Genomic DNA, 450,213 nt, shown 5'->3' on the forward strand with positions numbered 1-450,213 from the left:
GTTCTGAGACTGACGCCGGTCTCCTCGGCGAGCCGCCGGCCGCTGACCGGCTGGCGATAACGCCTCAGCACCTGCATGAGATCGAGCAGGCGTTCCGATCGGGACATGGCACCTCAGCTGCGCTCGGGCCAGGCCAGCCAGTCGCGCATGAGCTGGTGCGCAATGGCGCCCTTCGGCGGCGGAATGTGCTCGTCTCCGGTGTCGGCGACGCCCGTGGCGCGCTCCAGCATCGCCTCGGTTTCCGCCCGCGTGAACCAGCGGACGTCTTCCAGTTCCTGTTCGTCGCGCTTGATGGCGGTCGACTTCGCTTCCGCATAGCAGCCGATCATCAGCGAATGGGGGAGCGGCCAGGGCTGCGACGCATGATAGCGCACGCGGCCGATCCGGATGCCGGACTCCTCGAGCGTTTCCCGGCGCACCGCGTTTTCGATCGTCTCGCCCGGCTCGACGAAACCGGCGAGGCAGGAATACATGCCCGGCGTAAAATGCGGGCTGCGGCCGAGCAGGCATTGATCGCGCTCGACATCGATCGTCAGCATGATAACGACCGGATCGGTACGCGGGAAGACCATGTGCCCGCAGGCCGTACAGATGCGCCTATAGCCGCCAGCCGCACCGTCCATCGGGCCGCCGCAGCGGCCGCAGAACCGGTTGCCGGCGTTCCAGACGATCAGGCTCGACGCCTGCGCAAACTGCCCCAGCAGGTTTTCCGGCAGCATCTGCTGGCGATAGAGCATGCGGGCATCGGCGATCTTGAAGGGCTCCGGCACCGTCTCCTCCGTCAGCCCCGAAGGCACGGCAAGACGCGGCTCGCCGTTCGGCAGAAAGCCGAGCAGGACCGCATCGTCCATGGTCGGCTCGAGCCCCGCCAGTTCATAGGGTGCGAAAAGCGGATCGATGACCTTCTCGTCGTGCTTGACGATCAGCTTCGCCCCGGAAAAAGCCAGGAAATGCGCGCCGGGATGCTTGAGCGCCGCCTCGATGCAGTTGTCGGGGCGGTGCTCGGACCGGCGGTCCAGGTGGTTCTCCGCGAAGGCGACGAGCGTGCTCGGCTCGGGGTGCGGGCTGTGAAGATCGAAGATCGTTTTCGTCATGCTCAGAGATTTTCCATGATGCGTGCTGCGAATGCCCTGTGCTCCTCCTCCGGCCATGGCTCGGCCTTGCCGAAGCCCCAGACCGGGCCCGGCCAATTCGGATCGCCTTCACGACGGGCGATGATATGCACGTGAAGCTGCCGGACGATGTTGCCGAGCGCGCCGATATTGATCTTTTCGGCGCCGGTCGCCTTCTTCAGGCCTGCCGCTACCAGATTGGTCTCGAAGGTGAGCATCGCCTGGTCGAGCGGCGTCAGTTCGAAGACCTCCGTTATGTCGGCGCGCTGGGGTACGAGGATCAGCCAGGGCCAGCGCCGATCGTTCATCAGCCGCATCTGGCACAGCCCGAGCGTGCCGATCGGTATGCCGTCGCGCTCAAGTCGCTCGTCAAGCGTGAAGGTCGTCAAGAAACTCTCCTCGGCATCAAACGGATTCGCTTTGTTTTGCATATCGATACCAGTTTTTTAAAGGCTTGGCTTGCATTTGCTGCGGATATTGCCGATATGAAAGCCGGGAGGTTGGTGGTGGACGAGCCACTCGCCAACCGGGTCAGGTCCGGAAGGAAGCAGCCCTAACGAGCCCCGGCACGGGTCATCGTGCCAGCCTCCCACCTTCTCCGTCCTGTCGGGACACCACCTTCTTCGTCCCTGTCGGGGCACCACTTTCTTTGTCCCTGTCGGGACAAGAGTTCGAACAGCGGCAGGGTCGATGAGCGACGAAGCGCCCACTTCATCCCCGATTTTACCCGTCGAGAAACCGGCCGCCTACCGTGTTCTGGCGCGCAAATACCGTCCCAAGGACTTCTCCGACCTGATGGTCGGCCAGGAGCCGATGGTGCGCACGCTCACCAACGCCTTCGAAACCGGCCGCATCGCCCAGGCCTATATGCTGACCGGCGTTCGCGGCGTCGGCAAGACGACGACGGCGCGAATCCTGGCACGGGCGCTGAACTACAAGGCCGCCGAGATCGACAAGCCCACCATCGACCTTCGCGTCCCCGGCGAACATTGCCAGGCGATCATGGACGGCCGCCATGTCGACGTGATCGAGATGGACGCCGCCTCGCATACCGGGATCGACGATATCCGCGAGATCATCGAGCAGGTACGCTATCGGCCGGTCTCCGCGCGCTACAAGGTCTATATCATCGACGAAGTGCACATGCTCTCGACGCAGGCCTTCAATGGCTTGCTGAAGACGCTCGAGGAGCCGCCGGAGCATGTGAAGTTCATTTTCGCGACGACCGAAATCCGCAAGGTTCCGATTACCGTCCTGTCGCGCTGCCAGCGCTTCGATCTCCGGCGCATCAGCGCTTCCGATCTGGTCGGCCTCTTCTCCACCATTCTGGGCAAGGAGGGAGTGCCCTTCGATCCGGAGGCGCTGGCGATGGTGGCGCGGGCAGCGGAAGGCTCGGCGCGCGACGGCCTGTCGCTGCTCGATCAGGCGATCGCCCATGGCGGCGGTTCGGTCGAGATTGAAACCGTGCGTTCGATGCTCGGCCTTGCCGATCGGGCGCGGATCGTCGATCTGTTCGAGCATGTCATCAAGGGCGACGTCGCCGCCGCGCTTGGCGAGTTCGCCGCGCAATACGAAGCCGGCGCCAATCCGACCGTGGTCCTCACCGACCTTGCCGACTTCACCCACCTCGTGACAAGGCTGAAATATGTGCCCGACGCGGTCAACGACCAGTCGCTGAGCGAGATCGAGCGCACGCGCGGGGCCGAATTCGCCGGCAGCGTTGCGGTGACGACGCTGTCGCGCGTCTGGCAGATGCTGCTCAAGGGCATTCCCGAGGCGGAGAGCTCGGCGCGCCCCGCAGGTGCTGCCGAGATGGTGCTGATCAGGCTCGCCCATGCCGCCCATCTGCCTTCGCCCGAAGAGGCCGCGCGGCGGCTTCTCGATCTTTCGGGTGGCGAAGGCGGCGGGCGCCCGGCCCCGAACGGCGGTGGTGGCGGCGGCGGTGCGCAGGCGCCTGCAGGCACCCCGGTCGAGGCTCGCGCCGTGGAGACGGCCGTTTCGCGTCCAAGCGGCAATGGCGCGACCATGCTGCGCGCCGTGCCGAGCTCCGCGGCCCAGCCGATCGGTATCGGCCGCATCGAAGAGCGCACGGTGGCGAGTGCCGCTCCTAAACCCGAACCGAAGGTTGCTGTCAATTCCATCGGCGACATCGCCGATCTCTGCGCCAAAAACCGCGACATCAAGCTGAAGACGATGGTGCGCGGTTTCCTGAGGCTCGTGCATATCGAACCCGGCCGGCTCGACGTCAATCTGCCCGACGACGCACCGAAGACGCTGCTGAACGAACTCGCCGTCAAGCTCAAGGAATGGACGGGTATCCATTGGGTCGTGAGCTACAGCCGGGAGCAGGGCGAACCGACGCTGGTCGAGGCCGAGCAGCGCGCGCAGGAGCAGCGCGTCAACGATGCGCGCCAGGACCCGGACGTCGCTGCCATTCTTGCGCGCTTTCCAGGGGCAAGGATCACCGACGTGCGCATCCGAGCGGCGGTAGAGGAGGTCGAGAGCCTCGCTCCGGCCGCGGCCGAATCCGAGGACGGCGACATCGTCCCGGGCGACGACATCGAGTAGCCGCGTCGCACAGGCGCGGCGCTTCAGAGTATTTCCAGGAAAAGCGTGTAACGGTTTTCGTCCGGAAGTGCGTAGGGCCAAAGAATACCAGAGAACAGGAGACGACGATGCGCGACATCATGGGCATGATGGGCAAGGTCAAGGAAATGCAGGCCAAGATGGAGAAGATGCAGGCGGAAATCGCCGCGCTCGAAATCGACGGCACCTCCGGCGGCGGGCTCGTCACCGTCCGTCTCGACGGCAAGGGCCACATGAAAAGCCTTAAAGTCGATCCCTCGCTCTTCAAGGAAGACGATGTCGAGATCCTCGAAGATCTGATCGTCGCGGCCCATAAGGATGCCAAGGACAAAGCCGAGGCGGTGCAGGCGGAAAAAACCCGCGAACTGACCGCCGGTCTGCCGATCCCCCCAGGCATGAAGCTGCCGTTCTGATCCTCGGCCCCGCAGAGGCTGGCGCCAGCCGAGATGCGTGCTATCTTGCGGACCGTTTTCCGGAGGAGGGAGTGACATGACCGTCGCAACGCTGCTCGTCTTTGCCGGGGCGCTGCTGATTGCCGCCGGGTCGCCGGGGCCGAGCATTGCCGCGCTCGTCGCCCGGGTGCTGTCCAAGGGCGCCCGCGACGTCTTGCCGTTCCTCGCGGCCATGTGGATCGGTGAGGCGATCTGGCTCTCCTTTGCGGTTGCCGGTCTCGCGGCGATCGCCGAGACGTTCCATTGGATGTTCGTCGCGATCAAATGGGCGGGCGTCGCCTATCTCCTCTTCCTCGCCTGGAAGATGTGGTCGGCCGAGCCGCAAACGCCCGGCGAAAGCCTGCCGGAGGCGCGATCGGCATCGAAGATGTTCTTCGCCGGGCTGACGATCACGCTCGGCAATCCCAAGATCATGATGTTCTATGTGGCGCTGCTGCCCTCGATCATCGATCTCGGCTCCGTCACCCTCTTCGGCTGGGCCGAACTGGTCGCGACCATGTTCGTAGTCCTCGTCGCGATCGATGTCACCTGGGTGCTTATGGCCGCAAAGGCGCGGCAGTTCCTCAAGAGCCGCCGGGCGGTAAGGATCGTGAACCGTGCTAGCGCAGGCACGATGGCCGGCGCGGCGGTGGCCATCGCCACGCGCTGAAGCGCTACGATTCCGATTGGCGGCGATAGACGGTTGGTCTAAAAGCCGGGCATGGCAAAGCGAGTCACCGGCCCCGAAATCGAAAAGCTGATCCAGCTCCTGGCGAAGGTCCCGGGCCTCGGGCCTCGTTCCGCCCGCCGCGCGGCGCTGCATCTCGTCAAGAAGAAGGAACAGTTGCTCGGCCCCCTTGCCGAGGCCATGGGCGAGGCCCATCGCAAGGTCAAGATCTGCTCCTGCTGCGGCAATGTCGACACTATCGACCCCTGCACCGTCTGCACCGACGAACAGCGCGACCAGGCGGTGATCATCGTGGTCGAAGACGTCGCCGATCTTTGGGCGCTGGAGCGCGCCGGCGCCATGAACGCCGCCTATCACGTGCTCGGCGGCACGCTGTCGCCGCTCGACGGCATCGGGCCGGAGGATCTGAACATCAGGGGCCTCATCGACCGCGTCGCCAAGGGCGACGTGCGCGAGCTGATCATCGCCGTCAACGCGACCGTCGAGGGCCAGACGACGGCGCATTACATCACCGATCGACTCGAGGGCATGCCGGTGAGGATCACGCGCCTCGCCCACGGCGTGCCCGTCGGCGGCGAGCTCGACTATCTCGACGAGGGAACGCTGGCCGCCGCGCTCCGGGCGAGAACGGCGATTTGAGCATTCGCCTCCGCAGCTTCAGTTTCAAGGAAAAGAAATGCTGAGATTCCTTTCCATTCTGCTCCTGGCCTGCCTGTCTTTCGCTACCTTCTCCTTCGCCGCTTCCAAGGCCGACGTCGAAGCGCAGTTCCGGCAGTGGCTTCGAAACGATCTCTGGCCGGAGGCGCAGAAGGCCGGCGTATCGAATGCGGCCTTCGAAGCAGCCTTCGAGGACGTCCGGCTCGACTGGGACCTGCCCGACCTCGCGCCGCCCGGCTTTCCCAAACCGAAGCAGCGCAAGCAGAGCCAGGCCGAATTTTCCTCTCCCGGATCCTATTTCTCGGAAAAGCGCCTGCAGGGTCTTGCTGCGACGGGCCGCAGCCTCGCCTCCGCCCACGCCTCGACCTTGAAGCGGATCGAGAGGACCTATGGTGTTCCCGGTCCGATCGTCCTTGCCATATGGGGCAAGGAATCCGGCTTCGGCCGGGCGAAGATCCCGCATCCGATCATGGATGTGCTGGCGACCAAGGCTTTCATGTCGACCCGGCCCGAGCTTTTCCGGCGCGAACTGATCGCGGCGCTGCATATTCTCGACAGCGGTGACGTCAAGGAGGCACAGATGCGCGGCTCCTGGGCAGGTGCCATGGGCCAGCCGCAGTTCCTGCCTTCGAGCTTTCTGAAATACGCCGTCGATTTCGACGGGGACGGACGCCGCGACATCTGGAATTCCGTGCCGGACAGCCTCGCTTCGATTGCCAATTATCTGGCGCAGAAGGGTTGGCAGAGCGGGCGCGACTGGGGTTTCGAGGTCGCGATCCCCTCGGGCGTCTCCTGCGCCCAGGAAGGCCCTGACCTTGCCCGCCCGATCGCCGAATGGGCCGGCATGGGGATCGGCCGCATTTCGGGAAAGGCCTTCCCGGCGGCAGAGCGTGCCGCGGCAGGCATGATGCTCGTGCCGGCGGGGACCCATGGACCGCAATTCATCGTCACGCCGAATTTCTACGTGATCAAGGAATACAATAATTCCGATCTCTACGCGCTGTATATCGGCAATCTGGCCGATCGCATCGCTTCCGGCGGCGGTGCCTTCCGCGGCAGATGGGGCGATGTCGGCGGCATGTTGCGATCCGATGTGCTCGGAATGCAGAAGGCGCTGGTCGCGAAAGGCTACGACGTCGGCAAGGCCGACGGGCTGCCGGGCTACAAGACGCGCCGCTCGCTCGGCGACTGGCAGGCGAAGAGCGGCCTCGAGCCGACATGCTTTCCGGATGTTTCGCTGAAAGCAAAGCTTCGGTGAGTGACGTGGCCGATGGGCGGTTCCGCCTTTCACGATCCCATCGATCGCCCCTCCCCAATCCCTCCTCATGAGCGGAGGGGGTGGGGGGAGTTTTTCAGGGAGCGATCACGCCCCGACTCTCCTCAATGCATCTCGACGGATCGCTTGTAGCGCTCGTAGTGATCGGGAACGATCGTCTGGCGCTCGATCATGCGATGGACACGCGGCGGGTTCGGGCCGCGATGGAACGCGGTCAGCTTGTCGCCGACGGCGGCGTCGGCCTGGGTGCGCCGCTGATTGTGGCGGACATATTCGACCCAGGTCGGCACGTGGTACGTCTCGGTCCAGGTGGTCGGGTTTTCGAGGTCGCGCATCAGCGCCCAGTGGCCGGCTCCGTCGCGGATGCGGATACGCCTCCGCTCCGCCATCGTTTTCAGGAACTCGGGGATGTCCTCATCGGCGATCTCGTAGTCGATCATGACGACGATGGGGCCGCTGCGCGGCTTCAGGTCGAGCTCGAGCAGCGGCTCGTTGAAGCGGTTGAGCGGGTCGAGATTGAGCGACTTGAACTCCGGCAGGGCGAAGCGCAGTCCGATTGCCGCTCCCGCGAGCATCAGAAGACAGGAGCCGATGAGTGCGTTGGCCGCGCCGTATTGTTCGGCAGTGACGCCCCAGAGCCAGCTGCCGCCGGCAATCCCGCCGAAGGTCATGGTCTGGTAGAGCGAAAGCGCCCGGCCGACGACCCAGCGCGGCGTGGAGAGTTGCACCGTCGTGTTGAAGAGCGACAGCGCCAGCACCCAGCAGGCACCGGACACGGCGAGCACGAGGCAGGTCAGCCAGGCCTGCGAGCTGATGGCCGTGACCAGGGCGCTGAAGGCGAAGCCGGCGAAGGCATAGCGCACGATTGCCTCGCTGGTGAGGAATTCCCTCAGCCTTGCACTCAGGAGCGCGCCGCCGATCGCGCCGACGCCGAAGGCGCCGAGCATGACGCCGTAGGTGAGCGGGCCGCCGCCGACGAGGTCGCGTGCCACCAGCGGCAGCAGTGCAAGTATGGCGCTCGCCGAAAGGCCGAAGGCGAAGCCGCGCACGAGCACTTTACCGATATTCGGCGACATCGCCACGTAGCGCAGCCCCGCAGAAACCGCGCGCCCGAGCGTCTCGCGCGGCAGCCGGTTTTCGGGAGCGACCGGTTTCCATCGCGCGAGCGCGAAAAGGATCGCGAAATAGCTGAGCGTGTTGGCGGCAAAGGCAGCCGCCGCACCCGCGGCCGCCACGATGGCGCCGCCGATCGCCGGACCGACGCTGCGGGTAAGATTGAATCCCATGCTGTTCAGCGCGACTGCAGCCGGCAGGTCGTCGCGCGGAACCATGTCGCCGACCGAGGCTTGCCAGGACGGGTTGTTGAGAGCGGTGCCGCAGCCGAGAAGAAAGGTGAAGATGAGCAGTAGCCACGGCGTAACGATACCGTAATAGGCGCAGACCGTGAGCAGCGCCGAGACGGCGAGCATGAAGCTCTGCGCGACGAGCATGATCCGCCGCCGGTCGAAATTGTCGGCAAGTGCGCCGGAAACCAGCGAGAAGAGCATGATCGGCAGCGAGGTCGACGCCTGCACCAGCGCCACCATGTTCACCGATTGCGAAATGGACGTCATGAGCCAGGCCGCACCCACGGCCTGGATCAGCCCGCCGAAATTGGAGGCAAGGCTCGCGATCCAGATGGTGCGGAAGATGTCGTGCCTGAAGGGCGCCAACGGCGATATGCGGTTCGTCACCTCTGATCTCTTTCGGTTGCTCGTCATGTGGATTGCTTCGTTATAAACCTCGGAACGCGATGCGCCAGACGCTGAAACTTGCGTTCGGGCCGAAAGGTCCGACCCGGCGCCTGCGCGACCCTTGCAATTTACGGCAATGAAGCGTATATGAGCCTCAAATTCTTGATCGGTTAGATGAAGAGTGGGGCCGTGAGGACCCGCTCTTTTTTATTAGCCGGTCCGACGAGGAGAGGATCGTTTGTCCGATACGACAACGGCTGAAAATACGAATGAACCCCGGCTGATTACCGAAACCGGCCTCGACCGGCGTGTTGCCGACATCATCGAGCCGGTGCTCGTGGATATGGGTTTCCGCCTGGTGCGCGTGCGTATGTCCGGTCAGAACGGCCTGACGCTGCAGGTCATGACCGAACGCAACGACGGCACCATGACCGTCGAGGATTGCGAGGAGGTCTCCAAAGCGATCTCGCCGGTTCTCGATGTGGAAGATCCGATCGACAAGGCGTATCATCTCGAAGTGTCGTCCCCGGGGATCGATCGCCCCATGGTGCGCAGGTCCGACTTCATCCGCTGGCAGGGCCATCTGGTGAAGTGCGAGACCTCGGTCATGGTCGACGGGCGCAAGCGCTTTCGCGGCAAGATCGTTTCGGTGGACGAGGATGGCTTCCGGCTCGAGCGCGACCAGCCCGCCTATGGTGAAGAGGCGGCAGTCGCGATCCCGTTCACGGCGCTTTCGGAGGCGCGACTGATCCTGACGGACGAGCTCATCCGCGACGCGCTGACGGCCGACAAGAAAGCCAAGGCCGCGCGCGCCGCCAACGAAAACTTCGAAGACGAAGACACAGACAACGAATAAGGCTGGGTGCGCTTTCGATGCGCCTGCAACAGACGGAGACAAGACATGGCAGTCAGTGCTAACCGGCTCGAACTTCTGCAGATCGCAGATGCTGTGGCACGCGAAAAGGTCATCGACCGTGAGATCGTTCTGGCCGCGATGGCGGACGCGATCCAGAAGGCGGCTCGTTCGCGCTACGGTTCGGAATCGAACATCCGCGCCGACATCAATCCGAAGACCGGTGAAATCCGTCTCCAGCGTCTCCTGGAAGTGGTCGAGAAGGCCGAGGACTATTCGACCCAGATCCCGATCGAGCTCGCCCGCGACCGCAATCCCGATGCAAAGCTCGGCGATTTCATCGCCGATCCGCTGCCGCCCATGGATTTCGGCCGCATCGCCGCCCAGTCCGCCAAGCAGGTGATCGTGCAGAAGGTGCGCGAAGCCGAGCGCGATCGTCAGTACGAGGAGTTCAAGGATCGTGTCGGCGAGATCGTCAACGGCACCGTCAAGCGCGTCGAATACGGCAACGTCATCGTCGATCTCGGCCGTGGCGAGGGCATCATCCGCCGCGACGAGATGATCCCGCGTGAGAACATGCGCTATGGCGACCGCGTCCGCGCCTTCGTCTACGACGTCCGCCGCGAGCAGCGCGGACCGCAGATCTTCCTGTCGCGCACGCATCCGCAGTTCATGGTGAAGCTCTTCACCATGGAGGTGCCGGAAATCTATGACGGTATCATTCACATCAAGTCGGTTGCCCGCGACCCGGGCTCGCGCGCCAAGATCGCCGTCGTCTCCAACGATTCGTCGATCGATCCGGTCGGCGCCTGCGTCGGTATGCGCGGCTCGCGCGTGCAGGCCGTGGTCGGCGAGCTCCAGGGCGAGAAGATCGATATCATTCCCTGGTCGCCGGATCCGGCTTCCTTCATCGTCAATGCGCTGCAGCCGGCGGAAGTGGCCAAGGTGGTTCTCGACGAGGACGCGGAACGCATCGAGGTCGTGGTTCCGGACGAGCAGCTTTCGCTCGCGATCGGCCGCCGCGGCCAGAACGTGCGCCTTGCCTCGCAGCTGACCGGCTGGGACATCGATATCCTCACCGAGCAGGAGGAAAGCGAGCGTCGCCAGAAGGAATTCAACGAGCGCACGCAGCTCTTCATGGATGCGCTGGACGTCGACGAGATGGTCGGTCAGGTGCTCGCCTCCGAGGGCTTCGCCCAGGTCGAAGAGCTCGCCTATGTCGAACTCGACGAAATCTCCTCCATCGAGGGCTTCGACGAGGATACGGCAAACGAGCTCCAGACCCGCGCCCGCGAATATCTCGAAAAGATCGAGGCGGAAATGGATGCCAAGCGCAAGGAGCTCGGCGTTTCCGACGAGCTGCGGACAATCGATGGCCTCACCAGCCAGATGCTGGTCGCTCTCGGCGAGGAAGGCATCAAGACGATCGAGGACTTTGCCGGCTGCGCCGCCGACGACCTCGTCGGCTGGACCGAGCGCAAGGATGGAGAGACCAAGCGCTTCGAGGGCATCTTCTCGAAGTTCGAAGTCACCCGGGAAGAGGCCGAAACCATGATCGTGCAGGCTCGCCTGGCCGCCGGCTGGATCACCGAAGAGGATCTGGTCAAGCAGCAGGAGGAGGAGCAGGAGCAGGATGAGACGATCGAGGTCGCCGAAGGCGCGGATCAGGACGCCTGATCGCGATGATCGTCGAGATCGATGCCGACAGCCTGCCTGCGGACAAGGGTCCGAAGGACCGGAACGGCAACAACCGGACCTGTATCGTCACGCGTGAGAGCGGCTCTCCTGAAGAGTTGATCCGCTTTGTCGCCGGCCCCGACGGCGTCGTCGTTGCGGATCTGAAGCGGCAGCTCCCGGGGCGCGGATGTTGGGTCAAGTCCGAGCGGCAGCTCGTGGAAAAAGCGGTGGCGAAGAAGCTCTTCGCCCGCGCTCTTCGCGCCGAAGTGAAGGCGAATGCCGGGCTCGCGGACGAGGTCGAGAGACTTCTCGCCGAGCAGCTCGCGGGCATGATGAACATGGCGCGCAAGGCGGGCCAGTTCATCTCCGGCGCGACGAAGACGGAGCAGGCGGTGCGCGGCCTTGCCGCGCTGGCCGTCTTTCATGCGATCGATGCGGCCGCGGATGGCGTCCGCAAGATCGATCAGGCCCGCAAGGCGATGAGCTTCGTCAGCGAGGACGAAACGGAAATACCCGCTTTCCGCCCCTTCACGGGGGCGGAAATGGAGGGACTTTTGGGAAGTAATGCCTTTATCCATGCCGCAGCGCTTGCAGGGCAGGCAGGTGAAGGTGTAGTGAAGCGCGCAATCATGCTCGAAAAGTACCGAGGATCCGTCCCGGTCCGGGCCGAAGGCGGCGCTGGCAAGCCACAGCAATGAAGCGCGTCACCGGCAGAGACCGGCATAGCGAGCATTGTTTGAGACAATTTGGAAGACAGGGTCAGGGGTTTCGTATCCGGCCCTGATCGCTAGGAACGGAACGGAATGACGGACAACAAAGACGACAAGACACTCAGCGTAGCGGGCAAGAAGACGCTGACCCTGAAGCCCTCCGGGGTGACGCAGGGCACGGTGCGTCAGGATATGGGTCGCGGTCGCACCAAGGCGGTCGTGGTCGAGACCAAGAGAACGCGCGGCCCGCTGAAGCACAAGGACGAGCGCCCGATCACGCCGGTTGCCGCCACGCCTGCCGCCCGCCCGGCTGAGCAGCGTCCGATGCCGCCGCAGCCCTCGGGTCGTCCGGCTCCTCAGCCGCAGCCGCACCAGCCGCGCCAGGAACAGAACCGCCCTCGCGGCGGTGTCGTCCTGAACGACCTCTCTGCCGGTGAGATGGAAGCCCGCCGCCGCGCCCTGGCGGAAGCCCAGATTCGCGACGCCGAGGAAGCCAAGCGTCGCGCCGAGGACGAAGTGCGCCGCCGGCGCGAGGAGGAAGAGCGCCTCGCCCGCGAGAAGGAAGAGGCTGCGCGCCGTGCCGCCGAAGAGGCTGCACGCCCCCCGGTAGAGGCTGAAAAGATCGAGGAGAAGGTCGAGGCTGCAAGTCCCGCCGTCGGCGAACGCCGTGTCGAGACGCGCCCGCAGCCGGGACGCCCGGCTCCGGCTGCAACGCCGGCGGGGCCGGACGGTGCAGCACTTCGCGGCCGCCGCGGGACCGAGAGCGAGGAAGACGAACGCCGCCGCAGCGGTGCCGGTGCTCCCCGCGGCAAGGTCGTGCGTCCGGAACCGGCCAAGCCCGCTCCCCGCGCAAAGGGTGACGAGGGCCGCCGCCAGGGCAAGCTGACGCTTACGACGGCTGCCGTGGACGAGGATGGCAGCCAGCGCGGCCGTTCGCTTTCGGCGATGCGCCGCCGCCAGGAGAAGTTCAAGCGCAGCCAGATGCAGGAAACGCGCGAGAAGATCTCCCGCGAAGTCGTCCTGCCGGAAACCATCACGATTCAGGAATTGTCGCAGCGCATGTCCGAGCGCGCGGTCGACGTCATCAAGTTCCTGATGAAGGAAGGCCAGATGATGAAGCCCGGCGACCTGATCGACGCCGATCTCGCGGAGCTCATCGCCGGCGAATTCGGCCACACGGTCAAGCGCGTTTCCGAATCGGACGTCGAGGAAGGCATCTTCAATATCTCCGACGTGGACGACGACATGCAGTCGCGGCCGCCGATCGTGACGATCATGGGTCACGTCGACCACGGCAAGACGTCGCTGCTCGACGCCATCCGCCACGCCAACGTGGTTGCCGGCGAGGCAGGCGGCATCACGCAGCACATCGGTGCCTACCAGGTCGAGCAGAACGGCCAGAAGATCACCTTCATCGACACGCCCGGCCACGCGGCCTTCACGGCCATGCGCGCCCGCGGCGCCCAGGCGACGGACATCGCCGTCCTCGTCGTCGCGGCCGACGACAGCGTGATGCCGCAGACGATCGAGTCGATCAACCATGCCAAGGCGGCCGGCGTTCCGATCATCGTGGCGATCAACAAGATCGACAAGCCGTCCGCGAATCCGCAGAAGGTCCGCACCGAGCTGCTGCAGCACGAAGTCTTCGTCGAATCCATGGGCGGTGAGGTTCTCGACGTCGAGGTTTCGGCCAAGAACCAGACCAACCTCGACAAGCTTCTCGAGGCGATCCTGCTGCAGTCCGAAATCCTCGACCTCAAGGCTAATCCGAACCGGACGGCCGAAGGCACGGTGGTGGAAGCCGAGCTCGACCGCGGCCGCGGTGCGGTTGCGACCGTCCTCGTGCAGAAGGGTACGCTCACTCCGGGCCAGATCATCGTCGCGGGCGATCAGTGGGGCCGTGTGCGCGCACTCGTCAACGACAAGGGCGAACATGTGAAGGCCGCCGGGCCGTCGACGCCGGTCGAGGTTCTCGGCCTCTCCGGAACGCCGGCGGCGGGCGATCGCTTCGCCGTCGTCGAGAGCGAGAGCCGGGCGCGCGAGATTTCGGAATATCGCCAGCGGCTCGCCCGCGAGAAGGCGGTTGCACGCCAGTCCGGTTCGCGCGGTTCGCTCGAGCAGATGATGACCCAGCTCCAGACCTCCGGCGTCAAGGAGTTCCCGCTGGTCATCAAGGGCGACGTGCAGGGCTCGATCGAAGCGATCTCCGGCGCTCTGGACAAGCTGGGCACAGACGAAGTGCGCGCCCGCATCGTTCACTCGGGTGCCGGCGGCATCACCGAGTCGGACGTCTCGCTTGCGGAAGCTTCGAACGCAGCCATCATCGGCTTCAACGTCCGTGCCAACAAGCAGGCGCGGGATGCGTCCGAGCGTGCCGGCATCGAGATCCGCTACTACAACATCATCTACGACCTGGTGGATGACGTGAAGGCGGCGATGTCCGGTCTCTTGTCGCCGGAGCGGCGCGAGACCTTCCTCGGCAATGCCGAGATCCTGGAGGTGTTCAACATCACCAAGGTCGGCAAGGTCGCGGGTTGCCGCGTCACCGAGGGCAAGGTCGAACGTGGCGTCGGCGTCCGTCTGGTACGCGACAACGTCGTCATCCACGAAGGCAAGCTCAAGACGCTCAAGCGCTTCAAGGACGAAGTCTCCGAGGTTCAGTCCGGCCAGGAATGCGGTATGGCCTTCGAGAACTACGAGGACATCCGTGCCGGCGACACGATCGAGTGCTTCCGCGTCGAACACGTCACGCGGACGCTCTGATCCGATCCGGCAGGGTATTGGCGAGCGCCGGATCGGCTCCGGCGCTCGCTTTTTTTTGAGTGAGAAGGCGCGCGACGCCGCCCGCCTCTCGCATGTTGGAACCGATCGCGTTTCGATGAGGGTTTGATACGCCCGATCGGCGCGGTCCAGGGTGAAACGATGGCCAAATCCACATCCTCCGCTCCGTCCCAGCGCATGCTGCGCGTCGGCGAACAGGTGCGCGCAGCGATCACGCAGGTGCTGCAACGCGGTGAAGTACTCGATCCGCTGATCGAAAACACGGTGATTTCCATTTCCGAGGTGCGCATGTCGCCCGATCTGAAGATCGCCACGGCCTATGTGACCCCACTCGGGGTCGCCGATCACGCGGCGGTTATCGAAGCGCTGAACAGGCATGCGAAATTCATTCGCGGGCGGCTCGGCCCGCAATTGCGGCAGATGAAATACATGCCGGACGTCCGGTTCCGGGACGATACCAGCTTCGACAACTATCAGAAGATCGACTCGCTGCTGCGCTCGCCGGAGGTCAGTCGCGACCTCGATCGCGACGCCGACGACGAAGAGTAAGCGACAGAACCGATGTCCAGACCCCGTAAACCAAAGGGCCGTCCGATTTCGGGATGGCTGATCCTCGACAAACCCCTCGATTTCGGTTCGACCGAGGCCGTATCCAAGATCAAGTGGCTGTTCAAGGCGCAGAAGGCGGGCCATGCCGGCACGCTCGATCCGCTCGCCTCCGGCATGCTGCCGATCGCGCTCGGCGACGCGACGAAAACCGTTCCCTACGTCATGGACGGCCGCAAGATCTACGAATTCACGGTGGCCTGGGGCGAGGAGCGCTCCACCGACGATCTCGAAGGCGAAGCCGTCCGCTCTTCCGCCGCGCGTCCGGAGGAAGAGGCGATCCGCGCCCTGCTGCCGAAATATACCGGCGTAATCGCGCAGGTGCCGCCGCAGTTCTCCGCGATCAAGATCGGCGGCGAGCGCGCCTACGATCTCGCCCGCGACGGCGAAACCGTCGAGATCCCGGCGCGGGAGGTGGAGGTCTTCCGCCTGTCGCTCATCGGTTCGGCTCCGAATCTCGCTCACTTCGAGATCGAGTGCGGCAAAGGCACCTATGTCCGTTCGCTTGCCCGAGACATGGGCCGCGATCTCGGCTGCTTCGGTCATATCGCGTCGCTGCGCCGCACCTTCGTCGCTCCTTTCGGCGAGGAGGACATGGTGCCGCTCGCCGACCTCGTGGCACTGGAAAAGATCGAGGACGAGGCGGAGCGTCTCGCCGCGCTCGACGCCTATCTGATCGACACGGGGGAGGCCCTGTCCGACCTGCCGCATATCGCGGTCAGCGACGACCAGGCGCACCGGCTCAAAATGGGCAATCCGATCATCCTGCGCGGGCGTGACGCACCGCTGCCCGCGCCCGAGGCCTATGCCACCGTTCAGGGCAAGCTCGTGGCGATCGGTGAGATCGCGCAGGGCGAGTTCCGGCCGAAGCGCGTTTTCGCCTCCCAATAATTCTGCTGGTCGAAAATCGATCTTGCGCGTTTAAAGTCGAGCGGCGCGGCACGCGCGGCGTATACTCGTTGTGCGCCGAAGCCCATATTGTCATTGTGGGCCTGCCGGCCGCGCTCGAATCATGGACGGGCGGCCCGGAAGCACACGGCACCCGCTCCGGTAATGCGGCAGGGAATCGGCAAGAGGCGTACATATGGTGGAAGCGTCAGAGAAGAGCCGGGAAGATGCTTCATCCGGCAGCCTGCAGGCCGCCGCCGGCTTCGTCCGCGATTATCTTCGCAGGCCCTTCAGCTTCTACCTGATCTCGCTGCTGCTGATCGCCATCATACCGCCTTTCATCTTTTCCTTCGTGATCCTGCAGCGCAATCTCGACGCGCAGAGGGAGGAAGTCACGTCTCTGCTGCGCGCCTCCACCGGCTCGGTCACGCGCATCGTCGAGCGCGAGGTCGACGGCATGCTGACGACGCTCCGGGTGCTGGCGAAATCCGGCGCCGTGGACCTCGCCGACATGCGAGGCTTATACGACCGTGCATCGGTCGCATTGGCCAACACCGATTCCCACCTGATCATCGTCGACGCCGACCATGATCTTCTCCTGAGCACCCGCGTTCCCTTCGGGACGCCGCTCGGGCAGGCGAAGGATCCGGAGGTCGATCTCGCCCTGCAGAGTACCGCACCGCTGGTTTCAGGGGCTTTCCCGGCCGAAATCGGAAAGGGCTGGGTCTTCACCGTGTATCTGCCGGTCACGACGCCCGACGGAAAGAAGTATCTGCTGGGTCTTAGGCAGGATGCCCAGCGCATGACGAAAGCCGTCAACCGCGACACGCTTTCGCCCGGGTGGAATGCCGCGCTCGTCGACGGAAAAGGCAAGGTGATCGTCTCCTCGGACTCGTCGGTGAAATCCGGCGACCCGTTCTTTCTCGACGAATTGCCGTTGCTCAGCATCGGCGTCAGCAATACCACCGCGAGGGGTGTGGACTATCGCGTCGCGTCCGAGTTTTCGGTGGTGACCGGGTGGCGTATCGTCGCTTGGGCGCCGAGCGCCATCGTCGATCAGCCGATGCTATGGTCCTTCCTCTGGCTCTCCTTCGGCGGGATCATTTTCGCAAGCATCGCGGTCGCCGGTTCACTAACCATCGCGCGGCTGCTCACACAGGGCGTCCGGTTGCTGGCCATGGATGCACGGCGATTGGGAGCGGGCGAGCCCGTCGAAGCGCGCCGCTACATGATCACCGAGGTCGAGGCGGTATCGACCGCGCTCGCAAGCGCAGCGACGGCCAGGGCCAAGGCCGAAGGCGAGATTCGCCTGCTGATGCGGGAGGTCGCGCATCGCGCGAAGAACCAGCTCACCGTCATCCAGTCGATGCTGGCGCAGTCGGCAAATTCGGCCGAGGAGCCGTCGGATTTCGTCGAGGCGTTTCGCAAGCGCCTTGCGGGCCTCGCGCGCTCGACCGACCTCATGGTGGCCAACGCCGCCTCCGGAGTCGACTTCCGCGAACTCGTGCGCAACCAGCTTCAGCCGTTCATGCCGGCCGAGTCCGACCGCGTCGTGCTCAGCGGACCTGCTCTGCGGCTGGACGCCCAGATGGCGCAGACCCTTGGCATGGCGCTGCATGAACTGGCTACCAATGCCATAAAGCATGGAGCGCTCGCCAACCAGACCGGCATGATCCAGGTCGAGTGGTCGGTGGCGGAGGGTGCGATCGACATTCGCTGGCGCGAGAGGGGTGCCGATATCGTCGCGCCTTCCGGAAAGAAGGCCCGCCGAGGCTTCGGCACGGTCGTGCTCGAGCGCATGCTCGGCCTTGCGCTTCGTGCGGAGCTCGAAAGGACGATGCATGCGGATGGCATCGAATGGCGGATACGCATCCCGCGCGGCGAGGAACTTTCCTCGCAGGAGCCAGGCGGTTGAGGGGCGGATCGTCCTGAGCAAACCACCGCAAATGGATGCCGGAGCATCCGTGCGCAACCGGAATTGACGGTGCGCGGGAGGCGGTGCCGCGCAGCGGTTTCATGACCCTTTCCTTTTGGAACGGATTCGGTTATAGGCACGCCAGCGAAAGGCGCCGCCTCTTCGTGCGAACGGCCGTAGCTGGACGACATCCCGGCTGCCGGCGACCCTCAAATCCTCGAACGAAAGGATCAAACGATGTCGGTTACTGCAGAGCGCAAAGCTCAGATCATCAAGGAATTCGCAACCGTAGAAGGCGACACCGGTTCTCCGGAAGTTCAGGTTGCCATCCTGACGGAACGGATCAACAACCTGACCGAACACTTCAAGGACCACAAGAAGGACAATCACTCCCGACGTGGCCTCCTCGCGCTGGTTTCCAGCCGGCGGTCGCTCCTCGACTATCTGAAGAAGAAGGACGAGGCGCGCTACACCAAGCTGATCGGTGCCCTGGGCATCCGTCGCTAAACGACTGGTCCGGCGGGTTGCCTCGGCAACCCGCCGGCTTTTTTCTACAGCCCGTGCGCTCTTCAAAAGGCCTAGGGTATTGTACAGGGCGCCACAGCGCCGCGCGTCCTATCGGACGCGCAACGTCCAGCGGACCGGATGGGCCGGGATCGCGGATCAACCAATGGCCCGTCATGGGGCAGGATTGCAGGATGCTTCGGCGCCTGCTTGCCGAAGCGGCTGCTATACGCAGCGCGGCAAAGCGGTATGCGGCCGGTTTTCTTTGAAGCCTCCCGTTGTCTTGCCCGTGATGCGCCACCATGCGGCTTTGAGATCGCCCGCGCTTTTTGAGCCGCGGAAGGTCTGTCGCACACGAAGGACAGAACATGTTCGAGACACACAAGGTAGAAATCGAATGGGCGGGGCGTCCGCTCAAGCTCGAAACCGGAAAAATCGCGCGGCAGGCCGATGGTGCCGTTCTCGCGACCTACGGCGAAACCGTCGTGCTCGCCACGGTGGTTTCGGCGAAGGCACCGAAGCCAGGCCAGGATTTCTTCCCGCTCACCGTCAACTATCAGGAAAAGACCTACGCTGCCGGCAAGATTCCCGGCGGCTATTTCAAGCGTGAGGGCCGCCCCAGCGAAAACGAGACGCTGGTGTCGCGTCTGATCGACCGGCCGATCCGCCCGCTCTTCCCGGAGGGCTACAAGAACGATACCCAGGTCATCGTCACGGTCATGCAGCATGACCTCGAGAACAACCCGGACGTCGTCGCGATGGTCGCGGCATCCGCTGCATTGACGCTTTCCGGCGTTCCCTTCATGGGCCCGGTCGGCGGTGCCCGCGTTGGCTACATCAACGGCGAATACGTTCTCAACCCGCATCTCGACGAAATGGACGAATCCACGCTCGACCTCGTCGTCGCCGGCACGCAGGAAGCCGTGCTGATGGTGGAGTCGGAAGCGAAAGAGCTGCCGGAAGATGTCATGCTCGGCGCCGTCGTTTTCGGCCAGAAGGGCTTCCAGCCGGTGATCGACGCTGTCATCAGGCTCGCAGAAGTTGCCGCCAAGGAGCCGCGCGAATTCAATCCGGAAGATCATTCCGCTCTCGAAAACGCGATGCTTTCGATCGCCGAAGACGAGCTGCGCAACGCCTATAAGGTCACCGAGAAGGCCGCACGCTATGCCGCCGTGGACGCGGTAAAGGCAAAGGTCAAAGAACATTTCCTGCCGGAAGGCGTCGAGAACCCGGCCCATACCGCCGAAGAGATCGCCGCTGTCTTCAAGCACCTGCAGGCCAAGATCGTTCGCTGGAACATCCTCGACACGAAGAGCCGCATCGATGGCCGCGACCTCGTCACGGTTCGCCCGATCGTCGCCGAAGTCGGCATCCTGCCGCGCACGCACGGTTCGGCGCTCTTTACCCGCGGTGAAACGCAGGCGATCGTCGTTGCCACGCTCGGCACCGGCGAAGACGAGCAGTATGTCGATTCCTTGACCGGCATGTACAAGGAGAACTTCATGCTGCATTACAACTTCCCGCCCTATTCGGTCGGTGAAACGGGCCGCATGGGTTCTCCGGGCCGCCGCGAGATCGGCCACGGCAAGCTCGCCTGGCGCGCCATCCATCCGATGCTGCCGACCACGGAACAGTTCCCATACACGCTGCGCGTCGTTTCCGAGATTACCGAGTCCAACGGTTCCTCCTCCATGGCAACCGTCTGCGGCACGTCGCTTGCACTGATGGATGCGGGCGTTCCGCTCGCCAAGCCGGTTGCCGGCATTGCCATGGGCCTCATCAAGGAAGACGACCGTTTCGCCGTCCTCTCCGACATTCTCGGCGATGAAGACCACCTCGGCGATATGGACTTCAAGGTCGCGGGCACGGACACCGGCATCACCTCGCTGCAGATGGACATCAAGATCGAAGGCATCACCGAGGAGATCATGGGTGTTGCCCTCAACCAGGCCAAGGGAGGCCGCCTGCATATTCTCGCCGAAATGGCCAAGGCCATCTCCGAGAGCCGCGGCCAGCTCGGCGAGTTCGCGCCGCGCATCGAAGTCATGAACATTCCGGTCGACAAGATCCGTGAAGTCATCGGCTCGGGCGGCAAGGTCATCCGCGAGATCGTCGAAAAGACCGGCGCCAAGATCAATATCGACGACGACGGCACCGTCAAGATCGCCTCGGCTTCCGCCAAGGAGATCGAGGCCGCCCGCAAGTGGATCCACTCGATCGTCGCCGAGCCGGAAGTCGGTCAGGTCTATGAAGGCACCGTCGTCAAGACGGCTGATTTCGGCGCCTTCGTCAACTTCTTCGGCGCCCGCGACGGTCTCGTTCACATCTCGCAGCTCGCTTCCGAGCGCGTTGCCAAGACAACCGACGTCGTCAAGGAAGGCGATAAGGTCTGGGTCAAGCTGATGGGCTTCGACGAGCGCGGCAAGGTTCGCCTCTCCATGAAGGTCGTCGATCAGGCGACCGGCAAGGAGATCGTTGCCGAGAAGGGCGAAAAGAAGGACGGCGGCGAAGCCGCCGAGTAAGCCGCCCTCGGCTGAAACCATTCAGGGCGCGGAGCGGATCGCTTCGCGCCCTTTCTCGTGACGAAAACGGAATCGAACCCATGAGCCGCGACGCGCTGAAAACACTGTTCCATCCCTTCGCAACGGGGATCATCGATCCGCCGGGAGAGGGCGAGCGGGTGCTCTTCCTCGGCGCCGAGGCGGGCTACCGCTTGCCGGAGGGCTTTGCTGCGGACGTCTCGGCCGTACAGCCGCTGAAGCCCCTCTACCGCGCGCTGACGGCAGCTCGCGCCGATGTGGTGCCGGTGGCGGCCGGCGACGGCTACGACGCCGCGCTCGTTCTGTGCGGCAGGCACAAGGGCGAGAACGAAGACCGCATTGCGCAGGCGTTGAAACGCACCCGCGCGGGCGCGCTGATCGTGGTCGCCGGTGGCAAGGAGGACGGCATTCAGTCGCTGCGCAAGCGGATCGACAAGTTCGGCTGGGATGGCGACTCGATGCCCAAATATCACGGTGTGGCCTTCTGGTTCACGCGCCCGGAGGAGGTTGCCGAGGCCATCTCGGCGCTCGCCAAGGTCCCGGTGCGCGTCGACGGCCTGTTCGTGGCATCGCCCGGCATGTTCTCGCATGACCGCGTCGATGCCGGCTCGGAACTGCTCGCGTCGCGGCTGCCGCGCGATTTCACCGGTCACGCGGCGGATTTCGGCGCCGGCTGGGGTTATCTCTCGGTCAAGCTTGCCGAGGCTTCGCCGAGCCTCAAGGGCATCGATCTGTTCGAAGCGGATTTCGAAGCACTGGAGGCGGCACGGGCAAACATGGCGGCAAATGCGCCTTCGACGGCGGCTCGCTTCTTTTGGCACGACCTGACGGCGGAAGAGACGCGCGACAAATACGACCTTATCGTCATGAACCCGCCCTTCCACGAGGGCCATGCTGCCGAGCCTGCGCTCGGCGCGGCAATGATCAAGGCGGCCGCCAAGGCGCTGAAGCATGGTGGCCGGCTGATGCTCGTCGCCAATCGCGGACTTCCCTATGAGCCGGTCCTGACGGAGAATTTCAAGGAAATCGGCGAGACCTGCCGCAATGCGCGCTTCAAGGTGCTCTGGGCGAAACGCTGACCCAGTGAACAGCTCCTCATCCGGTCTGCCGTCCACCTTCTCCCCGCAAGCGGGGCCAAGGGAGGTGCGGCGTCCGTTCTGACCCCATCGCCCGTCTCCGCAAGCGGGGAGAAGGTTAGGTAAGGGGCAATCCCTGCTTAATCCGCGTCTGCGACCCGCAAGGCTTCGAGCGTCGGCATCGACGTGATGTTGTAGCCGGAATCCACATAGTGAATTTCCCCGGTGACGCCGCGCGAGAGGTCCGAGAGCAGATAAAGTGCGGAACTGCCGACGTCTTCTATGGTGACGGTCCGGCGCAGGGGCGAGTTCTTCTGCTGCCAGGAGAGCATCGCGCGCGCGTCGGAAATGCCGGCGCCTGCAAGCGTCCGGATCGGACCGGCCGAGATCGCATTGACGCGGATGCCGCGCGCTCCGTAATCGGCGGCCAGGTAGCGTACCGAAGCTTCGAGCGCGGCTTTGGCGACGCCCATGACGTTGTAGTTGGGCATGACCCGCATCGAGCCGCCATAGGTGAGCGTCAGCATGGTGCCGCCCTCGCTCATCAGCTCCGCTGCACGCTTGGCAATCTCGGTAAAGGAGAAGCAGGAGATCACCATGGTGCGGCTGAAATTGTCCCGCGTCGTGTCGGCATAGAGACCCTTGAGCTCGTTCTTGTCCGAGAAGCCGATGGCGTGGACGACGAAATCGAGCTTGCCCCAGCGCTCCCTTATGGCGTCGACGACTGCGTCGACGGAGTCGAGGTCCTCGACGTCGCAGGGGAGCAGGAAGTCGGAATTGACCTCCGCAGCCAGCGGCTTGACGCGTTTGCCGAGAGCTTCGCCCTGATAGGTGAAGGCGAGCTCGGCGCCCTGAGCGGCGAGAGACTTGGCGATACCCCAGGCAATAGAATGGTTGTTGGCGACGCCCATGATGAGGCCGCGCTTTCCGTTCATCAGTCCGTTCATCGTGTTATCCGTTATAGCGCTGGAAGACGAGCGTCGCGTTCGTGCCGCCGAAGCCGAAGGAGTTCGAAAGAACCGTGTCGATCTTGGCATTGTCGATGCGCTTGCGGACGATCGGCACGCCTTCGAATTCGGGGTCGAGCTCGGTGATGTGAGCGCTTTCGCCGATGAAGCCGGCCTGCATCATCAGGAGACCGTAGATCGATTCCTGCACGCCGGCGGCGCCGAGCGAGTGGCCGGTCAGCGATTTCGTGGACTGCACATGCGGCATCTTTTCGCCGAAGACTTCGCGGATGGCGCCGATCTCCTTCTGATCGCCGACCGGCGTCGAGGTGCCGTGGGTATTGATGTAGTCGACCTCGCCCTTCACCGTGGCCAGCGCCTGGCGCATGCAGCGCACCGCGCCTTCGCCGGAAGGCGCGACCATGTCGTAGCCGTCCGAAGTGGCGCCGTAACCGACGATTTCCGCATAGATCTTGGCGCCGCGCGCCTTGGCGCGCTCCAGTTCTTCCAGAACGAGAACGCCGGCACCGCCGGCGATGACGAAGCCGTCGCGGTTCGCGTCATAGGCGCGTGAGGCGACGGATGGCGTGTCGTTGTACTTCGACGACATGGCGCCCATGGCGTCGAAGAGATTGGACATGGTCCAGTCGAGATCCTCGTGGCCGCCCGCGAACATGACGTCCTGCTTGCCCCACTGGATCATTTCCGCGGCATTGCCGATGCAATGCGCCGAAGTCGAGCAGGCCGACGAGATCGAGTAGTTGACGCCGTGGATCTGGAACCAGGTCGCAAGCGTCGCCGAAGCCGTAGACGACATCGCCTTCGGCACCACGAAGGGACCGATCCGCTTCGGGCTGTTGTTCTTGCGGGTGATCTCCGCCGCTTCGACGATCGCGCGGGTAGAAGGGCCGCCCGAACCCATGATGATGCCGGTGCGCTCATTGGTGATGTCGCCGGCCTCGAGCCCGGAATCGGCGATCGCCTGCTTCATCGCCACATGGTTCCAGGCGCCGCCCTGGGACAGGAAGCGCATGGCGCGGCGGTCGACGAGGTCGCTCGGATCGAGCGTCGGCGCTCCCCAGACCTGGCACTTGAAGCCGTGCTCGGCAAAATCCGGAGAAAACGTGATGCCCGACCGCGCATCGCGGAGCGACGCGGTGACTTCGTCGGCATCGCTGCCGATCGAGGAAACGATGCCGAGGCCCGTTACAACAACCCGTCTCATGTCAGATGACCTTTTCTTCGATTGGAACCGTGCGGGGATTGCCCGCAGTTCAGTCGGCCTTTTCCTGGAAGAGGCCGACCCTGAGATCGGTGGCCTTGTAGATCGTTTCGCCATCGGCCTTCATCCAGCCGTCGGCGATGCCGAGAACCAGACGGCCGCGCATGACGCGCTTGAAGTCGATGCCGTATTCTACCAGCTTGGTCTTCGGCGTCACCATGCCGGTGAACTTCACTTCCCCGGTCGAGATGGCGCGGCCCTTGCCGGCCTCGCCGAGCCAGCCGAGGAAGAAACCGGTCAATTGCCACATTGCGTCGAGACCGAGGCAGCCGGGCATGACCGGATCGCCCATGAAGTGGCAGGGAAAGAACCAGAGATCCGGCGTAATGTCGAATTCGGCGCGGACATAACCCTTGTCGTTTGGCCCGCCCGTTTCCGAAATGTCGGTAATGCGGTTGAACATCAGCATCGGCGGCAGCGGCAGCTGCGCATTGCCGGGGCCAAACATTTCGCCTCGGCCGCAGATCAGGATTTCCTCATAGCTGAAGCTGGATTGTCTGGTGGTCATGAATGGTTGCTTCCCGAGTCTATTATGTGTTCTCCGACCTGCTTTAGTGCAAGTTCGGTCTGATTTGAAGCGCAACCTGTCATCCGCGGCTGCGATGCGGGCTGCGGCTCGTGACGTTCCAAATAGGGCGGCATGCGGGTGTAGGAAAGCTCTCTCATCGTCGCCGAACCGCTCGGAATGGTGACATCATTCCGCCGTCGCTTACAGTATGAATGTGGCGGCGGCCAGAGTTAAATGCCCGCCTTCCCCCGCTTTGGGCCGATTTTCAGGCGTTTGCGGCCTTCGCACGTGCGGAATCTATTGAAAGCCGCGGCGCCAGAAGTTATATCGCAAATTGATAATCCACGGATCCCGCAGGTATATCGGAACGGCTGTCGATGACGAAAGCAACGCACATGTCCTCACAGGAGAGGCTGCGCAGTTCGGGTTTGCGCCCGACGCGCCAGCGCGTTGCGCTTGCCGATCTGATCTTCGCCAAGGGCGACCGTCACCTGACGGTGGAGGAACTCCATGAAGAGGCCGTCACGGCCGGCGTTCCCGTTTCGCTCGCGACCGTCTACAACACGCTCCACCAGTTCACCGAAGCCGGCATGATCCGCGTCCTCGCCGTCGAGAGCGCCAGGACCTATTTCGATACGAATGTCTCGGATCACCACCATTTCTTCATCGAGGGCGAAAACGAAGTCCTCGACATTCCGGTGAGCAATATTCAGATCGACAATCTCCCCGAACCGCCGGAAGGCATGGAAATCTCCCATGTCGACGTGGTCATCCGGCTGCGTCACAAGAGCGAGCGCTGAGCGTCGTCGCTCTCGCGCCACGAAGTTTCGTCACATCACGTCCTTCGGGTCGCGGCCGGGCCCGGCCTTGCCCGTCGGCAGCGTCCAGCCGTATCGAAGCGCGCCGCCCCGCACGGCGAAGGCCGTGACGACGCCGAGTGCGGACGCTGCGACGAGCGGCAATCCGACCAGGCTGGCCAGGACGAAGGCGCCGGCGCCGATGAGGGCGGCGCTGACGTAGATCTCCGGTCTCAGGAGGACAGAGGGCTCGCCGGCCAGAAGATCGCGCAGAACCCCGCCGAAGGTCGCCGTCAGGGCGCCCGTGACCAGGGCGACGATAGGCGAGCCGGTCGCCGCCAGCCCCTTTGCCGCGCCCATCACGCAATAGGCCGAGAGGCCGAGCGCGTCGAGCCATACGAGCATGCGGTAGCGCGATTCGAGCAGATGGGACGTGAGGAAGACGGCCACCGCCACCGCCGCGCAGACGATGATGAAATTAGGGTTCACCACCCAGAACACCGGCGTCGCGCCGAGAACGAGGTCGCGGATGGTGCCGCCGCCAATGCCCGTCGCGGAAGCGAGAAACAGATAGCCGATGATGTCGAGCTGCTTGCGGGAGGCCGACAGCGCGCCGGTCGCCGCAAAGATTGCGACGCCCGCATAGTCGAGGAATTCGAGGATCGGCATGGCTGCTCCGCTTGGCTGCAAGTCTCCTCTAATCGTAACCTATTAAAGAAAACATGCGGTAGGCTACCGCGGCAGCAGCGTCTCAGTCCGGCCGAGGAGATAATAGGCAACGAGCCCTGTCCACTCCTTGGCGGCCGTCGTCGCCAATTGGGCATTGAGCGAGGGCTGGGTGAAATCGAAGCCGAGCCGCACCTTGCCGCTCGTGCGATAATCCGTCGGCCAGGGCGTGACTTCCATGCCGTTTGCGCGAAAGAGGCCGATCGAGCGCGGCATGTGGTAGGCGGAGGTCACGAGCGCACAACGCTCGAGCCCGTTCTCGGCCAGCAAATCCCTTGTATAGCGTGCGTTTTCGAAGGTCGTCCGCGATTCTCCCTCGCCGATCAGCCGGTTGGAACCGATGCCGAAGGTCCCGAAGAATTTCTGCGAGGCATGCGCGTCGCCCTCGTAGATGCCGCTGAGCGACCCGTCTCCGCCCGAGACAAGGATGCGGGCCTGGGGATAGGCCCGCGCGAGCCTCAAGGTTTCGACGAAGCGCTCGGCCGCCTGGTTCAGCTCCATGCCGCCGCGGCTCGCCATCACCACATTCTCGAAGGCGCCCCCGAGTACGATGATGCAAGCAAGATCCGTGGGCTCCGTCGCGGAGCGGGGAAACCGGTCCTCGAGGATCTGCAGGAAATAGGAGCCGGCGGTGGTGAAGAGAGTGACGAAGAGGACGGCGAGCCCGAAGACGCTCAAAGTACCGCCGCTGCGGCGGAAACGGCCGAGCATAAGCAGCACGCCGGCGAAGAGGGCGAGGAAGGCGAGGGACAGCGGCTGGGCTACGAGCCAGAAGATTTTCGAGACGAGAAACATGGGCAGATCGTTCTTCGGCCTCGGCCGGTAAAGATTTCATGAATGACGGCGCCGCGTCTAGCGGCGTGCACAATACAGGACGATAGCCCGGTGCGCCTCGCCGGTTGCTGCACGGCAAGGTTTTTCTTTGCGAGCAGCGTTCAAGCGGCTGAATTCTTTACGTCGGGGATCGAGAAGATTTTGGTGGAGCTAAGCGGGATCGAACCGCTGACCTCTTGCATGCCATGCAAGCGCTCTCCCAGCTGAGCTATAGCCCCATCAGGGTCCGGCTTTGCCGGTCCGGGAAGATCGCGAGGCGCGTTGCGCCCGGCGAGTGGCGGCTTATTACTTCTGCTAGGTGCAGATGGCAAGCCGAAAAGTGAGGGCCGGGACGAATTATTTTTTGGCTCCGGCCGGATGCTTCGATGCCGATCGCGTTCGACGGATGGGGCGGCTTCGTGCGCCTTTCGAAACGCTTGCGGGCAGGCATGCGGGCGCTGATCCGCCCGCGCCGCCAGTCTGTTCAGACGTCGTCGTCCTCGTCGGAAACGCCGATGATGTCGCTCATGTCGTCGTCATCGTCTTCGTCGTCGGTCTGGAGGAAGGTGTCGTCGTCGTCACCCTCGATCTCGACATCGTCGTCGCCGAGATCCGGCAGATCGTCGCCGCCCGAGGCTTCGTCGTCCGCTTCCTCGAGCGAGACGAGTTCGACTTCCGTGTTCTCGGTATCGACTTCCTTGACGTCTTCCTCTTCTTCCTTCTCGAGCACCTTGGCGACGGAGGTTTCCTCGAAGAAGGACAGCGGATAGGACTTGCCCGTGTAGGGGGAGACGATCGGATCACGGTTCAGATCGTAGAATTTGCGCCCCGTTTCCGGGTCGATGCGCTTTGTTCCAAGTTCCGGTTTTGCCACAGTCAAAGCCTCTTGAATGGCCGGCGAGCCGGCTCTTGCCGGAAAGCCGGCGGTTAGAAACGTATCAAGCTTATGATGATTAGCCGGTCCCCATAATCATCTTGGCGAGTTCTGTCAAAGATAAACTTCCGCGAGCTCCGGTCGTCATTTTCTTCGCAGCAGGAGGATGACCCTTTTCGCGCATTGTGTTAGGGAGCCGGCGAGACCGGCGGTCCGCCACCAACGCGCCGGAAAGCACCACCTTCCGCGCCAGCCGTCAGCCGGATTGTCAGAGGAAAACCACGATGTCTCACGGCTCGAACCCGCGGCCCGCCACCGCACGCAAGTCTTCCGACCTCAAGGGCACTTTGCGCATTCCGGGCGACAAGTCGATCTCGCACCGCTCCTTCATGTTCGGCGGCCTTGCCGCGGGCGAGACGCGCATCACCGGTCTCCTCGAAGGCGAAGACGTGATCAATACCGGCAAGGCCATGCAGGCGATGGGCGCCAGGATCCGCAAGGAGGGCGACACCTGGATCATCGACGGTGTCGGGAACGGCGCGCTGCTCGCGCCGGAGGCACCGCTCGACTTCGGCAATGCCGGCACCGGCTGCCGGCTGACGATGGGCCTTGTCGGCGTCTATGATTTTGATTCCACTTTCATCGGCGATGCCTCGCTGACCAAGCGCCCGATGGGCCGCGTGCTCGATCCGCTCCGCGAAATGGGCGTTCAGGTGAAGTCGGCGGAGGGCGACCGGCTGCCGGTGACCCTGCGCGGGCCGAAGACGCCGAACCCGATCACCTATCGCGTGCCGATGGCGTCTGCCCAGGTGAAATCCGCCGTGCTGCTCGCCGGCCTCAACACGCCCGGCATCACGACCGTCGTCGAGCCGGTGATGACCCGCGACCATACGGAAAAGATGCTGCAGGGCTTCGGTGCCAAGCTGACAGTCGAGACCGATGCGGAGGGTGTGCGCACCATCCGCCTCGAGGGCCGCGGCAAGCTGACGGGCCAGGTGATCGACGTGCCGGGCGATCCGTCCTCCACGGCCTTTCCGCTGGTGGCGGCGCTCATCGTTCCGGGCTCGGACATCACCATCCTCAACGTGCTGATGAACCCGACCCGTACCGGCCTCATCCTGACGCTGCAGGAGATGGGCGCCAACATCGAGGTCATGAACAAGCGGCTTGCCGGCGGCGAGGATGTCGCCGATCTGCGCGTTTGCTATTCGGAGCTGAAGGGCGTCACCGTGCCGGAGGAGCGCGCCCCGTCGATGATCGACGAATATCCGGTGCTCGCGGTCGCCGCCGCCTTCGCCGAGGGCACAACCGTGATGAACGGGCTGGAAGAGCTCCGCGTCAAGGAGTCCGACCGCCTGTCCGCCGTTGCGGACGGCCTGAAGCTCAACGGGGTGGATTGCGACGAGGGCGAGGCCTCGCTGGTCGTGCGCGGCCGGCCCGGCGGCAAGGGCCTGGGCAATATCGCGGGCGGCCAGGTGAAGACCCATCTCGACCACCGCATCGCCATGAGCTTCCTTGTCATGGGACTTGCCTCGGAGCATCCGGTGACGGTCGACGATGCGACGATGATCGCGACGTCCTTCCCCGAATTCATGGGCCTGATGACCGGACTGGGCGCGAAAATCGAAGAGGCAGAGAACAAGGCAGCCTGATGACCTTCGTAATCGCCATCGATGGGCCTGCGGCCGCCGGCAAGGGAACGCTCTCGCGCCGGATCGCCGAGCAATACGGCTTCCACCATCTCGACACGGGGCTCACCTATCGCGCGACCGCCAAGGCGCTCATGGATGCCGGACTGCCGCTCGGCGACGAGGCGGTGGCCGAGACGATGGCGCGCGAGGTGGACCTTTCCGGGCTCGATCGCGCCGTGCTTTCGGAGCATTCGATCGGCGAGGCGGCGTCGAAGATCGCCGTCATGCCGGCCGTGCGCCGGGCACTGGTCGAGGCACAGCGGGCGTTCGCGCGCAAGGAGCCGGGTACCGTGCTCGACGGGCGCGACATCGGCACGGTCGTCTGCCCTGATGCGGCGGTGAAGCTCTATGTGACCGCTTCCCCCGAAGTGCGGGCGAAACGGCGCCATGACGAGATCATTGCCGGCGGCGGAAAGGCTGACTACGCCGCGGTTTTCGAGGACGTGAAGAAGCGCGACGAGCGCGACATGGGCCGTGCCGACAGTCCTTTGAGACCTGCCGAGGACGCGCACTTGCTTGATACTTCCGAAATGAGTATAGAGGCGGCATTCCAGGCGGCGAAGACGCTGGTCGACGCCGCCCTGAAAGAGAAGATTTGAAGAAGGCCTGATCCGGCCCAGCCGGTCTCCTTCTTGAAAATAGCCTGAAATTCCGTCCACGCGCCGGATTGCTCCATGACAGGAGCGGACTGGGTTCAGGCCTGTCTAACACCAACCCCCGGCGCACATGCGTTTCCGGCAGGAGACGCAGCAGGAGATTATATGTCTGCAACCAACCCCACCCGTGATGATTTCGCAGCGCTTCTGGAAGAGTCCTTCGCCAAGACGGACCTCGCCGAAGGCTATGTCGCCAAGGGCATCGTCACGGCGATCGAAAAAGACGTCGCAATCGTCGACGTCGGCCTCAAGGTCGAAGGCCGCGTACCGCTGAAGGAATTCGGCGCCAAGGCCAAGGACGGCACGCTGAAGGTCGGCGACGAAGTCGAAGTCTATGTCGAGCGCATTGAAAACGCACTCGGCGAAGCAGTCCTTTCGCGCGAGAAGGCCCGCCGCGAAGAGAGCTGGCAGCGCCTGGAAGTCAAGTTTGAAGCCGGCGAACGCGTCGAAGGCATCATATTCAACCAGGTCAAGGGCGGCTTCACCGTCGATCTCGACGGCGCCGTAGCCTTCCTGCCGCGTTCGCAGGTCGACATCCGTCCGATCCGCGACGTGACGCCGCTGATGCACAACCCGCAGCCCTTCGAAATCCTCAAGATGGACAAGCGCCGCGGCAACATCGTCGTTTCGCGCCGCACGGTTCTCGAAGAGTCCCGCGCCGAGCAGCGTTCTGAAATCGTTCAGAACCTCGAGGAAGGCCAGGTTGTCGAGGGTGTCGTCAAGAACATCACCGATTACGGTGCGTTCGTCGACCTCGGCGGCATCGATGGCCTGCTGCACGTCACCGACATGGCGTGGCGCCGCGTCAACCATCCGTCGGAAATCCTGAACATCGGCCAGCAGGTCAAGGTTCAGATCATCCGCATCAACCAGGAAACCCACCGCATCTCGCTCGGCATGAAGCAGCTCGAGTCCGATCCGTGGGACGGCATCGGTGCGAAGTATCCGGTCGGCAAGAAGATCTCCGGTACCGTCACGAACATCACCGACTACGGTGCCTTCGTCGAGCTGGAGCCGGGCATCGAAGGCCTGATACACATCTCCGAAATGTCCTGGACGAAGAAGAACGTTCACCCCGGCAAGATCCTGTCCACGAGCCAGGAAGTCGACGTGGTCGTTCTCGAAGTCGACCCGACCAAGCGCCGCATCTCGCTCGGCCTCAAGCAGACGCTCGAGAACCCGTGGCAGGCCTTCGCGCATAGCCATCCGGCTGGCACGGAAGTCGAAGGCGAAGTCAAGAACAAGACCGAATTCGGTCTGTTCATCGGCCTCGATGGCGATGTCGACGGCATGGTCCACCTCTCCGACCTCGACTGGAACCGTCCGGGCGAGCAGGTCATCGAAGAGTTCAACAAGGGCGACGTCGTTCGTGCTGTCGTTCTCGACGTGGACGTCGACAAGGAGCGTATCTCGCTCGGCATCAAGCAGCTCGGCCGCGATGCGGTCGGTGAAGCTGCCGCTTCCGGCGAACTGCGCAAGAACGCCGTCGTTTCGGCAGAAGTCATCGGCGTCAACGATGGCGGCATCGAAGTGCGGCTCGTCAACCACGAGGACGTCACCGCCTTCATCCGTCGCGCCGACCTCTCGCGCGATCGCGACGAACAGCGTCCGGAGCGTTTCTCGGTCGGCCAGACCGTCGACGCGCGGGTCACCAACTTCTCCAAGAAGGACCGCAAGATCCAGCTGTCGATCAAGGCTCTGGAAATCGCGGAAGAGAAGGAAGCCGTCGCTCAGTTCGGCTCTTCCGACTCGGGTGCTTCGCTCGGCGACATTCTGGGCGCTGCGCTCAAGAACCGCCAGAACAACGAGTAATCGTTGACGGACGTGAAATGATAAGCCCGCGGAGAGCGATCTCCGCGGGCTTTTTTGTGGGCTACCGCGACCTCTGCGCGTCTTATGAGACGCGCGGCGCAGTGGGAAAAACCGTTACACTTTGTGCTCTACGGCCTGTTGAGATTCGGGTCACCCGCCGCCGCTTGTTTGATTCCTCATTCCTGGCTCGTCACAGGAATCCAGCCAGACCAAGTCCTTGGGCTGGAAAGGCTCTCCCGCGCCGCAGACGCGGCGCTGCTCTCATCCCTGTGACGAGCACAGGAATGAGGGAATCAAACAAGCGGCGGCAGGTGCCCGAATTGCAACAGGCCTTAGGTCGACCCGACCTGAAGACATCTTGATCTAAGCCAGGCCGCCGAGCTTTCGGTAGAGGTCATAGGCGTCGGCTGCCGGTCGCTCTTCGGTCTGATCCCCTTCGCCGCCGGCGCCATGTCCCTGCTGCCGGTCGTCGCTTTCCGTTTCTCCCTCGTCGTCCCTTGCGTCTTTCTCCGGCTCGCTCTCGCTTTCCCGCTTGCGCCGGTTCACCTCGTCGGCATCGCTTTCTTCGGCCGGCGGGTAGGGAACCAGGGCGAAGGGAAACATTTCGCGCGGAAGTCCGCTTTCGGGGACCCGGGCGAAGCCCTGCGGCGCCATAGCGTCCTCGCCGGTCCGACGCTCTGCCTGAGGAGGAGGCTGGTCGCGAAGCGGTGCGCCCGTTTCGGCGTCGGGTGCGATATCCACCGGCGGTTCGCCGGCGGCTGCTGCGCTTCTGATCGCGCCGGTGGTCTCCCGCGGCCGCGCCGGCGCCTCATTCTTCGGCGCCAGGGGCACGGCCGGTCCTGTGTCTCCCGTATCCCGAGGCTGCCAGCTCTTGATCGTCCCCGGCAACGCAAGACTGTCGCGTATGATCGTTCTCAAGGCCTCCGCCGGCGGTTGCGCCATGCGCGCGGCACTTTGAATCCGCACGCGTGGCCTGTCGTCCTCCCTCGCGGAGCGCGGCGGGCCCTCGGTGTCCTCCGAGGCTTCCCCGCCAGGGAGTTTTTCAGCGCCGGCTTCTGCGGCTGCAGCCTTGTCCTCGGCTGCAACCTTGTTCTCGGCTGTCGCAGGTTTTGCATCTTTCAGCGCTGCGCGCGCACTCCCGTTCAGGTCCGCCGCCTGACTGGGGCGTGGCACCGATGGTTGCGCTGAATCCGCTTCGCTATCCGGGAGCTGCTTATCGGAGCCTTCCGGCGTCATGGCCGGCGTTTCCGCCATCTCGCTCTCAAGCGGGCTTGCCGAAGCATCTCTCGCTGCAACTTCCGCACCTCGCGGCGCTGCAGGAGCGTTCATGGGCGTCTTCGGCGAACGTTGCTGCCCGACCGGAGCCTCCTCGTGCGCCGCGTCGATAGCCGCGCCTGCGGATGGCGTCTCGATCCGGACGCTATCCGTATCGGCGCCGTAGGTCTTCCTGAGCATCGCTTGCAGGAGCGCGAGGTCGCCAGGGATCGGTGCCTTGGCGCCCGGAAGCGCCGGCGGGGCGTGTGCAGGCAGGGGCAGGCTGCGGAGCGGGGTCCGATCGGGCGGCATCGCGCCCCGGCGGTCGGCCGTTATCGCCGCCGCGACGGCGACGCGTTGCGCAAGGTTGCGCGCTGCCAGCTGCTTCTCCAGAAGCTGGCGTTCCGGCATTGGCAATGCCTCGATGAAGCCGGTCAACCGCCGAATGAAGGCGCGTCCGGTCTCCTGCGGCAGGGGTGGAAATTTGAGGATGAGCGCCAGGTCTTCGACCAACTTCACCAGCGCGTCTTTGGATAGGACCTCTCTGCCGGAGAGATGGCGGGTCAGCGCATCGACGATCTTCCGGATCGCCTCGCTACGCTCCGTCGCCGGCAGCGGGCGGCGCAGGCCCTGCGTCGTCTCCTCGGCAGTTCCGACGGCTGTCCTGATGGCGATGAAGGCGGGCAGTTCGGGCATGATCCGCAAGCCTAGAGCACTTCCGGGAAAAGTATCTAACGGTTTTCCGACCGGAAGTGCGTTGGACCAAAGGGTTAGAGCATTTCAGTGTTTCCATGAAACATTGAAATGCTTAGGCCAAACGAGTTTAGGGAGTGTTAACCATGACGATGACGTGGTGCCACGCCGCAGTCTTGCGCGGCGCCTTGCGGGAAGCTCATTCACGGCCCATCCTGGCATGAGCTTGATGGAGCCGCCGATGACATTTCGCCCGCCGCAATCGTTGCGCCATTTCGATCTCACCGGTAACGGGGTGAACGTTCTCGAATACGAGCTGATGGCCGAGCGCGCCGACGCTCTGGGGCGCAATGGCCTGAAGGTCGAGAAGGCAATGGCCGCCCTGAATGCCTATGACGGCAACAGGCACCCGCCTTCCGAACGCGAGCGACTGCTCGACGAGGCAGCCGATGCGGTTTGGGCCTTCCTCATCCAGCGCGAGACCTGCGGCCTTCGCGACAGCCGCGATGCCGTGCGCCGCTACGGCATTCCGAAGGAAGTCATGGCGCGCGTCGGGATCGTCAGAAAGCGCTGACCGACGGGAGCGCCGCGCGTCGGATCGAACGCGCAGAACTCGATAAAAAGGGTACGCTCCCCTACCGATAGGGCGAATAGCACACCCGATAAACCCCGCCATAGGTCAGGTACCGGTTTGTGGCCGGGTTATAGGACCGATAGCGCGACAGGCACCAGCCGACATGGCTGTTGCCGCCGCTCCGGACATAGCCGCCGCCATAGTAGCGTGGTCTATAGGAGCGATAACCGTAATATCCGGGCCCGGGATAGCTGTAATAGCCGGGGCCATAGTAGCGCGGTCCGTAGTAATAGCGGTTCCCGTAATAAGGCCGGTAGCGGTAGCTGGGTCCGAAATAGAAGCTGATCCCGGACCGTCGGTAATAGGGGCTCCAGCCCGGATAGAAGCCGGACCCTCCGTAATAACCGCGGCGAGAATAGCCGCCGCGCCACCCGTAACGGCCACGATGTGTGGCATTCTCGATGCCGGCCGGCGCTTTGATCGCAATGTCGAGCGCCGGGCGCGGCATGGCCTGAACGGACGTAACAGGGGGAACCGCGGAGACGGCGGCGAGTGCGCAGCTCACAACGAAATTCCGAAATTTCGTCATTTTCTCCTCACTTTCCGAAAGCCGTTGCTTTCCGGTTTTGTCCCTGCTCCTTTCAGCGCGGCGCGACTTATCAGACGCGCAAAGTTCGCTGTAACTCTTCAAGTTGCTGCATGCTTTGGCGTCGATCAGGTCGACCGACGAAACATGCAGTAGACGTTTGGCGCCGCATGTTTATTCGTGGGCGTGCGCTCCACGTGTCGACGCGGGCGCGTTCCGGATTCCGCTCCTTCGCCGTTGCTCTAGAATGCGCCTCTCCGGCCCCCATGTCACTGGAATTCTTGCCCTATCATCGAGGAGCCGGACGCGCTTTACCGCGCTTTTTCGCGATGCGAGACGAAAACTTCAAAATGCCTGTTGACACTTCGGTCACGGCCTTTTACATGCCGGTCCGTCGCCCAGATGGCGGAATTGGTAGACGCGCCAGCTTCAGGTGCTGGTACTCGAAAGGGTGTGGAGGTTCGAGTCCTCTTCTGGGCACCATTCCTTTTTCCAGTAACCGCTTTTGCGGTTCGGAAGTCAAAAAAAGCCCGGTTTCCGGGCTTTTTTGCTTTCAGAGTTTCGAGGCGAATTCGGCGGGGCCGCCGTTCGCCGCGGCATCTGCCTTTCCTCAGGCGGCCGTTCCGGCTTCGGTAGTGTCAACCGTGTGGACGACGCCCACGACTTCGTAAATGTCGAGCGCCGTCGAACGGCCCTTTGCCTTGGCGGTGCCGAGCGGGCGGAACTTCACCATGTCCCTGCATTGGGCGACCACCGCGCCGCTTGCAAGAACGCTCGTGCCGTAATCCTTGTTCATGCCCTCGAGCCGGGAGGCGACGTTCACCGTGTCGCCCATCGCCGTATATTGCAGCCGTTCCCTGGCGCCGACGCTGCCGACGACGGCCGTTCCGGTGTGGATGCCGAAGCGCGTGCGGAACTCCGGCAATCCCTTGGCGCGTTGCGCGGAATTGAAGGCCTGGAGCCTCTCCTCGACCGCGAGTGCGCAGCGACAGGCATGCTCGGCATGCCTGGTATCGGCGACCGGCGCGTTCCACATGGCGAAGACCGAGTCTCCATGGAACTGGATGATGGTTCCGTCGTGGGCGGCGACGACCTCGCTGAACAGGTCGAAATACTCCGAGAGCATCGCGACCACTTCTTCCGGCGAACGGCCCTCGCTGATGGTGGTGAAGTCGTAGATGTCGGTGAACATCGCCGTCACTTCCTGCCGCCATGCGGCGCGGCCGCCGAAGTGGCCGGATTCGATGCCCTTGCGCACCAGCTCCTTCGGGACATAGAGCGCGAAGGTGAAGATCGCGTCGCGAGCTCTGTTCATTGCGCCGTTGAGCGTCGAGATTTCCGCCACATGCGATGAAACGTCGATAGGAGTGGCGAAGTCCAGGTCCTGCAGGCGGTTGGCGCTGTCGGTGAGCTGGTTGAGCGACTTCGTGATCAGATGCGCAAGCACGAGGGCCAGGAGAACGGCGACCACCACCACGGCGCCGGAGACGGCAAGTCCCTGAACGAGGGTCTCGTTTGCGGCCGCCAGCAGCTCGTCGAGCGGGGCCGCGACGACCACCCGGTGCCCGGACAGAAGCAATGCCGATTCGAGCGGTGCCACCGTGACGAGATAGGTGCGGTTTCCGACTTCGACGAGAGTTGCCTTCCCGGCCGGTGGCGGGTTGCGCCGGATGCTCTCGATCAGTCCATCCTCCTGCGGCGTGGCCACCGGCCGGTCCCGGCCCTTCGATGCCATGATGCGTCGCATCATCACGGTGTCGGAATGGATGATCGGCCGTCCGACCGCATCGAGAATGAACGAGACGGATTCGTCCGTCAGCCGCTCGCGGGAGAGGAAGTCCGTGATCGTATCGAGCACCACATCGGCACCGATGACGATCTGCGGGTTGCCGCGGTGCGCTTGCGATATGGTCATCCCGAGATTGCCTGTCGTGGCCATCTCATAGGGACCGATCGCCACCGGTGCCTTGCCGTTGACGGCTGCGCGATACCAGGGCCGCGTCCTCGGGTCGAAGCCGTTGGAAGCAGCGCGGCGTTCGGCGAACTGCAGACCGCTCGCGTCGAGGAACAGGATCCGGTCGAACGGCTTGCCCCGGTCGTCTCTCTCCATCGAGCGCACGGCGATGGCCGCTCCCCGCGGTGCGTCGAGCGCCATGCGCCAGGCGGCCGAGTCCAGATCGACCACATGAAAGAACGCACCGCTCGGATAACCGACATAGACGCCGTCGATGTGCGGCGAGCGGGCGATGCCTTCGCGCAGCACCGCCACCTTGTCGTTCATGCGTTCGGGCGGCGGCACGAGAAAGGCATTGGCGACCGATGCGACGAGACTGACGAGCGCGGAGGTGTCCCCGGAAAGGGCGCCGAGCCGATCGACCAGGCGGCCGACGAAGGCGTCCATATTGCCTTCGGCATCGGCGATCGAAGCGCTGCGTGCGCGGCGGTAGTCAAGTCCCACCAGCGTCGCGGACACGACGATGAGCATAGCAACCATCACGAGACCGAGCAGCGACCGCAGAGAGCTGGTCCAGGTCCGGGAAGGCTTGTCCGCGTTGGAATCTTGCATGCTTTCGATGTCCTCGAATCCGGATTCCGATCTTTGCAGCATTGCAACGCATTTTCATAGCACCACCGGCCGCATACGGCCTGCGCTACAGCGCCGCGCGTCCGGTCGGACGCGCAAAGATCGCTGCAGCACTTCGATCTGCTGCGTGTTTTGTCGTTGGTCGGCTACGACAGTTTTGCGGCTCATCACTCTTCAGTTGACGGTGACGGGCTTCGAGCGCATTCGGGCCACCGTCTCCCGCTCCGCCCGCTTGCAGCGCATCGGCGGCAGGCTGCGGTCCATCAGTTCCATATCCTCGAGCACCATCTCGCCCATCCTCTTGAAGGCGATGTCGAGCGCACCGGCCCGGTGCGCCGAGCGCAGGAAGCCGGCTAGCCGGCGGACGGGATGTCCAGGGGGCAGGGGCTCCTCCGGGAAGACGTCGCTTGCCGCGCGGATATGGCCGCTTTCCACGGCTGCGATCAATGCATCGAAATCCACGACGCCGGCGCGGCTCAGGAGAATGAAGGCGGCGCCCGGACGCATGGCCGCGAAGGCCCTGGCGTCGAGGAAGCCCTCATTGTCACTGGTGACCGCTGCGACAACAAACAGGAAGTCGCTCTCGGCGAGGACCGTCTCGAGCGACGCCGGTTCGACGCCGGCGTCGAGAAGAACGGAGGCCGGCAGCCAGGGATCATGGACGCGGATCTTCGCACGAAATCCCGAAAGGACGCGGTTAAGCGCCTTGCCGAGATCGCCGAAGCCGATGATGCCGATCTCCGAACCCGAGAGGAGCCGGGCGGACTTGTTTCCCTCACCGCCCCAGCGTTCGCGGCCCTCGCGGAAATCGACATCCGCATCGACGATGCCGCGGGCGAGGTTCAGCGCCATGGCGAGCCCCATCTCCGCCACCGGTTCGGCGAAGACCTGGCCGGTGGTGAGCACGTGGATGCCGCGCTGGAAAACCACGTCGTAGGGCATGTTGTCGATGAGGTTGCTTTCGACGTTGAGAACGGCCCGCAGCTGCGGCATGCGTTCGAGCGTTTCTGCGGAAAGCGGCGGCTGTCCGACGATATAGCGGACCTCGGAGAGGACGGCGGAGCCGAGCCCGGCGATGTTCTCCGGATCGGCTTCGATCACGCGGTAGCGCCTGTGAAGACGCTCGAGCGCGTCGGGCGTGAAGATCAGATCGAGCGTACGCGGCGCGGGCGCGCTGATGACAAGTGGCCTGTCGCTTTGCGGCCTGTCGGTTTCGGGCATGGTTTCCTCCAGTCAGTGCCGTCCGGGACGCAGTTTCGCCTGTCCCGAGCGCGCAATGCAAGCGTGCCTTTGTCTGGTTCGAACTCAGTAGTTGAGGCCGCGCTTCTGCCGCTCGAGCGACGGCGGCAGCTCGCCGCTCTGGAAGATCGGGCCGCTGCCCTCGCGGCAGCGGTAGACCGTATCGTAACGGGGACGGCCGTGAGACGACTCGAAGGGGCCGTAGCGGTCGATGAAAACCTGCCGGCAAACGATGTTCTTATCGTCACCCAGCGGGTTTGCCGGCCGCACGCCCGGCAGGTCGTGAAAGGCCTGCGCCAGCTCGAATGTCGCCCCGGCGGCGAGGCCGATACCGGGCGAGAGGGTCGACATCAGGGCGACGAGGGGAGCCGCCAGGGCGAAACGGAACCAGGTCATATACGAACTTTCTCGGGGTGCCGGCAAACGGAACGTCTGCCGAAGGACAAGGTATCGCGGCCGGCCAACATGCGCTATAGGCCAGCTACGCTCCACAGCGCCGCGCGCCTGATCAGACTGGCCGGGTCGCTGCAGCACTTGTATCTCAGCAGGTTTCCTGAACCGTTCTCCGGGAATCATGCAAGTAACGATCTGGGGATTTTCGATGGCGAATACAATAAGGTTCCACGAGGGGGACATTTCCGAGACCGACGCCGCCCGTTATACGGGCGCGATCGCGATCGATACGGAAACGCTCGGCCTGGTCCCGCGTCGCGACCGCCTCTGCGTCGTGCAGCTCTCGTCGGGCGACGGGACTGCGGATGTGATCCGCATCGCCGCCGGCCAGAAGCAGGCGCCGAATCTCGTCTCGATGCTCGCCGATCCGACGCGCCAGAAGATCTTCCATTTCGGCCGCTTCGACATCGCCGTGCTGTTCCATACCTTCGGCGTCACCGCGTCGCCGGTCTTCTGTACCAAGATCGCCTCGCGCCTCGCCCGCACCTATACGGACCGGCACGGCCTCAAGGACAATCTCAAGGAACTGCTCGACATCGACATTTCCAAGCAGCAGCAGTCTTCCGATTGGGCCGCCGACATTCTTTCGCCGGCGCAGCTCGAATATGCCGCCTCCGATGTGCTCCACCTGCATGCGTTGCGCGACAAGCTGACGGCGCGGCTCCTGCGCGATGGCCGGATGGAACTCGCCGAGGCCTGCTTTTCGTTTCTCCCGACGCGTGCCAAGCTCGATCTGCTCGGCTGGGAGGAAACGGACATTTTCGCCCATAGCTGAGTTCTACGGCGCCACCGGTGCGGGAGCAGGCGCCGGTTGCGATAGCCTGGAGCATTTCAATGTTTCATAGAAACACTGAAATGCTCTAACCATTGCTCTAACGCATTTCCGGACGGAAAACCGTTACACACTTTTCCTGGAAGTGCTCTAGCTCCTGTCCGTGTGGCCGAGATCGCGCTCGGGCTCGATCACGTCGCGAATGCGTTGCTTCAGCTCCTTGGGCCCGGGAAAGCCGCCGTCGCGCTTGCGTTCCCAGATCAACGCGCCATCGACGCGAATCTCGAAATTGCCGCCGGTCCCGGGGATGAGCGCCACTTCCCCAAGCGTGTCGGCGAATGTCGACAGCAATTCCTGCGCCATCCATCCGGCGCGCAGCAGCCAGTTGCACTGGGTGCAATAGAGGATGGTGACGCGTGGCTTTTCGCTCATCTCGCATGTCCTGTTCACTTGGCTTTCGCGCCACAGGAAACATGGAGCAGCGTCGTCGCGCAAGCGCCGCAATCCACGCCTTCACGCATGTCTCACATAAATGTCAGCTTGAGCGGTCATGTTTTTGACGCTGAGCCCTTGTTTTCCAAAAGGCCTGAGGCAAGAGAAACCCCTGATTTGCAATGGATACGAAAGGGATTTCATGACCGATACCGCTGCCAACAATCGACCGCGCGCGATCCTGCCGGCGCTCGAAAAGATTTATCTGCCGCTCGATACTTTCGCCGAGACGTTGCTGCGCGTCGTGGCAGGCCTGCTGCTCGTCACCCACGGCTACGGCAAGATCCTCAATCCCTTCGGCGCGGCCGGCATGGTGGAGGGGCTTGGGTTCTATCCGGGCGTTTTCTGGTCGCCCCTGCTTTCGGCGACCGAGTTCTTCGGCGGCATCTTCATTGCCATCGGCTTCCTGACGCGGCCCGCTGCCTTCGCGGCGACGATCGTGCTGCTCGTCACCGTCTATTTCCACGGCATCGTCCAGGGGCAGGGCCTTGGCGGGGCGGAGAAGTCCATCCTCTGGGCGGCGATCACCCTCTTCTTTGCCATTCGCGGCGCCAACAGCCAGTCCGTCGATGCCAAGCTCGGCCGCCAATTCTGATCTCACTCTTTGAATTGGAGCGCTTCCGGGCGGCGACACATTTTGCCTGGAAGCGCTTTGAAAGCGGCCGGCTCGATCCGGCCGCTTCGAGCAATTGCACCGGCGGCACGCTCAGCCCGCCGCCGGCATCACGCTGCGGATCGTCATACGGTGTACCTTGCCGGCCCTGTCGACCCAGTCGATCGACTGTCCGACGGAAAGGCCGATAAGCGCCGCTCCGATCGGCGTCAGTACGGAAATCTTGCCGGCTTCGATGTCGGCCTCCCCCGGATAGACGAGCCTCACTTCCTTCGCAAAACCGTTGTCGGCGTCAAAGGCGACGGTCGAGCCCATCTGCACGCTGTCTTTGGGCAGCTTGCCGGGCGCGGCGATTCGCGCGCGGTCGAGTTCGGAAAGCAGCGCCTCCGCGACTTCCGGGACACGGTCGAGCGCGGAGGAGGCGATCGCCGTCAGACGTGCATGGTCTTCGGCATTGATGACGATCGAGGGAAGCTTCTTGCGGGTTGTCTTGTCCGCCATGATGATACCTGTGCCTGGGCGCACTGCTCTGCTTGCGCCGAAAGTGAAATGTCGAGGATGATTTACGCTCGCCGCTCGGGGGTGGAGGCTTGGCCATCCGCTCGCCGATGCGCAGGCCCCCTTACCCGGAGAGCGCACGCATCCGGGCCGGGGTCAGGTTCCTGCGATGGGGCAGACCCGGAAAGAACAGCGGAAATGGATCGCGAGCACTGGCATGGTCCGAAGGTCGGAAACTTCGCCAACGAAGTCAAGCCCGCGTCGCCACTTGAGACACCGCAGCGCCCGTGGCGATCATGGTGGATCGCGCAAGAAGATCGGAAGCCTTGAAACGCAAAGTCCGTGGCGGCGGCGCTTTCGTCACGCCGCCCGCAGGTCGATGACGCGCGTTTCGCCTTGCTTCAGGCCGATGCGCATATTCTATGCGCGTCGAACTGATTGGAAATCACTCGTCGCTCATCTTCAGCGCGGCGATGAAGGCTTCCTGCGGGATTTCCACCTTGCCGAACTGGCGCATCCGCTTCTTGCCGGCCTTCTGCTTCTCCAGCAGCTTGCGCTTTCGGGTGGCGTCGCCGCCGTAGCACTTTGCGGTCACGTCCTTGCGCAGCGCCGAGATGGTTTCGCGGGCGATCACGTTGCCGCCGATGGCGGCCTGGATCGGGATCTTGAACATGTGCTTCGGGATCAGTTCCTTGAGCTTTTCGCACATTTCGCGGCCGCGCTTTTCCGCCGCCATCCGGTGCACCATCATCGACAGCGCGTCCACCGGCTCGCCGTTGACGAGGATCGACATCTTCACGAGGTTGCCTTCCTTGTGCTCGGTGATCTGGTAGTCGAAGGAGGCGTATCCCTTGGAGATCGACTTCAGCCGGTCGTAGAAATCGAACACGACTTCGTTCAGCGGCAGGTCATAGGTGAGCATCGCGCGGGTGCCGACATAGGTCAGCTCGATCTGGATGCCGCGACGGTCCTGGCAGAGCTTCAGGATGCCGCCGAGATATTCGTCGGGCGTCAGGATCGTCGCGCGGATCCACGGCTCGTGGATTTCGGCGATCTTGACCACGTCCGGCATGTCGGCTGGGTTGTGAAGCTCGCGCTCCGAGCCATCGGTCATAAACAGCTTGTAGACGACCGAGGGTGCCGTCGCGATCAGATCGAGATCGAATTCGCGCTCCAGACGCTCCTGGATGATTTCGAGATGCAGGAGTCCGAGGAAGCCGCAGCGGAAACCGAAGCCGAGTGCGGCGGAGGATTCCATTTCGAAGGAGAAGGAGGCGTCGTTGAGGCGCAGCTTGCCCATGGCCGAGCGCAGGTCCTCGAAGTCGGCGGCGTCGACCGGGAAGAGGCCGCAGAACACGACCGGCTGGGCCGGCTTGAAGCCGGGCAGCGCCTTGGCCGTCGGCCGCTTGTCCTCGGTGATCGTATCGCCGACGCGGGTGTCCGCCACTTCCTTGATAGAAGCCGTGATGAACCCGATTTCGCCGGGGCCGAGCGCCTCCATGGCAACCATCTTCGGCGTCAGCACGCCGACGCGCTCCACCTGGTACTTCGCATCCGTCCCCATCATGCGGATGGTCATGCCCTTTTTCAGCGTTCCGTCGATGACGCGCACCAGAACCATGACGCCGAGATAAGCGTCGTACCAACTGTCGACGAGCAGCGCCTTCAAGGGCGCGGCGTCGCCGCCCTCGCTCTTCGGGGCGGGCAGCCTATGGACGATCGCCTCCAGCACATCCGGAATGCCGAGACCGGTCTTGGCGGAGATCAGCACGGCGTCGGAGGCGTCGATGCCGATCACTTCCTCGATCTGCTCCTTGATCCGCTCCGGCTCGGCCGCAGGCAGGTCGATCTTGTTCAGAACGGTGACGAGCTCGTGATTGTTGTCGATCGCCTGGTAGACATTGGCGAGCGTCTGGGCTTCGACGCCCTGGCTGGCGTCGACGACGAGCAGCGAACCTTCGCAGGCCGAAAGCGAGCGCGAGACCTCGTAGGCGAAGTCGACGTGGCCGGGCGTGTCGATGAGGTTCAGCACATAGGTCTCGCCGTCGTTCGCCTTGTAGTGCAGGCGCACGGTCTGGGCCTTGATGGTGATGCCGCGCTCGCGCTCGATGTCCATGCTGTCCAGGACCTGCTCGGACATTTCTCGTTCGGCGAGGCCGCCGGTCGACTGGATCAGCCGGTCGGCAAGCGTCGATTTGCCGTGATCGATATGCGCCACGATCGAGAAGTTGCGGATATGCGACAGGGGCGTCTTGGAAGATGGTGTGCTCATGGGCCGCATATAGCAGCGCGATCAGGCGGCGCAAAGCGGGAAATGAAGGCTTCGTTCACTATAAATCCGGGCGTCTGACCGGCCGTTCCGCTCGCGCTTCCGTCTCGGCGAGTGCCGCGGCATTCGGCACCTGGGCGCTTTTGAATTCGAAGCTGTCGCAGTGCTCGGGCGGGACGCGTTCGCGAGAGCGGAGGCGAACGAGCACGAAAAGGGCGTAGAGGAGCGCCACCGTCATCGTCGCATAGATGAAGGTCCGTTGGCCGAAGGCCGGCGTCAGCAAGGTCACGAGCATCGGAACGAGGGTCGCCGCTGCCGACCAGGCGACCAGCATGGTGCTGGCGAGCGGCACGAAATCTGCCGGATCGGTGCGATCGTTGGCATGCGCATTGGCGATCGAATAAACCGTCTCGACCGCCCCCGCGAACATCGCGAAAACCAGCATGAGCAGGAGCAGGTTGTCGAAGGAGACGGCGAGCGCAGCGATGCCCGCCGCGATGACGAGCATACAGGTGGCGATGAGGACAATCCGGCGGTCGGTGCGGTCTGAAAGGGCGCCCATCGGATACTGGATGAAGAGCAGGCCGAACTGCATGACGAACATCAATGCCGCTACGTCTTTCTGACTGACGGAATTGGCGGCGGCATAGATCGGCGTAAAGCCCTGCACCAGCATGGAGAGGCCGCCGGATGCAAGCACGCCGATGAAGGCGACCGGAGAAATCCGCCAGACCATGGGAATGTCGATGCTGACCCGGGCAGGGGCGGGCGGCGTGGGCAGGCGCGTGAGGCCGATCGGCAGGATGGCGACCGCGGTGAAGAAGATCGTGACGATCGGGGCGAGATTGCCCTCGACCGGGATTTGCCCGAAGAGCCAGGCGCCGGCGCCGAGCCCGATGACGTAGGCCATGTAGAAGAGCGCCATCGCCCGGCCGCGCCAGTGGTTCTCGCTGGCATGGTTGAGCCAGCTCTGCGTGATGATGAAATTCATGTTGGCGGCAATGCCGTAGAGGCCGCGTGCGACGACCCAAAGCAGCGGGTGGACGCCGAGGCTGATCGTCAGCGCCGCGAGAATGACCAGCGCCATCGAGCAGGAAAAGGCGCGGGCGTGGCCGACGCGGCGAATGAGGGAGCCGCCCATGAGGCAGCCGATCAGCCCGCCGAAGGCAATCGCCGTCACGGCGGCTCCCGGGACCCAATCCGGCGCCGCCGAGCGCGTCAGCACGAAGGGCACATAGGCGAGCATCATGCCGTTGCCGACCGCGACCGATGTCATGGAGGCGACTATGCTCGCGATCGACAGCAGCGACGAAGGAGATCGATGCATCTGCCTGTCCTTCTGCCGATCGTATGAAGATGATCTAAATTATTGAAGTTGGATGTTTTTTAAGAATCGGCGCAGAGTCCGGACGATAAAGCAGGACGCGGACCGGCGCTGTCGTCAAAGCGGCATGCGTGAATTTATTTCTCGCTTCGATCATCTTGACTCCATTATATGAGAAATGCACTCTCAGATAATGGAAAAGGTACTCGCCCCTCTCGAAGAGACCATCGGCATGCGGCTTCGCGAGCTGCGCATGGCGGGGGATCTGACGCTTGACGACCTGGCCGGCCGCTCCGGCGTCAGCCGCGCCATGATCTCGCGCATCGAGCGCGGCGAGGCGAGCCCGACGGCGCAGCTTCTGGCGAAGCTATGCAGCGCGTTGGGCACGACGCTTTCGGCGCTTTTTGCTTCCGAGAGGAGCGAAGCCTCGCCCTTGGCGCGGCGCGCGGAGCAGCGGCTGTGGCGCGATCCAGAAAGCGGCTACCTGCGCCGTTCCGTTTCACCCGAAGGCGTCGGTTCGCCGGTCGACATCGTCGAGGTCGAGTTTCCGCCCGGCGCCCGCGTCGTCTTCGAGCGACAGCCGATGGACCGCGGCATCACCCAGCACCTCTGGCTTTTTTCCGGCCGCCTCGAACTGACGATGGAAGGCGGACGGCAGCTCTTGGAGCCGGGCGATTGCCTCTTCATGGGACTTGAAGAGGCCCACATTTTTTACAATCCCCATGAGGAACCGGCGCATTACGCCGTCATCCTCTGCCGCAACAAGGTCTGACATGCCCGACGCCGATATACGCGTGCTCACCGCAGAAGAAACCCTGGCCGCCCTGCCGGCTCTGGCCGAAATCCTCTCCGATTGCGTCGAAGGCGGCGCTTCGGTCGGCTTCATGCATCCCTTTTCGCCGCACGCCGCCGTTCAATTCTGGGAGGGCGTCGCCGCCGCCGTCGGGCGCGGCGAAACGGTTCTCCTCGCGGCCGAAGTCGATGGCCGGATGGCGGGCACCGTGCAGCTCGGCGTCGGCACCATGCCGAACCAGCCGCATCGCGCCGATGTCAGGAAACTGCTCGTGCACCGCGACGCCCGCGGTCTCGGCCTGTCGCGTCGCCTGATGGACGCAGCCGAGGCGGAAGCCCTCAGGCGCGGCAGAAGAGTCCTGGTCCTCGACACGGCGACCGGAGAGCCGGCCGAAGCGATCTACGAGCGCTTCGGCTGGACGCGCGCCGGTGTCGTTCCCGACTACGCGCTGATGCCGGACGGCCGCTATTGCGCGACGACGTTCTTCTACAAGCACCTTGCCACATAGGGCGGCTCGGATGGACCCGTCCGGCTGCCGTCGCAATCACGAAACGAAGAAGTGCGAGAGCCCCTGGCCGGCGGCGAAAGCGGCATAGCCGAGAACTGCGAAATAGACGGTGGTCGCGAACAGGAAGAAATAGCCGCCGGCCACCATCAGCCCGTCGCGTTGGATGATGCCGAGCGACAGGAGCAGGATGGCGATGCCGGGCAGCGTGTTCGACAGCGGAATCAGCCCGAGCGGAAACATGAGAAGCACGCCACCGGCCATGATCATCAACCCGTTGAAACGGTTCATCAGGGCGCCTTCGGTCAAAAAATTGACCCGCGGGCGCACATAGCGGTCGAGCTTCGAGACCAGTGCCGCACCTTTGCGGAGCGTCGGCACGAGCTTTTCCGTGTCGATCTCCCGATCGAGGATGCGCTTCGGCAGCCAGGGCATGCGGTTGAGGGTGATCGCGAGCGAAATGAGAATGATGGCCGCCCCGAAGACGGTGCTGACGCCCGGAATGGAAACAGGGATCAGGAACGGCAGGGTCAGCAGCGCGCAAAGAAGGAGGAAGCCCTGCTCGCCGATCTCGATCATCAGCTCGCGCAGCGTGATCGTATTGCCTCTGATCGACGCGATCATGCCGGTGAGCGTGTCGCTGAGGCTGCGTTGCGAATCGCCGAACTCGACCGCCATGATTTTTTCCCTTCACGATTTGCGGGCGCTCCATGCGGCGCCCGCGGTTCGCATTTTTTACGCCGAACCGGGCCCGGCAGACCATAGCGCCAAGCGCGTGAACCTTCGGTTAGCGGGCCCTCTGGTCAGCAATATGGCGAGGTCCGGCAGAAATGGTGCACCGCAATACTCCCGATCGGGGAAAGTAGAAGGCCCCTTCATCTTCCTGCCGCAATCGATAGTATGAAGCGATCCTGAGCACCAATGGGGACAATTGATTCGATGATCAAGAAATGCGCCATCCTGGCTGTCGTGGCCGTCTATCTTTCCGGATGCACCACCACCGATCCCTATACGGGAGAACAGAAGATGTCGAACACGGCCGGAGGCGCTTTGATCGGCGCGGGTCTCGGCGCTGCGACCGGTCTTCTGGTGGGCGGCAGCGCAGCGGGCCGGCGTGATGCCGCTCTTGTCGGCGCAGGCATCGGCGCTCTCGGCGGCGGCCTGGTCGGAAACTACATGGATCAGCAGGAATCGGAACTGCGGGCGCAGTTGCAGGGCACCGGCGTTTCGGTCACCCGCGCCGGCGATCGCATCATCCTGAACATGCCGTCGAACATCACCTTCGCGACCGACCGCGACCAGGTGATTCCGGCCTTCTACCCGACCCTCGACTCGGTTGCGATCGTGCTGCGCAAGTTCAACAAGACGCTGATCGACGTCGACGGTCACACCGACTCCACCGGCAGCGCCTCCTATAACCAGGGACTTTCGGAGCGGCGCGCGGCCTCGGTCGCCAACTATCTCGCCAGCCGCGGCGTCGACCAGCGCCGCATGTCGGCAGTGGGCTACGGCCTGGAGCGGCCGATTGCGTCGAACGCCACCGAGGTCGGCCGCGCCCAGAACCGCCGCGTCGAAATCTCGATCGCGCCGATCAAACAGGGCTGAACGGCTTCAGCGTTATGGGGAAGGGCCGCACGGATCGTCCGGGCGGCCTTTTCACGTTCCGATACGGCCTCACCCCTTCGGCGGATAGTCGTGCCTGTTCCCGCGGAAGTCGGTGACCGTGTAGCAGCCGCCGCCTTCCGCCTCGATCGCGCTCGCGCTGACGATGGCCTTGCCGTGGCCGCCGGGAATGTCGAGGATGTAGGCGGGTTGGCAAAGGCCCGAGACGCGTCCACGCAGCGAGGCGACGAGCGCCTGGCCCTCCTCGATGGACAGCCGGAAATGGCTGGTGCCGGGCGCAAGATCCGGATGGTGCAGGTAATAGGGCTTGATCCGCGTCTCGACAAAGGCGCGCATCAGCGCGGCGAGCACGTCCGGGTCGTCGTTGACGCCCTTCAGCAGCACCGACTGGCTCACCATGACGATGCCCGCATCGATCAGCCGCGCGGCGGCGGCGCGCGCCTCGGCGGTGAGTTCCCGCGGATGGTTGGCATGAAGCGCCACATAGGTCGCCTTGCCGCTGCTCCTCAAAGCTGCGATCAGCCCCGCATCCACCCGTTCGGGCTCGACCACCGGCACGCGCGTGTGGAAGCGCACGACCTTGACGTGCTCGATTTCTGCGAGCCGCACCATGATTTCGCCAAGCCGCCGGGGCGAGAGCACCAGCGGATCGCCGCCGGTCAGGATCACCTCCCAGATTTCCGGGCGCCCGGCGATATAGGCGAGCGCCGCATCGAGTTCCGCGGGCGTGAGCGTGCCGAGACCCTCGGGGCCGACCATCTCGCGGCGGAAGCAGAAGCGGCAGTAGACCGGGCAGACATGAACCGCCTTCAGGAGCACCCGGTCCGGATAACGGTGGACGATGCCGGCAACCGGGCTGTGCGTGCCGTCGCCGATCGGATCGGCACGCTCTTCCGGCATGAGCGTGAGTTCGGCCATGTCGGGCACGAACTGCCGCGCAATCGGGTCGTTCGGATCGTCCCGGTTCACAAGGCGCGCGATAGCCGGGCTTATGGCTACGGCGTAGCGGGACGCGACACGGGAAATCGCCTCTTCCTGCTCTGGCCCGACGAGACCGGCGTCGGCGAGCTCACGCGCTGTTCTGATGGCGCGTTCCGCGGTCATGGCCTGGCCTCCGCGACCGGGGCCCAAAGAACCTGATCGATGCGGGATGCGCCCGTTGCCAGCATGACCAGACGGTCGAAGCCGAGCGCGATGCCGCTCGCCTCGGGCATGCCGGCGAGCGCCGCGAGGAAATCCTCGTCGATCGGGTAGGTCTCGCCGTAGACCCGCGCCTTTTCAGCCATTTCCAGCTCGAACCGGCGGCGCTGCTCGGCGGCATCGGTCAATTCGCCGAAGGCATTTGCGAGTTCGACGCCGCAGGCGTAGAGCTCGAAACGCTCTGCCACGCGAGGGTCGCCGGCTGCAGGCCGGGCAAGTGCGGCCTCGGCGACCGGATATTCGTCGAGGATCGTGGCGCGCCCGAAGCCGAGATTGGGCTCGACCCTTTCGACGAGCACGCGGCTGAAGAGATCGGCCCAGCCATCGTCTCCGGCGACACGCAAGCCCACCTCCCGCATGGCCGCCGCGAGGCTGTCGCGGTCGGTGGAGCCGTCTTCCAGGATCGAGGCGAGAAGGTCGATCCCCGCGAAGCGCGCGAAGGCCTCGGCGACCGAGAGCCGCTCCGGCTCGGCGAAAGGATCGCACGCTCTTCCCTGATAGACGAGGGACCGCGCGGCGACTGTCTCGGCGGCGAGCGCGAGAATTCCGGCGCAGTCATTCATCAGCGTCTCGTAGCTCTCCTCGGCGCGGTACCATTCGAGCATGGTGAATTCCGGATGATGCAGCGGGCCGCGCTCGCGGTTGCGGTAGACATGGGCGAAACAGGCGATGCGCCGTTCGCCGGCGGCAATGAGCTTCTTGCAGGCGAATTCCGGAGAGGTGTGGAGATAGAGCGGCTGGACGGAGCCGTCGAGCCCAAGCGCCTCGGTCGCAAAGGCATGCAGATGCGCCTCGTTGCCCGGCGACACCTGCAGCGCTGCCGTGTCGACCTCGACGAAGCTGCGTTCGTCGAAGAACCGGCGGAGCGCCGACTGGATACGATTGCGCCCGATCAGGAAGGGGCGCCGGTCGGCATGGACATCGGGTGTCCACCAGGGAGAAGCATGCGGCATGGTCGGTTCGGTCCAGGCTTTCTTCCGCGCGAATGCCCGCTCAGGCTGGCTATTTGCGCGAAATTAGGATAGTGGCGGCGCGAAAACTGAATTTTCGCGTCCCTTCCGGGCCGATCTCCGGCCCGCTCGTGTCGCTGATACCTCTGTTACAAGGAAGACTAATGGTCAAGGTCATCGCTTCTTCGGTCCGCAAGGGCAACGTTCTCGACGTCGACGGCAAGCTTTATGTCGTGCTCACCGCGCAGAACTTCCATCCGGGCAAGGGCACGCCGGTCACGCAGGTCGACATGCGCCGCATCTCCGACGGCGTGAAGGTCTCCGAGCGCTACCGCACGACCGAGCAGGTCGAGCGCGCCTTCGTCGAAGACCGCGAGCACACCTTCCTTTATGAAGATGGCGAAGGCTTCCACTTCATGAACCCGGAAAGCTACGACCAGCTCGTCATGAGCTCCGAAGACATCGGCGATTTGAAGGCCTATCTTCAGGAAGGCATGGCCGTGATGCTGTCGATCCACGAAGGCATTGCCATCGCCATCGACCTGCCGCGCCACGTCACTCTCGAAATCACCGAGACGGAGCCGGTCGTCAAGGGCCAGACAGCCTCCTCCTCCTACAAGCCGGCCGTGCTTTCGAACGGGGTTCGTACCCTGGTGCCGCCGCACATCCAGGCCGGCACCCGCGTCGTCATTGCGACGGAAGACGGGTCCTATGTCGAGCGCGCCAAGGACTGATCTGTCCTGACGGAGATCGAAACGGGGACGGTGGTCGATGACTGCCGTCCCCGTTCTCGTTCACCGTTCAATTGAAGCGGCGAAACGCTCGAAGCCTGTGAAGCCGAGCGCTTCCGCACGGAAAACCGTTACACATTTTTTCTTGAAGTGCTTAGGATGCCGCCCTCCGGATCGGGATGAGAGGCGCGGCACTGCATGTTTCCATTATCGCATATGATGAAGTCGTTCATTCGCAAAGGGACGCTCACGGTAATCGATGCCGACGGCAAGCGGCACGTCTTTGCCGGCGAGCCGGGGCCGAGCGTGACGATGCGGCTCACCGACAAGCGGCTCTATCGCAGCCTCGTCTTCAATGCCGAGCTCGCCGCCGGTGAAGCCTATATGGACGGGACCATGCGTTTCGAGGAAGGCTCGACGCTGCGGGACTTCCTGACGCTCTTTTCGATCAACCGCCTGTCGCTCGGCTCCTATCCGATCCAGAAGCTGCTACGGGCGGTGAAGATGCGCTTTCGCAAGCGCCAGCAGGCCAACCCCAAGGGCAAGGCGCAGCAGAACGTCGCGCATCATTACGATCTCGGCAATGATTTCTACAAGCTGTTCCTCGACGAGAACATGCTCTATTCCTGCGCCTATTTCCGCGAGCCGCACGAGACTTTGGAGGCTGCGCAGCGAAACAAGCTCAGACTGCTTGCGGCAAAGCTCTGTCTGAAGCCGGGCATGAGGGTACTCGACATCGGCTGCGGCTGGGGCGATCTCGCCCTCTATCTCGCCTCGCTCGAAGACGTCGAGGTGCTGGGTGTCACCCTTTCCAAGGAACAGCAGGCGCTCGCCTCCGAGCGGGCACGTGCGGCCGGAATGGCGGACCGCGTGCGCTTCGAACTCAAGGACTACCGCGACGTCGAGGGGCCGTTCGACCGGATCGTTTCGGTCGGCATGTTCGAGCATGTCGGCGTCCATCACTATGACGAGTTCTTCAAGAAACTGAATGCGTTGATGCCGGATGACGGGCTGGCCGTGCTCCATTCGATCGGTCATATGAGCCCGCCCGGCATGGCGAGCGCCTGGCTCCGCAAATACATCTTCCCCGGCGCCTATTCCCCGGCATTGTCGGAGGTCTTCGAGGTGGTCGAACGCAACAGCCTTTGGGTGACCGATCTCGAATTCCTGCGTGTGCACTATGCTACGACGCTCGCCCATTGGGGCGCGCGCTTCGACGAGAATCGCGACAAGGTGGTGGCGATGTACGACGAGCGCTTCGCCCGCATGTGGGAGTTCTACCTGATCAGCGCGGAAATGATGTTCCGCACCGGCAGCCAGCTCGTCTTCCATATGCAGCTGTCGCGATCACGCGACGCGGCGCCGATCGTTCGTGATTACATCACCGATCTGCAGCGCACCTATATCGAGAAGGAAAAGGCGCTCGATCTGGCGGTTTGACTCAATCTCAGGGTTGCCCCTTCCAATCCCTCCCCCCAAGGGGAGGGGGCGAGTGCGCGCCGCGAAGATGGACGCGTTGCCGCCGATCCACCGCCTTGACGCCTCACGCATCGGCGCTTATTTAGAATTATTCTAAAGAAGGTCTTGCGATGCTCTCCCGGCTTTTCTCCCGTTACAAACGTCCGTTCCTGTCCTTGAGCGAACAGGAAATCCTTGCCCTCGCCATATCCTCGGAAGAGGACGATGGACGCATCTATCTCGCCTATGCCGACGCTCTGCGCCAAAAATATCCCCATTCCGCAAGGGTCTTCGAGGAAATGGCGGAGGAGGAGAGCCACCACCGCCAGGCCTTGATCGACCTGCACGTCGCCCGTTTCGGCAACCGCATCCCGCTCGTTCGGCGCGAACACGTGCGCGATTTTCCGGAGCGCAAGCCCGATTGGCTGATCGCCGAGATGCCGATCGAAAAGGCGCGCGCCGAAGCCGAGGCGATGGAGGAGGCGGCGCACCGGTTTTACGTCGAGGCTGCGGCGCGCACGCGGGACGCGGCGACGCGCAAGCTCTTGGGCGATCTGGCGATCGCCGAGAAGTCGCATGAATCGCTCGCCCGCCGGCTCGGTGAGGAGCATACGCCGGTGGACGTGCGCGACGAGGAAGATGAGACCTCACGCCGCCAGTTCATACTCACCTATGTGCAGCCGGGCCTCGCGGGACTGATGGATGGCTCCGTTTCGACGCTCGCGCCGATCTTCGCCGCAGCCTTCGCCACGCAGGATACGTGGCAGACCTTTCTCGTCGGTCTCTCGGCCTCCGTCGGCGCAGGCATATCGATGGGTTTCACCGAGGCGGCGCATGATGACGGCAAGCTTTCCGGCCGCGGCTCGCCGGTCAAGCGCGGGCTTGCCTCGGGCATCATGACGGCACTCGGCGGTCTCGGCCACGCTCTGCCCTATCTCATTCCGCATTTCTGGACCGCGACAATGACGGCAGCGGCAATCGTCTTCTTCGAACTATGGGCAATCGCCTTCATCCAGAATCGCTATATGGAAACGCCCTTCCTGAGGGCCGCCTTCCAGGTGGTGCTCGGTGGCGGCCTGGTTCTTGCCGCCGGCATCGTCATCGGGAATGCTTAGAGCATTTCAATGTTTCGTAGAAACACTGAAGCGCTCTACCCATTTGAACCAACGCACTTCCGGACGGAAACCCGTTAGACACTTTCCTGGAAGTGTTCTGGAGTCGTGCTCGTTACAGCGAGCAGCAGCGCCGCGCCTGCGGCGCGGGGGGATGGGCTCTTTCAGCCCAAGGACCTGGTCTTGGTGGATTCCTGTGACGAGCACAGGCGGGAGGAGTTTTGACGACGCGTACGCGTTACTTCAACGCCCGCTTTGGTATCTGAGGATTTCACCGACACGCGTAAAAAAGGCCGCAGGATGCGGCCTTTTTGAAAGGAACCGTTCGACGGGATCAGTTTCCGACGGAACCGACGAGCACTTCCCCGCCATTGTCGATGGTGACCCAACGGCCGCTGTGGGTCGTCGCCTGCCGCTTGAGGAAGCGGTAGGGCGTGTGCGTCCACAGCTTCACCCCATCGTCGAGATTGTCGAGAACGAAGTCGCCCTGCGCTGTGCGTACCGTCAGCACCGCATGGCCCTCGCCATCCGGCTTGCGCACCACCGTCATCAGCAGGTTGCCGGCGGAGAAGCCCTTCTGCATGAGGCGTCTGCGCTTTTCGAGCGCGAAGTCCTCGCAATCGCCCTGTCTCCCCGGATAGGACCACACCTCGTCCCGGCCGGTAAGCTCGATGTCTGTTACCGGCGCGATCTGCCGGTTGACGGAAGCGTTGACCTGGCGAATGGCAGCCCAGCCGCCGGCGGTGACACGCGGCGGCACCGTCGCCTTCGAACGGACGCTGCACTCGCCCCTGTGCTTCTGACAGAACTCGTAATGCCCGATCGGCTGCGAGGTCACCGCGCCGGTCTGCATCCAGGGAGTAGCTCCCGCCTGTGCGGGAATTGCCGTGTTCGTGGAGATGAAAAGCGCACACAGCGCCGCGAAACTTGCCTTAACCCCGGTCCAAGACTGCATACAGATCCCCTGCAACGCGCCCGCATCCGTACCTTCCGGATCGATCCGCGCAATCAAAAGTTGTCGACAGCTTTATTAGGAATTTCCCCTGCGCTGCTCTAATCGTTAATAAAGAGTTAATATACTCCGCTTGTCGGAGTCAATCGCCTGATTCGGACTAGTCCGTTTTATGGTTAAGGCTCGCGGCAGACGGACGCAGAAGCCCGCCAGCGCAGGGGTTTGGCTGTGCCTTGCGAAGCAATTTCAGGGAATTTTGATTAGGCCGGATGGACTAGTCGTGCGCTCAGGCCTTGGTCAGCATGGCGTCGATCGCCTGTTTCAATTTGGCAATGTCCTCCTCGCGGGACAACCGGTGGTCGCCATCGCGGATCAGGGTCATGACGACGTCGTCAGCCGGCATGTGCTCCATCAGTTTGAGGGCATGCGTGTAGGGGACGTCCGGATCGCGCATGCCCTGGAGAATGTGCACCGGGCAGCCGGTTTCGATCGGCCCTTTCATGACGAGGTTGTTGCGGCCATCCTCGATCAGCGCGCGGGTGAAAACATTGGGTTCGGGGCTGTATTCCGATGGCTCTTCGAAATAACCCCGTTCGGCGAGCGAGGTCCTTTCGGCATCGGTAAGATTGGGCTCGATGAGCTCGGCGGTGAAGTCGGGGGCCGGGGCGATCAGCACGAGGCCGCAGAGGCGGCCGACCCCACCTTCCCCGAGGCGGGCGCGGCTTTTGAGCTTCTCGGCAAGGCGCAGCGCGACCCAGGCACCCATGGAGGAACCGATCAGGATCATGCGCGCCGTCGCGGCGTGATCGATCACGGCGAGACTCTCCTCGACCCAGCGCGAGATCGTACCGTCCCTGTAGTCGCCGTCCGACGCGCCGTGGCCCGAATAGTCGAAGCGAATGCAGTCGGTGCCGGCCTCGCGCGCGTGCCGCTCGACCTCCACCGCCTTCGTTCCGGTCATGTCGGATCGGTAGCCGCCGAGCCAGACGAGCGCCGGATGGCCTGGATGCTGCCGGTCTTTCAATTGGACATCCGACGGATTTCCGGCGCGGAAGATACGCATGGCGATGCTTCTGGCCGCATCTCCCGTTCCCACTTCGATCCGCGTGATCTCGGTTTCAGCCGGCGTGGTCGACATCGAGTAACTCCCTGAAGGCCTGATAATGACGGATTTCCTTCTAAAACAGATTCTTTCGGGCATCGACAGAGGATGATTTTCATTGCGGGCCATGCTATTGACTCTGGAGCCGCAATTCACACATTGCCGTCAGTGACTGTTTCAAGCGCTTCCTGTTTGAGATCGCGCTGACCGTTTGACCGAATATTTACTATCAATAGCTCGAGGAGAGTACGACCATTCGCAGACCCTTCAAAGCGGACGCTCCAGTCAAGGAAGGACCGCGCGCAAACAAGGAAATCCGGGTCCCCCGGGTTCAGCTTATCGATGCCGAAGGCCAGAACTTGGGCAGCATTCCGATCGACCAGGCGCTCCGCATGGCGGACGAGGCCGGTCTCGACCTCGTAGAGATCGCACCGAACTCCGATCCGCCGGTGTGCAAGATCCTCGACCTCGGCAAGCTGAAATACGCGAACCAGAAGAAAGCCGCCGAGGCGCGCAAGAAGCAGAAGATCGTCGAGATCAAGGAAATCAAGATGCGCCCCAACATCGACACCCATGATTATGAGGTGAAGATGAAGGCCATGAACCGCTTCTTCGAGGAAGGCGACAAGGTCAAGGTGACGCTGAAGTTCCGCGGCCGCGAAATGGCCCACCAGGAACTCGGCATGAAACTTCTGATGCAGGTCAAGGACGACACCCAGGAAATCGCCAAGGTGGAAGCCGAACCCAAGCTCGAAGGCCGCCAGATGATGATGGTTCTTGCGCCGAAGTGATCGGCGGAGCCTGACAGACCAGACACGCTTGGTGAAGCCGCCCCCGGGAGGAGTTCGTGGGGCGGCTTTCCTTTTTGGGAAAGCTTACGCGAGCGACCTCCGGACCGCTTGCCTTTTCCGGGATGTGCGGTTATAAGCCCCCGTCCGAACGGTCCGGCAGGGCATGCCGTGGCCGTTCTTAACGCTGGAAATGGGCTTCGTCTGCCTGTTTCGCATATCAAGAACAATGGAGTAGCAAAATGCCCAAGATGAAGACGAAATCGTCTGCCAAAAAGCGGTTCAAAATCACCGCAACCGGCAAAGTTCGAGCTGCTGCTGCTGGCAAGCGCCACGGCATGATCAAGCGGTCCAACAAGTTCATTCGCGACGCGCGCGGAACCATGGTTCTCGCTGAGCCCGATGGCAAGAAGGTCGTCAAGAACTACCTGCCTAACGGTCTTTAAGACGTCTGGCGATTTGGATTTTAAGGAGATCATGACATGGCACGTGTAAAACGCGGCGTAACCTCCCACGCCAAGCACAAGAAGACGCTCAAGGCAGCCAAGGGCTTCTACGGCCGCCGCAAGAACACCATCCGCGCCGCCAAGGCAGCGGTGGATCGTTCCAAGCAGTTTGCTTACCGCGACCGCAAGGTCAACAAGCGCAATTTCCGCGCGCTCTGGATCCAGCGCATCAACGCTGCCGTCCGCGAATTCGGCCTTACCTACGGCCGCTTCATCGACGGTCTGAACAAGGCCGGTATCGAAGTCGATCGCAAGGTCCTGTCCGACATGGCAATCCATGAGCCGGCAGCATTCGGCGCCCTGGTCGAAGCTTCCAAGAAGGCGCTCGCCTATCTCAAGGAAGCCGGCACGGCAAACGAGTTTGAAAGCGCTGTCCGTTAAGCCAGCGTTTTCCCAAGACCGTTTCTGAAATTGTTGGGAAACCCGCGCTGGCAGGGCTGGCGCGGGTTTTTCTTGTTCGGCTCGCGGCGCGATCCTACCGCCGAAGTGTCGAACCGATACACGAACCGCATCGAGGCAGGACAGAATGAGCGAACTGGAAACATTGGAACGGACCTTGCTGGCGGAAATCGCCGCCGCCGCCGACGAGGGGGCGATCGAGGCGGTGCGCGTCGGCGCGCTCGGCAAGAAGGGATCGATCTCGGAACTGCTGAAGACGCTCGGTTCGATGAGCCCGGAGGAGCGCCAGACCCGCGGCGCGCGCATCAATGCGCTGAAGAACACGGTGACGGAGGCGATCTCCGCCCGCAAGACGGCGCTCAAGGACGCGGCGATCGCCGAACGGCTGGCGCGCGAGACGGTGGACATCAGCCTGCCCGTCCGGTCCTCGCCGGCCGAGCGCGGCCGCATCCATCCGATCAGCCAGATCGTCGACGAGATCACCGCGATCTTCGGCGACATGGGTTTCTCGATTGCCGAGGGGCCGGATATCGAGACCGACTACTACAACTTCACGGCCCTGAACTTCCCCGAAGGTCATCCGGCCCGCGAGATGCACGACACCTTCTTCTTCGCGCCCGACGAGAAGGGTGAGCGCAAGGTGCTGCGCACGCACACCTCGCCGGTGCAGATACGCACGATGGAGGCCGGGCAGCCGCCGATTCGCATCATCATTCCGGGCAAGACCTACCGCCAGGATTCCGACGCGACCCACTCGCCGATGTTTCATCAGGTGGAAGGTCTCGTCATCGACAGGACGGCGAATGTCGCCAATATGCGTTGGGTGCTCGAGGAATTCTGCAAGGCCTTCTTCGAGGTCGATCAGGTGACGATGCGTTTCCGCCCGTCCTTCTTCCCGTTCACGGAACCCTCCTTCGAGGTCGACATCCAGTGCGACCGCTCCGGCCCGATCGTCAAGTTCGGCGAGGGCAAGGACTGGATGGAGATTCTCGGCTGCGGCATGGTGCATCCGAACGTGCTCAGGGCCGGCGGCCTCGATCCGGACGAATATCAAGGCTTCGCCTGGGGCATGGGGCTCGATCGCATCGCCATGCTGAAATACGGCATGCCCGACCTGCGCGACTTCTTCAATGCCGATGTCCGCTGGATGACCCATTACGGCTTCCGCCCGCTCGACATGCCGACGCTCTTCGGCGGCCTCTCGGCGTGACCCGCGCAGAAAATCAAGGACACAGGTGACATCATGAAGTTCACGCTCTCCTGGCTGAAGGACCATCTGGAAACCGACGCCTCGCTCGAGGAAATCTGCGCCCGCCTGACGATGATCGGGCTGGAAGTCGAGGATGTCGACGACAAGGCGGCGGTCAAGCCCTTCGTCATCGCCAGGGTGATCTCCGCCGAGCAGCACCCGAATGCCGACAAGCTCAGAGTGCTGATGGTCGACACCGGCTCCGGCGAGCCGGTGCAGGTCGTCTGCGGCGCGCCGAACGCGCGCAAGGGCCTCGTCGGTGCCTTTGCCGCGCCCGGCACCCATGTGCCCGGCATCGGCGTGACGCTCTCCGTCGGCAACATCCGTGGCGTCGAAAGCCGCGGCATGATGTGCTCGGAAAAGGAGCTGGAGATCTCCGACGACCACACCGGCATCATCGATCTGCCCGAGAACGCGCCGGTCGGCACCAGCTATGCGACCTATGCCGGCCTCGACGACCCGGTCATCGAGATAAACCTGACCCCGAACCGGCCGGATTGCACCAGCGTCCACGGCATTGCCCGCGATCTCGCGGCATCCGGTCTCGGCACCTTGAAGGCGCGGCCGGCGCCGTCCTTCGCGGTGGAAGGCGAGACGCCCGTCAAGGTCCGCCTCGATCTCGGTGAGGACAGGCATCTCTGCCCCGGCTTCGCGCTTCGCCTCGTGCGCGGCGTGAAGAACGGCCCGAGCCCCGCCTGGATGCGCCAGCGGCTGACTGCCATCGGCCTCCGCCCGATCAACGCGCTGGTCGATATCACCAATTACCTGACCTTCGACCAGGGCCGGCCGCTGCATGTCTTCGACGCGGCGAAGGTCGCGGGCAACCTGACGGTCCGCCGTGCCAGGGAAGGCGAAAAGGTGCTGGCGCTCGACACGCGCGAATACACGCTGTCGCCCGCCAATGTGGTGATCGCCGACGAAGAAGGCGTCGAGTCGATCGGCGGCATCATGGGCGGCGAGCATTCCGGCTGTGACGAGGCGACGACCGACGTGCTGATCGAATCGGCGCTCTGGGATCCGATGAACATCGCCAAGACCGGCCGCACGCTCGGCATCATCACCGATGCGCGCTACCGTTTCGAGCGCGGCGTCGATCCGGAATACATGGCGCCTGGCCTCGAACGGGCGACCGAACTGGTGCTGGAGCTCTGCGGTGGTACCGCGGCCAAGATGGACGTCGTCGGTTATGAGGGCCACGAGCCCAAGTCCCTCGATTTCCCGGTCTCAGAGGTCAAGCGCCTGACCGGCCTCGAGGTCTCCTCCGAGGAGAGCGTTTCCATCCTCAGGAAGCTCGGCTTCGGCGTCGAGGGCTCCGGCGAACGCCTGACGGTAACCGTCCCTTCCTGGCGGCCGGACATCGACGGCAAGGCGGACCTCGTAGAGGAGGTCATGCGCATCCATGGCGTCGACAACATCGTCGCCGCGCCGCTTGCAAGCCACAATGCCGTCAACGGCAAGATCCTGACGGTGCTGCAGATCCGCACGCGCCAGGCGCGGCGTGCGCTCGCAAGCCGCGGCATGCTCGAAGCCGTCACCTGGTCCTTCATCCCGGAAGAGCATGCAAAACTCTTCGGCGGCGGCCGGCCGGAACTGAAGCTGGCCAATCCGATCGCCGCCGACATGTCGGACATGCGGCCGTCGCTCCTGCCGGGCCTCCTGGCCGCGGCGCAGCGCAATGCCGACAAGGGCTACGGCGATGTCGCGATCTTCGAGGTTTCCGGCATCTATGAGGGCGACACGCCCGAGGCGCAGCGCCGCGTCGCCGGCGGCATCCGCCGCGGCACCGCATCGCTCAACGGCACCGGCCGGTCGTGGTCGAACGCCGTAAAGGGCGGCGGCAAGCCGGTCGATGTTTTCGACGCGAAGGCCGATGCCATCGCCGTGCTCGAGGCCTGCGGCGTGCCGATGGCCAATGTCCAGTTCGAAGCCGGCGGTCCCGCCTGGTATCATCCCGGCCGCTCGGCAACGATCAAGCTGGGCCCGAAGATCGTGCTCGGCGCTTTCGGGGAGTTCCACCCGAAGACCTTGGACGCCCTCGACGTCTCCGGGCCGCTTTCAGGCTTCGAGATCTATATCGATGCCATGCCGGAGCCGAAGAAGAAGGCGACCCGCACCAAGCCGGCACTGGAGCTTTCGCCCTTCCAGGCAGTCAAACGCGACTTCGCCTTCGTCGTAGACAAGGCGGTCGAGGCCGCTGCGATCGTCAGGGCGGCGTCCGGCGCCGACCGCAAACTGGTTACGGCCGTCAACGTCTTCGACGTCTTCGAAGGCGCATCTCTCGGCGAGGGCAGAAAGTCGGTAGCGATCGAGGTAACGATCCAGCCGATAGAGCGCACCCTGACCGACGAGGATTTCGAGGCGCTGACCTCGCGCATCGTCGCCAACGTGGCAAAGAGCACCGGGGGCGTGCTGCGCGCTTGATGAATAGGTGAGGGGGAGCCGGTTTGGTTTCCTCATTCCTGTGCTTGTCACAGGAATCCAGCCAGCCCAAGTCCTTGGGCTGAACGAACGCTTCCCGCGCCGCAGACGCGGCGCTGCTCTCATCCCTGTGACGGGCGCAGGGATGAGGAAAAAGCAGAGATTGCAATCCTCCGAAAGTCCTGCAGCGCCGCCGCGTCTTATGAGACGCGCAACTAACCATGCCGGTGCCAGACCTTGTTGACGATCAGCCATCGCCCGTCGACCTTCAGCAAGGACAGGTAATCGGAATAGCGCGCGCCGGCGAATTCATCGATCACCTTCACGCTGGCGACGTCGCCGGTGATGTGGACCATCTCCACTTCCATGAGCGGCTGCGTATCCGGGGACGCCGCGCCTTCCCTCACGATGGAGGCGATGAAGGCGTCGCGTGTCTGCCACTCGACGGCTCCTCCTGCGTTGCCGACGATCGATGCGCTCGGATGGAAGGCCTTGCGCAAAGCTCCCTCGTTGGCGAAGGCCATGCCGTCGACATAAAGATGGACGACCGCGCTGATGGCCTGCTCTTCGGACATGGTTTTTTCCTCCTTTCCGGAGCGGTGACAGACGCGGCTATCCGTCCCGCAGGCCGCTCCTGTTCCCACGAAGGCGGACATCTTCTCATAGGTAGGACATCGCAATGGAATTGCGATGCCCTCCAGGACTTCGACGCTGCCGGCCGGGTCTTCACCTGTTCGTCAGTGACAGCGACGCGTCGGAATAGCGTTTTCCAGCGACCAGCGTTGGCGAGAGCGCTTCGCCGAGTTCGGCGCGTTCCCTGTCGGTGAGGACGATTCCGGCGGCAGCCACGTTCTGCTCCAGATGCTCGATCCTGCGCGCGCCCGGGATCGGAACGATGTCATCTCCCTGGTTGACCACCCAGGCGAGTGCGAGTTGGGCGGCCGTCACGCCTCTTTCCGCGGCCAGCCTTTCGAGGGTTGCGACCAGCGCGGCGTTGGCCTCGAAGTTCTCCTGTTGGAAGCGCGGCAGCGACCGGCGAAAATCGTCGGCAGCGAGGTCTTCGACCTTGCGGATGGTGCCCGTCAGCATGCCACGCCCGAGCGGACTATAGGGCACGAAGCCGATCCCCAGTTCGCGGCAGGTATCGAGCACCTCCTGTTCCGGGTCGCGCGACCAGAGCGAATACTCGCTTTGTATCGCTGCGATCGGATGCACGGCATGGGCACGGCGTATGGTGGCGGCGCTTGCCTCGGAAAGCCCGAGTGCGCGCACCTTGCCCTCCTTCACCAGTTCCGCCATCGCGCCGACGGTTTCCTCGATCGGCACGGCGGGATCGATGCGGTGCTGGTAATAGAGGTCGATGACGTCCGTTCCGAGTCGCTTGAGGGAGGCCTCGGCGACGGCTTTCGCATTTTCCGGCCGGCCGTCGACGCCTTTGATCGCCTCGGCGGCGGGTTTGCCGGGGTCGATGCGGAAACCGAACTTGGTGGCGATCACCACCTGATCTCGCCGGTCCTTCAGCGCCTTGCCCAGGAGCTTCTCGTTCTCATAAGGCCCATAAACTTCCGCCGTATCGAAGAAGTCGACGCCGAGTTCGATGGCGCGGTGTAGCGTGCGGATCGATTGGCTCTCGTCGGCTTCGCCATAGGCGAAGCTCATGCCCATGCAGCCGAGGCCGACGGCCGAAACGGTGAGTTCATTGCCGAGCTTGCGGGTCTTCATTTGGATTTCCTTTCGGGCTGAACGCGCGGCCTGCGGGGTGGCATACGGCGTTCGCGAAGAAGATGGAGAAGCATATCGCTGGACTGAGCCTTTCGGCACTGGCCCGACGACAAGGCGAAGATAGGTGCCGCGCGGCCGGTTGAAAATCTCTGTCAATTCTCACGGGCTGTTCTATTATTTCGATCAATGAACCGCACACAGCTCTCCCAACTGGCCGTCCTTTCCGCCGTCGCCGCCCATGGCAGCTTCCGCGGAGCGGCGAAGGAACTCGGCATCGCGCCATCTGCCGTCAGCCACGCCGTAGGCAGTCTGGAGGCGAGCCTCGGCGTTCGTCTCCTCGCGCGCACGACGCGCAGCGTCGCGGCCACGGAGGAGGGAAAGCGCCTGCTGGAGCGGCTGCGGCCGGCGCTCGACGACATTGCCGAGGCGCTGCAGCGGGCGGCGGAGGCGCGCGATCGTCCGGCCGGAAAACTGCGCGTCACCGCTCCTCGTTTTGCAGCCGACCTCATTCTGGCGCCGCGCCTTGGCGACTTCCTCGGGCGCTATCCGGACATCGTCCTCGAAATCGCCAATGAGGACGGCTTCACCGATATTGTCGAGGAGGGCTATGACGCCGGCATCAGGCTCGGCGAGAGCCTGGAGGCCGACATGGTCGCGGTGAAGGTCGGGCCGGAGCTGAAAAGCGCGGTCGTCGCCGCACCGACCTATTTCGAGCGCTTCCAGCGGCCGCGGCACCCGCGCGATCTGGCGGGCCATCGCTGCATCCGCCGCCGCTTCTCCAACGGCACCCTATATCGCTGGGAGTTCGAGAAAGAGGGGGAGGAACTGACCGTTTCGGTGAACGGCCCGCTCATTATGGGCGAGGACCGGCCGATCATCGAGGCCGCGATCGGCGGTGCGGGGCTCGCCTATCTCTTCGAGCCGCGCGTCAGCGGATATGTAGGTGAGGGCAAATTGGTCCGGGTGCTCGAGGACTGGTGCGCGCCCTATGCGGGCACCTTCCTCTATTATCCGACCCGCCGGCTGATGCGTCCGGCGCTCCGGGCCTTCATCGATTTCTTCCGCCACAGCGGGTGACGGCCGGCGGGGAGCGCCGGCCGTCGTGACGGCTTACGCGGCCTTCTTGTTCACTTGGGCCATCGCGAGTTTCGTCAGGTCCTCGTCGGTGACGACTTCTTCCTTCAAAGTCGCGTCGAGCAGCGATACCGCATCCTTGAGACCGATGGTCTTTGCCCAGGTCTTCAGGGTGCCGTAGCGGGAGATTTCATAATGCTCGACCGCTTGCGCGGCAGAGATGAGGCCCGCATCGAGCGCGGCCGTGCCCTTGAATTCGTCCATGATCTCTTCGCCCTCGGCGACGATGCCCTCGATCGCCTCACAGGTCTTGCCCTGCGGGCGCTTGCCGATCATTTCGAATACCTGCTGCAGCCGCTCCACATGGGTCTCGGTCTGCTCCTTGTGCTTCTCGAACGCGGCCTTCAGCTCAGGGGCCTGGGCTGCGCGCGCCATCTTCGGCAAAGCCTTCAGGATTTTCCGCTCGGCATAATAGATGTCCTTGAGCGTATCGTGGAACAGGTCGTCCAGCGTTTTTTCTTTGGCCATTTCGGGTTTCCTTCCTCGTCTGCTTCGTGTTGCCTTCGACCCGCAATCAACAGCAAAGGGCGAAGATTTGTTCCTCGCGACTGCAAAAAGCGCGTGAGACGCGGGTCAAATTCGTCGCTTTCGCGAAGGGTGTCCGTTTCACTTCAGGCCGGAATCGGGTGGTTGCAGCGTGGCGCATCGGCAATGGTCCCGCCGTCAACGCAATCGGATGGAGAAGAATCATGTCGAGACTGGAAGGTAAGATCGCGATCGTCACCGGCGCAAGCTCGGGTATCGGCCGCGCCGCCGCGCTGCTCTTTGCGCGCGAGGCGGCAAAGGTCGTCGTCACCGCCCGCAACGAGAATGCGCTTGCGGAGCTTACCGACGAGATTGCCCGAGAGGGCGGCGAGGCGGCAGCGCTTGCCGGCGACGTGCGCGACGAAGCCCTGCATGAGGCGCTGGTCGAACTGGCGGTGCGCCGCTTCGGCGGGCTCGATACCGCCTTCAACAATGCCGGGGCGCTCGGTGCGATGGGAGAGATTTCGTCGCTCAGCGTCGAAGGCTGGCGCGAGACGCTCGATACCAATCTGACGAGCGCCTTCCTGGCGGTGAAGTATCAGGTTCCGGCAATCGCGGCGCGGGGCGGTGGTTCGCTCACCTTCACTTCGAGCTTCGTCGGCCACACGGCCGGCTTTGCCGGGGTCGCCCCCTATGCGGCGAGCAAGGCGGGACTGATCGGGCTGGTCCAGGCGCTGGCCGTCGAGCTTGGCGCGCGCGGCATCCGCGTGAACGCGCTGCTGCCCGGCGGCACCGACACGCCCGCCAATTTCGCGAACCTCCCGGGAGCGGCGCCCGAGACGCGCGGTTTCGTGGAAGGGCTGCACGCATTGAAGCGCATCGCGCGACCCGAGGAAATCGCCGAAGCGGCGCTTTATCTCGCCTCGGACGGTGCCAGCTTCGTGACCGGCGCGGCGCTGCTGGCCGACGGCGGCGCTTCGGTGGCGAAGGCGTGAGCGCAGAGCGTGAGCACAGCAACTGAAAGCGGGGAAGCATGAAGAAACCTGAGTCGATGAAATCGCTTGAAGACCTCGGGCGCGTACGCCTCTCGAAGAACTTTTTCCTGCGCGATTTCCTTCACTCCGAGATCGCGGAGTTCTACCGGATTCCGAATATCCCCGACGATCCGGAACTGGCGATCGAGGCCGGACGGAAACTGTGCGGCGAACTTCTGGAACCGCTCGAGGCGACTTTCGGTCGGCTGCACATCCGCTCGGGTTACCGAAACCGTGCCGTGAACGCCTTCGGCAACGCCAACAGGCTCAACTGCTCGACGAATGCGGCAACGGCCGCCGACCATATCTGGGACATGCGCGATGCGGAGGGCTGCATGGGGGCCACCGCCTGCATCGCCATTCCCTGGGTCTGGGACCGGGAACGTCACGAAGGCGGCTGGCAGAGCCTGGCCTGGTGGATTCACGACCACCTTCCCTACGCCTCGCTCTGCTTTTTTCCCAAGCTTTGGGCCTTCAACATCCAGTGGCACGAGAGGCCGCGCCGCAGGATCAGCAGCTACGCCAAGCCGCGCGGGCTGCTGACCAGGCCCGGCATGGCCAACCACGAGGGCAGCCATGCGCAACTTTACCCAGGGTTTCCGAAGCTTGCGGCCGGGGGCGGGTCTTCCTGACGAGGGCAAATCCCCTCTATTCGCTCACTTCGTTCAGCCGTCTTATCGCCTCTTCCGGCAACGTCAATTCCGCCGATCTCACCAGGCTTGCCAGCTGGTCGGCATTGGTGGCGCTGGCGATCGGTGCGGTGACGCCATCGCGGGCGATGATCCAGGCCAGCGCGATCTCCGCCTGTTTCGCGCCGGTCTCCTCGGCGATTTCATCCAAGACGCCGAGAATCCGCATGCCGCGTCCGTCGAGATATTTTTCGACGCCGCCGCCGCGAGCGGAGCCTTCCAGATCCTTGTGTGAGCGGTACTTGCCGGAAAGAAAGCCTCTCGCAAGGCTGAAATAGGTGATGACGCCGATCTCCTCGGCGATGCAGAGATTGCGCAGCGGACCGTCATAGGAAGCGCGGTCGTAGAGATTGTATTCGGGCTGCAGCACGTCGTAGCGGGGCAGGCCGTTCGCCGCCGCGACGTCGAGAGCGTCGCGCATCTGCTGCGCATCGAGATTCGAAGCGCCGATCGCCCGCAGCTTGCCCTGGGAGAGAAGCGTATCGTAGGCGGCAAGCGTCTCTTCATAGGGTGTGCCGGGGTCCGGCCAGTGGGAGAGATAGAGGTCGATATAGTCGGTCTGCAGGCGTTTCAGCGATTCCTCGACTGCCTGCATGATCCAGCGCCGCGAGAGGCCCTTGCGGTCGGGTCCGAACTCCGAACCGACCTTGGTGACGATGACGGCGCTGTCGCGCGAGCGTCCGGATTGCTTCAGCCATTTGCCGATGATCGTTTCCGACTCGCCGCCTCTGTTGCCCGGCGCCCAGGAGGAATAGACGTCGGCGGTGTCGACGGCGTTGAAACCTGCATCGAAAAAGGCATCGAGAAGCGAGAACGACGTTTTCTCATCCGCGGTCCAGCCGAAGACGTTGCCGCCGAAGACGAGCGGGGCAATCGAGAGGCCGGTACGGCCAAGTCTGCGCATTTTCATGGTTTCGCTCCATGTGGTTGGATGAAAACAAGCTGCGATGGGGAGGATTGCGGCAAAAACATAGGCCAGCTCGCCATCGAATGACACCGGCATTCGTGGTTTTTCTGACCTCGCCACGGCTTGCTAGGTACGTACCTCGGGGATAGTCTCGGCGCAGCGTTTGACCCAGGGGAATGTCGCGCGTCCTTCGCGGCGCGCAGGAAAAGGAGTCTGCCTCATGCTGCGTTTCGGAATTTTGTCGACGGCCAAGATCGGCCGCGAGCTCGTCGTACCCGCCATCCAGGACGCCGAGAACTGCGTCGTCACGGCGATCGCAAGCCGCGATCTCGCCAAGGCGAGGACCATGGCCGACCGTTTTTCCGTGCCGCATGCCTTCGGCTCCTATGAGGAGATGCTCGCCTCCGACACGATCGACGCCGTCTATATCCCGCTGCCGACGTCGCAACATGTCGAATGGGCGATCAAGGCGGCGGATGCCGGCAAGCATGTGCTCTGCGAGAAGCCGCTGGCGCTCAAGGCCGCAGAGATCGACGCCGTGATCGCGGCGCGCGAGCGCAACAAGGTACTGATCTCGGAAGCCTATATGGTGACCTACAGCCCCGTCTGGCGGAAGGTACGCTCGCTCATAGCGGAAGGTGCCATCGGGCGCCTCAGGCATGTCCAGGGCGCCTTCACCTATTACAATCGCGATCCCGGCAACATGCGCAACGTCCCCTCGCTCGGCGGCGGCGGTCTGCCGGATATCGGCGTCTATCCGGCAATCACGACCCGGTTTTCGACCGGCAAGGAGCCGCTGCGCGTCCAGGCCAGTACCGAGCGCGATCCGGAATTCGGCACCGACATCTATTCGAGCGTTCGTGCCGACTTCGGCGATTTCGAACTGAGCTTCTATATCTCGACACAGCTCGCCGCCCGCCAGGTCATGGTCTTCCACGGCGACAAGGGCTACATCGAGGTGAAATCGCCCTTCAATGCCGATCGCTACGGTCGGGAAGAGGTGGAATTGACCAACCAAAACCACGGCCAGTCGCAGCTCTTCCGCTTCCAGGATGCGCGTCAGTACAAGCTCGAGGCCGAGGCCTTCGCACGTGCTGCGAAAGGTGAAGCGGAGGACGTGGTGACGCTGGAAAACTCGCGCCTGAACCAGATGTTCATCGACGCGATCTACCGCGCCAGCGAAAAAGACGGCTGGGAGCCCGTCTGAAGCTAAAGGATAGGCCCGGCACCCATTGCGCCGGGCCGACCCCATTCATGCTGCCTGGAGCAGCCGTGCCTGAGAGGCGCCCCGCATCTTGAAGAAGAGAAAGTCGGCGACGCCCACCATGGCCACGACGATCAGCGCCAGTCCTGCGATCGTCAAGGCCGAATAGGCAGACGCAAGAATGGCCAGGCTTCCGACCTGCCAGAGTATGTCGCCGGCGATGCTGATCCGCGTTGCGAGGGCGCTCGGCCCTTCTTTTCTGGCCGCGGCAAGGTGGAAGGCGCCCCAGACGAGGAGCCCAGCGCCGAGCGCCACGATCACCGCAGGCGACAGGGCGGGACTGACGACCGCCGCAAGCGGTGGCGCTGCCGCGAGGAGAGCCGAGCCGGCGATCAGCGAAAAGATGCCGTCGGCGAGAAATGTCTTGTTGAGAAGAGAGCGGGTGGAAAGGTCGAACATATCTGTCTCCATCGGTTGTCGATGGGCAGATGCTGGACCAGAGCGGTCATTAAACCAATTACCTCCGAGGTAATGGATTTTGTGCCGCGTTCGGGCGACGCTGCCCCCGCAACAGGGAAGATAAAGATGGAATTCGGCAGCCGCCTGAAGGAATGGCGAGGACATCGCCGCATGAGCCAACTCGACCTCGCCATGGCGGCGGGCATTTCCGCGCGCCATCTCTCGTTTCTGGAGACGGGCCGCTCCAAGCCGTCCGAGGGAATGATCCTGCGGCTCGCCTCGGTTCTCGACGTCCCCGCGCGTGAACAGGGCACGCTCTTCACCGCGGCGGGCTACCGGCCGCGCGTTGCGGCGCGGCCTGCGACGGGTCTCGATGCAATGCCTCCGGCTGTCGCGCATGCCATCCGGCTGATGCTCGACCGGCACGATCCCTATCCGGGCCTCGTTTTCGACCATCAGTATACGGTGCTGCTGACCAACCCGGCTTTCGACGCGCTTGTCGGTGCCACGGGCGTTCCGTTCAAGCCGGGGGAGAACTTCCTCGACGGCTTTCTCGGTGCGGAGAAGGTCCGCGGTCTCGTGGTCAATTGGGAAGCCGCCGCAGCCGATCTCGTTCAGCGGGTTCGCATGGAGGCGTGGCTGCAGGGGCCGCGCAGCCCATTGCAGCGAAGGCTGGACAGGCTGGTTGCCGACCCGGCGGTGGCAATGGCGATCGAGAACTTCCCGGCGACGGACCGCTTGCCGGTGCTGCCCATCGAACTGCGCGTCGGCGAAGCGTCGCTTAGCTTCATCACGACGCTTTCGACCTTCGGCTCGACTCAGGACGCGCTCGTCGAGGGCGTTCTGATCGAATCCTTCTTTCCGGCCGACGACGCGACCCGGCGCTTCTTCGGGCAGGGCGGGCGCGACGTCCAATAGAGCAATATCGGGAGAGGCGCACACTCTTCCAGAATTGCTCCGGATCGTTTTCACCATTCCACACGGGACGGGAAACGATGTAGAAAAACGCGCCTTGCTGCTGATCTTCGCCGCGCTGTCGGCTACAAGTGACGTATGACTTCGTTCTTTGATTCCGAATCTCCCTCCAACGTCGCCGAATATTCGGTGTCGGAACTGTCCGGCTCGATCAAGCGCACGATCGAGCAGACCTTCGAGCATGTCCGGGTGCGGGGCGAGATTTCCGGCTATCGCGGTCCGCATTCGTCGGGCCACGCGTATTTTGCCTTGAAGGACGACCGCGCCCGCATCGACGCGGTCGTCTGGAAGGGCACCTTCGCGCGGCTGAAGTTCCGGCCGGAGGAGGGGATGGAGGTCATCGCGACCGGCCGGGTCACGACTTTCCCCGGCTCGTCCAAGTACCAGATCGTCATCGACTCGCTGGAGCCCGCGGGTGCAGGTGCGCTGATGGCGCTGATCGAGGAACGCAAGCGTAAGCTTGCCGCGGAAGGGCTTTTCGATGCGGGCCGCAAGCGGCCGCTGCCTTTCATGCCGAGGGTCATCGGCGTCGTGACCTCGCCGACCGGGGCTGTGATCCGCGACATCCTGCACCGCATTGCCGACCGTTTCCCGGTCCATGTCATCGTCTGGCCGGTGCGCGTGCAGGGCGACGGCGCCTGCGAGGAGATCGTGGCCGCGATCGAGGGTTTCAACGCGCTGCAGCCGAGCGGCGCCATTCCTCGGCCCGACGTGCTGATCGTCGCGCGCGGCGGCGGCAGCCTCGAGGATCTCTGGTGCTTCAACGACGAGGCGATGGTGCGCGCCGCGGCGGCTTCCGCCATCCCTCTGATCTCGGCCGTCGGTCACGAGACGGACTGGACGCTGATCGACCATGCGGCCGACCAGCGGGCGCCGACGCCGACCGGTGCGGCCGAGATGGCGGTACCGGTGAAGGCCGATCTCGAGGCCCAGCTCGCCGGTCTCGCAGCCCGGCTCAAGGGCGCCGCGGCGCGGCAGATGGACAATCGCCGCCAGACGCTGCGTTCGCTTGCACGGGCGCTGCCCTCGCTCGACCAATTGCTCGCCCTGCCGCGGCGTCGCTTCGACGAAGCGGCCGCCGGACTCGGCCGTGGCCTGCAGATGAACACGGCCAACAAGCGGCGAAGCTTCGAGCGCAATGCGGCCCATCTCCGGCCGGAGCTCCTGATGGCAAGGATCGTCGATCGGCGCCAGCGCGTCTTAGATGCCGTAAACCGGGCCGAGCGCATCGTCGAGCGTAAGCTTCAACGTGGCGCTCAGCGCATTTCGTCCGCCGATGCCTCGCTCCGTGTTCTGCCGTCACGGCTGATCGGCCAGATTCATCGCGCATCGGATCGCGTCTCCAGCCTGAGCAGGCGTGGGGATGCGGCAATCGCCGCCGATCTGCGCAGGATGAAAAGCGCGCTTTCGGCGCAGGATCGCGTGCTGCAGTCGCTCTCCTATCACAGCGTTCTGCAGCGCGGCTTCGCGCTGGTGCGCGATGCCGCGGGCGAGCCGGTGAAACAGGCGGCTGCCGTGCATCCCGGGATGGCGCTTTCGCTGGAATTCGCCGATGGCCGCGTGGCGGCGGTCGCCGGCGAGGACGGCACTCCGCCGCAGTCGCCGAAGAAGCGGCCTGCGCGCTCCGGCGAGCCGACGAAGCAGGGCAGCCTCTTCTGATGCATATCCTGATGGTGCTCGCCCATCCGCTAGAAGAGAGCTTCGCTGCGAGTGTCGCGCGCGTGGCCAGGGAGACGCTCGAGGCCAAAGGCCATACGGTCGACCTGCTCGACCTCTATCGCGAAGGCTTCGATCCGCGGCTGACCGTGGCCGAGCGGGGCAGCTATTTCGATAAAGGTTACGACGCCTCCGGGGTATCGCGCTGGATCGATCGGCTGCGGGCTGCGGACGGACTCGTGCTCGTCTTTCCGCAATGGTGGTTCAATTTTCCGGCGATCCTCAAAGGTTTCTTCGATCGCGTCTTTGCGCCCGGGGTCGCTTTCGACCATGATGCGGCGGGCGGCCGTATCATTCCTCGCCTCGGCAACATCAAGCTGTTCTGGGCGCTGACCAGTACCGGATCCCCCTGGTGGGTCGTGCATCTCTACATGGGAAATCCGGTGCGGCGGCTGCTGAAGCGCGGCATCGCCGCCTTCTGCGGCAAGGGGCTGGACTTCCGCATGCTCACTCTGCACGACATGGATCGGGTGACGGAGGCGAAGCGGAAACGCCATCTCCAGCGTGTGAGGGCTCTGGTGAGCCGGATCTGACCGGCGACCTATTCGAAGACCGCGAGGAATTTCCTGAGCAGCGCGTCCAGAGCCTCCCGTTCGTCGGGTTCTATGCCTGCAACGAGGCGCTGCTGGTTGGCGACATGATCAGTGACCGCCGTGTCCACGCGCTTGAGACCCTGCGGTGTCAGCGCGATGAGGACGCCGCGCCGGTCTTCCGGATTGTCCAGGCGTTCGACAAGCCCGGCTTTCTCGAGCTGGTCGATGCGATTGGTCATCGTGCCGGAGGTGACCATCGTCGTTCCCAACAGATCGCCCGGCGAGAGCCGGAAGGGCGGGCCGGAGCGCCGCAGCGTTGCGAGCACGTCGAAACTCGCCGAGTTCAGGCCGTGTTCGGCAAGGGTGCTTTCCACCTCACGAGCGAGATGGGCCCGGAGCCGCGATAGTCGGCCGAGCAGACCCATGGCCGTCACATCCAGCTCCGGCCGCTCTCTGCGCCACTGCGCCAGGATTTTGTCTACGTGATCCATATCCGTCTGCATTAGAGTACTTCCAGGAAAAGTGTGTAACGGTTTTCCGTCCGGAAGTGCGTTGGATCAAATGGTTAGAGCATTTCAGAGTTTCTATGAAACGTTGAAATGCTCTAGCGATCGGAGTGAACGCTTCATCCTTCATGAAGTCGTAGCCACCATGTATCTTGACGTCAAGATAAATTGGATTAGAGTTATCTTGACGTAGAGATTCTTGAGGTGAAGATATGGGCATCCGCAGCTCCGATATTCTGCTTACGGCCATAGCGCCGGCCATATGGGGCAGTACCTATCTGGTCACAACGGAATTTCTGCCGGCGGGTTACCCGGTCACGGTCGCAATGCTCAGGGCGCTTCCGGCAGGGCTGCTGCTGCTGCTTGTCGTCCGGCAAATGCCGACGGGTGTATGGCTGGCGCGTAGTTTCGTGCTCGGCGCGCTCAACTTCTCGTTCTTCCAGACGATGCTTTTCGTTTCCGCCTACCGGCTGCCCGGCGGTGTCGCCGCAACCGTCGGAGCCATTCAGCCGTTGATCGTGATCGTCCTGTCGCGCATCGTTCTCGGCTCGCCCGCCCGTGCCTTGAGCGTCGTTGCCGGCGTTGCCGGCATGGCGGGGGTCGCGCTCCTGGTGCTGACGCCGAAAGCGGCGCTGGATCCGGTGGGCGTCGCGGCTGGCTTGGCAGGCGCCGTCTCCATGGCATTCGGCACGGTGCTGAGCCGATACTGGACGCCGCCGGTCTCGCCGCTCACCTTTACCGCCTGGCAATTGGCGGCTGGCGGACTGCTTCTGGTGCCGGTCGCCTTCCTGCTGGAACCCTCTTTGCCATCGCTCACTGCAGCCAATATTCTGGGCTTTACCTATCTCGGCCTGATCGGCACGGCCTTCACCTACCTGCTCTGGTTCCGCGGCTTATCGCGGCTCGAACCCTCCCAGGTTTCGCCGCTCGGCTTCTTGAGCCCGGTCGTCGCGATCCTCATCGGCTGGATCGTACTCGATGAGCAGCTGACGGCGGTGCAGGTGCTCGGGATCGCAACCGTCTTCGCAAGCGTGTGGATGAGCCAGTATGCACAGGCGACGCGCCGCGCGGCATCCGCCCCCTCTCTTCGGGTTTAACCAGAGGACCGACCTTCTCCCCGCAAGCGGAGAGAGCGGATGTCCGCAATGATACGCCGGGTTTGCCGCGCGTCTGCTTCGCGCCGTCCGCAGGAAGAAGGTGCGGCAGGCGGATGAGGGGCACCGCCATGCCGCAAAACGATCAGGCCCACTCGCCCTTGCGCATCACGGGCACACGGGCGCCGTCCGCGCGAACCCCGTCGATGTCCACCTCGCCGGAACCGATCATCCAGTCGATATGGATGAGGCTCGAATTGCCGCCCTGGGCGCGGATCTGCTCCTGGCTGAGGCTTGCGCCGTCGAGGAAGCACTTCGAATAGCACTGGCCGAGCGCGATGTGGCAGGAGGCATTCTCGTCGAAGAGGGTGTTGTAGAAGAGGATGCCGCTGGCCGAAATCGGCGAGGAATGGGGCACCAGCGCCACTTCGCCGAGCCGCCGGGCGCCCTCGTCGGTATCGAGCACCTTGTTCAGCACCTCTTCGCCCCGCGAAGCCTTGGCCTCGACGATCCGGCCGGCTTCGAAACGCACCTGGATATTGTCGATCAGCGTGCCCTGGTGGGAGAGCGGTTTGGTGCTCGAAACATGGCCTTCGACGCGCAGCGCGTGCGGCGTCGTAAACACCTCCTCGGTCGGGATGTTCGGATTGCAGGTGATGCCGTTCTTGGCGACCGAGGCGCCGCCGTGCCACTCATGCCCATCGGCGAGTCCGACGGTGAGGTCGGTGCCGGGCCCGGTGAAATGCAGGGCGGCGAAGCGCTCTCCGTTCAGCCAGGCCGAGCGCCGGTGCAGCTCGGCATTATGGTCCTTCCATGCGGCGATCGGATCGTCGACGTCGACCCGCGACGCTGCGAAGATGGCGTTTGCGAGTTTTTCGACGGCGACCGCTTCCGGATCGTCCGGGAACATCTGCTTCGCCCAGGAGGGGTTCGGATAGGAGACGATGTTCCAGTTGATGTCGAAATTGGAGATCTTTTCGAGCGCCGGCTTGTAGGCGATCGAGTTCGCCTTGTTGGCGCGGGCGACCTTCGCCGGGTCCTGAGCCGAAAGCAGCATCGGGTTGTCGCCGGCGATGGCCAGGCGCGCTGCTCCTCCCGCATAGGCTTTGGCCATGCCTTCATAGAGCCAGTCGCTGGCGCGGTCGAAGCTCTCGTCGGGCGCATGGGCGTAGCGGGCGAGCGTCGCTTCCTCGTCGGCGTAGAAGGTCGTCACCAGTCCGGCGCCTGCCATATAGGCGTGCTTGGTGATGAGGCGCACGAGCGGCAGCGCCGCGATCGGCGCGGTCATCACCAGGTCCTGACCCTTCTGCAATTGCAGACCGATTTTGATGGCGACCTCGGCGAGCTTTTCGAGCTTGACGGGATCGATTGGATTCCTCGTGGATTGGAGGGGGGCGTTCATGGCGGCTCCTGCTCGTCTTCTTGCGGATGTCAGCGGTTTTAGACCGGTTCCGCGGAAAACAGAAGGGTTCTTCAGGCCGCCACTCTTCCGGTGTCGAGCAACGCCGCTTGGTGCTGCTCGAGGAACGCCATCAGCCGTTGCGGATAGTCCTCGCCGACTGCGGTTTTCACGCTCGGCCTCCCGGCCAGCGCCTCGCGCCAGGCGACGACCCGCGGCAGGCCCTTGAAGATGCCGCGGTCGGAGATCTGATCGAACACGTCGAAATAGCGGAAGATCGGCGCGAAAACCGCATCTACGAGGCTGAAGCGGCTGCCTGCAAAATACGGACCCTCGGCGAGCTCCGCCTCCACGGTCGCGAATTTCGCCTGGAGCACCTTGCGCTTGGCCTCCAGTGCCGCGGTGTCCTGCGTTGTTTCGTAGACCCAGAGATCGGCAAGGATGGAAGAGCCGAACTCCATCCAGCCGCGATGGCGGGCGCGCAGCAGCGGATCGGCGGGATGAAGCTTCGGTCCGGTCTGCGTCTCCTCCAGATACTCGCAGATGACGCTGCTCTCGAAGAGGATCGCTTCGCTCCCGCTTTGCGGAATGCGCAGGAGCGGCACCTTGCCGAGCGGTGAAATCCTCAGGAACCAGTCCGGCTTGTCGGCGAGATCGATATTGACGCGTTGGAAGGGCACGCCCTTTTCCGCAAGCGCGATCGCGGCGCGTTGCACATAGGGGCAGAGATGGTGGCTGATCAGGGTGAGTTGCGCGGTCATCGGTCGCTCCCGGTTCGATTTAGATGCATCTGCATATAACTTGTCTTGCCAGATGGGTCAAGATAGATGTAATTGCATCTATGAGCACGAAGAAGACGGAACGCAGCGAGCCGACCGAGGCCGCTACCCTTGCATGGATCGGTCTGATGCGGGCACAGCAGCGCCTGCTGTCGGCCATCGAAAAGGATTTCAAGGAGGCGGCCCTGCCGCCGCTGGCCTGGTACGACGTGCTATGGGAACTGGTGAAGGCGGATGGCGGGAGGCTGCGCCCCTTCGAGATCGAGGCGCGCACGCTGCTTGCCCAGTACAACCTTTCGCGCCTGATAGACCGGCTGGAGAGGGAAGGGCTCGTGCAACGGAAGGCCTTCGACGAGGACGCGCGCGGCTGCTGGGTCGTGGTGACCGAGAAGGGGCGGGACACCCGGAAGCGCATGTGGCAGACCTATGCGCCATCGATTGCGCGCCATGTCGGCGCGAAACTGAGCGAAGGAGAGGCACGCGAGCTCGCGACGCTGCTTTCGAGACTCGGCTGACGCGCGCCCTTCTTCTGCGCAGAGATCAGGCGATCAAAGGCGCGGCGACTGCCCGCAACACGGCCTGCGCGTCCTTCGGTGCAAGCCGTACCTGCAGACCTCTTTGCCCGCCATTGATGAACACCAGTTCTTCGGCAAGCGCCGCTTCCTCGATTGCGGCCGGAACGGTCTTCCTTTGCCCGAAGGGGCTGATGCCGCCGACGTGATAGCCGGTGAGCCGCTCGGCGTCCGCCGGCTTCATCATGCTTGCCGACTTGCCGCCGAAGGCTGCGGCGAGCTTCTTCATGCTCACCTCCCGGTCCGAGGGCACGATGCAGCAGACCGGCTTGCCGTCCACCTCGGCCATCAGCGTCTTCAGCACGCGGGAGGGGTCTTCGCCGAGCGCCTCCGCCGCCTGCAGTCCGACGCGTTCGGCACCGGGATCGTAGTCATAGCTGTGAACGGTGAAGATCACGCCGGCCTTTGCGAGAGCCTGCGTCGCCCGGGTCGTCTTCGACATGGTCTAAGCCCCGAACGCGGCTTCGTAGAGTTCCGGCTTGAAGCCGACGAGCAGCCTGCCCTGGGCCTCGAGCACCGGGCGCTTGATCATCGACGGCTGCTCGAGCATCAGCGCGATCGCCTTGTCGGCCGTCAGGTCCCGCTTGTCGGCCTCATCCAGCTTGCGGAAGGTGGTGCCCGAGCGGTTGAGCAGCGTCTCCCAACCGAGTTCGGCGCACCAGCGCTCGAGTCGCGCACGATCGATGCCTTCCGCCTTGTAGTCGTGGAAATCGTAGGAAGTGCCGCGGCTGTCGAGCCAGTTCCGCGCCTTCTTCATCGTGTCGCAGTTCTTGATGCCGTAGATCGTAACCGTCATGCCGAATCTCTCCGTACTTCCAGATGCGGGAGGACATAGCCGGGCGCCGCGCGTCGGAAAAGGCCCGGAGCAAAAGACAAGAGATCAGAGACTGGTGAACTTGCCGGCAACCTCGGCGGCTTCCGCCGTCTTGAGCCCGGCGATGTTGATGCGGCCGGATGCCGGCATATAGATGCCGTGCTCGGTCCTCAGCCGCATCACTTCCGCTTCGGAAAGCGGCAGCATGGAAAACATGCCCTCCTGATCGGCGACCGCGCCGAGGCTCTGCCAGCGGGTGCGGAGTCCCTCGGCAAGCGACCGCCGCAGGCCGGTCATCCTGAGCCGCATCGTCTCGAGCTCCTCCGCCCAGTCGCGCCTGAGTTCCGGGTCGTCAAGGATCGTCCGCACCACCGCTGCGCCGTGATCCGGCGGCATGGAATAGCTGGTGCGGGCGAGCCCCGCGAGGTTTGAGCGCACCCTGTCCGCCGACGCAGAAGAGCTGGTCCGCGCGAAGATCGCGCCCGTGCGCTCGCGATAAAGCCCGAAGGACTTCGAGCAGGAAACCGCGACGAGCGCTTCCGGGACGACGCCGAGAAGATGCCTGAGGCCCGCGACATCCTGGTCGAGCCCGCGGCCGAAGCCCTGATAGGCGAGGTCGACGAGCGGCAGCAGGCCGCGCTCGGCGATCAGGGCGGCGATTTCCATCCATTGCGCTTCGCTCAGGACGCCACCGGTCGGGTTGTGGCAGCTTGCATGCAGCAGCACGGCGCCGCCGGGTGCGGCACCTTCCAGCGCGCTCACGAGGTTATCGAAGATTACCGACTGCGACGGAATGTCGAAGAAGTCGTAGGTGGCGATATCGAGCCCGGCCGCCTTGAAGATCGGCGCGTGGTTCGGCCAGCTCGGCAGCCCGAGCCAGATGCCTCGGCCGCCCATGCGCGCAATGAGGTCAGCCGCCAGGCGGAGTGCGCCGGAGCCGCCGGGCGTCTGGACGCCCGCAACGTGGCTCCGCTCGACCGTGTCGCCGCCGACGAGTTCCCATAGCCGATCGAGGAAGACGAGGTCGCCTTCGGGGCCGATATAGGCCTTGCTGTCCTGTGTTTCGAGCAGCCGCCTTTCCGCCGCCTTGACGGCCCGGAAGATCGGCGTGCGTCCGGTCTCGTCGCGATAGACACCAACGCCGAGATCGACCTTTCCGGGGCGCTCATCCTTCCTGAACAGGCCGATCAGGGCCAGCAAGGGATCGTCGGCTTGGCGGGCGAGGGCGTCGAACATCCGGTATTCCTTGTGGAGCAGTGGATCGGATCATAGTCGTTTCCCACAGGCGGAAAGGCAAGCGGTTCCGCACCGCGACTGGTCGAAACGGCGGGTTCAGGCCTCCAGCGTCCCCGGCTTGCGCGCCGCACGCGAAGGCCCGGCGCAGGCGATCTTCATCAGGTCGGACCGGCGGCGGGCGAGACGGGTGGAGACGCGCGTGACGATGAGCCCATCCTGCGGCGCCCGAACCTCGACGGTGCCGCCCGGCACGCCGGGGCGGACCAGGATGGTCGCCAGCAGTTCTCCGGCCTCGACGCTGTCGCCGATATCGCGGTGGAAGAGGACCGCACCGGCCTCCGGTGCGCGGATCATCTCGATATTGTCGAGCGGCACGGCTTTGCCGGCAAAAGCCGGAAGGCCGACGCCGGTGCTCGCAACGACTCCGCGGCCGGCAAGAAAGCGAAACATGCTTTCGGCGTCCTTGCGCGCAATTTCCGGATAGACGTCGCGCGTGCCGCGCAATTCCACGGTCACCGACAGGCGGCCGGGCAGGGCGGTCCTGCGCTCGCCTTCGCTCTCGTGCTTCCATGCATGGGCGACCGCCTCCTCGAAGGCCGAGCTTTGCCCGTCGGAAAGGAACACCGCCTCCATGTCGAGGGCCGCTGCAAGGTCGGCGGCCTCCGGCCAGAATGCCTCGTCGATATAGGCATATTGCAGCCCCTCGTCGTCGCAATGGAGGTCGAGCACCAGATCCGCGCCGAGCGCCATATGAAGAAGGTGCCGCTTCAGCCGATCGACGGCCGAGTAACGGTCCGGCCCTTCAAGCAGACCGTCACGCTCGCCAAGGGAGATCAACGGGAAATCCCGGTTGAAATTGGTGCGGGAGCCCAGATCGAAGCGGCCCTGCAGTTCGCCGAAATGCGACTGCGCCGCGCCGATCGGATTTGCCTGAGGAACGATGGTGATATCCCCGAGAACGGCGCCGTCATTCTCCGCCTGGCGGAGCCGTTCGAGCAGGAAATGAAGAAGTGCCGTTCCCGGCAGCTCGTTGGCATGGAGCGCCGCCTGGATATAGGTCCGCGGCGCTGCGCCGTTTGCCCCCTTGAACTGGAACACCGGCAGCCGCCACTCGATGCCCGGCGTATCGCCGGCGAAGATGATTTCGGAAATGTCCACTCGTTTCGTCCTCAAACTCGAAAACCGGTTATGAGACTTGGCATTGCCGTATTGCAAGCCCGACGACGGCTGTAGACCCTAGCTGCCGCCGATCTCAATCCTCATCGACCGTCGGAAGGTCAAGAGCCGAGCGCAGCACGCCGACGCCGCGCTTGTAGAGCATCGCATATCGCGCCGGCGCCAGCAGATCGGCCCCGGGCGTGAACCCGGGAATGGTCTTGTTGAATGGAATCGCACCGCAACCGGGCGTAAGGCAATCGAGTTTGCCCTTGGGACACTCGTTGAAGCGGCAGAGGCGACCGAGATAGCGATCACTTCCCGGCTCGAACAGGAAGGTATCGACCTTGTTGCCCGGAACACTCATGCCGGCTCCGGATTCGAATGCCTCTCGCAAGGAGCGGGCGCATGCCTTGCTCAGTTCGGTGAGGCGCTCTTGCGTGTCGAGCCAGAGCGCCATGTCGAGATCACTGCATTCGTGCCAGACCTCGATGCCGCTGCTGCGGAAACCCCTGAAGCGAGGGACCTCCTTCCAGAGCGGCTTTGCAACCGAGCCGATGACGGCGATCGCCTGAACTTCAGAGAACCCGGCCCAGGAGCGGGCGACGATGTCCGCCGCCAGGCGGTAATCATGCTGCAGTTTGAGCAGATAGCGGTTTTGACTGTCGATCTCCGAGCGGCGCATGACATCCAGATTAAATTAAAGCCTCACGTGAACAAGGTGGAGGACGGTTTTGATTATTTTTCGCATCGCCGGATGGGCAAAATGACTCCCACTCGATTGTTGATCTCTGACTCAAGTCATTGTTTTTTCCTTGAAAAATTATTTTTTCGCTCTCCGAAATACCGTCATGTGGACCGTCAAAAAACGGCGCTTTTGAAATCATTGGATTTTGGGGCCATTTGCGAAAATCGTGCCTTCGCTTTCGCATAAAGTACCGTCAAGCAAGGCGTATTACACGATTAGCGACGATACCACTGTGCCGCGACCAGACCGTCCACCGACCGCGCGACCTTGCTATACGCCCGAATTCTGGCTATATTACTGGAAATATCGGAGCCAGTCATGGGAAGTTCACAGAAGCGCGCCATCCAGAATTATCGCTCTCGCCTTGGCAAGCGCGGCCTTGCTCGCTTCGAAGTGCTTGGCCGGGACGCTGATCGCGACCTTATCCGATCGCTAGCCAGGCGCCTGTCCGAAGACACGCCCGAGGCCTCAGAGCTTCGCGCCACCGTCAGCAGGTCGATCGCTGCCGATCCGCCAAAACCTGGCGGCATCCTCGCGGCGCTGCGGCGTTCGCCGCTGGTGAACGCGGAACTCGATCTTTCCCGCCCCCGTGAAAATGCGCGCAAGGTCGACCTGTGACGCGCTATCTGCTGGACACCAATATCATCAGCAATGTTGTTAAACCGCAGCCATCGGAGTCGCTTCTGGCGTGGATGTCGAGGCAGCGTGATGAGGACCTGTTCATCGCGTCGCTGACCGTTGCGGAAATTCGACAGGGGATTCTGGAGAAGCCACGAGGCAAGAAGCGCGCCGCTCTCGACAGGTGGTTTTCTGGGCCTGAAGGGCCTCAGGCTCTGTTTGCTGGCCGCATCCTGTCGTTCGACGACAAAGCGGGCCTGATCTGGGCGCAGCTAATGGCGGCGGGCAAAGCGGCCGGTAAGCCGCGCAGCGGGCTCGACATGATCATCGCTGCTGTCGCGGGCGCAAACGACTGCGTAGTAGTAACAGATAATGAAAGGGATTTTGCCGGAGTTGAGATCCTCAATCCTATGCGCGGAGCGATCTAATGCAGCGCCGGTCGGACGAATGCGTGGGGGATCTGATGGCTGAAACTCAAATAGAGTGGACGGATTCCACTTGGAACCCTGTGGCAGGAAGTTCGATCGTCACCGCCGGCTGCACGCACTGCTATGCAATCGAAATGGCCAAACGACCGAAACTCCATGATCAGCCGAACCTCTGATTTTCCCGCCTTTTCTACGATATTCCACGCTAAAGCCGCCGATCGCCGCCGTTTCCCCTACTCCCACTCGATCGTGCCGGGCGGCTTGGAGGTGACGTCGTAGACGACGCGGTTGATGCCGCGGACCTCGTTGATGATGCGGGTGGCGGCGCGGCCGAGGAATTCCATGTCATAGTGGTAGAAGTCGGCGGTCATGCCGTCGACGGAGGTGACCGCACGCAGCGCGCAGACGAATTCGTAGGTGCGCCCGTCGCCCATGACGCCGACCGTCTGCACGGGAAGCAGCACGGCGAAGGCCTGCCAGATGGCGTCATAGAGGCCCGCCTTGCGGATCTCGTCGAGATAGATCGCGTCCGCTTCGCGCAGGATTTCCAGCTTCTCGCGCGTGATGCCGCCGGGGCAGCGGATCGCGAGGCCGGGGCCGGGGAAGGGATGGCGGCCGATGAAGCTTTCGGGCAGGCCGAGTTCGCGGCCGAGCACGCGGACTTCGTCCTTGAAGAGCTCGCGCAGCGGCTCGACGAGCTGCATGTTCATGCGCTCCGGCAGGCCGCCGACATTGTGGTGCGACTTGATCGTCACCGAGGGGCCGCCGGTGAAGGAGACGCTTTCGATGACGTCAGGGTAGAGCGTGCCCTGGGCGAGGAAGTCGGCGCCGCCGAGCTTCTTGGCCTCTTCCTCGAAAACCTCGATGAAGAGACGTCCGATGATCTTGCGCTTCGTTTCCGGGTCGCTGACGCCTTCGAGTTCGCCGATGAAGCGATCGGAGGCGTCGATGTGGAGCAGATGAAGGTTGTAATGCTCCTGGAACATGGCGACGACGTTCGCCGCCTCGTCCTTTCGCATCAGACCATGATCGACGAGGATGCAGGTGAGCTGGTCGCCGACCGCTTCGTGGATAAGGAGGGCCGCAACCGACGAGTCGACGCCGCCGGAAAGGGCGCAGATGACCTTCTTGTCGCCGACCTGCTTGCGGATCGCCTCGACCGCCTTGGCGCGGTAGGCCGACATGGTCCAGTCCCCCGTAATGCCGGCGACCTTGTGGACGAAGTTGGCGATGAGCTTTGCGCCGTCGGGCGTATGCACGACTTCCGGATGGAACTGGACGGCATAGTATTTGCGCTTTTCGTCGGCGATGAAGGCAAAGGGTGCGTTGGAAGAGGTGGCGACGACTTCGAAGCCCTCGGGCAATGCGGTGACCCGGTCGCCATGCGACATCCACACCTGGTGGCGCGAGCCGAGCGACCAGAGCCCGTCGAAAAGTGCGCAGTCCTTCTCGACTTCCAGGAACGCCCTTCCGAATTCACGGTGATGGCCGCTCTCGACCTTCCCCCCGAGCTGGGCGCACATGGTCTGCTGGCCGTAGCAGATGCCGAAGACCGGCAGGCCGCTGTCGAAAATGACGGAAGGCGCGCGGGGCGAGCCGATGTCGAGGGTCGAAGCCGGGCTGCCGGACAGGATCACCGCCTTCGGCTTCAGCCGGTTGAAGCCTTCCTCGGCCGACTGGAACGGCACGATCTCGCAATAGACGCCGGATTCGCGTACGCGCCGGGCGATGAGCTGCGTCACCTGGCTGCCGAAGTCGACGATCAGGACGGTATCGGGATGGGCTGTCTGGGTCATAGCGGGCCTTCAAGCAAGCTTGATCATGGCGAGCCTTTAATGAAAGCCCGCCTTTGGCGCAACGATAACATTGCACCCGGACAATCAGGCGCCTGGGCGGAAGGCTCAGAGCCGGATTTCGCCCGCCTCCAGCGCCGCCTCGAGCCGGTCGATGGTGGCTGCGAGCTTCTCGTCTATCACGTTCAGGTATTCCGTCCAGTCGCCGACATGCTTCAGCTCCGCCTTCCCGTCCGAAATGCCGCGCAGCCCGATGAGCGGCACGCCATACGACTGGCAGGCGCGCAGGATCGCAAAGGTCTCCATCTCGACCATGTCGGCGTCGATGTCGTCATAGGTCCTGCCGGAGACGATGTTGGCGCCGGTCGAGAGCCGTGCCTTCTTCACGCCGGGAATGCTGAGCGGCAGTTTAACGACGGCTGGCAGATCCAGGAAGGGCGTCGCGCCCTTCTCGAAGCCGAGGGGCGAGGCGTCCATGTCGCGGTAGGCGACCGAGACCGCCTGGTAGATTTCGGTCTGTTCGAGCGTCGCGGACCCGGCCGAGCCGAGCGAGACGACGAGGTCCGGCAGGCTGCCTCCGGCGTGGAGCTCCGCAAGCGCCCTGGTCAGGCTGACGGCCGCCTCGACCGGACCGACGCCCGTCATCAGCGGTGCGATCCTGGCACGGAGGGAGGGACCGTACTCGGCGTCCACAGCCATGACATAGAGAATAGTGCGCCCCGCTACCGACTTGAGTTCGAAGCTCATCCTTCGATCCCCTCGCGTCCGCGCACCACCATCATCGTGCCTGTCATCGAGGCGATGAGCTTGGCCGGTCCGTCGGACCTGACCGCATAGGCCCGTCCGTCCGAGACGATGATCGTCGTGCCGGGCTTCGTCACCTCGCCGCGAAAGAGGAACCGCTCGCCCCGTCCGGGCGAAAGCAGATTGACCTTGAACTCGATCGTCAGCAGCGATGCGTCTGGATCGATCACCGAATAGCCGGCATAGGTACCCGCCGCATCGAGCGCGGCAGAAATTACGCCGGCATGCAGAAGGCCGTGCTGCTGCGTCAGCTTGGGATCAAAGGAAAGCTCGATCTCGACGGTTCCCGGTTCGACGCGCGTGAGCTCGGCTCCGATCGTGCGCATCGCGGCCTGCCGTCTGAAGCTTTCCCGGATGCGCTTCCTGAAGTCGTGAGGATCGCTTTCGTCCATGTGTCGGTTTGCCTTGATTCCGCGGACAACGCTGCCCGGATTTTCCCGGAGACTGGCACGCCGGCTGCGGCCCGGCAAGCTCAATTCATGAGGAAAATCGAACCGTTGAGCAGGGTCGCGAAGGCCACCCATGCAAGGTAGGGCACAAACAGCAGAGCCGAAATCCTGTCCTTGCGCAGGCTTGCGAGGATGAATGCCACGATGGACGCGAACAGGGCGAAGATGACGACCAGCGCGGCAGCGATCTGGTGCAGCCCGAAAAACAGCGGCGACCAGAGAAAGTTCAGGATCATCTGGGTGAGCCACAGCGGCCACAGGACGGAGTGGCCGCGATGATCGAGAAAGCTGCGGGCGCCGGCAATTCCGATCATCACGTAAAGGATCGACCAGGCGGGAGCGAAGACCCAGTTCGGCGGCGTGAAGCTCGGCTTTGCCAGCGACCGATACCATGCGTCGGGGATGTTGATGTAGCCGATGGCGAGGCCGAGGCCGAGAACGGCAACGACGAAAAGGACATGCACCACGGTTCTGTTCATGCGTGCTAAATGGAGCCGGGGGCGGCGATTTCCAGTCGCTGTACCGTTTGGCGGCGAAGCGGCGCCACCTATATGTGGTCTATGAAAAACTTCCGGCGCATCGAAATCCGCCCGGCCGTGCCCGACGACCTCATAACGATCGCGTCGGTCCTGGTCAGGACCTGGCGCGCGACGTTTCGCGGCATCATATCCGACGCCTATCTCGATGCCATGACCGTCGAGGACCAGGCGATACGGCATGCGCGGCGCATGCGTCTTCCGGGCAGCTTCATCATGGTCGCGGCCGACATGACCGACGACCGGGTGATCGGCTTTGCAAATTGCGGCAAGGCAAGGGGAATGCCGCCAGCATTCGACCGGGAGCTCTACGAGCTCTATCTTCTGCCGGAGTTCCATGGCGCAGGCCTCGGCTCCGCGCTGGTGCGCAGCGTCGCCGGCCATTGCCGCGACACAGGAGGATCGTCGCTTTTTGCCTGGGTGCTGAAGGGTAACCCCAACCGGGTATTCTATGAGCGGCTCGGTGCCCGCGCCGTCGGCGAGGGCCGGGTCAGCGTCGGCAGAGAAAGCCTGGATCAGGTGGCCTATCGCTGGGACGATCTCGCGGCGCTCTCCGACTTCGGAGACGCGTCCATCTGATCCGTCGCCAGCCGGATTATGTGCTGATCCCAGGCAACGGGGCTCCTTCGCTCCTTGAATAGGCCGCGGTAGGAGGAGACGGCGAAACCGTGCTTCGCGGCGGCAATGCCCGCTGCGTCCGCAACCGGTTCCTCCTTGAGGACGGCACCGGTTTTGGCGTTGAGGGTCACCGCGACGTTGCCCTTGGGAGAGGTGAGGCCGACGAGCCCTTCCTGGCGGCTGACCGCGATAGCGCCGACATAGTTTGCGAGCGCCGCGGTGGTTCGTTTCGGCAGGTCTACGAAGGTCAGGTCCTCGCCCTTGGCGAAGTGCCCGACCAGCGGCGGAAGGTCGTTGCGCGCACCTTCGTACTGGCAGGCGAACCAGACACGTCCGTCGGCGCCGATGTCGACATGTCGGGTCGAAAGGCGATTGAGATGAGGCGGCAGCACATGCTTCTCGATGAGCGCCCCCGTCGCGGCGTCCACGAGTGCCAGGCTCGGTTCCATGCGGTCGAGATTGAGCTTGGTGCGGCCGAAATCGGGGTGGGTCTCGATGCCGCCATTGGCTATTGCGAGCGTGCGTCCGTCGGCGGCAAGCGTCATGTCGTGTGGGCCGATGCCGTAAGTCGGGAACTCGCCGATACGGGTAAAATCCCGGCGGCCATCATAGATGCCGACCATGCCGCGATTGGCGGAGAAGTCGTTTTCGGTCGCATAGAGCAGCCGGCCGTCGGCCGAGAAGCAGCCATGGCCGAAGAAGTGCCGGCCCTCGGCGGAGGTGATGACGAGCGGCTCGGCGGTGCCGTCCGGCGCAAAGATCATGGCATAGGTGCCCGGCCGCCGGGCAAAGGCGACCGCGCGCCGGCTTACCGGGGAGAAGGTCATGCCATGCGCGCGCGCCGGCAGCAGCCTGCGCTCCACGATCTCGCCCGTTTCCGTGAGCGTCGCGACACCGTAGCTGCCGTCCTGCGCCATGAAGGCCGAGGCGAAGACGGCATCGGCCCTTTCGAGGGCGAAGGCGCCCCGGGGGGCAAGGGCGGCCACCCACGCGGCACCCGCCATTTTGACGAAGCTGCGGCGGTCGATGAGGGTATTGGTCTTCATGCGATTTCCTGCAGCGGGCGATTTCCTGCAACGGTCGAGGTCACTCCGCTGTCACAGCCAACCTCGCCGTTTGAAATAGACATACGGCAACAGGGCCGAGGCGACCATCAGCATCAGCGCATAGGGATAGCCGAAACGCCAGGTGAGTTCCGGCATCACCTCGAAGTTCATCCCGTAAATCGAGGCGACCAGGGTGGGCGGCAGAAACACGACGGCGGCGACCGAGAAGATCTTGATGATCTGGTTCTGTTCGAGGTTGATGAGCCCCAGCGTCGCGTCGAGCAGGAAATTGATCTTGTTCGACAGGAACAGCGCGTGGTCTCCGAGGGATGCCGCGTCGCGCTGAACGAGCTTTATCCGCTGCCGGCTCTCCTTGGCCGCCTTGCGGTGCGTGGTCCCCTCAATGGCGACGTGATAGGCGACGAGCCTGCCAATACTGACGAGGCTTTCGCGGATGACGGTCAGCAGGTCGCCCTTCTGGCCGATCTGCTCGATCAGCGACTGCAGGTCGCGCGTCTTCTTGGTGGCGCTGGCGTTCGACTTGCGGAAGACCTCCCGTGAGATCTGATCGACGTCGTTGCCTGCGCGCTCCAGAGCATCCGCCGTACGGTCGATCATCGCCTCGAGCAGGCCGAGCATTACGAGCTCTCCCGTCTCGCACGCCGCGCCGTTCGGCTTTATGATGCGGTTGGCATAGACCTGGAACGGCTTCGGCTCCGCATGGCGGACCGTCACGAGGGTCGCGCCTTTGAGGATGAAGGTGACGGGCACCTTGGCCGGGTAATCGCTGTCGAGTTTGGCGGTCGCCGTCATCGTCATGAACTCGGCGCCGTCCTCCTGGTAAAGCCGGTCGGAAAGCTCGATTTCCTGCATCTCGTCACGGGTCGGAATGGCAATGCCGAGGCGCTCCTCGACAAGGCGCGTTTCTTCGCTCGACGGATTGAAGAGATCGAACCAGATCACCGGTTCCTGGCATGCCAGGCCGTCGAGGAGGTCGACGTGCACAAGTCGGCTGTTCTGGCTTTTGTAGATGCGCAGCATTTCAGGCTCCATGGGGCCGAGTCATCCGACCGGCGGAGCCCTGATCAAATCAGGTCCGGACGGCCGTGAGCATGAAGGCTCGACTTCGACTGTCGGGGTTCATCTTGAGTTGATCCTTGTTGGTGAGACATGTCCGCGCAGGCGGCCATGGATGCGCTTTGCTCCGAAATGCCCTGCTTGTCAACCATCGGGTTCCGCAGCGTTTTCACGTTCCCGTGTCAGTCGCCGTCGGCGAAGGAGAATCCGGCGCCGAGGCCGATCGAACCGCCGAATTCGCGATTGAGCCGGTCGAGCAGATCGGCCGTGTTGAGCGCGATGAAATCCAGCTTGGCGCGCTGCCTCTCGTCGGCAAGCGCGTCCTCGATCGGCCCGTCGAGACCGTCCGTAGCGGCGATCAGAGCCTTGAAGAGGAAGTCGATGGAACCGGCGATCGAGCGGCTGTCGGCTGGCAGAAGGCTCTCCATGCCGGCCGTATCGAAGAGTCTCTGGAGACCACCGAGATTCGCCGAGATCGCCGGCATCGTGTTGGCCGAGCGCCAGTAGATGGCAAGTTTCGGACGGCCCCTGTCGGGCGTCCCGTGGACCGTTCCGGCGTAGAAGGGCCGCAGCCGCTGGTCCTTTATCATCTCGACGCTGTGGACGAGCACGCCCAGAAGCTCGGTCGCGGCTTCCCTGTTGTCCCGGAAGAGCGGATTGCCCGGGCCTGGCTCCTTCCAGGCCGCCTGGATCCCGTCCGGCTTTTCCCATGCGGCAAGGAGCTCGCCCGCGATGCTCCTCAAATTCTGCGAGACAGCAAGCCCATATCGGCAGCGAAAGTCCCCTTCCTTGCCGGAGAGAACCTCCGCGCCGGTACCGTAGAGCACGAATTCGAGTGCCCCGAGGCCCTGGACGGCGACGCTCTTCCCCTTGAGGGTCTCCGGGCTTGTGGCGCTCTCATCTTTCTTGGCGAGAATTGCCTGGACCTGCTTCAAGCCCGTGCTTTTCCGGTCGGGATAGAAGAGGAAGCGTTCGAAACGGTTCTGTTCGAGGGCCGGACCGAGGCGGATGATCTCGATCGCGGACCATCTCTCGACGACGCTCGAAAAGGCCGACCGCGCCGCTTCGAGGGTCGTCTCGGAAGGTGACTTGCAGAGCCCGGCGCTCGCTTCGGAGAGGGCGTTCGTCGCCTCTGCGAGGTCTCGATAGCCGGGGATGATGAAGCCGTCCACGGCCTGCGCCATCACCCTCGGCACGGCCGCCTCTTCGACGACACGCGGGGAAAGCGCACCGCCTTCCTGCGCCGCCGCGGGGGCAGCGAGGAATATCAGGCTAAAGGCGAGAGGAAGGCTCGCGAAGGGAAGGCGCATCAGAGGGACTCCAGGAATGTGATCAGGGCTTTGCGGTCGTCCTTCGGCATGGCGGCGAAGGCATTGCGTGCCTTCGCCGCTTCGCCGCCGTGCCAGAGAATGGCTTCGGCCAGATTTCGGGCGCGTCCGTCATGGAGAAGGAAGCTGTGCCCACTGACGGTCTTGGTCAAGCCTATGCCCCAAAGCGGGGGCGTGCGCCATTCGCGGCCATTGGCCTCGCCGACCTGCTGGCCGTCGGTGAGGCCTTCGCCCATGTCGTGCAGGAGGAAGTCGGAATAGGGCCAGATGAGCTGAAACGCCTGCGCCTTGTGGGTGGCGTCCCGGCGGGTCACGAATTTCGGCGCATGGCAGGCGGCGCAGCCGGCTTCATGGAAGAGCCGTTTGCCCTTCAAGGTTTCCGGAAAGCTCGCCTTGCGGCGAGCAGGCACGGCAAGATTGGAGGAATAGAACGTCACGAGGTCGAGCACCGGGTCGGGGGCCTCGACCGCTCCGAGCCGCGGCTGCACGCCGTCCGGCAGATCGAGGCAGCCCGTCTGGGCAGCCGTGCAATCGCCATGACTGCGGTCGAGATCGGAGGTGGAGATGCCGATATCGACGGCAAAGGCATCGGCGACCTGCTGGCGCACGGACGGGTTCTGCGCTTTCCAGCCGAAGCGGCCGAGGGTGACGCGGCCGGTCCGGCGCTCGCGCACGAGGGCCGGCCGTCCGCTGATGCCGTCGCCGTCGCGATCCTCCGGATCGGCACGCGCCAGAATGTCGGCCTCGTGGATGGCCTCGATGAGACCGATGCCGATCATCGGCGAGGCGACGCGCGGCGACAGCGTCGTCGCCGCATCGAGCGGTCCGTAACCGGGATCGGCGATCGCATAATGCGGCTTGCGGAGCGGGACCGTATCGCCGCCGGCAAGCGCCACCAGTTCTTCCGTATAGGTGATGTCGAGGCGGCCCTCGGCAGCAAGCCCCGGCACGGCGCTGTCCTGAAGCTGAGCACCATAGACCGGGTCGGGAAAGTTGAGCCGTGCATGGGAGGCGATCTCCGCGCGCTCGGCATCGTCGCGCGGGGCACGGGCGAGCCGAAGGAGCATCGACGTCGCATCGGCGGCCCCCTCGGGCGGACGGCCGCGTCCGTCGCGGACATGACAGCTCTCGCAGGCCCTCGCATTGTAGAGCGGCCCCAGCCCGTCCGAGGCCTGCGTTGAAGAGGGTGAGGAGACCCAGAGCTTTTCGAAGAGCGCCTTGCCGAGGTGGAAATCCTGTTCGTCCTCGAAGGGGAGGTTGTCCGATGCCTGGGAGAAGATCATCCGATCCGCCCGTGCAATTGTCGTCGCAGCACCGGCCGGCATTGCTTCGAAGGGCTCAGGCCTGGAAAAATCGGTGGTTGGGCGCGTGACCGACAGAACGCGCTCGAGGTCATCGGCGGAAAGGTCGTCGCGAACAGGTGCGCACCCGACATCCGCCTTTTCCGCGATGCCGCCATCGCGCGACGCCGCGGGGGCGACGCAAATGAGAGCGGCAACGGTCAGTGCGAAAAAGCGGGCGAAGACATTCATCGAGGGAGGCCGGGCCGCCACCTGTCCGTCGCGGCCCGCCTTTTCAGCTTATTGGAAGACGGCGCCAGGATTATCCAGGCTGTCGGAACCTTCAAGTTCCACCGTGCCGAGATCGAGTGCGGCGATGACGCGCTCGACGGTCTTCGCCTGGGCGATCAGCCCGTCGATCGCCGCCTGAACCGTCGCATTGCCCTCCGCATTGCCCTCGCCGATCATCTGGTCATAGGCCTCGCCCGCTTCTGCGCGCTTGGCCATCGCCTGCATCTTCTCGACCGTGGTGGCGAGACCATCCTTCATTTCCTTGTCGAGGGCCGCATCCTTGGCAGCGACGAGCTCGGAAAGCGAAGGGCCGGTGAGCTTGCTGCCGTCGACGCGGGTATACTCGCCGCTATAGGCGGACTGGATGCCGATCGCGTCGTGCAGGTGCGAGTTGTGGGTGTTGTCGGAGAAGCAGTCGTGCTCCTCTTCCGGGTCGTGGAGGAGCAGGCCGAGCTTCATGCGCTCGCCCGCAAGTTCGCCGTAGGAGAGCGATCCCATGCCGGTAAGGATCGCCACGAGGCCGGCTTTCGGGTCCGCCTCGACCGCCTTGGTCGCAGCGCCGTCCGGCGTCCAGTTTGCGACCATCTCCTTGAGGTCGGAGACGAGCAGGCTCGTCGCTGCCTTCAGATAGGCGGCGCGGCGATCGCAATTGCCGTTGGTGCAGGCCTTGGTGTCGAAATCCGTGTAGGGCCGGTTGCCGGCACCCCGGCCCGTTCCGTTCAGATCCTGCCCCCACAACAGGAATTCGATCGCGTGATAGCCGGTCGCGACATTTGCCTCGATGCCGCCTGCCTCCTGCAGCGTGCCGGAAAGGAGCTCCGGCGTGATCTCGGTGGCATCGACGTCCTGCCCGTCGATCTTGATCGCCTTGTTGGCGATGACATTGGCGGTGAAAAGGGCGTTCTCGTCGCTCTCGCTGCCGTAGCTTGCGTCGACATAGTCGATCAGGCCCTCGTCCAGCGGCCAGGCATTCACCTTGCCCTCCCATTCGTCGACGATCGTGTTGCCGAAGCGATAGACTTCCGTTTCCTGATAGGGGTTGCGCGCCTTCAGCCAGGCCTCCCGCGCGGCCTTCAAGGTCTCCTCGCTCGGGCTTGCAATCAGCGCATCCACGGCCTTTTCCAGCGCCTCTGCCGTGGCCAGGGCATCTTCGTATTTGGCGTGCGCAATGGTCGCGTAATGCTTGACGACCGCGGCTGCGTCCGTCGCCGCATTCGCCGGCTGCAACGCCAGCGCAGATGTCGCCGTCATGAGCGCCAGCGCCGCGGCGCGGATGAAATTCTTGGTCATGACCCTCTCCTTGTTGCTCGTCGATAGAGCGTACAGCTCCAACCCCGTGAAAAGCGCAAGAGTCATGGACCAAAAGCAAACTGGTGTCAAAGTGTATAGTTTAGAACGGCTTGAAGGTGCAGCCCTGCCTGGATGGCGGGAATCCGCGCCGGCCTAACTCTTCCTGCCCATGAGACAGAAGAAGAATCCGTCGGTTCCGGTCGATGCCGGCGTCAGCGTCACGGTCTTCATATCGGCGGACCAGGGCTGCGCCTTGTCGGTGCCGAAGAGCGCCGCCCAGTTGTCGGCGGCCGAGAGGACTTCGAATTCCGGATTGTCCTCGCAGAAGCCGTAGACCTGCGCCTCGTTCTCCTCCGGAAGGACGGAACAGGTGACGTATATCAGATGTCCGCCGGGGCGCACGAACTGGGCGGCACCGGCAAGCGCCTCCTCCTGCTGGGCCAATCGCTCCTCGAGGTTCTTCTGCGTCAGGCGCCATTTCGTATCGGGACGCCGCCGCCAGGTTCCGGTCCCGGTGCATGGCGCATCGACAAGCACGCGATCGACCCGCCCTATGAGCGATGCGAGCGACTCGGTCGACTCGTGCACCTGCACGTTGCGGGTGCCGGCACGCTTCAGCCGCTCGATAATGGGCGCCAGCCGTTTGCGGTCGGCGTCGTAAGCGTGGACCTGGCCCTTATTGTTCATCGCCGCCGACATGGCCAGCGTCTTGCCGCCGCCGCCGGCGCAATAATCGAGCACCTGCTCGCCCTCGCCGGGCAAGGCGAGGTCTGCGACAATCTGCGACCCCTCGTCCTGCACCTCGAACCAACCCTTCTGGAACGAGATTTCCGCCGTTACGTTCGGCAGGCGCGAAGCGCCCTCGCCGGCGGGAATGCGCACGCCATGCCGGGCAATCGCCGCGGGCTCGGCGCCGCTGCGCTCCAGCGCCTTGAGCACCTTTTCGCGCGTCGCCTTCAGCGTGTTGACGCGCAGATCGAGAGTCGGCCGGACGGCAAGAGCCTTCGCCTCGGCGAGCCAGTCGTCGGAGAAATTCTCTTCGAACGAGGCCTGCGTCCATTCCGGAATATCGCCCTGCACATGCAGGGGAGCATCTTCGAGCCGTCGCTGAGCGAAGGCCTTCATCATCGCTTCCGAAGGCGCTTCGGGCGCGAACCGGTCGTCGGCAAGTTCCGCTGCAAGCGTGTCGGCGCGATAGCCCCATTGCCGGTACATGACCGCATGGCCGAGGGCTACCGGGGTGTCGCTATCCATGAGAAAGGCGTGGGAGAGTTTCATCCGCAGGGCATCATAGACGATGTTGCCGATGGCGGCGCGGTCGCCGGAGCCGGCGAAGCGGTGGGACAGGCCCCAATCCTTGAGGGCATCGGCGACGGGTCGCCTGCGCTTTTCGATATCGTCAAGAACCTCGATGGCTCCGGAGAGCCTTCCGCCCAATCGCATCTTCGATGAACTCCTTTTTCGCCGTGGTAGCGGCGATGACATCGAAGAGCAAGACGGCGGCCGCATTATGTAAGGGGCGCGACCGGCCCTTGCAGTCTGGCTCGCCCGAGATGAATCGAGCGAAACCTGCGCATCGTCAGGAGTTGACGACGGTGTAACAGATGCTGGCGGTACCGGAGCGGATCATGCCGATCTTGGAGGCAGCCGCCTTGGAAAGATCGATCACCCGGCCGCGAATGAACGGACCGCGATCATTGATCCGGACGACGACGGACTTGCCGTTGCGCTTGTTGGTCACCTGGACCTTCGTGCCGAATTTGAGTTTGCGATGCGCGGCGGTCAGGTGCGCGGCATTCATTCTTTCGCCGGAGGCCGTTTTGGACGAAAGCGCGTACCAGGATGCTCCCCCGCAGCCAGCGCCTGCTGCCTGACTTTCCGATGCCGAGACCAAGCCCATCCCGACGGTGAATAGTGCTGCCGCGGCAGCAGTCTTGATTTTCGCTGGCGTCAAGCGATGCCCCCTTCGGTTTGAAAAATTCGTCAGTTCCCTTTGTTGATCGAGCTAATTGAGGTGAAACATGGCAAAAACGTGCTTCAACCGTTAAGTTTTCATTAGGAATGTCTGAAGTCTGATCGATTTTAAAAATAACCAACAGATTGAATTAGTTTAGAATGGCGAGGGAAGTTCTTTGGAATCAGCCACTAAGCGCTGCTGGCGGCGCTCCGGGCCGCGCAGCGACGCCTCTCGGAAATAAAATCATTAAAAATTTCGCTTTGCATGAAAAGTCGGGAATCGCGACCGTTGAATTCATGCTACTAGCGCCAGGGTTGTGGAAAATGGCGAAGTATAGACCGAATAATGACAGCATAATCGTGTCAAGGCGATTCGCGTGAAATCAATACTTTCAAAACTGCATCCGACTTGCTTGTGTTCGCGCGCGATATTCTGATCGGCCTTGACGAAATAGGTGCTTAATTCCGGTTCCAGGTTCCTGATGTCCACAGCTGTGCAAGCGAAACGCGATAGTTGGGGAACTCCGGATCGAAGCCCGCCTGGCGCAGTCGCGCATTGGAGACGCGCTTGTTCTCGCCGTAGAAAGAACGGGCCATGGGGGACATATCTGCGGTTTCGAACGGGATCTCGGGCGGCGGTTCGACGCCCATCAGCCGGGCGGCTTCCTGGACCACGTCCTGTGGCGGCGCCGGCTCGTCGTCGGTCACGTTGAAGATGCCGCTCACGCCGCGCTTTGCGAGAAAGGCGCTCGCCGCGCCGATATCTTCGACGCGGATACGGTTGAAGACCTGGTTCGGCTTGATGACGCGGCGCGCCGTCCCCTCAGCGAGGTTGCGGAAGGCATTGCGGCCCGGGCCGTAGATGCCGGCGAGCCGCAGCACTGCCACCGGAATGTCGTGCTGCGCACCGTGCTCGAGCCAGGCGTTTTCGGCTTCCACACGCTCGAGCGAGCGCTGCGAGACCGGGTTGAGCGGCGTATCCTCGGTGACCCAGGCGCCGCCGTGATCGCCATAGACGCCGACCGTGGAGAGATAGCCCACCCACTCCAGCCGCGGCAGAAGGTCGGCAAGCGGCGGCGTTCCGGCGCGAAACATGGGGTCGCCATCGCGGCCCGGCGCAATCGACTGAACGAGGTGGGTGGTCTCCCTCATCGCATCCTCGAGCTCGTCCGATATTTCCGTGCCGTCGAAGAGGATCGGGCGGATACCGGCAGCCTGCAGACGGGGGAGCTTTTCTGCGGACCGGGTGGTGCCGGTCACGGACGTCGCCAGGGGAGAGAGCGCGCTCGCGATCGCCGTGCCGGAATAGCCGGCACCAAGGATCAGGACATTCATCGGTTCACTCCCGCCATTTGCCATTCCGCAAGAACCTCGTCATCGGTTTCAGGCCCGCATTGCCGGGCGAAGACCGCCAGATCGGTGGATGAAATCAGTCGCGAAAGCGCCCAGACCGCCATTCCCCTGACCGTGGGCGACGCATCGGCCGCCAGCGCCTTGCAGACCTCTGTCAGGTTCTTCTCACCGGAATTTCCGGCGGCGATCAAGGCATTTCGGACGAAACGATCACGCCCGATGCGCTTTACCGGCGATCCGGAAAAGAAGGCCCGGAAACCTGTGTCGTCGAGCGTCAGCAGGAAGGAGAGCTCCGGTTCCTTGAGATCTTCTCGCGCCTGGAGCTTCATTTCCGATGCCGAGCGCGCGAACTTGTTCCAGGGACAGGCGGCGAGACAGTCGTCGCAGCCATAGATGCGGTTACCGATCAGCGGCCGTAACTCAGGCGCAATCGATCCCTTGTGCTCGATCGTGAGATAGGAGATGCAGCGTCGCGCGTCGATGCGGTAGGGCGCCGGGAAGGCATCGGTCGGACAGGCGTCGAGGCAGGCCCGGCAAGAGCCGCAATGGTCGCGTTCCGGCTCGTCCAGTTCCAGTTCGGCTGTCGTGAAGAGGCTGCCGAGAAAGAGCCAGGAGCCGAATTCGCGGCTGACCAGATTGGTGTGCTTGCCCTGCCAGCCGATGCCGGCCTTTTCCGCAAGCGGTTTCTCCATGACGGGGGCGGTGTCGACGAAGACCTTCACGTCCTCGCCCGCCCGCGCGGCAAAGCGCGTGGCGATCTCCTTCAGCCGGCCCTTGACCACGTCGTGATAGTCGCGATTGCGGGCGTAGACGGAGATCGCGCCGCGATCGCGTCTGGCGAGGACGTCGCGCGGGTCGTCCTCGGGAGCGTAATTCATGCCGAAGAGGACGATCGAGCGCACTTCGCTCCAGAGGACGCGCGGATCGGATCGGCGCTCGGCTGTCTCGGCGAGCCAGTCCATCGTACCATGAGCGCCGGCAGCCAGGAACTGCCTCAGCCGCTCGGGCGCGTGGGGTATGGCATCCGGATGGGTGATGCGACAGATGTCGAATCCCTTGGCCGCGGCTTCCTCTTTCAGGAAGGCGGTGAGGGTCCGTCGTTTCCTGCCCTGGTTCTCCGCTTTTGCAGCGTCGCCGGGCATGATCTGGTCCTTAAAAGTCGAGATCCGCATAATGTGAGACCGGGGTCACGCCGCGCACCCGCTCGGCGAGCAGCGGCCGGAAGGACGGGCGCGACTTCAGCCGCTGATACCATTCCTTGGCGCTCGGCGCATCGGACCAGTCGATCTCTCCGAGATAGTCGAGCACGGAAATCGCCGCGGCCGCGGCGAGATCCCCATAGGAGATGCGATCTCCGGCGAGCCAGGGGCGCGATCCGGCGAGCCACGAGAGATACTTCATATGCTGGCGGATATTGCTGCGCGAGGTGCGGAGAATTTTCGAATCCGGCGCACCGCCGCCCTGGTCCGGGGTCATCTGCAGCTTGAAAATGCGCTCGCGCACGAGCGGGCGCGTCACGTCGGCTTCCATCTTCTGCAGGAACCATTCGGTGAGGCGGCGGATTTCGGCGCGCTGAAACGGGTCCTCGGCAAGAAGGCGGCGGTCGCGCTTCATGATGCCGCTGGTCTCGTCGAGATATTCGGAGATGATCGTGGCGCCGCAGAGCGCGCGCATGCTGTCATCGACATAGACCGGCAGAGTGCCGGCAGGATTCAGCGTCAGGAAGTCGCGCCGGTTCTCCCATGGCTGCTCTTCGCTCAGTTCCGTCTGATAGCCATATTCTGAGAGAATAAGGCGTACGAACCGCGAAGCTGGGGACATGGGGTGATGATACAGTGTCGGCATCGATGATCAGATTGCAGCTGTTTTCGGGGATATCAGCGTCGCGGCATATGCAACTGGCCACGGCTCGTTACAACGAGCTATAGGTAGTTGCGGTGGCAAACACAAGAGAATCGACTTTCTCCTCCCACATCCAATTATATCAGGAATAGCTTTTACATGGCGGATCAATCGATCATAAGCGCGCTCGTCCTCGGCCTCATCGAAGGGCTGACGGAGTTCATCCCGGTCTCGTCGACGGCGCATGTGCTGCTTGCCGGACACTTCCTCGGGTTCAAATCGCCGGGAAACACCTTTGCCGTTCTGATCCAGCTCGGCGCCATATTGGCGATCCTGCTCGTCTACTTCCAGAAGCTGCTGGCGATCGCGCTCGCCCTTCCGACGAGCGTCAAGGCTCGCCGTTTCGTCTTCTCGGTTCTCCTCGCCTTCCTGCCGGCGGCGCTTATCGGTGCTGCCGCGCATGGATTCATCAAGTCGGTGCTTTTCGAGACGCCGATGCTCATCTGCGTCGTGCTGATCGTCGGCGGCGTCATTCTTTATGCGATCGACCGGCTCCCTTTGACGCCTCGCTACACCGACGTGTTCGACTATCCGCCTTCGCTCGCGCTGAAGATCGGCCTCTTCCAGTGTCTCGCCATGATCCCGGGAACGTCGCGTTCCGGCGCGACCATTGCCGGGGCCCTGCTGATGGGGACCGACAAGCGCTCCGCGGCGGAATTTTCCTTTTTCCTGGCCATGCCGACCATGGTCGGAGCTTTTGCGCTCGATCTCTACAAGAACCGCGATGCGCTCTCCTTCGACGATGTCGGCCTGATCGCGGCCGGTTTCATCGCTGCATTCATCGCCGGAATTTTCGTGGTGCGTTCGCTGCTCGACTTCGTCTCGCATCGCGGCTTTACGCCCTTTGCGATCTGGCGCATCCTCGTCGGGACCGCCGGGCTGGTCGGCCTGTGGCTGCTCGGATAACACAGTCCGGAAACATAAAGCCGGATGCGTCTCTTTCGAAACGCACCCGGCTCCTGGCCCCCGCCGAAACTCAACATGCCCGGCTCGAAGCCGAGGCGAAAATGTCCGGCTTACTCGCCGGCAAACCCGATCGACGCCGTCGTGCACGGGTTGACACCGTAGGCCGGCGTGCAGCCCTTGTCGCTGCTAGCCCCGGTGCCGGGTGCCATGAACGAGCCAGCCAGAATGATCAGTGCCGCAGACGCAAAAAAGATTGCGATCGACTTGCCCATGGGACGTTATGCCTTTCGAGTGAGATGTCTGCACCGGCGTCGCTCGCCGAGCAGTCAGTGCGAGCGGTGTTTATTCTGCGACCATGTCATGATCAATATCAGTGCGAGCTGAATCTGCGGTAAACGAGATTCGGATTTTCGACTGCGGCAGAACTGCAACGCTGTTGCCGGATGGGCACAGCGGGGGCGGCAAAAAAGCCGCCGGCAGAGCCGGCGGCTTGAATGTGTCCGATAGTGATGGGACCGCTCAGGCGGCGCGGCCGCTGCGCGTGTATTGCCCATGCGGGCGATAGCGTACGAGATAAGTCGGCAGGATCGACTCGAGCATTGTCGGCTCGATGCCGATACCGGCAAGCGTGCGGCCTTCCGCTTCGGCCTTTGCCGAGACGACATTGTCCGATTTCAGCAACACCACCTGGTCGGCGGTGAGCGGTGGCGTGATGAACGGCACGAGCGAGGCGACGCTGCCCATCAGCGAGGCGATGCCGAAGGGCAGCGACACGAAGGAGCGCTTGCGGTCGATCGTCTTCAGCATGATATCGAGACATTCGCGGAAGGAGAGCACCTGCGGCCCGCCGAGTTCGTAGATCGTCCCACCGGTCAGCTTGCCGTCGACGGAGCGGGCCACGGCCTCGGCAACGTCGGTGACGTAAACCGGCTGAAACCTGGTCTTGCCGCCGCCGATGAGCGGCAGGACCGGCGAGAATCGGGCCATTTCGGCGAACTTGTTGAAAAATCCGTCTTCAGGCCCGAAGATGATCGACGGGCGGAGGATCACCGCGGCCGGAAGCGTTTCGAGGATCGCAGCCTCGGCGCGCCCCTTTGTCCGGGCATAGCTCGATTGGGAGCTCGCGTCGGCGCCGATCGCCGAGATATGGGTGAGCGTGGCGCCCGTCGCCCGAGCCGCCTCGGCGACCGCCCGCGCGCCGAAATCCTGGACCGCCTCGAAGGTGTTGCGGCCACTTTCGAAGAGCACGCCGACGCAGTTGATCACATGGTCGGCACCGTCGACAGCGCGATCGACCGACTTGCGGTAGCGCAGATTGGCCTGAACGAAAGAGATTTGCCCGACATTGCCGAGCGGTTGCAGGTGGCCGGCGAGATCCGGACGGCGAACAGCGACGCGAATGCGGTAGCCGCGTTTGGCGAGCGCGCGCACCACATGACGGCCGACAAATCCGGATCCGCCGAAAATCGTCACCAGCGGCGGAAGGTTGGACAAGGTCATGAGAAACGCACTCCTGATGTCAATGGTAGAATTGCTTGCTACATAGCCCAAGCGTCGAGCGAGGTGAAGGCCAATCCGCGCGCGTCGGAGGCGTGCCCCGATTCGCCGCGGGACTTCGCCTCAAACGCCTTCGACGACCACCATTTCGGCATCGGCGACTTCCTGGCGGATGGCCGCGGCAATCTGGTATTCGGGCGAATTGTAACAGTCGACGGCCGCCTGCAGCGAGGGGAATTCGATGACGACGTTGCGGGTGCGAGCGGCACCTTCGAGCCGATGGAACTCCCCGCCGCGCGCAAGGAAGGTCGCGCCGTATTTTTCGAAGGCGGGCTTCGCCGCTGCCACGTAATCCTTATAGCGTTCGGGGTCCCTTATATCGACCCGAGCGATCCAGTATCCTTTGGCCATGATGAACTCCTCGTCTTTCACGACATGCAGACGGGATGGTTACTTCCGGCAAAATGAGCCTCAGGTCAAGCAGGCCCGAACGGCGCCGGAGCGCTATACGGCGGATCGACGGGAGAGGGCGCTCTCCATCTCGGCCAGGATCGCGCGGCCTGCTGCGAGAGGGTCGGGCGCGGCAACGATCGGCCGCCCGACGACGAGGTGGCTCGAGCCGGCGCGAAGCGCATCGGCCGGCGTCATCACCCGCTTCTGGTCGCCTTTTTCCGCGCCGGCCGGGCGGATGCCCGGCGTCACCAGCGCCATGTCGCCGCCGATGATCTTGCGCACGGCGGCGGCCTCCTCCGCCGAGCAGACGATGCCCCCCATGCCGGCGGCGCGGGCCTGTTCGGCGCGGCGCAGGACCAGGCTGTGCGGATCGTATTCATAACCGGCATCGATGACGTCCTGTTCGTCCATCGAGGTGAGCACCGTTACGCCAAGCAGGCAGAGGTTCGAGCCTCGTGCCACTTCGACAGCCGATTTCATCGCCTTCGGATAGGCGTGCAGCGTCAGCATCGACACGCCCATCTTGACGATATTCTCCACGCCCTTGGCCACCGTGTTGTCGATGTCGAGCAGCTTCATGTCGAGGAAGACCTGCTTGCCGCCTGCAGCGAGGTCGCGCGCGAAGTCGAGGCCGCCGGCGAAGGCCAGTTGATAGCCGATCTTATAGAAGAGGACTTCCTCGCCGAGCGTCGAGACGATTTTCTCGGCCTCGGTCACCGTTGGAAGATCAAGGCCGACGATCAGCCGGTCGCGCGCGCTTGTGCTCATATCGAGATCACCCCTGCCAGAACTCCATCGGCGTCCAGTCGCATGTGACGGCGCGATCCGCAAGACGGAAGGCGAAGAGATTGCCGCCGCCCGGCGGTTGATCGGCGCTACGGGCGATCGCCGTGCCCATCATCCGGCATTTGAGCAGCGTACCGACACCGCCATGGCCGATGAAGGCGATGGGTACCGCCGGATCGTGCCGGTCGAGGGCCTGGAAGACGGCCCTTGAGATTCGCGCCTGGGCGTCGATGGCACGCTCCCAGCCCTTGAAGCTCTCTTCGGGTCGGGCAAAGAACTGATCGGCCGCCTTCTCGAACTCCTCCGGCGGCAGAAAGCCGGTCGCGGAACGATCGTTCTCGCCCATCTCCTCGTCAGTTTCGACCGGGATGCCGCCAGCGTCGGCCAGGAACCGCGCCGTTTCGATCGCCTTCTTCTCGCTACTGGCGACGATGCGTCCGAGCGAACGGACCCATGGCCGTTTCGCCGTGGCGCGCATGCGTTCTTCGCCGAGTTCGGACAGGCGCCATTGTGGCACGGAGACGGCGGGATCGATTCTGACCTGCGGATGGGTGAGATAGATGCCGAACACCGGAGGTGACGCCGTCAGTGCGTCTTGCGGTAGATCCACAGCTGCGCCGGCGGAATGTTGCGCACGACGAAGTCGAAATGCTGGATTCGGTAGCGGTCCGGCATGGCGACGACCGGCGACATCGGACCGTAGGAGATCTGAACGACCGGGCGGCCGAAGGGAATGCGCGAGAGCAGGTCTTCTATGAGTTCGACGCGGCGATGCATCGGGAAATTCAACAGCGGCACGGCGGAAATGACGCTGTCGAACTGCTGATCCTTGAAGGCCCCAAGCGTGCGGGAAAGATCGAAGGCGTCGCCGTTGATGAAATGCACGCCGTCGAAATGCGCCTTGAGCTGATTGTAGAACTCGGTGGAGTATTCGATGGAAACCAGCTTTTCAGGCTCTATGCCGCGCTCGAGGATCGCCTTGGTGATCACCCCGGTGCCGGGGCCAAGCTCGAGGACCGGCAGACCGGATTCCGGATCGACTATGCTGGCCATGCGGCGTGCGGTGATGGCGGATGTCGGGAGGATCGCGCCGACCGCGCGAGTATTGCTCATCCAGCCCTTGAAGAAGCGGATCTCTTCGTCGAATTTCCGACCGAATTTTTCCTTCACCCTCAAGCGCAAGCTCATCGAATCCCCTCACAGTATGATTTGCAGTTGCGCTCTTATCGTGATTCGTGCGGCTGCGTGAGCGCTTATTCATAATGTGCTTCCATCTGCGGCAAAAACAAGTCCGACTGCGTCTAGAAACGACAGATCATGAACGATGCGCGACGGTTGAACTCGAAATCCGGTACGGCCTGAAAGCTTGAATCAGTTGAACTAGAAGTTAGCGTCCATTTTTTCAGCAAAGCGAGACATTACGTCTTATACGGGATTCCCGTATAGTGCCAACATGTAAGACCGGTTCGATCCTGCGAAAGACGCCGCCAATCGCGAGAAACATAAACTATCGTTGGCCTTTGGCCTGCGTATTTTCGACGACGGGGATCACTTGATCATCCCCTCCATTCGCGAGATCGACGGCGAGGAACGGTTCAAGGTGGTCGGGGTCGTCGGCGAGAGGCTGTTCACCGGCGTGTTCGTTTGGCGGGATAATTTACCCCGGTTCATATCTGTGAGAAGGAGCAACAAGGGTGAAGAACGAGCATATTACGTCCCCTGCTGATCCGGCCGATGCGGAAGATTTCGACGTGACGGCCGAAGCAATGAATCGCGGCCAGCGGGCTCGCCTGATTCGCAAGACAAGGACTGCGCTTGGTTTGTCGCAATCGGAGTTCGCAAATCGCTTTCGCGTTCCCGTTGGTACGCTGCGGGACTGGGAGCAAGCACGCGCCACTGCTCCGGATTTTGCCGTTGCTTATGTGCGCGTGATCGCGCAGCACCCCGATTTGGTTGCGCAGGCCGTCGCGTGAGCGCGCCTCTGGAATTCGATCAAGCGCGGTGCTGCGGCCTGTTTGATTTCCTCATCCCTGTGCGCGTCACAGGGATCCAGCCAGACCAAGTCCTTGGGCTGACAGAACATTTCCCCGCGCCGCTGCTCTCATCTGTGTGACAAGCACAGAGACGAGAGCAGAGGAGAGAGTGCAGTCCTCCGATACGTTTCCTACAGCGCCGCGCGTCTTATCAGACGCGCAACGGTCGTTGTAGCACTTCGATCTGCTGCATGTTTTTGTCCTTGATCGGCAACGATCAAAGGAACCATGCAGTACGCCGCGCAGTCGGTACTCAAGGAATTCAAGCGCATCGAGCCATGCGTGCCGACAAAACCGACCAGAGCTTCAACGCCATTATCCATCTCGCAGCGGCCGTCATAAACTCAAGATGAATCTCAACACGCCTTAGACTCGCATCGGCATCAGCACGTAGAGCGCATCCTCCGCGGCAAGATCGCGCACGAGCGTCGGCGAACCGGGATCGGCCAGCAGGAAGACCGCCTCGCTGCCGGTCAGTTGCCCGGTGATGTCGAGCAGATATTTGGCGTTGAACCCGATCTCGAGCGGATCGCTTTCGTAGCCGACCGGCAGTTCTTCGGTGGCGCTGCCGGAATCCGGATTGTTCACGGTCAGCGTCATCTGGCCGTCGGCAAGCGCAAGCTTCACGGCGCGGCCGCGTTCGGAAGAGATCGTGGAGACACGGTCGACGGCCTGCGAGAAGGACTGGCAATCAACGCGCAGTTCCTTGTCGTTGCTGGCGGGGATCACGCGCTGATAGTCGGGGAAGGTTCCGTCGATCAGCTTCGACGTCATGACGATGGAGCCGATCGTCAGGCGGATCTTCGCGTCCGAGACTTCGACCGTCACCACCACGTCCGGATTGTCGAGCAGCTTCTGCAGCTCGCTCACGGTCTTGCGCGGAATGATGATGCCGGGCATGCCCTCGGAGCCCGAGGGCGCTTCGACATCCGCACGGGCGAGCCGGTGGCCGTCGGTCGCGACGGCGCGCAGCTTCAGGTCGCCGTTGCTCTCGACCGTGTGCACGAAGATGCCGTTCAAATAGTAGCGTGTCTCTTCCGTCGAGATGGCGAACTGGGTGCGGTCGATCAGCATCTTCAGATCGGGCGCCTTCAGGCGGAAGGAGTGCGAGAACGTGCCGGCGGTCAGATCGGGAAAATCCGACTGCGGCAGGCACTGCAGCGAAAACTTGGAGCGGCCGGAGGCGACCGTCATCGCCGTGCCTTCCGCATTGGTGACCAGCAGCACCTCCGAGCCGTCCGGCAGCTTGCGGACGATGTCGTAGAGCAGATGCGCCGGAACGGTGGTGGCGCCGGCCTGTTCCACCTGCGCCGGCGTCGCCTCGGTGATCTCCAGGTCGAGGTCGGTCGCCTTCATTTCGAGGCTGGCGCCGTCAGAGCGCAGGAGCACGTTCGAAAGGATCGGGATGGTGTTTCGCCGTTCGACCACGCGGTGGACATGGTTCAGCGATTTCAAAAGGTTGGACCGCTCGAGAGTAATACGCATGGATGCTACCGCTTTCAACCATTGCCGCGCGGGCGAGGGGACCGCCGCGGCGTCAACTGCGTGCCCGGCCGCTCGGCCGGAAGGATGTGGACCGGCAAAATGGCAGAAAGAGAGCCGCAAAAGCAAGGGGTTTTGAGGCCTCTTCCCCAAATGCGAGACTGCATGCGCGGCCCGCCCTTGCCCCGGGCTCCCCGCTCACTCATAAAGGGCGCAAACCCGGCTTGGCCGGAATGGTCGATCGGAATGATCGGGCCGGGAGTGATTGGGAAGGCGGCGTTGCAAAAGCAGCAATCCACGGATGCATCCGAAAAGGACCGGCGGCGCGCTTTTCGCCTGCACGATATCAACATTCCTGCGCGCCCGCTGGAGCCGTGCCTTTATCTCGTGGCAACGCCGATCGGCAATCTCGGCGACATCACGCTGAGAGCCCTCGAGACGCTTGCGGGGGTCGATGTGCTCGCTTGCGAGGACACGCGGGTGACGCGGGTGCTGCTGGACCGCTACGGTATCGTCAATCGGCCCACCGCCTATCACGAGCACAATGCCGCCGAGGCGGGGCCGCGGCTCCTTGCAGCACTCGGTGATGGGAAATCGGTGGCGCTCGTCTCCGATGCCGGTACGCCGCTCGTCTCCGATCCGGGCTACCGCCTGGCGCAGCAGGCGGTCGAGGCGGGATACCGGGTCGTTCCCATACCTGGCCCCTCGGCGCCGCTTGCGGCCCTCGTCGGCTCCGGCCTGCCGAGCGATGCCTTCCTCTTCGCAGGCTTTCTGCCGGTGAAGGACAAGGCGAAGCGCGACCGGCTCGCCGAACTCTCGTCCGTTCCCGCCACTCTCATCTTCTTCGAATCCCCGCATCGCATTGCCGCGACCGTCACTGCTGCCGCGCAGGTCCTCGGCGCAGACAGGAGGGCGGCCGTCTGCCGCGAACTGACCAAGACCTTCGAGGAGTTCCGCCGCGGAACGCTCGGCGAACTCGCGGCGAGTTACGACGAAAGCGCCAATGTGAAAGGCGAGATCGTCCTCGTGATCGGTCCGCCGGAGGCAAAGCCCCAGCCGGAGGCGGCCGACGTCGACGCATTGCTCAAGGAACTCGCCCGCGACCTGCCGATGGGCAAGGCCGCGACCGAGGCGGCGCGCCGCACGGGGCTGGCGCGCAAGGAGCTTTACGACCGGCTCCTTCATCTGAAGGATAGCGATGAAGGCTGAGCGACCGGACACCCGCAAGCTGAAGGCGCTGAAGCGGGGCCACATCGCCGAATACCGCGCCGCGCTCTGCCTGATGCTCAAGGGCTATCGCATCGTTGCCATGCGCTATCGCACCAGGCTCGGCGAGATCGACATCATCGCCCGGCGCGGCGATCTGGTCGCCTGCGTCGAAGTAAAGGCCCGGATGAGCCCGGACGATGCGGTCTTCGCCGTGACCGACACGGCGCAGCGGCGCATCCGGGCGGCAAGCGATCTCTGGCTGTCGCGTCAGGGCGACTTCCACCGCCTGTCGGTGCGATACGACATTGTCGCCGTAGCGCCGTGGCGCTGGCCGCGACACCTGCCGGACGCCTTTTGATAGGCGGGAGCGGCAGGAGCCTTCTTGCCTAACCACGGTACGCATTCTACATCTTGCGGGCTTTTCGGCGGTGCCGCCTCGTCGCGAAGACGAGGGGCGGAGCATCGCGTCGAATTGCCGTATAATTCGATTTCTGACCGGCGCCGGTCGAAGGAACTATGCGCATCGTGGATCCAATCGGGAACGGGAAAATGGCAGGAATCGTCAACGTCGGGGTCCAGATGGACCATGTTTCGGGCATCACCATTGCGGGCGATTCGACCTTCGCGATGAGCCTGGAGGCGCAGGCCCGAGGCTACCGCCTGTTCCACTACACGCCCGAAAAGCTGTCGCTCCGGGACGGCAGGGTCTATGCGACCGCGCAGCAGATGCGGTTGCGCGACGTCAAGGGCGACCACTTCACCCTCGGCGAAGAGGAGCGGATCGATCTTTCGACCATGGACGTCATCCTGCTTCGCCAGGATCCGCCATTCGATATGGCCTATATCACTTCAACGCATCTGCTCGAACGGCTGCACCCGAAGACGCTGGTCGTCAACGATCCGGCCTGGGTCAGGAACTCGCCTGAGAAGATCTTCGTGACCGAGTTTCCGGATCTGATGCCCAAGACCCTGATCACTCGCGACCCGGACGAGATCGCCCGCTTCCGCCAGGAGATGGGCGACATCATCCTGAAACCGCTCTACGGCAATGGCGGCGCCGGCGTGTTCCACTCCGCGCGTGACGACCGCAATTTCTCGTCGCTCCTCGAAATGTTCGCGCAGATGTTCCGCGAGCCCTATATCGCCCAGGAATATCTGCCGGCGGTGCGCAAGGGCGACAAGCGCATCCTGCTCGTCGACGGCGAGCCGGTCGGCGCCATCAATCGCGTTCCGGCCGAGCACGATTCGCGCTCCAACATGCATGTGGGTGGGCGCGCGGAGGCAACCGACCTGACGGCGCGCGAGCGGGAGATCTGCCACCGCATCGGCCCGGCGCTGAAGGAACGCGGCTTCCTCTTCGTCGGCATCGACGTCATCGGCGACTACCTGACCGAGATCAATGTCACTTCGCCGACCGGCATCCGCGAAGTGAAGAAGTTCGGCGGTGCCGATGTCGCAAGCCTGCTCTGGGACGCGATCGAGAAGAAGCGCCCCTGATCTACGGGCCGCCACTTTCGCTCTTGTGTTCTGTCATTGTTCTTGTTTTCAAGCGTATTCCGTGCAAGATTTGCGGTTACAACCGGTTTTGGTTGTGACGGCGTGTGTGGGCCGCCGTGCTTGAGCGGGATTGCGGAGGGACGATGATCCTCCGCGCTCCGCTCGAAATCAGGGGGCAGTATGGTCGCGCGCGTCAGCACGGTTGCGTTTCAGGGTATCGAGGGCGTTCCGGTCGACGTCCAGGTGATGGTTGCACCCGGCAAGGTCGGTATGCAGATCGTCGGACTGCCGGACAAGGCGGTGGCCGAAAGCCGCGAGCGCGTCCAGGCGGCGCTTCATGCATCGGGACTGGCGCTTCCCGCCAAGCGGGTGACCGTCAATCTGGCGCCGGCGGACCTACCGAAAGAAGGAAGCCATTTCGATCTCGCCATCGCGCTCGGCCTGATGGCGGCGCTCGGCGCTGTGCCTGCGGACGCGCTGTCCGGCTATGTCGTTATCGGCGAACTCAATCTCGACGGCACCATCGCAGCCGTCGCCGGCGCGCTGCCGGCGGCGATCGGCGCGAATGCGCTCGGCAAGGGGCTGATCTGCCCGGCGGAAAGCGGGCCAGAGGCGGCCTGGGCCGGATCGGAGATCGATATTCTCGCCCCGCGCAGCCTGATCGCCATCGCCAATCATTTCCGCGGCACGCAGGTGCTCTCCCGCCCCGAGCCGGCGGTCCGGGCGGCCGCCGAGGGCCTTCCCGATCTTGCCGACATCAAGGGCCAGGAAAGCGCCAAGCGGGCGCTGGAGGTCGCGGCGGCGGGCAATCACAATCTGCTGATGGTCGGCCCGCCCGGGTCGGGCAAGTCGATGCTTGCGGCGCGGCTCCCCTCCATCCTGCCGCCGCTTTCGCCCGCCGAACTGCTCGAAGTCTCGATGATCCATTCGATCGCCGGGCAATTGCCGGGCGGCAAGCTTTCGGACCGCCGGCCCTTCCGCGCGCCGCACCATTCCGCCACCATGGCGGCGCTGATCGGCGGCGGCTTCCGCGCGAAGCCGGGAGAGGCGTCGCTCGCCCATAACGGCGTGCTCTTTCTCGACGAGCTTCCGGAATTTACACCACAGACGCTCGACGCTCTGCGCCAGCCGCTCGAAACCGCCACCTGCATCATCGCGCGGGCCAATCATCGCGTCACCTATCCGGCGGCGATCCAGCTCATTGCCGCCATGAATCCCTGCCGCTGCGGCATGGCCGGCGAGCCGGGCCGGAGCTGCGCCCGCGGGCCGCGCTGCATGGCCGATTATCAGGCGCGGATCTCCGGGCCGCTGATGGATCGCATCGATATCCGCGTCGACGTCCCGGCCGTCAGCGCCGCCGACTTGATCCGCCCCGGCACATCCGAGCCGAGCGCCGCCGTCGCCCGCCGCGTCGCCCGCGCCCGCGAGCTGCAGAGAGACCGCTTCGCCGGCCTCGGTCATCCCGAGCTGACGAGCAACGCCCGCTCATCGACGACGATGATCGAAAAGATCGCCGAGCCCGACGCCGCCGGCCTGCAGCTTCTGCGCGACGCGGCGGAGAAGATGAAATTTTCGGCGCGCGGCTACCACCGGGTGCTGAAGGTCGCCCGCACCCTCGCCGACCTCGACGAGGCGCCGACGGTCGGCCGCATCCATCTCGCCGAAGCGATCTCCTACAGGGTGGCGGGAGAGAGACTGCCCGTCGCCGCGTAGGGGGCCGACGTCGATGGAAAAGCCGTCACCCTATGGGCGGGAGAGGCCGGGCAAAGGGCCGAAAGTTCGATTTGATTTCATTTCGACGGAGGAGAAGGGAGTTGCGGGTTTGCCGCGAGTTCCTTCGCCCCGCCTGCGGGAGAAGGTGGCCGGCAGGCCGATCAGGGGCGCTCGCCGGCACCTCCGGCGCTACGCTCCCAATCCCTCGAACAGCACCGTCGAAAGATACCGTTCGGCAAAGGACGGTATGATCACGACGATATTCTTGCCGGCGTTTTCCCCGCGCTGTCCCACCTCTATCGCCGCCTGGAGCGCGGCACCGGCGGAGATGCCGACCGGCACGCCTTCGAGTCTCGCGACGAGCCGCGCCGCCTCTATGGCCTCGCCGGCATTTACCGTGACGACTTCGTCATAGACGCTCGTGTCGAGGATCGCCGGCGCGAAACCCGCGCCGATACCCTGGATCTTGTGCGGACCCGGGGCGCCGCCGGAAAGGATAGGGGATTCTTCGGGCTCGACGGCGATCACCTTGACCGACGGCTTGCGGGCTTTAAGCACCTGGCCGGCACCGGTGATGGTGCCGCCGGTGCCGATGCCGGACACGAGGATGTCGACTGCGCCTTCCGTGTCGTTCCAGATCTCCTCGGCGGTGGTCGTGCGGTGGATTTCCGGATTGGCCGGGTTTTCGAACTGCTGCGGAATGATCGCGTCGGGCAGCGTCTCGGTGAGTTCCTGGGCCTTGGCGATTGCGCCCTTCATGCCCTTGGCGCCTTCCGTCAGCACCAGTTCGGCGCCGAGAAGCGTCAGCATCTTGCGGCGCTCGACCGACATCGTCTCGGGCATGGTGAGGATCAGCCTGTAGCCCTTGGCGGCCGCGACGAAGGCGAGTGCTATGCCCGTATTGCCCGAAGTCGGCTCTACCAGCGTCGTACGGCCGGGCGTGATCTTCCCTTGCGCCTCGAGCGATTCGATCATCGCGACGCCGATGCGGTCCTTGACGGAGCCGATCGGGTTGAAGAATTCGAGCTTGGCGAGCAGGTTCGCCTTCACGCCCTTTTCCTTGGCGAGCTTGTCCAGCCGCACGATGGGAGTGTCGCCGATCGTCTCGGTTATCGAGGAAAAGACGCGGCCGCGGCCGGGCTTGCGCGCTTCAGGCATAGGTTTCTCCCTTCGTTTTTAAAATTGTCGCTGCGACAATAGGAGCTATGCGCGCTTGCTTCCAGAGCGGGAAAGCCTCGGATCGATGAGGCTGAAGGAAAAAACCGTTGAGAAGCGGCCGGCAGGGGAATCTTTTTTCAGGTCGCGCGGGTCGCAATGTAGGCGGCCGTTCCGGCGAGAATGCCCGCCGCGGCCCGGTTCAGGACCTTCAGCGCCTGCGGCTCTTTCAGGAGCGAGCGGGCGCGGGCCGCAAGCAGCATATAGGGCAGCAGCACGGCAAGAAGCACGAGGAAAGTCGCGACGAGCAGCAGGCCGTAGTCACGGATCCCTATCGAGGCGAGGTCGATCAGCGTCGGAACGAGCGCCACGTAGAAAAGCATCGTCTTCGGATTGCCGAGCGTGACCGTCAGGCCCGAGAGGAAGGAGAGCGCCGCACTCGTCGACTTCCGCGCCTCGATGTTCTGCGACAGGAGCCCTGCCGTCCAGAGCTTCCAGGCGATATAGCCGAGATAGAGCGCTCCGGCGATCTTCACGACCAGAAACGCGGTCGTGAATGTCTGGGCGATGAAGGCGAGCCCGAGAACCACCGCCGTCAGATAGACCATGTCGCCGACGATGAGGCCGAGGCCCATGAAGAAGGTTTCCCGAAACCCCGATCCCAGGGCTCGGGCAACGAGCGCCGTCACGCCCGGGCCGGGAATGATGCCGGCGATGAAGAGAGCGCCGCTATAGGCGAGAAGAGCCGCAAGTGTCACGATCGTTCCTCCTGATAGGGGCAGGTGTACCGCAATCTGCCGCCGAGGAAAATCCGGGTGTCCCCCGCATCTACGCGCAAAAATTGATCGGGTGACAAGAACGGCGTTGCCCTTGGCGGTAGAGCCGTACACTTTCCGGAAAAACATGGGAGACCGGCGCACCATGCCCGAAATTCAGAACCTCCTGGGCTTCGCCCTGATCGCATTCGGCATGGTGCTGACGCCGGGGCCGAACATGATCTATCTGATCTCCCGCTCGATCTGCCAGGGACCGGGGGCGGGACTGATCTCGCTCGGGGGCATAGCCCTCGGCTTCGTCTGTTACATGGTGTCTGCCGCGCTCGGCATTACCGCCCTGCTTCTGGCGGTTCCCTTTGCCTATGACGCCCTTCGTTTCGCAGGTGCACTTTACCTGCTTTACCTTGCCTGGCAGGCCGTTCGTCCCGGCGGCCGCTCGATTTTTCAAGTGCGGGACCTCCCGAAGGATCGCCCGCGCAAGCTCTTCGCAATGGGCCTCTTCACCAGCCTGCTCAATCCGAAGGTGGCCATCCTTTACGTGTCGCTGCTGCCGCAATTCATCCGCCCCGAGGCCGGCAACGTGCTCGCGCAGTCGCTCGTCTTCGGCAGCGTGCAGATCGCGATCAGCGTCAGCGTCAATGCGCTGATCGCGATGACCGCCGGAGCGGTGGCCGCCTTCCTCTCCGGTCGGCCGTCCTTCGTGCTGGTGCAGCGTTGGCTCATGAGCACGGCGCTGGCGGGTCTTGCCATCAGCATGGCCTCGGAGGCCCGGCGTTAGAGGCTTCCTTCCGCCGGACGCTTGGCGGACGATGACGATGGCCGAAGGGTCCAGCCGAGATTGGTGCCCGCGGCAGCGATGAGGATCGCGACCGAGCCCGCGATCTGCACCGGCTGCAGAGCGTGGCCGAACGCGATGCGGTCAACCAGGATCGCGGCCACCGGATAGATGAAGGAAAGGGCGCCGGTGATGTGGGTCGGCAGCTTCTGTATGGCGCCGTAAAGCAGAATATACATGATGCCGGTATGAACCACGCCGACGGTCAGGAGCAGCGTCCACTGGAGCGTTCCCTGCGGCAGCGGCGCGACGAGGGCGAAGGGGGCGAGCATGGCCGCTCCGGTGATGACCTGCACCAGCGCGATCAGATGCGGCGGCGTGCCCTTGAGGAGCTTGGTAACGAGTGCCGCGATTGCGTAGAAGAAGGCGGCGCCGAGCGACAGTGCTATCCCGGTGAGATAGTCGCTGGGCTCATAAGTGCCCGCGGGCTTGGCGAGGACGATCGCGATCATGCCTGCGAAGGAGAGCGAGAGCCAGAGGAGTTTGCTGGCGGTGATCTTCTCTCCGATAAAGAGCGCACCGAGCCCGAGCAGCATGAAGGGCTGCGTGTTGTAGACCATGGTCGCGATGGAGATCGAGGCGCGGGGATAGGCGGCGAAGAGCAGGAGCCAGTTCACGACGATCGCGACGCCGCCCAGAGCGGAAAGAATGATGACCTTCATCCGCAAATGTCTCAGGTCGATGAGGCCGAAGACCGCCGCAAGCGCGGCGAGCGTTGCGGCCCCGAAAACGCAACGCCAGAAGACGACGCCCGAGGCGGGCTGGCCCGACATCAGAACGAACCAGCCGATCGTTCCCGAAATCAGCATCGCCGCCGTCATTTCCGCGCTTCCGCGCCGTATGTCCTTATCCATGGCCTTTTGCTCCATCCATTATGCTGCAAGAATAATGAGCCTGGTGGCGCAGGGATATGGATTTTGAGAGGAAATTATGGGAGGATACCTAACAGATTAAGGCGATAAGGCTAAATTGACTTACGAGGGAGTTGGATGCTGGACGAGCTCGACCGCCGCATTCTCGAAATTCTGGCCGCCAATGCCCGGGTGTCGTTGAAGGAGCTGGCGCAGGAGGCCGGCCTTTCCTCGCCGAGCGCGGCGGAGCGGCTGCGCAAGCTCGAGGAGCGCGGCGTGCTCGATGGTTTCACGATCTCGGTCAATCCGGCGCGTCTCGGCTATCCGCTGCAGGCGATCGTCCGCATCCGGCCGATGCCGGGCATGCTGCATATCGTCGAAAGGCTGATCCAGGAAACGCCCGAATTCATCGAATGCGACAAGGTCACGGGGGACGACTGCTTCATCGCCAAGATGCTGGTGCGCGACATGGCGGAACTCGACACGATCCTCGATCGCATCGCGGAAAAGGCGCAGACGAATACGTCGATCGTCAAATCCTCGCCGGTCAAGCGGCGCCTGCCGCCGCTTATTTAGTTCCGGTCGAGCCGAAGCCGCCGGCCCCGCGCGCCGTCGCCGTCGCGCCATCTGCCTCGCGGATCGCCAGCTGGGTCACCGGGGCGATCACGATCTGGGCGATACGCATGCCGCGCTCGACCGCGAAATCCTCCGCACCGAGATTGACGAGCAGCACCTTCACCTCTCCGCGATAGTCGCTGTCGACGGTGCCCGGCGTGTTGAGGCAGGTGATGCCGTGCTTGAAGGCCAGCCCGGAACGTGGCCGGATCTGGCCTTCATGACCGGCGGGGATCTCGAAGATAAAGCCCGTCGGGACCAATGCGCGCTCTCCCGGCCGGATCGTCATCGGGTCCTCGGCCGGCACGGCCGCGCGCAGGTCCATGCCGGCGGCACCCGTGGTCTCATAGGCCGGCAGGTCGAGACCCTCGCCATGAGGCAGGCGGACGAGGGTGAGGCCAGGGGTCGGGGCAGGACGATTTTCGGGCGTGTGCATGGTCATTCCGTCATAAGCACGGCCGGGCTTGCCGCAGTCAATTGCATATTGGCCCCCGAGCCTGTAAAGGACGCCGCAACTCACAGGATACTCAGATCATGGCCGAAAGCATTGCCGAGGCGGTCTCCCGCCGCCGCACATTTGCGATCATTTCGCACCCGGACGCCGGTAAGACGACGCTCACCGAGAAGCTTCTGCTCTTCGGCGGCGCGATCCAGCTCGCCGGTGAGGTCAAGGCCAAGAAGGACCGCATCCAGACCCGCTCGGACTGGATGAAGATCGAGCGCGAGCGCGGCATCTCCGTCGTCACCTCGGTGATGACCTTCGAATATAACGATACTGTTTTCAACCTGCTCGATACGCCCGGTCACGAGGACTTTGCCGACGACACCTACCGCACGCTGACGGCGGTCGATGCGGCTGTCATGGTGATCGACGCGGCAAAGGGTATCGAGCCGCGCACGCTCAAGCTCTTCGAGGTCTGCCGCCTGCGCGATATCCCGATCATCACCTTCGTCAACAAGATGGACCGCGAAAGCCGCGATCCGTTCGAAATCCTCGACGAGGTCGAGCAGAAGCTGGCGCTCGACTGCGCGCCGGTCACCTGGCCGATCGGCCGCTCCAAGACTTTCTGCGGCACCTATCATCTTGCCACCGACGAGGTGCGCGGCGCCGACACGCAGGAGCGGCTGACAAAGGTCAACGATCCGGAAATGGCTTCGCACCGTCTGCCCGAGAACGAACGCGACACGTTCATCGAAGAAGCGTCGCTGGCGATCGAGGCCTGCAAGCCCTTCGACCGTAAGGCTTTCCTCGAAGGGCACCTCACGCCGGTGTACTTCGGCTCGGCGCTGCGGAACTTCGGCGTGCGCGACCTGATCAATGGGCTCGCCGACTTCGCGCCGCCGCCGCGGGCCCAGGTTGCCGACATCCGCACCGTCGAGGCGACGGACGACAGAATGACCGCCTTCGTCTTCAAGATCCAGGCGAACATGGACCCGAACCACCGCGACCGCATCGCCTTCGTCCGCGTCTGCTCGGGCAAGCTCGAGCGCGGCATGAAGGCGCGGCTTTCGCGCACCGGCAAGCAGATGGGGCTGACGGCGCCGCAGTTCTTCTTCGCCTCGCAGCGCCAGCTCGCCGATACGGCTTTCGCCGGCGACGTCGTCGGCATCCCGAACCACGGCACGCTCAGGATCGGCGATACGCTGACCGAGGGCGAGCCGCTCGTCTTCCAGGGCGTGCCGAACTTCGCACCGGAAATTCTCCGCCGCGTCCGGCTGGAAGATGCGATGAAGGCGAAGAAGCTGAAAGAGGCGCTGCAGCAGATGGCGGAAGAGGGCGTCGTGCAGCTCTTTTCTCCGGACGACGGCGCGCCTGCGATCGTCGGTGTCGTCGGCGCGCTCCAGCTTGACGTGCTCAAGGAACGCCTGCAGGCGGAATACAGTCTGCCGGTCTCCTTCGAGATGTCGCGCTTCTCCATCTGCCGCTGGATCTCCGCCGAGAACCCGGCCGAACTCGAAAAGTTCATCGCGACCCACCGCGGCGACATTGCGCGGGACCTTGACGGGGACCCGGTATACCTGGCGCAGGACGGGTTCTCGCTGCGCTACGAATCGGAGCGCTATCCGGCGGTCAAGATGGTGGCGATCAAGGAGTATCACGTCGCCAAGGCGGCGTGATCGCGCCTGCGCCGGATTCCCCTATCCGGCCCGCTCCGGACCGGCCCTGCGAAGACCGAGGCTCAGCACGGCGATCAGCACGCATGCCATGCCGATCATCTGATTGGCGGTGATCGTCTCGCCGAGAACGGCAGCGGCGAGGAGCAGCGCGGAAACCGGTGCCAAGGCGGTGAAGACCGAGGCCTCGGTGCCGCTCACCTTCTGAAGTCCCGCATACCAGAGCACGAAGCCCCCGACCGTCGGCACGAGCGCGTAATAGGCGACCGCCGCGAGCGCCGGGGCGCCTGTCGCGCCCATCGAAGGAAGTTCTGCAACCGCGAACGGGAGCGCAATGGCACCACCGAAGCCCGTCATCAGCGCCGACAGGCCAAGCGGCGGAAGCGCGACGCTGACGCGCTTGTTAAGCAGGATGAACAGGCCTTCGCAGATGACCGCGCCGAAGATCAGCGCGCTGCCGGCGAGCGAATGCGCGGCGTTTGCATCCGGCCGGAAGACGATCGCGAGAACGCCGGCCGCCGCCAGGCAAACGGCCGCGAACACGGAGCGATGCGGACGCTCGCCGAGAACCATGATGGCGATTGCGGCGGAGACGACGGGGAGCGTCCCGATGATGACGCCGGCATCGGCCGCAGAGGTGAGCTTCAGGCCGGAAATGAGCAGAGTCGTGTAGCCGACGCTGCCGGCGCCTGCCTGAAACAGGAGGATGAGCCAATCGCTCTTCGGCAGCTTGGGCCAGGACGCCCCGGTCGCGCGCATCAGGCCCAGGAAAAGAGGGAAGGCGATGGCAAAACGCAGCGCCGTTGCCGTGAACGGCGGCAGGCCGGCGGCGATGATCTTGCTCGCGATCACGGTGCTGCCGACGAGCACCATGGCGAGCGACAAAAAAACATATCCCTGAACCTGCTTCGACATTCTGCCACCGTTCCCGATTGATGATGGGGGCAGAAAGACCGATCGGCAGCGCGCGGTCTTGTACGAAATTGCAAGGCGGCGAAATCAGTTCACCGCTTGCGCGTAGACACCGGGGGAGAAGCCGTATTTGCGCACGAACACGCGTGTCATGTGGCTCTGGTCCACGAAGCCGCCGGCAGCTGCCGCTTCCGCGAGCGGCGTGCCCCCGGCGATCAGCCGCCGGACGACGTCTATCCGGCGTTGGAGGAGATAGGCATGGGGCGTCAGTCCCGTCGCCTTGGAGAAACCGCGCACGAGCTGGAAGCGGCTCAGGCCGCTCTCGCGGGCGAGGTCCGCGAGCGTAAGCGACGCCAGCGGATCGTCCTCGATAAGGCTCACGGCCGAGGCGACCGACTTCGGCACGCCTGCCGGCGCATCCGGCGAGGCAAGCTGCATCGCCTCCGCGAACAGGGTGACGGCCAGTTCATCCCAGCGAAGCATCGTCTCGGTGCCGTCGGCGGCCGCGGCAGCCGCAAAGATCGCGCCGAAGCGGGCTGCCAGCCCGGTACTTCTGATCACCGGGTCCGAGAATTCGCAATCCGACCTCTTCCCTTCGGTGACGTCATCGACGAGCGAGGCGACCAGCGGCGGATCGAGATAGAGCATCCGCCAGGACCGGCCCGCGTCGCCGATCGGGGCTCCGTCGTGGACCTCACCGGGATTGACGGTGATCACGTCGCCCGCTTCCGCCTCGACGGTTCCGCGGCCGCTCAGCGACGTCTGCGCACCCGCATGGATCAGGCCGATGCCGAACTGCTCGTGCGTATGGCGCGCGAAACTGTGATTCGTCGTCGCTTCCACCACGTCGACGCCGGCGATGCGGCGCGGCAGCATTCTGAAATGCCCTTTCGCCATGTACCGTTCGCTGTCCCGTTCCACGTTGAGCCCTTATGGTGGTATAGCGTTTCCATTCCCTGCCGCCTAGCGCAGGTGGCCGATAGCTTCGCCGGATCAGGAGGAAACCGAGATGCTCTACACGGCACGGACGCTGAAGCGGCTGCGGCTCCTGAACGGCATGAAACAGAGCCATGTGGCGGAGCTCATGCGGGTGACGCAGGCGACGATATCGCGCTGGGAAGCGGGCGTCCTCACACCTTCCGAAAATCAGCAGCAGGCGCTGGAGCGCCTATTCGCCAGGGTGCCCTCAGCCGCCGATGCGGCTCTCAAGCGGCTGGTCGAAAGCTCGAGCGCGAGGGTTCACCTGATCTGCGACCACTCGCACCGGCTGCTGGCTGCTTCGCCCCGGCGGCGGGCGGAGTGGCGGCGGGAAATGGTCGGCGAGCCGATGTTCCGTTATGCCTCGCAGGAGATCCGGAAGGCGGAACGCGATCTCGCGGAGCTCGGCTGGCACGATGGCCGTTTGGCTTTCCTGGCCGTCGAGACCGGGCCCAACGGCCGCGACGACGTTCCCATCTCTGCCGGTCGCGTGCTTTGGGAGCGCATACCACTCGCCGACGGCGCGATGGGCCGGCTGGTCACCGCGATCTCCTGAGCGAACGCATAATTTATGCCTTGCCGGCTTCGCCGCGCTGCGCCTAGCCTCAAGGCAACAAGGAGCGACGCATGACGATACTGGTGACGGGAAGCGCCGGCCATCTGGGTGAGGCATTGATAAGGGTACTGCGCGCGGCCGGCCGCGACGTTCGCGGCATCGACATCAAGAGCTCGCCATTCACCGATGCCGTCGGGTCGATCGCCGACCGCCGCTTCGTCCGTCACGCAATGAAGGACGTGCGCGCAGTCATCCATTCCGCGACCCTGCACAAGCCGCATGTGGCGACGCACGGTTATTGCGAGTTCGTCGATACCAATGTCGCGGGCACGGTCAATCTGCTGGAAGAGGCAGCCGGGGCGGGCGTCGGCGCCTTTGTCTTCACCAGCACCACGAGCGCCTTCGGTTCGGCCCTGACGCCGGCGCCCGGCGAGCCGGCAGCCTGGATCACGGAGGACGTCCAGCCGATCCCGCGCAACATCTATGGTGTGAGCAAAGTCGCAGCGGAGGGATTCTGCGAGCTTTTCGCGCGGCGGCACGGTCTGCCCGCCGTCATTCTCCGGACCTCGCGCTTCTTTCCCGAGGCCGATGACGATGCGGAAATCCGCGGCCGCTTTGAAACGGCCAATGCGCAGGCGAATGAATTGCTCTACCGGCGCGCGGATATCGAGGACGTCGCGAGCGCCCATCTATCGGCCCTCGACCGGGCGATGGAGATCGGCTTTGGTCGTTTCATCGTCTCGGCCCCGACGCCGTTCACACGCGACGATCTCGCCTCTCTGCGGGAGGATGCCCCATCCGTCGTCTTCAGCCGCTTTCCCGAATGCGAGGCGCTTTATGCGCAACGGGGGTGGCGGCTCTTTCCGACGATCGATCGGGTTTATGTGAGTGCGCGCACGACGGCTTGTCTCGGCTGGCGGCCGAAATATGATTTTGCCCATGTGCTGAAATGCCTGCGCCGCGGTGAGGATTTCCGCAGCCCGCTCGCAATCGAGATCGGGTCCAAGGGCTACCACGACACGGTCTTTGCGGATGGGCCCTATCCGGTCGCTTGAACCGTCAATCCCGAGGCAGCCCCGGCAGCTTGCCGATCTCGCCGGACCAGGGCAGCGCGGAGGAACACCAGATCTGCTTGCGTGGTGCAAGTTCGCGCCGCTGATTTATGGTGCCGACGCGGATGCCGATCTCCTCTGCGTCCTCGTCGGTGCCCGTCGTGTAGACCGGCGAGCCGCAATCGGGGCAGAAGAATTGCAGCCGCTTGCGTCCGTTTTCGCCGGTCTTGACGTAAAGCTTCGGCTCGCCGCCCGTCAGCCGGAACGATGATCGCGGCGTGCTGGTGCTGACGCGGTAGGCGGTGCCGGTCAGCCGTTGGCAATCGTTACAATGGCAGATCGTTACGTGCTCCGGATCGATCTCCGCCTCGTAGGTAACGAAGCCGCAATGGCACTGGCCGTCGATATGCATGAAACGCTCCTCGTCGCTTGCTTCGGCAAGATACGATAGGGCGAAGGCTCCATTCGTCCAGTGCGACGTCCGCGGGTCAGACGCCGGTGAACAGCCACTCGTGTTCCCTCGCATTGTGGAACTTCCAGATCCGCTTCGGCCCCGCCATGACGTTGAGATAATAGGAATCGTAGCCGTGGACCGCAGCCACCGGATGGTAGCCCCTCGGTACCAGCGTCACGTCGCCATCCTCCACCGCCATGGCCTCGTCCAGCGAACGGTCGTCGGTATAGACGCGCTGCATTGCAAAACCCTGCGGCGGGTTGAGGCGGTGGTAATAGGTCTCCTCGAGATAGCTTTCGGCCGGCAGGTTGTCCTGGTCGTGTTTGTGCGGCGGGTAGGAGGAGGTGTGGCCGCCCGGCGTGATCACCTCGACGACCAGCAGCGACTGCGCCGATTCGTCGTCTTCCGGCATGATGTTGGTGACGTAGCGTGTGTTGGTGCCCCGGCCGCGCGTCATCTGCGGGTGCGTGCCCGGGCGGATGATTTTCGCCTCGAAGCCTTCCCCGCCCGGCGCGGAGCAGACGGCGAGGTCGAGATCCGTGGTCGCTTCGGCCTGCCAGCTGCTGCCCCTCGGCACATAGACCGCATAGGGCTGGCCCTCGAAAGGCGTCATGCGCTCGCCGAGCTCGCCGAAGTCCTCGCCATCGACCGAAACCCTGGCTTTTCCGCTGACGAGTACCAGGCAGAGTTCCTTCTCGCCCGCTTCGCCGCCGGTCGTCTCGCTGGGCCGCAGCCGATGGAGGGCGAAACCGACATAGGTCCAGCCGGCACTTTCCGGCGTGATCTCCTGCATCAGGCCGGATTGCGCTTTCGGTTTGATGAGCAGTTTGGACATTCGGCGGTCTCCTGATCTCGCGTCTGTAGGTCTGCCCCTCTCCATAGCCCTCTGGAAGGGAGGCGGCAGCCGGGTGAGGGGCGTCTACGCGTCGAGCCCCGCTTCCTTCGCAAAGGCCTTCAGCGACTTCAGCCCGAGCGATTGGTACTCGAACGGATTGCGCACGGCCGAGTCCTGCTCGGCCTCGATGACCAGCCAGCCATCATAGCCGTGCTGGGCGGCGATCTTCAGAACCGGCAGGAAGTCGACGCCCCCTTCCGCATCGCCCGGAACGGTAAAGACGCCGCGTCGCACACCCTCGAGGAAGGACAGACCTTCGCTTTCGACCACCGCGCGGACCGCCGGGCGGACGTTCTTGCAATGAATGTGGCGGACCCGGTCCATATATCTCCGCGCCACGTCCGCCGGGTCGGAACCGCCGAACCAGGCATGGCCGGTGTCGAGCAGCAGTTTGGTCGCCGGACCGGTGTTCCGCATCAGGAGGTCGATCTCCTCGCCGGTCTGGACGATTGTGCCCATGTGGTGGTGGTAGACCAGATCGATGCCCTGGCCGGCGCAATATTGGGCGATTGCCTCGAGGTCGGCGCCGAATTTCTCCCACTTGTCCGCCGGCAGAACCGGCTTGTCCTTCACGAGCGACTTGGAATCGTCGCCGTGAATGGCGTTCGAGGTTTCGCAGACGATCGCCACCCGGCAGCCATTATGCTTCAGAAGGTCGAGATGCGGCTGGATAGCCTTCTTCTCCGCTTCGACATCATGGGTGAGGAGGTTGGTCGAGTGCCAGCCCGAGACGAAGACGAGATCGTAACTTGAGAGCTTCTGCTTCAGCGCTTCGGGGTCGGACGGCATCTTGTGGCCCTTCTCGATGCCGTCGAAGCCGATCTTCTTGCAATCGGAGAGGCAGTCCTCGAGCGTCAGATGCGCGCCGATCGAATGGTCGTCGTCATTGCTCCAGGCGATCGGGTTGGTTCCGTAACGGATCATGTGTTTTGCTTTCTGCTGCGTGGTCTGTTTGGGGCAGTCGGTTCGTAGTTTCGTTTTTGGTGCGCCGAGGATGCCGCAGTGTGGCCCCTCATCCGCCTGCCGGCATCTTCTCCCCGCGTGCGGGGAGAAGGGACAAGCCGCGCTGTCCCCGCCCCAACCCGCAAGCCACGGCTGACCGCCGGGCACGTCCCCTCTCCCCGCCCTGCGCGGAGAGGGTTAGGGGCCGCTGGCCGGACGCCAGCGTCAACCAAACCGCTGGGCCTGGAGGGCCTTCTCGTAGCCTTCGCGGGCGGCCTTCACCTGGTCTCGGTCCGAAACCTCCGGTACCGCGACGTCCCACCAGTGCCCGCCGGCCTCCGTTGTGATCAGCGGATCGGTATCGATGACGATGACGGTCGTGCGCGCCTCGTCGGCGGTCTCCGCGAGCGCAGCTTCGAGCTCGGGGATCGAGCCGACCTTGCGGGTCACGGCGCCCATGGCGGCGGCGTGCGCGGCGAAGTCGATCCGAGGCAGCTCCACATGATGGGTGTCCTTCAGCAGATTGTTGAAGTTGGCGCCGCCCGTTCCCATCTGCAGCCGGTTGATGCAACCATAGCCGGCATTGTCGAGCAGCACGACGGTGAATTTGGCGCCGAGCATGACGGAAGAGGCGATCTCCGAGTTCAGCATCATGTAGCTGCCGTCGCCCACCATGACGATCACGTCGCTATCGGGCTTGGCAAGCTTTACGCCCAGACCGCCGGCCACTTCGTAGCCCATGGTCGAAAAGCCGTATTCCATGTGATAGCCGCCCGGCTCCTCCGCCTGCCACAGTTTGTGCAGCTCGCCCGGAAGGCCCCCGGCGGCGCAGACGAGCGTCGTTTGCCTGCCGCCGCGGGCGCGCTGGACGGCGCCGATGACCTGAGCGTCGGAGGGAAGTGCGGCATTGGTGGTGGCGGTCGCCCTCTCGGCTTCAGCAAGCCACTCGGCCTTGCCCGCTTTTGCCCTCTCGGTCCAGGCTGTATCGGCCTTGTGGCTGCCGAGACCGCCGGAAATGCGGTTGAGGCCGGCCCGCGCGTCGGCAATCAGCGGCTGTCCCTGGTGCTTGCCGGCGTCGAACGCCTGGACGTTGAGGCCGATGATCTTCAGCGCCTCGTTTTTGAAGAGCGCCCAGGAACCGGTGGTGAAATCCTGCAGCCGTGAGCCGACGGCGAGCACGACATCGGCCTCTTCCGCCAATGCGTTGGAGGCGGACGTGCCGGTGACGCCGATGGAACCCATATTCAGCGGATGCGAATGCGGCAGAGCGGACTTGCCGGCCTGGGTCTCCATGACCGGAATGCCGTGTTTCTCGGCGAACGCAGCGAGTTCGGCGCTCGCTTCCGAGTAGAGCACGCCGCCACCGGCGATGATGATCGGCTTCTTCGCGGATCTGAGCGCCTCGATTGCCGATGCCAGCTCGTCGAGATCAGGCTCGATGCGGCGCGGAACCCAGACCTTCTCGTCGAAGAAGGATTCCGGATAGTCGTAGGCTTCCGCCTGCACGTCCTGGCAGAGCGATAGCGTCACCGGCCCGCATTCGGCAGGATCGGTCAGGACCTGCATGGCGCGGCGGAGCGCCGGGATGATCTGCTCGGGCCGGGTGATGCGATCGAAATACCGCGAGACGGGCTTGAAGCAGTCATTCGCCGAGATCGTGCCGTCCCCGAAACTCTCCACCTGCTGCAGCACCGGATCGGGCCTGCGGTTGGCGAAGACGTCGCCCGGAAGGAGGAGAATCGGCAGTCGATTGACATGCGCCAGCGCGGCCGAGGTCACCATGTTGAGCGCGCCCGGGCCGATCGAGGTGGTGCAGGCCATGAAGCGGCGGCGGAAGCTCGCCTTGGCGAAGGCGATCGCCGCATTCGCCATGCCCTGTTCGTTCTGAGCGCGGTAGGTCGGGAGCGTTTCGCGAACGCCGTAAAGCGCTTCGCCGACGCCGGCGACATTGCCATGGCCGAAGATCGCGAAGACGCCGCCGAAGATCGGCACGCGCTCGCCGTCGATGATCGTCATCTGCCGGGTCAGGAACCGCGCCACGGCCTGTGCCATGGTCAGGCGCACGGTTTTCTGGCTCATTTGTTTCCTCCTCGCGGCCGCATCCTCGCGCCGCCTTTGTATTTGACCGCTACGCCGCCTTGGTCTCACCCAATTGCAGCCAGAGATCGACGAGCGCCTTGAACTTCGCCGCCATGTCGGAGACTGCCTGCTCGTCGGTCATCCTGCCGGAAAGCCAGGCCTTGGCGGCGTCGGCGAAGATCGTCCGGCCGACGGCAAATCCCTTGACCGTCTTCGACATTCTGGCGGCGGCGAAACCGTCTTTCAACACCTCATAGGGTGCTTCCAGGCCGAGGAGCACCACGCCCCGGCAAAGCGGATCGCGCGCCTCGATCACGGCGTCGATCGCAGCCCAGGCGGCGCGGCTCGCTTGCGGCTCGAGCTTCCACCAGTCCGGCTTCAAGCCGGCATCATAGAGCTCCTCCAGCGCCCGTGGAATGGTCCGGTCGTCGAGTGTCCCGTGCTTGCCGGCGATGATCTCGATCAGGATCTCGCGCCCGACCTTGCGCGCCGCCTCGAAGGCCGAACGCAACTTTGCGACCTGAGCGGCCTTGAGTTCGGCCGGATCGTCGGGATGGTAGAAGGAAAGCACCTTGATGCAGTGGTCGACCGGCCAGTCGACGAGGCGGCTGCCGAGGTCCTGGCTGAATTCGAAGGTAAGCGGCCGTGATCCCGGAAGCTCGATCGGCTTGCCGATCCAGAAGTCGCGATGGGCGCCGGCGGCATAGAGCGCATCGCGGCCGTATTTGTCGTCGATCAGCATGCCGAAGCCGGAGCGGCCTTGAGCCACCTCTGCCGCAGCCCTGACGGCAAGCACCTTGAAGGCCGGGATGCGCGAGAGCAGTTCCGGATTTCCCTCCGCAATGTCCTCGAGCTGACTGCGATGGTCGACGGCGAGCGCCATCAGGAGCGGGATGTCGCGCCGGCGCGTCGTCGCCCAGTGCACGTGGTTGATCGCCTCGTCCTTGCGCAGCGCCTTCTCCTTGCTGCCGTGCTCGAGGAAATATTGCAGTTCGGTCCAGGTCGGGATTTCCGGCGCGCAGAGCAGGCGCGAGACCGCGAAGGCGCCGCAGGCATTGGCCCAGGTAGCGGACGTCGCGTGCGGCTCGCCGGTGAGCCAGCCGCGCAGAAAGCCTGACATGAAAGCGTCGCCGGCGCCCAGAACGTTATAGACTTCGATTGGAAAACCCTTGCCGACGATACCGTCTTCGAGATCGTCCGAGATCGGTCCATCATAGACGATGCAGCCCATCGGTCCGCGTTTGAGCACGATCGTGGCTTCGGAGAGGGAGCGGATGGTCTTGAGTGCCGCGAGGAGGTCGCTTTCGCCCGACGCGATCAGCACCTCTTCCTCGGTGCCGACAATCAGGTCGCAATACCCGAGCACGGTCCTCAGATGCGCCGAAACGCGGTCCGAGGCGATGTAGCGGCTCTCGCCCGCATCGTGACCCGCAAGACCCCATAGATTAGGGCGGTAATCGATGTCGAAGACGATCCTGGCGCCGCTTTCCTTGGCGATCCTCATCGCCTTGCGCTGGGCGGCGTCCGCATTCGGTTTGGCAAAATGCGTGCCGGTGACGAGGACCGCGCGCGCGGAACCGATGAAGTCCTCCGAAATATCGTCCTCGCAAAGCGCGTTGTCGGCGCAATTGTCGCGATAGAAAAGGAGCGGGAAGGATTTGTCGTTCTCAACGGAGAGGATCGCAAGTGCGGTCAGCCGCTCCGGGTCGGTGACGATGCCGCGCGTCTCCACGCCTTCGCGCTGAAGCTGCTCGCGGATGAAGCGGCCCATCTGTTCGTCGCCGACGCGCGTCAGGAGCGCCGATTTCAGGCCGAGGCGCGCTGTGCCCACGGAAATGTTGCAGGGGCAGCCGCCGACCGATTTGGCGAAGCTCGCCACGTCTTCGAGCCGCGTGCCGATCTGCTGTCCGTAGAGGTCGACCGAAGCTCTGCCGATCGTGATGAGGTCGAGGGGCTTGGCACCCGCACCTGATGGAACTTGGGCCGACGAAATCTGGCTCACTGCTTCCTCCCCGCGGACGCCGGACCGGCGCCGACAAATCTGCCTATGCCATGGGTGACGAGCATATGAAACATAAATTCCGTTGTTTCGTCAATATGGAATTTCCGTTCTATATTGACTCACTCGCCCTCGGCGATGCGGCGCCGTTTCTCGGCGATTGCGACGGTCAGCGCCATGGCGAAGGCCATGCTGGCGGAGAGCGAACGGAAGCCGGCATGATCGGCCTCGACCAGTTCGAACCAGACCCTGGAGGATTCGGCGAGCGGCGAGAAGGCGGAGTCGGTCAGCGAGACAACGGGTACCTTGCGGTTGGCGAGCAAGCGCGCCTGGCTGGCGCTTTCCGACGCGTAGGGCGAGAAGCTGACGGCAAAGGCGGCATCCTCCTTTGTCGCCATAGCCAGCATGTCCTCGTCGATCCCCGCGGCCGTTCCGACATGCTGATACTTCACCTTCAGCTTGCCGAAAGCATAGGCCATGTAGCTGGAAATCGGATAGGAGCGCCGCTTGGCGATGAGATAGATCGTGTTCGCCTTGGCGAGAATGCCGACGGCGCGCTCGAATGCCTCCGGATCGACCGAGGTCGCGATGTTGTCGAGCGAGCGATGGGCGGCCGCAACGAAGCCGTTGAAGATCGATCCGCTTTCGAGCTTGCTGTGATCGTTCTGGCGCAGCGCCTTCAGCCGTTCCTCGTAGCCGGGCGTACGCTCCCGCAGGCGTGCGCGAAAAATCTGCTGCAGGCTCGAAAAGCCTTCGAAGCCGAAGTGCTGGGCGAAGCGCACGAGCGTCGAGGGCTGGACGTCGGCCGAAGTCGCAATACTCGCCGCCGTCCCGAAGGCGATCTCGTCCGGATTGTCGAGCGAGTAGGCGGCCACCTGTTTCAGCCGTTTCGGCAGCTGCGCCTTGCGCTCGAGGATAACCGCCTTCAGCGTTTCGAAATCCTGCGGGACATCGGCAATCGTTTCAGGCGTGGGCATCGTTCGGGCCTCCGGCTCGTTCTCGTCGTTTGCCTCAGTTTAATCGACTAACCATTGCAGCGATAGAATGGACGTTCCATTTTGGTTCCTTATCCAGCGGGAAGTATGCATGCCCGCATCGCCTCAGGCTTGTCTCCCGCAGGCGGGGCGAAGGAAACTCGCGGCGCTACCTTCGCAACCATGACCGCCCGCAAACCATCGGGCACGTCCCCTCTCCCACGCGCGGGGAGAGGGTAAGGGTGAGGGGCAAAGACAGCAGCGAGTCGGACGCCGAGATCAGCCAATCTCCACCCAATCGTTCGTCCTTGCGGAGTGATAGGTTGCGGAAAGGACCTTCTGGACTTCGTAGCCCTCGCGGAAATCGGTCGAGGTCTTACCGCCCTTGGCGATCGCTTCCAGGAACTCGTTGGCCTCGATCGCCTTCAGCTCGTTGAAGCCGATCTGGTGGCCCGGTGCCACGCAGAAAGCTCCGTAGGGCGGATGCTCCGGTCCCGCCCAGATCGTCCGGAAGCCGCGGCTCCTGATGTCGTCGCCGGCGGAGTAGACCCTGATCTCGTTCAGCCGCTCCTGGGTGAAGACGATGCTTCCCTTGGAGCCGTAAATCTCGAAATCGTGCTGCATCTTGCGGCCGGTCGCGATCCAGCTCGCTTCGAAGCTTCCGCTCGCGCCGCTCTCGAAACGGACGAAGGCCCTCGTGACGTCGTCGACCTCGACCGTCCGGGTCTCTGTGGCGCCGCGCGTGACAGGGCGCTGCGGAACGTGGATGACGGTCTCTGCCAGTACGGACCGGATCGGCCCGACGAGATGGCGCATGCAGGCGATAATGTGGCTGCCGATGTCGGCGAGCGCACCGCCGCCGCTACGCGGGTCCAGCCGCCAACCCCACGGAACGCTCTCATCAGCCATGAAATCTTCCGCATGAATGCCGCGAAACGACCGTATTTCGCCGATCTCGCCGCTTTCGATAATGTCCCTGGCGAGAAAAATGAGCGGGTTCTTGAGATAGTTGAAGCCGACCTGGGTGACGACGCCGGCCCTTTGCGCGGCGGCGACCATCTCGGCGCAGTCGGCGACAGTCGGTGCCAGCGGCTTTTCGCAATAGACGTGCTTGCCGTGTGCAATCGCAGCGAGCGCCATTTCCTTGTGCAGGAGGTTCGGCGTGGTGATGTCGATGATGTCGATCTCGGGATCGGTCAGAAGTTCGCGCCAGTCGGCCGTCGCCTTGCGGAAGCCGAGTTGTCCGCGGGCCGCCTCCGCGCCCTCCTGCGTCACGTCCGCGACGGATACGAGATCCAGCTCGAAGGGCAGGCCGAAGACTCGTGACGCAATCGTGAACCCAAGGGCATGCGCCTTGCCCATGAAGCCCGTCCCGATCAGGCCAATGCCCAGCCTGCGCTTGCCGCTCATCTCGTTTCTCCCGGGCCAAGCCCTGTCTGTGCTCGGCGAAATGAAATGAAATGCGCGCGAATTGTCAATATGGAATATTTGTTCGAAAATCCGGTCCCGCGTGCCTGATGGAACAGGGCGTGTCCGCCCGGTCCGCTATGCTTGGGCAGAATGTGTTAACGCATTTTTACCATGTTGCGTTGAAACATCACTGGTGACGGTGGTGGACGAATCGCTTTCATATGGCGGGGCGAAATCGGAGTGATCGAGCATGTGCCGTTGGGCAGCCTATCGCGGAGAGCCGCTTTATCTCGAAGAACTCGTGACGTCGCCCAAGCATTCCCTGATCGAGCAATCCCATTGCGCCGTCAGGGCGAAAACGGCGACCAATGGCGACGGCTTCGGAATAGCGTGGTACGGCGACCGTCCTGAGCCGGGCCGCTACCGGGACATCCTGCCCGCCTGGTCGGATTGCAATCTCAAGAGCATTGCCAGGCAGATTCGCTCTCCGCTGTTCCTCGCCCATGTTCGCGCGGCCACCGGCGGCGGCACGCGCCGCGACAATTGCCATCCCTTCGTCTTCGGCCGCTGGTCCTTCATGCATAATGGGCAGATCGGCGATTTCGAGCATTTGCGGCGGCCGATGGAGACCATGCTCGACAACGAGCTCTATTCGGCGCGCAGCGGCACGACGGATTCGGAGCTGCTCTTCCTGCTTGCCCTGCAGTTCGGTCTCGACCGTGATCCCCTCGGTGCCGTTGCCGAGGCGCTCGCCTTCGTCGAGCGGCTTGCCGAACGCCTGGGACGCCCGGCACTCGTGCGCTTCACGGCGGCCTTCTCCGACGGCCGCGATCTTTATGCGGTCCGCTATGCCACGGATTGGAAAGCTCCCACGCTCTATGCAGGTCCGATGGGGTCGAGTGGCGGCTATTGCCTCGTCTCCGAGCCGCTCAATGACGATGACAGCGCCTGGGTGGAGGTTCCGGACGGATCCGCGATCATCGTCGGGGAAAACGGCGTCGACGTTCGCCTTTTCGGGACGGCCGACCTGGCAATAGCGCCCACCTCCGGCCTGTCCTCAGGATGAAAGCTTCGCCGCGATCAGCGCGGCGAGCTTCGCCGCGACATCGTCCTTGCCCATTTCCGGCCATTCCTCGGTACCGTCACGGCCGATCAGCTTAACCCGATTGCGGTCGCCGCCCATGATGCCGGTTGCGGGCGAAACGTCGTTGGCCAGAATGTAATCGGCCCCCTTCTTCTGGAGCTTGGCGCGGCCGTTCTCGGCGACGTTCTCGGTCTCGGCGGCAAAGCCAATCACGAGCTTAGGCCGCGATGCGTGGTGGCCGACGGTCTTCAGGATATCGGGATTCTCTGCAAGCTGCAGCGGAGGAGGGGCCTCGCCCGGCCGCTTCTTGATCTTGTTGCCGGCGGCCAATGCGACGCGCCAGTCGGCAACGGCTGCCACCATGACGGCCACATCGGCCGGCAGCGCGGCCAACACCGCATCGCGCATCTCCTCGGCGCGCTCGACCCGTACGACGCGGACGCCGGCGGGGTCCGCGATCGTCACCGGCCCGGAAACGAGCGTGACCTCGGCGCCGAGCCGCGCCAGTGCTGCGGCGATCGCGTGGCCCTGCTTGCCGGACGACCGGTTGGCGATGTAGCGCACCGGATCGATCGGCTCGTGCGTCGGTCCGGATGTGACGATGGCCTTGCGACCGGCGAGCGGGCCTGCTCCGTTGAAAAATTCCTCGACCGCCGCGACGATCTCCAGAGCTTCGGCCATGCGGCCTTCCCCTGCCTCGCCGCTCTCGGCCATTTCGCCGGTGGCAGGTCCGACGAAGCGGACGCCGTCGCCGGCGAGCGTCGCGCGGTTGCGGTGCGTGGCCGGGTGCGACCACATCCTCGGGTTCATCGCCGGCGCGAGCAGCACCGGCCGGTCGGTCGCCAGGAGCACCGTCGAGGCGAGGTCGTCGGCGTGACCGTGCGCCATCTTTGCAATCAGGTCGGCCGTTGCCGGGGCCACGACCACGAGATCGCAATGCCGCGCCAGCCGGATGTGACCGACATCCTGCTCGTCCTCGCGCGAGAAAAGCTCCGTGAAAACGTGAGAGGCCGAAAGCGCGCCGACGGTCAGCGGCGTGACGAAACGCTGCGCCGCCGCCGTCATCACCGGGCGCACGTCGGCACCGCGCTCGCGCAGGCGGCGGATCAGGTCGAGGCTCTTATAGGCCGCGATTCCGCCGGCTATGATGAGAAGAATGCGCTTGCCCGACAGTGTCATTCCGCTTCGGCTCCAGCCGCTCCCGTTCGTTTCCGGCGACCCTACTCGACCGTCTTCCCGCACGCAATTGCGCACCTGATTTCGAGTGCAGGCCGAATTTGAAGCTTGACTTTCCGCGCTTCACGTAACACGTTGAGTTACATGAAACGCGATAGCCGACTTTCCATTACTTTGCATGCGCTCCTCCACATGGCGGAGCGTGAAACCATCACCTCGGAGGAGTTGGCAGCCTGCCTCTCCACCAATCCCGTCGTGGTCCGACGCACCATGGCGGGTTTACGGGAAGCGGGTCTCGTCCGCTCCGAAAAGGGGCATGGCGGAGGCTGGTCGCTCGTGCGCGATCTCGCAACCATCAGCCTTGCGGACGTGCATGCCGCGCTCGGTGAACCGCCCGTGTTTGCGATCGGCAACCGAACCGAGGCTCCCGGCTGTGTGGTGGAGCAGGCGGTCAATGCCGCGATGGACGGAGCGCTCCGGGATGCCGAGGCGCTTCTCATGCAGCGATTGGAACGAATAAGCCTCGCAGATCTTTCAAACGATTTCCAGCGACGAATGGCGATCCGTCGCCAGCAGATGAAGGAGCAGAACCATGGCGGTTGATGTGATGCCGGTAGACGTGGCGATCGTGGGTGGAAGCTATGCAGGGCTGTCGGCGGCATTGCAATTGGCCAGAGCCAGACGCTCCGTGGTCGTCGTCGATGCGGGCGCGCGCAGGAACCGCTTTGCCGAATCGTCGCATGGGTTCCTCAGCCGGGACGGCGAGGCGCCTGCGACGATCGCGGCGCACGGCCGGGAACAGTTGCTGGCCTATCCCAATGTGCGTTTCGTCGAAGGAACGGCCGATACGGCGCGCCGCGACGGCGCCAATCTGGTCGTCTCGGTGCAGGGCGAAAAGATCGCGGCGCGGCGGCTGATCCTGGCAACGGGCGTCGTCGATGAGCTGCCGTCGATACCGGGGCTTCAGGAACGCTGGGGCCGCGCCGTCTTTCATTGCCCCTATTGCCATGGTTATGAGCTAGGGCAGGGCCGCATCGGCGTTCTCGCAACCGGTGAGTCCAGTTTTCACCAGGCCATGATGCTGCCGGACTGGGGGCCGACCACCCTTTTCGCCAATGGAGCGTTCGAGCCCGATGCCGCTCAGGCCGCCATGCTGGAAGCGCGCGGTGTGGAGATCGAAAGGGAGAGGGTCGTCGCTGTCGACGGAGCGAAGGCGAGCGTGGTTCTCGATGGCGGCCGGACCGTTTCTCTCGAAGGCCTGTTCGTCGCGTCGCGCACCCGCATGGCGAGCGATCTGCCTGCAGCGCTCGGCTGCGAATTCGAGGACGGGCCGCTCGGACCCTATATCCGGACGAACGAGGCAAAGGAGACGAGCGTCGAGCGCATCTATGCCTGTGGCGATGCCGCGCGGGGCGCGGGCTCGGTCTCGCATGCGGTCGGCGATGGCGTCACGGCAGCCGTGGCCGCGCATAAATCACTGATTTTCGACGTACATTGAGCCTTCATTCCGCCGTTTGATGAGCGCCGGCGGCGAGGAGGAGGCGCTCGATCCGCCGGAACCCTCGCCTTTTAGCATGGGCGAGGGGCGTAACGCCTTCGCCGTCCGCCAGGTCGACATCCGCACCGGCCTCGATCAGCAGCCTGACGATCTCCGTATGGCTGTCGCCTCCGCTGCCGAGGATGATCGCCTCGAGGAGCGCCGTCCAGCCGAGGCGGTTTACATGGTCGACGGCAACCCCGGCATCGATCAGCGTCTTCACGGTTTCGACATGGCCGCGCTCGGCGGCCGGAATGAGGGCGGTGCCGCCGTAGCGGTTGGTGCTTTTGAGATCGGCGCCATGCGCGAGCGTCATCTTCAATATTTCGAGATGGCCGCGCGCGCCGGCATAGAGATAAGGGCTGTCCTCGATGCGGTCCTTGGCATTGACGTCGGCGCCGGCCGCGATGAGAGCCCTTGCGGCCTCGATATTGTTCTCATGCGTGGCGATGAGCAGGGCCGTCGCGCCTGTTTCGTCGCGGGCATCCACGTGTGCGCCGCGCTCTACGAGAGCGCTGATTTCGGCGGCATTGCCCAGCCGGGCGGCCGTGAGGAGTTCTTTATCCAGCATGGCAGCCTTCGCGACCCCTGTTAGACTGAAAAGAGTGACGAGAGCGATGACGGCGTAGCGCAACAGGCCTCGTGCAGCCGATCTCTGAAGCGGGATGAACATGGTCAGAGCATCGAACGGCTGAGCCCGCCGTCGACGGGCAGCGCAATCCCGGTGATGTAGGCGGCCTGGCGGCTTGCGAGAAAGGCTGCGGCAGCACCGAACTCGGCCGGCGTCCCATAGCGCCCGAGCGGAATTTCCGACTGGCTGCGCATTGCAACGGTTTCGACGCTGACGCCCTCGGCCTCCGCATCCATGCGATCGAAGCTCAGGGTCCGGTCCGTCGCAAGCCGGCCGGGCAGGAGCATGTTGACGGTCACGCCGTCGGCTGCCACCTCGCTGGCGAGCGTCTTCATCCAGCCGGCAAGCGCGCTGCGCAACGCGTTGGACGCCGTCAGGCCAGGGATCGGCTCGCGGATGCTGGTGGAGGCGACGGCAACGATGCGGCCGAAGCGGCGCTCCCGCATCGACGGCAGCAGGCGGTGCGAAATGCGCATGCCGGAAAGCACCATCGCCTCGAACTGGGCCCGCCAGAAGCCGGGATCGATGTCGGCAGCATTCGTCGGCGGCGGACCGCCACCGTTCAGCACGAGAATATCGATCTGTCCGAATGTAGCGGCGAGCCGATCGAGGAAGGGGTCGACGACTTCAGGCTTTGCCAGGTCCAGCGAAAAGCCGGCAGCATTCGGGCCGATTTCCGCTGCGGCCTTGGCTGCGGTTTCGACGTTCCGGCCGGTCAGCGCGACCGCAACGCCTTCCCCCGCAAGCGCTTCGGCGATACCGCGCCCGAGCCCTTTGCTGCCACCGAGAACGAGCGCCTTTTTGCCGCTAATGCCGAGATCCATATTCCTTCCTCCTGCTTTGATCGATGGCAACGCCTGGCTGCCTGGCACTTCTCCCCGGCCGGCTGGCAAGGCGGCCCGCCGCTCCGTTCACGCAAGCTGCCAGGCGATGTAGACGAGCGTCGCCGCGATAAGCCATAGCGCGGTACGGCCCGAGCGCGTATGGCGCGCCTCGGCTCTGCCGATCGCTTCCGCGGTCTCCGGATCGAAGCGCAGGCCGTTCTCGCTCATTGCCATGATTTCCGCCGAGAACCGCTCGGTCCGGGCTGCGATCTCCGGCAGCGCTTCGGCAACCCGCAGCGCCGCATGAACGCCGTCGCGCAGGTCGGCGACGATGCGTTTCGGCCCGAGATTGTCCCTTATCCACTTGCCGACCACCGGTTCGGACGCCTTCCACATGTTGAAGCGCGGATTGAGCGTTCGGGCGACGCCCTCGACGACGACCATCGTCTTCTGCAGCATCACCAGTTCGGGGCGGGTCTGCATGTCGAAAAGTTCGGTGACCTCGAACAGCAGCGTCAGCAGCTTCGCCATCGAGATCGTCTCGGCCGGCTGGCCGTGGATCGGCTCGCCGATGGCGCGGATCGCCTGGGCGAAGCTTGCCGCGTCGTGGTGCGAGGGAACGTAACCGGCCTCGAAATGCACATCCGCGACGCGCTGATAATCGCGCATGATGAAGCCGTAGAGGATCTCGGCCAGGAAGCGTCGTTCCTTCCGGCCGAGGCGGCCGACGATCCCCATGTCGACGGCGACGATATGGCCCGCATCGTCGACGAAGAGGTTGCCCTGATGCATGTCCGCGTGGAAGAAGCCGTCCCGGAGCGTGTGGCGCAGAAAGGACTGGATCAGCGTTTCGGCCAGGCGGTTCAGGTCGTGGCCGGCCCTTTTCAGCCCTTCGATGTCCGACATCTTGACGCCGTCGATCCATTCCATCGTCACGACGTCGCGGCCGGTGCGCTCCCAATCGACCCTGGGCACGCGAAACCCGGAATCCTCCCTGGTGTTCTCGCCAAGTTCGGAAAGCGCCGCGGCCTCGAGTCTCAGATCCATTTCGACCTTGGTCGTCTGCTCCAGCGTCTTCGTCACCTCGACCGGCCTCAGGCGGCGCGTATAGGGCAGGAATCGCTCCTGCATGCGCGAGACCAGATACATGGCCTCGATGTCGGCCACAAAGCGTTGGCGCACGCCCGGGCGGATGACCTTGACGGCCACCCTTTCGCGTCTGCCGTCGCGCATGACCACGGCGGGATGAACCTGGGCGATCGATGCGGCTGCGATCGGCTCGGAGAATTCGACGAAGAGCTCGCCGACGGGGCGCCCGAGAGACGCCTCTATCGCGGCCCTGGACGCGCTCTCGGGAAAAGTCGCCATGCGGTCCTGGAGCAGCGAGAGGTCGGCGGCAAGTTCGGCGCCGACCACGTCCGGGCGGGTCGCGAGAAACTGGCCGATCTTGACATAGGAAGGGCCGAGCCGTTCCACCGCCCGGGCGAGGCGGCCGCTGCGCGCACCGAACCGGGCCTCGCGGCTGGCGAGCAGGCCGGCGAGCTTCTGCACGAATCGTGCGAGCGGGGGCAGGTGTTCGGAGGGGACCGCGGCAAACGCATTCTCGCGCGCAAGGACCCAGCCGATCCGTATGAGACGGAAATATGCTCCGGGAGTGCTCATGCGCTCAGATTTTCCAGCCGGAATGCAGCGCTGCGATGCCGCCGGTATAATTGGTGAAGGAGACGCGGGCGAAGCCGGCATCACGGATCATGGCGGCGAAATCACGCTGGTTCGGAAACTTGCGGATCGATTCCACCAGATATTGGTAGGGCGCATCGTCGCCGGTGATGAGCTTGCCGAATTTCGGAATCGCATTGAAGGACCATGCGTCGTAGAAGCGGTCGAGCAGCGGCATCTCCACTTCGGAGAATTCGAGCACGAGGAGCCGGCCGCCGCGCTTCAGCACGCGGTAGGCCTCCTTGAGCGCGACCTCGATGCGCGGCACGTTGCGGATGCCGAAGGCGATCGTGTAGGCGTCGAATGAATTCGCCGCGAAGGGCAGGTCTTCGGCGTTGGCCTCTACGAAGTCGAGATTGGCGTCGATCCCCTTCTTGCGGGCGCGCTCGGCGCCCACCGAGAGCATCGAGCCGTTGATGTCGAGGACGGTCGCATGGGCCTTGCGCCCGGAGCGCTCGACGATGCGGAAGGCGATGTCACCGGTGCCGCCGGCGACATCGAGAACCCGATAGCCCTCGCGGCTCGGCGGGTTGAGCGCCGCGATCATCGCATCTTTCCAGACGCGGTGCAGCCCGGCCGACATCACGTCGTTCATGATGTCGTAGCGTTTGGCGACCTTGTGGAAGACGTCGTTGACGAGCGGCTGCTTCTCGCCCGTGCCGACTTCGCGGAAACCGAATGAGGTCTCCATTCCGCCCCTCGCCGATACGCGCTCATCCGCCATACGAAACTCCACTTCAACGAATTTTGCCGGCACCATAGCGAAATCGCTCCGTGCACGCTATCTGAGCGAGAGGCGACCGGCTGCCGCATGCAGCGGGATATAGGCTATCGACGGCGTCATGGGAATGGCGTGCCGCTCATGCGGGCGGGTGCGATGAATAAAGGATGAAGGAACACGGCCGATGCCGGAATTGCCCGAGGTGGAAACGGTCAGGCGCGGACTGGCGCCGACCATGGAGGGTGCGCTTCTGGTGCGGGCGGAGTTGCGCCGGCCGGATCTGCGCTTTCCGTTCCCCGAGAATTTCGCCAACGCGGTCGCGGGCCGCCGCATCATCGCCCTCTCGCGGCGCGCCAAATATCTGATGATCGAGCTCGAGGGCGGCGACGTCATCATCGCCCATCTCGGCATGTCCGGCTCGTTCCGGATCGAGAAGGGCCCGATAGAGGCTGGCGCGAATCCGGCCACGCCCGGCGCCTTCCACCACCCGCGCGGCAAGGACGAGAAGCACGATCATGTCGTCTTCCATCTCGATGGCGGCTCCGGTCCGGCACGGGTGATCTATAACGATCCGCGTCGCTTCGGTTTCATGGATCTGGCACGGCGCTCTGCGCTCGCCGACCACGTCTATCTCCGCGGCCTCGGCGAGGAGCCGACCGGCAATGCCCTCGACGCCGCCTATCTCGCCGCCCGCTTCGCCGGCAAGGTCCAGCCGCTGAAAGCCGCTCTTCTTGACCAGAGGACGATCGCGGGGCTCGGAAATATCTATGTCTGCGAGGCGTTGTGGCGCTCGGGCCTCTCGCCGAAAAGGGCGGCAGGCACGCTCGTCGACAGGCGGGGCCGCCCGAAACAGGCGCTGATTGCACTGACGGATAGGATCCGCGCCGTGATTGCCGATGCGATCGCCGCCGGCGGCTCCTCGCTCAAGGATCACATTCAGGCGGACGGCAGTCTCGGCTATTTCCAGCACAGCTTCTCCGTCTATGACAGGGAAGGCGAGGCTTGCCGCACGCCCGGCTGCCACGGTACGGTCGCCCGCATAGTACAGGCGGGACGTTCGACCTTTTATTGTCCGCACTGCCAGAAATAGGGCGGCATGGCACATTCCGCTCAATCTTGCGACAACGCGTGAAGGAGACGGGAATGAGTTACGAGACGTTGCTGGTCGAAACGCAGAGCCGGGTGGGCCTGATCACGCTCAACCGGCCGCAGGCGCTCAATGCGCTGAATGCGGTGCTGATGCGCGAGCTCGATGCCGCGCTGAAGGCCTTCGATGCCGACAGGGACGTCGGCGCCATCGTCCTTGCCGGCTCCGAGAAGGCCTTTGCCGCCGGCGCGGACATCAAGGAGATGCAGGGGCTCGATTTCGTCGACGGTTACCTCGCCGATTTCCTTGGCGGCTGGGAGCATGTCGCGAACGCCCGCAAACCGATGATCGCCGCCGTATCCGGTTTCGCGCTCGGCGGCGGCTGCGAGCTCGCCATGATGTGCGACTTCATCATCGCCTCCGAAACGGCGAAGTTCGGCCAACCGGAGATTACGCTCGGCGTCATTCCCGGCATGGGCGGATCGCAGCGCCTGACCCGCGCAGTCGGCAAGGCGAAGGCCATGGACCTCATTCTCACCGGCCGCATGATGGACGCGGCGGAGGCCGAGCGCTCGGGGCTCGTTTCGCGCGTGGTGGCTCCGGACAGGCTCCTGGAGGAGGCGCTCGACGCCGCGAGGAAGATCGCGTCATTCTCGCTGCCGGCGGCTATGATGGCCAAGGAGGCAGTCAACCGCTCTCTGGAACTGACGCTCGCCGAGGGCCTGCGCTTCGAGCGGCGGCTCTTCCAGTCGCTTTTCGCAACGGAGGACCAGAAAGAGGGCATGGCCGCCTTCGTCGCCAAGCGCAAAGCCGAATTCAAACACAGGTGAGCCACGGACAGGACTCTGTTTTCTCAAATTGCGCGTTGACGTGCGGGCGGTTTCCCTTTATACGCCGCCCTCAGTTTGGAACGCCCTCGTTCGAGGCTTTCCGATAATACTCCCGAATTGCTTGTATGACAGGTCGCAGTGACCCGGCACGGCGAGGCGGAGTCCATGTCAGTTTTCGAAGAGAGGCATCAATGGCCAATACAACTTCGGCGAAAAAGGCGACCCGCAAGATCGCACGCCGTACCGCAGTGAACAAGGCCCGTCGTTCGCGCATCCGCAGCTTCGTCCGCAAGGTCGAGGAAGCGATCGCTTCCGGCGATCAGGCACTCGCAGCCGCTGCCCTGAAGGCGGCACAGCCGGAGCTGATGCGCGCCGCCACAAAAGGCGTAATGCATTCCAACACGGCATCGCGCAAGGTTTCGCGCCTGGCACAGCGCGTGAAGAGCCTTTCGGCCTAACCCGGCTAAGAAAAAAGCTGTTGATGAAGCGCCCGGCGTTACTGCCGGGCTTTTCCGATTCGTGCCGTCGTCAACGGTGCGCGCGATTGACCTGGTCACGCTCGTGTCAATCCCGTGACAAAAAATACGCAGTTTTTTCAGTGGGTTATGAGAGGTTGCGGCAAAAATGTGGTCTCGCGGCGCGGGCGGATTGAGTCCGAAGTGAGTCAAGCCATTTTTTATTTTTTTTCTTTTTCGCCAGCTAAGCAAGAACACAAAAAACAAAACCCTTGATTCAACAGGGATTCTCGCCGGACTCGGGAGCGGCATGCAAAACACGGCACGAGAGTCAACTGTCGACGCTTACGAGCGGGTAAAAAACGCCATTGATCTTGCCGGGCGATCCTGCCTAAATGCCTTCCACAGGGGACACAGATCACATCTGTACGAGGAAGTTTAAGGGTCATTCCAATCGGGGTGACTTTGGGCTTTCCGTCGCCTGTGGCGGGGTTAATTCCACGTCGATCAATCAAACAAGTCGAGACGATAAAACCGGGCGAGCCTTCGCACCGGAGCGAGGACGTTTCGTCTTATGGTTGCCGGCCGGGCTTAGCCTTGCGAATGCATGGGATAGGAAGAAGGAGGCTCGGGCTGTCCGCTACGTACGAGGGTGCGGTCAGCCGACAACGAGGAAAAACGGTTCTGGTCGGCTTGAAAATAGCCGTGCAGAATCGGTAAGGCGAAGTGCGAGGGGACATTTGCTTGAGGCGAAGGCGAGCGAATGAGCGCAGCGCGCCGTGACGGGATATGAGGAGCCCGGGTTCGGTGCGTATCAGAGCGTCCGGCTGACGCGGCATGGCTTTGAGCGGCCGTGGCGGGCGGACATAAAGATGAGGCCGCCAGAAATGACGGCGTCGGAATAATGAAATTGGAAGGCGGCAAGATGCGGATGAATTTGGCGACGGCACCTGAAGGTTTTCAGGCCGGAAGCAATCAGTCTCAGGCGGCGGGGGAAAAACACGACATGCGGCATGACGCACTGTTTGAGCGGGTAAGTGCGCGCTTGAAAGCCCAGGTCGGACCGGATGTCTTCGCAAGTTGGTTTGGACGCCTCAAGCTCCATTCAGTGTCGAAAAGCGTCGTGCGCCTCTCGGTCCCGACGACTTTTCTGAAGTCCTGGATCAATAATCGCTATCTCGATCTGATCACCACGCTCGTCCAGCAGGAGGACGGCGAAATACTGAAGGTGGAGATCCTCGTGCGCACTGCGACCCGCGGTCATCGCCCGACGGCTCCTGAGGAGAGCGTTGCCGCGGTTGCCGAAGCGGCGCCCGTCTCTCCTTCCCGCCGTTCGGCGGCCCCCTCCGTGGCAATTGCCGCCGCCACGGTTGCGGCAGCTCCGGCGAGACCGGTCCAGGCGCCGCTTTTTGGCTCGCCTCTCGATCAGCGCTACGGTTTCGATAGTTTCGTAGAGGGCTCGTCGAACCGGGTCGCGCTCGCGGCAGCGCGTACGATTGCCGAGGCCGGCGCCGGCGCCGTGCGCTTCAATCCGCTCTTCATCCATTCGAGCGTTGGTCTCGGCAAGACGCATCTCCTGCAGGCGATCGCTCTCGCGGCCCTCCAGAGTGCGCGCGCGCCGCGCGTCGTCTATCTGACGGCCGAATATTTCATGTGGCGTTTCGCGACGGCGATCCGCGACAACGACGCGCTGTCGCTGAAGGAATCGCTTCGCAACATCGACCTTCTCATTATCGACGACATGCAGTTCCTGCAGGGCAAGTCGATCCAGCACGAGTTCTGCCATCTGTTGAACATGCTGCTCGACTCCGCCAAACAGGTGGTCGTCGCCGCGGACCGTGCACCCTGGGAGCTGGAATCGCTCGACAGCCGCGTTCGCTCGCGCCTGCAAGGCGGCGTGGCGATCGAGATGGAAGGGCCGGACTACGAGATGCGCCTGGAAATGCTGAAGCGTCGTCTCGAAGCGGCGCGCCAGGACGATGCCTCGCTCGAAATTCCGCCCGAGATCCTGAGCCATGTCGCCCGCAACGTGACAGCCAGCGGCCGCGAACTCGAGGGCGCCTTCAATCAGCTTCTCTTCCGTCGCTCCTTCGAGCCGCAGCTCTCGATCGAGCGGGTCGACGAACTGCTCGGCCATCTCGTCAATGCCGGGGAACCGCGCCGCGTCCGCATCGAAGATATTCAGCGCGTGGTCGCCAAGCACTACAACGTCTCGCGTCAGGAACTGGTTTCGAACCGCCGCACCCGCGTCATCGTCAAGCCGCGCCAGATCGCCATGTATCTGTCGAAGACACTGACCCCACGCTCCTTCCCCGAAATCGGCCGCCGCTTCGGCGGGCGCGATCACACGACCGTGCTCCATGCGGTGCGCAAGATCGAGGAACTGATTTCTGCCGACACCAAGCTCAGCCACGAGATCGAGCTTTTGAAGCGACTGATCAACGAATAGAATCAGGTAAGCTCGAAGTTACGAAAAGCCCGGTCCGCCGGGCTTTTTTGTTGAGCGTTTTTTTCGCCCCGCTTGTCGGCTATCAATACCGCCATTCGTCTTCAGACCAGAGCGGAGATTTTCAATGCTTTACGCCGTGCTTTGCTACAACGATGAAAGCGTCACCAGTGCCTGGAGCAAGGAGGAGGACGAGCGGGTCATGCGTGATCTGAGCGCCGTCCAACGCAAATATGTCGAAGCGGGCAAGCTGGGGCCCGTAGCGCGCCTGGTGCCGACGACGGCGGCGGCGACGCTGCGCCACAGCGCCGGCGAGACGATCGTCATCGACGGCCCCTTCGCCGAGACCAAGGAACAGTTGCTCGGCTTCTACCTGATCGATTGCGCCTCGCTGGACGAGGCGCTCGACTTCGCGCGCGATCTGAGTAACGCCAATCCGAGCACGGGCTCCTACGAAGTCCGGCCGCTCGCGCTTTATAAACCCGGTGAGTTGCCCTCATGACCGACACAGGCTGGATCGATCTTGCTCTTGTTTCCGCGCGGCCGCAGGCAATGGGTGCGCTGCTGCGCTACTTTCGCAATCTCGATCTGGCGGAGGAGGCATTTCAGGAGGCCTGTATCCGGGCGCTGAAAAACTGGCCCCGTACCGGTCCGCCGCGCGATCCCGCCGCCTGGCTCATCTTCGTCGGACGCAATAGCGGCATCGACAAGGTGCGGCGGCAGTCGCGCGAGACGGCGCTGCCCCCGGAGGAACTGCTCTCCGATCTCGAAGACCGGGAGAGTGAACTCGCCGATCGCCTCGACGGGGCGCATTACCGCGACGACATCCTGCGGCTGCTCTTCGTCTGCAGCAATCCGACGCTTCCGGCAACCCAGCAGATCGCGCTTGCACTGCGCATCGTATCGGGGCTCTCCGTCAGGCAGATCGCCCGTGCCTTTCTCGTCAGCGAAGCCGCGATGGAGCAGCGCATCACCCGCGCCAAGGCCCGCGTGGCGGCCGCCGGCATCCCGTTCGAGACACCCGATGCCGTCGATCGCGCCGAGCGGCTCGCTGCGGTCGCGACGATGATCTATCTTGTCTTCAACGAGGGCTATTCGGCGATGAACGGCGCCGAGGGCGTCTCCGCCGATCTTTGCGACGAGGCGATCCGCCTGTCGCGGCTGCTGCTGCGGCTGTTTCCCGCCGAGCCGGAAATCATGGGACTGACGGCACTTCTGCTGCTCCAGCATTCGCGCGCCCGCGCGCGCTTCGATGCCAATGGCGCCGTCGTCCTGCTCGAAGATCAGGATCGGCGGCTCTGGAGCCGGCCGATGATTACCGAGGCGCTGGCGATGATCGACAAGGCAATGCGCCATCGCCGCCCCGGGCCTTACCAGATACAGGCAGCGATCGCCGCCCTGCATGCCCGCGCCGAACGTCCGGAGCAGACGGATTGGGAGGAGATCGACCTCCTCTACCAGGCGCTCGAGCGCCTGCAGCCCTCTCCGGTCGTCACGCTCAATCGCGCGGTCGCCGTCTCCAAACGGGAGGGACCAGAGGCCGCGCTGGCCATGGTGGAGCCCCTTGGGGAGAGGCTTTCCGGCTATTTCTATTATCATGGCCTGCGCGGCGGCCTTTTGAAGCAACTCGGCCGGGCATGCGAGGCGCGCGCCGCCTTCGACCGGGCGATCGCGCTGGCCACTAACGCGGCCGAAGCGGCCTATATCCGCATGCAGCTCGATCACCTCGCGGCCGAGCCGGCGACGGTCGCGGAAGAAGAAGAGCGATAATTTTTTCTGACCCCTGTCGGCAGGCGGCATCCTCTTTCGTCCTTGGAATGAACCAACATGGAGGAATTCGAAAATGACTGCAGCGACCGACACCAATTCCGGCGGCGAACGCGAACTGGTTCTGACCCGGCTGATCGATGCCCCGCGCGAGAAGGTCTACCGGGCCTTCACCGAAGCCGGGCTTCTGAAGCAGTGGTTCGCCCCTCTGCCGTGGACGATCACGGAAGCGGAGCTCGACGTCAGGGCGGGCGGCATCAACCGCTTTGTCATGCGCTCGCCCGAGGGCGAACTCTATCCTAATCAGGGCGTCTATCTGGAAGTCGTGCCGAACGAGAAGATCGTCGTCACCGATGCCTTTACGGAAGCCTGGAAGCCGTCCGAGAAGCCGTTCATGACGGCGGTCATGACCTTCGAGAACGAGGGCGGCAAGACCCGCTATACGGCCCGCGCGCTCCATTGGAGCGTCGAGGACCGCGATGCCCATGAGAAGATGGGCTTCCACGAGGGCTGGGGCCAATGCGCCGATCAGCTTGCAACACTCGTTGCGAAACTCTGAGAGGAGGACGGGGTCATGACCATTACCGGGAGCAGCAATGCGGCCATTGCGGAAATCGAGGAGGTAATCGGGGGCTGGGCGGAGGCGCTGCGCCGGAAGGATGCCGCCCGCGTCCTCGCCCACGGCACGGACGATTGCCTCGTCTTTTCCCTGGCGCCGCCCCTCAAGGCCTCCGACGCAGATGCCGGCGGCCTCGAGCAGTGGTTCTCCACGTGGAAAGGACCGCTCGGCTTCACCCTTGAGGATCTCGACGTTTCGGTGAGCGGCGACGTCGCCTTCGCCACTGCGCTGACGCATCTTTCCGGCGAGAAGCACGATGGTCAGAAGGCGGCGCTCTGGTATCGCCTGACCTTGGGCCTGACGCGCACCGACAAGGGATGGAAGATCGCCCATCAGCACGAATCCGTTCCCTTCTACATGGACGGGAGCTTCAAGGCGGCGATCGACCTCGATCCCCGATCCGAGGTCGACTGGCAAGCACCGTCGCGCCCGCCCATGCCCGGCGTCATCGCCTATCTCAACGTGGAGGATGCAGATGCGGCGGCGGCCTTCTACGTCCGCGCTTTCGGCGCCAAGGAGGAGGACCGCAAACTTGCCCAGGACGGAAAGCGCCTCATCCACTGCCACCTGACGATCAACGGCGGCGCATTGATGCTGAACGATCCCTTCCCGGAATTCGGCCATCCCTGGAAGCCGCCGGAGGGCTTCGTGCTGCACCTCGTCGTCGACGACGCGGATTTCTGGTGGAAACGGGCGGTGGAGGCCGGCGCGGAGGTGACGATGCCGCTGGAGATCGCCTTCTGGGGCGATCATTACGGCCAGCTCAAAGATCCCTTCGGGGTTACCTGGGGGATCGTCGCACCGGTAAAGGAAGGCGGTTGAACCGCTCGGCCCGCGATCAGCAGGCGAGGTCGGCCACCACGGCGTCGAGGATCAGCATTCCGGCGGGCGTGCAGCGCAGCCGCGAATTGCCGATCCGTTCGATGAAACCATGCTCGATCAGGAACTCTTCCCGGGCCGGATCCGGATCGCGGCCCGAGAGGGTCTGCCAGCGGGCGAGATCGACGCCTTCGCGCAGCCTCAACCCCATCAGCAAAAGCTCATCGGCCTGCGCCTCGAAATCGAGCAGTTCCCGCTCGATCAGGCCTTCGCCGCATTCTTCGACGCGTTGCAGCCATGCCTCGGGGTTGCGCTCGGTTGCGGTCGCGATCTTGCCTGATCCGATCGCCAGCCGCCCGTGGGCGCCGGGGCCGATGCCCGCATAGTCGCCGTAGCGCCAATAGGTGAGGTTGTGCCGGCTCTCGGCCCCCGGCCGGGCATGGTTGGAGACCTCATAGGCCGGCATGCCGATCGCCGCGGTGATCTCCTGCGTGGCCTCGTAGAGGACAGCCGACTGCTCGCCATCCGGAACGACGAGCTTGCCTGCCTTGTGCAGGCCGTAGAAGGGCGTCCCTTCCTCGATGGTAAGCTGGTAGAGCGACAGATGATCGACGGCGTAGGAAACCGCCTCCTTCAGTTCGCGCTCCCATTCCTCGACCGTCTGGTTCGGCCGCGCATAAATCAGGTCGAAGGACATCCGCGGAAAGATCTCGCGGGCGAGCCGCACGGCCTTCAACGCATTCTCGACATCGTGCAGCCGCCCGAGAAATTTGAGGTCACGGTCGTTGAGAGCCTGGACGCCGAGCGAGACGCGGTTGACGCCGGCCGCCCTATAGCCGCGGAAGCGCGTCGCCTCGACGCTGGAGGGGTTCGCCTCCATGGTGATCTCGATGCCATCGGGCACGTGCCAACGCCGGGCAATGCCGTCGAGGATCGCCTCCACCGTCTGAGGCTCCATCAGCGACGGGGTACCCCCGCCCATGAAAATGCTGGTGACGGTTCTCGGACCGGAAAGCGCGCGCACCGCAGCCATTTCCTTCAGAAATGCGGCGACGAAGCGAGGCTGATCCACCGGCTGGTGGCGCACATGGCTATTGAAGTCGCAATAGGGGCATTTCGCCGCGCAGAACGGCCAGTGCACATAGACCCCGAAACCGGGATCCATGCCGTCACCGATCGCTGAAAGCGGGGCTATCTGCATCGTCTCTCTACTCAGGCGCCGAGACAGGTTTCGGCGAACAGCTTGAATGCGCGTGCGCGGTGCGACAGAGCCTCGGGATCGCCGGGCTTCCAGCCATGCTTCTCCTCCGCACTCATTTCGCCGAATGTGGTGTCGTAGCCCTTCGGTTGGAAGACCGGATCGTAGCCAAAGCCGCTGGTGCCGCGCGGCGGCCAGACGACATAACCCTCGACCTCGCCGCGAAAGAGCTCGACATGCCCGTCCGGCCAGGCAAGGCAGAGAACGGACACGAAGCGTGCGGTACGGCTTTCGGGCGTCACCGCACCCTTGTCGCGGAGCGCCTCTTCGACCTTTTCCATGGCCATCTGGAAGTCGCGGCTGCCGTCCTCACGTTCGGCCCAGTTGGCCGTGTAGACGCCGGGGGCGCCGCCGAGCGCGTCGATGGCAAGACCGGAATCGTCCGAAAGCGCCGGCAGTCCGGAAGCCCTGGCCGAGGCGAGCGCCTTGATCGTCGCGTTCTCCTCGAAGGTCGTGCCGGTCTCTTCCGGCTCGACGAAATCGAGATCGGCTGCCGATTTCGCCTCGAAGCCGAGCGGCCCGATGAGATCGCGGATCTCACGGATCTTGCCGGCATTATGGCTCGCGACGACGAGCGTCTTGTCGATCAGTCTGCGCATCTGTTCCGTTCCGTTCAGGTTCTGCCGAAATCAATCCTTGGCCCAGAGGCCCGCTTCCGCGCATTCCAGGCTGTTGCCGGCCGGATCGCGGAAATAGAAGGAGCGGGCGCCGTTCGGCCAGCGGACATCCGCCTCGATCGAAACTCCGGCTGCCTCCAGTTTCGCCTTCCAGGCATCGAGTGCCTCGGCGGCGACCCGGAAGCACATGTGCCCGTTGCCCTTCGTCCCGTGCGGAGGCACGGGAAGTGCGCCCGGTGCAGGCGGCTTCACCGTCTCCGCCGGGTTGAAGATCAACAGCACGCCTTCGCCGCAGCGGAAGAAGACATGGCGGCTACCGGCGCGCGTGATCCTTTCAAGGCCGAGGACCGTTCCGTAGAAGGCCTCGGCCTGGTCGAGATCGTCCGCGTAAAGCGCGGTTTCCAGAATGCCTTCGAATGTCGGCACCGGACCGGTTCCTCTCAAGTGATCCAGAGCACTTCCGGAAAGCCATGACGGTGTTCCGTCCGGAGGTGCATATTGTCGAAGCGTCAGATCATCTCACTGCTGCCGTGCAGCAGAGAGCAGTCTAGCCTGCTATCGCCTGCTTCTGCATTTCGACGAGTTCGGCAATGCCGTTCTTGGCGAGCAGCATCAGGCTTGCAAATTCTTCTTCGCTGAAGGGCTTGCCTTCCGCCGTTCCCTGGATCTCGACCAGGCCGCCGCTGCCCGTCATCACGAAATTGGCATCCGTCTCCGCAGCCGAGTCTTCGAGATAATCGAGGTCGATGACCGGCTGATTGGCGAAGATGCCGCAGGAAATGGCGGCCACATGATCTTTCAGGACCTTCTCCAGCTTGACCATGTTGCGCGCTTCCATCCACTTCAAACAGTCGTGGAGGGCGATCCAGGCGCCGGTGATCGACGCAGTGCGCGTGCCGCCGTCGGCCTGAAGCACGTCGCAGTCGATCGAGATCTGACGTTCGCCGAGCGCCGGAAGATCGACCACGGCTCTGAGCGACCGCCCGATCAGCCGCTGGATCTCCTGCGTGCGGCCGCTCTGCTTGCCGGTCGCCGCCTCGCGCCTCATGCGCTCGCCGGTCGCGCGCGGCAGCATGCCGTATTCCGCGGTGATCCAGCCCTTGCCGCCGTTGCGCAGCCACGCCGGAACTTTTTCCTCCAGGCTGGCGGTGCACAGAACATGCGTGTCGCCGAAGCGTACCAGGCAGGATCCTTCCGCATGCTTGGAGAAATTGCGCTCGAACGAGACCTTGCGCATTTGGTCGATTTTTCTGCCCGATGGCCGCATCGTCAACTCCTGTCGATCCCGACTGCATGTTCCTTCGAGTCCTGTTCGGTTCAAGGACAAGACCATGCAGAATTCAAAGTGCTCCAGCGGCCTTTGCGCGTCTGAAGACACGCGGCGCTTTCGTGAGCCTTCTAGATCATGGCGTGGGCAAAGGGAACCGCTTGATGTCGAAGCTTCGCAGTGATTTTTCCCTTTTGCCATTCCCCGTGCGGATCACTATATTCTTTGCGAACACGGGATACTGATCACGGAGTGACATGGTACTGCGCAACCCTGGAACGAAGGGGATCGCATCGGCGCTGGACGAGCGCTCCGGCGAGATCTTCCGCCGCATTGTCGAGAGCTATCTTGAAAGCGGGGAGCCGCTGGGCTCGCGCAATCTCTCTCGGCTGTTGCCGGTGTCGCTGTCGCCGGCCTCGGTTCGCAACGTGATGAGCGATCTCGAGGATCTGGGCCTGATCTATTCCCCCCATGTCAGCGCCGGCCGGCTTCCGACGCAGCTGGGCCTGCGCTTCTTCGTGGACGCCTTCATGCAGGTGGGCAATCTCTCGCCGGAGGAACGCGCCTCGATCGAAAGGCAGGTTCACCCGGGAAATCGCGACCGGTCGGTCGAAAACCTTCTTACCGAGGCGAGCCAGATGCTGTCCGGCATGTCGCGCGGCGCAGGTCTCGTCATCACCACCAAGAGCGACCCCGTTCTCAAGCATGTCGAGTTTATCCGGCTGGCGCCGACCAAGGCGCTGGCGGTGCTCGTCGGCGAGCACGATCAGGTGGAGAATCGCATCATCGAGCTGCCGGCCGGGATCACCAGCGCCCAGCTCACCGAAGCGGCGAACTTCGTCAACGCTCACCTTGCCGGTCAGACGATCCCCGAACTGCGGACGCAACTGGAAAAGGTCAAGGAGACGGTGCGCGGCGAGCTCGACGCGCTCTCGCAGGACCTGGTCGAGCGTGGGCTGGCGATCTGGTCCGGAAGCGAGGGCGACGGCCAGCCGGCGCGGCTGATCGTCAGGGGCCGCGCCAATCTGCTCGAAGGATTGGAAGGGACGGATGACATTGAGCGGCTGCGCATGCTCTTCGATGACCTCGAAAAGAAGGACAGCCTGATCGAGATCCTCAACCTCGCCGAGAGCGGCCCGGGCGTGCGCATCTTCATCGGTTCCGAAAACAAGCTGTTTTCACTCTCCGGATCCTCGCTGATCGTCGCTCCCTACCGCGACAGCGACGACCGTATCGTCGGCGCGGTCGGTGTCATCGGGCCGACCCGGCTCAACTATTCCCGCATCGTTCCCATGGTCGATTACACCGCGCAGCTCATGTCGCGGCTGTCGCGCTGAGCGAATCCTTTTGATCGATGCAGCAATCGACCCTTGATTTTTCGGGCCCAAACATCGATATCGGGCTTCAAATCCAGGCAACAGAACGTTCAAGCAAAGCGACTTCCGCTGGTTTGATGATGCCGAACAGAGCAAAAGACAGAAATTCGGAGAACGTCATGACCGACGAAACGAACAAGAACGGACCCGAGGCCGCGGCGCCTGAAGAATTCGAAACAGCCGCTGAGCCGCAAGCCGCGGAGAAGCCGGAGGCGGATGCTTCCACGACCGCGCCAGATCCGCTTGAGCTTGCCAGGGCCGAGAGTGCGGAACTGCGCGACAAATATCTTCGCCTCGCTGCGGAGATGGACAACCTGCGCCGGCGCACCGAACGTGACGTGAAGGACGCGAAGTCCTATTCCGTCGCGGGCTTCGCGCGCGACATGCTGGCGGTCTCCGACAACCTGCGCCGCGCGCTGGATGCGATTCCGGCCGACGCCAGAGAGGCGGGCGATGCCGGCCTGAAAGCACTCATCGAGGGCGTGGAGATGACCGAACGGTCGATGCTCGCGGCGCTCGAGCGTCACGGCGTGAAGCAGCTGGACCCCACCGGTCAGAAGTTCGATCCGAATTTCCACCAGGCCATGTTCGAGGTCCCGAACACCGAGGTCCCGAACAACACGGTCGTCCAGGTGGTCCAGGCGGGATACACGATCGGCGAGCGCGTTCTGCGCCCGGCGATGGTCGGTGTTGCTAAGGGCGGCCCGAAAGCCGCGTCCTCTGAAAGCGAGACGCCTGCTGCCTGACGGCGCATGAATGCGATTTGCGAAGGGCCGCGCACTCTGCCAGGTGCGCGGCCCTTCGTCATTGTTCGAAATATCGCATGCTCTTCCAACCGGCTCCGGCAGGACAGCAGGCAGAAGATACTCAGGCAGCGTGCGAGGTCGTGTCGTCGCTAAGCAGCGTGTAGATCGCGCTTGCCGAGTCGCTCGCTCGGATACGCGACACCATGTCGTGGTCGCGCAGCACGCGGGCGATGCGCGAGAGCGCCTTGAGGTGGTCGGCGCCGGCACCTTCCGGTGCAAGCAGCAGAAAGACGAGGTCGACCGGCTGGTCGTCCAATGCTTCGAAATCCACGGGCGTATCGAGCCGCGCAAAGATACCGACGATCGACGGCAGACTGCTGAGCTTGCCGTGCGGGATGGCGATGCCGTTGCCCACCCCGGTCGAGCCGAGTCTTTCTCGCTGCAGGATGACGTCGAAGATCTCCCGCTCCGGAAGACCGGTGAGCTTCGATGCTTTTGCCGCCAATTCCTGAAGGAGTTGCTTCTTCGAGTTGGCCCTCATGGCCGGGATGATCGCATTTTGATGCAGCAAGCCTGCCAATGCCATTCTTTTATCCTCGTTCGCCGGTTAGAGCCTGGCAATCTCATCACAAATGCGCCGTGATGGCTCTACCCATCTTTGTCTTGGCGGGTCGAATGCACAGAAAAGTCGAGCTTTTCCGCCGTCCCGCTGATCGGAAAGACGGGGGACGCCAGTCCGGCTGGCTTCCCCCATCCCCACTCATGCCTTGATATTGGCGGCGTCGATCCAGCCAATATTCCCATCGTTGCGCCGATAGACGATGTTCAGGTCATCCTTGCCGGGGCTGCGGAACATCAGCACCGGTTCATCCGTCATGTCCAAGGCCATAACGGCATTGGCGACGGACATTGTTCTCAACTGTTTCGTTGTTTCGGCAACGATCGTCGGCGCATAATCGTCGGGGACTTCCTCGTCCTCGAAGGGCACCGAGTCCATCACTCGATAGGCCACTTCGGTGGCATTCTGCCCGTTGCCGTTGTGATGGTCCTTGAGCTTGCGCTTGTAGCGCCGGAGCCGCTTCTCGATGCGCTCCGAAGCCGCGTCGAAGGCTGACTGTGGCTCGTTCGCCTGACCGTTTGCCTGCAATACCACGCCCGTATCGAGATGAAGCTTGCAGTCGGCGCTGAATCGCGACCCTGACTTTTCCACAGTGACCTGGCTCGAATATCCTCCGTCGAAATATTTGGTTACGGCCTGCTCGATCTGCTCGCCGATGCGGACGCGAAACGAATCGCCGATTTCCATATGTTTACCGGATACACGCACACTCATGGAGTTTCCTCTCTTGTTCGTGAATTGCGTGCCCAGTCTATTCCAAGCGCCCCCGTCATCCAAGCACTTCAGCGACGGGAGTCCCGAACAACCGAAATCGTGAGCGCGCGCTGCCTCTATGCAAGCGCGGCGGCCTCATATCCGCTGTACCGCGCAGAGTCAATTGCGCGTCGTGGGATTAAACGTTCATCGAGCCCCGGCGGTTCCGCAGGCGAGAGCCCAAAGCGCAACCGGCTTATGCGCTTGCGGCCGCCCGGAAATGCTCAGAATGCCGTGGTTTTGGCCAGCGCGCGTTTCTCGCGGCGGCGCTGGACGGATGAAGGGATGCTCATCGTCTCGCGATATTTTGCGACGGTGCGTCTGGCGATATCGACGCCGGCTTTCTTGAGGACGTCGACGATATCGTCGTCCGAGAGCACGGCATCGGCGCTTTCCTGATTGATCATCGTGCGGATGCGATGGCGCACGGACTCGGCCGAATGTGCATCGCCGTTTTCCGCCGAGCCGATCGAAACGGTGAAGAAATATTTCAGTTCGAAGAGCCCGCGCGGGGTCAGCACGTATTTGTTGGAGGTGACCCGGCTCACCGTCGACTCGTGCATCTTGATCGCATCCGCGACGATCCTGAGGTTCAGCGGACGCAGGTGGCCGACGCCGTTGACGAGAAAGGCGTCCTGCTGCCGGACGATTTCGCTTGCCACCTTCATGATCGTCCTGGCGCGCTGATCGAGGCTGCGCGTCAGCCAGTTCGCATTTTGCAGACACTCGTTGAGAAAGGCCTGTTCGCCGCTGTTCTTCCGGCTGGAGCGCGATATTTCGGTGAAATAGTCGTGGTTGACGAGAACCCGGGGCAGGGCATCCGGATTGAGCTCGACCAGCCAGCCGCCATCGGGTGCGGCGCGCACGACGACGTCGGGAACGATGGCCTCGAAGACACCGGTTTCGAAGCTGGTGCCCGGTTTCGGATCGAGCTTGCGGATCTCGGCGAGCATATCGACCAGGTCTTCCTCGTCGACGCCGCAGATCTTCTTGAGACTTGCGAAATCGCGCCGTGCCAGGAGCTCGAGATTGGCCACGAGCGCTTCCATCGCCGGGTCGAGGCGATTGCGGGCGCGCAGCTGAATGGCAAGACATTCGCCGAGCGTGCGCGCAAAGACCCCCGGTGGATCGAACTGCTGAAGCACCTGCAGCACGCGCGCCACGTCCTCGCCGGCCGCGCCCAGCTTCTCGGCCGTCTCGGCGAGGTCGGCGTGCAGGTAGCCGGCATCGTCGAGCTGGTCGATGAAGTGCAGGGCGATCAGCCGATCGGAGGCAGTGCTGAGTGCGAAGGGCAGCTGCTCGGCGAGCGTCTCCCTCAACGTCTTGCGGCCGGCAACGAAATCGTCGAGATCGTAGCCCTCGGCGCCGCCGGCGCCCGGCATGGATTTCCATTGGCCGAGAAGCTCGGGCGCATCCGCCCGCTGCGGCGCCGTATCGTCGGGGAAGACGTTGGCGAAGTCGGCGTCAAAGCCTTCGCTGAGCCTCTCGCCGGATCTCGACATGGCGCTGTCGTAAAGATCGCTCTGACCTGCCGCTTCGTCGGTCTCGCCGCCGGTCTCAGCCGGATGCGGACTGGCATCCTCGCGATCCGATGTCGTTGCCTCATCGGCCGATTGGACCTCCAGCAGCGGGTTCTTCTCGACTTCCTGCGCGATGAAATGGCTGAGCTCCAGATGGTTCATCTGAAGCAGCTGGATCGACTGCATCAGCTGCGGCGTCATGACCAGCGACTGCGACTGTCTCAGATGAAGGCTGGCGGACAAGGCCATGCTGGCGTGAAACTCCCGTCGAGTTCTCCGAGCCGTGTCCGCTTGGACGGGCCCATTTTTTAGTTGGCCCAAAAATTGCTTATTACTGGAATTTGGTCAAGCACGGACGGCGGCGGAGGTGCCGATTCAGCCGGCGGTCGTCCGTTCTGCCGGAATGCACGCTGCCGGCAGATGTCAGAGGCTGAAATTGTCGCCGAGATAAAGCCGGCGCACGTCCGGATTGGTGACGATGTCGTTGGCGCGGCCATGCGTCAGCACTTCGCCGGCATGGATGATATAGGCCCGATCGATCAGCCCGAGCGTCTCGCGCACATTGTGGTCGGTGATGAGGACGCCGATGCCGCGCGACGTGAGGTGACGCACGAGCGCCTGGATATCGGCGACGGAGATCGGATCGACGCCTGCAAAGGGTTCGTCGAGCAGCATGAAGGTCGGGTCGGTCGCAAGCGCACGGGCGATTTCGAGGCGCCGGCGTTCGCCGCCCGATAGCGCGATGGCCGGCGATTTGCGCAGGTGCGTGATCGAAAATTCACCAAGCAGATCGTTGAGCTTGCTCTCGCGGCGGTCGACGTTCTCGTCGTGAACCTCCAGCACCGCGCGGATGTTATCCTCGACCGTCAGCCCGCGAAAGATCGAGGCCTCCTGAGGCAGGTAGCCGACGCCAAGGCGCGCCCGGCGATACATGGGCATCGTCGTGACGTCGTTGCCGTTGATCTCGATCGAGCCCTCGTCCACCGGCACGAGGCCGGTGATCATGTAGAAGCAGGTCGTCTTGCCTGCGCCGTTCGGACCAAGCAGGCCGACAGCCTCGCCGCGGCGCACGACGAGCGAGACACCGTTGACGACGCGGCGTGAGCGGTATGATTTCGTCAGGCCCCGGGCAATCAGCGTGCCGTCGTAGCGCGCCTTGTCGACCGCGCGGGCAGCTGTCGCTGCCGCCGACGGCTTTTTGCCCCGTTTGCGTTTTTGGAGGAAAGGAATCTGCACGAGCGGGTCTATGTCAGTTCGTCTTGCGGGACTGCGGATCGAGCTGGATCTGTACGCGGCCGCCGCAGGCGTCGAGCTGCGCTTCGCCGGTGTCCATCTGGACGTTCAACTGGCAGCCCACGAAGACGTTCTTGCCTTCCGACAGCACGACCTTCTTGCCCTTGAGCACGATCGTCTGGTTGGTGAGGTTGACGATGCCGCTTTCGCCCGTCGCCTGTTGCGCACCGGAGCTGAGGAACACCTTGTTGCTGACCTCGATCCGATCGATATCGGCGTTGCCGCTGGTGACCGAGCCGCCACCCGCCTTGTAGAAGACGGTCATGTTGCCGGCCTGCAGCGTCGTCGTGCCCTGTACGACCTTCACATTACCGGTGAAGATCGCCTTGCTTTCCGGATCCTTGATCTCAAGCTTGTCGCTCTCGATCTGGATCGGCTGGTCGTTCGAAAGCTGAAGGCCCTGCATGCGACTGGAGGTTGCCTGCGCGAGGGCGGCGGAAGCAATCAGCGAAGCGCCGAGCCCGGCCACGGCCAGAGCGGCTGAAATCCTTATGAGAGCGGCAGGTTTGACCGACATGGCTGCAGGGGATCCTGTTCTTGGGGTCCTGTTATTTTGCGTTTTTGCGAATGGCGCTGGGTTCGATATTGACCCTTACCATGCCTTCGAAAGTTACGACACGTCCCTTATCTGTCATTCGCAGCTTCTGCGCAATGATCGATCCGCCCTTCATGCTGATGGCAATCGGTTGTTTCGTCTCCATTTCGCCGGCATTGATGTCCAGATAGGCGGACTGGAAATCGGCATTGACGCCATTATTCATGGAAATCGTGAACGGGGCGTTCATGTCGAGCGTATTCGCGCCGCGGTCGTAGATACCGCTCGTCGCATCGACCGTGGCGATCAGCGTATCGTTGACCGGCATCTCGGCGTGAATGGTCTCGAGTGTGATCAGGTTCGGGTTGGCGATATCCTGAAGCGCCCGCTCAGCCTTCATCGAATAGCTGATATCCTGCTTGTTGCGGCCGGAAATCGCCGGGTTCTGCATGACGATCTTGCCGTTCTCGATCGTGGCCGTCTCGAGCTGCAGCTCTTCGGGCAGGAAAGCGCGCACGAAGGAAACGGCGACGAAGATCAGCGCAACCGCGCCGGCGATGAGCGGCAGCAGGACTTTCAGGCGCCTTACGCGCGCCGAATGCCGCGCCGCCGAAGCATAGGCATCGGCAGAGCTCGTACCCACATCGGCGAAGATTGCGGGGGATCGGGCTTCGTTCAGCATCAAGGGCCTGTCAGTTTCCTCTGACCTCGGGCAGTCCGAGGGACACATATACATACATCGGCGTAAGCCACGGCGAATATGGTTATCTTGCTGCCGCCCGGCAATGGAGCGGTGCAAACTTTGCATTGTAAGACAATCCGGCCGCACTATTTCAATCCGCCGGGCATGCTCTACTCCATGCCGCGTCAAACCCCAAGGGGTTTCATGCAGCAACCCGCGTCGGCCCGGCGTGTATTCCCGTGCGTCGCGTTGCAGACTGCCCTAGCTTGCCGCGTCTCAGGCGGATAGCATGTTCCGCGGGAAACTGACAGAACCCCTTACCACAAATCGGAGACACCCATGGACGAACTCGCCATTGCCGACCGCCGCAGCCTGCGCAGAAAGCTGAGCTTCTGGCGTTGGGCGGCGGTGGCCGTTCTCGTAGCCGGCGGCCTCGCGCTGTTTGCCTTTTCAGGCTGGGGCGACGTGACGGAGCGTGCGCGCGATCACGTCGCGCGCGTCGCCGTTACAGGTCTTATCCAGGACGACCGGGAGCTGGTCGAGCGGCTGGAGCGGATCGCCGACAACCAGTCCGTCAAGGCGCTGATCGTGACGATCTCGTCGCCGGGCGGCACCACCTATGGCGGCGAGGTCATCTACAAGGCCATCCGCAAGGTCGCCGAGAAGAAGCCGGTGGTCTCGGATGTGCGCACGCTTGCCGCGTCGGCCGGCTATCTGATCGCCCTTGCAGGCGACCGGATCGTTGCCGGGGAGACCTCGATCACCGGCTCCATCGGCGTCATTTTCCAGTATCCGCAGGTCAAGACCCTCATGGACAAACTCGGCGTGTCGCTTGAATCGATAAAATCGAGGCCTCTCAAAGCCGAACCGTCGCCGTTTCATCCTCCGAGCGACGAGGCGAGAGCCATGATTCAGGCGATGATCGACGACAGCTACGGATGGTTCGTCGATCTGGTGGCCGAGCGGCGCAAACTGCAGCGGCCGGAAGCGCTGGCCCTTGCCGATGGCCGGATCTTCACCGGGCGGCAGGCGCTGGAAGGCAAATTGGTGGACGAGCTCGGCGGCGATGATGAAATCAGGGCGTTTCTGGCCGAACGAAAGGTCTCGAAGGACCTTCCCGTCCTCGACTGGGAAGCGCCGAGCGGCGCGCTGTCCTTCGGCCTCGGATCGTTCCTGGCCGAAGCGGTCAAGGCGTTGGGATATGAGGCTTTTCCGACGATGAAGAGCCTCGAAAAGACCGGCCTGGACAAGTTGTTTCTTGACGGTCTTGTTTCGGTTTGGCAGGTTGAAGGGCATTGAGGAAGGCACGTGTGCTAGCCGCGTCACGAGGCCGTAGCTCCAGGCGAGCCTTCCCGAATGCGCAAACGCAGACAAAACAAGCCAAAAAAACCAAGGGGGGCGAACGTGATCAAGTCAGAGCTGGTGCAGATTGTGGCGGCGCGCAATCCGCATCTCTACCACCGCGATGTCGAAAATATCGTCAATGCGGTACTCGATGAGATCACGGACGCGCTTGCTGCCGGCAACCGGGTGGAGCTGCGCGGTTTCGGCGCATTCTCGGTCAAGAACCGGCCATCGCGGTCCGGCCGCAACCCACGCACCGGCGATTCCGTCTTCGTCGAAGAAAAGTGGGTGCCCTTCTTCAAGACCGGCAAGGAACTGCGTGAGCGGCTCAATCCGGGGATGAACGACAACAATAACGGTGAAGACGACTGACGAACGAGGCGCACAGGGATAGGCGCCTCTCGCGCGGGCGCCGAGTTCCGCACATCGTGCGGCTCTCCGCCTCATAAGCGTGTCGAAACAAGGCGGCCCGCTTTATGTCACTATTCGTATGCATGTCGTTGCCGCGAAGCCGCCCCACAATTCCGGGCGACATGCATTAACATTCTGGTCGGAGCGGGTGCATGCTCAAGAAACTCATCAATATCGTCGTCTTCGTGCCGCTCGGAGTGCTGCTGATCGTCCTGAGCGTGGCCAACCGCCAGACGGCAACGCTTGCGCTGAATCCGTTCAATCCCGCCGACAGCGTGCTTTCGATCTCGGCTCCGTTTTTCGTATTTCTCTTTCTCGCCGTCATTGTCGGTCTCGTGCTCGGCGCTGCCGTGACCTGGTTCACCCAGGGAAAATATCGGCGTCGCGCGCGCAACGAGGCCCATGAGGCGCTGAAATGGCATCGCGAGGCCGAAAAGCAGCGCGACCAGGCGGAGAAGCTGGCGACGCAAGCGAGCCTGCCCGCGCCGCAAGGCTGAGGATCGGTGCTGAACGCGTTCCGAGCCCTCAGCTCGCCGCCTCGGCCTTGCCGCTGACGGCCAGGTTGAAATCCGCGAAGAATTGCTGGGCGAGCTTGCGCGCCGTCGAATCGACGAGGCGCGAGCCAAGCTGGGCAAGCTTGCCGCCGATCTCCGCCGTGACGTCGTAGCGCAGCACGGTTTCCGCGCCCTCGTCCAGTAGCGTGACGTCGGCGCCGCCCTTGGCAAAGCCTGCTATTCCGCCCTTGCCCTCGCCGGATATGGTGTAGCTCGCGGGGGGATTGAGGTTCGACAGAACGACCGTGCCGTTGAAGGATGCGGAAACGGGGCCGATCTTGATCTTGACCACGGCCGCAAGCTCGGTTGGCGATTTCAATTCAAGAGACTGGCAGCCGGGAATGCATCGCTTCAGAATGTCCGCATCGTTCAGGCCACGCCAAACCGCGTCTCGGTCAGCCGCGATACGTTCCTCTCCGCTCATATTCATGCCGGTCCTCCCGTCCACTCTTGTTGGCGATCTTCGCAATCGGAAACGCCTTTGCCAAGAGCACCGGCGATGCTATTTGCAGGCTGAACATGCTACGGACGTGGCGAAGGCGCGTAAAACCGGTCGAGAGTGGCTGCGCCGAATGGTTGAACGAAGTCCAAGGATCAGCGCGTGAAGGAAAAAGACCGGCGATCGAAGAACGCATCGGTGACGGCGGCAAAAAGCCGGGGCGCCGAGGCGCGCGGCGGCCGCCACGAGCAAAGGCTGCCGCCCGCAAAAGGCGCCGGGCCCAGGACGAAGGGCGGGTCCAGGGCGAAGACCGGGCCCAAGACAGCGGCAGGAGGGCCGCCGCCGGAAACGGCGCCGCGCAAGCGCGAGCGGCCGTCCGTCCAGGAGAGTGCTCCGACGCGGCGCATCGAGCCGAGAAGCGGCGAGAAGCCGGCCGAGAGGGTGCCGCTTATCCTCGAGACCGCCGCTGCTGCGGGCTATCATCTGGTCGACAGCGGTGATGGGGAGAAGCTCGAACAATACGGCCCCTATCGTATCGTCCGCCCCGAGGCACAGGCGCTTTGGCCGAAGGCCCTGCCGGCATCGATATGGGAGCGGGCCGATGCCGTCTTCACCGGCGATACCGAAGAGGACGGCATGGGGCGTTGGCGTTTTCCGGGCGAGGTGCTCGGCGAGACCTGGCCGATGCAGCTCCTCGATACGGATTTCCTCGGCCGGTTCACCTCCTTCCGCCATGTCGGCGTCTTTCCGGAACAGCTCGCCCACTGGTCGTGGATGCGCGACCAGGTAGCCGCAGCCGGCCGGCCTCTGAAGGTTCTCAATCTTTTCGGCTATACCGGCGTCGCCTCGCTGATCGCCGCCAAGGCGGGCGCGGAGGTCACGCATGTCGATGCCTCCAAAAAGGCGATCGGCTGGGCGCGCGAGAACCAGGTCCTGGCGCGCGCCGAGACGTTGCCGATCCGCTGGATCTGCGACGACGCCATGAAGTTCATCCAACGCGAGGAGCGGCGCGGCAGCCGTTACGACATTATCCTCACCGACCCGCCGAAGTTCGGCCGCGGTCCGAACGGCGAAGTATGGCAATTGTTCGATCACCTGGCCGCGATGCTGCACATCTGCCGCGAGATCCTGTCGCCGGACGCCCGGGGCCTCGTGCTCACCGCCTATTCGATCCGGGCGAGCTTCTATTCGATCCACGAGCTCATGCGCGAGACCATGCGCGGGCGTGGCGGTCGGGTGGAATCGGGCGAACTCATCATCCGCGAGGGCGGCCTCGACGGCACTGCACCGGGCCGCGCACTCTCCACCTCTCTCTTCAGCCGCTGGGTGCCGAAATGATCAACGACAGAAGCGACCACGGCACGGCACGCGTCGGGCAGGTGAAGGAGGTCACCAGCCTCACCAATCCGATCGTCAAGGATATCCGGGCCCTGACGCAGAAGAAGCATCGCGACGAGACGCGCTCCTTCATGGCCGAGGGGCTGAAGCTCGTCATCGACGCGCTCGATCTCGGCTGGAAGATCAAGACGCTCGTCTATGCCAAGGCGGCGAAGGGCAAGCCTCAGGTCGAGCAGGTGGCCGCGAAAACGGTCGCCAGAGGCGGGCTCGTCCTCGAAGTCAACGAGAAGGTGATCTCCACCATCACACGACGCGACAATCCGCAGATGGTCGTCGGCATCTTCGAGCAGCGCTACTCTCCGCTCAAGGATATTCATCCGCAGCAGGGGGAGACCTATGTGGCGCTCGACCGCGTGCGCGACCCGGGCAATCTCGGCACCATCATCCGCACCGCCGATGCGGCCGGGGCTTCCGGGATAATCCTGGTCGGCGAAACCACGGATCCCTTTTCGCTCGAGACCGTGCGGGCAACCATGGGTTCGGTTTTCGCCATGCCGATCGCGCGGGCGAATACGGATGATTTCATACGCTGGCAGAGAGCGGCCGGCGTTCAGGTGGTCGCGACCCATCTGGCGGGTTCCGTCGACTATCGCACGATCGACTACAAATCGAAGCCGGTCGTGCTTCTGATGGGCAATGAACAGGCGGGCCTGCCTGTGGAACTCGCGCGCGAGGCTGGCGCACTCGCCCGCATTCCGCAGGCGGGGCGTGCCGATTCGCTCAATCTCGCCATCGCGACCGGCATCATGCTGTTCGAGGCTCGGCGCCACCTCCTGTCTCTGGATGGCGGCCGATGAAGGAGGAGCAGACACTTTTCTCGCGGCCGCTCCCGATCGCGCTCTTCATTCTGGTCGCGCTCGCCGCCGACCAGTTCGTCAAATATCTGGTGGAGGCGTATCTGCCGTTCCAACAGGGCGTGCCGGTCGTGCCGATGCTCGCCCTCTACCGAACCTACAATTACGGCGTCGCCTTCTCGATGCTCTCCGGCATGGAGGGGTGGTTCATCGTCGGCATCCGGCTGGCGGTCGTCACCTTCGTGCTCTGGCTGTGGCGCCGCACGCCGAAGGACCGGTTCTTTGCCCATCTGGGCTACGCGATGATCATTGCCGGGGCGCTCGGCAATCTCGTCGACCGGCTGCTCTTCGGCTATGTCATCGACTATATCCTGTTCTACACGGCCACCTGGTCCTTTGCCGTCTTCAACCTTGCGGACAGTTTCATCACCGTCGGCGCCGGCGCGATCATTCTCGATGAACTGCTGCAGGCGAAAAAGGAGCGTTCCCTAAAACTTTAGGCGTCGGCTGAAGGCATTCGGAAGGCTTGCCGTGCTAGTCCGCGGGCATGAGCGAGCGGATGTTTCGAGAGCGGATGAGGGCTGGCGCGGACACGGGGTCGGGAGCCGGCAGGACGGCATCAGCGGCACCCGCGGTGAAGCTCGGCGCCGCCGTCATCTGGCAGCGCCGGTCGTTGGGCTACCCTTCCGCAGGGCCGCCGGGCGCGCGCATCGCTTATGCTCTCGCCGGCATCGTTGCGGCAATGCTGCTCCTCGCCGTCGGTGCGAGCGCGGGTCTGCACCTGCTGCCGGCGATCATCGCGGCTGGCGGCATGGCCGGCGCCTTCCTGCTCTTGTCCGGCCGCGACGAGGCGTCCGGGAAGTGGGTCGTCGGTGCCGGCGAGACTGCGCAGGACCCCGCACGGCATGGCATTGAACCCGCGGCGCTTGCAACGATCCATGACGCCATGGGCGATCTCGCCATCGTCCGCGACCCTGATGGCAGGATCGTGCAGGCCAATGGCGCCTTCCATGAGCTTTGCGGATGCGCGGACGCGCGAGGGCTGACCTGCGCGGAGCTGGGATTGCGCTTTGAGCCGAAGCCGGGCCCAGGCCGCTACTTTGTGCATATCTATACGCCCGCGGGCACGCGGCTCTACGACTGGCACGACGTGCATGTCCGCGACCCGGCGCGCGGCCGGTTGATGCGCCACAGCATCGCTCGCGATGTCACCGAGGAAATGCTGGCGGCAAGCCGGAGGGAGGAGGCGCGGCGGCGCGCCGAGGAGGCGAGCCGGGCGAAGTCCCGTCTGCTTGCCACCGTCAGTCACGAAATCCGTACCCCGCTTTCCGGCATCCTCGGCATGAGCCGGCTCCTTGCCGAGACGCGATTGTCGGAAGAGCAGAAGAACTATCTCGCCGGCATGCAGCAGTCCGGCCACACCCTGGTTCAACTGGTCGAGGACCTGATCGATTTTTCGTCGCTTGCCGCCGGACGGTTCCAGCTGCGCCCGTCGCATGAGGATCTGCGCCAGACAGTCGAGAACGTGGTCGAGATGCTTTCGCCCCGCGCGCACGAGAAGAACATCGAGATCGGCGCAACGGTCGCCATCGAGGTACCCGAGCGGATGCTCTTCGATGCGGCGCGCCTGCGCCAGGTGCTGTTCAACGTGGTCGGCAACGCGGTGAAATTCACCGAGAAGGGCGGCGTCTTCGTCTCCGTCGATATCGAGAACGGCTCCGTGCGCATCCGGATCGACGATAGCGGCCCCGGCATGTCCGCCGACGAGCTCGCGCGCGTTTTCGAAGAGTTCGAGCAGGCAGGCGATGACGCCCAGCGTGCCAAAGGCACCGGGCTCGGCCTCGCGATATCCCGGCGGATCATGGAGGCCTTCGGCGGCAGCCTGACCGCCACGAGCATGTCCGGCGAGGGAAGCCGGTTCGAGATCCGCTTCCCGTTGGCTGGCGCCGGTCTCTCGACCGTTCCCGTTCGGCGCGGCATTCTGGCGGGTGCACAGGTGCTCGTCATGGCACCCGAGGGGCCCTCCTCGGCCGCGCTTGCCGCCACGATCCAGACGCTGGGCGGTACGTGCCATCAGGCTTCGACACTGGCAATCGCAGAACGGGTCGCCGCCGGCGCGCTCGGCAATCGGCTGCCGCTGACGGATGTCATCGTCGATCACCGTCATGCGGCGCAGTTTCGCGAGCTTCTTGCTCGCGAGCCGGCGATCGCCGGCCTGCGTTTGCGCAGAACCTATCTCATCAGCCCCGAGGAGCGCGCAAGCCATCCGGTGAGCCGGCTCGGCGGCTATGAGGCCTGGCTGATCCGCCCGCTTCGAGAGAGATCGCTGGTCGAGGTGCTGCTCGGGCGGCTCAGAGGAATGGAAAAACGCGACGCGATCAACGACAACAGACCGGTGTTGCGGGAGGAGCCGGCGTCGGCGGTTGCGACGGCGGACATTCGCGCCATCCTGCTTGCCGAGGACGACCCTGTGAATGCACTCGTCCTGCGGTCGGTTCTCAGCCGTACAGGGCGTGCCGTCGATCACGTCGGCGACTTCAAGACGCTCGAAGCCGCACTCCGCTCGGCCGGTTCCGCCCCGCCGCTGATCGTCACCGACCTCAACATGCCGGGCGGAGATGGTCTCGACGTGCTCCGGCGTCTTCGTGAAGCGGAGGCCGCGGGAGGCAGGCGGCGGGTGCCGGTCCTCGTCCTGACCGCGGACGCGCGCGGCGATCTCGACGAGCGCCTTCGAGCCGCGGGAGCGGACGCCGTGCTGGCGAAACCCGCCGACCCGCAGCGGCTCCTTGCCGAAGTCACCCGCCTCATGGATCCCGTTACGAATTAGAATCCCTCGCTTCGGGGCACCGGGCCGGCTCGGGGTTGTATACGGCCCCGGTGTCACTATGTTGTTGCAGAAACGTGGTCTAAGCCCGGCAGCAATGACGGTTCGGGATGACACGATATGACGATCGAACTTCTGGATTCGATGGGCGTGGTTGACACCTCCAATGCTTACATCCGCAAGGCAGTTGCGGCTCCGGCTGGCGATGTTCTCGGACGGATCGCCAATCTCGAGACCCGCCTTGCCCGTTCGGCAGCCGAGGTCGATGCGGCGCAGGCAGTACGCTACAGGGTGTTCGTCGAGGAGATGAAGGCGCAGGTGGCGCCCGAGGCCGGCCGACGCAAGCGCGACATCGACAGCTGGGATGCGATCTGCGACCACCTGCTGGTCCTCGATACATCCATCGAGGGCGATGCGGAGGAGCAGATCGTCGGAACCTACCGCCTGCTGCGCCAGGACGTTGCCGAGCGGACCGGCCGCTTCTACTCGGCTTCGGAGTTTGCGATAGGCGAACTTCTTTCGCGTCATCCCGACAAGCGCTTCATGGAACTCGGACGTTCCTGCGTGCTGCCGGAATATCGCACCAGGCGCACGGTCGAACTGCTGTGGCAGGGCAATTGGGCCTATGCGCTGAAGCACGGGATCGATGCCATGTTCGGCTGCGGTTCGTTTCCGGGCGTGGTTCCCGAAGAGCACGCGCTCGCGCTCTCCTTCCTGCATCATAACGTCCGGGTCCGGGACGAGTGGGCGGTTTCCGCCCGGCGGGAGCTTTACCGGACGATGGACCTGATGCCTGCGGAGGCGATCAACCCGAAGAAAGCGCTCGCCGCGCTACCGCCGCTGATCAAGGGCTATATGCGGCTCGGAGCAATGGTCGGCGAGGGGGCGGTGGTCGATCAAGCGTTCCGCACTACCGACGTTCTGATCGTCCTGCCGATCAGCAATATTTCCGGCCGTTATCTGAACTATTACGGCGCCGATGCGGGGCGTTTCTCCTCGTCGGTGTCCTGATCGTCTACCGCCGCACCTCGAATTTTCATGACGGAAGCATATTGAACCATAAAGGAGAACATTCGCCGCTCTGCCTGCGAGGGTAGCTCCGCGAGCAAATCTCGACTTTTCATCACGAACGAAATTGGTCAGCAATGATGCATTGAGCCCGCCTCCGTTCCCGGGAAGCGGGCTCTTGTTTGAGCGCTCGCGCGATCTTGAGGCTTGCTCCAACCATCGCCTGTCGACGTGGCAAAAGTCGAAGTGTCAGCAGCTTTCCGACTCTCCGCCGACCCGCGTCACGTCCCGGCGTTATAGGCAGCGATCGCGGCCAGGTTGACGAGGTCGGAGTCCTTTGCCGACATGGAGGCGATCTGGACCGACTTGTCGAGGCCGACCAGCAGCGGGCCGATCACGGTGGAGCCGCCCAGCTCCTGGAGCATCTTCGTCGAGATCGAGGCCGAGTGGAAAGCCGGCATGACGAGCACGTTCGCGGTGCCGGAAAGCCTGCAGAACGGATATTGCTCCATCACCCGCGCATTGAGTGCCACGTCGGCGGCCATTTCGCCGTCATATTCGAAATCCACACGGCGCCGGTCGAGGATTTTTACCGCCTCGCGTACCCGCTCCGAGCGTTCGCCGGAAGGGTGGCCGAAGGTCGAATAGGCGAGCATCGCCACCCGCGGGACATAGCCCAGCCGCTTGGCGAGGCCGGCCGCTTCCTCGGCAATATCCGCCAGCTCCTCGGACGTCGGCATGTCGTGCACCGCGGTATCGGCGACGAGCACCGTACGGCCGCGGCAGAGCGCAATGGACACGCCGATCACCCGGTGGCCGGGCTTTGGGTCGATGCAGCGGCGCACGTCTTCGAGCGCGGTCGAATAGTTGCGCGTAAGGCCCGTCACCATGCCGTCCGCATCGCCGAGCGCCACCATCGAGGCGGCGAAATGGTTGCGGTCGGTATTGATCAGACGCTGCACGTCGCGGAAGAGATAGCCCTTCCGCTGCAGGCGCGAATAGAGGAAATCGGTATAGGCGCCGACGCGCTTCGACAGGCGCGCATTGACGATTTGAATGCCGGCGCGGTCGAGGTCGATGCCTTCGCGCTCGGCGGTTTCGCGCATCACTTCCTCGCGCCCGAGCAGGAGCGCCGTGCCGAGCTGCTGGTTGGCATAGGCGATCGCCGAGCGCATCATCTGCACTTCCTCGCCTTCGGCAAAGACGATCCGCTTCGGCTGGCGGCGAACGCGCTCGACGATGCGCTGCAGCGTCGAGGCGATCGGGTCGCGCCGCGCCGAAAGCTGCTGTCCATAGGCCTTGAGGTCCTCGATCGGCTTGCGGGCGACGCCCGTCTCCATGGCCGCCTTTGCAACAGCCATCGGGATCGCCGAAATGAGGCGCGGATCGAAGGGCACGGGAATGATATACTGCGGCCCGAAGCGCGGGCGGTTGCCCTGATAGGCAGCGGCGACGTCGTCCGGAACGTCTTCCTTGGCGAGATTGGCGAGCGCTTCCGCCGCGGCGATTTTCATCGCATCGTTGATCGTCGAGGCGCGCACGTCGAGCGCGCCGCGGAAGATATAGGGGAAGCCGAGAACGTTGTTGACCTGGTTCGGATAGTCCGAGCGGCCGGTCGCGACGATCGCGTCGTCGCGGATCAGGGCCACTTCTTCGGGCGTGATTTCCGGATCGGGATTGGCCATGGCGAAGATGATCGGCCGTGCGCCCATGGAGCGGACCATGTCGGCGGAAAGCGCGCCCTTGGCCGAAAGGCCGAAGAATACGTCGGCGCCGTCAAGTGCCTCGGCGAGCGTCCTGCGGTCGGTCTCGACCGCATGGGCGGACTTCCACTGGTTCATGCCGTCGGTACGGCCCTTGTAGATGACTCCCTTGGTATCGCAGAGGATAATGTTCGCCGGGTTGAAGCCCATCGCCTTGATGAGCTCGATGCAGGCGATCGCCGCCGCGCCCGCGCCGTTGCAGACGAGCTTGGCCGTCTTGAAGTCGCGGCCGGTCAGGGTCAGCGCGTTGACGAGGCCTGCCGCGGCGATGATCGCGGTGCCGTGCTGGTCGTCATGGAAGACGGGAATGTCCATGACTTCGCGCAGCCGCTGCTCGATGATGAAACAGTCCGGCGCCCTGATGTCCTCGAGATTGATTCCGCCGAAGGAGGGGCCGAGAAAGCGGACGCAGTTGATGAATTCGTCGACGTTTTCGGTATCCACCTCGAGGTCGATCGAATCGACGTCGGCGAAGCGCTTGAAGAGGACGGACTTGCCCTCCATGACGGGCTTCGAGGCGAGTGCGCCGAGATTGCCGAGGCCGAGGATCGCCGTGCCGTTGGAAATCACCGCAACCATGTTGCCGCGAGCCGTGTAGTCGTATGCCGTCGCCGGATCGTCGGCGATCGCCTTGACTGGAACGGCGACCCCGGGCGAATAGGCAAGCGAAAGGTCGCGCTGCGTCGCCATCGGCTTGGTCGGCGAGATTTCCAGTTTTCCGGGGCGACCTTGAGAGTGAAAATCGAGCGCTTCCTGCGCCGTGACGCTGGTCATTGCGCGGTCGGTCTTGTCGATACCCGGCATGTTTCCTCAACCTCCTGTGGGCGACCCTCCTGGTCAGCCTCTTTGTTGTTGTCGTCTATAAATGCTTGCGGATAGTGTGACATCTCTTTTTTTGGAACAATCATGAATTTCCTGATGGATGCATCGAACCGTTCGGGCGACGTCCTTTCCGTGTCCGATCTCGCAAGCGAGGAGAGCCGCTCCACTGCCACGCCGATGATGGAGCAGTTCATCGAGATCAAGGCGAACAATCCGGATTCGCTCCTGTTCTACCGCATGGGCGATTTCTACGAGCTGTTCTTCCAGGATGCGGTCGAGGCCTCGCGCGCGCTCGGTATCACGCTGACGAAACGCGGCCAGCACATGGGGCAGGAAATTCCGATGTGCGGCGTGCCGGTGCATGCGGCCGACGATTACCTGCAGAAGCTGATCGCATCCGGCTACCGTGTCGCCGTCTGCGAACAGGTGGAGGACCCGGCCGAAGCGAAGAAGCGCGGCAGCAAATCGGTCGTGCGCCGCGATGTCGTGCGCCTGGTGACGCCGGGAACGATCACCGAGGAGAAGCTGCTCTCGCCTTCGGAATCGAACTATCTGATGGCGCTGGCGCGCATCCGGAGCGGCTCGGAGCCGGCCTACGCCCTTGCCTGGATCGACATTTCGACGGGCATCTTCCGCCTCGCCGAGACGGCGGAGAGCCGCCTGCTAGCCGACATATTGCGCATCGAACCGCGCGAGCTGATCGTGCCCGACACCGTCTTTCACGATCCCGATCTCAGGGCCGTCTTCGACGTGCTCGGGCGCGTCGCGGTGCCGCAGCCGGCCGTCCTCTTCGACAGCGCGACGGCGGAGGGGCGCATTTCGCGCTACTACTGCGTCGGGACGCTCGACGGTTTCGGCAGCTTCTCGCGCGCCGAGCTCGCGGCCGCTTCGGCGGCGGTCTCCTATGTCGAGAAAACCCAGCTCCAGGAGCGCCCGGCGCTCGGCATTCCGGAAAGGGAAAGCGCCGCCTCGACACTCTTCATCGATCCGGCGACCCGCGCCAATCTGGAACTCGCCAAGACGCTTTCCGGCTCCCGGGACGGCAGCCTGCTCAAGTCGCTCGACCGTACGATGACGAGCGGAGGCGCCAGGCTGCTCGCCGAAAGGCTGATGTCGCCGCTGACCGACCCGGAGCGAATCAACCAGCGGCTGGATTCGATCGAGGTGCTGGCCGATCAGCCGCGGTTTACGACGGATGTTCGCGACGCTCTTCGCAGGGCGCCGGACATGCCGCGGGCCCTGTCGCGGCTCGCGCTCGGCCGCGGCGGCCCTCGCGATCTCGGTGCCATCCAGGCGGGCATGCGGGCCGCGGCGGCGATATCGGCGCTCCTTACGGGCGCCGAGCTCTCGGCGGAGTTGACCGAAGCGCGCAACACGATCGCGGCCTTGCCGGGGGAGTTGCTCGCGCGCCTCGACGCAACCCTTGCCGAGGAACTGCCGCTTCTGAAACGCGACGGCGGCTTCGTCCGCGAGGGCGCGAGCGCCGAACTCGACGAGATGCGGGCGCTGCGCGATCAGTCGCGCCGCGTGGTCGCAGGGCTGCAGCTGCAATATTGCGAAGAAACCGGCATCAAGTCGCTGAAGATCAAGCACAACAACGTGCTGGGGTACTTCATCGAGGTGACCGCCGGCAATGCCGGATCGATGACCGACAGCGATGCCGGCCGCGCCCGCTTCATTCATCGCCAGACCATGGCGAATGCGATGCGCTTCACAACGACCGAGCTTGCCGAGCTCGAAACGAAGATCGCCAATGCCGCGGACCGGGCGCTGGCGATCGAGGTCGAGACCTTCGAGGCCATGACGCGCGAGGTGGTCGCCGAGGCCGAGGCGATCAAGGCGGCAGCGCTGGCGCTCGCGACGATCGACGTCTCGGCCGGGCTCGCGGTGCTTGCGGAGGAGCAGAATTATACGCGCCCTACGGTCGACCGCTCGCGAATGTTCGCGATCGAGGGAGGACGCCACCCCGTCGTGGAGCAGGCCTTGCGGCGCCAGGCTGCCAATCCTTTCGTCGCCAACGGCTGCGATCTTTCTCCGCCGAACGGCGAGCAGGGCGGCGCGATCTGGCTCCTCACCGGTCCCAATATGGGCGGCAAGTCGACTTTCCTGCGCCAGAACGCGCTGATCGCGATCATGGCCCAGACGGGATCCTTCGTGCCCGCGGCCGCCGCGCATATCGGCGTGGTCGACCGGCTCTTCTCGCGCGTCGGCGCTTCGGACGATCTCGCCCGCGGGCGCTCGACCTTCATGGTCGAGATGGTCGAAACGGCGGCGATCCTCAACCAGGCGACGGACCGCTCGCTGGTGATCCTCGACGAGATCGGGCGCGGCACCGCGACCTTCGACGGCCTGTCGATCGCCTGGGCGGCGGTCGAGCATCTGCATGAGGTCAATCGCTGCCGCGGGCTCTTCGCGACCCATTTCCACGAGCTGACCGTACTCTCCGAAAAGCTCGTGCGGCTGTCGAACGCGACCATGCGCGTCAAGGAATGGGACGGCGACGTCATATTCCTGCACGAAGTGGGCCCGGGCGCAGCCGACCGCTCCTACGGCATCCAGGTCGCCCGCCTTGCAGGCTTGCCGCCGTCGGTCGTCGCCCGCGCGAGGGATGTGCTCGCCAAGCTCGAGGATGCCGACCGCAAGAATCCGGCGAGCCAGCTGATCGACGACCTGCCGCTGTTCCAGGTCGCCGTCCGGCGAGAGGAGGCGGCGAGGGCATCGTCGGGTCCTTCGAAGGTCGAGGAGTCCCTGAAGGCGCTCAACCCGGACGACATGACGCCGCGCGAGGCGCTCGACGCGCTTTACGCGCTCAAGAAGGAGCTTTCCAACCGCTGATTTCGCCGGGCTATTTCCCCTGTCATTCGGCCGGCAAAAGGGCTATACAGCGGCGCTTGCAACGAATGATCTAAGTCGGACAGGACGCCCCTCGGCACTTCATGGCCAGACACCAAACTTCCTTTCCCGAAATCCTGGACGTGTCGGCGCTTCGGGCGAAGTGCGACTTCATCGCCTCCGCTCATGCCGAACAGCGCGAACCGATGCGCCGGGCCTTGCTTGCGGCCTTCAAGGAGGCAAATGTCGCGGGCCGCGCAAAAGCGCGCGAACTGCTCGCCGCAGACGGCGCAGGAATAAAATGCGCGGAGCGCATCTCCTGGCTTCAGGACCAGCTGATCACCCTCTTGCACGACTTCGTGCTGAACCAGATTTTCGACGCCGCGAAGGCTCCCGAAGCTTCGCGCATCGCGGTCACCGCCGTCGGCGGCTACGGCCGCGGAACGCTCGCGCCAGGCTCGGATATCGACCTCCTCTTCCTCCTGCCCGCCAAGAAGGCGGTCTGGGCGGAGCCGGCGATCGAATTCATGCTCTATATCCTGTGGGACCTCGGCTTCAAGGTCGGCCACGCAACGCGAACGATCGAGGAATGCATCCGCCTGTCGCGTGCAGACATGACCATCCGCACGGCAATCCTCGAATGCCGCTATGTCTGCGGGTCCGCGGCCCTGGCGAACGAACTCGAAACGCGCTTCGACCACGAGATCGTCCGCAATACCGGCCCGGAATTCATTGCGGCGAAGCTCGCCGAGCGGGACGAGCGCCATCGCAAGGCGGGCGACACGCGCTACCTCGTCGAGCCGAATGTCAAGGAAAGCAAGGGCGGCTTGCGCGACCTGCACACGCTCTTCTGGATTTCGAAATATTTCTACCGGGTCAAGGACTCCGCCGATCTCGTCAAGCTCGGCGTGCTTTCGAAGCAGGAGTACAAGCTCTTCCAGAAGGCCGAGGATTTTCTCTGGGCGGTGCGCTGCCACATGCATTTCCTGACCGGCAAGGCGGAGGAGCGCCTCTCATTCGACATCCAGCGCGAGATCGCCGAGGCGCTCGGCTATCACGATCACCCCGGGCTCTCGGCGGTGGAACGCTTCATGAAGCACTACTTCCTGGTGGCCAAGGACGTCGGCGACCTGACCCGCATCTTCTGCTCGGCGCTGGAGGACCAGCAGGCCAAGGACACGCCCGGGATAACGGGCGTCATAAGCCGCTTCCGCAATCGCGTCCGCAAGATCGCGGGCACGCTCGATTTCGTCGATGACGGCGGGCGCATCGCACTTGCGAGCACCGACGTGTTCAAGCGCGACCCGGTAAACCTCATGCGCCTGTTCCACATCGCCGACATCAACGGGCTCGAATTTCATCCGGCGGCGCTGAAGCAGGTGACCCGTTCTTTGAGCCTGATCACGCCCCACTTGCGCGAAAACGAAGAGGCCAACCGGCTCTTCCTGTCGATACTCACCTCGCGGCGCAATCCGGAACTGATCCTTCGCCGGATGAACGAAGCGGGGGTGCTCGGCCGTTTCATTCCCGAATTCGGCAAGATCGTCTCGATGATGCAGTTCAACATGTATCACCACTATACGGTGGACGAGCATCTCCTGCGCTCGGTCGACGTCCTCTCCCGCATCGAGCGGGGCCTGGAGGAGGAGGCGCATCCCCTGACGGCGATGCTGATGCCTGGCATCGAGGACCGCGAGGCGCTCTACGTCGCCGTTCTGCTGCACGACATCGCCAAGGGGCGCCCGGAGGATCATTCGGTGGCCGGCGCCAAGGTCGCGCGAAAGCTTTGCCCGCGCTTCAGGCTGACCCCGAAACAGACCGAAATGGTGGTCTGGCTGGTCGAGGAACATCTGACCATGTCGATGGTCGCGCAGACCCGCGACCTTAACGACCGCAAGACCATCGTCGATTTCGCCGAACGGGTCCAATCCCTCGAACGGCTGAAGATGCTGCTCATCCTCACCGTCTGCGACATCCGCGCCGTCGGGCCCGGCGTCTGGAACGGCTGGAAGGGCCAGCTCCTGCGCACGCTCTACTACGAGACCGAGCTTCTGCTCTCGGGCGGCTTTTCGGAACTGTCGCGCAAGGAGCGGGCGAAGCACGCCGCCCATATGCTGGAGGAGGCGCTCGCCGACTGGCCCAAGAAGGAGCGCCAAGCTTATGTGCGGCTGCATTACCAGCCCTATCTTCTGACCGTGGCGCTCGAGGAGCAGGTGCGTCATGCAGGCTTCATCCGTGAGGCGGACAATGCGGGCCGGACGCTCGCGACCATGGTGCGGACCCATGACTTCCACGCCATCACCGAAATCACGGTGCTGTCGCCGGACCATCCGCGCCTGCTGACCGTCATCGCCGGCGCTTGCGCCGCGGCTGGCGCCAACATCGTCGGCGCGCAGATCCACACGACATCGGACGGCCGGGCGCTCGATACCATTCTCGTCAACCGCGAGTTCTCGGTCGCCGAGGACGAGACGCGCCGGGCGGCGAGCATCGGCAAGCTGATCGAGGACGTGCTCTCCGGCCGCAAGCGGCTTCCGGAGGTGATCGCCAGCCGGACGCGTGTGAAGAAGCGCAGCAGGGCCTTCACCGTGACGCCGGAGGTGACCATCAGCAATACGCTGTCGAACAAGTTCACCGTCATCGAGGTCGAAGGCCTCGACCGGACCGGTCTGCTTTCCGAAGTGACCGCGGTGCTGTCAGACCTATCGCTCGACATCGCCTCGGCCCATATCACCACCTTCGGCGAAAAGGTGATCGACACCTTCTACGTCACCGACCTGGTCGGCTCGAAGATCACCAGCGAGAACCGGCAGATGAACATCGCGGCGCGCCTCAAGGCGGTGCTGGCGGGCGAGGTGGACGAAGCGCGCGAGCGCATGCCCTCCGGCATCATTGCGCCGACCCCTGTGTCCCGCGTACCCTACGGTTCCAAAACGACAAAAGCCGAAACATGAGTCTGGTCAAGAAATTCGCTACCGTCGGCGGCGCAACGCTCGGAAGCCGGCTCTTCGGCTTCATCCGGGAAACCTTCATGGCGGCAGCGCTCGGCACCGGCCCGGTCGCCGACGCCTTCAACACCGCCTTCCGGCTGCCGAACACCTTTCGCAGGCTTTTTGCCGAAGGGGCGTTCAATTCGGCCTTCGTGCCGCTCTTCGCCAGGGAGATCGAGGCGCACGGCATGGAAGGCGCACGGCGCTTTTCCGAGGAGGTCTTCGGCGTCCTCTTCACCGTTCTTCTTCTGCTGACGATCGCCATGGAACTGGCGATGCCTTTCATCGTCGGGCAGTTGATCGCTCCCGGATTTGCCGACGACCCCGCGAAATTCACAAGCACCGTCACCTTCGCGACGATCATGTTTCCCTATCTCGCCTGCATGTCGCTGGCGGCAATGATGGCGGGCATGCTCAATTCGCTGCACCGCTATTTCGCGGCAGCCATCGCGCCGGTCTTCCTGAACTTCATCCTGATCGGCGTCCTGGCCTATGCCTGGTACAGCGGCCAGGATGCGGTCGCGGTCGGCTATGATCTCTCCTGGGGGGTGCTGGCCGCGGGCCTCGTGCAACTGGCGATCGTCTGGGTCGCGGTGCGCAATGCCGGAATCCGGATCGGCTTTCGCCGACCCCGGCTGACGGCGAACGTCAAACGCCTGCTGGTGCTGGCGCTTCCCGCGGCGATCACCGGCGGCATCACGCAGATCAACCTCCTGATCAACACCAATATCGCTTCTGCAAAGGAAGGCGCCGTCTCGTCGCTCGTCTATGCCGACCGCATCTATCAGCTGCCGCTCGGCGTCGTCGGCATTGCCGTTGCGACCGTGCTTCTGCCCGAGCTTGCGCGGGCTCTGCGCGGCGGCAATCTCAACGAGGCGGCAAACCTGCAGAACCGTTCCGTCGAATTCACGCTGTTCCTGACACTTCCCGCCGCCGCGGCACTGCTCGTCATGTCGGAGCCGATCGTCCGGCTCCTCTTCGAGCGCGGCCAGTTCTCGCCGGAATCCACCGTCGTCGTCGGTCATATTCTGGCGATCTACGGCCTCGGCCTGCCGGCCTTCGTGCTGATCAAGGCCTTCATTCCCGGCTTCTTCGCCCGCGAGGATACCCGCACGCCGATGATCTTCGCCGGAATTTCCGTGGCAGTGAACGTCTCCCTGGCGCTGACGCTCTTTCCGTCGCTTGCCGCCAGCGGCATCGCGACGGCCGAAATCGTCGCCGGCTGGGTGAACGCCCTGCTTCTTTTCGCGACGCTCGTCTGGCGTGGGCACTGGGGGCGCGATATTCCCTTGCTGACGAGGATTCCCCGGCTGGTGATCGCCGCTGCCGCCATGGCGGCCGCGTTGCACTTTGCCGTGGATTGGCTCGCCTTGCCCCTTTCTTCCGCCGCACCGCTTGCGACCCGCGCCCTTACGCTATGCGGCCTGATCGCCGCCGCGATGGCGATCTATTTCGCGGTCGCGTTCGGGACCGGCGGCGCAAGCCTCTCGATGATCCGCCGCAGCGTCAAACGGGGGGCACCGGCCCCGTCCGCCGAGCGGGCGAGCGAAGGGGCGGATCGGCAATGAGACAGTCGATTGCCCGCGTCGCCATCGTCGTGCCCGACTACGACGAGGGCATCGCCTTTTACTGCGGCAAGCTCGGCTTCGACCTCCTCGATGACAGCGACCTCGGCGGCGGCAAGCGCTGGGTCGTCGTGCGGCCAAAAGGTGCGGCGGAGACCGCTCTCCTGCTCGCCAGGGCCGAGGGCGAAAGGCAGCGCGCCGCGATCGGCAATCAGACCGGCGGGCGGGTCGGCTTCTTTCTCTTTACCGACGACTTCGGCCGCGATCACGCCGCCATGCTTTCGGCAGGCGTCACGTTCCTCGAGGCGCCCCGCCATGAGGTCTACGGAACCGTTGCCGTCTTCGCCGATCCCTTCGGCAATAGGTGGGATCTCCTTCAGCCCGCGTGACCATGCCTCTTGATTGCGCCCGGCCCGCCGTGCATAAGCGCGGCGGATATCAACTGGAGCCGGGCCCTCCACAAGCCCGATTGGGGACGACATGAACGAATTCAAGCCGCTCGTATTTTCCGGTGTTCAGCCGACCGGCAACCTGCATCTCGGCAATTATCTCGGCGCGATCCGCAAATTCGTCGCCCTTCAGGAAAACAACGATTGCATCTATTGCGTCGTCGACCTGCACTCGATCACCGCGCAGCTCGTGCATGAGGACCTGCCGGGCCAGATCCGGTCTATCGCGGCGGCTTTCATCGCCTCGGGCATCGACCCCGAAAAGCACATCGTCTTCAACCAGTCCGCCGTGCCGCAACACGCCGAGCTCGCCTGGATCTTCAACTGCGTCGCCCGGATCGGCTGGATGAACCGGATGACCCAGTTCAAGGACAAGGCCGGCAAGGACCGTGAAAACGCTTCGCTCGGCCTGCTCGCCTATCCGAGCCTGATGGCGGCCGACATCCTCGTTTATCGCGCCACCCACGTGCCCGTCGGCGACGACCAGAAGCAGCACCTGGAACTCACCCGCGACATCGCCCAGAAGTTCAACATCGACTTCATGGAGCATATCCGGACGCGGGGCTACGGCGTCGACATCGTCGTCGGAGAAGAGCCGATCCATGCCTATTTCCCCCCGGTCGAACCCCTGATCGGCGGCCCGGCACCGCGCGTCATGTCGCTGCGCGACGGCACCAAGAAGATGTCGAAATCGGATCCATCCGACCTGTCGCGCATCAATCTGATGGACGATGCCGATACGATCCTGAAGAAGATCCGCAAGGCCAAAACCGATCCGGACGCGCTTCCGAGCGAAGCGGACGGTCTTAAGGATCGACCGGAGGCCGAAAATCTCGTCGGGATTTACGCCGCGCTCGCCGACAGGTCGAAAGAAGAGGTGCTTGCCGAATTCGGCGGCCAGCAATTCTCGACCTTCAAGCCGGCTCTGGCCGACCTCGCCGTCAGCGTGCTTTCGCCGATCACGGGCGAGATGCGCCGGTTGATGGGCGATACCGCGCATATCGACGCTATTCTGCGCAAGGGCGGGGAGCGCGCCCGGGAACGCGCCGAGAAGACCATGCGCGAGGTCCGCGAAATCATCGGCTTTTTGCAGTAGTTCACGAAAATGAGACCTTGCGGGCGCCGCGCGGCGTTGTAATGTTCACCGCATGGTTTCAACCCGACTCTCACGAATGGAAGGCCATCGCCGCAAGTTCATGGCGGTGATCGACGACACGCCCGAATGCGGCCGCGCCGTGCATTATGCCGGTATGCGCGCGAAGAACTCCAATGGCGGCCTCGTGCTGCTCTACGTGATCGCCGACGGCGACTTCCAGCAATGGCTGGGCGTCGAGGAGATCATGCGCGCCGAAGCGCGGGATGAGGCCGAGGCGACGCTCGCCAAGATCGCGCAGACGGTGCGCGAACGGATCGGCATCGAGCCGGAAATCGTCATTCGCGAGGGCATCGCCACGGAACAGATTCACGCCGCCATCGAAGAGGACCGTGACATCGCGATCCTGGTGCTGGCGGCCGGATCGGCGAAGGAAGGCCCGGGGCCGCTCGTTTCGTCCATTGCCGGGAAGGCCGCGGCCTTCCCGATTCCGGTCACGGTCATTCCAGACCTTCTGACGGATGAGGAAATCGACGCGTTGACCTGATCTCCACAGCGCTGCGCGTCCCATCACATGAGCTAAGGTCGCTGTAGCGCTTTGAATCACGCTATTACGCCTTGCGGGCTCCACCCGAGGCTCCTATATTTTGGAACAATTCTAAAAAGCCGGTCGAGGAGCGCTCCCGGCAGAACGGAGTGAGACATGTTCATCCAGACCGAAGCCACACCGAATCCCGCCACTTTGAAATTCCTGCCGGGCAAGGTGGTGATGGAGAACGGCACCGCCGAATTCCGGAGCGAAGAAGAGGCCCTTGCAGGATCGCCCCTTGCGGCTCGGCTCTTCTCGATCCCCGGCGTCACCGGCGTCTATTTCGGCTATGACTTCATAACCGTTAGCAAGGAAGCGCAGGAGTGGCAGCACCTGAAGCCCGCGATCCTCGGCTCGATCATGGAGCATTTCATGTCGGGGCAGCCGATCATGTCGGGCGCCGGCCGTGCCGAGCAGACGGATGAGGAGGACGAGTTCTTCGACGAGGGCGACGAGGCGATCGTCGCCACGATCAAGGAACTGCTCGAGACGCGGGTTCGGCCCGCCGTCGCCCAGGACGGCGGCGACATCACCTTCCGCGGCTTCAAGGACGGAACGGTGTTCCTGAACATGAAAGGCGCATGCGCCGGCTGCCCCTCTTCGACCGCGACCTTGAGGCACGGCGTGCAGAACCTGTTGCGCCACTTCGTTCCTGAAGTCGAAGCGGTCGAATCCGTCTGATCCGAAGCGGGTCGAGGCGCGGAAACCTGCATGGCGGGCCCGCGCATCCTTCGCTTCCAGTTCGGTGTCATTTTCCTTATATCGTTTTCCATATTCCTTATGCCGGTGTGGTTTTTGGGATAGAATCACAGGTGTGATTCCGACGTGCCGCAGCGACTTGTAGATGCGGTAACTGCGGTTGCGCACCCTCGCAGCCGCACCGATCGCAGGACGGAGGGAGGAGACCGCGGCTGAAATGCTAGTTCTTGCCATTGACACATCCGGGTCCGGTTGTTTCGCTGCCGTCTGCGACGGCGGCACCGGAGAGCTTCTGGCATGCGCGGGCGCGGAAATCGGACGTGGCCATGCGGAGCGCCTCATGGAATTCGTGGATGAGGCCTTGAGCGTCTCGGGCCGGGAACTCGGCGAGATCGATCGGATTGCAGTGACGATAGGTCCAGGATCGTTCACCGGGATCCGTGTCGGCGTTGCCGCTGCGCGCGGCCTTGCCCTGGCGCTCGGAAAGCCGGCAGTCGGGGTCACGACGCTTCAGGTCGTCGCCGAAAGCGCGCGGCTGAAACAGGCCGGCCAGCCGGTGCTCGTCGTCCTCGACGCCAAACGGGGCGAGCTTTACCTCCAGGCCTTCGATGCTTCGGGACGGCCGCAAGGGGAGGCGGAAATCCTGGCCGCCGAGGAAGCGCGCCGGCGCTTTTCCGATTTCGCCGGCATCGTCTGCGGCTCCGGTGCCCTTGCCGTGACCGGCGCGGCGGGCGGCAAGCCGGACGAGATCGATATGGCGACCCTCGCCCGGCTGGGCGCGGCGGCCGATCCGGCTTCTGCGCGTCCTAAGCCGCTTTATCTGCGCGGACCGGACGCCAAGCCCCAGGCCGGATTCGCCGTGACCCGTGCCTGACCGGAAGACGCCAAGCGCCATTCGCCCGTATACTCTCCAGAACGTCCAAGAAACGCCCCGATGAGCCTTACCGACTATTTCACCCGCCGCGCCGAATTCGACATTTTTGCGCTTGAAGAGGCCGATCTCGGCGCCGCGGCCGCGCTGCATCGCCAGCGCTTTGCCGCCGCCTGGAGCGACGGCGAAATCCATGGGCTCCTGAGTCAGGAGACAGTGTTCGGATTCGTCGCGCGCCAGACCAATGCCAACGGCATGTTCCGGCCGGCCTTCGGCGGCTTCGTCCTGTCGCGGGCGGTCGCCGGCGAGGCCGAGATACTGACGATTGGGGTCGACCCCCGCTACGCGCGCTCCGGTCTCGGCTGGCGCCTCATGCAGGCGGCGATGCGGGAGGCCGCCGTCAAGGGAGCAGAGGCACTGTTCCTGGAAGTCGACGAGACGAACCAGGCCGCGATCGGTCTCTACGGAAAGCTCGGCTTCCGCAAGGTCGGGGAGCGGAAGGCCTATTACCAGGCGCGGCCCGGCGAGCGCAGCGCGGCGCTTGTCATGCGGCTTGATCTTCGTTAGAGCATCTCGCTGTTTCATGAAAACACTGACAAGCTCTAACCCTTTGGGCCAACGCACTTCCGGACGGAAAACCGGTACACACTTTTCCTGGAAATGCTCTGGAGCGAGATGAGGAAGGCGTGTGCGGTTTTCGCCCGTATCCCGCGTCTCAGCCCATTGGAACAGATCACGTTCATGATTTCACGCAAACGGTGAAGCGCAGTTTGGAAGGTGCCTGCGGATGATCAATTGGGTGCGGGTCGCTCTTTGCGGCATGCTGCTCGTCATGGTCTCGCTGGTGCTGATGCCGGTCCAGATCCTTTGCCTCTGGCTCGATCTGAAACCGCGGCGCCGGCTGCCGCGTCACTGGCATCGCGTCGCCTGCCTGCTGCTCGGCCTGCGCGTCCGCGTCCATGGCGAGCTCGACCGCCGGCGTCCCTTGCTCCTCAGCGCCAATCACGTCTCCTGGAAGGATATCCTGGTGCTTTCCTCGGTGGCGGACGTCGTTTTCGTTGCCAAGTCGGACGTCAAGAGCTGGCCGGTATTCGGGCTTCTCGCCCGCCTTCAGGCATCGGTTTTCGTGGAGCGCGAGCAGAAGCGCACCACCGGGCACCAGGTCAATGACATCGGGCGACGGCTCGCCGATGGGGAAATCGTCGTGCTCTTCCCGGAAGGAACGACCTCCGACGGCAACCGGCTGCTCGACATCAAGACCTCGCTGTTCGGCGCGGCCGCTTCGGCGGTCCCGCAGTCGCCGACCGGCGTGGTTCATGTCCAGCCGCTGGCGATTTCCTACACCGGCATCCACGGCATGCCGATGGGTCGCTATCATCGGCCGATCGCCGCATGGCCGGGCGACATCGGTCTGGTGCCGCACCTTCTCGGGGTGCTCAGAGAGGGAGCCCTGGAGGTCGATGTCGATTTCGGCGAGGCGGTGGATTATGACCGGCACGCGAACCGCAAGGAAGTGAGCCGCCTCATCGAGCAGCGTATCCGCAAAATGCTGTCGGATCGGCTGCGAGGGCGTTCCCGATCCGCCGCGAAGCTCGAGCCGGCCGCGCTCTCTGCGGCGCCCGACGTCCCGTCGGATGCGCGAAGGTCGCGGTAGTACTCTCAAATGCCTCAATCCGGGATCACCCTGAAAGGGTGGCCGGTCGCGGCTCGCGCCGTGCCGGCCCGAAAATGCTTCAACTTTGGGGCGCTATGCACTAAAGAACCCGCATGACCCAGGAAACCGCTCTTCTGTCGACGTCGCCCGAGGCGGGCGACCTGAACGTTCCGGCGCGCAAGGTCTTCGTCAAGACCTATGGCTGCCAGATGAACGTCTATGACTCCGACCGCATGTCGGATGCGCTCTCGCGCGACGGCTATGTTGCGACCGATGTCCTGGAAGACGCCGATTTCGTGCTGCTCAACACCTGTCATATCCGCGAAAAGGCTGCCGAGAAGGTCTATTCCGAGCTCGGTCGCCTGCGCGAACTGAAGAAGGCAAAGGCGCGCGAGGGCCGCGAGATGCTGATCGGCGTGGCCGGCTGCGTGGCCCAGGCGGAGGGCGACGAGATTCTCCGCCGCGTCCCGGCGGTCGATCTCGTCATAGGCCCTCAGACCTATCATCGCCTTCCCGAGGCGCTGAAGCGGGCTCGCGCCGGCCAGCGTATCGTGGAAACGGACTATGCCATCGAGGACAAGTTCGTTCATCTGCCCGCGCCCGATAAGGCCAAGACACGTGCGCGGGGCGTCACGGCTTTCCTGACCGTCCAGGAAGGCTGCGACAAGTTCTGCACTTTCTGCGTGGTACCCTACACGCGCGGCTCGGAAGTCTCGCGCCCGGTGTCACAGATCGTGGCGGAGGCGGAGAAGCTCGTCGAGGGCGGCGTGCGCGAAATCACCCTGCTCGGACAGAATGTCAACGCCTGGCACGGCGAGGGTCCGCATGGGCGCGAATGGAGCCTTGGCGACCTCTTGCGGCGCCTCGGCGAAATCGACGGCCTTGCACGCCTGCGCTATACCACCAGCCATCCGCGCGACATGGACGACAGCCTCATAGAGGCGCACCGGTCGATGGCGAAGCTGATGCCCTATCTGCACCTGCCGGTCCAGTCGGGCTCCGACCGTATCCTGAAGGCGATGAACCGGCGCCACACGGCTGCCGAATACCTGGCGCTCGTCGAGCGCATTCGTGCGGCGCAGCCCGACCTGGCGCTTTCGGGCGATTTCATCGTCGGCTTTCCCGGCGAGACCGATCAGGACTTCGAGGATACCCTTCGGCTTGTCGAGGAAGTGAACTATGCACAGGCTTTCTCGTTTAAGTATTCGACGCGTCCCGGAACGCCGGGCGCCGAGCTCAAGGAACAGGTTCCCGAGGACGTGAAGGCCAAGCGTTTGGAAATATTGCAGGCTTTGCTCGTAAAGCAGCAGCGCGGTTTCGCCGAGGCCTGTGTGGGTCGGGAGATCGACCTGCTCCTGGAGAAGCCGGGCCGCATGCCGGGGCAGCTCGTCGGCCGGTCGCCGTGGCTGCAGCCCGTGAATGTTGATGCAAAAGCATCGCAAATCGGTGACATTATCAGAGTGCGAATCACCAAGGCCGGGCCGAACAGCCTGTTTGCCGAGATGATCGGGGAATCGGACGCGAGGAGCTGACCGCTTGAACGGACACGAACTGATTTCTTCCTCATCTCGCCAGTCGAAGACATCCGCGACGGACGCCAATCACTTCGTGCTCACCTTCGAGAACAACCGCTTTGCGAGCGAGCTCTTCGGCCAGTTCGACCAGAATCTGAAATTGCTGGAAGAGCGATTGCGCATCGACGCCCGGCCGCGGGGAAACTCCGTCGCCATCTCCGGTGACGTCGTCGCAACCAATCAGGCGCGCCGTGCCCTCGACTATCTCTACGGAAGGCTGCAGAGTGGCGCTTCGATCGATACATCCGATGTCGAAGGTGCGATCCGCATGGCGGTCGCCGCCGACGATCAGCTACAGTTGCCGACGATGGAGCGCAAAGCCAAATTGACAATGGCGCAGATTTCGACGCGCAAGAAGACAATCGCTGCGCGCACGCCGATGCAGGATTCCTATATCCGCGCCATGGAGCGGGCCGAGCTCGTCTTCGGCGTCGGTCCTGCGGGCACGGGCAAGACCTATCTCGCCGTCGCCCATGCCGCCCAGCTCCTGGAGCGTGGCGCGGTCGACCGGATCATCCTCTCGCGTCCGGCTGTAGAGGCGGGCGAGCGTCTCGGCTTCCTGCCCGGCGACATGAAGGAGAAGGTCGATCCCTATCTGCGTCCGCTCTATGACGCGCTGTACGACATGATGCCGGGCGACAAGGTCGAGCGGGCAATCACCGCGGGGGTCATCGAGATCGCGCCGCTCGCCTTCATGCGCGGGCGCACGCTTGCCAATGCCGCCGTGATCCTGGACGAGGCGCAGAACACGACGTCGATGCAGATGAAGATGTTCCTGACCCGCCTCGGCGAGAACGGTCGGATGATCGTCACCGGCGATCCGAGTCAGGTCGACCTGCCGCGCGGCGTAAAGTCCGGACTCGTGGAGGCGCTGCAGATACTCAAGGGCGTGGAGGGCGTCTCGGTGATCCGCTTCAAGGATGCCGACGTCGTCCGTCATCCTCTGGTGGCGCGGATCGTCAGGGCCTATGACAGCCAGACGGCGGTTCACGACGAGAGCGAGCAGAGCGATCGCTGAGGCGGCCGCGTTTATCATGACGGCATTGGACATTCAGATCAGCGTCGAGGCAGGAGACTGGCCGCCCGAAGAGGAGCTTCGGTCTTTTTGCGAGCGTGTTCTCGAGGCAGCGGCCGATTTTCTCGCGCGTGAGGAGAAGCAGCCGCTGCCGGCAGAGGCGGAACTGTCGCTGGTCTTCACCGACGATCAGTCGATCAGGGCGATCAACGCGGAGTGGCGAGGTCAGGACAAGGCGACGAATGTTTTGTCCTTTCCCGCCTTTCCGGTGACGCCGGGCAGGATGCCGGGGCCGATGCTCGGCGACATCGTGGTCGCCCATGAGACGCTCAGGCGGGAGGCGGTGGAGCTCGAAAAGCCCTTCGACGCCCATTTGACGCATCTTCTCGTTCATGGATTCCTGCATCTTTTCGGGTATGATCATATCGAAGACGACGAAGCGGAGAGAATGGAGGGGTTGGAGACTCGCATTTTGGCGCGTCTTGGCCTATCTGATCCCTACGGGGACCAACCCCCGCATTGACAGTTTGGAACGATGAGCGACTTCAAGACACAGCCGGCCGCTGTCGCGACCGAGGAGGCGGAAGCCTCCGGCGACACCGAGGCCGGTAGTAGTACCGCCGCCCGATTCGAGGGCAGCAAATCCACATCATCATTTTGGAGCCGTGCCGCGCGTCTGTTGCGCGGTGTGAGCCCGTCGAGCCTGCGCGAGGATCTCGCCGATGCGCTCATGACGGACGCCGAAGGCAATGCGGCTTTCTCGCCCGAAGAGCGGGCGATGCTCAACAACATCCTCCGCTTCCGCGAGGTTCGGGTCGAGGACGTGATGGTTCCGCGAGCCGACATCGAAGCGGTGGACCAGAATATCACCATAGGCGAGCTCATGGTGCTCTTCGAGGAGTCGGGACGCTCGCGCATGCCGGTTTACAGCGAGGGGCTCGACGACCCTCGCGGCATGGTGCACATCCGTGACCTTCTTGCCTATGTGACCAAGCAGGCGCGCAACCGCCGCCGCAACGGCAAAGCCCATGCGGCGACGACGGCGAACGGCGACAAGCCCGAAAGGGCGCCCCGGCAGCTGAAGGCAGGCTTCGATCTTTCTCGCGTCGATCTCGACAAGACGGTGGAGGAGGCGGGGATCGTCCGGCAGCTCCTGTTCGTGCCGCCGTCGATGCTCGCCTCGGATCTCATGCAGCGCATGCAGGCCGCGCGCATCCAGATGGCACTCGTCATCGATGAATACGGCGGAACGGACGGTCTCGTATCACTCGAGGACATTGTCGAAATGGTGGTCGGCGACATCGAGGACGAGCACGATGACGAGGAAGTGATGTTCGCGCGCAGCTCGGACGACGTCTTCGTCGCCGACGCCCGGGTGGAGCTCGAGGAGATCGCCGAGGCCGTCGGACCGGACTTCGACGTGCGCGAGCAACTCGAGGATGTCGATACGCTGGGCGGACTCGTCTTCGCATCGCTCGGCCGGATTCCTGTCCGCGGCGAGGTGGTCCAGGCGATTCCCGGCTTCGAATTCCAGATTCTCGATGCCGATCCGCGTCGCGTCAAACGCGTCAGGATCATGCGCAAGCGTCCGCCGTCACGCCGCCGCCTGCCGAAGGTCGAGAAGGAGCCGTTGCCCGATGCGTTCACCACGGCCGGCCCCACTGGGGCGGGTGTCCAGCCCCCGTCCTCGTTCGAATAGGGGCGGCTCGCCGTCGCCTTGAGAGGGGACAAGCAGCCACTTTTTTGGAAGACTGCCGCCGATTGATTCGGTCGTGCTGCGTGTGTCCTTGAATCCTCGAGGACAGGGTCCCGCGCAAGGTCTCCCCCACGTCCGGCGCCGACGGGAGGTTTAATGGAAAGACTGGCAGGCAGAATCATACTTCTCTCGGGCGTGTCCCGAACATTCGTCGGCTTTCTCGCCGGCCTTCTGGCGGTGCTTGCCCAGCCGCCTTTCGGCATTTTCGCGGCGGCTTTCGTCTCCTTTCCCGTCCTTGTCTGGCTGATCGACGGGGTGGCGCCCGATCCCGGCGACGGCGTGCTGCGGCGGCTGATGCCGCCCGCGGCGATCGGCTGGTCCTTCGGTTTCGGTTATTTCCTGGGTGGTCTCTGGTGGCTGGGCAATGCGCTTCTGGTCGAGGCGGACGCGTTCGCCTGGGCGCTGCCGCTCACCGTCGTCGGCCTCCCGGCCGTTCTGGGGCTCTTCTACGCGCTGGCGGTCGTCATTGCCCGCAGCCTCTGGTCGGACGGCTGGGGCCGGATCGCCGCCCTTGCACTCGGCTTCGGCATCGCCGAATGGCTGCGCGGCTTTCTCTTTACCGGCTTCCCCTGGAATGCCATCGGCTATGCGGCCATGCCGATGCCCTTGATGATGCAGTCGGCCAGCGTCGTCAATCTTTCGACGATCAACATGCTGGCCGTTTTCGTCTTCGCCGCGCCGGCTCTGATCTGGACGGGCAAGGGCGCGCGCGCCGGTCTCGCCATCGCCGCAGCGCTCTTTGTGGCGCATGTCGCTTTCGGCTTTTACCGGCTCGCCCAGCCGGCACCTGTGCCGCTCCAGCCGGAGATGAGCGTCCGCGTTGTCCAGCCGGTGATCGACCAGGCCAAGAAGCTCGACGACCGCGAGCGTGCGTCGATTTTCGAGGACCATCTCTCGCTGACGGCCGCCCCGGTCCAGGATGGCGCCAAACGGCCGGACATCGTCGTCTGGCCGGAAACGTCGATCCCTTTCATCCTCACCGACAATCCCGACGCCCTGGCGCGGATCGCCGATGTTCTCCAGGACGGGCAAGTTCTCGTCGCCGGCGCCGTCAGGGTCGAGAATGCCGGTGCCGGACTGCCGCCGCGCTATTACAATTCGGTCTATGTCATCGACGATCGAGGGCAGATCGTCGGTGCGGCGGACAAGGTGCATCTGGTGCCTTTCGGTGAATACCTCCCGTTCGAGGATCTGCTGACCTCCTGGGGCCTGAGCTCCGTCGCGGCCTCGATGCCTGGCGGTTTCTCGGCGGCCAGCACCCGCCCGATGCTGACCTTGCCGGGCGGCCGGCGGATCTATCCGATGATCTGCTACGAGGCGATTTTCGCCGACGAAGTGGACGGCAATGCCCGGCTCGCAGACGCGCTCCTCAACATCACCAACGACGCCTGGTTCGGCGATACCCCCGGCCCGCGCCAGCATTTCCATCAGGCGCAGCTCCGCGCGGTCGAAACCGGAACTCCGATGATTCGTGCCGCGAATACTGGTATTTCAGCAGTTGTTGATGCACGTGGTGTTTTAGTGCTAGTATTGGGCTACAATTACAAGGGGGTTCTAGACACAATTCTGCCGGGAAAACTGCCTACGCTCACAAATATCGCAACGCGCAGCCAAATTTTTTGGCTGACGATGGGAATTCTATTTGTGGTTGCAGTAATATCGCGCTCAGGTTTTAATATTAGGAAGAATTGACGTAAAACCCCTAAAATTGCATAGTGTATTTCGCCATCAACCTTCGCCTGCCGTCGAGCGTGACAGGGTTGCCGCAGCGCATATTTTGCAATGCGGGGTTGCTGGTAACGTAAACAGCGTGTTTAGGAAGGCGAATATGATCGAGAATAAGAAGAAACCGAACCCGATCGACATTCATGTCGGTAGCAGGATTCGCCTTCGTCGGACGATGCTTGGCATGAGCCAGGAGAAGCTCGGCGAGAGTCTGGGGATTACCTTCCAGCAGATCCAGAAGTACGAAAAAGGCACGAACCGCGTCGGTGCGAGCCGGCTGCAGAACATTTCGCAGATACTCAACGTGCCGGTGTCGTTCTTCTTCGAGGATGCTCCGGGCGATGGCGGCGGCACCGGGCCGGGGATGGCCGAGGCGTCGAGCTCCAACTACGTCGTCGATTTCCTGTCCTCCTCGGAAGGGCTGCAGCTCAACCGCGCCTTCGTGAAAATTTCCGACCCGAAGGTCCGGCGCAAGCTGGTAGATCTCGTTAAAGCACTGGCCGCCGAGGCGGAGAGCGAATAGGCGGCAAGTCGCCCGGCACGAAAGAAGCGGCATCAAGCCGCTTTTTTCGTATGGAGACTGCTGTCCGAGCTCCAACCCTGCCGATAAGGACGGCAGCGCTTCGAGGCTGCGCATCCGACAAGGCGCGCTGGCGGCGGCTCACTCCCGCGAGCGAAAATTTTCCTTCAAGTCCGCATTTTCGGGAAAGCGGAACGTCGCAGTGATGCCGATATAAAGATATATTTATGTCGTTGTGTGCTTGTTTTTCACCGGCAAAACCACTAAACGTTTGGACCGCTTCTTTCATTGAGGGGACTTCCCGCATGCGCGCAAACTACCTGTTCACAAGTGAATCCGTAGCCGAAGGTCATCCGGACAAAGTGTGTGACCGTATCTCCGACGAAATCGTGGATCTGGTCTACCGCGAAGCCGCAAAGACCGGCGTCGATCCGTGGACTGTGCGCATCGCCTGTGAGACGCTGGCGACGACCAATCGTGTGGTCATCGCCGGAGAGGTCAGGCTGCCGCCGAGCCTTCTCAAGAAAGACAAGAACGGCGTCGACGTCATCAATCCCTCGAAGTTCAAGTCGGCGGCCCGCAAGGCGATCCGCGACATCGGCTATGAGCAGGACGGCTTCCATTGGAAGACTGCGAAAATCGACGTTCTTCTGCACTTCCAGTCCGCACACATCGCGCAGGGCGTGGATAATGCCGCCGACAAGCAGGGCGAAGAAGGCGCGGGCGATCAGGGCATCATGTTCGGCTATGCCTGCCGCGAGACCGCCGAGCTCATGCCGGCGCCGATCTACTATTCGCACCGCATCCTCAATCTGCTCGCCGCGGCCCGCAAGAAGGGCGAAGGCGAAGTCGCCAAGCTTGGTCCGGACGCCAAGAGCCAGGTGACGGTGCGGTACGTCGACGGCAAGCCGGCCGAGGCCACCTCGATCGTTCTTTCCACTCAGCATCTCGACGAGAGCTGGGATTCCACCAAGGTCCGCTCCGTGGTCGAACCCTATATCCGTGAGGCGCTCGGGGACCTGAAGATCGCCGACGACTGCACCTGGTACATCAATCCTACCGGCAAGTTCGTCATCGGCGGACCGGACGGCGACGCGGGCCTTACCGGCCGCAAGATCATCGTCGACACCTATGGCGGCGCGGCTCCGCATGGCGGCGGTGCCTTCTCCGGCAAGGACACGACCAAGGTCGACCGCTCGGCCGCCTATGCGGCCCGCTACCTTGCCAAGAACGTCGTAGCGGCGGGTCTCGCCGAGCGCTGCACCATCCAGCTTTCCTACGCGATCGGCGTAGCCCAGCCGCTGTCGATCTATGTCGACCTGCACGGCACCGGAAAGGTCTCGGAAGATCAGGTGGAGAGCGCCATCCGCAAGACGATGGACCTGTCGCCGACGGGCATCCGCCGCCATCTCGACCTCAACCGGCCGATCTATGCCAAGACCTCCGCCTACGGCCATTTCGGCCGCAAGGCCGGCCGCGACGGTTCCTTCTCCTGGGAGAAGCTCGACCTGGTCAAGCCGCTGAAAGAGGCGATCGAGAGCGACTCCTCGTCCGTCAACGGAAGAGCGGCGAGCCGCGCGGCGTAAGCCCTGCCGGCGAGGCAGCTTCGGAAGAAGCCGCGTATTGAAGATATCGCAGCCGCCTGTTATCAGCCGTGCCAACAGTCAGGCGGGCGCTCCGGAGAGGAGCGTCCGCCTCCTTCATTGTGATTTCGGGCTTGGCTCGATCGGAAATCATGGATGCGGAGCTGGATGAGGAAAACGTTTTGCGTCCTCTACCCGCAGCCTGCTTCATCTATGGGAAGAACGACATGACCGAAACGCGCGGTGCCAGAGCAACGGAGGCTTTCTTCGGCCGCCGCAAGGGCAAGCCCTTGCGGGAGCGCCAGGCGGCCCATCTCGAACACCTGCTGCCCCTTTTGAAGCTCGATCTCGAGAAGCCGGCTCCGGCCGATCTGACGGCCCTTTTTCCCGAGCCCGTCGAAAGAATCCGCCTGGAGATCGGCTTCGGCGGCGGAGAGCACCTGATCCACCGTGCTGCGGAAGACCCCGCGACCGGCTTCATCGGGGTGGAGCCCTTCGTCAATTCGATGGCGAAGCTGCTCGGGCAGATCGAGGCGAAGGCGATCAGGAACGTCCGCCTCTACGATGACGACGCGACGCAGGTGCTGGATTGGCTGCCGGCGGCATCCGTCGACCAGATCGACCTGCTTTATCCCGATCCATGGCCGAAGCGGAAGCACTGGAAGCGGCGTTTCGTCTCCGCGGTCAATCTCGACCGCTTCGCACGCATCCTGAAGCCGGGCGGCGTCTTCTGCTTTGCTTCGGACATCGATAGCTACATCAACTGGACGCTCATCCATTGCCGCGACCACGCGGCTTTCGAATGGACGGCGGAGACAGCGGCCGACTGGCTGACGCCTTTTGCCGGATGGCCGAGCACGCGCTACGAAGCCAAGGCCCGCCGGGAAGGGCGCAGTTCGGCCTATCTGACCTTTCGGCGTAGGTGAACCGGGCGTCTGGAGTTTGGCCCCTCAGCCGGCCTGCCGGCCACCTTTTCCCGCGCGCGGGGCGAAGGGGATTCGCGGCCGCTGCTTAAGTCCCCTCTCCGTCTGCGAGGAGAGGGGCAATTCTTACCCGCTCAATGCAAAGTGACGGTGCGAAGGTCGTCTTCCGCCGCCTTGAAGAAGGTGCTGGAGCGGTTGTCCGTCAGCAGGATAGGCGTTCCATCGGCGCCGAACAGGGCCCACAGATCGATTCCAGGCCCCATCTCGGGCGCTTCCGGAAAGCAACGGGAGACCTCCTCAGAACGCATCTTGCGGATATAGCCGACCTCGCCTGCGCCAAGATGCGCAAGGTCGTTCTTCGACAGCGATGTGTTGATGGCTTTCAGTCCCATGGTCATGCTCCGTGGTCGCCGGCGCAGGAAAAAATCTCGCCGGTTATCCTACTCTGGGACCGAAATATTAATTTTCTTTACCATACGGGCGGGCTCGGGGCGCACCAGGTCCACCGCAAGGAGGCCGTTGCGCAATTCCGCGCCGAGAACCTGCATTCCATCGGCCAGCACGAAGGTCCGCTGGAACTGCCGGGCGGCGATGCCCCGATGCAGATATTCCCTTTCACCGGTCTCGATCTGACGGCCGCGGATCACGAGCTGGTTTTCCTCGGTCGTCACGTCGAGGTCTTCCTCCGAGAAGCCCGCGACCGCGAGCGTTATGCGCAGGCGTTCCGGCGCGTCGGCGGCAGAATCGCCGCGAATTCGCTCTATATTGTAGGGGGGATAGCCGTCATTGCCCTTCGCGATGCGCTCAAGGGTCTTTTCCATGCTGTCGAAACCCACCAGAAGCGGGCTCGTAAAAGGCGTTATTCTGCTCATTCTCCAAGCCCTTGCAGCTCAAGCGACCATGTGTCGGACCTGCCAAGCAGCATCCTGCCTGCAATATGGTGGCTGTGTGCAGTGAGTGCAAGCGGCTTGCCTCCGCAGGCCGCGCAAATCATAGTCTCTGACTTGAGAGCGACGGTCCTGCAGGGAGATGAAAAGTGTCAAGCGCAAGAAAAATCATCATCGACACGGATCCGGGCCAGGACGACGCGGCGGCAATCATGCTGGCCCTCGGCAGCCCGGAGGAAATCGAGGTCCTCGGCATCACCGCGGTTGCCGGCAATGTCCCGCTGACATTGACGGCCCGCAACGCCCGCATCGTCTGCGAGCTCTGCAACAAGACCGACGTGAAGATCTTCGCAGGTGCCGAGCGGCCGGTCGCCCGCCCGCTCGTCACGGCCGAGCACGTGCACGGGAAGACGGGGCTCGATGGCCCTGCGCTCGACGAGCCGACGATGCCGCTTCAAGAGCAGCACGCCGTCGACTTCATCGTCGAAACGCTGCGTGCGGAGGCGCCGGGCGCCGTGACGCTTTGTACGCTCGGACCGCTGACGAATATCGCGCTGGCCTTGACGAAAGCTCCGGAAATCGCGCCTTCGATACGCGAGCTCGTGATGATGGGCGGCGGCTTCTTCGAGGGCGGCAACATAACGCCTGCGGCGGAATTCAACATCTATGTCGATCCGGAGGCAGCCGAGATCGTCTTCCGCTCCGGCATCCCGATCGTGATGATGCCCCTCGATGTCACCCATCGCGTTCTGACGCGGAAGGTTCGCGTGGAGAAAATCCGCGCGATCGGCAACCCGGCGGCAGCGGCCCTTGCCGAGATGCTGGAATTTTTCGAGCGTTTCGACATCGAGAAATACGGCACCGACGGCGGGCCGCTGCACGATCCGACCGTGATCGCCTATATCCTGCGGCCGGAGCTATTCACAGGGCGGGACTGCAACGTCGAGATCGAAACGGCGTCTCCGCTCACCACGGGCATGACCGTGGTCGACTGGTGGCAGGTCACCGGCCGGGCGCACAACGCCAAGGTCATGCGGCACATCGACGACGAGGGCTTCTTCGAGCTCTTGATCGAGCGGTTGGCCCGTCTCTGAGAGCCATGTACGCCTTGCCCGGAAAAGACGACGGCGCCCGATGAGGATCGGACGCCGTCTTGCAGCCGGTGCGGGCCGCGATCAGAATTCTTCCCAGTTGTCCTGCGCGAGCGCATTGGCGCCGGATGTTTTGGCAAGCACCTTTTGAGTCGAATTCGAGTAGGCGGCACTGCGCGGCGCCTGGGCGGGACGATTTTCCCCGGGGGCAGCCGCACGCATCCGCTCGGCCGTACCGCGCAGCATTTCGGCCGGGGCCTGGGTCTGCACCGCCTGCGGGGCAATCTGGAAACGGGCGACCAGCGCGCTTAAGGCGCGAGCCTCGTCGTTCAGCGCCATGCTGGCGGCCGTCGTCTCTTCCACCATGGCAGCGTTTTGCTGTGTCACCTGGTCCATCTGATTGACGGCGGAATTGATCTCCTTGAGGCCCACCGCCTGCTCCGAGGCGGAGCTTGAGATCTGGCGGATGAGCCCGTTGATCTGCACCACCTGCTCGGCGATCTTCTCGAGCGCGCCGCCTGCCTTGCCCACGAGGTCGACGCCCTCGCGAACCTGGCCCGCCGATGTATTGATCAGCGTCTTGATTTCCTTTGCGGCATTGGCAGAGCGCTGCGCGAGTTCGCGGACCTCCTGTGCGACGACCGCGAAGCCCTTGCCGGCGTCGCCGGCGCGGGCAGCCTCGACCCCGGCATTGAGCGCCAGAAGGTTGGTCTGGAAGGCGATTTCATCGATGACGCCGATGATCCGGCTGACTTCATGCGACGACTGCTCGATGCCATTCATGGCGGCGATCGCCTTCTGCACCACCTCGCCGGACTGTTCCGCGTCGCTGCTTGCGACCTCGACGGATTTCGCGGCGACCTTGGCGTTTTCGGCGCTGGCGTTCACCTGCGAGGTCAGTTCGTCAAGGGCGGCCGCGGTCTCCTCGAGACTTGCTGCCTGCTGTTCCGTCCGATGCGACAGGTCGTTGGCGGCGCCTGAGATCTCGCTGGTGCCGCTGCCGATATTGACGACCGAGTGGTTGACGGTGCGGATCGTCTCTTCGAGGCTCTCCATCGTCGCGTTGAAATCGCGTTTCAGCTGGGCGTATTCGCCGGGGAAGTCGCCGGTAAGGCGGAAGGCGAGGTCGCCGGCGGAGAGATGCGACAGGGCCTTGCCGAGACGTGCGACGATGTCGCGCTGCAGAGCGCTGGCCTCGGTGCGTTCGTTTTCCGAACGTCCGCGTTCGAGTTCGGCCTGCTCTCTCTCGTGACGTGCCTCGCTTTCGAGCCGCCTGTTGTCGGCGAGCTGGTGACGGAAGCCCTCGAGCGACCTGGCGACGGCGCCTGTCTCGTCGGAGCGTTCCTGACCGGAAATCGGCCGGGTATATTCTCCGTTGCTGAGCGTCTCGACGTCGCCCACGAGGCCGGCAAGCGGCTTCTGGACGAAGCGGCGAACGGCGAAATAGAGGCCGGCGAGCACCGCGCCGAGGACCATCAGACCGCCGACGATCATCATATAGGTCTGATCGCGTACCGGCGCATTGATGGCTGAGCGCGGAACATCGACCAGAACCAGCCATTGCGCGCTCACGTCGGGCAGGCTGAAAGGATAGACCACACGGTCGAAAGGCTCGTTACCGTCGTAAGTCAGGTTCTCGATCATGCGGGGCGTGCCGGCGGAAAGGGCGTCTTTCACCAACTCGGCGCCTTCGCCGTCATATTCCTTCATCAGCAGTTCGGGGATGGGTGCGGCGAGCCACTTGCCGCTCTGCGACAGCAGGTAGACCCGGCCGGAGCCGAAAGGCTTGACCGCCGAGAGACGGTCGGCGAGTGCGGCGAGCGAAATATCGACACCCGAAACGCCGATCATTCTGCCGTTCGACATGACGGGATAGGCGATCGACGTCATCGTGGTCGGGACATCGGTGCCCTCGGCGAGATAGGGCTGGGTGATGGCGCCCTTGCCGCTTTTCGCCGCGAGGCCGTACCACTCGGCCGCATAATCGGCCTTGAACGTCGAGAGCTGGATATTTCCGTTGCGGTCCTTGGACCAATAGGGCGTGAACGCACCGTCGGCATTGCCGCCAAGCTCCGTGTTGTCGACGACGTCCTTCCCGTCATAGGCCTTGGGCTCTTCGGCGAACCAGCTGCCGAAGGCAAAGCCATGCTGCTCCAGGTTGGCCTTCAGGAGATTGATTGCGCCTGCGCGGTCGGTGGACTGTCCGGCATGGCCGCGCCCGAGAACGCCCGACATGGTCCGCGCGGCGGCGGCAAGTTCGCCGACGCTTCCCGCGATGTCGGCCGCGATCGCCCGCGCTTCCGTCTTCGCGCCGTCGAAGACCAGCGTTTCGACACGGTCCCGCGTCTGGGAGATAAGCACGTAATTCGACGCGAGCAGCACGAGGGCAATCGTGCCTCCCGTCACCGCGATCAATTTTGTCGCCAGCGATCTGGCTTGGAACTTGAACATGAAATCCTCACGCACTGAGAGGTCCGCAGGTGCTGAACCCGCGGCGCGACATATTCGGAACTGTGGGTGAAGCTCCCTCATGGAGCGCCAGATGCCGACCGGCATGGAGGAGCGGCCGAACCGGAGCTGGCCTTCTCGCTGACCTGATTAGACGATCAAAGATTAAAATACGGCCAACGCCGCACCTGATTCCGGGTTCAAGCGGCAGGATTTGCGCGGCGGCCTTGCCGGCGGGCGCTTATCTCACGGTCTTCCAGCGCGTTTCAATGTTTCATGGAAACACTGAAACAGTCTGAACCTGTGCGCTTTCGGACGGAAAACCGTGGCACACTTTCCTGGAAGGTGCGTCAGAGCCGGGCGGCGACCTCGGCGGCAAGCGGTATCGAGGGCTGCGCGCCGGGCTTGAGGCAGGCCAGCGATCCCGCAACCGCGGCGCGGCGGAGCGCCTCGGAAAAGGCGAGGCCGGCGTCGAGGCCGGCGGCGAGATAGCCGCAGAAGGTATCTCCGGCCCCGACCGTATCGACGGGCTCGATCGTGAGGCCCTTCGCGCGATGGAGTTCGCCTTCGTGAATCGCCACCACGCCCTCCGCGCCAAGCGTTACGATCACGGTCTGGCGGGTCTCGGCGTGCAGCCCCTTCATAGCCTCTTCCCGCTCGGCGCCGGCGATGCCCGCTTTGCCGGCGAGCAGCTCGAACTCGGTCTCGTTGGCAATGACGATATCGGCCATGCGGCCGAGGCGCGCCGCATCCGGCGTCAGCGGCGCGATGTTGATGATCGATCGGACGCCGCGCCGTTTTGCTTCGGAGAGTGCCTTTTCCACCGAGGCAGCTGGAATTTCGAGCTGGAGCATCAGCGTGTCTGCAGCAGACATTCTTGCAACGGCGTTCACGGCGTCGTCCTCGCTCACGCGTGCGTTGGCGCTGGCGACCACAACGATGACGTTTTCGCCGTCGCCGCCGACGATGATATGTGCCGTGCCGGTCGGCTCGCCGACGGTCTTCGTCAGATCGAGATCGGTGCCGGCCTCCTTGAGCAGCGCCAGCGCGCCCTCGGCGAAGGCGTCGGAGCCGACGGCACCTGCCATGCGCACCGAGGCGCCGGCGCGGCGCGCCGCGAGCGCCTGGTTTGCGCCCTTGCCACCCGCCGCAGTGGAAAAGTCCATTCCGGCAACAGTTTCGCCGGGCTTCGGAAGGCGTGCGGTGGTGGCGATCAGATCCATGTTGATGGATCCAAAAACAGTGATCATGTGGAGGCGTCCCGTCGGCTTCTTTGTTTTTCGCCTGTCGTCATTCCAAACCGCTGCAGGGTTTCGGGCGACACACGCATTTGCCGGAGAGTGCCCGACGCCGTCAGTCCTCGTCAACCACTCTCAGCTTCAATTGCCCTATGCGCCCGTCCATCGGGCGCCCGCTGCCGTCGCCCGGCTTTTCGCCCTGTCTCGGATCGCCCTCGGCCTGCAGCTCGAGCGCCTCGATCTTGGCGCCCCGACGGGTCAGCTTGTCCGAGGAGATCAGGATGTCCTCGACATCCTTCTGCGTCATGGCGAAATGGCCCTGGAGCTTGCGTACGCGCTCATCGAGACGCGAGAGATCTTCCATCAGCCGTACGACTTCGCCCTGGATCAGGTGGGCCTGCTCACGCATGCGGGCGTCTTTCAGGATCGCCTGGATGACCTGGATCGAGAGGAGCAGGAGCGACGGAGAGACGATGACGATCCGCTGGCGGTGCGCCTTCTGGACGATCGCTTCGAAATGCTCATGGATTTCGGCGAAGATCGATTCGGAGGGAACGAAGAGGAAGGCCGTATCCTGGGTCTCGCCCGGCAGGAGATATTTGCCGGAGATATCGCGGATATGCACCTCCATGTCGCGGCGGAAGGCCTGCGCGGCCTGTTGCCGCCGTTCGGCGCTCGCCGCGTCCCTCATGGAATTCCAGGCCTCGAGCGGAAACTTCGCGTCGATGACCAGCGGCGGCTGGCCGTTCGGCATGCGGATGGTGCAGTCCGGCCGCGCGCCGTTGGAAAGCGTCGCCTGGAAGGCGAAGGCGCCCATCGGCAGGCCGTCGGCGACGATCGCCTCCATGCGCGACTGTCCGAAGGCGCCGCGCGTCTGCTTGTTGGCGAGGATGCTCTGCAGCCCGGCCATATCCTTGGCGAGCGACTGGATGTTGTTCTGCGCGTTGTCGATCACCGCGAGCCGCTCCTGGAGCCGCCGCAGATTTTCGTGCGTCGCCTTCGTCTGCTCGCTGATCGAGGCGCCGATGCGATGCGTCATTCCGTCGATGCGCTGGCTGAGCGACTGGTTCAGTTCCGCCTGCCGGGCGCCCAGCACCTCGGTCATGGCGGCGATCCGTCCCTGCATCTCCGTCTGCGCCGCGATGAGCGCCGACATCTGCTCTTCGCGGTCGATCGCGCGAGCCGAACGGGCGCGCCGCACCATAATGGCCGAGAACAGCACCACGAGAAGGGCGGCGGCTGTGACGAGGAGGCCGGCCGTGACGGGCAGGGCGCCGACGAGGAACAGCGGCTGATCGAAGGAAAAGGGGATGGGCTCCATGGCCGCAGACTAACAGATTCGCGTGCGAAAACCAGATCAAAACGAGAACATACATTTTCGCGTGCCGGTCGTTCCCACTTGGAGCGCCACGGGTTTCGCATTGGCAATTTTCTTGCGCGTCGAGGGAAAGATCGGCTATGGGGATCGACATGACGATCAAGCCGCTCATCATTCTTCCCGATCCGGTTCTGCGCCAGGTGTCGACACCGGTGGAGACCATTGACGCCGATATTCGCCGGCTCGCCGACGATATGCTGGAAACCATGTACGACGCGCCGGGCATCGGTCTCGCCGCGATACAGATCGGCGTGCCGAAGCGCCTCCTGGTTCTGGATGTGACGAAGGAGGGAGAGGAGAAACAGCCGCTCGTCTTCATCAATCCGAAGGTCGTCCGCTCGTCCGAGGAGCGTTCGGTCTATGAGGAAGGCTGCCTTTCGATCCCCGACTATTACGCCGAGGTCGAGCGACCCGCCGCGATCACGGTCGAGTATGTCGATCGCGATGGCAAGGAACAGGCGGTCGAGGCCGAGGGCCTGCTCGCCACCTGCCTGCAGCACGAGATCGACCATCTGAACGGCGTCCTGTTCATCGATTACATCTCCAAGCTCAAGCGAGATATGGTGATTCGCAGGTTCACCAAGGCGGCCAAGACGCGCGGCGCAAAGGCGATCTGATCCGTTCATGTCTTAGGTCGACCCGGCCTGAAACATCGTGATCTAGCGTCGCGGCCGCGTTCGAGCTGGAGCGCCGCCCGCTCACGGGCAATCGAAAGAGACGGAGGCCGCCACTTGCCGCTTCGCATCATCTTCATGGGCACGCCGGAATTTTCCGTGCCGACGCTCCTGGCGCTCGCCGGGGCGGGTCACGAGATCGCCGCCGTCTACACGCAGCCGCCGCGGCCGGCCGGCCGGCGCGGCCTCGACCTCAAGAAATCCTCCGTGCATCAGGCTGCCGAGCGCCTCGGCATTCCGGTGTTGACGCCCGTCAACTTCAAGGACGCCGCGGACCGTCAGACCTTCCGGGATTTCGGTGCGGACGTGGCGGTCGTCGTCGCCTACGGGCTGCTGCTGCCGGAGGAAATACTCTCCGGCACCCGCTTCGGCTGCTATAACGGCCATGCCTCGCTCCTGCCGCGCTGGCGGGGGGCGGCGCCGATCCAGCGGGCGGTCATGGCCGGCGACCGTGAGACGGGTATGATGGTGATGAAAATGGACAAGGGGCTCGATACCGGCCCCGTCGCTCTCGCGCAGTCGGTTCCGATCGACGAGACGATGACGGCCGGCGAATTGCACGACCGGCTGATGCAGGTCGGAGCGGTGCTGATGACGGAGGCCATGGCCAAGCTCGAGGCCGGCGAGCTTCCGCTCGCGCCGCAGGCGCAAGAGGGCGTCGCCTATGCCGCCAAGATTTCGAAGGAAGAGACCCGCATCGATTTCTCCCGGCCGGCGGCCGAGGTGCACAACCATATCCGCGGCCTCTCGCCTTTTCCCGGCGCCTGGTTCGAACTCGACATTGCCGGCCGCCACGAACGCGTCAAGGTGCTCGGCTCCGAGATGTCGGAAGGGAAAGGTGATCCCGGAGAAGTGCTTGATAGTACTCTCAGCATCGCCTGCGGAAAAGGCGCGGTGCGGCTGACGAGATTGCAGCGTGCGGGCGGCAAGGCGCTCGCCTCGGCCGATTTCCTGCGCGGCACGCCCATCGCTGCCGGCGCGAGGATCGCCTGATGCCCCGCTATCGCCTGACCGTCGAATATGACGGTTCCGATTATGTCGGCTGGCAGAGGCAGGACAACGGTCCCTCGATCCAGGGCGCGATCGAGAAGGCGGTCCTGTCGCTCACCCGCGAGACGGTCTCGATCCGCGGCGCCGGGCGCACCGATTCCGGCGTTCATGCCAGGGGGCAGGTGGCGCATCTCGATCTCACGCGCGAGTGGAAGTCGTACACGCTGCAAAACGCCCTCAACGCGCATCTGGCGCTCGCCGGCGAGCGGGTGTCGATCCTCGATGTCGCGGAAGCCCCCGGCGATTTCGATGCGCGTTTCTCTGCAATCCGCCGGCATTATCTCTATCGGATCGTTTCCCGCCGGTCGCCACTGGCGCTGGAGGCGCGGCGCGCCTGGTGGGTGCCGAAGCCGCTCGATCACGACGCGATGCACGAGGCGGCGCAGCGCCTCGTCGGCCATCACGATTTCACCACCTTCCGCTCGGCCCACTGTCAGGCGACGAGCCCCTTGCGCACGCTCGACCGGCTGGACGTGACCCGTGCGGGCGAGCTCATCGAAATCCGCGCCACGGCACAAAGCTTTCTCCACAACCAGATCCGTTCCTTCGCGGGCTCCCTGAAGCTCGTGGGCGAGGGCAAGTGGACGTTGGATGACCTGCAGACCGCACTCGAAGCACGCGACCGCAAGGCGTGCGGCCCGGTCGCCCCGCCGGACGGGCTTTATTTCATGCGGGTGGATTACTAAGCTGGAAACAGCAGCCGCTCATCCGGCCTGCCGGCCACCTTCTCCCCATCATCTGGCGGATGCGGGGCTTTCACGAACGCCGCCGCTCAACCCGGCATCAAGCCGAGCAGGCGCTGCAGGAACTGCATGATCATCAGCGGTGACAGCAGAAAGATCGCGGCAAGGGCGGCGGCGAGCAGGTTCTGCTTGGCGGTAACGGTCCGCAAGAGGCGGAAGAGCAGCGCCGAGCTGGCGACGAGCAGCAGAAGCCACAACAGGGCTGCCATACCGGCGCTGCCGGGTATGACCAGCAGCAACGCGGCCGGAACCGCCATGGCATAGGTCAACGGGACCTGGAGCCAATTGGTCGTGACGATTACCGGCACCACCAGGACGGAAAAGCCGAGCGGGCGCGAGAGGACGGCAATCAGCACGATCGGCAGCAGCCAGCTCACCAGGTCGACGGCGAGAAGCTTCCCGAAGAAGCCGATGCCGACTGTCGTGCCGGTCGGCATCACCGAGAGATAATAGAGCCGCCATGAGGCCCAGCCGACGGCCAGCGCCGGCAGCGTCCAGAGGATCGCCGTGAAGGAGCGCCACAACCCGCTCTCGCTGATGTCCAGCCAGCGATAGCCTTCGTGGTTGCCCTGGATCAGCAGCCACAGTCCCTTGATATAGACAAGGACTTCCTCAAGCAGCGGCATGACCGAACCAGCGGGCGATGAAGGTTTCGTAGATCCCGGTCAGGGTTTCGAGATCGGCAAGGGCGACGCGTTCGTCGACCATGTGCATGGTCTTGCCGACGAGGCCGAATTCGACGACCGGGCAATAGTCCTTGATGAAGCGCGCGTCCGATGTGCCGCCGGTGGTCGACAGCTGCGGCTGCCGCCCGGTGACGGCCTCCACGGCACCTGAAAGCGAATCGATGAGCGCGTTGTTGCGCGTCAGGAAGACATGGCTCGGACGCTCGTTCCAGACGATTTCGTATCTGGCCGGAGCGCGGCCGGGCCTCAGCGCGCTGTCGGCTGCTGCGCGGTCGAGACGCGCGACGATCTCCGCCATCAGGCTTTCGGCCGTCCAGCGGTCGTTGAACCGGATGTTGAAGGCGGCGCTCGCCCTCGCGGGAATGACGTTGACCGCGGAATTGCCCACGTCGATGGTCGTGACTTCGAGGTTCGAAGGCTGGAAATTTTCCGTTCCGTCGTCGAAGGGCGGGTCCATCAGGGCCTTTGCGAACTGCAGGATGCTGCGCACCGGATTGTCCGCAAGATGCGGATAGGCCGCGTGGCCCTGGACGCCGTGAACGGTGATCCGGCCGGAGAGCGACCCGCGCCGGCCGATCTTGATCATGTCGCCGATGCCGTCCGGATTGGTCGGCTCGCCGACGAGACAGGCGTCCCAGCGCTCGCCCCTTGCCGCCGCCCATTCGAGGAGCTTCACCGTGCCGTTGATCGCCGGGCCTTCCTCGTCGCCGGTGATGAGGAAGGAGATCGAGCCCTTAGGCGCGCCATGCTTCTCGATATGGCGGGCGACGGCCGCCACGAAACAGGCAATGCCGCCCTTCATGTCGACTGCGCCGCGTCCGTACATTTCACCTTCGGCGATCGCGGCGGAGAAGGGCGGTCGACTCCAGGCGGCCTCGTCGCCGACCGGCACCACATCGGTGTGACCGGCGAACATCAGATGCGGTCCGTCGCCTCCGATCCGGGCATAAAGGTTTTCGATGTCGGGCGTTCCGGGTTCCTTCGCCACGACCCGGTCGACCTTGAAGCCGACCGGTGCCAGCATGGCTTCAAGAGTCGTCAGCGCGCCTCCCTCGGCGGGTGTGACGGAGGGGCAGCGAATGAGGGCAGCGAGATTGGAGACGGGATCGGTCGGGAACATGGAAGGTATGCCTGCGAAGCCGGTGGGCCAGAAAAGGTAGTCCGGGAACAGAGATTGCCGGTTTATCCGATCAGCCACCCGCTGTCACGTCCGATGAGCCCGGTGGGCTTCGCAGGGCGCTGAAAAGAGAACGGGCCGGACAGATGTCCGGCCCGCCATCGACCCCGTTTTGGGGGGGCAGGAAAGGCTACTCGCCGGGGGCGAGATGCGGGGCTTCGATATGCGCTCCGGTGTGCTTCAGAGGCCTTTCGCCGGAAAGCTTGCGGATGAGCACATAGAAGACGGGCGTCATGAAGATGCCGAAGGCCGTGACGCCGATCATCCCGGCAAACACCGCCACGCCCATGGCGGAGCGCATTTCCGCCCCGGCGCCCGTGGAGGTGACGAGCGGCACGACGCCCATGATGAAGGCCATCGAGGTCATCAGGATCGGTCTGAGCCGGAGGCGGCTCGCCTCGATCGCGGCACTGACGGCATTGCTGCCGGACAGTTCCAGTTCGCGGGCGAATTCGACGATCAGGATCGCGTTCTTTGCCGACAGACCCACCAGAACGATGAGGCCGATCTGGGTGAAGACGTTGTTGTCGCCGCCGGTCAGCCAGACGCCCGTCAGCGCCGCCATGATGCCCATCGGCACGATCAGGATGATCGCGATCGGCAGCAGCAGGCTCTCATACTGGGCCGCAAGCACGAGATAGACGAGCAGCAGCGCCAGCGGAAAGACGAGAATGCCCGAATTGCCGGCGAGGATCTGCTGATAGGTCAGATCCGTCCACTCGTACGAAATGCCGGGCGGCAGCGTCTCGGCCGCAATCCGCTCGATGGCCGCCTGCGCCTGGCCGGAGGAGAAGCCGGGTGCCGGTCCGCCATTGATGTCTGCGGCGAGGAAGCCGTTGTAGCGGATCGCCCGCTCGGCGCCGACCGTCTGCTCCACGTTGAGCAGGGCCGACAGCGGAATCATCTCGCCCGTCTGCGAACGCACCTTCAGCTTGCCGATGTCGTCGGCGTGGCTGCGATAGCTCGCATCGGCCTGGATCCGCACGCTGTAGGTGCGGCCGAACGCGTTGAAGTCGTTGACGTAGAGCGAGCCCAGATAGATCTGCAGCGTCTCGAACACGTCCGTGACCGCGACGCCGAGCTGGCGCGCCTTGGTGCGGTCGAGGTCGGCATAGAGCTGCGGCACGTTGATCTGGTAGCTCGAATAGAGCCCGGCGAGTTCGGGTGCCGCCATCGCCTTGGCGAGGACGGCCTTGGTCGCATCGTCAAGCGTCCGGTAGCCGAGGCCGTTCCTGTCCTCGATCTGCAGCTTGAATCCGCCGGTCGTGCCGAGGCCCTGGACGGGCGGTGGCGGGAACATGGCGATGAAGGCATCCTGGATCGCACCGAACTCCTGGTTCAATTGCATGGCGATGGCGCCGCCCGAAAGTTCGGGCGTCGTACGCTCCTCGAACGGCTTCAGCGACACGAAGACGATGCCGGAATTGGACGAGTTGGTGAAGCCGTTTATCGACAGGCCCGGGAAGGCGATGGCGTGTTCGACGCCCGGGTGCTTGAGGGCGATCTCGCTCATGCGCCGGATGACGTCTTCCGAGCGATCGAGCGTCGCCGCGTCCGGAAGCTGCGCGAAACCGATGAGATATTGCTTGTCCTGCGCCGGCACGAAGCCGCCGGGCACCGCGCGGAAGAGCACGAAGGTGACGCCGAGGAGGACGACATAGACGCCCATGACCAGCGACTTGCGGGTAAGGATGCCGCCGACGCCGCGGCCATAGGCCTCCGAACTCGCTCCGAAGAAGCGGTTGAAGCCGCGGAAGAACCAGCCGAACAACCGATCCATGACCCGCGTCAGACGGTCCTTCGGGGCGTGGTGGTCCTTCAGGAGAAGGGCGGCGAGCGCCGGCGAGAGCGTCAGCGAGTTGAGGGCTGAAATCACCGTCGAGATCGCGATGGTCAGCGCGAACTGGCGGTAGAACTGGCCGGTGAGCCCGGTGATGAAGGCGAGCGGCACGAATACCGCAACGAGAACCAGCGCGATCGCGATGATCGGCCCAGACACCTCCTGCATGGCGCGATAGGTTGCCTGCACCGGCGAGAGACCCTGGGAGATATTTCGTTCGACGTTCTCGACGACGACGATGGCGTCGTCGACGACGATGCCGATCGCCAGCACCAGGCCGAAGAGGCTGAGCGCGTTGATCGAGAAGCCGAAGACATACATCACCGCGAAGGTACCGACGATCGAGACGGGCACGGCAACGAGCGGGATGATCGAGGCGCGCCAGGTCTGCAGGAAGACGATGACGACGACGACCACGAGCGCGATGGCTTCGAGCAGCGTGTGGATGACCGATTCGATCGACGCCCGGACGAACTGCGTCGTGTCGTAGACGATCTCGTAATCGACGCCATCCGGCATGGTCTGCTTCAGCTCGGCCATGACCTTGTGGACGTTTTCGGAGATCTGGATGGCGTTGGAGCCGGGCGCCTGGAACACGCCCATGCCGACGGCAGCCTTGTTGTCGAGAAGCGAGCGCAGCGAATAGTCCGCCGCCCCCATTTCGACGCGGGCGACGTCGCCGAGGCGCGTGATCTCCCCGCTATCGCCCGATTTGACGACGATGTCGGCAAAATCCTCGGGCGTCTTGAGGCGGCCCTGAGCGTTGACGGAGAGCTGCAGGTCGAGGCCGGGAACCGACGGCGAAGCGCCGATGACGCCGGCGGCTGCCTGGACGTTCTGTCCACGGACGGCGTTGGCGATGTCGCTCGCTGCAAGCCCGCGCTCTGCGGCCTTTTCGGGGTCGATCCAGACGCGCATGGAATAGTCGCCGCCGCCGAAGATCTGCACCTGGCCGACGCCGTCTACGCGCGCCAGCCGGTCCTTGACGTTCAGGACGCCGTAATTGCGCAGATAGTTGATGTCGTATTGCCCGTTGGGCGAAATCAGGTGCACGACGAGCGTCAGGTCGGGCGAGCTCTTGACGGTGGTGACGCCGAGCCGGCGCACCTCTTCCGGCAGCCGCGGCTCGGCCTGGGAGACGCGGTTCTGGACCAGCTGCTGAGCCTGGTCCGGGTCGGTTCCGAGCTCGAAGGTGACGGTCAGCGTCATCAGACCGTCGGCGGTCGCCTGGCTCTGCATGTAAAGCATGCCCTCGACGCCGTTGATCTGCTCTTCGAGCGGCGTGGCGACGGTTTCGGCGATCACGGCCGGGTTGGCGCCCGGATATTGCGCCCTGACCACGATCTGCGGCGGCACGACTTCCGGATATTCGGAAATCGGCAGGCCGGTCATGCCGATCAGGCCCGCGACGAAGATGATCACGGAGAGAACGCCCGCGAAGACCGGGCGGTCGACGAAGAAGCGTGAGAAGTTCATGGCATCCCCCTTGGGAACTTCAGGCAAGCAGGGAGCGTCTGCGGCGAAAATGTTCGCTGCGAGCACCGGTGCATGCCGTAGGAATGTGTTTTGGGCGCCCTGCCTCTATGGTCCGGCAGGGCGCAGGCGCTTTATGGCTTGGCGATCGAGGCGGTAGCCTGTTCGGCCGGCTGCGGGGCAACCACGACTCCGGGGCGCACGCGCTGCAGGCCGTTGACCACGATGTTCTCACCCGGCTTCAGGCCGTTCTCCACGATCCGCAGACCGTCCGCGACGGGCCCCAGCGTGACCTGGCGGTACTCCACCTTGTTGTCGGCGCCGACGACCAGGACGAATTTCTTGTCCTGGTCCGAGCTGATGGCGCGGTCGCTGATCACCAGCTTTTCCTCGGGCTGCGGATCGCCGATCCGGATTCGCACGAACTGGCCCGGGATCAGGCGGCCATCGGCATTGGCGAGTTCCGCCCGAAGGCGAATCGTGCCGGTTGCCGCATCCACCTCGTTGTTGATGAGCTGGATATGGCCGGTGATCGGCGTTCCCTCGTCGGCGGACGTGCCGACCTCGACGGGGATGCGTTCGATCGCCTCGGTCCTTGCCGCCGAGGCGGAAAGCTTCGCCAGGGCCGCCGCCACGACCTCTTCGCTGGCATTGAAGCTGGCATAGATCGGGTCGACGGATACGAGCGTGGTCAGCACCGGCGAGGCGGAACCGGCGGAGACCAGATTGCCCGCCGTCACGTTGAGCCTGCCGACGCGGCCGCTGATCGGCGCGCGCACTTCGGTGTATTCCAGATCGAGTCTGGCGGTCTGGAGGGCGGCCTTCGCCGAGCGGAGGTTCGCCCGCGCCTCGTCGTAGACGCTGAGCCTCTGGTCGACCCCGCTCTGTGGGATAGCGTTGGTGGTCACCAGTTTGCGGCCGCGTTCGAGTTCGGTCTTGGCGAGCGCAACACGGGCCTCGGCTGCGGCGACCTGAGCCTCGGCGCGCTCGACTGCTGCGGCAAAGGGTTCGGGGTCGATCGTCACGAGCAGATCGCCCTTCCGGACCAGCGCGCCTTCACGGAAATGGGCGCTCAGGATGGCGCCGCCGACGCGGGGACGGATCTCGACGCGCTCGATCGCTTCGAGCCGGCCGGAGAAGCTCTCCCAGGTCGTGATGCGGCGCGATTCGGCCTTGGCGACGGAAACCGGAACGGCCGGCGGGGTCGCTGCTGCTGCGGGCGCTTCGGTCGCGGCATCCGCCTGGAAACGCTGAGGCAGCCCGAAGAAGACGGCTGCGCCGCCGCCGACGGACAAAAGGATGCTCAGGCCGGCGCCCCACAGGACCCGGCGGGTTACTGTCGATGTCATGTTTTCTCCTCGCCGGTTGGGAGCCCGGCTCTGTGCTTACTGCCTTATTTGTTACTCTTTGGCCGGCTTCGCTCCCGCCTGCTTGAAAAAGCGGGAAAAGATGCCGGATAGGATTTCTTCATGCGATGGCAAGATTTCCTGCGCCGCACCGCCGACTGGCAGCCATGAGGCACGCCCCGGCAGCACATGCGTTTCCACCGGAACGCCGGCGTTGCGGAGACGCTCGGCATAGGCTTCGGCCTCGTCGCGCATCGGACACTCCTCGCTGGTGACGACGAGGGCCGGAACGAGACCGCCGAGCCGGCTGCAATGGCCCGGCGCCGCATAGGGATGCGTGAGCCCGCTGCGCTCGCCGAGATATTGCTGCCAGCCTTCGGCGATCGATTGCACCGAACTCTGCGGACAGAACTTGCGAAACGAAGCCGTTGCCAGGCATGGGTCGAGCAGCGGCGACAGCAGGATCTGGCCTTTGAGGTCGGTCAGAAACTGATCGCGCGCCATCAGCGCCAGGCCGGCCGCGAGATTGCCGCCCGCCTCTTCGCCGGCGACGAACAGCATCGACTTCTTGTGCGCGAACTGCGGACAGCGGCTGCGCATCGACGAAAGCATCGCATAGGCGCAGTCGAGTGCCGCCGGAAACGGGTTCATGCACGCCGAAGGATATTCCGGCGAGATGACGACCGCGCCCGCGGCCGCCAGGGAATTGGCCACGTTTTCGCCCGCCGCGATCGAATCGTCGACGAAGCCGCCGCCATGGAGATGCAGTACGATCGGCGGCGGCGCGAGCAGCGATGCGCCGCGGTAGACACGGGCGCGGCACGAGCCTTTGCTCGTCTGCATCGTCTCTTCCGTAAATTGCGCGTTCATCTCTCTTGTCTCCGCCACGGGTGAATCCCTAGATGAGGGACAACTCGCGATGTTTGCAGCATATCATTGTCTTTCGTCTGGAATAGTCCGCGGGTTGTGATTACACTATTCGGTATTTCGAACAATTCGGTTATTGAAAATGGACCAACTCACGGCCATGCGCGCCTTTCTTCGGGTTGTGGAGACCGGCAATTTTACCCGTGCCTCCGCCTCCCTCAACATGCCGAAGGCGACCGTCACCAATCTCATCCAGGGACTGGAGGCGCATTTGCGCACGAAACTGCTCAATCGTACCACGCGGCGCGTCCTGGTGACGCCGGACGGTGCGCTTTATTACGAACGCGCCGCACGGCTGCTTTCCGATCTCGACGAACTGGACGGCAGCCTCTCGACGGCCCAGAGCCTGCCGAAGGGGCGGCTGAGAGTCGAGACGGCAAGCGCCTTCGCCAATCTGGTAATCATTCCGGCGCTGCCCGAGTTCCACGAGAAGTACCCTGATATCCAGATCGATCTCGGGGTTTCCGATCGAACGATCGACTATCTCGCGGAGAACGTCGATTGCGCCATACGGGCCGGTACCCTGACGGATCAGTCGCTGATCGCCAGGCGCATCACGGAGATGAAGTTCGTCGCCTGCGCCTCGCGGGATTTTCTCGAGCGGCACCCGGTGCCGCAGCACCCTTCCGATCTGGAGAAGAATTGCTACGTGGTCGGCTATTTTCTGCCGAAGACCGGTCAGCAGATGCCGTTCCATTTCCGGCGCGGCAATGAGGAGATCGAGGTCAGTGGGCGCTATACGGTGGCTGCGAACGAATCGACCACCTATCTTGCCGCCGCCCGGGCGGGATTGGGCGTCATCCAGGCGCCGCTCTTCATGGTGCGCGAGGACCTTCGCAGCGGGACGATGGTTCCGGTTCTGCCCGACTGGCAGGTCGAGCCGATGCCGATCTATCTCGTCTATCCGCCGAACCGTCATTTGAGCAGCCGTTTGCGCGTTTTCGCCGATTGGGTCGTGAAGGTCATGGCGCAGTCGCAGAACGGCGAGTGACGACCCGTTCTCACCTGTTCGTCTGCGCGTCGTAGCGCTCGCGCGCGGCGTCGAGCTTTTCGAAATGCGTCTCCGCCCAGCGGTCGAGCACGACCAGCGCTTCGCTCAGCGAGCGGCCCACCTCGCTCAGCCGATATTCGACATGCGGCGGCACGGTCCCCTTGTCCTCGCGGATCACCAGCCCGTTTCGCTCCAATTCCTTCAGCGTCTGCGTCAGCATCTTCTGCGAGACGTCGCCGAGCCTGCGCATGAGCGCGGCGTTGCGCATCGGGCCGGACTCCAGCGCGGAGATGATCAGGATCGCCCATTTGCCGGCCACGAGCTCCAGCGCGTGACGCGAGGAACATGTCGGATCGAAAACACTGGGCGTCGATTGCATGGCGGTCGGGGGCGTGGAAGCCGGGTGCGCAGACATTTTGACGGTTACCAAAAGGTGCGTAATTGCACTTCGGTGCCCATGCTACAAGATTGACGCCAGAGTTCAAATCATTGGAGAACAGGAATGGCGTGGATCATGCTTGTGGCGGCGAGCGCCGTCGAGATCGTCATGGGGCTTGCGCTCAAATATGCAGACGGCTGGACCCGGCCGGTTCCCAGCATCATCGGCGTGGGCGCGGCATTGGGCAGTGTCTATCTGCTCACCATCGCGATGCGCGACCTGCCTGCCGGCACGGCCTATGCCGCATGGACCGGCATCGGTGCGGTCGGCATCACCGTGCTCGGCATGGTTCTCTTCGGCGATCCGGTGTCCTGGCTCAGGCTTGCCTGCATTGCCATGATCATCGTCGCCGTCGCAGGTCTGCGCTTCCTGGAGGCCTGATCCGTAGGCGACTCATCTCAAAGTTCCCGCCGCGATGCCGATCACCCGGCGGGAAATGCCAGCTCAAGGCTGGCGCTTCTTGGCGTTGTTGCGCTTGGCACCGGGCTTGAAGTCGCCGGTTTTCTGCGCTTCGGGCTTGCCCTTCTTCTTGCTCCAGGGCTTCGCGCCTCGGCTGTCCGAATGCGCATCCTGCGCGACGGGAGGCTGCTTGTCGAACTTGCGCTTCGGCTTGAAGTCCTTGTGCTCGCGCTCCGATGCGGCCGCCGGCGGCCGCTTCCTCTCGAAGTCCGGCTTGTCCTGCCGCGGCCTGGAGGTGTCCGGGGCACCGGGAAGGGTTTTGACGCGAATACCCTTTTCCAGCAGCCGGTTCGGGCCGATCGCGGCAAGGAGGCGTTCTGCGCCGTCGGCCGTCATCTCGACATAGGTTTCCTCGGGCTGCATGCGGATCGCGCCGATATCGCGCTTGCTCAGCTTGCCGTAACGGCAAAGCATCGGGATCAGCCAGCGGGGCTCGGCGTTCTGCTTGCGCCCGACGGAGAGGGAAAACCACTGGCCGTCGGCGAAGTCGGCTCGCGGAGCCGGTTCGCTGTCGGCCGTGAAAGCCGGGCCGTCGCGACGGGGTTTCCTGCGATCATCGTAGACGGCGACCTCCACGAGTTCCTCCGGAGCGGAACGGTTCGAGCGGAACTGCCGGACGAAGGCCGCGGCGATCTTTTCCGCCCCGTACCGGCTGATCAGCGTCTCGACGATCGCCTGTTCATCCTCGCGCGGCGCTTCGGCAAGGGTCGGATCGGCGGCGATGCGCTCGTCGTCGCGGCGTGCCACCTCGTCGGCTGACGGGGGCTTCGCCCAGGCGGCGGTAATCCGCGCGTTTTCAAGCAGCCGCTCGGCCTTGCGGCGGGCATTCACGGGCACGATCAGCGCGCTCACGCCTTTCTGGCCGGCGCGACCGGTCCGGCCGCTGCGATGCAGCAGCGTGTCGGAGTTGGTCGGCAGGTCGGCATGGATCACGAGCTCGAGGCCCGGAAGGTCGATCCCGCGCGCCGCAACGTCGGTCGCGATGCACACGCGGGCGCGGCCGTCGCGCATGGCCTGCAGTGCGTGGGTGCGTTCGTTCTGGCTGAGCTCGCCGGAGAGCGCCACGACGGAAAAGCCGCGATTGTTGAAGCGGGCGGTCAGATGGTTGACCGCGGCGCGCGTCGAGCAGAAAACGATCGCATTCCTCGCTTCGTAAAAGCGCAGCACGTTGATAATGGCATTCTCACGGTCGCTCGGCGCCACGAGCAGCGAGCGGTACTCGATGTCGCCATGCTGCTTCTGCTCGGAGGTGACGCCTATGCGGACGGCGTCGCGCTGGTAATTCTTGGCGAGCGTCGCGATCGAGCGCGGCACGGTGGCAGAGAACATCAGCGTGCGGCGATCCGCCGGCGACGCCTCGAGAATGAACTCCAGGTCCTCGCGGAAACCGAGGTCCAGCATCTCGTCGGCCTCGTCGAGTACGACGGCCTTCAGTCCCGATATATCGAGCGATCCACGGCGGATATGGTCGCAAAGCCGCCCCGGCGTGCCGACGACGATATGGGCGCCGCGTTCCAGCGTGCGCCGTTCGCTGCGCATGTCCATGCCGCCCACGCAGGAGGCGATGGTGGCCCCCGCCATCTCGTAAAGCCAGTCGAGCTCACGCATGACCTGCAGCGCCAATTCGCGCGTCGGCGCGATGACGAGTGCAAGCGGTGCGCCGGCCTGCGCGAATTTCCTCGCCGAACCGATGAGCGTCGGCGCCAGTGCGAGGCCGAAGGCCACGGTCTTGCCGGAGCCGGTCTGGGCGGAGACGAGCGCGTCGGCGGTGCCGAGCGACGGGTCCAGCATGGCTTGCTGAACCGGCGTCAGCGTCTCGTAACCGCGTTTTGCCAACGCCTCGGCGATCGCCGGCGCGATCCCTGCGAATTCTGTCATGTCTCTTCTTTCGGATTTCGGTTGTCGTCGGCGGAAGAGCGGACCTCGGTGCAGGCCGTCATCAGGCGTCGATTGCCGCGGCCAACGTGGTCGCGGCCCTATTCAGTTGCCGCGCTACATACTTGGTGAGCGTTGAAATGTACAGGGCGGAATCAATCTCCGGCCGGCGCGTTGCGGCGGCTGCCATACTCGTTTGCCCTGTTTGCGCCCGGCCAGAGGCAGAGACCGATGAAAACGATCGGGCTCAGAACCGGGATGAAGAGGCAGAGCGCCAGCGGACCGGGATAGCCGATATCGTGCAGGCGCTTGATCGCCAGCATGGCGATGGAGACGGTCGAAAGCACGCCGGAGAGGATCAGAGCCAGCGTCGAGAACGCGAGCGCCGCGTCGTCCACCTCGTTCTTCATCATCTGCGCCAGGAAGATGGAGCCGACGGCAAACCAGAAGAGCCAGGCGAGGAGAAAGGGCAGGCGGCCGATACGGCCGGAGGGGCTGAAGAACAGCCACATCATGCTCGGCTGCCGCCCCTCCTTGGCCATCGTCAGTCCCGGAGCAGTTCGTTGATGCCGGTCTTGGAGCGGGTCTTCTCGTCGACCCGCTTGACGATCACGGCGCAATAGAGGTTCGGCGCCGGCTGCCCATTGGCCATGGTGGAGCCGGAAGCCATGGAGCCGGCGACGACGACGGAGTAGGGCGGCACTTCGCCATACATCACCTCGCCCGTCGCGCGGTCGACGATTTTCGTCGACTTGCCGATGAAGACGCCCATGCCGAGCACCGAACCTTCGCGGACGATGCAGCCTTCGACCACCTCGGAGCGGGCGCCGATGAAGCAATTGTCCTCGATGATGGTCGGCCCGGCCTGCATCGGCTCCAACACGCCGCCGATGCCGACGCCGCCGGAAAGATGCACGTTCTTGCCGATCTGCGCGCAGGAGCCGACGGTCGCCCAGGTGTCGACCATCGTACCCTCGCCGACATAGGCGCCGAGATTGACGAAGGAGGGCATCAGCACCGCATTGGGTGCGATATAGGCGGAGCGGCGGACCACGCAGTTCGGAACGGCGCGGAACCCGGCCTTCTCGAATTCGTTGACGCTCCAGCCGTCGAATTTGGAGGGGACCTTGTCCCACCAGACGGCTTCACCCGGGCCGCCCTTGACGAGTTCCATCGGATTGAGGCGGAAGGAGAGGAGCACCGCCTTCTTGAGCCACTGGTTGACCGTCCAGGTGCCGTCCTCACCCCGTTGCGCGACGCGTACCTTGCCGCTGTCGAGCAGATTCAGCGCCGTTTCCACCGCGTCGCGAACCGCGCCGCGGGTGCCGGTGTTGACGGCGTCGCGTCCTTCGAAAGCGGTCTCGATCGTCTGCGAAAGGGAGGCGAGGTCGTGGTTCGTCATCGGAATTCCTTCGAGTTCGGCGTTGTGCTGCAAGCTCTACTGCATAATTCCCCGAATCGGAACCAGCTTCACGGATTATGCAGCGATTCAAGATGTCGCGCGGCTTCGCCGAAACCTGGCGCCCATGGAGCGTGATCCTCAAAAAGTTGAAGGCCTTTTCGGCTCGCGCTCCTCAACGGGGCTTGGCAAGTCTCGACTAATCCGGCAGTAGGGACGCCTCTATGACCGAGAAAGACCCGAAGGGACGCGTCCGGACGAGGTCTCGGGTGTTCGAAACGCGACGGGAAACGAAACATGGCACGCATGAAGAAGCGGACTCTGCGCCGCAAGGATGGGGTCTGGGATCCGCTGGCAGACAGCTCCCAGAGCAGGCAACGTGCATCGAGCGTGCCTTTGACGCCGCAATCGGCTTCGCCCACCTATCGTCTCGCCTATATCGACGACGATTTCCTGTGTCGTGAGGAACTGAGGCCCGTCCGCCTGCAGCTCGAGCTCCTGAAGACCGAGATGATGCTCGAGGAGCGCGGCATCAACTCCACCGTGGTGATGTTCGGCGGGGCGCGCATTCCGGAGCCCGGCGGCGAAGCTTGGGCCGCCAAGAACGACATCCAGCGCAAGAATCTCGAGGCTGCGTCGGTCTATTATGACGAGGCGCGCAAGTTCGCGCGATTGTGCTCGGAGCAGTCGGCAAAGCTCGATTACAAGGAATATGTGGTGGTCACGGGCGGCGGTCCCGGCGTCATGGAAGCGGGGAACCGCGGTGCAGCCGACGTCGGCGCACCTTCGATCGGCCTGAACATCGTGCTTCCGCACGAGCAGGCGCCGAACCAGTTCGTCACGCCGGACCTGTCCTTCAATTTCCACTATTTCGCCATCCGCAAGATGCATTTCCTGCTGCGCGCCAAGGCGGTCACGGTCTTCCCCGGCGGCTTCGGCACGCTCGACGAGTTGTTCGAAACCATGACGCTGATGCAGACCGGCCGGCTCGCCCTGGTGCCCCTCATCCTCTTCGGCGAGAAGTTCTGGCGCAGCATCATCAATTTCGAGGCGCTGGCCGAGTTCGGAACCATCGCGCCCAACGACATCGACCTGTTGCACTTCGTGGAGACGGCCGAAGAGGCATGGGAGATCATTGCCGGGTTCTACGAGAAGGTCGACCCCCGCTCGGTCCCGATGGCGTCCGGACGGCGGTAGTTACGCGGTCGAAACCACCCTGCGCAGGAAACCCGCCAGATCTTCCGTGACGTAGTCGATCTGATCGTCCGCGTCGCTCGACGTTTCCCAGGCCTCGGCAAATTCGTATTCGAGATTGCGCGGCACGAGCAGCACCGTCTTCATGCCGAGCGCCTTCGGGACGACCAGATTGCGCGGCAGATCCTCGAACATGACCGCATTCGCCGTGTCGATGCGGTGAAGGCCCATGAACTTGTCGTAGGTGTCGCCGGCGGGCTTCGGTATGAAGCCGGCGGCGACGATGTCGAAGATATCGTTGAAATGGTCCAGGATGCCGAGCGCCCGCGCGGTCATCTCCGCATGGGCGACGCTGCCGTTGGTGAAGATGAACTTGCGTCCGGGCAGCGCCTTGATCGCCTCGCCGAGCGCCGGGTCGGCCGGCACCACGCTGTAGTCGATGGCGTGGGCTCTTTCGAGGAAATCGTTGGGGTCGATGCCGTGATGAAGCATCAGGCCCTGAAGCGTGGTGCCGTGGTCGCGGTAGTATTCCTTCTGCAGCTTCTTCGCCTCCGCAGGCTCCAGCGACAGGAGTTCGGCAACATAGGCCGTCATGTTGCGGTCGATCTGTGAGAACAGATTGACGTGATGCGGATAGAGCGTGTTGTCGAGGTCGAAGACCCAGTCGGTGACATGGGCGAATTCGGCGTGGGTCGGCAGGCGGTCGAGCTTCTTCATGGCGGGTTTATGACACGGGGGGCCTTGCGAAGCAAAACGGTTTGTTCACCTGTGCCCCGATTGGCCATGGATTGTTTTCGGCCTGCGTGTTAGCGGGCAAATATGGAAACCTGGGTTCTCATCACCGTCGCCGCGGCCTTCCTTCAGAATGTCCGCTCCGCCATGCAGAAGCACCTGAAGGGCGTCATGGGCACCACCGGCGCGACCTTCGTGCGCTTCGGCTTCGGACTGCCTTTCGCGCTCCTCTACCTCGTCCTGCTTTGGCGCGCCGGCGGGCATCAGCTGCCGGTGCCCAACGGCACTTTCTATCTCTGGGCGGTGGTCGGCGGAATGGCGCAGATCGCCGCGACCTTCCTGCTCGTCCATCTCTTCTCCTTCCGCAATTTCGCGGTCGGCACGGCCTATTCCCGCACCGAGCCCGCACAGGCGGCGCTCTTCGGGCTGATCTTCCTCGGCGAAAAGGCGAGCCAGGGAGCGTTGGTCGCGATCGCCATTTCGGTGGTGGGCGTCATGCTGATCTCCGTCGCCCGAACGACGCTCAGCGCGCGCTCGCTGCTTGCATCGGTCTTCAGCCGCACGGCGGGCATGGGGCTGCTTTCCGGTACCTTCTTCGGTCTCTCGGCGGTGTCCTACCGCTCGGCCTCGCTGGCGCTGGAGCCGAGTCTGCCTCAGCCGGACTATGTGATCCAGGCGAGCTTCACGCTCGGCTTCGTCATCCTGCTTCAGACGATCGTCATGCTTTTGTGGATCGTCGCGCGTGAACGCGACGAACTGAAACGCATAGGCGCCGCCTGGAAGCCCGCTTTCGTCGTGGGCTTCGTCGGCGCCTCGGCCTCCTTCGGCTGGTTCGCGGCGATGACGCTGCAGCAGGCGGCGATCGTCAAGGTGGTCGCTCAGGTGGAGATGCTATTCACCTTCGCCTCTTCCTTCTTCATCTTCCGGGAGTGGATCAACCGGCTCGAACTGGTCGGCTGCCTGCTCATCGTGCTCGGCGTGGTCATGCTGCTCGTCTTGTGAGGGGTCGGCAAGCAGCACGAATAGATGCCCGAATTTCGGCGGACGGCGCGTGTGGCTGATGCTACAAAGCAATATGCTTTTCGATCTGCCGAACGACGATATCCTTTACGATGCGCTGCTGGCCCGCAGTTCCGATTATGAGGGCCAGGCCTTCGTTTGCGTCAAGAGCACCGGCATCTTCTGCCGGCTCTCATGTCCCGCCCGCAAGCCGAAGCGGGAGAACACTTTGTTCTTCGACAGCATTTCCGCCTGCATCAATTCCGGCTTCCGGCCGTGCCAACGTTGCCGCCCGCTGGAAGATGCATCCGGGAAAGATCCGCTCGTCAAGGAGCTTGTCGAGCTGCTCGACCGCCGGCCGGAGCACCGCTGGACGGAGGGCGATCTCGTGCGGCGCGGCTTCGATCCGTCGACAGTGCGGCGCGCCTTCAAGCGATCCCTCGGCGTCACCTTTCTCGATCTCGCCCGCCAGCGGCGAATGGGCGAAGCCGCCCGCCAGCTCTCCGGCGGCGCCAGTGTCATCGAGGCGCAGATCGATGCAGGCTATGAGTCGCCGAGCGGTTTTCGCGCCGCCTTCGGGCGGCTGATCGGTCAGGCTCCCGCGAAATCGCAGGGGCGCGTGCTGCTCTTTGCCGACTGGATAGAGACGCCGCTAGGCCCCATGGTGGCGGTTGCCGACCAGACGCATCTTCACCTCATCGAGTTCCATGATCGCAAGGCCCTCCCGGCCGAAATGGAGAGTCTCAAGCGAAAGACGCACTCTGCGGTGGTGCCCGGCAGAACGCCGCCCATCGATCAGGTGGAGCGCGAGCTCAACGACTATTTTGCCGGGCGCTCAGCCGATTTTCGAACACCGCTCGCCCTCGACGGCAGTGCCTTCGAGCGTCAGGTATGGGCAGAACTCGTTGCGATACCCGTGGGCGAGACACGCTCCTACAGCGACATCGCGCGGAAGGTCGCCACCCCGCAGGCGGTGCGTGCCGTGGCCAGGGCCAACGGCTCCAACTGCCTCGCAATCGTGGTGCCCTGCCACCGTTGCATCGGCGCTGACGGATCGCTGACGGGCTATGGGGGCGGGCTCCGGCGCAAGCAATGGCTGCTTCGCCACGAGGGCAGAATGCGTCCTGTGGGGCTTTTCGGAGAATGGGACCGGGAGATGCCTGCGCGGGCCGCCGCTCCAACGATGTAACGGATACGATCAACCTGACGGACTGGGAGAAGATACGATGAGCCAGGAAGAAAGAGCGCTCGCCTTCGGGGCACTGCACCGGAAAGGCGATCCGGTGGTTCTGTACAACATCTGGGATGCAGGCAGCGCCCGGTGCGTGGCCGAGGCCGGCGCCAAGGCGCTCGCCACCGGGAGCTGGTCGGTCGCGGCGGCACATGGATACGGGGACGGGCAGAAGCTGCCGCTGCCTCTGCTGCTCGAGACCGTGCGCGAGATCGTCGCGGCAACGGACCTGCCGCTCTCGGTGGACTTCGAGGGCGCCTATTCGGTGGACCCGGCCCAGGCCGCGGCCAATGTCGCGCAAGTCATCGATGCGGGCGGGATCGGCATCAATTTCGAGGACCAGATGGTTGGCAGGGGCGGCGTCCATCCGATCGACAAGCAGGCGGCTCGCATCCGCGCGATCCGCGAGATGGCGGAGCGACAGGGCATCGCACTGTTCGTCAACGCCCGCACCGACCTCTTCCTGCAGGAAAGCGATGCGGCGCGCCACGCGGCCCTGATGGAGGATGCGATCGCCCGCGCCGAGGCCTATGCGGATGCGGGCGCGAGCGGCTTCTTCGCACCGGGTCTCGCCGATCGGGACCTCATCGCCAGGCTCTGTGCGGCATCACCTTTGCCGGTCAACGTGATGATGATGCCGGGGGCGCCGGACATTGCCACGCTGGCGGCCGCCGGCGTCGGGCGGGTGAGCTATGGGCCGTTCCCATACCGGGAGATGATCGCCCGGCTGCGCGGCGAGGCGGAGAATGTTTACGAGACGAGGTAAGAGATTGGTCCCTCATCCCGCTGCCGCGACCCTTTCCCCGTCATGACGCGTCAAGACGGGGAGAAGGTTAGGGTAAGGGGCAGATCACGCAAACAAAGCGCGCCTCACGGCACGATCAGCGTGCCTGCGCCGTGCTCGGTGAAGATTTCGAGCAGCACCGAATGTGCCGTTTTGCCGTTGAGGATGACGACTCCCTGGACGCCGGCCTTGATCGCCTCGATGCAGGTCTCCACCTTCGGGATCATGCCGCCCGAGATGGTGCCGTCGGCGATCAGCGCCCGCGCCTCGGCGACCGAGAGCTGCTTGATGAGTTCGCCCTTCTTGTTGAGAACGCCCGGAACGTCGGTCAGGAAGAGAAGGCGCGTCGCATTGAGCGCGCCGGCGATGGCGCCGGCAAAAGTGTCCGCGTTGATGTTATAGGTGTGGCCGTCCCGTCCCGGCGCCACAGGCGCGATCACCGGTATCATCTCGGAGCGGGCGAGCAGATCGAGAAGGGTGCGGTCGACTTCGACTACATCGCCAACGAAGCCGAGGTCGAGCACGCGCTCGATGTTGGAATCCGGGTCGCGGAAGGTCTTCTTCGCCTTTTCCGCAAAGACCATGTTGCCGTCCTTGCCGCAAAGGCCGATCGCCCATTCGCCCGTCTGGTTTATGAGCGCGACGATCTCTTTGTTGATCGACCCGGCAAGCACCATTTCGACGATTTCGACGGTCTTTTCGTCTGTGACGCGGAGCCCGCCCTCGAATTTGGACTCGATGCCCATCCGATTGAGCATGGCGCCGATCTGAGGGCCGCCGCCGTGAACGACGATCGGGTTGACGCCGGACTGCTTCAGAAGCGCGATGTCGCTGGCAAAGGCGCGCCCGAGGTCGGCATTGCCCATGGCGTGACCGCCGTATTTGACGACGATCGTCTTGTTCTCGTAGCGCTGCATGTAGGGCAGGGCCTGGGCGAGCAGGCGGGCCTGAATTTCACTTTCTGATGCGGACATGGCGGATCCTCGAAAAATACCGGCTGCTGTTTAGCGCAACTCTCTGGCGGATGGAATGATCCGGGCGCAACATAAAGCCATTGTGACGGCGGTCGCCTGGCTGAGCCGAAGTGCTCGCCGCGTGCGCGGCATGGCCGAGAAGCCGATTGACGGCGCTGGCGATTTGACTGATCCTGCTTTGATCCGGAAAGGACCGCCGCAGTCCCGAGAATAGGCGCATCGACGCTTGCCTGGAAGAGTTCGAAGGGAATCGTGCCGGCCTTCTAAAGCTGAGAGAGTGCAGGAAGCCATGACGACGCAGAAGCCCGAAAGCGGAGATTCCCGCCGCGACGAGGTGATCGCGGGAGAGTACGTGCTCGGCGCGCTGTCAGCCGAGGACCGTCGCAAGGCCGAGGCGCGCATGGCAACGGACCGAAACTTCGCCGCCATGGTCATCCGCTGGCAGAACAATCTTGCGGCCTTCGGCGACGCCTATGAATCGGTCGCGCCGCGCCGCAGGTTTCGCTCCTCCGAGCACGCGGTCTTCGAAGCGGGCCGGGGCGCAGACGACCCCCGCGGTATCTGGGGCTCGCTTCCCCTTTGGCGCAGCGTCGCGCTGGTATCGCTTTCGGCTGTCGTCGTAATGGCAGGCGCGGTGGCCGGACTTTTCAGCGATCGCCGGGGCGGTACGCAACTCGTTGCGAGCCTCGAAGCGCAAGGCAGCGCCATCAACCTCGTCACGCACTTCGAACCGGCTACGGGGCGCCTCAGACTGTCGCCGGCCGCCGCCGGACAGATGGAGGAGAAATCGCTCGAGCTCTGGCTGATCAAAGGTGACGATCCGCCGGTCTCGCTCGGCGTGCTGCCGCCGTCCGGCGAGGGGGAAATCGTGCTCGTGCCGGGAATGCGAAGCCGGATTGCCACCGGCTCCAGGCTCTCCGTCAGTGTCGAGCCCCTGGGCGGCTCGGCGACCGGCTCGCCCACCGGTGCGGTCATCGCGCAAGGCACCGCGCGCGCTTTCTAAGTCTCGTTCCACGCGGGCCACGCAGTCACGGCAGGAATGCCGCGGCCGCTTTGAGCGCCGTGCGCCCGAGTGGGCGCACAAAGTTTGAGTTCATGACGGCTGCTGCAACTCTGGTCGGTTTGTCGGCACAGCGGCGCTGTGGGAACCTTCGGAGGACTGCAATCTCTCCTCTTCCTCATTCCTGTGCTTGTCACAGGAATCCAGCCAGACCAAGTCCTTGGGCTGGAAAGGCTCTTCCGCGCCGCAGACGCGGCGCTGCTTTCATCTCTGTGACGAGCACAGGAATGAGGAAATCAAACCGGCCGCGGCGGGTGGCCCCAATCTGAACAGGCCTTTATTCAATTTGTCGTATCGTTGCATCGTCCTTTCCGGAAATCGATACCGATTTTCGGGCCGATGCGGTAAATTACGATATCAGGCCGGACCGGCTGCGGGAGGAAGAAGCACTTCCGCCTCTCGTTCCAGATTCGGCCAATGCCAGTTGCATCGCCCGATGGAGGTTCCGATGATCAGCCGGCGCGACTTGCTGATGGCGGGCGCGGCCTTGGCCGCGGTGGTCACCCTGCGCGGTCTGTTATGGCCCATGCGCGCCGTCGCCGGCGACACCTTCGAAATCACCAGGACCGACGCGGAGTGGCGGGCGCTGCTCGGCGAGGACCGCTATCGCATTCTGCGGGAGGAGGGCACGGAGCCGCCGTTCAGCAGCCCGCTCGACGATGAAAAGCGAAACGGCCTCTTTCAATGCGCGGGATGCGCCTTGCCCGTCTATTCCTCCGAGGCGAAATATGACAGCGGTACCGGCTGGCCGAGCTTCTGGCAGGCGCTACCCGGCGCGATCGGCACACGCGAGGACGATACCCTGTTCATGACGAGGACCGAATGCCACTGCCGCCGCTGCGGCGGTCATCTCGGCCACATCTTCGACGACGGTCCGCCGCCGACCGGCAAGCGGCACTGCATCAACGGTCTCGCCCTGTCATTCGTACCGGAAACTGCCTGAGCGTGGGGATCTTCCCGCCGGCTCCGGCGAGAAGATCGCTGTGCAGCAACCGATCAGAATGTACCCGCCTGCGGCGACGGCGTCTGCGCCTCGGAAAGGGCTGCCTGAAGCTTCTGTTCCTGCTCCGGCGAGAGCGATGTCTTCAGCACGCGGCCGCGCAGGCCGGAGAATTCGGCCAGCACCTTTTCCGGCTGCACCTTGCGCACCAGAACGAAGAGCGCCGAGGAATTGTTCGGGATGGTGTTGCCGAGCGACTTGATGAAGTCGTCGTCGATCCCGTAATCGACAAGCGAGCCGGAAAGCGCACCGGCACCGGCGCCGATAGCGCCGCCGAGGGCGAAACCCGCGAGCGGATTGAGGAAGAGCAGCCCGACGAGCCCGCCCCAGAGGGAGCCGGAAAGGAGGCCGGACGTGGCTCCGACGGTGGTCAGGTTCATGCTCTGCTTCAGATGCACCTTGCCGTCGGCGTCGCGAACGACGACGACCGCATCTTCCAGATCGATCAGATACTCCTTCCTCAGGCTGTTGAGCTTCAAGAGGACCTTGTCGGCCTCATCCGTCGAATCGAATCCCACGACAATCAAATCGGACATGTCTCTCTCCTGATCCTTCGGGCAGACAATCTGCCGCCGCGAAGCAGAGATAGAGCGCTTTTCATGTCAGGGTAGTGACGGAGGTCGAAGACGAGGGGATCGCCCTTCGGCGGCGCCGTTTCGCGCGTCAGCGCGTCACGGCAAGCTCGATCGCCGCGCGGAGGTCCTCGATGCCTTCGCCCTTTTCCGACGATGTCGACAGCACTTCCGGAAAGGCCGCCGGCCGCTTCTTGATCTTTTCGAGGGTTTCCCCGACGAGGCGCGGCACGCCGGCCGCCTTGATCTTGTCCGTCTTGGTCAGCACGATCTGATAGGAAACCGCAGCCTTGTCGAGGAGTGCCAGCACGTCCTCGTCATTTTTCTTGATGCCGTGGCGCGCGTCGATCAGCACGTAGACGCGCTTCAGCGTCGAGCGTCCGCGCAGATAGTCGAACACCAGCTTCGTCCAGGCGTCGACCTGTTCCTTGGGAGCCTGCGCGTAGCCGTAGCCCGGCATGTCGACGAGCGCCATCGGCGGCAGGTCGTCGGCCTCGCCGGAATAGCCGTCCGGCACGAAATAGTTGAGTTCCTGGGTGCGGCCGGGCGTGTTCGATGTGCGCGCAAGGCCCTTATGGCCCACGAGTGCGTTGATCAGCGACGACTTGCCGACATTGGAGCGGCCGGCAAAGGCGATCTCCGTCGGTCCCTCCGGCGGCAGGAACTTCATCGACGGCACGCCGCGGATGAAGATCCACGGCCGGCCGAAGACGCTTGCGGCATTCTGCTTGTTCGTCCCGGACATGTTCTGGCGTTTCCTCTTTGGCCTCGGCATCAGGCTTTTGCAGAGGCTTGTCAAGCTTGAGAGCGCCCGGGCGGCGCCGGTGGCGCTCGGGAAATCGAAAAGAAAAGCCCCGGAACGCGTCGCACCGGGGCTTCCAACTCTTTCACTGCGCTTCCTGGAAGTGCTCTATTCCGCCGGTTTCGGTTTCTTCGAGAAGAGCGACTTCAGATTGTCGAAGAGTTCGACCTTGACGCCCTGACGCTTCATGATGATGCCCTGCTGCAGGATCGACAGCGTGTTGTTCCAGGCCCAGTAGATCACGAGACCGGCCGGGAACGATGCCAGCATGAAGGTGAAGACCACCGGCATCCATGTGAAGAGCATCGCCTGGGTCGGGTCCGGCGGCGTCGGGTTCATGCGCATCTGCAGGAACATGGTGATGCCCATGATGATCGGCCAGACGCCGAGATGCAGGAAGGACGGAGCATCGAAGGGCAGGAGGCCGAAGAGATTGACGATCGTCGTCGGATCGGGCGCGGAGAGATCCTGGATCCAGCCGAAGAACGGCGCATGCCGCATCTCGATGGTGACGTAGATCACCTTGTACAGCGCGAAGAACACCGGGATCTGGATGAGGATCGGCCAGCAGCCCGCCAGCGGGTTGATCTTCTCTTCCTTGTAGAGCTGCATCATCGCCTGCTGCAGCCCCATCCTGTCGTCGCCGAATTTCTTCTTCAGCTCCTCCATCTTCGGCTGAACCTTCTTCATGTTCGCCATCGAGGCGTATTGCTTGTTGGCGAGCGGGAAGAAGATGAGCTTGACGACGATCGTGGTGATCAGGATCGCGATGCCGAAATTGCCGAAGAGACGGAAGAAGAAATCCATCGTTTTGAACATCGGCTTGGTGATGAAGTAGAACCAGCCCCAGTCGATCAGCTTGTCGAAGTTGGGGATCGAATAGGCCACTTCGTAATTGTCGACGACCGGGACTTCCTTGGCACCGGCGAAGACGAGGTTCTTCAGCTCCACGGACTGGCCGGGGGCAACCGTCACCGCATCGCTCTTGTAGTCGCTCTGGTAACGCGGGCGCCCGTCGGCGAAATGCGAGAACCGGATGTCGAAGGGCGTCGCCTGCGGCGGCACGATCGTCGCGGCCCAGTATTTATCGGTGATGCCCAGCCATCCGCCGGTCGACTTACCCGGTTCGACGGGCTCGTCGTCTTCGACCTTGGAATAGCCAACTTCCTGGAGGCCATGCTCTCCCGCAACGCCGACGAAGCCCTCGTGGAGCACGTAGATGCTCGGAGTCGTCGGCTTGTTGAAGCGCGTGACGCGGCCGTAGGAAGACAGGGAAACCGGCGCGGCGGTCTCGTTCTTGATGCTGTCGACCACCTGGAACATGTAGCGGTCGTCGACCGAGATGGTCCGGGAAAAGGTGATGCCCTTGTCGTTCGTATAGCTCAGCGTCACCGGCGTCGAGGGGGTGAGCTTGTCGCCGCCCGAAAGCGTCCATGTGGTCTGCGGCCCCGGAACCGATCCGGTCGCGTCCGATCCGATATAGCCGATTTCCGTGAAATAGCCGTCGGCGGTCTCCGCCGGGCTGAAGAGCGTGATGACCGGGCTCTTCGGGTCGACTGTTTCGTGGTAGCCCTTGAGTTTCAGGTCGTCGAAGCGTGCGCCGGTCAGGTTGATGGAGCCGGAAAGCGCCGGCGTGTCGATCGCCACGCGGGCCGATTTGCCGATTGCCTGATCGCGGCTTTCGCCTGCGCTCGGGATCGCACCGCCGGGCAGCGCCTGTCCAGGTGCAGCGGGCTGAGCGCCTGGCTGTTGCTGGGTCTGTTGCGCCTGCTGCGCCTGTTCCGCGGCAATGCGGTCCTTTTCCATCTTCGGGCTGACATAGAAGAACTGCCAGGCGATGAGGATCAGCACGGAAAGGGCGATCGCCACGAAATAATTGCGGTTGTTTTCCATCATGATTTCCTGGAACCGGCCGGTGGCCGCTTCTGTTTCGGCTTGTTTTCGATGCGATCCCGAAGCGCCCGAGTCAATGCGTCGAAAGGGGCATTCAGGAGATCGCGCCGGGCGACAATCACATAGTCGTGTCCGGGTTTCATTGCAAACCCGGCCGAAAGCCGCACGGCTTCCTTGAGGCGTCGGCGCATTCGGTTTCGCTCGACGGCATTGCCGTGTTTCTTGGTAACGGTGAAGCCGACGCGGGCTTCTCCCTCCGGATCGTTCCGGTCGAGAACTTCGAGGAGAAATAGCGGGCCTCTGCGGCTTTCTCCAGCCCGGACCGCCAAAAACTGCGGACGGCTTTTCAGCCGCCCGACAGCCGTCTTGTCTTTATCTGTCGTCATTTGCCCGGACATAAGGTTTCGGGCAGATTCGGCTTACGCCGAAAGACGCTTGCGGCCACGAGCCCGGCGGGCTGTGAGGACCTTGCGCCCACCCTTGGTGGACATACGTGCACGGAAGCCGTGACGGCGCTTGCGAACAAGCTTGGACGGTTGGTAGGTACGCTTCATTTATTTAAATACCGCGGTGTGCGGTCCTTCTTGGGTTTGCATGATGCAAGAGCGTTTACGCGCCGGACATGGCTCCGCCAACGGGCGGCTCCACCGGACGTGCGCGGCTTATAGGGACAAAAACCCGATAGAGTCAATTCCCAGACGCCGGCGGCGTGCTCATGATTAGCCGCATGACACCCTAAAATGAGTGGGCCCGATGGGTGCTTTGTTAACCACACGCATTTTAGCATTTACTCAGTAGCGTGTAAGCCGTGAGTTACTTTCCCGTTTTAGGCGAGTATGCGGCTGGGGACAGGGACAGGACATGAAAATTCGTGGAAAGATAAACCTCATCGTCGGCATCATGAGTCTGCTGGCGATAGCGATCACCGGCATGTCGTTGCTGATCGTGAGCGAGTACAACCAACGGCTCGGTGAATACCAGAACGCATCCGACCGGGCCTTCAAGGGCGAGAGGCTCAATCGCCTGGTAACGGCGGTGGTGATGGAGGCGCGGGGCATTTATGCGGCGCCGACGGTCGAGAAGGCAAAGCCTTTTGCCGAGGGAATTCTCAAGAACCTCGACAAGATCGACGCGCTGCTCACCGAGTGGCGGCCGCTGGTGCCCGCCGACGTCCTGCCCGCCTTCGATACCCTCGTCCAGCGCGCGGAGGAATTCAAGACGTTCCGAAGCGAGACGGCTCGCCTCGGCACGCAGGTCGCGCCGCAAGCGGCCAACGAGCAGGGCAACAACGAGGCGAACCGGGCCAACCGCAAGGCGTTCCAGGCGGAAATCGACGTGGTCGTCGACGAGAACCTTGCCTCGCTTCACACGATCACCGCGGATCTTGCCGACTACAAGCGCTCGATCGTGCTGATCGTCCTTGCAACGGCAGCGCTCGGCATGCTGGCCGGGATCGGCGCCGCCTTCTATATTGCGACCAATCACCTCAGCCGCCCGATTCTCGATCTGACGGGCAAGATGAAGCTGCTTGCCGGCGGCGATCTCTCGGTTGATGTGCCCTTCGCCGGGCGCAAGGACGAGATCGGCGACATGGCGGCGGCGGTCGAAGTCTTCAAGCAGAACAGCCTCGCCGTGCGAGAGCTCAACGCCCAGGAAGAGGTCCTGCGCGAAAAGAGCGCGGACCTGCAGTCGAGCATCGCCACGGTCGTCGCGGCGGCTGCGGCAGGGGACTTCACCAGGCGCATCGGCAAGGACTACGACAACGACGACCTCAACCGTTTTGCGGCGAGCGTCAACGAACTGGTCAACAGCGTCGATACGGGCATCGCCGAGACCCGGAGGGTCATTGCGAGCCTGGCGACGGGCGACCTCACGCAAAGCATGAAGGGCCAGTTCCAGGGCGCCTTCGCCGAGTTGCAGACGAACGTCAACGATACCTTGCAGACCCTGCAGAAGACCCTGCGCGAGGTCCGCATGACGACGGACTCGATCAACGGGAACTCTACGGAATTGCGCAGTGCCGCCGACGACCTGTCCAAGCGGACTGAACAGCAGGCCGCCGCGCTGGAGGAAACTTCGGCGGCGCTCGACGAGATAACCGCCGCGGTTCGCAATTCTACGGAGCGGGCCCAGGAAGCGACCGTCATGGTCACGGAGGCGAAGGACAGCGCAGCGGAGTCGGCGTCGGTCGTCCGCAACGCCATCGATGCCATGGGCCGCATCGAACAGGCTTCGAGCGAGATCGGCCAGATTACCAACGTCATCGACGAGATCGCCTTCCAGACGAACCTGCTGGCCCTCAATGCCGGCGTCGAGGCGGCGCGCGCGGGGGATGCCGGCAAGGGTTTCGCGGTCGTTGCCCAGGAGGTCCGCGAACTCGCCCAGCGTGCAGCCAGCGCTGCCAAGGATATCAAGTCGCTGATTTCTAAATCGGGCGGCGAAGTGGCCACCGGCGTCAAGCTCGTCCAGGCGACGGGAGCCGCACTCGGTCAGATCGAGACGCGCGTCCTCAAGATCAACGATCACATCCATTCGATCGCGACGGCCGCACGCGAGCAGGCCACGGGTCTCGGCGAGGTCAGCACCGCCGTCAACCAGATGGATCAGGTCACCCAGCGCAACGCCGCCATGGTGGAGGAGGCGAACGCCGCCACGCATAAGCTGTCCGCCGAGGCCGACAATCTCGCCAACCTCATCGCCTACTTCAAGGTCGAGCGCGAGGCGGTGCGTACGGTCGCGCCGGCAAGGGAAGCGAGCCGCCCGGTGGCCTCGCCCGCCCGCCGCATGATGGGCACGGTCGCGCGCGCATTCGGCAACGGCTCCGCTGCGGTCGCTCGCGACGATTGGGAAGAGTTCTGAGGGCCTGCTGCAGCACTGCAGTCGCCCAGTGACCAGCTTCGTTCGCGGTGACCTGTCGGTCGCCGCGAGCGGCATTTCCGAGATGAGCCTGCCCTCCGGAAGGGGCCGCAGGCACTTTCACGCCGGCGTGACTTGCCGCGGCGACCCGGTCACGCCGTCGTTTGTCGACGCGACGATTCGTTATTGGTTCCGGGGGTGAATTCCTTCTAATTCAGGGGCAGAATCTCACCGAAGGCAAATCGCATGAGCCATGGTATCAGCAACGGGGCGGAAGAAGGACCGGCTCTCGAACCCTCGTCGAGCCGGCGAGACCTTCAGCCTGTTCCGCATCGCTCTCCCTGGCGCTTCCTGCCGATTTCGCTTCTGCTTGCGGGCGGCGTCCTGAGCTATGCCTACGGCCTGCAGGACTATGTTTCGCTGTCTGCGCTCGCCGACCAGCGCGAGACGCTCGCCGCCCATGTCGCCGCCCATCCGGTCAGTTCGGTTCTCGTCTTCTTCGCGATTTATGTCGCGGTGGTGGTCTTCTCCATTCCGGCGGCATCGGTGCTCACGATCTCCGCGGGCTTCCTTTTCGGCTGCCTTGCCGGCGCAGCCATTACGGTTCTTGCCGCCACACTCGGGGCTTGCCTGCTATTCATCGCCGCGCGCGGCGCCTTCAGCGACATCCTGAGGCGCCGTGCCGGCGGCGTCCTGGAGCGCCTTGCCGATGGCTTCCGGGACAACGCCTTCCTTTATCTCCTGATCCTGCGCCTCGCGCCGATCTTTCCTTTCTTCCTGATCAATATCGCGCCTGCCTTCTTCGAGGTGAAGCTGCGCACCTATGCGCTCGCGACGGTGATCGGCATCGTGCCGGGCACTCTCGCCTATACCTGGCTCGGCCGCGGCCTCGGCGACGTGATCGCTTTTGCTGCTGCAAGCGGCCGCGAACTCGCCCTTTCCGATTTCGTCACTACGGACGTTTCGCTGGCGCTGGTCGCGCTTGCGTTCATTGCGGCGTTGCCTCTGGCGTTCAGGCTAATACAGTCGCGCCGCAAGCAGGCGTGACGCAGTCGAGGGGCAGGCAAGCGTGGGCAGGATACTGACACCCGATATATGTGTGATAGGCGGCGGTGCCGCCGGGCTCTCCGTGGCCGCCGGGGCGGCCGCTTTCGGCGTGCCCGTCGTTCTGGTCGAGCACGGCCGGATGGGCGGCGATTGCCTCAATTACGGCTGCGTGCCGTCAAAGGCCCTGATCGCAGCAGCCAAGCATGCGGAAGCGATCCGCAAGGCTGCGGAATTCGGCATTGCCGCGGCGGGACCGGTCGTCGATCACGAGCGGCTGACGGCGCGCATACAGTCCGTCATCGAAGGCATCGCGCCGCATGATTCCGTAGAGCGCTTCACCAGCCTCGGCGTCGAGGTGATCAAGGAAACGGCCCGCTTCGTAGACGACCGCACGGTCGCTGCCGGCGACCAGCTGATCCGCGCCCGCCGCTTTGTGATCGCCGCCGGCTCCTCCCTCGCCATTCCCCCGATTCCTGGACTTGCGGAGACGCCGTTTCTCACCAACGAAACGCTCTTCGGCCTGAAACGCCTGCCGCGACATCTCGTCGTCATCGGCGCGGGCGCGGTCGGCCTGGAGATGGCCGCGGCTCACCGCCGATTGGGTGCCGATGTCACGGTCGTGGACAGGGCCGCGGCTCTATCCGGCCAGGATCCCGAGCTGGCGGCGATCGTGCTCGACGGGCTGCGTGCGGAAGGCATGCTCCTGCACGAGCGCACGGAGATCCGCTCGGCGGAGCAAACGGAGACGGGCGTCCGGCTTTTCTGCGAGAACGAGAGCGGCCCTTTCGAGGTCGAAGGGAGCGACCTGCTGGTGGCTGCCGGTCGTGCCCCCAATCACGGACCGCTCGATCTCGATGCGGCCGGCATCCGCCACGGGCCGAAGCACATAGAGGTCGGGGCGGACCTGCGGACGAGCAACCGCCGCGTCTATGCGGTCGGAGATGCGGCGGGCGGCCTCTTCACGCATCAGGCGAGCTATCACGCCCGGCTGGTGCTGCAGCAGATCCTTTTCCGCCTGCCGGGACGCGAGAGGGCGGCCATCGTTCCGCAGGTGATCTTCACCGCGCCCGAACTGGCGCAGGTGGGGCTGACGGAGGAGCGCGCGCGGGAGACCGCCCCGGGGGGCAGAACCGTTCGCCTGGACTTTTCCGCGAATGATCGCGCCCGCACCGACGGATTGGATCGAGGGCTGATAAAGATCGTCGTCGGCAGGCGCGGGCGGATACTCGGCGCCGGCATTGCAGGCCCTGGAGCGGGGGAGATGATCGGTCTCTGGGCCTTCGCCGTCGCCAACCGCCTGACCCTCAGGCATTTCCAGACTTATGTCGCACCCTATCCGACTCTCTCGGAGATTGGAAAACAGGCGGCTATCTCCTATTATTCCCCCATGGCGCGAAATCGCCTTCTGCGGACTGCGATCCGGTTTCTGCGGAACTTCGGCTGATCCAGGGAATCTTTTGGGCTTATGGTAGAAGACGCACGTCCGGCCAATGCGAGTGCGGCACCTCGAGGGGCGGTCGGCTTTCTTGGCGGGCTTTCCGGTAAATTGCTGCTGCTGACGGTCGCCTTCGTGATGCTGGCCGAGGTACTGATCTTCGTGCCTTCCGTCGCCAATATGCGCATTCGCTGGCTTCAGGACCGCCTGAACACCGTGGCGGCGGCCGCCGTCGTGGTCGACGGGCTTCAGAATGTCGAGCTGCCCCGCGCCGTGCAGCGCGAGACCCTGATGGCGACCGGGACCAAGGCCATCGTCATCCGCCGCAAGGACGCCTCCCGGATGATCGCCAGCGTCGACATGCCCCCCGCGATCGACGGCGAATACGACATAGCCAACTTCACGGCTCTGGGCGCGATCCGGGACGCCTTCGACACGCTCATCTTCGGCGGCAACCGGGTGGTGCGCGTCTATGGCCCGCTGGGCGAAGGCGAGGCGACGATCGAGCTGGTGATGAAGGACGCCAAGCTGCGCACGGCCATGCTCGTCTATTCGCGCAACGTCTTCCTCCTGTCGATCGTCATCTCGCTGATCACCGCGGCGCTGATCTTCCTGGCCATCAATCGCATGCTGATTCTCCCGATCAGGCGGCTGACCAAGAGCATGCAGGAGTTTTCGGACGAGCCGTCGAGCCCCGAGCGCGTGCTGGTGCCGCCGAAAGGCAAGGACGAACTGGCGGTCGCCGGTCAGCACCTGGCGAGCATGCAGCGCGAATTGCAGAGAACCCTGAAGCAGCAGAAGAGCCTTGCGGAGCTCGGCCTCGCCGTTTCCAAGATCAACCACGACATGCGCAACATCCTGTCCTCCGCGCAACTCATTTCCGATCGCCTGGCCGACGTGGACGATCCCGTGGTCAAGCGCTTCGCGCCGACATTGCTCCGGACCATCGACCGCGCTGTCGGCTATACGCGGGAAGTGCTCTCCTACGGCCGCACGACGGAGGCCGAGCCGCATCGCCGTTTCCTGGCGCTGCGGCCGCTGGTCGAGGACGTAGCCGAACTGCTCGCCGTCGATCGCCAGGACGGTATCGAGTTCGAGATACAGATCCGCGACGACATCGAGGTCGACGCGGACAGCGAGCAGCTGTTCCGCATCGTCCACAATATCTGTCGCAACGCGGTCGAGGCGCTGGCCAATTACAAGCCGGAGGATGGTTCCGAGCGGCGGATCTCGGTTTCGGCGTTGCGTACCGGCAGCGTGGTGACGATTTCGATCGACGATACAGGCCCCGGCATGCCTGCAAAGGCACGCGAAAATCTCTTCGCCGCCTTCCGCGGCTCGGCGCGCTCCGGCGGAACGGGCCTGGGTCTGGCAATCGCCCGCGAACTGGTGCTCGCCCATGGCGGAACGATCGCGCTCGTCGAAAAGCCCACTCCCGGCACGCTGTTTCGCATAGAACTGCCGGACCGCCCGGTGCGGCTCGATGCCTTCCGCGCCAAGGGACGTTCCTGATATTCCGTCCCTTCCCGGCATCGTCGTAAAAATGAAATTTTTTTCCGAAGGCGCTTGCAATCGCCGAAAGGACGCTTTAGAGGATCGCCACGCAAGCGGTGGTCACCGCTTCCAGGCACGCACCCGTAGCTCAGCTGGATAGAGCACCAGACTACGAATCTGGGGGTCAGGAGTTCGAATCTCTTCGGGTGCGCCATTCTTTCCAATTGTCGAACGCCACGATATTTTGCCTTTTTGGCCACTATGTTGCCTATGGGACGGGAAGCTTCCCTTTCCAACCCTGCAGCCCATGGATCGCCCTGACACAAGTTTGGCTGTTGGCGGCAACTTTTGCGCCAAAGCGGAGCGGACTTAGGATGCGTGCCACTCTATTCGAGCGAGCTCGATGGCGCTTGATCACATAACCAATCGTGGAAGGCGGTGACCTCGTACCGGCGAAGAGCTTTCGGTGCCGCCACGGCATAGTACGCCCATTTCACCGGCCATCTCACCTGAGGCATCAGATGAACCAGGCGGCCGCTTTCCAGCTCTTGCGCCACGAGCGCCTTTCTTACCAGCGCCACGCCTCTGGCGGCGACAGCCGCATTGATGACGGCTGCGGTCGAGTTGATCTTCAGACCGCCATCGTCGGGAGGCTGGTTCGCTCCTGCGCGCGCCAGCCAGTCCGCCCATGACGGGAAATCTCCCCCGGGATGCGACGTCCCGTCATGTACCAGGGTCTGTCCCACGATCCAGCCAGCAGTCACATCCCTGTCGATCGGTAAAAGACGCTGATGGCATACCGCGATGATCTCCTCACCCATGAGGAAGGTCGACTTCACACCTTTCCAGTTGCCTAGGCCACATCGGATGCCGATATCGGCATCTCCTTGAGCGAGGTCGATCACGCGGTCGGAGACGTCGAGACGTACATCGATGTTCGGGTGTTTCGTGGTGAAGTCGTCGAGCCGCCCGAGCAGCCAGTTCGCGACGAGCGCCTGGGATGCCGTCACGACGACGACCGTGCGCGCCTTGCGCCCGCGCAACTTCCGCAGACCTGATTCCAGAAGGTCTAATCCCTGCGAGATGTCCTCGAGAGCTTCCTTTGCCTCGTCCACGGGCATCAGGCGTTCGGCCCCGGACCGCGTTCGCCGGAAGAGCGGATAGCCGACCCAATCTTCCAGGGAGCGAACGAGCTGCCCTACGGCGGGCGGGGTCACGTCGAGTTCCGTGGAGGCCCCGACGAAGCTTCCGTGTCTTGCCGAAGCTTCGAGAGCCTGCAGTGATTTGAGCCTCGTGAGATTCCTCATGTGTGATCCGTTCTCCACCTACGAGAAAGATTTTCTTTGTTTCCGATATCGTTTGTTTTCCTCGTCAATGCAATTGCGAGAGGACATTCGTAGATCCTTAGACGGAGGTTCACGCATGATACTTCAAGGCAAGACGGCACTAGTGACAGGCGGATCGAGCGGGATTGGTCTCGCGGCAGCGAAGATGCTCCGGGAGAATGGGGCACGGGTCGCGATCACGGGCAGATCGGCGGAAAAGCTTCAGGCTGCAAAAGCGGAACTGGGCAACGATATTCTCGCCATTCAGGCGGACGTGTCGTCGCTCGCCGATCTCCATCGGATGAAGACCATTCTTGCGGAGGAATTCTCGACGCTGGACATCCTGTTCGCGAACGCGGGCGTGGCTATCGGGACGCCGCTCGCCACCGTGGACGAGCATACCTACGCCACGATCATGGATACGAATGTGAAAGGCGTCTTCTTCACCGTGCAGTCGGTGCTGACGCTGATGCGCGAGGGCGGCTCGATCATTCTCAACACGTCATGGCTCAACCAGGTGGGAACTCCTGGCCGCGCAATATTGTCCGCCTCCAAGGCCGCTGCCCGCTCGTTCGCGAGGACGATGTCGGCTGAACTTCTGGACCGCAGGGTCAGGGTGAACGCCGTCAGCCCAGGCTCGATCGAAACGCCGATCCACCGCGGCAGAAACCAGACGGAAGAGGAGTTCCGCACGTACGCCGAACGCGTCGGCGGCCAGGTGCCGATCGGGCGCATGGGCAGACCTGAGGAGATCGCGGCCGCTGTCCTTTTCCTTGCCAGCGACGCATCGAGCTACATGCTCGGCGCGGAGATCGTCGTCGACGGCGGCAGGTCGGAGCTTTGACATGCTGATCAACGAAGACCTCACCAAGCCCGTGCTCATACACGCCGACCGGATCGATTGGGTGCCAAGCCAGCCAAGGGCGTGGACCGCCGCATGCTGTTCAGGATCGGCGAGGAGAAGGCGAGAGCGACATCGATCGTTCGTTACGCGTCCGGCAGCCGGTTCGCGCGCCACGAACACACGGGCGGAGAAGAGTTTCTCGTCCTGGATGGCGTCTTCCAGGACGAGAGCGGAGACTTCCCGGTCGGCACCTATGTGCGCAATCCTCCAGGCACGGGTCATGCTCCGGGCAGCGACGAGGGTTGTGTCATCCTGGTCAAGCTCTGGCAGTTCAGGGCCGACGATCGGGAAAGGGTCGTCTGCCGTCCGGGCGAAGGCGAGGAAGCGCAGCTTCGGCCCGGCGTGTCGTCCTCCCGCATCCTCTTCGATGGGAAAGACGAGCAGGTGATGATGGAGGAGTGGCAGCCCGGCGCTGCTGTGGAGGTTGCCAACCCGCATGGTCTCGAACTCCTTGTTCTCGGCGGAGGTTTTACCGTCGAAGGCGACGTTCTCGACCACTGGTCATGGCTGCGCCTACCTGCCGGACAAGCGGTTCGGGCCAAGGTCGGAAACGATGGCGCCCGCGTCTGGATGAAATCTGGCCCGCTCCTCCATGAAGACGTCGTGAGGTTCGAAGACGCCGGAACGACGAAGGACAAGTAACATGAGATCATACGAAGTCGCCGTCGTCGGCGCGGGCCTCGCGGGACTGTATGCGGCCTGGGCGCTCAAGGCTTCGGGAGTCGACGCCTTGGTCATCGAGGCACGCGAGCGTATCGGCGGTCGTGTCTTCTCCGCTGATGCCTCCGGCAATTCATCGGAAGACGGATTTGACTTAGGTCCTTCCTGGTACTGGCCGCAGATGCAGCCCGCGATGGCAGACCTGGTCGCTGAATTCGATCTTCAATCATTCGTCCAGCACAGCGAGGGCGAAGTGGTCTTCGAACGATCTCCGAGCCAGAGGCCCCAACGCTTCCCGGCTATGATGCAGGAGCCACCATCGATGCGGCTCGCCGGCGGGACGGCAGCGGCGGTGCGGGCACTCGCCCGCGAGCTTTCGCCTGACAGCATCCTTCTCCGCACGAAGGTGAAGGGGATGATGCTCGTGTCAGCGGGTGTCCGGCTGACGGTCGAGAACGCCAGCGGCGAGCAAGATATCATCGACGCCGGCCATGTCATCGCAGCGCTGCCGCCGAGGCTCATCGAGGCTACAATCACGTTCAGCCCGGCGCAGGAGGGCGCGACCGCCGGACGGTGGCGCGACACGCCGACCTGGATGGCGCCGCACGCCAAGTTCTTCGCAATCTACGACCGGCCGTTCTGGAGAGCCGCAGGCCTTTCCGGGACGGCGCAGAGCATAGCGGGTCCGATGGCCGAGATCCACGACGCCACGACGGCTTCCGGAAGGGCTGCTCTCTTCGGATTCATCGGGGTAGGCGCGGAACAGCGCGCAGCAGTCAGCGAGGAAACTTTGAAGATTGCGTGCCTGGTCCAGCTCGAGCGGCTGTTCGGTCCCGCAGCCCGCAGTCCTATCGCCACTTTATTGAAGGATTGGGCCGTCGATCCCCTGACGGCCACCTCGACCGATCTTGTCGCCGCCGGGCATCCCGTCGTTCGCGACGACGCGTGGGTGACGGGGGGTTGGGATGGACGGCTGAGCCTCGCCGGGAGCGAAACCAGCCCCACCGAACCCGGTTATCTCTCCGGGGCGGTCACGGCTGCCCAGCGCGCTGTCTCCCAGTATCTATCGAAACAAGGTGCCAGATGAGCGCAGTAGAGGCCAGTGCGGTCGAGACGACCGCACGACGCAATGCATGGGTTTTGACGGTTGCCCAATCGCTTGGCGGTGCAAACGCTCCGATCGTCATCTCGCTCGGCGGCTTGGTCGGGCAGCACCTTTCTCCCGATCCGGACCTGATCACGCTGCCCGTCAGTCTGCTGAATCTTGGATTGGCGCTCGGAACCCTTCCGGCCGCTTACGTCATGAGGCGCTTCGGCCGCCGTTCAGGCTATCTGACAGGTGCGGGAATTGGCCTTATCTCAGGGCTGATCGCGGCTCTCGGTATAGCATTGAGCAGCTTTATCATCTTCTGCCTCGGAACTGCTCTTGCTGGCTTCTATTCCTCGTATGTCCAGAGCTATCGCTTCGCCGCGGCGGACAACGCGACGGGTGCCGAGAGCCAGAAGGCCATTTCCCGCGTTCTTGTCGGCGGACTGGCGGCGGCGATCATCGGACCGCAACTTGTCATCTGGACTCGAGACGCATTCCCTGGCACTCCCTTCGCGGGCAGCTTCATCAGCCAGGCGGCACTGGCGGCTCTCGCCATTCCCGTCCTCCTGATGTTGCATCAGCCGTCGAAGGTGAAAGTTTCAGACATGGAAACCGACGGTGGACGCCCGCTCCTCAGCATTCTAACAACCCCGCGCTATCTGCTCGCCATCGCGACCGGCGTCGTCTCCTATGGTTTGATGACCTTCGTGATGACGGCATCGCCGATCGCCATGGTCGGCCACGGCCACTCGGTGGACCAAGCGGCCCTGGGCATTCAGTGGCATATCCTTGCCATGTACGGGCCAAGCTTCTTCACCGGCAAGCTGATGGTTCGCTTCGGCAAGGAGAAGGTTGCCGCCGTTGGCCTTCTCCTGATCGGATGTTCGGCTGCCGTCGCACTTTCCGGGTTCGATATCGCCCATTTCTGGATGGCCTTGATCCTGCTCGGCGTGGGCTGGAATTTTGGGTTCATCGGGGCGACGTCGATGGTCGCCGACTGCTACAGACCGTCCGAGCGCAGCAAGGTCCAGGGAGCGAACGACTTTCTGGTCTTCGGTACGGTTGCCTGCGCGTCCTTCTCCGCCGGCTCCCTCCTCCACAGTTCGGGATGGGAGACGATCAACTGGGTCGTGCTTCCCGCGGTGGCTCTTGTGCTGGTCCCGCTTGTCTGGCGGTCGGCGAGACCGATTCGCGCCTAGGCGAGAGCGGCAGTGCCGCTTTCGAATATGGCGGGATCATCCAGAATGTTGGCGGTGAGCATAGCGCCTTCGAGCGTCGCGAGAACCTGGATCGCGGCGTCCTTCCGAAGACCCCCCTCGACAAGTCGTTGGATGCCGAGATTGAAGAACCGCTTCACTTCGTTCCTGACTTCGTCGGCGAGATCGTGGGAGGTCGCCCCCATCGCTCCGCAAAGACACATCCTGCCGTCGCGTGCGAGTGCGTCGCGGAAAACCTGACGCCACGCCTGGACGATGTCCCGGCCAGCTTGGACTTTTTCGTCTACTCCCACGAGAAACCGATCCGTGTAGCGGCGGGCGACCGCCGCGGCGAGCTTCTCCTTGGTGGGAAAATGGTAGTGGACGCTGGAGCTCTTGACCCCGACGTCCGCCGCGATCTCCCGGAAACTGAAGCCGCTATAACCCGCGCCTCGAATGCGCTCCTCGGCTGCATCCAGGATCGCGTCTCTCATTTCGCTCATCACAACCTCGTTTGTCTATCTAATGATAGATAGGGGTTGCGCAGAAGGAAATCAATCTCTATGTAGGTCTCCTCTATCTATCGATAGATAGGCAACAAGGAGATCATTATGCGATTTGAAGGCAAGGTAGTAGCGATCACCGGCGGCGGCTCGGGTATCGGCAAGGAGACGGCGGCACGTTTCGTGGCCGAAGGTGCGAAGGTCGCCATCAACGGCCGTGATCTTGGCAAACTTGAAGCAGCGGCGAAGGAAATCGATCCGAGCGGCAAGAACCTCGTGGTTTCCGCCGGCGATATCGCAAAGCCCGAAACCGGAGCAGCGCTCGTCGAGGCAGCGGTCTCACGGTTTGGCGGCCTGGACGTTCTCGTGAACAATGCGGGCGTCTTCAACCCCAAGCCGTTCATTGAACTGACCGAGGCGGATTACGACTGGTATCTGGACACGATCCTCAAAGGCAAGTTCTTCACGGCTCAGGCCGCTGCCAAGGCAATGAAGGACAAGGGCGGCGCAATCGTCCAGACCGGCTCCATGTGGGCGATCCAGGCGATCGGCGCGACGCCGTCGGCTGCCTATTCCGCCGCCAATGCCGGCGTGCACGCCATGGTCCGCAATCTGGCGATCGAGCTTGCGCCATACAACATCCGGATCAACGCAGTCGCCCCGGCCGTCGTCGAGACGCCCGTCTACAACACCTTCTTGTCCGATGATCAGGTCAAGGAGGTTCTGCCGACGTTCAATTCGTTCCATCCGCTCGGCCGCAACGGCCAGCCGCGTGATGTCGCCGAGGCGATCCTCTTCCTCGCTTCGGAGCAGGCTTCGTGGATTACCGGCACGATTCTCCCGGTCGATGGCGGCGTGACCGCCGGACGTCAGTGAGGGAGAGGGCCATGAACAACATGCAGGATTGGAACGCCTACCGGGATGCCCTCATCGGCCGGGTCGGCGACTTCGCGAAACTCAGCCCCGACGTGCTGCGCGGCCTGAACACGATCGAGAACAGCGGCAACAATACTGGCAAGCTCGAGCCGAAGATGCACGAGTTGATCGCGCTGGCCGTCGCGGTCACGACGCGCTGCGATGGCTGTATCGCCGTCCATTCCAAGAAGGCCGTCGAACTGGGAGCTTCGAAAGGCGAGATCGCCGAAGCTTTGGGAGTGGCGATCGCATTGAACGCCGGCGCGGCGCTCACCTACTCGGCTCGTGTCTTTGACGCTGTTGAAAGCCTGCCGGAGAAATGAGGAATAGGGTAGCGCTAGATTGTCTAGCGCTACCTTCCCACCAACGCGGATTTCCGTTTGTGGCCCGTGACGTCAGGACTATGGGAGTTTTGCTGTACGCGGCAAAATTTAACCTCTTGTTTCTCAATGGGTTACACTATGTCCAGAGGCAATTTATCGCGGCAAACGACATCAATTATCTCCGCCCTAAGGTTCGTTGTCATCTGCAAGTCCTCGAAATGTTGAACGGCTCTGCGTAGGCTGAGCGTCATTGTCTCGCGCGCGACCAAGACGATCTTCGGCGCCCGCGACAATTCCGCTCCATCGACTTCGCCGGCGAGCAGTCCCCCTCCTGTTAGCAGGTCGTAAAGCTCAACGCCGCGGCCTCCGGCGTATCAGGTGCTGCATCCATTCACATGATCCTGTCGCAACGGCCTCGGCAAACCCGAACGCTCATTGTCTCGGAGCAAGGCCGTCTAGCAGGAAGTCGAGGCCCTTCCGGAAGGCGCCGTCCCAATCGTTGTCCAGCAGCAGACGGGAGCGTCCGATCGTCGCGTAGTGTTCGTTGAGGCATGTAAGGCGCTGCTGTGCCGCGGCCCTGTCATCGTCCGAGACGTCAAAGCTCGCCCGGGTGACGGTGGCGCCCATCACATAGTTCCAGAGCGACCATATCGCGACGTTCAGATCTGCGTCGGCTACACCGGCTCCGGACAAGGTTCTGCCCAGCAGTTCCAGGCGGCTGAGAATGTTCGGGCCGAGCGCCCGGCGCGGCAGCAGAGATGCCGACCAGGGATGGCGCAGCATGCTGGCGCGCCAGTCCTCGAGCATGTGAACGACTTCTCCGCGCCAGTCCTGAGACTCAACCGTTTGTGGCGGTCTACGGTATTCGAGCACCGAGTCCAGTGCCAGATCGAAGACATCCTCCTTGTTGTCGACGTGCCAGTACAGGCTCATCACGCCCGAGCCGAGGCGATCGGCCAGCCGACGCATCGTCAATCCGTCTATCCCGTGGGCGTCCAGCAGCTCTACCGCGGTCGCCACGATACGCTGCCGGGAGAGAGACGGTTCACTGCGCGCCTCCTGCGCGGACGGTGGCGATACACCTGTCCGCTGAGGCCGTTTGCTCCGGGCGCCGCTGCGTTTGGCCGTCATCCGTCTTCCTTGCTGATCAGAATGCCGATTTAAGCCGACAAGGCCACGAAAGTCGATCCTGAACGGTTGACTCGTACTATGTACGATGCGAGTGAATGGTACACCGTACGAGTCATCAGATCATGCGGCAGTAAAAGTTCAATCCCGAAGGCGGCGAGGTTCATTGCGCGCAGCCCCGGACCCGAGAGAAAAACATGTCACGCGCAATCACGCATCTGCTTATCGGAGGGCTGATCATCATGACCACCGGCGTTCCCACTGCCACGACAGCGAATGAGAATGATCTCAAGCTGACCATCGTCAACCCGCAAAACCTCTACGACCCGACGCCGAACGGCTACAGCACGGCAGTGATCGTGCCCCGCGAGGGCCGGGTGGCCTATATCTCCGGGCAGGGCGGCCAGGACAGCAGCGGAGCCTTGTCGCCGGACTTCGCTGTCCAGGTCGAGCAGGCCTATGCAAATCTGCGCACGGCCCTCGATGCGCTCGGTGCCAGGCCGGATCAGGTCGCCAAGCTCACGGTCTTCGTCGTCGATCACGACATGTCCAAGCTTGAGGTGCTGACCAGCAACGTCAAGAAAATGTTCGGCGCCGCGCTGCCGGCGCAGACTTTGGTTCCCGTTCCCAAGCTTGCAATCGACCCCATGCTCTTCGAAGTCGAAGCCGTTGTCGTTCTGAAATAGTCGCGACGAGATATCAGGCGCGCATGCCAACGGGGGCGGGTGCCATGGGTAGAAATGGCGAACGCCGCCGGCCTGCACGGATCGGCAGCGTCTCGAAAGTCCCCGTCGATGTCCTCCGCTTGATAGGCATCTTCTGCTTGGTATATATCATGATAGATATCGAAAGCGGAGGTTACCGTGGCAACCAAAACAGCCAAGATATTTGCCAGCGGCCGCAGCCAGGCCGTCAGGCTCCCTGCAGAGTTCCGCTTCGAGGGCAGCGAGGTGTTCGTTCGTCGTGATCCGAAGACCGGTGATGTCATTCTGTCACGCAAGCCGGATTCATGGGACGGTCTTTTTGAACTCTATGGCAAGGATCAGGTCGGGGACGACTTCCTCGGCCGGCCGACCGCAAGCAGCCTTCGTCACCGAGGGGGAGTTGCTCTACGGTCTCGCCAAGCGAGGCTATCCGAGGACGCTGTCTGAACGGGTCAGGCAATTCCTTCTTCGTGTAGACGTGTTGCCCTGGGATCGCGCTGCCGCCCGAAGCTATGGCGACCTGCGCGCTGCCTGTGAAGCCAAGGGCGCGGCTCTCGCGCCCCTCGATATGATGATCGCTGCTCATGCGGTCGCCTTCGATGCGGTCCTTGTGACCCGCGACAGAGCTTTTACACGGATTGCGGAGTCCCTGAAGACGGACGACTGGACGGACCAAAAACTGAAATGAACCGGATCGAGAAGCTGCCGCCTGCCTTTGAACGCTTCGACAAGATGCTGGGCGTGCTCGATTTCGCGGTCTTCGAGAATGCAGGCGGTACGGAGGAGGAGGTCCTTTCGGCAGTTCCGCAGGCGTTGCGCCACTTCCATAGGTTCGATGCCGGGAAGCTGCGCTCTCTGGGAAGCCGGCGCATCACCGAAAAGGCATTCTTCGGCGACTGGTACGACCCGGACAGCGGCAACCTGCTGAGGCTCGGCCGCTATAAGACCGCCGACGGGCGGCAGTTGACGGATCCGGTCTTGAGCTCGCTTGACGGTGTGAAGATCATGTCGGGTGGAAGCTCCTGCCCCGAAACCGGCGGGCAGTTCGCCTACGCTTTCTCCAGTCCGCCCTATCCACTCGACGCCAGGCCCGGCGAAGTTCAGGCGGTGTTCGACGAGATCAGGGATTTCATTTTGCCGCCGCACCGCGCGAGCGAAATTCTCGACTGGTCCGACATGCGGCTGCCGGAGGTCTCGGACTATTTCGATGACGGCGCCGAATGGTGGGGCGCCTTCCTGTTCAGTGTCCACATACCATCCATGCGGCGCCTCACCATCATTGCCGGCTCGACGACGGACTGAGCGCCGGATTCCCGCCGGGGCTCGTTTGATTTCCTCATTCCGCTCTATCGAAAAAGTGCTATTGATTCCGCCGTTCGGGTCCGAGGGGCAGATGCGTCTGAAAGATTGTTATAATTTCCACGATTTCCGTCGGATGGCAAAGCAGCGCCTGCCGTCGCCGATCTTCAACTACATCGATGGCGCGGCCGATGACGAGGTCACCTACCGGCGCAATACGACTGCGTTCGAGGGCTGCGATCTGGTTCCGAATGTCCTGCGCGGCGTCGGCGATATCGACATGTCGGTGACGGTGATGGGCCAAAGGCTGGCGATGCCCGTCTATTGCTCGCCGACCGCGCTTCAGCGTCTGTTCCACCATCAGGGCGAACGTGCGGTGGCGGCAGCGGCGGCGAAGTTCGGCACGATGTTCGGCGTCTCCTCGCTCGGCACCGTCAGTCTGGAAGAGGCCCGGCGGATCTGCGACGGCCCGCAGGTCTACCAGTTCTACTTCCACAAGGATCGTGGGTTGAACCGCGAGATGATGGCGCGCGCCAAGCAGGCCGGCATCGAGGTGATGATGCTGACGGTGGACAGCATCACCGGGGGCAATCGCGAGCGCGACAAGCGCACGGGGTTTGCCATTCCTTTCAAGCTCAATCTCGCCGGCATCACGCAATTTGCGATCAAGCCCTCTTGGGCGGTCAATTACGTTCGCCATGAGCCTTTCAGGCTGCCGCAGCTGGAAAACCATGTCGATATGGGCCGCGGCGCGATGTCGATAAGCCGCTACTTCACCGAGATGCTCGATCCGTCGATGTCCTGGGACGACGTCGCCGAGATGGTGCAGCACTGGGGCGGCCAGTTTTGTCTGAAAGGCGTGATTTCGGTCGAGGATGCCAAGCGCGCGGTCGAGATCGGCTGCACCGGAATCGTGCTCTCCAATCACGGCGGGCGCCAGCTCGACGGTTCACGCACCGCATTCGACCAGCTTGACGAGATCGTTCAGGCCGTTGGAGACAGGATAGATGTGATGATGGACGGCGGCGTGCAGCGCGGCACCCATGTGCTCAAGGCGCTCTCGCTGGGAGCGAAGGCGGTCGGGCTTGGCCGCTACTATCTCTTCCCGCTCGCTGCGGCAGGACAGGCCGGCGTCGAACGGGCGCTGGAACTGATGCGCATAGAGATCGAACGCGGCATGAAGCTGATGGGCTGCTCGTCGGTCGACGAGCTTACAAAGGAAAACCTGCGTTTCCGGTGAGAATGCACCTTGCATTGCCGCGGCGCATGCGGATGACGCAGGCGGACTGAAGCCTGCCTCGTAAAAAATTTTTCCGAATCATCTCACCCTTTCAAGGGCAAGCGGCTTTTTCGGGCGCGCTCCATATGTCAGCCTGTGACCAGGCCCGCGGAACGCGGCTCGATATCTTGCGGATCACGAGACCTTCAGGAGGAAGCGGTTCCTCCGTCATTTTCGAGAGCGTTTCGAGGGTTGTACCGACGCACGAAGACGGCTCGTGACCGTGCTCATGTTCTTCCATAGGTTGAATGACGGTTTGCTGATCTGCGCTTCGGCGGAACGGGCAGCGGCGCTGAGTTCTGATGACGGCCACGAACTATCCCGCAATCAAATCCCCTAAAATTTTTCTGTTATTTGCATATAAGCGGCCAGTTCCGCAATTCCTGTTCGAAATCGGTCAGGGGAAGGCGAGTGCATGCCAGCAAACTCTAGAGATTTGGAAATGGTCGACCGGCGCGCGAACCGGTCGGGCAGGATATTATCGACGCATCTTTTGGTTGCGGCTGCAGGTCTGCTGGCGATTGCGCCGTCGGCATCCGCCGCGCCGCCCGCGGCCGGTACGGTCATCGGCAACCAGGCGGTTGCGACATACCAGTCGGCCGGACAGACCTTTTCGGTCACCTCGAACCGTGTCGAAACGACGATCAAAACGATCGCCGGAGTCCAGATCGAGAACGATACGAGCAAGGACGTCATTGCCGGCGGCAATGCGTTCTTCCCGCATACCGTCACCAACGTCGGTAATGCCGCCGACAGATACGATCTGACCACCTCCGAACTCGGCTCCGGTCTTTCCGTGGCCGGCATCTATGCCGACGACGACTGTGACGGCGTACCGAATACGCTGACGGCGATCACCCGGACGGGGTCGCTCAACCCGGGCGAAAGCGCCTGCGTGGTCGTCGAGGTCAATGTCGCGCCGGGGGCGACCGGCAGCCCCACGCTCAAGATCACCGCCGCCAGCACGCTCGAAACGGCTGGCAATTTCGTTTCCGGCACGCCGAACCAGCCGAACGACTCCGATACGGACACCGTAAACGTCGTGGATGGCGCCGTTCTGCAGTTCACCAAGAACATGAGCCTCGCCGCAGATGGAGATAGGGACGACTCGGGCTCTCTCACACCCGGCGACAGGGTGCGTGTCCGTTTCAACTACTCCAATACCGGCGGAGCCGATGCCACGCAGGTGGAAATCTCGGACGTCCTGCCTGACGAGCTCGTCTACGTGGCGGGAACGGGCAAATGGTCGGACGGCGGCACGATGAACGAAGGGGGCGGCGCTACGCCAGACCACACGAACGGCCAGGGCCACACGATATTCTATTCCTATGACGAGACCCTGGGCCTCAAGGCTGTTATCTCCACCCTCCCGGTCGGCAAAACGAGCTACATCGAATTCGAAGCGAGCGTCGCGGATGGTGCGGCCGGCACGATTGCGAACACCGGTACGATCGATTCGGACCAAACCGGTCAGCAAAGCTCGAACGAGGCACGGCTTACGGTCGACAATGGCGACGCAATCGCCGTGACCCTGGCCGATCGTTCGGCAGCCGACCCGGCCTATGCCGGCCGCTCGAAGAGCGACCTGCCGGACGACAATCTCGGCGGCAGCGTGATTTCCGCTACGGACGGGGACGGGGAGGCAAACGACACCATCGCCCATGTCGCGGGCTATCTGTCTTCGAGCACGCCGGTGCCCTTCGAAGTGATCATCACGAACCACTCGAATACGGCGCAGCGTTTCAACTTTTCCGCCGCGCCGGGCAATTATCCCGAGGGGACGACCTTCACTTTCGCCACGGACGGTGCGCCGATCCTGGATACGAACGGTGACGGCCAGCCGGACATACAGGTGGCTGCCAACACCGTGTCGAAACTCTCCGTGCGCGCAAACCTCCCTTCCGGCTCCGCCCGGTCGGCGGGCCAAGAGGCTTGGGAGGCCACGGTGACGGCCACCGCGATCGCCAACCCGGCCGTGTCGAACCAGACAAGGCTGCGGATCGAGGCCGCCGTCGGCGGCGGCACCGTCGATCTGCAGAACGCCGAAGGGAAGGCGTCGGGAGGCGCCGTTGACGATGAGGGCGAGCCCTGGACGACCGTCGACACCAACCCGGGGGAGGCTGCAGAATTCACCCTCGTCGTGGTCAACAAGCGTTCGGTACCCGACAGCTTCAACCTGTCCTTCAGCGAAACGAACTTCGCGTCCGGCGCCATGCCCGCCGGGTGGCAGGTCGTGTTCAGAAACGCCGACGGCGAAACGGTGACGAACACCGGTGTGATCGGTCCCGGCGCCTCGGCGACGTTCACGGCGCGGGTGACTCCTCCGGCGTCTGCTTCGCCCAGTTCACTCGGCGAAACGAATGTCTACTTCCGTGCCGCTTCGACGAGCAGCCCTTCGGTTGTCGATACGAAACTGGACCGGGTCACCGTCAGGCAGCGGGTCGATCTCGCGATCAGCACCGACCAGACCGCACAGGCGGCGCCGGGCGGGGTGGTGGTGATCACCCACCTGCTGGAGAACCGCGGTAACGTGTCGATCAAAAACGGCGCGATCGGCTATGACCCGGCATTTCCGAGTTTCGCCGAGTCCCTTTGGCATGACATTAACGGGAACGGTGTATGGGATTCGAGCGATACGCTCGTAAACAGCCTCGCCGATATCGTCGGCGAGGGGAGCTTCGCTCCGGACGATACCGCGCTTCTGTTCTCGCGGGTTCAGGTGCCTTCCACCGGGGCGAGCGGGCTTTCCGAGAGTGCGAAGATCGTCGTCGGCACCAATCTTACCGGGCCCGGCGGCGCATCGGTAACCGACCAGAACACGGGCAACAACGCGGTCACTGAAACCGTCACTGTGGTGTCCGGCAATGTCACCGTTACCAAGGGCCAGGCGCTCGATGCCGATTGCAACGGCGAGGCGGACGTCGACTTCAGCCCACACCCGCAGGCTGCCGCTCCCGGCGAATGCATCGTCTACCGGGTCACGGCAGTCAATGTGGGGACCGCAAACGCCGATGAGCTGAAGATCGACGACGCGGTTCCCGCATACACCACCTATGTCGGCTCGTCGGCCGTCGCGGAGGGCGGCTCCTCGGCGTCCGTATCCCAGCAGCCGGACAACCGCGCGACCGGTGCCATTCAATCCAAGCACGACACCTTAAGCCCCGGCCAGAAGGCGACGCTCACGTTCCGAGTCCGGATCGATCAATAGCGTTCGTCGAAGATCGAGCGGGCGGGCCCGGTCCCGTCCGCTCGAAGGTCGCTGCATGAGGACAATCGGAAAGACAATGCCGGTAACGTATCGGGCACTTGGCAGATTTATCGTCGTCCTGGCGGCGCTTGCCTCGATGTTCCCGGCTGCCGCTATCTCCGCCCCTCCGCCCGCCGCGGCCCGGATCGAGGCGCGGGCGAGCGTTACGTATTTCAACGCCCAGCTGGGCATTCAGGAGTCCGTATCGACCAATATCGTGATCACCCGCGTCAAAGAGGTGAAGAGCATCGAAACGGTCTTCGATCAGACCGTCTATCTGGCACCCGGTTCGATCGGTCAGTTCGCATTCTACATCCGCAATGTCGGAAACGTGGCGGTCAGTCCGTCGGCAGTTACAGAGCAGCTTTCCGGCGATGATGCCGACCTCGCCGAGGTCGCCGCCATCATAGACCAGAATCGCAACGGCGCCGCCGACCCGGGCGAGTGGGAACTCACGCCCGACATGGCGATCGAGCTCGCAGCCGGCACCGAGCTACCCGTGATCGTGCAGTTCGAAACGCCGGCTGCCGGGGAGGAGGGCGACACGGCAGGCGTGCGGCTGAGCGCAAGAGACGGCGACGCTGCCGGCGCGGCCACCGGCATGGCGGTCATTTCCTCCGCGGGCCTCGTTCTCGAAAAATCGGCCAACCGCGACGAAGTCCCGGCCGGCGGTACGCTTCGCTATAGCCTGCGGCTGCGAAACAACGGCGTCATTGCCACCCCAGGCTACTCGCAGATAGAGGGAAACGCCATCCGGGTGGACGGGTCGCCCGCGTCCGGCGTTCTGGTGCGTGATCCGCGGCCGCTCAACACCCGCGTCACCGCGGTGTCGGCGACGGGCGGCTTCATCGGACTCTATCATATCGAAGGACAGCCGCAGCACAGCTACGTGAAGGCGCCCCCCGGGGATAGGTCGAAGGTGGACGCGGTCGCCTTCTTCAGGGCGGGCGATTATCCGGCCGGTTTCTCCGCCAACCTCGAATTCGAGGTCGCCGTCGCCGGGAACATCCAGCCGGGCGCGATCCTCAATACGGCTTCCACCTGGCAGAAGGTCGGTGGCGACTGGGTCAAAATAAGTTCCAATCTCGTCAAGACACCCGTCGAGGGCGGCAGCGCCACGCTGACCTACACGGCACCCGACGGAACGCCGATTACGAGCGCGGCGCTCGACAGCAACGTGCGGCTGAAGCTGGATGCGGCCGCGTGCAACATCACGGACGGTGTGGACCGGATTCCGATCAGAATTGGCACCGATCCGGAGGCCGATCTCGAGACGGTGCTGGCGACGGAAACGGGGTCGAATACCGGCCTTTTCACCACCACGCTCATTCCAATCCAGCGGGTGCTGCCGGCGGTGGAGGGCGATAACATCCTGTCCGGGGACCGGAGCACGAAGGCGTCCGCAAGCGCCACCTGCGGCAGCCAAAACGTATCCGCCGTACTTACCGTCAATCCCGGCGGTTTTGTCTTTCACTCCGCCAGCAACGCGGCGGTCTCCGGCGCAACCGTCATAATCCGCAATGCCTCCGGCGCCGAGATAGAGCGTACCGTGTCCGATGTGAGCGGCTTTTACGTCGTGAGCGCTGCCGACACTGCAGGAACGTACCGGATCGAGGTGCTGCCGCCCGAGGGACTGGCCTTCCCCTCGACGCGAACGACCTTTCCCGCCTGGGGCCGCAACCTGGACCCGGATGCCTCCTACGGGCGGCCGTTCAAGACGACGGGCCCCTTCACCGGTGTCGATATTCCGGTCGATCCCGACGGCTCCGCGGCGCTGCGGCTGGAACAGTCGGTCGACCAAGCCATCGCAGCGCCCGGCGACATTCTGGTCTATACGCTCACCCTGACCAACACCACCGGCATTGGACTTTTGGACGCCTTCATCCACGCCGGTTTGCCGAAGGGCATCACCTACCTGGAAGGCACGCTCCGCCTCGACGGCAAACCCGTCAAGGTCTCGGGATTTCCGGGCCGGAACCTCGTTTTCGACGTCGGATTCGTCGGACCCAACGGTGCGGTGACGCTGACCTACATGGCGGTCGTCGACCCGACTGCCAGCGGTCAACTCGCCAATATCGCCCATGCGTCAGGTCATCTGGCCGGCAGGGGGGCCGTGCGTTCCAATGATGCGCGCGCCGTGGTGCGCATCGAACGCGACGGCGGCGTCTTCAGCGACGAGGGTGTCGTCCTCGGCAAAGTCTACATCGATTTCAACGAAAACGGGCGGCAGGACCGTTATCTGCCGGCCGGGGGGGATTCGGCGAAAGGCGCTCTCGAGCATGCGGAGCCCGGAATTCCGGGCGTCAAGCTTCAATTCTCGACCGGGGCGAGCGTGGTGACCGACATCGAAGGGAAATATTCGATGCCGGGATTGCCCCCCGGGGCGCATGTCGTCGCCATTTCGACGGCCACGCTGCCGGCGACGGTCGAATCCCGCTCGACGTCGGCGCGCGACGCGCTGAGCCCCCGCAGCCGCTATCTGCGCATGCTGCCGGGGCAGGTGGCGAGCGAATATTTCGCGGTCACGCCCCGAAAGGGGGTCAGCCGCGACGAGGTTCTCGCCGAACTCGAAGCCCGCAGGCAGGCCTATGCCGAAAATGTGGATCCGGACGGGAATGCTCCGGTTCCGGAACGGCTGGAACTCGGGGGCGAGGAGTGGGTCGACTACTTCGGGCGCCTTTCGTCGTCCCGCGGCGAAGCGACGAAGAACACCGAAACGCAGATCGTCGCGCGGGACCGGTCCGAGAACGGCAGGCCGCCCGCGGCCGCGGACACCGGCACGCCGAAAGCGTTGGCTCTCGAACGCACGCGCGATTTGGAGGCCGAGATCAAAGGACTGTCCGCCGAGCTCGGCTTTCTCGACCTGGAGTCCGACAGCCTGCTCAACAGCGATATCGTTTCCATCCGCGTGAAGGGGCCGGCTGAGGGCAAGCTCGGGCTCAACCTCAACGGCAAGCCGGTTTCCGAAGGACAGGTCGGTCAGCGCGTCGTCTATTCGGCAGGAGGCGTTCAGGCGGCTGAATATGTCGCGGTCCGTCTCGAAGGCGGCCGCAACACGCTCGAGGCCACGTTCTCGGATCCTTTCGGCAATGTCCGCGGGCGCAGGGAAATCACGGTCCTTGCGGCGGGCCGCCCGGCGAGGATCGAACTCGTCGCGCCGCCCGCCGCCTTCGCCGATCCGGCCTCGCCCATCCCGGTCCTGATCCGCTTCGTCGATGCCGAGGGCGTGGCCACCGAGGCCTCCATGGACGTGACGCTCGAGGCGTCCGGTCAGGGCCGGTGGGGAGCCGACGACATCCGCACGAACGAGCCGGGGGTTCAGATCTTCGTCGACAAGGGGGAGGCACTTGTCGACTACTATCCGCCGGCGCTCTCCGGCACGCACAGGATCGCCGTGCGCAACGGCCTCGGCCGCTTCGAGACCGAGGTCAAGCTTCTGGCCGACGACAGCAGGAGGATCATCGCCGGTGTCGTGGAGGGCGTGGTCCGGCTGCCCGGCAGCGTCGAGCCCGCCACGGGACTGGAGGGCTTCGACGGCGTCACGACCGGCGTGGACGGCGAGCTCTATCTGCAGGGCAAGATCAAGGGCGATGCTCTGCTGACGCTGCGTTACGACGGTGATCTCGATACCGAGGAGCGGCTGTTCCGCGACATCGATCCCGAGCGATACTATCCCGTTTACGGCGACGCGTCGGAGCGCGGCTATGACGCCCAGTCCCGCTCCCGGCTCTACGTGAAAGTCGAGAAGGGTCTCAACTACGTTCTCTACGGGGACATAGACATCTCTCCGCAGGCGAGCGAGTTTCAGCTCGGCTCCCATAGCAGGCTGCTGACCGGTGCCCGGGCCCATGTCGAAGCCGGTCCCGTCACCATCGATCTCTTCGCCGGGCGAACGGATCAGAGCCAGGTCATACGCGAGTTCCGCGCCGAGGGGTTGTCGGGTCCCTACGATCTGGATCTGACGGGCTATGCGGAAGGCTCGGAACAGGTCGAGGTGATCACGCGCGACCGGCGCCAGCCCTCGGTGGTCGTCGATACCGTGCTCCTCAAGCGCTTCGACGACTATCGGCTGGACTATTTCGGCAACTCGATCATCTTCAATGCGCCGGTCCCGGCTTTCGACGGCGACGGCAACCCGAACTTCATCCGCGTCACCTACGAACTCGAGACGGACGGTGACCCCTACTGGGTCTATGCCGGAGAGGCGCGCTACAGGGTAAACGACCGCATCGCCGTCGGTTACCGCGAAATACGCTCCGAAGCGGAGCGCAGCTTCGACGATCGCCGCACCGTGCGCGCGGGATATGTGTCGGCCGATCTCGGCGCCTATGGAAAAGCCGAGGTGGAGGTGGCGCAGACCGTCGACAAGGATGGCGAAACCGGCCTTGCTTCGCGCCTCGGCTACGAGGTCAAGAGAGAGCGTGTCACGCTCCGCGTAGGCGCCGCCCGGGCCGACGAGGATTTCGCCGAGGGCTCGTCTCTCTCCCCCGGCAGTGCCGAGGTGAACGTGTCGGCCGACTGGAACGTCTCGCCCCGCCTCAAGATCACGACGTCGGCGCTCTACGACCAGCAGATGCCTTCGGGCAACGAACGCTTCGGTGTCGAGGTGCTGCCGAGCTGGATGATCAATCCCGAGCTTACCGTCTCGGCCGGCATGCGCTTCGTCCGCCTCGAGCCGGGCGACGGAGAGGAGCCGCGGTCCGTTCCCTCGGGCGTTCTCGGAGCCGAGTGGAGCCCGGCTGCCCTGCCCAGCGTGGCCCTCAAAGGCGAGGTCGAGGCAGACCTCACCGACTTCTCGCATCTGCGTGCTCTCCTGGAGGCATCCTATCAGGTGAACGAGCGCGTGAAGGTCTATACGGGCGTCGATTGGGCTACGAGCGGATCGGAATTTCTCGATTTCTCAAGCGCCGACGGTGCGACCGGAACGATGAAGACCGGCGTCGAATACCGTCTCAACGACGACGTGAAGACTTTTGGGGAGATGCGCGGCGGTTCGCAGACCGGCTTCGCGGGCGGTGTCGCCGGCGACTGGGAGATCGGCCATTGGGATCTGCCGGGCTGGATCGCTGGCGAGGACACGCGCGTCTATGCGAGCATCGAGCGCTTCCAGCCCTACGATCTCGACGAACTGATCGGGCTGCCTTTCGGCGTGGACGACGACGAGGACACGCCGCAGACCACGCTTGCGGCCGGCTACCTCGCAACGCTCCGCGACGGAAACGCCCGGCTTGGCCTCGGTGCCGAACTGTCCTTCAAGGACGGTGGCTATACGGCCTATGGCCAGCAATATTGGAGCCAGCGGGCCGGCGGGTGGACCTGGGCCGTCGAAAACCGCCTGGCCACGGCGGACACCGACACGCAACAGCGCCTGCGCGATCACCTGCGCATCGGCGCCGCGCTCAGGCCAGACGAGGAGAGCATCGACGCCCTGTTCCTCGGCGGCATCAGGGTGGAGCGCGACTTCGCCACCGATATCGATGCCGACACGGCCTACTGGTCGGCCGCCGGTTCCTGGGCGCTCGGCACGGATACGCGCATCACAACCAAACAGGCCGGGCAGTTCCAGGCGAAGTCGGTCGGCGACGTGACCGGTGACACCTTCGTCCTCCTCGCGCAAACGGGTGTCGAGCGGGACTTCGAACTGGAGGATGAGCTGCGCCTGCGGCTGGGCTTCAACGGCACGCTCTTCTACGATCCCCTCACCGGTCAGAGCCACAGCGGCGTCGGAGCGGAGATCGGCTTCGTGCCGGCGAAGAACGTGGTCCTCGCTGCAGGCTATAACCTTACGAAGGTGAATGCCTCGAGCGTCTCCGAAATTTATACGGCTGGCCCCTATATCCGGCTCTCGATCAAGCTCGACGATTCGCTCTGGGGCTTTTTCGACCGTGCGGGTTTGACGGTGCCGGTCGAAGGGGAGAGCAGGTGATGCTCCGGGCACTCGGAAACCGGCTCCGGGCGAGAGCCTCCGCCCGTCCCGCTGCAGACGGATACCATATGGGGGCAACGATGTGGGCGATTGCCGCCTCGGCGCAGCTTCTAGCGCCCGGCGGACCGGCGCGCGCCAGCAGTTCGGCACCGGCGACGTCGGAATTGAGGTCAGGATCGCGAACCGGATGAACCATGCGGAAGGAAAGCAATTCTTGATGATCTCTCTGCCCCGTTTTGCCAAAAGCGCAACGGTCTTTCTCGTCAATGATGGCTCCCGGGTATATTTCGCCTGCTTCCGTGAGACGTTGCCGGGCAGCGGGCGGGTTCTGATATGATCGCGGGGTTCGCAGCTGTCCCCCGGTTGGCGCGCTTTGCCGCAAGGGAGGGCCGTGCGCCGGGCTCCTGGTTGGGGGGCGCGGCGCGGGTGGTCTCTGCATGTGCGATCGCGGCACTCGCCGCCGTCGGTTTTCTGGCACTCGTGACGTCGTCCCAGGCAGAGACCTTCGGTCCCGGATCCCACACCTACCCGGTCCTGCCCGGCGTGACCCGCGTGAAGGTACGGGTGGTCGGCGGCGTCGGCGGCACGGGTGACGACTTTAACAGAACCGATGACAGCAACGGCGGGGCCGCGCGTATCATCGATGCGATTGTGAACGTCGTCCCTGGCACCGTCATCAGCGTCACGGTCGGCAAAGGCGGCGAAGCCGGCTCAATTTCAACAGGAGGAAGCGGCGGCACTGGCACGGGGCGGGGCGGCGATGGCGGGAGCACCGCGACTTTAGCCGGTGGCTCACCCGGCGGCGGTGGTGGTGGCGGCACTTCGCTGGCATTGGGCGCTACGGTCATTTTGAGGGCCGGTGGTGGCGGTGGCGGTGGCGGTGGTGCCGGAGCCGACTACGCCAACACCGCCTACGACCCGGAACACGGCGGGAACGCCGGGACTCCGACCCTGAGTAACAATTGCAACAGTTCGGGCAACGGCGCGTCGGCCATTGATCGCGAAAACGGCGCAACCAACCCGAAAAACGGCGGCGGTGGTGGCGGCGGCGGCGGCGGCTATACCGGAGGCTCGGCCGGTAGCGGATACACCTACAACGCGTCGAACAACGGCACTCCCTCGCAGGGTGGAGGTTCGTGCCGGCTCAATCAGGCCGGGTTGTTCGAAACGATCTCTTGGAGTCTGACGTCGGTCAGTTCCGGAACGTGGAAGGACGGCGCCGACGGTTATGTCGAGATCGTCGAGCTGAAACCGTCTCTTTCCAAGAGTTTCGCGGCAAGTTCGGTGAAGAGAGGCGAAAACGTTGCGTTGACCTTCACCATCACAAATCCGACAGGTGCGGCCGCGCAGAACGGGCTCACGTTCACAGATACCTTGCCGAGCGGTCTCGTACTGGCCGGCGTGCCGGCGGCATCCCAGTGCGGGGGCGAGGTATCGAGAAGCGCCGACGGCAGCACGATCGGCCTCAGCGGTGGCAGTCTGGCAGCGGGGCCGAGCAGCTGTACAATTACCGCTACCGTCAAGGCGGCGGCGTCGCAGGGCCCGGCATCGTGCCCAAATAAGAGCACCACCAACGGTCCGGGCAACCTTTCCGGGCTTTCGTCCAACCTCGCGAACGGCGTAACCGATCAGTGTGTCAGCATCCGGCTGACACCCTCCCTGACCAAAGCGTTCGGCGCCGCTTCGATCAAGAAAGGCGAGGCGACGACGCTGACCTTCACGCTGACCAACCCGAGCGGTTCGGGCGCGCAGACCGGGCTCTCCTTCACCGACACGCTGCCGAGTGGATTGACGCTCGCCAGTGCACCGGCTGACTCGCAATGCGGTGGCAAGGTCACCGGCAGCGCCGACGGCAAAACGGTCACCTTGAGCGGCGGCAGCCTGACGGCGGGCCCGAGCAGCTGCACGGTGACGGCACAGGTCACGACGGCGGCATCGCAGGGCCCGGCCTCCTGCGCCGATGAGAGCACGACCAACGGTGCGGGCAACATCACCGCGATCTCGGCCAATCTCGCAAACACGGTGACCGACCAGTGCCTCGGCGTCACGCCCGTCGCGCCGGTCGTGACGATCGCGAAGATCTCCGAGGGCGGTACGGGGACGTTCACCTTCAAAGGCACCGCGGCAAACCACAACGGCTTTCCGACCGACGGCAGCTACAGCCTTGCGACGTCGGCGCCGGGGACCGCGGTGATCGGAAATCCGGTCACGCTCGCCGCCGCGGACGTGCCGACCGCGATCGAGGAGGCCCTGCCGCCCGGGTGGCGGCTGGGCTCGGCGCGCTGCGAGGATCAGAACTGGCAGCAAACCGGCAATCCCCGGGGTGAAGTCATAGGCTCGGTTGCCGACGGCAGAACGCTGGTGATCCCGGCGGCGAACGCCAGGGCCGGCGCCAGGCTCGTCTGCAGCTTCACCAACCGCTTTGTCGGCTTCACTCTCTCCGGCCAGGTCATCCGCGACGACGGCACCGGCGGCGGCACCGCCCACAACGTCGCACTGGACGGCGGCGAGGCAGGCCTCGGCGGCATTCCTGTCCGCTTCACCGATTGCGGGGCCACCACCTATGCCGGCACGGTTACGGCCGGCGACGGCACGTTCTCGCTGCCGCTTGCCGGGCCTGCCGGCGGAGCCAGCGTCTGCGTCGTGCGCGATCCGGTTACCGAGCTTGCCGGGGTCAGTGGCGGGCCCGGCAATACCGGCGGCACGGTCGCGACGCCCGGATACGATGCCGTCGCCTTCACCCACAATACCACGACCGACTATCATTCCGTCCTTTTCGGCGTCATCGAAAAGCCGAGACTTGCTGATGACGGCGCGGCGACGGTGGCGCCGGGGGGCACGGTCTTTCTGACGCATCGCTATACGGCGACGACCGCGGCGACGGCCAGCTTCTCCATCGCCAATGCCACCGGCCGGCCCGCTCTGTCCGCCTTCACCTACACGCTCTTTCGAGATGAAGACTGCTCGGGAACGCTCGACAGCGGCGAAACCGCGGCGGCCGGAGCGGTCAGCGTCGCCGCGGGCGAGGAGGTGTGTCTGATCGTGCGGGTGCAGGCGTCGGCCGGTACGGCCGGGGGCGCCGCCCTCGAATACGACGTGATCGCCGGCACGGCGCTTTCGGGCACGCTGGCGTCGCTGGCCCCGCTCACCGATCACGACGTGCTCACGGTTCCGGCAGCCGGCACGATCAGCCTGGTCAAGCGGGTGCGCAACGTCACGTCCGCCAGCGGCTTCGCGGTCTCCTCGGCCGGCGCGCCCGGCGACATCCTCGAATACCGGATCGCCTTCACCAACCCGTCGGCAGAGGCAGTGTCCGAGCTCTCGATCCACGACGAGACGCCGGCCTATACCAGGCTCTCCGGTCCGCCCGGTGCCGCCGTCGCGCCATCGGGCATGAGCTGCGCCCTGACCGTTCCGGCCGGCGGAGGTGTGAGCGGCTATGCCGGTCCGCTACGCTGGGACTGCACCGGAACCATGAGCCCCGGCGCCACCGGCAATGTCGCATTCGAGGTCAGGATCGCGAACTAAGGCCAGTTGAGCGGTTTTGTCGGCACGCATGGCGATGCGTTTGAATTCCTTGAGTACCGACGGTGCGCCACTGCATGTGTCCTTTGATCGTAGCCGATCAAAGGACAAAAACATGCAGCAGCTCAAAGTGCTTTTCGGAGGACTGCAATCTCTCCTCACCTCATCCCTGTGCTCGTCACAGGGATGAGAGCAGCGCCGCGTCTGCGGCGCGGGAAGCGTTCTTTCAGCCCAAGGACTTGGTCTGGCTGGATTCCTGTGACAAGCACAGGAATGAGGGACGGGGACGTGCGGCGACTACGACTTTCGCTTGCGAATGTGCGAGGGAATGGTCAACCCGTGCAGCAATGAAAGATTACGTCTACATCTCGCATCGAAGCGAAGCGGGACGCTGTATACGGGCGTGACCCGGGACCTGTCGTGTCGCCTCGCTATCTTCACGGTTTATGAAGCGCGCCGAGGGGCCGCACCCTCTCCACCTCATCCCTGTGCTCGTCACAGGGATCCAGCAGCGCCGCGTCTGCGGCGCGCAAGAGCCTTTCCAGCCCAAGGACTTGGTCTGCCTCGATTCCTGTGACAAGCACAGGAATGAGGAAAGCAAACAAGTGGCGGCGCGGGGGACAGTCTTATTTGCTCATAAGCGGCCTTTCGTGGCCTAAGCGGGTGTGAAATTCACGCTGGCCGGGAGCGATCGGCGCCCAGACCATGCGGCAGATCGTGCGTCGTATTGCCATTCTGCAGCCGGCAGATGGACGGCGTTTCGGACGGAGGCACTGTGAGGCACTGGATCATATCATCGCTCTTGGCGGCCGGGCTTTCCTTGGCCTCGTGGAACGTGCTCGCGCAGGAACAGGCGGCGCCGCTGTCGGCCAGCCTTGCAGCGCAAAGCGTCGAGACCGGGGAGGACGGCAAGGAGACCTTTTCGTCGGCCGATGCGGCTGCTCCGGGTGATCTCCTGCAATATACGGGACGTTACAGCAACGTGTCGAAGGAACCGCTTTCCGGCTTGATCATCAATGGGCCGATCCCGGCCAACACCTCGTTCATCGATGCGGGTCTGGCGGTTTCGCAGAAGGCGGCTTTCGAGGTGCTGATCGAGGGTGAATCCTGGCAGAGTGTCCCGGCCTATAAGACGGTCGTTCTGGCAGACGGGACGAAGAGCCGCGTCGTGGCCGAGGCATCGGATTACCGCCAGATCCGCTGGCGGCTTGCGGAAGCCCTCGCGCCGGGCGCAACCCTGGTCACCGTCTACCGCGTGCAGGTCGGGCAGTAGCAAAGAAGGCTGAGCGGCATCGGGTCTGCCTGTGCCGCTGCACGGATCATGACGGGTGGCTGAACCGGGCGACCCGCGCATCCTTCGTCAGGTTGCGAAAATTGGTGCCGCTCATATGCACGAGCGTCCTGTGGTCGCCGCCCTCGAAATAGACGTCGTTTGCCCTGTCGAGGCTCTCGTCGAGAATGACCGGCACGCCATAGGCCTCCCCGATGGGCGGGACGGCTCCGGTCTCGCAATCGTTGAAGAGCTCGCTGACCTCCTCCTCCGAGGCGAGGCCGAGACGGCGGTTCATGACGTCCTGCAGCGTGGAGAGCTCGACCCGATGCGTGGCCGGAACGACGGCGAGAGCATAGCCCATCTCGTGGTGAACGACCACGGATTTGGCGAGCCTGTTGCCCGGCACATGGGCGGCTTCGGCAGTCTGACTGGTGGTTGCGGTACGGTGATGCGCGAGGGTGTCGTAGGTGATCCCTTCGCTGTCGATATAGTCCTGAAGTCTCCTGGCGATCGTCATCGTAGGCGCCTCTCCTATCCTGCTGCAGTCTTCCCACGCCGTTCAGACTCAAGAAAAAATGCAGCGCTTCAAAGTGCTACAGCAGCTTTCGGGCGTCCGGCAGGACGCGGGGCACTGTAGTGACGCGGAAGATGACATTCTCCTCTCATCATCGGAGGAGTCAACGGCCAACGGCCGGGTCTGCTACCACACGTAGGGCACGAGCCGGTAGCGCACGCGTTCCGCATAGGCATCGTAGCCGGCGAGCCCCGTACGCAGCGCCTTTTCCTCTATGCCGACCCGGATCGCGAGCAATGCCGCCAGTCCGAGTGCCACGAGCAGCCCCCACCAGGAGCCCAGGAACAAAGAGGTTGCGGCGACGAAGAGAATACTGCCCGTATAGAAGGGATGACGGACGTAACGATAGGGTCCCGTGGTGATCACGCTTTGCGCACGCTCCGTCTGCACCTTGACGACCGGCGATGCGAAGCTGTTTTCGCGCAATGTCCGATAGCTGAATCCGATGGAGAGGACGAGGAGCAGCGCACCCAGAGCCTGCACCCAGACCGGCATGGAAGACCATTTGAATCTCGCTGCATCGAGCGCCATGAAGGCGAAGCCGGCGACAAGGAACAGGAGGATCACCGAAAGGAGCACCTTGTCGGCCAGGGGCTGGCCTTCCTGGATTGGGGGAGCCAGCCTTTCCTTGAGCAGCGCGGGATCGTGCCGGGCAAGGAGCAGCCCGACGAGGAACGAAAGCGCAAGCATGAGGAACAGGTAGCTCCACGCCGCTGGCCAGGCGAGCGTTCCGGCGGAAAGAAAGAGGACGGCTCCGATGAACCCGAACCAGACGATCGTCTGTACGGTCAGCCTGACAAGCATGAGCAAGCTCCTGCATAGTTTGTGCGATGAAGGGCGCTTTAGAGCGATGGACTCCTGGAGATAGTGTTCCGGCCAGCGCTCGCAACTCTCATCTCAGGCGGGTGAAGTGGGATTGAACGGGGCGCGCGCGACGTTCCATCGGGCGCTCGCCGGCGTTCACACACTTGTGCTTCGCGCGGAACTTAAAGCCGCATAACGGATTCCCATATTAGATCCGCTGCACCTTCGCTTGAGCCTTGACCGGTTCAGGATCAAGGCATGCGGCAATGCGAAGCACTACAGCCCCTTGCACGTCGAACAGGACGTGCGGTGCTGGAGCAGCACTCGCCGTCCGCAAAGGAGGGACGCGATGTATCGCTATATGATGAAGGAACTGATGCTCATCATCGCCGGCCTGACGGTCTGTGCGGTGCTGTTCCTGCTCGTCCTGTCGCAGGGAGCGGCCGCATCGTTTTGAGCGCGGTTCAGCTCTTCCCGAGAATCTCAATCGTCCTCTTGTCCCGGACGCCGTCGAAGTAAAGGTCGAGCGCCCGGGTGAAGGCGTCGACATCAGGCGCCGCCGCTTCGAAGAGCGTCATCGATGAGCAAAACTTCAGATCGTCCGGCCGGCCGAAGATATCAAGAGCGGTGCGCCCCCTGACCCCATTGACCGCTTCCGTGCATTCGAGAATACGTCGGCCGAGAAGCGGATGTCCGACATAGGCGCGCGCCTCGCCGAGGCCCGACAGCGCATAAAATTGGGCCGTCGGCGAATGGCCGAGGCCGGCGGTCTGCGGAAAGATGAACCACATCCAGTGGGTCCGCTTGGCCCCGGCACGAAGCTCCGCAAGAGCAGCCGGATAGGTGCTTTCCTGCGCCGCGACGAAGCGTTCGAGATCGAATGCCTCCCTCGTCATCACCCTCTCACCGGTTCATCCATCACCAGCGCTGATGAACATGAACCTTGACGAGCCGCTCGTAAAGCGCCTCGATTGCCGCGAGCGTCGCGCCGTCGATCGGCGCAAGGGCGCTGGCGGCGGCGTTCGACTGCGCCTGCGCGGCATTGCGGGCTCCGGGGATAACGACGGAAACGGCGTCCTGCGCGAGGATCCAGCGCAAGGCGAATTGCGCCATCGGCACATTGGCGGGCACCAGCGTACGAAGCTCGTCGACCGCCTGCAGCGCCACGTCGAAGGGCACGCCGGCAAAGGTCTCCCCGACGTCGAAGGCTTCGCCGTCACGATTGAAGTTGCGGTGGTCGTCTGGAGCAAAGACCGTATCTTTGCCGATCTTGCCCGAAAGCAAGCCGGACGCCAGCGGCACGCGCACGATGACGCCGACATTCTTTTTTTTCGCCTCGGCGAAGAATAGGTCCTGCGGCCGCTGGCGGAAGATGTTGTAGATGATCTGGACCGTGGCGACGCCCGGATATTCGATAGCCTTCAGGGCCTCTTCGACTTTCTCGACCGAGACGCCGTAATGGCGGATCTTGCCCTTGGTGACCAGCCCATCGAGCGCGCCGAAGACCTCGGGCCGATAGTAGACCTCCGGCGGTGGGCAGTGGAGCTGGACGAGATCAAGCGTTTCGACGCCGAGATTTGCGAGGCTGCGGTCGATGAAGGCCTCGATATTGCCGCCTGTATAGCCCTCCACCACGTGCGGATTGAGCCGGCGTCCCGCCTTCGTGGCGACGAATGGTTTCTCCCCGCCCCGTTCCCGCAGCACCGCGGCGATGATGTTTTCGGAACGCCCGTCGCCATAGACGTCTGCGGTGTCGATGAAGGTGACGCCGCTGTCGAGGGCGGCATTGAGCGCGCGCTTGCCATCCTCCTCGCTGACGTCGCCCCAGGAGCCGCCGATTTGCCAGGCGCCGAAACCGATCTCCGAAATCGTGGCGCCCGTTCGTCCCAAGATCCTTGTTTTCATCGAATGTATCCTATCCATTGTGCTGCCGGAACTTCAGCTCCGGGTGGTTGGCATAACTATGACGAGAGTGGCGCAGATGAAAGCTCAGTCGCAGAGTGTCACGAGCGCCTTGCCGCGACTGAGATCGCTCACCAGAGCGAGCACGTCGTCTAATGCGTCTTGCCGTATCTCGACCGACAGCACCGCACCGGTGCCGGTGAAACTCTCGGAGGCGATCGACACGCCGCGCGCTGCCAGCCGCGCCTTGATGAGCGCGAGATCGGCGAAGTCGCAGGCGATCTCGGCGCGCTGACGCTCGATGAGCTCGATCTTCTCCGCCGCCCGCAGGCAGAGCGCCGCCGTGCCGCCATAGGCACGGACCAGTCCGCCGCTGCCGAGCAGAATGCCGCCGAACCAGCGCGTCACGACGACGGCGACGCGATCCAGCGACTGGCCGTCGATCGCCGCAAGGATCGGCTTGCCCGCCGTCCCGCTTGGCTCGCCGTCGTCGCTGAAGCGATAGCTCTGGCCGACCCGCCAGGCCCAGCAATTGTGATTGACCGCAGTGTCCGAGTGGGCGGCAATGAAGGTCTTGGCCGACGGTTCGTCCTCGATCGGCCCGGCAATCGCGAGAAAGCGGCTCTTCTTGATTTCCTGTGTCGAGGTCTCGATGCGTTGGAGCGTGAACATCCGCTTTGTCCCGATTCTTCCAGCGGTCATAGCGGACGGATGGCGCACCGTCATCGTCAAGGTCACCCCTCCCCAACCCCTCTCCACAAGGGGAGGGCTGGGGAGGGGCAAATCGGAGCGCTCAGCCGATCGCCATCAGGCTGGCATTGCCGCCGGCTGCCGCCGTGTTGATCGAGGCGGAAACCTCTTCCACGAGCCAGTTCAGGCAATAGGCGTCCGGGTTGCGGGCGATTTCCTCGCTCGATGCGGCCTGGACGAGCAGGAGCGGGCCGGGCAGGGCGGCGATGGCCTTGTTGACGGCGCGGACGCGCTCGGCGTCACCTTCGACCAGCGCACCGGCGAAGGGGCCGTCGGCGGCCCAGTCCTTTGACCAGGAGACGCGCAGGCCAACCGTTTGCGGCACGTTTTTCAGCGAAGCCTGCAGACCGGAGGCGGCATCGATCGCGACGCTGTTGCCGGTCGCGAGCGCGGCGGCGAGCTGGTGGTACAGCCCGCTCTCCGTCGCCGGCACGAGGAGGATGCGGCCGCGCGCATGGAGGGTATAGAGGTTGCGTTCGCCGACCGGGCCGGGCAGTTCCAGGTCGAGGCCAAGGGCCGAGCTGCTGCCGGCGTTGCGGGCCGCTTCGGCCTCCGCGCGCGCGCCTTTGCCGTCGAGCCACTTGGCGAAATCGAGAAGGACCGGATCCGTGTGCACCGAGCTGTGCTGCGGCGGAACCGGTGGGGTGCTAACCAGGCGGCCGAGATAAAGCGGACCGCCGGCCTTGGGACCGGTACCGGAAAGACCGCGCCCGCCGAAGGGCTGAACGCCCACCACCGCGCCGATGATGTTGCGGTTGATGTAGAGGTTGCCGGCCTTGATACGGCTCGTCACATGCGCGATCGTCTCGTCGAGGCGCGTGTGGAGCCCGAAGGTGAGGCCATAGCCGGTGGCGTTGATGTCGTCCACCAGCCGGTCGAGATCGTCGCGCCGGTAGCGGATGACGTGCAGCACCGGCCCGAAGACCTCGCGTTGAAGATCGGAAAGCTTCTCGAGTTCGATGATCGTCGGCGGCACGAAGGTGCCCACTCCGGTCTCCGAGGCAAGCCCGATCTGCTCGACCTTGCGGCCGAGCCCGCGCATCCGCTCTATGTGCTTCTCGATGTTGTCCTTCGCCTCTGACGTGATGACCGGCCCGACATCCACGGAAAGACGATCGGTGCGGCCGATATGCAATTCGTGCAGCGCGCCCTTCAGCATCGTCAGGATGCGGTCGGCCACATCCTCCTGCAGGCACAGCACACGCAGCGCCGAGCAGCGCTGGCCGGCACTGTCGAAGGCGGATGTGATCACGTCGCCGACCACCTGCTCGGCAAGCGCCGAGGAGTCGACGATCATCGCATTCTGGCCTCCGGTTTCGGCGATCAGCGGGATCGGCCGGCCGGCAGGCGAAAGGCGGTCGGCAAGCTGTGCCTGGATCAGACGCGCGACTTCCGTCGACCCGGTGAACATCACACCTGCAGTCTCGGCTGCGGCGACCAGCGCCGCACCCACGCGTCCGTCGCCCGGAAGAAGCTGCAGCGCGCTTGCCGGGATGCCGGCCTCATGCAGGATGCGCACACCTTCGGCGGCGATCAGCGGCGTCTCTTCCGCGGGTTTGGCGAGCACGGGATTGCCGGCCACGAGCGCGGCGGCGATCTGCCCGGTGAAGATCGCCAGCGGGAAGTTCCACGGGCTGATGCAGACGATCGGCCCGAGCGGCCCGTGGCCGGGGCCGAGCGTGCGCCGCGTCTGTTCGGCATAGTAGCGCAGGAAATCGATCGCCTCGCGCACCTCGGCAATGGCGTTCAGCGCCGATTTGCCCGCCTCGCGGATGATCAGCCCGAGAAGCGTGGGCATGCGGGCCTGCATCAGCTCGGCGGCGCGGTCGAGGCAGGCGGCCCGTTCGGACGGCGGGACGGCCGCCCAATCCGGCGCCGCTTCGGCGGCAAGGCGCACGGCGCGCCGTGCGTCCTCTTCCGAGGTCTCGGTCACCGAGCCTACGACGTCGCGATGATCTCCGGGATTTAGAACCGTGCGCGTCTCGCCGGCAGCGGGACCGGTAGCGAGCCGCGGTACGGCGCTCCACGTCATGGCCGCGCTTTGCCTCAGCGCTTCCGTAAGCGACGCAAGCGTTTCCTCGTTGGAAAGGTCGAGCCCGGCGGAATTGGTCCGCGCATCGCCGAAGAGCTCGGCCGGCAAGGCGATCCTGTCGTGCTTGGCGCCGACGACCGGCATGGCGCGGACGACTTCGACGGGGTCGGCGATCAGTTCGTCGATCGAAACCTTCGGGTCGTTGATGCGATGCACGAAGGAGGAATTGGCGCCGTTTTCGAGCAGGCGCCGGACCAGATAGGCAAGCAGCGTCTCATGGGTGCCGACAGGCGCATAGATGCGGCAGGGACGATCGAGCTTGCCGCGGCCGACGACCTCTTCATAAAGAGGCTCGCCCATGCCGTGCAGGCACTGGAATTCGTATTTGCCCACCTGAAAGTCCCTGCCTGCCATGTGATAGATGGCGGCGAGCGTCTGGGCATTGTGTGTCGCGAATTGCGGGAAGACCACATCGGTCGCGGCAAGCAGCTTGGCTGCGCAGGCGATATAGGAGACGTCGGTGTGGATCTTGCGCGTGAAGACCGGGAAATCCGCGAGCCCGTCGAGCTGCGCCCGCTTGATCTCGGCATCCCAATAGGCGCCCTTCACGAGCCGCACCATGATGCGTCGCCCGGAGCGCCGGGCGAGATCGATGATGAAGTCCAGAACGAAGGGGCAGCGCTTGCCGTAGGCCTGCACGACGAAGCCCATGCCGTTCCAGCCGGAGAGCTCGCCGTCGAGGCAGAGCTCCTCGAGGAGATCGAGCGACAGTTCCAGCCGGTCGGCTTCCTCGGCGTCGATGTTGAGGCCGATATCGTAATTCCTGGCGAGGAGAGCGAGCGCCTTGACCTTCGGCAGCAGTTCGCCCATCACGCGCGCGGCCTGCGCGCGGCTATAACGGGGATGCAGCGCCGAGAGTTTGATCGAGATGCCGGGGCCTTCATAGATGCCGCGGCCGGCGGAGGCTTTGCCGATCGCGTGAATGGCGCTCTCGTAATCCCTGTAATACCGTTCCGCGTCGGCGGCCGTGGTCGCCGCCTCGCCGAGCATGTCGTAGGAATAGCGGAAGCCCTTTTCCTCGAGTTCCTTCGAACGCTTCAGCGCTTCCTGGATCGTCTCGCCGGTAACGAACTGTTCGCCCATCATCCGCATGGCCATGTCGACGCCGCGCCGGATCACCGGCTCGCCGCAACGCGAGATGAGACGTGTGAGCGCCGCCGACAAGCTGCGGTCGTTGACCGTCGAGGTCAGCTTGCCGGTTACGACGAGGCCCCAGGTCGCGGCATTGACGAAGAGCGAACGGCTGCCGCCGAGATGCGATTTCCAGTTGCCGTCGGCGATCTTGTCGCGGATCAGCGCGTCACGCGTCGCCGTGTCGGGAATGCGCAGCAGCGCTTCCGCAAGGCACATGAGTGCCACGCCTTCCTGGCTCGAAAGCGAATATTCCTGCACCAGGCCTTCGACGCCGGAGCCGCTGTGCTTGCCGCGCAACGCTTCTATCAGCTTGCGGGCTGTTCGTGCGGCCGCGTCGCGCGTTTCCTTCGGCTGCGTGGCCGCTTCGAGAAGCGGCGGCAGGCATTCCGTTTCCGGGCGGCGGTACGCGGCCGTGATCGCCTGGCGCAGTGTGCTCTGTGGCCGGACCGGCGGTGCGAAGTCGGCGAACGGCGCCGGGGCGACCTCGACGGGGGTTTTTTGAAGCGGGCTCGGGCTCATTGAACGCTGTCCTCCACGGAACGGTAGCGGGCGCTATCGACGCCCTGATGTCGTGGCAGAAAATACGCGTGCCATCGCCGAACATCCATCCGGCAAATTAGCATTATGGCCGAATGTTTCTCCACGACAGGCAAGACAAAGGGAGAACTATACGGAGTGCAGGCGAATGTTCCGGACGAAAGTCAGCATGCAGCCCCGAAAAGTTGCTCCCGCGCCATCAGGCACTCGTCATCCCCCGGCATGCAGGTGCGACAGACGATGGGGCGTATATCGTAGACCTTGCAGGCGACGGAACGGCCGAGCTTGCCCTCGAGCGCCGTGCAGCGGCCGCTCTCGCAACGCATGCCGCCGAGATCCGCAGCCACATAGTTTGCCGGTATGCGCTCGAGCTCTTCCTCCGTCTCGAGCGAAAAACGCGGCCAGTCGGCCGAATAGGCGCAGCAGGCGCCGCAGCTCTGGCAGTCGAAATTCTGATTGGCGGGAACGGAATGGCTCATGGCATCAGCCTATCACGAAGCGGGTGGCGCCGGAATGCCTGCCGCTCGCGCCGGAAGGTCACGCCCCCACCGCGTCGCGCCTTGCTATCTCGTAGTCTTCCGTATGCACGAGCACGCCGTCGCCGGTCACCAGCGCTATGCCGTAGGCCGCCGGCTCGTCCACCGAAAGAGATGCGTCCGCCGTGTCGAAGGGCATCGGCTGCTGGTGCACGGGGCTTTTGAAGATCGAGAAGGGAATGCCGCGACTGGAGCCGCTGATGGTGCGGTGAACATGACCGGCGAAGATATGACGAACATTGCCGTGCCGCTTCACCAGGGCGTAGAAGTCGTCTTCGTTGATGAGGCGGATCATGTCCATACCGGCAAAGCCGCTGACATGCGGCGGGTGGTGCATGAAGACGAGCGCCGGCCGGCCGCCGGTCTCTTCGAGTTGCCGGCCGAGCCACGCAAGCCGCCTGTCGCATAGGTGACCGGCGTGACTCACCGGATAGTCGTAGGGCGGTGCAAACAGCGTATCGAGCAGGATCGCGCGGCAATCGGGGAAATCGAGCACCTGCTGGACGAAGCCGTTCGCGTCGGTCGCCGTTTCGGCGAAGACGTCGAGAAACACTTCGCGCCGGTCGTGATTGCCGATCATGAGCGCCGCCGGTGGGGTGAGTTCGCCGAGAAGGGCCTTCAGCCGCTCGTAGGAAGCGCGGTCCGCCCGATGCGTCAGATCGCCGGCGAAGATCACCCGGTCGGCATCCGCATGATAGCGGTTGACGTGGGCGATGCCGTTTGCGAGCCGCCGATACGGGTCCAGCCCGATGATCGTCTCGCCTTCGGGCACCATGTGGAGGTCGGAGAAAATGATGAGCTTCGTCATGTGCGTCCCGCGTTGATGTCTCACGGGTCACGCTCCTGCGCCTGCTCGCAGGCGTCAAGCGGCATTTTCGGGCGGGTCGGACCTATGCGGAAGACCGGACTGCCGCCCCCATCACTGCAACCGGTCCGCGGTTGCCTGCGCGAAGCGCCGGACGGTCAGCAAATCGCCGGAGGACTTACCGGCCATGCCGCGCTCGGCGAGGAGATGGGCATAGCTTGCCATTGCCAGAGCGTGGCCGTTCGCGGCGGCTTCGGCGAGAATTCGTGCCGACTGCAGCTTCTGTCCAGCCCTGTCGAGAACGCGTGCGAGCTGGAACTGCGTCCGGGCGCCGCCGTTCTGATTATAGGCCTCGCGGCAGGCGGAAAGCGCCACTCCGATGCGGATGTTCTGCGTCGCAACGGCCGGGAAAGCCCTGTTGCGTTCGGGATCGAATTCGCTACCGGCCTCGCGGTCGCATTGCTCGGCGGCGGTGAGATCGCTTGCACGCGCCGCGGACGGCATGGTCGCGAAGAGGGGCAGGAGCACGGCCGCCGCAAGCAGATGATACAGGCCGGTGCGAAGGCTCGATTCAACGTATTTCGTCATGGTGCGCTCCCTCTTGCCCGCACATTCTAGGGTCGCTCCGACCCGGTATCTGTTCCGCGGGAAACAGCGGCGAAGGCGATGAAACGGTGAGTTCAGGCAGACCCCAAGATGCGCCTTGCATCGGGCACGCCTCGGTCTATCCTCGTCAGGAGCCGGAGGCCGAACAGGGAGCGCTGCGAAACCCAGCGGAGAAGCCGATGCGGCAGTTCGACGTGAGGAGACGGATCTTTCTTGGCGGGGTGTTGCTTGCCGCCGTATCGGGCGGCCGTTCGACGGCAGCAGCTCCGGTCGTGGGCAAGGCCGCAAAGATCCGCGGCAACGTCCGCCGTCGGCAGGGCGGGGACGAGGAACGGCTGGCGATCGGCGGCGCGGTTCTCGACAAGGATTATGTCCTGACGAGCAGCAACAGCTTCGCCGATCTCGCCCTCAGCGAAACGCGTATCCTGCTGGGGCCGCAAACGGAACTCCTGATCGACAGCTACATCGCCGGCCAGGGCGGGACGCTGGAGCTGGGACTGGGCCGGATGGTCTTCGACCGGCCCGAAGGCTTGCCCAAGACGGACGTCGCGGTGCGCACCGCCTTCGGCATGATCGGCGTTCGCGGAACGAAATTCTTCTGCGGCCCGAGCCGAGCGGCGTTCGCGGTCTTCGTTGAACATGGCGTGGTGTCCGTTCAGGGCGGCGGCGTTACACGGACAGTTGCGGCCGGCCAGGGCGTCGATATCAGCCGCCCGGGCGCCGCTCCCAGCGAACCGACGCGCTGGGGAGAGGTGCGGATTCGTCAGGCCTATGCGAGCGTCGGGTTGAGGTAGGGGCGATGGCCGGCATCCCGCGCTGCGGTGGCTGTCCTCATTCCGCTCGAAGGTGCTTGTTCAGCTCATTGCTCGCTACCGTAAACAGCTCCATCGATCCGAAGCCTCTGATATCGTGGCGTCCAAGGGATCTGAGCGCCGCTTTCGACTGCGCAGCCGCCGCCGGGCCGATGCAGATGGCGGTGCCGAGAAACTTGTTCGCCTCCTGAAGGCGAGCGGCGAGGTTCACCGCATCTCCATGGGCGGTGTAGTCGAGCTTCCCTCCGGCGCCCACCTCTCCCAGTACCGCCGGCCCGGTTTCGATGCCGATGCGCGTCCTGCCGAAACCGTGTTCGGCAAATTGCGCACGTCTGCGCATCTCCTCGGTCAGTACATGGATCGCCGCGGCGCAGCCGATCGCCTTGTCTACATGGTCGGGCAGGTCCTCTGGCGCGTTGAAGAGAGCGTGGACGGCATCCCCGACGACCTTGTCGACCATGCCGCCATGCCCGGCGACAAGCGCGTTCACCTCGGCGAAATAGACGTCGAGCAGGGCCACGAGTTCGCGGGGAGCAAGCTTTTGCGAAAGTGTCGAGAAACCCTCGATATCGGTGAAAAGCGCCGTCACCGGGCGTTCCTCGCCGGCCATGCGCCCGCGATCGGGCTCGTCTATGTAGCGCGCCACCACGGACTGCGGCAGATATTGCGAGAATTTCCGCCGGGCGATCGCCTCTGCGCGCCGCGTGCGCGCAAACTGCAATGCGCTGGTGACGACGAGCACCGCAACCAGTGCCAATGATGTGCCGACCGCGTCGAAGAGCCAACCGGTGGAGGCATAGATCGCACCGGCAAAGGCGATGACGGCGAGCACCGTCGCAGCGCCCAGCATAAGGGATGCCATCGGGCGAAGCCTGGTTGCTGCATATGCTGCGGCGACTCCCGCTGCGAAGGCGAAGACCGCCTCGATCAATGGCAGATTGCTGCCGCGGTAGGGCACGAACCCCGTCATGATCGCATTGGCAACATCAGCGTGGATCTGAACCGACGGCTGGAGCGGCATGGAGGCGGTGGGCCGAAGGCCGCCAAGGCTCGGCATGCTGCTGCCGATCAAGACGAGCCTTCCCGCCAAACGACCTTTCTCCAAGCGACCGGCGAGGATTTCGGCCGCAGAGACCGTGCGGGCGGCGATCGCCTCCTCGGAACTTGCAGGGAAGCGCAGGTTGCCGTTCTCGTCGAGGGGGATGATCGCGTGATCGAGCCTCAGCCAGGCGGGTTCTCCGCCGAGAACGGGCGTACTGCTGTCGGCGGCAAGCCGCCCCGCTTCGATGCCGAGCGCCGGGTAGGCATCGTTGCCAAGTATGGCGAAAGCCTGAACGCGCCGGACTCGCGCGTCTTCGTCGCCGACGAGAAAAGCCGCCGTCGCAGCCCTCGCCCGGTCCATGAAGGCCGGGCAAGAGGTCTCTGCCCCTTCGATAAACCACTGCGCGGGGACGGCCAGCTGGCGCCGGAGGGCCAGAGGCGGCACTGGGCGCGGCCGTTCGAGAACGCGGTCGGCCGCCAGGAAGCCGAGGGCCGCGGGTGCCCTGCCGATCGCCGCGGCGAGCGCGGCGTTTGCGGGCGAAGCCGGGTCGCAGGCGGAACTGAAAACGAAATCGACGGCGATCGTCTTCGGCCCGGCCGCGGCCAGGCGTGTAATCAGATCGGCGGTTGCGGCCCTGTCCCAGTTGCCGCCATGCGCTTCATAGGCCTTGCGATCGACGTCGACGACGATGATGTCGGGCGACCTCGGCGAGGGGACCCATTGGGTGAGATTATCGAAAAAGAGCTCACGCTGGGTGTCGAGGATGGTTCCGGCAGAGAGATAGAGCAGCAGCGCCACGGCGAGGCTGGCGATGATCCCTCCGGAAAGCGGGGTTATGCGGTGATGCATCCTCGGCCTTACGCTCAACCGCTCCAAGTTTTTGAAACCGCCCGCTTTCAGGCGAGCGGCATCAATCCTCCTCCGGATCGGCGATGCTCAGCAGGCGGCCGACATTGCAGCAGATGATGCCGTCCGCGCGCTTGATCGCGCCGCTCTCCTCCAGCGACAGGATCGCGCGGTTCACCTTCGGCCGGCTCGCTCCGAGAATTGAGGCGATGTCCGTCTGGCTGAGCGTCAGCCGGAGATTGGCGCTTTGCGGCATCTCGCTGCCGTGGATCTGGCGAAGCGTCGCCAGGAAGAAGCGGGCGACGCGGGCGTTGAGATCGTAGAGCGCGATGGTTTCCAGCCGGTCCGTCGTGTCGCGCAATTGCGCGCAGAGAAAGCGGATCACCGCTTCGGCGGTCCTCGGCCTTTGCGTGATGAGGGCGAGGAAATCCTTCTTGCCGATCACATAGCCTTCGGCGTTGGTGACGGCCGTCGCATCCGCTGATCGCGGCTGTCCGTCGAGCAGCGCCATTTCGCCGAACAGCGCCCCTGCCTCGTGCTGCCGCAACATGAGTTCGCGGCCTTGCGGCGTGAACAGCGAAAGCTTGATGCGCCCGGAAACCACCACGATCATGTAGTCGCCTTGGTCGCCGCGTTGGAAAATGACCGTGCCCGCGGACCATTTGCGATAGCTGGCGATGCCCGAGAGCTCGCACAGGGTTTCGCTGTCGAACTCTTCGAATATAGGGAAGGACCGCCAGAAGGCGGAACTCCGGATGACTTCAGCCATTGCGGTTACCCCTGCGTTCCCCTTTACGCGTCGGGGAGTTTTGACTCTGTTGCCTCATCTTGCAACAGAAAAGCGCTCGATCGGCCGACCGAAGCCAAAGCGGTAAGGCATCAGTTGACGACGAATCGATTCCGTCTCTAGATTGTGAACGATCTGTCGCCGGGTGGGCGGCTAGAGGATTTCGAAAATCTTGTTATCTCTGCTGCCAACACGTTTTCCAACAGGAGCCTTGCGCATGTCCCAGAATGTCATCGTGCTCATCGGGCGCATTCTTCTCTCGATCATCTTCATCACCTCCGGCTTCGGCAAGCTCACCGACCCGTCGGCGACGGCCGGCATGATCACCGGTGCCGGTTGGCCAGCCGCAACGGCGCTCGCCTATCTCGCCGGTCTCTTCGAACTCGTTGCCGGTCTTGCTATCCTCGTCGGCTTTCAGACCCGCATCGCATCCTATCTGCTCGCCGCCTTCTGCGTGGTCACCGCCTTCGTCTTCCATAGCGGCGCAATCAACGTCCCGGACTTCCCGCCGGCTGCAAACGGGCTGCTGACGGTCTTCAACCAGATCATGATGATGAAGAACATCACGATCGCCGGTGCCTTCCTGGTGCTGGCAGGCTTCGGCCCGGGCGCGCTCTCGCTCGATGCCCGCACCGGAAACACGGTCGCCGCTTAACGCAGGCACCCCTGATCGAGAAGAACCCGCCGGCTCGCCGGCGGGTTCTTTGTTTAGGCGTCACGTTCTCCAGGATAGATGACGCCCTTGCGCAGGATGACGTTGCCGAAGAGCCGCGGCTCGCTGGTCTGCACCACCGCATGAGCAGCCTTCACCCGCTGATAAAAATCCGCTCCGAGCAAAGGAACGACCGGCTGTGTCGGCTCATGTTTCCGACAGCAGGCGATGATGTCCCGATGCACCGGGTCGAGCGCATCGCGGTCCTGTTTGACCGTTGCCCGAAAGATCGCCTCCGGCACGAAATCGTCGATCGGCAGGATGCTCAAGACGGCGTCGAGCACGGGGACAAGCGGGTGCCCGTCCAGCCGGATGAGCCGGCGCGCGTGCTCCAGCCCGGGATAGTTTCCGTCGACAAGTGCAATCTCGTCGCCGTGCCCCATCGCTCTCAATGTGGAGAGAAGCTCCGGGCTCAGAATGGGGCTTATTCCTTTCAGCAACGGTCAAAGCTCCTTGAAGAGGACATTGGTGTCCAGAAGATAGCGGGAGAAGAGCGGCAGGCTTGCGCCGCCGATCGCGCGGGCGTGACTGCCGACGGTGCCTTCGACGAGGTCCGGAACCGTGACGCCCTGCAGGTCGAGCGTCTGGAGGGCCTTGCGCGTCGCGGCAAGAAGGCGCGCCCGCACCCAGGGCGGAAAGCCGCCGTCGATCACGGCCGCCGAAAAATCGACGACGGAAACCGCGGAGACGACGGCTTGTGCAAGCGCCGCCGCCGCATCCTGGATCCATATTTCGAGCGGCTCGCCGAAATCGATCCAGTCGTCGGCCGAGTACCAGAGCGGCTCCGGGTCGATGCCGCGTTCGCGTAGCAGCTTTTCCAGGACGAAGACCGAGGCGATTTTCAGCAACTGCGTCGACTTGCCGTCCTTGCCGGCGACAGGCAGCGGGCCGACCGCGCCGGCGGTGCCGGTTCGGCCGGAAAAGAGGGCCGAGTTGATCACGACGCCGCCGCCGATAAAGGAGCCGATATAGAAATAGACGAAATCGGGGTAACTGGCGCCGACACCGAAGGCGAGTTCGGCGCCGCAGGCGCTGGTTCCGTCGTTCTGAAGGAACACCGGATGCCGGATGCGCGAGGCCACCGCCGCCTGCAGGTCGAAATCACGCCACCGGTCCATCTCTTCGCGCGGCGCGCCGACCTCCTCCGACCAGTTCCACAACTCGAACGGCGTAGCGATGCCGACGCCGGCGATGCGGCCGCGCTCGCCGGCGTCAAGCTGCCCCTCGAGCTTGCCGATGCCCCCGACGATGAAGCTGACGATCTCCTCGGGGAGCGGATAGGTATGGATCTGATGCAGGTGCAGCCGAATGGTGCCGAGGAAATCCATCAGCACCAGATCGGCACTGCGCCGGCCGATCTTCACGCCGAAGGAATAGACCGCATCCGGATTGAGCCGCATGGGGATGGAGGGCTGTCCGACGCGGCCGCGCACCGGCGCGCCGCGGACGAGCAGCCCGTCGGCTTCGAGCGACCGCATGATGACGGAGGCGGTCTGCGCCGATAGACCGGAGCGGCGCGCGATCTCGGCCTTGGACAAGCTGCCGTGACGGCGCACCAGCGACATGACCAGCCGTTCGTTATAGGCGCGCACGCGCGTTTGATTGGCCCCGCCGCTCGGGTCGACCACATCCGGCTGAGGCGGCCCCGTATAGGGGCCATCTGTCAGTGACATGCCACCGTTTCCTCCCATTGGTACCGTACGGTTCCTCCCCGATCCGGGTACGGCCATGCAGTACCTAAAGCTTTACCGCGACCGCACCCTGATCGCGGCGCCCTGACGCCGCTCGGTTCGCGTGGGCCTGTCCGCATTCGGCCCGCGATTGTCAATGCCCGATCCTCCCGATTGGACGGAAGCGACATTACGCGCAGAATGCCACAACGAGATAATAATTCAATTTGATTTATTTATTGACAGGCTGGATTTTTGGTGCTTGATTGACCGTCGGAAGCGCCGTCTGCAGCCGAGGAGAATGCTGCAGCGGGTCCTGAAAGCCGGCGCGCCGGCATTTTTCATCCTTGGGAGGATTTAATGAAGAAGACAGTTCTTTCTGCCGCATTCGGCGCGCTCGCCATGGGCGTTGCTTTCGCATCGCCCTCGCAGGCAGCCGACGTGTCGGCATGCCTCATCACCAAAACCGATACCAATCCTTTCTTCGTGAAGATGAAGGAAGGCGCGGCCGCCAAGGCCAAGGAACTGGGCGTCACCCTGAAGTCCTATGCCGGCAAGATCGACGGTGACTCCGAAAGCCAGGTCGCTGCGATCGAGACCTGCATTGCCGATGGCGCCAAGGGTATCCTGATTGCCGCCTCCGATACCCAGGGTATCGTGCCCCAGGTCCAGAAGGCACGGGATGCGGGCCTTCTGGTCATCGCGCTCGACACGCCGCTCGAACCCCTCAATGCCGCCGACGCCACTTTTGCGACGGACAACCTGCTCGCCGGCAAACTCATCGGCCAGTGGGCGGCCGCAACGCTCGGCGATGCCGCCAAGGAGGCCAAGGTGGCCTTCCTCGACCTGACGCCGTCGCAGCCCTCCGTCGACGTGTTGCGCGACCAAGGCTTCATGATCGGTTTCGGCATCGACCCCAAGGACCCGAACAAGATCGGCGACGAGGATGACCCGCGCATCGTCGGCCACGACATCACCAACGGCAACGAAGAGGGCGGCCGGACCGCGATGGAGAACCTCCTCCAGAAGGATCCGACCATCAACGTCGTCCACACGATCAACGAGCCGGCCGCCGCCGGCGCCTATGAGGCGCTGAAGTCCGTCGGCCGCGAGAAGGACGTGCTGATCGTTTCCGTCGACGGCGGCTGCCCGGGCGTCAAGAATGTCGCCGAGGGCGTGATCGGCGCGACGTCGCAGCAGTATCCGCTGATGATGGCGGCGCTCGGCATCGAGGCGATCAAGAAGTTCGCCGATACGGGCGAGAAGCCTACGCCGACCGAAGGCAAGGACTTCGTCGACACCGGCGTCGCGCTTGTCACCGACAAGCCGGTATCCGGCGTCGAGTCGATCGATACCAAGACCGGCATGGAGAAGTGCTGGGGCTGATCGGCCACGCGCACAGGCGTGAGGGGAAGGGCGGCCCCGGCCGCCCTTCCCGCAAGTGCCGAGGTCTTTGACAAGGCATCGAAAACCTGCGCAATTTTCAGGGCGGGGCGAGGAAAGCGCGAGGTGCTTCTTGCCCGCGTTCCGCTCTGGCTTCTCAGAACCGATCGCGGCGCAAGCGGGATTGTCGTCGAGCGTTCTGAGGCTCGCCGCTTCGACCGGTGGGCCGCGCATCCTGCAGCAATGCACCCCCTCTTGAGCGGGGTTCACGGGAGGAGTCCCCATGGGCGAAACAAACACGGCCGCACAGCCATCCCAGGAATTCGAAAAGGTCCTGGCCGACAGTTCGACGGACGTAGCGTCTTTCGACGCACATGATAAGACGCTGCTTCAGAAGCTGCAGCACTTCCTGCATTCGAGCCCGGCCGCGGTGCCGCTGATCGTGCTGGTTCTGTCGCTGATCGCCTTCGGGGTCATTCTCGGCGGCAAGTTCTTTTCCGCCTTCACCATGACGCTGATCCTGCAGCAGGTGGCAATCGTCGGCATCGTCGGTGCCGCTCAGACGCTCGTGATCCTGACCGCCGGTATCGATCTTTCGGTCGGCGCCATCATGGTGCTCTCATCCGTTATCATGGGGCAGTTCACCTTCCGCTACGGCTTCCCGCCGGTGCTCTCCGTCATCTGCGGTCTTGGGGTGGGGGCGCTCTGCGGCTACATCAACGGAACGCTCGTCGCGCGGATGAAGCTGCCGCCCTTTATCGTCACGCTCGGCATGTGGCAGATCGTGCTCGCCTCCAACTTCCTCTATTCCGCCAATGAGACGATCCGGGCTCAGGACATTTCCGCGAATGCCCCGATCCTGCAGTTCTTCGGCCAGAACTTCCGAATCGGCAATGCCGTCTTCACCTACGGCGTCGTGGTGATGGTGCTCCTCGTCTGCCTTCTTTGGTATGTCCTGAACCGCACGGCCTGGGGGCGCTATGTCTATGCCGTGGGCGACGACCCCGAGGCTGCAAAGCTCGCCGGCGTCAACGTCACGCGCATGCTCATCTCCATCTATACGCTCTCCGGTCTCATCTGCGCCCTTGCCGGCTGGACCCTCATCGGCCGCATCGGCTCCGTCTCCCCGACAGCGGGGCAGTTTGCGAATATCGAATCGATCACCGCCGTGGTGATCGGCGGCATCTCGCTCTTCGGCGGCCGCGGCTCCATCATGGGCATGCTCTTCGGCGCGCTGATCGTCGGCGTCTTTTCGCTCGGCCTGCGCCTCATGGGCACCGACCCGCAATGGACCTATCTCCTGATCGGCTTGCTGATCATCATCGCCGTTGCAATCGACCAGTGGATCAGAAAGGTAGCAGCCTGATGGCACAGGAACCCATTCTCACCGCCCGCGGCCTCGTCAAGCGCTATGGCCGCGTGACTGCCCTCGATCGCGCCGACTTCGACCTCTATCCCGGTGAAATCCTGGCCGTTATCGGCGACAACGGCGCCGGCAAGTCCTCGATGATCAAGGCGATATCGGGCGCCGTCACGCCGGACGAGGGCGAGATCCGGCTGGAGGGCAGGCCCATCCAGTTCCGCTCGCCGATGGAGGCGAGGCAAGCCGGCATCGAAACGGTCTATCAGAACCTCGCTTTGTCGCCGGCATTGTCGATCGCCGACAACATGTTCCTCGGCCGGGAAATCCGCAAGCCGGGAATCATGGGCAAGTGGTTCCGCTCGCTCGACCGGGCCGCCATGGAAAAGCAGGCGCGGGCGAAGCTCTCCGAGCTCGGTCTGATGACCATCCAGAACATCAACCAGGCGGTCGAGACGCTCTCGGGCGGACAACGCCAGGGCGTCGCGGTGGCACGCGCCGCCGCCTTCGGTTCCAAGGTCGTCATCATGGACGAGCCGACTGCGGCGCTCGGGGTGAAGGAAAGCCGGCGCGTGCTGGAGCTGATCCTCGACGTGCGTCGCCGCGGTCTGCCGATCGTGCTGATCTCGCACAACATGCCGCATGTCTTCGAAGTCGCGGACCGGATCCATATCCATCGTCTCGGCCGCCGCCTCTGCGTCATCAATCCCAAGGATTACACCATGTCCGATGCGGTGGCCTTCATGACCGGCGCGAAGGAGCCGCCGCGCGAGGCGATTGCGGCATGAGCGTCAAATCCCTTGCGGATGAAATCCTGAAGCGGGCGGTCGTTTCCGGCCGCTTCATCGTCGCCATCGCCGGTCCGCCCGGCGCAGGCAAGTCTACGCTTTCCGAAACGCTTGCGGAGGCGATCACGCAGGCGGGCGAAAAGGCGGCGGTGTTGCCCATGGACGGGTTTCACATGGACAATGCCGTTCTCGAAGAAAAAGGGCTGCTTGCCCGCAAGGGGGCACCCGAGACCTTCGACGTCCGATCCTTTCTCGCAACGCTTGCTGCCGTGCGCGCCGATGACGGCGAGGTTCTCGTTCCGGTCTTCGACCGCTCCCGGGAACTGGCGATCGCCTCGGCGAGGATCATCGCGCCCGAGACGCGTATCGTGCTTGCCGAGGGCAACTACCTGCTGCTGGAGGAAGCGCCCTGGAACGGCCTCGACGGCGCCTTCGATTATTCGATCTTCATAGATCCGGGTCTGGAGGTGCTCGAGCGGCGGCTCCTGCAGCGCTGGTACGATCACGGCTATGACGAAGACGCGGCGCGCAGCAAGGCCTATGGCAACGACCTGCCCAATGCCCGCCGGGTCCTCGACAGCCGCAGGCCGGCGGATGTCGTGATCAGGGACTTTTAGAGTGCTCGGCATTCGTCCCGCAGTTTCCGGCCGCGGACTGCGGTGACCTTTCGAATCGCCATTGTCTTCGGCGGCGCAATGGTGTTATCGAGGCGCGGTTTCACCACATGAGTTGCCGCCCTTCGAGCGCACCGGTACGCCTGATGCCGGCCGCGCGGATCGGGCGCGAGCATCGGGAGAACGCTGATATGCAAGACCTCGTTATACGCCGCCCTGATGATTGGCATCTTCACCTGCGCGACGGCGGCATGCTTCGCGGCGTGATCGCCGATACGAGCCGCCATTTCGCGCGTGCCATCATCATGCCCAATCTGGTGCCGCCGGTGCTGACTTCGGCCGATGCGGCCGCCTATCGCGAGCGCATCCTCGCCGCCATTCCCGCAGGGGACCGGTTCGAACCGCTGATGACGCTTTATCTTACCGAGGGCACCGATCCGGGCGATGTGGAAGCCGGGTTCAGGAGCGGCCTCGTCAAGGCGGTCAAGCTCTATCCGGCCGGCGCCACCACCAATTCGTCGAGCGGGGTCCGCGATATCGACAAGGCCATGCCGGTGCTCGAGCGCATGGCCGAGATCGGCCTGCCGCTCTGCGTCCATGGCGAGGTGACGACGGCCGAGGTCGATATTTTCGACCGTGAGGCAGTCTTCATCGAAACCGTTCTCGACCCGCTCCGCCGGCGACTGCCCGATCTCCGGATCACCATGGAGCATGTGACGACGAAGGACGGGGTCGATTATATCCGGGAGCACGCGGCCAATCTTGCCGGCTCCATCACCACCCATCACCTGATCATCAACCGCAACGCCATCCTCGTCGGCGGCATCAAGCCGCATTACTACTGTCTGCCGGTAGCGAAGCGCGAGGCGCATCGGCTGGCGCTTCGCCAGGCCGCGATCTCGGGCGACGTCCGCTTCTTCCTCGGAACGGACTCTGCCCCGCATGTCGACCCGCTCAAGGAATGCGCCTGCGGCTGTGCCGGCATCTACACATCGATCAACACCTTGAGCTGCCTCGCTCACGTCTTCGAGGAAGAGGGCGCGCTCGACCGGCTGGAAGCCTTCACCTCGCTGAACGGCCCAGCCTGGTACGGCCTGCCGGCAAACGAGGAAACGATCACGCTGCACAAGCAGGAGGAGACCGTCCGCTATCCCGCCAAGATCGAAACCGAGGCCGGCCCGGTCACGGTCTTCGACCCGATGTTTCCGCTTCATTGGGCCGTCGTCCAGCCCTGATTGCAGAAGGAGAATCCATGTTTTCGAATGCGTTCACCGATAAGGCGGTGATGGCCGACCTGGTCGCGAAGATGCTCTGGGAAATCAAGGCGGTGCATTTTCGCGCCGACGAGCCCTACAAGCTCTCTTCCGGCATGGCGAGCCCGGTCTATATCGACTGCCGCAAGCTGATCTCCTATCCGCGAATCCGTTCCGCGGTGATGGATTTCGCCGCTGCGACGATCCTGCGCGAAGCCGGCTTCGAGCGGTTCGACGTGGTGGCCGGCGGCGAGACTGCCGGCATTCCCTTCGCAGCCATGCTTGCCGAGCGTCTCGGCCTGCCGATGATCTACGTGCGCAAGGCGCCGAAGGGACATGGCCGCAACGCCCAGATCGAAGGCCATATGCCGGAGGGCGCGCGCGTCCTGGTCATCGAGGATCTGACGACCGCCGGCGGCTCGATGTTCAAGTTCATCGACGCGATCCGCGCGGCCGGCGGCGTCGTCGAGCACGGCATCGCGCTTTTCTACTACGACATCTTTCCGGAAGCCCGCGGCGACATGAAGTCGAAGGGCGTCGACCTGCACTACATCGCCACCTGGCGCAACGTGCTTGCCGTCGCGCGCGAACTGGCGCTGTTCGACGATAAGACGCTGAACGAGGTCGAAGCCTTCCTCAACGCTCCGCTCGACTGGTCGGGCCGTAACGGGGGCGTCAGCGCGCTCGCGGTCCAGTAGCGAAGGGCTTGGCGCGATTTGCCGGATCGATGAATATGTTTGGGGAGGAATGGACATGATCGTTTGCTGCGGAGAGGCCCTGATCGACATGCTGCCGCGGGAGACGACGGCGGGCGAAAGCGCCTTTGCGCCCTATGCGGGCGGCGCGATCTTCAACACGGCCGTCGCGCTCGGCCGGCTCGGCGTCCCCACAGGCTTCTTCACCGGCCTCTCGGACGATATGTTCGGCGACATCCTTCGCTCGACGCTTGAGGCCTCGAATGTCGATTTCGCTCCCTGCGCCACGCTGCCGCTGCACACGACGCTCGCCTTCGTGAAGCTCGTCGACGGGCATGCGAGCTACGCCTTCTTCGATGAGAACACGGCCGGTAGGATGATCACCACGGAGCACCTTCCGGCGCTCGGAGATTTCTGCGAGGCGCTGCATTTCGGCGCGATCAGCCTCATTCCCGAGCCCTGCGGCTCCACTTACGAGGCGCTGATGGCGCGGGAGCACGAAAAACGGCTGATCTCCTTCGATCCGAATATCCGCCCCGGCTTCATCAAAGACCGGGGGGCGCATGTCGGACGCATGAAGCGAATGGCCGCCATGTCCGATATCGTCAAGTTCTCCGACGAGGACCTCGCCTGGTTCGGCATGGAGGGCAGCCACGACGCGCTCGCGGCCGAATGGCTGAAACGCGGCCCGAAGCTGGTGCTGATCACCCGCGGCGCGGACGGCGCGGTCGGTTATACGGACGGCCACAAGGTCGAGGTCGCGAGCGAACGGGTCGAGGTCGTCGATACTGTCGGCGCGGGCGACACTTTCGACGCCGGTATACTGGCGTCGTTGAAGTTCAACGGCCTCCTGACCAAGGAGAAGGTGGCAAGCCTGACCGACGAGGCCATCCGTCAGGCCCTGACGCTCGGAGCGAAGGCGGCGGCCGTCACTGTTTCGCGCGCAGGCGCCAACCCGCCCTGGCGGCACGAACTCGGGCTGTGAGGTCGGTGCCGGCCACGCCGGGTCTCGGCGGGTCCAAGCAGCACGCGCGGCCGTCTATGCCCGCTCTGGCTTCCTCCATCTCCCCCGCAAGGGGGGAGAATCTGCGCGGCTGACCGATCACTCCGATCGGTCGTCGTTCAGCGTGCCGCCTTCAGCAGCGCAGCAACGAGTCCGGCGGTCGAGGAATCGTGTCCCTCGGTGCTTTCCTTGCCTTCGATGACGGGCAGCAGGCCGGTCGCCAGTTCCTTGCCGAGCTCGACGCCCCACTGGTCGAAGGAATTGATGTTGAAGAGCGCGCCTTCGACAAAGACGCGATGTTCGTAAAGCGCGATCAGACGGCCGAGCGCGAAGGGGTTGAGCTGATCGTAGACGATGGTCAGCGACGGCCGGTTTCCGGTGAAGACGCGGTGGGGTGCGATTTTGTCGGCCTTTGCCTCGTCCATTCCCTTGGAGGTCAGCTGCGCCTTGGCTTCCGCCAGCGTACGCCCCTTCATGAGGGCTTCCGACTGCGCCAGGCAGTTCGCCATCAGGAGCTGGTGCTGGTGGCGCAGGTCCCTTTCGTGGCCGTTCGCCGCGATCATGAACTCGGCGGGAATGATATCGGTTCCCTGGTGGATGAGCTGATAGAAGGCATGCTGGCCATTGGTGCCGGGCTCGCCCCAGACCACGGGACCGGTCGCGAATTCGACCGGCTGGCTGTCGAGCGTCACGCCCTTGCCGTTCGATTCCATGTCGAGCTGCTGCAGATAGGCCGGGAAGCGCGTCAGCCGCTGGTCGTAGGGCAGGATCGCCCGCGACGGATAGCCGAGAACGTTGCGATGATAGAAGCCGATGAGCCCGAGGAGCATGGGGACATTCCGGCGAAGCGGCGCGCTGCGGAAATGCTCGTCCATGGCGTGGCCGCCATCGAGGAAGCGGTCGAAATTCTCCTTGCCGATCGCGATCATCAGCGGCAGGCCGATCGCAGACCAGATGGAATAGCGCCCGCCGACCCAGTCCCAAAAGCCGAAGACGCGGGCGGCATCGATGCCGAAGGCGCCGACCTTATCCAGGGCGGTGGAGACGGCCGCGAAGTGATGACCCACCGCCGCCTCGCCGAGCTTGCCGGCGATGAAGGCGCGGGCAGTCGCCGCATTGGTCATCGTCTCGATCGTGGTGAAAGTCTTGGAGGCGACGATGAAGAGAGAGGTTTCGGGATCGAGGAGCTTCAGCGTGTCGGCGATGTGGGCGCCGTCGACGTTGGAAACGAAGTGCAGCCGCGGACCGTCATGGAAGGGGGCAAGCGCCAGCGTCGCCATGACAGGGCCGAGGTCGGAGCCCCCGATGCCTATATTGACGACGTCGGTGATTTTCTTGCCTGTGGCTCCTTTCAGGGCACCGGAGCGGACGTCGTCAGCGAACTTGCCCATGGCCTCCAGCACGGCATTGACGTCCGGCATGACGTCCTTGCCACCCACGAGAACCGGCCGGTTCGACCTGTTCCTGAGCGCCGTGTGCAGAACCGCGCGCTCCTCGGTGATGTTGATGACATCGCCGCGGAACATCGCATCGCGCTTTTCCTCGACTTTCGCCGCCTTGGCGAGCGCTTCGAGGCCGTCGATCACCCGGTCGTTCACGGCGCATTTGGAATAGTCGAAGAGGAGGTCGTCGAACGCCGTGCTGAAGCGCGAGAAGCGGTTCGGATCGGCCGCGAAGGCGGCACGGATATCGGTCGCATCGGTTTCGCGTGCAGTGGCTTTCAGGTTTTCGACAAGCGCTTTCATCGCAGGGCTCCTTGCATCGCAACTAGGGCATGGGAATGAGGGCATTGGAATTTGGCTGCGATAGCTAGTCGGTTTAACCGCGGCAAATCAAGGGCAGGTGTGCGCTGCAGCGAAAAAAGGTGGCCGCATCGCTCCATCGGCAGGGCGGCGAAAACTTCCCCTCACCCTAACCTCTCCAGGCAGGCGGGCAGAGGGGACTCGGACGCACGCGCAGCGGCAAAATGGAACGGAGCCGGTGCCACGAGTCCCTTCTCCCCGTCCAGCGGGGAAAAGGGGGTCGGCAGGCCGGGTGAGGGACGTTTTCGCGCCCAAGCCGTTACCCGCGAAGATCCTTGCGCAGGATCTTGCCGACGTTGGACTTGGGCAGTTCCGTGCGGAACTCCACGTGCCGCGGCCGCTTGTAGTTGGTGAGGTTGGCGGCGCAGTGGCGCTTGACCTCTTCTTCGGTGAGGTTCGGGTCCTTGCGCACGACGAAGAGCTTGACCGCTTCGCCGGAATGCGGGTCGGCAATACCGATTGCGGCGCATTCGAGGATGCCGGGATGGGTCGCCGCCACCTCTTCGATCTCGTTGGGGAAAACGTTGAACCCCGAGACGAGGATCATGTCCTTCTTCCGGTCGACGATCTTCGTCAGCCCCTCGGCGTCCATGAAGCCGACATCGCCGGTGCGGAAGAAGCCGTCCGGCGAAATGGCCCTGGCCGTTTCCTCTGGGCGCTGCCAGTAGCCCGCCATCACCTGCGGCCCGCGAATGCAGATCTCTCCGATTTCGCCAGCGGGAAGCGTGCGCCCGTCCTCGTCGCGGATCTCGATCTCCGTCGAGGGCAGCGGCATGCCGATTGTGCCGGTGAAATCGTCGGTGTCGAGGCGGTTGGCGGTCGCTACCGGCGAGGTCTCGGAAAGGCCGTAGCCTTCATGGATCGGGCAGCCGGTCAGCTCCAGCCAGCGCTCGGCGACGGGCCGCTGCACCGCCATGCCGCCCCCGAAGGTCAGGATCAGGGACGAGAAGTCGAGTTTGCGGAATTCGGGATTGTTCATCAGCGCGTTGAAGAGCGTGTTCAGCCCCGGAAAGATGTTCGTCCTGTACCTGCCGAGCTCCTTGACGAAGGCGGGGATGTCGCGCGGGTTCGGTATCAGGATGTTGTTGCCGCCGGTTGCCAGCCCCATCAGCGAATTCACCGTGAGCGCGAAGATATGATAGAGCGGCAACGCGCACATGAAGGTGAGCCTCTCCGGGCGCGGTTTGCGCAGGAAGGCCGTGTTCAGCCACAGTTCCATCTGAGCCATGTTGGACAGGAGATTGGCGTGCGTCAGCGTTGCGCCCTTGGAAACACCGGTGGTGCCGCCGGTATATTGCAGGAAGGCGACATCTCCCGGCGCCACGTTCGGCCGCTTGAAGCCGAGCGTCGCGCCCTTGGCAAGAACCGACTTGAAAGAAAGGTGACCTGGAATCGACCAGGCGGGGACCAGCTTCTTGACGCGGCGCACCACCAGATTGACGATTGTTCCCTTCGGACCAAGCATGTCGCCCATGCTGGCGACCACGACATGCTTGACCTTCGTGCGGGGCAGCACCTGCTCGACCGTATGGGCGAAGTTCTCGAGCACGAAGATCGCCTTGGCGCCGGCATCCACCAACTGGTGCTCCAGTTCGCGCGGCGTATAGAGCGGATTGACGTTGACGACGGTGAAGCCGGCTCGCAGGATTCCGTAGACGATGACGGGATTTTGAAGGATGTTTGGCATCATCACCGCAACCCGATCGCCGTTCGCGAGCCCCAGCGACTGGAGCCAGGCGCCGATTTTGGCCGAATGCGCATTGAGATCGGAGAAGGTCAGCGCCTTGCCCATGCAGGTGAATGCGGGCCGCCAGGAATATTGCGCAATTGCGTGATCGAAGAATTCGCCGATGGAGCGGTAGGTGAGCGGGCCGATGTCGGCGGGCACGCCCGGCGGGTAGGATCCGAGCCAGATCTTCGCCGTACCGGAACCCGACTGCTGGGTGCTTGCTTCCGCCATGACCTTCCTCCCTCTGGTCGCCAATGAACGGCCGTCATCGCGGCAAAGAAAAATCCCTCCCGATCTTCCTCTCCGTCGAAGATGCTGCTTTTAGCTCGCCTCTTCAAGCCGTAATCCGGATTATATAACCTTGACGTAAACGTCAACAATCGGCAGACATGCACCGGCTTGAGAAATTTTGATGTGCCCTGCAGCACAGTTCTTGCAGGTGCAGCGGGCCCGCCTATACTGCACTGCAGTATAACCTGCCACGACATCGGCTGTGCCGACGTCCCCAAGAAATTTGCCAGATCCCTCCCAAGCGGCGGCCGACGGGCCGCGAGCCAAGGTAACGCATGTCCGAAGACGTCCTTTCCGCCGATATCGGCCCCACCCATATAGGCAAGTCCCGCAACAGAGTTTCCGCGGCGGAAATCGCGCTGGCTGTCGGCGGTTTCGGTATCGGTACCGGCGAATTCGCCATTATGGGTCTGTTGCCGCAGGTCGCAGACGACGTCGCGGTGTCGGTGCCGGCGGCCGGCGCCGTCATCAGCGCCTATGCGCTCGGGGTCGTCGTCGGGGCGCCGTTGATCGCGGTGCTTGCGGCGCGGTTCGCCCGTTTTCATGTGCTGCTGGTCCTGATGGCGGTCTTTGCGTTGGGCAATTTCGCGTCCGCATTTGCTCCAAGTTTCCACCCGCTCGTCGCCGCGCGCTTTTTCGCGGGCCTGCCGCACGGCGCCTATTTCGGCGTGGCGGCACTGGTGGCGGCAGGACTTGCGGCACCGAACCAGCGGGCGCGCGCGGTCGGGCGGGTCATGATGGGGCTGACGATCGCCACCCTTTTCGGCACGCCGCTCGTCGCCTGGTTCGGCCAGGCGCTCGGCTGGCGCAGCGCCTTTGCGATCGTCGGCGGCATCAGCCTTATGACAATGGTCCTGATCTGGCTTCACGTGCCGCGCGACAGGGGCGATCCGCAGGCGACGCCGCTGCGGGAATTGAGCGCACTGGGAAGCCTCCAGGTCTGGTTGCTGCTGGGCATCTGTGCGATCGGCTGCGGCGGGATGTTTGCCGTCTTCACCTATATCGCACCGGCGCTGACCCAGGTCGCGGGCGTTTCCGTCGCCAATGTGCCCGTCATGCTGTCGGTCTTCGGCGCAGGCATGATCCTCGGCAATATCGTGGGTTCGCGGCTCGCCGATTGGTCGCTTACGCGCGCCATCGGCATCGCGCTCGTCTTCAACGTCTTCGCCTACATCCTCTTCTATTTCACCATGACGAGCCCCTGGATGGCGATCGTCAACGTGCTTTTCATCGGCGGCGGCTTCGCCGTCGTTCCGGGCGTCCAGACCCGGCTGATGGACGTCGCCGGAAAGGCGCAGACGCTCGCGGCAGCCCTCAGTCATTCCGCCTTCAATCTCGCCAATGCTCTTGGCGCCTGGCTCGGCGGCATTGCCATCGCCGCCGGCTATGGCTGGACTTCGCCGGGGCTCGTCGGCGCCGTGCTCGGCATCGGCGGTTTCGCCATATTCCTCGCCTCGGTGTTCGTTGATCGCCGGAGAGGGGACGCGTAGCCTTACTGCGCGCGAAACCGCACGCGCTTTTCCTCAGCCGCTCTAATCTCCCTGTCACGTCCCCTTGCTAGGTGAAAATGCGCGCGTTCTGGCGTAAAGCGCCGATTCGGCGCCGGCCGCCATCATTGCGCCGGAAACCGCGTCCAGCGGAGCGGAACGGGCTGGCAAGGTTGCGGGTTTGTTGTAAGGTTCGAAGAGACGGAGGAGAATTGGTGCAATTGGGCAATCGCGAACGAGAGAATCTACCTGTGGAGCCGCGGCTCTTCGGGCAGCCAGCCCATTCACGCTCCGCCCTCGTCGTGCCGATTTCGGCGGCCCGGTGGCTGCTCGTTCTCATTCTGCTTTGCGGCGTCTATTTCTTCCATGGTTTCCTCGTACCGGTGCTTGCGGCGGTGGTCATCGGGTTCGCGAGCTGGCCCATCTATTGGCGGCTGCTTCAGGGCGTGAACGGCAACCGCACACTTGCTGCGACGATCGCCATCATTTCCGTCGTCGCCTTTATCGTCGTGCCGATCTCGCTTGTCGCGATCTATGCCGTGGACGAAGTGCGCGATTGGCTCGTCTGGGCGGTTGCGACCAATGCGAACGGCGCCCCGGCGCCCGCCTGGCTGGCGACGATCCCGGCGGTGGGTGCCTGGCTCGGCGAACAATGGGTCAAATATGTCGGTCACCCCGGCGCTCTCGGGGAGTTGGTGCAGCTCGTGAGCGGCTCCAATATCGGCAATATCTATCGCGGCGTGCTCGTGGTCGGCGCCTCCGCCTTCCAGTCCTTCCTGACGCTCCTTTTCATGCTGATCACGCTCTTCTTCGTCTATCGTGACGGCCAGTCCTTTTCGAAGCAGCTCGACCATCTTGGCGAACGGATCTTCCCGATGCGCTGGGAGAGGCTGTCGCGCGTGGTGCCTCTTACGATCAGTTCGACGGTCACCGGCATGGGCATCATCGCGATCGGCGAAGGCATCGTGCTCGGCGTCGCCTATTGGCTGGCCGGCGTGCCGTCGCCGGTGACGCTCGGCATCATCACCGGCGTCATGGCGCTCGTTCCGGGCGGCGCTCCGCTCTGCTTCACCCTGGTCTCGGTCTATCTCGTTGCAAGCGGCTCGCCCGTCCACGGCGTCGCGCTGTTCACCTGGGGTACGACGGAGCTCTTCATCGTAGACAAGACATTGCGCCCGAGGCTCGTCGGCGGTCCGATCAAGCTGCCCTTCCTGCCGACGTTTTTCGGCCTGATCGGTGGCGTCAAGACGATGGGGTTTCTCGGTCTCTTCGTCGGCCCGGTCCTGATGGCGCTGCTGGTCGCCATCTGGCGCGAATGGCTTCGCGAGGTGACGAGCCAGCCGGAGCCGACCGTCAACGGTATACCCAGGGTGGATATTTCCGCCAAGTGAGACCGAGCTGGCCACGCGGCGATATGGCATTTGCATGGAAGTTGTTTTAAGACAGACTGCAATCCTTCATTTGTAGGCCGTACCTCTCGAACATGAGTGTCGCACCCGACGGCGAAGACGCAGACAGGCCGGGCGCGGATCGTCGCCCCATCGCCGCGCGCGACAGCGGCTACGCGCGGCGCTTGACGGCGTTGCTTCTGAAGACTTCGGTCACGCCGAACCAGATCTCGCTTGCAAGCGTCGTCTTTGCCACGCTGGGGGCAGGGGCCCTCCTTTCCGCAGTCCGCTGGCCGCTCCTTTATCCTGTGGCGCTCGCCGCTATCCAGTTGCGTCTCCTCTGCAACCTTCTCGACGGCATGGTGGCGGTCGAGGGCGGGCGCGGTTCGCCGGTGGGGGCGCTCTACAACGAGTTTCCCGACCGGGCCGCCGACACCTTGCTCATCGTTGCACTCGGCTATGCCGCCGGCGCGGGATGGCTCGGCTGGGCGGGAGCGCTTGCGGCCGCCTTGACGGCCTATGTGCGCGTCTTCGGCGGGTCGCTCGGCCAGGGTCAGGACTTCCGCGGTCCCATGGCGAAACAGCACCGCATGGCGTTGATGAGTCTCGCCTGCGTGCTGGCATTCGCGGAAGCGATTCTGATGACAGAGCGCCTCGTGCTTTACGCCACGGCTTGGATCATCCTTGCCGGCGCGCTCGTCACATGCGCGACCCGCACCAGGGCCATCGTCGCGCGCATTCGGGAAGGCGCGAACCCGTGATCGACCTGGCATTGATCGGCCTCACGCGGTTCATCGTCGGCGGGCAGGCGCACTGGATGGGCTCGCACCCGGAAATGCGCCAGCGCATCTATTTCGCCAATCACGCGAGCCATCTCGACACGCTGTTGATCTGGTCGGCGCTGCCGCGTGCGTTGCGCGCGTCGACGCATCCGATCGCCGCGGCGGACTATTGGGGCAGGGGGGCCGTGAGGCGTCATATCGGGCTGAAGGTGCTGAACGGCGTGCTCGTCGAGCGCTCGACGCAGGGGCCGCCCGGAGCGGCTCTCGCACCCTTGCGCAACGTGCTCTGCGAGGGTGAGTCGCTCATCCTTTTCCCGGAGGGCACGCGCGGCAGCGAACGGTTGCCGGGGCCGTTCAAGAGCGGGCTCTACTGGCTGTCTCAGGAATTTCCCGACGTGGAACTGATCCCGACCTATCTCGACAATCCCTCGCGCGCCTTTCCCAAGGGAACCTTTTTGCCCGTCCCCATCAGCTGCACGGTGCGTTTCGGACCGCCGGTCGCGCGCCACACCGGCGAAGAGAAGGAGGCTTTTCTGGAACGCGCCCGCGCAGCGGTCGCCGCACTTGCGCCGGAACCCATCGGATGAGGCCGCCATGTCCTTGAACGACAAACTCTTTATCCTCTTCGCCGGCATAGTCGCTCTTCTCGGAGCGGCATCGCTGATCGGCTTCGTGCTGTCGCGCCGCGCGACGTCCGAAACCGGGCGGGCGACGATCGACAATCTCAATGCCCGTATCAGGGCATGGTGGGTGATGATCGCCATCTTCGCGGTGAGTTTCGCTCTCGGCCGCGGCGTCACGCTCGTGCTCTTTGCTCTCACCTCCTTCTACACGCTGCGCGAGTTCGTCTCGCTGACGCCGACGCGTGCCGCCGATCACCTGCCGCTCGTCGCTTCCTTTTACGTTCTGCTGCCGCTGCAATACTGGCTGATCTCGATCGACTGGTATGCGCTTTTCACCATTCTGATACCGGTCTACGGCTTCCTCCTCCTGCCGAGCCTTTCCGCGCTCAAGGGCGACACGGAGCAGTTCCTGCTGCGCGTCTCGCGCATCCAGTGGGGGCTGATGCTGACGGTCTATTGCATCAGCCACGCACCGGCCCTCCTCACGCTCGACATCCCCGGCCGGCCGGGCGAAGGCTTTCTGCTGCTCTTCTTCCTCATCACCATCGCGCAGTTCAGCGATGTCATGCAGTATGTCTTCGGCAAGCTTTTCGGCCGGACGAAGATCGCACCGGTCGTCAGCCCGTCGAAAACGGTCGAGGGACTTGCCGGAGGCGGGCTTTCGGCCGTGGCTGCCGGCGCGGCCTTGTGGTGGATAACGCCCTTCACGCCGTTGCAGGCGGCCGCCATGGCCCTCGCCATCGTCGCCATGGGCTTTTTCGGCGGACTGGCGCTCTCGGCCGTGAAGCGCTCGATGGGCGTAAAGGACTGGGGCTCGATGATCAGCGGCCATGGCGGCGTACTCGACCGAATGGATTCGCTGAGCTTCGCGGCACCGGTGTTCTTTCACCTGACGCGATATTTTTACACGTGATGGGTGACGGCGGATCACGGTTTCGTGTTCCTCCATGAGGGAAGGATTGTACCCGTCGAAGAGTCGTTTCTCCTGCCGCGCCGTCGAAAGACTGCTGCGGTCCAACACGCATAAAAAGGAGAAGCCCGTGCGAATTGCGTTTCTGATTGTTCTGACAACGATTCTTGCCACGCCTGCTTCGGCGCAGGACACCGCACTCCATGACCCTTCGATCAGCCGCGATGCCCAGGATGGGGTGATCCGTCTGTACGGTGCAGGCGGTCCGCACACCGCCATCCGGAAAGTCGCGGACGTCTGGACGAAGGAGACCGGCCGCAAGGTCGAAATCACCGCCGGGCCGGAGAAAACATGGTCGAAAAAGGCGCAGGCCGATGCGGACGTCATTTGGGGTACCTCCGAGCAGGCGATGACTGCTTTTCTCGAGACGTATCAAGGATTTTCGTCGGATCAGGTCGCGCCGATTTACCTTCGTCCAGCAGTGATTGCCGTGAAAGCGGGTAATCCCAAGGGGATCACGAAATTCGAGGACCTTCTGGCGGTCGGGACGAAAATCGTCGTAACCGAGGGGGCTGGCGTCGCCAACACATCGGGGACGGGTGTATGGGAGGACATCGCGGGCCGCCTCGGCCGGCTGGAGGATGTCGCGGCGTTCCGCAGGAACATTGTCGCTTTCGAACATGGTTCGGGCGCGAGCTTCAAGGCGTTCAAAGCGTTGGATGCAGACGCCTGGATCACCTGGCCGAATTGGCCGGTTTCGAACCCCGACACCCTGGAAGCGGTGATGCTGTCGAGCGATCGGGCAATATGGCGCGACTTGAGCGTGGCGCTGGCCCCCGACTCCGATCCCGAAGCAAAAGCGTTTCTGGATTATCTGATCTCCGATGAAGCGCAGAAGATCATGTCCCGCGAAGGCTGGATACGCTGAACTGATTTGCTGTGCCAGCACGGCCCCCCAGTCGCGACGGCGTGATCATGGACGACCGTCCGCCTAAAAGATCAGCGGCGTCCGCGGGGGCGATCGATAATGCCGGGGCGTGGCTATCTTTCCTGCTGCCACGCTCACGGCTTTCAGCACGGTCGGACGGCCGAAAAGAGATTTCCCTTCTTTGCACATCCTGCGATCACCGCGGCCGGAGAGGCATACAGCAACGGTTAGAAGACGCTTAAGTCAGCAGCCCGTGTATTGCCGAGCTTTCGATAGAGCCATATGTCAGCCAATCAACCGGGCGACCCAGGAGCCGCCCAAAAACACTCTGATCTCTGAAGAAATGGTGCCGCTTACGTGACTCGAACACGTGACCCCATCATTACGAATGATGTGCTCTACCGACTGAGCTAAAGCGGCCCTTGGGGCGGTTCCGCGAACGTCGCGGAACGAATGTGAGGCGCTGATAAACGCAAAGCGGCGAGATTTCAAGCCATCAGTTTCGAGAACTTGAAAATTCCTGGGCCGGCGGCCCTTCGGAATTGGAATCGAAGCCGAGACGTGCGCGTGCGGCGTCGTATTCCTGTTCCAGCCGGTCGATAAGGCGGGCGACGGTGCCGACTTCGCGCACGGCGCCTATCCCCTGGCCGCAGCCCCAGATGTCCTTCCATGCCTTGGCGCCTTCCGTTGCCGTGCCGAAGTCCATCTTGGAGGGATCGGCTTCCGGCAGATTGGCCGGGTCCATCCCGGCGGCAAGGATCGACGGTTTCAGGTAATTGCCGTGTATGCCGGTGAAGTAATTGGAATAAACGATGTCGGCGGCGTTGCTGTCGACGATCATCTGCTTGTAGGCATCGCTCGCGCGGGCCTCTTCCGTGGCGATGAAGGGCGACCCGATATAGGCCATGTCGGCCCCCATCGCTTGCGCAGCGAGCACTGCGCCGCCGGTGGCGATCGCGCCCGAGAGCAGAAGCGGCCCGTCGAACCAGGCGCGGATTTCCTGCACGAGCGCGAAGGGCGAGAGCGTTCCCGCATGGCCGCCAGCGCCTGCCGCGACTGCGATCAGCCCGTCTGCGCCCTTGCGGATCGCGGAATTCGCATGGCGGTTGTTGATGACGTCGTGGAGAACGACACCGCCATAGGAATGGATGGCGGCATTCACCTCCGGCACGGCCCCGAGCGAGGAGATGACGATCGGAACCTTGTACTTGACGCAAAGCATCAGATCCTGTTCGAGCCGGACGTTCGATTTGTGTACGATCTGGTTCACCGCGAAGGGTGCCGCCGGGCGCTCGGGGTGTCTGGCATCGTGGTCGGCCAGTGTCTCGGTGATCTCCGCCAGCCATTCGTCGAGCTGCGATTGCGGGCGGGCGTTGAGCGCCGGAAAGGCGCCGATAATGCCGGCCTTGCATTGTGCGATCGTCAGCCGGGGATGCGAGACGATGAAAAGCGGCGCCCCTACGACCGGCAGCCTCGTTTTCCCTGACAGTATTGGCGGCAACGACATCGAAAAAATCTCCATCCCAACTTTGACGTTCTCGTAAACGTCAAAACTGATAGCAGCAACGGACGCGCTTGCCTACTGCATCGTTCCTGAAGTCCACCGGTGCGCAAGGACATGCAGCAACCGCGAAGGCAATAGCGACCTTTGCGCCTCCGATAAGACGCTGCGACACCGTAAAGCGGTGCGCGCTCCGGCAATTCGGCCACGCTCGCCCATGTTTTACCTGGGGAACACCGGACGAAGTCGCGGCTGCACTTGCGAATTCGCAATGCAGCGGTTACCCAATCCTTAATAAAACCAACGGCGTGTGACGGGAAGAGGCGGGGCTCGTCGCGAGAAAGGCACATCCGGCAGCGTATTGCGGCAACCGGAAGACTTCGCGCAGAAGGATTTGACGTGAGCGGACTTGAGACAGCGATCAGGAATGCGCTGGAAAGAGCGGATCGAAGCAATGCGGAGATCCGGGCGCGCATCTATCAGTCGGCGCGTCAGGCGCTGGAAAACGGTCTGCAGAAGCAGCAGATCGAAGATCCGGAGGTCATCTCCGTGCAACGTCACCGGCTCGAAGCGGTCATCCGCGCGATCGAGATGGAAGAGCGCGCTGCCCTTAAGGAGCGCGCTCAGACTCCGGTGGTGAGCCTTGGCGAGGTGAAGGCGAGGGGCGAGAGGGTAGAGCGCGCTCCCGAAGCGCCAGTACCCGCCGCGCCACGGAGCGAGCCGGCATTGAAGCCGGAGGGAAGCCCGCCTGCACAGGCGGATGGCGGGCTTGGCGCTTTGCGTCCCGAACGCGACGGCTCACCGGCGGCTTTCAGAGCGGCGGCGGACGAGGGAAGAATAGAACCCGCGCGCAAGCCTGCTCCCGATCCGGGCGTCGCCGACCAGCGACCGCGCAAGCGCAGGCGCAGCCGGTTCTTCTCCTATGCGATGATCGTTGCCACGCTTGCAGCGGCGGCCGGTGTCGCCGTCTGGTGGGTTCAGACGAACGACCTGCTCCGGCCGCCGACGGACACCGGCGTCGCCAATCCGCCCGCGACGGTGGATGCGGAGGATTTCGACGGCGCGGCCGGCCTGCAGACCCTCGGCACCCAGGAGGGCTTCTCCGGCGATTGGATAGAGGTCTTTGCTCCCGGAGAAACTGCGGCGGTCACGCCGGGGCCGCGCGCCAGCGCGGAACCGTCCGGCGGTGATGCAGGCGAGAGCCTGCGGTTGATTTCGGCAGCGGCCTCCAAGGAGGGCGATGTGGCGATCGAAATTCCCGCGGATGTCCTTGCCCAGCTGTCGGGCAAGTCGTCGACACTCGCCCTGACGGTCCAGGCGGCTCCGGGCAAGGCAACCGAATTCTCGGTCGAATGCGATTTCTCGACGCTCGGCGACTGCGGCCGGCACCGCTTCACCGTACACGACGAGCGGGTCGACATGCTGTTGAAGATCAATTTCGAGCGCGGCTCGGCACCCAGCAGCCCTGGAAAACTGGTGATCAACAGCGATCTCAGCGGTGGCGGCAACAGCCTCGATCTCTTTGCGATCCGGGTGCAGCCGGGCGGCTGATCGTCAGCGCGTCGGAATCACCTGAGAAAACCGGAGCCGGAGCCGAGGATCTTCTCGTCGACATCGCCGATCGCCGTCTCGTCCTTGCCGTCATAGTCGAGCTTCGTCAGCATGTGGCGGATCACGTTGATGCGGGAGCGGCGCTTGTCGTTCCCGCGGATGACGGTCCATGGCCCGTGCTCCGTGTGCGTTTCCTTCAGCATACGGTCGCGTTTTCCGGTGTAGTCGTCCCACTTGTTCAGCGCCGCGATGTCCATCGGCGAAAGCTTCCAGATCTTCAATGGGTCGTGGCGCCGGTCATGGAATCGCTTCAGTTGCATCTCCCGGCCGATATTGATCCAGAACTTGAAGAGATGGATGCCCTCGTTCGCGATCATCTCCTCGAAACGCGGCGTCTCTTCGAGGAATTGCTCGTACTGGTCGGCGGTGCAAAAGCCCATCACCGGTTCGACACCGGCGCGGTTGTACCAGGAGCGGTCGAATAGGACGAACTCGCCGGCGGTCGGGAAGGTTGCGACATAGCGCTGGAAATACCACTGACCCCGTTCGGTCTCCGTCGGTTTCGTCAGTGCGACGACGCGCGCGGAGCGGGGATTCATATTGGCCGTCGTCGCGTGGATCGCACCACCCTTGCCGGCGGCGTCGCGGCCCTCGAAGACCGCCATTACGCGCTTGCCGGTCGCCTGCATCCAGAACTGCACCTTGACCAGTTCGATCTGCAGCTTCGTCAGCGTTTCTTCGTACTCCTCCCGATCGAGCTTTTTCTTGTAGGGATAATCGTCGGAGCCAAAGGCTTCCTCGTCGATCCATTTCGGCAGGTCCGGATCGTCGATGTCGAAGATGCGGCTTCTGCCGTCAATCTCCAGTTCGACCGCCCGGCTCCCCGGCCTTGCTTCGGCCGGTGCTTCGTGGCGTGCCATCTGTTTCCTCCCGCTCGCTCGATTTCTCCGGAGGAGGCCATAATTACATTGCGGATTCAAGCATGTCGTGAAAATCATGTCATGAAGCAGCGCTATCTCTGCGCCCTTATGGCCGGATTCTGATGGAGGATTTGAGGCGGTTACCCTCACTTCTGCGGCATCCGGGCCGCTGGCTGGATCAGCAGCAGTCGTCGAGGTGCAGGAGGCAGCGAATTGAGGAACGAGGGTATCGTGTTGGATGGCGCGAAGGTGTTCTGGCGCACCCTGCTGCCGAGGTTGAAGGCGGAACGCGGGCTTCTCGGCCTGTCCGTCGTGCTCGCCTTCCTTGCCGCACTGGCGGGCATCCATCCGCTGGCCGTTCTGCCTTTCTGGATCGTGCTCGTCGCGGCCATCCTCAACCGGGGGGCACCGCCCGTCCAGGCAGCGCCGGAAAGCGTCGGCGCTGCCGTGGAAACCAAGGCCGACCCGCTCGCTCCCCTGCTCGACGCACTCGACATGCCGGTGCTCGTCGTGGCGGCCGACGAGACCGTCGTCTTCCAGAACGTTGCCGCAGAGAAGGCCTTCGGAACTATCCCCCAGGACAGCTATCTTTCCGCCCGCGTCCGTTCGCCCGGCATTCTCGACATGGTGCGCGAGACGATCGCGACAGGCAAAGTCAACCAGATCGAGCATGCGGAACGGCTACCTTCGGAGGCGGTCTACGTGGTTCGCGTCGCGCCCGCGGACATAGGTTCCGAAGTTTCCGGCCGGCGCATCTTCCTGCTGACGTATCGCGATATCTCGCAGGCCCGCCGCATCGACCGGATGCGCTCCGACTTCGTCGCCAATGCCAGCCATGAGCTGCGCACGCCCCTCGCATCTCTGCGCGGCTTCATCGAGACGCTGCAAGGCCCCGCCCGCGACGACCGGAAGGCCCAGGAGAAATTCTTCGGCATCATGCACGAGCAGGTCACGCGCATGAGCCGGCTCGTGGACGACCTCCTGTCGCTGTCGCGGCTCGAGTTGAAATCGCACATCGCGCCGGACGATGCCGTCGATCTCGGGCCGCTGCTCGGACACGTGCGCGACAGCCTGGCACCGCTTGCGGGCGAACTCGACGTGACGATCGCGCTGGACGTTCCGCAGACGCCGGTTTTCGTCCAGGGGGATCGGGACGAACTGGTGGAGGTCTTCGAAAACCTTATAGAGAACGCCTGCAAATACGGGCAGGAAGGCAAGCAGGTCGATGTCCGGCTGACCGGCGGGAACGGTCATCAGGCGGAGGTGACGGTTACCGACCACGGCCCGGGAATACCTGCCGAGCATGTCCCGCGCATCACCGAGCGCTTCTACCGGGTCAATGTCGAGGCGAGCCGGTCGAAGAAAGGCACCGGCCTGGGCCTCGCGATCGTCAAGCATATCCTCACGCGTCACCGCGCCCGCCTGCTCATCCATTCGGAGGTGGGGAAGGGCACGGTCTTCAAGGTTCGCTTCTGACACACCACGCCCCGCTGGAATGTTCCTACGAGAAAATTAGGAAGTATTTTCAGTATGTTATCCTGTCATAAATGTTTCACCGAATTGACATAAAAGCTGTAGCCATCGGCGGCTAACTAGGGGCGGCCGATGAAACGGCGAAGAGAGCGCTGAACCCTGGCGCACCAACACAAGCCCATTCCGGGAGAACATTCATGAAATCTCTTAAACTCACTGTAGCGGCGCTGGTTGCATCCGCCGCCTTCGCGGGCGTTGCTGCGGCTCGCGACCAGATCCAGGTCGCCGGCTCCTCGACCGTTCTTCCCTATGCCAAGATCGTTGCCGAGAATTTCGGCGAGACCTTCCCCGACTTCAAGACCCCGGTGGTCGAGTCCGGCGGCTCCTCTGCCGGCCTCAAGGAATTCTGCAAGGGCGTGGGTGAAGACACGATCGATATCGCCAACTCTTCCCGCAAGATCAAGGACAGCGAAGTCGAGGCCTGCAAGGCTGCCGGCGTGACCGAAATCCAGGAAGTGAAGATCGGCTATGACGGTATCGTCTTCGCCACCGACGCCGGCAATGCCGACCTCGCCCTGAAGCCGGAGCACATCTACAAGGCGCTCGCTGCCGAAGTCGTCGTCGACGGCAAGCTCGTCGCCAATCCCTACAAGAAGTGGTCGGAAGTCGACGCATCGCTGCCGGACGCCGAAATCGCCGCCTATATTCCGGGCGAAAAGCACGGCACGCGCGAAGTCTTCGAAGAGAAGATTCTTGCCGCCGGCTGCAAGGACACCGGCGCTCAGGACGTCATCAAGGCCGCCGTCAGCGACGAGAAGCAGCAGCACAGCAAGTGCATCGCGGTGCGCAAGGACGGCATGGCCGTCGATATCGACGGCGACTACACCGAGACGCTGGCACGTATCGACTCCAACAAGAACGGCATCGGCGTCTTCGGTCTCTCGTTCTACGAAAACAACGCCGACAAGCTGAAGGTCGCGACCGTCAACGGCGTCGTTCCCTCGACCGAGACGATCGCTTCCGGCGAGTATCCGGTTTCCCGCCCGCTGTTCTTCTATGTCAAGAAGGCTCACATCGGCGTGATCCCGGGCCTCAAGGAATATGTCGAATTCTTCGTCGACGATCAGATGATCGGCCCCGACAGCCCGCTTGCCGAATACGGCCTCGTTGCCGCTCCGGACGCCGAGCGCGAGGAAATCCGCACGTCCTTCGAGGCAGGCAACCTGCTCTGATCATGACAGGCTCCGGCGCTTCTCAGCGCCGGAGCCGCATTCTTCCGAATTTGTCGGGGCTTACGACAAGCCTGTCGCGGAGACGTGCCGATGAGTACTTCGCTCCTTCTCCTGATCATCGCTTTGATCGGTTTCATTGCGTTTCTTGCCGGCCGTGCGCGCTCGTTCGCCCGGTCCGGAGGCAAGCTCGCCAGCCTGCATTCGCTGCCCGGATATCACGGCAGCTACGTCGCTATCTGGGCGATGCTGCCGGCTCTTCTTCTGCTTGCGATATGGCTCGTCGCAGCTCCGATCTATGTCGATTACTCCGTTCGCTCGTCTCTTCCGGAACCGGTCCAGAATCAGGGGGCAGCCACCGTTCAGCTCGCGCTCGGTCAGGTCAAGTCCGTGGCCGCGGGCTTCGAACGCCTGAATGCGGGCGAGGTCGCTGCAATCGAGAACGGTTCGACCAACATGCGGGAAGCCCTGGCCGCCAAGGGCGTGGCGCTTGCCGGCGAGGGCGAGCCTTACATGATCCAGTCCGCCCAGCAGTTCAATGCGATGCGGCAATATAGCCGTTGGCTGATGAGCGCCGTCGTGCTGCTCGTTTCCGTTGCCGGCGGGCTCTACGCCATCCGCAATATCGACGTCCGTTTCCGTGCCCGCAATCGGGTGGAGCGCGTCATGCTCGGCTCGCTCATCTTCGCCTCTTCCATAGCCATTCTGACGACGGTCGGCATCGTCGCCTCGATGCTCTCGGAGGCGGGCCGCTTCTTCACCATGGTCTCGCCCTTCGAGTTCTTCTTCGGCACGGTCTGGGATCCGCGCTTCGCTGCGGCCGGAAGCGGCGGCGCCTCCGGCCAGTTCGGCCTGCTGCCGCTCCTTGCCGGCACCCTGTATATCGCCTTCGTGGCGATGCTTTTCGCGGTGCCGATAGGGCTTTTCGCCGCCATCTACATGGCCGAGTATGCGAGCCCGCGGCTGCGTTCCACAGCCAAGCCTCTTCTGGAGGTGCTCGCCGGCATCCCGACGATCGTCTACGGCTTCTTCGCGCTTGTCACCGTCGGGCCTTTCCTGCGCGACATCTCCGCGCAACTGAACGGTCTCGTCACCGGCAACTACCAGAACTTCATTCAGGCCCAGAGCGTCATCACCGCCGGCATCGTCATGGGCATCATGCTCATCCCGTTCGTTTCGTCGTTGTCCGACGACATCATCACCCAGGTGCCGCGGGCGCTGCGTGACGGTTCGCTCGGCCTCGGTGCGACGCGCTCGGAAACGGTGAAGAAGGTGATCCTGCCTGCAGCACTTCCCGGCATCGTCGGGGCGCTGCTTTTGACGGCCTCGCGCGCGGTGGGCGAGACGATGATCGTCGTGCTCGCTGCCGGCGTCGCGGCGCGCATGCAATTGAACCCCCTCGAGCCGATGACCACGGTGACGGTCAAGATCGTGAATCAGCTGACTGGCGACCTCGAGTTCACCTCGCCGCAGACGCTGGTCGCCTTTGCGCTCGGCATCACGCTCTTCGTCATCACGCTCGGCCTCAACATCTACGCGCTCTACATCGTGCGCAAATATCGGGAACAGTACGAATGACCGAATTTGCCTCCCCGACGGTAAGGGTCTCCACCCGACCTGCCGCAAGCCGACGCGATATCGGCATCAAGCGCCGCTATGCCGCGGAGCGCCGCTTCCGTGCCTTCGGAATCAGCGCCATCGCCATTGGTCTGTTCTTCCTCGCGGTTCTCCTCTGGAGCGTCGTTTCGAAGGGCTATACCGCCTTCCAGCAGACGACGATCACGTTGCCGATCGAGTTTTCCGAGAAGGTGATCGATCCGAAGAACGAACGGGCGACCGATCCGAAGCGGCTCTATACCGCCAACTATCCGCTGCTCGTGCGGGAGGCTCTGGTCAAGCAGCTCGGCCTCGATCCGTCGAAGCGGCCGCTGGTGAAGCAGGCGACCGATATGGTCTCCGCCAGCGCCCGGACGCAACTGCGTGACATCGTCGTCGCCGATCCGTCGGTGATCGGCAGGACGGTTCCCGTCACGCTGCTTGCCGAGGCGAACATCGACTCCGCCTTCAAGGGCCAGATCGACCTGTCGGTCGACGAAGCCAAACGCAAGGTGAAGGATGCGCAGGTCGCGTGGATGAACCAGCTTGCCGAGGCCGGCGTGCTCAAGAAGAGCTTCAACACCGGCATCTTCACCTTCGGCGCATCCAGCCGGCCTGAAGCGGCGGGTGTCGGCGTCGCCCTTCTCGGCTCGCTCTACATGATGCTTATCGTGCTCGTGCTGTCGCTGCCGATCGGCGTCGCCGCCTCCATCTATCTCGAGGAGTTCGCGCCGAAAAACCGGCTGACGGACCTGATCGAGGTGAACATCAACAACCTGGCGGCCGTACCGTCCATCGTCTACGGCCTCCTCGGGCTTGCCGTCTTCATCAACTTCGCGGGCATGCCGCGCTCGGCAGCACTCGTCGGCGCCTTCGTGCTGACGCTGATGACGCTACCGACCATCATCATCGCGACCCGGGCGGCCCTGAAGGCAGTGCCGCCGTCGATCCGTTCCGCCGCACTCGGCCTCGGCGCATCGAAGATGCAGACCATCTTCCATCACGTGCTGCCGCTTGCCATGCCCGGCATCCTGACCGGCACGATCATCGGCCTCGCCCATGCGCTGGGCGAAACGGCGCCGCTGCTTCTGATCGGCATGGTCGCCTTCGTGGTCGACTTTCCGGGGTCGCCGCTGGAGCCATCCACGGCGCTGCCGGTGCAGATCTACATGTGGGCGAACGAGGCAGAACGTGCCTTCGTCGAGCGTACGTCCGGAGCGATCATCATTCTCCTGATCTTTCTCATCTTCATGAATCTCGGCGCAATTCTCTTGCGGCGTCGCTTTGAGCGTCGCTGGTAGTGGGGTAAGGACTATGAACATCATGTCGGAAGCTGCAGTCGAAAAGGCTCTTGAGCAGAAAATGAATACGGTGCCTTACAAGATGATCGGCAACGATGTGTCGGTCTATTACGGCGAAAAGCGTGCGCTCTTCGACGTCAACCTCAATATCCGCGAGAACACGGTCACGGCGCTGATCGGTCCGTCCGGTTGCGGAAAATCGACGTTTCTGCGCACTTTGAACCGCATGAACGACACGATCGAGAACTGCCGCGTCACGGGCAAGATCACGCTCGACGAGGACGATATCTACGATCCGTCGATCGACGTGGTGGAATTGCGTGCCCGCGTGGGCATGGTGTTCCAGAAACCCAATCCGTTCCCGAAGTCGATCTACGACAATGTCTCCTACGGCCCGCGCATCCATGGCCTGGCACGCACCAAGACCGAGCTCGACGAGGTCGTGGAAACGAGCCTTCAGAAGGCCGGGCTCTGGAACGAGGTGAAGGATCGGCTGCAGGAGCCGGGCACCGGGCTTTCCGGCGGCCAGCAGCAGCGCCTCTGCATCGCCCGCGCCGTTGCCGTCAGCCCGGAAGTCATTCTGATGGACGAGCCCTGCTCGGCGCTTGACCCCATCGCGACGGCGAAAGTCGAGGAACTCATCCACGAATTGCGGGCGAATTTCACGATCGTGATCGTCACCCACTCGATGCAGCAGGCGGCGCGCGTGTCGCAGCGCACGGCCATGTTCCATCTCGGCAATCTCGTCGAGGAGAACGATACCGACAAAATGTTTACCAACCCGGACGATCAGCGCACCCAGGACTACATCATGGGCCGCTTCGGCTGATGGCCGAGAGGGGCGGCTCTTTTCCGTCCCTCCCGGTTAAGACCGAACGAGGCCCATTCAGAACAGCGCGTCCCCCGAGGAAACGAATATGTCTCACGCACACATCATGTCCGCCTTCGACGAAGAGTTGAAGTATCTCACGCGCCGCATCTCCGAGATGGGCGGTCTCGCCGAGCAGATGGTCGCGGACTCCGTCCGTGCGCTCGTCAATTCCGATCTCGCCCTGGCCCAGAAGGTGATCTCCGACGACACTATTCTGGACGACGCGGAACGGCAGATCGGCGAAAAGGCGATCGTCACCATTGCCAAACGCCAGCCCATGGCCTCGGATCTTCGGGAGATCATGGGTTCGATCCGCATCGCCGCGGACCTGGAGCGCGTGGGCGACCTCGGCAAGAACACCGCAAAGCGGGTGATTGCCGTTGCCGGTTCAGGCATACCGCGCAAGCTTGCGCGCGGCCTCGAACACCTGGCCGAGCTCGCGCTCGTTCAGTTGAAGGAAGTCCTGGACGTCTACGCGTCCCGTTCGCCGGAAAAGGCGAACAGCATACGCGAACGCGATGAAGAGATCGATGCGATCTACACGTCTCTGTTCCGGGAACTGCTGACCTATATGATGGAAGATCCGCGCAACATCACGCCGTGCACGCATCTTCTTTTCTGCGCCAAGAACATCGAGCGTATCGGCGATCACGCGACCAATATCGCCGAAACGATCTACTATATGGCGACAGGCGCCCAGCCGCAGGGCGAACGGCCGAAGGACGACATGACGTCGACATTGGGTTCCGTGACGGACTGAGATCGCCCGGCATCCGGTGCCTATGCAGAATTGTTCCGGCCGCCTCGGCGCGGCCTACCACCGTGCGCGGCGGCATGACGGCTGTCGTGCGTAGGAAGGAGTCCTACTGAATGTTGCCGAAGATTGCCGTAGTCGAAGACGAGGAAGCCCTGAGCGTTCTCCTGCGCTACAATCTCGAGGCGGAAGGCTTCGAGGTCGATACGATCCTTCGCGGCGACGAGGCGGAGATCCGCCTGCAGGAGCGCCTGCCCGACCTTCTCATCCTCGATTGGATGCTGCCCGGGGTTTCCGGTATCGAGCTCTGCCGCAGGCTGCGCCAGCGGCCGGAAACGGAGCGTCTGCCGATCATCATGCTGACCGCGCGCGGCGAGGAAAGCGAGCGCGTGCGGGGCCTTGCCACCGGCGCCGACGATTACGTCGTCAAGCCCTTCTCGACGCCGGAACTGATGGCGAGGGTCAAGGCGATGCTCAGGCGCGCCAAGCCCGAGGTTCTGTCGACGCTCCTGCGCTGCGGCGATATCGAGCTCGACCGGGAGACGCACCGCGTCCACCGACGCAGTCGCGAAGTGCGCCTCGGCCCGACGGAGTTCCGGCTGCTGGAATTTCTAATGTCCTCACCGGGGCGCGTCTTCTCCCGTTCACAGCTCCTGGACGGCGTCTGGGGACACGACATCTATGTCGACGAACGGACCGTGGACGTTCATGTCGGGCGGCTGCGCAAGGCACTGAACTTTTCCAACATGCCGGACGTCATCCGGACGGTGCGCGGCGCTGGCTATTCGCTGGAGAGCTGAGGCCGAAGGTCGCTGCCGCCGTGCCGGCTTGCGGCACGGCAAAGAAAAAGGGGCCTTTCCGGCCCCGATTTTCGTCATGCATCCAGAGCGGGATGAGCAAGGCGCCTCAGCGCATGCGCCGGCGCTCGGCAGAGGGCTGGTAGGCCAGCCGGGCATGGAAGGTGCAATAGGGAGAGGCTTCCGGGGAGTCGTTGCCGCAGAAGTGGAACTCTTCCTTGAGCGGGTCGCCGATCGGCCACTTGCAGGTGCGTTCGGTAAGCTCCGTGAGCTCCAGCCGCCGCGACATCGGCAGGACGATGTTCCTGTCGATCTGCAGCTCCTGGTCCATTTCCAGGTCGACTGCGAGCTCCTCCTTGAGCGCGGTCGCACCGGCCGTGCGGGTCACGGTGCGGGTTACGGAACGCGCAGCATAGTTCGGTGCGCGCGGGGCAGACGTCGCCCGTTTGGGCCGGGCTGCAGCGGTCGTGCTTCCGCCGGCCTTGGCGCGCCCGGGCAGGCTCAGCCGATGAACCTTTCCGATGACCGCGTTGCGGCTGACGCCGCCCAACTGCGCCGCGATCTGGCTGGCGCTCAGGCCCTCCGACCACAGCTTCTTCAGTTTCTCGACCCGCTCGTCAGTCCAGTTCATCTCTGCACTCCCCGTTCTCGGCGTTGGGATGGCGGAATCCGTCACCGCTCTCCGGGAAAAACCCGAAGATTCAACGCGATAATACTTTTGGTGACTAGGTCCGCCGCATGCGTCTAGTAATTGAATGTTAACCTACCGGCAGGGTGACTCCGTGGCAAGAGTCGCCGGAATCGCGCCGAATCGATTTCGCGGTTTTCCCCAACTTGCTGTTGGAGCGTTGCATTTTTGCAAGTCCCAGAGTGCGATTTTTTCGCGCTTCGGAATCGGCATCCGCAAAGCGCCTGCAAACCTTGGTTTTGTTGACATCGCGGTGCGAAATGGGAATAGTGCCTGTCGCCGCCGCAAGGCGGCATTTTTGATTTTTATCGGGCCGAATGGTCCGTGCCGCCGCCGGAATGAAGGAGAGCTCGACATGGCCGCAACCACGCCGCTTTACGACACCTATCTGCGCGCGCCGTTGCGTTTCGAGCGAGGTGAAGGCGTTTGGCTGATCGCCGAAGACGGCACGCGCTATCTCGATTTCGCTGCCGGTGTCGCGGTGAACTCGCTCGGCCATGCCCATCCTCATCTCGTCGAGGCGCTGAAGGCGCAGGCCGACAAGGTCTGGCATCTGTCCAATCTCTACGAGATTTCGGGGCAGGAAAGCCTTGCCCGGAGGCTGACCCAGGTGACCTTCGCCGATCGGGTGTTCTTCACCAATTCCGGTGCGGAAGCGCTCGAATGTGCGATCAAGACGGCGCGGCGCTATCACTTCGCCAAGGGGCACGTCGAGAAGTTCCACGTCATCACCTTCGAAGGTGCTTTCCACGGCCGCACGCTCGCAACGATCGCCGCCGGCGGACAGCAGAAATACATCGAGGGCTTCGGGCCGAAGGCGCCGGGCTTCTATCAGGTCCCCTTCGGCGATATCGCGGCGGTCAAGAACGCGATCAATGAAGAAACCGCGGCGATCCTCGTCGAGCCGATCCAGGGCGAGGGCGGCATTCGGCCGGCATCGAAGGAATTCATGCAGGGGCTGCGCGAACTTTGCGACGAGTTCGGCCTGCTTCTGATCCTCGACGAGGTCCAGTCCGGTGTCGGCCGGACCGGCAAGCTCTTCGCCCATGAATGGGCTGGCATCAAACCGGATATCATGGCCGTAGCCAAGGGCATCGGCGGCGGCTTCCCGCTCGGCGCGTGCCTTGCGACGGAAGCGGCGGCCGCCGGCATGGTGGCGGGCACGCACGGGTCGACCTATGGCGGCAACCCGCTCGCAATGGCGGTCGGAAATGCCGTGCTCGACGTCGTTCTCGCCGAAGGCTTCCTCGATCAGGTGCGCGAGGTTGCTCTCGTCTTCCGTCAGGGGCTCGCTTCGCTGAAGGATCGTTTTCCGGACGTGATCGAGGAAATCCGCGGCGACGGGCTGATGCTCGGCATCAAGGCCAAGGTGCCCTCCGCGGACCTTTTGAAGGCGATCCGCGCCGAGAAGCTGCTCGTCGTCCCGGCCGGCGAAAATGTGCTGCGCCTCTTGCCGCCGCTGATCACCACCCCCGCGGAGGCGCGCGAAGGACTGGCACGGCTCGAACGCGCCGCGGAGGCGGTGAGTGGCAAGAGCGGCAACGCCGCGGCTTGAATGCCCCGACGTTTCGGATCGATCCGGCCCGGGCGGGGCCGACAAACGGATTCTACGACAGGAAACAAGGCAGTATGACCAGACACTTCCTCGATCTCTCGGCCATGACGGCCACCGACCTCAGGACCATCATCGACGATGCCCGCGTCCGCAAGTCGGCGACCAAGGCAGGCACTGCCGAAAAGCCGCTTGCCGGCAAGATGCTCGCGATGATCTTCGAGAAGCCGTCCACCCGCACGCGTGTTTCCTTCGATGTCGGCATGCGCCAGCTCGGCGGCGAGACGCTGTTTCTATCGGGTACGGAAATGCAGCTCGGCCGGGCGGAGACGATCGGCGATACGGCGAAGGTCCTGTCGCGCTATGTCGACGCGATCATGATCCGCACGACCGATCACCGCCGGCTTCTGGAAATGGCGGAGCATGCGACCGTGCCGGTCATCAACGGGCTCACCGACGATACGCACCCGTGCCAGATCATGGCCGATATCATGACTTTCGAGGAGCACCGGGGACCGGTCAAGGGCAAGACGATCGCCTGGACCGGCGACGGCAACAACGTGCTTCACTCGCTGATCGAAGGCTCGGCGCGCTTCGGCTACCGCATGAACATGGCCGTGCCGCTCGGCTCCGAACCGCATGACAAGTTCCTGAACTGGGCGCGCAACAACGGGGCCGAGATCCTCCTCAGCCACGAGGCGGAGCAGGCGGTTGCCGGCGCACACTGCGTCGTCACCGACACCTGGATCTCGATGAACCAGGAACATCGCGCCCGCGGTCACAACGTCTTCCAGCCCTACCAGGTCAACGGCGCACTGATGAAACATGCAGCGCCGGACGCGCTGTTCATGCATTGCCTGCCGGCGCACCGCGGCGAGGAAGTGACCGATGAGGTCATCGACGGCCCGCAGTCGGTGGTCTTCGACGAAGCCGAGAACCGGCTGCACGCACAGAAATCGATCCTCGCCTGGTGCATGGGCGCGGTGTGACGGCTGAAGGCGTTCTCTTGAAATCTGGACGGTGCAACACGATTTAGAGCGGTGAGCGGGGCCTTCCGATCATCAAATCGGCCAGTCGCCCCACGCCGGCTATCCTGCGCTTGGCGCCCTGCGGGGTTCTTTAAGGCAGAGCAAATGCCGGCGGAGAAATTCGTCCATGACGGGATCAAATGGAATGGCGGGCGGTTGTACCGGTGCGCGCCGGTGCACTCGATGCAAGCCGTGTCGGAAATCAAAAGAAACGAGCGGTTTCCATCCGCATCCCGCATGCAGTTTTTGGAATGGGTCATGGCCACATCCCGGATTGAATCGATCCGCGTGACCATGGTCGAGGCAAGGAGCAAGCGATGACAGAAACAGCGCCGGGACTTGGCGAGTTCGATTTTGCCGGTGACGATCACGTCGTGCCCTTTCAGGTCGAGGGACTCGACGTGCGCGGCCGCGCCGTCCAGCTTGGTCCGATGCTCGATGCCATTCTCGAGCGGCACGGTTACCCGCTTCCTGTCGCGCGGCTTGTCGCCGAAACAGTGGTGTTGACGGTCCTGCTCGGCACGTCTCTGAAATTCGAAGGCAAGCTGATCGTTCAGACACAGGGCGATGGACCGGTCGATCTTGTGGTTGCGGACTTCTCGACGCCGGACCGCGTCCGCGCCTATGCGCGCTATGATGAGGAGGCGCTTGCCGACGCCGAAAAGAGCGGGCGCGTCCAGCCTCATGAATTGTTGGGCAACGGCGTCCTCGCCTTCACGATCGACCAGGGTGCGCACACGCAGCGCTACCAAGGCATCGTCGCGCTTGACGGGGCGACGCTCGAGGACATCGCCGGTGCCTATTTCCGCCAGTCGGAGCAGATACCGACCAGGGTGCGCCTCGCCGTTGCCGAGCTTCTCGACAAGGACGAGAACGGCAAGCCGCGGCACCGCTGGCGCGCCGGCGGCATGGTCGCGCAGTTCCTGCCCGACGCGCCGGATAGGATGCGCCAGGCGGATCTGCCGGGCGGCGACGGTGACGAAGGCCACGAGGATTTCTTCGACGAGGACGACCTCTGGGCGGAAGCCAAGGTGATGGTCGAGACGATCGACACCGATGAACTCACCGATCCGACGGTCGGTACCGAGCGATTGCTGTACCGTCTGTTCCATGAGCGCGGCGTGCGCGTCTATGAGCCGCAGGCGGTCTACGATCGCTGCAGCTGCTCGCGCGAGAAGATCAAGGACGTTCTGGTGGGGCTCGGCAACGAGGATATCGAAGCCAGCGTCGAGGACGGCCTGGTCAAGGTGACCTGCGAGTTCTGCTCGACGACCTACCGCTTCGAGGCGAGCGAAGTCCGCCCGCAATAGGGCAGCCGCGTTGAATTGCGCGCTGGATCAATTAAGCGTGCGGACGAGGCCCGGTGAATCGAGCGAGAAGGCGGGAATGGCGACATCGAAAGTCTCCCCGCCTTCCGCCTCCATGCTGTAATGGCCGAACATCACGCCGGAGGGCGTATCCAGCGGGCAGCCGGAGGAGTATTCGTAGGTATCGCCGGGGTTGAGCAGCGGCTGCTCGCCGATCACGCCGGGGCCGCTCACCTCGTCCACCTGACCGTTCTCGTCGGTGATGTGCCAGTAGCGGGTCATCAGCCGGACCGCGCGCCCGGAATGGTTCGCTATGATGATGCGATAGCCCCAGACATAGCGGCTGTCGTCGGGATCCGACTGTTCTTCCAGGTAGTACGGCTCGACCGTCACTTCGATGTCGCGTGTCAGCGCGCGGTACATGTGCAACACCCTGTTTCAAATCCGTACGCGTATTCTACAGCAATATGGTTTCGTCAAGAATAACGGCGAGATTGTGCGAGTGGTATCAAATTTCCCAGGAGGCAGCGGCAATGCTTGACGGCGTGCTTCGCAGGCGGCTCGATCCGGTTCTGGACAGGTTCGGCGCCGCACTGGCCGGCCGCGGGGTCAGCGCCGATGCCGTCACCATCCTCGGCCTTTGCCTTGGCCTTGCGGCAGCCCTGCTCATCGGTCTCGGCGCTTACCTGCCCGCCGCCGCTCTGATCCTTGTGAGCCGGCTCTGCGACGGCCTCGACGGAGCCGTCGCCCGCGCGAGCCGGAAAACGGATTTCGGCGGCTTTCTCGACATCGTTCTCGATTTCACCTTTTACGGGGCCGTCCCACTCGGTTTCATCATCGCAGATCCGGCTGCAAACGGTCTCGCCGGCGGATTTCTGCTCTTCGCCTTCTATGTCAACGGCGCGAGCTTCCTCGCCTATGCCGTGATGGCCGAGAAGCGCGGCCTGACGACCGAGGTGCGTGGTGCGAAGTCGCTCTACTTCACGACGGGGCTCGCAGAGGCGACGGAGACGATCGTCCTTTTTCTGCTGTCGTGCCTGTTGCCCGGGTGGTTCCCCTTGTTCGCAACCGTCTTCGCGCTCGTCTGCCTCTATACCGCGCTGTCGCGGATCGTTCTCGCAAGACTGACGTTTCGGCAAGACTGACGACAAAGCCCGCTGACGCGGGCTTCGTCATGGTGTCGGTCAGGCGTTTACGCCCTTCAGCGCCCTTGCGAAATCCTCGATGAGGTCTTCGCTGTCCTCGATCCCGGCCGAGAAGCGCACCGTTCCGGCGGAAATGCCGAGTTCGGCGCGGGCTTCGTCGGTGAGGTTCTTGTGGGTGGTCGTCGCCGGATGGGTGATCAGGCTCTTGGAATCGCCGAGATTGTTGGAGATCCGGATGATTTCAAGCGCGTTCTGCAGGGCGAAAGCTGCTTCCTTGCCACCCTTGAGCTCGAAGGCGACCAGCGTCGAGCCGCCGCTCATCTGCTTCGCAATGATGTCGGCCTGCGGGTGATCCTTGCGGCCCGGATAGATGACGCGGGCGACCTGCGGCTGCTCCGCGAGGAAATCGGCGATGCGGCGGGCGCTTTCGGTCTGCTGCTTGACGCGGAGCGGCAGAGTCTCGATCCCCTTCAGCAGCGTCCAGGCGTTGAAGGGCGACATGGCCGGGCCGGTGTGACGGAAATAGTCGTGCAGGTTCTCGTCGATCCACTGCTTGTCGGAGAGCACCACGCCGCCGAGGCAGCGCCCCTGGCCGTCGATGTGTTTCGTCGCGGAATAGACGACGACATGGGCGCCAAGCTCCAGCGGTTTCTGGAACAGCGGGGTCGCGAAGACGTTGTCGACCACCACCTTGGCGCCGATCTGATCGGCGAGCTTGGCGACGCCGGCGATGTCGATCACTTCGAGCGTCGGGTTGGTCGGGCTTTCGAGAAAGAAGACCTTGGTGTTCGGACGCACCGCGTCTTCCCAGTTCTTGAGATCGCGACCGTCGACCAGGGTGCACTCGACGCCGTATTTCGGCGCCAGCGTTTCCACGACCCAGCGGCAGGAACCGAAGAGCGCCCGGGCCGCGACGATGTGGTCGCCCGCCTTCACCTGGCACAGGATTGCCGCGGAAACCGCCGCCATGCCGGAGGCGGTGGCGCGCGCTTCTTCCGCCCCTTCGAGCATGCACATGCGCTTCTCGAACATGTCGTTGGTCGGACTGCCGTAGCGCGCATAGATGAAGCCGTCGGTCTCGCCCTTGAACCGGGCCTCCGCCGCTTCGGAGCTGTCGTAGACGAAGCCTTGCGTCAGAAAGATCGCTTCGGATGTCTCGCCGTACTGGGAGCGGAGCGTTCCGCCGTGGACGAGTTGGGTTGCCGGCCGCCAATTCTTGCTCATGAGAACGTCACTTTCAAAAACAAAAAAACCGGCCGCGAAACGACCGGTTTGACACCCGGCCTTTTTAGCTACTTGTTTAACGTGGCTGCAAGCCGACCGGCCAAATCACCACGGGATAAAGCTCCAATACTGCCTGGCCGCGCTTGCGTCAATTCCCGGAGTTTGGTTTTGTCTGGCAACTGTAAATGAGGATCGGAATGGGGCGCGACACAGGGATTTTGGCCGACCGCGCAATTGCTGCGCTGTATGCCTCGGGACGACTGAAGAGCGAGAAGGCGCTGGATGATGACCAGATCCAGCCGGCCAGCCTCGATCTTCGCCTTGGATCCAAGGCGTTCCGCGTCCGGGCGAGCTTCATGCCCGGCCCTTCTCATCTGGTCGCCGACAAGCTCGACCGGCTCAAGCTGCATGTCGTCGATCTGAGCGAAGGCGCGGTGCTTGAGACCGGCTGCGTCTACATCGTGCCGCTGATGGAAAGCCTGTCGTTGCCGGCAGACATGTCGGCCTCCGCCAATCCGAAGAGCTCGACCGGCCGCCTGGATATCTTCACACGCGTGATTACCGACAGGGCGCAGGAGTTCGACAAGATCCCGGCGGGCTATAGCGGACCGCTCTATCTCGAAATCAGCCCGCGAACCTTTCCGATCGTCGTCAGGCGCGGTTCGCGGCTTTCGCAGATACGCTTCCGCATAGGCCACTCGGTTCTTTCCGAGCAGGAACTGCTGGCTCTGCACGAAAGCGACGTGCTCGTCGCCAGTGACCGGCCGAACGTTTCCGGCGGCGGCATTGCCCTTTCCATCGATCTCAAGGGCACCGGACCGGACGGCCTGATCGGCTACCGCGGCAAGCATCATACATCGGTGGTCGATGTCGACAAGAAAGCCCAGCATGCCGTTTTCGACTTCTGGGAGCCGCTCTACAGCCGCGGCCGCGACGATCTCGTGCTCGACCCGGACGAGTTCTACATCCTCGTGTCCCGCGAAGCCGTCCATGTGCCGCCGCGCTATGCCGCCGAAATGACACCCTTCGACCCGCTCGTGGGCGAGTTCCGCGTCCATTATGCCGGCTTTTTCGATCCCGGCTTCGGCCATGCGTCGGCCGGCGGCAGCGGCAGCCGGGCGGTGCTCGAGGTGCGCAGCCACGAGGTACCGTTCATTCTGGAGCACGGGCAGATCGTCGGCCGTCTCGTCTACGAGCACATGCTGGAACGTCCGGAGGGACTTTACGGCCTCGATCTCGGCTCCAATTATCAGGCGCAGGGGCTCAAGCTCTCCAAGCATTTTCGCGCCGAGTGAGCATTGTGCTTGACAGATCGCGGCTGTTGAGGAAATTTCCGGTTCTGTCGCGGGTGTAGTTCAGTGGTAGAACGCCAGCTTCCCAAGCTTGATGTCGTCGGTTCGATCCCGATCACCCGCTCCAATTCCTCCTTTCATAGAGGCGCCATAGCGCTGCGGATTCTCTGGGTATTGATACTGTCGGCCGTTTTCGCCCCGGGTTTGGCTTTGGCACAGCCGAAGGAACTGCCCCGGCTGTTCGATGCCCGCGAACGGATTGCCAAGCCGGACCTCAGCGGCCTTGCCAGGCTTCGTTTCCTGACCACCGTCGACTTCCCGCCCTTCAACTTCATCGACCAGTCGGGCAAGCTGTCGGGCTTCCATGTCGACCTCGCCCGCGAGATATGCCGTGAGCTGGAGATCGAAGCCAAGTGCCAGATCCAGGCAGTGACCTATCCGGAGCTCATGCCGGCCCTCGAACAGGGGCAAGGGGAAGCGATTGCCGCCGGCATTGCCGTGACTTCGGAGCTGAGGCAGAGTTTCGCCTTTTCCCGCGCCTTCATGCAACTTCCCGCCCGCTTCGTCGTCAACACCAAGGCCGCCGGCGCGATCACCGGTCCTGCCGATCTCGCCGGAAAGCCCGTCGGCGTCGTCTCCGACACCACCCATGAGGCAATGCTCAAGGCATTCTTCCCGAAGCTCGAAGCCAAGGGCTTTCCGGACCGGGACGCACTGCTCTCCGCGCTTCGCGGAGGCACCGTCGCGGCCGCGTTCTCCGACGGCATGCAATTGTCCTTCTGGGTCTCCGGCAACCTCGCCGGGGGATGCTGCGCCATGCTGGAGGGCTCCTATTTTTCCCAACGCTTCCTGGGCGAGGGACTGACGATCATGAACCGCAAGGCCGAGCCGGCGCTGACCCAGGCGATCGACCACGCTTTGCTGGCACTCTCACGCAGCGGCAGGCTTGAGGAGATCTATCTTCGCTATTTCCCGAACGGGATTTATTGAGGCGGCTCCACTCGCGGCTATGCCCTAGCGACGCCGGAACGGGAGTATCAGCGACCACAGGAGCTTCACGGGTGCAACGCGCCCGTAGGCCTTCAGCCCGGTCTCGATCGCATCGTCTCCGCGCGATGGATGGGCGACGTAGGTCGAGAACAACCGATCCCAGACCGAAAGATTGAAGCCGTAGTTTGAATCGGTCTCCCGCTTTTCCACGGAATGGTGGATGCGGTGCATGTCGGGCGTGACGATGACCTGGCGCAACAGCCTGTCGGCGCCTTTCGGCAGCCGCAAATTGGCGTGATTGAACATCGCCCCGGCATTGAGCACGATTTCGAACAGGAGAACGGCGAGTGCGGGCGCGCCGAGCAGGATGATAACCGCGCTCTTCCAGATCATCGACAGCAGAATTTCGAGGGGATGAAAGCGAAGGGCCGTGGTGACGTCGACACCGGGATCGGCATGGTGGACGCGGTGGATGCGCCACAGGACAGGGATCTTGTGAAACACGACGTGCTCAAACCAGATGGCGAAGTCCAGCGTGATGAAGGCGATCAGGCCGGCAAGCGGCGGCGTCACGCCAAGAGCCGGGAGCACGCCGTAGCCGCGCCCCTGAGCCCAGATGGCAACGCCGGTAGCGGCAGCGGGAAAGGCGACGCGAAGCAGGAGGGAGGATAGGACGAGAATAGACAGGTTGGTGACCCAGCGGCGTGCCTTCAGTGCCCGCATCAGCTCCGGCCTCTCCAGCCGCGGATGAATAAGCTCGAGCACTGTCAGCGCGGCGAAGGCGGCGGCAAAGGCCGCGAGCCGCCAGACCGGTTCGGCCAGACCGAAATAGAGCATGCATCGATCCCTGTTGCATCGACCCCGGCCCGTTCCGTGCCGGAAACGGGCAAGGACCTTTTTTCAGAAGCCTACTTGCGGAAGCGCGCGATGGCTCCGCGCTCGATTGCTGCGCAGGCGAGCTTGTCGAGGCCCAAACGGTCCCGCAGCAGCTGCAACAACCGGATTTCCTCGTTGCGGATACGCTGATCGGCGGCAGCGATCTCGACCGCAAGGGCATAGGCCGTTTCATAGAGCCGCTGCGGCAACGCCTCCCGAACCATTTCGAGCGCCACGTCCAGGCCCTCGGGGGCGGCAAGCTGGGCGGCGCATTCGCGGCCGATATGGATCAGGTGATCTTCGTCGAAACCGTCGAAGGCCGGGAGGAACCGCACGAGCACGCCGATGCGCGCGATCTCGTCGTCGGTCATGTTCCGGTCGACGGCGGACATCATGACCATGACGTGGACAAGGGCTTCGTGCTGGCTGAGACTTGCGGACATCCTGCCTCTCGATCCTTTCATCATTCACATTGGGGCCGCGATACACGACGGGTGCATAGCGGGTTGGGCGGACCTGCAGTGGTGGGTGACAGTTAAGGACTTGCTCCAAGCCTTACAAGTCCGGCGCGGCGTCTTCCGGGGCGATGCTCGCAGCCGGATCGTCGAGCGCGAGAGGCGCTCGGGCAAGATCGCGCGGGTCGTCCCCGAAGAAACCGAGCCTGGCGCCCCGGGCGGCCTCGGCCTTCGCCTCGAGCGCCGTGCCCGGCAGCGGCGTCGCCCAGCCGTTGCCGACGAGCCATTCGGCCACGTCCTGGCCGCCGACGCTGCACCGCGCGTTCAAGGTCTCCGAGGAGCTATCCGTCGCTTCGCAGACGAGTGCGCGGCCCCGCAAAAAGTTGCGGAACGCCGTACGCGCGACCATGCCGCAAGGCCAGCTCCTGCCATTCGCTTCGCAGACCTTCTCGGGCGTTTCGGGTTCGATATCCTTGAGCTGCAGAGTCGTCTCGCCGGACCGGACAAGCCCCGCGGCAAGCGCAACCGGGCGCGGGAAGACGGCGGAAGCGGGCTTTTGCTTTTCCTCAGGCTTTGAAAGTGGCGGTCTCGGTGCGATCCGTTCCAGCGGTTTGGCAATTCCGTCTTCCGGCTGGGCGAAGAGACCCGGCTCGACCGGCCTGGCCGCCACGCGCGATCCCTTGCCTGGGGCGGCATCCGGTTCGGGGGGAGTGGGAGCGGCTTCGGTCTCGGCGGGAGGCTCCACCGAAATCGGCTCGTCGACCGCTGCTTCCGGCGTTTCGAGCACGAACTCAGGCGTTGCGACGCTGTCGCGGTTGCGGATGATCGCGGCCCCGGCCATCAGAATGCCGGCATAAAGGGCGAGGGCGGCAAGCCCGCCGGCGATGGTGAAGAGCCTCGGCCGCATCGAAGAATCCTATTGGCTGGCCCAGATGATCCGGGCAATCCATTCTAAGTCGTTCATCTCGAAATTGCGGTTGGGATGGTCGGGGTTGAGCGAGACGAGTTCGATGCCGCGGGGCGTCTGCCGGGCCAGCACCTTCGCCATCACCTCGCCCCCGCGCGTCTTGACCACGACGCGGTCGTTGCGGCGCACCTGCGCGCTCGGGTCGACGATCAGGACATCGCCGTCGCGGTAAAGCGGCAGCATGCTGTCGCCCTGAACCTCCAGAGCGTAGGCACCGCCCTGCCGCCGCTCGGGCGTGGGGAATTCTATCGTGTCCCAGCCCTGGCCGACCGGAAAGCCGCCGTCGTCGAAAAAACCGCCGGCGCCGGCCTGCGCGAAACCGATCAGCGGAATGCCCGGCGCTGCCGATGCTTCCTCCCTTTCGCGGCCGACGGCATTGGGCTCCATCAGCGCCAGGAACTGATCGACGCTCGCCCCCGTGGCATGCAATATCTTCGCGATCGACTCGGTGGAGGGCCATCGGTCGCGCCCGTCGGTGGACTGGCGCTTCGACTTGTTGAACGAGGTGGGGTCCAGGCCGGCCCGCCGTGCAAGGCCCGACGGCGAAAGCCGGTGGCGCTCTGCCAAGGCGTCGATCGCGCGCCAGATGCTGTCATGTGAGAGCATGTCGACCCATCTTCGGAAGGAGAGACGATGCGGGCGGCACAGCAAGCCGTTCCGCGGTCTGCGAATACATTAGCCAAGCGCCCCGCGACCGTAAAGCACAGCGAGGAAAATAGTCCTTCCTATCCGATCAAAGGACGGCATACAGCAGATGCAGCGGACTTCGGGGGTGAACTCTTCAGCAGCTGTGCTAAATAAAACAGCTTCACTCCGGGCCAAGAGGCGTGCTTGCTTGCAAACCTGAGATCGGAACGGCATCTCGTTGCCGCTTTTCTCGCTGCTCTTGCCGGCGTCGCGGTCGAGCATCATCTGCTCGAGGCCGGTCGCGCCGCATCGCTCATGGGTGCGGCCCTGATGGTGGCGGCGATCGTGCTTGCTTCCATGCGGGTCGCCCATCATGCCGAGGTGCTTGCCGCCAAAGTGGGTGATCCCTACGGCACGATGATCCTGACGCTTTCGGCGGTCCTGGTCGAGGTCGTCATCCTCGCCATCATGATGACCGGCGAGACCTCGCCGACGCTGGTGCGCGATACGATCTATTCGGCAGTGATGCTCGATATCAACGGGATTCTCGGACTTGCGGCGCTGCTCGGCGGCCTCAAACACGGCGAGCAGCCCTATAACGACGATTCCGCGCGCACTTACAGCGTCATGATTCTCACGGCCATGGGCATTTCCATGCTCGTCCCCGAATTTGTGCCGCAGTCGAAATGGCATTACTATTCCGCCTTCACCATCGGCGCGATGATCGTGCTCTATACGTTGTTCCTGCGCATGCAGGTTGGCGTCCACAGCTACTTCTTCAGTTACAGCTATCCGCGCGCCAAAGCGGGAACCGCGGCAAGCCGGCTGGAGGACGAGCCGGTGCTGCCTTCCGTCGTCGTGCTAATCCTGGGCGTGGTGGTGATCGGCTTTCTCGCCGAAATCATGTCCGGGCTGCTGTCGGCCGGGATCAAGGGCACGGCGGCGCCGCCGGTCCTGGCCGCGATCGTCGTCGCGGCGATCTCCGCTTCGCCCGAAGTCCTGACGGCAATGCGCGCCGCGCTCGCCAACCGCATGCAGGCAGTGGTGAACATCGCGCTCGGCGCTTCGCTTTCGACCGTGATCCTGACCGTACCCGTCATGGAGGCGATTGCCCTTTATACGGGCCAGCCCTTCATCATGGCCATGTCGCCGGTGCAGACGGTGATGGTTGCGGTAACGCTCATCGCCGCCGCGATCAATCTCAATGACGGTCAGACCAATGCCATCGAAGGCATGACGCATTTCGTGCTGTTCGCCACCTTCATCATGCTGTCCGCCCTCGGGCTTTAGAGCACTTCCAGGAAAAGTGTGTAACGGTTTTCCGTCCGGAAGTGCGTTGGATCAAGAGCACTTCCAGGAAAAGTGTGTAACGGTTTTCCGTCCGGAAGTGCGTTGGATCAAGAGCACTTCCAGGAAAAGTGTGTAACGGTTTTCCGTCCGGAAGTGCGTTGGGTCAAAGATTAGTGCTCAGGCCGGCTGCTCTTCCATCGCCTTGCGCGCCACAACGCGGTCATAGGCGGCTTGAAGCGTTTGCCGCACGGAGGGTCCCTCCGGTCTGGCCTCGCCGAGGTGTTCGGCGCGCAATTCCCGCATGAAACGCTCCCAGAGCTCGGGGCCGCCCTCCTCCATCAGTTGGGCGCGGATGCTGAGTTCCTCGGTGACCGGCAGGTAGCGCCGGCCCCAGGCGCCGAGATGGGCCATGATCGGCACAAGCGCGATCGCCATTTCCGTCAGGCTGTAGATCGCCTTCTGCTTGTGGCTCGGATCGTCCGCTTTCGTCAGCATGCCGATCTCGACAAGCGTTTTCAGCCGGTCGGCGAGGATGTTGGTGGAAATCCCCTCCTGCGAGCGCAGGAGCTCGCGGAAGTGGCGTTTGCCGCCGAAAATCATGTCGCGAATGATCAGGAGGCTCCATTTGTCGCCGAATACTTCGAGCGAGAGATTGATCGGGCAACCCGAGCGATGGTCATCGGTCATTTTGGTCTCTGCAAAACGCAAGCGGAGCATCCGCTCTAAAACTGCTTGCATTATTGCACCAGTGAAGTTAGCCTGCAACCGCTTTCATTTCGCAACCAGTTTCCCAGCGAGGAGGAAAAGATCATGACCAAAGCTTCTGTCGCCCATGCGGATTTCACCATCGAACGCGTTTTCAATTCACCCCCGGAACAGGTCTTCGAGGCCTTCGCCGATCCTGCTGCGCACGACCGCTGGTTCGTCAAGGCCGACAACTGGCCGGTCGCCGAATATAGCCACGACTTCCGCATCGGCGGCCGGGAAAGCGGCCGGTTCAGCCAGGACGGGAAGGTTTTCTATTTCAATGAAACGATCTATCTCGACATCGTCGAGAACCGGCGGATCGTCTCGGCCTATACCATGGCGAAGGACGAGCAGCGGCTTTCCGCGTCGATCGCCACCGTCGACCTCATACCGGAAGGCACCGGCACACGCGTCGTCTTCACGGAGCAGGGGGCATTCCTGGATGGGCTCGACAAGGTGGAATATCGCCGCGAAGGCTGGGAGCAGCTGATCGGATTTCTGGCGGCCGAGCTCGGTGAGAAGGCTGAAGTGGCCTGAAGCCTTGAACACGTTTCTCTCCGGTCATTCGCGGTTAACGAGAATGACCGGAGAGACAATATTTGCGCCGTGCGGCTGGCCTGGCGGCTTATGCCGCCTTCTGCCCCGCGGCATAAGGATCGAAGCGCCCGTAGAAGGTCTCGCCCTTTTCGGCCATCTCCTTCAGAAGCGGCGTCGGCCGGAAGTGGTCGCCATGGTCGGCGGCGAGCTTTTCGCAGAGCTCGACGAAGGCTTTTGCGCCCATGCCGTCGATGTAGGAGATCGTGCCGCCGGTGTAGGGGGCAAAGCCGAAGCCGAGGATCGAGCCGACATCGGCTTCGCGCGGATCGGTGACGATGCCCTCCTCGATCGTGCGCGCGGCTTCGAGTGCGATCGTCACCAGCAGGCGCTGCTTGAGCACGCCGACCTCGATCTCGCCGGCATCCTTCTGCGGGTAGAGCTCCTTCAGACCCGGCCAGAGATATTTCCTGGCCGGCTTTGCCGGATACTCGTAGAAGCCCTTGCCGTTCTTGCGGCCGCGCCGGCCAAGCTCGTCCACCATCTTGTCGATCAGCGCCATGTGTCTGGGATCGACGGCCTTCTCGCCGAGATCGGCGACGGCCGCCTTCAGGATCTTCTGGCTGAGGTCGATCGCCACCTCGTCGTTGAGCGACAGCGGTCCGACCGGCATGCCGGCCATCTTGGCGGCGTTCTCGATCATCGCCGGCGGTACGCCCTCGATCAGCATGTCATAGGCTTCGTGGATATAGCGGAAGACGCAGCGATTGACATAAAAGCCGCGCGTGTCGTTGACGACGATCGGCGTCTTCCTGATCGCCGAGACATAGTCGAGCGCGGCCGCGAGTGCACGGTCTCCGGTCTCCTTGCCGAGGATCACCTCCGTCAGCATCATTTTCTCGACCGGCGAGAAGAAATGGATGCCGATGAACCGGTCCGGCCGTTTGGAATTCCTGGCGAGGCCGGTGATCGGCAGCGTCGAAGTGTTGGAGGCGAAGATCGCGTCCTCGGCGATCACCGCTTCGACCTTCTCGATCACGTCCTTCTTGACCTGCCGGTCCTCGAAGACCGCCTCGATGACGAGGCCGGCATCCTTGAGATCGCCGTAGTCCGCCGAAGGTGTGATGCGCGAAAGCAGCGCTTCGCCTTCCTCCTTGGTCAAGCGTCCCTTGCCGATCGCGTCCTTGACCAGGCCTTCCGAATGCGTCCTGCCCTTTTCGGCAGCTTCCATGTCTCGGTCGATGAGGGTGACGGGGATGCCGCCTGCCGCGGTTACATAGGCGATCGAGGCGCCCATGAAACCGGCGCCGACGACGCCGACTTTCCTGAGGTCGGTCTTCGGTACGCCGGCCGGCCGGCGCGCGCCCTTGCCGAGTTCCTGCATCGAGACGAACAGCGACCGGATCATCGAAAAGGCTTCGGTCGTCTGCAGGATTTCGGTGAAATAGCGCTGCTCGATCTTCAAGGCCGTATCGAAGGGAACCTGCAGCCCCTCATAGACGCATTTCAGGATCGCGATCGCGCCGGGGTAATTGGCATAGGTCTCGCGGCGCAGGATGCCGGAGGCGGCCGGCCAGAGCTGCGCGGAGGCGGGCGTCCAGATGCCGCCGCCCGGGAGCTTGAAGCCCTTCTCGTCCCAGGGCTGCACCGGCTTCAGGCCGTTCTTGATCATCGCCCTGGCGGCCTCGATCAGTTTGTCCGGGTCGACCACCTCGTGAACGAGCCCCATGGCCTTTGCTCGCGCCGGCGTAAGCGAGGAGCCGGTCGTCATCATCTGCAACGCGTCCTGCGTATTGGTCAGCCGTGGAACGCGCTGGGTGCCGCCGGCACCCGGGAAAATGCCGACCTTGACCTCGGGAAGCGCGATCTTCACCGATTTCGCATTGGAGGCGACACGGCCGTGGCAGGCGAGCGACATCTCGAAGGCGCCGCCCATGCAGGTGCCGTTGATGGCCGAGACCCAGGGCTTGCCCGAGGTTTCGAGCTTGCGGAAGAGACCCGTCATCCGGCCGACGAGGTCGAAGAGTCTCCGGGCCGCGTTGTCCGGGTCCTTCTTCTTCTCCTCCGCCTGGAAAGTGAACATCGACTTGATCATCGAAAGGTCGGCGCCGCCGGAGAAGGAGGATTTGCCGGAGGTGACGACCACGCCCTTGACGGCAGGATCCGCCGTCGTCTGATCGATGATGGCGTCGAGTTCCTTCATCACCTCTTCGGTGAAGACGTTCATCGACTTGTCGGGCATGTCCCAGGTGACCAGCGCGATGCCGTCGGCGTCGGTTTCGATCTTGAAGTTCGTGTAAGACATATTCTCTCTCCCGGGATCGGATCAGACGCGTTCGATGATCGTGGCGGTGCCCATGCCGGCGCCGATGCAGAGCGTCACCAGCGCCGTGTTGAGGTCGCGGCGCTCCAGCTCGTCGAGCACGGTGCCGAGGATCATCGCCCCGGTCGCGCCGAGCGGATGGCCCATGGCGATCGCGCCGCCATTGACGTTGATCTTGTCGTGCGGGATGTCGAAAGCCTGGCAGTAGCGCAGCACGACGGCCGCGAAGGCCTCATTGAGCTCGAAAAGATCGATGTCGGAGAGCTTCATGTCCGCCCGCTTGAGGAGCTTCTCGGTGACGTCGACCGGCCCGGTTAGCATCAGGGCCGGGTCGGAGCCGATATTGGCGAAGGCGCGGATGCGGGCGCGGGGTTTGAGCCCCATGGCTTCGCCGCCGGCCTTGGAGCCGATGAGCACGGCCGCGGCGCCATCGACGATGCCGGAGGAATTGCCGGCGTGGTGGACGTAGTTGATGCGCTCGATCTCCGGATGCGCCTGGATGCCGACGGCCTCGAAGCCGCCCATCTCGCCGGGCATCTGGAAGGAGGGGTTTAGCGAGGCAAGTGCCTGCATGTCCGTGCCGGGGCGCATATGCTCGTCGCGGTCGAGGATGACGAGCCCGTTCTGGTCCTTGACCGGGACGACCGAGTTCTTGAAATAGCCCTTCTCCCATGCATTGGCGGCGCGCTTCTGGCTTTCCACCGCATAGGCGTCGACGTCGTCGCGCGAGAAACCGTATTTCGTGGCGATCAGGTCGGCGGAAACGCCCTGCGGCATGAAATAGGCGGGCAGGTTGACCGAGGGGTCCATGAACCAGGCGCCGCCCGACATGCCGAGGCCGACGCGGGACATCGACTCCACGCCGCCGGCGATCACGATATCGTCCGCTCCTTGGGCGATCTTCGCGGCGCCGAAATTGACGGCGTCGAGGCCGGAGGCGCAGAAGCGGGAGATCTGCATGCCGGGCGCACGCGTCGAATAACCCGCCTCGAAGGCTGCGGCTTTCGGGATGACCGCACCCGCATCCATGACCGGGTCGACGCAACCCATGATGACGTCGTCGACCGTCGAAGTGTCGAGCCCGTTGCGATCGCGCACGGCCTCGAGCACCTTGGCGGCGAGCCGGACGGAGGGCACCTCGTGCAGCGCACCGTCCTTCTTGCCACGGCCGCGCGGCGTGCGCACGTGGTCGTAAACGAAGACTTTCGTCATCTCTTGATCTCCCTTTCGGCGGCGTTTCCTCGGGCCGCGCATTATCAATCGGAGCGGGATTCGGGCGGAAAGGCCGCTTCTCGCTTTCGATCCGGCTCCAGTCTGAAATCAGAACGCGGCCGCGTCCAGCGCCATCATCGTGTCGGCGCCCGTTTCGATGCGGATCTTGCGCAGCGCCGTTTCAGGCAGGATGCGCTCCATGAAGAACCTCGCCGTGATCAGCTTGTTCTTGAGATAGTCCGCGCGCTGCGTTTCGCCAGCGGCAAGCTTCTCCTCCGCCGTCTTCGCCATCTTCGCCCACATATAGCCGAGGACGACGAGGCCGAAGAGATGCATGTAGTCGGTGGAGCCGGCTCCGGCATTGTCGGGTTTGGCCATGGCGTTCTGCATGAACCACATGGTCGCGGCCTGCAGGTCGTTCAGCCCTTTCTTAAGGGCCTTGGTGTAGCCGGAGAGCTTTTCGTCGCCGCGGTTCTCCTCGCAGAAGTCGCCGATCTCCTTGAACAGAGCCATGACGGCGCGGCCGCCGTTCATCGCGAGCTTGCGACCGACCAGGTCGAGCGCCTGGATGCCGTTGGCACCCTCGTAGATCATGGCGATGCGGGCATCGCGCACGTACTGGCTCATGCCGTGCTCTTCGATATAGCCGTGGCCGCCGAATACCTGCTGCGCCATCACCGCGTGATCGAAGCCCTTGTCCGTCAGCACGCCCTTGAGGATGGGCGTCATCAGGCTGAGGATGTCGTCCGCCGCCTGGCGCTCCTCTTCGCTGTCCGAACGATGGGCGATGTCCGACTTCAGTGCCGTCCAGAGCGTGAAGGCGCGGCCGCCTTCGTTGAAGGCCTTGATCGTCATCAGCGTGCGGCGGATGTCCGGATGGACGATGATCGGATCGGCCTTCTTGTCCGGCGCCTTGGGGCCGGACAGGGAGCGGCCCTGGATGCGCTCGCGCGCGTAGCTCGCAGCATTCTGATAAGCGACTTCGGCAATCGAAAGCCCCTGCATGCCGACGGCAAGCCTGGCCTCGTTCATCATCACGAACATGGCGCTGAGGCCCTTGTTCTCCGTGCCGATCAGATAGCCGGTCGCCCCGTCATAATTCATGACGCAGGTCGCGTTGCCGTGGATGCCCATCTTGTGTTCGATCGCGCCGCAGGAAACGCCGTTGCGTTCGCCCGGCTCGCCGCTGGCGTCGAGCTTGAATTTCGGCACGATAAAGAGCGAGATGCCCTTTACACCGTCGGGCGCACCCTCGATGCGCGCCAGCACCAGGTGGACGACATTTTCCGCCATGTCGTGCTCGCCGGCGGAGATGAAGATCTTCTGGCCGGAGATCCTGTAGGAGCCGTCGCCGTTCGGCACGGCCTTGGTGCGCAGCAGGCCGAGGTCGGTGCCGCAATGGGGCTCCGTCAGGTTCATCGTGCCGGTCCAGGTGCCGTCGACCATTTTGGGCAGATAGGTCCGCTTCTGGCCTTCGGAACCGTGCACCAGGATCGCCGCGATCGCCCCCTGCGTCAGGCCCGGATACATCATAAGCGACATGTTGGCCGCGGACATGAATTCGCCGACGGCGGTGTGGAGCGTGTAGGGCAGGCCCTGGCCGCCGAATTCTTCCGGGGCGGCAAGACCAAGCCAGCCGCCTTCGCGATAAAGGTCATAGGCTTCCTTGAAGCCCTTGGGCACGGTGACGGAGCCGTCCTCGTGCCGCTTGCAGCCCTCCCGGTCGCCGGAAAGATTGATCGGGAAGAGGACCTCCTCAGCGAGCTTTGCGGCCTCGCCGAGGACTGCGGCCGTCATGTCCGGCGTCGCATCCGCAAAGCCCGGGAGATTGTGGTAGCGCTCGATGCCGAGCACGTCGTTGAGGATGAACAGGGTATCGTCGACCGGAGCCTTGTAGATGGGCATGCTTTTCCTCGCCTTGATGTCCTTTCGGGCCGCGCCGCACGCAGACCCGCTTCCCACTGTGTCGAGCGCGCACCGGTGGCGGTGTGCGACTTGGACGGATGCTATCGAATTTTGACGTTTCCGTAAACGTCAAAAGTTCCCGCAAGGCGAAAGTTTCGCTCCTGCGGTGCGCCGCTCCACATGCCATATGGCGGGGGACGGCGGCGTAGCGGGCGACAATAATCGTTAAAAATCGGATCGGTTAACGGCTTATTTACCACGTTTAATGAATTGTGCGCTTTGAGATGGTCAAAGCTGCAACCGGTCCCGTCTTTGCATTGTTGCGGTTTTGCCCACATCGGCGGTGCCGCCGAAATCGGAGCGAAAGCCGGGGAAGCCCGGGCTCCTTCGGCGGCTTCGATGACGGTCGAATTAATAGGGCCAAAGCGACACAGGGGCGAAGAGGCAATGAACGGATCGCGATCCACTTCTCAGCGCATGGGCAGCCCGTCCTATGGCGACCGGCCGTCGCTCGATGCCCTGAACCGCACCATCGAAGGGCTCGAAGCGCGCATCGAGGGGCTCATGAGCAGCGTCAGCCGCGAGACGCGGCAACCCGAGCGGCCGCGTCCGGCCCCAAGCGAAGCGGTCTCCGAAATCATCGACCGCCAGCGGGCGCTCAATGCGGCGCGCGAGCGGTCGCCGCTGCGCGAACGCGCTGCGCCGAGCGACCTCGATCGCCTCGCTCCCCCCCGCCTCGCGGCAGAGCCACGCTACCAGCCCTCTCAGGCAGCAGCCGCGCCATCGGGACGCTCTTCGGCTGCAGCGGATATTGCAGAGGCGCTGGTCGGTCTGCGGCATGAGCTGAAGCGCGATCTCGATGACGGCCTGTCCCGCGAGATGCATGCGCTGCGCTCGGAAATCCGCGGCATCAAGGCCGAAGCCGCCCAGGACCGCCGTTTCGCCGAGGACGTGCGGCACGATATCGAGCGGCTTTCGGCCGGCATCAAGGAACTTGGCCGGCAGGCTTCGCCCGCCGAGGCCGATGCGCTCAGGATCGAATTCGATGACCTGAGGTCCATGCTCGAAGGCCTCGCGCGCGAAGACAGCATGCGCCGCATGGAAAACCGATGGACCGGCGTCGAGGATCGGCTGAACGCCTTCGACCAGAACCGCGACGATGAGCTGGTGGCGCTCGCCTACCGGCTCGACGAGATCAAGGCGCAGATCAATTCCCTGGACAGGGGCACCGGGATCGAGGTGCTGGAAAGCAAGCTCGTCGCGGTCGCCCAGGCGATCGAGATGCTCGGGCGCCAGATCCAGCCGGACGAGAGGCGCCTGGCGCCGCAATTCGCCGACCTCGGCAAGCGGCTCGATGAGATCAGCCGGGCGATCGCCGCAGGCAGCGGTAATGTGGCCGGCACCGACGGTTCGTTCGTCGATCGTCTCGAGAACAGGCTCGGCGATCTGTCCCGGCAGATCGGCACCCTCTCCAATCCCGCCGATTCCGGTCTCGGCGCGCGGATCGAGGCGCTGGCAGCTCGCGTGGAGGACCTTGCCGGCGAGAAGGCGGCGGCCAGATTGGAAGAGCGCCTGGACCAGCTTTCCGCGGTGCTGGAGCACAATCGGCAAGGTGCGGAGCCGGATCTTACGGATCGGCTTGCCGACATTTCCCGGAAGATCGAAGCCCTCTCGGGCGACAGCGTCACCGATGCGCTGGCCGAACGGCTCGACGATCTCGCCCGCCGTATCGATGGGCTCGCGCGAAATGTCGAGCCTACGGCGGACCCGCGCTTCGATCGCCTCGAGGATCGCTTGGCAGGTATCGCCCAGCGCCTGGAGGAGACGCATGCCGCGCCGTTCGACGACCGGCAGGCGCTGCGCAATCTCGAAGCTCAGATCGGAAATCTCTCGACTCTGATCAGCCAGTCCCACGGTGAGACGGCAGGCGTGCCTGCGGAATTCGAGAGCCGGATGAACACGCTGGAAGACTATCTCGCCACCAGCGACGAATACATCATCGAAGCTGCTCGGCAGGCTGCGGAAGCCGTGATGGAGGCATATTCCAGAAACACCGCACCGCAGATGGCGGCGAGTACCGACACGGCGGCGATCTCGGCGCTCGCCGAGGATCTGCGTACATTGGAGGAGCTCAGCCGTTCGAGCGACGAACGGACGGCACGCACCTTCGAGGCGCTGCATGAAACGCTCGTCCATATCGCCGAGAAACTGGAGCGGCTTGAAGAGCGGGAGCCCCTGGCTTCTCATGGTCCGATGCCCAAGGCTGCGCCCGTCGAAGCCGCGGGCACTTCGACGATGGCGGAAAGCGACAAGGACGTGGAACGCGCGCCACAGGCGTTCGCGGCCGCAAGCGAAACCTCCATCCACGCACCGGTGCCGGCTGCAGCTGAGGCGAATGATGCCGCCGAAGTCGCAATGGTCGAAGACGGCGAGATCAAGGTGGAGGCCCGTGCGGCGAAGACGAGCCTGCTTGCCGGTCTGACTCGGCGCTTCGCGCCGAGGCAGAACGAGGGAATGCCGATCCAGGCGCGGCAGATGGTCGAGCCCACCCCCTCGCTCGACCCCTCCGAAATGCTCGCTCCCGAGGACGCCAATCAGCTCCTCGAGCCGGGCTCCGGCGTGCCGGACGTCAAGAAGATACTCGAACGTGTCCGTGCCGGTCAGATGGCCCGTGGCGCGCAGGAGGCGAACGACGGCGAAAAGGCGGACTTCATCGCCGCCGCGCGGCGCGCGGCGCAGCTGGCCGTCGAGGAATCCGATACGCTCAATCGCGTCAAGGAAAGCAAGGCACCATCCGCCGTCGGCGGCGCGCTCGCCCGCCACCGCCGTCCGATCCTGATCGCGGTCGGTGCCGTGCTGCTCGCGATCATGTCCTATCCGCTCGTCAGCACGGTGCTGAAAGGCAAGGAGGCCCCAAGCACTCCGCCGGTTGCAGCGATCGAGCGCAAGGCAGAGGTTGCGGAGCCGAAGGCCGCCGTCGACCGCCTCGTCCAAACGGCAGCTACCGCGAAGGCTGGAGAAGAGCCGAGGGCTCCCGCTGGCATGGAGAAGACGGATGCGCCGCCGATAGCGGCAAAGCAGCCGCCCAAGCAGCCAACCGCTGCCGAAGCCGGCAAGGTTGACAAGGCCATTGGTGGCGCTGGCGACGGCCAGGCGGCCTTGATGCGGCCGGCGGAGGCACGAACGCCTGGACCCGTCTCGACCTTGCAGCCGCCTTCAGGAAGTTTAGCCGCTGAGCCGGCCAGGATGAGCGAGATCGTTCTGCCGGAGGGCTTCGGACCGCCCGCGCTCGTAACCGCGGCCAAGGGCGGCGATCCTCTCGCCTTCTATGAAATAGGCGCCCGCTTCACGGAAGGGCGGGGGGTCGAGGAAGATCGGGCGGAAGCCGTCAAGTGGTATCAGCGCGCCGCCGACGCCGGCGTGGTACCGGCCGCGTACCGGCTCGCCAACCTTTATGAGAAGGGCGCGGGCGTTCAGCGCGACGCAGCAAAGGCCAAGGCGCTCTATCTCAAGGCGGCTGCAGCCGGCAACGCCAGTGCGATCCACAATCTCGCCGTCATGCTCGCCGGCGGCCGGGACGGCGGGCCGGATCTCGCCGAAGCGGCCAGATGGTTCGAGAAAGCCGCCAGTCTCGGCGTTCGCGACAGTCAGTTCAACCTCGCCGTCCTCTATGCGCGGGGCGACGGTGTGGCCCGCAATCTGGAAGAATCCTATAAATGGTTCGCTATCGCGGCCCGCGATGGCGACAAGGACGCGGCAGAAAAGCGCGACGAGATCGCCAAGGCGCTGAAGCCCGAGGAGCTTTCCAGTGCCAAGGCGAAAGTCGACGCCTGGAAGGCTCGGCCTCTCGACGCCGAAGCAAACACGGTGGAGGTCCCGGATGCCTGGGTCGGTCCGCCGACCAAGACGGCCACCGTCGATATGACCAGAGCCGTTCGCAACATCCAGGCGATCCTCAACAATAACGGCTTCGATGCCGGCAAGCCGGACGGCCAGGTAGGCCAGAAGACGATTGCCGCCATCAAGGCCTTTCAGAATTCGGTCGGCCAGGAGCCGACGGGTGAGATCACCGATGGGCTGGTCCGGGAGCTTCTGAAGCGGAACAGCTGAACCGTTTCGGCCGTACCGCGCATGACGTGGTGCCACAAGGTCGCAGGCGTGCCTGCGGGGCCGCGCATGTGCCTGAAAAGGTTGACAGCTCTGGTCCGGGAGCGCATGAGAGAAAGTGTCGCCCGTTTCTCCCTCGGGGGCGCGAACGGTCCACCCATATACCCCCCGTCCGTGGTTAATCATGTACCACTTCGAAGGACAGCGCCGTGCGCCTCTTCGAGCGCGTGAGGCTTGAGAATAGTGAAACATTGCACAATTCCTCAATTGTTTGCGGTTAGGAATTGTGGAGGAGCAATTTCCGCCCGCAATGCGGGCCGCTGGCATATCGAGGTTCGGCCGTGACGGTCTATCTGCCCATTGCTGAGTTGTCGGTGAACATCTTCGTCATTCTCGGCATGGGCGCGGCCGTCGGTTTTCTGTCCGGCATGTTCGGCGTCGGCGGCGGATTTCTGATCACTCCGCTTCTGATCTTCTACAATATTCCGCCCGTCGTGGCGGTGGCGACCGGCGCCAACCAGGTGGTCGCCTCGTCGATATCAGGGGCGATCGCCCATTTCCGCCGCGGCACCATCGATATCAAGCTCGGCACGGTGCTCTTGTGCGGCGGCCTTGTGGGCGCGACCGTCGGCGTCTGGCTGTTCTCGCTGCTCAGGAGCGTCGGCCAGCTCGATCTGGTGATCTCGCTGCTTTATGTGGTGCTTCTCGGCTCGGTCGGCGCGCTGATGCTGTGGGAGAGCATCGGCGCAATGCGCAAGGCAGCGAAGAACCAGCCGGCGCAGCTCAGACGGCCCGGGCAGCACAATTGGATCCACGGCCTGCCGCTGAAGATGCGCTTCAAGAAGTCGAAGATCTATCTGAGTGTCATCCCTGTGGCGACGCTCGGCTTTTCCATCGGCGTGCTGACGTCGGTGATGGGCGTCGGCGGCGGCTTCATCATGGTGCCGGCCATGATCTATCTGTTGCGCATTCCGACCAGCGTCGTCGTGGGCACATCGCTCTTCCAGATCGTCTTCGTCTCCGCCTATACGGTGATTGTTCAGGCCTCGACCAACTACACCGTCGACATCGTGCTGGCCTTCGTGCTGATGATCGCCGGCGTCATCGGGGCGCAATATGGCGTGCGCGTCGGCCAGCGGCTGCGCGGCGAGCAGCTCAGGGCACTGCTGGCGCTGCTCGTTCTCGCCGTCGGCATCCGCCTGGCGGTCGAGCTCGTCATCCCGCCGAAGGACATTTACTCGGTCGTATCCGCGGGGGCCGGTTTCTGATGCGCTCGCTTCTCGTTCACCCGATCGTCGCCCTGGTCCTCGCCGTCGCCACCCCGGCCGCAGCGCAGGTTCTGGAGCGCCAGGTCACCAACTTCACCGAGAAGCTCGAGATCGGCATTTCGACGGAAGAGATTGCCATCACGTCCGATTTCCGGGGCGCCGACCTGACGATCTTCGGCGCCATCGATGGATTCGACGCCAGCCTCCTGGCGCAGGGCAAGTACAATATCATCGTCGTGCTGGAAGGGCCGAAGGACAACGCCACGGTGCGAAAGAAGGAGCGGGTATTCGGTATCTGGGTCAATACCCAGTCGATGACCTTCGAGCTCGTGCCGGAGGCCTACTCGCTTTCGAGTACCCGCGCCATCGAGACGATCGCGCCGCGGCGCGACATCGCCAATATGGGCATCGGCGTCGACCATATGCGGCTGGTGCCGCTCGGCTTCGTCGGCGACGGCAGCACGCTCGGCGAGTTCCGCAACGCCTTCCGGACGATTCGCGAGACGAGCGGCGTCTATCAGCGCGATCCGGGCGGGGTGCAGTTCATCAGTTCGAGCCTGTTCAAGGCTTCGGTGCGGCTGCCGACCAATGTCCCGAACGGCATCCATGTCGTACGCGCCTATCTCTTCCGCGACGGCGTCTTCGTCGCCGCCAAGGCTCTTCCGCTCAGGGTGGTGAAGACCGGCCTCGAACAGGCGATTACCCGCGCCGCGCACGATCAGCCGCTGATCTACGGCCTTCTGGCCGTAACCCTCGCCGTCGTCACCGGCTGGGGTGCCAGCCTGCTCTTCCGCAAGGAGTGAGGGAGCCGGCAAACCGAGTTGGCGTTCCATTTTGCGTTATGGCGGTTTAAGGAAGCACGGGCATCGGCGGCAAGCGATGCGAAACTTGAGGAAACCCCATGAAACCGATTTTCGTGCAACTGCAATGCGCCCCCGGCAAGACCTATGAGGTGGCCGACGAGATCTACCGCAGGGAGATCGTCTCGGAGATGTATTCGACCAGCGGCGACTATGATCTGCTACTGAAGGTCTATGTCGAGGAAGGCCAGGATATCGGAAAGTTCATCAACGACAATATCGCCAGCGTTCCGGGCATATCCCGCTCGCTGACGACGCTGACGTTCAACGCGTTCTAGGGCCGTGAAACTACGCACTTCCGGACGGAAACCGTTACACACTTTTCCTGGAAGTGCTCTAACCTCACCCGAGAAGGTTGGCGAAGCGCACCGAATAGATTCGGTCGCGGCCAAGCATATGGGCGACGAGCTGCTGCCGCTCGAAAAGGCCGCTCATCTCACGGTGCCTGAGGTCGAGACCTCCCGTCGTGACCCCGAAAGCAGGCATGACGAGGCGCTTGCCGTCGGTCGCGAAGCAGGCGCGCCTCACCGATCTTTCCCGTCGCCTCACGGTCGCCGAAGGATGCAGGTGGCCGGCGATCTCGCCGATGCCGTCGCGTCTCGAAGGCTCGTGCCGGAAGACCAGGCCCGCGTGGCGGAGCTCGTCCATGGAGGCGCCGGGAAGCCCCTGTGCGCCGTCCGGATCATGATTGCCGTTGATCCAGATCCATTCGCGGCCGCAGGCCATGGCCGCGATCATCTGGCGGAAGGTCTCCGGCATTGCAGCCGATCCCTTCCGGTCGTGGAAATTATCGCCAAGACTGATGACGGTCGCGGGGTCGTGGCGGGCGATGACCGCCTCCAATATCCTGAGCGTCGCAAGCGTATCGTAGGGAGGCAGCATCATGCCGCGCCGCGCAAAGGCGGAGCCTTTTTCGAGATGCAGGTCGGATACGACGAGGGTGCGGCTTTCGGGAAAGTAGAGACCGCCGAGCGGATCGCAGATCGCGGCGATTCCATTGATGGACGTGCGCGCGTGCAGGGATGGGCTGACGGCAGGTGATGTCGCGTAGATGAGCCGATGCATGGTCATTGCGGTGTTCTTGTGTGTGGGCGAAAAAGGCTTCTTTCCTCCGGCTTGCCCCTCACCCTAACCCTCTCCCCGCACACGGGGAGAGGGGACGTGCCCCACGATACCGGTGAAAACGGTAGCGGCGGCGCTTGCCGCGGGTCCCTTCTCCCCGCCTGCGGGGAGAAGGTGCCGGCAGGCGGATGAGGGGCGCCGCGGAGGGGTTGGGGGCTTGGGGAGGATTTTCGCTCTCTCATAATTCTCTCATCCATCCGTACCGTGGCCGCTCATCGCCTCGTTGATCAGGTCGTCGGCCGCTTCCGTGAGCAGGAAGTCCTGCGCTTCTCCATGCACCGATTCCCGTCCGATCTCCAGCATTACCGGGATGGCAAGCGGCGAGATCTGATCGAGCCTGCGATGGGTGATATGGCCCTTGATCCGCTTGAGCATGGAGCCGAGGCGGTCGATGTCCAAAAGTCCCGTGGCCGCATCGTTGCGCGTCGCCTCTAGGAGAATGTGATCCGGCTCGTGCGCGCGCAATACGTCATAAATGAGATCGGCGGAAACGGTGATCTGCCGCCCGGTCTTCTCCCTGCCGGGGTGGCGCTGCTCGATGAGTCCAGCGATGACCGCGCAATTGCGGAAGGTACGTTTCAGGAGGAAGGATTCGTTCAGCCACGCCTCCAGATCGTCGCCCAGCATATCCTCGTCGAAGAGCTGCCCGAGCGACGGCGCCCGCGCCCGGAACGCCGCGCCCATGTCGTCGAGCGCCCAGATGGCGAGCGAATAGTCGGTCGCCACGAAGCCGAGCGGCTTCAGGCCGGCGCGGTCGAGACGACGGGTAAGGAGCATGCCGAGCGTCTGGTGGGCAAGCCTGCCTTCGAAGGCGTAGATGACCATGTAGTGCCGGCTGCCTCGCGGGAAGGTCTCGATCAGGAGTTCGTCGTCGCGCGGAAGCATCGACACGTCGCCCTGCAGCGCCAGCCAGTCCCTGACCTGGTCGGGCAGACCTGCGCGGCGGGCCGGATCGGCGAGCATCTTTCGCACCTGTGCTGCGAGATAGGTGGAGAGCGGAAACTTGCCGCCGGCATAGCTCGGCACCTTGGGATCGAAGGAAAAGGCCTGCGAGGCCAGGCACTCGTTCTCGCGGATGCCTTCGAAGCGCAGCACCTTGCCGGAAAAGACGAAGGTGTCGCCCGGGGAAAGCATTTCGAGGAACGATTCCTCGACTTTGCCGAGCGACATGCCGCCGCGGCCAAGCGAACCGCGCTGATTGCGCTTGACCATGCGGATATTCAACATCGGCGACTCGACGATCGTCCCGACATTGAGGCGGTATTGCTGAGCAACCATCGGGTTGGAGACCCGCCAGAGCCCGTCCTTCGTCTTGCGAATGCGGGCATAGCGCTCATAGGTGCGAAGCGCGTAGCCGCCGGTCGCGACAAGATCGACGGCGCGCTCGAAGGTTTCCCAGGGAAGCCGGGCATACGGCGCAGCGCTGATCACCTCGTCATAGAGTTCAAGCGCATCGAAGGGCTGCGCGCAGGCCATGCCCAGGATATGTTGCGCCAGCACGTCGAGAGCACCCCTGCCGATCGACGGCGTGTCCTGAGCGCCGACGTAATTGGCGTCGAGCGCCGCCTGGCACTCCATAACCTCGAAACGGTTGGCCGGAACCAGAATCGCGCGGCTCGGTTCGTCCATGCGGTGGTTGGCGCGGCCGATGCGCTGCGCCAGCCGGCTTGCTCCCTTCGGCGCCCCGACATGGACGACCAGATCGACGTCGCCCCAGTCGATGCCGAGATCGAGGGTCGACGTGGCGACGACGGCGCGCAGGCGGTTTTCTGCCATTGCCGCCTCGACCCTGCGGCGCTGGGCGACATCGAGAGAGCCGTGGTGCAGAGCGATCGGCAGATTGTCGTCGTTGATTTTCCAGAGTTCCTGGAACAGCATCTCGGCCTGGCTGCGGGTATTGACGAAGAGCAGCGTCGTCCGGTGTTTCTTGATGGCAGCGTAGACATCCGGGATTGCATAGCGCGCCGAATGCCCGGCCCAAGGCACCTGGTTCTCGGTCCGCAGGATGGAGATCTCGGGCTTTGCGCCCCCGGAAACGGTGATCAGTCCCGCATGGTTCTCCTTGGCGAGAGATTGAGCGACCAGCCAGCGCTGCAGATCCATCGGATCGGCGACCGTAGCCGAAAGACCCGTCGTCTGGAGACGGGGCGCCAGGCGGCGCAGCCGCGCGAGGCCAAGCGAGAGGAGATGGCCGCGCTTCGACATCACCAGCGAATGCAACTCGTCCAGCACCACATAGCGCAGGTCCTTGAAGAAGCGCTCCGCCTCGCCATTGGCCAGAAGCAGCGCGAGCTGCTCCGGCGTTGTGAGCAGTATGTCGGGCGGGTTGAGCTTCTGCCTCTGCCGCTTGCCCTGCGGCGTGTCGCCGGTGCGGTTTTCGATGCTCACCGGCAGCCCCATCTCGCCGACCGGTTTCATGAGGTTGCGCTCGATATCGACGGCAAGCGCCTTGAGCGGCGAGATGTAGAGCGTGTGAATGCCGGTGAAGGCCGCGCCGGGCGGGATCCTGCCGCGCCTGGTGATGTCGACGAGGGAGGGCAGAAAGCCGGCAAGCGTTTTGCCGGCTCCGGTCGGCGCGATCAGAAGCGTGCTCTCGCCCGCCTCGGCGCGTGAGAGAAGCTCGAGCTGATGGGCGCGCGGGCGCCAACCCTTTTCGGCGAACCACCGGAGAAAGGGTGAAGGCAACGTCAGGGCGTCGCCTTCCGGCGACGGAGAATCGATCCTGTCCACGCAGAACAAAGGTAGATCAAACGCGGCAAAAGAGAAGCCGGCATCTTCGTGCTGCTGCAAGGATTGACTCCCAACGAGAATCATGGATAAATTTTATCTACGATAGGAGATGCAGATGAAACTCGGCGACGGCGTCGAACAGGCCATTCACAGCGTGACGATGCTGAGCTGTCTTCAGCTCGGCAGTACCCTGTCGGCCGCAGCGCTTGCTGAGTTCCACGGCGTCTCGACCAGTTACCTGCTGAAGCATCTGCAGGCGATGTCGGGGGCCGGACTGCTCGAAGCCGTGCCGGGGCCGAAGGGCGGCTACCGGCTTGCGCGCGCGCCCGAGAAGATCACCCTGCTCGATATCGTCCTCGCGGTGGAGGGGGCGGAGCCCGCCTTTCGCTGCAACGAAATCCGCCTTCGCGGCCCCAATCCCTATTCCTGCAAGCCGGCCGCGCCGTGCACGATCAATGTCGCGATGCTCAGGGCCGAGCAGGCCTATCGCGCCGAACTCCGGCGCGTGACCATCGCCGGTATCATGGCCGACCTGAAAGCTATCGACCGCGACGGGGCGATCGCGGCGCGAACGAACGGTTTTCTCGCCCTTCATGAACGGAAATCGGGCAACGCCGCCTGATGTGAACCACCATCCAATCAGCCAAACAGGAGAAGATTATGCAGTCACGTCTGAATTTTGCGAAAGCCGCTCCGGACGCCTACAAGGCGGTCGCCGCGCTCGACAGCTATGTCAAAGGCTCCGGAATCGAGCCTCGCCTTATCCACCTGATCAAGCTGCGCGCATCGCAGATCAATGGCTGCGCCTATTGCGTGGACATGCACACCAAGGAGGCGCGCCACAGCGGCCTCAGCCAGCAATGGATCAACCTCGTCTGTGTCTGGCGCGAATCGCCGCATTTCGACGAGCGCGAACGGGCGGTCCTCGGCTGGACCGAGGCGCTGACCAATGTGGCCGAGACACGTGCGCCCGACGACGCCTATGAGGCGCTCAAGGCGCATTTCAACGAGGAGGAAATGACCAAGATCACCGTCGCTATCGGCGCCATCAACGTGTGGAACCGGCTGTGCGTCGGCTTCCGCGCCTTGCCCCCGATCGACGAGCCGGCCGTGGCGGCTTAGAGCGGGATGAGGAAAAGTGTGTGCGGGTTTCGGTCCGCACCACGCTCTCTAACCACTTGAGACTACACAATTCCCGGAAGCGATAGGGCTGTTACAGCGCGATGTAGCGGTCGGCGCGGTGGTTGATCGCCACGAAAAGGTTGAGGACGACCGCGCCGAGCACCGACCAGATGACGACCGTCGGCGTCGTCACGAAGAATGCTGCCGCCAGAACGATCATGTCGATCGCGAGTTGCACGAGACCGGCGCGAATGCCGAAGCGCTCCTGCAGGTAGATGCCCAATATGCCCACGCCGCCGAGGCTCGCGCGGTGGCGCTAGAGCGCCAGGAGACCGTATCCGAGGAGTAGGCCGCCGATGAGAGCGGCCCAGCCCGGGTGAATCTGCCCGATCTCGAAAAGACGCGATTGCATGTCGGTCAGGAACGAGGTGAGCGCGATGGCAATGAAGGTCTTGAGCGTGAAGGCCGGACCGAGCCGCTTCAGCGACAGGTAGAAGAACGGCAGATTGAGCAGGAAGAAGGTGAGACCGAAGTTCACGCCCGTGGCGTAATGCAAAAGAAAGGCGACGCCGGCGGTGCTGCCGGTCAGAAGTCCGGCGCTCGCCAGGAAATAGAGACCGAGGGCGGCGACGAGGCTGCCGGAAAAGACGCCTTGAACGTCCTCCACGGGCGTGTGCCGTGTGGGACTTGTATTCCAGAGACCGAAAACGCTGCTTGCCTGTGCCATGGCTGACCCTCAGATCGCGACGACATCACCATTGCTGCAGCGCACAAAAAAATTCAAGCAAAATATGTAAGCAATGCTGACCTATTTTCGCCGCTCGCGTCGGGCTGCATCAAGACGGCTTGCGGGCGAGGAATAATATCCCGGCGACGGGCTCGCCGGCATCCCTGCGGATGATCGTGCGCTCGGTCGCCATTATGGACAGACCGCTCTCTTCGCAGAGGGAGGCGATATAGGTTTCCGGATGCGCGTAGCGCAGCGACGGACGCAGCACGAAGCCGTCGGCCCCGCCTGCATCCTCGGCGGAAAACGCGAAGAGCCCGCCCGGTGCGAGCAGGCGGTCGGCGATGACGAAGACACCTTCGAGATTGCCGAGATACATCAGAACGTCCGCCGCGCTGACGAGGTCGGCACGCCGCTGCTCCAGCCCGCCGAACACGCCCGAATCCTCGGGAGCCAATGAAAGGTCCGCCTGGGCGAGGCGGTCATAGACACCCTTCGCTTCGGCCTTGGCGAGCATATTGGCGGAAAGATCGAAACCCTCGAGGAAATCGGCGCGATCGCGGATACGTTCGCCGAAGAGCCCGGTGCCGCAGCCGAGATCGGTGACGTGGCGAAAACGCCCGACGCCGTTCACCCGGTCGATCAGGGCCGCAAGTTTCTCCGGGACGCTGTAGCCGAGCTTTTCGACGAGCGCGTGGTCGAAGCGCTCGGCATAGTCGTCGAAAAGGCGCTCGACGTAAACGCTCGGCGGCTGTTCGGGCGTCTCGGTAGCGCCGAGCAAAGCGAGCTTGAGGCTGGCGCCGAAGATGTCTTCCGGATTGAGCCGAAGCGTATTGCGCAGCGCGTCGACGGCTGCCTCTATTCGGCCCGATTTCTCTTCATAGTCCGCCAGCCGGAACCAACCGGCCGCCCATTCCGGGGCAAGCTCCAGCGCCTGGGCCATGAGTTCCGCCGCACCTGGCGCATCGCCCGCTTCCGCAAGCATCTTCGCGTAGTCGGCGCGGCGGTCGGCGATCAGGTCGCCGGAGGAGAGCTGGTTGAAGGTCATGGAGATGCGGCTTGGTTGCGATGGACGCTTCTGACGCCGCAAAAGGTAAAATACAAGCGGATTCTGAAAGCGGCACCTCGGGCCGTCACGCCTTGCACGCTTGGGAATGGCGGCTTATGTGAAGGGAAACAGGAGAAGTTCTCGCTGATGTCGGACGGAATAAATAAATTCTTGGGGGACTCGCCGCTACGCGTGCTCGTCAAGCTGCTGGTAGTGTCGATCCTGGTCGGCTTCGTGATGACGGTCTTCGACTGGTATCCGGCAGATATCTATTACGGTATCCGAAACTTCCTCCTCGATCTCTGGCGGACCGGATTCGCGGCTCTCGGACGGGTGGGCGACTACCTGCTTCTCGGCGCGGTCGTCGTCATTCCGCTCTTCATCATTCTGCGTCTCTTCAGCTATCGACGGTAAGCATGCACGACCAGATCTTTGTCGCCCGCAGACGGCTGCTTCTGCGTGCCGGTGCCGTGGTCTCCCTCGGTCTTATCACCGGCTGCACCACCTCGAATCTCCTTTCTCCGGACAGTGGTACGGGCAGCGATCAGACCGAAGCGACGCTCGGTTACGTCAACACGCTGCGCAAGGGCAGGGGTCTTCCTGCGCTTTCCGGCGACCCGGTCGCTTCCGTTGCGGCCATGCATCAGGCGGCACGCATGGCGAGCGCGGGCAAGATGCGGCACAATATCGGCTGGCGGGACAGTTTCTACGATCGGATGAAGGGGCAGGGCGTCACGCTGCCGGCCGCCGAAAACATCGCCGTCGGTCAGAAGGACGCCGGGCGCGCCTACGATGCCTGGTTCAATTCTCCGAAGCATCTTGAAAACATGCTCGGCAATTACCGGGGGCTCGGCGTCGCCGTGGCGCAGAATTCCGCTTCCGGAAACCGCCCCTATTGGGCCATGGTGCTCTGCAGCTGAGCTGATTCCCGGGTGACCTACGGAATCGGACCGTAGGGACAGGATCATGACGGCTACGCAAAGCCTCGAACGCGACACGGACAACCCCGAAGCCGGACCTTTCCTGGTCACCAACCGGCTTATCTTCTCGATCGCCCTGCCGATGACGCTCGGCTTTCTGACGACGCCGCTCCTCGGCCTCGTCGACACGGCCGTCGTCGGCCGGCTCGGCAAGGCAGAGCTGCTCGCAGGTCTCGCGGTCGGCGCGGTGATGTTCGACCTCATCTTCACCACTTTCAATTTCCTGCGTGCCGCAACCACGGGTCTCGTCGCGCAAGCCTATGGACGGGGAGACCGGCGCGAACAGCAGGCGGTCTTCTGGCGTTCGCTCATGATCGCGCTCGTCACCGGCGGCACCATCGTGCTTATATCGCCCATCCTGCTTTCCGCCGGCCTCTGGCTTATGGGGCCCGGTCCGGAGGTTGCGGAGGTGACGCGAACCTATTTCCTCTATCGCATCCTTTCCGGCCCGGCCGCCCTCGCCAACTACGCCATCCTCGGATTCGTGCTCGGGCGCGGCGAGGGCACGCTCGGCCTGATGCTGCAGACGCTGATCAACGGCACCAATATCGTACTCTCGATCCTGCTCGGCCTCGTTCTGGGCTGGGGCGTGGCCGGCGTCGCGATCGGCACCGTGGCGGGTGAGGTGATCGGCGCGCTTGCGGGTTTTGCCGTCGTCTACGGCCGCTTCGACAGGAAGGACGCGCCCGGTTGGGCGATGATCTTTGCCGGCGACCGCCTGAAGAAACTGTTCGGCCTCAACCGCGATATCATGATCCGCTCGTTCGCCCTTCTGGCCGCCTTCACGCTCGTGACCCGGATCGGCACGTCCTTCGGGCCGGTGACGCTTGCGGCAAACGCCGTGCTGATGACGATCTTCCTTGTGGCCGGCTATTATCTCGACGGGCTTGCCACCGCGGCCGAGCAACTGACGGGTCGGTCGATCGGTGCCGGTTATCGCCCCGCTTTCGACCGGGTTCTGCGGATGACTGCCCTGTGGTCGCTGGGCCTCGCCGCATCGACCACGCTCGTCCTGCTCGCTTTCGGCAACACCGTGGTGAACATGCTGACGACTGGGCCGGACGTGCGCGCGCTCGCCTATGAATATATGCCATGGGCGGCCGTGACGGCGCTGACCGGCGCACTCGCCTTCCTGATGGACGGCGTCTTCATCGGTGCCGGCTGGTCGCGCGACATGCGCAATATGATGCTGGCCGCCTTCATCGGCTACGTGGCGGCGCTTGCCGTGCTCGTCCCTGCCTTCGGCAATCACGGTCTGTGGGCCGCGCTCAACCTTTTCCTGCTGCTGCGCGGCGCTTTCCTGCTGCTGATGGTGCCGCGCCGGGCGGCTCAGACGTTCCGGCCGCTCCAGTAGTCGAGCCGGCTGTCGCGGATGTCGCGGATCGAGGCAAGTTTCTCGCGCTCGCAAAGGGCCGAGAGGCCGCGCACGATCCGGCCCGGCAATCCCGGTCCCTCATAGACCATGCAGGAATAAAGCTGGACGAGATCGGCTCCGGCGCGGATCTTTTCCGCTGCGGTTTCCGCCGAGCACACGCCGCCGACCCCGATGATCGGCAAGTGCGGTCCTACCCGCTTGCGCATCCGGGCGAGCACTGCCGTCGATTTCTCGAAGAGCGGCTTTCCGGAAAGGCCGCCGGCTTCGTTGGCCTGGCGCCGGTCCTTCAGACCCTCGCGCGAAAGCGTCGTGTTGGAAACGATCAACCCGTCCAGACGATGCGCCAGCACCTCGGCTGCGATGTCGTCCATGCCTTCTTCGGTCAGGTCCGGAGCGATCTTGAGGAAGACCGGAACCTGCCGGCCGCTTTTTCGCGCCTCATCGTCCCGGGCGGAAAGCACGGCCGAAAGCAGCGCCGAGAGACTCTCGCGCGCCTGCAGATCGCGCAGGCCCGGCGTGTTGGGCGAGGAGATGTTGGCGGTGAAATAGCGTGCCACCGAATGGAAGGTATGGATGCCTGTCACGTAGTCGGCGATCCGGTCGGCGCTGTCCTTATTGGCGCCGATATTGACGCCGATCAGCGCCTCGCGCGAGCAGGCCTTGAGCCGCGCCAGCGCCGCCCCGTGCCCCTCGTTGTTGAAGCCGAGCCGGTTGATCACCGCCTCGTCCTCGACGAGCCGGAAGAGCCGCGGCTTGTCGTTGCCCGGCTGCGGCCTCGGCGTTACCGTGCCGATCTCGGTAAAGCCGAAGCCGATCTTCAGCAGCGCTTCCGGGACTTCGGCATTCTTGTCATAGCCGGCGGCCATGCCGACTGGGTTGGGAAAAACGAGGCCCGCCACGGTTTGCCCGAGCCGGGGGTCCGCCGGCGCGGCGCAACTCGGCACCAGGCCGCCTTTCAGCGCCTTGATCGAAAGGCCGTGCGCCGCTTCCGGATCGAAGAGGAAGAGGCCGCGCCGTGCGAGGTGCTCCAACCGGCGGATCATGGGGCGAGTTCCGGGAAGCTGTGCTGACCGTCCGGCCGCAGCGGCAGGGGCTTCTCCCACAATACGGCGTCAAGCGGGAGCGGAGCGTAAAGATGCGGAAACAGCGCGCCGCCGCGAGAGGGCTCATAGACGAGTTTGTCGCCCAGTGCCGGCGCGTCGACCGCAACGAGCAGCAGGTCGCCCTGACCCTCGAAATGCCGGGAGGCGGTTTCGACGACCTGGTCCCGGGTCGAAAAATGAATGAACCCGTCGGCGAGATCGACGGGCGCGCCTGCAAACGCGCCGGTCCGCCGCGCCTCCTGCCATAGAAGTGCCGGAACGATCTTGTATATGGTAGCGTTCATCTTTGTTCGCTTATCCGTCGTGAGCATGAGTGATGGCCTTGCCGCAAATATCGGCGCCTGTCCACCGCACAGCATGAGATCGAGGCGGATTTTCCGTAAGCATTCAACGGAGAGAACGTCATGAGACAGGCAGTCGCAATACTCGCAGTCGGGTTGGGGTTCGGTCTAATTGCCCCGGCGGCTGCGCAGGAAGCCTCGCCCGGCCGCTACAGCATGCAGAAGTCGGAAACGGGATTAGCCCGGCTCGACACCGAGACCGGCGAGGTCACCTTGTGCCAGGAAAAGGGCGGGGAGCTCATCTGCAGGATGGCGGCCGACGAGAGAGCCGCATTCGAGCGCGAACTCGACCTCCTCACAAGTCGCATCGAAGCGCTGGAAAAGGCCGTGGAAAGCGGTGAAACCGCGGCCGAACCGGCGCTACCCGACGATGAAGAGATTGACCGGGCAATGAGCATCATGGAAAGAATGGTGCGCAAGTTCATGGGAATCGTGAAGGAATTCGAGGACAAGGGCAGCGATTCCGCCGACGAGGGTGAGAATCTGCCGCAGAAGACCTGAAAACGAGCGGTGACGTGCTGGAGGGCACGCGCCGCGCATGTTTCCCTGAAACAGGGATCATTTGGGAATAAGATGATACGGCAGATCCACAGCGCAAAGCTGCAGGATGGCAGCCGAGGCTCTTGGGAGGGAGCGTCATCATGCCGGAAATGACCATCATCATCGCCGACGACCACCCGCTCTTTCGTGGCGCAATGCGCCAGGCGCTGAGCGGCATGGCGGGCGCACCGGCCATCGTCGAGGCCGGAGATTTCGCCGCTGCGCGCAGGGCTGCGGCCGACAACCCGGACGCCGATCTGATGCTGCTCGACCTGACGATGCCGGGCGTGAGCGGGCTTTCGGGGCTGATCGCGCTGCGTGCCGAGTTTCCGAGCCTGCCCGTGATGATTGTCTCGGCCCATGACGATCCGGCGACCATCCATCGTGCGCTCGACCTGGGCGCGGCAGGGTTCCTGTCCAAATCGGCCGGTATCGAGGAAATCCGTGAAGGCATCGCAAAGGTGATGGCCGGCGAGGTGTTCGTCCCGGCCGGTTACGACCAGAACCAGGAATACGAGCCGGAGGTTGCCGACCTGCTGCACCGGCTGCAGACATTGACGCCGCAGCAGTCCCGCGTCCTCTCGATGCTCGCCGAGGGGCTGCTCAACAAGCAGATCGCCTATGAACTCGGCGTCTCCGAGGCGACGATCAAGGCGCATGTCTCGGCGATCCTCCTGAAGCTCAACGTCGACAGCCGTACACAGGCGGTGATCCAGCTATCGAAGCTGGGGACGGTCGCGGCGGCCTGAGCGGCCGCTCCCCACGCTGGAGATTTTGCCCCTCATCCCGCTGCCGCGACCCTCTCCCCGTTTTTGAGCGGTGAGGGTGCGTCAGGAGTTCGCGACTTGTCCCTTCGCCCCGCCTGCGGGGAGAAGGTGGCCGGCAGGCCGGATGAGGGGCGATCCCGAGCTAAGCCAATTATCCCGCCGCTATTCCGCCGCGGCGCGGCCCGCCGCGGCAAGCTGCGTGAGCCAGGCGCGTAGCGCGGCCGGGCGGACGGGCTTGTGCTGCAGCGAGACGCCGTCCCGTTCGGCGGCGCCGCGCACTTCCGGTGACCGGTCGGCCGTTACCATGAGTGCGGGGATACTCTCCTGCCAGAGGCCGCGGATCGCGGCGATCGCCTCGACGCCGGTGCCGTCGCCGAGGTGATAGTCGGCGACGACTGCGTCGGGACGCACGCTCAATGTACCGGGCGCCATTTCAGTGCAGGCGGCGAGCGATTCGGCGGTCGTCACGCTGCAGCCCCAGCCGCCGAGCAGCAGGGCCATGCCTTCGAGAATCTTCGGCTCGTTGTCGATGCAGATGACGTTTAGCCCGGCCAGTGCTTCGCTCGTTTTCGCCGCTGCGACGGGTTGCGGCCTGACCCTGCCGCCGGCGCTCTTGTCGAGCGGCACGGTGACCTTGAAGCCGGTGCCTTTCCCGGGCTTCGATTGCAGGCCGACCGGGTGATTGAGAACCCGCGAGATGCGGTCGACGATGGAGAGACCGAGGCCGAGCCCCGACGCGGTTCGCGCGCCTTCTTCGAGGCGCGCGAATTCCTTGAAGACGGTGCGGAATTTCGATGTTGGAATTCCGATGCCCGAATCGAGAACTTCGATCGTCGCCGTCTGTCCGTGCCGGCGCACGCCCACCAGCACCTTGCCCCGGAGTGTGTATTTTATGGCGTTCGATACGAGGTTCTGGACGAGGCGCCGGAGCAGGTTCGGATCGCTGCGCGCTGCGAGCGATGTCGGCATGATGACGAGTTCGATATCCTTCGCCCTCGCCATCGGCGCGAAATCCGTCTCGATCCGCCTGAGCAATTCGTCGAGCGGTACGGATTGCAGGCGCGGCTTCATCGCGCCGGTGTCGAGCCGCGAAATGTCGAGCACGGCGCCGAGGATGGCTTCCACCGATTCCAGCGATGAATCGATGTTCTGCACCAGCGCCCGGTTGTCGGAATCTCCGAGTCGCTCGACCAGCGACGAGGAGTAGAGCCGTGCCGCGTTCAAGGGCTGCAGGATGTCGTGACCGGCAGCGGCAAAGAAGCGGGTCTTGCCGATATTCGCCTCCTCGGCGGCCGCCCTTGCCTCGCCCAGTTCGCGGTTGACGCGTGTGAGTTCTCCCGTCCGCTCGGCGACGCGCAGTTCCAGCGTTTCATTCGCCTGTTTGAGCGCCATGTCGGCCGCGACGCGCTGTGTTATGTCGGTGTAGGTCGTGACGATGCCCTTGTCGGGCATGGCATTGCTTCTGACCTCCAGGATGCGGGCGCCGCCTTCGAGTTCGAGCAGGAACGGCTTGTCGAGCGTCAGGAAGTTGGCGATCAGCGCCTTCTCCTCATCCTGGCGGACATCCCCGCGACGGGCAAGAATCGCAACGATGTCGGCCAGCGGAAAGCCCACCTGTCCGGCGGCCTCGGGGAGATCCAGGAGTTCCCGGAAACGGCGGTTCCAGATGATGAGATTGTTGGCGTTGTCGAAGACGGCAATGCCCTGGTCCATCTGCGAGAGTGCCGTATGCAGCATGTCCTGGTTGTATTGGAGCGCCTCGCTTGCCTGGTCGAGCAGCCAGGCGGTGTCGGAGGAGGTGTCGTCCATGCGCTGCAGGACAAGTGAAAGGACGAGCCGGGCGGAAGACGAGCCGATCGCGCTGCCGAGCAATTGTTCCGAGAAGTGGACAAGCGCCATGTCGGCGGAGGCGTTGTCGTCGAGCCAGCGGCCGGATTGCTGCTCATAGGTATGGAAGGAGCGCTGCATGCGCTCCTCGCCCATGTAACGGCCGATCGTCGTCTTGAGGTCGCGCACCGTCACCTTGGTCTTGCGCCCGCGGAAGGTCCGCTCGGTGCGTGAGCGGCGGGTGATGAAGACGCCCGCCTGGAAACGCTCCAAGGGTTTGGGCGCGCGCGTCAGCGAACCCACGATATAGGCCGCGACATTGACGAGCATGCTGAGAGCCGTCGCATTTACCAGCGGGTCTGACTGGGCGCCGGAGAAGAGATCGGCGAAGGGCAGCAGGAAGCTGAGCACCGTGGAGGCGATGTGGGAATTGTCCGGCCCGCCGAGGCTCGGCAGGAAAAGGACATAGGCCCAGACGAGAAAGCCGCTGACCATCCCGGCGATCGCGCCGCGGGCATTGGCCTGCCGCCAGACGAGTCCGCCGAGGAGCGCCGGCGCCATCTGCGCGATGGCGGCGAAGGAGAGCAGTCCGAGCGAGGCAAGCCCGGCGCTGATATCGGCGGCGCGATAATAGCCGTAGCCGAGGAAGAGGACGACGAAGATCGCCGTTCGGCGGATATTGAGGAGCGTACCGGCCATGTCCTCCTGGAGAGAGCCGCGGGTGCCGAGCCTGCGGCGCAGGAATACCGGCATGACGATGTCGTTCGAAACCATGATCGAGAGCGCGACCGAAGCGACGATGACCATGGCGGTCGCCGCGGAGAAGCCGCCGATGAAGGTGAAAAGCGTGACGAGCGGCACGTCGCCGGCAAGCGGCAGTGCCAGAAGATAGAGATCCGCATTGCCGGAGCCGGAGAAGGTCAGGATGCCGGCGATCGCGATCGGCAGGACGAAGGCGTTGATTGCGATCAGATAGAGCGGGAAGAGGATGCCCGCCGTGCGCAGTTCGTTATCGGTGCGGTTTTCCACGACCGTCACGTGAAATTGCCGGGGAAGCATGATGATGCCGAAGGCGGAAAGCGCGATCATCAGAATCCAGCGCGCGACCGGCGTCTGGTATTCGAGCGCGGCGAGCACCGTGGGACTCTGCTGCGCTTCCGCCCATAGATTTGCAGGCCCGCCGAACAGGAAGAAGACGATATAGATGCCCACCGTGAGCATCGCCACGAGCTTGACGACCGATTCCATCGCGATCGCGAGGATCAGGCCGTCCTGGTGTTCCGTCGCATCCGTGTGGCGTGTACCGAAGACTATCGCGAAACAGGCGAGAAAGAGCGTGACCAGAAGCGGCAGGTCGACGAAGTTCTCGCCCGAACCTATGCCGTAGTCGCTGGTGTCGATCATCGTGGCGACCGAACTCGACACCGCCTTGAGCTGCAATGCGATATAGGGAATGGCCCCGACGAGCGAGATCAGCGCGACGATTGCCGCAACGGCCGGGTTCTTGCCGTAGCGCGCAGCCACGAAATCGGCGACGGAGGTTAGCTTTTCGGTCTTGGCGAGCCGAACGATGCGGCGGATCAGCGGCATGCCGAACGTGAACATCAGGATCGGACCGATGTAGATGCCGGTGAATTCGAGTCCGCGCTCCGCCGCAAGGCCGACGCCGCCGAAATAGGTCCAGGAGGTGCAGTAGATCGCCAGGCTCAGCGCATAGACGAGCGGCCTGCCCTTCTCGGCAATCTTGTTTCGTCTGGCTCGCCGGTCGCCATAGCTTGCAACTGCGAAGAGCAGCAACAGATAGGCGAAGGCCGAGGCAAAAATGACCGAACCCGAAAGCATGCCTCACTCCTCCGCTGCCAGCATAGGGCAAGTCCATTTGGTTGGAAATCGGCGGTGCATCAGTCTTAAGTTCAAGATAACGCGCCGATATCCGCAGCGCTTGACCAAATGCAAGGAGTGCGATTTCCTCACGCGGGGCTTTGGTCTAGATTCCTACCGGCGGTTGCCGCGCAAGACAGGTGCGGGTGGACGTTCGGGGGTATTTCGAGGAGAGAGGCATGCTGAACGAATTCAAGGAGTTTATCGCCCGCGGCAACGTCATGGACCTTGCGGTCGGCGTGATCATCGGTGCGGCCTTTAGCAAGATCGTCGATTCGGTCGTCAACGACCTCGTCATGCCGGTCGTGGGAGCGATCACCGGCGGCGGCTTCGACTTCTCCAACTATTTCCTGCCGCTCTCCGCTAGTGTTACCGCGCCGACGCTCGCAGCCGCACGCGAACAGGGCGCGGTCTTTGCCTATGGCAATTTCATCACGGTGCTCATCAACTTCCTGATCCTCGCCTGGATCATCTTCCTGCTGATCAAGCTCGTGAATCGCGCGCGTGCGTCGGTGGAAAGGGATAAGGCGCCGCCCCCGTCCGCACCTCCGCCGCAGGACATCCTGCTTCTCTCGGAAATTCGCGATCTCCTGAAGCAGCGCGCCTGAGACGCGGATCACGCGGCGGCTCGGTGCCGCCGAGTGATGGAAACATCACAAAATTCGATAAACAGGTCAGAGAAATTCGCGTGATCGCCGACGCCAAAGCGTCTAGAAACGGCGGGCAATCAGGAGCCCGCCGATGACGATCATGACCAGTCTCAGCCCCCGCGCGACGGCAGCGCCCGAAAGCGGCATCGTCGAAGTGGTCAACTATGCGCGCGGGCGCGAAGGACTGATCCCGCTCTGGGTCGGCGAAGGTGATCTGCCGACGCCGGATTTCGTCAGTCGCGCGGCGGCCGACGCGTTGATGGCCGGCGAGACCTTCTACACCTGGCAGCGCGGCATCCCGCCGCTGCGCGAGGCGCTGGTCCGCTATTACCAGCGCCGGTTCCAGAAGGCGCTTTCGCCCGAGAATTTCTATGTTACCGGTTCGGGAATGCAGGCGATCAAGCTTGCGATCGAAGCGGTAGGCTCTCCCGGCGACGAGGTGGTTCTGCTGACGCCCGCCTGGCCGAATTTCGCGGCCGCTGCGGACCTCTCCGGCGTTCGCCCGGTCGCCGTTCCGTTGCAGTTCGAAGGCGGCAAATGGCAGCTCGATCCCGAACGTCTTCAGGCGGCGATCGGGGAGAGGACGCGGGCGCTGTTCATCAACACGCCGTCCAACCCCACCGGTTGGACCGCCACTTACGAGGATCTCAAGGCCATTCTGGCGCTCGCGCGTAAACATGGACTCTGGATCATCGCCGACGAGATCTACGCGCTCTACTATTATCTCGGCGGCCGGGCGCCGTCCTTCCTCGACGTGATGGAGGAGGATGACCGCATCCTCTTCGTCAATTCCTTTTCCAAGAACTGGTCCATGACCGGCTGGCGTGTCGGGTGGATCGTCGCGCCGCCGGCGATGGGGCAGGTGCTCGAAAATCTCATCCAGTATTCGACCTCCGGTGTCGCGCAGTTCATGCAGCGCGGGGCAGTCGCCGCGCTCGATGAAGGCGACGGCTTCGTCGACGAGAACATTGCCAAGGCGAAGCGCAACCGCGATACGTTCTGCGACGCACTGATCGCGACCAACCGCGTCGAAACGCTGAAACCCGATGGCGCGCTCTACGCCTTCCTGAAGATCGACGGCGTCACCGACTCGCGGGCCGCGGCGCTCGACCTCGTCGACCGGACCGGCGTCGGTCTGGCACCGGGGACGGCCTTCGGCGAGGGCGGAGCGCTTTTCATGCGCGCCTGCTTCCTGCGCGATCCGCTCCAGATCGCCGAGGCCGCGGAGCGCTTGCAGCGTTACATCCTCAGCCGTTGACGGGCCATTTTCGGGGACGGTACGGCCAATCGGTAAAATCCGAGCGATCGGTGCGGCGGACCCTTAACCACCCCACCGAGAATAGCCGCTGCGTGCCGGCGAACAGCGCCCCGATTTAGAATTTCTGAAACGCGAACGCGTCTTTTCTGATCCCGCATATGCAGAGGGCAGGGGACGGGAAATGGCCGTATTGGTAACAGGCGGAGCAGGTTATATCGGCAGCCACATGGTATGGTCGCTGCTCGACGGCGGCGAAGCGGTGGTGGTGCTCGACTGTCTGTCGACTGGATTTCGCTGGGCGGTCGCACCGGAGGCGCGCTTCTACTTCGGCGATGTCGGTGACCGGGCGCTGCTCCAGCGGGTCTTTGCCGAGAACGACATCGACTCGGTCGTCCATTTTGCGGGCTCGGCCGTCGTACCGGAATCCGTCGCCAACCCGCTTGCCTATTATGAGAACAATACGGCCAAGACCCGCACGCTCATTGCCGCAACCATCGAGGCCGGCGTTGGCCATTTCGTCTTTTCTTCGACCGCCGCCGTCTATGGAACCCAGGATACGTCCGATCCGGTCGGCGAGACGGCCGCCCTGCGGCCCCAGAGTCCCTACGGCCGCTCCAAGCTGATGTCGGAGATGATGCTGCAGGACGCCGCGGCCGCGCATGATTTCCGCTTTGTCGCATTGCGCTATTTCAACGTGGCCGGGGCCGACCCGCTCGGCCGCGCCGGCCAGTCCACCTTCGGCGCGACGCATCTGATCAAGGTCGCCTGCGAGGCGGCGCTCGGGAGGCGTCGGAAGGTCGATGTCCTGGGCACGGACTATCCGACGGCGGACGGTACCGGCGTCAGAGACTATATCCATGTGAGCGATCTCGTGGCGGCACACAGGAGCGCGCTCGCCTATCTGCGGGCTGACGGTGAACCGTTGGTTGCGAATTGCGGTTACGGCCACGGCTTCTCGGTGCTGCAGGTGCTCGATACTGTGCGCCAGGTTTCCGGCCGCGATTTTATGGTGGACTACGCGCCCCGGCGGCCGGGCGATCCGGCGCAAATAGTCGCCGACTCTTCCGTAGCCCGGCTGAAGCTCGACTGGGTCCCGACGCATGCGAGCCTCGAGCATATCGTCCGGAGCGCCTTCGACTGGGAAAGCCATCTCGGCCGCAAGAACAGCTTCGACGAGGAACAGGACGAGCGGTTGATCGCGAACGGCTGAGCCCGTTGCGTGAAGCCTTCAGGGGTGGTCCTCTCCGAGCAGTTTCCGCTCGTGCGCAATGGCACGTTCGACGAGTTGTGCCCAGAATCGTTCGTAGAAGTCCGGATCGAGGCCGAGCTCGACCGCGTTCCGGCGCGCGTTTTCCTTCACCTCCGCCACCCGTGCCGGGATGTCCGCCTTGAGGTTGAGCGGGCGTTTGATCTCCGCGGCGCGCTCGATATAGCCCCAGCGTTCGGCGAAGAGCTTCATCAAGGCGCGGTCGAGGCGGTCGATCTCCGCACGTATATCGTCCATCGTCGTGCATTCTGCCGGTGTATTCTGCATGTCGGATCCTCGCGGAGCGGAGGCCGCCCCATTTGATAGCGCCGAACTGCTAGCAAAGGGGGCGCCGGCTGAGAAGGGGTTAAACCGACGCAGCGTGACGGCTCCGCTGCAGCGGGGGTTTTCACGCGCCGAGAGCAAGCTTGATCGCAAGACCGACAATGCTGACCGCCGCGACGCCGGCGGCCCATAGGCCCACGAACCAGAGAAGCTTGCGGGCAGTGCCGCTGGAGCGCGTCAATGATAGCCCTCCTCCGGATCGACCTTGCCGCGGAACACCCAGTAGGCATAGGCGGTATAGGCGAGAATCATCGGCACCAGCACAAGCGCGCCGACGAGCAGGAAGGCGAGGCTCTCGTCCGGCGCGGCGGCATCCCAGATCGTCAGCGAAGGCGGCACCATGAAGGGATAGAAGCTGATGCCGATGCCGATATAGCCGAGTACGAACAGGCCGAGCGCGGCGATGAAGGGCTGGACATCGTGCCGGTCGCGGATGCCCTTGAGAAGAAGGTAAAGGCAGCCGAGGACGAGCAGCGGCACGATGACGCTGAAGATCGCCGTCGGCCATCCGAACCAGCGCTCCAGATAGACCGGCTCGAGAAACGGCGTCCAGAGGCTGACGACGCCCATTGCCGCAACCGTGGCGAGAGCGGTTCGAAGCGCGACGCCGCGCGCGCGTTCGGCGAGCTCGCCACGGGTCTTCATGACCAGCCAGGTCGCTCCAAGAAGCGCATAGCCGATCACGATCGCCACCCCGGTCGCGATTGAAAACGGCGTCAGCCAGTCCCACCAGCCGCCGACATAGGCCCGGTTCTCGACCGGGATGCCCTGCACGAGGGCGCCGAGCGCCAGGCCTTGCGCGAAGGCAGCGAGCATCGAGCCGCCCGCAAAGGCCCAGTTCCACAGGAATTCGCCACGCTGCGTGCGCCAGCGGTACTCGAACGCCACGCCGCGGAAGATGAGGCCGATCAGCATGGCGATGATGGGCGCGTAAAGTGCGGGCAGGATCGTCGCATAGGCGAGCGGAAATACGGCGAGCAACCCTCCGCCGCCGAGCACGAGCCAGGTTTCATTGCCGTCCCATACCGGGGCCACCGAGTTCATCATGACGTCGCGGTCATGCTTTTCGGGGAAAAACGGAAACAATATCCCGACGCCGAGGTCGAAACCGTCGAGAACGACATAGGCAAGCACCGCAAAGGCGATGATCGCGGCCCAGATCAGTGGCAGATCAATGGCCATGATGGCCTCCCTGGTTGGCTGTTGCCGGCCCGGGCGTCACTCCGGCCGTGCGCAAGGGTCCTTCGTCGAGATCCGGCCTCGCATCGCGCGGCAGGCGTGCCATCAGCCGCAGGATGTAGAAGGTGCCGGCGCCGAAAACGAGAAAATAGACGATGATGAAGGCGACGAGCGAGGCGCCCACAGCCGGCGCTGCGATCGGGGAAATCGAGTCCGCCGTCAAAAGGTGCCCATAGATCGTGTAGGGCTGCCGCCCGACCTCCGTGGTGATCCAGCCGGCAAGCACTGCCACGAAGCCCGCCGGGCCCATGAGCACCGCCGCGCGGTGGAGCGCGGCACTCGTGTCGAGCGTGCCGCGCAGCCGACACCAGAGGCTCCAGAGGCCGACACCGAGCATGGCGAAGCCGATCGCCACCATCACGCGAAACGACCAGAAGACGATGGCGACCGGCGGGTGCCGGTCCTCTGGTATGGTGTCGAGACCGGCAAGCGGCGCATCGAGCGAGTGCTTCAGGATCAGGCTCGAAAGCTTCGGGATCTCGAGCGCGTAGTCGACGCGCTTCTCGGCGGAGTTCGGAATGCCGAAGAGGATCAGCGGCGCGCCTTCCGGATGGCTTTGATAATGCCCTTCCATCGCCATTACCTTTGCCGGCTGATGTTCGAGCGTGTTGAGTCCGTGCTGGTCGCCGGCGAAGATCTGGATCGGCGCGACGATCGCCGCCATCCACATCGCCATTGAGAACATCGTGCGGGCGCGCCGCGGCGCGGTCTTGCGCAGGAGGTGCCACGCCCCGCAGGCGCCGACGACGAAGGCCGTCGTCAGATAGGCGGCGAGCACCATGTGCGTCAGCCGATACGGGAAAGACGGATTGAAGATGACCGCCCACCAATCGTCGGGAATGAACTGCCCGGCCTCGTTGACGGAGAAGCCGGCGGGCGTCTGCATCCAGGAGTTCACCGCGAGGATCCAGGTGGCCGAGATCAGCGTGCCGAGCGCGACCATGGCGGTTGCGAAAAAATGCAGCTTCGGGCCGACCCGGTTGAGGCCAAAAAGCATGACGCCGAGAAAGCCCGCTTCCAGGAAGAAGGCGGTCAGCACCTCGTAGCCCATCAACGGCCCGATTACCGGCCCGGCCTTGTCGGAAAACACGCTCCAGTTGGTGCCGAACTGGTAGGACATGACGATGCCGGAGACGACGCCCATGCCGAAAGCGACGGCGAAGATCGTCTTCCAGAAGTTGAAGAGCTCCAGATAGACCTCGTCCTTCTTCCAGAGCCAGAGCGCTTCGAGAACGGCCAGATAGCTGGCAAGCCCGATGGAGAAGGCCGGGAAGATGATGTGGAAGGAGACGGTGAAGGCGAACTGTATGCGTGCAAGGACAGTTGCGTCAAAGGCTTCGAACACGGCGCTGATCCTTTCGGGCGGAAACCGCAAGCTCAGACGCGAACGGCGTCCGGCATTTGCGATCTGCATCGTGTGATTGAATCTGACGCAATATTGCCAAAGGTCAATGACGGGCGGATCGTCACGTTGTCACACTGCGGCAATCGTTCGCCCGCGGCACTTTGAAGCGGTGCCCATCAGGGCGCCGCGTGCGACAGCGTCCTCGAAGCAGCCTGCCGTGTCTCGCTCTCTGGCCTCATCTCTGTGACGTGCACAAGGATGGGAGGAAAGCACTCCGAGAAATCACCGGCGCGCGAGGTAGGCCTCGGCGAGCTCGGTCCAGAAGGCAGCGCCGATGGGCAGCAGATCGTCGTTGAAATCATAGCCGGGGTGGTGGAGCGATTTCTCCTCGCCCGTCACCCGCGAGCCCAGGAAGAAATAGCTGCCGGGCCTTTCCTTGAGCATATAGGCGAAGTCCTCGCTTCCCATGAACGGCCGGGCGAGATCGACGACCTTGTCGGCGCCGGCGAAGCGGATGGCGGCCTCGCGGAGGAAATCGGTCTCCGCCTTGTGGTTGATCGTCGCATCGTAGCTTCGCTCGTAATCGACGGTTGCGCGCATGCCGAAGCTTGCCGCTTGAGCCTCGGCGATCATCCGGATGCGGCGTTCGAGCTCATCGCGGACACCCGGATCGAAGGAGCGTATGCCGACGACGATCTCTGCGCGCTCCGGAATGATGTTGCTGGCGGAGCCGGCGTGAAACGCGCCGACGGTCACGACGGAGGGGTCCATCGGATGGATGTTGCGTGCGACGATGGTTTGCAGCGCCATGACGATGCTGGCGCCGCAAACGATAGGATCGGCGGTCTCCTGCGGTTCGGCGCCGTGGCCGCCGCAGCCGTGAACGGTGATCCGCGCCTCGTCGACCGCCGCCATGATCGGGCCCTCGCGCAGAGCGAACTGGCCGAAGGGCAGGTTCGGTTCGTTGTGGAGCGCGAACACGGCATCGCAGGGAAATCTGTCGAAGAGACCCTCGTCGACCAAGATCTTCGCACCGCCCGCATTCTCCTCCGCCGGCTGGAAGATGAGGTGGATCGTGCCGTCAAAATTCTTTCGCTCGGCAAGGGCACGGGCCGCGCCGAGTAGCATCGTCGTATGGCCGTCATGACCGCAGGCATGCATCAAGCCCGGCTTCGTGCTTGCATAGGCGGCCCCGGTTTCCTCCTGGATCGGCAGCGCATCGATATCGGCGCGGATGCCGATCGAGCGCGACCCGGTGCCGGATCTCAGCGTGCCGATCACGCCTGTCTTCGCCAGGCCCGTCGTCACCTCATAGCCGAGTGTTTCAAGATGGCGGGCGATGAAGGCGGATGTCCGCGTTTCTTCAAGCCCAAGTTCGGGATGGGCGTGCAGATCGCGCCGGATGGCCACGAGTTCCGGCATGGCATTGTCTATGGAGGCGGAAAGCTTCATGTCAGGCACCACGGGTGGGTATGCGGTTTTCGAAGTAACGGAAGGCCACGACCAGGATGGCGGTCAAGCACATGTAGATCGCCGCGAGCAGCAGGAGCGGCTCATAGGTCAGGTAGGTTTCCTGCCGCACCTTCGAGATCACCGCATAGACGTCGACGACGGTGATTGTCGCGACGAGCGGCGTGGATTTCAATTGCAGCACGGTCTCGCCGTTGAGGGTGGGCAGCGCGCGGTGGATCGCCCGCGGCAGCCAGATGCGCCGGAACATCGTCCAGCGGCCCATGCCGTAGGCACGGGCGGCCTCCAGCTCCCCGGACGGCACGCCGGCGAACGCGCCGCGCATGACCTCGCCCTCATATGCGGCGAAGGATACCGTAAGCGCCGCCACCCCATAGGGCCAGGCCTCGCGCAGATAAGGCCAGAGAAAGGATTGCCGGATCGCGGGGAACTGTGGAAAGAGCGAGCCGAGCCCGTAATAGAGAAGCCATAGCTGCAGCAGCAGCGGCGTACCGCGGATGACGGTACAGAAGATGCGGGCCGGAGCCTTGAAGAACCAGGGGCCGGTCACCTGGGCGAGGCCGAGCGGCACGGCCAGGAGGAAGCCGAGGATCGCGGTGCTGAAGAGCATCGCCAAGCTTACGAGAATGCCGGAGCCGAGCCTCGGCAGGTAACGCGGCAGCCAGTCCCAGCGCATGAAGACCGCGACCGCCACCACGAGCGCCGCGAAGAGAAGCATCAGCACGATGCGATGGGGCTTGAGGAAACTCTCCTTTCTCGGGAGGTCTTCCGGCGTGTATGCGAGCGCGTGGGTGGTTTCGTCGGTCATCGTTGCTCCGCGAAGCCGCGTCGCGCACGGCGTTCGACCATGCCGATGAAGACATTGGAAACGAGCGTCAGCGTCAGATAGAGCGCGCCGGCGGCGCAGAAGAAGAGGAGATAGGCCTTGGTGGCGCCTGCCGCCTGCCGGGTGACCAGCGTCAGCTCGCTGAAACCGACGACAGCGAGCAAAGCCGTGTCCTTGGTGGCGATCAGCCACAGATTGGCAAGCCCGGGGATGGCATAGGGCAGCATCGCCGGAAGCGTGATGCGCCGCAGCACCAGGAGCGGCGACATGCCGTAAGCACGCGCCGCCTCGATCTGACCGGCGGGAACCGCCTTGATCGCTCCGCGAAGCACCTCCGTCGAATAGGCGCCCTGCACGACCCCGATCACGAAGATGCCGGCCACGAGCCCGCTGATATCGACGGCTCCGACCCCGATGGCGCCCAGGAACTGGTTCAGAAGATCGGTGCCGGCATAGTAGAGAAGCAGGATGAGTACCAGTTCGGGCACCGCGCGAACCACCGTCGTGTAACACTCCAGAAGATCGCGAAGCACCGGCCCGCCATAGAGCTTGCCGAAGGCCCCGCCGATACCGAGTGCGAGCCCGAGCGCATAGCCGCCGACTGCGATCTCGATCGAGCTGAGGAAACCCTGCAGCAGGACACCGCCCCAGCCGGGCGCCGAGAGCGAAAGCAGGCTCCAGTTGATAAAGGAATCACCGAGCACGGCAGCCTCTTAAACAGAGCGGGATCACGGACGATGTCCGCAATCCGCATCCCGCTCGAACACGAATTCAGGCCGGCGATCGCCCGGACCGCCGGCCGGTTGCGGTTATCCGCCGTAGATGTCGAAGTCGAAGTATTTCTTCGAGAAGGCGTCGTAGGTGCCGTTCTCGCGGATCGCCTTGATCGCCGCGTTGATCTTTTCCTTCAGTTCCGTCTCTCCCTTGCGCAACCCTACGCCGACGCCGGGTCCGATGACGTCGACGTCCTCGGCGACCTCGCCCTTGTAATCGCAACACTGCTTGCCCTGATCGCTTTTCAGGAAGGCATCGAGGGCGATCGCGTCAGCCTGGACGGCATCGACGCGGCCGGCGGCGAGGTCCTGGTTCGCCTCGTCCTGCGTCTGATATTCCTTCACTTCGACGCCGGCCGGCGCAAAGTGTTTCACGGCATAGGCCTGGTGCACGGTCGACACCTGCACCCCGATCGTCTTGCCGGCGAGACCCTCCGGCGTCGGCTTGATGTCGTCGCCCTTGGCGCCGATGATGCCGGTCGGCGTATTGTAGTACTTGTCGGAGAAGTCGATGGTCTTCAGCCGCTCCGCGGTGATCGACATCGAGCCGATGATCATGTCGATCTTCTTGGAGGTCAGGGCCGGAATGATGCCGTCCCAGGCAACCGGGGTGACGACGCAGTCGAGCTTGGCCTCGGCGCACATGGCCTTCATGAACTCGATCTCCCAGCCTTGCCAGTTGCCGCTGGCGTCAGGCGAAGTGAAGGGCGGATAAGGCTCCGCCGCAATTCCCACCTTGACCTGTTGGGCCGAGGCGGCGGCCGCACCCGTGATGGCCAGGGCGGCGGCGAGCGCCACGAGTTTCAATGTCTTCTTCATGCCGTTCCCTTTTTGGTTGTTGAGCATTGCGGAATTCAGTGAATGGAGCTGATGAACTTCTTGAGCCTTTCGGATTTCGGAGCGCCGAAGATCGCCTCTGGCGGACCCTGTTCCTCGATCACGCCGTTGTGCAGGAAAACGATGTGAGTGGCGACGTCACGCGCGAATTTCATCTCATGGGTCACGAGCACCATCGTCCGCTTTTCCCGCGCCAGATCGCCGATGACCGAAAGCACTTCGCCGACGAGTTCCGGATCGAGCGCAGAGGTCGGCTCGTCGAAGAGCATGACCAGCGGCTGGATCGCAAGCGCCCGGGCAATGGCGGCGCGTTGCTGCTGGCCGCCGGACAGGAAAGCCGGATAGGCATCCCGTTTCTCGTAAAGGCCGACCCGGCGGAGCAGCGCCTCGGCCGTCTCAACCGCTTCGGCCTTCGTTTTGCCGAGTACGTGCACCGGCGCCTCGATGACATTCTGGAGAATCGTCATGTGCTGCCAGAGATTGAAGCTTTGGAAAACCATGCCGAGCTGGGTGCGGATCCGCTGGACCTGCTTGCGGTCGGCCGGCATCAATCCGCCGTGTCCGTCCGGCGTCATGCGGATCTCTTCTCCGTGCACGCTGATCTGGCCGGCCGAGGGCAGTTCCAACATGTTGATGCAACGGAGAAGCGTGGATTTGCCGGAACCGCTGCCGCCGATGATCGCGATGACGTCGCCCTGCTGCGCGCTCAGCGATACGCCCTTCAGCACTTCCAATGGCCCGAAACGCTTGTGGAGGTCGGTAACCGCGATTGCCTGGGCCGCATCCGTCATCGGCGCGCGGCTCCTCTCGTTCGCGGAACGCTCGTTGAAGCCATAAAAACAGTTCCCCTGGTCGTTCTCTCGTGCAGCATCTTCGGCTTGTCACGCTGTTTCTGGAAGGCATCGTTGCACTTGTGTCGCTATTATTCAAGCGTATAATAACACCCGCGTCGATTTTCTGACGCTCCTCGCAACAACGGTCATTCCCGGGAGCAACGCATGAGCCCAACCGGTTGGCAGGCAATGACGATCTGGCTGAACGGCACGGCGCGGGGCATGCGGTGAACCGGCGCAGCTTCTATCGCGCCCCCGAGGGCGAGCGGCGCCAGGAACTGATCGAGGCGACGCTGGACTGCATCTCGGAATTCGGCCTCAAGGGTGCGACTGTGCGCCAGATCGCCGTTCGCGCCGGCGTTACCGCAGGGCTCGTCCGTCATTATTTCGAATCCAAAGACCAGATGGTTGCGGAGGCATACCGCGCCGTCATCGCCTCTCTCACGGAGAAGGCGAAGAACGTCGAGGGCGATCCGGCGACGCGTCTCAAGGATTTCATCGCCATCAATCTGACCGAGCCGGTCGCCGACAGCCGCAGCATCTCGCTCTGGGCCGCTTTCATCAGCCAGGTGCGGGTCGATCCGGTGCTCGCGGAAATCCATCGCGACGGCTACCTCGCCTTTCGCAACGCGTTGCAGGAGTTGCTCAGCGATTTTCTTGCGGCCAAGGGCCGGCCCGCCGGTCCCGAGGAGTGCCGCCGCTACGCAATCGCGATCAACGGCCTCGTGGACGGGCTATGGGTCGAAGGCTGCCTAGCCGGCGATCTCTTTCGCGAGGGCGAACTGGTCGGCATCGCCATGGCCTCGGTCGAAGCCCTGCTCGGTCTTCGGATCGAAAAATAGAAAACGAATGAGGGAGTGAATACTTGCGCTACGCGTCGATCACATCACGTCTTGCCGAGCTCGGTTCCGGCAAATGGACGCTGCACACCCGCGCACGTCAGCTGAAGGCGAGTGGCGCCGAGCTCATCGAGCTCACAATCGGCGAACCGGATCTGCCGCCTGACCGCGCGCTTCTGGAAGAGTGCCAGCGGGCGATGAATGCGGGGCGCTACCGCTATTCAAACGGCCGCGGAGAGCCGGCGGTCGTGGCGGCGCTTACCGAAAAATACCGTCGCCGCCGTGCCGCCGTGACCGCGGAGAACATTCTTTGCTTCCCGGGAACGCAGACGGCGCTCTTTGCCGTGATGTTCGCGCTTGCCGAGACGGGCGACGGCGTGCTCGTCGGAGACCCCCTATACGCGACCTATGAAGGCGTCATCCGGTCCACGGGGGCCCATCCGGTATTCGTACCGCTTGACCCGGAAAACGGCTTCCACATGCGGGCGGAGGATCTGGAAAATGCGGTCACGCCCGAATGCCGCGTGCTGCTCCTCAATACGCCGCACAACCCCACCGGCGCCGTTTTGACGGCGGAAGAGATTGCGGCGATCGGTGAAGTCGCGCGCCGTCACGATCTCTGGATCGTCTGCGACGAGGTCTATGAGGAGCTCGTCTTCGATGCGCTCTTCGCTTCGCCGTTCGACAATCCCGATCTTGCCGAACGCACCGTGGTCGTCTCGTCCATTTCGAAGTCGCATGCAGCACCCGGCTTTCGCAGCGGCTGGGCCGTCGGCCCGGCCGAGTTCACCGAGCGCCTGCTGCCGATCTCCGAGACCATGCTTTTCGGCCAGCAGCCGTTCATCGCCGATATGACCGCTTACGCGCTGACGCATGACATCGATACGGCGAGGCAGATGCGGAAATCCTACAGCCGGCGTGCCCGGCGGATCATCGACGGTCTTGCGGGGGCGTCCGGGGTTTCGGTGCTGCCGCCGGAAGCGGGTATGTTTGCGCTGATCGACGTCTCCGGCACGGGCCTCTCCGGCGAAGCCTTCGCCTGGGCGCTCCTGGAAGAGGAGGGAGTTGCGGTCATGCCGGGGTCGTCCTTCGGCGACAAGGCACGCAACTTTCTGCGCGTGAGCCTCACCGTTCCGGATGCCGCCATCGAGGAGGCATGCCGCCGCATCGCCGCACTCGCCGAACGCTGCACCACCCGCAAGGAGCGCCGCGCATGACCGTCGAATCGAAAACCGTCGGCGAGACCCTTGTCGATCTCCTGGAGGCAAACGGAGTGGAGGTCGTATTCGGCATTCCGGGCGTGCATACGGTCGAACTTTACCGGGGCCTTGCCGCATCGAATATTCGCCACGTCACGCCGCGCCACGAACAGGGTGCGGGCTTCATGGCCGACGGTTATGCACGCGTCAGCGGCAAGCCTGGCGTGGCCCTCGTGATCACCGGTCCGGGCGTTACCAATACGATCACCGCCATGGCGCAAGCCCGGCAGGACTCGATCCCGATGCTCGTGATCTCCGGCGTCAACCGCCGGGATTCTCTCGGACATGGCCGGGGGCTGCTGCACGAGCTGCCCGATCAGAGCGGAATGATGAAGACGCTGGCGCTCTATTCGCACACGCTTCTCAACCCCGCCGATCTGCCGCTCGTCGTCGACCGCGCCTTTGCCGTGCTGCTTTCCGGCCGGCCGGGCCCGGTCCATATCGAAATCCCGACCGACGTGATGGCCCTGAAGATCGAGGGTCGTCCGGCAAAGCCGGCGGCGGCGACCCGCCCGCGCTCCGACAGCGAAACGCTGCAAAGGGCGGCGATCCTCTGCGCCGAAGCCGTCCGGCCCGTCATTCTGTGCGGCGGCGGCGCCCTGACGGCGGAAGCCGAAGTGCGGGAACTCGCCGAGCGGATCGGTGCGCCGGTGGTCACGACGGTCAACGCCCGCGGCATGCTTGCCGGCCATCCGCTCCGGGTACCGGCAAGCCCGAGCCTCAAGGCGATACGCGAGCTGTTGCGGGAGGCGGACCTCGTGCTGGCGCTCGGCACCGAAATGGGCCAGACCGATTACGATCTCTATGCGGATGGCGGCTTTCCGCTGCTGAAGAACCTCATTCGCACCGATATCGATGCGGCGCAGCTGGCGCGCGGACCTCAAGCAGCACTTTCGATCCTTTCCGGCGCGAAGGCCGCGACTGCGGGCATTCTGGGCTTCCTGCCGGACCATGCGTCAGCCAAGAATGGAGCCTCGCGGGCGGAGGCCGCGCGCAGGCAGGCGCTGAAGGAGCTGACACCGAAAATGCTTGCGGAAATCGGCGTCGTCGAGGCGATCTACCGGACGCTCCCCGACTGCACCATCGTCGGGGACTCGACTCAGGCCGTCTATGCCGGCAACCTCTATTGCGACGCACCGCGGCAAAGGGCGTGGTTCAATTCGGCGACGGGCTACGGCTCGCTCGGCTATGCGCCTCCCGCCGCCGTAGGCGCTGCGGTCGCCGATCGGGGGCGGCCGGTCATATGCCTCGTCGGCGATGGCGGGTTCCAGTTTTCTCTGGCCGAGATCGGTTCGGCGGTGGATGCGCATGCCAGGGTCGTCTTCCTCGTCTGGAACAATGACGGATACCGGGAAATCGAGTCCTACATGGTCGAATCGGGGATCACGCCGGAGGGTGTAAAACCTTCCGCGCCCGATTTCCTGCTGACCGCCAAAGCCTACGGACTGCCTGCAGAGCGGCTGGCGACCGTGAAGGATTTGCCGCGCGCTCTCGCCGATGCGGCGTCGCGCCCGGGGCCTTCGCTCATCGAAATCCACCAGGAGAGAACCGCCGGCGCTACAGCGTGACGGCCCGGATTTGACTTTTACGGCCCGGAGTGATGTTAAGAGCGCACATGCTCGAATCCGGCCACGTTCTTCGTGTAGCTTGGTGCTCGGGCTGAATTGTCTCGCTTGCGTTCGATCGCGGATAGACCGGACGCAAAGAGAAAGGGACCGCGTCCTAGATGGACCTCATGGGTGGTGGCAGCAGGAGCATGCACGCCGGCCGGCTTCTCGCCGTGCTGTGGCTGTTCTGCGCCTCTCTATCCATGCAGGTCATTGCGGTCGGCCAGAGTGCAGCAAGCCGTGCGGCCGGAGCGCCGGCCGGCAATGTCGCTCAACCCGATACAGGTTCCTCCGACCGGCCGGTCGCCCGCCAGATATGCAGGGCGGTTGCACTGCCCGACCTGCGTTTCAGCGGCGAGCGGGCGGACGGCAAGTCGATGGTCGGCGGCGATCCGGCGCCGTTCATCCAGCTCCAACGCGTTGCGCTCGCTGCGCCCGAGGATTCTCCTGCTCCAACTCTGCCGCGAGCCGAAATCGCAGGCGGCGCACCGTGTCAGAACGAGTGCATCCGCGCGCCGCCACCGCCGGCCGCCATCGTTTGAGTTCGGCAGGGCTTTCGATCCCGCCTCAGCCATTGATGAAAACCCAGCCCGGACGCTGCTCGAAGCGCGTTCAGGCATTTATGGAATTCCCACATGCGTACATCCAGATGGGCGGTCCTCGCCTATGTCGCGATCATCATTTTCGGATGCCTTGCGGCGCTGCCGAGCGTTTTGACGCCGGCCATGAGGGAGCAGGTCGCTTCCGTTCTTCCGTTCAAGCCGGTCACGCTCGGCCTCGATCTTAGGGGCGGTTCGCACCTCGTTCTCGAAGTGGACGGGGCGGGGCTGCAGAAGGCTCGCCTCAACTCGCTTCTCGACGATACCCGTCGCGTCCTGCGCGGTGAGCGCGTCTCCGCCTCCTCTGCGCGTATCAGCGGCAACAGCGTGACCGTAAGCATCCCCGATGCTCAGGACCGGGAAAAGGTTCTGCCGAAGCTGCAGGAACTGGCGACGCCCGTGAGCACTGTGGGTTTTGCCGCCCCCGCTCCCGAGGTCGAGGTAACGACGGCGGGCGAAGTCATCACCCTGGCCATGACCGAGGCGGGTCTTGCCGACCGCATGACCAAGGCGGTCGAGCAGAGCCTGGAAATCATCCGCAACCGCGTCGACCAGGTCGGCGTCGCCGAGCCGCTGATCCAGCGCATCGGTTCCAACCGCATTCTCGTCCAGCTGCCCGGTCTCCAGGATCCGACTCACCTGCGCGAGCTTCTGGGTTCGACGGCACAGATGAGCTTCCACATGCTCGACCAGGCCGTCGACGTCACGCAGCCGGCGCCACGCGGGGTCGACATTCTGCCGGGCGCCAATGACGGCAACCGCTATCCGGTCGAAAGCCGCGTCGCCATTTCCGGCGAGCGCCTGGACGACGCCAAGGTCGGCTTCGATCAGCGAACCAATCAGCCGGTCGTCGATTTCAGCTTCGACTCGCTCGGTGCCCGCCAGTTCGCCGACATCACCCGCGAAAACGTCGGCCGGCCGTTTGCGATCGTGCTCGACGGCAAGGTTCTGACGGCACCGGTCATCAACGAGCCCATTCTCGGTGGCCGCGGCCAGATCAGCGGCAGCTTCACGGTCGAGGAGGCGACAGTTCTTTCCGCGCTCCTGCGCTCCGGTGCGCTGCCGGCACCGCTGACGATCATCGAAGAGCGCTCGGTCGGTCCGAATCTGGGCAGCGACTCGATTCGCATGGGCCTCTATACCGGTCTCGCCGGTTTCGGCCTCGTCGTGGTCCTCATGGTCGTGCTCTACGGCGCCTGGGGTATGATCGCCAATGTGGGTCTGGTCCTGCACACGATCATGACGATCGGCGTTCTCGGCCTGATCGGATCGACGCTGACCTTGCCAGGTATCGCCGGTATCATTCTCGGCATCGGCATGGCCGTGGACGCTAACATCCTGATCAATGCGCGCATCCGCGAAGAGACCGAGGCGGGCGCCGGAGCGATGAAGGCGCTGGATCTCGGCTTCAACAAGGCTTATGCGACGATCATCGACTCCAACGTCACCACGCTTGCGGGCACGGTGCTTCTCTTCTGGTTCGGCAGCGGGCCGGTGAAGGGCTTTGCCGTCACCATGATGCTGGGCATCGGCATTTCGATGTTCACATCCGTTACGGTCGTGCGCCTGCTGATGCGCGAGGTCGTCGTGCGCCGCAAGATGAAGAAGCTGGAAATCCCTTCGCTTTTTGGCAAGGTGCCGCAGCTGCCCAACTTCTCCTTCATGAAGGGCCGCTTCGTCGCGATCGGCTTCTCGGCATTCCTGTCGATCAGCTCCGTCATCCTGTTCTTCACGCCGGGTCTCAACTACGGCATCGACTTCATCGGCGGCATTCAGGTCGAGGCGGTTTCGAAAGAGAAGATCAATCTGCCGACGCTGCGTCAAAGCCTCGAGGAGCTCAATCTCGGCGAGGTGGCGCTCCAGGACTTCGGCGGCGGCCAATCGGTGCTGATCCGCGTGCAGCGGCAGCCGGGCGGCGAGCAGGCGCAGACGGTGGCATTGAACAAGATCAAGGATGCGGTGACGACCGCCATCCCCGGTGCCAGCATGGAGCGGACCGAGGTCGTCGGTCCGACGGTCAGCGGCGAATTGGCGCGCTCCGGCTTCCTCGCCGTCGCTCTCGCCATGTTGGCGATCCTGCTCTACATCTGGTTCCGCTTCGAATGGCACTTCGCCGTCGGCGCCATCGCCGTGCTCTTGCTCGACATCACCAAGACCGTCGGGTTCTTTGCCCTTACGGGCATCGACTTCAACCTGACCGCGATCGCAGCGCTGCTCACGATGATCGGCTATTCGGTGAACGACAAGGTCGTGGTCTACGACCGCATGCGCGAGAACCTGCGCAAGTACAAGTCGATGCCGTTCTCCGATCTCATCGACATGAGCATCAACCAGGTGATCGCGCGATGCATCTTCACCTCGGCTGCAACGGCGCTTTCCCTTGTGCCGATGGCGATCTGGGGCGGCGAGGCGGTGCAGAGCTTTGCATGGCCGATGATCTTCGGCGTCATCGTCGCGACGACCTCGTCCATCTATATCGGCGGCCCGATCCTGCTGTTCCTGAGCCGCTGGTGGAAGGAGCGGGAAGCCGCTCGTTCCACCGGGCAGCAGGCGGAAACGCCGACGGCCTGACGGCCTCGCGCCGTTGACGGGTGCGGGCGGAAAACCGTCCGCGCTTTTGCTGATGCCGCCGTGTCGATCGCGGCAAAGGGGCAGCCTCTCCGGGGGCTGCCCCTTTTTCGTCGGAAATAACTGCCTATATTCGACCCGTCCCTTGCACGGCGATTCGGTGCTACCTAGATAGCGAGATAGCCCGGACAGGCGAACGGATTTGCCGAGACGGCAGCTACGGAAACGAGATGGGGAATTATTTTTCGCGTTCTCGTTTCTTCAGTTGACGAAATTGGTAGATTATTTTAGTTTGCCATCGTGGGAGGCGGAAGGATTCCGCTTCGATTTGTTCATGAGCGCCTGGCGTCCTGTGCCGGGCCAGCCAAAGGAGAGTGACATGTTCGAATTTTCGACCGCCGCTTTCTGCGGCTCACGTTCCCATTGTCGTGCAACGGTTAAAGGTCTCATTCGCCAACTTCGCCGAATGTGACCGTTCAAACTTACCGAGTTCATCCTTTGCCGAGAATTGAATTATCCGCGCCCATGGGTGCGGAGGAGCGTTATTTACATGAGCAAGCAAGTTATCGAATATGGTGGCGAAGCCGTCGGAGTCGTCGTTCCTGACCAAGACCGTCTGAAGTTCCTGGCGGTCAAGTATCACGTCTGGGACCTGGACGCTCAGCGCTTCCGTTCGGTCGATGAAGCACGCGCGGCCATTGGGCGGCTCCTTTCCGCCCAGGGCGGGCGGAATCTTACCAGCCGGCCACCCGGCATTGCCGCCGCGTGAGGGCAGAAGTCGAACTGCTTCAGAACCGAATACTCTCAAGAGTACGCACTTCCCGACGGAACGCCGCTGCACAGTTCCGCTGGAAGTGCTTTAGTCCCCATTATCGTTTCAGGACCGCGGGCGGGATGCGAGCGTAATATACGCGCGCTCCCGCTCCTTGCGTCCATGGATGCCCGTCATCTCCCGGTTGTCGACTATAGCTGTGTGTTGGCAGCGCATTCTTGTGCTATGCCAGGACAAGATTGTATCCGAGGGCGGATCCGGCGATTCTGCGGGATCGGGGAGAATTGGCTCGAATGCTGACGAAGAAGGGAAAATACGGACTGAAAGCATTGGTCGACCTGGCACGGCTTCCACCCGGGCAGACGGCCTTCATCACCGAAATCGCGCAGCGCAACAACATTCCGAAGAAGTTTTTAGACACCATACTCCTGGAACTGCGCAACGCCGGCGTGCTGCGCTCGAAGAAAGGACCGGGCGGCGGTTATTCCCTGTCGCGACCGGCCTCCGAGATTCGCATCGGCCATGTCATAAGGACGCTCGACGGCCCGCTGGCGCCGATACGCTGCGCCAGTCGCACGGCCTATGAAATGTGCGATGACTGCAACGATCCGGAGACCTGCCGGGTGCGCATCTCGATGACATCGGTGCGTGACGCGATGTCGTCCATCCTCGATTCGATGACGCTCGCCGAGTTTGCCGCCGGCGGAGTCCTCCCCCCCGAGACCTCGGCCGAAAAGCGCATCGGCTGAGCCTGACCGTCCCGAAAAGTCGCCGGTTTGGTACAAATGGCCGGCGAAAGACTTGGTTTGTCCCGGAAAAAAGCCTATCTGGCGTCTATCTTGCTGCGGCCCGCTGACGAGGCCGTTTTTTGGCTACGCACTTCCGGCGGAAAACCGTGACACACTTTTCCCGGAGGTGCCCTACAGGGGGGCGATGATGGGTGTGAGACACGCGACGGCGGATGCGCATGCCGGTGGCACCGTGCTGGAGTCGATCGGGAGGACGCTGACGACTGCCTCGAACGGCATCAAGGCCCTTGCAGACCATCTGACCGGTGACCAAGCCTTCGCGGCCGCCCTCGTCGATGCGGTCGAACTGATGGGCGACGGCGATGGCCGGGTCGTCGTTTCCGGGGTCGGCAAGAGCGGGCATATCGGCCGCAAGATTGCAGCCACGCTCGCATCCACCGGCACCTCGGCCTATTTCGTCCATCCGACCGAGGCAAGCCACGGCGACCTCGGCATGATCACCGCCCGGGATGCGCTGGTGCTGCTCTCCTGGTCGGGCGAAACGGCGGAACTCGCCAACATGCTGACCTACGCCAAGCGCTTCAAAGTGCCGATCGTCTCGATCTCCTCGAACCGCGAGAGCACGCTTGCACGCAATTCCGAGATCGCCCTCGTGCTGCCGAAGGTGCCGGAGGCCTGTCCGCACGGCCTGGCGCCGACGACCTCGGCCATGCTGCAGCTTGCCGTCGGCGACGCTCTGGCGATCGCGCTCCTGGAACGGCGCGGCTTCTCGGCCGAGGATTTCAAGACCTTCCACCCCGGCGGCAAGCTGGGCGCGCAGCTGCGCCTGGTTCAGGAGCTGGCGCATGGCACCGGACAGATGCCGCTGCTCTCCGTAGGTCGCCCGATGAGCGAGGCGGTCATCGAAATGTCGGCCAAGGGCTTCGGCGTCGTCGGCATAAAAGATGAAAGCGGCAAGCTGGTCGGCGTCATCACCGACGGCGACCTGCGCCGTCACATGACGGGCGACCTCCTGGCGCAACCGGTCGAAGAGGTGATGTCGCGCAATCCGCGGGTGATCAAGGGTGACGTCCTTGCCAGCGCCGCCATGGAATTCATGCAGGACCACAAGGTCACCGTGCTGTTCCTCGTCGACGAAGCGGGCGCACCGGCCGGCATCCTGCACATTCACGATCTGCTGCGCGCCGGCGTCGCCTGATCTTCGCTGATTTTCGCCGGCTTCTGCCGGGGCGGCGGGTCGACGAAGGCGTCCGGTTCATTGACGTCGTTGCGGTGCAGCCGCTCCGCGATCGCCTTGGCGCCGGCATCCGTACCCGCACGGGAATAGAAGTTCCCGCGCACCTGGATCGAAGCGGCCATCAGCCTGAACATTGCCCCGCTCAGCACCGGATCCGGGGCTTCGGGCGCCGTCCAGAACGCGTCGAGCGGCTTCTGGTCGGTGAGACCGGCAATGTCGAAGACGGCCGTCCCCAGGACCTTCACGGGCTTGCCCTGCTTCAGAGCATGCAATCCGGCGGTGGAGTTGACCGTTACCATTCCGCAGCTGTGCTGCGTAAGCGAATCGAGATTGCCGCCGTCGAGATAGAGGACCCTGTCGCCGACACCGAGCGAGGCGGCCTTGTCCGAGGCGATCCTGCGCCAGGGGATCAGGCTGTTGTCGAGCGGGTGCACCTTGATGGCGAGACTGGTTCCTGCCGGCGCATGTCGCGCGAAAGAGGCAAGAATGCCGTCGATCGCTTCCCGCTGGCTGCTGAAGGGTGAATGCGCGCGCAATTGATAGTCCGTTTCAAGTTGAAGCGGATAGACGAAATACGGTGCATTTTTCGCCGAAAGCGAGCGGATCAACGCATCCGCGCGCCGCTGCTCGCCTTTGCCGGCCGCCAGCCGCCGGATCCACCCGGCATATTCGGCGAGCGGATGAAAGATTCCGTGCCGGCGGTAGCCGGGAAAGAGGAAAGAGAAAAACACGTTCGGCAGGTTGTAAAGGAGGTCGTATGCCGCCTCTGCAAGAAAGCTCTGCCGGTAGCGCCGCCGCCAGTCGGGCTCGGGCAAGCCCGTTGCCGCTCGCAGGATTTGCGCGGGATCGACCGGAAAGTGCGAGTTGGACGACATGCCGCCACGCTCGAGAGTCAGCCAGTCCGGCCTGAGATAACCCATTTCGACCACGAAGACTCGGATGCCGGCTTTTCGCGCGGCAGCTGTGGCGATCCGGTGATAGGGGCGCTCTTCGCCGAGCAGGACGAGGTCGGTGACGGCGTGGCGGCGGATGAAGGCCTCGACATAGGCCGGCCACCGCGCCGACGAGCCGCGGTAGTTATGGGCGCCCCGGCGTCGCCAGAATATCTGGTCGCCGGGATTGAGGTTGATGCGTAGACAGCAATGGCCCAGGGCCTCGAGATGCCCGGCGACCTTGGCGAAGACCGGCGACGCCGGCCCCTGCAGGAACAGGAAGGTTCTTGGCGGCGCGGGATCGAAGGTCGTATCTGCTGTCATCGGGCGGATTTCCGGAAGACGCTGCTATTGCAGCGCGTCCTTGTGCAGATTGGCGTGCTTCAGCATGGAGCCGAGCAGGTTCCAGGGATCCTCGTCCTTCGCTCGCTTCGGGCTGTGGACCGCAGCGCGCGCCTTGGCGAGCGGCACGATGAAATAATCCGTGCGGGGATCCGGGAAGGGATCCGCGAAGGATTTCAGAAGGGGCGCGTGGTCGCCGTAAAAGACGAACCAGACCGGCCGGTCGAGCTTGTTGAGGCCGTCGATCAGCTGCTTCAACGCAGCGTCAGACTGCTCGAGGATCGCCAGGTAGATATCGACGGGATGGGTGAGCGTACCGACGCGCCCCGGTTCCCAAGGGCCGTGATTGGCCATCGAGGCGACGAAGAAAAAGCCGCTCTCCTCTTCCGGCAGCTTCTCGACTTCGGCGAGCACGCGGGCTGCCAGCGTGGCGTCCGAGACATAAAGCCCGTCGCGCTCCGGTTTATGGTCGAAGGCATCGAGCATGGTAAGCTTCTCGAATCCAAGGAGCGGCATCGCCTTGTGCCGCAGGAAGAACGTCCGGTCATAGGGATGAATGAAATGCGTGCGCCAGCCGGCGCGCTTGAGCTTTCCGGGCCAGACGACATCGGCATAGTGCGCGGCACGAAGATACGGATAGCTGGCATCGACGTGGATGTCGTCGGGCACAAGGCCGCTCAGGACGGCAAATTCGGTGCGCAGCGTGTAGCCGCCCTCGAAGACATTGCTCAACCGCCCCCATTGCACCGCCTGCTTGCGCAACCGGTCGACCGTCGGAAGCTTGATCGAATCGACACCGAAATGCCGCATGTCGATGAAGGACTCCGACTGCCACACGACGATCACCGGGGCCTCCTCGTGGCCGATGAGGTCGTGTACCGCGGCGCGCAGTATTTCCGACAATTCGGCGACGATCTTGTCGCGCTTGACCCCGAGCCAGATGATGAAATGGAAGACGACGGAAGCGAAGGTACCGAAACGCACCGTGTTCTTCTTGACGTTGATCGCCTTCACCAGTCTCTGCACGAGGGCGGCCGTCGGGCGGTTCACCGGCCCGTAAAACAACAGGCCCCAGGGTCCGGCGGCGATCCCCACCATCATCAGAACCCAGAAGAGCCTGCTTCTTTCGGGCAGGATCGCCGGCTCGAAATACATGTAAAGTGCCGATACGCCGAACACGTAAAGGAAGGCGACGATCCAGAACACGATGTTCAGCGAGCTCGCATAGAAGATCGTCTTGTACTTGAAGACATCCGCGACCAGGGCAATATCGGAAAAGACCAGCGGCTCGCGGATGAACTTGAACTTCGCGCGGGAAATGCCGGTGAAAATGATGAAGAAACTCATCGTGCCGGCGGCGGCATAGAGGGGCCGCCACGAGATCGCGAAGAAGCCGGCAAAGACGAGCGCGATGACCGGTAGCCGGGCGAGACGGTCGATCCTGTCCTGATAGCGCCCGTATTTCGGTGCGTTCTTCCTGCGTTCGCGCGCCGGAAGGGCGAACCGGTCGGTATAGAAGATCACCGCGCAGGACAGCAGGTAGCACCCGAGGGTCAAGGCTATCGGGTAGTCGTGCAGGTGGAAGGGAATGAGCGCCAAGCCGATACCTTTGAGCCATTTCACCGTCGCCGCCTCGGCAGAAGGCTTCTCCCGACACTTAAAGCCTAATATTGGCTGGCACAAGCATGGCCGGGGGCGCCGCCGTCACCGTCCACTGTTGCGCGCGATCGCCCGATCGAACCACCAATTGAGGAAAGGCCTGACCGCCGGCCCGAAGCGGCCGAGAAGATATAAGATCGCGCCGAAATAAATCTCGAATCGCCGCCGGTCGATCCCGTCGACGATCTTTCGCGCAACCGCCTCGGCCGTCCATGGGCGGACGGTTCCCATGATCAGGCTGGCCTCCTGCGGCCGGGCGGCAAGCTCCCTCGTAAATTGCGGCGTCACGGTATCGGGTGGAAAGCAGATCGATATGCCGACGTTGTGGACGCGTGCTTCGCTGCGCAATGCTTGGGCGAAGCCGCCGAGGGCGAACTTCGAGGCGCAGTAGGCGGTATAGCCGTAGATGCCGATCAGCCCGGCGCCCGAAGAGACCATCAGAACATGGCCGCTGCGCCGCTCCTTCATGTCCGGATAAACGGCGCGCACGGCATGGACCGTGCCCGAAAAGTTCGTTTCCATCTGTCGCTGGAAGGCCGCGCCCTGCATCGCCTCGAAGGGCGCCGGTTCGACGACGCCTGCCGAGGTCACGAGAACGTCGCAAGGCCCGAACGTCTCCACACAGCGCAAGATCGCGGCCTCGATCTCCTCTCCTTTGGTGACGTCGGCGGCCTCTATGCGGACCGCTCCAGCCTCGAGGCCGTGTTCGGCCACCAGATTCTGCGCTGCCTGCTCCAGAAGATCGCGGGAGCGGGCGACAAGAGAGAGCCTCGCTCCCCGGGCTGCGTAAATCGAGGCGACCGCGAGGCCTATTCCGCTCGAGCCGCCGGTGATGATCACATGTGTCATGGACGCACCCGTTGGCGGCCCGCTTGCGGCGGCTCGTGGTCAGCGCGCCGAGAGCGCACTCAGCATCTTCTCGATATCGACGCCGCCGAGCCCGAAATTGCGGTCGGTAAGATCCTTCAGGCGTTCGGCCGTCAATGTGACGGTGCGGCGGATCTGTTCCTCCGTGTGGTCGCAGGTGATGAAGAAGCGCAAGCGCGCCTGTCCTTCCGGCACCGCCGGGTGGATGATCGGCAGCACGTTGACGCCGGCGGCGAGCAGGTCGTTCGAAAGCTGGACGGCGCGCAGCGAATCGCCGACGATCACGGGCACGACCGAAAAGCCGCCGCTCAACCCCGTATCGAGGCCGGCCTCCTTGGCCAGCTTCAGGAAAAGGCTGCCGTTGCGTCTCACCGCCGCCGTACGTTCCGGTTCGCTTGCCAGCACGTCGAGGCTGGCGACCGCGGATGCGGCAAGCACGGGCGCGAGGCCGACGCTATAGACGAAGCCGCCGGCAGATGCCTTCAGGACGGCCGCCAGGGCGGCGCTTCCTGCAATGTAGCCGCCGCAGCTCGACGTGGTCTTCGACAATGTTCCCATCCAGATGTCGACTTCGTGCGGATCGGCCCCGAAATGTTCGGCAAGGCCCCTGCCGTGCCGGCCGAGGACCCCGAGCGAATGCGCCTCGTCGACCATCAGCCAGAAGCCGTATTCGGCCCTGAGCTTCAGAAGCGTCGGCAGATTGGCGACGTCGCCGTCCATCGAGTAGATACCCTCGACGATCACCAGGATGCGCCGGTAGTCACCGGCGACGGTGCGAAGGACATGCTCGAGATCCGCCGTGTCGTTGTGCTTGAAGAAGCGGCGTGTCGCGCCTGAAAGCTTGATCCCGGCGAGCGCGCTGTTGTGGATGAACTCGTCGTGGATGACGAGGTCCTTCGGTCCCATCAGGCAGCTGATCGCGGCGACATTGGTCAGGTAGCCGCTTACGAAACAGACGGCGGCATCGACGCCGTAGAATTGCGCGATCTTTTCTTCGAGCTCCACATGCTGCGGTCGTTCGCCGGCGACCAGGCGGCTTGCCGACGCGGAAATCCCGAAGCCGGCGATCGTCTCGCGCGCACGTTCGAGGACGTGAGCATGCCGGTTGAGCCCGAGATAGTCGTAGGAGGCGAAGTTGATCAGCTTGCGGCCATCGATCATCGTCGTCGCACCGGCTGCCGTCTGATGCGGTCGGTAGAACGGGTTGGCGATGCCGAGCTGCTCGCTGGCGATCTTCTGGGTAAGGACCTGCTTATATTCGGGCAGATCCTCGAAACGCGCCTGCTGGCGACGCGGAGCCGGCGGCAACTCCCGCTCCGAGCGCGCCATCCGGTTGCGCTCGGACGATTGATGCGTGTTCCGCATCCTGTCCAGCAGACTCTCCTTGAGCGTGCTGTTCATCTTCGGGAAAGTCTGGCCGTTTCCGTCGCTGCTCATTGGCTCAGTGCTTTTTCCTTGTCCGCTCCGACATGGCGTTGCGCAAGTTCCGTGACGAGCTTGTCGTCCCCGGCCTCGTTCTCGTTGCCCTGATCGCGCTTGCTTACCTTTTCATGGAGCTTGCGTGCAATGTCACCGACAGTGGTATTATCCGCGACGCCGCTCAAAGGCATGTCGAAGCCGGTGTTCTGCTGGAAACTCATGCCGAGTTCAACGGCCATGAGGCTGTCGAGACCGATCTCCTTCAATATTTTTCCGCGAGTGACCGTATCCTTCGACACGCGGAGGATGGCGGCGATCTCGCTCGCAACCAGATCGAAGAGGATGTCCTCGGCCTCTTGAGGGGATTTGCCCTCGATCATCGCGACGAGGTCCATCTTCGTGCCTTCGGCGCCTGTGGCATGCTGATCGGCGCTGCGCAGGATCACCTCGAAGAGCGCGTTGCGGGCGACCGGCAGATTCCGCGCAGCTGTCCAGTCGATCTCGGAAATCATCACGACGGCCGCGTCGACCGTGCCCGGATCCGCGGCGATGTGGTTCTCCACCATGTCGAGCGCCACCTGGGCCTTCAACGCCGTTTTGCCGATGCGCTTGGCGAGCAGGTCGTTGACGTCGGCGTTCTGCGTCAGGTAGCCGGCATCGGCAATCGCGCCGAAGCCGACGGCGAGCCCTGACAGGCCCTCCTGGCGCCGTGCACGGGCAAGGCCTTCGAGATAGCCGTTGGCGGCGACATAGTTCGCCTGGCCGGGATTGCCGACCAGCGTCGTCGCCGAGGAGAACAGGATGAAGTTGTCGAGCCTGTCACCACGGGTAAGGCGATCGAAGATTGCCGCGCCCTTGGCTTTCGTGTCGATGACAGGCCGGTTGCGTTCGCGGCTCAGATTGCTGATCAGCGCATCGTCGAGCACCATCGCCGCGTGAACGACGGAGCGAAGCGGTGCTTCCGAACGAAGCGTCGCCAGAAGCGTCTCCACGGCCGCGGCATCCGTGATGTCGCAAGCATGGACCGAAGCCGCAACGCCGCCATTTTGCCAGCGCTCGATCATCGCTTGCGTTTCCGCATCCGGCTGGCCTCGGCGGGAGCAAAGCGCAATCCGGCGGGCGCCTTTCTCGACGAGCCAATTGGCGGCGACGAGGCCGAAGCCGCCGATGCCGCCGACGACGAGATGGACGCCGTCCGGGTCGACCTTCATACCCCTTACAGCCTTCGCGGTCACCTCGTGCCTGCCGGCAACGGGCGGCAGCACCACGATCTTGCCGATATGCCCGGCATTCTGCATCAGCCGGAAGGCATTGCCGATTTCATCGTAATCGAAGGCGCGATAGGGAAGCGGCGTGAGCTTGCCTTCCTCGAAGAGCGCTCCGATCTCCATGAAGATGCGCCTGGTCAGATCCGGCGCATTCACCAGCAGCTGATCGGCGTCGATGCCGAAATAGCTGACATTGCGGCGAAACGGCCTGAGCCCGATCTTGCTGTCGGCGTAATAGTCGCGTTTGCCGAGCTCCAGGAACCGGCCGAAGGGTTTCACCAGCGAGAGGCTCTGCTCCATCGCCTCGGCGAAAAGCGAGTTGAGCACGAGGTCGACGCCTTCCCCGCGGGTGACCGAACGGACATCGTCGACGAAGCCGAGCGAACGCGAATCGAACACATGATCGGCGCCGAGCATCGTCAGGAAGCGCCGCTTTTCGCGCGTTCCCGCCGTTGCGATGACCTTGGCGCCCTTGAGCTTTGCGACCTGGAGCGCGGCGAGGCCGACGCCGCCGGCAGCACCGTGGATCAAAATCGTCTCTCCAGCCTGAATGCGGCCGAGTTCGACAATGGCGTAATAGGCGGTAAGGAAGGCGACCGGCAAGGTGGCCGCGGCCACCGGGCTCATCGCTCGGGGCAGCTTGGCAATTCCGGCGCGCGCGACGACCGCATGGGTCGAGAAGGCGGCGGAGGCGATCGCCATCACCGCATCGCCGACCGCGAGATCGTCGACCTCTTCGCCGACCGCGACCACGTGGCCGGATAGTTCCATGCCGATCGTCGCCCCGGCAAAACCGTCTTCCAACGCCTCTTCAGGCAACAGGCCCATGGCCCACATCACGTCGCGGAAATTCAAGCCGGTTGCCGCGACGGCGACGACGACCTCGCCGGGCCCCGGCTCCGGTACGCTCGCCTCTTCCCAGGCGATGCTTGCAACCTGCGAACTGACGCGCTGGCGAATGGTCGCGGCCGCAAACGCGCTGGTTTTCCCGTCGGCCTTGTTCGTTGCGCCGGGTACGGCCCGAAGCTCCGAAAGCAGGCCCGTCTTCTGGTCCAGCAGCCATTCTCGGTTCTGTCCCGAAACCGTCAGCAGGGAAAGCGCTGCGGCAAGCATATCCTTGCGGGCGACGTCGGCAGCGCCGGCAACATCGAGCGCATGAATGTCGATGAACTCATATTCGTTCTGAAGGACGCGGGCGAAGGCCCACAGTCCGGAATTCAGCCCGGAGCTTGCCGAGGCTGACAGGGGAGCGCCGCCCGGGGCCACGAGCACGAGGCGCGGCCGGTCGTCGCCTTCCGGCTCGACGCCGGCGAGATGCTGTTTCAATGCCTCGGCAAAGGCGCTGAGCGCCAAGACGCGCGTCTGCAACAGGTCCGAACCGTCGCCGCCGGCGCGCTCCGCCTCGGACGTGAAAACCGCGCGCAACGGTCTGTCGCCCATGGCTTCGAGGGCTGCACGGAGCGTCGCCATGTCTGCGGCAAGGTCGCCTGTCACCCGGACGGGAGTGGCACTTCTTCCACCGGCCGCGACCGGTTTCGGGGCAGTGGCAGTCTCGATCAGCAGATAGGGTGTCGCGGCTTCGCCCGGCTCGGCGCCTGAGCCTGCCGCCGCCGTGCCCCGGGCCTCGATCAGGATGGTGTTCCCATGCGGGCATTCGCGATCCGTCACGACCACGTCGCCGAGGTCGAGATCTGCGAGACACTTCTGCCAATGGGGTACGGCAGCGATCCTGCCGATCGGGAATTCTGCCGTCTGGCTGCGCTCGAACCATCCGCCCGAGAGACCCAAGGCGAAATCGGCGAAGATCGACGGCGCGCTGACGGCCGCGACGAGCCCGCTTCCGGGAAGCATCGAGCGAAGGGCCGTGCGGACCTCGCTCTCCTCTTCGATCAGCTGGTAGAGATTGTCCGAAGCGCTGACTGCGAGGTCGAACGGCCCGATATCTGCGAATTCGCTCTTCTTCAGAACGCGCACATGCGCATCCTCCTCGAAGGCGATTTCCAGACTCCGTTGTGCATTGTCGCGCGGCTCGAAAATCGAAAGTACCGCACCGTTGCGCGCCGCGAGATCGGCCAGCCGGCGGCTGAAGCCGGCAGAGACGCTGCCGAGTTCGATGAGCCGCAGGCGGGCGCCTGCCGGCTGCGCAGCGAGAATGCGTTCGACCGTGTGAAGCACCTGGTCCATGCGCGACCGGCTCGCCACGGAATGCACGGCCTGATGGTCGAGCGTCGCTTCGCTGACGAAACCGGTATTGAACGAAGCCGCGTCGTCACCTGCAGGTAGGGGAGCAAGCAGCGCGTCAAGACGGCTGAGCGCTTCCGCATAGGCGTTGTTGACGAGCACCGCTTCGACCGCACGATCGGGGCGGTCGCCATAGAGCTCGCCAAGGATCTCCGGCACGGTCGGAAGCGTGAATTCCCGTGCGACCTTCCAGTTGCCGTTCTGATGTTCGCAAAGTCCGGCATCCTCCAGCGTCAGGAGGCAGCTCGTCAGGAAGCACTGGAAAGCGAAGTCCCCGGGCAGCGCGTCGGCTCGCACTGTGGCGGTCCCCTTGCCGAGCTTCAGGGCAATTTCCTGGCAGGCGCGATAGATGGCGGCGTTGAAGAGCAGGGTCGCGTTGTCGACGCCGTCGCCGTCTATCGGTTCGGCCAGCGTCGCAGGCATGGCCGTCGCAACTTTCGTGCCGGGCACGGCCGCGTTGGACAGAACTGCCTCATAATGGAAGGACAGGCCTTCAAGCGTCTTGTGCTTGCGCAGATAGGTACGGCGGAAGCGGCAATCCTCGAAATGTGCGATCGCGACGCCGGTCTCGTCGAAGAAATGGAACCGTGCCTTGATCGAGTTGGCGCTGACCCGCTCGATCTCGATCGTCGCGCGAGCGATCGCCCGGCCGGCATTGACCACGCGTACGGAGCCGAAACGGACAGGAATATAGGGGGCGCCGCCCCTGTCGCCGGTGAAACGGTCGAAGAGCGCGACCAGGCCGTGGAAGGTCGCGTCGACCGAGATCGGATGAAGGGCGTAGGTGACGTGGGGGTGCCCCGTCGCCTGAGGATGCTTCAACTCGACGTCGATGAGCCGGTCGCCATAGGCCACGGCTTTGGAGAGAAGCTGGAATTGCGGGCCGTAGTCCAGCCCGAACTGCTTCGCCGTTTCATAGGCCTTGGCCGCCGTCACGGTCGCCGTCTTCGCCAAGCCTTTGGTGGACGGACAGCCGTTGCTCGTCGTCGGCAAGGGCTTGCGGCTTCGCGCGACGGCATGCACCGTCCAATCGTCCTCCGAGAGACGTTCGCGCGACCGGATCTCGATGTCGCCGGTCTCCGGCGACAGGATGGTCGAGAGTTCCATGATCCGGCTGTCGCTCAGTTCGAGCGGGCGGACGATCTCCAGATTGGTGATCTCGACCTCGTCGCTGCCGTGATATTGCTGTGCGGCGGAAACGGCGATTTCGATGAAACCGCTGCCCGGGAGGATCGCCTTGCCGTCGACCACGTGTTCGGCGAGGTCAGGAAAGAGATTCGCGTCGACGTGGTTTTTCCAGCTTCCCGCATTGGGGTCGCCGCGCCAGCCGTTGAGACGATAGGGCTTTGCGGAGCGTCCGAAGAGATCCGTCGCATCGGTCGTGACTGCCGGCCGCAGCTCTACCGGCTCGAAGGGCAGCGCGGGCAGTTCGATGAATGCATCCCGCTTGCCATAGACACGCGACCGGTCGACGGCGGCACCGTGGGCGACTGCGCGCGCCATCGATGCCGAGATCGGATCGTGGCCGTTCTCGCCGGCATCGCGCAGCAGTGTCGCCACCACCGAAGCCGGCACCGCCGCCTGCTTGATCGTCTCCTTGACGTAAGATCCGAGAATGGGACGCGGCGAGATCTCGATGAACAGCGTGCAGCCGAGATCGAGCGCGGCCTCGGCAGCGGCCTGGAAACGCACCGGCTCGCGAACGTTCTTCCACCAGTAGTCGGGATCGAGCGCAGTCCCGTCGAGCGCGGCACCCGTGACGGTCGACAGATAGGCCAGCTCCGTCCGGCGGGGGGCGATATCAGGGATGTCGGCGAGAAACGCCTCTTTCGCCCGATCGATGATCGGATGATGGAACGGATAATTGATGTCGAGGATCTGAACCGGGATTTTAGCCTTGCGCGCAGCGTCGCGGAACGCCGAAATCTCGTTGGCCGGACCGGAAATCGTCACCGAATTGTGAGCGTTGATGGCTGCGACGCAGACATCGTCGAGCCCGCGCTCCGCCGCGAAGGCCTTGGCTGCCTGCTCGCCCAGCATAACGGCAGCCATCGTGCCCTGGCCGGCCAGAAGGTCCTGGTGCAGCGATCGTTTGGCGACGATCGACACGGCGTCGACGAGGGACAGCGCCCCTGCCGCATAAGCGGCAGCGATTTCGCCGACCGAATGACCGAAGACGGCGGTCGGCTTGATGCCCATGGCCACGAGCGAGTCGGAGAGCGCGGCCTGTATCGCGAAAAGCAGCGGCTGGGCCACCTTCGTGTCCGCGAGCTTCCTGTCGAGTCCAGGGTCGGTCAGGAGATCGGTGAGAACGATATCCGAATGGAACCTGAAAAGGGCGCTGACCGAGGTGAACGACTGACGGAAGTGCAGATTCTCGCGGAACGCCTCGACACCCATGCCGGCCCATTGCGAGCCGTTGCCGGAGAAGACGAAGGCGACCTTTGCTTCCTTCGCTGACGCTTCGCCCGTCTCTCCGATATCGGAGCCGGGCTTTTCCAGGTGGTTGGCAATCGCCCGGACGATATCTTCGGGATGATCGCTGCGTGCCGCGAACCGATGGCGCATATGCGTCCGGTTGGCGCCGGAAGCGGCGACGATCGCGCGCGTCTCTTCCTTCGTCGCGCCCGCAAAGGCGGCCTTATAGTCTCTGAGCAGGTTTTCGAGGCTCGACGCGGTATGGGCGCTTGCCAGAAACACGTGGCCCGCCGGAGAGGTCGCAGCCTTTTCCGCCTGTGCCGGATCCGGATCGCTGATGACGACATGGGCGTTGGCGCCGCCGAAGCCGAAGGAATTGATGCCGGCGAGCCGCGCCCGCTTGCCCTTCAGCAGCTCGATCGGATTGGCCGTCACACGGACATTGAGTCCGTCGAAGTCGATCTGTTCGTTCGGCGTCTCGAAATGCAGCGAGGCCGGCAGATAATTGTTCTCCAGAGCCAGAACCGCTTTCAGCATCCCGAACAGGCCGGAGGCCGGCTCGGTATGGCCGATATTGGACTTTATCGAGCCGATCGGCACCGGAGCCCGGCGCTTCGCGCCGATGACCGTGCCGATGGACCATACCTCAGCCGGGTCGCCGACCTTCGTGCCGGTACCGTGGCCTTCTACGAAAGCGACCTGGTTGGCGTCGATGCCGTTGCCTTCGTAGATCATCCTCAACAGATTGGCCTGCGCCTCGCGCGAGGGCAGCGAGATGCCGTTGGTGCGGCCGGCCGAATTGACGCCGGTGGCGACGATCCGCGCATAGCTCCGGTCGCGCTCGCGTTGCGCCCGGTCCGTGCGGCGCAGGACGAAGACGACGCCGCCCTCGGCGCGCACATAGCCGGCGCCGTCGTTGTCGTAGGCGCGGCAGAGCCCTTCGGGCGAGAGCATGCGCGCCTGTGCGAAGCCGACGAAGGGAAGCGGGTGGGCGAGGATATTGACGCCGCCGACGATGGCCGTGTCGATCTCTCCGGCGTTCAGCGCCCGCATTGCCTGATCTAGGGCTACGAGCGAAGAGGAACAGGCCGTGTCGACGGTCATGCTCGGACCGCTCAGGCCGAAGACGTGGGAAATACGGTTGGAGACGATCGACAGCGTGTTGCCCGTCATGAAGTAGGGGCCGGCGGCAGCCGGGTCGTCGACCGTGAGATTGGCGTGATCGAGGCTGGAGGCCCCGACATAGACGCCGACGTTTTCACCGTGCAGCGAGGCGACGGAAATATTGGCGTCCTCGAGCGCACGCCAGGCGAGCTGCAACAGAACCCGCTGCTGAGGGTCCATATACATGGCCTCGCGCTGCGACATCCCGAAAACGGCGGGATCGAAATCGTAGATATGGTCGAGGACGCCGGCGGCAAAGGAATAGGTCTTGCCGGGCGTGCCCATGACCGGATGCCAGAATCGCGCAAGGTCCCAGCGGTCCGAAGGGACGCGGGTCACGGTGCACTTGCCCTGACGAAGGATTTTGAACAGCGCCTGCGGAGATTTCGCTCCCGGGGCAAGGCATGCACGCCCTATGATTTCAACCGTCATGTAAGATCGAACGCTCTGAACTGCCGTTAAAATTGTCTTAGCCCATTGCAAGGTCAAACGTAAATTGCAATCGGCGACATTCCTGCTCTGTAGGTATCCCCGGGTTTATCCCCTGCGCTGTATTAGTGAGCTTTTAACTCATAGTGCCTAGCTTTCAACCCCGAAGGGCTAGATATACGTCTCCTGCGTTCCGTCCAATACAATTACCGCGACGGTTCGTAACCAAGATCGAGGCGGTATGGCCGGAAGAGCGCAGTCTCGATTATTTTGCCGGCTGTCGCGGCGAGGTGGCTTGTTGTGGGACGGCCTTTGTGCTTTTCAGAGACCGGCGGATTCCCTGCCGGGAAAATGCGGCGCAGATATCTGTATGGAATCATTGCTGCGCCGAACACGGAGTGTCGTAGTGAAACGAGTGACTGCCCTTCTGCTTTGTACCGCGCTTGCGGGATGCCAGGCCGTGCCGGGCGAGGGCCCTCTGACAACCGATATCGTTTCGGATGCCGGCCAGTCCGGCTCGGAGATCGGCAGAAGGAACGCGACGGTATTTGATATTGTAGATGTCGATGGCCAGTCGGCGCGGCTCGTTTCCGAATATGTTTCCACAACCCTCAGCCGCCGCTTCGGCATTGGCGGCGGCGTCGGTCAGGTGGTCATCGGCATTGGCGACCAGTTGAAGGTCACGATCTTCGAGGCGGGCAGCGACGGACTGTTTTCCACAACTGAATCGAAGCAGACGAGCATCGATCTCGTCGTCCAGCCCGATGGCAAGGCTGCAATTCCTTATGTCGGATCGGTCCGCTTTGCCGGCCTGACGCTCGAGCAGGCGCGCCAGGCGATCCTCGATGCATTGAAACAGAAGGCCGTCGAGCCGGATGTGATCGTGACGTCGACGTCGACGGCGTCGCGCATCGTCACGGTCTCCGGCGCCGTCGGCCGTCCTTCGGTCGTCCCTCTCAATCTCGTCAGCGAGACGATCAACGAGGTCATCGCGAAGGCGGGCGGCCCATCGGCGCAGCCCTACGAGACATATGTGACCCTCGTGCGCGGCAAGAAGACCGGCACGGTCCTGCTGAAATCGATCATCGAGAGCCCGTCGGAAAACATTCACGTAAAGCCGGGCGACCAGATCTTCGTGACGCGCGATCCGCGGACCTTCACCGTGCTCGGCCAGGTCCGCGCAAATCAGCGCGTCGAATTCGGCGCCAACGATCTCAACCTGCTCGAGGCCGTGGCGCTCGCGGGCGGCGGCTCGGATCGGACGGTGGATGCCAAGGGTTACTTTGTCTTCCGCTACGAGGAGCCGGACATCGTCATGAGCCTGCTTGGGCAGGAGCGGTTTCACAAGCTGCTGAGCAAGGGCATGAAGGCCGACCGCGTCGGGCGCTACCCGGTCGTCTACCGGTTCGACATGACGAAACCGGACAGCCTCATTGTCGGTCAGACCTTCCCGGTCAAAAATCGCGACGTCATCTATGCCTCGCGCCATCCTTCTGTCGACATCACGAAATTCCTCGATTTCGTCGCAAGGCCGATCGGTATCGTCAATTCCGGCGTGAACGTCGCCGACAATCTCAGCGATTTGAACAACTGATCTTGGGGCGCGCGACACCGGGCGTCGGTCCGGTGTCGACGCGGTTGCCGCTGAACGCTTTCGGCCGGCATGAATTAAGATCTTATAATCAATCACCTTTATAAGGTTCGCCCGTTCGCCGCGAGAATCACGTCACGAGCGCCGAACGTGCTTGCCGCGGTGCGCGTTCTATGGTTGATCTGGTTAGAGCGGGATGAGGAAAGGTGTATGCGATTTTCCGCCCGCATCCCGCTCTAGTTAATTAGAATCGATCACGTTCGTGACCTAGGTCGATCCGACCTGAACCATCGTGATCGAGATCGATTGTTGATGGCCGATGCGGCTCGGCCGGATTGCGAGAGGCAATGCCTGACGACGCCCTGATCGTTATCGACTTGCAGAACGACTTCTGCCCCGGCGGCGCTCTCGCGGTCGAGGGCGGCGATGAGATCGTGCCTGCCGTCAATCGCCTCATCGACGCGTCGCCGCATGTCGTCCTGACCCAGGACTGGCACCCGGCCGGCCATTCGAGTTTCGCCTCGATGCATCCGGGCAAGGCTCCGTTTCAGACCGTGGCGATGCCTTATGGAGAGCAGACGCTCTGGCCCGAGCATTGCGTCCAGGGGAGCCCCGGTGCCGATTTTCATCCCTCCCTGCGATGGACCTCGGCGGAACTCGTCATACGCAAGGGCTTCCGCCGCGAGATCGACAGTTATTCCGCTTTTTTCGAAAACGACCACCGGACCCCGACCGGGCTTGCCGGTTACCTGCGCGAGCGCGGCATAAAGAGCGTGACGCTTTGCGGCCTGGCCACCGATTTCTGCGTTGGCTTCTCGGCACTCGATGCGGTCGCTCAGGGTTTTTCGACGTCGGTGGTGCTCGGTGCCTGCCGCGGCATCGATCTGAACGGCTCGCTCGCGGCCATGACCCTGCGCATGCGCGATGCCGGCGTCCGGCTGATCTAGTCGCCCCGGGACGGGGAAGCGCGGCATCGGCCGCATCCCCGCCCGGACTTAGGATATCGACCACGATCGCCTCGCCACAGAGCGGGTCATGACGGTCCAAGAGGAGCGTATTGCAGATGCCAAAGACCGATATCGCGCGACGGGTCTATAACCATACCTGGAAGCTCGATCCGATCGTCCGCAGCCTGCTGGATACGGATTTCTACAAGCTTTTGATGTTGCAGATGATCTGGCAGCTCTATCCGGGCGTGGACGCGACCTTTTCGTTGATCAACCGCACGAAGACGGTGCGCCTTGCCGAGGAGATCGACGAGCAGGAACTGCGCGACCAGCTCGACCACGCGCGCGGCCTGCGCTTCACCAAGAAAGAGATGATATGGCTCGCGGGTAACAGCTTCTATGGCCGCACGCAGATCTTCTCGCCGGAATTTCTGGCCTGGCTCGCAAAATTCCGCCTTCCGGAATACGAGTTGTCGCGTCGTGACGGCCAGTTCGAGCTGACGTTCCGTGGCCGCTGGGCCGAGACGACGATGTGGGAAATCCCCGCGCTCGCGATCATCAACGAATTGCGCTCGCGCGCGGCGATGAAAGGGCTCGGCCCGTTCACGCTGGACGTGCTCTATGCCCGCGCCAAGGCCAAGATGTGGTCGAAGGTCGAGCAGCTGCGCGAGCATCCGAACCTGCGCATCTCCGACTTCGGCACGCGCCGGCGGCACAGCTTCCTATGGCAGCGCTGGTGCGTCGAGGCGCTCAAGGAAGGCATCGGCCCGTCCTTCACGGGATCCAGTAACGTGCTGCTGGCAATGGACAACGACCTGGAGGCGGTCGGCACCAATGCGCACGAGCTGCCGATGGTGGCCGCGGCGCTTGCCCGCAACGGCCGCGAGCTTGCGGCCGCGCCCTACAAGGTTCTGCAGGACTGGAACCAGCTCTATGGCGGCAACCTCCTGATCGTGCTCCCGGACGCGTTCGGGACGGCCGCCTTTCTCAGGGATGCGCCCGACTGGGTGGCGGATTGGACCGGCTTCCGGCCGGACAGCGCCCCGCCCATCGAGGGAGGCGAGAAGATCATCGCCTGGTGGAAGAAGATGGGCCGAGACCCGCGGGAGAAGCTTCTGATCTTCTCCGACGGCCTCGACGTCGACACGATCATCAGGACCTACTGCCACTTCGAAGGGCGCGTGCGCATGAGCTTCGGCTGGGGAACCAACCTCACCAATGATTTCGCCGGCTGCGCTCCGACCGAAATCAAGGGCCTCAACCCGATCTCCATCGTATGCAAGGTCAGTGAGGCCAATGGCCGCCCGGCGGTCAAGCTCTCGGACAACCCGCGCAAGGCGACGGGGGATCCGGCCGAAGTCTCGCGCTATCTGAAATTCTTCGGCAGCGAGGATTTCGTGGAGCAATCCGTACGGGTGTGACGGGGGAAGAAGCCGGCGTCTGCGGCTTCCAATCCCTCAATCATATGACTTATTGCGGTACCTCACTATTTCCTTGAATTTCCCCCCGATTGCCCCATGATGAGGTCGTTGAGGTACACCTTGGGAGGGGTTCGTGCGTCAGGCCTATTCTCCGGATGACGTGGACGTCATGCGCGGAGCGCTCGATATCTGGTGCGCTCTGCACAATGTCGGCAGGGATGGTGTGGAGGCCAACAGGGCCGCCAAGCGCATTCTCGACTTGATGGACACGAAGAAGTGTTCCTGCGACGAACTTCTGGCTCAGCTGGGAGATTTCGGCCCGGAGCAGCGTCGCCGCGTTTCATGACGCATGTCCCCGTGCGATCTTTGCGCGCCTGACAAGGCGGCCGCTTTCATCGTGGTATCGATGAGGTGATTTCGTGCGACACGGCGGCATTCGCCTCCGGGCGATAGCTGGACAGCGCAAAATGCAGGATGCCGCTGACTGTGATGGACAGGGCGAGAACCGCGACAGTGACGCCGAGACCCGATTTGATCATGTCCATCTTCTCCGATCGTTGCTTGGTTGCACGTGCGAAAGACCGCGGAATAGAGTTATTCCTGTGGCGCCGGTCGGACTGTTCCCCGAGGAACGGAGAATATGGTTAACAATCTCCTGACCGTGGCGGGCATGCCACGCCACCTGAGGCTTTCAATTGCTTCTCTTCCCTGAAATTTTTCCGATTGACCTTGCCATCGTTGTAAGCCCTAGAACTTGAAAATCGGGTTGCAGCGGCGAAGTTCGCCCGTTGTGGCCGCGCCACACTCGATGCGCCTTGCGCGTCAACGTGAGCTGAAGATTGAAAATTTTGGGCCCGATAATAGGCATTGAACATGGGCATGCTTCGAATCACGACGCAGAAGCTGTTGATTCTGTTCCGCCTGGTGATTTTCGTGTCACTGGCGGCATATGCATTGCCGAGTTCCTCCGCAGCCATGCACGGCGACTGGTCCCAGTCTGAAATTGCGCAGTCGCGCGATCATTCCGATAGGGCGAGCGGCGCGCATTCGCACGGCGATCAGGACTCCTCTGCCGAAGGCGACCAGAAGCCCGCGAAGCAGCAATGCTGTAAAGACGTTTGTGCCGGCATGGCGATTCTGGCGGGGACCGACGCTATTGGCAGACCCCGCCTATCCCCCGTCCGGGAATTCGTCGACGAGGCCGGGACCACGGGCGAATTGCCGCTGCTGCACCGCCCCCCAAGCGCCTGAATAGGATGCGCCCGTCCGCTTGACGGGTCGAACGCGTGTTCGCGAGCAAGCCTTGCTCTCGAGCGCTGCCGCAATCTCCTATTCGGATAAATCCATGAAACATCTGCTTTTCGTGGCCGTCCTGCCGCTTTTTGCGAGCGGTTGCGCCGCCACCTTGCCTCCCGATGTGATCGCCTCGGGCGAACTCCCGGCCAGCGATGCCGGGGTGCGCCCCGTTGCCTATACGAGTCCTGTCGCGGGCTATACGGACCGCAGGGCCGTCGATCCCAAACCATGGCGCGACCAGAATGATGCGCAGGCTCCGAAAGGAGGCGGATCATGATGAAAGCCAAGATGAGACTGGCGGCGACGCTCGCACTGCCGCTGGTGCTCGGCGGCTGCGTTACGGCTGGCGAGTACGCAGTTAAGAATGCCGGATTTTCCCTGGTCGCGGCGACAACGGCCGAAGCCGCCGGCAAGCAGACCGTGTGGGTGCAGAACCAGGAACAGGCCCGATCCGTCTCCAAGCGGGTGAAGGCGCTGATGGCGAAGAAGTCGATCGACGTCGAGACGGCAGTCCAGGTCGCGCTGCTCAACAACAAGGGGCTGCAGGCGGCCTATGCCGATCTCGGCGATTCCGCGTCCGACGCCTGGCAGGCGACAATGCTCGTCAACCCGACCGTGGGTGTCGGGCTGACGGGCATCGGCACGCCGGGGCTTACGGCATTCCGGACGGTCGAGGGCGCGATCGTCTCCAATATTCTTGCGCTCGTCACGCGCGACAGGAATATCGCGCTCGCCGACACCGAGTTTCGGAAGGCGCAGCTGGATGCCGCTTCGCGCACCTTGCAGCTTGCTTCCGAGACGCGGCGCGCCTGGATCAATGCCGTAGCGGCTTGGGAAACGGTGGGCCAGCTCAACCGGGCGCAGGCGGCGGCCGACGCAGCGTCCGCGCTTGCCGAAAAGCTCGGCGAGAGCGGGGCCATGACAAAGGGGGCGCAGGCCCGCGAGCATGTCTTCTACGCCGAACTGGCGGGAGAGGGGGCCAAGGCGCGGCTCCAGGCGCGTCTGGCCAAGGAGGAACTGACGCGGCTGATGGGCCTCTGGGGTTCGGACGTCAAATTCCAGGTGCCGAACCGGCTGGCTTCCCTGCCGAAGGGTCTGATGAAGCGCGACCAGATCGAGGCGGAAGCTCTGCGGCGGCGGGTCGATCTCCAGATTGCGAAGCTCGAGCTGGAGGCGACGGCCGGATCCTACAATCTGACCGAGGCCACCCGCTACGTCACCGACCTCAACCTCCTCGCCGGCTTCGAGACCGAGCGGGCAAAGGAGGACGGCGACAGCTCGTCGGAGACGACGGGCCGCGCCGATCTCGAATTCGTCATTCCCATCTTCGACAGCGGCAAGGCGCGCATGCGCAAGGCCGAGCTCGCCTATATGCGGGCGGCGAACCTTCTCGCCGAGAAGGCCGTCAATGTCCGCTCGGAAGCACGCTCGGCCTATCAGGCCTACCGCGCCAACTACGACATCGCCCGGCACTACCGCAGCAGCGTCGTGCCGCTGCGCACCGAAATCGAGGAACAGTCCCTCCTCACCTACAACGGGATGATCACCAGCACCTTCGAACTGCTCGCCGACAGCCGCGAGAAGGTCAATGCGATCCTGCTCGCGATCGATGCCAAGCGCGACTTCTGGCTGGCCGAGGCGGATCTGGCTCCGGCGATCTACGGCGGGGGCGCGGCCTCCCGCGAAACCGCGGTCGCGGCGGCCGCCGAAAGCGGCGAATGAGAAAGGCACGCAAAATGTTCAACAGACGACAGTTACTCGGCGCGAGCGCCGCACTGGTATCCACCGCCGCCTGGGCGAAAACGTCGAATATGGGCCTGCCCGAGGCGGCATTCAGGGAGACGGGGGATACGCAAGCCCCCGTCCGGCCTTCCTCCGGGCCCGACTACAACCCGGTGGTGACCATCAACGGCTGGACCGCACCCCACCGGATGAACAGCGGCGTCAAGGAGTTCCATCTCGTCGCCGAGCCGGTCGAGCGCGAGATGGCGGAGGGCATGACCGCCTATCTCTGGGGCTATAACGGCCAGTCGCCGGGTCCGACGATCGAGGCGGTCGAAGGCGATCGGGTCCGCATCTTCGTTACCAACAAGCTGCCGGAGCCGACGACGATCCACTGGCACGGCATGATCCTGCCATCCGGCATGGACGGCGTCGGCGGGCTGTCGCAGCCGCACATCCCGCCCGGCAAGACTTTCGTCTACGAGTTCGATCTCGTGAAGTCGGGCACCTTCATGTACCACCCGCATTCCGACGAGATGGTGCAGATGGCGATGGGGATGATGGGCTTCTTCGTGATCCACCCCAAGGATCCGAAATTCATGCCGGTCGACCGGGATTTCGTGTTTCTGCTCAACGCCTACGACATCGAGCCGGGCTCCTACGTGCCGCGTGTCATGGAAATGACCGACTTCAATATGTGGTGCTGGAACAGCCGCATCTTCCCGGGCATCAGCCCGCTGGTCGTTTCCAGGAACGACCGCGTGCGCGTGCGGGTCGGCAATCTCACCATGACCAACCACCCGATCCACATGCACGGCTACGACTTCGAGGTCACATGTACCGACGGCGGCTGGGTCCGACCGGAGGCGCGCTGGCCGGAGGTCAGCATCGACATTCCGGTCGGCGCCATGCGCGCCTACGAATTCGACGCCAAATACGCGGGCGACTGGGCGATCCACTGCCACAAGTCGCACCACACGATGAACGCCATGGGACACGACATCCCGACCTTCATCGGCGTCGACAAGAAGGAGGTCGCGGAAAAGATCCGGAAGGTCCACCCGGAATACATGCCGATGGGTACGGCCGGCATGTCCGACATGGGCAAGATGGAGATGGAGCTTCCCGAAAACACCATACCCATGATGACCGGCTGGGGTCCGCACGGGCCGATCGAAATGGGCGGCATGTTCTCCGTCGTCAAGGTGCGCGAGGGCATCTCGGCGGACGACTACTCCGATCCCGGCTGGTACGAAAACCCGCCCGGAACGCAGGCCTGAGAGTGGACGGGCGAGCTTCCGGACTGGACCAGGGCCGATGACGCAAAGACCCGGATCACGCCGAATCACTCCAAACACGGGTGATAGCGCATGACGATCTTCAACCAACCAAAGGACAATGCGATGAAAGCTGCAATCTTCGGACTCCTTGTCGCTGCGCTCGCTCCCCCGGCGCTCGCGTCCGGCAGCCACGAGGGCCGTCATGACGAAGTCATGGCCGTCGGGTGGCCGGGCAAAAAGGCGGACGTCACCCGGACGATCCGGATCACCATGAAGGAGACGGATGACGGCCAGATGATCTTCGCGCCGTCGGAATTTCGGGTCCGCCAGGGTGAGACCGTCCGCTTCACGATCAAGAACGCCGGCGAGATCGAGCATGAATTCGTCCTCGACCAGCAGGACAAGATCATGGAGCACAAGGCGGCGATGGAGAAATTCCCCGACATGGAGCACGAGGATACGAACGCGATCCGTCTCGCCCCCGGAAAGTCCGGCGAGATCGTCTGGAAATTCACCAATGCCGGCGCTTTCAAGATCGCGTGCCTAGTGCCGAGTCACTACGACGCGGGTATGCACGGCGACGTGACCGTCGCGCGGAAATAAATCCTCAGGAAAGGGTCTCACATGAAAACGACTGTCAAGTTCACGCTGGCCTTCGTCCTCGCTCTCGGCACTGCCTACGGCGCCATCGCCGGCGACTTCACCAAAGGTACCGTCAAGAAGGTCGATGCCAAAGCGAAGAAGGTCACGCTGAAGCATGAGGACCTGAAGGCTCTCGAAATGCCTGCCATGACGATGGTCTTCAGGGTCAAGGACGAAGCCCTGCTGTCGAAGCTGAAGGAAGGCGATCAGATCGAATTCGTTGCCGAACGCGTCGACGGCAAGCTGACCGTCACCGAAGTGAAGTAGCTCCGATGGGGACGCGGCGGGATGCCGCCCGTCCCCATCCCGGCTTCGCCGGCAAGCTTAAAGCTCAAAAATGAGTGTTTTCCGGGGGGGATGATGGTGCTGCTAGAGAGATTTGAACTCTCGGCCTCTCCCTTACCAAGGGAGTGCTCTACCCCTGAGCTATAGCAGCATCCGGCGGCGCTTCGTGAAGAGCCGCATCAGGCGAGGGGCCTATTGCCATAGCTTGAGGGAGAGCGCAAGCCGCATTTCGAAGTTTTTGGGCGGGCTGCGCCGGGAAGGTGGCGGGCTCACACGGTCCTGGGCGCTCAAGCTCTTCCATTGCGGCCTGTTGCGGCACGGACCGGCTTGGAAGCAGCTTCGCGGTTTTCCCCGATTTCGTCTCCTCCGGCCGGCTTGCCGCTTCCGAAGATCCTGGTTTTGCGGTAATGGATGGGCCATGCAGAGCGACGATAACAATAAGCATGCGCCGGGGCGGGCGAAGGGCGCAGGGCATTCGAGCGAGGCCGAGGCGAGGCGGCTGCGTCTGGCGAAGAACCTTCGCGACAATCTCCAGCGGCGCAAGCAGCAGATGCGTGCGCGCCGGGCGGGTGCTGCGGACGAGACATCCGGACTGCCTGCCGCAAAAACGGACGAATCGGAAGATTAGGTCCTGCAACCGGCGGCAGGCGGGGCCGTCCGGGTCCACGCTTTCCCTGCACCCCCGCCTTTCAAGGCACTTCTAATTTCACCGCATCTCCACTAAAGAGACGCCCTTCAACAATGCCGGATCGGCATCGATTTTCCAGAAAGGCGGGCAGCGCCCGTTCGAGAGGTCTCATGGATCGTATCAGGATTGTAGGCGGAAACGAACTCCACGGGGTGATCCCCATCTCCGGCGCGAAGAACGCCGCCTTGCCGCTGATGATCGCGTCGCTCCTGACCGACGACACGCTGACGCTCGAAAACGTCCCGCATCTGGCCGATGTCGAGCAATTGATCCGCATCCTGGGCAATCATGGTGCCGACATTTCCGTCAATGGCCGGCGCGAGCGCCAGGGCGAGAGCTATGCCCGCACGGTTCATTTCACCAGCCGCAACATCGTTTCGACGACGGCGCCTTATGAACTCGTCTCGAAAATGCGCGCGAGCTTCTGGGTCATCGGGCCGCTTCTCGCCCGCGAAGGCAAGGCGCGGGTGTCTCTGCCGGGCGGCTGCGCCATCGGAACGCGTCCGGTCGATCTCTTCATCGAGGGGCTGGCAGCACTTGGCGCCAATATCGAGATCGATGGCGGCTACGTCAACGCCACCGCACCGGCAGGCGGGCTCATCGGTGCGCGCTACGTGTTCCCGAAGGTTTCCGTCGGCGCGACGCATGTGCTGATGATGGCGGCAACGCTGGCCAACGGCACGACCGTGCTCGGCAATGCCGCACGCGAGCCCGAAGTCGTCGATCTTGCCAAATGCCTGAACGCCATGGGCGCGAAGATCAGCGGGCAGGGGACGAGCACCGTCACCATCGAGGGCGTGCGCTCGCTCTCGGGCGCCCGTCACCGCGTGCTGCCCGATCGCATCGAGACGGGAACCTATGCCATGGCCGTCGCCATGGCAGGCGGCGACGTCATTCTCGAGGACACCGAGGCGAGCCTCCTGGACACGGCGCTCGAGGCGATCCGTCGCGCCGGCGCCGAGATCAGCGAGACGAACAACGGCATCCGCATCGTCCGCAACGGCGCCGGCATCAAGCCGGTCGACATCGTCACCGATCCGTTCCCCGGCTTCCCCACCGACCTCCAGGCGCAGTTCATGGGATTGATGACCCGGTCGAGCGGCGTTTCCCACATTACCGAGACGATCTTCGAAAACCGCTTCATGCATGTGCAGGAGCTGGCGCGGCTCGGCGCCAAGATCTCGCTCTCCGGCCAGACGGCCAAGGTCGAGGGCGTGTCGCGGCTGAAGGGCGCGCCGGTCATGGCGACGGACCTCAGGGCCTCCGTTTCGCTCGTCATCGCGGGCCTGGCGGCCGAGGGCGAGACCATGGTCTCGCGCGTTTACCATCTCGACCGCGGCTTCGAGCGCCTCGAAGAGAAGCTCACGCGCTGCGGCGCCCATGTCGAGCGCGTCAGCGACTGATCCGGCTCGGCGCGTCCGATCAGGTGCGCAACGCCGCTGTGGCGCTTTCGGTCACTTCCCGCGCTGGAGCCGTTGCGGTTTCGGGCGCAACGTCCTATGTCCTTGACGATCACCCGCTAAAATGCGGGGCATGAGAACGGACGGGATGAATCGCATGGATGCTTTGAAACTGCTGGCACTCGACGAGGAAGACCTTGGCGTCGTCTCCGCCCATGTGCAGGACGCAGTCTTCAAGGTAGCGGGCATCGCCTACGACGCCCGGCGCCGGCAGTTCACCCTGGTGGTCAACCGCTTCGCCTGGGAAAAGGCGGAGGGCAAGCGCCGCAGCTTCGAGCGGCGCCGTGCCGTCCTTCTGTTCAAATGCGTCAGTGCCGTGCGGTCGCTCGGCTTCGATCGCACCGACATGGAAGCGGTGCTCGACCTTCTCGCCCTGCGCTTCGACGTCAAGGAGGAGGGGCCGGAAGGCACGATCGAGCTCGTGCTCGCGGGCGAGGCGTCGATCGCGCTCGATGTGGAGTGCATCGAGGTGCAGCTTGCCGATACCGGCGGCGCCTGGGAGACGGCGTTCAAGCCGCGCCACCCCGAGGGCGCCTGAGGACGCCGGTTTGAGAACTCCCGCTTGAGCGTCCCCGCCGGCAACCACCAAAAGGATCATCGCATTGGCAATCAGGCTGAACTATCTCGATACGAGCTTCGAGCGCGATTTCGCCGCGTTCCTGACGACGAAACGGGAAGTTTCCGAAGACGTCAACGCCGTCGTGCGCACCATCATCGATGATGTCCGCGCCCGCGGAGATGCGGCGCTCGCCGATTATTCCACGCGTTTTGACGGGATCGACTTCACGGTCACGGGCATGGCGGTGACGTCGGCGGAAATAGATGCGGCGATCCACGCGGTTGCTCCGGAAGTGCTCGGTGCTTTGAAAGTCGCGGCGACCCGCATCGAGGCGCATCACCGGCGGCAATTGCCGAAGGACGACATTTACGAAGACCAGATGGGCGTCGGCCTCGGCTCGCGCTGGACGCCGATCGACGCAGTCGGTCTCTATGTGCCCGGCGGCACGGCGAGTTATCCGAGCTCGGTTCTGATGAACGCTCTGCCGGCCAAGGTCGCAGGCGTGCCGCGCATCGTCATGGTCGTGCCGGCCAGCGGCGGGGCGATCAATCCGGCGGTGCTCGCAGCCGCCCGCCTTGCCGGTGTGGAGGAGATCTACCGCATTGGCGGCGCGCAGGCCGTGGCCGCGCTCGCCTACGGCACCGAGACGATCGAACCGGTTGCGAAGATCGTCGGCCCTGGGAATGCCTATGTTGCGGCCGCCAAGCGGCAGGTTTTCGGCACGGTCGGCATCGACATGATCGCCGGGCCGTCGGAAGTGCTGGTGATCGCGGACCGCGACAACGATCCGGATTGGATCGCCGCGGACCTGCTCGCCCAGGCCGAGCACGACGCCGGCGCGCAGGCGATCCTGATCACCGACGATGCGGCCTTCGGCGATGCGGTCGAAAAGGCGGTGGAGCGTCAGTTGAAGACGCTGCCGCGCGCCGACACGGCGGCAGCCAGCTGGCGCGATTTCGGCGCCGTGATCCTGGTTCCGGATTTCGACAAGGCCGTGCCGCTCGCCAACCGCATCGCCCCGGAGCATCTCGAACTGGCGACGGCCGATCCGGACGCGATGGTTCCTGCGATCCGCAATGCCGGTGCGATCTTCATCGGCAGGCACACGCCCGAAGTCATCGGCGACTATGTGGGCGGTTCCAACCACGTGCTGCCGACGGCGCGTTCGGCGCGGTTCTCCTCGGGCCTCGGCGTGCTCGACTATGTGAAGCGAACATCGATCCTGCGGCTCGGCCCGGATCAGTTGCGCATTCTCGGGCCCGCCGCGATCGCGCTGGCAAGATCGGAAGGCCTCGAGGCCCATGCCCGATCGGTTGCCATCCGCCTCAACCTCGGGGAAGAGGGATGAAGGCCGATCGCAACCTGCGGCTCTGCGATGTCGTGCTGGACGAGACGATCGGCCGCTCGACGCCGGATGTGGAGCATGAGCGCGCGGTTGCGATCTTCGACCTGCTCGAAGATAATCTGTTCGAACCCGTCGGGCATTCCGGCGGCCCCTATCGGCTCAACCTGTCGCTGGTCGACGCGAAGCTGGTCTTCCGGATTTCGACGGATGGCGGTACCGAGGTCGCCACCCACATCCTCTCGCTCACGCCCTTTCGCCGTATCGTGAAGGACTACTTCATGATCTGCGAAAGCTATTACCAGGCGATCCGGTCGGCGACGCCGAGCCAGATCGAGGCGATCGACATGGGGCGGCGCGGCATCCACAACGAGGGTTCTCAGACTCTGATGGACCGGCTCGCGGGCAAGATCAGGCTGGATTTCGATACGGCGCGCCGGCTCTTCACGCTCGTCTGCGTGCTCTACTGGCGCGGCTGACGGGGAGGCGGAGATGATCGCGACCGCCACGCCGCAATCGAAAGCGCCCCGCTCGGTTCTTTTCATGTGCGGCATGAACGCCATCCGTTCGCCGATGGCCGAGGCGCTCGCCCGCGTGGCGCTTCCGAAGGGGACCTACGTCGCCTCCGCCGGCGTCCGGCAGGGCGAGCGGGATCCCTTCGTAGACGTGGTCCTCGAAGAGGTCGGGCTGACGATCGGCCGGCATCAGCCGCGCACGCTCGAAGAGCTCGAAGACGATTACTTCGACCTCATCGTGACGCTGGCGCCGGAAGCCCACCACATGGCCCTTGAATTGACCCGATCCATGGCCGTGGATGTGGTATACTGGCCGACACCCGACCCGACCGTTGCGACCGGCACACGGGAGCAGATCGTGGCCGCCTACCGGGCGGTGCGCGATCATCTGGCGACGCTGATCGCAAGCCGTCTCGCCGTGGAAAGCCCCCAGAAAGGCAGTCCTCCGGCGGCATGATTCCGATCCTCGCGCCGCAATTCGATGCGCGATGATCGGGTACCCGAAAAAGCCTGATCAAAGCGGTTCACAAAGCCGCGGCGATTGTGTAGTTTCCGGCAACTTTTCGAGGATGCCTGTTGCGTCCGCTATTGAGCACGAGAAAGAACAGTCCTGCATGGCGAAAGAAGAAGTCCTAGAATTTCCGGGCGTGGTCACCGAATTGCTTCCCAACGCGACGTTTCGCGTGAAGCTTGAAAACGAGCACGAGATCATCGCCCACACGGCGGGCCGCATGCGCAAGAACCGTATCCGCGTTCTGGCCGGCGACAAGGTCCTCGTCGAGATGACGCCCTATGACCTGACGAAGGGTCGCATCACCTACCGCTTCAAGTAGGCCCCGGCCGAATGCACGTCGCCCAAAAGTGCTGAGCGATTTTGGGCAGCGATATGCACGAGCATGGCGCAAACTCCGGGAATAACGGCTCGCATCGATGGCAGTGACCAAGAAACTGATACTGGCGTCCGGATCGCCGCGTCGTGTCGAGCTCCTGGCGCAGGCGGGAATCGAGCCCGCGCGCCTCATGCCGATGGACCTGGACGAAACGCCGAAGCGTTCGGAACACCCTCGCTCGCTTGCGCGGCGGCTCTCGGCTGAAAAGGCGAAGGCGGCGCTTTCTGCGATTACCGGCGACCCGGCCTGGGACGGCAGCTACATTCTCGCAGCCGACACCGTCGTTTGCGTCGGCCGCCGTATCCTGCCGAAGCCGGAACTGGTGAGCGAGGCGTCGAGCGCATTGCATCTTCTGTCGGGCCGCAGCCACCGCGTCTATACGGGCATCTGCCTCGTCACGCCCGACCGCACGCTTCGCCAGAAGGTGATCGACACCAAGGTGCGCTTCAAGCGCCTTTCCACGCTCGACATCGAGAGCTATCTCGCTTCCGGCCAGTGGCGCGGCAAGGCCGGCGGATATGGTATCCAGGGAATTGCCGGAGGTTTCGTCGTGAAGCTGGTCGGCTCCTACACCAATGTGGTAGGCTTGCCGCTCTATGAGACCGTCAATCTCCTCGTCGGCGAAGGGTACGACGTGCACGATCGTTGGCTGGAAGGCTGAGAGGATGCGCGGCGAAGGCAAGAAAAACGGGTCGAACGTAGAACCCCTGCGCGCAACGCGTCCCTGCGCGGAGTGCGGACGCCCGTCCGTGCGCGAGCATTATCCCTTTTGTTCCGAGCGGTGCCGTAACGTCGATCTCAATCGCTGGCTGTCCGGTTCCTACGCGATCCCGGTCGCCGACGACGAGTCGAAGGCCGACGACGGCGACGAACGGTAATTCTTCGCTCCACCCGAACATCGGTTATTTCGAAGCGCCCCTCGGGGAATTCGTGGACGCCGGCGATCCCTCTGAATTCCTTTGACTTTCTCCACCTTTCCGCAGCCAGCTAAATTCCTTCGAAAAAGAGTCATTTGGTGCTGGACACGGCCGAACAAGATGTTATAACCCCGCTCGCTTCCGGGGCGAACGACACGCCCCAGCGGTTTCCCGAAGGAGACTGCCGCCGTCAAGGCAGGATGCCCGGATAGCTCAGTTGGTAGAGCAGCGGATTGAAAATCCGCGTGTCGGTGGTTCAAATCCGCCTCCGGGCACCATTTTACTTTCAAATCATTGAGTTTTTTAAGAAGCTCCTTGAGCCTTCCGATGCGCGCGGACAGCCCGAGGCCACGGCACTTCATCCGCGGCCTTAACTCGAGCTGCTTATTTTCGCTGCCGAACGATGTATCTTTAGCAGTATCCCATTGAATCCTCTGCCGTGGCCGCCGCGTCGGGGCTGGCGGGATCGCGAATTTTCGACCACAAATACGAAAACATGCCGAGGCACGCGGCAGCGCGAGGGGGTTGGAATGAAATTCCGCGTCTCCGACGGGGCACGATTTTTTCTGCTCGGACAGCGCAAGACGATTTTCGTCGAAGCGTCGCAGCAGATTTTTGAGGTTGACGACCTTACCGCGTATCTCACCTGCCTTCTCGGCGAACCCATGTCGCAGCGCCGGCTAGAGGCCGATCTCGTGGCACGCGGCGCCGGCCGGGCCGAAGCGCGAAAATCGGTGCGGGATTATCTCCTTTATATGTCCCGCGAGGGTCTGCTGGAGATTGCCTTCGACGCCGAGGACGGGGAGCCGATACACACGCATGTGCTGGACATGCATGGAGCCGCCGTCTCGATAGCATATCACGATAGAGGCCTCCTCGATCTCATCCTGCCCGTATTCGATCATCAGGCGTCAGAGGGCCTGAAGCCTTCGGTCTCCTATGCGGTGGCGAAGTTCGGCAACCGCGTGTGCGTCAGCCGCAACCGTTCCCCCGGCATGATCGTCGCGGCCAACGAAGCGGTGCCGGCGCTGAAAGCGTTGCTGACGGAGGATGTGCTTGCAAGCCTCGGCACGACGGTCGCGCTTCATGCCGCGCTCCTGGTGAAGAGCGGGAAGGGGCTTCTGATTTGCGGCGCGCCGGGCGCGGGCAAGTCGACGCTCGCGCTCGCGCTCCTCGAAGCAGGCTTTGCCTGCGGCGGCGACGATATCGCGCTGATGAGGCCGGACGGCCTGCTGCGGGGCGTTCCCTTCGCCCCTGCTCTGAAGCGCGGCTCATGGGGTCTCCTCGAAGGCCTGCGCGGCACGATCGAAGCGGCGCCGGTTCATCGCCGCCTCGACAATCGATATGTCCGCTACCTCGCGTCGATCCCCTTTGCGTCTGACGATGCAGTACCGCTTGGCACCATCGTGCTGCTGCGCCGGCGCAAAGGCCGGACGGAGCTTGCCGCGGTCGAACCGGCGCGGGTTCTGTCGGAACTCTTTCTCGGCGCCTTTACGCCGACACGGCGCCTCGATCTGTCGCAGTTCGACGCCCTGCTGAACGCCATTCGCGGCGCCAGTGCCGTAGAGCTTTCCTATATGCGGCTGGACGAGGCCGTAGAAATACTGAGCAGGCACCATGACGGGACGTAGCTATCGAAACCTTCTTGCGCTCACATCCTGCCTCAACGGCAACCCTCCGGCTGACGTGGACTGGGAGCACGTCATCGCGCTTGCGAATGATAGCCTGACGGTATCCTCGCTCGCTCTCGCGGCGAGGAAATATGCGGTGGACGTGCCCGAGGATGTCCGTCGCTACCTCTCTCTGATTTACGACAGGAACGCGGAGCGCAACAGGAGACTGTTGGCGCAACTGACCGAGGCGGTCCAATGCCTCGCCCGCATCGGCGTGGAGCCGGTCCTCATGAAGGGTGCGGCAATCCTGGTAGCACAGAAGCCGGACGAGATCGGCGCGCGGATGCTGACCGACCTCGACATTCTCGTCCGCCCCGCCGACATGGCTTCATCGATTGGAGCACTGCAGGACATCGGTTACGAGATCCGCCTTGCCGCCGGCAGCGGCTCATGGCCGGGAAACCCCAAATTCCATCTGCCCGCAGTCCTGGAGCGGCCGACGGATGCAGGGAGCATCGATCTTCAATGCCGGCCTAAAGGGCCGGCCTCCTTCAGCGATATCGAATGGCTGTATGGGCACAGCCGCAGGATCGCCCTTGATGGGGGAGACGTTCGCATTCCGTCGCCCTTTGCCCAGATCGTCTTCCTGATCTTGCATGATCAGTTCCAGGATGGCGACTACTGGCGCGGCCTGATCGATCTACGGCACCTTCTCGATCTGTCGAAGCTCGCAGCCTCGGACAGCGTCGACTGGGCGCAGTTGATGTCGCTTTTCGCCAGGGGGTACGAAAGACATGCGGTCGAGACGCAGATTCTGACAGCCGACATGCTGTTCGGGATAGGTGGGGCGTCCGGTTTGTCCGTCGGGAAGCTGCCGCGGCTTCAATTGCAACGCAGACGCGTCCAGCTTGAAAGGGATTATCTCTTCGTCCCCTTCACCGTTTTCACGCTCTTGACCGAGATCGCCCACTACCCGTCCTGGGACCGGTACGGCGGTGAGTCATACCCGTCGCGGCGCCAGGAGGCCAAGCGGAAAATCCGCGAGCTCCGACGCATCTTTCGGTCGAGACCGTCCGGAAAGATCTAGAGTGGATATTGATGGCTGAAGGGTGCCGATTTCCTGTAACGGTCTTGAGTGTACACCAGAATAAATCTTTGTAGCTATATATGGCTAATTATAATTGATTATATAATATTATATATGGCGGAAAGCACCCAAATGTAACACTATTTACCAGCGCAATTTTACTGTAAATTCGGCGAAATAGTCAACGAACAGGGGGAGGCGTCCATGAGTTCCGAAATGCCAAACGGACTGCCGTCGCGCAGCGACGAAGACCGACGTGAATTTCTGAAGAATTGCGGGCGCTTCGCGGTGGTGACGCCCCCCGCAGTCACCATGCTGCTTTCGACCAGCCTTACATCGAATGCAATTGCCAAGTCGGGTGGCGGCGGCGGTGGCGGCCCGAAGGGCAACAATGGCTACGGCAACGGACCGGACGGAACAAATCCCGGTAGCTCGCATGGCGGCGGCGTGTCGCAGGGCGGCCCGGGAGCCGGGCAGTCGCAGGGCGGTTCGAAGTCAGGCGGGGTCTTGCGTTAATCGCTCGACAATGCGGGTCGTGGGCCGGAGCAAGCCGGATCACGCCAATGAAGGTGATTTGTTAACCAATTTCTTACAAAATTCTTGACGCCGATGATCACGGGCCGGCTGGCCCGTCGATCCGGCGCAGGTGCGGCATTCGTCTTCCTGAGGAGCTGGGTAGGATGTACGAAATGACGGAACACATGATGAAGGTGCTGATGAGCATCATCGCCGCACTGTCGCTCGGGTCCCTGGTGTTCCTGATGGCGATCGTCTAGATCGCGATGACTGTGCGGCTCTCCTAGGGATAAAGATAGAGCTGGTCCCAGTTCTCCCGCGGCACACGTTCTCCGATCTTGTATTCGAAGGACAGCACCTCAAGGTGCTCGGAATCCGTCTTGCACCTGAATGCCAGTTTGTACCAGTCGCCCTTGCTTCGGAATACCGCGCCCGTCGCCTTCATCCTGTCGCCTTTCATGACGGGATCGGCGAAGGTATAGGCGATGACCTTGTCCGGTTTGAACCGGTTCTTGTCGGCGCCGATCCGCTCCATCGCTTCCGTATCGCAACGCTGCTCCAGCCGCGTCTGGGGATCGAGCTTCTCGAATTGCCGGACGAGGGACCGGTCCATCGCTTGCGTTGGGCATGCCGCCAATGTGGCGAGGGCGAGGGCGCATGCGCGTGATTTCATTCTCCGTACCGCTCCAGATCTGACAGCGCGTGGCATTCCGACTCATCGGCCTGCTTCGCGGGGTGGGGGAGTTGTCAGCATTCAGTTAAACTATGTGGCCATTCCAAGGCCGCTGCCCAAGACCACTGCGTGCCGCGGCATGTAGACGTTACACCGCCGAGACGTCGATCCATTTCGCGCCGGTCAGCTCGGCCATCCGCTCCGGGCTGATATGGACGGCGGCGTTGGTCGCACCAGCTGCGGGCACGACCACGTCGAAAGCCTTGAGAGACTCGTCACAATAGATGCTGTGGGGCTTGGCGAGCCCGAAGGGGCAGACCCCGCCGACCGGATGGCCCGTTTCCGCCTCGACCTCGTCGAAGCCGAGCATGCGCGCCTTGGTTCCAAACCGCGCCTTGTATTTCTTGTTGTCGAGGCGCGCATCGCCGCGCGTGACGATCAGGATGATTTCGTCGCCGACCCGGAGCGCGAGCGTCTTGGCTATCTGCGCCGGTTCGACGCCATGGCCCTCTGCCGCGAGCGCCACGGTGGCGGTGCTCTGCTCCAGCTCGATGACGTCGATGTCCGGTGCGTACCGGGAAAAGAACTGTTTGACGGAAGCGAGGCTCATTTCGGCCAATCTGTAGTTTGGATCAAATTTGCGTCGGCGCCGCACAGGGCTAAAAACCGCCGTTCAGGCGCGGCACATTTCAGTCGTCGTTCGAAGCATCGAGATCTTCGGGACGCATCCCTTCCTGCTGCGACGGCAGGTAGCCGTTGCTTGCGAACCAGGTTTCGAGGATGGTGGAGATCGCCTGTTCGCGCGTCAGGGTGCCGGGGTGGTCCGCGATGTAGGACTTGAGTGCGTCCTCGATCTTTTCCGCGTAGAGTTCGGTCATTTTCGCCTCCGCTCGTTGGCTTGCGATGGCCGGTCCGCGTTTGGCGCGGACCGTATGGGGGTAACGCGGATCAGGCTTGTTTGACGACGCGAATCAGCACCAAAAGGATCACGGCCCCGATCGTCGAGTGAATAATGGCAGAAAAGATGCCGGTGCCGATGCTGATCCCGATGGCCGGGAAGAGAAGGCCGGCGATGAAGGCGCCGACGATGCCGATCACGATATTCCCGAGCAGACCGAAGCCGCCTCCGCTGACGATCAAACCGGCAAGCCAGCCTGCAACCGCGCCGACGATCAGGAATACCAGAATGCTTTCAATGCCCATGAATCACCCTCTCGTTGTATCTGAGGAGAGGATAAACCATGTTTTCGAATGCGATAGAAGTCGCGCGTCGTATTTTTGACGGCGGGGAATGCCTTCTTCGCCGCCGCCGCGACTTTCTCCCGTTCTGGCAGGGAGAAGTTGCTGCGGCGCGGTTCAGACGATGCCGCCGCCGCCGCCGGCGACTGCAGGACGCTCGGCTGCCACCCTGGCGCGGTAGCCGCTTGCCCGGTAGGCGGAAACCGGCGCAATGGCGCCGCCATTTTCCAGACGGGCCATGGCGAGGATGGGCTCGACGTCGGTCCGGAAGGCAGTCTTCAGTGTTTCTGATGCCATCAGCGCATCGTTCTCCTCCTGATAGCCTGCAAGTGCGTTACGGTCGACGATCAGCGCCTGGGCATAGGCACGGCCGACCTCCATGGCGCTCGTCATCAGGCTTTCGATCGGATCCGTCACGTTATGGCTCTGGTCGAGCATATGGGCCGGATCGAAACCGTGCGCGGCGCGTGTCTCCGCATCGACGAGCTCGTTGAAAACGAGGAACAGGCGGTAGGGGTCGATCGATCCGGTGTCGAGATCGTCGTCGCCGTATTTCGAATCGTTGAAATGGAAGCCCCCGAGCTTCTTGAACTGGATCAGCCGGGCGACGATCATCTCGATGTTGACGTTCGGTGCGTGGTGCCCGAGGTCGACGAGGCAGAAGGCTTTGGGCCCGAGTTCCTGTGCGATCAGGTAGTTCGTGCCCCAATCCTGCACGACGGTCGAATAGAAGGCCGGTTCGAACATCTTGTGCTCGGTGAAGATGCGCCAATCATCCGGAAGCGCCGCGTAAACCGCCTTCATCGAGTCGAGATAGCGTTCGAACGCCCGGGTGAAATTGCTCTGGCCGGGGAAGTTGGAGCCGTCGCCGATCCAGACGGTCAGTGCCTTGGAGCCGAGCGCCTTGCCGATCTCGACGCATTCGAGATTATGCTCGATCGCCTGGCGTCGGGTCGCGGGATCGGTGTGGGAGAGGGAACCGAACTTGTAGGAATGCGCCTGAGCGGGCGCGTCCGAGAAGGTGTTCGAGTTCATCGCGTCGAAGCTCAAGCCGAGCGCCGTGCCCTTCTCCTTCAGGCCCCCAAGATCGGAGACCTTGTCCCAGGGGATATGGAGCGACACGGCCGGCGTCGCCCGCGTCAATTGCTGGATGACGGCGCAGTCTTCAAGCTTGTCGAAGATATTGCGCGGCTCGCCGGCGTCCGGGAAGCGGGCAAAGCGCGTGCCGCCGGTGCCGACGCCCCAGGAGGGGACGGCAACGCCGTAGGCCGCGACCTTGGCCTTTACCGCATCGATATCGATGCCGCGGCGGGCGAGCCGCTCGCCCAGGCTTTCGTAGTCGCGCGTGAGACCGTCCCGGCGGCTTGCATTCTCTAAATCGAGGACGGATGTGCTGATCATCAGGGTCATCGGTGCCTCCCGGTCAGCGGGTGAAGGACTGGGCATTGCCCGCGTCGACATTGACGATATTGCCGGTGGATTTCGCCGACATGTCGGAAGCCAGGAAGTAGATCGCCTCGGCGATATCTTCCGGGAAGACGCTGAGCTTCAGCATCGAGCGTTCGCGGTAATGCGCCTCCAGCTCGTCGACGTCCATCTTGTAGGCAGCTGCGCGCTGCTCCTTCCATTCGCCCGTCCAGATCTTGGAGCCGCGCAGAACCGCGTCGGGATTGACCACGTTCACGCGGATCTGCGCCGACGCTCCCTCGAGCGCCAGGCAGCGGGCGAGATGGATCTCGGCCGCCTTGGCCGTGCAATAGGCCGACGCCCCGGGCGATGCCGCAAGCCCGTTCTTGGAGGCGACGAAAACGACATTGCCGCCGGCCTTCTGGTTGCGGAAGATGCGGAAAGCCTCCCGCGAGACCAGGAAGTAGCCGGTCGCGAGAATGTCCATGTTCTTGTTCCAGAGCGCCAGCGTCGTGTCCTCCACCGCCGCCGAAGTGGCGAGGCCGGCATTGGAAACGAGAATATCGAGGCCGCCGAAGGCGAGGAGCGCGTCGCCGAAGCCCGATTCGACGGCCGCCTCGCTCGTGACGTTCATGTTGACGGAGCGGACGAAGTCCTTGCCGTAGCGGGTGGAAAGCTCGGTCTGAGCCGCTTCGAGCGCCGTCTCGTCGATATCGGCAAGTACCACGCAGGCGCCCTCCTGCATCAGCCGGTTGGCCGTCGCCTTGCCGATGCCGCCGGCGCCGCCGGTGACGAGCGCGATGCGCCCGGCCAGGCTCTTCGGCTTCGGCATGCGCTGCAGCTTGGCTTCTTCGAGCAGCCAGTATTCGATATCGAAAGCTTCCTGCTCCGGCAGCCCGACATAGGTCGACACGCCGGACGCGCCGCGCATCACATTGATCGCATTGACGTAAAACTCGGCCGAGATGCGCGCCGTCGCCTTGTCCTTGGCGAAGGTGATCATGCCGACGCCGGGCACCAGATAGACGACCGCGTTCGGATCGCGCATGGCCGGGCTGTCGGCGCGCTTGCAGCGCTCGTAATAGGCGGCGTAGTCGGCGCGATAGGTGGCGATCGCCTCGGGCAGGCCCGCAAGGGTTCTTCCGACATCCGGCTGCGTCGGGTCGAAATCGACGACCAGCGGTCGGATCTTGGTGCGAAGAAAGTGATCGGGGCAGCTCGTGCCGAGCGCCGCCAGCGGCTCGAGGCTGGTCGAGGTCACGAAGTCGAGCACCGCCTGACTGTCGTCGAAGTGACCGACCTTGCTTTCCCCCGCGCTGATGAGACCGCGGATCACCGGCATCAGCTTCTTGGCGATCGCGGCGCGATCGGCGGCGGCGAGCACCGGTTTGGACCGACCGCCGAAGGCGGGACCCGTGTTCTCGGTCTCGAACCAGGCGATGGCGCGGTTGATGATCTCGATCGTGGTCTCGTAGGCCTCCTTCGCCGTGTCGCCCCAGGTGAAGAGGCCGTGGCTTTCGAGCACGACGCCGCGCGCATCCGGGTTTTCCTTGCAGAACTTTTCAAGCCAGAGGCCGAGCTCGTAGCCGGGCCGTTTCCACGGCAGCCAGCCGATCTCGTCGCCGAAGATCCTGCTCGTCAGTTCCCTGCTGTTCTTCGAGGCGGCGATGGCGATGATCGCATCCGGATGCATGTGATCGACATGCGGCTTCGGAACATAGGCGTGCAGCGGCGTGTCGATCGAGGCGGCGCGGGGGTTGAGGTTGAAAGTGCAATGCGGCAGGTAGCCGACCATCTCGTCTTCGAATTCGACGCCGCGATAAATGCCCTTCAGCGCGCGGAGCTTGTCCATATAGAGGGTGGAGAAGCCGTCCATCTTGATCGTGCCGACGTCGCCGCCGGAGCCCTTGACCCAGAGGACCTCGACCATTTCGCCGGTCAGCGGATCTTTTTCCATGACCTTGGCGGAGGTATTGCCGCCGCCGTAATTGGTGATCCGCTTGTCCGATCCGAGGAGGTTCGAGCGGTAGAGGAGCTTTTCCGGCTCGGTCATTCCTGCCGCCTTGCCCTCATCCCAAAGATTGGCAAGGCGCGCGCCCTGGTGCTTGTCGAGCATGTCGAACTCCTCCCGCTGATCTGGCTGCCGCGACTTGGAACCGCGGCCCTATGATTGGCACCAGATCACACGGTGATCACCCCGGTGTCAATCAAAAACGATCAAAAACTTTCATGATGCGCCGCACAATGAAAAAACATGATTGGTTGTGATTGACAATGCTCGGAAGGGATGGAAGCATGCGGAGCATCGGAGGAGCGCATGCACGAGAAAGAGAGACACAGGATCATCCTGTCGGCGGTGCAGGAAAAGCCGGTCGCAACCGTGCCTGAACTGGTTGATCTCACCGGCAGTTCGGAGGCGACGATCCGCCGCGACATCGCGGCACTGCATGTGCAAAAGCGGCTGCGCCGTGTCAGGGGCGGTGCCGAAGCGATCAACCCTCCGCAGTTCGTAGGCCTTGCCGGCCGCCCCTTCCGGGTGAACGAAGGCCTGCATGCGCGGGAGAAGCAGGCGATCGCCCGGGAAGCGGTGGCGCTCTGTCAGGACGGCGAACCGATCATCATCAACGGCGGCACCACGACCTTTCAGATGGTGCATTTCCTCGCCAATCGCCGGATGCAGGTCTTCACCAATTCCTTCCCAATCGCCGAGCACCTGCTCAAGCATTCCAAGAACACCGTCATGCTGTCGGGCGGGACGATCTATCGCGAGCAGAACATCATATTGAGCCCCTTCGAGAACGACGTGACGCGCAACTTCTATGCGCGTCGCATGTTCATGGGGGCGCAGGGGCTGGGGCCTCTCGGGCTGATGGAGGCCGATCCGTTGCTGATCCAGGCTGAGCAAAAGCTGATCGACCAGGCCGACGACCTCGTCGTGCTCGTCGATTCCTCGAAATTTCACAGGCGCTCGAGCCTCATTCTGTGCGGTCTCAAGCGCATCGCCACCGTCATTACCGATTCGGGTATCGAGGACAGACATGCCTCGATGCTTGAAAATGCCGGCGTCAGCCTGATCGTCGCCGCTCAGAGCGCCAAGGCCGACGCCGAAAAGGCTTCGACACCCGCATGAAGCATGGGGAGAGGAGCTGATGTCCCGAGCTTCCGGGTGAAGATCGGGAAATGATTGTTCGGGCAGGAAGACGCAGCCACTCCGGATGCGGGCCCATGGGAGGAGAGAAAAACGATGAAAGTCCTGAAATCATTGATGGTGACGGCCGCCGTCGCCGTGGCGCTGATGGCAAATGCCGCTCATGCGGAGAACAAGAAGATCGCCCTTGTCGTCAAGGCATTGGGCATCGGCTTCTTCGAAGCGGCCAACAAGGGCGCTCAGGAAGCGGCCAAGGAACTCGGCGACGTCGAGATCATCTATACCGGCCCGACCTCGACGACGGCCGAAGGCCAGATCGAAGTGATCAACTCGCTGATCGCCCAGAAAGTCGATGCGATCGCGGTTTCTGCCAACGACACGGACGCGCTCGTCCCGGCGCTGAAGAAGGCGATGGACCGCGGCATCAAAGTCATCTCCTGGGATTCGGGTGTGGCCAAGGAAGGCCGCCTGATGCATCTCAACCCGTCCTCGAGCCCGCTGATCGGCAACATGATCATCAAGCTCGCCGCCGACAACCTGCCCGAGGGCGGCGACGTCGCAGTGCTCTCGGCCTCCGCAACGGCGACCAACCAGAATACGTGGATCGCCGAAATGAAGAAGGTCCAGGGCAACTACAAGGGCATCAATGTGGTCGCCACCGTCTATGGCGACGACCTGGCCGACAAGTCCTATCGCGAGACGCAAGGGCTCATCCAGTCCCATCCGAACCTGAAGGCCATCATAGCGCCGACCTCCGTCGGCATCGTCGCCGCGGCGCAGGCCGTGACCGACGCCGGCAAGATCGGCCAGATCAACGTCACCGGTCTGGGCCTTCCCTCCGAAATGGCCGGACACGTGAAGTCCGGCGCCTCGAAGTCTTTCGCCATCTGGAATCCGATCGACCTCGGCTATTCGGCAACGATGATCGCCTACGACCTCATCAACGGTGCCGAAGCCAAGCCCGGCGCGGAACTCAAGATGGGCCGCATGGGCACGGTCAAGCTCGACGAGAACAACGAAGGCGCCATGGCCGACCCGTTCGTCTATGATGCCTCGAACGTCGAGGAATTCGCGAAGATCTTCTGAGCGTCACGAGGAGGCGGCGTCCGCCCCTCATTCTGCCTGCCGGCCACCTTCTCCCCGTTCTGACGGGGAGAAGCGACGTGCGGCAATCTTCTCCTATCCCTCTCCCCGCGAGCGGAAAGAGGGATAGGGATAGAGGGCAGCCTCATGCGATCGAGGACTTGGCCGCCATCCAATTGAAACGACCGAACTGGTGGATCCATTCTTGTTGCAGGACACAACCACATCGCGGATGAAGCCCGCCATTGCGCTTGAGGGCATATCGAAGTCCTTTCCGGGCGTGCGCGCTCTTTCCGATGTCTCGCTCGCCCTCTATCCCGGTTCGGTGACGGCGCTCGTCGGCGAGAACGGCGCCGGCAAGTCGACGCTGGTCAAGATACTGACCGGCATCTATCAGCCCGATGCGGGCAACATCCGGCTCGGCGACACGGAGACCATCTTTCCGACCGCCCTTGCTGCGTCCCGCGCCGGGGTCACGGCAATTCATCAGGAGACGGTGCTCTTCGACGAGCTCTCCGTCGCGGAAAACATCTTTCTCGGCCACGCTCCGCGCAACCGGTTCGGCCTCATCGACTGGAAGAAGCTCAACGCCGACGCTCAGGCCCTGTTGCGCCGCGCGGGTGCCGATTTCGACCCGACCATCCGCCTGCGCGATCTCGGCATCGCCAAGAAGCATCTGGTCGCGATCGCCCGGGCGCTCTCGGTCGATGCGCGCGTCGTCATCATGGACGAGCCGACGGCCGCTCTGTCGCACAAGGAAATTCACGAGCTCTACGAACTGATCGAGCGGCTCAAGGCAGACGGCAAGGCCATCCTGTTCATCAGCCACAAATTCGATGAGATATTCCGCATCGCCGACCGCTACACCGTCTTTCGCGACGGAGCGATGATCGGCGAAGGGCTGATCGCCGACGTCAGCCAGGATGATCTCGTCCGCATGATGGTCGGCCGCGCCGTCGGCTCCGTCTATCCGAAGAAGGAGGTGACGATCGGTCAGCCGGTGCTTACCGTTTCCGGTTATCGCCACCCGACCGAATTCGAGGACATCAACTTCGAACTCAGGCGCGGCGAGATCCTCGGTTTCTATGGCCTTGTCGGCGCCGGGCGTTCGGAATTCATGCAGTCGCTGATCGGCATTACCCGCCCGTCCGCCGGTGCCGTGAAACTCGATGGCGAGGTGCTGGTCATCCGCAGCCCGGCGGAGGCGATCCGCGCCGGCATCGTCTATGTGCCGGAAGAGCGCGGACGGCAGGGGGCGATCATCGGCATGCCGATCTTCCAGAACGTCACGCTGCCCTCGCTTTCACAGACCTCGCGCTCGGGCTTCCTGCGGCTTGCCGAGGAATTCGCGCTGGCGCGCGAATACACCTCCCGCCTCGATCTGCGGGCCGCCGCGCTGGATCAGGACGTCGGCACGCTTTCTGGCGGCAACCAGCAGAAGGTGGTCATCGCCAAGTGGCTCGCCACCCGGCCGAAGGTCATCGTCCTCGACGAGCCGACCAAGGGCATCGACATCGGCTCCAAGGCCGCCGTTCATGCCTTCATGAGCGAGCTTGCGGCGCAAGGCTTGAGCGTCATCATGGTGTCCTCGGAAATTCCCGAGATCATGGGGATGTCGGACCGCGTCATCGTCATGCGCGAGGGGCGCGTCGTCGGAAGATACGAGCGGTCGGAACTGACCGCCGAGAAGCTGGTGCGCGCCGCAGCCGGCATAGAAACGCAAGTCGATGGGAGGGCCGCATGATGGCCAGGCTCCTCAAGAACCGAGAAATCCTGCTCGTCGTCGCGATTGCCGTACTGCTTGCCCTGATCGCCTTGCGCTTTCCGGCTTTCGTGGCTCCTTCCAATCTTGCGCGCGTCTATGGCGACACCTCTATCCTCGTCATTCTGGCGCTGGGGCAGATGGCCGTCATTCTCACGCGCTGCATCGATTTGTCGATGGCGGCCAACCTCGCGCTCTGCGGCATGGTCGCGGCCATGTTGAACAACGCCTTTCCCGACCTGCCGATACCGCTCATCCTTGTTGCCGTCATGGTGCTGGGCGGCTTCCTCGGGGCGATCAACGGCACGTTGGTCTGGAAGCTCGATATTCCCCCGATCGTGGTCACGCTCGGGACGCTGACGATCTATCGCGGCCTGATCTTCGTGCTGACGAACGGCAAGTGGATCAATGCCCATGAGATGAGCGACGCCTTCAAGGCGCTGCCGCGGCTGGATTTGGCCGGCATGCCGGTGCTTTCCTGGCTCTCGCTCGTCATGGTCGCGCTGATGTTCCTGGTCATGGGTCGCACGCCGCTCGGACGCGCCTTCTATGCCGTCGGCGGCAATCCGCACGCAGCCGTCTATACGGGCATCGATGTCGGGCGCACGCGTTTCTTCGCCTATTGCCTCTCGGGCGCGCTTGCGGGCCTGTCGGGCTACCTCTGGGTATCGCGCTATGCGGTCGCCTATGTGGACATCGCCGCCGGCTTCGAGCTCGACATCATCGCGGCCTGTGTCATCGGCGGCATTTCGATCGCCGGCGGCATCGGCTCTGTGGCGGGCGCCGTCCTCGGAGCGCTCTTCCTCGGCGTGATCAAGAACGCCCTGCCGGTCATCAATATCTCGCCCTTCGCACAGCTGGCGATATCCGGAACGGTCATCATCATCGCGGTTGCCGTCAACGCCCGCGCCGAGCGGCGCAAGGGCAGGGTCATTCTCAAGAAAGCGGAGGCGGTCTGATGGCGGATGCGCAAATTTCTCCCCGCCACATTCCCGATCGGCTGCAAGGAGGCGGCGCTCGCCTTCTGAAGAGCTGGGAAGCGCTGCTCTTCGTAGTCGCCGCCGTGATCTTCCTCGGCAATTCGCTGGCGTCGCCCTATTTCCTCGATCCGTGGAACCTCTCCGACGCCACGTTCAACTTCACCGAAAAGGCGATGATCGCCTTCGCCATGGCGCTGGTGATCATCTCCGGCGAGATCGACCTCTCGGTCGCTTCCATAATCGCCCTTGCCTCGACAGCCATGGGCTATGCGGTGCAACTCGGGTTCGGCACACCCGCGCTCGTCGCGACCGGCCTTGGCGTCGGTCTCCTCTGCGGTCTCGTCAACGGGCTCCTGATCACAGGCCTGGGTCTGCCGTCGATCGTGGTGACGATCGGCACCATGAGCCTGTTTCGCGGCCTGTCCTTCATCGTGCTCGGAGACCAGGCCTTTACCGGCTATCCCGAGAGCTTCGCCTGGTTCGGCCAAGGTTATGTCTGGTGGGTTTTCTCCTTCGAGTTCACGCTCTTCGTCGTACTCGCCGTCATTTACGCAGTCCTGCTGCACAGGACGAATTTCGGCCGTGCCGTCTATGCCATCGGCAACAACCAGACGGCGGCACTCTTTTCCGGCGTGCGAGTCGGGCGGGTCAAGTTCACGCTCTTCCTGCTGACCGGCCTTATGGCCGGGCTCGCCTCCGTCTGCCTCACCTCGCGGCTCGGCTCCACACGGCCCTCGATCGCGCTGGGCTGGGAGCTCGAGGTCGTGACCATGGTGGTGCTCGGCGGCGTGAACATTCTCGGCGGCTCCGGCACGATACCCGGGGTCGTGCTGGCGGCGCTGATCATGGGCATGGTCACCTTCGGCTTCGGCCTCCTGAACGTGCCCGGCATCGTCATGTCGATCTTCATCGGCCTGCTCCTGATTTCGGTGATCGCGCTGCCGATTCTCTGGCAGCGCGCCCGCCACCGTTCCGTTCGTTGAGATGCAAGTCATGGAAAAATACGCCTTCCGCATGCGACTCCATCCCGGCAAGGCCGCCGAATACCAGGCGCGTCACGACGCGATCTGGCCGGAGTTGGTCACACTCCTGAAGGACGCCGGTGTCTCCGATTATTCGATCCACCTCGATGAGGAGAACGGCCTGCTCTTCGGCGTCCTCTGGCGTTCGGACGATCACAGGATGGCCGATCTGCCGTCGCACCCGGTGATGCGTAAATGGTGGGCCCATATGGCCGATATCATGGAGACCCGCGCTGACAACGAGCCGGTCGCCGTGCCGCTCAAAACCGTCTTCCACCTCAAATGATGATGAAAACCGTCGCCGTCATCGATATCGGCAAGACAAACGCCAAGGTCGCACTCGTCGATCTCGAGCGCTTCGAGGAAATCGCCGTGCGCAAAGCCAGCAATGGTGTCAGCGCTGACGGGCTTTACCCGCATTTCGACACCGAGCGCCTCTGGCGTTTCATTCTCGACAGTCTGGCCGCGCTTCACGGCGAGCACCCGGTGGATGCGATTTCGGTGACCACGCACGGCGCGACCGCCGTGCTGCTCGATGAAGCGGGCGAGCTCGCCTTGCCGGTTCTGGACTATGAATTCGCCGGTCCGGATGCGCTCGCGGAGGAATACGAAGAGGCGCGCCCTCCCTTCACGGAGACCGGTTCGGCGCGCCTGCCGATGGGGCTCAATGTCGGCGCTCAGCTCTTCTGGCAGCAGCGCATGTTTCCGGAGCATTTCGCCCGCGTCGCGACGATCCTCACCTATGCGCAATATTGGTCCTACCGGCTGACGGGGGTCAGGACGAGCGAGTTGACCTCGCTCGGCTGCCACACCGATCTCTGGAATCCGAAGGCGGCAACCTTCTCGTCGATGGTCGACGAGCAGGGCTGGCGCTCTCTCTTCGCGCCGGTGCGAAGGGCGGGCGACGTGCTTGGTCCCCTGCTTCGGCAGGTTGCCGATGAGACGGGCCTGCCGCCGGAAACGCCGGTCCACTGCGGCATTCACGATTCGAATGCCTCGCTGCTGCCGCATCTCATTACGCGCCAGGCGCCGTTCTCCGTAGTCTCGACCGGAACCTGGGTCGTGATGCTCGCCGTCGGCGCCGATCCCGTGAAACTCGACGAGCGGCGCGACACGCTCATCAACGTCAACGCACTCGGTGATCCGGTGCCTTCGGCCCGCTTCATGGGCGGGCGCGCCTATTCCCTGCTGATCGGCGACGATCCGCCGCCGGCCTCGCCCGAGGCCGAAGCCCGTGTCCTGGAACAAGGGCATATGCTGCTGCCGTCGCTGCCGGGTGGTTCGGGGCCGTTTCCGGCTGCGCGCCCCTGCTGGACGACGGACGAAGGCAAGCTCGCTCCCGCCGAACGGCTCGCCGTCGTCTCCTTTCATCTTGCACTGATGACGGCGACCTGCCTCGATCTGATCGGGGCAAGGGGCGAGATCCTGGTCGAGGGGCCGTTTGCCTTGAACGACGCCTATCTGAGGATGCTTGCCGCCGCCACCGGCCGGCCGGTGCTTGCCAACAGGCTGAACAGCACGGGAACGAGCCTCGGCGCCGCCTGCCTCGTTGCGGGCGCCCGCGTCAGGACGGGGACCGAGCCGATACCGGCCGCAAATCCGGACGCCTGTGCGGCTTATGCCGAGACATGGCGCCGGCGCACTGCTGCGCATGTCCGGAGTGATCCGTAAAGGAATTTCAGAAGACGGACGTTCTGCTCGCTGCGCGGCCATACTCAAGGTTGACGACGATCGATATCGCTGCCATTGCGAGCGCTGCGGTGATGATGGCGCCTATTCCAAGAACAATCATTGTTCACGTCCCGTGGCGCACCGTCATGATGCCGCCCATTGCCTGAAGATGCTACTCAACGCGTAGTTCGCGCCATCACACCTGCATGTTCTGAATCGCAGCCGACACCAGGAACATGCAGCACTTCAAATGCTATAGCGACCTCTGCCCGTCCGATGGGAGACGCATGACGCTGTATGCTTCGATACTGAACGGCAGGCAGATCCGCAATTCTAAACTCTTATCATTGAAAACCTGTGGCTGCGTTCAAAGAAAACGTTGCATCGCTAGCGGACGGCAAAGCTCCGGTTGAATTTTAGCGATTCCGGTTAGGAGGCATGAGGCATTAACTTTCAAGCAAGGAATTAACCATAAACATGGTCCAACACGTCGGAATAGGAAGTCTCTACTTCTCCTCAAGGCATGATGCCGCACCGCCGTACCGGTTTCGGTCCGGTATCCACTTTCATTGAAATCACTGTGGGACGGACGATGGCGGGCGCTTCCGGGCGCGCTGCTCTATCGGGTGGGCGTGACCGGCCGCCGGCGGCGACCCTCCCCAGCAGATTTCGAATGCGGGACGCATCAGCAGCCGGGGACCAGGGTGAAACAGGAAGCGTCAGAACAGGCGAGAAAGGGCCAGGCGGGCAGCCTGCTGGAACGCCTGCGCTTTGCCGGTCTCGACGAGGATGCCTGCGCGCTGCTGCGCGGTCACCGCCAGGCTCTTTCGCCACGCATCGACCTGGCGTTGCGCGCCCTCTCGCACCGCCTGCAGGCGAGCCCCGACGCGGCGCGGCACTTCGACAGCGACCGCCAGATCGACCGCCTGCACGATCTTCAATCGTCACACTGGAACGTGCTCACGGATGCGCGTTTCGACGGACTTTATGCGGAGCGCGTAAAGGTCCTCGCCGATACCGAAAGCCGCATGGGTCTCGACCCGCGCTGGCAGATCGCAAGTCATTCGATCGTGCTCGAGCACCTTATCCTCGGTGCGATCGAGGATGCCTGGCCGAAATCCATCCTCTCCCTCGGCAAGGCACGCAGGAAAGAACTCCGCGATCTCGTCGCCGCTCTCGTGCGCACTGCCTTCGTCGATACGGAGATTGCAGTCTCGCTGCGTTTCAACGCGCTGCGCCAGCAGCACCAGCGGCAGCTTTCGGAGCAGCGCCGGGACGACGAAAGCGAGTTGAAGACACTCTTCTCGGATTTTCTTCGGGCTATCGGGGAGGGCGACCTGACCGCGCGTCTTCCGGAAGATGCGCCGGATGCCTACCAGCCGATCGTGGCGGGCCTCAACACGGCATTGGGCCAGATCAGGGATGCGCTGCTTGCGGCCGACAAACGCGCCACGGCGGCCGAGGCCATCGTCTCGGAGCTGCGCGGCAGTGCCGCCGAATTCTCGGGCAATGCCGGCGCGGAAGCGAAAGCCATCGACCAGCATCTCGTGAGCCTCGGCACCGTAACCGAGCGGATTCGCACCGGATCGATCCGGATCGCCGAGACCGAGACCAAGGCAGGTGAGACGCGGATCGCCGTGGAACGCAGCGGCGAGATCGCCGGTCAGGCGATCTCTGCCATGGCGGACATCGAGGCTTCCGCCGAGAAGATTGGTCAGATCATCGGCGTGATCGACGAGATCGCCTTCCAGACCAATCTCCTGGCCCTCAATGCAGGAATCGAGGCCGCACGGGCGGGCGAAAGCGGCCGCGGTTTCGCTGTCGTCGCGCAGGAGGTGCGTGCGCTCGCGCAACGCTCCGGCGAAGCGGCGCTCGAGATCAAGCAACTCGTGACCGGAACCAAGGGCCAGGTCGTGGCCGGGGTCGAGATCGTCGGCCGGACACAGCACGCGATCAGCAGCATCGCCGAACAGGTAGCCTCCATAAACGAGGCCGTCACCGGCATTGCCCGCGAGGCCGAATGTCAGGTGAGCGATCTTGCCTCCGCAACATCGGAAATCGACGGGATCGCGCGGGCGATGAACCGAAGCGCCGCACTCGGGGGCGCGGCACTCGCGTCGGCCGACGATCTTCACGGTGTCATCGTGGAGCTGGGCGAGACCGTCCGTCGCTTTCATCTCGACCGTCAGGCGAGATCGGCCGCGAGCTTCGCCCCGCGGATGAGGATAGACGCGCCGGAAGACGAGACCACGAGACCGTTCGTCGAAGTCACGCCCGAACGTCATCTGGCCGGAGGGCGGCGTTAGCAGGGCATGTCAAGCGAGGGAAAAATGGCCAGCAGAAACTCCGCACGAAACACGCTGAAGCTCGCTCCGGTATTGGACCTGAACGAGGCAACGGTGCTGCATGAAAGCCTCCTGGCACTGAAAGGCGGTGCCGTGGCGATCGACGCGTCCGCCGTCGAGCGCGTCGGGGCGCTTTGTGTCCAGGTGCTCATGGCCGCCGCGAGAAGCTGGGAAGCGGATCGCCTGTCTTTCACCTTTGCCGAGGTGTCCGACGCTTTCATCAAGACGACACAGCTCATCGGGGCGGACATCGGTCCCCTGATGGCAAAGGAGATTTGAGCAATGAAGAAGAGAGTTCTGACTGTCGACGATTCCCGGACGATCCGGAACATGCTTCTCGTCACCCTCAACAATGCCGGATTCGAAACGATCCAGGCGGAGGATGGCGTCGAGGGCCTCGAGAAGCTCGACACGGCCAACCCCGACGTGATCGTAACGGACATCAACATGCCGCGCCTCGACGGCTTCGGCTTCATCGAGGGTGTGCGCAAGAACGATCGCTACCGTGCGGTGCCGATCCTCGTGCTGACCACCGAGAGCGATGCGGACAAGAAGAACCGTGCGCGGCAGGCGGGCGCCACCGGCTGGATCGTCAAACCGTTCGACCCGACCAAGCTGATCGATGCCATCGAGCGCGTAACGGCCTGAATTCCGGGGACAGCCATCCAATGGACATGAACGAAATCAAAGAGATTTTCTTCCAGGAATGCGAGGAGCAACTCGCGGAACTGGAATCGGGTCTCCTCAAGCTCAATGACGGCGATCGCGATCCGGAAACGGTGAATGCCGTTTTCCGTGCGGTCCATTCCATCAAGGGTGGCGCCGGCGCCTTCGGGCTCGACGATCTCGTCTCCTTCGCACATGTGTTTGAGACGACGCTCGATTGCGTTCGATCCAACAGGCTGGAACCCAATCAGGACGTTCTGAAAGTCATGCTGAGATCGGCGGACGTGCTTGCCGATCTCACCAACGCCGCCCGTGACGGCGGCGGCGTCGACGAGGCGCGCAGCCGGCAACTGATCAAGGAACTCGAAGCGCTCGCCAACGGCGAATTGCCGCAAGCCGCCGCCGAATCCGCGCCGAAGGCGGCGCCGGCCGGCATTGCCCCGGCTGCTCCGGCCGTCAACGAGGAAGGCTTCCAGCCGGTTGCCTTCTCCTTCGACGATTTCGAGACAGGCGACGAGCCGACGATCGAACCGTCCACCTATGAGATCGTCTTCAAGCCCAAGTCGGATCTTTATTCCAAGGGCAACGACGCCACGCTGCTCCTGCGCGATCTCTCGCGCCTCGGCGAAATGAGCATCCATTGCGAGATGGACACTCTGCCGCCGCTGGACCGGATGAATCCGGAGGAGGCCTATTTCTCCTGGAAGGTTTCGCTCAAGACCGACCAGGGCGAAGAGGCGATCCGCTCCGTATTCGAATTCGCCGAGTGGGATTGCGACCTCGACGTCGCGCTTGCCGGCGGTATGGTCGGGATGGACGAGGACCTGCCGATGCAGCCTGTCCCCTTCGACCTTTCGATCCTCGATGAGGAAGCCCAGGCGCCTGCCGGGCAAGAGAACCGGGCCGCCACCAGCGAGGGCGACCCCCGGAATGCGGCCGTCGCGGCGGCGCAGACGGCGAGCAACATCCTGCAAATGGCGCAGTCCACGGCGCGCGTCTCCCCGGAGAATGCCCGCAATTCCCAGTCGGCATCGGCGGCACAGGCTGCCGCCCAGCAGGCCGCTTCCGCCGCGACCCCGACCATTCGCGTCGATCTCGATCGGGTCGACCGCCTGATCAATCTCGTCGGGGAACTCGTCATCAACCAGGCGATGCTGTCGCAGAGCGTGATCGAAAACGACACCAACGGCACGTCGTCGATCAATATGGGCCTGGAGGAACTGCAGCAGCTTACGCGCGAAATCCAGGACAGCGTCATGGCGATCCGCGCGCAGCCGGTCAAGCCGGTCTTCCAGCGCATGTCCCGCATCGTCCGCGAAATCGCCGACATGACCGGCAAGTCCGTCCGTCTCATCACCGAGGGTGAAAATACGGAAGTCGACAAGACGGTCATCGACAAGCTCGCCGAGCCGCTCACGCACATGATCCGCAACGCGGTCGATCACGGTCTCGAGACGCCCGAAAAACGGGTTGCCGCGGGCAAGAACCCGGAAGGAACGGTGCGGCTCACGGCCAAGCACCGTTCCGGCCGCATCGTCATCGAGCTTGCGGACGACGGCGCCGGCATCAATCGCGAGAAGGTGCGCCAGAAGGCGATCGACAACGATCTCATTGCCGCGGACGCAAACCTTTCGGATGAGGAGGTCGACAACCTGATCTTCCACGCGGGTTTCTCCACGGCCGACAAGATCTCCGACATTTCCGGCCGCGGTGTCGGCATGGATGTCGTCAAGCGCTCCATCCAGGCACTCGGTGGCCGCATCAACATCTCTTCGAAGCCGGGCCAGGGCTCGATCTTCACCATGAGCCTGCCGCTGACGCTCGCCGTCCTCGACGGCATGGTGGTGACTGTCGCCAACCAGACGCTGGTCGTGCCGCTGACGGCAATCGTCGAGACGCTGCAGCCGGAGGCCTCCGCGATCCACAGCTTCGGGTCCAGCCAGCGGCTGATCTCGATCCGCGACTCCTTCTGCCCGCTGGTGGATGTGGGCCGCATCCTTAACTTTCGCGGGGCACAGGCCAACCCGGTCGAAGGTGTGGCGCTTCTCGTCGAATCCGAAGGCGGTGGCCAGCGCGCGTTGATGGTCGATGCCATCCAGGGCCAGCGCCAGGTGGTGATCAAGAGCCTCGAAGCCAACTACACGCATGTGCCCGGCATCGCCGCGGCCACCATTCTCGGCGACGGGCGCGTGGCACTCATCCTCGATGTCGACGCCATCGTTGCTGCGTCGCGCGGGCAATCCCTGAAACCCGAAATGTCTCTTGCTGCCGCCGGATAATCCCCATGACCAATGCCGCAAAACATCTGACCAGTGGGGGACGGGAGCTGATCGCCTTCCGCGTCGGCGACCAGGAATTCTGCGTCAACATCATGTCGGTGCGCGAAATTCGCGGATGGACGCCGGCGACCCCCATGCCGCATGCGCCCGCCTGCGTGCTCGGGGTCATCAATCTGCGCGGCGCCGTGCTGCCGATCGTCGATTTCTCCGCCCGGCTAGGCATGAAGGCGGCCGAGCCGACGGTTCGGCACGTGATCATCGTCGCACAGGTCAACAGCAGGGTGGTCGGCCTGCTGGTCGACGCCGTTTCCGACATTCTCACCGTCTCCGACCGCGATATTCAGCCGACACCGGACATCGCGTCCGATTTCGAGCGGAGTTTCGCACGTGGCGTGTTGGCGATAGAGGGGCGCATGATCTGCCTCGTAGAGCTCGACTCGGTCTTCCCGAGCGAGGAAAGGGAGGCGGCATGAGGGTCCGGGCCAACATCGATCAGAGTCCGTATCCGGAGGAATGTCTCGCGAGCGGAGAATATCCGCTGACCCGCCGCGATCTTACCGAGATCGCCGCGATGATCTACGCGGATGCCGGCATCTATCTCAACGAATCGAAGGCATCGCTCGTCTATTCGCGGCTTTCGAAGCATATCCGCAATCTCGGACTGAAGGGGTTCCGCGAATACTGCCAGCTCGTCGCTTCGCCTGCCGGGGCGGCGGCGCGCCGCGACATGCTTTCGCATCTCACGACGAATTTCACCCGCTTTTTCCGCGAGAACCATCATTTCGAGCACCTGAAAACAGACGTTTTGCCGGGTCTCATCGCCCGCGCGAAGAACGGCGGTCGCGTTCGCATCTGGTCTGCGGCGTGTTCGGATGGCCAGGAGCCCTATTCGATGGCGCTGACGGTGCTGTCGCTGCTGCCCAATGCCGCGGACTACGACTTTCGCATCCTCGCGACCGATATCGACCCGAAGATCCTGTCGCTGGCGCGGGCCGGCGCCTACGACGCGACGGCGATCGAGACGGTGAACCCTGCCATGCGCAAGCAATGGTTCAGCGAGGTCGAAGTCGGCGGCCGCCGCAAGTGGCAGGTCGACGATCGCGTCAAGCGGCTGATCACCTTCAACGAGCTCAACCTGATGGCGCAGTGGCCGCTCAAGGGGCCGTTCGACGTGATCTTCTGCCGCAACGTCGTGATCTATTTCGACGAGCCGACGCAGATGAAGATCTGGTCGCGCTTCGCCGGCGTGCTGGACAATGGCGGGCACCTCTATATCGGCCACTCGGAACGTGTGTCGGGGGATGCAAAGGCGCTCTTCGACAATATCGGCATCACGACCTATCGCCACACGGGCAAGTTCCACGGAGGTCGGGCATGAGCACTCCCGCACGTGTTCTCGTCGTCGACGACTCGGCCACCATGCGCGGCCTCATCTCCGCCGTGCTCAATGCCGATCCGGACATTTCGGTCGTCGGGCAGGCTGCCGACGCGCTCGAGGCGCGCCAGGCGATCAAGCAGCTCGACCCCGATGTCGTGACCCTCGACATCGAGATGCCGAATATGAACGGCCTCGAATTCCTCGACAAGATCATGCGGCTGAGGCCCATGCCGGTGATCATGGTCTCGACGCTGACGCATAGGGGCGCGGAAGCCACGATCGCCGCGCTCGAGATCGGCGCCTTCGACTGCGTCGGCAAGCCGCAGCAAGGGGATCCGCATCCGTTCCGCGATCTCGCCGACAAGGTCAAGGCGGCCGCGCGTTCGCAGCGCAAGTCCATGATCACCAGCAACAGGGCGGCCGCGCCGGCGGTGACAGCCGTTTCCGACTACCGGGCAGGGCGCAAGATCGTCGCGATGGGAGCTTCGACCGGCGGGGTCGAGGCTCTGATCACGGTCCTGCAGAAGTTCCCGGCAAATTGCCCGCCGACGGTGATCACGCAGCACATGCCGCACACCTTCACGAAGAGCTTCGCCGAACGGCTGAACCGGCTTTGCGCCCCGACGGTCCAGGAGGCGACGGATGGCGCGCGGCTCGAGGTCGGAAAGGTCTACCTGGCGCCCGGCGGCGAACGGCATCTTGAGGTGCATAATGCCGCCGCGCCCTGCTGCCGCCTGGTGGATCAGCCGGCGGTCAACGGACATCGACCCTCGGTCGACGTGCTGTTCGGTTCCGTCGCCGAACTGGCGGGCCGCAACGCCATCGGGGTGATTCTTACCGGAATGGGCCGCGATGGCGCCGCCGGTCTTCTGAAATTGCGGCATGCCGGGGCACGCACCTTCGGTCAGAACGAAAAGACCTGTGTTGTCTACGGCATGCCGCGCGTCGCCTATGAATTGGGCGCGGTCGAAACGCAGCTCCCCCTCGGATCGATCGGGGAGGAGATTTTGAAGACGGCGGCAGCCCGAAAAGAAGGAATCGAATAATGTCTCTCGCCGAAAAGATAAAAGTTCTGATCGTCGACGATCAGGTCACGAGTCGTCTGCTCTTGGGCGACGCACTGCAGCAGCTCGGCTTCAAGCAGATCACCGCAGCCGGTGACGGGGAACAGGGCATGAAGATCATGGCTCAGAATCCCCATCATCTGGTCATCTCCGATTTCAACATGCCGAAAATGGATGGGCTCGGCCTGCTCCAGGCGGTGCGTGCGAACCCGGCCACGAAGAAGGCGGCCTTCATCATCCTCACGGCACAGGGCGACCGCGCCCTGGTGCAGAAGGCGGCTGCGCTCGGCGCCAACAACGTGCTGGCCAAGCCGTTCACGATCGAAAAGATGAAAGCCGCGATCGAGGCCGTGTTCGGGGCGCTGAAATGAACACCGAGGCTGCCGGCAGGCGCGTTCATGTCATTCAGGGCGAGTTCAAGGTCGTCAACGATCCGGATATCGTGCTTTCGACCATTCTCGGCTCCTGCGTGGCCGCCTGCATGCGCGATCCGGTGGCCGGCGTCGGCGGCATGAATCACTTCCTGCTGCCGGGATCGGCGACCTCGCCGAGCTCCGGCGCGAACGCCACGCGCTACGGCGTGCACCTGATGGAGCTTCTCATCAACGGCCTCCTGAAGCAGGGGGCGCGGCGCGACCGGCTGGAGGCGAAGATCTTCGGCGGCGCCAGGACGATTGCGCGTTTCTCGAACGTCGGCGAGCAGAATGCCGCCTTCGCGCGTCAGTTCCTGATGGACGAGGGTATCCGCATCGTCGGCGAAAGCACCGGCGGGGACCACGGACGCAAGCTCGAATACTGGCCGTCGTCCGGGCGCGCGCGCCAATATGCGCTGACGGGCGTGGAGGCACAGCGGGCGCTTCAGATGGACCAGCGGCCCGCCGTGCCGAAGCCGGCCGAAAGCTCCATCGAATTCTTCTGATCATACCGGCCGAGGCCACGTGAGGAAACAATGCAGAAAGACCACAACCAGCCTCACACGGAAGAATCTCTGCCGGACGTGCTGATGCGCGTCGTCACGGAGCTCCACGATGTCGCTTATCTGATCGAGCGCATAGAGCCTCAACTCATGAGCGACGACTGCGCCGGTGCGGACAGGATCATGGTGCTGCAGGGCATCGACCTCGCGGTGCAGAAGACGCGCGGGCTCGCCGAGTTCATCGATACCATCACCGCCTCCATTCCCGACACCTGCCTAGTCGACGTCACCACCGCAGTCAGCCTCGTCAAGCTTGCCGACATGAAGAAAGCGCTCGGCAGCGGCATTCTCCGGCATGGGCATTCGCAGCCGCTGACCAAGGCGGCCGGCGACTTCGAGGCCTTCTGAGGGGCGCCGTCGCAGAGGAGTGCCCCTTCCTTCGGGTCGCACCCGGGTTTAACCCGAGGGCTAACCCTCTCCCGACTGGCGGACGAGGGGCGGCCGCGCGATCGGGACGGTGCGCTGCGCGACAGTTCGCCGATACCTGACCTTTCGCCAAGTTCGCGCAAGTTTCGTGTCCTAGCTTCGCTTCCGGGGCTGGTAGATTCGCGGCTAATGCAGAACGGCTGAGCGCAAGCCGTTTTCCAGCAAACCCGAACGTTGGATCTGCGCAGGGTACCGACCGGATAATCGGAGCGGGTGCCTTGCGATACTGGGTGCGGAAACAGAATGAATCTGTTCGATCAATTCTCGATGTTCACGAAAAATCTGAGCAATCTCGGACAAGGAAAGCTCATTGCGCTTGCCGTGGCCGGCGTCGTGGCGATCGGCTTCGTCCTCGGTGCCGGTATCTATGTGAACCGGCCGTCCTTCGAGACGCTCTATGTCGGTCTCGAACGCAGCGACGTCACCCAGATCAGCATTGCGCTTGCAGAAGCCAACGTCGACTTCGAAGTCGGCACCGACGGCGGCAGCATCCAGGTGCCCGTGGGCATGACCGGCAAGGCCCGTCTGCTGCTTGCCGAGCGCGGCCTGCCGAGCAGCGCCAATGCCGGTTACGAGCTCTTCGACAATGTCGGTTCGCTCGGGCTCACGTCTTTCATGCAGGAAGTGACCCGCGTTCGGGCGCTCGAGGGCGAAATCGCCCGCACGATCCAGCAGATCTCCGGCATCGCCGCCGCACGCGTCCACATCGTCATGCCGGAGCGCGGCAGCTTCCGCAAGGCCGAGCAGACGCCGACGGCCTCGGTCATGATACGGGCAAGCGCCACGGTCGGCCGCAGCGCCGCGTCCTCGATCCGGCATCTGGTCGCGTCGTCCGTGCCGGGCCTCGATGTCGACGACGTCACCGTCCTCGATTCGACCGGCCAACTGCTCGCATCCGGAGACGACCCGTCGAACAGCGCGCTCAATCAGTCACTCGGCGTCGTCCAGAACGTTCAGAGCGATCTCGAAAAGAAGATCGACAATGCGCTGGCGCCATTCCTCGGGATGGACAATTTCCGCACCAGCGTCACCGCCAGGCTCAACACCGATGCGCAGCAGATTCAGGAGACGGTCTTCGATCCGGAATCGCGCGTCGAGCGCTCGACGCGCGTGATCAAGGAAGAGCAGAAGTCCAGCCAGCAGCAGCCGGACAATGCCGCGACGGTCCAGCAGAACGTCCCTCAGGCCGCGCCGCGCGGCGGAGCCGGTCAGCAGTCGAGCGACGAGGCGGAGAAGAAGGAAGAGCAGACGAATTACGAGATCAACAGCAAGACGATCGCCACCGTCAAGAACAGCTATTCGATCGAGCGGCTGTCGATCGCGGTCGTCGTCAATCGCGGGCGCCTCGCGGCCATGGCTGGCGAACCGGCGGATCAGGCGAAGATCGATGCCTATCTCCAGGAGATGCAGAAGATCGTTTCCTCTGCCGCCGGGATAGATCCGGGCCGCGGCGACGTCGTAACGTTGAACGCCATGGATTTCGTGGAGACACAGCTCCTCGACCAGGCGGTGCCGGGTCCGGGGATCATGGAAATGCTCACGCGCAACCTCGGCGGCATCATCAACGCGCTCGCCTTCGTCGCAGTCGCTTTCCTGGTCGTATGGTTCGGGATGCGACCGCTTGCCCGCCAGCTGGGCTTCGGCGGACAGGCGGGCAAGCTCGAAGGCGAAGCCGCCGGGCTCGAACTGCCGGACTTCTCGCCGGCAGGCGCCGGCGCAGGGGGTGCCCTCATGGAGGGGTTCGGCTCCGATTTCGGCTTCGACGGCGGCGACGATCTGCTCAATCTCGGCGACGAGGCGGGCTTCAACCGCCGCGTCAAGGAAGGGCCGGAGCGGCGTCTCGCCCGGATGGTCGAGATCAGCGAAGAGCGGGCGGCGAAGATCCTGCGAAAATGGGCGGTCGATCGGGCAGCGTAGAAAACGCCGGCGGAAACCTGAACTGGAACGAAGTCCCGCCCAACAGGCGGGACTTTGTCTATTGGGCGCGCCTCAATCCGGCCCGCGCCGGCGCAAGGGCCTTCCGAGAGTATTGGCGAGTCTAGCTCCGGCTGGCGACGCCACGGCGGAGTCCGGCCAAAGAATCCGCCCCGCGTCGTGGATACCGTCCGATGGCCGTCGGAAAATTTAAACCAATTTTTAATTAATTTAGATTCGCACGCCGCTCGCCGTGCTGCGGCTCGCGCAGTCAGTTACTCCGCGTTGTTTGCGGGATCCGGAGCTGTATTAAAATATATCTTCGAAAGAGCGGAATATAATTTCAAGCACAGACTTTCCGCATTCCCGGCGTTGCTGTCAATGAGCCCGCCAGGATTTGATGCATTTCGGCAACATTCCCCGGCTTAAAGTAAGTCTTGGATGAAGAGTTGAGGCGTCCTGAAAGCATCCTATCTGCAACGAAAGGGCGAACTCCCGTCCGGTGTGACGGATTTTCAACCGTGCGGCCACAAACGACGATTGCAGGATACCGTTTATTATCAACATCTTGATTAGAGAATTGGTCGGAGTGAAAGCGTGCCCGGCCGCCGACCGGCTCACGCATACGTGAATGGCTCAAGGCAAGGTTGGCAAGTAATCGCGCAACAGGACGCCCTGTCTTTTTGGGGGCGGCGATGTACAGTTTAGCAATTGATTCGCGTCCTGATACTCGCTTGGTGGCAAGAATACCGGCGAAGCCGGCTGTCGGGGACGACAGGGCAAGCGTGACATTCCAGGGGCGCCGAATCCGGCACGGGGGCTGAGAGTTATGGAAATGTCGCGGTCGGACGCAGTCTGGTCTTCGGAGACCGCTGCGCCGCGGGTTTGTGGACGCAAAATATCAAGGGAGCAACTGATCCGAAGGCTTGGAGAAGTGGCCTCGGGTACGGGACTCGGCAACGGATTGGCAGCGCTGACGGAATATGTCGGCGCAACCCATTACCTTCTCGCCCGGCACGATGTTTCGCAGGACGGCGGACTGGATTTTGTCGTCTGTTCCGACTGGCCGTTCGACATCGTTCGGCGTCTTTCGGGCATCATCGCCGGGCTCCATACGAAGATCACCGAACTGGAAAAGTGCCTCGCCCAACTGCAGCCGGCCTTCCATACGCTGCCCGACGATATCGGTTTGCCGCGGGGGGTCAGCCGGAGCTATTGCGCCGTGACCTTCAGCGTAGGGCGCACGCGGTTCTCGTTGATGCTGCTCTTCCCCGAGGACGTGATCCTCTCCCAGGAGGCGCTGCGCGACATCGCGGTGCTTGCCGGCTATGTCGCCAGTCACAAGATCAAGGCCGATGTGCGCCACGACCGGGAATGCGAACTGACCGAGCGCGAGCTCGAATGTCTTTTCTGGATTGCCGAAGGCAAGACGAGCGATGAGATCGCCGTGATACTCGGGATCTCCCGCAACACGATCAACAACTACATCACCAGCGTAATGCGCAAGACGGCGACGCGAACGCGGTCGGAAGCGATCGCCCACGCGGTGCGCAACAATCTGGTTTAGGAGCGGTGACGATGGCTTATCTCGTGACGCAGGATCGCGACGACGCCGGCCGGTCGGGTCGCAACGTCCGCGCGGCGCGGGCGGCGACGCTGGTGACGCGCTTGCAGGCCATGCAACGGCAGATCAACGCCAAGAATTTCGCCGTTCTGCGAACGAATGGCAGGGGCGTCCCCGGAACGCGTAAGCTCACCTGCGTCCTCCACAACTGGGGAGCCGCTTGCGAGGAAAACGCGCGTGATCTGATCATTCTCTACGGCGACGAGTTGCTCCAGCATCTCGATCTTTCCCTGCTGCCGGTGCTCTGGAACGGTCAGGGCGAGCATCAGACCGCCGAAGCCTCGGATTTCGGCCCGTTCACGCGCCGGCTGAGAGAGCGCAAGCTTTCCTATTCGGGCATCGCCTTTCCGATAAGGCTCGGCGCGCAGGGCAACGGCTACGTGATTTTCGCCGGCAGCTACATCGATGTTTCGGGCGAACAGATCGTCGAGCTGCACGGCCGCAGCGCGCAGATCATGACAGACCTCCTGGCCGCCGACGAGAAGCGCCTGTTCAAGACCGAAGCCTTGAGCGATCGCGAGATCGCCTGCCTGCAAATGGCCGGCGATGGACATATCAGCGAGGAGATCGCCGACAAGATGGGCCTCTCGATACATACGGTGAATGCCTATCTCGGGGCCGCGACGACGAAGCTCGACTCCGTCAACCGGATTCAGGCGATAGCCAAGGCGATCCGCCTTGGCTATATCAGCTAGCCATAGCTAAGGTCCGTCGAGATTCGGAATTCCCGCCGCGGCCTGTTCGATTTCCTCAACTCGCCAGCGGCAGCGGATAGGTTTTGACGAACTTCGCTTCTGCCAGGCTCTTGGCGAGAAAGGCCGTGTTCTCGTCCGGATTGCCGGAAGGCTGTTGAAAGTTGATGTGGCTGATCTCGATGCCGGCCGTATCGCCCGCGAGCACGAGGCGCGCATAGACCGTCACGCCGCGGGGCTTCAGTTCGAGGTCGAGGATAACCTCCGGGCGACTGTCCCAGTCGAGGTTATAGTTGCCGCCGAGGCCGAAGTTCACGGTGCCGGGCAGGAAATAGAGCTCTGCCGCCGATTCCACCAAATCGGCGATGCTCGCATAGGACTCGAAGCGCAGAAGCGCGATGAAATCCGCAGCATCGATGAGGCGCAATTCGGTCGCAACCGGACGGATTGCCTCCGCAACTATCTGTTCTCGTTCTTCGGAGAATTGGCACTTTTTCAAGATCATGTCACCCGTCTTTGTTGCGGCTGAGCTGCATAAACCCGGTGAATCAGTTCGGCGACTGCCTTGTAAAACACCGGTGGAATGACACTATCCACCGAGACTTGTGCAAACATGGAGCGTGCAAGCGGCGGATCCTCGAAGACGGGGATGCCGTTCTTCTCCGCAATTTCGCGAATCTTCAGGGCCACCAGGTCCTTTCCCATGGCCACGACGACCGGCGCGTCACTCTCCTCGCGCACATAGCGCAGTGCTACGGCATAGTGGGTCGGGTTGGCGATGATCAGGGTTGCTCGCGGAACCGAGGAGATCCTCCGCTTGCGGGCGCGGTCGCGCTGCATCGATCTGAGCCGCGATTTGACGATCGGGTCGCCCTGCGATTGCTTCAGCTCGTCCTTGACCTCCTGCTTCGTCATCCTGAGCTCCGTGTACCAGTGATGGCGCGTCCAGAAGAGATCGACGATGGCGAGCGTCGCGGTGGCGAAGAGAACGACGATGATGATCTGCTTGAGGTCGGAGATCATCGTCGTGAAGATCGTCACCGGATCGGAGAACATCATGTCGAGCGTGGCGAAATAATCGTTCCAGAGCACGAGGACGACGACGATCGAAACGACGATGATCTTGAACAGCGACTTGCCGAATTCCACCAGCCCCTGAACGCCGTAGATCCGTTTGAAACCGGCCACGGGCGATACCCGGTTCCATTTCGGCTGGATGCGGTCGAGGACCGGCCGCGGCAGGTTCTGGAAGATCGACGACCCGACGCCGAAGACGATAAGTAGGATGAAAACCGGCAGAACCAGCGCGGCGCATTTCAGAACGACATGCGAAATCAGGGCGACGGCGTCGGTTGCGGTGTCGAGGCGCCAGGCTTCCGGCTGCTCGAAAATGTCCTTCAGCGCCTCGGCCATGTTTGCCGCGCCGTCCGAAAGGAAAAAGACGACGAAAATGTAGATCGCCAGCGTCGAGGCGAAAGCGGTCACCTCACGCGAGAAAGGGACGTTGCCTTTCTCGGTCGCGTCGGAGATCTTCTTTTCCGACGGCGCTTCTGTTTTACTGTCCTTGTCCTGCTCTTCCGCCATGAAACAGCAAGCTCCTCAGCAGGCGACAATGTGAACGACGCTTCCGGTTACCCCTCGACCCGAATTCGCGAGGGAATCGTGGCAGCAGACGCAAGCGCTCGCTTTGTGGTGAACCCGGACAGGCCCCTGCGCAAGTGCGGGTGTGCGGCAGCCCGCGCGGGTCAACAGAAATCGGAAACGAAACGCGATATATCGGCAGGCCGGAGGCGTCAGGCGGCCTCCGCTTCCTTTTCCTTGAGCTCGAGCTGCCCGCTTGCGGAGAGGCGAATCGCCTCCTGCGTGATCGAGCGCCTCGCGATCGCGATATCGCGGGGATTGATGCCGGCATCGCCGGCGGCGAGGTCCGATTCGATCATGCGCCGCTGGCGGGCGCCGATGGAGGCGAGAATAGACTCGCGCAACTCCGCAGCAGAACCTCTGAGCGCCATGGTGATGACGTCGGTGGAGACGTCGTTGAAGAGCTGCACGCGGCTGCGCTGCGGCATGAAAAGGATGTCGTCGAAGAGGAATATCTTCGGCCGGACCTTCTTGACCGAATCGGTGCTGATCGTTTCGAGCGAGGCGAGCAGCGTGTCCACCTGCGGCTTATCCAGCTCGTTCATCACTTCGGCGATCTTAGCCGGGCCGGGCGAGTTGCGCTCGGCCTCCATCTCTTCGATGATTTCGATCACCCGCGCCTCGATGATTGCCGCCGCCTTCGGGTTGACGTTCTTGATGTTGACGGCACGGTTGAGAATCTCGGGCCGCTGTTTGTCGGACAGCTGAAGCAGCACCTTGGCGCCGAAGCTCGACGGCATCATCGACAGAACATAGGCGATCGTCTGCGGATGTTCCCGGGCGAGCAATTGCGCGATGATCGCAGGATCGCAATCCATCAGCCTGTCCCAGATGCTCGCCTCGTAGGATTGGAAGGTGGCGCGGCGGCCGAGGAGGCCGTCCACCTCGTCGGGCGTCAGGCCCTCTTCCAGAATGCTCTCGATGGCCTTGGCATTGTCCATGAGGCCTGCACCTTCGGTGAAGAGATCCTCGAACTCGTTGACGAGCGCTTCCAGTTCGTGCGGCGGCACGGCTCTGAGCGACTGTGCCGCGGCGATGATGGCCTGCAGCTCGCTCTGGGTGAAGAATTTCAACAGATTCCCGGCAATCGACTTGCCCATTGCGAGCAGCACCGCCGCCGCCTTTTCCGTCTGGCTCAGCGGTTGTGCGAGCGCCTGAGCCTGTGCCTCGAAACTTCCGAAATCCGTCATGGATTCATCCCCGCCCGATCATCGGGCTCCTAATGAGTTGAAACGGGATGCGGGCGGAAAACCGCTTACACCTTTCCTCATCCCGCTCTATTTCCTACTGCCTTTGATCTCCAGGAGCTTGACGCCGAAGCGGGTCACATCGCCCTCGAGAACGGTGATTTCTCCGCGGCCGATCACCCGGCCGTTGACCATGATCTCGACCGGCTCGCCGATCTTGCGGTCGAGCGCGATCGTTGCGCCCTCGGTGAGCGCCATGAGGCCGGAGACCTGCATGCGGCTTGTCCCGAGTACGATCTGAACATCGATCGGGATGTCCATGATCAGGTCCATATTGGCGGTCATTCCGCTGCCGGGCGCTGTTTCACCGGCGGCCGGTGCGGCATCGAAATCCCCGCCGGCAACCGCGGAGTCCGCGCCGAAGGCGGATTCCGCGAAGTCGGCGCCGAAATCCCCGCCGAATCCAGCGCTGTCGGCGGAACCGAAGTCGCTGCCGAAATCCACGGGCTGTTCGAGCGGCCCGGCGGCGGCGAAATCGGCGCCGAAGTCAGCCTCGCCGTCCTTCTTGAGAACGCCGCGCAGGTCGTCGATCGCCTGGTCGAGCTCGGCGTCTGCCGCGAATGCGGCCGGTTCTGCGATGGGTGCTGCTTTCTTGGGTGCCATGTGCCGAATATTCCAGTTGAAGCTTGCCTCAGGCATTCTGCCAGGCGAGGGAGGATTAACTCATGATGTGGCGAAGGATGTCCTGCTCGGAGCCGTGGGTATCCTTGACCCGGACCGTATATCGCGAACCCGAACGGCCGAACTCGCAGACATAGAGGTCGCGCCCGTTGGCGCTCACCTCCACGCGGACATCCTGCCCGTCGTGAAAAGGGATGACATCCCCGGCCTGCAGGCGGCTGAGAGTGTCGAGCGTCAGGCTTTCCAACCGGATGCGCGCCTCGAGCGCGACGGCCGATCGGCGGACCTGCTCCTCCAGCTGTTCCGTCCATTCGGTCTTCGCGTTCCGGTCCTCGCCGGCACCTTTGCGAGAGATGATGCGGGTCTTGAGGAGCGTGCTTTGCGGGACGATGACCGAGAAAGTGGAGAGCACCGGCCCGAGGCCTATGGTCATGTCGATCGAGGCTGCGAAAACGTCTTCAAGCGCCGGATCGGGCTTTGCCCGTTCCGCGCTGTTGTAAGGACGGCCGACAACGGGCTCGAACCCGCCGGGCGCGTTCACTGCAGTGCGCAGGACCTCGGCGATGCCATGAAACACCGGCAAGGCGACATCGATCTCGATCTTCGACAGAGAGCGTGGGGCCGGCTCCTCGATGCTCGTCGGTTCGGCCCCGAGCAGAGCCTCGACAAGTGCGATCAGAACCGGACTGTCGCAGCCGACCTGGAAGTCCGCGCACCAGTTTCGCAGGGAGAGATCGCCGAGCAGGACCCCGTCGCCGAGAGCAGCGATGAGCTCGTTGCGGAGCCCCGTCCGGAAGCCCGCATAGGCGATCGTGACGTCGCATCCGGTCTCCGATTGCAGGACACCGGGCAGGAGTTCGTCGAAGACCTGGGCAAGCTCGAGTGCGGTTCGGCCGATGGCCTTGTCGTCGCCGAGCGCGCCGGTCATGCGCGCGATCAGCCTTCTGTCGAATGCATGGACGTTCGATGCGGTGCTTGTGCTCATGTTAGGCCGCCTTGCTTTCGCTGCCGCCGCCGGGATTCATCATTTCCTGTTCGACCGCATCGATGGACGGCCGTTCATAGGCGGAGATGGTCTTGCGGCCGTATTCGAGTGCGACCTGCGGAACCGAACCGTTCATGTAGGCAAGCAGCGTCTGCTTGACGATGACATAGAGTCGGTTCTGCTTTTCCCGTACGGACTTGATGTTTGCGACGAGGGGACCGACGATCGAATAGGAAAGGAACACGCCGAGTAGCGTTCCGACGAGTGCGGCGGCGATCTTGGCGCCCAGCACTTCCGGTGCTTCGCTGATCGCGCCCATCGCCTTGATGACGCCGAGAACCGCCGCGACGATGCCGATCGCCGGCAGCGCATCGCCCATGCTCGTCAGCGCGTGGTAGCACTTCATCTTGTCGTGGGTGATCGTCTGGATTTCCTCGTCCATCAGCGCCTCGATCTCATGCGAGCGGGCGTTGCCGATGATGATCAGCCGCACATAGTCGCAGATGAAGGCGGTCAGCTCCTTGTTCTGCAGGACGGTGGGTGCGGACTGGAAGATCGAGGATTCTTCCGGATTGTCGATGTGGCTCTCGATCTCGTTGCGCGACTTCGTTCGCAGGTCGCGCATCAGGCTGTAGAGGACGCCGAGCGTGTCGAGGTATTGACGTTCCTTCGGCACCTTGTGCCTGAAGGCCTCGCCGAGCGCCTTGCCGGTGTCTTTGACCACCTTCATCGAGTTGGCCATGATGAAGCCGCCGATGCCGGCTCCGCCGATGATCATCAGCTCGAAGGGCTGGTTAAGGACTTCCAGGTGGCCGCCCATCGCCATGTAACCGCCGAGGATACAGCCGAAAGTCACAAGAAGCCCGATGATGATGTTCATTGCCGATACCTGTCGCGATCGTGATTTTCCTCCGATGAAATAGGGTCCGTTCCTTGCGTGAGGCTGGCCGCGAGACCGGCGTCCGGGACAGGTTCGCGCAAGCCAACGCCGTCAGGGTTGTTGGCCAGGGTCGGATCGCATGACGTTCCGAGCCCCGACAGTCGGTGCGGGCTGAGGACCGCACACATTTCCTCACGCTTCATGCGACAGGGCGAGCCGATCGTGACGACGACCTATACGAGCTACAGGCTGATCACTGCGGATCTGACGAAATCGCTGGAACGCGTTTCGGCGCAGCCGGACGTCGCCCGCGAGACGGAGTACTATCTGTCGAAGATCGGGAACATCAAATCGCTCGACGATTTCTTCGCCGACAGCCGGCTCTACAACTACGCCATGAAGGCGCACGGCCTCGAGGACATGGCCTATGCCAAGGCCTTCATGCGCAAGGTGCTCGCCGAAGGCATCGACAGTGACGACGCCTTTGCCAACAAGCTGGCCGACGGGCGCTACAAGGCGCTGGTGGAGTCGTTGAATTTCGCCCGGCACGGCGAAGCCGCTACTGCCTTCGAGAGGGCGCAGAAGGGCGTGTCCGAAAAATACACGCGGCAGACGCTGGAGCAGAAAGCCGGCGAGGAAAACACCGGCGTGCGGCTGGCGCTCTATTTCCAGCGCATGGCGCCGACGATTGCCAATGGCTACGAAATCATCGCCGACGAGGCCCTCTCGAGTGTGGTCCGTACCGTCCTGCAGCTGCCGGCCGAATTCGCGGCCGCCGATGTGGATCGCCAGGCGGAGGCCTACGAGGCGGCGATCGATTTCAAGGATTTCCAGGACCCTCAGAAAACAGCCGAGTTCCTGGACCGCTTCACCGCCCTTTGGGAAATCGACAATCCTTCCGGCGGCTATGACCCGCTTGCGGTTTTCGGCGCGTCGAGCGGCTACGGAATTTCTCCCGACCTGCTTCTGACCATCAACAATCTCAAACTCGGGGGACGCTGATTTGCAGACCGGTCTCTATGTCGCGCTTTCGTCGCAGATGGCGCTTGAAAAGCGCCTGAATACGCTGGCCGACAATGTCGCCAACTCCAACACGGTCGGCTTCCGCGCCACGGAAGTGAAGTTCAACCAGGTGCTTGGCGACACCAGGCCGACCAAGGTTTCCTATGTGTCGGAAGGCGAGGAATTCCTGAGCAGCAAAACCGGCGCGCTCGCGCGCACCGGCTCCGCGCTCGATTTCGCCATCAAGGGCAACGCCTGGTTCTCGATCGAGACGCCCGGCGGCCCGGCGCTGACGCGCGACGGCCGGTTCACGCTGACGGAGACCGGCGAGCTCGTGACCATCAAGGGATATCCGGTGCTCGATGCCGGCGGCGCGCCGATCCAGCTGAACGGCGGTGCCGGTGAAATTACCGTCGGTGCCGATGGAGCCATTCACCAGAACGGCGTGCAGATCGCCCTGCTCGGGCTTTACGAGACGGATTTCAGCAAAGGCTTCATGCGTTACGACAACAGTTCCGTTATGCCGGCTGTCCAGCCGGAGCCGGTCGTTGACCGGTTCGATGTCGGCGTGATGCAAGGCTTCCTGGAGGAGTCGAACGTGAACGCCGTACAGGAAATGTCGCAGCTGATCATGATCACCCGCGCCTTCGACAACGTCACCGCGCTGATGCGCGACAGTGAGGGATCGCTCGACAAAGCCATCGAGACGCTCGGCGGCAGCCGTTGATGATTCTGTCGACGGAATTTAGGGCGGGACGGAACGGAAAGCCGGATGGCACGCGAAGCTGCTGAAAAAACTGCAACGTCGACGTCGCTCGCGGCGCTCGCCGGGCTGGTCGAGCGCTATGCAAATCCCGACTTTGCCATCGCACCGGGCGGCCATGTCCAGACGATTTCGCCGGGGCACTACACGGTCAGCGGCCTGTCGCGGCATGTCCGGCTGGGGGACTTCGTCGCGCACAAGAGCACGACCGGCACCCATCTCGGCGAAGTCGTCCGCGTGGAGCCCGAGCGGGTGGTCGTCTGCCCGATCGAACCGGGGGACCCGATCGGCATCCATGACGTCGTCATCCGCAAGGGCGCCTTCCGCATAGCGCCGACCGACAACTGGTGCGGCCGCACCATCAATGCGCTGGCCGAGCCGATCGACGGTCTGGGTCCGCTGCTGCAGGGCGACATCCGCCGCTCGATCGCGAACACCGCGCCGCCCTCCATGACGCGAAAGCGGGTGGAGCAGGGCTTCAAGACGGGCGTGCGGGCGATAGACATCTTCTCCCCGCTCTGCCTCGGGCAGCGCCTCGGCATCTTCGCGGGTTCCGGCGTCGGCAAATCGACGCTGCTTTCCATGCTGGCCCGCGCCGACGCCTTCGACAAGGTGGTGATCGCGCTGGTCGGCGAGCGCGGCCGCGAAGTGCGCGAGTTCATCGAGGACACGCTGGGCGACAATCTTTCGAAATCGGTCGCCGTCGTCGCCACCAGCGACGAGAGCCCGATGCTGAGAAAAATGGCTCCGCTGACCGCCGTCACGATTGCCGAACATTATCGCGACAGGGGCGACAACGTGCTGCTCATCGTCGACAGCGTCACCCGTTTCGCTCATGCGATCCGCGAGGTGGCGACGGCAGCGGGGGAGCCGCCGATCGCCCGCGGCTATCCGGCTTCGGTCTTCACCGAATTGCCGCGGCTGCTCGAGCGCGCCGGGCCCGGCGCCGAGGGAACGGGCACGATCACGGCGATCATTTCGATCCTGGTCGACGGCGACAATCACAACGACCCGGTCGCCGACTCGGCGCGCGGCATTCTCGACGGGCACATCGTCCTCGACCGAAGCCTTGCCGAAGAGGGGCGCTACCCGCCGGTCAATCCGCTCGCCTCCATCTCGCGCCTTGCCAGAAAGGCCTGGACGCCGGACCAGGAGAAGCTGGTCGCCCGGCTGAAATCCTTGATCCACCGCTTCGAGGAAACCCGGGACCTCCGGCTCATCGGCGGCTATCGGCCGGGCGGCGACGCCGATCTCGACATGGCGATCAAGCAGGTGCCGGTCATCTACGACGTATTGAAGCAGATGCCCGGCGAACGGCCCGCCTTCGACGCCTTCACGGACCTCGCCAACGCGCTGAAGGCAGCCGCGATGGGCAATCAGCCGGGCGCCGCCGGCCTGCGCGGAAGGGGATGAATTTGACGGACTTCGATGCAGACGAGATCGTGCGCCAACGCCGCCGCGAAACCGGGATGCCGCTGATCGACAGGATACTCGGTGCGATCGGCTTGGCCATGGCTGCCTGCGCGACGTTGCTGCCCTGGTACGTCTATCTGCATCCGGAGAAATTCTCGATGCCTTCGCTCTGGCAGGGAACGACGCGCGATCTGCCGGAGCGCCCGGAACGGCAGATCCTCTCGGTGTCGCCGCTGGCGATGACGGACATGGACGAGGAGACCGCCGCCGCGGTCGATCGCCTGACGACCGCGACGGTGCCGGGACTCGACCAGGATCCCGCCGAAGGCACGGACATGGGGGCTCCCGATCAGCCGTTCCCCGCAAAAGAGAGCTTCAAACTCATGCACGTCGCCAATGGCCGCGCGCTCATCGAGGATGCCAGCGGCATGTATATCGTCCGTATCGGTTCGGTATTGCCGGACAACAGCCGGCTTGCGACCTTCGAGGAGCGCGACGGCCGCTGGGTGATGATCACGTCCAAGGGCGAGATTTTCGCGGCGAAGTAGCGCCTTTGCCGCGGCGTGGCGAAGGACGTCCAGACCTTCCCCAACCCCTCCGGAGGGGCTTTTCGGGCGGCGAGGGTGCGGCAGAAGTAGCTCCGCCCCTCGTGGGGAGGGGTTGGGGAGGGGGCTTATGAGACGCCCGAAACGGTTCCTTCCGCATCTTCGACAAGTCCCACGCAAGATTACCGGCCTAGGTTCCCCATCATCAGCAGGAGCTCTTGATGGAACCGATTCAGCTTTTCGAACTCGCGTCGCGGCAGGCCCAGTGGCTCACCGTCCGCCAGAACGTGGTGGCGGGCAACATCGCCAATGCCAATACGCCGCACTACAGGGCAAAAGACGTCCAGCCCTTCGAAAGCGTGCTCCAGAACACCGGCATCCAAATGGCCGCGACGCATCGCGCCCATTTCACCGAGAGCCCGGAAGCCGCCCATGTGACCGAAGTCAGCGCTCTCGACGATGTCGCGGTGCAGCAGTCCGGCAATACGGTCGCGCTCGAAGAGGAATTGATGAAGACCGGCGCGATCAAGCGCGACTACGAGCTCAATGCCGGGCTGGTGAAATCCTTTCACCGGATGATTCTCATGACGGTACGGAAGTAAGCGACCATGGATCCATTGACCTCCGCCCTTAAGGTTTCCGCCTCCGGTCTGCAGGCGGAATCGACGCGCTTGCGCATCGTCTCGGAAAACATTGCCAATGCCCGCTCCACCGGCGACGCCCCCGGCGCCGATCCTTTCCGCCGCAAGACGATCAGCTTCGCCGCGGAGGTCGACCGTGCAAGCGGCGCGTCCCTCGTCGAGGTCGAACGCCTCGGCACGGACGATTCGGATTTCAACATCGAGTTCGACCCGGGCAATCCGGCCGCCGACGAAAAGGGCATGGTGAAATTGCCGAACGTCAACATCCTGATCGAGATGGCCGACATGCGCGAGGCCAACCGCGCTTACGAGGCCAATCTGCAGACCATCAAGCAGTCTCGCGATCTCATCTCCCAGACAATCGACCTGTTGAGGGCTTCGCAATAATGATCGACGCAATTCAGTCCTTAGGGGCGTTTTCGACCATCAGGGAGACCGAAGGCGCCGGCCCGACCTCTTCCGCCTCGCTCGTTATGCCGGGTGCCGGCGCGGCCGCGCCTCAGGCGGGGAGCTTCGCCGAAGTCCTCGGCAACATGACCACGGACGCCATCCGCTCGATGAAGTCTGCCGAGGGGGTCTCGCTTCAGGCGATCCGCGGAGAAGCGAATACCCGCGAAGTCGTCGATGCCGTCATGAGCGCCGAGCAGTCTCTCCAGACCGCAATCGCCATCCGCGACAAGGTGGTCACCGCCTATCTCGAAATCGCGCGCATGCAGATCTGAGGAAAAGACACATGAAGGCCCTTTCCATCGCCGCCACGGGCATGAACGCCCAGCAATTGAATCTCGAAGTCATCGCGAACAACATCGCGAACATCAACACGACAGGCTACAAGCGGGCGCGCGCAGAATTTTCGGACCTGCTCTACCAGACCGAGCGGGCGCAGGGCGTCCCCAACCGCTCGAACCAGGCGATCGTGCCGGAAGGCGCGATCATCGGCCTGGGCGTCCAGACCTCCGCCGTGCGCAACCTTCATATCCAGGGCAGCCTCGTCAATACCGGCAACGACTACGACCTCGCGCTCGTCGGCCGCGGCTGGTTTCAGATCGAGACGCCGGATGGCGAGACGGTCTACACCCGCTCGGGGGCCTTCAACACCAATGCTACGGGCCAGCTCGTCACCATCGACGGCTATACCGTGGTTCCGGGCGTCACCGTGCCGCAGGACGCGACCGAGATCGTCTTCACCTCGTCGGGCCAGGTGATGGTGCGGATCGGCAACGACACGGAACTGCAGGAAGTCGGACAGCTGACGATCGCGAACTTTGTCAACGAGGCGGGGCTCGAGCCGATGGGCGAGAATCTGTTCCGGCAGACGCCGGCGTCCGGAGATCCGATCGTCGGCACGCCGGCCGATCCGGGCTTTGCACAGATCAAGCAGAACTACCTGGAATCTTCGAACGTCGACCCGGTCAAGGAGATTACCGACCTCATCTCGGCCCAGCGTGCCTATGAGATGAATTCGAAGATCATCCAGGCCGCGGACGAAATGGCCGCCACGGTGAGCAAGAACCTGAGGTAACAGGAAGAGGAGGCAAACATGATGTTTCGCCGATCCCCCGGAGGAAAAGCAATTGCAGGCGGCCTCGCGCAGCCGGCGCGTGCCGTTCTGTTTGCCGCAATGGCGAGTTGCCTGCTTTCGCCTGCGGCAGCTCTTGCCGAGCCGCCGACGGCCGTCATTCCGAAGCAGACGATCTATCCCGGCGAAAAGCTCGATGCGAGCATGCTGGAGGTGGTCGACGTGACCAACCCGGACCTGCGCGACGGCTATGTGCGCTCGATCGACGAGGTCGACGGCATGGTGACCAAGCGGACCCTTCTTCCCGGGCGGGTCATCCTGGCCTCGGCGCTGCGCGAGCAATATGCGGTCGAACGCGGCTCCACCGTTCGTCTCGTCTTCAACAATGGCGGTCTGACGATAACGGCCGCCGGCTCGCCGCTGCAGGATGCCGCGGTCGGCGATCTGATCCGCGTGCGCAACGTCGATACGGGCGTGATCGTCTCCGGGACGGTGATGGCGGACAGCACGATCCATGTGGTGGCGAAATGAACATCAATGCATGCAAGTGGCTGCTGGCGCTCGCGGTGGTCTTCGCCACGAGCTTGACCTCTGCCTATGCGGCCTCGCGGATCAAGGACGTCGCGTCCCTGCAGTCGGGCAGGGACAACCAGCTCATTGGCTACGGCCTGGTGGTGGGCCTGCAGGGCACCGGTGACAGCCTGCGCTCGTCTCCGTTCACGGATCAGTCGATCCGCGCCATGCTGCAGAACCTCGGCATTTCCACGCAGGGCGGGGACTCGCGCACGCGCAACGTCGCCGCGGTGCTCGTCACCGCCACGCTCCCGCCCTTCGCGAGCCCCGGCAGTCGGCTCGACGTGACCGTCGGTTCGCTGGGCGATGCGACGTCGTTGCGCGGCGGGACGCTGGTCATGACCTCGCTTTCGGGCGCCGACGGCCAGATCTACGCCGTGGCGCAGGGCTCGGTGGTCGTCAGCGGTTTCAACGCGCAAGGTGAAGCCGCCCAATTGAGCCAGGGCGTGACCACGGCGGGACGTGTCCCGAACGGCGCCATCATCGAGCGGGAACTGCCGTCGAAATTCAAGGACGGCTTCAACCTGGTGCTGCAGCTGCGCAACCCGGACTTTTCCACCGCCGTCGGCATGGCCGCGGCGATCAACAAATATGCCGCGGCCCAATTTGGCGGCCGCATCGCCGAAGCCTTGGACTCGCAGTCCGTCCTGGTCCAGAAGCCGAAGATGGCGGATCTCGCGCGCCTGATGGCCGACGTGGAAAACCTGGTGATCGAGACCGACGCGCCGGCCCGGGTGGTCATCAACGAGCGCACCGGCACGATCGTCATCGGCCAGGACGTCCGCGTCGCCGAAGTGGCCGTCAGCTACGGTACGCTGACGGTGCAGGTCAGCGAGACGCCGACGATCGTCCAGCCGGAGCCGTTCTCGCGCGGTCAGACGGCCTACGAGCCCAACACCACGATCGAAGCGCAGGCCGACGGCGGCACGGTCGCCATCCTCAACGGCTCCAGCCTGCGTTCGCTCGTAGCGGGCCTGAACAGCATCGGCGTCAAGCCGGATGGGATCATCGCGATCCTCCAGAGCATCAAATCGGCGGGAGCCCTACAGGCGGAGCTTGTTCTGCAATGACCGGAAACTTCGATCGTCTTTTCGGCCAGGCACGCCGCGTTCTCCTGGGCTCGGTCGCCGCCGCGCTCATGCTTTCGATGCCCGGTGCTTTCGCGCAGGACGTCACGTCGCCGCCGGCCGACAGCGCGATCGCGAGCGAAATCGAAAAGTTCTGCACCAATATCGCCGACGCCGCGCGCGACCAGCGCTACGTTTTGCAGCGCCAGGACCTGGAGAAGCTGAAAGCGAATGTCGACGAACGGATTGCGACGCTGGAGGCGCGCCGGGCGGAATACGAGGACTGGCTTAAGCGCCGCAATGATTTCCTCAAACAGGCGGAGCTCGGCCTCGTCGACATCTACAAGACGATGAAGCCGGATGCCGCCGCCGGCAAGCTCGAGATGGTGCGTCCCGAGATCGCGGCGGCGATCGTCATGCGGCTGCCGCCACGCCAGTCGTCGCTGATCCTGAGCGAGATGAGCGACGAAAGGGCAGCGGTGCTGACCAACATCATTTCGAGCGCGAGCGACCCCAATACCTCCAAGGAGCCATCATGAGAACGCGCATCACGGCCGTACTGGCCGCAGGGCTCCTGGCGGGTTGCCAGAATCAGGCCTTCAACGAGATCGGGCGGGCGCCGGCCATGAGCCCGATCGGCAGCGGCCTGCAATATACGCAGACGCCGCAGCTTGCCATGTATCCGAAGCAGCCGCGCCACGTCACCAACGGGTACTCGCTTTGGAACGACCAGCAGGCGGCGCTCTTCAAGGATGCGCGCGCGATCAATATCGGCGACATTCTGACGGTCGACATCCGTATCGACGACAAGGCCTCCTTCGAAAACGAGACGGACCGCAGCCGCAAGAATTCGAGCGGTTTCAATCTCGGCGCCAGCGGGCAGTCCCAGACGAGCGACTTCGCCTGGTCGGGCGATCTCGAATACGGCTCCAACACCAAGACCGAAGGCGACGGCAAGACCGAGCGTTCGGAGAAGCTCAGGCTGCTGGTCGCCGCGGTCGTGACCGGCGTCCTCGAAAACGGCAACCTGCTGATCAGCGGTTCCCAGGAAGTGCGCGTCAACCACGAGCTGCGCATCCTCAATGTCGCGGGCATCGTCCGGCCGCGCGACGTGGACGCCGACAACGTCATTTCCTACGACCGCATCGCCGAGGCGCGCATCTCCTATGGCGGCCGCGGCCGCCTGACGGAGGTCCAGCAGCCGCCGTGGGGTCAGCAGCTCGTCGATCTCGTCTCGCCCCTCTGATCGGCCGGAACGCACAATGGAAGAAATCGAGAGCAAAGAAACGAAGGTCCCCTCGCGGCTGACGACCATCGCGGCCGTAGCGGTGCTGACGCTCGTCGCCGGCGGCGGCGGCTGGCTTGCAGGCATGCTGCTCGCGCCGCCGCCTTCCGAGAAGACGGAAATCCCGGCCGAGCTTCCCGCCAACGCGACCGGCGAGGAGGACATACCGAAAATCGCCGCGGCGGCACACGGCATCGTGCAGCTCGATCCCATTACGACGAACCTTGCCTATCCGGCCGAAAACTGGGTTCGCCTCGAGGTCGCGCTCCAGTTCGATGGCGCTCCCGACATTGCGCTGGCGGAGACGATACACCAGGACCTTGCGGCCTATCTGAAGACCGTGTCGCTGCAGCAGATCCAGGGGCCGCGCGGCTTTCAATATCTCCGGGATGACATCCAGGAGCGGGTTGACCTGCGCTCCGAGGGCCGCGTAACGAATGTGATGTTCCGCACCTTCGTCATCCAATGATTCGCTGATGCTCCGGTTTGCCACCTTCATAATCGCCATGATGGCGATGTCGGGAATTGCCGGGGCTCAGAGCTTCCCCGCCGATATCCTGAACACGCCGGTCGACGGCTCCGTCGCCTCGTGGATCATCCGCACCTTCGGCCTCCTGACCGTCCTTTCGGTGGCCCCGGGTATCCTGATCATGGTGACGAGCTTCCCGCGCTTCGTCATCGCCTTCGCGATCCTGCGCTCAGGGATGGGGCTCGCCACGACGCCCTCCAACATGATCATGGTGTCGCTCGCGCTGTTCATGACTTTCTATGTCATGGCGCCCACCTTCGACCGCGCCTGGAGCGACGGCATCGATCCGCTCCTGAAGAACGAGATCTCCGAGACGGAGGCGATGCAGCGGATGTCGGAGCCCTTCCGCGAATTCATGCTGGCCAACACCCGCGACAAGGACCTGCAGCTCTTCATCGACATCGCCCGGGAGAAGGGCCAGACCGTCGTCGTCGACGAAAAGGTGGACCTGCGCGCGGTCGTGCCGGCCTTCATGATCTCGGAGATCCGCCGCGGTTTCGAGATCGGCTTCCTGATCATGCTGCCCTTCCTCGTGATCGACCTGATCGTCGCGACCATTACCATGGCGATGGGCATGATGATGCTTCCCCCGACGGCGATTTCGCTACCCTTCAAGATCCTGTTCTTCGTGCTGATCGACGGCTGGAACCTGCTCGTCGGCAGCCTGGTGCGCTCGTTTATCTGAGGCCCCGCCGCCGGGCACGACGGGCCGATAAGAATCCGTTAAGCATAGGATTTCACAGGCGATTAACCACACCTTCGCCGGGACGGGAACGCCCTTCTCCGGTTAAGCACTTGGCAATGAATGGCTGCGAATTTCGTCCTCACACGACGGGTTTGGTATCCATCACGAGTTGAGCGGAGCCGAGTGGCATGATGCCGGACCGTCGGGACCGGTAGCGATTTTAAGTCCGGTATGTCCCCCCAATCAGTATTTCGTAGGGACAACGAATATGACCAGCATTCTCACCAACAACTCCGCAATGGCCGCGCTTTCGACGCTGCGCTCGATCTCCTCCAGCATGGAAGACACGCAGAGCCGCATCTCCTCGGGCCTCCGCGTCGGCTCGGCCTCCGACAACGCCGCCTACTGGTCGATCGCGACCACCATGCGCTCCGACAACCAGGCTCTCTCCGCAGTTCAGGACGCGCTCGGCCTCGGTGCTGCCAAGGTCGATACCGCTTACTCCGGTATGGAATCGGCCATCGAAGTCGTCAAGGAAATCAAGGCGAAGCTCGTAGCCGCCACCGAAGAGGGCGTCGACAAGGCCAAGATCCAGGAAGAACTCGATCAGCTCAAGGATCAGCTGACGAGCATCGCCGACGCAGCGTCCTTCTCGGGCGAAAACTGGTTGAAGGCTGAAGTTGGTACGACCGTGAACGTGGTCGCTTCGTTCGTCCGCGACGATACCGGCGCCGTCTCGGTCAAAAAGGTTGGCTACAACCTTGACACCAACTCCGTTCTGTTCGATGCGGCCGGCAACAACACCGGCATTCTCGACAAGGTCTATGACGTTTCGCAGAAGAGCGTGACTGTCACCGTCAACACCGACGGCGTGAAGGAAGAAGTTACTGTTGCAGCTTACACGATCGACGAGCTGATCGCCGCCGGGGCAACGTTCACGACCAACACTACCGCCAGCGGTGAAACGACACAGCTTGCAGAAGCAACCGCTACGGCTGGTCAGGTTAACACGGGCGAGTTTTTCGTCCAGGTCAATGATGATACCTGGGTTCTCGCAGCGGATGTCACCGGCACCGGCCAGGAAGCCTTGCATTACGATGGTACCGCAGTCTACTACGGTGTCGATACGACCAATGACCCGGCTACCGATGTCGATGCGCCGCAGTCTATCAAGGATCTTGATATCACAGGTCTGGACGCCACTCAGCTTGACAACATGATCTCCGCCGTCGATGAGGCGCTGTCGGATATGACCAGCGCGGCCGCCTCGCTTGGTTCGATCTCCTCGCGTATCGACATGCAGAGCGATTTCGTCAACAAGCTCTCGGACTCGATCGACTCGGGCGTCGGCCGTCTCGTCGACGCGGACATGAACGAAGAATCGACCCGCCTGAAGGCTCTGCAGACTCAGCAGCAACTCGCCATCCAGGCCCTGTCGATCGCCAACTCGGACTCGCAGAACGTCCTGTCGCTCTTCCGCTAAGGGACATCAATAGCTGGATGCAGGCTACTTGTGCCTGCGTCCGGCTCATTCGAACCGCGCCACGGAAACCGGGCGCGGTTTTTTGCTTTCTTCCATGGCCATCGGCATTTCACTTTTTCTTAAACATCCTATGGCACGCGCGTGCGCGCAGAGGTTGAAAAAATTTTTGGAATTGTTGCTCCTTAGTGCTTCATTAACCAAGCCGGTATTATCTAACCTCATCGAAAGGACGGGCTAACCCCAGCGATAACAGCTGGTTAGCAAGCATGACGTTGACCGTCTTTCGCCGGTGGAACCGGAATGTCCCTTCTCATCAGCCATCAAGGGGCACTAAACCATGACGAGTATTCTCACCAACATTGCGGCCATGGCCGCTCTCCAGACCCTGCGTACCATCGGCTCCAACATGGAAGAGACGCAGGCGCATGTCTCCTCCGGCCTTCGCGTCGGTCAGGCCGCCGACAACGCCGCCTACTGGTCGATCGCGACCACCATGCGCTCCGACAACATGGCCCTTTCGGCCGTTCAGGACGCGCTCGGCCTCGGTGCTGCCAAGGTCGATACCGCTTACTCCGGTATGGAATCGGCCATCGAAGTCGTCAAGGAAATCAAGGCGAAGCTCGTAGCCGCCACCGAAGAGGGCGTCGACAAGGCCAAGATCCAGGAAGAACTCGATCAGCTCAAGGATCAGCTGACGAGCATCGCCGACGCAGCGTCCTTCTCGGGCGAAAACTGGTTGAAGGCTGAAGTTGGTACGACCGTGAACGTGGTCGCTTCGTTCGTCCGCGACGATACCGGCGCCGTCTCGGTCAAAAAGGTTGGCTACAACCTTGACACCAACTCCGTTCTGTTCGATGCGGCCGGCAACAACACCGGCATTCTCGACAAGGTCTATGACGTTTCGCAGAAGAGCGTGACTGTCACCGTCAACACCGACGGCGTGAAGGAAGAAGTTACTGTTGCAGCTTACACGATCGACGAGCTGATCGCCGCCGGGGCAACGTTCACGACCAACACTACCGCCAGCGGTGAAACGACACAGCTTGCAGAAGCAACCGCTACGGCTGGTCAGGTTAACACGGGCGAGTTTTTCGTCCAGGTCAATGATGATACCTGGGTTCTCGCAGCGGATGTCACCGGCACCGGCCAGGAAGCCTTGCATTACGATGGTACCGCAGTCTACTACGGTGTCGATACGACCAATGACCCGGCTACCGATGTCGATGCGCCGCAGTCTATCAAGGATCTTGATATCACAGGTCTGGACGATGCCCAGCTCGCCGCCATGATCTCCGCCGTCGATGAGGCGCTGTCGGATATGACCAGCGCGGCCGCCGATCTTGGCTCGATCGCCATGCGCATCGACCTGCAGAGCGATTTCGTCAACAAGCTCTCGGACTCGATCGACTCGGGCGTCGGCCGTCTCGTCGACGCGGACATGAACGAAGAATCGACCCGCCTGAAGGCTCTGCAGACTCAGCAGCAGCTCGCCATCCAGTCGTTGTCGATCGCCAACTCGGCTTCGGAAAACGTCCTTACGCTCTTCCGCTAATCCGACACGGAAAGGCGGTCGCGAACTGAGCGACCGCACCCTGACCGAAACTTCAAAGGGGCCACGCTCATCGAGCGTGGCCCCTTTCTTCGTTTCCTCGGCGAATAAGCGCGTTTAACCTTTGTTAACCATAACCGCGCTAAGTGGGCTCAACGCAACGAACGGTTAACCAAGACGAAGAAGCGGTTAACGGCATGATGCCTCGCGTTCGTTCCCCCGGGGTGGCCGGGATGTCCCTTTCCAACTAGCCATTCAAAGGGGCCCGTAATGACCAGCATTCTCACCAATGTTGCAGCGATGGCTGCACTCCAGACGCTCCGCGGTATCGACTCCAATATGGAGGAAACGCAGGCTCGCGTTTCCTCCGGTCTCCGCGTCGGCACGGCGTCCGATAACGCCGCCTATTGGTCGATCGCGACCACGATGCGATCGGACAACATGGCGCTTTCCGCCGTTCAGGATGCCCTGGGTCTCGGTGCGGCCAAGGTCGACACGGCCTATGCCGGGATGGAGAATGCCGTCGAGGTGGTGAAGGAAATTCGCGCCAAGCTCGTCGCTGCGACCGAAGACGGCGTCGACAAGGCCAAGATCCAGGAAGAGATCGAACAGCTCAAGCAACAGCTGACGAGCATTGCGACGGCCGCTTCCTTCAGCGGCGAAAACTGGCTCCAGGCGGATATCACCACGCCTGTGACGAAGAGCGTAGTCGGGTCCTTCGTCCGCGATTCCTCGGGCGTCGTGTCCGTAAAGACGATCGACTATGTTCTCGACGGCAGCTCCGTTCTCTTCGATACCGTTGGCAACAACGGGATTCTGGACAAGGTTTACGATGTCTCCGAGTCCAGCGTAACGCTTTCGATCAACATAGGCGGCGTCGTCGCCGAACATACGGTTGCGGCCTACACGGTCGACGACCTCATCGCCGGCGGCGCGGTATTCCAGGGCAACTACGCCCTTGCCGGAGGTGTGAACTATGTCAAGGTAGAGGGCGTTTGGGTCGAAGCAGTTGCATCGTCCGCCGCGCCGGGTCAGGAAGTCGCTGCCGTGACGACCGCTGCAGCTCCCATTACCGCCGATTCCTGGGTCGTAGACACGTTGGCGGGGCCGGTTACCAGCGCACCTGCACCTGCCTCGATCGAGAATATCGACATCACCAACGCCGCGCAGGCAGCAAACCTCGATGCGCTGATCAGGGGCGTCGATGAAGCGCTCGAGGATCTGATCAGCGCCACATCGGCGCTGGGCTCGATTTCCATGCGCATCGGCATGCAGGAAGAGTTCGTATCGAAGCTCACCGACTCGATCGATTCGGGCATCGGCCGCCTTGTCGATGCCGACATGAACGAGGAGTCGACCAGGCTGAAAGCGCTGCAGACACAGCAGCAGCTCGCGATCCAGTCGCTCTCCATCGCCAACACCAATTCGGAAAACATCCTCCAACTCTTCCGTCAGTAAGCGGCGCCCCGGCTAGGGGGCGGCTTCGTCCCGCTCTGAAGGAGAAAAACCGCGGCTCGCAAAGGGCCGCGGTTTTTGCATTTTGGCGGCGACCTTGCGCCAGACTTGCCGGATTAATGAATCCTTCACGTTTGTTATTGGTTCGTTAACGCCGTTAACCTTTTCTTAACCATCCTCGTTAATGGTTCGTTAAGAACGGCGGTCTGTCACCCAGGGCAAAAAGGTGTCAGCGCGCATGACGCCTCACCGTCGTTGCCGGCTTTCCGGAATGGTCCGATTTCCCCAACCAGGGCAGCACAGCCCCAGGGTGACCACCAATGACCAGCATCATGACCAACCCCGCCGCCATGGCGGCGTTGCAGACATTGCGCGCGATCAACCATAATCTCGAGACGACTCAGGGCCGCATCTCCTCCGGCTACCGAGTCGAAACCGCGGCGGACAACGCCGCCTACTGGTCCATCGCGACCACGATGCGATCGGACAATGCCGCGTTGTCGACGGTCCACGACGCCTTGGGCCTCGGCGCCGCCAAGGTCGATACCTTCTACTCGGCGATGGATACGGTCATCGACGTGATGACCGAGATCAAAGCCAAGCTCGTCGCGGCAAGCGAGCCGGGCGTCGACAGGGATAAGATCAACAAGGAAGTGGCCGAGCTCAAGAGCCAGTTGAACTCGGCCGCGCAGTCCGCCTCCTTTTCCGGCGAGAACTGGCTCTATAACGGTGCTTCAGCAGCACTGGGCACCAAATCCATCGTCGCCTCCTTCAACCGCAGCGCCGACGGCAGCGTTACGGTCTCGACGCTCAATTACGACACCGCCAAATCCGTCCTGATCGACGTCACCGATCCTGCGCGCGGCATGCTCACCAAGGCGGTCGATGCGGATGCGCTTCAATCCACGCCGACCGGCACGGCGCGCAACTACTATCTCATCGATGCAGGTGCAGCTCCCGCGGGCGCGACCGAGATCGAGATCGACAACGCAACGACCGCTGCGCAATTGGGCGACATGATCAGCGTCGTCGACGAGCTCATCAGCCAGCTGACCGACTCCGCCGCCACGCTCGGCGCGATCACCAGCCGCATCGAGATGCAGGAAAGCTTCGTCGCCAATCTGATGGATGTGATCGACAAGGGCGTCGGGCGTCTCGTCGATGCCGACATGAACGAGGAATCGACACGGCTGAAGGCGCTGCAGACGCAGCAGCAGCTCGGCATCCAGTCGCTCTCGATCGCGAACACCACCTCCGAGAACATTCTCCGCCTGTTCCAGGAGTGACGACATCGCTTTCCGCCGTGCCGCCGGTCATCGGCATCGGTCGGAGAAAGGTTGGACCGCGCTATTGCCCTGGCGCGGTCCAACACCTTCGCACAAGTTTGACCGGATAGCCTTCCTTCGCAGTCATGTTGGAAATTGCCGGCCGGAAACCACTCCGGCTGCCGCTTGCATCGCGCTTCGCCTTCCGCGAACCGCTGCAGAATCAAGAATGCCGGTCCGTCGCTATTCGGGCGAACGGGCCTAAGGAGACGGTCAAGACGTGTCGGGCTCTATGGATTTCCGGGCCGCAAGCGAGCCTTTGCAGATGCGGCTGGCAATATCGGCCTTCGCCGGGCTGAGCCGGGAGGCGTGCCGATGAGCGCGTCGCTGTCCCGCTATCTCAAGGATTTCAGCCCGCCGAAGATCGAGCTGACGCGGGTAACGCCGAGATATTTTCCGGATCTCGACACCGACCTTTCGCAGAACCGTGCATGGGCGGAGCCGGTCATGCCCGAGATCGATATCGACGCCGAGCGCAGCGAAGCCTTTGCGAAAGGACGTGCCGAGGCCAGCGCCGAACTCGCTCTCGAACATCAGAAAGAGATCGCCGATCTCAAGGCGCGCCATGCAGAAGAGATCGACGCCCTGAAGCAGCGCCTCGAGGAACAGGCAGCCGCCAGGATCGCCGCTGGTTTCGGCGACATGGCGGATCGGCTGGCGCTCGCGCTCGGCGACCAGGCGGCGCGCGTCCTCGCTCCGGTCATGGACGAGGCGCTCGCCAAGCGCGCGGTCGAGAACCTGGCCGGCATGGTCCGGCACGGCCTCGCTGCCGGTGAAGGGATCGCGATCACGGTGCGGGGCCCGCTTGCGCTTTTCGAGGCTTTGAAGGCCCTGCTGCCCGAAGCGACCGCGTTCCGTCACGTCGAAAGCGATGATGTCGACCTGACCGTCGAAATGGGCGAGGCGATACTGGTGACGCGAATGGCCGCGTGGTCCGATACTGTTCGCAAGGTTCTGGCATGAACGACGAGAGCAACGGCAAGAACGAAATCATCATCGTCCGGCGTTCGGCAGAGAGCCACGACGGCCATCACGGCGGCGGGTGGAAGATCGCCTATGCCGACTTCATGACCGCGATGATGGCCTTCTTCCTCGTCATGTGGCTGATCAACGCCGCGAACGAGGAGACCAAGGCGGCGATCGCCGCCTATTTCAATCCGGTGCAGTTGACCGATCAGAAGCCGGCGGAAAAGGGCCTCAAGGATCCTGCCAAGGATGCGCAGGGCGAACAGACGCAGCAGCGCTCCAAGGTCGACGGCGAACAGGCCAAGTCGGGCGGTTCGGCCAAGACGGGGGATCAGCTGACGGCGACCTCGGGCGAAGAGACCAAATATTCGGATGCCGATTTCTTCGAAAATCCTTACTCGGTCCTGTCCGAAATCGCCCGCGAAGTGGGCCACGAGGCGAATATCAGCGTCAAGGGCGACGGTGGGGCGGCCCAGTCCGGGCCGTCAACCGGCGCCGCCGGGGGCGAAGCCTATCGCGATCCCTTCGACCCGGACTTCTGGACCAAGCAGGTGGAAGTGAAGGACGCCGGCAACACGGCCGAAAGCGACATGGCGTCAGCGGCACACAGCACCCGCGAAGCCGCCTCCGGGCCGAAAGCGCCGGATAGCGCGGAGGGCGCAAAGGCCGCGGATGCACCCGAGAACCAAGCGCCGGCTGAAAACCCGCAGAAGGAAGCCGAAGCCTTGAAGGCTGAAATCGAAAAGGAACTCGGGGGCGATGCCGGGCGGCTTCTCGAAAGCCTCGCCGTAACCCCGGCCGAGGGCGGCCTGCTGGTGACGATCAGCGAGCAGACGGATGCGCCGATGTTCGCGGTCGGGTCCGCCGTGCCGCAAAAGGAACTGGTGCTCGCGATGGAAAAGATCGGCAGGCTGCTTGCCGAGCGCCCGGGCGCTGTGGCCGTTCGCGGCCATACCGACGGGCGACCGTTCAAGGACGGCACCTACGATAATTGGCGCCTTTCGGCGGCACGTGCCCAGAGCGCCTATTACATGCTGGTGCGCGGCGGCCTGAAGGAAGAGCGCGTGAAGCAGATCAGCGGCTTTGCCGACCGCCGGCTCCAGGTGCCGAACGATCCCTATGCGCCTGCGAACCGGCGGATCGAAATCCTGCTGCAGTCGGGCCAGGGCTGAGAAATGCTGAAGCGGCTCTGCACCATTCTTGCGGCATCGGCCCTTGCCGCTCCCCTCGCGCTTGGCCCTGCCCGCGCGAGCGGGAATGAGGAGCTCACGCCTTACAAGATGATAAGGTCGCTGCAATATGTGCAGGATTCGGTGGTGCTCGGCGACCATTCGGCGATCGAGATGCAGCGCTTCATGCTCGGCGCGATCGACGAGCGGCTGAGGGCCGCCGATCCTTCGGCGTTTCGCGATCCGCGCAATGTCGATGCAGCTCTCGTCTATGTCATGAGCGGCGGCAATCCGGCGACGCTCGACCTTTTGGCCGACCGCGACATCGAGGGCAATTTCGACTCGCGGGTGACCGATGCGCTCAGGCACTATCTGAACGGCAAGGGCCCTCTGATCGTCGAGAATCTCACCAAGGCCGCCCCGGAATACAAGAATTCACGCATCGGTCCGTATCTGTTCCTGATCCTTGGCAACGCCATGTCGCAGCAGGATCCGGTCGAGGCGATGAAACATTACGATTGGGCGCGCCTGACGGCACCGGGCACCATCATCGAGGAGGCTGCCCTTCGCCGTTCGGTCTCGCTGGCGGCGCGGGCCGGCCTTCCGGAGAAGGGCTTTCGATATGCGCTGAACTACGCGCGGCGCTTTCTGACCTCACCCTATGCGAGCCAGTTTGCCGATGTCTTCGTCGAGCTGGCGGTCGCCCATTTCGACGAGGCGGCCGATGGGCGCGTCTCGGAGGTACTCTCCTTCATGGACAGTGCGCGCCAGCGCGAGGTCTATCTGCGGGTGGCGCGCCGCGCCGCGATTGCCGGCAACCAGGCCCTGGCGCGGCTGGCCTCCAGGCGGGCCGAGGAACTGGCAGGGGATGACAGTTCCCGATCGCAGGTGCTTGCGAGTTTCTACGAGGGGCTGGCTGCCGTGCCGTCCGCAGATGTCTTTTCGGCCGCCGAAGCCCTCGAAGCGATCCCCGACGAAAAGCTGTCCCCGCGCGACCGCGCCCTGCGCGAGGCGGCCAAGGCCGTAGCCGATGCGGTGGTGCGGCCACCATTGGGAGAAAGCCCGGCGCAAGCACCCGGGCCTATAGCGGAAAGACCGGCCGGGGAGCAAAGCGAGCTGGTTGCGGAGGAAAGCGAAAGCGGCATGAGCCCCTTCGGGCAGCCTTTCGAGGGGTCGTCCGACAGGCCAACCGAGATGCCGGCCGAGGCCGGGACGGCCGAAGCCGATATCGCCGCTCCAGGCGATCCGGTGCTCGAAGGCTTTCTAGCCAGCGGTCGTTCGAAGATCGACGAGATCGATGCGCTGCTGAAGAGGGAAGGACAATGAGGCCTCTTGACGAGAGTTTGCGCGCGCCCGCCGCCAACAGGCCGGCACAGTCACTGAGTGTTCGGGGTCAGCCAGAGGCCGAACCGGGGGCCTTTGGCGAGGCGATCGCCGATGCAGGCCGCCGCAGGACGCAGGGGCAAGCCGGCCAGGCATCTGCCGATGATGCGCGACGGGACCCCGTCGGGAACGGCGGCAACGCCTCGGCTGTGACGAAGGTCGACGGCTTTGGAGCGGATGATCCGGCATTCATGGCGGATGCTGCGGCGCCCGACGCTCGGCCCGCCTCCGGGCGCGCGATCATGACACCGGGCCAGGCGACGAAATCATCGCAGCACGGCCACCCTGCCGGCACGCCGCATCTGTCGCGGGAACGTGAAGGTGGCCAAGAGGAAAACGACCAACCGGCGGAGCGGGCGGTGATCCGCTCGCGTGGATCGGTGCAGACCTCGCGCGAGACCGTTGACGAAGCGTCGGTCGCGATGGCGAGGGAAGGCGGGGAGAACGGCGACCCTGCCAGCGGAACCGTCTCCGATCTCCTGTCGATGCTCGCCGGCGCCGCACCGGCGGCGGCCGCGGCTTCGCATCCGGAAGGCAGGCCAAAGCCCGCCTCGGCGGTTCGCGAAGGCTCCGACGGTCTGGCAAAGACTGTGGGCGGCATATCGCCGGAAGCGGCGGACGGCGAGCATCCGCAGATCGGGGAGATGAACGGCGACAGCGAGCCGGACCGGCTTTTCCGCTTCGCCCGTGCCGACGGCAAGGGGCAGGCCGTTTCCATGAGCATTTCGCGGGATGGCGAGCGGGCAGCCCTGGAGAACAGCCGATCGTCGGTCAAATCCGGAGTGGAGACCGTGACCGTTCTGGAGGCGCGCCGCTATCTCGGCCTTGCGCTCAACGAGAACGCTGCGTCGGTGACGAGCGCGATCGCCGGCGATAGCGGATGGGCCGAGGCATTGCAATCGAGCGCCGCGACGACGAAGCCCGAAGCCTGGAGCCAGGCCGGCAAGACGCTCAATACGCTGAAGATCCAGATGCATCCGGTCGACCTCGGCATGGTGACGGCGACACTGAGACTGAAGGACGACGAGCTGCAGGTCGATCTGAAGGTCGAAACCGGTGAGGCCTTCCGCCAGCTCAGCGACGACCAGAGCGAATTGGTGAAGGCCCTGCGGGCGCAAGGATTTGCGGTCGACCAGGTGAACATCGTCTTCAATGGCGGCGGAGATTCCGCAAATGGCGGCGGTGGCCAGTCCCAGTCTCAGTCCCAGTCTCAGTCCCAGGCTCAGTCACAGCTCGGCTACGAGGGCCGTGAGCGGGCAGGTGATGATGGACAGGGGCGTCAGCCGCGGGATGGCGGCCGGGCGGCGGCGGAAAGGTGGGCGGGCAATGATGCTACGGACGATATGGTTGACGGTGCCGAGCGTTCTCGCTCTGGCCACGTCTACATGTAGCGCCCTTGCGAGCGCAGGCGTGTGCGAACGCGAGATCGCGTCCGCGGCCTCTAAATACGGCGTGCCGACCGGGATTTTATATTCCGTCGGATTGACCGAGACGGGCCGCAAGGGGTCCCTGCAGCCCTATGCGATGAACATCGAAGGCAAGGCCTATTTCGGGGCAAGCGTCCAGGATGTTCTCACACGTTTCGGCGCGGCGCGTGCCGAGGGCGCCAAGCTCATCGATCTCGGCTGCATGCAGATCAACTACCACTTTCACGGCGAGCATTTCAGCTCTCCCGAGGAGATGCTCGATCCGCGCAGGAATGTCGAATATGCCGCCCGCTTCCTGTCCAATCTGCGCGCCCGGCACGAGAGTTGGACGATGGCGGTCGCTCGCTATCACGCCGGCCCCAACAACGACCCGGCGCAGAAGAAATACGTCTGCCGCGTCATCGCAAACCTGGTCGCGACCGGGTATGGCAAGTGGACGCCGAACGCGCAGCAGTTTTGCCGATAACCGACTTATGGTTGCATCGCCGCAGCCGCTGCCTCATTGTGGCGACAATGCGGACAGATTGTGATCGCAAGCGATTTCGGCATATCGCGTTAACTTTTCAACACCATGTTAGTGGTAGGGTTAACGATCACCTACTAGATATAGGCCAAATCGGCACGGAATTCTTAATCAACTATTAAAATCCCCCATTAACTTCCTCTAGTTGTTCGCGACTCCCGGGATTCGTACCTCTGTCTCAATGTGGCATCCATACTGATTCGGAGGCGGGCGAATGATCGTGGTGGTTGATGATAGAGCTCTTGTGAAGGACGGCTACGCGTCCCTGTTCGGCCGCGAGGGCATTCCCTCGACGGGCTTCGATCCGAGGGAGTTCGGCGAGTGGGTAAGCTCCGCCGCCGATTCCGATATCGACGCTGTCGAAGCCTTCCTGATCGGGCAGGGGGAGAGCACATTGACGCTGCCGCGCGTGATCCGTGATCGTTCCCGTGCGCCGGTCATCGCCATGAGCGACACGCCGTCGCTGGAAAACACGCTTGCGCTCTTCGACTGCGGCGTCGACGACGTGGTCCGCAAGCCGGTGCATCCGAGGGAAATCCTCGCACGCGTCGCAGCGATCCGCCGGCGTTTGACGGCCATCGCCAATTTCACGGATATCGGTCCCATCCGCGTTTTCGCCGACGGGCGCGATCCGGAGATCAATGGCGAAGTCTTCGCGCTTCCCCGTCGCGAACGGCGCATTCTCGAATATCTCGTCGCCAACCGCGGGCGCCGGGTATCCAAGTCGCAGATATTCAACGCGATTTACGGCATCTTCGACGAGGACGTCGAAGAGAATGTCGTCGAAAGCCACATCAGCAAGCTGCGCAAGAAACTGCGCAAGAAGCTCGGCTTCGACCCGATCGATTCGAAGCGTTTCCTTGGCTACTGCATCGACTGGAATTGAGCGCAGAAACGGCAGGGCGAGAACAGCTCAAGACAGGTTCACGCAAGGCCCGGTCCCTAGTGTCGCCGCAACAAGGAAATGAGGATCCGATATGAGTCTCTACGGTACCATGAGAACGGGCGTGTCCGGCATGAACGCCCAGTCCAACCGGCTCAGCACAGTCGCCGAGAACATCGCGAATGCCAACACCACCGGCTACAAGCGCGCATCGACGGAATTCTCATCGATGATCCTGCCGTCGGGCAACGGATCCTATAATTCAGGCGGCGTACAGACGGAGGTGCGCTACAGCATCTCGCAGCAGGGCGCGACGACCTTCACCACCTCGGCGAGCGATCTGGCGATCGACGGCGGCGGCTTCTTCATCGTCGAAGGCGCCAACGGCCAGGAATATCTGACTCGCGCCGGCTCCTTCGTTCCGGACAGCCAAGGCAATCTGGTCAATGCCGCCGGCTTCACGCTGATGGGCTACGAATACGAGGCCGGCGTCGACCCGACGGTCGTGGTCAACGGTTTCGATGGCCTGACCAGGGTCAATCTCGCTTCGGATGGGCTCATCGCGACCGGTTCGACCAAGGGTTCCATGGGCGCGAACCTGCCCTCGGGCGCGGCGGTGGGCGATGTTTCCACCACTTCGCTCGTCGTCTATGACAGCCAGGGCAATACCCGCATTCTGGATTTCAATTACGAGAAAACCGGGGCGAATGCTTGGTCCGTCGAGGTCGTCGACCGGACGTCGTCAACGGTCCTCGGCACACAGACGCTGAATTTCAACCCGGACGGATCCCTTACCGCGACCCCTGCCACATTGACGACATCGGCGATGGCGGCTCTTCCCGGCACCGGGGCGAACCTCTCGGCCCTCACTATCGATCTGACGAAGACGACGCAGCTCGGCTACGCCTTCAACGCCGACGGCGGCAACATCGACGGCAACGCGCCGAGCAAGGTCGCCGGCTACCAGATCGACTCCGACGGCATCGTCTACGTAAAATACGAGAACGGCGAGCTCGATCCGCGCTATCGCATCGCGCTCGCCAATGTCCAGAGCCCGGACAAGCTGAAGCCGGAATCCGGTAACGTCTATTCGCAGGGCGTCGACTCCGGCGTCATCATCACCGGCTTCGCCGGCTCGGGCGATTTCGGCGAGATCCTCTCCGGCGCGCTCGAAAGCTCGAATGTCGATATCGCCGAGGAACTGACGGCGATGATCGAGTCGCAGCGCAACTACACGGCAAACTCCAAGGTCTTCCAGACCGGTTCGGAACTGCTCGAAGTTCTCGTCAATCTGAAGCGCTAAATCCAACTTCGAAACTACGCACTTCCGGACGTAAGGCCCATTACGGGCTCTTCCCGGGAGTGCACTGAGAAAACGGTCCCCGGCATGTCGCTGTCTTCTGCAATCGCCATCGCGCAATCCGCGTTCAGCACCACGGCGCAACAAACCGCCACGGTCTCGAAGAACATTGCCAATTCCGGCAATGCGGACTACTCGCGCCGCATGGCGATGCTCGGGACCACCCCGGGCGGCGCCCAGATCGTTTCGATCTATCGGGCGCAGAACGAGGCGCTCCTCAAGCAGAACCTGATCGGCATCTCGCAGTCCTCCGCGCAGAGCAGTCTCCTGTCCGGGCTGGAGATCATGAAATCGGCGCTCGGCGGCAACGACTACGAGTCGTCGCCCTCCACCTATCTCTCGGCCTTCCGCAACAGCCTGCAGACTTTCGCGTCGACGCCCGGCAATGCGACGATCGCCGCCACGGTGGTGTCGGATGCATCGGACCTTGCCAACTCGATCAGCAAGACGTCGGCCGCCGTTCAGGACCTTCGTCTCGACTCGGACAAGAAAATCGCCGAGGAGGTCGCCAATCTGAACCGCCTTCTCGCGCAGTTCGCGACGGCGAACAACGCCGTCAAGCAGGCGACGGCCGCAGGCACGGACGCGACCGCTGCGCTCGACGATCGCGACAAGACCCTGAAGCAGATATCGGAGCTTGTCGGCATTTCCACCGTCACGCGGGCGAACAACGATACCGTCATCTACACCTCGGGCGGCACCGTTCTCTTCGAGACGCTTCCGAGAGAGGTCACGTTTGCGCCGAAGAGTGCTTACGATGCTACCGTCACCGGCAACGGCATATTCATCGACGGCGTGCCGCTCGCTGCCGGCAGCGGCGCCGATACCAGTGCCCAGGGCAAGCTCGCGGGCCTGCTTCAGCTGCGCGACGACATCGCTCCGAAGTTCCAATCGCAGCTCGACGAGATGGCGCGCGGCCTCGTCACCCTGTTCCAGGAAGGCGGCTTGCCGGGGCTCTTTACCTGGTCGGGCGGAACCGTACCGGTTGCGGGCGCCGTCCAGCCGGGGATTGCCGCGAGCCTTTCGGTCAATCCCGCAGCGAAGGCCAACCCCTTCCTCCTGCGCGACGGCGGCTTCAACGGGGTCGTTTCGAACCCTGACGGCAATGCCGGTTTTACGGACCTGCTCGACGGACTCATCACCGCTCTGGACGGCGACATGGCGTTCGACGGCGCGACCGGGCTCGACGCCACGAGTTCGATCATGGAATTCGCCGCGTCTTCCGTCGGCTGGTTCGAGCAGATACGCAGCGGCGCCTCCAGGGCCGATGACAACAAGGCGGCGCTGCTGGCGCGCACGCAGGAGGCGCTCGGCAGCGTGACCGGGGTGAGCATCGACGAGGAACTGTCGCTGCTTCTCGATCTGGAACAATCCTACAAGGCCTCGGCCAAGTTGATCAGCACCGTCGACGCCATGATGGCGTCGCTTCTCGAAGCCGTGAGGTAATCATGAAGACGTCCTTCGTTTCGAACCTGGCCGTTCAGAACGCCATGCGGCTGACCATCCAACAGGGGCAGGCGGAACTTCTGAAGCTGCAGACCGAGGTGACGACCGGGCGCCACGCGGATGTGGGGCTGGCGCTCGGTTCCTCGGCGGCGCGCTCGGTAAGCCTGCAGCGCGAGCTGGCACGGCTCGATACGCTCGTCGATACCAATTCCGTCGTCACCCAGCGGCTTGCCGCTTCGCAATCCGCCCTTGCCACGATGGCCGAAGCGGCGCAGCAGGTGCGTAACACCCTCGTCACCTTCAAGGGCAATGATGCCGCCGATCAGCTCGCGATCCAGAAGACCGAAATACAGAGTGCCATGTCGGCCTTCTCTTCGGCGGCGAACCTGTCCTTCAACGGCGAATTTCTCTTTGCCGGCATCAACACCGACGTGAGGCCCTTCGAGGATTATGGCGCTGCGGCGAAGTCGACCTTCGACACCGCGCTCGCCACCTACATGTCGGCGAACGGCATTGCCTCCATGAGCGATTTCACGAAGGCCGAGATGGAGGACTTCATCACCAACACGCTCGAACCGCTTTATGCAAGCGATGCGCAATGGGCCACGGATTGGTCCAAGGCCTCGAGCCAGAACATGACGAGCCGCATCAGCACGACGGAAGTGGTGCAGAGCTCCACGAATGCGACGACGGAAGGCTTCCGGAAATTCGCTCTCGCCAGCGTGATCGCCCTGGAACTGATGGACGAAAATGTCAGCTCCGAAGTCCGGGCCTATATCGGTGAGACGGCGCTCGGCTATGTCGAGCAGGCCAATACGCAGGTCACGGCGGAGCGCAGCACTCTCGGTATTTCCGAAGCGCGCGTGAAAAAGGCGAATACCTCCCTCCAGGCCCAGATCAAGCTGATCAACACACATATTACCGATCTCGAAGGCGTCGACACCTACGAGGCTTCGACACGGATGAACACGCTGCTGACGCAGGTAGAGACCTCCTACACACTGACGGCGCGGATCCAGCGGTTGAGTTTGATAGACTTCCTCTAATGACTAGAGGATGCGGACAAGCATGAGGGATGTCTGAATGTATCAGTTTGCATACGCCGAGATCATGGAGGAAGGCGTAGCCGTTTCCAAGGATCGGGAGAAGCAGGTTCTCGATCGTTCCATCGCGCTCTTGCAGGCGGCGAAGGAAAAGGACGGATACACCCGGGAGGCGATCGAAGCGGTCTACTTCACCCGGCGTCTCTGGATCCGTTTCATCGAAGATCTGCGCGCGCCGGACAATCAGCTCAACGAAGAGCTGCGCGCCAACCTCATTTCGATCGGAATCTGGATTCTGAACGAGACGGAGAAGATCCGCAAACGCGAGTCTTCCAATTTCCAGGGCATTATCGACATAACCACCATCATCAGGGATGGACTGAAATGAAGAGCACACTGCGTATTTCGCTGAAATCGGGCGAAAGGATCTTTGTAAACGGCGCAGTGCTGCGCGTCGACCGCAAGGTCGCGATCGAATTCCTGAACGACGTGACCTTCCTGCTGGAAAACCACGTCCTGCAGCCCGAAGACGCGACGACACCGCTGCGGCAGCTCTATTTCATCGCCCAGATGATCCTGATCAATCCGGAAGGCGCGGACCAGTCGACCGCGATGTTCCGCAAGTCGATCGTCATGCTGCTCAACTGCTTCAAGCACGACGAGGTGCTGGCCGAGCTGAAGCGAATCGACGGGCTGGTCACGCAGGGTCGGGCCTTTGAGGCGCTGAAGGCGATCCGGGGGCTTTATCCGATCGAGGACCAGATCCTCAACGCGCAGGAACTGACGCCTGCGACGGTGGAACAGATACGCAAGGAGATTGCGCCATGGCGGTGAGCGGCGTCAACAACACGTCCAACAGCTACACGCCAACGGTTTCGGCCACGGATTCGGCGGGCGACGCCAGCGCGGCGACGCTCAACTACGAGAGCTTCCTCAAGCTGCTCGTGGCGCAGATGAAGAACCAGGATCCGACGCAGCCGATGGACGCGACGCAGCAGATCGCGCAGCTTGCGACCTTCTCGCAGGTGGAGCAGACGATCAAGACCAACAAGAACCTCGAAAGCCTGCTGCAGCGCACCGCGCTCAGCGAGGCGGACGCCGTGATCGGCAGGACGGTCACCAGCGCGGACGGCAAGACCACTGGCGTCGTCAAGGAGGTGAAACTATACTCCGATGGAATCATCGCGGTGCTCGATACGGGCAAGGAGCTCGTTATCGGTCCGGGCGTCATAATGAAGTGAGTTCCCATGAATGAGGCAGATGCCCTCGACATCGTACAGGCGGCGATCTGGACAGTGATCGTGGCCTCGGGCCCTGCCGTTCTCGCCGCAATGGTGGTCGGGGTCGGCATCGCCTTCCTCCAGGCCCTGACCCAGGTTCAGGAGATGACGCTGACATTCGTGCCGAAGATCCTGGCGGTGATGGTCACCGCCGCCATCTCGGCGCCCTTCGTCGGCGCGCAGATTTCG

Annotated in this window: 425 protein-coding genes, 7 tRNA genes, 1 other RNA gene, 3 pseudogenes and 1 riboswitch (2 of these 437 cut by a window edge); of the genes and pseudogenes, 260 read left to right on the top strand and 176 right to left on the bottom strand. The window is 63.5% G+C overall.

Annotated features, from left to right (window positions below; all coding sequences use genetic code 11):
• The 3 genes in view from BHD07_RS02995 to BHD07_RS03005 are tightly spaced (at most 6 nt apart) and all read right to left on the bottom strand, a layout consistent with a single transcriptional unit that may run on beyond the window.
• Window positions 1-107, bottom strand: the start of a protein-coding gene (locus BHD07_RS02995; protein WP_275596982.1) for a helix-turn-helix transcriptional regulator. 580 nt of this gene lie to the left of the window's left edge; the window shows 107 of its 687 coding nt (coding positions 1-107); it begins with the start codon at window positions 105-107; the stop codon falls past the left edge of the window.
• 6 nt (window positions 108-113) lie between these two features.
• Complete coding sequence (gene nudC, locus BHD07_RS03000) at window positions 114-1,094, bottom strand: NAD(+) diphosphatase (RefSeq protein WP_338277585.1); 981 nt, start codon at window positions 1,092-1,094, stop codon at window positions 114-116.
• Window positions 1,095-1,096: 2 nt separating this feature from the next.
• Window positions 1,097-1,543, bottom strand: a complete 447-nt coding sequence (locus BHD07_RS03005) for an HIT domain-containing protein (RefSeq protein WP_275596981.1) — start codon at window positions 1,541-1,543, stop codon at window positions 1,097-1,099.
• Between the two features lie 64 nt (window positions 1,544-1,607).
• Between BHD07_RS03005 and ffs the strand changes: the two genes are divergently transcribed.
• The 6 genes from ffs (at window position 1,608) to BHD07_RS03035 (ending at window position 6,732) form a co-directional block, all read left to right on the top strand.
• An RNA gene (ffs, locus tag BHD07_RS03010) (signal recognition particle sRNA small type) lies at window positions 1,608-1,705 on the top strand.
• A gap of 97 nt (window positions 1,706-1,802) precedes the next feature.
• Window positions 1,803-3,680, top strand: coding sequence for a DNA polymerase III subunit gamma/tau (locus BHD07_RS03015; RefSeq protein ID WP_275596980.1), 1,878 nt, complete (start codon window positions 1,803-1,805; stop codon window positions 3,678-3,680).
• A 107-nt stretch (window positions 3,681-3,787) separates the two neighbouring features.
• Complete coding sequence (locus tag BHD07_RS03020; protein WP_003533413.1) at window positions 3,788-4,111, top strand: YbaB/EbfC family nucleoid-associated protein; 324 nt, start codon at window positions 3,788-3,790, stop codon at window positions 4,109-4,111.
• Between the two features lie 76 nt (window positions 4,112-4,187).
• Window positions 4,188-4,799, top strand: coding sequence for a LysE family translocator (locus BHD07_RS03025; RefSeq protein ID WP_275596979.1), 612 nt, complete (start codon window positions 4,188-4,190; stop codon window positions 4,797-4,799).
• A gap of 51 nt (window positions 4,800-4,850) precedes the next feature.
• Complete coding sequence (recR, locus tag BHD07_RS03030; protein WP_275596978.1) at window positions 4,851-5,456, top strand: recombination mediator RecR; 606 nt, start codon at window positions 4,851-4,853, stop codon at window positions 5,454-5,456.
• Between the two features lie 37 nt (window positions 5,457-5,493).
• Window positions 5,494-6,732 (top strand): lytic murein transglycosylase, encoded by a 1,239-nt coding sequence (locus BHD07_RS03035; RefSeq protein WP_275596977.1) that lies wholly within the window; start codon window positions 5,494-5,496, stop codon window positions 6,730-6,732.
• 122 nt (window positions 6,733-6,854) lie between these two features.
• On the opposite strand, the gene BHD07_RS03040 is transcribed toward BHD07_RS03035, so the two are convergent.
• On the bottom strand, window positions 6,855-8,510 hold the full coding sequence (locus BHD07_RS03040) for an MFS transporter (protein WP_018093857.1): 1,656 nt from the start codon (window positions 8,508-8,510) through the stop codon (window positions 6,855-6,857).
• A gap of 211 nt (window positions 8,511-8,721) precedes the next feature.
• Here BHD07_RS03040 and rimP point away from each other — a divergent pair, with 211 nt between their 5' ends.
• The 10 genes from rimP to BHD07_RS03090 all read left to right on the top strand — a co-directional run bounded on the left by rimP (window position 8,722) and on the right by BHD07_RS03090 (window position 22,036).
• Window positions 8,722-9,339: a ribosome maturation factor RimP gene (gene rimP, locus BHD07_RS03045; RefSeq protein WP_003534362.1), complete on the top strand. Its 618-nt coding sequence runs from the start codon at window positions 8,722-8,724 to the stop codon at window positions 9,337-9,339.
• Window positions 9,340-9,384: 45 nt separating this feature from the next.
• A complete protein-coding gene (gene nusA / locus BHD07_RS03050) occupies window positions 9,385-11,013 on the top strand; it encodes a transcription termination factor NusA (protein ID WP_275596976.1) in 1,629 nt (542 codons plus the stop codon).
• Window positions 11,014-11,018: 5 nt separating this feature from the next.
• Window positions 11,019-11,711, top strand: coding sequence for an RNA-binding protein (locus tag BHD07_RS03055; RefSeq protein WP_003534364.1), 693 nt, complete (start codon window positions 11,019-11,021; stop codon window positions 11,709-11,711).
• Window positions 11,712-11,816: 105 nt separating this feature from the next.
• A complete protein-coding gene (gene infB, locus BHD07_RS03060; RefSeq protein WP_275596975.1) occupies window positions 11,817-14,486 on the top strand; it encodes a translation initiation factor IF-2 in 2,670 nt (889 codons plus the stop codon).
• A 159-nt stretch (window positions 14,487-14,645) separates the two neighbouring features.
• Window positions 14,646-15,053, top strand: coding sequence for a 30S ribosome-binding factor RbfA (rbfA, locus tag BHD07_RS03065; RefSeq protein WP_100670045.1), 408 nt, complete (start codon window positions 14,646-14,648; stop codon window positions 15,051-15,053).
• A 12-nt stretch (window positions 15,054-15,065) separates the two neighbouring features.
• Window positions 15,066-16,001, top strand: a complete 936-nt coding sequence (gene truB / locus BHD07_RS03070; protein ID WP_275596974.1) for a tRNA pseudouridine(55) synthase TruB — start codon at window positions 15,066-15,068, stop codon at window positions 15,999-16,001.
• 193 nt (window positions 16,002-16,194) lie between these two features.
• Complete coding sequence (locus BHD07_RS03075; RefSeq protein WP_275596973.1) at window positions 16,195-17,913, top strand: sensor histidine kinase; 1,719 nt, start codon at window positions 16,195-16,197, stop codon at window positions 17,911-17,913.
• 237 nt (window positions 17,914-18,150) lie between these two features.
• A complete protein-coding gene (gene rpsO, locus BHD07_RS03080; RefSeq protein WP_003534369.1) occupies window positions 18,151-18,420 on the top strand; it encodes a 30S ribosomal protein S15 in 270 nt (89 codons plus the stop codon).
• Window positions 18,421-18,785: 365 nt separating this feature from the next.
• Window positions 18,786-20,939, top strand: a complete 2,154-nt coding sequence (gene pnp, locus BHD07_RS03085) for a polyribonucleotide nucleotidyltransferase (RefSeq protein ID WP_275596972.1) — start codon at window positions 18,786-18,788, stop codon at window positions 20,937-20,939.
• A gap of 80 nt (window positions 20,940-21,019) precedes the next feature.
• Window positions 21,020-22,036, top strand: coding sequence for a class I SAM-dependent methyltransferase (locus BHD07_RS03090; protein WP_338277606.1), 1,017 nt, complete (start codon window positions 21,020-21,022; stop codon window positions 22,034-22,036).
• A gap of 137 nt (window positions 22,037-22,173) precedes the next feature.
• Here the strand turns inward: BHD07_RS03090 and fabI are convergent, their stop codons facing one another.
• Genes fabI through fabA form a run of 3 tightly spaced genes read right to left on the bottom strand, consistent with a single transcriptional unit; the run spans window position 22,174 to window position 24,770 of the window.
• Window positions 22,174-22,980 (bottom strand): enoyl-ACP reductase FabI, encoded by an 807-nt coding sequence (gene fabI / locus BHD07_RS03095; RefSeq protein WP_018093867.1) that lies wholly within the window; start codon window positions 22,978-22,980, stop codon window positions 22,174-22,176.
• Between the two features lie 4 nt (window positions 22,981-22,984).
• Window positions 22,985-24,205 (bottom strand): beta-ketoacyl-ACP synthase I, encoded by a 1,221-nt coding sequence (gene fabB / locus BHD07_RS03100; protein ID WP_018093868.1) that lies wholly within the window; start codon window positions 24,203-24,205, stop codon window positions 22,985-22,987.
• A 49-nt stretch (window positions 24,206-24,254) separates the two neighbouring features.
• Window positions 24,255-24,770, bottom strand: a complete 516-nt coding sequence (gene fabA / locus BHD07_RS03105; protein WP_003534377.1) for a 3-hydroxyacyl-[acyl-carrier-protein] dehydratase FabA — start codon at window positions 24,768-24,770, stop codon at window positions 24,255-24,257.
• Between the two features lie 377 nt (window positions 24,771-25,147).
• Between fabA and irrA the strand changes: the two genes are divergently transcribed.
• A complete protein-coding gene (irrA, locus tag BHD07_RS03110) occupies window positions 25,148-25,570 on the top strand; it encodes an iron response transcriptional regulator IrrA (protein WP_018093869.1) in 423 nt (140 codons plus the stop codon).
• A 30-nt stretch (window positions 25,571-25,600) separates the two neighbouring features.
• Here irrA and BHD07_RS03115 read toward each other — a convergent pair whose 3' ends face one another.
• The 4 genes from BHD07_RS03115 to BHD07_RS03130 all read right to left on the bottom strand — a co-directional run bounded on the left by BHD07_RS03115 (window position 25,601) and on the right by BHD07_RS03130 (window position 27,980).
• Entirely contained in the window at window positions 25,601-26,236 is a 636-nt protein-coding gene (locus tag BHD07_RS03115) for a trimeric intracellular cation channel family protein (protein ID WP_018093870.1), read from the bottom strand.
• Window positions 26,237-26,299: 63 nt separating this feature from the next.
• On the bottom strand, window positions 26,300-27,088 hold the full coding sequence (locus BHD07_RS03120) for a YdcF family protein (protein ID WP_338277613.1): 789 nt from the start codon (window positions 27,086-27,088) through the stop codon (window positions 26,300-26,302).
• A gap of 181 nt (window positions 27,089-27,269) precedes the next feature.
• Window positions 27,270-27,345: transfer RNA gene (locus BHD07_RS03125), tRNA-Ala, on the bottom strand.
• 245 nt (window positions 27,346-27,590) lie between these two features.
• Window positions 27,591-27,980, bottom strand: coding sequence for a TIGR02300 family protein (locus BHD07_RS03130; RefSeq protein ID WP_003534381.1), 390 nt, complete (start codon window positions 27,978-27,980; stop codon window positions 27,591-27,593).
• A 284-nt stretch (window positions 27,981-28,264) separates the two neighbouring features.
• Between BHD07_RS03130 and aroA the strand changes: the two genes are divergently transcribed.
• The 3 genes from aroA (at window position 28,265) to rpsA (ending at window position 32,139) form a co-directional block, all read left to right on the top strand.
• Window positions 28,265-29,632 carry a 3-phosphoshikimate 1-carboxyvinyltransferase gene (gene aroA, locus BHD07_RS03135; protein ID WP_100669854.1) on the top strand — a complete coding sequence of 456 codons (1,368 nt, stop codon included), beginning with the start codon at window positions 28,265-28,267 and terminating at the stop codon, window positions 29,630-29,632.
• A complete protein-coding gene (cmk, locus tag BHD07_RS03140; protein WP_018093873.1) occupies window positions 29,632-30,270 on the top strand; it encodes a (d)CMP kinase in 639 nt (212 codons plus the stop codon). The genes aroA and cmk overlap by 1 nt, the downstream gene beginning before the upstream one ends.
• Before the next feature lie 162 nt (window positions 30,271-30,432).
• Window positions 30,433-32,139 (top strand): 30S ribosomal protein S1, encoded by a 1,707-nt coding sequence (gene rpsA / locus BHD07_RS03145; protein WP_003534399.1) that lies wholly within the window; start codon window positions 30,433-30,435, stop codon window positions 32,137-32,139.
• A 363-nt stretch (window positions 32,140-32,502) separates the two neighbouring features.
• Here the strand turns inward: rpsA and BHD07_RS03150 are convergent, their stop codons facing one another.
• Window positions 32,503-34,089, bottom strand: coding sequence for a hypothetical protein (locus tag BHD07_RS03150; RefSeq protein WP_100670044.1), 1,587 nt, complete (start codon window positions 34,087-34,089; stop codon window positions 32,503-32,505).
• 238 nt (window positions 34,090-34,327) lie between these two features.
• Between BHD07_RS03150 and BHD07_RS03155 the strand changes: the two genes are divergently transcribed.
• A complete protein-coding gene (locus BHD07_RS03155) occupies window positions 34,328-34,660 on the top strand; it encodes a DUF6665 family protein (RefSeq protein ID WP_100670043.1) in 333 nt (110 codons plus the stop codon).
• Between the two features lie 61 nt (window positions 34,661-34,721).
• On the opposite strand, the gene BHD07_RS03160 is transcribed toward BHD07_RS03155, so the two are convergent.
• On the bottom strand, window positions 34,722-35,249 hold the full coding sequence (locus BHD07_RS03160) for a BA14K family protein (RefSeq protein ID WP_100669853.1): 528 nt from the start codon (window positions 35,247-35,249) through the stop codon (window positions 34,722-34,724).
• Between the two features lie 393 nt (window positions 35,250-35,642).
• Between BHD07_RS03160 and BHD07_RS03165 the strand changes: the two genes are divergently transcribed.
• Window positions 35,643-35,729, top strand: a tRNA-Leu gene (locus BHD07_RS03165).
• 127 nt (window positions 35,730-35,856) lie between these two features.
• Here the strand turns inward: BHD07_RS03165 and cya1 are convergent.
• The 3 genes from cya1 to BHD07_RS03180 form a co-directional block, all read right to left on the bottom strand.
• Window positions 35,857-37,854 (bottom strand): adenylate cyclase Cya1, encoded by a 1,998-nt coding sequence (gene cya1 / locus BHD07_RS03170; RefSeq protein ID WP_198516593.1) that lies wholly within the window; start codon window positions 37,852-37,854, stop codon window positions 35,857-35,859.
• 150 nt (window positions 37,855-38,004) lie between these two features.
• The gene (locus BHD07_RS03175; protein WP_100669852.1) at window positions 38,005-39,051 is read right to left on the bottom strand and encodes a hydroxyacid dehydrogenase; all 1,047 of its coding nucleotides are present in this window, start codon (window positions 39,049-39,051) and stop codon (window positions 38,005-38,007) included.
• Window positions 39,052-39,135: 84 nt separating this feature from the next.
• On the bottom strand, window positions 39,136-39,465 hold the full coding sequence (locus BHD07_RS03180) for a hypothetical protein (RefSeq protein ID WP_100669851.1): 330 nt from the start codon (window positions 39,463-39,465) through the stop codon (window positions 39,136-39,138).
• Window positions 39,466-39,670: 205 nt separating this feature from the next.
• On the opposite strand from BHD07_RS03180, the gene BHD07_RS03185 reads away from it, so the two are divergent.
• The gene (locus tag BHD07_RS03185) at window positions 39,671-40,297 is read left to right on the top strand and encodes a ribonuclease D (RefSeq protein ID WP_100669850.1); all 627 of its coding nucleotides are present in this window, start codon (window positions 39,671-39,673) and stop codon (window positions 40,295-40,297) included.
• A gap of 147 nt (window positions 40,298-40,444) precedes the next feature.
• Here the strand turns inward: BHD07_RS03185 and BHD07_RS03190 are convergent, their stop codons facing one another.
• Window positions 40,445-40,726: a SelT/SelW/SelH family protein gene (locus BHD07_RS03190; RefSeq protein ID WP_004435540.1), complete on the bottom strand. Its 282-nt coding sequence runs from the start codon at window positions 40,724-40,726 to the stop codon at window positions 40,445-40,447.
• Between the two features lie 202 nt (window positions 40,727-40,928).
• Here BHD07_RS03190 and BHD07_RS03195 point away from each other — a divergent pair, with 202 nt between their 5' ends.
• Window positions 40,929-41,381, top strand: a complete 453-nt coding sequence (locus tag BHD07_RS03195; RefSeq protein ID WP_010968461.1) for a DoxX family protein — start codon at window positions 40,929-40,931, stop codon at window positions 41,379-41,381.
• A 111-nt stretch (window positions 41,382-41,492) separates the two neighbouring features.
• Here the strand turns inward: BHD07_RS03195 and rnk are convergent, their stop codons facing one another.
• The 3 genes from rnk to BHD07_RS03210 all read right to left on the bottom strand — a co-directional run bounded on the left by rnk (window position 41,493) and on the right by BHD07_RS03210 (window position 45,493).
• A complete protein-coding gene (gene rnk, locus BHD07_RS03200; protein WP_100669849.1) occupies window positions 41,493-41,900 on the bottom strand; it encodes a nucleoside diphosphate kinase regulator in 408 nt (135 codons plus the stop codon).
• A 442-nt stretch (window positions 41,901-42,342) separates the two neighbouring features.
• On the bottom strand, window positions 42,343-44,178 hold the full coding sequence (lepA, locus tag BHD07_RS03205) for a translation elongation factor 4 (protein WP_018093883.1): 1,836 nt from the start codon (window positions 44,176-44,178) through the stop codon (window positions 42,343-42,345).
• A gap of 49 nt (window positions 44,179-44,227) precedes the next feature.
• Entirely contained in the window at window positions 44,228-45,493 is a 1,266-nt protein-coding gene (locus tag BHD07_RS03210) for an MFS transporter (RefSeq protein ID WP_275596961.1), read from the bottom strand.
• Window positions 45,494-45,683: 190 nt separating this feature from the next.
• On the opposite strand from BHD07_RS03210, the gene BHD07_RS03215 reads away from it, so the two are divergent.
• A complete protein-coding gene (locus tag BHD07_RS03215; RefSeq protein ID WP_338279302.1) occupies window positions 45,684-46,262 on the top strand; it encodes a helix-turn-helix domain-containing protein in 579 nt (192 codons plus the stop codon).
• A 1-nt stretch (window position 46,263) separates the two neighbouring features.
• A complete protein-coding gene (locus tag BHD07_RS03220) occupies window positions 46,264-46,791 on the top strand; it encodes a GNAT family N-acetyltransferase (RefSeq protein ID WP_100669846.1) in 528 nt (175 codons plus the stop codon).
• Window positions 46,792-46,827: 36 nt separating this feature from the next.
• On the opposite strand, the gene BHD07_RS03225 is transcribed toward BHD07_RS03220, so the two are convergent.
• Window positions 46,828-47,466, bottom strand: coding sequence for an exopolysaccharide biosynthesis protein (locus BHD07_RS03225; RefSeq protein WP_100669845.1), 639 nt, complete (start codon window positions 47,464-47,466; stop codon window positions 46,828-46,830).
• 261 nt (window positions 47,467-47,727) lie between these two features.
• Here BHD07_RS03225 and BHD07_RS03230 point away from each other — a divergent pair, with 261 nt between their 5' ends.
• Window positions 47,728-48,393: an OmpA family protein gene (locus BHD07_RS03230; protein ID WP_033047230.1), complete on the top strand. Its 666-nt coding sequence runs from the start codon at window positions 47,728-47,730 to the stop codon at window positions 48,391-48,393.
• Between the two features lie 69 nt (window positions 48,394-48,462).
• Here BHD07_RS03230 and BHD07_RS03235 read toward each other — a convergent pair whose 3' ends face one another.
• Both BHD07_RS03235 and epmA read right to left on the bottom strand, forming a co-directional pair.
• Window positions 48,463-49,515: a lysine-2,3-aminomutase-like protein gene (locus tag BHD07_RS03235; protein WP_100669844.1), complete on the bottom strand. Its 1,053-nt coding sequence runs from the start codon at window positions 49,513-49,515 to the stop codon at window positions 48,463-48,465.
• Window positions 49,512-50,564 carry an EF-P lysine aminoacylase EpmA gene (gene epmA, locus BHD07_RS03240; RefSeq protein ID WP_100669843.1) on the bottom strand — a complete coding sequence of 351 codons (1,053 nt, stop codon included), beginning with the start codon at window positions 50,562-50,564 and terminating at the stop codon, window positions 49,512-49,514. The genes BHD07_RS03235 and epmA overlap by 4 nt, the downstream gene beginning before the upstream one ends.
• A 161-nt stretch (window positions 50,565-50,725) precedes the next feature.
• On the opposite strand from epmA, the gene efp reads away from it, so the two are divergent.
• From efp to mbfA, 3 genes are all read left to right on the top strand, one after another.
• Window positions 50,726-51,295 carry an elongation factor P gene (gene efp / locus BHD07_RS03245; protein WP_004435501.1) on the top strand — a complete coding sequence of 190 codons (570 nt, stop codon included), beginning with the start codon at window positions 50,726-50,728 and terminating at the stop codon, window positions 51,293-51,295.
• A 195-nt stretch (window positions 51,296-51,490) separates the two neighbouring features.
• Window positions 51,491-52,732: a cyclopropane-fatty-acyl-phospholipid synthase gene (gene cfa1 / locus BHD07_RS03250; protein ID WP_018093891.1), complete on the top strand. Its 1,242-nt coding sequence runs from the start codon at window positions 51,491-51,493 to the stop codon at window positions 52,730-52,732.
• A 149-nt stretch (window positions 52,733-52,881) separates the two neighbouring features.
• On the top strand, window positions 52,882-53,865 hold the full coding sequence (mbfA, locus tag BHD07_RS03255) for an iron exporter MbfA (protein WP_018093892.1): 984 nt from the start codon (window positions 52,882-52,884) through the stop codon (window positions 53,863-53,865).
• Between the two features lie 331 nt (window positions 53,866-54,196).
• Here the strand turns inward: mbfA and BHD07_RS03260 are convergent, their stop codons facing one another.
• Window positions 54,197-54,817 carry a transglutaminase-like cysteine peptidase gene (locus BHD07_RS03260; RefSeq protein WP_026168499.1) on the bottom strand — a complete coding sequence of 207 codons (621 nt, stop codon included), beginning with the start codon at window positions 54,815-54,817 and terminating at the stop codon, window positions 54,197-54,199.
• Window positions 54,818-55,100: 283 nt separating this feature from the next.
• Window positions 55,101-55,952 carry an alpha/beta hydrolase gene (locus BHD07_RS03265; protein WP_100669842.1) on the bottom strand — a complete coding sequence of 284 codons (852 nt, stop codon included), beginning with the start codon at window positions 55,950-55,952 and terminating at the stop codon, window positions 55,101-55,103.
• Window positions 55,953-56,170: 218 nt separating this feature from the next.
• On the opposite strand from BHD07_RS03265, the gene infC reads away from it, so the two are divergent.
• The 5 genes from infC (at window position 56,171) to pheT (ending at window position 61,279) form a co-directional block, all read left to right on the top strand.
• Window positions 56,171-56,707, top strand: a complete 537-nt coding sequence (gene infC / locus BHD07_RS03270) for a translation initiation factor IF-3 (protein WP_014527030.1) — start codon at window positions 56,171-56,173, stop codon at window positions 56,705-56,707.
• Window positions 56,708-56,946: 239 nt separating this feature from the next.
• The gene (rpmI, locus tag BHD07_RS03275) at window positions 56,947-57,150 is read left to right on the top strand and encodes a 50S ribosomal protein L35 (RefSeq protein WP_004435490.1); all 204 of its coding nucleotides are present in this window, start codon (window positions 56,947-56,949) and stop codon (window positions 57,148-57,150) included.
• Window positions 57,151-57,186: 36 nt separating this feature from the next.
• Window positions 57,187-57,591 carry a 50S ribosomal protein L20 gene (gene rplT / locus BHD07_RS03280; protein ID WP_004435481.1) on the top strand — a complete coding sequence of 135 codons (405 nt, stop codon included), beginning with the start codon at window positions 57,187-57,189 and terminating at the stop codon, window positions 57,589-57,591.
• A gap of 145 nt (window positions 57,592-57,736) precedes the next feature.
• Window positions 57,737-58,819 (top strand): phenylalanine--tRNA ligase subunit alpha, encoded by a 1,083-nt coding sequence (pheS, locus tag BHD07_RS03285; RefSeq protein WP_100669841.1) that lies wholly within the window; start codon window positions 57,737-57,739, stop codon window positions 58,817-58,819.
• Between the two features lie 33 nt (window positions 58,820-58,852).
• Window positions 58,853-61,279: a phenylalanine--tRNA ligase subunit beta gene (gene pheT, locus BHD07_RS03290; RefSeq protein ID WP_338277652.1), complete on the top strand. Its 2,427-nt coding sequence runs from the start codon at window positions 58,853-58,855 to the stop codon at window positions 61,277-61,279.
• A 212-nt stretch (window positions 61,280-61,491) separates the two neighbouring features.
• Here pheT and BHD07_RS03295 read toward each other — a convergent pair whose 3' ends face one another.
• Together BHD07_RS03295 and BHD07_RS03300 are read right to left on the bottom strand one after the other, a co-directional pair.
• A complete protein-coding gene (locus BHD07_RS03295; RefSeq protein ID WP_100669838.1) occupies window positions 61,492-61,851 on the bottom strand; it encodes a nuclear transport factor 2 family protein in 360 nt (119 codons plus the stop codon).
• Between the two features lie 151 nt (window positions 61,852-62,002).
• On the bottom strand, window positions 62,003-62,998 hold the full coding sequence (locus tag BHD07_RS03300; protein WP_100669837.1) for an aldo/keto reductase: 996 nt from the start codon (window positions 62,996-62,998) through the stop codon (window positions 62,003-62,005).
• Window positions 62,999-63,184: 186 nt separating this feature from the next.
• On the opposite strand from BHD07_RS03300, the gene BHD07_RS03305 reads away from it, so the two are divergent.
• On the top strand, window positions 63,185-64,075 hold the full coding sequence (locus BHD07_RS03305) for a LysR family transcriptional regulator (protein WP_338277654.1): 891 nt from the start codon (window positions 63,185-63,187) through the stop codon (window positions 64,073-64,075).
• A 33-nt stretch (window positions 64,076-64,108) separates the two neighbouring features.
• Here the strand turns inward: BHD07_RS03305 and BHD07_RS03310 are convergent, their stop codons facing one another.
• On the bottom strand, window positions 64,109-64,600 hold the full coding sequence (locus BHD07_RS03310; protein WP_018093900.1) for a YciE/YciF ferroxidase family protein: 492 nt from the start codon (window positions 64,598-64,600) through the stop codon (window positions 64,109-64,111).
• Window positions 64,601-64,821: 221 nt separating this feature from the next.
• Here BHD07_RS03310 and BHD07_RS03315 point away from each other — a divergent pair, with 221 nt between their 5' ends.
• Complete coding sequence (locus BHD07_RS03315) at window positions 64,822-65,592, top strand: SDR family oxidoreductase (protein ID WP_100669835.1); 771 nt, start codon at window positions 64,822-64,824, stop codon at window positions 65,590-65,592.
• 38 nt (window positions 65,593-65,630) lie between these two features.
• The gene (locus BHD07_RS03320; protein ID WP_100669834.1) at window positions 65,631-66,263 is read left to right on the top strand and encodes a hypothetical protein; all 633 of its coding nucleotides are present in this window, start codon (window positions 65,631-65,633) and stop codon (window positions 66,261-66,263) included.
• A gap of 16 nt (window positions 66,264-66,279) precedes the next feature.
• On the opposite strand, the gene BHD07_RS03325 is transcribed toward BHD07_RS03320, so the two are convergent.
• Window positions 66,280-67,230 carry an aldo/keto reductase gene (locus BHD07_RS03325; protein WP_100670041.1) on the bottom strand — a complete coding sequence of 317 codons (951 nt, stop codon included), beginning with the start codon at window positions 67,228-67,230 and terminating at the stop codon, window positions 66,280-66,282.
• A gap of 217 nt (window positions 67,231-67,447) precedes the next feature.
• Between BHD07_RS03325 and BHD07_RS03330 the strand changes: the two genes are divergently transcribed.
• Window positions 67,448-68,434: a Gfo/Idh/MocA family protein gene (locus BHD07_RS03330; RefSeq protein WP_100669833.1), complete on the top strand. Its 987-nt coding sequence runs from the start codon at window positions 67,448-67,450 to the stop codon at window positions 68,432-68,434.
• A gap of 45 nt (window positions 68,435-68,479) precedes the next feature.
• On the opposite strand, the gene BHD07_RS03335 is transcribed toward BHD07_RS03330, so the two are convergent.
• Window positions 68,480-68,890 (bottom strand): hypothetical protein, encoded by a 411-nt coding sequence (locus BHD07_RS03335; RefSeq protein ID WP_100669832.1) that lies wholly within the window; start codon window positions 68,888-68,890, stop codon window positions 68,480-68,482.
• A 126-nt stretch (window positions 68,891-69,016) separates the two neighbouring features.
• Between BHD07_RS03335 and BHD07_RS03340 the strand changes: the two genes are divergently transcribed.
• The 3 genes from BHD07_RS03340 to BHD07_RS03350 all read left to right on the top strand — a co-directional run bounded on the left by BHD07_RS03340 (window position 69,017) and on the right by BHD07_RS03350 (window position 72,114).
• Window positions 69,017-69,808: a helix-turn-helix domain-containing protein gene (locus tag BHD07_RS03340; protein ID WP_100669831.1), complete on the top strand. Its 792-nt coding sequence runs from the start codon at window positions 69,017-69,019 to the stop codon at window positions 69,806-69,808.
• A gap of 135 nt (window positions 69,809-69,943) precedes the next feature.
• Window positions 69,944-71,524, top strand: a complete 1,581-nt coding sequence (gene xseA / locus BHD07_RS03345) for an exodeoxyribonuclease VII large subunit (protein WP_100669830.1) — start codon at window positions 69,944-69,946, stop codon at window positions 71,522-71,524.
• Window positions 71,524-72,114: an NAD(P)H-dependent oxidoreductase gene (locus BHD07_RS03350; RefSeq protein ID WP_100669829.1), complete on the top strand. Its 591-nt coding sequence runs from the start codon at window positions 71,524-71,526 to the stop codon at window positions 72,112-72,114. Before xseA ends, BHD07_RS03350 begins: the two co-directional genes overlap by 1 nt.
• A gap of 8 nt (window positions 72,115-72,122) precedes the next feature.
• Here BHD07_RS03350 and BHD07_RS03355 read toward each other — a convergent pair whose 3' ends face one another.
• Complete coding sequence (locus BHD07_RS03355) at window positions 72,123-72,617, bottom strand: MarR family winged helix-turn-helix transcriptional regulator (RefSeq protein ID WP_100669828.1); 495 nt, start codon at window positions 72,615-72,617, stop codon at window positions 72,123-72,125.
• Between the two features lie 215 nt (window positions 72,618-72,832).
• Between BHD07_RS03355 and BHD07_RS03360 the strand changes: the two genes are divergently transcribed.
• A complete protein-coding gene (locus BHD07_RS03360) occupies window positions 72,833-73,717 on the top strand; it encodes an EamA family transporter (protein WP_100669827.1) in 885 nt (294 codons plus the stop codon).
• A 142-nt stretch (window positions 73,718-73,859) separates the two neighbouring features.
• On the opposite strand, the gene BHD07_RS03365 is transcribed toward BHD07_RS03360, so the two are convergent.
• On the bottom strand, window positions 73,860-75,116 hold the full coding sequence (locus tag BHD07_RS03365) for an aminopeptidase (RefSeq protein WP_100669826.1): 1,257 nt from the start codon (window positions 75,114-75,116) through the stop codon (window positions 73,860-73,862).
• Window positions 75,117-75,187: 71 nt separating this feature from the next.
• Window positions 75,188-75,874: a glutathione S-transferase family protein gene (locus BHD07_RS03370; protein ID WP_100669825.1), complete on the bottom strand. Its 687-nt coding sequence runs from the start codon at window positions 75,872-75,874 to the stop codon at window positions 75,188-75,190.
• An 80-nt stretch (window positions 75,875-75,954) separates the two neighbouring features.
• Here BHD07_RS03370 and BHD07_RS03375 point away from each other — a divergent pair, with 80 nt between their 5' ends.
• Window positions 75,955-76,407, top strand: coding sequence for a MarR family winged helix-turn-helix transcriptional regulator (locus tag BHD07_RS03375; protein ID WP_198516591.1), 453 nt, complete (start codon window positions 75,955-75,957; stop codon window positions 76,405-76,407).
• A gap of 25 nt (window positions 76,408-76,432) precedes the next feature.
• Here BHD07_RS03375 and ybaK read toward each other — a convergent pair whose 3' ends face one another.
• The 5 genes from ybaK to BHD07_RS03400 form a co-directional block, all read right to left on the bottom strand.
• On the bottom strand, window positions 76,433-76,906 hold the full coding sequence (gene ybaK / locus BHD07_RS03380; RefSeq protein ID WP_018093914.1) for a Cys-tRNA(Pro) deacylase: 474 nt from the start codon (window positions 76,904-76,906) through the stop codon (window positions 76,433-76,435).
• Window positions 76,907-76,909: 3 nt separating this feature from the next.
• Window positions 76,910-77,260, bottom strand: coding sequence for an ArsC family reductase (locus tag BHD07_RS03385; protein WP_100669823.1), 351 nt, complete (start codon window positions 77,258-77,260; stop codon window positions 76,910-76,912).
• An 84-nt stretch (window positions 77,261-77,344) separates the two neighbouring features.
• Window positions 77,345-78,514 carry a tyrosine aminotransferase gene (tatA, locus tag BHD07_RS03390; protein ID WP_100669822.1) on the bottom strand — a complete coding sequence of 390 codons (1,170 nt, stop codon included), beginning with the start codon at window positions 78,512-78,514 and terminating at the stop codon, window positions 77,345-77,347.
• 96 nt (window positions 78,515-78,610) lie between these two features.
• Entirely contained in the window at window positions 78,611-79,672 is a 1,062-nt protein-coding gene (locus BHD07_RS03395) for a succinylglutamate desuccinylase/aspartoacylase family protein (RefSeq protein WP_100669821.1), read from the bottom strand.
• Window positions 79,673-79,766: 94 nt separating this feature from the next.
• Window positions 79,767-80,354, bottom strand: a complete 588-nt coding sequence (locus tag BHD07_RS03400; RefSeq protein WP_100669820.1) for a hypothetical protein — start codon at window positions 80,352-80,354, stop codon at window positions 79,767-79,769.
• Window positions 80,355-80,735: 381 nt separating this feature from the next.
• Here BHD07_RS03400 and BHD07_RS03405 point away from each other — a divergent pair, with 381 nt between their 5' ends.
• The 3 genes from BHD07_RS03405 to BHD07_RS03415 are packed head-to-tail and all read left to right on the top strand — an operon-like array spanning window position 80,736 to window position 81,639.
• The gene (locus tag BHD07_RS03405) at window positions 80,736-81,035 is read left to right on the top strand and encodes a hypothetical protein (RefSeq protein ID WP_100669819.1); all 300 of its coding nucleotides are present in this window, start codon (window positions 80,736-80,738) and stop codon (window positions 81,033-81,035) included.
• Window positions 81,032-81,463, top strand: a complete 432-nt coding sequence (locus BHD07_RS03410; RefSeq protein WP_100669818.1) for a type II toxin-antitoxin system VapC family toxin — start codon at window positions 81,032-81,034, stop codon at window positions 81,461-81,463. Before BHD07_RS03405 ends, BHD07_RS03410 begins: the two co-directional genes overlap by 4 nt.
• A 35-nt stretch (window positions 81,464-81,498) precedes the next feature.
• Window positions 81,499-81,639, top strand: coding sequence for a DUF5131 family protein (locus tag BHD07_RS03415; RefSeq protein ID WP_267880144.1), 141 nt, complete (start codon window positions 81,499-81,501; stop codon window positions 81,637-81,639).
• A gap of 57 nt (window positions 81,640-81,696) precedes the next feature.
• Here BHD07_RS03415 and guaA read toward each other — a convergent pair whose 3' ends face one another.
• The 4 genes from guaA to BHD07_RS03435 form a co-directional block, all read right to left on the bottom strand.
• A complete protein-coding gene (guaA, locus tag BHD07_RS03420) occupies window positions 81,697-83,259 on the bottom strand; it encodes a glutamine-hydrolyzing GMP synthase (protein WP_100669817.1) in 1,563 nt (520 codons plus the stop codon).
• A 105-nt stretch (window positions 83,260-83,364) separates the two neighbouring features.
• On the bottom strand, window positions 83,365-84,003 hold the full coding sequence (locus BHD07_RS03425; RefSeq protein WP_100669816.1) for a 5'-methylthioadenosine/S-adenosylhomocysteine nucleosidase: 639 nt from the start codon (window positions 84,001-84,003) through the stop codon (window positions 83,365-83,367).
• Window positions 84,000-84,452, bottom strand: a complete 453-nt coding sequence (locus tag BHD07_RS03430) for a PaaI family thioesterase (protein WP_018093923.1) — start codon at window positions 84,450-84,452, stop codon at window positions 84,000-84,002. Before BHD07_RS03430 ends, BHD07_RS03425 begins: the two co-directional genes overlap by 4 nt.
• Before the next feature lie 80 nt (window positions 84,453-84,532).
• Window positions 84,533-84,988 (bottom strand): TspO/MBR family protein, encoded by a 456-nt coding sequence (locus BHD07_RS03435; RefSeq protein WP_100669815.1) that lies wholly within the window; start codon window positions 84,986-84,988, stop codon window positions 84,533-84,535.
• Between the two features lie 81 nt (window positions 84,989-85,069).
• Here BHD07_RS03435 and BHD07_RS03440 point away from each other — a divergent pair, with 81 nt between their 5' ends.
• Window positions 85,070-85,624: a GNAT family N-acetyltransferase gene (locus BHD07_RS03440; protein WP_198516609.1), complete on the top strand. Its 555-nt coding sequence runs from the start codon at window positions 85,070-85,072 to the stop codon at window positions 85,622-85,624.
• Here the strand turns inward: BHD07_RS03440 and BHD07_RS03445 are convergent.
• From BHD07_RS03445 to BHD07_RS03490, 10 genes are all read right to left on the bottom strand, one after another.
• Window positions 85,570-86,709, bottom strand: a complete 1,140-nt coding sequence (locus tag BHD07_RS03445) for a DUF1513 domain-containing protein (protein WP_338277679.1) — start codon at window positions 86,707-86,709, stop codon at window positions 85,570-85,572. The two genes, BHD07_RS03440 and BHD07_RS03445, sit on opposite strands and share 55 nt — an antisense overlap.
• Before the next feature lie 51 nt (window positions 86,710-86,760).
• Window positions 86,761-87,750, bottom strand: coding sequence for a magnesium/cobalt transporter CorA (corA, locus tag BHD07_RS03450; protein ID WP_100670039.1), 990 nt, complete (start codon window positions 87,748-87,750; stop codon window positions 86,761-86,763).
• Between the two features lie 218 nt (window positions 87,751-87,968).
• On the bottom strand, window positions 87,969-89,096 hold the full coding sequence (locus BHD07_RS03455; RefSeq protein WP_100669813.1) for an imelysin family protein: 1,128 nt from the start codon (window positions 89,094-89,096) through the stop codon (window positions 87,969-87,971).
• Window positions 89,096-90,646: a di-heme oxidoreductase family protein gene (locus BHD07_RS03460; RefSeq protein WP_338277683.1), complete on the bottom strand. Its 1,551-nt coding sequence runs from the start codon at window positions 90,644-90,646 to the stop codon at window positions 89,096-89,098. Before BHD07_RS03460 ends, BHD07_RS03455 begins: the two co-directional genes overlap by 1 nt.
• A gap of 48 nt (window positions 90,647-90,694) precedes the next feature.
• Window positions 90,695-91,975: an imelysin family protein gene (locus BHD07_RS03465; RefSeq protein WP_338277685.1), complete on the bottom strand. Its 1,281-nt coding sequence runs from the start codon at window positions 91,973-91,975 to the stop codon at window positions 90,695-90,697.
• 153 nt (window positions 91,976-92,128) lie between these two features.
• Window positions 92,129-93,418, bottom strand: a complete 1,290-nt coding sequence (locus BHD07_RS03470; protein WP_338277687.1) for an RsmB/NOP family class I SAM-dependent RNA methyltransferase — start codon at window positions 93,416-93,418, stop codon at window positions 92,129-92,131.
• A gap of 136 nt (window positions 93,419-93,554) precedes the next feature.
• A complete protein-coding gene (locus BHD07_RS03475; protein ID WP_003529787.1) occupies window positions 93,555-93,929 on the bottom strand; it encodes a septal ring lytic transglycosylase RlpA family protein in 375 nt (124 codons plus the stop codon).
• A 461-nt stretch (window positions 93,930-94,390) separates the two neighbouring features.
• Entirely contained in the window at window positions 94,391-95,266 is an 876-nt protein-coding gene (locus tag BHD07_RS03480) for an SDR family oxidoreductase (RefSeq protein ID WP_100669810.1), read from the bottom strand.
• Entirely contained in the window at window positions 95,263-96,426 is a 1,164-nt protein-coding gene (queG, locus tag BHD07_RS03485) for a tRNA epoxyqueuosine(34) reductase QueG (RefSeq protein WP_100670037.1), read from the bottom strand. The genes BHD07_RS03480 and queG overlap by 4 nt, the downstream gene beginning before the upstream one ends.
• Window positions 96,427-96,436: 10 nt before the next feature.
• Entirely contained in the window at window positions 96,437-97,129 is a 693-nt protein-coding gene (locus BHD07_RS03490) for a glutathione S-transferase family protein (RefSeq protein ID WP_018093934.1), read from the bottom strand.
• 156 nt (window positions 97,130-97,285) lie between these two features.
• Between BHD07_RS03490 and BHD07_RS03495 the strand changes: the two genes are divergently transcribed.
• The gene (locus BHD07_RS03495) at window positions 97,286-98,092 is read left to right on the top strand and encodes an undecaprenyl-diphosphate phosphatase (protein ID WP_100669809.1); all 807 of its coding nucleotides are present in this window, start codon (window positions 97,286-97,288) and stop codon (window positions 98,090-98,092) included.
• A gap of 110 nt (window positions 98,093-98,202) precedes the next feature.
• Here the strand turns inward: BHD07_RS03495 and BHD07_RS03500 are convergent, their stop codons facing one another.
• From BHD07_RS03500 to pmtA, 6 genes are all read right to left on the bottom strand, one after another.
• Window positions 98,203-98,364, bottom strand: coding sequence for a hypothetical protein (locus tag BHD07_RS03500; protein ID WP_100669808.1), 162 nt, complete (start codon window positions 98,362-98,364; stop codon window positions 98,203-98,205).
• A 247-nt stretch (window positions 98,365-98,611) separates the two neighbouring features.
• Complete coding sequence (locus BHD07_RS03505; protein WP_100669807.1) at window positions 98,612-99,592, bottom strand: complex I NDUFA9 subunit family protein; 981 nt, start codon at window positions 99,590-99,592, stop codon at window positions 98,612-98,614.
• Window positions 99,593-99,712: 120 nt separating this feature from the next.
• A complete protein-coding gene (locus BHD07_RS03510; protein ID WP_100670036.1) occupies window positions 99,713-100,000 on the bottom strand; it encodes a DUF1330 domain-containing protein in 288 nt (95 codons plus the stop codon).
• Window positions 100,001-100,093: 93 nt separating this feature from the next.
• The gene (gene pyrF, locus BHD07_RS03515) at window positions 100,094-100,810 is read right to left on the bottom strand and encodes an orotidine-5'-phosphate decarboxylase (protein WP_100669806.1); all 717 of its coding nucleotides are present in this window, start codon (window positions 100,808-100,810) and stop codon (window positions 100,094-100,096) included.
• Between the two features lie 7 nt (window positions 100,811-100,817).
• A complete protein-coding gene (locus tag BHD07_RS03520) occupies window positions 100,818-101,399 on the bottom strand; it encodes a histidine phosphatase family protein (protein ID WP_100669805.1) in 582 nt (193 codons plus the stop codon).
• A 14-nt stretch (window positions 101,400-101,413) separates the two neighbouring features.
• Window positions 101,414-102,016 (bottom strand): phospholipid N-methyltransferase PmtA, encoded by a 603-nt coding sequence (gene pmtA / locus BHD07_RS03525; protein WP_100669804.1) that lies wholly within the window; start codon window positions 102,014-102,016, stop codon window positions 101,414-101,416.
• Window positions 102,017-102,341: 325 nt separating this feature from the next.
• On the opposite strand from pmtA, the gene BHD07_RS03530 reads away from it, so the two are divergent.
• Together BHD07_RS03530 and BHD07_RS03535 are read left to right on the top strand one after the other, a co-directional pair.
• Window positions 102,342-102,554, top strand: coding sequence for a BrnT family toxin (locus BHD07_RS03530; RefSeq protein ID WP_234819189.1), 213 nt, complete (start codon window positions 102,342-102,344; stop codon window positions 102,552-102,554).
• Entirely contained in the window at window positions 102,523-102,801 is a 279-nt protein-coding gene (locus tag BHD07_RS03535; protein ID WP_018093942.1) for a helix-turn-helix domain-containing protein, read from the top strand. Before BHD07_RS03530 ends, BHD07_RS03535 begins: the two co-directional genes overlap by 32 nt.
• 426 nt (window positions 102,802-103,227) lie before the next feature.
• Here BHD07_RS03535 and dnaN read toward each other — a convergent pair whose 3' ends face one another.
• Window positions 103,228-104,346 carry a DNA polymerase III subunit beta gene (gene dnaN, locus BHD07_RS03540; protein ID WP_100669803.1) on the bottom strand — a complete coding sequence of 373 codons (1,119 nt, stop codon included), beginning with the start codon at window positions 104,344-104,346 and terminating at the stop codon, window positions 103,228-103,230.
• A 243-nt stretch (window positions 104,347-104,589) separates the two neighbouring features.
• Here dnaN and rsmI point away from each other — a divergent pair, with 243 nt between their 5' ends.
• From rsmI to BHD07_RS03560, 4 genes are all read left to right on the top strand, one after another.
• Window positions 104,590-105,552 (top strand): 16S rRNA (cytidine(1402)-2'-O)-methyltransferase, encoded by a 963-nt coding sequence (rsmI, locus tag BHD07_RS03545; protein ID WP_100669802.1) that lies wholly within the window; start codon window positions 104,590-104,592, stop codon window positions 105,550-105,552.
• The gene (locus tag BHD07_RS03550) at window positions 105,542-105,910 is read left to right on the top strand and encodes a YraN family protein (RefSeq protein ID WP_100669801.1); all 369 of its coding nucleotides are present in this window, start codon (window positions 105,542-105,544) and stop codon (window positions 105,908-105,910) included. Before rsmI ends, BHD07_RS03550 begins: the two co-directional genes overlap by 11 nt.
• A 191-nt stretch (window positions 105,911-106,101) precedes the next feature.
• Window positions 106,102-107,049 carry a glutathione synthase gene (gene gshB / locus BHD07_RS03555; protein ID WP_100670035.1) on the top strand — a complete coding sequence of 316 codons (948 nt, stop codon included), beginning with the start codon at window positions 106,102-106,104 and terminating at the stop codon, window positions 107,047-107,049.
• A 180-nt stretch (window positions 107,050-107,229) separates the two neighbouring features.
• Entirely contained in the window at window positions 107,230-108,762 is a 1,533-nt protein-coding gene (locus tag BHD07_RS03560) for a YifB family Mg chelatase-like AAA ATPase (RefSeq protein ID WP_338277707.1), read from the top strand.
• A 189-nt stretch (window positions 108,763-108,951) separates the two neighbouring features.
• Here BHD07_RS03560 and cysK read toward each other — a convergent pair whose 3' ends face one another.
• A complete protein-coding gene (gene cysK, locus BHD07_RS03565; protein WP_100669799.1) occupies window positions 108,952-109,920 on the bottom strand; it encodes a cysteine synthase A in 969 nt (322 codons plus the stop codon).
• Between the two features lie 137 nt (window positions 109,921-110,057).
• Window positions 110,058-110,675 carry a LysE family translocator gene (locus tag BHD07_RS03570; protein WP_100669798.1) on the bottom strand — a complete coding sequence of 206 codons (618 nt, stop codon included), beginning with the start codon at window positions 110,673-110,675 and terminating at the stop codon, window positions 110,058-110,060.
• 163 nt (window positions 110,676-110,838) lie between these two features.
• Here BHD07_RS03570 and BHD07_RS03575 point away from each other — a divergent pair, with 163 nt between their 5' ends.
• Entirely contained in the window at window positions 110,839-111,471 is a 633-nt protein-coding gene (locus BHD07_RS03575; protein WP_100670034.1) for a LysE family translocator, read from the top strand.
• On the opposite strand, the gene BHD07_RS03580 is transcribed toward BHD07_RS03575, so the two are convergent.
• Window positions 111,468-112,382, bottom strand: a complete 915-nt coding sequence (locus BHD07_RS03580) for a DMT family transporter (protein ID WP_100669797.1) — start codon at window positions 112,380-112,382, stop codon at window positions 111,468-111,470. The two genes, BHD07_RS03575 and BHD07_RS03580, sit on opposite strands and share 4 nt — an antisense overlap.
• Before the next feature lie 135 nt (window positions 112,383-112,517).
• Here BHD07_RS03580 and BHD07_RS03585 point away from each other — a divergent pair, with 135 nt between their 5' ends.
• The gene (locus tag BHD07_RS03585) at window positions 112,518-112,955 is read left to right on the top strand and encodes an Lrp/AsnC family transcriptional regulator (RefSeq protein WP_003527801.1); all 438 of its coding nucleotides are present in this window, start codon (window positions 112,518-112,520) and stop codon (window positions 112,953-112,955) included.
• Here BHD07_RS03585 and dut read toward each other — a convergent pair.
• Complete coding sequence (gene dut / locus BHD07_RS03590; protein WP_100670033.1) at window positions 112,948-113,430, bottom strand: dUTP diphosphatase; 483 nt, start codon at window positions 113,428-113,430, stop codon at window positions 112,948-112,950. The two genes, BHD07_RS03585 and dut, sit on opposite strands and share 8 nt — an antisense overlap.
• A 98-nt stretch (window positions 113,431-113,528) precedes the next feature.
• Between dut and BHD07_RS03595 the strand changes: the two genes are divergently transcribed.
• Window positions 113,529-115,112 (top strand): peptide chain release factor 3, encoded by a 1,584-nt coding sequence (locus BHD07_RS03595; protein ID WP_018093953.1) that lies wholly within the window; start codon window positions 113,529-113,531, stop codon window positions 115,110-115,112.
• 21 nt (window positions 115,113-115,133) lie between these two features.
• Here BHD07_RS03595 and BHD07_RS03600 read toward each other — a convergent pair whose 3' ends face one another.
• Together BHD07_RS03600 and BHD07_RS03605 are read right to left on the bottom strand one after the other, a co-directional pair.
• The gene (locus BHD07_RS03600) at window positions 115,134-116,024 is read right to left on the bottom strand and encodes a DMT family transporter (RefSeq protein WP_100669796.1); all 891 of its coding nucleotides are present in this window, start codon (window positions 116,022-116,024) and stop codon (window positions 115,134-115,136) included.
• A gap of 84 nt (window positions 116,025-116,108) precedes the next feature.
• On the bottom strand, window positions 116,109-116,918 hold the full coding sequence (locus BHD07_RS03605) for an AraC family transcriptional regulator (RefSeq protein ID WP_100669795.1): 810 nt from the start codon (window positions 116,916-116,918) through the stop codon (window positions 116,109-116,111).
• 112 nt (window positions 116,919-117,030) lie between these two features.
• Between BHD07_RS03605 and BHD07_RS03610 the strand changes: the two genes are divergently transcribed.
• Together BHD07_RS03610 and BHD07_RS03615 are read left to right on the top strand one after the other, a co-directional pair.
• Window positions 117,031-117,555 carry a helix-turn-helix transcriptional regulator gene (locus tag BHD07_RS03610; protein ID WP_100669794.1) on the top strand — a complete coding sequence of 175 codons (525 nt, stop codon included), beginning with the start codon at window positions 117,031-117,033 and terminating at the stop codon, window positions 117,553-117,555.
• A gap of 71 nt (window positions 117,556-117,626) precedes the next feature.
• Entirely contained in the window at window positions 117,627-118,610 is a 984-nt protein-coding gene (locus BHD07_RS03615) for an NAD-dependent epimerase/dehydratase family protein (RefSeq protein WP_100669793.1), read from the top strand.
• A 4-nt stretch (window positions 118,611-118,614) separates the two neighbouring features.
• Here the strand turns inward: BHD07_RS03615 and BHD07_RS03620 are convergent, their stop codons facing one another.
• The 7 genes from BHD07_RS03620 to BHD07_RS03650 form a co-directional block, all read right to left on the bottom strand.
• Window positions 118,615-119,019, bottom strand: a complete 405-nt coding sequence (locus BHD07_RS03620; RefSeq protein WP_018093958.1) for a GFA family protein — start codon at window positions 119,017-119,019, stop codon at window positions 118,615-118,617.
• Between the two features lie 76 nt (window positions 119,020-119,095).
• Window positions 119,096-119,896, bottom strand: a complete 801-nt coding sequence (gene iolB, locus BHD07_RS03625) for a 5-deoxy-glucuronate isomerase (protein ID WP_100669792.1) — start codon at window positions 119,894-119,896, stop codon at window positions 119,096-119,098.
• 84 nt (window positions 119,897-119,980) lie between these two features.
• A complete protein-coding gene (gene iolE / locus BHD07_RS03630) occupies window positions 119,981-120,880 on the bottom strand; it encodes a myo-inosose-2 dehydratase (RefSeq protein ID WP_018093960.1) in 900 nt (299 codons plus the stop codon).
• A gap of 243 nt (window positions 120,881-121,123) precedes the next feature.
• Entirely contained in the window at window positions 121,124-122,977 is a 1,854-nt protein-coding gene (gene iolD, locus BHD07_RS03635; RefSeq protein ID WP_100669791.1) for a 3D-(3,5/4)-trihydroxycyclohexane-1,2-dione acylhydrolase (decyclizing), read from the bottom strand.
• Window positions 122,978-123,026: 49 nt separating this feature from the next.
• The gene (locus BHD07_RS03640) at window positions 123,027-124,979 is read right to left on the bottom strand and encodes a bifunctional 5-dehydro-2-deoxygluconokinase/5-dehydro-2-deoxyphosphogluconate aldolase (RefSeq protein WP_100669790.1); all 1,953 of its coding nucleotides are present in this window, start codon (window positions 124,977-124,979) and stop codon (window positions 123,027-123,029) included.
• 119 nt (window positions 124,980-125,098) lie between these two features.
• On the bottom strand, window positions 125,099-125,953 hold the full coding sequence (locus BHD07_RS03645) for a MurR/RpiR family transcriptional regulator (RefSeq protein ID WP_100669789.1): 855 nt from the start codon (window positions 125,951-125,953) through the stop codon (window positions 125,099-125,101).
• Between the two features lie 276 nt (window positions 125,954-126,229).
• Entirely contained in the window at window positions 126,230-127,360 is a 1,131-nt protein-coding gene (locus BHD07_RS03650) for a Gfo/Idh/MocA family protein (RefSeq protein WP_100669788.1), read from the bottom strand.
• 250 nt (window positions 127,361-127,610) lie between these two features.
• Between BHD07_RS03650 and BHD07_RS03655 the strand changes: the two genes are divergently transcribed.
• Window positions 127,611-128,426, top strand: coding sequence for a class II glutamine amidotransferase (locus BHD07_RS03655; protein ID WP_100669787.1), 816 nt, complete (start codon window positions 127,611-127,613; stop codon window positions 128,424-128,426).
• On the opposite strand, the gene coaBC is transcribed toward BHD07_RS03655, so the two are convergent.
• The gene (gene coaBC / locus BHD07_RS03660; RefSeq protein WP_100669786.1) at window positions 128,418-129,623 is read right to left on the bottom strand and encodes a bifunctional phosphopantothenoylcysteine decarboxylase/phosphopantothenate--cysteine ligase CoaBC; all 1,206 of its coding nucleotides are present in this window, start codon (window positions 129,621-129,623) and stop codon (window positions 128,418-128,420) included. The genes BHD07_RS03655 and coaBC overlap by 9 nt on opposite strands.
• A gap of 141 nt (window positions 129,624-129,764) precedes the next feature.
• On the opposite strand from coaBC, the gene BHD07_RS03665 reads away from it, so the two are divergent.
• Window positions 129,765-130,223, top strand: a complete 459-nt coding sequence (locus BHD07_RS03665; protein WP_100669785.1) for an Rrf2 family transcriptional regulator — start codon at window positions 129,765-129,767, stop codon at window positions 130,221-130,223.
• Complete coding sequence (locus BHD07_RS03670; RefSeq protein ID WP_100669784.1) at window positions 130,213-131,118, top strand: NAD(P)/FAD-dependent oxidoreductase; 906 nt, start codon at window positions 130,213-130,215, stop codon at window positions 131,116-131,118. Before BHD07_RS03665 ends, BHD07_RS03670 begins: the two co-directional genes overlap by 11 nt.
• A gap of 4 nt (window positions 131,119-131,122) precedes the next feature.
• Here the strand turns inward: BHD07_RS03670 and BHD07_RS03675 are convergent, their stop codons facing one another.
• The 4 genes from BHD07_RS03675 to ubiE all read right to left on the bottom strand — a co-directional run bounded on the left by BHD07_RS03675 (window position 131,123) and on the right by ubiE (window position 135,055).
• On the bottom strand, window positions 131,123-131,728 hold the full coding sequence (locus BHD07_RS03675) for an ankyrin repeat domain-containing protein (protein ID WP_100670032.1): 606 nt from the start codon (window positions 131,726-131,728) through the stop codon (window positions 131,123-131,125).
• 104 nt (window positions 131,729-131,832) lie between these two features.
• Window positions 131,833-132,612 (bottom strand): SDR family oxidoreductase, encoded by a 780-nt coding sequence (locus tag BHD07_RS03680; RefSeq protein WP_100669783.1) that lies wholly within the window; start codon window positions 132,610-132,612, stop codon window positions 131,833-131,835.
• Window positions 132,613-132,699: 87 nt separating this feature from the next.
• Window positions 132,700-134,274: a 2-polyprenylphenol 6-hydroxylase gene (gene ubiB / locus BHD07_RS03685; protein ID WP_100669782.1), complete on the bottom strand. Its 1,575-nt coding sequence runs from the start codon at window positions 134,272-134,274 to the stop codon at window positions 132,700-132,702.
• A 4-nt stretch (window positions 134,275-134,278) separates the two neighbouring features.
• Window positions 134,279-135,055 carry a bifunctional demethylmenaquinone methyltransferase/2-methoxy-6-polyprenyl-1,4-benzoquinol methylase UbiE gene (ubiE, locus tag BHD07_RS03690; protein WP_100670031.1) on the bottom strand — a complete coding sequence of 259 codons (777 nt, stop codon included), beginning with the start codon at window positions 135,053-135,055 and terminating at the stop codon, window positions 134,279-134,281.
• Window positions 135,056-135,236: 181 nt separating this feature from the next.
• On the opposite strand from ubiE, the gene mutM reads away from it, so the two are divergent.
• The 8 genes from mutM (at window position 135,237) to BHD07_RS03730 (ending at window position 143,078) form a co-directional block, all read left to right on the top strand.
• Window positions 135,237-136,142, top strand: coding sequence for a bifunctional DNA-formamidopyrimidine glycosylase/DNA-(apurinic or apyrimidinic site) lyase (gene mutM / locus BHD07_RS03695; protein ID WP_100669781.1), 906 nt, complete (start codon window positions 135,237-135,239; stop codon window positions 136,140-136,142).
• Window positions 136,143-136,195: 53 nt separating this feature from the next.
• Window positions 136,196-136,969 (top strand): enoyl-CoA hydratase, encoded by a 774-nt coding sequence (locus tag BHD07_RS03700; protein WP_100669780.1) that lies wholly within the window; start codon window positions 136,196-136,198, stop codon window positions 136,967-136,969.
• A gap of 191 nt (window positions 136,970-137,160) precedes the next feature.
• Window positions 137,161-137,427, top strand: coding sequence for a 30S ribosomal protein S20 (rpsT, locus tag BHD07_RS03705; RefSeq protein ID WP_003527759.1), 267 nt, complete (start codon window positions 137,161-137,163; stop codon window positions 137,425-137,427).
• A 1,003-nt stretch (window positions 137,428-138,430) separates the two neighbouring features.
• Window positions 138,431-139,873, top strand: coding sequence for a chromosomal replication initiator protein DnaA (gene dnaA, locus BHD07_RS03710; protein ID WP_033047210.1), 1,443 nt, complete (start codon window positions 138,431-138,433; stop codon window positions 139,871-139,873).
• 124 nt (window positions 139,874-139,997) lie between these two features.
• Window positions 139,998-140,372: a YciI family protein gene (locus tag BHD07_RS03715; RefSeq protein ID WP_018093976.1), complete on the top strand. Its 375-nt coding sequence runs from the start codon at window positions 139,998-140,000 to the stop codon at window positions 140,370-140,372.
• Window positions 140,369-141,640, top strand: coding sequence for an RNA polymerase sigma factor (locus BHD07_RS03720; protein ID WP_100669779.1), 1,272 nt, complete (start codon window positions 140,369-140,371; stop codon window positions 141,638-141,640). Before BHD07_RS03715 ends, BHD07_RS03720 begins: the two co-directional genes overlap by 4 nt.
• Before the next feature lie 73 nt (window positions 141,641-141,713).
• The gene (locus BHD07_RS03725; protein WP_100669778.1) at window positions 141,714-142,196 is read left to right on the top strand and encodes an SRPBCC family protein; all 483 of its coding nucleotides are present in this window, start codon (window positions 141,714-141,716) and stop codon (window positions 142,194-142,196) included.
• Window positions 142,197-142,211: 15 nt separating this feature from the next.
• A complete protein-coding gene (locus BHD07_RS03730) occupies window positions 142,212-143,078 on the top strand; it encodes a nuclear transport factor 2 family protein (protein WP_100669777.1) in 867 nt (288 codons plus the stop codon).
• Window positions 143,079-143,094: 16 nt separating this feature from the next.
• On the opposite strand, the gene hemW is transcribed toward BHD07_RS03730, so the two are convergent.
• From hemW to rph, 4 genes are all read right to left on the bottom strand, one after another.
• Window positions 143,095-144,276: a radical SAM family heme chaperone HemW gene (hemW, locus tag BHD07_RS03735; RefSeq protein ID WP_198516590.1), complete on the bottom strand. Its 1,182-nt coding sequence runs from the start codon at window positions 144,274-144,276 to the stop codon at window positions 143,095-143,097.
• An 11-nt stretch (window positions 144,277-144,287) separates the two neighbouring features.
• Complete coding sequence (gene rdgB, locus BHD07_RS03740; protein ID WP_018093981.1) at window positions 144,288-144,932, bottom strand: RdgB/HAM1 family non-canonical purine NTP pyrophosphatase; 645 nt, start codon at window positions 144,930-144,932, stop codon at window positions 144,288-144,290.
• A gap of 30 nt (window positions 144,933-144,962) precedes the next feature.
• Window positions 144,963-145,376: a VOC family protein gene (locus BHD07_RS03745; RefSeq protein ID WP_018093982.1), complete on the bottom strand. Its 414-nt coding sequence runs from the start codon at window positions 145,374-145,376 to the stop codon at window positions 144,963-144,965.
• A 121-nt stretch (window positions 145,377-145,497) separates the two neighbouring features.
• Window positions 145,498-146,217, bottom strand: coding sequence for a ribonuclease PH (rph, locus tag BHD07_RS03750; protein WP_018093983.1), 720 nt, complete (start codon window positions 146,215-146,217; stop codon window positions 145,498-145,500).
• Window positions 146,218-146,474: 257 nt separating this feature from the next.
• Here rph and hrcA point away from each other — a divergent pair, with 257 nt between their 5' ends.
• Entirely contained in the window at window positions 146,475-147,554 is a 1,080-nt protein-coding gene (hrcA, locus tag BHD07_RS03755; RefSeq protein ID WP_003527730.1) for a heat-inducible transcriptional repressor HrcA, read from the top strand.
• Between the two features lie 158 nt (window positions 147,555-147,712).
• Window positions 147,713-148,339, top strand: a complete 627-nt coding sequence (gene grpE / locus BHD07_RS03760; RefSeq protein WP_026168514.1) for a nucleotide exchange factor GrpE — start codon at window positions 147,713-147,715, stop codon at window positions 148,337-148,339.
• Between the two features lie 121 nt (window positions 148,340-148,460).
• On the opposite strand, the gene ptsN is transcribed toward grpE, so the two are convergent.
• The 6 genes from ptsN to lptC all read right to left on the bottom strand — a co-directional run bounded on the left by ptsN (window position 148,461) and on the right by lptC (window position 153,741).
• Window positions 148,461-148,925: a PTS IIA-like nitrogen regulatory protein PtsN gene (gene ptsN / locus BHD07_RS03765; RefSeq protein ID WP_100669776.1), complete on the bottom strand. Its 465-nt coding sequence runs from the start codon at window positions 148,923-148,925 to the stop codon at window positions 148,461-148,463.
• 174 nt (window positions 148,926-149,099) lie between these two features.
• Window positions 149,100-149,672, bottom strand: coding sequence for a ribosome hibernation-promoting factor, HPF/YfiA family (gene hpf, locus BHD07_RS03770; RefSeq protein ID WP_100669775.1), 573 nt, complete (start codon window positions 149,670-149,672; stop codon window positions 149,100-149,102).
• Between the two features lie 263 nt (window positions 149,673-149,935).
• Window positions 149,936-151,480: an RNA polymerase factor sigma-54 gene (gene rpoN, locus BHD07_RS03775; RefSeq protein WP_100669774.1), complete on the bottom strand. Its 1,545-nt coding sequence runs from the start codon at window positions 151,478-151,480 to the stop codon at window positions 149,936-149,938.
• A gap of 174 nt (window positions 151,481-151,654) precedes the next feature.
• The gene (gene lptB, locus BHD07_RS03780; RefSeq protein ID WP_379937238.1) at window positions 151,655-152,461 is read right to left on the bottom strand and encodes an LPS export ABC transporter ATP-binding protein; all 807 of its coding nucleotides are present in this window, start codon (window positions 152,459-152,461) and stop codon (window positions 151,655-151,657) included.
• A gap of 19 nt (window positions 152,462-152,480) precedes the next feature.
• Window positions 152,481-153,041: an LptA/OstA family protein gene (locus tag BHD07_RS03785; protein WP_018093989.1), complete on the bottom strand. Its 561-nt coding sequence runs from the start codon at window positions 153,039-153,041 to the stop codon at window positions 152,481-152,483.
• Window positions 153,042-153,072: 31 nt separating this feature from the next.
• The gene (gene lptC, locus BHD07_RS03790) at window positions 153,073-153,741 is read right to left on the bottom strand and encodes an LPS export ABC transporter periplasmic protein LptC (protein WP_324762782.1); all 669 of its coding nucleotides are present in this window, start codon (window positions 153,739-153,741) and stop codon (window positions 153,073-153,075) included.
• A gap of 339 nt (window positions 153,742-154,080) precedes the next feature.
• Between lptC and sppA the strand changes: the two genes are divergently transcribed.
• The 3 genes from sppA (at window position 154,081) to BHD07_RS03805 (ending at window position 155,993) form a co-directional block, all read left to right on the top strand.
• The gene (gene sppA, locus BHD07_RS03795) at window positions 154,081-155,040 is read left to right on the top strand and encodes a signal peptide peptidase SppA (protein ID WP_100669771.1); all 960 of its coding nucleotides are present in this window, start codon (window positions 154,081-154,083) and stop codon (window positions 155,038-155,040) included.
• 105 nt (window positions 155,041-155,145) lie between these two features.
• The gene (locus BHD07_RS03800) at window positions 155,146-155,457 is read left to right on the top strand and encodes an integration host factor subunit beta (protein ID WP_003527713.1); all 312 of its coding nucleotides are present in this window, start codon (window positions 155,146-155,148) and stop codon (window positions 155,455-155,457) included.
• A gap of 191 nt (window positions 155,458-155,648) precedes the next feature.
• A complete protein-coding gene (locus tag BHD07_RS03805) occupies window positions 155,649-155,993 on the top strand; it encodes a DUF1049 domain-containing protein (protein ID WP_100669770.1) in 345 nt (114 codons plus the stop codon).
• A gap of 28 nt (window positions 155,994-156,021) precedes the next feature.
• On the opposite strand, the gene BHD07_RS03810 is transcribed toward BHD07_RS03805, so the two are convergent.
• Complete coding sequence (locus tag BHD07_RS03810; RefSeq protein WP_018093993.1) at window positions 156,022-156,480, bottom strand: SRPBCC family protein; 459 nt, start codon at window positions 156,478-156,480, stop codon at window positions 156,022-156,024.
• A gap of 171 nt (window positions 156,481-156,651) precedes the next feature.
• Between BHD07_RS03810 and BHD07_RS03815 the strand changes: the two genes are divergently transcribed.
• The 5 genes from BHD07_RS03815 (at window position 156,652) to BHD07_RS03835 (ending at window position 162,516) form a co-directional block, all read left to right on the top strand.
• Window positions 156,652-157,827 carry a class I SAM-dependent rRNA methyltransferase gene (locus tag BHD07_RS03815; protein WP_100669769.1) on the top strand — a complete coding sequence of 392 codons (1,176 nt, stop codon included), beginning with the start codon at window positions 156,652-156,654 and terminating at the stop codon, window positions 157,825-157,827.
• Window positions 157,824-158,684, top strand: coding sequence for a TrmH family RNA methyltransferase (locus BHD07_RS03820; protein ID WP_100669768.1), 861 nt, complete (start codon window positions 157,824-157,826; stop codon window positions 158,682-158,684). Before BHD07_RS03815 ends, BHD07_RS03820 begins: the two co-directional genes overlap by 4 nt.
• A complete protein-coding gene (gene lspA / locus BHD07_RS03825) occupies window positions 158,681-159,181 on the top strand; it encodes a signal peptidase II (protein ID WP_100669767.1) in 501 nt (166 codons plus the stop codon). The genes BHD07_RS03820 and lspA overlap by 4 nt, the downstream gene beginning before the upstream one ends.
• A 47-nt stretch (window positions 159,182-159,228) precedes the next feature.
• Entirely contained in the window at window positions 159,229-161,508 is a 2,280-nt protein-coding gene (locus BHD07_RS03830) for a PAS domain-containing hybrid sensor histidine kinase/response regulator (RefSeq protein ID WP_198516589.1), read from the top strand.
• Between the two features lie 117 nt (window positions 161,509-161,625).
• Window positions 161,626-162,516, top strand: coding sequence for a GNAT family N-acetyltransferase (locus BHD07_RS03835; RefSeq protein WP_338277771.1), 891 nt, complete (start codon window positions 161,626-161,628; stop codon window positions 162,514-162,516).
• 278 nt (window positions 162,517-162,794) lie between these two features.
• On the opposite strand, the gene BHD07_RS03840 is transcribed toward BHD07_RS03835, so the two are convergent.
• Window positions 162,795-165,080, bottom strand: a complete 2,286-nt coding sequence (locus tag BHD07_RS03840) for an NADP-dependent malic enzyme (protein WP_100669765.1) — start codon at window positions 165,078-165,080, stop codon at window positions 162,795-162,797.
• A gap of 102 nt (window positions 165,081-165,182) precedes the next feature.
• Here BHD07_RS03840 and mutS point away from each other — a divergent pair, with 102 nt between their 5' ends.
• From mutS to trmB, 18 genes are all read left to right on the top strand, one after another.
• Window positions 165,183-167,933, top strand: a complete 2,751-nt coding sequence (mutS, locus tag BHD07_RS03845; RefSeq protein ID WP_338277773.1) for a DNA mismatch repair protein MutS — start codon at window positions 165,183-165,185, stop codon at window positions 167,931-167,933.
• A 101-nt stretch (window positions 167,934-168,034) separates the two neighbouring features.
• Window positions 168,035-170,884 (top strand): [protein-PII] uridylyltransferase, encoded by a 2,850-nt coding sequence (locus tag BHD07_RS03850; protein ID WP_338277775.1) that lies wholly within the window; start codon window positions 168,035-168,037, stop codon window positions 170,882-170,884.
• Window positions 170,881-172,488, top strand: a complete 1,608-nt coding sequence (gene murJ / locus BHD07_RS03855; RefSeq protein ID WP_338277777.1) for a murein biosynthesis integral membrane protein MurJ — start codon at window positions 170,881-170,883, stop codon at window positions 172,486-172,488. Before BHD07_RS03850 ends, murJ begins: the two co-directional genes overlap by 4 nt.
• Window positions 172,485-172,874, top strand: a complete 390-nt coding sequence (locus BHD07_RS03860) for a VOC family protein (RefSeq protein ID WP_275596892.1) — start codon at window positions 172,485-172,487, stop codon at window positions 172,872-172,874. The genes murJ and BHD07_RS03860 overlap by 4 nt, the downstream gene beginning before the upstream one ends.
• 91 nt (window positions 172,875-172,965) lie before the next feature.
• On the top strand, window positions 172,966-174,030 hold the full coding sequence (trpS, locus tag BHD07_RS03865; protein ID WP_018094004.1) for a tryptophan--tRNA ligase: 1,065 nt from the start codon (window positions 172,966-172,968) through the stop codon (window positions 174,028-174,030).
• Window positions 174,031-174,082: 52 nt separating this feature from the next.
• A complete protein-coding gene (locus tag BHD07_RS03870; RefSeq protein WP_003527692.1) occupies window positions 174,083-174,574 on the top strand; it encodes a universal stress protein in 492 nt (163 codons plus the stop codon).
• Window positions 174,575-174,730: 156 nt separating this feature from the next.
• On the top strand, window positions 174,731-175,297 hold the full coding sequence (locus BHD07_RS03875; protein WP_100669759.1) for a NifU family protein: 567 nt from the start codon (window positions 174,731-174,733) through the stop codon (window positions 175,295-175,297).
• A gap of 235 nt (window positions 175,298-175,532) precedes the next feature.
• Window positions 175,533-176,189, top strand: a complete 657-nt coding sequence (gene tsaB, locus BHD07_RS03880; RefSeq protein ID WP_338277785.1) for a tRNA (adenosine(37)-N6)-threonylcarbamoyltransferase complex dimerization subunit type 1 TsaB — start codon at window positions 175,533-175,535, stop codon at window positions 176,187-176,189.
• Between the two features lie 60 nt (window positions 176,190-176,249).
• Complete coding sequence (locus BHD07_RS03885; RefSeq protein WP_018094008.1) at window positions 176,250-176,753, top strand: GNAT family N-acetyltransferase; 504 nt, start codon at window positions 176,250-176,252, stop codon at window positions 176,751-176,753.
• A gap of 220 nt (window positions 176,754-176,973) precedes the next feature.
• Complete coding sequence (locus tag BHD07_RS03890) at window positions 176,974-177,840, top strand: lysophospholipid acyltransferase family protein (protein ID WP_338277788.1); 867 nt, start codon at window positions 176,974-176,976, stop codon at window positions 177,838-177,840.
• A 113-nt stretch (window positions 177,841-177,953) separates the two neighbouring features.
• Window positions 177,954-179,372, top strand: a complete 1,419-nt coding sequence (miaB, locus tag BHD07_RS03895) for a tRNA (N6-isopentenyl adenosine(37)-C2)-methylthiotransferase MiaB (RefSeq protein WP_018094010.1) — start codon at window positions 177,954-177,956, stop codon at window positions 179,370-179,372.
• 4 nt (window positions 179,373-179,376) lie between these two features.
• Window positions 179,377-180,432 (top strand): PhoH family protein, encoded by a 1,056-nt coding sequence (locus tag BHD07_RS03900; protein WP_100669754.1) that lies wholly within the window; start codon window positions 179,377-179,379, stop codon window positions 180,430-180,432.
• Window positions 180,433-180,448: 16 nt separating this feature from the next.
• Window positions 180,449-180,952 carry an rRNA maturation RNase YbeY gene (gene ybeY / locus BHD07_RS03905; RefSeq protein ID WP_338277793.1) on the top strand — a complete coding sequence of 168 codons (504 nt, stop codon included), beginning with the start codon at window positions 180,449-180,451 and terminating at the stop codon, window positions 180,950-180,952.
• 12 nt (window positions 180,953-180,964) lie between these two features.
• Entirely contained in the window at window positions 180,965-182,128 is a 1,164-nt protein-coding gene (locus BHD07_RS03910) for a hemolysin family protein (protein ID WP_018094013.1), read from the top strand.
• Window positions 182,129-182,281: 153 nt separating this feature from the next.
• Complete coding sequence (gene lnt, locus BHD07_RS03915; RefSeq protein ID WP_338277795.1) at window positions 182,282-183,877, top strand: apolipoprotein N-acyltransferase; 1,596 nt, start codon at window positions 182,282-182,284, stop codon at window positions 183,875-183,877.
• Between the two features lie 136 nt (window positions 183,878-184,013).
• Window positions 184,014-184,433, top strand: coding sequence for a helix-turn-helix domain-containing protein (locus BHD07_RS03920; RefSeq protein WP_003527670.1), 420 nt, complete (start codon window positions 184,014-184,016; stop codon window positions 184,431-184,433).
• A 302-nt stretch (window positions 184,434-184,735) separates the two neighbouring features.
• Complete coding sequence (gene metK / locus BHD07_RS03925; RefSeq protein WP_100669750.1) at window positions 184,736-186,016, top strand: methionine adenosyltransferase; 1,281 nt, start codon at window positions 184,736-184,738, stop codon at window positions 186,014-186,016.
• Window positions 186,017-186,240: 224 nt separating this feature from the next.
• Window positions 186,241-186,939, top strand: coding sequence for a tRNA (guanine(46)-N(7))-methyltransferase TrmB (gene trmB / locus BHD07_RS03930; protein WP_275596886.1), 699 nt, complete (start codon window positions 186,241-186,243; stop codon window positions 186,937-186,939).
• A gap of 131 nt (window positions 186,940-187,070) precedes the next feature.
• Here trmB and BHD07_RS03935 read toward each other — a convergent pair whose 3' ends face one another.
• Window positions 187,071-187,328, bottom strand: coding sequence for a DUF1150 family protein (locus tag BHD07_RS03935; protein WP_018094016.1), 258 nt, complete (start codon window positions 187,326-187,328; stop codon window positions 187,071-187,073).
• 48 nt (window positions 187,329-187,376) lie between these two features.
• The gene (locus BHD07_RS03940; RefSeq protein ID WP_018094017.1) at window positions 187,377-187,808 is read right to left on the bottom strand and encodes an Hsp20 family protein; all 432 of its coding nucleotides are present in this window, start codon (window positions 187,806-187,808) and stop codon (window positions 187,377-187,379) included.
• 164 nt (window positions 187,809-187,972) lie between these two features.
• Here BHD07_RS03940 and BHD07_RS03945 point away from each other — a divergent pair, with 164 nt between their 5' ends.
• Complete coding sequence (locus BHD07_RS03945; RefSeq protein ID WP_338277809.1) at window positions 187,973-188,917, top strand: nucleoside hydrolase; 945 nt, start codon at window positions 187,973-187,975, stop codon at window positions 188,915-188,917.
• Between the two features lie 81 nt (window positions 188,918-188,998).
• Here BHD07_RS03945 and BHD07_RS03950 read toward each other — a convergent pair whose 3' ends face one another.
• The 3 genes from BHD07_RS03950 to BHD07_RS03960 all read right to left on the bottom strand — a co-directional run bounded on the left by BHD07_RS03950 (window position 188,999) and on the right by BHD07_RS03960 (window position 193,921).
• A complete protein-coding gene (locus BHD07_RS03950) occupies window positions 188,999-191,365 on the bottom strand; it encodes a methyl-accepting chemotaxis protein (protein ID WP_338277811.1) in 2,367 nt (788 codons plus the stop codon).
• Between the two features lie 347 nt (window positions 191,366-191,712).
• The gene (locus BHD07_RS03955; protein ID WP_018094020.1) at window positions 191,713-192,612 is read right to left on the bottom strand and encodes a ribokinase; all 900 of its coding nucleotides are present in this window, start codon (window positions 192,610-192,612) and stop codon (window positions 191,713-191,715) included.
• 103 nt (window positions 192,613-192,715) lie between these two features.
• Entirely contained in the window at window positions 192,716-193,921 is a 1,206-nt protein-coding gene (locus BHD07_RS03960) for a DNA recombination protein RmuC (RefSeq protein WP_338277813.1), read from the bottom strand.
• Window positions 193,922-194,070: 149 nt separating this feature from the next.
• On the opposite strand from BHD07_RS03960, the gene def reads away from it, so the two are divergent.
• From def to truA, 3 genes are all read left to right on the top strand, one after another.
• Window positions 194,071-194,595 (top strand): peptide deformylase, encoded by a 525-nt coding sequence (gene def / locus BHD07_RS03965; RefSeq protein WP_338277816.1) that lies wholly within the window; start codon window positions 194,071-194,073, stop codon window positions 194,593-194,595.
• 114 nt (window positions 194,596-194,709) lie between these two features.
• Window positions 194,710-195,645, top strand: a complete 936-nt coding sequence (gene fmt, locus BHD07_RS03970) for a methionyl-tRNA formyltransferase (protein WP_338277819.1) — start codon at window positions 194,710-194,712, stop codon at window positions 195,643-195,645.
• The gene (truA, locus tag BHD07_RS03975; protein WP_338277821.1) at window positions 195,645-196,388 is read left to right on the top strand and encodes a tRNA pseudouridine(38-40) synthase TruA; all 744 of its coding nucleotides are present in this window, start codon (window positions 195,645-195,647) and stop codon (window positions 196,386-196,388) included. The genes fmt and truA overlap by 1 nt, the downstream gene beginning before the upstream one ends.
• A gap of 86 nt (window positions 196,389-196,474) precedes the next feature.
• Here the strand turns inward: truA and BHD07_RS03980 are convergent, their stop codons facing one another.
• The 5 genes from BHD07_RS03980 to BHD07_RS04000 all read right to left on the bottom strand — a co-directional run bounded on the left by BHD07_RS03980 (window position 196,475) and on the right by BHD07_RS04000 (window position 203,837).
• On the bottom strand, window positions 196,475-197,071 hold the full coding sequence (locus BHD07_RS03980) for a hypothetical protein (RefSeq protein WP_018094024.1): 597 nt from the start codon (window positions 197,069-197,071) through the stop codon (window positions 196,475-196,477).
• Window positions 197,058-198,251 (bottom strand): succinyl-diaminopimelate desuccinylase, encoded by a 1,194-nt coding sequence (gene dapE, locus BHD07_RS03985; RefSeq protein WP_275600054.1) that lies wholly within the window; start codon window positions 198,249-198,251, stop codon window positions 197,058-197,060. Before dapE ends, BHD07_RS03980 begins: the two co-directional genes overlap by 14 nt.
• 187 nt (window positions 198,252-198,438) lie before the next feature.
• Window positions 198,439-201,624, bottom strand: coding sequence for an efflux RND transporter permease subunit (locus BHD07_RS03990; RefSeq protein ID WP_100669743.1), 3,186 nt, complete (start codon window positions 201,622-201,624; stop codon window positions 198,439-198,441).
• Between the two features lie 131 nt (window positions 201,625-201,755).
• Window positions 201,756-202,970 carry an efflux RND transporter periplasmic adaptor subunit gene (locus BHD07_RS03995; RefSeq protein ID WP_018094027.1) on the bottom strand — a complete coding sequence of 405 codons (1,215 nt, stop codon included), beginning with the start codon at window positions 202,968-202,970 and terminating at the stop codon, window positions 201,756-201,758.
• A gap of 51 nt (window positions 202,971-203,021) precedes the next feature.
• Window positions 203,022-203,837, bottom strand: a complete 816-nt coding sequence (locus tag BHD07_RS04000; protein WP_338277828.1) for an alpha/beta hydrolase — start codon at window positions 203,835-203,837, stop codon at window positions 203,022-203,024.
• A 139-nt stretch (window positions 203,838-203,976) separates the two neighbouring features.
• On the opposite strand from BHD07_RS04000, the gene BHD07_RS04005 reads away from it, so the two are divergent.
• Entirely contained in the window at window positions 203,977-204,885 is a 909-nt protein-coding gene (locus BHD07_RS04005) for a LysR family transcriptional regulator (RefSeq protein ID WP_100669741.1), read from the top strand.
• Window positions 204,886-204,895: 10 nt separating this feature from the next.
• Here BHD07_RS04005 and BHD07_RS04010 read toward each other — a convergent pair whose 3' ends face one another.
• Window positions 204,896-205,300 carry a winged helix-turn-helix transcriptional regulator gene (locus BHD07_RS04010; RefSeq protein WP_338277830.1) on the bottom strand — a complete coding sequence of 135 codons (405 nt, stop codon included), beginning with the start codon at window positions 205,298-205,300 and terminating at the stop codon, window positions 204,896-204,898.
• Between the two features lie 87 nt (window positions 205,301-205,387).
• On the opposite strand from BHD07_RS04010, the gene BHD07_RS04015 reads away from it, so the two are divergent.
• Window positions 205,388-205,705 carry a DMT family transporter gene (locus tag BHD07_RS04015; RefSeq protein WP_018094031.1) on the top strand — a complete coding sequence of 106 codons (318 nt, stop codon included), beginning with the start codon at window positions 205,388-205,390 and terminating at the stop codon, window positions 205,703-205,705.
• A gap of 63 nt (window positions 205,706-205,768) precedes the next feature.
• Here the strand turns inward: BHD07_RS04015 and BHD07_RS04020 are convergent, their stop codons facing one another.
• The 3 genes from BHD07_RS04020 to dapD all read right to left on the bottom strand — a co-directional run bounded on the left by BHD07_RS04020 (window position 205,769) and on the right by dapD (window position 209,060).
• A complete protein-coding gene (locus tag BHD07_RS04020; RefSeq protein WP_338277833.1) occupies window positions 205,769-207,661 on the bottom strand; it encodes a DEAD/DEAH box helicase in 1,893 nt (630 codons plus the stop codon).
• Between the two features lie 152 nt (window positions 207,662-207,813).
• Window positions 207,814-208,200 carry a DUF805 domain-containing protein gene (locus BHD07_RS04025; RefSeq protein ID WP_338277836.1) on the bottom strand — a complete coding sequence of 129 codons (387 nt, stop codon included), beginning with the start codon at window positions 208,198-208,200 and terminating at the stop codon, window positions 207,814-207,816.
• A 2-nt stretch (window positions 208,201-208,202) separates the two neighbouring features.
• Window positions 208,203-209,060, bottom strand: coding sequence for a 2,3,4,5-tetrahydropyridine-2,6-dicarboxylate N-succinyltransferase (gene dapD, locus BHD07_RS04030; protein WP_026168518.1), 858 nt, complete (start codon window positions 209,058-209,060; stop codon window positions 208,203-208,205).
• 294 nt (window positions 209,061-209,354) lie between these two features.
• On the opposite strand from dapD, the gene BHD07_RS04035 reads away from it, so the two are divergent.
• On the top strand, window positions 209,355-210,254 hold the full coding sequence (locus BHD07_RS04035) for an LOG family protein (protein WP_100669738.1): 900 nt from the start codon (window positions 209,355-209,357) through the stop codon (window positions 210,252-210,254).
• Here BHD07_RS04035 and BHD07_RS04040 read toward each other — a convergent pair whose 3' ends face one another.
• Window positions 210,255-210,968, bottom strand: coding sequence for a pyrimidine 5'-nucleotidase (locus BHD07_RS04040; protein ID WP_338277840.1), 714 nt, complete (start codon window positions 210,966-210,968; stop codon window positions 210,255-210,257).
• Window positions 210,969-211,070: 102 nt separating this feature from the next.
• Here BHD07_RS04040 and BHD07_RS04045 point away from each other — a divergent pair, with 102 nt between their 5' ends.
• The 3 genes from BHD07_RS04045 to BHD07_RS04055 are packed head-to-tail and all read left to right on the top strand — an operon-like array spanning window position 211,071 to window position 213,979.
• Complete coding sequence (locus BHD07_RS04045) at window positions 211,071-211,985, top strand: DMT family transporter (RefSeq protein ID WP_338277843.1); 915 nt, start codon at window positions 211,071-211,073, stop codon at window positions 211,983-211,985.
• A 58-nt stretch (window positions 211,986-212,043) separates the two neighbouring features.
• Window positions 212,044-213,171: a bifunctional transcriptional activator/DNA repair enzyme AdaA gene (locus BHD07_RS04050; RefSeq protein WP_324762804.1), complete on the top strand. Its 1,128-nt coding sequence runs from the start codon at window positions 212,044-212,046 to the stop codon at window positions 213,169-213,171.
• 37 nt (window positions 213,172-213,208) lie between these two features.
• Window positions 213,209-213,979: an isocitrate lyase/PEP mutase family protein gene (locus BHD07_RS04055; RefSeq protein WP_338277846.1), complete on the top strand. Its 771-nt coding sequence runs from the start codon at window positions 213,209-213,211 to the stop codon at window positions 213,977-213,979.
• A gap of 104 nt (window positions 213,980-214,083) precedes the next feature.
• Here the strand turns inward: BHD07_RS04055 and argB are convergent, their stop codons facing one another.
• A complete protein-coding gene (gene argB, locus BHD07_RS04060; protein WP_018094040.1) occupies window positions 214,084-214,971 on the bottom strand; it encodes an acetylglutamate kinase in 888 nt (295 codons plus the stop codon).
• 289 nt (window positions 214,972-215,260) lie between these two features.
• On the opposite strand from argB, the gene BHD07_RS04065 reads away from it, so the two are divergent.
• Both BHD07_RS04065 and msrB read left to right on the top strand, forming a co-directional pair.
• On the top strand, window positions 215,261-215,974 hold the full coding sequence (locus BHD07_RS04065) for an anti-sigma factor (RefSeq protein ID WP_338277849.1): 714 nt from the start codon (window positions 215,261-215,263) through the stop codon (window positions 215,972-215,974).
• Between the two features lie 505 nt (window positions 215,975-216,479).
• Complete coding sequence (msrB, locus tag BHD07_RS04070) at window positions 216,480-216,974, top strand: peptide-methionine (R)-S-oxide reductase MsrB (protein ID WP_338277852.1); 495 nt, start codon at window positions 216,480-216,482, stop codon at window positions 216,972-216,974.
• Window positions 216,975-217,027: 53 nt separating this feature from the next.
• On the opposite strand, the gene BHD07_RS04075 is transcribed toward msrB, so the two are convergent.
• From BHD07_RS04075 to rpmH, 5 genes are all read right to left on the bottom strand, one after another.
• The gene (locus BHD07_RS04075; protein WP_100669731.1) at window positions 217,028-217,567 is read right to left on the bottom strand and encodes a DUF1269 domain-containing protein; all 540 of its coding nucleotides are present in this window, start codon (window positions 217,565-217,567) and stop codon (window positions 217,028-217,030) included.
• Window positions 217,568-217,694: 127 nt separating this feature from the next.
• Complete coding sequence (yihA, locus tag BHD07_RS04080) at window positions 217,695-218,348, bottom strand: ribosome biogenesis GTP-binding protein YihA/YsxC (RefSeq protein WP_018094044.1); 654 nt, start codon at window positions 218,346-218,348, stop codon at window positions 217,695-217,697.
• 165 nt (window positions 218,349-218,513) lie between these two features.
• Window positions 218,514-220,298: a membrane protein insertase YidC gene (gene yidC / locus BHD07_RS04085; protein WP_338277857.1), complete on the bottom strand. Its 1,785-nt coding sequence runs from the start codon at window positions 220,296-220,298 to the stop codon at window positions 218,514-218,516.
• A complete protein-coding gene (gene rnpA / locus BHD07_RS04090; protein WP_018094046.1) occupies window positions 220,298-220,696 on the bottom strand; it encodes a ribonuclease P protein component in 399 nt (132 codons plus the stop codon). The genes yidC and rnpA overlap by 1 nt, the downstream gene beginning before the upstream one ends.
• A gap of 21 nt (window positions 220,697-220,717) precedes the next feature.
• Window positions 220,718-220,852, bottom strand: a complete 135-nt coding sequence (gene rpmH / locus BHD07_RS04095) for a 50S ribosomal protein L34 (RefSeq protein ID WP_003531576.1) — start codon at window positions 220,850-220,852, stop codon at window positions 220,718-220,720.
• Between the two features lie 307 nt (window positions 220,853-221,159).
• On the opposite strand from rpmH, the gene BHD07_RS04100 reads away from it, so the two are divergent.
• The 5 genes from BHD07_RS04100 (at window position 221,160) to BHD07_RS04120 (ending at window position 227,344) form a co-directional block, all read left to right on the top strand.
• Window positions 221,160-223,157, top strand: coding sequence for a methyl-accepting chemotaxis protein (locus BHD07_RS04100; RefSeq protein ID WP_338277865.1), 1,998 nt, complete (start codon window positions 221,160-221,162; stop codon window positions 223,155-223,157).
• Between the two features lie 243 nt (window positions 223,158-223,400).
• Window positions 223,401-224,201, top strand: coding sequence for a TVP38/TMEM64 family protein (locus tag BHD07_RS04105; protein ID WP_338277868.1), 801 nt, complete (start codon window positions 223,401-223,403; stop codon window positions 224,199-224,201).
• Window positions 224,202-224,223: 22 nt separating this feature from the next.
• Complete coding sequence (locus BHD07_RS04110) at window positions 224,224-225,645, top strand: dihydrolipoyl dehydrogenase family protein (RefSeq protein ID WP_338277871.1); 1,422 nt, start codon at window positions 224,224-224,226, stop codon at window positions 225,643-225,645.
• Window positions 225,646-225,666: 21 nt separating this feature from the next.
• Window positions 225,667-227,148, top strand: coding sequence for a HAMP domain-containing sensor histidine kinase (locus BHD07_RS04115; RefSeq protein WP_338277874.1), 1,482 nt, complete (start codon window positions 225,667-225,669; stop codon window positions 227,146-227,148).
• A 119-nt stretch (window positions 227,149-227,267) separates the two neighbouring features.
• Window positions 227,268-227,344 (top strand) — tRNA-Arg (locus BHD07_RS04120).
• Between the two features lie 172 nt (window positions 227,345-227,516).
• On the opposite strand, the gene BHD07_RS04125 is transcribed toward BHD07_RS04120, so the two are convergent.
• Window positions 227,517-228,437 (bottom strand): LysR substrate-binding domain-containing protein, encoded by a 921-nt coding sequence (locus BHD07_RS04125; protein WP_338277876.1) that lies wholly within the window; start codon window positions 228,435-228,437, stop codon window positions 227,517-227,519.
• A gap of 118 nt (window positions 228,438-228,555) precedes the next feature.
• On the opposite strand from BHD07_RS04125, the gene BHD07_RS04130 reads away from it, so the two are divergent.
• From BHD07_RS04130 to BHD07_RS04145, 4 genes and pseudogenes are all read left to right on the top strand, one after another.
• Window positions 228,556-229,299 carry an SDR family oxidoreductase gene (locus tag BHD07_RS04130; protein WP_338279308.1) on the top strand — a complete coding sequence of 248 codons (744 nt, stop codon included), beginning with the start codon at window positions 228,556-228,558 and terminating at the stop codon, window positions 229,297-229,299.
• 1 nt (window position 229,300) lies between these two features.
• Window positions 229,301-230,001 (top strand): annotated as a pseudogene (locus BHD07_RS04135) (cupin domain-containing protein).
• A gap of 1 nt (window position 230,002) precedes the next feature.
• Window positions 230,003-231,106 (top strand): flavin monoamine oxidase family protein, encoded by a 1,104-nt coding sequence (locus BHD07_RS04140; protein WP_338277879.1) that lies wholly within the window; start codon window positions 230,003-230,005, stop codon window positions 231,104-231,106.
• Window positions 231,103-232,308: an MFS transporter gene (locus BHD07_RS04145; protein ID WP_100669722.1), complete on the top strand. Its 1,206-nt coding sequence runs from the start codon at window positions 231,103-231,105 to the stop codon at window positions 232,306-232,308. Before BHD07_RS04140 ends, BHD07_RS04145 begins: the two co-directional genes overlap by 4 nt.
• On the opposite strand, the gene BHD07_RS04150 is transcribed toward BHD07_RS04145, so the two are convergent.
• Window positions 232,305-232,808, bottom strand: coding sequence for a TetR/AcrR family transcriptional regulator (locus BHD07_RS04150; protein ID WP_275599960.1), 504 nt, complete (start codon window positions 232,806-232,808; stop codon window positions 232,305-232,307). The genes BHD07_RS04145 and BHD07_RS04150 overlap by 4 nt on opposite strands.
• 108 nt (window positions 232,809-232,916) lie before the next feature.
• Here BHD07_RS04150 and BHD07_RS04155 point away from each other — a divergent pair, with 108 nt between their 5' ends.
• Together BHD07_RS04155 and BHD07_RS04160 are read left to right on the top strand one after the other, a co-directional pair.
• Window positions 232,917-233,684 (top strand): SDR family NAD(P)-dependent oxidoreductase, encoded by a 768-nt coding sequence (locus BHD07_RS04155; RefSeq protein ID WP_100669720.1) that lies wholly within the window; start codon window positions 232,917-232,919, stop codon window positions 233,682-233,684.
• Window positions 233,685-233,695: 11 nt separating this feature from the next.
• A complete protein-coding gene (locus BHD07_RS04160) occupies window positions 233,696-234,046 on the top strand; it encodes a carboxymuconolactone decarboxylase family protein (protein WP_379937047.1) in 351 nt (116 codons plus the stop codon).
• A gap of 432 nt (window positions 234,047-234,478) precedes the next feature.
• Here the strand turns inward: BHD07_RS04160 and BHD07_RS04165 are convergent, their stop codons facing one another.
• The gene (locus BHD07_RS04165) at window positions 234,479-235,177 is read right to left on the bottom strand and encodes a TetR/AcrR family transcriptional regulator (protein ID WP_338277885.1); all 699 of its coding nucleotides are present in this window, start codon (window positions 235,175-235,177) and stop codon (window positions 234,479-234,481) included.
• A gap of 194 nt (window positions 235,178-235,371) precedes the next feature.
• Here BHD07_RS04165 and BHD07_RS04170 point away from each other — a divergent pair, with 194 nt between their 5' ends.
• From BHD07_RS04170 to BHD07_RS04210, 9 genes are all read left to right on the top strand, one after another.
• Window positions 235,372-235,860: a RidA family protein gene (locus BHD07_RS04170; protein WP_100669718.1), complete on the top strand. Its 489-nt coding sequence runs from the start codon at window positions 235,372-235,374 to the stop codon at window positions 235,858-235,860.
• 177 nt (window positions 235,861-236,037) lie between these two features.
• Window positions 236,038-236,325: an antitoxin gene (locus tag BHD07_RS04175; protein ID WP_338277888.1), complete on the top strand. Its 288-nt coding sequence runs from the start codon at window positions 236,038-236,040 to the stop codon at window positions 236,323-236,325.
• Window positions 236,207-236,566 (top strand): type II toxin-antitoxin system VapC family toxin, encoded by a 360-nt coding sequence (locus BHD07_RS04180; protein ID WP_338277890.1) that lies wholly within the window; start codon window positions 236,207-236,209, stop codon window positions 236,564-236,566. Before BHD07_RS04175 ends, BHD07_RS04180 begins: the two co-directional genes overlap by 119 nt.
• A complete protein-coding gene (locus BHD07_RS04185; RefSeq protein ID WP_338277891.1) occupies window positions 236,563-237,180 on the top strand; it encodes a hypothetical protein in 618 nt (205 codons plus the stop codon). The genes BHD07_RS04180 and BHD07_RS04185 overlap by 4 nt, the downstream gene beginning before the upstream one ends.
• A 91-nt stretch (window positions 237,181-237,271) precedes the next feature.
• Window positions 237,272-238,417, top strand: coding sequence for an alpha-hydroxy acid oxidase (locus tag BHD07_RS04190; RefSeq protein ID WP_100670024.1), 1,146 nt, complete (start codon window positions 237,272-237,274; stop codon window positions 238,415-238,417).
• 553 nt (window positions 238,418-238,970) lie between these two features.
• Window positions 238,971-241,664, top strand: coding sequence for a hypothetical protein (locus BHD07_RS04195; protein WP_338279311.1), 2,694 nt, complete (start codon window positions 238,971-238,973; stop codon window positions 241,662-241,664).
• A 76-nt stretch (window positions 241,665-241,740) separates the two neighbouring features.
• On the top strand, window positions 241,741-247,629 hold the full coding sequence (locus BHD07_RS04200; RefSeq protein WP_338277893.1) for a hypothetical protein: 5,889 nt from the start codon (window positions 241,741-241,743) through the stop codon (window positions 247,627-247,629).
• Between the two features lie 333 nt (window positions 247,630-247,962).
• Window positions 247,963-251,157 carry a DUF7933 domain-containing protein gene (locus BHD07_RS04205; RefSeq protein ID WP_100669713.1) on the top strand — a complete coding sequence of 1,065 codons (3,195 nt, stop codon included), beginning with the start codon at window positions 247,963-247,965 and terminating at the stop codon, window positions 251,155-251,157.
• Window positions 251,158-251,929: 772 nt separating this feature from the next.
• The gene (locus tag BHD07_RS04210; RefSeq protein ID WP_338277899.1) at window positions 251,930-252,427 is read left to right on the top strand and encodes a hypothetical protein; all 498 of its coding nucleotides are present in this window, start codon (window positions 251,930-251,932) and stop codon (window positions 252,425-252,427) included.
• A gap of 46 nt (window positions 252,428-252,473) precedes the next feature.
• Here the strand turns inward: BHD07_RS04210 and BHD07_RS04215 are convergent, their stop codons facing one another.
• The 9 genes from BHD07_RS04215 to BHD07_RS04255 all read right to left on the bottom strand — a co-directional run bounded on the left by BHD07_RS04215 (window position 252,474) and on the right by BHD07_RS04255 (window position 262,149).
• A complete protein-coding gene (locus BHD07_RS04215) occupies window positions 252,474-252,944 on the bottom strand; it encodes an aminoacyl-tRNA deacylase (RefSeq protein WP_018094065.1) in 471 nt (156 codons plus the stop codon).
• 183 nt (window positions 252,945-253,127) lie between these two features.
• Complete coding sequence (locus BHD07_RS04220) at window positions 253,128-253,805, bottom strand: methyltransferase family protein (RefSeq protein ID WP_338277901.1); 678 nt, start codon at window positions 253,803-253,805, stop codon at window positions 253,128-253,130.
• Between the two features lie 464 nt (window positions 253,806-254,269).
• Window positions 254,270-254,701: a DUF1810 domain-containing protein gene (locus BHD07_RS04225; protein WP_338277903.1), complete on the bottom strand. Its 432-nt coding sequence runs from the start codon at window positions 254,699-254,701 to the stop codon at window positions 254,270-254,272.
• Window positions 254,702-254,723: 22 nt separating this feature from the next.
• Window positions 254,724-255,710 carry an aldo/keto reductase gene (locus tag BHD07_RS04230; protein WP_338277906.1) on the bottom strand — a complete coding sequence of 329 codons (987 nt, stop codon included), beginning with the start codon at window positions 255,708-255,710 and terminating at the stop codon, window positions 254,724-254,726.
• 84 nt (window positions 255,711-255,794) lie between these two features.
• Complete coding sequence (locus tag BHD07_RS04235; protein ID WP_338277908.1) at window positions 255,795-256,379, bottom strand: IMPACT family protein; 585 nt, start codon at window positions 256,377-256,379, stop codon at window positions 255,795-255,797.
• Between the two features lie 121 nt (window positions 256,380-256,500).
• Window positions 256,501-260,202 (bottom strand): trifunctional transcriptional regulator/proline dehydrogenase/L-glutamate gamma-semialdehyde dehydrogenase, encoded by a 3,702-nt coding sequence (gene putA / locus BHD07_RS04240; RefSeq protein ID WP_338277911.1) that lies wholly within the window; start codon window positions 260,200-260,202, stop codon window positions 256,501-256,503.
• Window positions 260,203-260,384: 182 nt separating this feature from the next.
• Window positions 260,385-260,699, bottom strand: a complete 315-nt coding sequence (locus tag BHD07_RS04245) for a YkgJ family cysteine cluster protein (RefSeq protein WP_100669707.1) — start codon at window positions 260,697-260,699, stop codon at window positions 260,385-260,387.
• A 58-nt stretch (window positions 260,700-260,757) separates the two neighbouring features.
• Window positions 260,758-261,564, bottom strand: a complete 807-nt coding sequence (gene spdA, locus BHD07_RS04250) for a 2', 3'cyclic nucleotide phosphodiesterase SpdA (protein WP_338277916.1) — start codon at window positions 261,562-261,564, stop codon at window positions 260,758-260,760.
• Window positions 261,565-261,675: 111 nt separating this feature from the next.
• Window positions 261,676-262,149: a sel1 repeat family protein gene (locus BHD07_RS04255; protein ID WP_338277919.1), complete on the bottom strand. Its 474-nt coding sequence runs from the start codon at window positions 262,147-262,149 to the stop codon at window positions 261,676-261,678.
• A gap of 197 nt (window positions 262,150-262,346) precedes the next feature.
• Here BHD07_RS04255 and BHD07_RS04260 point away from each other — a divergent pair, with 197 nt between their 5' ends.
• Window positions 262,347-262,961, top strand: a complete 615-nt coding sequence (locus BHD07_RS04260) for a FecR domain-containing protein (protein WP_338277921.1) — start codon at window positions 262,347-262,349, stop codon at window positions 262,959-262,961.
• A gap of 37 nt (window positions 262,962-262,998) precedes the next feature.
• Here BHD07_RS04260 and cyaD1 read toward each other — a convergent pair whose 3' ends face one another.
• Both cyaD1 and BHD07_RS04270 read right to left on the bottom strand, forming a co-directional pair.
• The gene (cyaD1, locus tag BHD07_RS04265) at window positions 262,999-264,870 is read right to left on the bottom strand and encodes an adenylate cyclase CyaD1 (RefSeq protein ID WP_338277923.1); all 1,872 of its coding nucleotides are present in this window, start codon (window positions 264,868-264,870) and stop codon (window positions 262,999-263,001) included.
• Window positions 264,871-264,931: 61 nt separating this feature from the next.
• Window positions 264,932-265,636, bottom strand: a complete 705-nt coding sequence (locus BHD07_RS04270; protein ID WP_018094076.1) for a Crp/Fnr family transcriptional regulator — start codon at window positions 265,634-265,636, stop codon at window positions 264,932-264,934.
• A 235-nt stretch (window positions 265,637-265,871) separates the two neighbouring features.
• Here BHD07_RS04270 and BHD07_RS04275 point away from each other — a divergent pair, with 235 nt between their 5' ends.
• Window positions 265,872-266,309 carry a DoxX family protein gene (locus tag BHD07_RS04275; protein WP_018094077.1) on the top strand — a complete coding sequence of 146 codons (438 nt, stop codon included), beginning with the start codon at window positions 265,872-265,874 and terminating at the stop codon, window positions 266,307-266,309.
• 53 nt (window positions 266,310-266,362) lie between these two features.
• On the opposite strand, the gene BHD07_RS04280 is transcribed toward BHD07_RS04275, so the two are convergent.
• Window positions 266,363-266,806 (bottom strand): RbsD/FucU family protein, encoded by a 444-nt coding sequence (locus tag BHD07_RS04280; protein ID WP_338277927.1) that lies wholly within the window; start codon window positions 266,804-266,806, stop codon window positions 266,363-266,365.
• A 3-nt stretch (window positions 266,807-266,809) separates the two neighbouring features.
• Window positions 266,810-268,039, bottom strand: a complete 1,230-nt coding sequence (locus tag BHD07_RS04285; RefSeq protein WP_018094079.1) for an ROK family transcriptional regulator — start codon at window positions 268,037-268,039, stop codon at window positions 266,810-266,812.
• Window positions 268,040-268,396: 357 nt separating this feature from the next.
• On the opposite strand from BHD07_RS04285, the gene BHD07_RS04290 reads away from it, so the two are divergent.
• The 7 genes from BHD07_RS04290 (at window position 268,397) to BHD07_RS04320 (ending at window position 275,114) form a co-directional block, all read left to right on the top strand.
• Window positions 268,397-269,422 (top strand): sugar ABC transporter substrate-binding protein, encoded by a 1,026-nt coding sequence (locus BHD07_RS04290; protein ID WP_018094081.1) that lies wholly within the window; start codon window positions 268,397-268,399, stop codon window positions 269,420-269,422.
• A 280-nt stretch (window positions 269,423-269,702) separates the two neighbouring features.
• Complete coding sequence (locus BHD07_RS04295) at window positions 269,703-270,785, top strand: ABC transporter permease (RefSeq protein WP_018094082.1); 1,083 nt, start codon at window positions 269,703-269,705, stop codon at window positions 270,783-270,785.
• Window positions 270,785-271,567, top strand: coding sequence for an ATP-binding cassette domain-containing protein (locus tag BHD07_RS04300; RefSeq protein ID WP_018094083.1), 783 nt, complete (start codon window positions 270,785-270,787; stop codon window positions 271,565-271,567). Before BHD07_RS04295 ends, BHD07_RS04300 begins: the two co-directional genes overlap by 1 nt.
• Window positions 271,564-272,184: a nucleoside triphosphate hydrolase gene (locus BHD07_RS04305; protein ID WP_018094084.1), complete on the top strand. Its 621-nt coding sequence runs from the start codon at window positions 271,564-271,566 to the stop codon at window positions 272,182-272,184. The genes BHD07_RS04300 and BHD07_RS04305 overlap by 4 nt, the downstream gene beginning before the upstream one ends.
• A 188-nt stretch (window positions 272,185-272,372) precedes the next feature.
• Window positions 272,373-273,416, top strand: coding sequence for a dihydroorotase (gene pyrC, locus BHD07_RS04310; protein ID WP_100669700.1), 1,044 nt, complete (start codon window positions 272,373-272,375; stop codon window positions 273,414-273,416).
• Between the two features lie 17 nt (window positions 273,417-273,433).
• On the top strand, window positions 273,434-274,132 hold the full coding sequence (locus tag BHD07_RS04315; RefSeq protein WP_100669699.1) for an orotate phosphoribosyltransferase: 699 nt from the start codon (window positions 273,434-273,436) through the stop codon (window positions 274,130-274,132).
• Window positions 274,133-274,187: 55 nt separating this feature from the next.
• On the top strand, window positions 274,188-275,114 hold the full coding sequence (locus BHD07_RS04320; protein ID WP_100669698.1) for a carbohydrate kinase family protein: 927 nt from the start codon (window positions 274,188-274,190) through the stop codon (window positions 275,112-275,114).
• A gap of 137 nt (window positions 275,115-275,251) precedes the next feature.
• On the opposite strand, the gene pgi is transcribed toward BHD07_RS04320, so the two are convergent.
• On the bottom strand, window positions 275,252-276,877 hold the full coding sequence (gene pgi, locus BHD07_RS04325; protein WP_100669697.1) for a glucose-6-phosphate isomerase: 1,626 nt from the start codon (window positions 276,875-276,877) through the stop codon (window positions 275,252-275,254).
• 316 nt (window positions 276,878-277,193) lie between these two features.
• Window positions 277,194-278,894 (bottom strand): long-chain fatty acid--CoA ligase, encoded by a 1,701-nt coding sequence (locus tag BHD07_RS04330; RefSeq protein WP_100669695.1) that lies wholly within the window; start codon window positions 278,892-278,894, stop codon window positions 277,194-277,196.
• 335 nt (window positions 278,895-279,229) lie between these two features.
• Here BHD07_RS04330 and BHD07_RS04335 point away from each other — a divergent pair, with 335 nt between their 5' ends.
• The 6 genes from BHD07_RS04335 (at window position 279,230) to BHD07_RS04360 (ending at window position 285,072) form a co-directional block, all read left to right on the top strand.
• Window positions 279,230-280,444: an MFS transporter gene (locus tag BHD07_RS04335; RefSeq protein ID WP_100669693.1), complete on the top strand. Its 1,215-nt coding sequence runs from the start codon at window positions 279,230-279,232 to the stop codon at window positions 280,442-280,444.
• Between the two features lie 212 nt (window positions 280,445-280,656).
• Window positions 280,657-281,832: an AI-2E family transporter gene (locus tag BHD07_RS04340; protein WP_100670022.1), complete on the top strand. Its 1,176-nt coding sequence runs from the start codon at window positions 280,657-280,659 to the stop codon at window positions 281,830-281,832.
• Between the two features lie 92 nt (window positions 281,833-281,924).
• Window positions 281,925-282,590 (top strand): CDP-alcohol phosphatidyltransferase family protein, encoded by a 666-nt coding sequence (locus BHD07_RS04345; protein ID WP_100669692.1) that lies wholly within the window; start codon window positions 281,925-281,927, stop codon window positions 282,588-282,590.
• A complete protein-coding gene (locus BHD07_RS04350) occupies window positions 282,587-283,198 on the top strand; it encodes a lysophospholipid acyltransferase family protein (RefSeq protein ID WP_100669691.1) in 612 nt (203 codons plus the stop codon). The genes BHD07_RS04345 and BHD07_RS04350 overlap by 4 nt, the downstream gene beginning before the upstream one ends.
• A gap of 7 nt (window positions 283,199-283,205) precedes the next feature.
• On the top strand, window positions 283,206-284,147 hold the full coding sequence (locus tag BHD07_RS04355; RefSeq protein WP_100669690.1) for a phosphatidate cytidylyltransferase: 942 nt from the start codon (window positions 283,206-283,208) through the stop codon (window positions 284,145-284,147).
• A gap of 127 nt (window positions 284,148-284,274) precedes the next feature.
• The gene (locus tag BHD07_RS04360) at window positions 284,275-285,072 is read left to right on the top strand and encodes an extracellular solute-binding protein (RefSeq protein WP_100670021.1); all 798 of its coding nucleotides are present in this window, start codon (window positions 284,275-284,277) and stop codon (window positions 285,070-285,072) included.
• A 344-nt stretch (window positions 285,073-285,416) separates the two neighbouring features.
• Here BHD07_RS04360 and BHD07_RS04365 read toward each other — a convergent pair.
• Both BHD07_RS04365 and BHD07_RS04370 read right to left on the bottom strand, forming a co-directional pair.
• Window positions 285,417-285,492, bottom strand: a tRNA-Thr gene (locus BHD07_RS04365).
• 76 nt (window positions 285,493-285,568) lie between these two features.
• Complete coding sequence (locus BHD07_RS04370) at window positions 285,569-286,579, bottom strand: NAD(P)H-dependent flavin oxidoreductase (RefSeq protein ID WP_338277949.1); 1,011 nt, start codon at window positions 286,577-286,579, stop codon at window positions 285,569-285,571.
• A 393-nt stretch (window positions 286,580-286,972) separates the two neighbouring features.
• On the opposite strand from BHD07_RS04370, the gene BHD07_RS04375 reads away from it, so the two are divergent.
• The gene (locus tag BHD07_RS04375) at window positions 286,973-288,124 is read left to right on the top strand and encodes a biotin transporter BioY (RefSeq protein ID WP_338277951.1); all 1,152 of its coding nucleotides are present in this window, start codon (window positions 286,973-286,975) and stop codon (window positions 288,122-288,124) included.
• Window positions 288,125-288,141: 17 nt separating this feature from the next.
• On the opposite strand, the gene ppk2 is transcribed toward BHD07_RS04375, so the two are convergent.
• Complete coding sequence (gene ppk2, locus BHD07_RS04380) at window positions 288,142-289,044, bottom strand: polyphosphate kinase 2 (RefSeq protein ID WP_338277953.1); 903 nt, start codon at window positions 289,042-289,044, stop codon at window positions 288,142-288,144.
• A 213-nt stretch (window positions 289,045-289,257) separates the two neighbouring features.
• Between ppk2 and phoR the strand changes: the two genes are divergently transcribed.
• The 7 genes from phoR (at window position 289,258) to phoB (ending at window position 297,068) form a co-directional block, all read left to right on the top strand.
• Window positions 289,258-290,520, top strand: a complete 1,263-nt coding sequence (gene phoR / locus BHD07_RS04385) for a phosphate regulon sensor histidine kinase PhoR (protein ID WP_338277954.1) — start codon at window positions 289,258-289,260, stop codon at window positions 290,518-290,520.
• A gap of 194 nt (window positions 290,521-290,714) precedes the next feature.
• Complete coding sequence (locus BHD07_RS04390) at window positions 290,715-291,749, top strand: substrate-binding domain-containing protein (protein WP_100669686.1); 1,035 nt, start codon at window positions 290,715-290,717, stop codon at window positions 291,747-291,749.
• Window positions 291,750-291,839: 90 nt separating this feature from the next.
• The gene (pstC, locus tag BHD07_RS04395; RefSeq protein ID WP_338277957.1) at window positions 291,840-293,324 is read left to right on the top strand and encodes a phosphate ABC transporter permease subunit PstC; all 1,485 of its coding nucleotides are present in this window, start codon (window positions 291,840-291,842) and stop codon (window positions 293,322-293,324) included.
• Window positions 293,321-294,643 (top strand): phosphate ABC transporter permease PstA, encoded by a 1,323-nt coding sequence (gene pstA, locus BHD07_RS04400; RefSeq protein WP_338277959.1) that lies wholly within the window; start codon window positions 293,321-293,323, stop codon window positions 294,641-294,643. Before pstC ends, pstA begins: the two co-directional genes overlap by 4 nt.
• A 13-nt stretch (window positions 294,644-294,656) precedes the next feature.
• On the top strand, window positions 294,657-295,472 hold the full coding sequence (pstB, locus tag BHD07_RS04405) for a phosphate ABC transporter ATP-binding protein PstB (RefSeq protein WP_100669683.1): 816 nt from the start codon (window positions 294,657-294,659) through the stop codon (window positions 295,470-295,472).
• Window positions 295,473-295,560: 88 nt separating this feature from the next.
• Window positions 295,561-296,274, top strand: coding sequence for a phosphate signaling complex protein PhoU (gene phoU, locus BHD07_RS04410; RefSeq protein WP_003530180.1), 714 nt, complete (start codon window positions 295,561-295,563; stop codon window positions 296,272-296,274).
• Window positions 296,275-296,384: 110 nt separating this feature from the next.
• Window positions 296,385-297,068: a phosphate regulon transcriptional regulator PhoB gene (phoB, locus tag BHD07_RS04415; RefSeq protein ID WP_003530178.1), complete on the top strand. Its 684-nt coding sequence runs from the start codon at window positions 296,385-296,387 to the stop codon at window positions 297,066-297,068.
• Between the two features lie 106 nt (window positions 297,069-297,174).
• Here phoB and BHD07_RS04420 read toward each other — a convergent pair whose 3' ends face one another.
• Window positions 297,175-297,696, bottom strand: a complete 522-nt coding sequence (locus tag BHD07_RS04420) for a GcrA family cell cycle regulator (protein ID WP_018094105.1) — start codon at window positions 297,694-297,696, stop codon at window positions 297,175-297,177.
• Between the two features lie 412 nt (window positions 297,697-298,108).
• Between BHD07_RS04420 and BHD07_RS04425 the strand changes: the two genes are divergently transcribed.
• The 4 genes from BHD07_RS04425 (at window position 298,109) to BHD07_RS04440 (ending at window position 301,643) form a co-directional block, all read left to right on the top strand.
• On the top strand, window positions 298,109-299,308 hold the full coding sequence (locus BHD07_RS04425; RefSeq protein WP_100669681.1) for an aspartate aminotransferase family protein: 1,200 nt from the start codon (window positions 298,109-298,111) through the stop codon (window positions 299,306-299,308).
• 74 nt (window positions 299,309-299,382) lie between these two features.
• Window positions 299,383-300,294 (top strand): ornithine carbamoyltransferase, encoded by a 912-nt coding sequence (gene argF / locus BHD07_RS04430; RefSeq protein ID WP_018094107.1) that lies wholly within the window; start codon window positions 299,383-299,385, stop codon window positions 300,292-300,294.
• 144 nt (window positions 300,295-300,438) lie between these two features.
• A complete protein-coding gene (locus tag BHD07_RS04435; protein ID WP_100669680.1) occupies window positions 300,439-300,654 on the top strand; it encodes a hypothetical protein in 216 nt (71 codons plus the stop codon).
• Window positions 300,651-301,643: an Hsp33 family molecular chaperone gene (locus tag BHD07_RS04440; RefSeq protein ID WP_100669678.1), complete on the top strand. Its 993-nt coding sequence runs from the start codon at window positions 300,651-300,653 to the stop codon at window positions 301,641-301,643. Before BHD07_RS04435 ends, BHD07_RS04440 begins: the two co-directional genes overlap by 4 nt.
• A 27-nt stretch (window positions 301,644-301,670) precedes the next feature.
• Here the strand turns inward: BHD07_RS04440 and apaG are convergent, their stop codons facing one another.
• The gene (apaG, locus tag BHD07_RS04445) at window positions 301,671-302,063 is read right to left on the bottom strand and encodes a Co2+/Mg2+ efflux protein ApaG (RefSeq protein ID WP_018094110.1); all 393 of its coding nucleotides are present in this window, start codon (window positions 302,061-302,063) and stop codon (window positions 301,671-301,673) included.
• Window positions 302,064-302,173: 110 nt separating this feature from the next.
• On the opposite strand from apaG, the gene BHD07_RS04450 reads away from it, so the two are divergent.
• The gene (locus tag BHD07_RS04450) at window positions 302,174-302,785 is read left to right on the top strand and encodes a CDP-alcohol phosphatidyltransferase family protein (RefSeq protein ID WP_338277980.1); all 612 of its coding nucleotides are present in this window, start codon (window positions 302,174-302,176) and stop codon (window positions 302,783-302,785) included.
• A gap of 39 nt (window positions 302,786-302,824) precedes the next feature.
• Here BHD07_RS04450 and BHD07_RS04455 read toward each other — a convergent pair whose 3' ends face one another.
• Window positions 302,825-304,009 carry an O-succinylhomoserine sulfhydrylase gene (locus BHD07_RS04455; protein WP_338277982.1) on the bottom strand — a complete coding sequence of 395 codons (1,185 nt, stop codon included), beginning with the start codon at window positions 304,007-304,009 and terminating at the stop codon, window positions 302,825-302,827.
• Window positions 304,010-304,052: 43 nt separating this feature from the next.
• Window positions 304,053-304,131, bottom strand: a riboswitch (SAM riboswitch).
• A 75-nt stretch (window positions 304,132-304,206) separates the two neighbouring features.
• On the opposite strand from BHD07_RS04455, the gene BHD07_RS04460 reads away from it, so the two are divergent.
• The 3 genes from BHD07_RS04460 (at window position 304,207) to BHD07_RS04470 (ending at window position 306,291) form a co-directional block, all read left to right on the top strand.
• Complete coding sequence (locus tag BHD07_RS04460; RefSeq protein ID WP_018094113.1) at window positions 304,207-305,304, top strand: 2'-deoxycytidine 5'-triphosphate deaminase; 1,098 nt, start codon at window positions 304,207-304,209, stop codon at window positions 305,302-305,304.
• A gap of 49 nt (window positions 305,305-305,353) precedes the next feature.
• A tRNA-Gly gene (locus BHD07_RS04465) sits at window positions 305,354-305,428 on the top strand.
• A gap of 77 nt (window positions 305,429-305,505) precedes the next feature.
• A complete protein-coding gene (locus BHD07_RS04470; protein ID WP_338279315.1) occupies window positions 305,506-306,291 on the top strand; it encodes a transporter substrate-binding domain-containing protein in 786 nt (261 codons plus the stop codon).
• Window positions 306,292-306,315: 24 nt separating this feature from the next.
• On the opposite strand, the gene BHD07_RS04475 is transcribed toward BHD07_RS04470, so the two are convergent.
• From BHD07_RS04475 to BHD07_RS04490, 4 genes are all read right to left on the bottom strand, one after another.
• Window positions 306,316-307,128, bottom strand: a complete 813-nt coding sequence (locus tag BHD07_RS04475; protein WP_338277985.1) for a sterol desaturase family protein — start codon at window positions 307,126-307,128, stop codon at window positions 306,316-306,318.
• A 71-nt stretch (window positions 307,129-307,199) separates the two neighbouring features.
• Window positions 307,200-307,610: a tellurite resistance TerB family protein gene (locus tag BHD07_RS04480; protein WP_100669672.1), complete on the bottom strand. Its 411-nt coding sequence runs from the start codon at window positions 307,608-307,610 to the stop codon at window positions 307,200-307,202.
• Between the two features lie 112 nt (window positions 307,611-307,722).
• Window positions 307,723-308,529, bottom strand: a complete 807-nt coding sequence (locus tag BHD07_RS04485; protein WP_338277987.1) for a thermonuclease family protein — start codon at window positions 308,527-308,529, stop codon at window positions 307,723-307,725.
• A gap of 9 nt (window positions 308,530-308,538) precedes the next feature.
• Window positions 308,539-309,195, bottom strand: coding sequence for a S24 family peptidase (locus tag BHD07_RS04490; RefSeq protein ID WP_338277989.1), 657 nt, complete (start codon window positions 309,193-309,195; stop codon window positions 308,539-308,541).
• A gap of 225 nt (window positions 309,196-309,420) precedes the next feature.
• On the opposite strand from BHD07_RS04490, the gene BHD07_RS04495 reads away from it, so the two are divergent.
• A complete protein-coding gene (locus BHD07_RS04495; RefSeq protein WP_100669668.1) occupies window positions 309,421-310,506 on the top strand; it encodes a calcium:proton antiporter in 1,086 nt (361 codons plus the stop codon).
• Window positions 310,507-310,683: 177 nt separating this feature from the next.
• Here the strand turns inward: BHD07_RS04495 and BHD07_RS04500 are convergent, their stop codons facing one another.
• Window positions 310,684-311,193 (bottom strand): winged helix-turn-helix transcriptional regulator, encoded by a 510-nt coding sequence (locus BHD07_RS04500; protein WP_275596826.1) that lies wholly within the window; start codon window positions 311,191-311,193, stop codon window positions 310,684-310,686.
• A 123-nt stretch (window positions 311,194-311,316) separates the two neighbouring features.
• On the opposite strand from BHD07_RS04500, the gene BHD07_RS04505 reads away from it, so the two are divergent.
• Complete coding sequence (locus BHD07_RS04505; RefSeq protein ID WP_275596825.1) at window positions 311,317-311,790, top strand: SRPBCC family protein; 474 nt, start codon at window positions 311,317-311,319, stop codon at window positions 311,788-311,790.
• An 88-nt stretch (window positions 311,791-311,878) separates the two neighbouring features.
• On the opposite strand, the gene BHD07_RS04510 is transcribed toward BHD07_RS04505, so the two are convergent.
• From BHD07_RS04510 to BHD07_RS04520, 3 genes are all read right to left on the bottom strand, one after another.
• Window positions 311,879-314,092, bottom strand: a complete 2,214-nt coding sequence (locus BHD07_RS04510) for a 3-hydroxyacyl-CoA dehydrogenase NAD-binding domain-containing protein (protein ID WP_338277993.1) — start codon at window positions 314,090-314,092, stop codon at window positions 311,879-311,881.
• A gap of 21 nt (window positions 314,093-314,113) precedes the next feature.
• Entirely contained in the window at window positions 314,114-315,322 is a 1,209-nt protein-coding gene (locus BHD07_RS04515; RefSeq protein ID WP_003530141.1) for an acetyl-CoA C-acetyltransferase, read from the bottom strand.
• Window positions 315,323-315,430: 108 nt separating this feature from the next.
• A complete protein-coding gene (locus BHD07_RS04520; RefSeq protein ID WP_338277995.1) occupies window positions 315,431-317,227 on the bottom strand; it encodes an acyl-CoA dehydrogenase C-terminal domain-containing protein in 1,797 nt (598 codons plus the stop codon).
• Between the two features lie 447 nt (window positions 317,228-317,674).
• Between BHD07_RS04520 and BHD07_RS04525 the strand changes: the two genes are divergently transcribed.
• The 4 genes from BHD07_RS04525 to BHD07_RS04540 all read left to right on the top strand — a co-directional run bounded on the left by BHD07_RS04525 (window position 317,675) and on the right by BHD07_RS04540 (window position 323,740).
• The gene (locus BHD07_RS04525) at window positions 317,675-321,337 is read left to right on the top strand and encodes a peptidoglycan-binding protein (protein WP_338277998.1); all 3,663 of its coding nucleotides are present in this window, start codon (window positions 317,675-317,677) and stop codon (window positions 321,335-321,337) included.
• Between the two features lie 338 nt (window positions 321,338-321,675).
• A complete protein-coding gene (locus tag BHD07_RS04530; RefSeq protein WP_018094125.1) occupies window positions 321,676-322,602 on the top strand; it encodes a sulfite exporter TauE/SafE family protein in 927 nt (308 codons plus the stop codon).
• The gene (locus BHD07_RS04535) at window positions 322,602-323,405 is read left to right on the top strand and encodes a TIGR02186 family protein (protein WP_338278000.1); all 804 of its coding nucleotides are present in this window, start codon (window positions 322,602-322,604) and stop codon (window positions 323,403-323,405) included. The genes BHD07_RS04530 and BHD07_RS04535 overlap by 1 nt, the downstream gene beginning before the upstream one ends.
• Window positions 323,406-323,503: 98 nt before the next feature.
• The gene (locus BHD07_RS04540) at window positions 323,504-323,740 is read left to right on the top strand and encodes an Lrp/AsnC ligand binding domain-containing protein (RefSeq protein ID WP_018094127.1); all 237 of its coding nucleotides are present in this window, start codon (window positions 323,504-323,506) and stop codon (window positions 323,738-323,740) included.
• A gap of 64 nt (window positions 323,741-323,804) precedes the next feature.
• Here BHD07_RS04540 and pdeM read toward each other — a convergent pair whose 3' ends face one another.
• Together pdeM and BHD07_RS04550 are read right to left on the bottom strand one after the other, a co-directional pair.
• On the bottom strand, window positions 323,805-324,533 hold the full coding sequence (gene pdeM, locus BHD07_RS04545; RefSeq protein WP_100669662.1) for a ligase-associated DNA damage response endonuclease PdeM: 729 nt from the start codon (window positions 324,531-324,533) through the stop codon (window positions 323,805-323,807).
• Window positions 324,534-324,773: 240 nt separating this feature from the next.
• Entirely contained in the window at window positions 324,774-327,323 is a 2,550-nt protein-coding gene (locus tag BHD07_RS04550) for a ligase-associated DNA damage response DEXH box helicase (RefSeq protein ID WP_338279317.1), read from the bottom strand.
• A 106-nt stretch (window positions 327,324-327,429) separates the two neighbouring features.
• Between BHD07_RS04550 and BHD07_RS04555 the strand changes: the two genes are divergently transcribed.
• Both BHD07_RS04555 and BHD07_RS04560 read left to right on the top strand, forming a co-directional pair.
• Window positions 327,430-327,936 carry an Rrf2 family transcriptional regulator gene (locus BHD07_RS04555; RefSeq protein ID WP_338278004.1) on the top strand — a complete coding sequence of 169 codons (507 nt, stop codon included), beginning with the start codon at window positions 327,430-327,432 and terminating at the stop codon, window positions 327,934-327,936.
• Between the two features lie 38 nt (window positions 327,937-327,974).
• Window positions 327,975-328,436, top strand: a complete 462-nt coding sequence (locus BHD07_RS04560) for a carboxymuconolactone decarboxylase family protein (RefSeq protein WP_100669660.1) — start codon at window positions 327,975-327,977, stop codon at window positions 328,434-328,436.
• Between the two features lie 91 nt (window positions 328,437-328,527).
• Here BHD07_RS04560 and BHD07_RS04565 read toward each other — a convergent pair.
• Together BHD07_RS04565 and BHD07_RS04570 are read right to left on the bottom strand one after the other, a co-directional pair.
• A pseudogene (locus BHD07_RS04565) lies at window positions 328,528-329,163 on the bottom strand (YitT family protein).
• 109 nt (window positions 329,164-329,272) lie between these two features.
• Window positions 329,273-330,211, bottom strand: coding sequence for a class I SAM-dependent methyltransferase (locus BHD07_RS04570; RefSeq protein ID WP_338278006.1), 939 nt, complete (start codon window positions 330,209-330,211; stop codon window positions 329,273-329,275).
• A 147-nt stretch (window positions 330,212-330,358) separates the two neighbouring features.
• On the opposite strand from BHD07_RS04570, the gene BHD07_RS04575 reads away from it, so the two are divergent.
• Genes BHD07_RS04575 through BHD07_RS04585 form a run of 3 tightly spaced genes read left to right on the top strand, consistent with a single transcriptional unit; the run spans window position 330,359 to window position 332,545 of the window.
• Window positions 330,359-330,625 carry a DUF6460 domain-containing protein gene (locus BHD07_RS04575; protein WP_003530117.1) on the top strand — a complete coding sequence of 89 codons (267 nt, stop codon included), beginning with the start codon at window positions 330,359-330,361 and terminating at the stop codon, window positions 330,623-330,625.
• A 2-nt stretch (window positions 330,626-330,627) separates the two neighbouring features.
• A complete protein-coding gene (locus BHD07_RS04580) occupies window positions 330,628-331,131 on the top strand; it encodes a CAP domain-containing protein (RefSeq protein ID WP_018094134.1) in 504 nt (167 codons plus the stop codon).
• Between the two features lie 46 nt (window positions 331,132-331,177).
• Window positions 331,178-332,545: an MATE family efflux transporter gene (locus BHD07_RS04585; RefSeq protein ID WP_338278011.1), complete on the top strand. Its 1,368-nt coding sequence runs from the start codon at window positions 331,178-331,180 to the stop codon at window positions 332,543-332,545.
• Here the strand turns inward: BHD07_RS04585 and BHD07_RS04590 are convergent.
• Both BHD07_RS04590 and BHD07_RS04595 read right to left on the bottom strand, forming a co-directional pair.
• On the bottom strand, window positions 332,521-333,609 hold the full coding sequence (locus BHD07_RS04590; RefSeq protein WP_100669656.1) for a quinone-dependent dihydroorotate dehydrogenase: 1,089 nt from the start codon (window positions 333,607-333,609) through the stop codon (window positions 332,521-332,523). The two genes, BHD07_RS04585 and BHD07_RS04590, sit on opposite strands and share 25 nt — an antisense overlap.
• Window positions 333,606-333,953 carry a DUF952 domain-containing protein gene (locus BHD07_RS04595; protein ID WP_100670017.1) on the bottom strand — a complete coding sequence of 116 codons (348 nt, stop codon included), beginning with the start codon at window positions 333,951-333,953 and terminating at the stop codon, window positions 333,606-333,608. The genes BHD07_RS04590 and BHD07_RS04595 overlap by 4 nt, the downstream gene beginning before the upstream one ends.
• Window positions 333,954-334,073: 120 nt before the next feature.
• Between BHD07_RS04595 and BHD07_RS04600 the strand changes: the two genes are divergently transcribed.
• Both BHD07_RS04600 and BHD07_RS04605 read left to right on the top strand, forming a co-directional pair.
• Complete coding sequence (locus tag BHD07_RS04600) at window positions 334,074-334,511, top strand: hypothetical protein (RefSeq protein ID WP_100669655.1); 438 nt, start codon at window positions 334,074-334,076, stop codon at window positions 334,509-334,511.
• Window positions 334,512-334,651: 140 nt separating this feature from the next.
• On the top strand, window positions 334,652-335,299 hold the full coding sequence (locus BHD07_RS04605) for a response regulator (protein ID WP_029959395.1): 648 nt from the start codon (window positions 334,652-334,654) through the stop codon (window positions 335,297-335,299).
• 180 nt (window positions 335,300-335,479) lie between these two features.
• Here the strand turns inward: BHD07_RS04605 and BHD07_RS04610 are convergent, their stop codons facing one another.
• Window positions 335,480-338,986, bottom strand: a complete 3,507-nt coding sequence (locus BHD07_RS04610) for a hybrid sensor histidine kinase/response regulator (RefSeq protein WP_338278016.1) — start codon at window positions 338,984-338,986, stop codon at window positions 335,480-335,482.
• A 218-nt stretch (window positions 338,987-339,204) separates the two neighbouring features.
• On the opposite strand from BHD07_RS04610, the gene mscL reads away from it, so the two are divergent.
• The 3 genes from mscL to galE all read left to right on the top strand — a co-directional run bounded on the left by mscL (window position 339,205) and on the right by galE (window position 342,143).
• Window positions 339,205-339,633 carry a large conductance mechanosensitive channel protein MscL gene (gene mscL, locus BHD07_RS04615; protein ID WP_018094141.1) on the top strand — a complete coding sequence of 143 codons (429 nt, stop codon included), beginning with the start codon at window positions 339,205-339,207 and terminating at the stop codon, window positions 339,631-339,633.
• Between the two features lie 133 nt (window positions 339,634-339,766).
• Entirely contained in the window at window positions 339,767-340,933 is a 1,167-nt protein-coding gene (locus tag BHD07_RS04620; protein ID WP_338278022.1) for a pyridoxal phosphate-dependent aminotransferase, read from the top strand.
• Between the two features lie 181 nt (window positions 340,934-341,114).
• Window positions 341,115-342,143, top strand: a complete 1,029-nt coding sequence (galE, locus tag BHD07_RS04625) for a UDP-glucose 4-epimerase GalE (protein WP_338278024.1) — start codon at window positions 341,115-341,117, stop codon at window positions 342,141-342,143.
• Between the two features lie 18 nt (window positions 342,144-342,161).
• Here the strand turns inward: galE and BHD07_RS04630 are convergent, their stop codons facing one another.
• From BHD07_RS04630 to BHD07_RS04665, 8 genes are all read right to left on the bottom strand, one after another.
• Window positions 342,162-342,467, bottom strand: coding sequence for a chorismate mutase family protein (locus BHD07_RS04630; protein WP_338278026.1), 306 nt, complete (start codon window positions 342,465-342,467; stop codon window positions 342,162-342,164).
• Window positions 342,468-342,701: 234 nt separating this feature from the next.
• The gene (gene cydB, locus BHD07_RS04635) at window positions 342,702-343,706 is read right to left on the bottom strand and encodes a cytochrome d ubiquinol oxidase subunit II (protein ID WP_018094145.1); all 1,005 of its coding nucleotides are present in this window, start codon (window positions 343,704-343,706) and stop codon (window positions 342,702-342,704) included.
• Complete coding sequence (locus tag BHD07_RS04640; protein ID WP_338278030.1) at window positions 343,696-345,177, bottom strand: cytochrome ubiquinol oxidase subunit I; 1,482 nt, start codon at window positions 345,175-345,177, stop codon at window positions 343,696-343,698. Before BHD07_RS04640 ends, cydB begins: the two co-directional genes overlap by 11 nt.
• A gap of 213 nt (window positions 345,178-345,390) precedes the next feature.
• The gene (locus BHD07_RS04645; RefSeq protein ID WP_338278033.1) at window positions 345,391-346,560 is read right to left on the bottom strand and encodes a M20 aminoacylase family protein; all 1,170 of its coding nucleotides are present in this window, start codon (window positions 346,558-346,560) and stop codon (window positions 345,391-345,393) included.
• A gap of 1 nt (window position 346,561) precedes the next feature.
• A complete protein-coding gene (locus BHD07_RS04650) occupies window positions 346,562-347,386 on the bottom strand; it encodes an ABC transporter permease (protein ID WP_013843943.1) in 825 nt (274 codons plus the stop codon).
• The gene (locus BHD07_RS04655) at window positions 347,383-348,108 is read right to left on the bottom strand and encodes an ABC transporter permease (protein WP_018094149.1); all 726 of its coding nucleotides are present in this window, start codon (window positions 348,106-348,108) and stop codon (window positions 347,383-347,385) included. The genes BHD07_RS04650 and BHD07_RS04655 overlap by 4 nt, the downstream gene beginning before the upstream one ends.
• A 105-nt stretch (window positions 348,109-348,213) precedes the next feature.
• Window positions 348,214-348,996, bottom strand: a complete 783-nt coding sequence (locus BHD07_RS04660) for a transporter substrate-binding domain-containing protein (RefSeq protein WP_100670015.1) — start codon at window positions 348,994-348,996, stop codon at window positions 348,214-348,216.
• A gap of 35 nt (window positions 348,997-349,031) precedes the next feature.
• Window positions 349,032-349,805 carry an ABC transporter ATP-binding protein gene (locus tag BHD07_RS04665; RefSeq protein WP_275596811.1) on the bottom strand — a complete coding sequence of 258 codons (774 nt, stop codon included), beginning with the start codon at window positions 349,803-349,805 and terminating at the stop codon, window positions 349,032-349,034.
• 269 nt (window positions 349,806-350,074) lie between these two features.
• On the opposite strand from BHD07_RS04665, the gene BHD07_RS04670 reads away from it, so the two are divergent.
• From BHD07_RS04670 to BHD07_RS04705, 8 genes are all read left to right on the top strand, one after another.
• Window positions 350,075-350,689: a TetR family transcriptional regulator C-terminal domain-containing protein gene (locus BHD07_RS04670; RefSeq protein ID WP_027992654.1), complete on the top strand. Its 615-nt coding sequence runs from the start codon at window positions 350,075-350,077 to the stop codon at window positions 350,687-350,689.
• A 23-nt stretch (window positions 350,690-350,712) separates the two neighbouring features.
• Window positions 350,713-351,903: a pyridoxal phosphate-dependent aminotransferase gene (locus BHD07_RS04675; RefSeq protein WP_275596810.1), complete on the top strand. Its 1,191-nt coding sequence runs from the start codon at window positions 350,713-350,715 to the stop codon at window positions 351,901-351,903.
• Entirely contained in the window at window positions 351,900-353,513 is a 1,614-nt protein-coding gene (locus tag BHD07_RS04680; protein ID WP_338278042.1) for a 5-guanidino-2-oxopentanoate decarboxylase, read from the top strand. The genes BHD07_RS04675 and BHD07_RS04680 overlap by 4 nt, the downstream gene beginning before the upstream one ends.
• A 158-nt stretch (window positions 353,514-353,671) precedes the next feature.
• Window positions 353,672-354,094, top strand: coding sequence for a hypothetical protein (locus BHD07_RS04685; RefSeq protein ID WP_198516584.1), 423 nt, complete (start codon window positions 353,672-353,674; stop codon window positions 354,092-354,094).
• Window positions 354,095-354,187: 93 nt separating this feature from the next.
• On the top strand, window positions 354,188-356,722 hold the full coding sequence (gene secD / locus BHD07_RS04690; protein ID WP_100669645.1) for a protein translocase subunit SecD: 2,535 nt from the start codon (window positions 354,188-354,190) through the stop codon (window positions 356,720-356,722).
• 547 nt (window positions 356,723-357,269) lie between these two features.
• Entirely contained in the window at window positions 357,270-357,488 is a 219-nt protein-coding gene (locus tag BHD07_RS04695) for a hypothetical protein (protein ID WP_018094157.1), read from the top strand.
• Between the two features lie 296 nt (window positions 357,489-357,784).
• Window positions 357,785-358,240, top strand: coding sequence for an RrF2 family transcriptional regulator (locus tag BHD07_RS04700; protein WP_100669644.1), 456 nt, complete (start codon window positions 357,785-357,787; stop codon window positions 358,238-358,240).
• Window positions 358,241-358,424: 184 nt separating this feature from the next.
• On the top strand, window positions 358,425-359,438 hold the full coding sequence (locus BHD07_RS04705; RefSeq protein ID WP_100669643.1) for a KpsF/GutQ family sugar-phosphate isomerase: 1,014 nt from the start codon (window positions 358,425-358,427) through the stop codon (window positions 359,436-359,438).
• Here the strand turns inward: BHD07_RS04705 and BHD07_RS04710 are convergent.
• From BHD07_RS04710 to BHD07_RS04730, 5 genes are all read right to left on the bottom strand, one after another.
• Window positions 359,408-360,733, bottom strand: a complete 1,326-nt coding sequence (locus BHD07_RS04710) for a capsule biosynthesis protein (protein WP_100669642.1) — start codon at window positions 360,731-360,733, stop codon at window positions 359,408-359,410. The two genes, BHD07_RS04705 and BHD07_RS04710, sit on opposite strands and share 31 nt — an antisense overlap.
• 24 nt (window positions 360,734-360,757) lie before the next feature.
• Window positions 360,758-362,374, bottom strand: a complete 1,617-nt coding sequence (locus tag BHD07_RS04715) for an LTA synthase family protein (RefSeq protein ID WP_338278052.1) — start codon at window positions 362,372-362,374, stop codon at window positions 360,758-360,760.
• Between the two features lie 81 nt (window positions 362,375-362,455).
• Window positions 362,456-363,259 (bottom strand): SDR family oxidoreductase, encoded by an 804-nt coding sequence (locus BHD07_RS04720; RefSeq protein WP_100669640.1) that lies wholly within the window; start codon window positions 363,257-363,259, stop codon window positions 362,456-362,458.
• A gap of 39 nt (window positions 363,260-363,298) precedes the next feature.
• Window positions 363,299-364,714: an aminotransferase class I/II-fold pyridoxal phosphate-dependent enzyme gene (locus BHD07_RS04725; RefSeq protein ID WP_100669639.1), complete on the bottom strand. Its 1,416-nt coding sequence runs from the start codon at window positions 364,712-364,714 to the stop codon at window positions 363,299-363,301.
• Window positions 364,711-372,219, bottom strand: coding sequence for a type I polyketide synthase (locus BHD07_RS04730; protein ID WP_100669638.1), 7,509 nt, complete (start codon window positions 372,217-372,219; stop codon window positions 364,711-364,713). The genes BHD07_RS04725 and BHD07_RS04730 overlap by 4 nt, the downstream gene beginning before the upstream one ends.
• A 403-nt stretch (window positions 372,220-372,622) precedes the next feature.
• Here BHD07_RS04730 and BHD07_RS04735 point away from each other — a divergent pair, with 403 nt between their 5' ends.
• From BHD07_RS04735 to BHD07_RS04750, 4 genes are all read left to right on the top strand, one after another.
• Window positions 372,623-373,810, top strand: coding sequence for a polysaccharide biosynthesis/export family protein (locus tag BHD07_RS04735; RefSeq protein ID WP_018094165.1), 1,188 nt, complete (start codon window positions 372,623-372,625; stop codon window positions 373,808-373,810).
• Window positions 373,811-374,154: 344 nt separating this feature from the next.
• Window positions 374,155-374,754, top strand: a complete 600-nt coding sequence (gene pncA, locus BHD07_RS04740; protein WP_338278063.1) for a bifunctional nicotinamidase/pyrazinamidase — start codon at window positions 374,155-374,157, stop codon at window positions 374,752-374,754.
• A gap of 116 nt (window positions 374,755-374,870) precedes the next feature.
• Window positions 374,871-376,175 carry a nicotinate phosphoribosyltransferase gene (gene pncB / locus BHD07_RS04745; RefSeq protein ID WP_100669636.1) on the top strand — a complete coding sequence of 435 codons (1,305 nt, stop codon included), beginning with the start codon at window positions 374,871-374,873 and terminating at the stop codon, window positions 376,173-376,175.
• A gap of 133 nt (window positions 376,176-376,308) precedes the next feature.
• Window positions 376,309-376,521, top strand: a complete 213-nt coding sequence (locus BHD07_RS04750) for a hypothetical protein (protein WP_004435886.1) — start codon at window positions 376,309-376,311, stop codon at window positions 376,519-376,521.
• Window positions 376,522-376,567: 46 nt separating this feature from the next.
• Here BHD07_RS04750 and BHD07_RS04755 read toward each other — a convergent pair whose 3' ends face one another.
• Window positions 376,568-376,714 (bottom strand): hypothetical protein, encoded by a 147-nt coding sequence (locus BHD07_RS04755; RefSeq protein WP_013843957.1) that lies wholly within the window; start codon window positions 376,712-376,714, stop codon window positions 376,568-376,570.
• 334 nt (window positions 376,715-377,048) lie between these two features.
• Between BHD07_RS04755 and BHD07_RS04760 the strand changes: the two genes are divergently transcribed.
• The 6 genes and pseudogenes from BHD07_RS04760 (at window position 377,049) to BHD07_RS04785 (ending at window position 381,382) form a co-directional block, all read left to right on the top strand.
• Window positions 377,049-377,426 carry a hypothetical protein gene (locus tag BHD07_RS04760; RefSeq protein ID WP_338278076.1) on the top strand — a complete coding sequence of 126 codons (378 nt, stop codon included), beginning with the start codon at window positions 377,049-377,051 and terminating at the stop codon, window positions 377,424-377,426.
• Window positions 377,427-377,520: 94 nt separating this feature from the next.
• The gene (locus BHD07_RS04765; RefSeq protein WP_198516582.1) at window positions 377,521-377,748 is read left to right on the top strand and encodes a hypothetical protein; all 228 of its coding nucleotides are present in this window, start codon (window positions 377,521-377,523) and stop codon (window positions 377,746-377,748) included.
• On the top strand, window positions 377,745-379,193 hold the full coding sequence (locus BHD07_RS04770) for a TolC family protein (RefSeq protein WP_100669633.1): 1,449 nt from the start codon (window positions 377,745-377,747) through the stop codon (window positions 379,191-379,193). Before BHD07_RS04765 ends, BHD07_RS04770 begins: the two co-directional genes overlap by 4 nt.
• Window positions 379,194-379,207: 14 nt before the next feature.
• Window positions 379,208-380,557, top strand: a pseudogene (locus BHD07_RS04775) (multicopper oxidase family protein).
• A 39-nt stretch (window positions 380,558-380,596) separates the two neighbouring features.
• Window positions 380,597-381,076 (top strand): cupredoxin domain-containing protein, encoded by a 480-nt coding sequence (locus BHD07_RS04780; RefSeq protein ID WP_338278078.1) that lies wholly within the window; start codon window positions 380,597-380,599, stop codon window positions 381,074-381,076.
• 21 nt (window positions 381,077-381,097) lie between these two features.
• A complete protein-coding gene (locus BHD07_RS04785) occupies window positions 381,098-381,382 on the top strand; it encodes a copper-binding protein (protein ID WP_100669632.1) in 285 nt (94 codons plus the stop codon).
• Between the two features lie 94 nt (window positions 381,383-381,476).
• Here the strand turns inward: BHD07_RS04785 and BHD07_RS04790 are convergent.
• Window positions 381,477-381,551 (bottom strand) — tRNA-Thr (locus tag BHD07_RS04790).
• A 267-nt stretch (window positions 381,552-381,818) separates the two neighbouring features.
• Here BHD07_RS04790 and BHD07_RS04795 point away from each other — a divergent pair.
• From BHD07_RS04795 to BHD07_RS04855, 13 genes are all read left to right on the top strand, one after another.
• Window positions 381,819-382,028 (top strand): hypothetical protein, encoded by a 210-nt coding sequence (locus BHD07_RS04795; RefSeq protein ID WP_100669631.1) that lies wholly within the window; start codon window positions 381,819-381,821, stop codon window positions 382,026-382,028.
• 170 nt (window positions 382,029-382,198) lie between these two features.
• On the top strand, window positions 382,199-383,491 hold the full coding sequence (gene murA / locus BHD07_RS04800) for a UDP-N-acetylglucosamine 1-carboxyvinyltransferase (RefSeq protein ID WP_018094175.1): 1,293 nt from the start codon (window positions 382,199-382,201) through the stop codon (window positions 383,489-383,491).
• Between the two features lie 154 nt (window positions 383,492-383,645).
• Window positions 383,646-384,086 carry a DUF2948 family protein gene (locus BHD07_RS04805; protein WP_338278087.1) on the top strand — a complete coding sequence of 147 codons (441 nt, stop codon included), beginning with the start codon at window positions 383,646-383,648 and terminating at the stop codon, window positions 384,084-384,086.
• Window positions 384,087-384,150: 64 nt separating this feature from the next.
• Entirely contained in the window at window positions 384,151-385,455 is a 1,305-nt protein-coding gene (gene hisD, locus BHD07_RS04810; protein WP_018094177.1) for a histidinol dehydrogenase, read from the top strand.
• A complete protein-coding gene (locus BHD07_RS04815; protein ID WP_100669630.1) occupies window positions 385,452-385,928 on the top strand; it encodes a UPF0262 family protein in 477 nt (158 codons plus the stop codon). The genes hisD and BHD07_RS04815 overlap by 4 nt, the downstream gene beginning before the upstream one ends.
• A 13-nt stretch (window positions 385,929-385,941) precedes the next feature.
• Window positions 385,942-386,421 (top strand): arsenate-mycothiol transferase ArsC, encoded by a 480-nt coding sequence (locus BHD07_RS04820; RefSeq protein ID WP_100669629.1) that lies wholly within the window; start codon window positions 385,942-385,944, stop codon window positions 386,419-386,421.
• Window positions 386,422-386,578: 157 nt separating this feature from the next.
• Window positions 386,579-386,797 carry a translation initiation factor IF-1 gene (gene infA / locus BHD07_RS04825; RefSeq protein WP_004435948.1) on the top strand — a complete coding sequence of 73 codons (219 nt, stop codon included), beginning with the start codon at window positions 386,579-386,581 and terminating at the stop codon, window positions 386,795-386,797.
• A gap of 97 nt (window positions 386,798-386,894) precedes the next feature.
• Window positions 386,895-387,515 (top strand): Maf-like protein, encoded by a 621-nt coding sequence (locus tag BHD07_RS04830; RefSeq protein ID WP_004435951.1) that lies wholly within the window; start codon window positions 386,895-386,897, stop codon window positions 387,513-387,515.
• Window positions 387,516-387,519: 4 nt separating this feature from the next.
• The gene (gene yacG / locus BHD07_RS04835; RefSeq protein WP_018094182.1) at window positions 387,520-387,732 is read left to right on the top strand and encodes a DNA gyrase inhibitor YacG; all 213 of its coding nucleotides are present in this window, start codon (window positions 387,520-387,522) and stop codon (window positions 387,730-387,732) included.
• A 241-nt stretch (window positions 387,733-387,973) separates the two neighbouring features.
• Window positions 387,974-388,049 (top strand) — tRNA-Phe (locus tag BHD07_RS04840).
• A 252-nt stretch (window positions 388,050-388,301) separates the two neighbouring features.
• Window positions 388,302-389,402, top strand: a complete 1,101-nt coding sequence (locus BHD07_RS04845; protein ID WP_338278105.1) for a serine kinase — start codon at window positions 388,302-388,304, stop codon at window positions 389,400-389,402.
• Window positions 389,389-390,471 carry a nucleotidyltransferase family protein gene (locus BHD07_RS04850; protein WP_100669627.1) on the top strand — a complete coding sequence of 361 codons (1,083 nt, stop codon included), beginning with the start codon at window positions 389,389-389,391 and terminating at the stop codon, window positions 390,469-390,471. Before BHD07_RS04845 ends, BHD07_RS04850 begins: the two co-directional genes overlap by 14 nt.
• A 204-nt stretch (window positions 390,472-390,675) precedes the next feature.
• Complete coding sequence (locus BHD07_RS04855; RefSeq protein ID WP_100669626.1) at window positions 390,676-390,987, top strand: hypothetical protein; 312 nt, start codon at window positions 390,676-390,678, stop codon at window positions 390,985-390,987.
• Window positions 390,988-391,270: 283 nt separating this feature from the next.
• Here the strand turns inward: BHD07_RS04855 and BHD07_RS04860 are convergent, their stop codons facing one another.
• From BHD07_RS04860 to BHD07_RS04885, 6 genes are all read right to left on the bottom strand, one after another.
• Entirely contained in the window at window positions 391,271-391,660 is a 390-nt protein-coding gene (locus BHD07_RS04860) for a DUF930 domain-containing protein (protein WP_018094189.1), read from the bottom strand.
• A 148-nt stretch (window positions 391,661-391,808) separates the two neighbouring features.
• Entirely contained in the window at window positions 391,809-392,270 is a 462-nt protein-coding gene (locus tag BHD07_RS04865) for a YbaK/EbsC family protein (protein WP_100669625.1), read from the bottom strand.
• A 79-nt stretch (window positions 392,271-392,349) separates the two neighbouring features.
• The gene (locus BHD07_RS04870; protein ID WP_018094191.1) at window positions 392,350-392,538 is read right to left on the bottom strand and encodes a hypothetical protein; all 189 of its coding nucleotides are present in this window, start codon (window positions 392,536-392,538) and stop codon (window positions 392,350-392,352) included.
• Between the two features lie 70 nt (window positions 392,539-392,608).
• On the bottom strand, window positions 392,609-392,863 hold the full coding sequence (locus tag BHD07_RS04875; RefSeq protein ID WP_004435988.1) for a GlsB/YeaQ/YmgE family stress response membrane protein: 255 nt from the start codon (window positions 392,861-392,863) through the stop codon (window positions 392,609-392,611).
• Between the two features lie 153 nt (window positions 392,864-393,016).
• Window positions 393,017-394,309, bottom strand: coding sequence for an L-rhamnose catabolism isomerase (rhaI, locus tag BHD07_RS04880; RefSeq protein ID WP_338278115.1), 1,293 nt, complete (start codon window positions 394,307-394,309; stop codon window positions 393,017-393,019).
• A 13-nt stretch (window positions 394,310-394,322) separates the two neighbouring features.
• The gene (locus BHD07_RS04885) at window positions 394,323-396,422 is read right to left on the bottom strand and encodes a bifunctional rhamnulose-1-phosphate aldolase/short-chain dehydrogenase (RefSeq protein ID WP_100669623.1); all 2,100 of its coding nucleotides are present in this window, start codon (window positions 396,420-396,422) and stop codon (window positions 394,323-394,325) included.
• A 201-nt stretch (window positions 396,423-396,623) separates the two neighbouring features.
• On the opposite strand from BHD07_RS04885, the gene BHD07_RS04890 reads away from it, so the two are divergent.
• From BHD07_RS04890 to visR, 20 genes are all read left to right on the top strand, one after another.
• Window positions 396,624-397,436, top strand: coding sequence for a DeoR/GlpR family DNA-binding transcription regulator (locus tag BHD07_RS04890; protein ID WP_018094194.1), 813 nt, complete (start codon window positions 396,624-396,626; stop codon window positions 397,434-397,436).
• A gap of 114 nt (window positions 397,437-397,550) precedes the next feature.
• Window positions 397,551-398,540 (top strand): rhamnose ABC transporter substrate-binding protein, encoded by a 990-nt coding sequence (rhaS, locus tag BHD07_RS04895; RefSeq protein ID WP_004436001.1) that lies wholly within the window; start codon window positions 397,551-397,553, stop codon window positions 398,538-398,540.
• A gap of 229 nt (window positions 398,541-398,769) precedes the next feature.
• The gene (locus BHD07_RS04900) at window positions 398,770-400,281 is read left to right on the top strand and encodes a sugar ABC transporter ATP-binding protein (RefSeq protein WP_275596786.1); all 1,512 of its coding nucleotides are present in this window, start codon (window positions 398,770-398,772) and stop codon (window positions 400,279-400,281) included.
• Entirely contained in the window at window positions 400,278-401,258 is a 981-nt protein-coding gene (locus BHD07_RS04905; protein WP_100669621.1) for an ABC transporter permease, read from the top strand. The genes BHD07_RS04900 and BHD07_RS04905 overlap by 4 nt, the downstream gene beginning before the upstream one ends.
• On the top strand, window positions 401,258-402,262 hold the full coding sequence (locus BHD07_RS04910) for an ABC transporter permease (protein WP_100669620.1): 1,005 nt from the start codon (window positions 401,258-401,260) through the stop codon (window positions 402,260-402,262). The genes BHD07_RS04905 and BHD07_RS04910 overlap by 1 nt, the downstream gene beginning before the upstream one ends.
• A gap of 10 nt (window positions 402,263-402,272) precedes the next feature.
• Entirely contained in the window at window positions 402,273-402,587 is a 315-nt protein-coding gene (rhaM, locus tag BHD07_RS04915) for an L-rhamnose mutarotase (protein WP_018094198.1), read from the top strand.
• Entirely contained in the window at window positions 402,584-403,972 is a 1,389-nt protein-coding gene (locus BHD07_RS04920; protein WP_100669619.1) for an FGGY-family carbohydrate kinase, read from the top strand. The genes rhaM and BHD07_RS04920 overlap by 4 nt, the downstream gene beginning before the upstream one ends.
• Window positions 403,973-404,676: 704 nt before the next feature.
• The gene (locus BHD07_RS04925; protein ID WP_338278126.1) at window positions 404,677-406,278 is read left to right on the top strand and encodes a globin-coupled sensor protein; all 1,602 of its coding nucleotides are present in this window, start codon (window positions 404,677-404,679) and stop codon (window positions 406,276-406,278) included.
• A gap of 24 nt (window positions 406,279-406,302) precedes the next feature.
• Complete coding sequence (locus BHD07_RS04930) at window positions 406,303-406,596, top strand: STAS domain-containing protein (protein ID WP_100669617.1); 294 nt, start codon at window positions 406,303-406,305, stop codon at window positions 406,594-406,596.
• A gap of 3 nt (window positions 406,597-406,599) precedes the next feature.
• Window positions 406,600-406,965: a response regulator gene (locus tag BHD07_RS04935; RefSeq protein WP_018094203.1), complete on the top strand. Its 366-nt coding sequence runs from the start codon at window positions 406,600-406,602 to the stop codon at window positions 406,963-406,965.
• Between the two features lie 20 nt (window positions 406,966-406,985).
• The gene (locus BHD07_RS04940) at window positions 406,986-409,262 is read left to right on the top strand and encodes a chemotaxis protein CheA (RefSeq protein WP_100669616.1); all 2,277 of its coding nucleotides are present in this window, start codon (window positions 406,986-406,988) and stop codon (window positions 409,260-409,262) included.
• Window positions 409,263-409,267: 5 nt separating this feature from the next.
• Window positions 409,268-409,735 carry a chemotaxis protein CheW gene (locus BHD07_RS04945; RefSeq protein ID WP_100669615.1) on the top strand — a complete coding sequence of 156 codons (468 nt, stop codon included), beginning with the start codon at window positions 409,268-409,270 and terminating at the stop codon, window positions 409,733-409,735.
• Entirely contained in the window at window positions 409,732-410,640 is a 909-nt protein-coding gene (gene cheR, locus BHD07_RS04950; RefSeq protein WP_100669614.1) for a protein-glutamate O-methyltransferase CheR, read from the top strand. Before BHD07_RS04945 ends, cheR begins: the two co-directional genes overlap by 4 nt.
• Window positions 410,637-411,686 carry a protein-glutamate methylesterase/protein-glutamine glutaminase gene (locus tag BHD07_RS04955; RefSeq protein WP_100669613.1) on the top strand — a complete coding sequence of 350 codons (1,050 nt, stop codon included), beginning with the start codon at window positions 410,637-410,639 and terminating at the stop codon, window positions 411,684-411,686. The genes cheR and BHD07_RS04955 overlap by 4 nt, the downstream gene beginning before the upstream one ends.
• Window positions 411,686-412,075 (top strand): response regulator, encoded by a 390-nt coding sequence (locus tag BHD07_RS04960; RefSeq protein ID WP_003529938.1) that lies wholly within the window; start codon window positions 411,686-411,688, stop codon window positions 412,073-412,075. Before BHD07_RS04955 ends, BHD07_RS04960 begins: the two co-directional genes overlap by 1 nt.
• Window positions 412,072-412,623 carry a chemoreceptor glutamine deamidase CheD gene (gene cheD, locus BHD07_RS04965; protein WP_338278138.1) on the top strand — a complete coding sequence of 184 codons (552 nt, stop codon included), beginning with the start codon at window positions 412,072-412,074 and terminating at the stop codon, window positions 412,621-412,623. Before BHD07_RS04960 ends, cheD begins: the two co-directional genes overlap by 4 nt.
• A 30-nt stretch (window positions 412,624-412,653) precedes the next feature.
• Window positions 412,654-413,028 carry a chemotaxis protein CheT gene (gene cheT, locus BHD07_RS04970; RefSeq protein WP_100669611.1) on the top strand — a complete coding sequence of 125 codons (375 nt, stop codon included), beginning with the start codon at window positions 412,654-412,656 and terminating at the stop codon, window positions 413,026-413,028.
• 321 nt (window positions 413,029-413,349) lie between these two features.
• Window positions 413,350-415,023, top strand: a complete 1,674-nt coding sequence (gene fliF, locus BHD07_RS04975) for a flagellar basal-body MS-ring/collar protein FliF (protein WP_100669609.1) — start codon at window positions 413,350-413,352, stop codon at window positions 415,021-415,023.
• 826 nt (window positions 415,024-415,849) lie between these two features.
• A complete protein-coding gene (gene visN / locus BHD07_RS04980; protein ID WP_100669607.1) occupies window positions 415,850-416,587 on the top strand; it encodes a transcriptional regulator VisN in 738 nt (245 codons plus the stop codon).
• 11 nt (window positions 416,588-416,598) lie between these two features.
• The gene (gene visR / locus BHD07_RS04985) at window positions 416,599-417,339 is read left to right on the top strand and encodes a transcriptional regulator VisR (protein ID WP_100669605.1); all 741 of its coding nucleotides are present in this window, start codon (window positions 416,599-416,601) and stop codon (window positions 417,337-417,339) included.
• Between the two features lie 55 nt (window positions 417,340-417,394).
• On the opposite strand, the gene BHD07_RS04990 is transcribed toward visR, so the two are convergent.
• The 6 genes from BHD07_RS04990 to motA form a co-directional block, all read right to left on the bottom strand.
• Complete coding sequence (locus BHD07_RS04990; protein ID WP_100669603.1) at window positions 417,395-417,841, bottom strand: hypothetical protein; 447 nt, start codon at window positions 417,839-417,841, stop codon at window positions 417,395-417,397.
• Window positions 417,838-418,920 (bottom strand): flagellar biosynthesis protein FlhB, encoded by a 1,083-nt coding sequence (flhB, locus tag BHD07_RS04995; RefSeq protein WP_338278145.1) that lies wholly within the window; start codon window positions 418,918-418,920, stop codon window positions 417,838-417,840. The genes BHD07_RS04990 and flhB overlap by 4 nt, the downstream gene beginning before the upstream one ends.
• A gap of 209 nt (window positions 418,921-419,129) precedes the next feature.
• Entirely contained in the window at window positions 419,130-420,167 is a 1,038-nt protein-coding gene (gene fliG, locus BHD07_RS05000) for a flagellar motor switch protein FliG (protein WP_018094216.1), read from the bottom strand.
• 87 nt (window positions 420,168-420,254) lie between these two features.
• On the bottom strand, window positions 420,255-420,827 hold the full coding sequence (gene fliN / locus BHD07_RS05005; protein WP_338278151.1) for a flagellar motor switch protein FliN: 573 nt from the start codon (window positions 420,825-420,827) through the stop codon (window positions 420,255-420,257).
• Between the two features lie 55 nt (window positions 420,828-420,882).
• The gene (locus tag BHD07_RS05010) at window positions 420,883-421,830 is read right to left on the bottom strand and encodes a FliM/FliN family flagellar motor switch protein (protein ID WP_100669597.1); all 948 of its coding nucleotides are present in this window, start codon (window positions 421,828-421,830) and stop codon (window positions 420,883-420,885) included.
• 1 nt (window position 421,831) lies between these two features.
• Window positions 421,832-422,710 carry a flagellar motor stator protein MotA gene (gene motA, locus BHD07_RS05015; protein ID WP_018094219.1) on the bottom strand — a complete coding sequence of 293 codons (879 nt, stop codon included), beginning with the start codon at window positions 422,708-422,710 and terminating at the stop codon, window positions 421,832-421,834.
• A 222-nt stretch (window positions 422,711-422,932) separates the two neighbouring features.
• Here motA and BHD07_RS05020 point away from each other — a divergent pair, with 222 nt between their 5' ends.
• The 31 genes from BHD07_RS05020 to fliQ all read left to right on the top strand — a co-directional run.
• Window positions 422,933-423,712: a DUF1217 domain-containing protein gene (locus BHD07_RS05020; RefSeq protein ID WP_338278157.1), complete on the top strand. Its 780-nt coding sequence runs from the start codon at window positions 422,933-422,935 to the stop codon at window positions 423,710-423,712.
• Window position 423,713: 1 nt separating this feature from the next.
• The gene (flgF, locus tag BHD07_RS05025; protein ID WP_275596772.1) at window positions 423,714-424,439 is read left to right on the top strand and encodes a flagellar basal-body rod protein FlgF; all 726 of its coding nucleotides are present in this window, start codon (window positions 423,714-423,716) and stop codon (window positions 424,437-424,439) included.
• Between the two features lie 45 nt (window positions 424,440-424,484).
• Window positions 424,485-425,888 carry a flagellar protein export ATPase FliI gene (gene fliI, locus BHD07_RS05030; protein WP_338278160.1) on the top strand — a complete coding sequence of 468 codons (1,404 nt, stop codon included), beginning with the start codon at window positions 424,485-424,487 and terminating at the stop codon, window positions 425,886-425,888.
• The gene (locus tag BHD07_RS05035) at window positions 425,885-426,436 is read left to right on the top strand and encodes a flagellar protein (RefSeq protein WP_338278163.1); all 552 of its coding nucleotides are present in this window, start codon (window positions 425,885-425,887) and stop codon (window positions 426,434-426,436) included. Before fliI ends, BHD07_RS05035 begins: the two co-directional genes overlap by 4 nt.
• 218 nt (window positions 426,437-426,654) lie before the next feature.
• Window positions 426,655-427,035 (top strand): flagellar basal body rod protein FlgB, encoded by a 381-nt coding sequence (gene flgB, locus BHD07_RS05040; protein ID WP_003529904.1) that lies wholly within the window; start codon window positions 426,655-426,657, stop codon window positions 427,033-427,035.
• Window positions 427,036-427,041: 6 nt separating this feature from the next.
• Entirely contained in the window at window positions 427,042-427,461 is a 420-nt protein-coding gene (flgC, locus tag BHD07_RS05045) for a flagellar basal body rod protein FlgC (protein WP_003529902.1), read from the top strand.
• Window positions 427,461-427,796: a flagellar hook-basal body complex protein FliE gene (locus BHD07_RS05050; RefSeq protein WP_100669589.1), complete on the top strand. Its 336-nt coding sequence runs from the start codon at window positions 427,461-427,463 to the stop codon at window positions 427,794-427,796. Before flgC ends, BHD07_RS05050 begins: the two co-directional genes overlap by 1 nt.
• Before the next feature lie 11 nt (window positions 427,797-427,807).
• Window positions 427,808-428,596 (top strand): flagellar basal-body rod protein FlgG, encoded by a 789-nt coding sequence (gene flgG / locus BHD07_RS05055; RefSeq protein ID WP_018094226.1) that lies wholly within the window; start codon window positions 427,808-427,810, stop codon window positions 428,594-428,596.
• Between the two features lie 18 nt (window positions 428,597-428,614).
• Window positions 428,615-429,124, top strand: a complete 510-nt coding sequence (flgA, locus tag BHD07_RS05060; protein WP_338278174.1) for a flagellar basal body P-ring formation chaperone FlgA — start codon at window positions 428,615-428,617, stop codon at window positions 429,122-429,124.
• A complete protein-coding gene (locus BHD07_RS05065; protein ID WP_338278177.1) occupies window positions 429,121-430,236 on the top strand; it encodes a flagellar basal body P-ring protein FlgI in 1,116 nt (371 codons plus the stop codon). The genes flgA and BHD07_RS05065 overlap by 4 nt, the downstream gene beginning before the upstream one ends.
• Window positions 430,233-430,772 (top strand): MotE family protein, encoded by a 540-nt coding sequence (locus BHD07_RS05070; RefSeq protein ID WP_338278180.1) that lies wholly within the window; start codon window positions 430,233-430,235, stop codon window positions 430,770-430,772. Before BHD07_RS05065 ends, BHD07_RS05070 begins: the two co-directional genes overlap by 4 nt.
• Window positions 430,769-431,479, top strand: a complete 711-nt coding sequence (gene flgH / locus BHD07_RS05075; RefSeq protein WP_003529888.1) for a flagellar basal body L-ring protein FlgH — start codon at window positions 430,769-430,771, stop codon at window positions 431,477-431,479. Before BHD07_RS05070 ends, flgH begins: the two co-directional genes overlap by 4 nt.
• A gap of 16 nt (window positions 431,480-431,495) precedes the next feature.
• Window positions 431,496-431,987 carry a flagellar basal body-associated FliL family protein gene (locus tag BHD07_RS05080; RefSeq protein ID WP_338278184.1) on the top strand — a complete coding sequence of 164 codons (492 nt, stop codon included), beginning with the start codon at window positions 431,496-431,498 and terminating at the stop codon, window positions 431,985-431,987.
• Window positions 431,988-431,994: 7 nt separating this feature from the next.
• Window positions 431,995-432,732 (top strand): flagellar type III secretion system pore protein FliP, encoded by a 738-nt coding sequence (gene fliP / locus BHD07_RS05085; protein ID WP_018094231.1) that lies wholly within the window; start codon window positions 431,995-431,997, stop codon window positions 432,730-432,732.
• Window positions 432,733-433,000: 268 nt separating this feature from the next.
• Window positions 433,001-434,215: a flagellin N-terminal helical domain-containing protein gene (locus BHD07_RS05090; protein ID WP_338278188.1), complete on the top strand. Its 1,215-nt coding sequence runs from the start codon at window positions 433,001-433,003 to the stop codon at window positions 434,213-434,215.
• 337 nt (window positions 434,216-434,552) lie between these two features.
• The gene (locus tag BHD07_RS05095) at window positions 434,553-435,767 is read left to right on the top strand and encodes a flagellin (protein ID WP_100669579.1); all 1,215 of its coding nucleotides are present in this window, start codon (window positions 434,553-434,555) and stop codon (window positions 435,765-435,767) included.
• A gap of 267 nt (window positions 435,768-436,034) precedes the next feature.
• A complete protein-coding gene (locus BHD07_RS05100; protein ID WP_100669577.1) occupies window positions 436,035-437,222 on the top strand; it encodes a flagellin in 1,188 nt (395 codons plus the stop codon).
• Between the two features lie 317 nt (window positions 437,223-437,539).
• Entirely contained in the window at window positions 437,540-438,505 is a 966-nt protein-coding gene (locus tag BHD07_RS05105) for a flagellin N-terminal helical domain-containing protein (protein WP_338278191.1), read from the top strand.
• Between the two features lie 354 nt (window positions 438,506-438,859).
• The gene (locus BHD07_RS05110) at window positions 438,860-439,507 is read left to right on the top strand and encodes a hypothetical protein (RefSeq protein WP_338278193.1); all 648 of its coding nucleotides are present in this window, start codon (window positions 438,860-438,862) and stop codon (window positions 439,505-439,507) included.
• Window positions 439,504-440,682 (top strand): flagellar motor protein MotB, encoded by a 1,179-nt coding sequence (locus BHD07_RS05115; protein ID WP_338278195.1) that lies wholly within the window; start codon window positions 439,504-439,506, stop codon window positions 440,680-440,682. Before BHD07_RS05110 ends, BHD07_RS05115 begins: the two co-directional genes overlap by 4 nt.
• Window positions 440,683-440,685: 3 nt before the next feature.
• Window positions 440,686-442,005 (top strand): chemotaxis protein MotC, encoded by a 1,320-nt coding sequence (gene motC / locus BHD07_RS05120; RefSeq protein WP_338278197.1) that lies wholly within the window; start codon window positions 440,686-440,688, stop codon window positions 442,003-442,005.
• Window positions 442,002-443,453, top strand: coding sequence for a flagellar hook-length control protein FliK (gene fliK / locus BHD07_RS05125; protein WP_338278200.1), 1,452 nt, complete (start codon window positions 442,002-442,004; stop codon window positions 443,451-443,453). The genes motC and fliK overlap by 4 nt, the downstream gene beginning before the upstream one ends.
• Window positions 443,392-443,955, top strand: coding sequence for a transglycosylase SLT domain-containing protein (locus BHD07_RS05130; protein ID WP_033047239.1), 564 nt, complete (start codon window positions 443,392-443,394; stop codon window positions 443,953-443,955). The genes fliK and BHD07_RS05130 overlap by 62 nt, the downstream gene beginning before the upstream one ends.
• Window positions 443,956-444,226: 271 nt before the next feature.
• Complete coding sequence (rem, locus tag BHD07_RS05135) at window positions 444,227-444,898, top strand: transcriptional activator Rem (RefSeq protein ID WP_018094240.1); 672 nt, start codon at window positions 444,227-444,229, stop codon at window positions 444,896-444,898.
• 91 nt (window positions 444,899-444,989) lie between these two features.
• Window positions 444,990-446,198 carry a flagellar hook protein FlgE gene (locus tag BHD07_RS05140; RefSeq protein WP_324762915.1) on the top strand — a complete coding sequence of 403 codons (1,209 nt, stop codon included), beginning with the start codon at window positions 444,990-444,992 and terminating at the stop codon, window positions 446,196-446,198.
• An 84-nt stretch (window positions 446,199-446,282) separates the two neighbouring features.
• Complete coding sequence (flgK, locus tag BHD07_RS05145) at window positions 446,283-447,701, top strand: flagellar hook-associated protein FlgK (RefSeq protein ID WP_338278208.1); 1,419 nt, start codon at window positions 446,283-446,285, stop codon at window positions 447,699-447,701.
• Window positions 447,702-447,703: 2 nt separating this feature from the next.
• Window positions 447,704-448,747, top strand: coding sequence for a flagellar hook-associated family protein (locus BHD07_RS05150; RefSeq protein WP_338278211.1), 1,044 nt, complete (start codon window positions 447,704-447,706; stop codon window positions 448,745-448,747).
• 37 nt (window positions 448,748-448,784) lie between these two features.
• Window positions 448,785-449,132 carry a flagellar biosynthesis regulator FlaF gene (gene flaF / locus BHD07_RS05155; RefSeq protein ID WP_003529863.1) on the top strand — a complete coding sequence of 116 codons (348 nt, stop codon included), beginning with the start codon at window positions 448,785-448,787 and terminating at the stop codon, window positions 449,130-449,132.
• The gene (gene flbT, locus BHD07_RS05160; RefSeq protein ID WP_003529861.1) at window positions 449,129-449,578 is read left to right on the top strand and encodes a flagellar biosynthesis repressor FlbT; all 450 of its coding nucleotides are present in this window, start codon (window positions 449,129-449,131) and stop codon (window positions 449,576-449,578) included. Before flaF ends, flbT begins: the two co-directional genes overlap by 4 nt.
• Window positions 449,569-449,985, top strand: coding sequence for a flagellar hook assembly protein FlgD (gene flgD / locus BHD07_RS05165; RefSeq protein WP_003529859.1), 417 nt, complete (start codon window positions 449,569-449,571; stop codon window positions 449,983-449,985). The genes flbT and flgD overlap by 10 nt, the downstream gene beginning before the upstream one ends.
• Before the next feature lie 6 nt (window positions 449,986-449,991).
• Window positions 449,992-450,213, top strand: the 5' portion of a protein-coding gene (gene fliQ / locus BHD07_RS05170; RefSeq protein WP_018094245.1) for a flagellar biosynthesis protein FliQ. The gene runs 45 nt beyond the window's last position; 222 of the gene's 267 nt are visible here — the first part of the coding sequence; it begins with the start codon at window positions 449,992-449,994; its stop codon lies beyond the right edge, outside the window.

Origin of the sequence: Sinorhizobium sp. KGO-5, assembly GCF_036245905.1 — a bacterium.
GTDB lineage: Bacteria > Pseudomonadota > Alphaproteobacteria > Rhizobiales > Rhizobiaceae > Sinorhizobium > Sinorhizobium meliloti_A.

Excerpts from the sequence above, each read along its gene's own strand:
- nudC (WP_338277585.1), bottom strand. The coding sequence starts at position 1,094 with ATGACGAAAACGATCTTCGATCTTCACAGCCCGCACCCCGAGCCGAGC.
- BHD07_RS03005 (WP_275596981.1), bottom strand. The coding sequence starts at position 1,543 with ATGCAAAACAAAGCGAATCCGTTTGATGCCGAGGAGAGTTTCTTGACG.
- BHD07_RS03015 (WP_275596980.1), top strand. The coding sequence starts at position 1,803 with ATGAGCGACGAAGCGCCCACTTCATCCCCGATTTTACCCGTCGAGAAA.
- BHD07_RS03020 (WP_003533413.1), top strand. The coding sequence starts at position 3,788 with ATGCGCGACATCATGGGCATGATGGGCAAGGTCAAGGAAATGCAGGCC.
- BHD07_RS03025 (WP_275596979.1), top strand. The coding sequence starts at position 4,188 with ATGACCGTCGCAACGCTGCTCGTCTTTGCCGGGGCGCTGCTGATTGCC.
- recR (WP_275596978.1), top strand. The coding sequence starts at position 4,851 with ATGGCAAAGCGAGTCACCGGCCCCGAAATCGAAAAGCTGATCCAGCTC.
- BHD07_RS03035 (WP_275596977.1), top strand. The coding sequence starts at position 5,494 with ATGCTGAGATTCCTTTCCATTCTGCTCCTGGCCTGCCTGTCTTTCGCT.
- BHD07_RS03040 (WP_018093857.1), bottom strand. The coding sequence starts at position 8,510 with ATGACGAGCAACCGAAAGAGATCAGAGGTGACGAACCGCATATCGCCG.
- nusA (WP_275596976.1), top strand. The coding sequence starts at position 9,385 with ATGGCAGTCAGTGCTAACCGGCTCGAACTTCTGCAGATCGCAGATGCT.
- BHD07_RS03055 (WP_003534364.1), top strand. The coding sequence starts at position 11,019 with ATGATCGTCGAGATCGATGCCGACAGCCTGCCTGCGGACAAGGGTCCG.
- infB (WP_275596975.1), top strand. The coding sequence starts at position 11,817 with ATGACGGACAACAAAGACGACAAGACACTCAGCGTAGCGGGCAAGAAG.
- rbfA (WP_100670045.1), top strand. The coding sequence starts at position 14,646 with ATGGCCAAATCCACATCCTCCGCTCCGTCCCAGCGCATGCTGCGCGTC.
- truB (WP_275596974.1), top strand. The coding sequence starts at position 15,066 with ATGTCCAGACCCCGTAAACCAAAGGGCCGTCCGATTTCGGGATGGCTG.
- BHD07_RS03075 (WP_275596973.1), top strand. The coding sequence starts at position 16,195 with ATGGTGGAAGCGTCAGAGAAGAGCCGGGAAGATGCTTCATCCGGCAGC.
- rpsO (WP_003534369.1), top strand. The coding sequence starts at position 18,151 with ATGTCGGTTACTGCAGAGCGCAAAGCTCAGATCATCAAGGAATTCGCA.
- pnp (WP_275596972.1), top strand. The coding sequence starts at position 18,786 with ATGTTCGAGACACACAAGGTAGAAATCGAATGGGCGGGGCGTCCGCTC.
- BHD07_RS03090 (WP_338277606.1), top strand. The coding sequence starts at position 21,020 with ATGAGCCGCGACGCGCTGAAAACACTGTTCCATCCCTTCGCAACGGGG.
- fabI (WP_018093867.1), bottom strand. The coding sequence starts at position 22,980 with ATGAACGGACTGATGAACGGAAAGCGCGGCCTCATCATGGGCGTCGCC.
- fabB (WP_018093868.1), bottom strand. The coding sequence starts at position 24,205 with ATGAGACGGGTTGTTGTAACGGGCCTCGGCATCGTTTCCTCGATCGGC.
- fabA (WP_003534377.1), bottom strand. The coding sequence starts at position 24,770 with ATGACCACCAGACAATCCAGCTTCAGCTATGAGGAAATCCTGATCTGC.
- irrA (WP_018093869.1), top strand. The coding sequence starts at position 25,148 with ATGACGAAAGCAACGCACATGTCCTCACAGGAGAGGCTGCGCAGTTCG.
- BHD07_RS03115 (WP_018093870.1), bottom strand. The coding sequence starts at position 26,236 with ATGCCGATCCTCGAATTCCTCGACTATGCGGGCGTCGCAATCTTTGCG.
- BHD07_RS03120 (WP_338277613.1), bottom strand. The coding sequence starts at position 27,088 with ATGTTTCTCGTCTCGAAAATCTTCTGGCTCGTAGCCCAGCCGCTGTCC.
- aroA (WP_100669854.1), top strand. The coding sequence starts at position 28,265 with ATGTCTCACGGCTCGAACCCGCGGCCCGCCACCGCACGCAAGTCTTCC.
- cmk (WP_018093873.1), top strand. The coding sequence starts at position 29,632 with ATGACCTTCGTAATCGCCATCGATGGGCCTGCGGCCGCCGGCAAGGGA.
- rpsA (WP_003534399.1), top strand. The coding sequence starts at position 30,433 with ATGTCTGCAACCAACCCCACCCGTGATGATTTCGCAGCGCTTCTGGAA.
- BHD07_RS03150 (WP_100670044.1), bottom strand. The coding sequence starts at position 34,089 with ATGCCCGAACTGCCCGCCTTCATCGCCATCAGGACAGCCGTCGGAACT.
- BHD07_RS03155 (WP_100670043.1), top strand. The coding sequence starts at position 34,328 with ATGACATTTCGCCCGCCGCAATCGTTGCGCCATTTCGATCTCACCGGT.
- BHD07_RS03160 (WP_100669853.1), bottom strand. The coding sequence starts at position 35,249 with ATGACGAAATTTCGGAATTTCGTTGTGAGCTGCGCACTCGCCGCCGTC.
- cya1 (WP_198516593.1), bottom strand. The coding sequence starts at position 37,854 with ATGCTGCAAAGATCGGAATCCGGATTCGAGGACATCGAAAGCATGCAA.
- BHD07_RS03175 (WP_100669852.1), bottom strand. The coding sequence starts at position 39,051 with ATGCCCGAAACCGACAGGCCGCAAAGCGACAGGCCACTTGTCATCAGC.
- BHD07_RS03180 (WP_100669851.1), bottom strand. The coding sequence starts at position 39,465 with ATGACCTGGTTCCGTTTCGCCCTGGCGGCTCCCCTCGTCGCCCTGATG.
- BHD07_RS03185 (WP_100669850.1), top strand. The coding sequence starts at position 39,671 with ATGGCGAATACAATAAGGTTCCACGAGGGGGACATTTCCGAGACCGAC.
- BHD07_RS03190 (WP_004435540.1), bottom strand. The coding sequence starts at position 40,726 with ATGAGCGAAAAGCCACGCGTCACCATCCTCTATTGCACCCAGTGCAAC.
- BHD07_RS03195 (WP_010968461.1), top strand. The coding sequence starts at position 40,929 with ATGACCGATACCGCTGCCAACAATCGACCGCGCGCGATCCTGCCGGCG.
- rnk (WP_100669849.1), bottom strand. The coding sequence starts at position 41,900 with ATGGCGGACAAGACAACCCGCAAGAAGCTTCCCTCGATCGTCATCAAT.
- lepA (WP_018093883.1), bottom strand. The coding sequence starts at position 44,178 with ATGCGGCCCATGAGCACACCATCTTCCAAGACGCCCCTGTCGCATATC.
- BHD07_RS03210 (WP_275596961.1), bottom strand. The coding sequence starts at position 45,493 with ATGCATCGATCTCCTTCGTCGCTGCTGTCGATCGCGAGCATAGTCGCC.
- BHD07_RS03215 (WP_338279302.1), top strand. The coding sequence starts at position 45,684 with ATGGAAAAGGTACTCGCCCCTCTCGAAGAGACCATCGGCATGCGGCTT.
- BHD07_RS03220 (WP_100669846.1), top strand. The coding sequence starts at position 46,264 with ATGCCCGACGCCGATATACGCGTGCTCACCGCAGAAGAAACCCTGGCC.
- BHD07_RS03225 (WP_100669845.1), bottom strand. The coding sequence starts at position 47,466 with ATGGCGGTCGAGTTCGGCGATTCGCAACGCAGCCTCAGCGACACGCTC.
- BHD07_RS03230 (WP_033047230.1), top strand. The coding sequence starts at position 47,728 with ATGATCAAGAAATGCGCCATCCTGGCTGTCGTGGCCGTCTATCTTTCC.
- BHD07_RS03235 (WP_100669844.1), bottom strand. The coding sequence starts at position 49,515 with ATGACCGCGGAACGCGCCATCAGAACAGCGCGTGAGCTCGCCGACGCC.
- epmA (WP_100669843.1), bottom strand. The coding sequence starts at position 50,564 with ATGCCGCATGCTTCTCCCTGGTGGACACCCGATGTCCATGCCGACCGG.
- efp (WP_004435501.1), top strand. The coding sequence starts at position 50,726 with ATGGTCAAGGTCATCGCTTCTTCGGTCCGCAAGGGCAACGTTCTCGAC.
- cfa1 (WP_018093891.1), top strand. The coding sequence starts at position 51,491 with ATGTTTCCATTATCGCATATGATGAAGTCGTTCATTCGCAAAGGGACG.
- mbfA (WP_018093892.1), top strand. The coding sequence starts at position 52,882 with ATGCTCTCCCGGCTTTTCTCCCGTTACAAACGTCCGTTCCTGTCCTTG.
- BHD07_RS03260 (WP_026168499.1), bottom strand. The coding sequence starts at position 54,817 with ATGCAGTCTTGGACCGGGGTTAAGGCAAGTTTCGCGGCGCTGTGTGCG.
- BHD07_RS03265 (WP_100669842.1), bottom strand. The coding sequence starts at position 55,952 with ATGTCGACCACGCCGGCTGAAACCGAGATCACGCGGATCGAAGTGGGA.
- rpmI (WP_004435490.1), top strand. The coding sequence starts at position 56,947 with ATGCCCAAGATGAAGACGAAATCGTCTGCCAAAAAGCGGTTCAAAATC.
- rplT (WP_004435481.1), top strand. The coding sequence starts at position 57,187 with ATGGCACGTGTAAAACGCGGCGTAACCTCCCACGCCAAGCACAAGAAG.
- pheS (WP_100669841.1), top strand. The coding sequence starts at position 57,737 with ATGAGCGAACTGGAAACATTGGAACGGACCTTGCTGGCGGAAATCGCC.
- pheT (WP_338277652.1), top strand. The coding sequence starts at position 58,853 with ATGAAGTTCACGCTCTCCTGGCTGAAGGACCATCTGGAAACCGACGCC.
- BHD07_RS03295 (WP_100669838.1), bottom strand. The coding sequence starts at position 61,851 with ATGTCCGAAGAGCAGGCCATCAGCGCGGTCGTCCATCTTTATGTCGAC.
- BHD07_RS03300 (WP_100669837.1), bottom strand. The coding sequence starts at position 62,998 with ATGAAGACCCGCAAGCTCGGCAATGAACTCACCGTTTCGGCCGTCGGC.
- BHD07_RS03305 (WP_338277654.1), top strand. The coding sequence starts at position 63,185 with ATGAACCGCACACAGCTCTCCCAACTGGCCGTCCTTTCCGCCGTCGCC.
- BHD07_RS03310 (WP_018093900.1), bottom strand. The coding sequence starts at position 64,600 with ATGGCCAAAGAAAAAACGCTGGACGACCTGTTCCACGATACGCTCAAG.
- BHD07_RS03315 (WP_100669835.1), top strand. The coding sequence starts at position 64,822 with ATGTCGAGACTGGAAGGTAAGATCGCGATCGTCACCGGCGCAAGCTCG.
- BHD07_RS03320 (WP_100669834.1), top strand. The coding sequence starts at position 65,631 with ATGAAGAAACCTGAGTCGATGAAATCGCTTGAAGACCTCGGGCGCGTA.
- BHD07_RS03325 (WP_100670041.1), bottom strand. The coding sequence starts at position 67,230 with ATGAAAATGCGCAGACTTGGCCGTACCGGCCTCTCGATTGCCCCGCTC.
- BHD07_RS03330 (WP_100669833.1), top strand. The coding sequence starts at position 67,448 with ATGCTGCGTTTCGGAATTTTGTCGACGGCCAAGATCGGCCGCGAGCTC.
- BHD07_RS03335 (WP_100669832.1), bottom strand. The coding sequence starts at position 68,890 with ATGTTCGACCTTTCCACCCGCTCTCTTCTCAACAAGACATTTCTCGCC.
- BHD07_RS03340 (WP_100669831.1), top strand. The coding sequence starts at position 69,017 with ATGGAATTCGGCAGCCGCCTGAAGGAATGGCGAGGACATCGCCGCATG.
- xseA (WP_100669830.1), top strand. The coding sequence starts at position 69,944 with ATGACTTCGTTCTTTGATTCCGAATCTCCCTCCAACGTCGCCGAATAT.
- BHD07_RS03350 (WP_100669829.1), top strand. The coding sequence starts at position 71,524 with ATGCATATCCTGATGGTGCTCGCCCATCCGCTAGAAGAGAGCTTCGCT.
- BHD07_RS03355 (WP_100669828.1), bottom strand. The coding sequence starts at position 72,617 with ATGCAGACGGATATGGATCACGTAGACAAAATCCTGGCGCAGTGGCGC.
- BHD07_RS03360 (WP_100669827.1), top strand. The coding sequence starts at position 72,833 with ATGGGCATCCGCAGCTCCGATATTCTGCTTACGGCCATAGCGCCGGCC.
- BHD07_RS03365 (WP_100669826.1), bottom strand. The coding sequence starts at position 75,116 with ATGAACGCCCCCCTCCAATCCACGAGGAATCCAATCGATCCCGTCAAG.
- BHD07_RS03370 (WP_100669825.1), bottom strand. The coding sequence starts at position 75,874 with ATGACCGCGCAACTCACCCTGATCAGCCACCATCTCTGCCCCTATGTG.
- BHD07_RS03375 (WP_198516591.1), top strand. The coding sequence starts at position 75,955 with ATGAGCACGAAGAAGACGGAACGCAGCGAGCCGACCGAGGCCGCTACC.
- ybaK (WP_018093914.1), bottom strand. The coding sequence starts at position 76,906 with ATGTCGAAGACGACCCGGGCGACGCAGGCTCTCGCAAAGGCCGGCGTG.
- BHD07_RS03385 (WP_100669823.1), bottom strand. The coding sequence starts at position 77,260 with ATGACGGTTACGATCTACGGCATCAAGAACTGCGACACGATGAAGAAG.
- tatA (WP_100669822.1), bottom strand. The coding sequence starts at position 78,514 with ATGTTCGACGCCCTCGCCCGCCAAGCCGACGATCCCTTGCTGGCCCTG.
- BHD07_RS03400 (WP_100669820.1), bottom strand. The coding sequence starts at position 80,354 with ATGCGCCGCTCGGAGATCGACAGTCAAAACCGCTATCTGCTCAAACTG.
- BHD07_RS03405 (WP_100669819.1), top strand. The coding sequence starts at position 80,736 with ATGGGAAGTTCACAGAAGCGCGCCATCCAGAATTATCGCTCTCGCCTT.
- BHD07_RS03415 (WP_267880144.1), top strand. The coding sequence starts at position 81,499 with ATGGCTGAAACTCAAATAGAGTGGACGGATTCCACTTGGAACCCTGTG.
- guaA (WP_100669817.1), bottom strand. The coding sequence starts at position 83,259 with ATGACCCAGACAGCCCATCCCGATACCGTCCTGATCGTCGACTTCGGC.
- BHD07_RS03425 (WP_100669816.1), bottom strand. The coding sequence starts at position 84,003 with ATGAGCTTCGAACTCAAGTCGGTAGCGGGGCGCACTATTCTCTATGTC.
- BHD07_RS03430 (WP_018093923.1), bottom strand. The coding sequence starts at position 84,452 with ATGGACGAAAGCGATCCTCACGACTTCAGGAAGCGCATCCGGGAAAGC.
- BHD07_RS03435 (WP_100669815.1), bottom strand. The coding sequence starts at position 84,988 with ATGAACAGAACCGTGGTGCATGTCCTTTTCGTCGTTGCCGTTCTCGGC.
- BHD07_RS03440 (WP_198516609.1), top strand. The coding sequence starts at position 85,070 with ATGAAAAACTTCCGGCGCATCGAAATCCGCCCGGCCGTGCCCGACGAC.
- BHD07_RS03445 (WP_338277679.1), bottom strand. The coding sequence starts at position 86,709 with ATGAAGACCAATACCCTCATCGACCGCCGCAGCTTCGTCAAAATGGCG.
- corA (WP_100670039.1), bottom strand. The coding sequence starts at position 87,750 with ATGCTGCGCATCTACAAAAGCCAGAACAGCCGACTTGTGCACGTCGAC.
- BHD07_RS03455 (WP_100669813.1), bottom strand. The coding sequence starts at position 89,096 with ATGCGCCTTCCCTTCGCGAGCCTTCCTCTCGCCTTTAGCCTGATATTC.
- BHD07_RS03460 (WP_338277683.1), bottom strand. The coding sequence starts at position 90,646 with ATGAATGTCTTCGCCCGCTTTTTCGCACTGACCGTTGCCGCTCTCATT.
- BHD07_RS03465 (WP_338277685.1), bottom strand. The coding sequence starts at position 91,975 with ATGACCAAGAATTTCATCCGCGCCGCGGCGCTGGCGCTCATGACGGCG.
- BHD07_RS03470 (WP_338277687.1), bottom strand. The coding sequence starts at position 93,418 with ATGCGATTGGGCGGAAGGCTCTCCGGAGCCATCGAGGTTCTTGACGAT.
- BHD07_RS03480 (WP_100669810.1), bottom strand. The coding sequence starts at position 95,266 with ATGAATGTCCTGATCCTTGGTGCCGGCTATTCCGGCACGGCGATCGCG.
- queG (WP_100670037.1), bottom strand. The coding sequence starts at position 96,426 with ATGCCCGGCGACGCTGCAAAAGCGGAGAACCAGGGCAGGAAACGACGG.
- BHD07_RS03490 (WP_018093934.1), bottom strand. The coding sequence starts at position 97,129 with ATGCCGACACTGTATCATCACCCCATGTCCCCAGCTTCGCGGTTCGTA.
- BHD07_RS03495 (WP_100669809.1), top strand. The coding sequence starts at position 97,286 with ATGGCGGATCAATCGATCATAAGCGCGCTCGTCCTCGGCCTCATCGAA.
- BHD07_RS03500 (WP_100669808.1), bottom strand. The coding sequence starts at position 98,364 with ATGGGCAAGTCGATCGCAATCTTTTTTGCGTCTGCGGCACTGATCATT.
- BHD07_RS03505 (WP_100669807.1), bottom strand. The coding sequence starts at position 99,592 with ATGACCTTGTCCAACCTTCCGCCGCTGGTGACGATTTTCGGCGGATCC.
- BHD07_RS03510 (WP_100670036.1), bottom strand. The coding sequence starts at position 100,000 with ATGGCCAAAGGATACTGGATCGCTCGGGTCGATATAAGGGACCCCGAA.
- pyrF (WP_100669806.1), bottom strand. The coding sequence starts at position 100,810 with ATGAGCACAAGCGCGCGCGACCGGCTGATCGTCGGCCTTGATCTTCCA.
- pmtA (WP_100669804.1), bottom strand. The coding sequence starts at position 102,016 with ATGAGCTTGCGCTTGAGGGTGAAGGAAAAATTCGGTCGGAAATTCGAC.
- dnaN (WP_100669803.1), bottom strand. The coding sequence starts at position 104,346 with ATGCGTATTACTCTCGAGCGGTCCAACCTTTTGAAATCGCTGAACCAT.
- rsmI (WP_100669802.1), top strand. The coding sequence starts at position 104,590 with ATGATCGGGCCGGGAGTGATTGGGAAGGCGGCGTTGCAAAAGCAGCAA.
- BHD07_RS03550 (WP_100669801.1), top strand. The coding sequence starts at position 105,542 with ATGAAGGCTGAGCGACCGGACACCCGCAAGCTGAAGGCGCTGAAGCGG.
- gshB (WP_100670035.1), top strand. The coding sequence starts at position 106,102 with ATGGCAGGAATCGTCAACGTCGGGGTCCAGATGGACCATGTTTCGGGC.
- BHD07_RS03560 (WP_338277707.1), top strand. The coding sequence starts at position 107,230 with ATGGTCGCGCGCGTCAGCACGGTTGCGTTTCAGGGTATCGAGGGCGTT.
- cysK (WP_100669799.1), bottom strand. The coding sequence starts at position 109,920 with ATGCCTGAAGCGCGCAAGCCCGGCCGCGGCCGCGTCTTTTCCTCGATA.
- BHD07_RS03575 (WP_100670034.1), top strand. The coding sequence starts at position 110,839 with ATGCCCGAAATTCAGAACCTCCTGGGCTTCGCCCTGATCGCATTCGGC.
- BHD07_RS03580 (WP_100669797.1), bottom strand. The coding sequence starts at position 112,382 with ATGGATAAGGACATACGGCGCGGAAGCGCGGAAATGACGGCGGCGATG.
- BHD07_RS03585 (WP_003527801.1), top strand. The coding sequence starts at position 112,518 with ATGCTGGACGAGCTCGACCGCCGCATTCTCGAAATTCTGGCCGCCAAT.
- dut (WP_100670033.1), bottom strand. The coding sequence starts at position 113,430 with ATGCACACGCCCGAAAATCGTCCTGCCCCGACCCCTGGCCTCACCCTC.
- BHD07_RS03595 (WP_018093953.1), top strand. The coding sequence starts at position 113,529 with ATGGCCGAAAGCATTGCCGAGGCGGTCTCCCGCCGCCGCACATTTGCG.
- BHD07_RS03600 (WP_100669796.1), bottom strand. The coding sequence starts at position 116,024 with ATGTCGAAGCAGGTTCAGGGATATGTTTTTTTGTCGCTCGCCATGGTG.
- BHD07_RS03605 (WP_100669795.1), bottom strand. The coding sequence starts at position 116,918 with ATGGCGAAAGGGCATTTCAGAATGCTGCCGCGCCGCATCGCCGGCGTC.
- BHD07_RS03610 (WP_100669794.1), top strand. The coding sequence starts at position 117,031 with ATGCTCTACACGGCACGGACGCTGAAGCGGCTGCGGCTCCTGAACGGC.
- BHD07_RS03615 (WP_100669793.1), top strand. The coding sequence starts at position 117,627 with ATGACGATACTGGTGACGGGAAGCGCCGGCCATCTGGGTGAGGCATTG.
- BHD07_RS03620 (WP_018093958.1), bottom strand. The coding sequence starts at position 119,019 with ATGCATATCGACGGCCAGTGCCATTGCGGCTTCGTTACCTACGAGGCG.
- iolB (WP_100669792.1), bottom strand. The coding sequence starts at position 119,896 with ATGTCCAAACTGCTCATCAAACCGAAAGCGCAATCCGGCCTGATGCAG.
- iolE (WP_018093960.1), bottom strand. The coding sequence starts at position 120,880 with ATGATCCGTTACGGAACCAACCCGATCGCCTGGAGCAATGACGACGAC.
- iolD (WP_100669791.1), bottom strand. The coding sequence starts at position 122,977 with ATGAGCCAGAAAACCGTGCGCCTGACCATGGCACAGGCCGTGGCGCGG.
- BHD07_RS03645 (WP_100669789.1), bottom strand. The coding sequence starts at position 125,953 with ATGCCCACGCCTGAAACGATTGCCGATGTCCCGCAGGATTTCGAAACG.
- BHD07_RS03650 (WP_100669788.1), bottom strand. The coding sequence starts at position 127,360 with ATGAGCGGCAAGCGCAGGCTGGGCATTGGCCTGATCGGGACGGGCTTC.
- BHD07_RS03655 (WP_100669787.1), top strand. The coding sequence starts at position 127,611 with ATGTGCCGTTGGGCAGCCTATCGCGGAGAGCCGCTTTATCTCGAAGAA.
- coaBC (WP_100669786.1), bottom strand. The coding sequence starts at position 129,623 with ATGACACTGTCGGGCAAGCGCATTCTTCTCATCATAGCCGGCGGAATC.
- BHD07_RS03665 (WP_100669785.1), top strand. The coding sequence starts at position 129,765 with ATGAAACGCGATAGCCGACTTTCCATTACTTTGCATGCGCTCCTCCAC.
- BHD07_RS03670 (WP_100669784.1), top strand. The coding sequence starts at position 130,213 with ATGGCGGTTGATGTGATGCCGGTAGACGTGGCGATCGTGGGTGGAAGC.
- BHD07_RS03675 (WP_100670032.1), bottom strand. The coding sequence starts at position 131,728 with ATGCTGGATAAAGAACTCCTCACGGCCGCCCGGCTGGGCAATGCCGCC.
- BHD07_RS03680 (WP_100669783.1), bottom strand. The coding sequence starts at position 132,612 with ATGGATCTCGGCATTAGCGGCAAAAAGGCGCTCGTTCTCGGTGGCAGC.
- ubiB (WP_100669782.1), bottom strand. The coding sequence starts at position 134,274 with ATGAGCACTCCCGGAGCATATTTCCGTCTCATACGGATCGGCTGGGTC.
- ubiE (WP_100670031.1), bottom strand. The coding sequence starts at position 135,055 with ATGGCGGATGAGCGCGTATCGGCGAGGGGCGGAATGGAGACCTCATTC.
- mutM (WP_100669781.1), top strand. The coding sequence starts at position 135,237 with ATGCCGGAATTGCCCGAGGTGGAAACGGTCAGGCGCGGACTGGCGCCG.
- BHD07_RS03700 (WP_100669780.1), top strand. The coding sequence starts at position 136,196 with ATGAGTTACGAGACGTTGCTGGTCGAAACGCAGAGCCGGGTGGGCCTG.
- rpsT (WP_003527759.1), top strand. The coding sequence starts at position 137,161 with ATGGCCAATACAACTTCGGCGAAAAAGGCGACCCGCAAGATCGCACGC.
- dnaA (WP_033047210.1), top strand. The coding sequence starts at position 138,431 with ATGCGGCATGACGCACTGTTTGAGCGGGTAAGTGCGCGCTTGAAAGCC.
- BHD07_RS03715 (WP_018093976.1), top strand. The coding sequence starts at position 139,998 with ATGCTTTACGCCGTGCTTTGCTACAACGATGAAAGCGTCACCAGTGCC.
- BHD07_RS03720 (WP_100669779.1), top strand. The coding sequence starts at position 140,369 with ATGACCGACACAGGCTGGATCGATCTTGCTCTTGTTTCCGCGCGGCCG.
- BHD07_RS03725 (WP_100669778.1), top strand. The coding sequence starts at position 141,714 with ATGACTGCAGCGACCGACACCAATTCCGGCGGCGAACGCGAACTGGTT.
- BHD07_RS03730 (WP_100669777.1), top strand. The coding sequence starts at position 142,212 with ATGACCATTACCGGGAGCAGCAATGCGGCCATTGCGGAAATCGAGGAG.
- hemW (WP_198516590.1), bottom strand. The coding sequence starts at position 144,276 with ATGCAGATAGCCCCGCTTTCAGCGATCGGTGACGGCATGGATCCCGGT.
- rdgB (WP_018093981.1), bottom strand. The coding sequence starts at position 144,932 with ATGCGCAGACTGATCGACAAGACGCTCGTCGTCGCGAGCCATAATGCC.
- rph (WP_018093983.1), bottom strand. The coding sequence starts at position 146,217 with ATGCGGCCATCGGGCAGAAAAATCGACCAAATGCGCAAGGTCTCGTTC.
- hrcA (WP_003527730.1), top strand. The coding sequence starts at position 146,475 with ATGGTACTGCGCAACCCTGGAACGAAGGGGATCGCATCGGCGCTGGAC.
- grpE (WP_026168514.1), top strand. The coding sequence starts at position 147,713 with ATGACCGACGAAACGAACAAGAACGGACCCGAGGCCGCGGCGCCTGAA.
- ptsN (WP_100669776.1), bottom strand. The coding sequence starts at position 148,925 with ATGGCATTGGCAGGCTTGCTGCATCAAAATGCGATCATCCCGGCCATG.
- hpf (WP_100669775.1), bottom strand. The coding sequence starts at position 149,672 with ATGAGTGTGCGTGTATCCGGTAAACATATGGAAATCGGCGATTCGTTT.
- rpoN (WP_100669774.1), bottom strand. The coding sequence starts at position 151,480 with ATGGCCTTGTCCGCCAGCCTTCATCTGAGACAGTCGCAGTCGCTGGTC.
- BHD07_RS03785 (WP_018093989.1), bottom strand. The coding sequence starts at position 153,041 with ATGTCGGTCAAACCTGCCGCTCTCATAAGGATTTCAGCCGCTCTGGCC.
- lptC (WP_324762782.1), bottom strand. The coding sequence starts at position 153,741 with ATGCTGAACGAAGCCCGATCCCCCGCAATCTTCGCCGATGTGGGTACG.
- sppA (WP_100669771.1), top strand. The coding sequence starts at position 154,081 with ATGGACGAACTCGCCATTGCCGACCGCCGCAGCCTGCGCAGAAAGCTG.
- BHD07_RS03805 (WP_100669770.1), top strand. The coding sequence starts at position 155,649 with ATGCTCAAGAAACTCATCAATATCGTCGTCTTCGTGCCGCTCGGAGTG.
- BHD07_RS03810 (WP_018093993.1), bottom strand. The coding sequence starts at position 156,480 with ATGAATATGAGCGGAGAGGAACGTATCGCGGCTGACCGAGACGCGGTT.
- BHD07_RS03820 (WP_100669768.1), top strand. The coding sequence starts at position 157,824 with ATGATCAACGACAGAAGCGACCACGGCACGGCACGCGTCGGGCAGGTG.
- lspA (WP_100669767.1), top strand. The coding sequence starts at position 158,681 with ATGAAGGAGGAGCAGACACTTTTCTCGCGGCCGCTCCCGATCGCGCTC.
- BHD07_RS03830 (WP_198516589.1), top strand. The coding sequence starts at position 159,229 with ATGAGCGAGCGGATGTTTCGAGAGCGGATGAGGGCTGGCGCGGACACG.
- BHD07_RS03835 (WP_338277771.1), top strand. The coding sequence starts at position 161,626 with ATGACGATCGAACTTCTGGATTCGATGGGCGTGGTTGACACCTCCAAT.
- BHD07_RS03840 (WP_100669765.1), bottom strand. The coding sequence starts at position 165,080 with ATGCCGGGTATCGACAAGACCGACCGCGCAATGACCAGCGTCACGGCG.
- mutS (WP_338277773.1), top strand. The coding sequence starts at position 165,183 with ATGAATTTCCTGATGGATGCATCGAACCGTTCGGGCGACGTCCTTTCC.
- BHD07_RS03850 (WP_338277775.1), top strand. The coding sequence starts at position 168,035 with ATGGCCAGACACCAAACTTCCTTTCCCGAAATCCTGGACGTGTCGGCG.
- murJ (WP_338277777.1), top strand. The coding sequence starts at position 170,881 with ATGAGTCTGGTCAAGAAATTCGCTACCGTCGGCGGCGCAACGCTCGGA.
- BHD07_RS03860 (WP_275596892.1), top strand. The coding sequence starts at position 172,485 with ATGAGACAGTCGATTGCCCGCGTCGCCATCGTCGTGCCCGACTACGAC.
- trpS (WP_018094004.1), top strand. The coding sequence starts at position 172,966 with ATGAACGAATTCAAGCCGCTCGTATTTTCCGGTGTTCAGCCGACCGGC.
- BHD07_RS03870 (WP_003527692.1), top strand. The coding sequence starts at position 174,083 with ATGGTTTCAACCCGACTCTCACGAATGGAAGGCCATCGCCGCAAGTTC.
- BHD07_RS03875 (WP_100669759.1), top strand. The coding sequence starts at position 174,731 with ATGTTCATCCAGACCGAAGCCACACCGAATCCCGCCACTTTGAAATTC.
- tsaB (WP_338277785.1), top strand. The coding sequence starts at position 175,533 with ATGCTAGTTCTTGCCATTGACACATCCGGGTCCGGTTGTTTCGCTGCC.
- BHD07_RS03885 (WP_018094008.1), top strand. The coding sequence starts at position 176,250 with ATGAGCCTTACCGACTATTTCACCCGCCGCGCCGAATTCGACATTTTT.
- BHD07_RS03890 (WP_338277788.1), top strand. The coding sequence starts at position 176,974 with ATGATCAATTGGGTGCGGGTCGCTCTTTGCGGCATGCTGCTCGTCATG.
- miaB (WP_018094010.1), top strand. The coding sequence starts at position 177,954 with ATGACCCAGGAAACCGCTCTTCTGTCGACGTCGCCCGAGGCGGGCGAC.
- ybeY (WP_338277793.1), top strand. The coding sequence starts at position 180,449 with ATGACGGCATTGGACATTCAGATCAGCGTCGAGGCAGGAGACTGGCCG.
- BHD07_RS03910 (WP_018094013.1), top strand. The coding sequence starts at position 180,965 with ATGAGCGACTTCAAGACACAGCCGGCCGCTGTCGCGACCGAGGAGGCG.
- lnt (WP_338277795.1), top strand. The coding sequence starts at position 182,282 with ATGGAAAGACTGGCAGGCAGAATCATACTTCTCTCGGGCGTGTCCCGA.
- BHD07_RS03920 (WP_003527670.1), top strand. The coding sequence starts at position 184,014 with ATGATCGAGAATAAGAAGAAACCGAACCCGATCGACATTCATGTCGGT.
- metK (WP_100669750.1), top strand. The coding sequence starts at position 184,736 with ATGCGCGCAAACTACCTGTTCACAAGTGAATCCGTAGCCGAAGGTCAT.
- trmB (WP_275596886.1), top strand. The coding sequence starts at position 186,241 with ATGACCGAAACGCGCGGTGCCAGAGCAACGGAGGCTTTCTTCGGCCGC.
- BHD07_RS03935 (WP_018094016.1), bottom strand. The coding sequence starts at position 187,328 with ATGGGACTGAAAGCCATCAACACATCGCTGTCGAAGAACGACCTTGCG.
- BHD07_RS03940 (WP_018094017.1), bottom strand. The coding sequence starts at position 187,808 with ATGAGCAGAATAACGCCTTTTACGAGCCCGCTTCTGGTGGGTTTCGAC.
- BHD07_RS03950 (WP_338277811.1), bottom strand. The coding sequence starts at position 191,365 with ATGTTCAAGTTCCAAGCCAGATCGCTGGCGACAAAATTGATCGCGGTG.
- BHD07_RS03955 (WP_018094020.1), bottom strand. The coding sequence starts at position 192,612 with ATGATCACTGTTTTTGGATCCATCAACATGGATCTGATCGCCACCACC.
- BHD07_RS03960 (WP_338277813.1), bottom strand. The coding sequence starts at position 193,921 with ATGGAGCCCATCCCCTTTTCCTTCGATCAGCCGCTGTTCCTCGTCGGC.
- def (WP_338277816.1), top strand. The coding sequence starts at position 194,071 with ATGACGATCAAGCCGCTCATCATTCTTCCCGATCCGGTTCTGCGCCAG.
- truA (WP_338277821.1), top strand. The coding sequence starts at position 195,645 with ATGCCCCGCTATCGCCTGACCGTCGAATATGACGGTTCCGATTATGTC.
- BHD07_RS03980 (WP_018094024.1), bottom strand. The coding sequence starts at position 197,071 with ATGCCGCTGCTTGAGGAAGTCCTTGTCTATATCAAGGGACTGTGGCTG.
- dapE (WP_275600054.1), bottom strand. The coding sequence starts at position 198,251 with ATGTTCCCGACCGATCCCGTCTCCAATCTCGCTGCCCTCATTCGCTGC.
- BHD07_RS03990 (WP_100669743.1), bottom strand. The coding sequence starts at position 201,624 with ATGAACTTCTCACGCTTCTTCGTCGACCGCCCGGTCTTCGCGGGCGTT.
- BHD07_RS03995 (WP_018094027.1), bottom strand. The coding sequence starts at position 202,970 with ATGACATCGACAGTAACCCGCCGGGTCCTGTGGGGCGCCGGCCTGAGC.
- BHD07_RS04000 (WP_338277828.1), bottom strand. The coding sequence starts at position 203,837 with ATGAACGCGCAATTTACGGAAGAGACGATGCAGACGAGCAAAGGCTCG.
- BHD07_RS04005 (WP_100669741.1), top strand. The coding sequence starts at position 203,977 with ATGGACCAACTCACGGCCATGCGCGCCTTTCTTCGGGTTGTGGAGACC.
- BHD07_RS04010 (WP_338277830.1), bottom strand. The coding sequence starts at position 205,300 with ATGTCTGCGCACCCGGCTTCCACGCCCCCGACCGCCATGCAATCGACG.
- BHD07_RS04015 (WP_018094031.1), top strand. The coding sequence starts at position 205,388 with ATGGCGTGGATCATGCTTGTGGCGGCGAGCGCCGTCGAGATCGTCATG.
- BHD07_RS04020 (WP_338277833.1), bottom strand. The coding sequence starts at position 207,661 with ATGACAGAATTCGCAGGGATCGCGCCGGCGATCGCCGAGGCGTTGGCA.
- BHD07_RS04025 (WP_338277836.1), bottom strand. The coding sequence starts at position 208,200 with ATGGCCAAGGAGGGGCGGCAGCCGAGCATGATGTGGCTGTTCTTCAGC.
- dapD (WP_026168518.1), bottom strand. The coding sequence starts at position 209,060 with ATGACGAACCACGACCTCGCCTCCCTTTCGCAGACGATCGAGACCGCT.
- BHD07_RS04035 (WP_100669738.1), top strand. The coding sequence starts at position 209,355 with ATGGCACGCATGAAGAAGCGGACTCTGCGCCGCAAGGATGGGGTCTGG.
- BHD07_RS04040 (WP_338277840.1), bottom strand. The coding sequence starts at position 210,968 with ATGAAGAAGCTCGACCGCCTGCCGACCCACGCCGAATTCGCCCATGTC.
- BHD07_RS04045 (WP_338277843.1), top strand. The coding sequence starts at position 211,071 with ATGGAAACCTGGGTTCTCATCACCGTCGCCGCGGCCTTCCTTCAGAAT.
- BHD07_RS04050 (WP_324762804.1), top strand. The coding sequence starts at position 212,044 with ATGCTACAAAGCAATATGCTTTTCGATCTGCCGAACGACGATATCCTT.
- BHD07_RS04055 (WP_338277846.1), top strand. The coding sequence starts at position 213,209 with ATGAGCCAGGAAGAAAGAGCGCTCGCCTTCGGGGCACTGCACCGGAAA.
- argB (WP_018094040.1), bottom strand. The coding sequence starts at position 214,971 with ATGTCCGCATCAGAAAGTGAAATTCAGGCCCGCCTGCTCGCCCAGGCC.
- BHD07_RS04065 (WP_338277849.1), top strand. The coding sequence starts at position 215,261 with ATGACGACGCAGAAGCCCGAAAGCGGAGATTCCCGCCGCGACGAGGTG.
- msrB (WP_338277852.1), top strand. The coding sequence starts at position 216,480 with ATGATCAGCCGGCGCGACTTGCTGATGGCGGGCGCGGCCTTGGCCGCG.
- BHD07_RS04075 (WP_100669731.1), bottom strand. The coding sequence starts at position 217,567 with ATGTCCGATTTGATTGTCGTGGGATTCGATTCGACGGATGAGGCCGAC.
- yihA (WP_018094044.1), bottom strand. The coding sequence starts at position 218,348 with ATGTCCGGGACGAACAAGCAGAATGCCGCAAGCGTCTTCGGCCGGCCG.
- yidC (WP_338277857.1), bottom strand. The coding sequence starts at position 220,298 with ATGGAAAACAACCGCAATTATTTCGTGGCGATCGCCCTTTCCGTGCTG.
- rnpA (WP_018094046.1), bottom strand. The coding sequence starts at position 220,696 with ATGTCCGGGCAAATGACGACAGATAAAGACAAGACGGCTGTCGGGCGG.
- rpmH (WP_003531576.1), bottom strand. The coding sequence starts at position 220,852 with ATGAAGCGTACCTACCAACCGTCCAAGCTTGTTCGCAAGCGCCGTCAC.
- BHD07_RS04100 (WP_338277865.1), top strand. The coding sequence starts at position 221,160 with ATGAAAATTCGTGGAAAGATAAACCTCATCGTCGGCATCATGAGTCTG.
- BHD07_RS04105 (WP_338277868.1), top strand. The coding sequence starts at position 223,401 with ATGAGCCATGGTATCAGCAACGGGGCGGAAGAAGGACCGGCTCTCGAA.
- BHD07_RS04115 (WP_338277874.1), top strand. The coding sequence starts at position 225,667 with ATGGTAGAAGACGCACGTCCGGCCAATGCGAGTGCGGCACCTCGAGGG.
- BHD07_RS04125 (WP_338277876.1), bottom strand. The coding sequence starts at position 228,437 with ATGAGGAATCTCACGAGGCTCAAATCACTGCAGGCTCTCGAAGCTTCG.
- BHD07_RS04140 (WP_338277879.1), top strand. The coding sequence starts at position 230,003 with ATGAGATCATACGAAGTCGCCGTCGTCGGCGCGGGCCTCGCGGGACTG.
- BHD07_RS04145 (WP_100669722.1), top strand. The coding sequence starts at position 231,103 with ATGAGCGCAGTAGAGGCCAGTGCGGTCGAGACGACCGCACGACGCAAT.
- BHD07_RS04150 (WP_275599960.1), bottom strand. The coding sequence starts at position 232,808 with ATGAGCGAAATGAGAGACGCGATCCTGGATGCAGCCGAGGAGCGCATT.
- BHD07_RS04155 (WP_100669720.1), top strand. The coding sequence starts at position 232,917 with ATGCGATTTGAAGGCAAGGTAGTAGCGATCACCGGCGGCGGCTCGGGT.
- BHD07_RS04160 (WP_379937047.1), top strand. The coding sequence starts at position 233,696 with ATGAACAACATGCAGGATTGGAACGCCTACCGGGATGCCCTCATCGGC.
- BHD07_RS04165 (WP_338277885.1), bottom strand. The coding sequence starts at position 235,177 with ATGACGGCCAAACGCAGCGGCGCCCGGAGCAAACGGCCTCAGCGGACA.
- BHD07_RS04170 (WP_100669718.1), top strand. The coding sequence starts at position 235,372 with ATGTCACGCGCAATCACGCATCTGCTTATCGGAGGGCTGATCATCATG.
- BHD07_RS04180 (WP_338277890.1), top strand. The coding sequence starts at position 236,207 with ATGGCAAGGATCAGGTCGGGGACGACTTCCTCGGCCGGCCGACCGCAA.
- BHD07_RS04185 (WP_338277891.1), top strand. The coding sequence starts at position 236,563 with ATGAACCGGATCGAGAAGCTGCCGCCTGCCTTTGAACGCTTCGACAAG.
- BHD07_RS04190 (WP_100670024.1), top strand. The coding sequence starts at position 237,272 with ATGCGTCTGAAAGATTGTTATAATTTCCACGATTTCCGTCGGATGGCA.
- BHD07_RS04200 (WP_338277893.1), top strand. The coding sequence starts at position 241,741 with ATGCCGGTAACGTATCGGGCACTTGGCAGATTTATCGTCGTCCTGGCG.
- BHD07_RS04205 (WP_100669713.1), top strand. The coding sequence starts at position 247,963 with ATGATCGCGGGGTTCGCAGCTGTCCCCCGGTTGGCGCGCTTTGCCGCA.
- BHD07_RS04215 (WP_018094065.1), bottom strand. The coding sequence starts at position 252,944 with ATGACGATCGCCAGGAGACTTCAGGACTATATCGACAGCGAAGGGATC.
- BHD07_RS04220 (WP_338277901.1), bottom strand. The coding sequence starts at position 253,805 with ATGCTTGTCAGGCTGACCGTACAGACGATCGTCTGGTTCGGGTTCATC.
- BHD07_RS04225 (WP_338277903.1), bottom strand. The coding sequence starts at position 254,701 with ATGACGAGGGAGGCATTCGATCTCGAACGCTTCGTCGCGGCGCAGGAA.
- BHD07_RS04230 (WP_338277906.1), bottom strand. The coding sequence starts at position 255,710 with ATGAAAACAAGGATCTTGGGACGAACGGGCGCCACGATTTCGGAGATC.
- BHD07_RS04235 (WP_338277908.1), bottom strand. The coding sequence starts at position 256,379 with ATGTTCACGCTCCAACGCATCGAGACCTCGACACAGGAAATCAAGAAG.
- putA (WP_338277911.1), bottom strand. The coding sequence starts at position 260,202 with ATGAGCCCGAGCCCGCTTCAAAAAACCCCCGTCGAGGTCGCCCCGGCG.
- BHD07_RS04245 (WP_100669707.1), bottom strand. The coding sequence starts at position 260,699 with ATGAGCCATTCCGTTCCCGCCAATCAGAATTTCGACTGCCAGAGCTGC.
- spdA (WP_338277916.1), bottom strand. The coding sequence starts at position 261,564 with ATGACGAAGCTCATCATTTTCTCCGACCTCCACATGGTGCCCGAAGGC.
- BHD07_RS04255 (WP_338277919.1), bottom strand. The coding sequence starts at position 262,149 with ATGACGAAATACGTTGAATCGAGCCTTCGCACCGGCCTGTATCATCTG.
- BHD07_RS04260 (WP_338277921.1), top strand. The coding sequence starts at position 262,347 with ATGCGGCAGTTCGACGTGAGGAGACGGATCTTTCTTGGCGGGGTGTTG.
- cyaD1 (WP_338277923.1), bottom strand. The coding sequence starts at position 264,870 with ATGCATCACCGCATAACCCCGCTTTCCGGAGGGATCATCGCCAGCCTC.
- BHD07_RS04270 (WP_018094076.1), bottom strand. The coding sequence starts at position 265,636 with ATGGCTGAAGTCATCCGGAGTTCCGCCTTCTGGCGGTCCTTCCCTATA.
- BHD07_RS04275 (WP_018094077.1), top strand. The coding sequence starts at position 265,872 with ATGTCCCAGAATGTCATCGTGCTCATCGGGCGCATTCTTCTCTCGATC.
- BHD07_RS04285 (WP_018094079.1), bottom strand. The coding sequence starts at position 268,039 with ATGTCACTGACAGATGGCCCCTATACGGGGCCGCCTCAGCCGGATGTG.
- BHD07_RS04290 (WP_018094081.1), top strand. The coding sequence starts at position 268,397 with ATGAAGAAGACAGTTCTTTCTGCCGCATTCGGCGCGCTCGCCATGGGC.
- BHD07_RS04295 (WP_018094082.1), top strand. The coding sequence starts at position 269,703 with ATGGGCGAAACAAACACGGCCGCACAGCCATCCCAGGAATTCGAAAAG.
- BHD07_RS04300 (WP_018094083.1), top strand. The coding sequence starts at position 270,785 with ATGGCACAGGAACCCATTCTCACCGCCCGCGGCCTCGTCAAGCGCTAT.
- BHD07_RS04305 (WP_018094084.1), top strand. The coding sequence starts at position 271,564 with ATGAGCGTCAAATCCCTTGCGGATGAAATCCTGAAGCGGGCGGTCGTT.
- pyrC (WP_100669700.1), top strand. The coding sequence starts at position 272,373 with ATGCAAGACCTCGTTATACGCCGCCCTGATGATTGGCATCTTCACCTG.
- BHD07_RS04315 (WP_100669699.1), top strand. The coding sequence starts at position 273,434 with ATGTTTTCGAATGCGTTCACCGATAAGGCGGTGATGGCCGACCTGGTC.
- BHD07_RS04320 (WP_100669698.1), top strand. The coding sequence starts at position 274,188 with ATGATCGTTTGCTGCGGAGAGGCCCTGATCGACATGCTGCCGCGGGAG.
- pgi (WP_100669697.1), bottom strand. The coding sequence starts at position 276,877 with ATGAAAGCGCTTGTCGAAAACCTGAAAGCCACTGCACGCGAAACCGAT.
- BHD07_RS04330 (WP_100669695.1), bottom strand. The coding sequence starts at position 278,894 with ATGGCGGAAGCAAGCACCCAGCAGTCGGGTTCCGGTACGGCGAAGATC.
- BHD07_RS04335 (WP_100669693.1), top strand. The coding sequence starts at position 279,230 with ATGTCCGAAGACGTCCTTTCCGCCGATATCGGCCCCACCCATATAGGC.
- BHD07_RS04345 (WP_100669692.1), top strand. The coding sequence starts at position 281,925 with ATGAGTGTCGCACCCGACGGCGAAGACGCAGACAGGCCGGGCGCGGAT.
- BHD07_RS04355 (WP_100669690.1), top strand. The coding sequence starts at position 283,206 with ATGTCCTTGAACGACAAACTCTTTATCCTCTTCGCCGGCATAGTCGCT.
- BHD07_RS04370 (WP_338277949.1), bottom strand. The coding sequence starts at position 286,579 with ATGTCGTTGCCGCCAATACTGTCAGGGAAAACGAGGCTGCCGGTCGTA.
- ppk2 (WP_338277953.1), bottom strand. The coding sequence starts at position 289,044 with ATGGCACGCCACGAAGCACCGGCCGAAGCAAGGCCGGGGAGCCGGGCG.
- BHD07_RS04390 (WP_100669686.1), top strand. The coding sequence starts at position 290,715 with ATGAAATCTCTTAAACTCACTGTAGCGGCGCTGGTTGCATCCGCCGCC.
- pstC (WP_338277957.1), top strand. The coding sequence starts at position 291,840 with ATGAGTACTTCGCTCCTTCTCCTGATCATCGCTTTGATCGGTTTCATT.
- pstA (WP_338277959.1), top strand. The coding sequence starts at position 293,321 with ATGACCGAATTTGCCTCCCCGACGGTAAGGGTCTCCACCCGACCTGCC.
- pstB (WP_100669683.1), top strand. The coding sequence starts at position 294,657 with ATGAACATCATGTCGGAAGCTGCAGTCGAAAAGGCTCTTGAGCAGAAA.
- phoU (WP_003530180.1), top strand. The coding sequence starts at position 295,561 with ATGTCTCACGCACACATCATGTCCGCCTTCGACGAAGAGTTGAAGTAT.
- phoB (WP_003530178.1), top strand. The coding sequence starts at position 296,385 with ATGTTGCCGAAGATTGCCGTAGTCGAAGACGAGGAAGCCCTGAGCGTT.
- BHD07_RS04420 (WP_018094105.1), bottom strand. The coding sequence starts at position 297,696 with ATGAACTGGACTGACGAGCGGGTCGAGAAACTGAAGAAGCTGTGGTCG.
- BHD07_RS04425 (WP_100669681.1), top strand. The coding sequence starts at position 298,109 with ATGGCCGCAACCACGCCGCTTTACGACACCTATCTGCGCGCGCCGTTG.
- argF (WP_018094107.1), top strand. The coding sequence starts at position 299,383 with ATGACCAGACACTTCCTCGATCTCTCGGCCATGACGGCCACCGACCTC.
- BHD07_RS04435 (WP_100669680.1), top strand. The coding sequence starts at position 300,439 with ATGCCGGCGGAGAAATTCGTCCATGACGGGATCAAATGGAATGGCGGG.
- BHD07_RS04440 (WP_100669678.1), top strand. The coding sequence starts at position 300,651 with ATGACAGAAACAGCGCCGGGACTTGGCGAGTTCGATTTTGCCGGTGAC.
- apaG (WP_018094110.1), bottom strand. The coding sequence starts at position 302,063 with ATGTACCGCGCGCTGACACGCGACATCGAAGTGACGGTCGAGCCGTAC.
- BHD07_RS04450 (WP_338277980.1), top strand. The coding sequence starts at position 302,174 with ATGCTTGACGGCGTGCTTCGCAGGCGGCTCGATCCGGTTCTGGACAGG.
- BHD07_RS04455 (WP_338277982.1), bottom strand. The coding sequence starts at position 304,009 with ATGAGCAAGAATTGGCGGCCGGCAACCCAACTCGTCCACGGCGGAACG.
- BHD07_RS04460 (WP_018094113.1), top strand. The coding sequence starts at position 304,207 with ATGGGGCGCGACACAGGGATTTTGGCCGACCGCGCAATTGCTGCGCTG.
- BHD07_RS04475 (WP_338277985.1), bottom strand. The coding sequence starts at position 307,128 with ATGCTCTATTTCGGTCTGGCCGAACCGGTCTGGCGGCTCGCGGCCTTT.
- BHD07_RS04480 (WP_100669672.1), bottom strand. The coding sequence starts at position 307,610 with ATGTCCGCAAGTCTCAGCCAGCACGAAGCCCTTGTCCACGTCATGGTC.
- BHD07_RS04485 (WP_338277987.1), bottom strand. The coding sequence starts at position 308,529 with ATGCGGCCGAGGCTCTTCACCATCGCCGGCGGGCTTGCCGCCCTCGCC.
- BHD07_RS04490 (WP_338277989.1), bottom strand. The coding sequence starts at position 309,195 with ATGCTCTCACATGACAGCATCTGGCGCGCGATCGACGCCTTGGCAGAG.
- BHD07_RS04500 (WP_275596826.1), bottom strand. The coding sequence starts at position 311,193 with ATGACCGATGACCATCGCTCGGGTTGCCCGATCAATCTCTCGCTCGAA.
- BHD07_RS04505 (WP_275596825.1), top strand. The coding sequence starts at position 311,317 with ATGACCAAAGCTTCTGTCGCCCATGCGGATTTCACCATCGAACGCGTT.
- BHD07_RS04510 (WP_338277993.1), bottom strand. The coding sequence starts at position 314,092 with ATGTCTTACACGAACTTCAAGATCGAAACCGACGCCGACGGCATCGCG.
- BHD07_RS04515 (WP_003530141.1), bottom strand. The coding sequence starts at position 315,322 with ATGACGAAAGTCTTCGTTTACGACCACGTGCGCACGCCGCGCGGCCGT.
- BHD07_RS04520 (WP_338277995.1), bottom strand. The coding sequence starts at position 317,227 with ATGCCCATCTACAAGGCTCCGGTCGACGATACCCTGTTCATCCTCAAC.
- BHD07_RS04525 (WP_338277998.1), top strand. The coding sequence starts at position 317,675 with ATGAACGGATCGCGATCCACTTCTCAGCGCATGGGCAGCCCGTCCTAT.
- BHD07_RS04535 (WP_338278000.1), top strand. The coding sequence starts at position 322,602 with ATGCGCTCGCTTCTCGTTCACCCGATCGTCGCCCTGGTCCTCGCCGTC.
- BHD07_RS04540 (WP_018094127.1), top strand. The coding sequence starts at position 323,504 with ATGAAACCGATTTTCGTGCAACTGCAATGCGCCCCCGGCAAGACCTAT.
- pdeM (WP_100669662.1), bottom strand. The coding sequence starts at position 324,533 with ATGACCATGCATCGGCTCATCTACGCGACATCACCTGCCGTCAGCCCA.
- BHD07_RS04555 (WP_338278004.1), top strand. The coding sequence starts at position 327,430 with ATGAAACTCGGCGACGGCGTCGAACAGGCCATTCACAGCGTGACGATG.
- BHD07_RS04560 (WP_100669660.1), top strand. The coding sequence starts at position 327,975 with ATGCAGTCACGTCTGAATTTTGCGAAAGCCGCTCCGGACGCCTACAAG.
- BHD07_RS04570 (WP_338278006.1), bottom strand. The coding sequence starts at position 330,211 with ATGACCTTCAACCAGCTCTCCTCCGGCGACCTGATCGCCGACCGCCGC.
- BHD07_RS04575 (WP_003530117.1), top strand. The coding sequence starts at position 330,359 with ATGTCGGACGGAATAAATAAATTCTTGGGGGACTCGCCGCTACGCGTG.
- BHD07_RS04580 (WP_018094134.1), top strand. The coding sequence starts at position 330,628 with ATGCACGACCAGATCTTTGTCGCCCGCAGACGGCTGCTTCTGCGTGCC.
- BHD07_RS04585 (WP_338278011.1), top strand. The coding sequence starts at position 331,178 with ATGACGGCTACGCAAAGCCTCGAACGCGACACGGACAACCCCGAAGCC.
- BHD07_RS04590 (WP_100669656.1), bottom strand. The coding sequence starts at position 333,609 with ATGATCCGCCGGTTGGAGCACCTCGCACGGCGCGGCCTCTTCCTCTTC.
- BHD07_RS04595 (WP_100670017.1), bottom strand. The coding sequence starts at position 333,953 with ATGAACGCTACCATATACAAGATCGTTCCGGCACTTCTATGGCAGGAG.
- BHD07_RS04600 (WP_100669655.1), top strand. The coding sequence starts at position 334,074 with ATGAGACAGGCAGTCGCAATACTCGCAGTCGGGTTGGGGTTCGGTCTA.
- BHD07_RS04605 (WP_029959395.1), top strand. The coding sequence starts at position 334,652 with ATGCCGGAAATGACCATCATCATCGCCGACGACCACCCGCTCTTTCGT.
- BHD07_RS04610 (WP_338278016.1), bottom strand. The coding sequence starts at position 338,986 with ATGCTTTCGGGTTCGGTCATTTTTGCCTCGGCCTTCGCCTATCTGTTG.
- mscL (WP_018094141.1), top strand. The coding sequence starts at position 339,205 with ATGCTGAACGAATTCAAGGAGTTTATCGCCCGCGGCAACGTCATGGAC.
- BHD07_RS04620 (WP_338278022.1), top strand. The coding sequence starts at position 339,767 with ATGACGATCATGACCAGTCTCAGCCCCCGCGCGACGGCAGCGCCCGAA.
- galE (WP_338278024.1), top strand. The coding sequence starts at position 341,115 with ATGGCCGTATTGGTAACAGGCGGAGCAGGTTATATCGGCAGCCACATG.
- BHD07_RS04630 (WP_338278026.1), bottom strand. The coding sequence starts at position 342,467 with ATGCAGAATACACCGGCAGAATGCACGACGATGGACGATATACGTGCG.
- cydB (WP_018094145.1), bottom strand. The coding sequence starts at position 343,706 with ATGGCCATTGATCTGCCACTGATCTGGGCCGCGATCATCGCCTTTGCG.
- BHD07_RS04640 (WP_338278030.1), bottom strand. The coding sequence starts at position 345,177 with ATGCAGATCGCAAATGCCGGACGCCGTTCGCGTCTGAGCTTGCGGTTT.
- BHD07_RS04645 (WP_338278033.1), bottom strand. The coding sequence starts at position 346,560 with ATGAAGCTTTCCGCCTCCATAGACAATGCCATGCCGGAACTCGTGGCC.
- BHD07_RS04650 (WP_013843943.1), bottom strand. The coding sequence starts at position 347,386 with ATGACCGACGAAACCACCCACGCGCTCGCATACACGCCGGAAGACCTC.
- BHD07_RS04660 (WP_100670015.1), bottom strand. The coding sequence starts at position 348,996 with ATGAAGAAGACATTGAAACTCGTGGCGCTCGCCGCCGCCCTGGCCATC.
- BHD07_RS04665 (WP_275596811.1), bottom strand. The coding sequence starts at position 349,805 with ATGACGGATGCGGCCCAGGCAATCGCGGTTACCGACCTCCACAAGCGT.
- BHD07_RS04680 (WP_338278042.1), top strand. The coding sequence starts at position 351,900 with ATGACCGTCGAATCGAAAACCGTCGGCGAGACCCTTGTCGATCTCCTG.
- BHD07_RS04685 (WP_198516584.1), top strand. The coding sequence starts at position 353,672 with ATGGACCTCATGGGTGGTGGCAGCAGGAGCATGCACGCCGGCCGGCTT.
- secD (WP_100669645.1), top strand. The coding sequence starts at position 354,188 with ATGCGTACATCCAGATGGGCGGTCCTCGCCTATGTCGCGATCATCATT.
- BHD07_RS04695 (WP_018094157.1), top strand. The coding sequence starts at position 357,270 with ATGAGCAAGCAAGTTATCGAATATGGTGGCGAAGCCGTCGGAGTCGTC.
- BHD07_RS04700 (WP_100669644.1), top strand. The coding sequence starts at position 357,785 with ATGCTGACGAAGAAGGGAAAATACGGACTGAAAGCATTGGTCGACCTG.
- BHD07_RS04705 (WP_100669643.1), top strand. The coding sequence starts at position 358,425 with ATGATGGGTGTGAGACACGCGACGGCGGATGCGCATGCCGGTGGCACC.
- BHD07_RS04710 (WP_100669642.1), bottom strand. The coding sequence starts at position 360,733 with ATGACAGCAGATACGACCTTCGATCCCGCGCCGCCAAGAACCTTCCTG.
- BHD07_RS04720 (WP_100669640.1), bottom strand. The coding sequence starts at position 363,259 with ATGACACATGTGATCATCACCGGCGGCTCGAGCGGAATAGGCCTCGCG.
- BHD07_RS04725 (WP_100669639.1), bottom strand. The coding sequence starts at position 364,714 with ATGAGCAGCGACGGAAACGGCCAGACTTTCCCGAAGATGAACAGCACG.
- BHD07_RS04730 (WP_100669638.1), bottom strand. The coding sequence starts at position 372,219 with ATGACGGTTGAAATCATAGGGCGTGCATGCCTTGCCCCGGGAGCGAAA.
- pncA (WP_338278063.1), top strand. The coding sequence starts at position 374,155 with ATGCCTGACGACGCCCTGATCGTTATCGACTTGCAGAACGACTTCTGC.
- pncB (WP_100669636.1), top strand. The coding sequence starts at position 374,871 with ATGCCAAAGACCGATATCGCGCGACGGGTCTATAACCATACCTGGAAG.
- BHD07_RS04755 (WP_013843957.1), bottom strand. The coding sequence starts at position 376,714 with ATGATCAAATCGGGTCTCGGCGTCACTGTCGCGGTTCTCGCCCTGTCC.
- BHD07_RS04760 (WP_338278076.1), top strand. The coding sequence starts at position 377,049 with ATGGGCATGCTTCGAATCACGACGCAGAAGCTGTTGATTCTGTTCCGC.
- BHD07_RS04765 (WP_198516582.1), top strand. The coding sequence starts at position 377,521 with ATGAAACATCTGCTTTTCGTGGCCGTCCTGCCGCTTTTTGCGAGCGGT.
- BHD07_RS04770 (WP_100669633.1), top strand. The coding sequence starts at position 377,745 with ATGATGAAAGCCAAGATGAGACTGGCGGCGACGCTCGCACTGCCGCTG.
- BHD07_RS04780 (WP_338278078.1), top strand. The coding sequence starts at position 380,597 with ATGAAAGCTGCAATCTTCGGACTCCTTGTCGCTGCGCTCGCTCCCCCG.
- BHD07_RS04785 (WP_100669632.1), top strand. The coding sequence starts at position 381,098 with ATGAAAACGACTGTCAAGTTCACGCTGGCCTTCGTCCTCGCTCTCGGC.
- BHD07_RS04795 (WP_100669631.1), top strand. The coding sequence starts at position 381,819 with ATGCAGAGCGACGATAACAATAAGCATGCGCCGGGGCGGGCGAAGGGC.
- murA (WP_018094175.1), top strand. The coding sequence starts at position 382,199 with ATGGATCGTATCAGGATTGTAGGCGGAAACGAACTCCACGGGGTGATC.
- BHD07_RS04805 (WP_338278087.1), top strand. The coding sequence starts at position 383,646 with ATGGATGCTTTGAAACTGCTGGCACTCGACGAGGAAGACCTTGGCGTC.
- BHD07_RS04815 (WP_100669630.1), top strand. The coding sequence starts at position 385,452 with ATGAAGGCCGATCGCAACCTGCGGCTCTGCGATGTCGTGCTGGACGAG.
- BHD07_RS04820 (WP_100669629.1), top strand. The coding sequence starts at position 385,942 with ATGATCGCGACCGCCACGCCGCAATCGAAAGCGCCCCGCTCGGTTCTT.
- infA (WP_004435948.1), top strand. The coding sequence starts at position 386,579 with ATGGCGAAAGAAGAAGTCCTAGAATTTCCGGGCGTGGTCACCGAATTG.
- BHD07_RS04830 (WP_004435951.1), top strand. The coding sequence starts at position 386,895 with ATGGCAGTGACCAAGAAACTGATACTGGCGTCCGGATCGCCGCGTCGT.
- yacG (WP_018094182.1), top strand. The coding sequence starts at position 387,520 with ATGCGCGGCGAAGGCAAGAAAAACGGGTCGAACGTAGAACCCCTGCGC.
- BHD07_RS04845 (WP_338278105.1), top strand. The coding sequence starts at position 388,302 with ATGAAATTCCGCGTCTCCGACGGGGCACGATTTTTTCTGCTCGGACAG.
- BHD07_RS04850 (WP_100669627.1), top strand. The coding sequence starts at position 389,389 with ATGACGGGACGTAGCTATCGAAACCTTCTTGCGCTCACATCCTGCCTC.
- BHD07_RS04855 (WP_100669626.1), top strand. The coding sequence starts at position 390,676 with ATGAGTTCCGAAATGCCAAACGGACTGCCGTCGCGCAGCGACGAAGAC.
- BHD07_RS04860 (WP_018094189.1), bottom strand. The coding sequence starts at position 391,660 with ATGAAATCACGCGCATGCGCCCTCGCCCTCGCCACATTGGCGGCATGC.
- BHD07_RS04865 (WP_100669625.1), bottom strand. The coding sequence starts at position 392,270 with ATGAGCCTCGCTTCCGTCAAACAGTTCTTTTCCCGGTACGCACCGGAC.
- BHD07_RS04870 (WP_018094191.1), bottom strand. The coding sequence starts at position 392,538 with ATGACCGAACTCTACGCGGAAAAGATCGAGGACGCACTCAAGTCCTAC.
- BHD07_RS04875 (WP_004435988.1), bottom strand. The coding sequence starts at position 392,863 with ATGGGCATTGAAAGCATTCTGGTATTCCTGATCGTCGGCGCGGTTGCA.
- rhaI (WP_338278115.1), bottom strand. The coding sequence starts at position 394,309 with ATGACCCTGATGATCAGCACATCCGTCCTCGATTTAGAGAATGCAAGC.
- BHD07_RS04885 (WP_100669623.1), bottom strand. The coding sequence starts at position 396,422 with ATGCTCGACAAGCACCAGGGCGCGCGCCTTGCCAATCTTTGGGATGAG.
- BHD07_RS04890 (WP_018094194.1), top strand. The coding sequence starts at position 396,624 with ATGCACGAGAAAGAGAGACACAGGATCATCCTGTCGGCGGTGCAGGAA.
- rhaS (WP_004436001.1), top strand. The coding sequence starts at position 397,551 with ATGAAAGTCCTGAAATCATTGATGGTGACGGCCGCCGTCGCCGTGGCG.
- BHD07_RS04900 (WP_275596786.1), top strand. The coding sequence starts at position 398,770 with ATGAAGCCCGCCATTGCGCTTGAGGGCATATCGAAGTCCTTTCCGGGC.
- BHD07_RS04905 (WP_100669621.1), top strand. The coding sequence starts at position 400,278 with ATGATGGCCAGGCTCCTCAAGAACCGAGAAATCCTGCTCGTCGTCGCG.
- BHD07_RS04910 (WP_100669620.1), top strand. The coding sequence starts at position 401,258 with ATGGCGGATGCGCAAATTTCTCCCCGCCACATTCCCGATCGGCTGCAA.
- rhaM (WP_018094198.1), top strand. The coding sequence starts at position 402,273 with ATGGAAAAATACGCCTTCCGCATGCGACTCCATCCCGGCAAGGCCGCC.
- BHD07_RS04920 (WP_100669619.1), top strand. The coding sequence starts at position 402,584 with ATGATGATGAAAACCGTCGCCGTCATCGATATCGGCAAGACAAACGCC.
- BHD07_RS04930 (WP_100669617.1), top strand. The coding sequence starts at position 406,303 with ATGGCCAGCAGAAACTCCGCACGAAACACGCTGAAGCTCGCTCCGGTA.
- BHD07_RS04935 (WP_018094203.1), top strand. The coding sequence starts at position 406,600 with ATGAAGAAGAGAGTTCTGACTGTCGACGATTCCCGGACGATCCGGAAC.
- BHD07_RS04940 (WP_100669616.1), top strand. The coding sequence starts at position 406,986 with ATGGACATGAACGAAATCAAAGAGATTTTCTTCCAGGAATGCGAGGAG.
- BHD07_RS04945 (WP_100669615.1), top strand. The coding sequence starts at position 409,268 with ATGACCAATGCCGCAAAACATCTGACCAGTGGGGGACGGGAGCTGATC.
- cheR (WP_100669614.1), top strand. The coding sequence starts at position 409,732 with ATGAGGGTCCGGGCCAACATCGATCAGAGTCCGTATCCGGAGGAATGT.
- BHD07_RS04955 (WP_100669613.1), top strand. The coding sequence starts at position 410,637 with ATGAGCACTCCCGCACGTGTTCTCGTCGTCGACGACTCGGCCACCATG.
- BHD07_RS04960 (WP_003529938.1), top strand. The coding sequence starts at position 411,686 with ATGTCTCTCGCCGAAAAGATAAAAGTTCTGATCGTCGACGATCAGGTC.
- cheD (WP_338278138.1), top strand. The coding sequence starts at position 412,072 with ATGAACACCGAGGCTGCCGGCAGGCGCGTTCATGTCATTCAGGGCGAG.
- cheT (WP_100669611.1), top strand. The coding sequence starts at position 412,654 with ATGCAGAAAGACCACAACCAGCCTCACACGGAAGAATCTCTGCCGGAC.
- fliF (WP_100669609.1), top strand. The coding sequence starts at position 413,350 with ATGAATCTGTTCGATCAATTCTCGATGTTCACGAAAAATCTGAGCAAT.
- visN (WP_100669607.1), top strand. The coding sequence starts at position 415,850 with ATGGAAATGTCGCGGTCGGACGCAGTCTGGTCTTCGGAGACCGCTGCG.
- visR (WP_100669605.1), top strand. The coding sequence starts at position 416,599 with ATGGCTTATCTCGTGACGCAGGATCGCGACGACGCCGGCCGGTCGGGT.
- BHD07_RS04990 (WP_100669603.1), bottom strand. The coding sequence starts at position 417,841 with ATGATCTTGAAAAAGTGCCAATTCTCCGAAGAACGAGAACAGATAGTT.
- flhB (WP_338278145.1), bottom strand. The coding sequence starts at position 418,920 with ATGGCGGAAGAGCAGGACAAGGACAGTAAAACAGAAGCGCCGTCGGAA.
- fliG (WP_018094216.1), bottom strand. The coding sequence starts at position 420,167 with ATGACGGATTTCGGAAGTTTCGAGGCACAGGCTCAGGCGCTCGCACAA.
- fliN (WP_338278151.1), bottom strand. The coding sequence starts at position 420,827 with ATGGCACCCAAGAAAGCAGCACCCATCGCAGAACCGGCCGCATTCGCG.
- BHD07_RS05010 (WP_100669597.1), bottom strand. The coding sequence starts at position 421,830 with ATGAGCACAAGCACCGCATCGAACGTCCATGCATTCGACAGAAGGCTG.
- motA (WP_018094219.1), bottom strand. The coding sequence starts at position 422,710 with ATGAACATCATCATCGGGCTTCTTGTGACTTTCGGCTGTATCCTCGGC.
- fliI (WP_338278160.1), top strand. The coding sequence starts at position 424,485 with ATGGCACGCGAAGCTGCTGAAAAAACTGCAACGTCGACGTCGCTCGCG.
- BHD07_RS05035 (WP_338278163.1), top strand. The coding sequence starts at position 425,885 with ATGAATTTGACGGACTTCGATGCAGACGAGATCGTGCGCCAACGCCGC.
- flgB (WP_003529904.1), top strand. The coding sequence starts at position 426,655 with ATGGAACCGATTCAGCTTTTCGAACTCGCGTCGCGGCAGGCCCAGTGG.
- flgC (WP_003529902.1), top strand. The coding sequence starts at position 427,042 with ATGGATCCATTGACCTCCGCCCTTAAGGTTTCCGCCTCCGGTCTGCAG.
- BHD07_RS05050 (WP_100669589.1), top strand. The coding sequence starts at position 427,461 with ATGATCGACGCAATTCAGTCCTTAGGGGCGTTTTCGACCATCAGGGAG.
- flgG (WP_018094226.1), top strand. The coding sequence starts at position 427,808 with ATGAAGGCCCTTTCCATCGCCGCCACGGGCATGAACGCCCAGCAATTG.
- flgA (WP_338278174.1), top strand. The coding sequence starts at position 428,615 with ATGATGTTTCGCCGATCCCCCGGAGGAAAAGCAATTGCAGGCGGCCTC.
- BHD07_RS05065 (WP_338278177.1), top strand. The coding sequence starts at position 429,121 with ATGAACATCAATGCATGCAAGTGGCTGCTGGCGCTCGCGGTGGTCTTC.
- BHD07_RS05070 (WP_338278180.1), top strand. The coding sequence starts at position 430,233 with ATGACCGGAAACTTCGATCGTCTTTTCGGCCAGGCACGCCGCGTTCTC.
- flgH (WP_003529888.1), top strand. The coding sequence starts at position 430,769 with ATGAGAACGCGCATCACGGCCGTACTGGCCGCAGGGCTCCTGGCGGGT.
- BHD07_RS05080 (WP_338278184.1), top strand. The coding sequence starts at position 431,496 with ATGGAAGAAATCGAGAGCAAAGAAACGAAGGTCCCCTCGCGGCTGACG.
- fliP (WP_018094231.1), top strand. The coding sequence starts at position 431,995 with ATGCTCCGGTTTGCCACCTTCATAATCGCCATGATGGCGATGTCGGGA.
- BHD07_RS05090 (WP_338278188.1), top strand. The coding sequence starts at position 433,001 with ATGACCAGCATTCTCACCAACAACTCCGCAATGGCCGCGCTTTCGACG.
- BHD07_RS05095 (WP_100669579.1), top strand. The coding sequence starts at position 434,553 with ATGACGAGTATTCTCACCAACATTGCGGCCATGGCCGCTCTCCAGACC.
- BHD07_RS05100 (WP_100669577.1), top strand. The coding sequence starts at position 436,035 with ATGACCAGCATTCTCACCAATGTTGCAGCGATGGCTGCACTCCAGACG.
- BHD07_RS05105 (WP_338278191.1), top strand. The coding sequence starts at position 437,540 with ATGACCAGCATCATGACCAACCCCGCCGCCATGGCGGCGTTGCAGACA.
- BHD07_RS05110 (WP_338278193.1), top strand. The coding sequence starts at position 438,860 with ATGAGCGCGTCGCTGTCCCGCTATCTCAAGGATTTCAGCCCGCCGAAG.
- BHD07_RS05115 (WP_338278195.1), top strand. The coding sequence starts at position 439,504 with ATGAACGACGAGAGCAACGGCAAGAACGAAATCATCATCGTCCGGCGT.
- motC (WP_338278197.1), top strand. The coding sequence starts at position 440,686 with ATGCTGAAGCGGCTCTGCACCATTCTTGCGGCATCGGCCCTTGCCGCT.
- fliK (WP_338278200.1), top strand. The coding sequence starts at position 442,002 with ATGAGGCCTCTTGACGAGAGTTTGCGCGCGCCCGCCGCCAACAGGCCG.
- BHD07_RS05130 (WP_033047239.1), top strand. The coding sequence starts at position 443,392 with ATGCTACGGACGATATGGTTGACGGTGCCGAGCGTTCTCGCTCTGGCC.
- rem (WP_018094240.1), top strand. The coding sequence starts at position 444,227 with ATGATCGTGGTGGTTGATGATAGAGCTCTTGTGAAGGACGGCTACGCG.
- BHD07_RS05140 (WP_324762915.1), top strand. The coding sequence starts at position 444,990 with ATGAGTCTCTACGGTACCATGAGAACGGGCGTGTCCGGCATGAACGCC.
- flgK (WP_338278208.1), top strand. The coding sequence starts at position 446,283 with ATGTCGCTGTCTTCTGCAATCGCCATCGCGCAATCCGCGTTCAGCACC.
- BHD07_RS05150 (WP_338278211.1), top strand. The coding sequence starts at position 447,704 with ATGAAGACGTCCTTCGTTTCGAACCTGGCCGTTCAGAACGCCATGCGG.
- flaF (WP_003529863.1), top strand. The coding sequence starts at position 448,785 with ATGTATCAGTTTGCATACGCCGAGATCATGGAGGAAGGCGTAGCCGTT.
- flbT (WP_003529861.1), top strand. The coding sequence starts at position 449,129 with ATGAAGAGCACACTGCGTATTTCGCTGAAATCGGGCGAAAGGATCTTT.
- flgD (WP_003529859.1), top strand. The coding sequence starts at position 449,569 with ATGGCGGTGAGCGGCGTCAACAACACGTCCAACAGCTACACGCCAACG.